Below are 459,134 nucleotides of genomic sequence, written 5' to 3' on the forward strand. Positions count from 1 at the left end.
AGGGCGTGCGGGGGCACCTGGTCGAGCACGGTGGGCGCATAGAAGAGCGAGCCGATGTCGGAGCGATGGACCCCGCCCGCGAGGATGCGTGCGCCCCGAGCGATCGCGTCGTCGACGTGCGTCTGGACGCGGGCGAGCTGCGCAGGCGTCGTCAGGCACCCGACGTCCGCGGAGAAGTCCATGGCCCCGGACAGCCGCAGCGACCTGACGCGCTCGAGGAACGCGTCGAGAAACGCGTCAGCGACCGCCTCGTGCAGGACGAGGCGCTCCACGGACATGCAGAGCTGGCCGGTGTTGCCGAAGCATGCGCGCACCGCGCCTGCCGCCGCGACCGGGACGTCAGCGTCCTCGGCCACGTACAGGGGGTTCTTGCCACCCAGCTCGAGCGTCGCTCCGACAAGGCGTTCGCCGGCACGTGCCGCGATGCGCCGTCCCACAGCGGTCGACCCGGTGAACGCCACATGGTCGACCTCGTCGACGAGCGCCGCACCGATCTCACCGCCACCGACGACCACCTGGAGCACGTCGTCGGGCAACCCTGCCTCAGAGAGCGCCGCAGCGGCCCAGAGCGCCGTGAGCGAAGTCTGCGGATCCGGCTTCAGCACTACGGCGTTGCCGGCCACGAGCGCTGGCAGGACGTCCGCCATGGCAAGCGTCAGAGGATAGTTCCACGGCGCGATGACACCCACGACACCCACAGGCCTGCGATGGACCACGGCCTGGGTGAGCAGCGGAAGCATCCCGCGCACACCGTGCGCCCGGAGGTACGCGGGTGCCCGGACACCGTAGTGCCGGGTCACCTGGGCGATGTCCGCGATCTCCTCGAACGCGTTGGCACGTGTCTTGCCCGACTCGAGCTGGATGAGATCGAGCACCGCGGACTGCCGGTCCAGGACGATGTCGTGGAAGCGCAGAAGGACCGCCGCACGCTCGCGCACGGGGCGTGCCGCCCACCGCGTCTGAGCATCACGAGCACGGTCGACCGCGCGGGCGACGTCGAGCACAGAGGAGAGCGGGAGGTCGGCGAGCGGCGCCCCGGTGAACGGCGCGAGGCTGCGGTGCGTGCCTGCGTCGTGCGAGGTCACGACGTGCGCAAGGAGCGGCGCGACGACCTCGGGTTCGAGGAGGAAGGTGGCCCGGGGGTCGTTCTCCGGGTCGATGAGGCCGTCGACGGCCGGGCCGTCGGATCCTGAGCTGCTCGACATACGGGCAGAGTACGCGCTGGCGACGACGCCCTGCACCCCGGGGACGCTCGCGACAGGTCGAACCTCGCTACGCCAGCCGGCGACCCAGGACGACGCACTCTGCGTCGCTGTACCCCAGCGCGGTGTAGAAGCCCTGGACCGCGGCGTTCGCCTCACGGACCATGAGCTGCGCCTTCTCCGCCCCCTGCGCCGCGAGCCAGGCCTCCGCCGCGACGACGAGCATCCGTCCCAGACCCGCGCCACGGGCGGGCTCGTCGACCGCGAGGTAGTAGAGCCAGCCGCGGTGGCCGTCAAAACCGGCCATCACGGAGCCGACCGGGGTCCGCAGCGCGTCGGTGTCCCCCCGTGCTCCCGGGCGCACGACGAGGATCGTCGCGGTGGGGGTGGACCGAGCGTTGTGGATGTCCTGGTACGGGTCGTTCCACGGTCGGACGAGACCGCTCGAGCGCCACAGGGAGACGACGGTCTCGACGTCGCAGTCGCTGATCTCGTCGACCTCGAAGCCGCCACGCGGCTCCGACGTCATCGAGGCTGGTAGGGCGAGACGACGACCTCGACGCGCTGGAACTCCTTGAGGTCGGAGTAGCCGGTCGTCGCCATGGCACGCTTGAGCGCTCCGACGAGGTTGAGCGTCCCGTCCGCCTGGCGTCCAGGGCCGAAGAGGATCTCCTGGAGGCTTCCGGCGGTGCCGACGTGGACCCGCTCGCCACGCGGGAGCTCGCGGTGGTGGGCCTCAGACCCCCAGTGCCACCCGTTGCCCGGAGCCTCCTGCGCGCGAGCGAGAGCGGCGCCGACCATCACGGCGTCTGCGCCGCAGGCGACCGCCTTGACCAGGTCTCCAGCTCGGCCCACCCCGCCGTCCGCGATGACGTGGACGTAGCGTCCGCCCGACTCGTCGAGGTAGTCGCGACGAGCCGCTGCGACGTCGGCGACAGCGGTCGCCATGGGCGCGTGGATGCCCAGCGAGATCCGCGTCGTGTGAGCGGCGCCTCCGCCGAACCCGACGAGCACCCCGGCCGCGCCCGTGCGCATGAGGTGGAGCGACGCGGTGTAGGTGGAGGCACCGCCGACCACCACCGGGACGTCGAGCTCGTAGATGAACCGCTTGAGGTTGAGGGGTTCTGCGTTGGCGGACACGTGCTCGGCCGAGACCGTGGTGCCGCGGATGAAGAACAGGTCGACACCGGCGTCGATGACGGTCTGCGAGAACTCCTGGGTCCGCTGAGGAGACAGCGCACCAGCGACCGTGACGCCTGCGTCGCGGATCTCCTTGAGCCTCTGCGTGATGAGCTCGGGCTGGATGGGAGCCGAGTAGATCTCCTGCATCCGCCGTGTCGCGACCTCAGGAGAGAGGTGGGCGATCTCGGCGAGCAGGCTCGTCGGGTCGTCGTAGCGAGTCCACAGACCTTCGAGGTCGAGCACGCCGAGCCCGCCGTGCTGGCCGAGAGCCACCGCGGTCGCGGGGCTCATGACCGAGTCCATGGGGGCCGCGACGATCGGGAGGTCGAAGTGGTACGCGTCGATCTGCCAGTCGACGGAGACGTCCTCCGGGTCGCGGGTTCGCCGCGAAGGCACCACCGCGATGTCGTCGAAGGAATAGGCACGCCGTCCGCGCTTGCCCCGGCCGATCTCGATCTCGTTGCTCACTGGTCCAGGTTACCGTCCCTGCACGCTGCCCGTTCCACGGTGCCGGGACGAGCACCGCCGCAGACGCTCGTGCGCCGAGTGTCGGTGGTCGCTGCGATGCTCGTACCGTGGCCGCCCGACGGCCGCGGCAGACAGCACAGACACAGGTCAGGAGCGCACGCGATGACATGGACCACAGGTCCCCTGCTCGGATTCGACACGGAGACGACAGGTGTCGACGTGACCCAGGACCGCATCGTCTCTGCGGCGCTGGTGCGCCGAGAGGCTGGCACGACGGTGGCGCGCACCTGGCTGATCGACCCGGGCGTGCCGATCCCCGACGAGGCCGCCGCGATCCACGGCATCACCACCGAGCACGCCCGCGCGTCCGGCGAGCAGCCTGCACAGGCGCTCGAAGCCATCGCTGCCGAGCTTGCGCTCGCGCTCCTGGACGGTGTCCCGGTCGTCGCCTTCAACGCGACGTTCGACCTGTGCATCCTCGATGCTGAGCTCGCACGCCACGGACTGCCGCTGCTCGCCGACCGCATCGGCCGCGAGGTCGCCCCGGTGATCGACCCGTTGGTCCTCGACCGCGCTGTCGACCGCTATCGCCGCGGGAAGCGCAAGCTCGTCGACCTCTGTGGTGTGTACGCGGTCGCCGACTCGGGCAACCTCCACACGGCCGACGTCGACGTCGTCGCGACGCTCGACGTCCTCGCCGCCATGACGCTGCGGCACCCCGAGCTCGCCGAGCTCGACCTCCTGGCCCTGCACGCCTACCAGGCCGCTGCGCACCGCACGTGGGCCGAGAACTTCAACGCGTGGCGGGAGAAGCAGGGGATGACCGGGCCGGGTGCGGGCCTGAGCTGGCTCAGCGGTCACCAGCAGACTGCTCGGGAGGCACCCACGCAGCCAGCTCGCGTCGACTGACGAACTCTCGTCGACGGCCCGTGACCGGGTCGTCGAACGCGAGCGACCGTGCCAAGAGCTGTACCGGCGCCGCGTAGTCGTCGGGGGCGACGTCGTAGAAGCTCGGGTAGAAGTTGTCGTTGAGGATCGGGCTGCCGATCGAGGCCATGTGCAACCTCAGCTGGTGGATCTTTCCCGTGCGCGGGTACAGCCGAAAGCGTCGGAGGACCCCCTGCACGGGATCGGTGCACTGGTCGAGCATCTCGATCCGCGTCTCGGTGTTCGGCTCCCCCGAGACGATCTCGGCCTGCAGCACGCCTCGCTCCTTGACGACCCGGTTGCGCACCACGTGCGGGAGACCGACGTCAGGCTGCCCCGCAGAGACGGCCTCGTAGGTCTTGACGACGCGTCGTCGCGCGAAGAGCTCCTGGTACCGGCCGCGGACCTCCCGGCGCTTCGTGAGCACGAGAACCCCCGCGGTCACCCGATCCAGCCGGTGCGCCGGACTGATCTCAGACAGTCCGGTCGCCCGGCGGAGCCGCACGACGACGGACTCGACCACATAGGCGCCTCGCGGCATGGTGGCGAGGAAGTGCGGCTTGTCGACGACGAGGAGGTCGTCGTCTTCGTGGAGCACGTCGATCTCGAACGGGACGCGGCTCTCGACCGGCGGGTCCCTGTACAGGCTGACCGCGCCTCCGGGGACGAACGGTGTGGTCTCGTCGACGGGCTGCCCCCGGTCGTCGACGACCTCGCGTCCTGCGACCTTCTCCCGGAGCCGGGACTCGTCCGCCGGGAACCGCGCGACGAGATAGTCCAGCACCGTGAGCCACACCGTGTGCTCGTCCGTGCCCGGCACGTGGCCAGGCCCGGAGGTCACGCCACGCTGCGGCAGCTGCAGGCGCACCGGGTTGAGCCCGTCGCGCACGGGCAGTGGCGGAGTCCGCACCCGGTGCCCCCTCGCAGTCTCTCCTGCGTGCTCAGCGACCGGTGTAGTTCGGAGCCTCGACGGTCATCTGGATGTCGTGCGGGTGCGACTCTTTGAGCCCGGCCGGCGTGATGCGGACGAACTTCCCGCGCTCCTGCAGCTGCGGGATCGTGTGCGCACCGACGTAGAACATCGACTGGTGCAGCCCACCGATGAGCTGGTGCGCGACGGCACCGAGCGGACCGCGGTACGGAACCTGTCCCTCGATGCCCTCAGGCACGATCTTGTCGTCGCTCGACACGTCCGCCTGGAAGTACCGGTCCTTGGAGTAGGACGCCTTCTTGCCGCGCGACGCCATGGCTCCGATCGATCCCATGCCGCGATAGAGCTTGAACTGCTTGCCGTTGACGAAGACGAGGTCGCCGGGGCTCTCGTCGCACCCTGCGAGGAGGGAGCCGAGCATGACGGTGTCCGCGCCGGCGACGAGCGCCTTGGCGATGTCGCCGGAGTACTGCAGCCCGCCGTCGCCGATGACCGGGACCCCCGCCGGCTTGCAGGCCAGCGACGCCTCGTAGATGGCGGTGACCTGCGGGACGCCGACACCGGCGACCACCCGCGTGGTGCAGATCGATCCGGGCCCGACCCCGACCTTCACGGCGTCCGCGCCTGCATCGACGAGAGCCTGCGCACCGGCGCGGGTCGCGATGTTGCCGCCGATGATCTGGACCCCGTTGAAGAACGGGTCGGCTTTGAGCGTGCGGATCATGTCGAGCATGAGCCTCGCGTGACCGTTGGCGGTGTCGGCCACGAGAACATCGACGCCGACCTCAGCCAGAGCGCGCGCACGCTCGAGCGCATCGCCGAAGAAGCCGATGGCTGCACCGACGATGAGACGGCCCTCGCCGTCCTTCGTGGCGTCGGGGTACTGCTCGGACTTGACGAAGTCCTTGACGGTGATGAGCCCGCACAGGCGTCCAGCGTCGTCGACCAGGGGAAGCTTCTCGATCTTGTTCTTGCCGAGGAGCGCGGCGGCGTCCTCACGGGAGATGCCGACCGGCCCGGTGACGAGGGGCATCGGCGTCATCTCGTCGCGCACCCGTCGCACCGCGAAGGCCGAGGGCGGCACGAACCGGAGGTCGCGGTTGGTGATGATGCCGAGGAGGATGCCCTGCTCGTCGACGACGGGCAGACCAGAGACGCGGTACTGGCCGCAGAGCGCATCGAGCTCGGCGAGCGTCGCGTCCGGCCCGACGGTCACGGGGTCGGTGATCATGCCCGACTCGGAGCGCTTGACGAGGTCCACCTGCTGGGCCTGCGCCTCGATGGAGAGGTTGCGGTGGAGGATCCCGATGCCACCGTGGCGGGCCATGGCGATCGCCATGCGCGCTTCGGTCACCGTGTCCATCGCGGCCGAGAGGAGCGGCACAGCGACGCTGATCTCACGGGTGAGACGAGCTGTCGTGTCGACCTCGCTCGGGATGACGTCCGTCTCGTTGGGCAAGAGCAAGACATCGTCGTAGGTGAGGCCGGTAAATCCGAAGGGGTCGTGGGACTGCGTGCTGCTCGACTCTCTCATGTGGGGAGTCTACGCATCGCGCTGACCGCTCGTCGGGCAGCGGCTGAGCTACCTCGAGATCGCGAGGACCTCGTGCAAGAGGCCGTGGAAGCTCCGCACCCGGCTGACGTTCGCTGCGAGCGGCAGGTCTGCCGCGGCATCGTCGCTGCTGAGTCCGACAAAGATCGGGAGGTCGGGCTGTGCGTCGTGCAGCGCGTGGACGATGCCGAGCTCGGGGCGTGTGAGCGACGTCACGAGGACGGTGGCGACCGGGCGGACCATGGTCACCAGCTCCATCGCTCGGTGCGCGTTCGACGGACCGGTGACGACACGCGCAGTGACCCCTTGCGCGACGAGCGCCGCGCCGAGCGCGTGCATCGCGAGCGGCTGCGGGTCGTCCACCGCCGAGAACAGCAGGACGATCTTGCGCATCCGGCTGGGGTGCGAGGCGCTCCCGCCGGACTCGACGTCGGCGCGTGCCTCGCGTTCCCGGATGAAGTCACCGAGGACCGTGAGCGTGGCGCTGGCGAGAAGGACCTCGGGAGCCTCGCCAGGCTTGGCGAGGACGGTGCGTGCCGAGAGCCTGCGCACGGTCGGCTCGACGAGCGTGGTCCACCACTCGGCGGGGTCTTGGTCTGCCTCGAGCGTCAAGAGCCGGACGCACGTGGAGAGGTTTCCTCGCAGCACGGCGTCCACGATGTCCGAGGACGTGATCTCCGGTGTCGCGACGGGGGCGGCGAGGCGGAGCGCAGGACGCTCCGGGGTGTCTGTGCGCACCGGGCGCAGCGGCGCGACCCCGGCGATCCCTGGCACAGCCCCTCTGGGGTCAGGCTTCTGCGGCTCGACTTCGATCCCGGCCGGGGTGTCGTGACCCGGTTGCGCCTCGGAGTCGGCGAGGGCGAGCGACTCGCGCAGCTCGGCCTCGACACGCTCTCTGGTGGTCGAGCTGAGGTCGAGAGCGAGAGCGGAGCGGGCGGCGTCCACGGGAGCGACTCCGTCGAGGGCGAGGCGCCGCATGACCATGAGACGCGCTACGTCGTCGTCGGAATACCTGCGGTGAGCGCCGGCAGAGTGCTCGGACGGGCCGAGCCCGTAGCGCCGGTCCCAGGTTCGCAGGGTGGCAGGAGCGACTCCGAGCCGGCGCGCCACGACGGCGACCGCGAGCCCCGGAGAGGTCGCCCCTGACTCCGCGCCGGTGTGCGGGTCATCGAGCGGTCGCACATTCGTCATGGGTTGATTGTGCCGAGACTGAGAGGCGAGTGCCACCTGAGTCCAGGACTTCGACCACTGCCCGGTTGTTCGAAGGTTGTTCACATACGGCCGGAATGTCAATTGCTGAACAACCCGACACTTTAGGACATAGCGTGCGGATCGGCCTGAACGTTGACGCTTTGACGACCGAGAGTCGGTGAAGCGCTTTGAAACTGTATCGATCCACCGGGTTGAACAACCCTTGAAACGGTTGTAGGTTGGGCGCAGCACAGAACGCGTCACAGTGAATCAGCACCCGGTGAAGCACCCGATCGATCGAAGGATGGAACGATGACTGAACTCTCGAGGCTCCCCGGACCCGTCATGGACCTCTGGGAATGGCAGTACCAGGGCGCATGCCGCGAGGTCGACGACACGCTCTTCTTCCACCCCGAGGGCGAGCGCGGAGCGGCGCGTCGCCGCCGCGCCGAGGCCGCGAAGGCCATCTGCAACGGGTGCCCCGTGATGATGGAGTGCCGCGAGCAGTCGCTGGCAGTCCGCGAGCCCTACGGCGTATGGGGCGGGTTGAGCGAGGACGAGCGGTCCGCCGCTCTCGCAGGCACCGCACGAACAGCACTTCGGAAGGTCGGCTGAACCTCCCCTCACTGGGAAGCGCGCCCACCGGGTCGCAGCTGCACGACGAGAGAGGCCCCGCAACCACATGGTTGCGGGGCCTCTCTCGTCGTGCAGCTGATCGAGACGATCAGGCGATGACCGCGAGCACGTCGCGAGCCGAGAGGATGAGGAACTCCTCACCGTCGTACTTCACCTCGGTGCCGCCGTACTTGCTGTAGATGACCTTGTCGCCGACAGAGACGTCGAGCGGGACGCGGTTGCCGTTGTCGTCGATGCGACCGGGGCCGACAGCCAGGACCTCGCCCTCCTGGGGCTTCTCCTTGGCGGTGTCAGGGATAACAAGACCGGAGGGCGTCGTGAGCTCGACTTCGAGAGCCTTGACGACGATCCGATCCTCGAGCGGCTTGATGGAGACCGACACGCGGACCTCCCCTTTCGCAGAGTGATCAGGACAGTTCGGGTGGGGCCGCGCCTCGCTCGATCGCCGTCGCGGGGGTCGATCAGGTGTGGTGCGGAACCACTGCCAAATCTATGCCGCCATTAGCACTCGGTCAAGGCGAGTGCTAGACCTCGACCCAGGAACCTCCCGCGAGCGTCGCCTCCTCTGCATCAGTCAGCGATCATGTTGCTGCGCTGCGACAGGTCGAACCCGGTCAGAGCCACTCGGGAGAAGGCGTCGAGGGACGCTGTCCTGGCCTCGAGGTCCGACCCCTCGGGGACGGTCCCGTCGGTGGCATAGGCGTCGTACACGTCGGGGTCCATGAGCTGGCTGGTCCGGTCTGCGGACCAGTTGTCGATCTTCCACCCGTCCTCCTGGACGACCGTGTACGACTGGTCACCCCAGACCACCCGAAGGATCTCCTCCCCCTCCGAGATCAACGACTGCACGATCTCGTACCGGTACTCGACGACCACGTCACCGTCGCTGCCGCCGTCCATGACGGTCTCGAGGTCGAGCTGACGCACCGAGAGACGAACACCGTCGTACGGAGCGGGAGCGAAGCCTGGCTCCTCGTCCATCCATCCGTCCGAGCTCGTGTTCGCACTCGAGTCAGTGCCTGATCGCGTCTCGTCGGTGATGGGAGCGCGGGCGTTCTCGGTGTAGCTCGGAAGGACGGTCTCCGTCCAGGCCTCCCGTGCGGTGTCGCTGGAGTCGTAGAGCATCGGGCCGTCGAAACCATTCTCGATGATGAAGGTCGTCGTGAAGTCGACTGCTCCGCGAAGGTCCTCTGCCGTGAGCGAGCTCCCGCTCGCCTTGGTGAGGTCGACGGCGAGAAGCGGGCTGTCCGGCGAGAGGACGGCACCGCTGTAGGTGCCGTGCTCGTCCGTCTCGTCCGGGCCGGCGATGATCCCGAGCTCCGCGTTCAGGCTGCCCGTCAGGCTGTCCGCACGAGCGGCCGCGGGCGTCGCATCCTGCGTGGGCGCAGCGGCCGGAGCGTCGGTCTCGGGCGACGCGCAGGACGCGAGAACGACGGTCAGGGCGAGTGCGGACGTCAGGGCGATGCGCTTCATGGGGCTCCAAGCAGTCTCGAACCGTAAGGCCAGGCTTGGGCACCTGGATCATCACGGGAGGATGAACGGTTGAGATGTCCATCTTAGTAAGAATGCCCGTGTGAATAACGGAGGCACGAGGGTGAAGGACGAGAGCCAGACAGGCGCACACGCCCTCCACACCGCCAGCCGTCCCGGTCAGGTGGTCGCGACGAGCGACGCGCCCGGGACGCGCTCCCCGACCGGGAGCACCTCGGCGAGCGTGTTGTCCGGCGGCGCGAGCGGGCAGGCCCATGCCGGGTCGTAGGCGCACGACGGGTTGTACGCGAAGTTGAGGTCGATGACCAGCCTGCCGTCCGCGGACGGTCCAAGGTCGGCGCCCTTGATCGTGTCGAGGAGATACCGCCCTCCCCCGTACGTCCCGCCGGCCCGTCCCGCGCTCGCGTCCTTGACGGGGACGAACAGGCCGCCACCGTACGAGCGCAGCGCCCAGAGCCCGAGCGAGCCCAGGCCCTCGAGCTCCACCCTCCCGATCCGCTCGAACGGCACCACGCCGTCGGTGCCGGTCGGGACGTCGAGGCGCCCTGCCGGCGCTGGGAGGACCTCGACCTCGAAGCGGTACGCCGGGTCGTAGGCCGCGACCTCGAGCCCGGTGAAGGACGTCTGAGCGTCCGGCCCCAGCGGAGATGCCGGGTGGGTCGCGAAGAGGTCGTCGCGGTCCCGCACCCAGGCCGCGCGGGCGGCGACCGGGTCGTCGAGCGCGATCGACCGGACCCGCGCATACGAGGCGGCCGTCCGTCGACGCCAGTCCATGACGTCGAGCACCGTGCGTGCTGCGTGCCCCGTCTGCGTTGCTTCTGCTCCCGTGTCCACAGGGTCGTCCTCCGTCGTCTGGGCCGACTGGTCGACCACCGGCGCCGGTCCGGCCTCTCCCGACGTGGTGTGATGTGACATGAAGCGGGGCAGCCAGCCGCAGCGTCCGCCGTCGCGCGCCGCCCCGCCACATCATTTCTCACCGCACGCATCCCCGCCGATCGGCGGGCCGACGAACGAGACGAGTCAGGATCCCGATGAGTGAGCCGTCCGACGCACGCGTAGCCGTCTACATCGACTTCGACAACATCATCATCTCCCGCTACGACCAGATCCACGGTCGCGGTTCCTTCCACAAGCACAAGGCGAAGAACCTCGTCGTGCAGCCTCCGGACACGGCTGCCGACGTGCGGCACCGCCTCCTCGAGGCGACGGTCGACATCGATGCTGTCCTCGACTTCGCCTCGTCGCTCGGCACCGTCGCGATCAGCCGCGCCTATGCCGACTGGTCGGTCCCCGTCAACGCGAGCTACCGCTCTCAGCTCGTCGACCGCGCCGTCGACCTCACCCAGCTGTTCCCGACCGTCGCGTCGATGAAGAACGGCGCGGACATCCGGCTCGCGATCGACGTGATCGAAGACCTCTTCCGGGTCCCGGACCTCACGCACGTCGTCATCGTGGCAGGCGACTCCGACTACATCGCGCTCGCGCAGCGCAGCAAGCGGCTCGGACGCTACGTCGTCGGCATCGGCGTCGCGGGTGCGACGAGCGCATCCCTCGCCGCTGCCTGCGACGAGTTCATGGACTACGACGCGCTGCCGGGGACAGCCGAGGACTCGCTCGTCGAGGAGCCGCCGGCACCGGTCGTGGAGCGTGCCCCCAAGACCCGCACCCGAGCGGCTCGGACCACCGAGGACAAGGCCGCGTCGAACGATGCTCCTGAGCCCGCAGCCCCGTCGCGCGCACCGGAGCAGACCGGCACGACCGAGGCACCGGCCGCGTCCCAGGGCGAGACGACGGACTCCGGCGTCCCGATCCCGAAGCGTGGACCGAGCGGGCTGCTCGTCCGCGCGCTGCGCCTCGGGCACGCCAAGGACGACGCGGAGTGGCTGGGCACGGGCGCGGTGAAGAACCACATGCTCCGGATGGACCCCACCTTCAACGAGAAGGCGCTCGGCTACCGGACCTTCACCGAGTTCCTGCGGTCCAGAGGCTCGTTCGTCGAGGTCGACGAGACGGGGACAGCCCGCAAGGTCAAGCTGCGCGCGGCCTTCCACCCCTAGCCCGACGCACCGTCGGCAGGCCCCGGGGGTCGCGGGTCGCGGTCGAGGCAACCGTGAAAGGATCACGGCATGGATTCCTCCGCGCTCGCGAAGCTGCTCGACCCGGACGGTTGGGCGCTGCTCAACGCGATGCCGCCGTATGACGAGAAGCTGGCGATGGTGCTCTCCGAGCGGCTGCGCGCGAAGGGCCTCGACCCTGAGCTGGTGGCGCTCGTCCTCACGCAGTCTCGGTTGCGCGGCAAGGCGCACAGCAAGTTCGGCGAGTTCGCGGACGGGATGCTCTTCACGCCGGCGGGGCTCGAGCAGGCGACCCGGCTCGTCGTGGCTGCGCGGCACGCTCAACGGTACGTCGCTGCGGGGATCGAGCAGGTCGTCGACCTCACGAGCGGCGTCGGTGCAGACGCCATGGCTTTTGCCGGCATGGGCCTCAAGGTCCTCGCGACCGAGATCGACGAGGTCACCGCGGCGATCGCGACGGTGAACCTGCGTGCGTTCCCCGAGGCTGTCGTCCGGTACGGCGACGGCCTCGGGCTCGACCTCGTCGCCGAGGGGCTCGCTGGCCCGACAACCGGGATCTACGCAGACCCCGCACGCCGGACCCGGTCGGGCAAGCGGATCTTCGACCCCAAGGCGTACGCGCCCGCGCTCGACGACGTGTGGGCGCTGCGCGCCGTGGTCCCCGCGGTCGGCATCAAGGTGGGCCCGGGGATCCCCCACGAGGGCCTCCCCGAGGACTGCGAGGCGCAGTGGGTCTCCGTCGACGGCGACGTCGTCGAGGCCGGGCTGTGGTTCGGCCCGTTGGCCCCGGACGGCCACGGGCGCACCGCGCTCCTCCTGCGCACCACCGGTGGGCGCTCCGACGCGCGGACCTTCCGCAGCGACCGCGCGCCCGGCGCCACGGAGGGCCTGCCTCCGGAGTGTGTCGACGGTGTCGCGGGGGTCGGTGGGTATCTCTACGAACCGGACGGCGCGGTCATCCGGGCAGGCCTCGTCGCCGACGCCTCACGCGTCCTCGGCGGGCGGCTCCTCGACCGCACGATCGCCTACGTGACGACCGACACGCCACACGCCGAGACGCACGACGTGCCGCTGGCCACCGGGTACCGCATCCTGGACGTCATGCCCTTCAGTCTCAAGCGCCTGCGCACCTACCTCCGCGAGCGGGACATCGGCCGGCTGACCATCAAGAAGCGTGGCACCGCCGTCACACCCGAGCACCTGCGAGGCCAGCTCGGCCTCAAAGGCACGCAAGAGGCGACGATCGTGCTGACGCGGGTCGCCGGCTCCCAGCAGATCCTCGTGGTCGAGCCCCTCGACCGTCCCGGGAGAGAGTGACGATGCACCTGCCCTTCGCGCACTCCGAACGATCGTCCGTCGGCATCGAGTGGGAGCTCGCGCTGGTCGACAAGGACTCGGGCGACCTGCGCCAGGTCGCGCAGACGATCCTCGACGCCGTCGCGCCCGCCGACGGGTCCCAGCACCCGCACATCCGTCAGGAGCTCCTCCTCAACACCGTCGAGGTCGTCTCGGGCGTGTGCCGCACGGTCCGCGAGGCGGGAGACGACCTCGAGCGCAGCATCGAGGAGATCCGCACGCTCACCGACCCGCTGCGGGTCGAGCTCATGTCCTCGGGCACGCACCCGTTCGCCCGGTGGACGCAGCAGAAGGTCACCGACAAGCAGCGCTATGCCACCCTCATCGACCGGACGCAGTGGTGGGGCCGGCAGATGCTCATCTACGGCGTCCACGTCCACGTCGGCATCGAGGATCGCGCCAAGGTCCTGCCGATCTCTCGCGCGATGCTCACGTACTTCGGTCAGCTGCAGTCCTTGTCCGCGTCAAGCCCGTTCTGGGGCGGCAAAGACACGGGGTACGCGTCCAACCGGGCGCTCATGTTCCAGCAGCTGCCGACCGCAGGCCTCGGGTTCCAGTTCGAGGAGTGGGACCAGCTCGAGGCGTACGTCGCTGACATGCTCCACACCGGTGTGATCGACCAGTTCGACGAGGTGCGGTGGGACCTGCGGCCGTCGCCGCGGTTCGGCACGCTGGAGACCAGGATCTGCGACGGCGCATCGAATATCACCGAGGTTCTCGCCCTGGCTGCGCTCAACCACTGCCTCGTGGAGCACCTGTCCACGATGCTCGACGAGGGCAAGGAGCTCCCGTCGATCCCTCCGTGGTTCGCCCAGGAGAACAAGTGGCGCTCCGCGCGGTACGGGATGGATGCCATCCTCATCCTCGACCGAGCAGGGAACGAGGAGCTCGTCACCGACTCCATCACGCAGTTGCTGACGGAGCTGGAGCCGGTCGCCGCTCGCCTCGGGTGCCTCGAGGAGCTCGACAGCGTGCGCACGATCATGCGGCGCGGCGCGGGCTACCAGCGTCAGCGCGCCGTCGCCCGACGCAACGGCGGCGAGCTCGGTGCGGTCGTCGCCTCGTTGGTCGCGGAGATGCGGGCGGGCAAGCCGCTCTAGGCTGCGCGGGCTCGGGGCGCGCCTGCATGCGTCGCCGCTCTCTACGCACTACTACTTGGCTATACCTACTACCAGGTATAGCCTGTGTCCTGTGAACGAGATCGCACGTGACCCCCAGCTGCTCAAGGGCATCCTTCCGACCCTGGTCCTCGCTGCGCTCACCCGCCACGAGTCGTACGGGTACGAGCTCGTCACGCGGCTGCAGGACGCGGGGCTCACCGAGATCGCACCAGGAACCGTCTACCCGGTGCTCGCCCGGCTCGAACGGGACGGCGACCTCGAGGCACGCCTCGTCGCCTCGCCGTCCGGTCCGGCACGCAAGTACTACAGCCCCACGCCCGCAGGCCGCACACGTCTCGCCGAGGGCACCCTCGCCTGGGATGCGCTCGCCCGCGTCGTGCAGACGATGACATCAGCCACCGACCCGACCACCGACGGAGACGACAGATGACCACCTCCCCCGACCGCACGCGTGCATCGGACGTCCTGCGCCGGGAGGCGTGTCTGGCGCACCTCTCGCTCTTTATGGACGACCTGCCACGCGCCCGACGCCGGTCGATCTACCGGGACCTGCGGGCAGAGCTCACCGCCGCCGCGCGCGAGGACGGCATGACCCGAGCAGTCCGGGACCTGGGCCCGGTCGCCGTCCTCGCCCACGGGTTCCGCGAGGCCGAGGGACGGCCCTTGCCGCACTGGATGCACGGCGCGATCGCGGCGAGCGTCCTGGCGGTCACCTGGGTCCTCACCACGCTGACCTACATGCTCGGCATCCTCGACGCGTCGTGGTCCGCAGCGGCAGACCCCGCGACGCCCGTGACGACCGGCTCGTACCTGTGGAACGACTTCACGGTCCGCACGTCCGGCGACGCTCTCTCCGTCGAGAGCAACGGCCTCGGCTTCCTCGTGATGCTCGTGGCCTGCTGGGTCGTCGCGTTCGTCGTCGCGCGCGGGTGGCGCGCCTGGACCCGCTAGCAGCCCGTACCGACCGGGTACGCACCGACTGCGACGGGCAGGTGGCCGAGTGCAGGTTGATGCCCTCGCAGCACGGCGACGAGGGTGTCCAGCGTCCCTGCGTCCCTGCCGTAGGCCGCGATCTTCACCGGTGCGTTCGAGGTCTCAAGGACGTATGGCACGTCAAGGGCGACAGCCACGTCGCCCCCGAGCGCCGTGGTCGTACCGGTGACGAGCCGTACCTCCGAGTCTGCCGCCGCTCCAGGGGCCGCGACGACGAGCCCGCCGCGCTCCGCTGCCGCCGCAAAGGCCTCCTGAACGGCAGACCCGCCCCCGACGAGCCGGATCCGGTCACCCACGAGCGAACCGGTGCACTGTCCGGTGAGGACCGTCACGGCAGCGTCGCTCAGGGCACGTGCGGCAGAGCCCGCAGACCCGATCGTCCCCGGCCCGACAGGTGTGGTGTCCTGTGCCCGCGAAGCCAACGTCTCCTGCCAGCGCATCATCGTGATGACCCGCCCGGCCGCCTCGTCCAGCCGTGCCCGGGAGAGTGTGCCTGAACCCACCGCGTCGATGATCGCCTGCCGTGCGGCGACCGAGTCCACCGGGGTGAGCAGCAGGTCAGCCCCCGCTGCCAACGCCTCGACCGAGGCCTGGCCCGGCGCACGGCCAGCAGTGACCCCGCCCATGTCGAGGCCGTCGGTCACAGCGACACCGGTAAAGCCGAGACTCTCACGCAGATAGGCGTAAGCCGGAGCCGACAACGAGGCCGGCACCCCCGGCTGCCACGCCGTCACAGCGATGTGACCCATCATGATCATCGGCGCTCCCGTGTCGACCGCGTCGGCGAACGGGACCAGATCACGTGCCTCGAGCTCCGCCGTCGACGCCCCTTGGACAGGCAGCTCCGCGTGAGAGTCGACCGTCACGCTGCCGTGCCCAGGAAAGTGCTTGACCGCTGGCAGGATGCCCGCGTCGAGCGAGCCGGCGCTCTCCGCACCAGCGATGCGCGCGACCGCGTCGGGCGCCGAACCTGCCGATCGGGAACCGATCGTCGGGTCCGCCGGGCCGATCGTCACGTCGGCGACCGGCGCGAAGTTCATCGTGAACCCGGCCGCACGGAGCTCCGACGCCCGAGCCTCCGCGGCCTCGCGGACCACCGTCTCGTCGCCCGCAGCACCCGCCGCGGAGAACGACGGAAACTGGGTGAAGGGCAGGCCCAGCCGTTGGACGAGGCCGCCTTCCTGGTCGACCGCGACGACGACCGGCCAGGTGCGACCGTCCGCCGCGCCCGCGTCGGCGAGCTGGGCAGTCGTCGTCCGGACCTGGTCGACCCCTGTCACGTTGTCGCCGAAGAGGATCGCACCAGCGAGCCCGAGATCGGTGATCTGCGACGCGATCGCCGTCGCGTCAGGCCCCGCATAGCGCGCGACGATGACCGATCCGGCAACCCGTTCGAGCGGCAGCGCCGCGGCGTCCGCGACGCCCTGCGCCAGGTCCGCTTCGGTAGGTCCCCAGGCCAACCGGGGAGAGGATGCCGAGCCCGGCTCCTCCCCGGACGGTGTGCCCAGCCCTTCGGGAACGTCACCGTAGGGCACTGGTCGAGAACCGGGCGCAGGCGCCGCACCGACGTCGCCCTGCTCACCCCGTCCCACCACGACGAAGGCGGCGAGCCCGGCGAGAGCCGCCAGCGCGAGCGCGAGGAACCACGTACGTCGAGTCATCGTTCTGCCGAGAGCCGTCGTCATCACTCGGACGGGCTCAGATGCAGACGGTCGTCAGCGGCATGGACGAGTCCACGGGGATGTCCAGCTGTGACGGCTCGACGCCGGCCCGCACGACGGCGGAGCCGAGCGCCGCGATCATCGCCCCGTTGTCCGTACAGAACCGGATCGGTGGGATCCGCAGGGAGATCCCGGCCTCCGCACACCGAGCAGCCGCCATCTCCCGCAGCTGCGAGTTCGCGGAGAAGCCCCCACCGATGACGAGGGTGTCGATGTCGTGACGCTGGCAGGCGGCGATCGTCTTCGCCGTGAGCACGTCAGCGACCGCAGCAGCGAACGACGCCGAGACGTCGGCTACCGGGATGTCCTCGCCGTTGTCGGTCCGCGCCTCGACCCACCGGGCGACAGCCGTCTTGAGACCGGAGAACGAGAAGTCGTACATGTGCGCCGCCTGGTCCTTGGCCGCCGTGAGCCCGCGCGGGAAACGGATCGCGGTCGGGTCACCTTCGCGGGCCAGCCGGTCGATGTGCGGACCACCCGGGTACGGGAGGCCGAGGAGACGACCCACCTTGTCGAACGCTTCGCCCGCCGCGTCGTCGAGCGTCGAGCCCAGCTCGTCGACAGCGGTCGCGATGTCGTCGACCAGCAGGAGGGACGAGTGCCCTCCCGAGACCACGAGAGCCATGAAACGCTCGGGGAACTCGCCGTGCACCAGCTGGTCCACCGCAGCGTGCCCGACGACGTGGTTGACCCCGTAGAGCGGGCGACCGAGCGCGAGCGCGAGCGCCTTCGCAGCAGCAGCGCCGACGGTCAACGGACCGACCAGCCCCGGGCCCGCCGTGACGGCCACCGCATCGATGTCACCGAGCGACGCCCCTGCGCTCGCGAGCGCTCGTTCGATCGTCGGGACCATCGCCTCGAGGTGTGCTCGCGACGCGATCTCAGGGATGATCCCGCCGAAGCGGGCGTGCTCGTCGACGGAGCTCGCGACCTCGTCGGCGAGCAGCTCGTTGCCACGCACGAGGGCGACCCCCGTCTCGTCGCAGGAGCTCTCGATGCCAAGGACGAGTGGGGCAGACATGGCTCTAGGTTAGGCCACCCGGCTCGCTGCCGGATGCCGCCGGGCGACCGGGATCATTCGCCCACTGCGACCAGGAGCCTGGGTAGAGGGAAGCGTCGATACCGAGGCTGGCCAGCACCGCGACCTCGTGCGACGCCGTCACACCAGACCCGCAGTACGTGCCGATCCGCGGTGCCGCTCCTGGCTGCGCGGGTGCGGCGTCCGCATCGGTGATCCCGTGACCGGCGAACGCCTCGAGGAGCTCAGCAGCATCGACGAGCCGCCCGTCCGGACCGAGGCTCGCGACCGTCGGTGCGCTGAGCGCACCCGGGATGTGGCCTGCGCGAGGGTCGATCGGTTCGACGTCTCCTCGGTAGCGTTCTGCGGCCCGCGCATCGAGCAGGACCCCGGTGCGTGCGAGGTCGGCGGCAGCGTCCGCGTCGAGCACCGGCAGCTGACCTGCGCGCACCGTGATGTCCCCCTCGGCGACGACGACGTCACGCGACTCCGTCGTCCCACCACCGGCTACCCATGCGGCCAGGCCGCCGTCGAGGATGCGCACGTCGTCGTGACCGCCCCACCGGAGCAACCACCAGGCGCGCGCCGCAGACAGCCCGCCGATCGCGTCGTACACGACGACCGGTACCCGCGAGCGCACGCCCCAGCTGCGGGCCGAGTCCTGCAACGACTCGACAGACGGGAGCGGATGGCGTCCCGTCGCAGCGGTCGCCGGGCCGGAGAGCTCCGTCTCGAGGTCGACGTAGACGGCTCCGGGAACGTGTGCACCGAGGTACTGCTCGCGTCCGTCGTCCCTGCCGAGCGCCCAGCGCACGTCGAGGATCGTCACGGGCCGTCCGGAGTCGAGGATCCCGCGCAGCCCCGCGGGGCCGACGAAGACGCGGCTGCGCCGCTCGGACAGGTCGGCGAGCCGGTCGTTCATGCGTTCTCAGGCTCTCTGTCGGGGGTGGTGACGTCAGCAGTGGTGGTGGGGGCGCTCTCGTGCCCAGGGTCGGGAGCTCCTCCCCCGTGCGGAAGGTCGAGGCGCATCGTGTAGGCGTCCACGTCCTCAGGCTGGTAGTAGCGCTTGCGCACGCCCAGCCGCTCGAAGCCGAACTTCTCGTACATCGCGATCGCCGGGCCGTTGGTCACGGCGACCTCGAGGAGGACACCCTGAGCACCGAGCTCGCGCGAGCGGACTACGAGTGCCTCCAGGAGCCGGGAGCCGACGCCAGAGCCCTGGGACGCTGTTGAGACGCCGATCGTCATGATCTGGCTCAGCTCTCCGTCGAACCAGAGCCCGGCGTAGCCGACGACGTCCCCGGCGCCGACGCGGTCCTCAGGTACCGCCTCGGCGGTGATGTACCAGCGTCCGAGCGCACCGAGCTCCTCGGCGAGCATCCCGTACGACCAGGCGCTGCGACCGAACAGCTCGACCTCGAGCACGGCGACTCGGTCGAGGTCGGCTGCGCGCAGCGGTCGCACGAGGACGGTCATGTTGCGCGCTTCGACGCGGTCGGCACCTGTGCGTCGGGTCTGCGCAGGTAGAGCGGCTCCGTCGGGAGGGTCTCCCCTGCCGCGACCCTGGCGAGCGCGAGGCGGGCGAGCCATGCGGGGTCGGGCAGGCCCGGGCTCCCGTCCGGTGTGCGGGCACCGGCGAACGCCTCCGGGTACAGCTCGGTCCCCTGGCCGACGACGAGGGCGTCGCGTGCGTGGCCGTCGGCGACGACGTCGGTCGCTGCGGCGACACCGGGGCCGTCGGTCACGGTCACGGCGACCGCGCCGAGGACTCCGACCTCACCGACGGTGTAGCGGGCGTAGTAGACCTCGCGGCGACGGGCGTCCTCGACGACGAGGACGCTCGCGCCCTGGGAGAGCTCGAGCGCGTCTGCAGCCTCTGAGGCGACCGCGTCGAGGCTGGAGATGCCGTAGACCGGGATGCTCAGCGAGAACGCGAGGGTCTGGGCGGTGACGAGCCCGACGCGCAGACCGGTGAACGGAGCCGGCCCGGTCCCTACGACGATCGCCCGCAGGTCTGCTGGTTGCAGCCCCGCCTCGTCGAGGACCTCGACGATCATCGGGGCGAGGAGCTCGGCGTGCCGACGTTGCTCGACCACCCGGCGGCTCGCGAGCCGCGTGCCGAGGTTGTCGAGCAAGGCCACGGAGACCGCAGCGGACGTGTCGATCGCAAGTACTGCCACTCCCCCAGCCTACTGACTCAGAGGCGTGGATGGTGAGCCTGTGGGCAGGTGGGCTCCAGCCCACCTCGCTCCGACCCCTCGGAGGGTCACGCGGCGCGTGCCGACCTCGGCGTCCTCGACCGCCGATCCGTCTGTCGTCGCGTCGATCCCGCCGCGCGGACGCTCGATCGTGATGTCGAGGCGTTCTCCCGCGAGCGACTCGACGAGCCCCTGCCCCCACTCCACGACGGTGACAGACCGGTGGAGGTCCGCATCCAGGTCGAGCGCGTCCACCTCGTCGAGCGACCCGAGCCGGTAGGCGTCGACGTGGACGAGGGCGGGGCCCGTGGTGAGCGAGGGGTGCACCCGTGCGATGACGAACGTGGGCGACGCGACCTGTCCGCGGACCCCGAGCCCCGTGCCGATCCCCTGCGTCAGGGTCGTCTTGCCTGCCCCGAGGTCTCCGGTGAGCATGACGAGGTCGCCGGAGCGCAGCTCACGGGCGAGCTCACGACCGAACGCACGCGTGGCGTCCGCATCGGGGAGCTCGACAGCGACGACCTGCTCCGGGAGCGCGGTAGGTGCCTCGTCGCTCATCGGGCAGTCTCGGTGTCGACGTGGTGCCGGGGCACGCGTGCCCCGAGGCGGGTGGTGATCTCGTAGCTGATGGTGCCCGCGGCCTGTGCCCAGTCCTCAGCGGTAGGACCGCCGTCGGCTCCCGTCCCGAAGAGGACGACCGGGTCTCCGGCCTGTTCTGCAGCGCCCGGACCGAGGTCGACGACGACCTGGTCCATGCAGACCCGCCCCGCGACGGCGAGCGTCCGCGCAGCAGCGCCGGCGCCGACCCGGACCGGGCCGCCCGGGTGCTCGGGAAGGTGGCCGGACGCATGGCGGGGGAGCCCGTCCGCATATCCGATCGGCACGACCCCGAGGACGGTGTCCGAGGGGGTCGTGTAGGCGTGAGCATAGGAGACGCCCCGACCGCCCGGGACCCTCTTCACCGTGGCGAGCGACGCCTCGAGCGTCATCGCCGGGACGAGGCCGAACTCCTCGGGCCCTCCGATCTGCGGGACGGGCGAGAGCCCGTAGACGGCGAGGCCCGGGCGTACGAGGTCGTAGTGGGCACGCGGGCTCGTCAGCGTCGCGGCCGAGTTCGCGAGGTGCCGCACCTCGAGGTGAGCACCGGCGTCTTCGGCGAGCCGGACAGCGCGGTCGAAGACGTCGACCTGGGCGAGCACGGTCGGGTGCGCGGGCTCGTCGGCGAACGCGAAGTGCGACCAGATCCCGACGACCTCGAGAAGACCGTCGGTCTGGGCGGCCACGGCGTCTCGCAAGAAGGCCGGCAGATCGTCGATCTCGAGGCCGTTGCGCCCCAGCCCGGTGTCCACCTTGACGTGGATCCGCGCCGTACGGCCGGTGCTGCGCGCAGCCGCGACGACCTCCGCAAGCGCCCACGGTGCCGCGACCGACACGTCGATGTCAGCGAGGAGGAGCGCATCGATCGGCGCACCGGGAGCATAGAGCCAGGTGAGCAGCCGTACCGAGACTCCCGCGGCACGGAGCTCGAGCGCCTCGCTCACCTGCGCGGTACCGAGCCAGGTGGCGCCGCCCTCGACCGCGGCGCGTGCCGACGGCAGGAGACCGTGACCGTAGGCGTCCGCCTTGACCACCGCCATGACCTGCGTCGTGCGGTCTGCGTTCGGTCGGGCGCAGCCGACGAGCGCTCGGACGTTCGACCGGATCGCGGCGAGGTCGACGACCGCGCGTGCCGGGTAGTAGGTGCTCACAACCACCGATTCTCTCACTGCCGGCCGAGCGTGTCAGGTCCCCTCGATCACGAGGTCGGCCACGGCCCGCGTCGAGGCTGTCATCGACCGCGGACCCTCGCGCTGGGCGTCGTCACCTCGTGCGTCTGTCCGATGCGTGGTCCCGCAAGATCTGCGCGATCGTGCCCGGGAGCGCGTCGGCGACGTCGAGCGCCGAGATCGGCCCGCCCGGGTTCGCGCGGTGTGCGGCGAGCCCATGGATCAGGGAGGCCGCCGCAGCGAGCCGAGCGGGCAGCGCAGGCTCCTTCACGGCGGCCGAAGAGTGCGCGGCGAGGAGCGAGGCGAGGACGCCGGTGAGCACGTCTCCCGCACCGGCGGTCGCCAACCAGGCAGGCCCGTCCGCCTGGGAGTAGACGCACCCAGGACCCACGACGAGGGTCACCTCGCCCTTGAGGAGAACCGTCGCGCCCGTGAGCTCGCGAGCACGCTGCGCCCAGCGCAACGGCTCGGCTTCGACGTCTGGGCGCTCGACGTCCTCGCCGCGCGCGCGCAAGAGCTGGGCGAGCTCGCCCGCATGAGGCGTGATGACGACCCACGGCGGGCACGCTCGTGGCAGGAGCGCCAGCGCCCCCGCGTCGACGACGGCCGGCACCTTGTCACCGACGACGTCAGAGGACAGCTCGCCGGTCGCGTGCGCGAGCGTGTGCCGGATCCGTCCCTGCTGGGCACGGGTGGCGTCGTCGGTCGCCGGCGGGGCCGTGGAGATCCCTGGGCCCAAGGCCCAGGCCTGCACGCGGCCACCGGCAGGAACAGCCTCGGGGCGCGCCGCCAGCACCGCCGCCGTCACGTCGCGGGCACCGAGGTAGCGGACCATCCCTGTCCCGGTACGGATCGCCCCGGAGACCGTGAGCACAGCCGCCCCAGGGAACTGCTCGGTCCCGGCGACAACACCGACGACACCGCGGGTGTACTTGTGCGCGTCTGCTCCGGGCGGCGCGAGCAGCCGCTGGTGGACGAGATCCTGCGCAGTCAGCCGCCGCACCGCGGGACGGTCCTGGCCGTCCACGTCGGCGGTGTGCAGCGAGAGACCGATGTCGATGCTCTCGACGCGTCCGGCGAGCCGCGCCGCCGGCGGCAGCAGCAGCCCCGCCTTCACGGCCCCGAACGTCACGGTCACGTCAGCGGGAAGGACCGCGCCGGGAACGCTCCCGTCGTCCACGCCGATGCCGCTGGGCACGTCGACCGCCACGACGAGCGGGCTCCGGTGCTCGGAGCGTGCTCGTGCGCGGACGAGAGCACCGACGAGGTCGCGCGTCACGCCCCGGAGCGCACCGCTGCTGCCGAGGCCGAGAAGACCGTCGAGCACCACGTCCGCCTCCATGACGGTGCCGACGGCCGTCGCGACGCTCACCCCGTGCTCCCGTGCCGGTTCGTCGGGCGCGGAGAGGCTGGCGACGAGACTCATCCATCGACCTCCTGCCGCACGGAACGCCGCGAAGCCCTCCTCGTGGGTTCGCTCGCTCGTGAGCACCGCCGTGACCTGGACGCCCGCGCGAGCGAGCCGAGCTCCCGCGAACAGAGCGTCTCCGGCGTTGTTCCCAGGCCCCACCACGACCACCACCCTGCTCCCGGGCACACGCCCGACCTGCGAGCGGACCTCCCGCGCGACGATGCCGGCCAGAGCGAAGGCCGCACGCTCCATGAGTGGCGCGCCGGACGCGAGCAACGGTGCTTCAGCCGTGCGGACGGTCCTGCTGTCGTAGGCGACGATCATCTGCCCATCATGCCTCCAGGGTGCCCCGCGAGCGCGGCGGCCTCCCCCCGCACACAGCGGACGGCCGGACGTAGGGTTGAGGTCATGCGATTCGGACTCTTCATCCCCCAAGGCTGGCGTCAAGACCTCACCGGCATCGACGCCGCAGACCACTGGTCCACCATGAACGGCCTGGTGCAGCACGCTGACACCGGCGGCACGTTCGACTCCGTGTGGGTCTACGACCACTTCCACACCGTTCCCGAGCCCACGCACGAAGCCACCCACGAGGCCTGGTCCCTCATGGCGGCGTTCGCAGCGACGACGAGCCGGGTGAAGCTCGGCCAGATGTGCACGTGCATGTCTTACCGCAACCCCGCCTATCTCGCGAAGGTCGCCACCACCGTCGACATCATCAGCGCAGGACGCACCCAGATGGGCATCGGCGCAGGCTGGTACGAGCACGAGTGGCTCGCGTACGGCTACGGCTTCCCTCGCGCCGGCGAGCGTCTCGGCATGCTCGACGAAGGCGTGCAGATCATGCGCCAGATGTGGACCGAGGGCTCCGCGACCTTCTCCGGCAAGCACTACACCGTCGACGGTGCGCTGAACTATCCGCTGCCACTCCAGGACGGCGGCCCGCCGCTCTGGATCGCCGGCGGCGGGGAGAAGAAGACCTTGAAGATCGCCGCGAAGTACGCGCAGTACACGAACTTCGACGGCACGCCCGAGACCTTCGCGCAGAAGTCGACGATCCTCGCGGACCACTGCTCCGCCGTGGGCCGCGACTTCGCCGCCATCACCCGCTCCGCCAACTACAACGTCGTCATCGGCGAGACCGAGAAGGACGTCGCTGACCGGCTCGCATGGATCGGCGAGCACTACGCACGCACCGTGCCCTCCAAGGCTGCAGCCGCCCTGGAGCAGCTCCGGACGGGTCCGCTCGTCGGCACCCCGGAGCAGATCGTCGACCGGCTCCAGGAGCTCGAGGCGCTCGGCATGGACTACGCCATCACGTACTTCGCCGAGGCGGCCTACGACCGCAGCGGGATCGAGCTCTTCGAGCAGACCGTGGCCTCTGCCTTCGCCTGAGCGCTCGACGCACGCTCGACCCACCTGGCCGAGGGAGCGCACAGCGAGCATCGCGGCGGCTGAGACCGGCCCGGGGAGCGCTCAGCCCTCGGCGACGACCATGGCCGTCGCGATGCCGCCGTCGTGCGACAGAGACAGGTGGAAGCGGACCGCGCCGAGCTCGGCTGCCCTCGCTGCCACCGTCCCGGTCATCTCGATGACCGGCGGACGGCCGACGACCCGTGGGATCGTCACGTCGTGCCACAGCAGGTCCCCCGGCGCCCCGAGCGCTTTCGCGATCGCCTCCTTCGCGGCGAAACGCGCTGCGAGAGACGACGGCGCCAGGTCGCGCTCGACTGCGGTGAAGAGCTTCTCCCGCAGCCGGGGCGCGCGGCCGAGCGTCGCCATGAACCGCTCGATCTCGACGACGTCGACCCCGACCCCGACGATCACGAGGCGGTCACTCGACTGTGACGGACTTCGCGAGGTTGCGAGGCTGGTCGACGTCGAGACCACGCGCGGTGGACAGCTCGCACGCGAAGAGCTGCAGGGGCACCACCGTCAGCAGCGGCGCGAGCAGCGTCGGCGCCTGCGGGACCCAGAAGACCTCGTCGGCATACGGGACGACGGCCTCGTCGCCGTCCTCGGCGATGACGAGCGTCCGCGCGCCCCGCGCCCGGATCTCCTGGATGTTCGAGATGACCTTGGCGTGCAGCGAGTCGCGCCCGCGGGGTGAAGGAACGATGACGAAGACCGGCTGGCCAGGCTCGATGAGGGCGATCGGCCCGTGCTTGAGCTCGCCGGCAGCGAACCCTTCGGCGTGGATGTACGCGAGCTCCTTGAGCTTGAGCGCGCCCTCGAGCGCGACCGGGAACCCGACGTGGCGGCCGAGGAAGAGGACCGACGAGGTGTCAGCCATCCACCGGGCGATCTCCCGGACACGAGCACCGCGGTCCAAGACCTCCTGGATCTTGGCCGGCATGGCCCGCAGCTCGTCGAGGATCTCGTCGATCTCGTCAGGGAACTTGTTCCCTCGCAGCTGTGCGAGGTAGAGCCCCAGCAGGTATGCCGCCGTGATCTGGGCGAGGAACGCCTTCGTCGACGCGACCGCGATCTCCGGTCCTGCGTGCGTGTAGAGGACCGCGTCGGACTCGCGCGGGATCGTCGACCCGTGGGTGTTGACGATCGAGATGACCTTGGCGCCCTGCTCGCGGGCGTGCCGGACTGCCATGAGCGTGTCCATCGTCTCGCCGGACTGCGTCACAGCGACGACGAGGGTCTTCTCGTTGACGACCGGGTCGCGGTAGCGGAACTCGTGAGCGAGCTCGACCTCGACCGGGATGCGGCACCAGTGCTCGATGGCGTACTTGGCCACGTGGCCCGAGTATGCGGCGGTCCCGCAGGCGACGACGATGATCTTGTCGATCGAGCGCAGGACGGCCTCGTCGATGCGCAGGTCGTCGAGCGCGAGCCGGCCCTTGAGGTCGGTGCGTCCGAGGAGCGTGTCCGCGACGGCCTTGGGCTGGTCGTGGATCTCCTTGTCCATGAAGGACGCGAAGCCGCCCTTCTCGGCAGCCTCCGCGTCCCAGTCGACGGTGAAGCGCTTGGGCTCGACGACGTTGCCCGCGAAGTCGGTCACCGTGACGCTGGACGACGTGAGGGTGACGATCTCGTCTTGCCCGAGCTCTAGCGCCTCGCGAGTGTAGGCGATGAAGGCCGCGACGTCGGACCCGAGGAAGTTCTCCCCCTCACCGAGCCCGACGACGAGCGGAGAGTCGTGACGCGCGCCCACGACGAGGTCGGGCTGGTCCGCGTGGACGGCAAGGAGCGTGAACGCACCCTCGAGCCGGAGCACGACCTGGCGCATCGCCTCGGTGAGGTCGCCACAGGCGTCGTAGGCTCGCGCGACGAGGTGCGCAGCGACCTCGGTGTCGGTCTCGGAGAGGAACTCGACGCCCTCGGCGACGAGCTCCAGCTTGAGCAGGGCATAGTTTTCGACGATCCCGTTGTGGATGATCGCGAGCTTTCCACCGTCGGCGAGGTGAGGGTGCGCGTTGACGTCGGTCGGTGCGCCGTGGGTCGCCCACCGGGTGTGGCCGATCGCCGCTGTCGCGTCAGGAAGCGGCCTCGCCTCGAGCTCCTCGATGAGGTTGACGAGCTTGCCGGCCTTCTTGGCGGCGATGACATGGTCCGTCCCTGGTGCGACGAGCGCCACACCAGCCGAGTCGTACCCCCGATACTCCAACCGCCGCAGACCTGCGACGACGACCTCGAGCGGCCGGCTGGTGACTGACGACGACCCCACGTAACCCACGATTCCACACATGCTCCGGAGTCTAGTGGACAGGGGTGCCATGATCCATCAGGCAGAATCGTGTGGTGGTCTCCTCTCGCATCGTCCCCGCCACGCCGTATGTCGATCTCGATCGCGCGGCCTGGTACCGACTCTCGGAATCGACCCCGCTGCCCCTCACCGGTGACGACGTCGCACGGCTCCGTGGCCTCGGCGACCCCATCAACCTCAACGAGGTCGATGCCGTCTACCGGCCGCTGTCCCGCCTGCTCAACCTCTATGTCGCCGCGAACGAGGGCCTTCACCGCGCGACGTCGACCTTCTTGCGAGAGGACTCGGCACGTACCCCGTACGTCATCGGTGTCGCTGGCTCGGTCGCGGTCGGGAAGTCGACGACCTCGCGCATCCTGCGCGAGATGATGGCGCGCTGGCCGGACACACCGCGTGTCGAGCTCATCACGACCGACGGGTTCCTCTACCCCAACGCCGAGCTGCGCCGTCGCGGTCTCATGGACCGCAAGGGCTTCCCCGAGTCCTACGACCGACGCGCGCTCATCCGCTTCCTCACGAAGATCAAGGCCGGGCGCGCCGAGGTCAGCGCACCGGTGTACGACCACCTGACCTATGACATCGTCCCGGGACGCGAGGCTGTCGTCCGCCACCCGGACGTCCTCATCGTCGAGGGCCTCAACGTGCTGCAGCCTGCACGCAGCACCGAGGCTGCCTCGAGCCTCGCCGTGAGCGACTTCTTCGACTTCTCCATCTACGTCGATGCCCGCACCTCCGACGTGCGCCAGTGGTACGTCGACCGGTTCCTGTCGTTGCGCAAGACGGCGTTCGCCCGCCCGGAGTCCTACTTCAACCGCTACGCGACCTTGACGGACGACGACGCGGTCGACATCGCCGAGGGGATCTGGGACTCGATCAACGCCCCGAACCTCGTCGCGAACATCCAACCCACCCGCAGCCGAGCCACGCTCGTGCTCACCAAGGGCCGCGACCACTCTGTCGAGCGCGTGCGCCTGCGCAAGCTCTGAGGGGCACGCTCTGAGACGTCACGACCCGACGGTCGTCTTCTCCGACGCTCTCGATGCCTCGTGCGGGTCGGCGTGCTCGTGCGGGCCGCGCAGACGCAGCACCCGTCCGAGCACGTAGTCGACGAGGAATCCGATGGCGGTCCCTCCCGTGACGCCGACCACGACGGCGAGGAGCGGGTTCCCGTGGAGCCACGTGCCCGCCCCGATACCGATGAGTGTCGAGTAGGCAGACCAGGTGACAGCGGCGATCCCCGCGAGACCGACGAAGCTGCGACGACGGTAGCGCAGGGCACCCGCAGTCATGTTCACCGCGACCCTGCCGACGGGGATGTACCGCGCGGCGATGATGATGGGCGCAGGGCGCTGACGGAATGCCCTGTCGGCCCAGACGAAGGCGGACTGCACCCGCCGGCCCCGCAGGAGGGGCAGCCGGTGGACGTCGATCCGACGACCGATCGTGTAGGCGACGATGTCGCCCGTGAAAGCGGCCACCGCCGCGACCCCTGCCAGAGCCCACGGGTCGGGGCTCCCGGTCGAGAGCGACACCGCCGCCAGGGCGATCACGAGCGACTCGCTAGGAACAGGTGGGAAGAAGGCGTCGATCGCCACGAAGGCGAACAGGATGACGAAGACCCACGGTGACGCGGCCAGGCTCTCGGCCCACACTCCCAGTCCGTCCAGCACGCACCTACCGTCCTTCCGCCGCTGCCTCCGAGCGGGGACCTTCCCAGCGTATGGAGCAGGGCAGGCTCCGGCTACGAGGGGGTCCCCTGACTCCTCCCTGATATTCGACCACGACGGCGACGGGTCGGCATCAGGCCGGGAAGCTCAGGAGAGCGGGAAGCCCATCACCTGGGCCGCCATCGACGGGTCCGGTGTGTCCGACCAGTAGCGCGCGAGGTTCTCGTTCGTCGCGAGCGACCGGGTGTGGGCATGGTCGATGTACAGCTCGCCGCGCAGGTGGTCGGTCTCGTGCTGGACGATGCGGGCGGGCCATCCGGTGAGCACCTCGTCGACGGTCGCACCCGTATCGTCGGTGGCGGTCAGCCGGACGCTGCGGTGGCGTGGGACGACTGCCTGGTAACCAGGAACGCTGAGGCACCCTTCGTAGAAGGAGCGGCGGTCAGGACCGACAGGTGCGTAGTCGGGGTTGACGAGAACGCGGTAGTCCAGCGGCGTGCGCTCCCGTGGGTCCGCCTGCTCGGCGTCCCCGACACCCGGGTCCTGCATGACCGCGAGTGCGAGGCTGATGCCGATCTGCGGTGCGGCGAGACCGACTCCTGGAGCCTCGAGCATCGTCAGGCGCATGGACTCGAGAAGCACGGGCAAGAGGTCACCGAGCTGGCCGTCGTAGCGGGCCGCAGCCAGGCGCAGGACCGGGTGCCCCACGGCGACGATGGGGAGCACCCCCCTCGCGTGCTTGTCGAGGTGCTGCTCGATCGCGTCCCGCAGCGCCTGGTCCGTCGTCATACGAGGGAGAGCCGAGCCCGCACCACACCCGCGAGGGAGTGGGCGACGTCGTCCGCCTGCTGCTGGCTCGGCGCCTCGACCATGACTCGGACCAGAGCCTCCGTGCCCGAGGGGCGCAGCAGGACTCTCCCCGTCGAGCCGAGCAGCATCTCGGCCTCCTTCACCGCCGAGAAGATCACCTCGTCGGTCGATGCACGTGACTTGTCGACGTCCTTGACGTTGACGAGGCTCTGCGGGAGCCGCACGATGCCCGAGGCGAGCTCGGACATCGTCCCTCGACTCTCGGCGAGCCTGCTGAGCAGGTGCAGGGCGGTGAGGATCCCGTCGCCGGTGGTGGCGTAGTCGGTGAGGAGCACGTGACCTGACTGCTCGCCGCCGACCGAGTAGCCTCCGCGCCGCATCTCCTCGAGGACGTAGCGGTCGCCGACAGCGGTCTCGATGGTCCGGATTCCGTGTCGCTCCATGGCGAGCTTGAGACCGAGGTTCGACATGACGGTCGTGACGAGCGTCCGGTTCGCGAGGGTGCCGCGCTCGGCGTGCGCCTGCGCGAGGATCCCCATGATCTGGTCCCCGTCGACGATCTCGCCCTCTTCGTCGGCCGCGATGCAGCGGTCTGCGTCTCCGTCGAAGGAGACACCTGCGTGCGCCCAGTGACCGACGGTCGCCGCTGCCATGCGTCGTGGGCTCGTCGCCCCGTAGCCCTCGTTGATGTTCTCGCCGTCGGGGTAGGAACCGATGACGACCACCTCTGCGCCGGCGCGCCGCAACGCCTCCGGCCCGACCTCGCTGCCGGCACCGTTCGCCGAGTCGACGACGACCTTCAGGCCGTCGAGGGTGTACGGCACCGTCGAGACGATGTGGTCCACGTAGCGCCAGACAGCAGCGTAGTCCTGGGTCATCCGGCCGACGCCTGCACCGACCGGTCGTTCCCAGTCACCGCGCAGACGTGCCTCGATCTGGTCCTCGACGTCGTCGTCGAGCTTGGACCCGGTGCGGTCGAAGAACTTGATCCCGTTGTCTGCCATCGGGTTGTGCGAGGCGGAGATCATCACGCCGAGGTCGGTGTTCGTGTTGGCAGCGAGATAGGCGACCGCGGGGGTAGGCACCACCCCGATGTCGACCACGTCGACGCCCGCGCTCGCCAGGCCCGCGCAGACGGCCGCGGAGAGGAACTCCCCGGACGCTCGAGGGTCTCGACCGACGACTGCCGTGGGCCGGTGCCCTGAGAACTCACCACGCTGACCGAGGACGTGTGCTGCAGCGACCGCGAGGTCGAGTGCGAGCTCGGCGGTGACGTCGCGGTTGGCGACACCTCGTACGCCGTCAGTTCCGAAAAGCCGTCCCATGGTGTCTCCTCGTGTCCGCGCGAGCTCCGAACCCGCGCCCGCGCCCGCCCGACGTGCGTCGGCCCGGTGCCTGCGGTCAAAAGACCGACGGCCCCGATGGCGAACCATCGGGGCCGTCAGCGGTGAGCGCAGTGATCAGCGCTTCGAGTACTGAGGTGCCTTGCGGGCCTTCTTCAGACCGGCCTTCTTGCGCTCGACGACGCGTGCGTCGCGAGTGAGGAAGCCAGCCTTCTTGAGGGCTGCGCGGTTGTGCTCTTCGTCGATCTCGTTGAGTGCGCGCGAGATGCCGAGACGAAGGGCGCCGGCCTGGCCGGAGGTGCCGCCACCGTTGATGCGGGCGACGACGTCGAAACGACCTTCGACGTCGACGAGCTTCAGCGGGGAGTTCACCAGCTGCTGGTGGACCTTGTTCGGGAAGTAGCCCTCGAGCGTGCGCCCGTTGATCTTCCACTGTCCGGTGCCGGGGACGAGGCGCACGCGGGCGATCGCCTCTTTGCGGCGACCCAGTGCCTGGGCCGGCGCGGTGATGCTCTGGCCACGGCCCGTGGGGGCAACGGTCTCAGAGGTGTAGGTGCTGGGTGAATCTTCTTCCAGCGTGTCGATGTCGACGGTGGTCTCGGCCACTGGTGGTGTCCTCGCGTCCTTGATATGTCTGCTCAGCAGGCCGGGGCCTACTGGGCGACCTGGGTGATCTCGAAGGGCTTCGGCTGCTGCGCAGCGTGGGGGTGCTCAGAGCCTGCGTAGACCTTGAGCTTTCCCATCTGGTTGCGACCGAGCGTGGTCTTGGGGATCATGCCGCGAACGGCCTTCTCCACGGCGCGCTCCGGGCGCTTCTCCAGAAGTTCGGAGTAAGCGACGGCACGCAGTCCACCCGGGTAACCGGAGTGGGTGTATGCCAGCTTCTGCTCACGCTTGTTGCCGGTCAGGGCGACCTTGCCTGCGTTGATGACGATGACGAAGTCACCGCCGTCGACGTGCGGAGCGTAGGTGGCTTTGTGCTTGCCACGGAGCAGGGTCGCGACGTGGGTTGCGAGGCGACCCAGGACGACGTCGGTCGCGTCGATGACGTACCAGTCGTTCTGGATGTCGCCGGGCTTCGGGGTGTACGTACGCACTGTCGTAGCCTTCGTTTCGTTTCGTGTCTTCTCCGGCGCAGGATTCTGCGGCCGGCGAGGTCGGTGAGCGCTTCGTCTTAGACCTAGCGAGTGGGCGCACCGGTCACGTATGGAAGCACAACAACCAGCCACGATATCTGCTCAAGGGGCAGCCGGTCAAAACCGGATGCATCACAGTGGTACCTCAGGCGTCCGGGCGGTGCCGGGAGGGCCGTGAGTCTGCCGCTGAGAGAAGCACGAGAGCGGAGAGTGTGGCAAGTCGCGGTGTCAGTCTACCTGAGCGACGGGCGGGGACAGGTCACGCAGGGACGAGGTCGCACACGGGGCACAGACCTTCACCCGCACGGTGGGCACAGCCGGCGCAGAACAGCCGCAGCGTCACGCACGACGGCGAGGCGCAGTTCTCGTACTTCGCTGTCGAGGCACCGCACGCGGTGCACTCCCCCAACGGCTCGGTCTGTGCGTCGAACTCGATGTGCATCCGCTGGTCGAAGACGTAGAGGGACCCCTCCCACAGGCCTGTCGACCCGAACTCCTCGCCGTAGCGGACGATGCCGCCGTCGAGCTGGTAGACCTCGCCGAAACCGCGCGACGTCATGAGCGACGAGAGCACCTCGCAGCGGATCCCGCCCGTGCAGTAGGTGACGACCGGACGCCCCTTGAGATCGTCGTACCTGCCGGAGTCGAGCTCGGCGACAAAGCCGCGCGTCGTGGCGACGTCAGGGACCACAGCACCCCGGAACCGCCCGATGGCAGCCTCGAACGAGTTACGGCCGTCGAAGAACACCACCTCGTCCCCGCGACGTGCGACGAGGTCGTTCACCTCGCTCGGGCTGAGGTGCACCCCACCCCCGACGACCCCAGACCCGTCGACCTCGAGCTCGTCCGGGGCACCGAAGCTCACGAGCTCCGGGCGGACCTTGACGCTCAGACGAGGAAAGTCGTGGCCCGTCCCGTCAGACCACTTGACGTCCATCGCGGCGAATCCGGGGTACTGCCGGGTGGTCTTCACGTACTGCTTGAGATCCTCGACCGTCCCACCGAGCGTCGCGTTGATCCCGTGCTGCGAGACGATCACCCTGCCCGCCAGCCCCCAGCGCTCGGCGAGCGCCGACTGCCAGAGCTTCACCGCGACAGGATCGGCGACGGGGGTGAGCGCGTAGAAGAGGACGATCTTGTGCACAGCCATACGACCAGCGTAGGCCGCAGCCGCGACACAGCCGGTCTCTGGAGGCTCTGCGGCGGTGAGGACCACCTCGAGAGTTCACCTGTCCGCAACACCGTCGTCGCCCGGAAGAACGTCTCGCTGCCTAGCGTAGGGACCATGGAAACCACTCAGGTCGCACCGACGACGACCCTCACGCTGGTCCGCCACGGGCAGACCCACCTCAACGCGCTCCGTCTGCTGCAGGGCAGCTGCGACTCGCCGCTCACCCCTGCGGGCAGCGCCGGCATCCGGGTGACCGGCCAGCACCTGGCCACATCGACCTTCCACGCCGCCTACACCTCACCGCAAGGCCGCGCCGTCACGACCGCGGAGGAGCTCGTCAGTCACCACCCGGGACTCACCGCGCGCCGGGAGTCCGACCTGCGGGAGTTCACCTTCGGTAAGTACGAGCGCTGCCCCGAGCACGAGCTCGACGCCGTCCAGCCATGGTCCGAGCTCATCACGGAGGTGCTCCGCGGAACCCACCCTGGCTTGCCGGGAGGCGAGTCCGGAGCGGACTTCATGGGTCGGGTGAAGGCCGTCTTCGACCGGATCCTCCGAGACCACGAAGGACAGCAGGTCCTCGTGGTGGGGCACGGGCTCACGCTCGGGGCCTATCTCGCGCTCATCGATCCCGTCGGGCTCGTCGCTCTGCCGAACGCCTCGGTGTCCACCGTGGAGGTGCGCGACGGTTCCGCGACGATCGTGTCCGTGGGGGTCGACGTAGCCGGCCACGGGAACGTGGCGGCGCGGCCGGCCGCGGCGCCCGTCCCCGCCTGACCGACGCACCACGAGCCGACCTCCGCACCGCGAGCCGACCTCTCAGCGGGCGCGGTCCACGCGGGCCGAGTCCCACACCGGCTCGTCCGACTGCCGGACCGCACCGTCACCGCCGAACACGAGGAAGCGGTCGAAGCCGCGCGCGAACCAGCGGTCGTGCGTCACTGCGACGACCGTCCCCTCGAACTGCGCCAGGCCAGCCTCGAGCGCCTCAGCAGAATGCAGGTCGAGGTTGTCCGTCGGCTCGTCGAGCAGGAGGAGGGTCGCGCCGCCGAGCTCGAGGAGGAGGATCTGGAAGCGAGCCTGCTGGCCGCCGGACAAGGTCTCGAAACGCTGCTCGGCCTGCCCAGCGAGCTCGTAGCGGTCGAGGGCCTTGCTCGCCGGCTCGCGGCTCATCCCGTCGCGGCTGCCCTCTCCGCGGTGCAGGATGTCGAGCAGCGTCCGACCGTCGAACTCGGGATGGGCGTGGTTCTGCGCGAACCACCCCGGTCGGACGCGAGAACCGAGCGTGACCCGCCCGGTGTGGTCGACGTGCCCGACCACAGAGGCTTCCCCGTCCGAGACCGGGGCGTGGTCCGCAGGGTCAGGGTCTGAACCTCCTGCGGCGAGCAGACGCATGAAGTGGGACTTGCCCGAGCCGTTGGAGCCGAGGACGGCGACCCGGTCGCCGAACCAGATCTCCGTGTCGAAGGGTTTCATGAGCCCGGTGAGCTCGAGCTTCTCGGCCACCACCGCACGCTTTGCCGTCCGACCACCGGTCAGTCGCACCCGGACGTTCTGCTCCCGAGCCACGACCTCGGGCGGCCCCGCCTCCTCGAACTTGCGCAGACGTGTCTGTGCCGCCTGATACCTGCTCGCGAGACCGTCGTTGAACGCGGACTTGTTCTTGAGGTTGTTCACGAGGGCTCTGAGCTTGACGTGCTCCTCGTCCCAGCGGCGCCGCATCTCGTCGAGCCGGTTCATCCGGTCGTCGCGCGCCGCAGCGTAGGTCGCGAACCCGCCCCCGTGGACCCAGATCGACCCGCCGGACGCGCCGGGCTCGATGCTCGCGACCTGGGTCGCGGTCCGGGAGAGCAGCTCGCGGTCGTGCGAGATGAACAGCGCGGTCTTCGGCGACGCAGCCAGCTGCTGCTCCAGCCACCGTTTCGTCGGGACGTCGAGGTAGTTGTCCGGCTCGTCGAGCAGCAGGACCTCCTCGGTGCCCCGCAGCAGCGCGGTGAGGACGAGCCGCTTCTGCTCGCCACCGGACAAGGTCCGGACCTCGCGGTACTGGGCCTGGTCGAACGGGATCGACAGCACCTCGTCGGTCACGTGGTCCCAGTCGTTCTCGGCCTCGTACCCGCGTGCGTCCGCCCAGTCCGCGAGCGCCTGCGCGTAGCGCATCTGGGTCGGCTCGTCCTCGTCGGTCATCATGGCCGTCTCCGCGGCTGCCAGCTCCGTCCCGGCATCCCGGACCGCTGGCGGTGCCAGGTCGACGAGGACGTCGCGGATCGTCCGGTCGTCGTCGATGCGGCCGACGAACTGCCTCATGATCCCGAGGCCCCCGCTGCGCGTCACCCGGCCGTCGTGCGGGTCGAGATCGCCGGCGACGATACGCATGAGCGTCGTCTTGCCGACACCGTTGGGGCCGACGAGCGCGACCTTTGCGCCCTCGCCGACGCGAAGGTTCACGCCGGCAAGGAGGGGCCGTCCGTCGGGAAGGAAATAGCTGATGTCATTGATGTCGATGTGGCCCACGGCTCCAGTGTGCCGGGTGCGGACCTGCACGGTCGAACGGTTTCCCTGCGACGGCTCGGCATGCGGGCCGTCGTCGCCGGTGCGACTGTGTAGCCATGAGCGAAGACACACCAGCAACGTCCACTGACAACGCCCTCGGCACCGAGGGTGACTCCGACCAGCTTCCTGGCGAAGACACGCTCTTCGCGGACGGCACGGACGCCGATCGCCCCGACGAGGACTACGTGCCGCCGACGACTCCGCGGCCGAACCACTTCGGCGAGACAGCCTGGGAAGAAGAGCACGGCGAGTCCCTCGACCAGCGGCTCGCCCAAGAACAGCCAGAGCTGTGGGAGCACGCCGACCGAGGCCGACCGGCTCCTGACCGCGCTGGTCGGCTCGTCGCCGACCCCGAGGCGCTCGAGGCGCCGGCGAACGACACGTTCGCGGACGCCGTCCCGATGGATGTCAACGCCACGAGCGCCGAGGAGGCCGCAGTCCACCTCATCGACGAGACCTGACCGAGCGACGCTGTCGGCCGCAGCGACCTGCACGATCAGCCGTGCGGCTCCCAGACGTGCTCGTCCGTGCGCCTCGACCGAGCGCGCTCGGCGTGGTCTGCGAGGTCCTCGTCTGCCGGGTAGTGGACCTCCTCGAGAACGAGCCCATGGCCTGGAACCACGGCGGCGAGCGGGTCCCTCTGACCGAGCGCGAGCACCTCTGCGGGCCACGTCACCGGGCGTCGTCCCTGCCCGACGGTGAGGGACGCGCCGACGAGCGCACGAACCATGTTGTGGCAGAACGCGTCAGCCTGGACCCGAGCGACGACAAGACCCGTGTCGGGCCCCTCAGCCACCCGTGTCCAGCTGAGCTCCTGCAGGTGGCGGATGGTCGTGGCGCCCGGACGCGGGCGGCAGAACGCCGCAAAGTCCCGGATACCGAGGAGCGGTTGCATCGACGTGTGCATCGCCTCGACATCGAGCTCGCGCCGCAACCACAGGGTCCACTCACGGCGGAGCGGGTCGTGCAGCTCGAAGCTGTCGGCGACGCGATAGGAGTACCTGCGCAGCAGCGCACCGAACCGTGCGTGAAAGCCGGGCGGAGCCTCCTGGACACGATGGACCACGAGGTCGTCCGGGAGCACGCCGTTGAGACGGCTCGTCATCGCCTGGACCGACGTCCGTGCCGACTGCCCTGGGACGGACGCCCAGACGGCAGGGTCGAGGTCCACGTGGACGACCTGACCGCGAGAGTGCACGCCGGAGTCGGTCCTGCCTGCCACAGCGACGCGCGGCGCAGGGACTCTCAGGACGCGGCTCAGGCCCTCCTCGAGAACTCCTTGGACGGTCCGCAGCCCGGGCTGGACAGCCCACCCTGCGAAGTCGGTGCCGCGGTAGGCGATGTCGAGGCGGATCCGGATCACGAACCCATCATCTCGCACTAGTGTGCAAGGAATGGCGCAGCCTCCCTCCCCTGAGAACCTCACCCTGTCCGTCGACTGCGGCGGGGGTGGCATCAAGGCGGCCGTCCTCGACGACGCCGGCACGGCGCACGCACCCGCGGTGCGCGTCGCGACGCCGTACCCGCTCCCGCCCGACCGGCTCGTGGAGTGCATCGCGGAGCTCGCGCGCGGCCTCCCTGCTGCCGCGCGCGCGACGATCGGCATGCCCGGCATGATCCGCCACGGTGTCGTCATCCACACGCCCCACTACATCACCCGGTCGGGCCCCCGGTCTCGGGTGGACCCCGCCCTCGCTGAGCGGTGGACCGGTTTCGACATGCATGCCGCCGTGAGCGCACGCCTGGGCGTCCCGGCGCTCGTCCTCAACGACGCAGAGGTCCACGGTGCAGGGGTCGTCGCCGGGAAGGGGCTCGAGCTGGTCCTCACCCTGGGCACGGGACTCGGGTCGGCGCACTTCGACGGTGGTCGCATCGCCCCGCACCTGGAGCTCTCCCACGCGCCGGTGCGTCGAGGGACCACGTACGACGAGTACATCGGCGAGCACGAACGCCGCCGGCTCGGTGACGGGCTCTGGTCCCGCCGGATCGCACGCGTCGTGGACGGCCTCCGTCCCGTGTTCCTCTGGGACCGTCTCTACCTCGGTGGCGGCAACTCCCGCCGCATCACTGCGGTCGTCCTCGACCGCCTCGGCGACGACGTGGTGGTGGTGCCGAACTCGGCTGCGCTCGTCGGAGGCGCGCGAGCCTGGGGGCTGCCGGGTCCGCGAGAACGCGACTGAGCGAGACCGAGGACGCGTCTGGGCAGGACGTGCCCACCGTCCTCACGAGCACGCTGTCAGGAGCACGCATCGATCGTCAGCAGCGTCGCAGTCCCTGCCACCGCGACGACGGAGAAGCCGGTACTCGTGTCGACGTCGTGGAGCCCAGGAGACTCGGGGTCGACCTTCGCGCCGTCCAGCTCGCCTGCCTCGTCCTCGTAGAAGTGGGTCACTCCGAGCTCCTCGACGTAGCGGCAGACCTCAGGATCGCTCTCGATGTCGCGGAAGTGCTCGCGAAGGTACGTCTGCGCCTCGTCCATCGCGCTCGTCCCGAGCTGGGGAAGCACCGCGTGCGTGCCCCCCATCGAGAAGGCGAACGCCGTGCCGTTGTGCGGGTCCCCCAGGATGACGGATCCCGGTGGGACGATCTCGCGCAGCTCACGCATCAGCGCGATCTCCTCGACGCTGAGCATCGTTCCCCACCGGATCTGTGCCGGGTCGTAGGCCTCGGCAAAACGCCCTGATCGTCCTGGTGCCTGAAACCCGAGCGACGTCACGAGCGCGACGACCACGAGCACCGCTGCCCACGACGATGCTCCAGCGGTCTCCCAGCCCCTTGGTGCACGCCGGCGCGCGACGCGGGACGCAGCGCTTCCCAACGCCACGAAGCCCACTGCTGCGAGCACTGCAGCCACGATCGGGTAGAGCGCTTCGATCCGCGCCGCCTGCGTGTACCAGACGCCTGTGAGCGCCCGCAGCGGTGTCGACGGCCCTGCTGCCAGCGCCACGAGGACGACGACGGTCCCTGCGGAGACGAGCAACCATCGCTGGTCTCTGGACCGGACGAGCACGACGACCCCGACGAGAACGGCCACGCTCACGAGGATGTTGCCCGGCCACGCGCTCATCACCGTGTCGAGCAGCGTCCGCACGACGGACGGCGCGTAGCCGCGCTGCGGGAGACGCTCGAAGCTGAACAGGACGTGCATGACGGTCGACTGCATCACGAGAGAGGTGCCCGTCACCGCGAGCCCGAGCACCACGGCTCCGAGAAGCAGGACCGCGCGTCTGCGCCCTGACATCCAAGCGTGCCGTACGGCTCGCACAGCAACGAGGATCGCCAGGGGCCCGACAACGACCGCGAGGCCCACGACTCCGCTACCGTGGGCGCTCCCGACACCGACGAGCGCCACGAGCGCGGTACCGCAGAGCACGGCACGGCGGCTTCGCCCGACGTCCGGGGTGCTGCGCAAGAGCGTGACCCACAGGGCTGCCGCCCCAGGGACGAGCATGACCGAGAGCCCGTTCGGCCACTGGGCGAGCGTGCTGAAGATGACGGTCGGGAACATCGAGAACGCCCCACCGACGGCCACCGCGAGGACAGCGATCTCTGGGCGGCGGGGGAAGCACGCAGCACCGAACGCTCCCAGGCCGACGAGCCAGGCGACCGAGCCCATGACGAGGCTGGACGCGTTCGCTGCCGACGTGATGGCGTCAGCAGCCGTGGTGACGAGATCTCCGGGGACGAGCGCGACCATCGAGTGCCAGACGGTCGGGTAGTAGACCGAGTTCCCTGCTCCGTAGAGACCGTTGATGGTGCTCGCGACCCCGGTCTCCCGGATGAACGCGACGCCGTTCAGGTGAAAGACCGCATCCCACTGCTGCAGCGGCGCGGCAGGGTCCCCCATCCCGATCGCCATCGGCACGACGGCGACGACCGATCCCACCGCGACTGCCACGACGAACCAGCGACGATGCGCGACGAGGGCGTCGACCGCTCCCGCGCCGAGCCACGAGACAGGAGCTCTAGGAGCATCTGGTGCGGAACGCCCCGCTGGACGGACGAGCCGCCGACCCGCGACGAGGACGAGCACGACGAGAAGCAGGCTGATCCCGACGGACACCGCACCCCACGCGATCCCTGTGGCCGCGAGCACCGGGGCGGCCGCTGCGTAGAAGGCGCACGACAGCGCTGGGGCGGCGCCGAGGGCGAGCGTCCCCCGTGCTCCGAGAAGTCGGAGCACGACGGTCCCCGGCACGAACAGCACCAGAGCGAACGTTAGACAGAGCAGCGACTGACCCCACCACGCCACAGCGTGCTCCCCCGATCACCTCGATGATGGTCTGTCGACCACGGCCATGACGACGACCGGCCGGTCGACGAGACGACGCTAGCAGCCGCTCGACGCACGAGAGCCCGGTCTGAGAGGTCGTCTCAGAACCGGGCTCTCGGGAGAGGATCCTGGCGGTCGGCCAGGAGCCCTGCTCAGTCCTCCGTGGAGGACGTCTCTTCGGTCGAGCTCGCCGCGGCGTCATCGGCGGGGGCGACGGTGTCGGCCTTGGCCGCGGTGTCCTTCTCAGCCTTCGGCGCGCTCTTCTTCGCGGCCTTCTCAGCCTCGCGCACGACGGCCTGCTTCGGGCTCAAGGGCTCGAGCACGAGCTCGATGACAGCCATGGGGGCGTTGTCGCCCTTGCGGTTGCCGACCTTGGTGATGCGCGTGTAGCCACCCTGGCGGTCAGCGACGGCGGGAGCGATCTCCGTCACGAGACGGTGAAGGATGGTGTTCGCGTCACCGGGCTCGTCGGGGCGACGAGGCGTCTTGTTGTGCACGACCTTCGCGATCTGGCGGATCGAGTGCAGGTCGCCGCGCTTGGCCTTCGAGATGAGGCGCTCCGCGAGCGGCTGGAGGCGCTTGGCCTTCGTGGCCGTCGTCGTGATGCGCCCGTGCTCGAAGAGGCTCGTCACGAGGTTGCTGAGGATGAGGCGCTCGTGAGCCGGGCTACCGCCGAGCCGCGCACCCTTTGCTGGGGTAGGCATTGTTGTTGCTCCTTAGGAATTGGTCGAGCCGTCCGGTCGCCCGGCCAGCACAGAAGTCAGTTGTACTGCTCGTCTTCCGAGTCTTCGCCGTCGTAGTAGTCGGCGGTCGTCGGATCGAAGTCGAGCGGGGAGTCCTTGAGGGAGAGCCCGAGCTCAGCGAGCTTCTCCTTCACCTCGTTGATGGACTTCGCACCGAAGTTGCGGATGTCCAGGAGGTCCGCCTCGCTGCGGGCGACAAGCTCGCCGACGGCGTGGATTCCCTCGCGCTTGAGGCAGTTGTACGAGCGGATCGTCAGCTGCAGCTCTTCGATCGGGAGCGCGAGATCTGCCGCAAGAGCGGCATCCGTCGGCGACGGGCCGATCTCGATGCCCTCGGCCTCGACGTTGAGCTCGCGGGCGAGCCCGAAGAGCTCGACGAGAGTCTTACCAGCCGACGCGAGAGCGTCACGAGGGCTGATGGCCTGCTTCGTCTCGACGTCGACGATGAGCTTGTCGAAGTCGGTGCGCTGCTCGACTCGCGTCGCCTCGACCTTGTACGTGACCTTGAGCACCGGAGAGTAGATCGAGTCGACGGGGACCCGGCCGATCTCGGAGTCGAAGGACTTGTTCTGCTGAGCGGAGACGTAGCCGCGCCCGCGCTCGACCGTGAGCTCGATCTCCAGCTTGCCCTTGTCGTTGAGCGTCGCGATGTGGAGGCTGGGGTTGTGCACCTCGACACCTGCCGGCGGGACGATGTCCGCTGCCGTGACGACTCCGGACCCCTGCTTGCGCAGGTACATCACGACGGGCTCGTCGTTCTCCGAGGAGACGACGAGGTTCTTGATGTTGAGGATGATCTCGGTGACGTCTTCCTTCACGCCCGGGACGGTGGTGAACTCGTGGAGAACACCATCGATACGGATGGAGGTGACGGCTGCGCCGGGGATCGACGAGAGCAGCGTGCGACGCATCGAGTTTCCGAGCGTGTAGCCGAAGCCGGGCTCGAGAGGCTCGATAGAGAAGCGCGAGCGGCTCTCGGAGATGACCTCTTCGGTCAGGGTGGGGCGCTGTGCGATGAGCACTAGTAGCTTCCTTTCAGCGTGCGTCCGCTATATGACGCATCACGAGTCCGCCCGGACTCTGAGTTGCCCGGGCGGTCAGAACACACACGGTGCAGGTGTGCAGCAGAGCCGGGTCGTGCCCACGTCCCACCTGGGGACGCGGGCACAACCGAGCTCAATGACGTCGAGACGAGATCAGACGCGGCGACGCTTGGGAGGACGGCAGCCGTTGTGCGCCTGGGGCGTCACGTCCTGGATCGAACCGACCTCGAGGCCTGCGGCCTGGAGGGAGCGGATCGCGGTCTCGCGGCCAGAACCGGGGCCCTTGACGAAGACGTCGACCTTCTTCATGCCGTGCTCCTGCGCACGACGCGCGGCAGCCTCTGCAGCGAGCTGCGCGGCGAACGGGGTCGACTTGCGCGAGCCCTTGAAGCCCACCTGGCCGGAGGAGGCCCAGGAGATCACGGCGCCGGACGGATCCGTGATCGAGACGATGGTGTTGTTGAACGTGCTCTTGATGTGCGCCTGGCCGATTGCGACATTCTTCTTGTCTTTGCGGCGAGGCTTGCGGGCACCTTGTGCGCCGCGAGTCTTGGGAGGCATGTGCTTTTTCTCTCCTGGATTGAGGTCTTCGGATCGCAGGACCCTCGCCACGGTGCCTTCGAGGCACTGACAGCGGGTCCAGGCGAACTACTGCTGCTAGCGGGCCTTCTTCTTGCCGGCCACGGTGCGCTTCGGGCCCTTGCGGGTACGAGCGTTGGTCTTGGTGCGCTGTCCGCGCACGGGGAGCCCACGGCGGTGACGCAGACCTTCGTAGCAGCCGATCTCAACCTTGCGGCGAATGTCAGCAGCAACCTCACGGCGGAGGTCACCCTCGAGCTTGAAGCTTCCTTCGAGGTGATCGCGCAGTGCGACGAGCTCGGCGTCGCCGAGGTCCTTCACACGCACGTCCGGGCTGAGCCCGGTGGCGGCCAGCGTCTGCTGGGCGCGGGTACGGCCGACGCCGTAGATGTATGTGAGCGCAACCTCAAGCCGCTTGTCGCGGGGGAGGTCGACGCCGATAAGACGTGCCATGTGCCTTCCGGCTCCTGTAGTGCCATCGGAGGTCTACCGCCTCACCTCTCGCAAACTGCGAGCCCCGGCCTCCGACCGAGGGTTCACGAGCCGTCGCGGGTGACCTGAGTCTCCCGAACGGTCCGGTGGTGATGCGCTGGTCGTGCTCATCCGTTCTGTCAGCCCGACGGATGGGCACTGATCATGCTGTGGAACGCGTGGCGCTCTCGCGCAGGGCGTCTCAGCCCTGGCGCTGCTTGTGCCGCAGGTTCTCGCAGATGACCATGACGCGACCGTGCCGGCGGATCACCTTGCACTTGTCGCAGATCTTCTTGACGCTGGGCTTGACCTTCATCGTGGTTCCTCCGCCGCCGCATGACGACACTGGGCTCTGTGAGCCGGGTGGGGTAGGCAGCAGTTGATCGAGTGGTGGTTACTTGTAGCGGTAGACGATCCGGCCACGGGACAAGTCGTACGGGCTCAGCTCCACCACTACCCGGTCCTCAGGGAGGATTCGGATGTAGTGCTGCCGCATCTTGCCCGAGATGTGAGCGAGCACCTTGTGACCGTTGGCCAGCTCCACGCGAAACATCGCGTTCGGCAGTGCCTCGACCACGCTGCCCTCGATCTCGATGACACCGTCCTTCTTCGCCATATCCTCCGCTAACTCTCGTGACGAACTACAGCCCACGTCGTGCTCGAACGCCTTGAAGCATGCCAGTGCGATCGGCACTTCGTGGATTAGTGGTGCAAATGCGCAAGCACTACACACCCAACGAAGCATCCTACGGCATCGGACGGCGAATCGGAAAGCCGTGCCGGCGGCAGCTCAGGACCGCACGCCTCAGCGTGCCTGTGATCGAGGATCAGGACGGGCGTTCGATGAGCCCGAGCTCGAACGCGCGCTCGACCGTCTCGACGCTCGAGTGGGTCCCGAGCTTGCGATAGATGCTTCGCAGGTGCGTCTTGACCGTGTTCGAGGACAGGTAGAGCGATCGCGCCACCCCGGCGAGGGACGAGCTGCGGGACAGGCTCTCGAGCACCTGCCGCTCTCGGTCGCTCAGCTGCGCGCTGATCGTCGGAGCAGGGAAGAACTCGGCCATCTCGAGCAGACCCGGCTGCTCGAGGATGTCACGGATCTTCGGGACCTCGACCTCCAGGTCGAGGAGCGCGCGGCGCGGGACCTTGAGGAACGCGCGCGTGATGCCCGTCGCCACCGAGATCGCCACGGCCTCGTCGAGTGCGACCGCGGCCTCGTACCGCCGACCTCGTGCTTGTTCAGCCGCGGCGAGGATGACGAGGAAGTCCAGCCGGTGCCGTGGCGCGTAGATCCGGGTTCGGAGCCACTCGAGAGCGACCTCGCTCGCGCGGACGAACTCTCCGGAGAGATACTCGGTCCGTGCCCGCGCGAGCCCGGTGGTCTCGTATCTCTGGGTCACCGCGTTGATCGCGAGCCGCGCGCGCGAGATGTGCCCGAGCGCGAGGTGGAGGTCGACCGAGGCGGCGACGAGGAGGGCCTCTCCAAGGCCGGGGGCCCCTTCGCCGTCCGAGTGACCGCGCGCGGCCTCGATCTCCCCGAGGATCTGAAAGTGCGTTCCATCGACGAGCGCCACCTGTGCGCGGATCATCACAGCCAGCGCCCAGAGCTCGCCCACGTCCTGCGGGAGGTCGAACGACCGCGCGGCGTGGAAACCTGCGGGCTCGACCCGCTCGAGAGCGACGATCCCGCGGACCGCCTCCACGATCTGGTCCGACGGCGACGGGCGACCGGTCGGCAGACAGTCGCGCTCGGCGGCCGCGAGCCACTCCTCGGCGGGCTGGAGATAGCCGAGCATCGCGCACGCCAGGGCAGCCCCCACGGAGGCTTCTCGCACGATCTCCGGGTGACCGTGCGTCGTAGCGAGCTCGACAGCCTCTCTGAACGCGATGAGCGCACCCGGCAGGTCAGCTGCCAAGAGCCTGGTCATGGCCCACTCGTGGAGCACGGGGGCGAGTTCTTGACGGACCTCGTCGTGGAGCTCGTCTACCCGAACGAGGACCGCGTCGTGATCGCGGTCGGCGATCTCCTTGGCCGCGTAGAAGTTTCCAGTCATCCGCAGCAGCGCGATCTGCGCGAGGCTCTGCTCCATCGCGTCGACGATCCCCGGGAGCTCGAAGAGATCTCCGTCGTCCCGGGGAACCGGTGGTCCGACAGCAGCCGGGGCGAAGGTCGGGAGCGTACCGTCGCCTCCATCGACGGCAGCATCCTTTCGAACGACCGGGAGCAGGTGATCCCGGGCGATCACCAGCCGCGCATGGCACTCGAGGAACTCTGTGGGTATGCGCTCGACAGCCTCAGCGACGTCCTCGGGGAACTCAGCGACAAGCTCGACCCACCGGCTGTCGATGAGTTGTGCGACCTCGGTCCACGACTCTGACCGCACGAGGTGGCCGAGGGCGATGTTGGTCCGCCTGTGTGCGACGCAGACCTCGGCCGCGCGCCGAGACGCGACAGCGAGCTGGCGTGGGTCGAGAGACGTAAGGAGCGCGGCACAGGCTCGACGGACGGCGGGTACGTAGTGGTAGACGGCCTTCTCCCCCGTCCCTGCGACGATCACGACGCCAGCGGCGACCAGGTGGGCAAGATGCTCGCCGACGTCATGGATACCCGAGCACCACCGTGCGTCGTCCTCGCTGAACTCGTCGAGGATCGCAGTCCGCACGATGAACCTCTGGAGCTGCCAGTCGTCGAGCTCCTGCCAGACCGAGCGCAAGAACGGGTCACCAGCACGCAGGTCGAGCGTGCCTAGGGTCCCGCGTGCTGGAGCAGCGCCCCCGTTGGAGAGGATCGCACGCACCAGCGCTGGCCACCCACCCGACTCGACGTGCAGGGCTCGTACCTCGTCAGGTGCGAGCTCGTGGCCGAGGCGACGCGCGATCTCGCTCGTCTCGCCCTCGGTGAGAAGAAGGTCGGCAGGTCGGATCACGACGGAGTCGATGGTGGCGGCTCCGACAGTCTCGATGCTGACGACACGGGCAAGACACACGATGACGCTCAAGGACTCGAACTTGCGCACGAGGTCGACGAGCGCGGCCTCGACCCCAGCGTCTGCGACGTGGTGGAAGTCGTCGAGGACGAGGCAGAGGGGACGGTGCAGCTCACGGAGGACCGCCGCCAGCTGCGCACGCGCCTCGTTCTCGTCTGACGCCCGCTCGTCGGTCAGACCAGACCGAGCGAGCGCCTCGGCGATCGCGTCCCAGACGGTCGGGACGCTGCCCTCACCGAACAGTGCCATCCGACAGGAGACCCAGACCACGTCGGGTGTGCCGGAGAGAGACCTGGCCCAGTGGGCGACGAGGCTCGTCTTGCCGTACCCCCGCGGGCCACGGACGATGGTGAGAGGTTCCCGACGATCGAGAAAGCGGAGGAGCTCACTCTTCGCCACGAACACTGATGGTGAACGGGGAAGGAGGGCAGGAGTCACCACACCGTAGGAGACCGCCCCTGCAGCATGGTCGTGATCCGACTGAGAGTCTGCCATCGCCCCAACTCATCCGTGCTCGATCAATCCCGAAGTCACGTACCTGGGGTCGGGCCCCAAGGTGTGGAATATACGCTGGATTCGAAGTCCACAGTAGGGGCGAACGTGAGTAACCTCAAGAGAAATCGGTCAGACGGGGTGAACTTGGACACCCAGGCGGGCCAGTCTCTCTGCACCGCCATCTTCAGCCGTGAGGACGCTGATCCCCTCCTCGAGGATCGCGACCGTGTGCTCCCAGTGTGCTGCGCGGGCGCCATCCGTCGTGACGACGGTCCAGTCGTCTTCGCACACGTGCGTCGTGTTCTCACCGCGGACGATCATCGGCTCGATGGCCAAGCACATGCCCGGACGTAGCCGCGGGCCTCGTTCGCGCACCCCGTAGTTCAGGACGTCGGGCGGTTGGTGCATCGCTGAGCCGATCCCGTGACCGACATATTCCTCCACGATCCCGTAGGAGACACCGTCCGAGCGCTCGGCGTCCATCACGGAGGCTTCGACAGCGCGGCCTACGTCGCTCAGACGGCCTGACCGGGCAAGGGTCGCGATACCCGCCCACATCGCGTCTTCGGTCGCGACGGACAACGCGACATCGCGTTCGTCACCACCGTCGAGAACGATGGTGATCGCTGAGTCGGCATGCCATCCGTCGACGATCGCTCCGCAGTCCACCGACACGATGTCCCCGGCCTCGAGGCGCCGCTCCCCCGGTATGCCATGGATGATCTCGTCGTTCACCGAGACGCACACCGTCGCTGGAAACCCTTGGTACCCGAGGAACGACGGCAGCGCCCCGGCGTCAGCTATGACACGAGCAGCGACAGAGTCGAGCATCGCGGTCGTCATCCCCGGCGCGGCGACGTCGCGTACCGCTGACAACGCGGAAGCGACGACGATGCCGGCCTGGCGCATGTGCGCGACCTGCTCTGCAGTCTTGTACTCGATCCGCTCGCGACCGAACATCGGACGTCCGAGCCCTAGTAAAGGATCGTGGCCAGCGCGAGCGACAGTCGCTCGCTGACCTCGTCGACGTCACCGATGCCGTCGACCTGCACGAGTGCTCCGCGCTCGCCGTAGACCGCGGAGACCGGCGCGGTCTGCTCGGCGTAGACGTCCATCCGGCGCCTGATGACCGGCTCCGTGTCGTCCGCTCGGCCCTCGATCTCTGCACGCTTGAGCAGACGTCCGACGACGACGTCCACGTCTGCCACGATCTCGACCGCGCCGTCGAGCACCAGCCCGAGGTCGGCGAGGATCGCGTCGAGCTCAGCGACCTGAGCGACGTTCCTCGGGTAGCCGTCGAGGATGAACCCTGCGTCTGGCTCGTCAGCGACCTTCGTCGTGAGCGTGTCACGCACCATCGCGTTGGTGACCTCGTCAGGTACGAGCTCGCCTCGCGCGGTAATCGTCTGGACGAGCTTGCCCAGCTCCGTACCACCGGTGATGTTGGCGCGGAAGATGTCACCGGTCGAGATGGTCTGGACCCCCAGGCGCTCGGCCAGCCGCGCGGCCTGAGTGCCCTTGCCTGCTCCAGGAGGACCGAGGAAGACAAGCTTGGCGCTCATCGCAGGAACCCTTCGTAGTGCCGCTGCTGGAGCTGGGAGTCGATCTGCTTGACCGTCTCGAGCCCCACACCGACGATGATGAGGATCGACGTGCCACCGAACGGGATGTTCGTGCCGACGTCGAGAAGCAAGAACGTGATCGTGGGGATGAGCGCCACCATCGCGAGGTAGAGCGAACCAGCCGTCGTGATCCGGGTGATGACGTAGTCCAGATACTCCGCGGTGGGCCGGCCTGCTCGGATACCCGGGACGAATCCTCCGTACTTCTTCATGTTGTCTGCAACCTCGTCCGGATCAAAGGTGATCGCGGTGTAGAAGAAGCAGAAGAACACGATGAGGACCACGTAGAGGGTGATGTGCAGGGGCGCCGACGAGGAGACGACGTTGCGCTGCACCCACTGGACCCACTCCGACTCTGGACTGGCGAACTGCGCGATGAGGCCCGGTACAGAGAGGAGGGAGGAGGCGAAGATCACGGGGATGACGCCAGCCATGTTGATCTTGATCGGGATGTAGGTGCTGGATCCGCCGTACATCTTGCGGCCCACCATGCGCTTTGCGTACTGGACGGGGATCCGGCGCTGGGACTGCTCGACGAAGACGACCAGTGCGATGACCAGGAGGCTCACGAGAACGACGATCGTGAACTTCTGCGGGCCGCCGTTGCCTCCGGCGATACCCCAGAGCGCCGGGGGGAAGCTTGCGGAGATCGAGGTGAAGATGAGGAGCGACATCCCGTTGCCGATGCCCCGCTCGCTGATGAGCTCACCGAGCCACATGATGACACCCGAGCCTGCGGTCATCGTGATGACCACCAAGAGCGATGCCATGAGGCTGTCGTCAGGGATGACGACGCAGTTCGGGAGAAGCTGTCCGGTCCGCGCCATCGTCACGTAGGTCGTGGCCTGGAGGATCGCTAGCGCGATCGTCAGGTAGCGCGTGTACTGGGTGAGCTTTGCAGTACCGGACTGACCTTCCTTGTGCAGCGCCTCGAAACGAGGGATCACGACTCGCAAGAGCTGGACGATGATGCTCGCGGTGATGTAGGGCATGATCCCGAGAGCAAAGATCGACAGCTGGAGCAGAGCGCCACCGCTGAAGAGGTTGACGATTCCGAGGATGTCGCTGGCACCACCGCTGGCGACGCACGCCTGGACGTTCTGGTAGTCGACACCGGGCGACGGCACGAAGGAACCGACGCGAAAGAGCGCCATGATCGAGATCGTGAACAGCAGCTTGCGCCGCAGGTCAGGCGTACGAAACGCCCGAGCAAATGCGCTGAGCACCGATTCCTCCTGGTCCGCCGAGGCGGCGTTGTCATCACCGGCAAGCCGGCGCCTGGGAGGCACCGGTTAGCCGGCGCCCAAAGTACCTTATCCGCTCCAGCGCGATCTGCGGGAATCGGTCCGGGTACCACGTGCCACTTCAACTGTCCGAAGACAGCCGTAGGGCCGGTAGCGCTGCGCGCGACCGGCCCTACTCACTGCATCAGGCTTCGGAGACAGAACCGCCTGCTGCGAGGATCTTGTCCTTCGCAGACGTCGAGAGCGCGTCGACCGCGATCTCGAGCTTGACGGTGATCTCGCCGGTGCCGAGCACCTTGACGAGCTGTCCCTTGCGAACCGCACCCTTGGCGACGAGGTCGTCAACCGTGACCGACCCACCGTCGGGGTACAGAGCGGAGAGCTTGTCCAGGTTGACGACCTGGTACTCCGTCCGGAACGGGTTCGTGAATCCACGAAGCTTCGGCAGACGCATGTGGAGCGGCATCTGCCCACCTTCGAAACGCTCAGGAATCTGGTACCGGGCCTTCTGACCCTTGGTACCACGTCCTGCCGTCTTACCCTTCGAGGCCTCACCGCGACCGACACGAGTCTTCGCGGTCTTGGCGCCAGGGGCCGGACGGAGGTGGTGAACCTTGAGAGTGCCACCCGCACCGAGCGGAGCGACAGCCTTGACCTTGGGCGTTGAAGCCTTCGTCGTGGCGGCCGCCGCAGGTGCAGCCTTCTTCGCTGCGGCCTTCTTGGCGGGTGCCTTCTTGGCGGGGGCGTCAGCCGTCACTGCGGCTGACTCCTTCTTGTTGTCTGACTTCTCAGCCATGATTACTCGACCTCCTCGACGGCGACGAGGTGTGCCACCGTGACGACCATCCCGCGGATCTCAGGGCGGTCTTCCTTCACGGCGGTGTCGCCGATCCGCTTGAGGCCGAGAGTGCGCAGGGTGTCGCGCTGATTCTGCTTGCCGCCGATGGCGGACTTGAGCTGGGTCACCTTGAGGCGGGCCATCATGCACCTACCCCTGCTGCAGTGGCCCGACCAGCAGCCTGCGCACGAAGGAGCGCGGCCGGAGCCACGTGCTCGAGCGGGAGTCCACGACGTGCAGCGACCGCTTCCGGAAGCTCGAGGCCGCGGAGAGCCGCGACCGTCGCGTGGACGATGTTGATCGAGTTGGTCGACCCGAGCGACTTCGAGAGCACGTCGTGAATACCAGCGCACTCGAGAACTGCACGGACAGGGCCGCCGGCGATGACACCGGTACCCGGAGCTGCAGGGCGAAGGAACACGACCCCCGCAGCGGCCTCACCTGTGATGGGGTGAGGGATGGTGCCCTGGATGCGAGGAACCTTGAAGAAGTTCTTCTTGGCTTCCTCGACGCCCTTGGCGATGGCCGCGGGAACTTCCTTGGCCTTGCCGTAGCCGACGCCGACGGTGCCGTCGCCATCGCCCACCACGACGAGCGCGGTGAAGCTGAAGCGGCGGCCGCCCTTGACGACCTTGGCGACGCGGTTGATGGTGACGACGCGCTCGACGAACGCGTTCTTCTCCGGGGCGTCACGGCGACCGTCGCCGCGTCCGCCGCCGCTGCGACGGTCGTTACGACGGTCGCCCTGCTCAGTGGTGGCGCCGCCCGTGGGGGCGCCGGTGGTGCTGCGCTGCCCTGCAGCCATCAGAGAGTCCTTTGCTTCGGAACGGAAGTGGTTCGCGTCATCACAGGGACAGACCGCCTTCGCGGGCCCCGTCGGCGACTGCTGCCACTCGGCCGTGGTACTTGTTGCCGCCGCGGTCGAACACGACAGCATCGATTCCGGCGGCCTTCGCGCGCTCGGCGACGAGCTCGCCGACCTTGCGCGCCTTGGCGCTCTTGTCGCCCTCCGCGCTGCGGAAGTCTGCTTCGAGCGTCGAAGCCGACGCGACGGTCTTGCCGACCGTGTCGTCAACCACCTGGGCGGTGATGTGGCGAGCGGAACGGGTAACCACGAGGCGCGGTCGCAGGGGCGTCCCCGAGACCTTCTTGCGGAGGCGGAAGTGGCGGCGCTTACGAGCAACGGCTTTGCCCTTGCCCATGATCTTGAGAGCCATGGTTACTTACCAGCCTTTCCGGCCTTGCGGCGGACAACCTCGCCGGCGTACCGCACTCCCTTGCCCTTGTAAGGCTCCGGCTTGCGGATCTTTCGGATGTTCGCGGCGACCTCGCCCACCTGCTGCTTGCTGATGCCGCTGACCGAGAACTTGGTCGGGCCTTCGACAGCGAACGTGATGCCCTCAGGCGGTGCGATGACCACCGGGTGGCTGAAGCCGAGCGCGAACTCCAGGTCGGAGCCCTTCGCCGCGACGCGGTACCCAGTACCGACGATCTCGAGCTTCTTCTCGTAGCCCTCGGTCACACCAGTGATGATGTTCGCGAGGAGCGTGCGGGTGAGGCCGTGCAGGGAACGCGAGGCGCGCTCGTCGTTGGGGCGGGCGACAACGATCGCGCCGGCCTCGTTGACTGCAACCTCGATGGGGGCGGGGACGACGTGCTCCAGGGACCCCTTCGGGCCCTTGATCGTCACGAGCGCACCGCTGATGGTGACGTCCACTCCGGATGGAACCGGGACGGGGACTTTGCCGATACGGGACATGGCTCTCTCCTCTCCGTCTTCCGATTACCAGACGTAGGCGAGGACTTCCCCACCCACGCCCTTCTTTGCGGCCTGCTTGTCGGTCAGGAGGCCTGAAGACGTGGACAGGATCGCCACGCCGAGGCCGCCGAGAACCTTCGGCAGTTTGGTGGACTTTGCGTATACACGCAGTCCAGGCTTCGAGATACGGCGGATCCCGACGAGCGAACGCTCGCGCTCGGGTCCGAACTTCAGGTCGATGGTGAGGTACTTGCCTACAGGCGCGTCCTCGACCTTCCAACCTGCGATGTATCCCTCAGCCTGCAAGATCTCAGCAATGTGCGACTTCAGCTTCGAGAACGGCATGGTGACCGTGTCGTGGTAAGCCGAGTTCGCGTTTCGCAGACGAGTCAGCATGTCTGCGATCGGGTCGGTCATTGTCATTGGGCTTCTGCCCTTCCTCGCCGGGGTATCCAGTCGCATCGTCGAGCGATGCGGTCCGGACCTACGACGTAGTTGTTACCAGCTGCTCTTGGTGACGCCGGGAAGTTCGCCGCGGTGCGCCATCTCGCGCACGCAGATGCGGCAAAGTCCGAACTTGCGGTAGACAGAGTGCGGACGTCCGCACTTCTGGCACCGTGTGTAGGCGCGTACCGCGAACTTGGGCTTTGCGGCCGCCTTGTTGACCAGGGCCTTCTTCGCCATGTCAGTTCTCCTTGAAGGGGAAGCCGAGACGCTTCAGAAGTGAGCGGCCCTCAGCATCCGTGGTAGCGGTGGTCACGACGGTGATGTCCATACCACGAACCCGGTCGATCTTGTCGGGGTCGATCTCGTGGAACATCGCCTGCTCGGTCAGACCGAACGTGTAGTTCCCGTGACCATCGAACTGCTTCGGTGAGAGACCACGGAAGTCGCGGATACGCGGGAGCGCGATCGACAGGAGCCTGTCAGCGAACTCCCACATCCGATCGCCGCGCAGCGTCACGTGGGCGCCGATCGGCATCCCCTCGCGGAGCTTGAACTGGGCGATCGACTTGCGAGCCTTCGTGACCTGCGGCTTCTGGCCGGTGATCGCGGTGAGGTCGCGGATAGCGCCCTCGATCAGCTTCGAGTCCTTGGCAGCATCGCCGACACCCATGTTCACGACGATCTTCGTCAGACCAGCAACCTGGTTGACGTTCTCGTGCCCGAACTCCTCACGCAGGCCGGGGAGGATCTCCGCGGCGTAGCGGGCCTTGAGGCGAGGCTGTGCCTGTGCGTACGTCTCAGTGCTCATCAGATGTCCTTCTCGGTGTCGCCGTGACCTCGGGTCACGCGAACACGAACCGTGCGCATACGACCGTCACGCTCGACCTGCTCGCTCCGGACGCCGACGCGCTTGCCACGCTTGGCCTCCGCGTCGTAGTACTGGACGTTGCTGACGTGGATCGGGGCCTCAACGGTCTCGATGCCACCGGTTGTCGTCCCACGCTGGGTCTGGCCGACCTTCACGTGCTTCTTCACCCGCTGCACGCCCTCGACGATCACACGGTCAGAGTCCGTGAGAACCTCGAGCACTCGGCCTGTCTTGCCCTTGTCGCGACCGGCGATGACAACCACCGTGTCGCCCTTCTTGATCTTCGCCATGATTCAGAGCACCTCCATCGCCAGCGAGATGATCTTCATGAACTTCTTGTCGCGCAGCTCGCGGCCCACCGGGCCGAAGATGCGGGTTCCACGAGGTTCGCCGTCAGCCTTGAGGATCACGGCAGCGTTCTCGTCGAACTTGATGTAAGAGCCGTCTGGACGACGGCGCTCCTTGGTGGTCCGGACGATGACGGCCTTGACCACGTCGCCCTTCTTGACGTTGCCGCCGGGAATCGCATCCTTAACGGTTGCGACAATGACGTCGCCGATTCCGGCGTAGCGACGGCCCGACCCACCGAGAACGCGGATGCAAAGAATCTCTTTGGCACCCGTGTTGTCGGCGACCCGAAGTCGCGACTCCTGCTGGATCATGTAATGAACTCCTGTCGTCGAGCTGGTTCTCGCACGCGGCGAGCCTTGCCGAACGGATAACTGTCAAGCACTGCAGTAGATCAAGGCGCCGCTGGGGGCAAACCGTGACGAGCACGGCCCACCCTCAGCGGAACTTGCTACTTGGCCTTTTCGAGGATCTCCACCAGGCGCCACCGCTTGGTAGCGGACAGCGGGCGGGTCTCCATGATGAGGACGAGGTCGCCGATACCAGCAGAGTTCTGCTCGTCGTGCGCCTTGACCTTGCTGGTGCGCCGGATCACCTTACCGTAGAGCGGGTGCTTGACCCGGTCTTCGACCTCGATGACGACGGTCTTGTCCATCTTGTCGCTCACGACATAGCCGCGCCGCGTCTTGCGGTTCGGCCGCTTCGCGGCTTCCTGCTCTGAAGCAACAGCTCCAGCAACGTTTTCGCTCATGTCAGCCTCACTCACTCACGCTCGGTGCGGTACGGATGCCGAGCTCGCGCTCACGGAGGATCGTGTAGATCCGAGCGATGTCGCGGCGGACTGCCTTCAGCCGTCCGTGGCTCTCCAGCTGGCCGGTGGCCGACTGAAAACGGAGGTTGAAAAGCTCCTTCTTCGCCTTCTCGAGCTCGGCAACGAGCTTGTCGTTGTCGAACCCGTCCAGCTCACTTGGAGCCAGATCCTTCGTTCCGATAGACATCAGTTGCCACCACCCTCGCGTACCACGAACCGGCACTTCATCGGGAGCTTGTGGATCGCGCGGCGCATGGCCTCACGGGCCAGGTCCTCGGGAACACCGGCAAGCTCGAAGACGATGCGTCCGGGCTTGACGTTGGCGATCCACCACTCGGGGGAACCCTTACCGGATCCCATTCGGGTTTCCGCTGGCTTCTTGGTCAGCGGGCGGTCTGGATAGATGTTGATCCAGACCTTGCCGCCACGCTTGATGTGGCGGGTCATTGCGATACGAGCAGCCTCGATCTGGCGGTTCGTGACGTAAGCCGGCTCGAGAGCCTGGATTCCGTAGTCACCGAACGAGATCACGGTCCCACCCGTTGCGGCGCCGGAGCGCCCAGGGTGGTGCTGCTTGCGGTGCTTGAGCCTGCGCGGAATCAGCATCGCTCAGGCCTCCGTTCCGGTGACAGCGGCCGGTGCAGCATCCTGTCCAGCAGGCGCCTGCTCGGCCTTGGCGGGCGCCTCGGCTGCAGCTGCAGCCGGACGCTCTGGACGACGGGCTCCGGCACGAGCCGGACGGTCGGAGCGCGGACCGCCACGAGGCGCACGAGGCGCCTGCGTCGCCTGCTGCGCAGCGAACTCCTTCTCGGTCATGTCGCCCTTGTAGATCCAGACCTTCACGCCGATGCGGCCGAAGGTCGTGCGGGCCTCGAAGAAGCCGTAGTCGATGTTCGCGCGGAGCGTGTGCAGAGGCACACGGCCTTCGCGGTAGAACTCGCTTCGGCTCATCTCGGCGCCGCCGAGTCGACCGGAGCACTGGACACGGATGCCCTTGGCGCCGGCACGCTGAGCCGACTGCATGCCCTTGCGCATCGCACGACGGAAGGAGACACGGCTGGCAAGCTGCTCCGCGATCCCCTGGGCCACGAGCTGAGAGTCGATCTCAGCGTTCTTGACCTCGAGGATGTTGAGCTGAACCTGCTTGCCGGTGAGCTTCTCCAGCTCGCCGCGGATGCGGTCTGCTTCGGCGCCACGGCGACCGATCACGATGCCCGGGCGGGCGGTGTGGATGTCGACGCGGACGCGGTCACGGGTGCGCTCGATCTCAACCTTCGAGATTCCAGCGCGCTCCAGACCGGTGCTCATGAGCTTGCGGATCTGCACGTCTTCACGGACGTAGTCGCGGTAGCGCTGTCCGGGCTTGGTGCTGTCGGCGAACCAACGCGACCGGTGGTCGGTGGTAATTCCGAGACGGTACCCGTGTGGGTGAACCTTCTGTCCCACTATCGGGCCCTTCCCTTCGTGTCTTCGCGCGGAGTGACGACCACAGTGATGTGGCTGGTCCGCTTGAGGATCTGGCTGGCTCGCCCCTGCGCACGGGGACGGAACCTCTTGAGGGTTGGTCCCTCGTCGATGAACGCCTCAGAGATGAAGAGCTTCTGCTCATCAAATGCAACGCTCGCGCGGTCAGCCTTGACCCGTGCGTTCGCGATCGCGCTCTGCACGACCTTGAGGATCGGCTCACTCGCTGTTTGCGGTGCGAACTTCAGCACCGCGACAGCCTCAGTTGCCTGCTTGCCACGGATAAGATCCACGACGCGCCGGGCCTTCTGAGGCGTGACACGGACGAACCGTGCCTGCGCCTTGGCTTCCATTGCTGTCCTGCCTTCTTGTCTCGTCATGACCAAGAGGTCCTCTCGCGACTGACCCCGGGGGGTCAGCGGCGACGGCCCTTCTTGTCGTCCTTCACGTGGCCGCGGAACGTCCGGGTCGGCGAGAACTCGCCGAGCTTGTGACCAACCATCGACTCCGTGACGAACACCGGAGTGTGCTTGCGACCGTCGTGCACGGCAAAAGTGTGACCGAGGAAGTCGGGCGTGATGACCGACCGACGGGACCAGGTCTTGATTACGTTCTTGGTCCCCTTCTCGTTCTGGACGTCCACCTTCTTCTGGAGGTGTCCGTCGACGAAGGGGCCCTTCTTCAGGCTGCGTGGCATGTCAGGCTCCTATCAACGCTTCTTGTTCTTGCCGGAACGACGACGACGCACGATGAGCTTGTCACTCGCCTTGTTGGGACGGCGGGTGCGGCCCTCTGCCTGGCCCCACGGGCTGACAGGGTGACGTCCACCGGAGGTCTTGCCTTCTCCACCACCGTGAGGGTGGTCGATCGGGTTCATCGCGACACCACGGACTGTCGGGCGCTTGCCCTTCCAGCGCATGCGGCCGGCCTTGCCCCAGTTGATGTTCGACTGCTCGGCGTTGCCCACCTCGCCGACCGTTGCGCGGCAGCGCAGGTCGACGTTGCGGATCTCACCGGACGGCAGACGCAGCTGGGCGTAAGGCCCGTCCTTCGCGACGAGCTGCACGGAGGCACCAGCCGAACGTGCCATCTTCGCGCCGCCGCCGGGCTTGAGCTCGACTGCGTGGATGACGGTACCGGTCGGGATGTTGCGCAGAGGCAGGTTGTTGCCAGGCTTGATGTCAGCCCCGGCACCGTTCTCGATCAGGTCGCCCTGGCCGAGCTTGTTCGGCGCGATGATGTAGCGCTTCTCACCGTCTGCATAGTGCAGGAGTGCGATGCGGGCGGTCCGGTTGGGGTCGTACTCGATGTGAGCGACCTTGGCCGGTACGCCGTCCTTGTCGTGCCGACGGAAGTCGATGACGCGGTAGGCGCGCTTGTGCCCACCACCCTTGTGCCGGGTGGTGATACGACCGGAGCTGTTACGCCCACCGGTCTTGTGGAGCGGACGGATAAGCGACTTCTCCGGCTCCGAGCGCGTGATCTCGACGAAGTCGGCAACGCTGGAGCCGCGGCGTCCGGGCGTAGTCGGCTTGTACTTGCGGATTCCCATGGGGATCTGTCCTCAATCTGCTCTCGGCCGGCTCAGCCGACCGGTCCACCGAACATGTCAATCGATCCCTCGCGAAGAGAGACGATCGCACGCTTGGTGTCCTTACGCTTGCCAGTACCGAAACGGGTCCGCCGGGACTTGCCCTTGCGGTTGATCGTGTTGACGGAGCTGACCTTGACATCGAAGATCTTCTCGATGGCGATCTTGATCTCCGTCTTGTTCGACCGCGGGTCGACGAGGAAGGTGTACTTTCCCTCGTCGAGCAGGCCGTAGCTCTTCTCAGAGAGAACCGGTGCGATCACGATGTCGCGTGGGTCCTTCTGAACCGTCGTAGCGATGGGCGTGGTCACTTGGTGTCCTCCTTGTCGAGCTGTGCCGACTCGGACTCCGTCGCGACGGCCTTGACCGAAGCGCCCTTCGCGGGGCCAGCGAGGAACGCGGTGAGCGCTCCCTGCGTGAACACCACGTCGTCAGAGATGAGCACGTCGTAGGTGTTGAGCTGGTCAGCCACCAGAAGGTGAACCTGCTCAGCGTTCTGCAACGACTTCACGGTGAGCTCGTCGCCACGCTCGAGAACCACGAGAACGTTCTTGCGAGGCGAGAGGTGCGCGAGCGACGCGAGCGCCTGCTTGGTCGACGGCGAGCCGTCGATACCGAAGCCGGTCACGACATGGATGCGGCCGGCGCGTGCGCGGTCAGAGAGTGCCCCGCGCAGTGCTGCCTGCTTCATCTTCTTGGGTGTGCGCTGGCTGTAGTCACGCGGTGTCGGTCCGTGAACCACACCACCACCGGCGAACTGAGGTGCGCGGATCGAGCCCTGACGGGCGCGACCGGTGCCCTTCTGCTTGTACGGCTTGCGTCCACCACCGCGAACCTCGCCGCGGGTCTTGGTGCTGTGCGTGCCCTGACGGGCCGCAGCGAGCTGCGCGACAACAACCTGGTGGATGAGAGGAATATTCGCCTGGACGTCGAACACCTCGGCGGGAAGCTCGGCGGAGCCGGACTTCTTGCCCTTGGCGTCGATGACGTCGACGGTCAGCGTTTCAGACATGCTGTCACGCACCCTTCGCTGCACTACGCACGAGGACGACGCCACCCTTGGGGCCGGGAACCGCGCCCTTGACGAGCAGCAGACCCTTCTCCGCGTCGACCGCGTGAACGGTCAGATTTTGCGTGGTCTGACGGTCAACACCCATCCGACCAGCCATCCGCACACCCTTGAAGACGCGCGACGGGGTCGAAGCCCCACCGATCGATCCGGGCTTGCGGTGGTTGCGGTGCGCACCGTGGGACGCGCCAACGCCGTGGAAGCCGTGGCGCTTCATGACACCGGCGGTGCCCTTGCCCTTGGTCGTTCCGACGACGTCCACAACGCTTCCGGCCTCGAAGGCCTCCGCGGTGAGCTCCTGGCCGAGGTTGAACTCGCCAGCGTTGGACGTGCGGATTTCGGTCACGTGACGGCGCGGGGTGACCCCGGCCTTCGCGAAGTGACCCTTCAGCGGCTGCGTCACCTTGCGGGGATCGATCGTGCCGTAGGCGAGCTGGACGGCTGCGTAGCCGTCAACATCAGCCGTACGGACCTGCGTCACCACGTTGGTGCCGACCTGGACCACGGTCACGGGAACGAGGCGTCCTGCTTCGTCCCAGACCTGGGTCATCCCGAGCTTGGTTCCGAGTACGGCCGTCACGGGCCGTTCGTTCTGCTGGGTAGCCATGTGTATGTCCCTCCCAGTCTCAGAGCTTGATCTCGATGTTCACGTCGGCGGGCAGGTCGAGACGCATGAGCGAGTCGACCGCCTTCGGCGTGGGATCGATGATGTCGATGAGCCGCTTGTGCGTGCGCATTTCAAAGTGCTCGCGGCTGTCCTTGTACTTGTGAGGCGAACGGATAACGCAAAACACGTTCTTCTCCGTCGGCAACGGCACCGGGCCCACGACCGTCGCACCAGCGCGTGTCACCGTGTCGACGATCTTGCGCGCCGAGCTGTCGATGACCTCGTGGTCGTAGGACTTGAGCCGGATGCGGATCTTCTGTCCCGCCATGGCGTCGTCTGACTCTCTCTCTCGAACTGTCCGACCCCCGCGCTCGGGCGTGTCGCTCTCAGCGACACGCATTCACGCTGCACCACGTCGTGGTGCGAGATCGTTGGATATGTAGGCCACACCGCAGATCGCGGGCCTATCGAGCACCCTACGACGCAGAACTGACCCGCAACGTCTTCTCGCCTGTGTGGAACCTCAGTCCCGCGGCACCTCAATCTGTCCATCGCACAGAGAGTTCAACACGCGGAACGGCCCCTGGGGCCGGACGGTTCAACACACTGTTCGATATTTGAATGAGCGCACCCGCAACAGGCAACCTGAACAGTTTGCCAGACGATTGCCAGAAAAGCCAGCCGATCCGGCTCCACACTTCCAGAGCTCTGCCACGTGCGCGCTCGCACCTGCCTGCCCCCTGCAGATGCCCCCAGACGCACGAGGACCCGGCGGCCTGACGGCTACCGGGTCCTCGTGAGCGATGCTCAGCTAGTCAGACAAGATCACTTGATGATCTTGGTGACCTGGCCTGAACCGACCGTACGTCCACCCTCGCGGATGGCGAAGCCGAGGCCCTCTTCCATGGCGATCGGCTGGATGAGCTCGACCGTCATCTCCGTGTTGTCGCCGGGCATGACCATCTCGGTGCCCTCAGGCAGCGTGATGACGCCGGTGACGTCGGTGGTGCGGAAGTAGAACTGAGGACGGTAGTTCGAGTAGAACGGGTTGTGACGCCCGCCCTCGTCCTTGCCGAGGATGTAGACGCGAGCCTCGAAGTTCGTGTGCGGGGTGATGGACCCCGGCTTCACGACAACCTGGCCGCGCTCGACGTCCTCGCGCTTGATCCCACGGAGAAGAAGACCGGTGTTGTCGCCGGCCTGCGCCTCGTCCATGGACTTGTGGAAGGTCTCGATACCCGTGACCGTCGTCTTCTGCGCGTTGCGGATTCCGACGATCTCGACCTCGGAGTTGATCGCAAGACGTCCACGGTCGACCTTGCCGGTGACGACGGTTCCACGACCGGTGATCGTGAAGACGTCCTCGATCGGCATGAGGAACGGCTTGTCGAGGTCACGGACCGGGTCCGGCACGTGCTCGTCGACAGCCTCGAGGAGGTCCTCGACGGTCTTGGTCCACTCCGGGTCGCCCTCGAGCGCCTTGAGGCCCGAGACGCGGACGACGGGAGCGTTGTCGCCGTCGAAGCCCTGTGCGGAGAGAAGCTCGCGCACCTCCATCTCGACGAGCTCGAGGATCTCCTCGTCGTCCACCATGTCGGCCTTGTTCAGCGCGACGAGGAGGTAAGGAACACCCACCTGACGAGCGAGCAGGACGTGCTCGCGCGTCTGAGCCATCGGGCCGTCGGTAGCGGCGACCACGAGGATCGCGCCGTCCATCTGGGCAGCACCGGTGATCATGTTCTTGATGTAGTCAGCGTGCCCGGGAGCATCGACGTGGGCGTAGTGACGCTTCTCCGTCTGGTACTCGATGTGCGCGATGTTGATCGTGATACCGCGCTGCTTCTCTTCGGGTGCCTTGTCGATGTCGTCGAACTTGAACTCAGGGTTCAGGTCCGGGTACTTGTCGTGCAGCACCTTCGAGATAGCTGCCGTGAGCGTCGTCTTACCGTGGTCAACGTGACCGATGGTTCCGATGTTGACGTGCGGTTTGGTCCGCTCGAACTTGGCCTTCGCCACTGGGGTCCTCCTGGGACTTGGGTAGTTGTGCCGAACGATGCAGCGCGGCTCGGTGGCCGATCTGCGGGGCGTGCGGGTCGCTACAGGTTGATGGTGGTGATTCTACAGTTCGACCTGTGGGGACTCACTCGCCCCGGGTCTTCTTGATGATCTCTTCGGCAACGTTCCGAGGAACCTCGGAATAGCTGTCGAACTGCATCGAGTACACAGCACGACCTTGGGTCTTTGACCGTAGGTCGCCGATGTACCCGAACATCTCTGACAGGGGTACGTGGGCCTGGATGACCTTGACACCCGTCGCGTCTTCCATCGACTGGATCATGCCTCGACGCGAGTTGATGTCACCGATGACGTCACCCATGTATTCCTCAGGTGTCCGTACCTCTACCGCCATGACCGGCTCGAGCAGAACCGGGTCTGCCTTCCTGACGCCCTCTTTGAGGATCATCGAGCCGGCAATCTTGAACGCCATCTCCGAGGAGTCGACCTCGTGGAAGGCTCCGTCGAGCAGTGTGGCCTTGATACCGACGAGCGGGTACCCGGCGAGCACGCCGAGCTCCATCGCTGCCTGGATACCAGCGTCCACGCTCGGGATGTACTCGCGCGGGATCCGCCCGCCGCCGACCTTGTTCTCGAAGACGTACAGCTCGCCCTCGGCAGGATCCAGCGGAGCGAACGACATCTGCACCTTGGCGAACTGGCCGGATCCACCAGTCTGCTTCTTGTGCGTGTAGTCGATCTTGTCCACCGTACGACGGATCGTCTCGCGGTACGCGACCTGCGGCTTGCCGACGTTCGCCTCGACGTTGAACTCACGACGCATACGGTCGACGAGGATGTCGAGGTGAAGCTCGCCCATCCCGGCGATGACCGTCTGGCCGGTGTCGATGTTGAGCGAGACCTGGAACGTCGGGTCCTCGTCGGAGAGCTTCTGGATAGCGACGGAGAGCTTCTCCTGGTCGCCCTTCGTCTTCGGCTCGATGGCCACCGAGATGACCGGCTCCGGGAACGTCATCGACTCGAGGACGACGGGGTTCGCGATGTCGCAGAGCGTGTCACCGGTGGTGACGTCCTTGAGACCGATGAACGCGTAGATGTGACCGGCCGTCGCGTCGTCGACCGGGTTCTCCTTGTTGGAGTGCATCTGGAAGAGCTTTCCGATGCGCTCCTTCTTGTTCTTGGTCGAGTTGAGCACCTGGGCGCCCTGGCCGACGTGGCCGGAGTACACGCGCACGTAGGTGAGCTTCCCGAAGAACGGGTGCGTGGCGACCTTGAACGCGAGGGCCGCGAACGGCTCGCTCGAGTCAGGGTGGCGCTCGACGATCTTCTCTTCGTCGCGAAGGTCGTGCCCCTGCATGGCGGGCACGTCGAGCGGCGTCGGGAGGTAGTCGATGACTGCGTCGAGCATGGGCTGGACGCCCTTGTTCTTGAACGCAGACCCACAGAGGACCGGGTAGGCCTCAGAGCGGATCGTCAGCTGGCGGATACCGTCCTTGATCTCGGCGACCGTCAGCTCCTCTCCGTTGAGGTACTTCTCCATGAGCTCTTCCGAGGCGTCGGCGACAGCCTCGAGGAGCTCCGCGCGGTACTGCGCAGCCTTCTCGACGAGGTCGGCCGGGATCTCCTCGGTGGAGTACTCCTCGCCCAGCGCGGTCACGCCGTGCCAGACGAGAGCCTTCTGCTCGACGAGGTCGACGACTCCGATGAAGTCGCTCTCGGAGCCGATCGGCAGCTGGATGACGAGCGGCTTCGCCTTGAGCCGGTTGATGATCGTGTCGACTGTGAAGTAGAAGTCGGCGCCGAGCTTGTCCATCTTGTTGACGAAGCAGATGCGCGGGACCTCGTACTTGTCCGCCTGGCGCCAGACCGTCTCGGACTGGGGCTCGACGCCCTCCTTGCCGTCGAACACCGCGACGGCACCATCGAGCACGCGGAGCGAACGCTCCACCTCGACCGTGAAGTCGACGTGCCCGGGGGTGTCGATGATGTTGATCTGGTTGTTCTTCCAGTAGCAGGTCGTCGCGGCCGACGTGATCGTGATGCCGCGCTCCTGCTCCTGCTCCATCCAGTCCATCGTCGACGCGCCGTCGTGCGTCTCACCAATCTTGTAGTTGACCCCCGTGTAGAACAGGATCCGCTCGGTGGTGGTGGTCTTGCCAGCATCGATGTGAGCCATGATGCCGATGTTGCGGACCTTGCTCAGGTCGGTGAGCACGTCAAGTGCCACGGTGATCTACCTCTTACTGGTGTGGGATGGAGCTCAGACGTGAGACAGAGGACGCCTGTAGGGCGTCGAGGGATGAACGGGTGCCCCGGGACGTCCCGGGGCACCGCATCATCACCAGCGGTAGTGCGCGAAGGCCTTGTTGGACTCAGCCATCTTGTGCATGTCCTCGCGGCGCTTCACAGCGGCACCGAGGCCGTTGCTCGCGTCGAGGATCTCGTTCATGAGGCGCTCGGTCATGGTCTTCTCGCGACGTGCACGCGAGTAGTCCGTGAGCCAGCGCAGCGCGAGCGTGGTCGAGCGGACGGGGCGAACCTCGACCGGAACCTGGTAGGTCGCGCCACCGACACGGCGCGAGCGAACCTCGAGCGCGGGGCGGATGTTCTCGAGCGCGCGCTTGAGGACGACGACGGGGTCGCCGGCGGTCTTGTCGCGGACGCCTTCGAGGGCACCGTAGACGATCGCCTCAGCGGTCGACTTCTTGCCGTCCATGAGGACCTTGTTGATGAGCTGCGTGACGACCGGGGATCCGTAGACCGGGTCGATGATGAGGGGCCGCTTCGGGGCCGGGCCTTTGCGAGGCATCAGCTCTTCTCCTTCTTCGCGCCGTAGCGGCTGCGAGCCTGCTTGCGGTTCTTGACACCCTGGGTGTCGAGAGCGCCGCGGATGACCTTGTAACGCACACCGGGAAGGTCCTTCACACGACCGCCGCGCACGAGCACGATGGAGTGCTCCTGGAGGTTGTGTCCGACACCTGGGATGTACGCGGTGACCTCAACGCCACTGGAGAGCTTCACGCGAGCAACCTTGCGGAGCGCGGAGTTCGGCTTCTTCGGAGTGGTGGTGTAGACGCGGGTGCACACACCGCGCCGCTGAGGGGATCCTTTGAGGGCCGGCGTCTTGGACTTTCCGACCTTCGATGTCCGCCCCTTGCGGACGAGCTGCTGAATCGTGGGCACTGCGTCTCCGTGTCTACTCGAGCTCGCCGGGTGTTTCCCGGCGGTGGCTACTGCTGGCTATTGCTGGTCGTGTCCGAGCTGGGTGCACGAGGCACCGCAGCTTCGCTGCAATACGCCACGTACCACCGGCTCGATGGTCCAGCCCCGCGCGCAGTGCGCGCTGAGCCAGAAGTCCCCGCTGCCGAGCCGGACCCTCGTCGCATCGTTCGAAGCTCTCGCTCCAGATACGGCGTGACCATCTCCGTCCATCGAGCCAGGAGGACCTCTGAGGTCTCTCGGCGACCGACGAAATGTAGTCACAAGGGCCCGACAGCACGGGCACGGTTTCCAAGCCTACCTGCGATGTGCAGGGAGGTCAAAGTGATCTGAGTGCTGACAACAGTGCGGGGCGGCCCCCAGAGGGAACCGCCCCGCGCCGACTCCTACCGGATCAGCGGAAGTCGGGACCGAAGTCGATGTCCTCGAGCGGGATCGCCTCACCGGATCCCATTCCGAGAGCCGGGAAGTCGATCTCGTCGTAGCCGAAGCTCGGGTAGAGCTCGGCCTTCGCTTCTTCGGTGGGCTCGACCCGCACGTTGCCGTAGCGAGGCAGCCCTGTACCTGCAGGGATGAGCTTTCCGAGGATGACGTTCTCCTTGAGACCGAGGAGCGGGTCGCGGCGACCGCTCATCGCGGCCTCCGTGAGGACGCGCGTGGTCTCCTGGAAGGACGCCGCCGAGAGCCACGAGTCGGTCGCGAGCGACGCCTTCGTGATCCCCATGAGCTCGGGACGACCGGAGGCCGGCTGGCCACCTTCCGCCACCGCACGCCGGTTGGCGTCCTCGAAGCGACCGCGCTCGGCGAGCTCGCCCGGGAGCAGGATCGAGTCGCCGGAGTCGAGGACCGTCACACGACGCAGCATCTGCCGCACGATGACCTCGATGTGCTTGTCGTGGATGTCCACGCCCTGAGAGCGGTACACCTGCTGGACCTCGTCCACGAGGTGCTTCTGCGTGGCGCGCGGGCCGAGGATGCGCAAGACCTTCTTCGGGTCCACCGCACCCTGGACGAGCTGCGTACCGACGACGACCTCCTGGCCGTCCTCCACGAGGAGACGCGACCGCTTGGTGACCGCGTACGCGATCTCCTCGGAGCCGTCTTCCGGGGTGAGGACGATCCGGCGCGTGCGCTCGGAGTCGTCGATCGTGATGCGGCCCGTGTACTCCGCGATCGGCGCCTCGCCCTTGGGCGTACGCGCCTCGAAGAGCTCCGTGACACGCGGCAGTCCCTGTGTGATGTCGTCCGCAGACGCCACACCACCCGTGTGGAACGTACGCATCGTCAGCTGGGTACCCGGCTCACCGATCGACTGCGCCGCGATGATGCCGACGGCCTCACCGATGTCGACGAGCTTGCCCGTCGCGAGTGAGCGGCCGTAGCACTTGGCGCACGTACCCACCCGAGACTCGCAGGTGAGCACCGAGCGGACCTTGAGCGTCGAGACGCCCGCAGCCAGCAGGGCGTCGATGAGCACGTCTCCGACGTCCTCTCCAGCCTGTCCGATGACCTTGCCGCCAACCTCGACGGACGAGGCGAGCGTGCGGGAGTAGATGCTCTGCTCGACCTTGTCGTGACGGACGAGCTTGCCTCCACCGAGGTCCTCGCTCACCGGGAGGGTGAGACCACGCTCGGTCCCGCAGTCCTCCTCGCGGACGATGACATCCTGCGAGACGTCGACGAGACGACGCGTGAGGTATCCCGAGTCGGCGGTCCGCAGCGCGGTGTCGGCGAGGCCCTTACGGGCTCCGTGCGTCGCGATGAAGTATTCGAGGACAGAGAGTCCCTCGCGGTAGTTCGACTTGATCGGGCGAGGGATGATGTCACCCTTCGGGTTGGCCACGAGACCACGCATACCGGCGATCTGGCGAACCTGCATCCAGTTGCCTCGTGCACCCGAGCCGACCATCCGATAGACGGTGTTGCGCACAGGGAAGTTCTCCTGCATCGCCTTCGCGACCTTGTCGGTCGCCTGCGTCCAGATCTCGATGAGCTCCTGACGACGCTCGTCGTCCGTGATCAGACCCTTGTCGAACTGCTGCTGGACCTTGAGCGCACGAGCCTCGTGCGTCTCGAGGATCGCTGCCTTCGCGCTCGGCGTCGCCACGTCGGAGATCGAGATGGTGATGCCAGAACGGGTGGCCCAGCGGAAGCCTGCCGCCTTGAGCGCATCGAGCGACTCTGCGACCTCGACCTTGGGGTACGTCTCGGCAAGCTCGTTGACGATCTGCGACAGGCGCTTCTTGTCCACGACCGCGTTGACGTACGGGTAGTCGATCGGGAGCAGCTCGTTGAACAGCGCCCGGCCGAGGGTGGTCTTGAACAGCCGTGGCTGTCCCTCTGCCCAACCCTCAGGAGCCTCGGTGTCGACCGTCGGCGGGACGAGGTCCTCCATGCGGATGATGATCTCCGCGTTGAGGTCCAGGCTGCCACCATCGAACGCCATGATCGCCTCGGAGACCGAGCTGAACGCCCGGCCCTCTCCGAGAGGGGCTTCCTTCTCGCTCGTCAGGTGGTAGAGCCCGATGATCATGTCCTGGGAGGGCATGGTCACAGGACGTCCGTCAGACGGCTTGAGGATGTTGTTGCTCGAGAGCATGAGGATGCGGGCCTCGGCCTGCGCCTCTGCCGACAGCGGCAGGTGCACAGCCATCTGGTCACCGTCGAAGTCAGCGTTGAACGCTGCGCACACGAGCGGGTGCAGGTGGATGGCCTTGCCCTCGACGAGCATCGGCTCGAACGCCTGGATACCGAGACGGTGCAGGGTCGGAGCACGGTTGAGGAGGACCGGGTGCTCCGTGATGACCTCTTCGAGGACGTCCCAGACCGCCGACTTGGCGCGCTCGACCATCCGCTTGGCGCTCTTGATGTTCTGAGCGTGGTTGAGGTCGACGAGCCGCTTCATCACGAACGGCTTGAACAGCTCGAGCGCCATCTGCTTGGGCAGACCGCACTGGTGCAGCTTGAGCTGCGGGCCGACGACGATGACCGAACGGCCCGAGTAGTCGACGCGCTTTCCGAGAAGGTTCTGGCGGAAACGCCCCTGCTTGCCCTTGAGCATGTCGGAGATCGACTTCAGCGGACGGTTTCCCGGTCCGGTGACCGGACGCCCACGGCGGCCGTTGTCGAACAGGGAGTCAACAGCCTCCTGAAGCATCCGCTTCTCGTTGTTGACGATGATCTCCGGTGCTCCGAGGTCGAGAAGACGCTTGAGGCGGTTGTTCCGGTTGATCACACGGCGGTACAGGTCGTTAAGGTCAGACGTCGCGAAACGTCCACCGTCGAGCTGGACCATCGGACGCAGGTCCGGGGGGATGACAGGGACAGCGTCGAGAACCATGCCGGTCGGCGAGTTCGTCGTGGTGAGGAACGCGTTGACGACCTTGAGGCGCTTGAGGGCACGCGTCTTGCGCTGGCCCTTGCCGCTCCGGATGATCTCGCGCAGGGTCTCGGCCTCGGTAACGAGGTCGAAGTCCTGCAGACGCTTCTGGATCGCCGCCGCGCCCATGGAACCTTCGAAGTAGTTCCCGTAGCGGTCCTGCAGCGCACGGTAGAGCATCTCGTCGCCCTCGAGGTCAGCGACCTTGAGCGCCTTGAACCGGTCCCAGACCTGGTCGAGACGGTCGAGCTCAGCGTCAGACCGCTTGCGGATCTGCGCCATCTCGCGCTCGGCAGAGTCGCGGACCTTGCGGCGTGCGTCGGCGCGAGCGCCCTCTGCCTCGAGCGCAGCGAGATCGGCCTCGAGACGCTGAGCGCGCGTCTCGATGTCGTTGTCGCGACGGTCGGTGATCTCCTTCTTCTCCAGGTCGATCTCGTTCTGGAGGTTCGGGAGGTCTTCCTGCCGGCCGTCGATGTCGACAGACGTGATCATGTACGCCGCGAAGTAGATGACCTTCTCGAGGTCCTTCGGAGCGAGGTCGAGCAGGTACCCGAGGCGGGAGGGGACACCCTTGAAGAACCAGATGTGTGTGACGGGCGCGGCGAGCTCGATGTGGCCCATGCGCTCGCGGCGAACCTTCGAGCGCGTGACCTCGACGCCACAGCGCTCACAGATGATGCCCTTGAAGCGGACACGCTTGTACTTGCCGCAGTAGCACTCCCAGTCCCGGGTCGGGCCGAAGATCTTCTCGCAGAAGAGGCCGTCCTTCTCAGGCTTGAGCGTGCGGTAGTTGATGGTCTCAGGCTTCTTGACCTCGCCATGCGACCAGGTGCGGATGTCGTCTGCCGTGGCCAGTCCGATGCGCAGCTCGTCGAAGACATTGACGTCGAGCAAGGTGGTCCTACTTCCTTCGTCTGCCGGCCTCGTCGGGATTCTTCCCGGCCGGCGCGGTGGAGGTGCTACAGAGTTTCGGTTCGTGACGGGGGTGCAGGCTCGTGATGAGCGGCACCCCCGTCAGTCCCGAGATCAGATCTCGTCGATGCTGGATGCTGCGTTGGGGCGACGTGACAGGTCGATGCCGAGCTCCTCGGCGGCGCGGTACACGTCGTCGTCGGACTCACGCATCTCGATTGAGACGCCGTCGCTGGAGAGCACCTCGACGTTCAGGCACAGCGACTGCATCTCCTTGAGGAGAACCTTGAAGGACTCCGGGATACCCGAGTCGGGGATGTTCTCGCCCTTGACGATGGCCTCGTACACCTTGACGCGTCCGGGGACGTCGTCCGACTTGATCGTCAGGAGCTCCTGGAGCGTGTAGGCCGCTCCATACGCTTCGAGAGCCCACACCTCCATCTCTCCGAAACGCTGTCCACCGAACTGCGCCTTACCACCGAGCGGCTGCTGCGTGATCATCGAGTACGGGCCCGTGGAGCGGGCGTGGATCTTGTCGTCCACCAGGTGGTGGAGCTTCAAGATGTACATGTACCCGACCGAGACCGCCTCGGGGAACGGCTCACCGGAGCGACCGTCGAAGAGGCGTGCCTTGCCGTCGGGCTGGACCATGCGGTCGCCGTCGCGGTTCGGCAGCGTAGCCGTGAGGAGACCGCTCAACGCGTTCTCCTGCAGACCGTCGAACACAGGCGTCGCTACCGGGTTGCGGGGCGGGTTCTGTGCTGCGATGGCAGGGACGTCGTCCTTCCAGGACAGGTCACCTTCGGTCGCAAGCGTGATGTCCCAACCCTGAGCCGCGATCCATCCGAGGTGGACCTCGAGCACCTGGCCGACGTTCATACGTCCCGGCACACCCATGGGGTTGAGGATGATGTCGACGGGCGTGCCGTCCTCGAGGAACGGCATGTCCTCGATCGGGAGGATGGTCGAGATGACACCCTTGTTCCCGTGACGGCCGGCGAGCTTGTCGCCTGCGGTGATCTTGCGTCGCTGCGCGATGTACACGCGGACGAGCTCGTTCACGCCGGCGGGGAGCTCGTCGCCGTCTTCACGACGGAACTCCTTGACGCCGATGACCGTGCCGGACTCGCCGTGAGGGACCTTGAGCGAGGTGTCGCGCACCTCGCGGGCCTTCTCGCCGAAGATGGCACGGAGCAGGCGCTCCTCCGGGGTCAGCTCGGTCTCGCCCTTCGGCGTGACCTTTCCGACGAGCACGTCACCGGCGCCGACCTCGGCACCGATGCGGATGATGCCGCGCTCGTCGAGGTCCGCGAGGACGTCCTCGGAGACGTTCGGGATGTCCCGGGTGATCTCCTCTGGGCCGAGCTTCGTGTCACGGGCGTCGACCTCGTGCTCTTCGATGTGGATCGAGGAGAGGACGTCGTCCTGCACGAGGCGCTGCGACAGGATGATCGCGTCCTCGTAGTTGTGACCTTCCCAGGACATGAACGCCACGAGGAGGTTGCGCCCGAGAGCGAGCTCGCCGTCGTCCGTCGCGGGGCCGTCACCGAGGACGGAGCCGACCTCGACGCGAGCGCCCTCGTCGACCAGCACACGCTGGTTGTAGGACGTGCCCTGGTTGGAGCGACGGAACTTCGCGGCCCGGTAGCTCGTGGTCGTCGCGTCGTCGTTCGCCACGACGATGAGGTCTGCGGAGACCTCCGTGACGACACCCGCCTTCGTTGCGACAAGCACGTCACCAGCGTCGATCGCGGCGCGACGTTCCATCCCGGTCCCGACCAGCGGGGCCTCAGAACGGACGAGGGGCACGGCCTGGCGCTGCATGTTCGCACCCATGAGGGCGCGGTTGGCGTCGTCGTGCTCGAGGAACGGGATGAGGGCCGTAGCGACCGACACCATCTGGCGCGGTGAGACGTCCATGTAGTCGACCGCGGAGCCGAGGACGTCGTCCGTCTCGCCACCCTTGGTACGGACGAGCACACGCTCGGTGAGGAACGAGTTGTCCGCCTTGAGCTCGGTGTTCGCCTGGGCGATGACGAAGCGGTCCTCGTCGTCGGCCGTGAGATACACGACCTCGTCGCTGACCATGCCGTACTCGACCTTGCGGTACGGCGTCTCGATGAAGCCGAACGGGTTGATCCGTCCGAACGACGCGAGCGAGCCGATGAGCCCGATGTTCGGGCCCTCCGGGGTCTCGATGGGGCACATGCGGCCGTAGTGCGACGGGTGGACGTCACGGACCTCCATGCCGGCGCGGTCGCGGGACAGACCACCTGGGCCGAGCGCGGACAGGCGACGCTTGTGCGTCAGTCCGGCGAGTGGGTTGTTCTGGTCCATGAACTGCGAGAGCTGAGAGGTTCCGAAGAACTCCTTGATCGATGCCACGACCGGGCGGATGTTGATGAGCGTCTGCGGCGCGATGGCCTCGACGTCCTGGGTCGTCATCCTCTCGCGCACGACGCGCTCCATCCGTGACAGGCCGGTACGGACCTGGTTCTGGATGAGCTCACCGACGGCGCGGATGCGGCGGTTGCCGAAGTGGTCGATGTCGTCCGTCTCGACGCGGACGTCGACGGCTTCACCGTTCTTCTTTCCGGGGATCGTCGCTGCGTCGGCGTGAAGAGCGGCGAGGTACTTGATCGTCGCGACGATGTCCGTGACCGTGAGGACGGAGTCGGACAGGGGCGCGTCGATGCCAAGCTTCTTGTTCACCTTGTAGCGGCCGACCTTCGCGAGGTCGTAGCGCTTCGAGTTGAAGTAGAAGTTCTCCAGCAGAGAGCGTCCGGCCTCGACCGTGGGCGGCTCACCCGGACGGATCTTGCGGTAGAGGTCGACGAGCGCCTCTTCCTCGGTCGTGACGTGGTCCTTCTCGAGCGTGTCGAGGATGGACGGGAAGTCTGCGAACTCTTCGCGGATCTCCGACTCGGTCAGGCCGAGCGCCTTGAGCAGCACCGTGACGGACTGCTTGCGCTTGCGGTCGACGCGCACGCCGACGGCGTCACGCTTGTCGATCTCGAACTCGAGCCAGGCCCCGCGCGACGGGATGATCTTCGCGTTGAAGATGTCCTTGTCGCTCGTCTTGTCGGCCGTGCGGTCGAAGTAGACCCCCGGCGAACGGACGAGCTGCGAGACGACGACGCGCTCTGTGCCGTTGATGATGAAGGTGCCGCGCTCGGTCATGAGCGGGAAGTCGCCCATGAAGACCGTCTGGCTCTTGATCTCACCGGTGTTGTAGTTGAAGAACTCGGCCGTCACGAACAGCGGAGCTGCGAAGGTGAAGTCCTTCTCCTTGCACTCCTCCGCCGTGTGCTTCGGCGGCTCGAAGCGGTGGTTGGAGAACGACAGGGACATCGACGATCCGAAGTCCTCGATCGGTGAGATCTCCTCGAAGATCTCCTCGAGGCCTGACGTCGACGGGACGTCCTGTCGGCCGCTCTCGTTGGCGATGGCCACACGGGCACGCCACTTGTCGTTGCCGAGGAGCCAGTCGAAGCTCTCGGTCTGGAGACCCAGGAGGTCAGGCACCTCCAACGGTTCAAAAATCTTGGCGAAGGAGACGCGCCGAGAAGCGGTGCGGTTCGCAATTGCGTCGGCGGACGGAGCAGAAGGGGTGCGCGAGGCAGCCAAGAGGGGTCCTTCCCTGCGGATCGAGTGCACGCTGTTGCGCTTTGCGGCCTCCTCCGCCACCCTTGTGGTGTCAAGCACACCCTGATGTCCGGTCTGCACCGAAAATCATAGATATCTCGCCACCTCGCGCGACCGGATTCCAAGGCCCACGAGCCGACCGGAGTTCGCTCCGAGGGCTCGGGACGCCAGTCCCGGCGACACTACGAGTGGTTTTGCAGGCACACGCCAGCGCAAAGCGTTAGCATAGCCGACCGAGTCAAGAATGGGCAACTCGGCCGTTCGAGCATGAGCAGCGTGAGCCACGGACCACCGGACGCCGCGTCCAGAGGACTCGCCTCTTCTGCTGAAGAATCAGCGCAGACGATGAGGCCCGCACCCTGAACAGGGTGCGGGCCTCATTGCACTGTGATGGTCCGGAGCCGCACTCAGGCGGCGCGTGCGGACCGAGCCGTCAGGCTCAGATCACTTGAGGGTGACGGTCGCGCCGGCACCCTCGAGAGCGGCCTTGGCCTTCTCGGCAGCTTCCTTGGTAGCAGCCTCAAGAACAGCCTTGGGAGCGCTGTCGACGAGGTCCTTCGCCTCCTTCAGGCCGAGGCTCGTGAGGGCGCGCACCTCCTTGATGACCTGGATCTTCTTGTCGCCAGCGGCCTCGAGGATGACGTCGAACTCGTCCTTCTCCTCTTCGACCTCAGCGGCAGCGGCTGCCGGTCCGGCAACTGCGACGGCTGCGGGGGCTGCTGCGGTGACCTCGAAGGTCTCCTCGAACGCCTTCACGAACTCGGAGAGCTCGATGAGGGTCAGTTCCTTGAAAGCTGCAATGAGCTCTTCGGTGCTGAGCTTCGCCATGGTCGGCGTTCCTTCCTGGTTGTCCTGCGTGAAGCAGAGGGTTGTGTGTGTGCGTGACCTGCGTCTTCCCGGAGGAAGGCTCAGGCCGCGCTGTCCTGGCTCTCAGGCGAAGCCTGCTTCTCGCGCAGGGCGTCGATGGTGCGCACGGCCTGCGATGCGGGTGCCGTGAACAGGTACGCCGCCTGGTAGAGCGACGCCTTGAACGCGCCAGCCAGCTTGGCCAGCAGCACCTCGCGGGACTCGAGGTCCGCGAGCTTGATGATGTCTGCAGCAGTCAGCGGGCGTCCGTCGAGGACACCAGCCTTGATGACCAGCTGCGGGTTTGCCTTGGCGAAGTCACGCAGGCCCTTGGCAGCCTCGACCGGGTCTCCGGTGACGAAGGCGATTGCCGACGGTCCAGCAAGATCGGCGTCCAGTCCTTCGACACCGGCTTCCTTGGCCGCGATAGCGGTCAGCGTGTTCTTCACCACGGCGTACGTTGCGTTGCCGCTGAGCGACCGACGCAGCTGCTTGAGCTGCGCGACGGTGAGCCCGCGGTACTCGGTCAGCACGGCAGCGTTGGACTCGCGGAACATGTCCGTGAGCTCTGCTACTGCGGCTGCCTTGTCCGGCCTCGCCATGGCAATCCTTCCGATGGTGGTGCCGCTGGTCTCGCCGGGATCCCGGCTCCCGTACCGACAAACAAAAAGAGCCCCGCGCAGGCGCGGGGCTCACATGGCACGGTCGTCTCCGACCTGCTCTGCTTGCTCTCACCTGCGCTGGTCTCCGCTCCCTGGCGGAACTTCGATTGGACGGTCCGTCTCCGGGCACGACCAACGACCTGCGGTCTTGGGTACCCCAACATGCTACGGCACGAGAACCGCTCTACCAAACCGGGCACCACGCCTGGCCCAGGTCTTCACGTCAGGGTGGACGTGAAGCACACGAACGGGATCGGCTCGTCAGCATGAGCACCGACCACAGCCAACGCTCGCGCCGGGCTCGCCCCAGCACCGACGAGCGCGTGGAAGCGCGGCATGAGCGAACGCGCGAGCGCGTCCCCCACCGGCTCGACCGACGCGATGACGACCCCGACCCCCAAGCGCAAGAGCACGCTCGCAAAACCGAGAGTCTGCCCGCCCAGAGACGGGGTCGCCTGGCCCACGTCGCACGACGAGAGAACGACGAGAGAGGGCGCCAGCCGCAACCCGTCCAGCTCGTAGGCGAACAGCGGGCCGTCGGCCAGCCGCACCGACGAGAACAAGGGATTCTCCACGACATGGGTCCCGTGCGTGGCCAGATGCACGACATCGCTCTCGCGCAAGGCCGCGGCGACCGCTGCACAGGTCGCCGCGTCGCCCGAGAGCGCCTGCCCACCAGGCCACAGCGCGGCGACAGCCTCTGCCTCCGCCCGGCCCTGCGACAGACCAGGTCCCGCGATGGATGAGACCCGTCGCTCACCAAGACCAGCCGCCCCCGAGCCACGCGATCCCTCCGCCCGGCTCACGTGCGGCGACACCGACGTCACTGCACCACGACGCGACGGGAACGCCCCCCACGGGAGAGTGATCACCTGGCCAGGGCCCACCACGTGGACTTCTGCTCCCTGAGGAACGTCGGCGAGCATCCGCTCGTCGAACCACGCGGCCCCCACGTCGAACGAACGCCGTGCCGCATCGCGCAGCGCCAGCGGGACGAGCGGGTTGCTCAGCAGCCGAAGATCACCGTGGAGGCGCCGCGTCCGTTCCTCGAGGTCAGGGAGGTCGACGACGGACCGTAGACGCTCCCCTGCTGTGTCGACCGTCACGAGGAGAAGCACCCCGCGGTGCACGACGAACTCCAAGACCACCAGGTTCGGGCGTCGCTGGACCACCTGCCGGATCCCCTGCACGGACAACGGTCGAAGCGGCCGCCCACCAGCGCCCTCCTGCCACTCGTGCTGCCGGATCGCCTCTCGCAGACGCGTCGCCTGCGCCTGCAGCTCCACCGTCTCACCGACGGTCGCCGTCGACGAGAGCAGCCTCGACCGCTCCACGACCTGCCGCAGCTCGGACGTCAACCGGGCGGTGACCTCGTCGCGAGCCGGCCGTACCCGGGCGGGGCCACCGAACGTGGCGCGTCCACGCTCTACCGCATCGATCACACCATCGAGGTCTCCTGCATCGAGAGCGGCCTCGACATCCATCTCGACGAGACGGACCCCGTGCACCGCGCTAGCGGTCACCGCCTCGACAGAGCCCAGCTGCGCTCGGTGCGCCGCCAGCATGCGCTGGCCTGCGAGCACCCTGCCCCGGCCCGCTGCCCGGTCGCCCGACGCGAAAGCGATCCGCGCACGGACGATCGCTACCTGCAGCCCGCGGGCGAGCGGCCCGCGCACGGTGTCTGCCCGCAGGTCGACGACGAGGTCGACTGCCCGGTCGAGATCGCCGCACACGGCGTATGCCTCGGCCGCGACGAGCCGTGCACCGCTCGCGACGTCTGCACCTCCTGCGCCTCCGAGCGAACCGGCCAGGGCCGCTAGGTTCTCAGCACGCTTCGCCAGCACCACGAGCCGACCGGGGTCGCCTCGCTGACCCGCCGTCACCTCAGCCAAGAGCGCCCGGCAGACCTCGAGATCCGCGCGGCACCTCCACAGCGCGTTCTTCCGACGACCGAAGCGGCTGCGCGCCGAGCGGGCCCAGCGCAGCGCGTCGGCCGGCCTGTCGGCTAGCAGCGCACACCGGGCGCGTGCGAGCTCCACCTCAGCGAGGTCGTGCACCAGCCTGCGTTCCTCGAACAGTGCAGCGGCCCTCTCGAGATGAAGGTCGGCCTCGGTGAGGAGTCCTGCTTCGAGCAGCATCTGAGCACGGTCGAGGAGCCCCACCGGCTCGGTCTCGACCGCACCGTCAGCCGCCTCCAGGTGTGCGCGGGCAGCGGCCTCTGTCGTCGCCAGCGCGAGCGGCAGGTCCCCCGCCAGGAACTCGAGGTACCCGAGGTTGTGGCTCGCCTTGTAGACGAGCAGCCCGTCGCCGAGCACCCGTGCACGCGCAGCACACGACCGGAGGTCCTCGCGTGCCTGGTCGAGGTTGCCCTGGTCGAGGTTCAGCGAGCCACGATTGAGCAGCAGGATGCAGGCGTCCCGAGCTTCTGCGTGGTCGACGAGAGCGACCCCGTCGTCCAGGTGCGCGGTCGCCTCCTGCAACGCACCTGCACGCAGAGCGAGCAGGCCACGCTGGCCATGGATGGCAACGAGAACCTCGGGCGCCCGGGCTGCCCGCGCCGCATGCTCGGCCGCGCTCAGCAGCTCTGTCGTGGCGGAGCGGTCCCCGTCGAGCTCGTACCTGCTCAGCGCAGACGACAGCAGGAGGCGCGCACGCAGGTAGTGCGCCCTGCGTCCGGTGGCATCGTCAGAACCGTCGGCATCGTCCGGAGAAGAATCAAGCAGGTCGAGAGCCGACGACCAGACGTCGAGCGCCCGAGCCGGGAGGCCGCGCGCGCTCAGCGCCAGCCCTTCGTCCAGACCAGCGCCCACCGCAGCGAGCACGTCCGGGCGTCTCGAGCCGTCGGTTCGTCGAGCAGGCACGGGGCCTCCGTGGGCACGAGGGAAGAACTTCCCGAGTGTACCTACGGGCCGTGCGCCCGGACCAGGGCCCACCCGATGGTCGTGCCTGCTCAGATCGAGAGCCCGACGACCTCTGCGACAGCCTTCCGCCCACGGACCCGCAGGTCCTCCCGCAGCTCGCTGCACGAAGACGCCCCAGGCAGGAGGCCCCTCTCGAGCCCCTGCTCGAAGAGCGCGCCAGCGATCTCCCCCGCGACGAGAGGACTCGCGAACGACGTCCCGCTCCACACGATGAATCCTCCGCTGCAGCCGTCGGCGTTGATCGTCCGGCGTTCGGTCGGGTCCCACAGTCCTGGGACCGCCCGCGACGGCGTGAGTGCACCGCTAATCACGGTCGGGGCCGTGCTCACCATCGACGCACCGACACGGCACGTCGTCACCCACGGTCCGTCGTTGCTGAAGAGCGCAGTCGTCCCGTCAGGGTTGAGCGCACCGACCGCCACCATCGGAGCCAGGTCGTCTGACGTCTCGCTCGGGTCGACCAGAGCCACGGGGGACGCAAACCGGTCGACGAGCGGTGCGAAGGCCGCCGGAAAGCTGGGTTTCGTCACTCCGTCGTTCCCCGCGGACACGACGACCACCACGCCCCAGGACCGCAGCCGGCGCAGGGCACGAGCGAACGGTTCGTCGAACACCTCGTCTTCCGGGCGCTCGTGGTAGTAGCCGACCGACAGGTTGAGGACTGCGACCGGCGTGCACCCGTCCAGGCCCTCCAGGCCGAGGATGTGAAACGCCAGCAGCCGGCGCAAGGACAGCAGGAGGTCCGACTCTGCGACGACGCCGGTGCCCCCGTAGAGCCTGCACGACAAGAGACCTGCCTCGGGAGCGACCTGGCGGACGACCCCAGCGATGAACGTTCCGTGGCCCGCTACCGGGTCGAGCGGGCCGGTGAGCGGAGCGAGCGACATCCCTCCGATCTCCGAGTCCTCGACCGGGTGGGCAGGCGCACGAAACGGTCCGATCGGCTTGCCGAAGACCGTCGGGTCGCGGCGGACCACGTCCGGCCCGAGCCAGGGATGCTCTCCTGTCCCCGTGTCGAGCACAGCGACGACCGGGCGAGGCACTCCGCTCTCGGTGCAGGACATGACCTGTCCGTCCGGTTGGTCGCGGTGCGGAGCAGGCCCGACCCACGCGACCGGCTGCCGTCCTCCAGAACCTGGGCGGGAGTACTCCCACAGTCCGGACGCCGGGTGTCCCTGGGTGTAGGGGTGGCCCTGCGTGTACGGGTGACCTTGGGTGTACGGGTGCGACTGCGTGTACGGGTGGCCCTGCGTGTACGGATGCCCCTGCGTGAACGGGTGGGACTGGGTATACGGCACAGCACCGACCACGTGCTCCAGCCCGTAGACGGTCCCGGTCCCCCAGGTCGCCGGGTCGCGCGAGACAGCGCGACCCGCTGTCGTCTTCTGCACCTCTTCGTCGATCCGGACTGCTTGCAGGATGTCCCATGCCTCTGGCGGTGACTCGACCCGCCCGTCAGCAGGCACGAGGGTCACCCCGTACGCGAAGTCCTCGAGGATCTCGTCCTGGGCCTCACGTGAGAGACCCGACGACCGGAGCAACCGAGCTTCCTCGATGTCGCGCAGGTCGATCTCAATGTCGTAGCCTGCCTCTGCCGCCACCCGCGCGAGGACAGCCAGGGCAGGCTGCTCGTCGGCGGCCAGGCCTGCGACCGGCGCTGGCCCGGACACGAGGATCCGGTCCTGGACATACCACGTCGGCTGGAGCGCACGGTCCGTCCGCGTGCGGTACGCACCTGAGGGGTCGAGGAACCTCGTCCGCCACTCGAGCGGAGCGCCCGGCCCTCCCCTGTCCGCGTCGCCGTCCTTCTGCGGGTCCTGTCCGTTCGAGCTCGCACTCATGCGGTCCCCCTCGTCAGTCGTCGTGCATCATGAGCGCCACGGTCGCGCGGCTCTGCATCGGGCAGAGCCGCGGTGTCAGAGCTCGATCACCGGTGTGCTCAACGGGGCCCTGTCGCCGTCTCGGATGATGAGGCTGACCTGGCCGTGCGGTACCCGTGCGAAGACGAACCGGCCCTCGGCGTCCGTCACGGTCATGTCCTGGGCGCCCAGCCGATGGAGCTCGATCTCGCGCACCCCCGGCTCCGAGATCCATCCGTCCATGCGGATCGCACCGTCTGCTGGGCTGAGCGAGATCATCACGCTCAGATCGGCGGAGGTGAAGGTGATCGTCTGTGCCTCGACCGGTTCCTCGCTGCGCAGCGCGTGCTCGGGCACCCCGATCCGGCGGACCTCCATGGTCTCGGCATGAAGTCCTTCGAGCGTCATCACGAAGAGGACCCGATCCACGAGATCGTGTGGCACAGGGTCCACCTGGGCGACGCACGAGCTCAGCGCGGACAGGACACGCTCGTCGCCTGGATCGATGCACCCGCGAGGGTCGAAGCTGCGCCTGCCGACGTGGTCGTTCATGGGGTCCCCCAGACGTCGTCTCCCGCGAGCAGCGTCCGCAGCTTTGCCAGACACCGTCCTCGCGTGGCACCGATGCTCCCGACAGGCATGTCGAGCGCTTCAGAGATGTGCTTGTAGTCCGGACGGTCAGCGAGCGAGATGAGCTTGAGCAGCTCTTGGCACCGCTCGGGAAGGAGCGAGTACCGCTCCCAGAGAGTGCGGTCTCGTTCAGAGGTGAGCACCTGGACATCAGGCGCGGGCTCACGCTCGGCAACGTCCGGCGTCGCCCGGTCGAGATCGTCGACCAGCGCGCGACGCGCGGCCTCGGCTCGACGTTGACGCACCGACTCCCACGCGGCTCGTCGAGCCGCGACGAGGAGCCACTGGAGAACAGCATCGCTCTCGCGGATCGAGTCCATGTTGCGGACGAACGCGAGCCAGACGCCTTGGACGAGGTCCTCGGCCACCTCACGATCGACACCTTGAGACCGGATCGTGTGCCACAAGAGTGGAGTCGTCTCGCGGACGACCTCGCTCATGAGTGCAGGAAAGCCTGCTCGATAGGCGGTCAGAGCGCGCGACGCCCGCTCGGCCAGCCCTCCTCGGGCGAAGCCGGTCTCGGACGTCTCGTCAGCGATGATGCCCACCTGTCTGCACCCCCTCGGGCGCGGGTACGACCCACTGTGCGCCGATTCTAGAGCTGAGAGGTGCGATGCACCATAGGCATCCTCGATGCCGGAAGCTCCTCCGTCTCGTCATCGCGCACCTCGTCGCTGTCGTGTTCTGGAATCTCCGATACCACTCAAGAGGGACACGACGCGCCGGTGATACACCCGGTGACCATCTTCCGGGCACGCAGAAGGCCGGGCCCCTCCCAGGGACCCGGCCTTCAGTGCTGTGCGGTAGAGCTGGTCTCTCAGACCTCGTCTTCTCCGAGAAGCTTCGTCGTCTTCGACTGGTCCACGGGGATGCCCGGGCCCATCGTCGTGGCGAGCGTCGCCTTCGAGATGTAGCGGCCCTTGGAGGAGGACGGCTTCAGTCGGAGGATCTCCTCGATCGCGGCGGCGTAGTTCTCCACCAGCTGCTCCTCGGTGAAGGAGACCTTGCCGATGATGAAGTGGAGGTTCGAGTGCTTGTCCACGCGGAACTCGATCTTTCCGCCCTTGATCTCGGTGACAGCCTTCGCGACGTCCATCGTGACCGTGCCGGTCTTCGGGTTCGGCATGAGACCGCGGGGTCCGAGGACCTTTCCGAGGCGACCGACCTTGCCCATGAGGTCAGGCGTCGCGACGGCGGAGTCGAAGTCGGTGTACCCGGCTGCGACCTTCTCGATGAGCTCGTCGCCACCGACGATGTCAGCTCCGGCGGCCCGGGCCTGCTCTGCACGCTCGCCGGTTGCGAAGACGAGGACGCGAGCGGTCTTTCCGGTGCCGTGCGGCAGGTTGACGGTGCCGCGCACCATCTGGTCTGCCTTGCGGGGGTCGACACCGAGACGGAATGCGACCTCGACGGTCGCGTCCCACTTGGTGACTGAGGTCTCCTTCGCGAGGCGGACAGCCTCGAGAGGAGTGTAGAGGTTCTCGTGATCGATCTTGTCGTCCGCTGAGCGGTATGCCTTGCTGCGCGTTGCCATCTGCTGTGTTCTCCTTGGAGCAGTCGTGGTCGACGGGTCCGCGCGGACCCTGCCACTTTCCCCGAGGTCGAGCCTCGAGGATCAATAAGATGAGGCGGAGCTTCTCAGCCCTCGACCTTGATGCCCATGGAACGGGCGGTGCCTGCGATGATCTTCGACGCTGCGTCGATGTCGTTGGCGTTGAGGTCCTCAAGCTTGCTCTGTGCGATCTCGCGCACCTGAGCGCCCGAGAGGGTCGCAACCTTGACCGTGTGCGGCGTGGGCGAGCCCTTTGCCACACCAGCTGCGAGCTTGATGAGCTCTGCGGCCGGTGGTGTCTTCGTGATGAAGGTGAAGGTGCGGTCTTCATAGACCGTGATCTCCACCGGCACGACGTTTCCACGCTGCGACTCGGTCGCAGCGTTGTACGCCTTGCAGAACTCCATGATGTTGACGCCGTGCTGACCGAGCGCGGGGCCGATCGGGGGTGCCGGCGTGGCAGCGCCGGCCTTGATCTGGAGCTTGATCAGCCCAGATACCTTTTTCTTGGGAGGCATATCGGGTCCTTCGTGTTCTGACTCAGTAGTTGACGACGCCACATGACGCCGTCGTCTCGCTCAGGATCAGATCTTCGCAACCTGGCTGAACGACAGCTCGACCGGGGTCTCCCGGCCGAAGATGGACACCAGCACCTTGAGCTTCTGGCTCTCGGGGCTGATCTCGGAGATCGTGGCGGGCAGCGTGTCGAACGGCCCGTCCGTGACGGTGACCGACTCGCCGACCTGGAAGTCGACCTCGATCGCGGGACGACCGGTCGCACCCTTCGCGCCCGCTTCGACCTTCGGAGTGATCGAGGGCGACAGCATCCCGAAGACCTCAGTCTGCGTGAGCGGCACCGGCTGGTGGGTGTGACCGACGAAACCGGTCACTCCCGGCGTGTGGCGCACAGCGCCCCACGACTCGTCGGTGAGGTCCATGCGAACGAGGACGTAACCGGGGATCCGAACGCGGCGGACGATCTTCTTCTGCGCGTTCTTGATCTCGGTCACCTCTTCCATCGGAACCTCGATCTGGAAGATATAGTCCTCCATGTTGAGGCTCTGGATGCGGTTCTCGAGGTTGGCCTTCACGCGGTTCTCGTAGCCGGCGTACGAGTGGATGACGAACCAGTCGCCTGGCTTGGACTGCAGCTCGCGGCGGAACGCCTCGACCGGGTCCTCGTCCTCGTCCGGCTCGTCGTCGGTCTCCGGAGCCGCCTCGTCGGTCGGCTCAGCGACGACCACAGCATCGGCGGCGTCGACGGGAGCATCGACATCGCTGTCCACCGTGACGTCTTCGGGTGCAGCAACGTCCGCATCTGCACTCTCGGTGTCGGGCACGACGGCGTCGACGATCTCTTCCGTCGGCTCGATCGACTCCTGAGACACGGGTGAACCTGCTTTCTGATGACTACCTGAGACGAGCTCGGGCCGCTTCTGATGGACGTGCACCGGGCTGTGCTGCCTGGTAGCACCGTTCTGCTGTGCTGGACGATCGTCGCCCGTCGGGGAGTCCGGACTCCCGCAGGCGGACCGGCGCTAGCCGAACACCCAGGAGACGCCCTTGTTGATGAAGAAGTCCAGGATGAGAACAAAAGCCATGGCGACGAGGACGAACACGATGACGACCAACGTGTAGTTGAGGAACTCGGGCCGGGTCGGAGCGACGACCTTCTTGAGCTCGGCGACCACCTGGCGGACGAAGAGCGCGATCCGGGAGAAGAAGTTGGCCTTCTTCGCCGCAGGATGCTTGTCGCCCTTCTTCGCACCACTGACACCGAGGCCCTCGGCGCTGGCGGCACCAGATGCGGAATCGCTCACTGTTCGTCCCTACGTCGTGGCTCTCGTGATCGCTCGTCCTTGGCTGTTGCTCCACCTTCGGAGCTGTCCCGCCACCGACCTCTCGGTCGGGGCGACACCTAGCAGGGTAGACAGGGCTCGAACCTGCAACCTGCGGTTTTGGAGACCGCTGCGCTACCAATTGCGCCACTACCCTTCGCGACGAACGTCCGCACCGTGCCACTGACAGCTGCCCTCGCGGGCATACGACAGCATGGCGGACGTCAACCACCGAAGGGACACTCTACGCGACGGGAGTGCCACGGTCTAACTGGGCCGTCCGGCGCTTTCTCACCGACGCCCCCGCAGGCCATCCTTGGTCCATGACATCGGGACTCGCACGTACAGACGACCTCGCGGTCGCAGTCGCCGGGCTGCACAAGCGATACGGCACCCACGCTGCGGTGGACGGCCTGGACCTCGCGGTTGAGACTGGCGAGATCTTCGCCATCCTCGGCCCGAACGGTGCCGGCAAGACGACGACGGTCGAGATCCTCGAGGGCTTCCGCACAGCAGACAGCGGATCTGTGCGTGTGCTCGGGCACGACCCTGCCCAGGCCGGGCGGGCATGGCGCAGCAGGATCGGGGTCGTCATGCAGGACTCCACGGAGCAGAGCGAGCTGACCGTCTCCGAGCTCGTCCACCACTTCGCGACGTTCTACCCGCACCCGCGAGACGCTGACGAGGTGATCGACTCCGTCGGTCTCCGTGAGAAGGCAGGGAAGCGCGCGGGAACGCTGTCAGGTGGGCAGCGCCGTCGGCTCGATGTCGCGCTGGGCATCATCGGGCGCCCGGCGCTGCTGTTCCTCGACGAACCGACGACCGGTTTCGACCCGCACGCTCGACGCAGCTTCTGGGAGCTCGTCAAGGAGCTCCGCGACGACGGGACGTCGATCCTCCTCACGACCCACTACCTCGACGAGGCGGCCTACCTCGCGGACCGGGCCGCGGTCGTGAGCGCCGGACGCGTCGTCGCGCTCGGCGCACCCGACGAGCTCGGCGGCCCAGACGCTCGACGACCCGTCGTGCACTGGACACAGGACGGAGAGCCGCGGAGCGAACGTACGTCCGCCCCGACCGCCCTCGTCGCACGGCTCGCGCGCGAGGCAGCGGGCCCCGACGGTGAGGTGCCGAACCTCCGCGTGGTCCGCCCGAGCCTCGAGGACGTCTACCTCGGGCTCGTCGGACGCGAGGAGCACCCGACAGGCCCCGACGACCAGCCGCCCGTCGCCGAGCCCACCGCACGCCTGGAGACCACACGATGAGCACCACACCCCGGCTCCCCAGCGCGCTGCGGCTCGGAGCGGGCCGTGCCCGCATCGAGCTCACCACGTTCTTCCGCGAGCGCGACGCCGTGGTCTTCATCTTCGCGTACCCCGTGATCATGCTCGCGATCTTCGCTGCAGTCTTCGGCGCGGGCGGGCAGGACGGGGCAGGCGACGGTCCTGGCGGGATCTCGTTCGCCCAGTACTTCCTACCCGGGATGGTGGCCACCGGCATCATGCTCACGAGCTTCCAGTCGCTGGCGATCTCCATCGCCGTCCAGCGCGACGAGGGATCGCTCAAGCGCCTGCGCGCGACCCCGATGCCGGCGACGAGCTTCTTCCTCGGGAAGATCGGTCAGGTCCTCGTCGTCTCGGTCGTCCAGGTCGCGCTGCTCCTCGCGGTGGGTGCGCTGGTCTTCGACATCGACCTGCCGACGAGCGCGTCCGCCTGGACGACGTTCGCTTGGGTGTTCCTCCTCGGCACAGCGACGGGAACGATCTGCGGCGTCGCCTTCTCGGCGGTGCCTCGCTCCGGGAAGTCCGCGAGCGCGGTCGTCACCCCGGTCGTGCTCGTGCTGCAGTTCATCTCTGGTGTCTTCTTCGTGTTCGCCGACCTTCCCGGGTGGATGCAGCGGGTAGCCGAGGTGTTCCCGCTCAAATGGATGGCGCAGGGCATGCGCTCGGTGTTCCTCCCGGCCGAGGCGCAGGCGTGGGAGGAGTCTGGTTCGTGGCAGCACGGCGCCACGGCCGTGATCCTCGGAGCCTGGTTGGTCGTGGGGCTCGTCGTCGGTGTGCGGACCTTCCGCTGGCGCAGGCACGACGACGGGTGAGGTGCCGTCCGCCGTCGAGGCCGGTGGCCAGGTCGTGCGGTCTCTCTCAGACGGTCGGCACGGCCGCTGTGAGCGTCCGGGCGATGTTCACGGCCCACTCGGCGACCGCGTCCATGTCCCGCGCGTCTCCGTACGTGCCGCGTGCCGCCAGGATCGCGGCGCGCTCGGCCAGGCTGAGCTGGAGGACGTCGAGCTTTCCTGAGAAGTGCTGGTGCCCGCGCGGCTGGAGCCGCTCGAGGCGCGAGCTGCCGACAGGAGGAGCGCTGCCGCGGGTGCGCGGAGACTCCGAGAGCCCCGAGGAGAACAGCCAGACAGGCTTGCCCTGCACCTGCGGCCCGATGCGCTCGAGCAGGTCGCGGGCCTCCCCGATCCACTGCCCCATATAGATCGCGGACCCGACGACGACAGCGTCGTAGTGGCCCGCGTCCTCGACGTCGGCCGGCTCGATCTGGTCGCAGTCGAAACCTGCACGGTCGAGAGTCTTGGTGATCACCCCCGCGATCTCCTTCGTCGACCCGTGCTTCGAGGCGGCACTGACCAGAACTCGCATGTCGATCCCCTCGTCTGTCCAACAGGTCCACTTGACCCCTTCATCCTGTCTCGGATGCCTGTGCGGTTCGTGGGCCGGAGGTCCCGGATGCTGGCAGACTCTGCAGATGCGCGACGCGATGCTCCGTGACCTGCGAACTCTGCCCAAGGCGCACCTGCACCTGCACTTCACCGGATCGATGCGTCAGTCGACCCTCGAGGACCTCGCGCAGAACGCGGGCGTGCGGCTGCCCCCGGCGCTCCTCGACTCCGACCCGCTCCGCGTCCCCGCCGGCGCGCGAGGCTGGTTCCGGTTCCAGCGCCTCTACGACGCCGCCCGGGCGTGCGTCCGCTCCGAGGCAGACATGCGCCGCATCGTCTTCGAGGCTGCAGAAGACGACGCTGGCGAAGGCTCAGGTCGGCTGGAGATCCAGATCGACCCCACCTCGTACGCGCCGCTCGTCGGTGGGATCACCCCGGCGCTCGAGATCGTCCTCGACGCGGCCCGCCTCGCGACCGAGGCGTTCGGCACCGAGGTCGGGGTGATCGTCGCGTCGTCCCGGATGCGGCACCCGCTCGAGGCTCGCACCCTCGCGAGGCTCGCGGCTCAGCACGTTGGCGAGGGGCCGGGCACGGTCATCGGGTTCGGTCTGAGCAACGACGAGCGGCGAGGCGACACGAGCGCGTTCGCGGCGGCGTTCGCCATCGCGCGCAGAGCCGGGCTCGCGTCAGTACCGCACGGTGGCGAGCTGCTCGGACCGGCACACCTCGGCGAGGTCCTCGGGCACCTCGCTCCCGACCGTCTCGGTCACGGGGTCCGGGCCGTCGAGGACCCCGCGCTGCTCGAGCGGATCATGGCGGCAGGGGTCGCCCTCGAGGTCAATCCCGCGTCCAACGTGTCGCTCGGCGTCTACGCCCAGGACGCGCTCGTCCCGCTGCGCGCCCTCGTCGACGCCGGCGCCGTCGTCGCTCTCGGCGCCGACGACCCCCTGCTCTTCGGCTCGCGGCTCGTCGCACAGTACGAGACCGCTCGCACGGTGCACGGTTTCGACGACGCTGCGCTCGCGGACCTCGCGCGGTCGTCGATCCGCGCGAGCCGCGCATCGAGCACGACGAGAGCACGGTTGCTCACCGGGGTCGACGCCTGGTTGGCCGCACCGGCGCCTGGAGACGGCTCGGGCGACCACGGCGTCTAAGACGTCGAGGTCGGGACTAAGACGCAGGCCCTCGTCGAAGATGAGGCAAAGTCCCGATGCCCTGACCGTCCCTCCGGGACCACCATGGACGACAGCACCAGAACGGTGCAGCACTAGGTCTTCCGTGGAAACGAGCGCGTCATGCACCTGTCCGAGCACACCTCCCTCATGCTTGTCCACGAGCGGGAGTACGAGCTCGTCCGTACCGCCGAGCAGCACCGTGCGGCGCTGGCGAACCTTGCCGCCGCACCCCCTGCGCGGTCGTGGTCCGCAGCACGTGCCGGCCGCGCGACCCGCGTGCCAGCACGCCTGCTCCGAGTCCTGCACGGGTCCCGAGCTGCAACGATCCCCCGTGGCACCATGGTGGGGTGACCGCACCCACGACCAGCCCGAGGATCGTCGGCCGCGAGACAGACCTCGCAGTTCTGCGATCGCTCCTCGAAGAAGCGCTGCTCGGCTCGCCCCGAGCCGTCGTCGTGAGCGGCGAGGCCGGCATCGGCAAGACGCGGCTCATCCGCGAGCTCGCGCGCACCTCGAAGGTCCTCACGCTCACCGGCCAGTGCGTGGACCTCGGCCGGGTCGGCACCCCGTACGCGCCGCTCACGAGCATCGTGAGAAGCCTCGTCTCCGCCCTCGGTGCCGACGCGGTCCGCCGTGCCGCCGGCCCGGGCCGTGGAGCGCTCGGGATCCTCGTCCCAGAGATCGCCTCCGACGGCGAGGGCCCGTCACCGGACCTCAACCACGTCCACGAGGTGATCTCGACCCTCCTGGAGAACGTCGCCGCCCGGACCCCTCTTCTCGTCGTCGTCGAAGACCTGCAGTGGGCAGACGAGTCAACGCTCACCGTCCTGCGCTTTCTCCTGCGCGCGCTCTCGACCGGTCGCCTCATGGTGCTCCTGAGCTTCCGGAGCGACGACGTGCCCCGCGGGCACTCGTTGCGCGGGTTCCTCGCAGACCTCGAGCGCGAACGGCGGATCGTGCGCCACGAGGTCCGCAGGCTGACGCTCGACGAGGTGCGCCAGCAGGCCGCAGCGATCCTCCGGTCGACACCGACCAGCCGGGTGGTCGAGCAGGTCTACGAACGCAGCGACGGAGTCCCCTTCTTCGTCGAAGAGCTGCTCAGCCTCGAGACGACCCGCGAAGGGACCTACCTGCCGACGACGTTGCGCGAGCTCCTCCTCGCCCGGTACGAGCGGCTCAGCGAACCGACCCAGTCGTTCCTGCGTCTCATGGCCGCCGGCGGGGTCCGGGTCACCCACGACATCCTCGCGGTGGTGTTCAGCGGTGACCCAGGCGCACTGGACGACTGCGCCCGCGAAGCAGTCACCGCGAACGTGCTCGTGGTCGACGACCACTCCTATGCATTCCGCCACGCTCTCGTGGCCGAGGCCGTCAGCACCGACCTCCTCCCTGGCGAGCGCTCACGCTTCCACACCCGGTTCGCCGAAGCGCTCGAGACCGGACCCACGTCCGCAGACCACACGTCAGAGATCGCGTTCCACTGGTTGTCCGCGCACGACGTCCCGCGCGCGTTCCCCGCCACGCTCGTCGCGATGAACGCAGCCCGCGCGTCCTTCGCGTACGCCACCGCCGCCCGCATGGGCGAACGAGCGCTCGACCTGTGGGACCAGCTCCCCGACCCGGAGCAGGTCGCCGGGCTCGCCCGGCACGACCTCCTCGCCGCGACCGCCTCGGCGCTGAGCAGCGCCGGAGACGGCGAACGTTCCGTCTCGATGATCGACCTCGCGATCGCAGAGTGCCCCACAGACCCGCCCGCGCCGTACGCGGCCATGCTGCGAGACAAGGCGGGATACCTCGCCGACGTCGGCCGCCCTGGGTCGATCCCCCTGCTGGAAGAGGCTCTCGCGCTCCTCCCCGACGATCCCGGCCCGGGCGACGACGGGGTCCTCCGAGCGAAGACGCTCGCGTCGCTCGCTGCCCGCCTGATGATCGAAGGACAGCTCACCCGGGCCGTCGACATCGCCACCCACGCCCTGCACGCCTCCGAGCTCGTGGGCTCGACCCGGCACATGTCCATCGCGGTCAACCTCCGGGGCGTCTGCCGCATCACGTCCGGCGCGCTCCCCGAGGGCTTCGCCGACCTCGAACGTGCCCGGGTCCTCGCCGGCACCGATCCGAGCGCGCTGCTGCGCTACCGGGTCAACGCCTCTGACGTCGTCTACCTCACCGGTCAGCACGACGACGCCTTGCGGATCGCAACCGACGGGCTGGACCACGCCCGTGCGCTCGGGGTCGAGCGGACGTCCGGGGTGATCCTCACCTCGAACGCCGTCGACCCTCTCCTCGCGCTGGGGCAGTGGGACCGGGCCGAAGCCCTTGTCGACAAGGTGCTCGCCCTCGACGCGCCCCGCGCCTTCACCCTGTACCTGCGGCGGTCGAAGATCTGGCTCGCGCTGTGGCGGGGTGACGTCGGCGCGTCCTACGACATGTACCGCACCTTCCGCGGGGCGATGACAACAGTCTCCGAGGTCGAGATCCAGACCCGCCTCGGCGTGATGCAGGTCGCCGGCGAGATGTTTCTCGCTCGCGACGACCTCCCGTCTGCGTGGGCACACGTCAACGAGCCGGCCCTCGAGGACAGGTCCCCCACGCCCGGCTACGACCTGCCGCTCCTGGCGCTCGCCGCCCGGGTCGTCGCGCGCGTGCGAGCCAGCGGCACCGCAGATCCCGGCCGTCCAGCAACGCCCGGTGGCCCCGCAGGCGTGCCGTGGGCACCCAGCGACCTCGATGCGCACGAGGAGAGGTTGCGGCGACGCCTCGCCGAGATGGCGACCTGGCCCACGTACGCCATGTGGACGGCGCTGCTCGACGCCGAGCTCGGCGGACCGGGCGGGACCGGGAACGATCCCGACGCCTGGGACGAGGCCATCCGCAGGCTCGACGCGCCGGAGGGCCACGCACACCTCAGGGCGTACGCCCGGGTGCGCCTCGGTGAGGCGCACCTTGCGGCCGGTGCACCCCAGCGAGCGCTCGGAGCGCTGCGCTCGGCGGTGGAGCTCGCCACCCGCACCGGAGCGGGTCTCGTCACCGCCTGGGCCGTGCAGGTCGCCGGCGGTGCAGGCCTAGAGCTCGTCGAACGGAGCCCGACCTCCCGCGTCGCGACCCACGAGCTCGAGGTGCTCACCCCACGCGAACGACAGGTCCTCGGCCTCCTCGGGCAGGGGCTGAGCAACCGACAGATCGGCGAGCGTCTCTTCATCACCGCCAAGACGGCCTCGGTCCACGTCTCCGCGATCCTCCGCAAGCTCGGCGCGTCCTCACGCACCGAGGCCGCCTACCTGGCCCGCAGTCTTCCCGCCGGTCGGTCGGAGACCATGGATGCCTGACGAGGGCGCCCCGCCCACAGACTGGCCCCTGCGCGCACGGACCGCTGCATCGCTCGGCGCGCTGGACTCGCTCGTCGTCGCGTGTGCTGCGTGCCCACGCCTCGTCGCGTGGCGCGAAGAGGTCGGGGAGGTACGTCGGTCGTCGTACCGGGACGAGACCTACTGGGCCCGACCGGTCCCGAGCTTTGGCGACGAGCGGGCACGCATCCTCGTCGTCGGTCTCGCGCCCGCAGCGCACGGCGGCAACCGCACCGGCCGCATGTTCACCGGCGACCGCAGCGGCGACTTTCTCTTCGCTGCCATGCACCGCGCCGGCCTCGCCTCCCAGCCCACGTCGACCGACCGGTCAGACGGGCTCACGCTGCACGACGTCCGCGTCACCGCGCCCGTCCGCTGCGCACCACCCGACAACAGACCCACGCCTGACGAGCGGCGACGCTGCTCGCCCTTCCTCGAGCGCGAGCTCGAGCTCCTCGCCCCGACCGTGCGGGTCGCCGTCGTCCTCGGTGGGTTCGGGTGGCAGGCGCTCCTCGCCACGCTCGCAGACCAAGGATGGCTCGTCCCCCGTCCCCGGCCACGGTTCGCCCACGAGGCCGAGGTCCGGCTCGAGCACCCGTCCGGCCGTGTGCTCCATGTGCTCGGGTGCTTCCACGTGAGCCAGCAGAACACCTTCACCGGGCGACTCACGCCCCAGATGTTCGACGCCGTGCTCGAACGATCCATCGACCTCGCGACCGACCGCTAGACGCAGAGCGCTCGGCGCGCGGGGGTCTCGCCACGCGAGGGTCTCGTGCGACCGCAGCAGAACTCGCAGGAGATCCTGGGAACCACCTGGCACGGACGGACGTTGACACGGCAGGACGACCACCAGGCCGTTAGAACACCACACGATGGAGGCGCACGTGACCGAGGTATCCGGGGCAGTCTGGAGCTTGACGATCCTGGGGATCCTCGGCTTGCTGGCCTTCGACTTCTTCTTCCACGTCCGCAAGGCCCACACCCCCACCCTGCGCGAGGCCGCCGTCTGGTCGAGCATCTACGTCGGGCTGGCGATCGTGTTCGGCGTCGGTGTGTTCGCCTTCGGCGGCAGCACGATGGGCTCGGAGTACTTCGCCGGCTACATCACCGAGAAGGCGCTGTCGGTCGACAACCTCTTCGTCTTCCTCATCATCATGGCGAGCTTCAAGGTGCCCCGCGACGACCAGCAGAAGGTGCTGCTCTTCGGGATCGTCTTCGCGCTCATCGCCAGGACCGCGTTCATCTTCGCCGGCGCGGCCATCATCAACCGCTTCTCCGCCGTGTTCTACCTGTTCGGGATCATCCTGCTCGTCACCGCAGGCAACATGCTCAAGCCTGAGGGAGAAGACGAGCACTCCGCCGACAACTTCATCATCCGGCTCGCCAAGAAGGTCTTCCACACGTCCGACCACTACGACGGCGACAAGATGTTCACCGTCGTCAACGGCAAGCGTGCCCTCACGCCCATGCTGCTCGTCATGGTCGCGATCGGCGGCACCGACATCCTCTTCGCGCTCGACTCGATCCCCGCGATCTTCGGGCTCACGCAGAACGTCTACATCGTGTTCACCGCGACGGCCTTCTCGCTCATGGGCCTGCGCCAGCTCTTCTTCCTCATCGACGGGCTCCTCGACCGCCTCATCTACCTCTCGTACGGTCTCGCGACGATCCTCGCGTTCATCGGCGTCAAGCTCGTGCTGCACGCTCTCCACGAGAACAACCTCCCGTTCATCAACGGCGGAGAGCACGTGCCCGTCGTCGAGATCAGCACCGGCCTGTCCCTGAGCGTGATCCTCGGGGTGCTCGTCATCACGGTGATCTTCTCGCTCGTGAGCCCACGCGGAAAGGTCCAGACCGCGATCTCCGGCGCCCGCCACCACGCGACGAACTACGTCGACCTCGAGTACACCGCCGACTCCGCCGAGCGCGAGCGCGTCTACGCGAAGCTCCTCGAGGAGGAACGCCAGCTCACGCAGGCCGACCCGAAGTTCCGACAGATGATCGACGAGGAGCTCGACCTCGCACCCCTCATCGAGCGTGCACACCGCGAGCACGAGGCGTTCCTCGCACGATGACGACCGGCGGGGCGTCCACACGTCGTGGGCGCCCCGCCTGCTCAGGACCGGTCGGCTGACCTGGATGCGGCGGTGCCGCCGGGCAGCGGGAACACGCACGGTCCTCCGCCTGTTGCACGTCGCATGACCACCTCAGGAATCACCACGATCGGCCTCATCGGCGCAGGACACATCGGCTCACAGGTCGCGCGCGCAGCGATCGCTCACGGATACCGCGTGGTCGTGTCGAACTCGCGAGGCCCCGAGACGCTCACCGACCTCATCACCGAGCTCGGTGACGCAGCCCGGGCAGGCACCCCGCAGGAAGCTGCGACGGACGGCGACCTCGTCGTCGTGACCGTCCCGCTCCACGCCTACCAGCAGGTGCCCGTGGAGCCCCTCGTGGGCAAGACCGTCATCGACACCAACAACTACTACCCGCAGCGTGACGGGCAGATCAGCGCGATCGACAACGGCACCGCGACGTCAGCCAGCCTCCTGCAGGACCACCTGCCGGGCGCGCACGTCGTCAAGGCGTTCAACCACATCCCGTCGGCCGACATCATCGACCAGGCGCGCCCAGCCGGGGCGCCCGACCGACGCGCGCTCGTCATCGCCGGAGACACGTCCGGACCCAAGTCCACCGTGACGGCGCTCCTCGACGAGCTCGGGTTCGACGTCGTCGACGCAGGTGCCCTCTCAGAGAGCTGGCGCATCGAGCCCGGAACGCCCGGCTACGGTCCGCACCGGACGGTCGCGCAGATGATCGACGACCTCGCGGCCGCACGCAGGGCCTGACGCCCTCCGAGGCCCGCGAGGTCCTCTCGATCCTCAGGCGTCGAGAGCGAGCGCGAGGAGCGCGAGAGCGCCCTCGCGGGTCGTGGCCGCGCCGATGAACCCGGCCTTGTGGCAGAAGACCGAGTCCTCGACCCCCGTGACGGCAGCGAGCGCCTCGCCGTTGAGCCCGCGCCAGGCCTCGGGCAGCGCCTTGCGCGAACCGAACTGCGAGCTCTCGGGGCGGACCGTCTGGAGGGTCCAGCTGCCCGTCGCACCAGGAAAGACCGTGAAGAGCAACGACGACTGCTTCGTGGCGATCCCGCCGTGCGGGATGAACTTGTCGAGGACGACATAGCGCTTGTCCGGGCTCGCCTTGAACGCCTCGACAAACTCACGCTCCGCAGCGAGCGACGTCTCGTACTTCGCCTTGAGACGGAAGAGCACCCGCGTCGCCAGCTCGACAGCCACGAAGAACTGGACGTCGAACTCCTCGTCGTCGCCGAGCGGGTTGAACAGCCCGAGAAGCTCGGAGACGTCGAGCGGCGCGGCCTTGAAGTCGGTGAGCGTGTACAGGTCCTGACCGTTGTCCACCGCATCGATGCCGACGACGAGCCGCGAGTCGATCTTCTGCCAGACAGCCTCGTCTCCGCCGCAGAACTCCTTGCCGAAGTGCTGCCACAAGAGACCGAAAGCCGAGTACAGGACGCCGTTGGCACGAGCCCCTGAGCTCAGCTGGTGGTGATCGAACCGGAGCGTCGCGGGGTCATACACCGCGCCGACGTCGAGGACGAGGTCCGCAGAGGCCAGGACCTCTGGGTCTCGCGTGCGCACGACCTCCGCGTCGGGGTAGATCTGCTTGAGGAGGGCGACGCCGAAGACGTCGTCCGCATGGAACTTGCCGTTGTGGGTAGCGATGATCACCCCAGAACCATACGTGCCTGACGTCTCGCCCCAGAGGTTCCCGCCGCGGTCGCCCGCTCGATGGGGCACGATGTGGACGTGACAGGCGTCCTCATCGGTTTCACCATCATCGCGACGATCATCGTCGTCGGGTATGCCATCGGGCGCATCGACCTGCTCGGTCCGCACGCCCAGCCAGTCATCGCTCGTCTCGTCTTCTTCGTCCTGTCCCCGTGCCTGCTGTTCACGGTTCTCTCGGACGCCACCGTCGACCAGCTGTTCTCGCCGCTGCTCGTCGTCTCCCTGCTCGCTGCGCTCGCCTCGTTCGTCGTGTTCGGTGTCGTCTCCGTCGCCGTGTGGCGCCGTCCCCTGCCTGAGGCGATCATCGGATCGCTGGCTTCGGGGTATGTGAACGCCAACAACATCGGGCTCCCGGTCGCGGTGTATGTGCTCGGCGACCCGGCGTACGTGGCGCCCGTCCTCCTGCTCCAGCTGCTGCTCTTCGCGCCGCTCGCGCTCGCCGTGCTCGACGTGAAGACGGGAGGCCGAGCGTCGCTCGGCCAGGTGCTGTCGCAGCCGTTCCGGAACCCGATCATCATCGGGTCGGCTCTCGGGCTCGTTCTCACGCTGACGAACGTCGAGCTGCCGGACGCTGCGATGGAGCCCTTCCGGATCATCGGCGGTGCCGCCGTGCCGTTGATGCTCCTCAGCTACGGCATGTCGCTCAGCGGGCAGAAGATCTTGCAGCCGGGGTCAGGGCGGCGCGACGTGCTGCTGGCCTCCGGCCTCAAGCTGGCGGTCATGCCGGCGGTCGCTGCGCTCGTGGGGCATCTCGTGTTCAGCCTGGATCATCAGCAGCTCTTCGCTGTCGTGGCGCTCGCCGCGCTACCGTCCGCTCAGAACGTCTTCAACTATGCCCAGCGGTATGGGCGTGGCGTGATCCTCGCGCGCGACACCATCCTCATCACGACGGTCGGGTCGCTGCCGGTCCTCATGGTCGTGGCGGCTGTGCTGCACTGACCGGAGCCGCCGTGCGGTCGCTGTCAGGCGACCCATTCAGCCGACGATGTCCTCGACCAGGCGTGAGCGGAGCTCGGTGACTGTCAGCGGCGGTGCGGTGCTCGTGGTCGTCGCGGTCCCGTCGATCGCGGTATAGGTCGCGCCACCGTCGAGCGAGTACTCCCCCGACCACTGCGTCACCATCGAGACCGCGTACTCACCTGACGTCCCGTAGGTGTGCGAGACCGTGTAGTCCGGGTGCGGAGCTCCTGGGTCGGTCGTCTCTAACGGGCTCGACCCGTCGTCCCACTCCCACGAGAAGGCCACGGGCGTCGCTCGCACTCGGACCGCTTGCCCCAGCACCACCGTGTCGACAACCTGAGATGCGGCGTCCGTGTAGACGACGTTCACCATGTTCACCGGCAGCCACCCACCCGGCGGCCCCACCACGATCGCGGACGGCAGGAGCGCCAACGCCTGGAAGTCCGCGGCCGTGAACGTGAACGCCGACGGGTCGTTGCAATACATCAGGCTGTTGATCTCTGGAGCCGACCAGGTGCCGTCCGGCAGCAAGACCTGGACATCCGTCGCTGCGATCGTCGCATCCGTCGGAACCACACACTGGTCCGACGCTGCAACGACACCGCCCACGACGCAGCCCGCTGCGCCCAGGGCGCCGTTCGACTCGCAGAGGACCGACTCGGTGACTAGCACCGTCGGGGGGCCAGTCTTGATTGAGATCTCCGCACTCCGCTGACCGTTGGCGAGCACACCGAACTGAGCATCACCTGCAAATGCCTGGATCTTATGGGAACTAGAGGAAGAGTCATCTGCCGCTACAAGGCGCGCATCCACCGTCGACAGAAATGACAGCCCTAGTGGCTCTTGCACAAAGCCAAGGAGCGAGAGACCGGCAAGTGTCAGACCTACGAGGCGTCCTCCACCCATGACCAGGATCACTGCTCAGCTCCAATCACTACCGCACGAACCCGCCAGCTCCCGGATTCATCCATCTTGAGAAAAACAGACGTCGAAAGCTCGCTGTCGCCTGCAACCGATGTCAGCAGCGCACCGTCACTGTCGACGATCTCGTAAGACTCTTGATCGATTCGCCCGGTTACTTCGTATTCTTCGAGCGCGCCAGAGGGCGGTATTACCTTGTCGACGGACATCGCGACGCTTCCGCCAGATTGCACGTTCCCACTCGCGACGTGATCGTCGACCGCGTCCCGAACGCCATTGCAAAACTCGCTCTCCGGGTCGCACATCGCGTCCCACTCTGCGAGGTCGCCGGTCTGGAAGACGTAGCCGTACAGCGACAGGAAGTACTCAGCCGCCGCTCGGGCGCCGATCGCGTCGTTGGACGTCATGAGAGTCGGCTTCTCTGGTGGGAGGACCTCCGCGGGGGCGGTCGTCACGTCCGAGATCGGTTCCTCGGTCGCGGCCACGGACGTCGTCGGGGCGGGTGCGTTGTCGTCGGGCGTGCAACCAGCCAGTGCGACGTACGCGAGCACGCCTCCGACACAGGCGCTCCGAAGCGCACGAGGAAGAGTCATGCGCTGAACCATATTGGCTCGCCCGCCCGATTCCTACCCGATCACTCCTGCTGTGGACAGCCGCTCGGTGCTACGAGGCGACGGTCGTAGCGATCCACAAGCCGTCCCGTGCGCGGGTGGACCCGACGCTCAGCTCGCGTCGGGCACGTTCCGACGCCTCGCGGGTCGCCTCTGGGACCGCGCCGTCGAGCACGCTGGTCTCAGCCGGGAAACCCCACAGCAGGACCTGCTCGAACTCGAGCCCACGTGCGCTCCTCGTCGTTCCGACGGACACCGCGTCCACAGGCGCACCTGCCTCGTGCTCGATGTCTGCCAGGCGCCGGACGGGGAGCCCAGCAGCGACGAGCGCCGCCGCCGCAACGCGGGCACCACCTGCTGTCGGAGACAGCACCGCGACGTCACCGTAGTTCGTGCCGATCCCTGCGACCACACCGCGCACCCGGTCCACGACAGCCGTCATGACATCCGACGGCGCACCGTGCCACCGGACGACCTCGCCGCCCGAAGCGCCGGTCGTGGCGTCGTCGCGGCGGAAGCTCGTCTCGAGCGCGATGCTCCGGTTCGCGATGACGATCCCCGCTTCAGCGAGCGAGTACCCGCCCGGGTAGATCGACTGCTGTCCGTCGTCGAGAAGAAGCAACGAGCCCGGGCCGCCGCCCGCCACGGTGCGGAGCAGACGCGCCTGCGAGCACGAGAGGTCCTGCGCCTCGTCGACGATGAGCGAGGTCACCGTGCGCTCGCCCGGCACGGTCCCGAACGGCTGGTCGCGCAGCGCCTCCTCTGCACAGAGCACGAGGCCCGCCCAGTCGGTGACGCCAGCTGCCTCGAGCTCGTCCGCGTACGCACCGTGCAGGTCCCACACCGAGCGCCGCTGAGCGTCGGTGATCGGGTACGAGCGCCCCACCCGGTCGAGCGCCAGGTACGCCTCGAGGTCCGTCAGCCCGCGTCCGCGCACCACCGCGCCCACCTCCTCCTGCCAGTACGTCACGGGCAGGTTCGACGCCCCGAGAGCGTCCCGGCCCACCCTGTTCCACGCACGGTTGAAGGCCGTGATGGCCCGTGCTGCGTCGGCTCGCACCGACGACCCACGGGCTTCGAGAATCCGTGCGGCGACATCGTGGACAGTCATGAAGTCGACCCGGTCCGCCGCATCCGGAGCAAGCGCTGCGAACCTGCGCGCGAGTGCAGCCGGCAGCACCTCACCGAGCGACGTGACAAGGACGCGCTCCCTCGGGTCGAGGCGAGCGAGGTACGCAGCGCGGTGCAGACCGACCGTCGTCTTGCCGACCCCGGCCGGGCCATAGATCCGTGCCGGACCGTCGAAGGAACGCCGGACGAGCGCAGCGAGCGCCGGGTGCAGCTGGACCGTCCACTCGTCTACCGGGCTCGCGAGCATCGACTCGACGAGCGCGACGTCCAACGCCGGATCTGGCGCCGGACGGTCGGCGTCCGTACGTCCCACCTCGACGGCGACCTCGCCCCTGACGGAGAAGAGCTCCTCGCACCGACCGACCACCTGCTCGACGAGATCCGCAGGCCACCGCTGCCCGTGAGAGAGGATGACGCGCGCGACGGAGTCCGTGTCGACGATCCGAACGCTGTCGACGAGCTCGTCGAGCGGGGCACCAGCATCGAGGACCACGACAGGGTGCACCTCGTTGGGCGACAGCCCGATGAGGACGAGGTCCGCCTCGAGGGTCTGGCCCAGGTCCGCGAGGGCATAGATCTGCTCGGTGACGTCGACGCCGCCGCTCCAGAGCAGGCCGTCGTCGATGGTCGGCTCGTGGAGGTCACGACCGTCGACGAGGAAGAGGCCACCCGGCCCGATGACGAGGAGCTCGACCGGTGTGGCGCGTCGGCCCGGACGGCGCCGGCCCTCGAGGACGACGTAGCCGACCGTCGTCAGCCGACGGAGCTGCTCGAGATGCCGGCGCATCCCAGGCCCAGCCGTCGGCTCCTCTGCGGGAGCGTGTTCGGACGAGCGGTGCGTCGTGGTGCCCGCTGGCGTTCCTGCTGTCATCCGTTCCCCCAGGTTCTCTGCCGAGTCATCGACAGGAGTGCCGGGGTTCTTGAGGTCCGGTCGACTGCGGGGTCAGACCATGCCGGTGGTCAGGGCGTTGCCGTGCTGGCGACGCGTCCCAGCTCCTCGACGATCGCTGAGACGAAGGCGTCGACATCCTCGTCGGTGGTGTCGAACGAGCACATCCACCGGACCTCTCCGCGCGCCGCGTCCCAGTCGTAGAACGCGAACTGCTGCCGGAGCCGGTTCGCCGCGTCGACGGGGAGCGCCGCGAAGACGGCGTTGACGTGGGTGTCCTGGGTGAAGGACAGGCCCGGAGCATCGCCCGCGGCGACGAGCTCGTCGAGCCGGGTGCGCAGCCGGGTCGCCATGGCGTTCGCGTGGGTCGCTGAGCGGAGCCAGAGATCACCGTCGAGGAGCGCGACGAGCTGCGCCGACGCGAACCGCATCTTCGACGCGAGCTGCATCGTCATCTTGCGTACGTAGTCGACCCCCTCGACGGCTGCGGGGTCGAGGACGACGACGGCCTCGCCGTACATGAGCCCGTTCTTGGTCCCGCCGAACGACAGGACGTCGATGCCGACGTCGGTCGTCAGCGCGCGGAGCCCGACCCCGAGGCGTGCGGCCGCGTTCGCGATGCGGGCGCCGTCCATGTGGACGCGCATGTCGAGGGAGTGCGCGTGCTCGGTGAGAGCGAGGATCTCGTCCGGGGTGTAGACGGTGCCGAGCTCTGTCGACTGGGTGAGAGAGACGACGAGCGGCTGCGCCCGGTGCTGGTCGCCCCAGCCCCAGGCTTCTTGATCGATGCTCGCGGGGGTGAGCTTGCCGTCCGGGGCGTCGACGGTGAGCAGCTTGATGCCACCGACACGCTCTGGCGCTGCGTTCTCGTCGTTGTTGATGTGGGCGTGGCGGCTCGTGACGACGGCGCCCCACCGGGGCAGCATCGACATGAGCGCGACGACGTTCGCGCCGGTGCCGTTGAACACGGGGTAGACGGCGGCCTGGTCCCCGAAGTGTCCGCGCACCACCTCCTGGAGCTGTGCGGTCCACGGGTCGGCACCGTAGGCGCGAGCGTGCCCGACGTTCGCTCGGGTGAGCGCTTCGAGGATCTCCGGGTGGACGCCCGCGTAGTTGTCTGAGGCGAAGGTGTGGTTGTTCACGCGATCACCCTATTCCCGACCGGTGTCAGCCCCGTGCGCTTGAATGAGCGTCATGGCTTCTTACCTCGCTCTCATCACGGTCCGCGACGAGATGGACAACGACGAGATCGACGGCATGCGCGACGCGCTCGGCGCCGTGAACCCTCCTGAGCAGAGCGGAGCCGCCATGGTCTTCCTCGTGCCCGGTGAAGCGCCGGACGCTGAGGTGGCACTCTCAGCGGCGACGCAGCACGCTGGCGAGATCCTCGACGGGTACGACTACGAGGTTGAGGTCAGCGAGTCGGTCTGAGGCATCGACCTCCCGGAGCCGGACACGCAGGAAGGCCCGCCGCACCGTGAGGTGCGACGGGCCTTCGCGCGTCGGTCGAGCCGTGTGAGCAGCCCGGCCGGGTTGAGCGATCCTGCGTCAGCGGCGGTTCTTGCCGCGCATGCCGAGGTAGATCGAGATGAAGGCGATCGCCATGACGATCGAGATGACCCAGCGGATCCAGTCGATGCCTGCGGTGTCTTCCACGCCGAGCAGGCCGGCGAGGAACGACCCTGCGAGCGCGCCGAGCGCACCGAGGATGATCGTCCAGAGCACGCCGATGTTCTGGTCGCCCTTCATGAAGAGACGAGCGAGGGCGCCGATGATGGCGCCGAAGATGACGAGACCGATAAGTTCACCCATGAGGGCACCTCCTTGTTAAGCGTCGATGTGGTACGACGTGTCGAATGTCAACTCCCAGATCCTGACAGCCTCTACACCAGAGCGCATGTCGAGCGCTATGGCCTTCGTCACATTTGGTCAAGTTTGACAGGCAGTTCGGGATTCGAACCCTCGTGACAGACCGCATGCACAGCCAGTGTCAGGCTGACGAGGCCGTGGCGAGCTCGTCTGCCCATGCCTGTCGCCGATCGTCCGAGCAACGGCGGGCGATCACATCTGTCCGCTCGTCGATGACGATCCAGATGTGAGCGAAGCACGGCCCCACGACGGTGCCCGTCCTGGTTGTCGTACGGTCCTGGCTCGTGACGTGCACCCGCGTTCGGGAGCCCTCACGGGTGGCTTCCAGGACCCACCAGAGCGTGTGGTCAGGGCGGCTTGCAGCCGAGGTCATCGCAGCCCAGGCTTCGGCGTGCGCACGCCGTTCGGTCGCTCTCGCCCAGCGCACGTGCTCAGCAACCACGCTGTCGAGCGCCTGGGCGCGCGCGCGTCGCAAGACGACTCCCGAGATCATGAGGAGCGCAGGAACGAGAACCGCACTCGTGGCAAACACCCACGCGGTCCGCGCTTCAATCTCGACGGTGTCTCCGGCGCGGGCAGTCTGGACGTAGACCGCTGCCACTGCGGCTGACATGAAGAGCCCGAGGACCTGCCATCCGGCTGTGGACGAGCTAGGACCGCGGACGCGTGCGCGTCGTCGAGCCCCGATCCCGATGAGGAGGGGCGTCGCGGCGACGAGCACGAACGCAAGGTAGGACGGCGCGGGCTCCGACGCGGGTGGTCGGTCGACGACGAGGACGTAGGCAGCGACGACGTAGACGACGAGGAAGAACGCAGCGACCCAGCAGAGTCTCTCCGCCCGCCGGAGCGCTCGCGACCGGCGTGCCGGAAGCCTCGGCTCGTCGAGCACGACTCGCGGTGGGAGCGGGGAGACGGGCTGCGAAGCCTGCGGGGGAACGTCGCGTTCGCGTGGTGGTGTGCTGCGCGGCGGGGACTGCCGCTCAGGTTCTGGCGTCCTGGGAGCCCGAAACGACCGCTCGAGCTCGGCGTCGTAGACCGCGCGACGCCCGGCATCGATGAGGACCTCGTACGCGTCCGTCAGCAAGCGGAACTGAGTCGCAGATCCTCCATGGTCGGGGTGCGCATGTCTGGCGCGCTTGCGGTAGGCGCGCTTGATGTCCGCGGTCGATGCTGTAAGCGAGACGCCGACACGGTCGTAGTGGGTGGTGGTCATCTCTTTGCTCCTGCCAGCCGCGCAAGCCTGGTCCGGATGGACGGCTGCGGCGGGGCGGAGCCGGTGAGGACCTGTTCCGCGTACCGCTCCTCCCACCCCGGCGGTATCCATCGGCCGAGCTGTGGGTGCGACGGGTGCTCGTGCAGCGCCCATTGCACGAGGAGCAGCTCTGCCCAGTCCGACCGCAAGAGCCACGAGACAGTCCCGTCGATCCCTTGCCCTTGCAGGTGGACCGTCCGTGGGCCGACGAGCTCCATCGACGAGACAGGCTCCCATGGCCACGGAAAGAACCCGGTGCGGGACTGCATGTAGAAGCCGTGGGTAGACACGAAGAGAGATCCCGCGTCGTCCACGGCCCACCGTGCCGTCGCATCTGCCCGGGCTGCGGCGCGGCGGGAGCTGTTTCCTATCGCCTGAGCACCGGCGAACAGTGCCGTGGCCGCAAGGGCACCACGACCGGTCGCCAGGAACATGCCCGAGCTCTGCGAGTACGAGCCGTCACCGACGGGCCGGAACGAGCAGCGTTGGAAACCTCCGACGGCGAGCATCTTCTCGTCGCTGCCGAACGCGGTGCGAAAAGTGACCGGGCTGAGCGGACGCATGTCGAGAGTGCCGTTCAGCGATCGGTCGACGATGTCGCGCGTGTTCAAGATCGCGGCGTCGTGGTGCGACCAGACCTGCGACTGGACAGGCTTCTTCGACATACGCATTCCCCCTGGTAACGGGTCCGCCAAGCGTGGAACCGACAGCAAGGATAACGAGGGCTGCAGCGTGCGCGAGCCTTGTCCACAATCCCGAATCGAGACGTCAGGAGGACTCGGCTCCCATCACGATGTCTGCTCGTCGACCGCACGACCGTCGTACGGTCTCATCACCCACGCCCCCTAGGTGTTCTGTGTCATGACGTTGGTGACACCTGCTCGGAGGCGTGAGGCTGGGGGTTGGTTTCCGGTTGCAGTGTGGGGTCGATGGTAGTTGTAGTGGATGTTCCAGACGTCGAGTGCGGCGGCGCGTTGAGCTTCTGAGGTCCATTCGCGGGCGTAGAGAAGCTCTTCGGCCAGGGTCCGGTTGTAGCGCTCGACCTTGCCGTTGTGTTTGGGGGTGTGGGGCCGGATGCGCTGGTGCCTGGCCGCAGAAGCCAGGATCGAGCGCGTGAAGTCCTTCGCGCGGTAGTTCGACCCGTTGTCCGTCACGACCCGGGTGATCCGGTCGATGCCATGGGCGGCGAAGAAGATCCTCGCCCGGGCCCAGAACCCGATCGTCGTGGCGGCCTTCTCGTCGGGCAGGGCCTCGGTGTAGGCCAGGCGGGAGAACCCATCGACCGCCGAGTGCAGATAGACGTAGCCGGCGCGGGCGCCTTTCGTCTTGGCCCGGTCCACCGCCTTCGCGGCTTCGGATCCGCGCCCGTGGGCTCGCCAGCCGCCACCGTCGGGGATGCGCCCCACCTTCTTGACGTCTAGGTGGACCATGTGACCGGGATAGCGTGCCACGATCCGCCGGATCACGCGGTTGGAGGCGCCGGTGGGGTCGATGTCCCGGCGCCTGGAGATGCCCAACCGGCGCAACCAGCGGGCGACCGTCACCGGCGCGATCTGATGACCCTCACGGACCAGCTCGAGATGAATCTGTCGGGCCGTCCACTTGTGGGTGCGGCGCAGTTCCTCGATCCGTACGACCACCTCGGGCGGGGTCTGGGTCGGGGACGAGTGCGGGGCGCTGGACCGGTCGACCAGACCGACCTCCCCGACGGCTTCGTAGCGGCGCAACCACTTCGTCACCGTCTGGCGGGCGACGCCCGCCTCGGCCGCGACGTGAGCGATCGGACGGTACTCGCAGCGCTGCACCAGGCGCAGTCTTCCGGCAGGGGTCAACGGGGCATTAGCGTGGGTCATGAGGGGTAGGTCCTTCAAGCAGGCGGATGTAGGAGTACTTCCATCCTGCAAGACCGGGACCTACCCCTTCCTCACGCCCACCCCCCGGCGTGTCACCAACGTCATGACCCACAACACCTAGGCGTCGCCCACGTCCGGCCTGCGCTTCTGCGGGTACGGCGTGACTCCCTGCGCCAGCTGCTCGACGAAGGTCGTGATGCGGCGGGCCCGTGTCTCCGGTCGCCGGGCCTCGTGGATCCGGACGAGGATGGCGAACCTGTTGCTGGAGGTGAGTGCCGCGAACCACGCTTGCGCTGCTGGCGACACTGCCAGGGCCTCCGTCAGGTCTGCAGGCACCTCGATGGTCGCCGGACCTGCGTAGGCGCGGTCCCATCGCCCGTCGGCCTTGGCTGCCTCGATCTGCACCCGACCAGCGTCCGTCATGGTGCCGTCACGCTCGAGCCGCTCGACCCGCCCGACGTTGACCACCGACCATGCGCTGCGGCTCCGTCGTGGAGTCATCCGCTGGAACGACGAGTCGATCCCCCGCGAGCGGGCCTGACCGTCGATCCACCCGAAGCAGAGCGCCTCCTCGACAGCGTCCACATACGTCAGCGTCGTCACTGCACCGCCCTTCTTGTGCAGGACGAGCCACACGCCCGGAGCGGCCGAACCGTTCGCCTCGAGCCATGCCCGCCACGATGCACGGTCAGGGACCAAGAGCTCCGGCAGCTCGATCATGCGTCAGCCCACCCCGCCGCGCGGCTGTCTGCCTCCGACGACCACCACGGTCACCTCAGCGTCCTTGCAGAGCGTCCAGAGCCACGGCCATGGCGGCTGCGACGCGACCGTCGAGCCGGGCTCCAGGGACCGTAACCGTGTAGTGGTCGCGGAGGGAGAACTTGCGCTCGACAGACAGGACGGGAGCGCCTGCCGGGTCCTGGAAGTCGAAGTGGAACGTGAAGGGGAAGTTGATGAAGCGCCGGAAGACCGCGATGACGGCGCTGCGCTCCTGACCACGGGCTCCGACCCCTGCCGCCTCGAGGAACCACGTCGACCGCAGGAGAGAGGCCTTGAAGTCCTTCTTGAACAGTCCGATCGGCTGGCCTGCGGCGTCGAGGACGTCGTACGTCGCAGCGAGGTCGATCGCTTGGCGCGCCTTGAACGAGAACACCGGGACGGAACGCGAGTCGTCCGAGTAAAACGTCACCTGCTCCTTGAACGCGAGGCGCTTCTGCTGCGCGACGGCGAGCAGCGGACCGAGCTCGTCGTTAGGCCCCAGCGCGTGGATCGCATACCGGTTGACCATGAGCGTGATCTTCTGGCGGACAGCGAATCGTTCGATCTGAGCGAGGCTCACTGAAGTTCTCCAAGGTCGACGGTGTGCGCGGCGGTGCGCCGTCAAACTCTAGCGGGAGGGCGTCCTCGGCTGTCGACGTGGCCATGGTTCGAGCTCCGGCAGCGGCACCTCGGCGCCTGCCCGGCGTGCTGTCGGTGCGTGGACCGGCTCGCGGCCTGCCAACCACAGGAGCACGTCGCGCGGCGCTCCCACGAGCTCGATGTCTGCTGCGCTCTCGGGGAGCCGCTGCGAGAGGAAGTCCCACAGCCTCTCGCACGCCTCCGGGCTCCACGCTCCGGCCGTGATGCCGCACTCGAGGTCGATCGCGTGGAGAGCGACCTCGCGCCACCATGCGTCGAGGACCACGCTCAGCGTCCCCGACCGGAACGTGACCGGTGCGGCCCACCCCGCGCTGTCGTCCGGCCATGACGCGCTGAGGCGGACGAGCGCGGCCTCGAGGTGCGCAAGATGTTCCTCAGCGTCGCGGCCTGCAGCGGCCTCGATCGCCGCGTCACGCTCCTCCCGGCCACCGTCGTAGACCTCGCCGAGCTCACCGCGCGACGCCAGCTCGGCCTGTCGCGTGAACGCTGTCGCGAGGCTCGTCAGGTGCGCGAGGACGTGCCCGCGCGACCATCCCGGCAGCGTGGACGGCGCCCTGACGTCAGCGTCGTCGAACCGGGCGACCGCCTCGAGCAGCAGGTCTTCGAGCTCGCCGACGTCGGCGAGGATGACCGCCTCGGGAGGCTCGGCGTCAGCACGGGTCGGCGCAGGTGTCACGGCCACAAGGTCTCCTGGGTCCAGAGGTCGTCCTCGCGGGCATCGCGAGCACGGGCACTGCGGGTGTAGAGCAGACGGGTGTGCGCGCGGTCGTGCGACGCGCTCCAGAACTCGACCCGGTCCGCGACGAGCACGTAGACCGCCCACTCCGGGTCGACGAGGCCGGGATCCTCATCGATGCGCGCACGCGCCGTCGCGAGCGCACGTGCGTGGTCGACGGTGGAGGACAACGGCTCGCTCTGGTGCCCGACGAGCGTCGCGGCCCGGGCTGCAGGCCTGCGGGCGAGGAAGTCGAGCTCGACCTCGTCACGGCCGAGGATCTCCACGCGCCCGGTCACACGGACCTGCCGACCGACGACGGGCCAGAAGAACGTCAGCGCCGCCGAAGCGTTCTCGGCCAGCGCCCGCCCCTTCGGGCTGGTCGCGTGCGTGGCGAACCACCAGCCGGACGAGTCGACGTCCTTGAGTGCGATCGTCCGTGCGCTCACGTCCTGGGACGCGTCGCTCGTCGAGAGGACCGGGGCGTGCGGGGCCAGCTGCCCTGCCTGCACCGCAGCATCGAGCCAGGCGACGAAGAGCTCAACCGGGTCTGCGGGAGCACCGGTCACGTCGAACGCAGGCACATCCTCGGAGAAGACCGGCATGGCACGCAGGCGAGCGCGCAGCGGTGAGGCGTGCCGGGGCGAGGCGTGCGCCGTCACGAGGGGCTCGGGACGGTGGCGGCGGTGAGCACGACCATCATGGCGGCGTTCACTGCGTCGATCGCGCGCCGGACAGCCTGGTCTGCAACACCGCCGTCGCCGACGACCTTCGCTCGGCGACGCAGCTCCCTCGCGTTCACGCCGACGGCTCCGAGCACCGTCGGGACCCGATCGACAGCGTGCAGCATGCTGACGATCGCTGCCTCGTGCGTCGTTGCGCTCCGCCCGATCACCAGGACGTCATAGAGCGCCGTCCGCAGAGTCTTCTCCTCCGCCGAACCGGTCGACGGCCAGGATCGGATCCGGAAGATACGCAGGATCCGCTTCTCCTCGGACCGCAGCAGGCCCCGAGCGACGAGCCGTGCGAGCACTTCCTCCCGCAGACCTTTGTGCAGCTCCAGGAGCATGTTCTCGGGAGTCCGTGGCGTGACCGCCCCGATCCGGCGCAGCGCCTCGTCGAGCAGAGGCTCGCCTGTCGGACGGGGATCACGGACGACGAGCCGCCCCGCCTTCACCTGCTCCCCAGGGCCTGCGACCTCGACCTGGCCTGATGCCACGAGATCCAGCAAGACCGCCCCCGCGAGCGCGAGGTTGATCCTGCTCGGGTCGACGACCGCCCGCCCAGAGATCTCGTGGACGAGCAGGAGCGCGACCTCCTCGACAAGGATCATGGATCCACGTGAGGGCCCGGAGCGGGGCGGTGCGGTGAGGTTCATGCGTGCGTCGCCTCGACCGCTCGGGCGACGACGCCTTCGAGGTCCCGGCCCTCGGCGTACCAGGCTCGTTGGGCGTCGGCGCCGTTCCCCCGGGTCCAGACACGCTCGAGCATCTGGTGGACGAGGTCGAGGTCCCCGGAGTCCGCGAGCGCGGCCGAGACGTGGTCGACGAGCTCGGCGACGACGGTGCGCGCGGGCTGGGGGCGGAAGGTCGAGGGGCTGACGAGGTCTTCTCGGAGCCCGGAGCGTGCGGCCCGCCAGCTGGCTGCGCGGAGCTGTTCGACGCGGACCTGGGGTGTGGCGTCCCCGTCGGCGGCCTGTCGTGCGGCGGTCTCGACGAGGCCGCGGACGAGGGCGGCGAGGAGTGCGGCGTCGTCGGGCCGGAGGCAGACGTCGGCGACACGGACCTCGACGGTCGGGTAGCTCGCGGAGAGGCGGGCGTCGAAGTAGACCATCCCGGTGTCGAGGATCGCGCCGGTGTCGACGAGCCCTCGGACGGTGGAGTGGTAGGCGTCGGCGGACCCGAAGGCGGCGACGGGGCCTGCGGTCGGCCACCTGTTCCACACCTGGGAGCGGTAGCTGGCGTAGCCGCTGTCTTCGGCTTGCCAGTAGGGCGAGTTTCCGCTGAGGGCGAGGAGCGGGGAGAGCCAGGGGCCGATCCGGTCGAGGACGGCGACGCCTTCGGTGTCGTCCTCGACGCCGACGTGCACGTGGCACCCGCAGGTGAGCTGCTCACGGGCGGTGAGGCCGAACTGTCGGTTGATCTCGAGGTAGCGCGGCGCAGGGGTGGGTTCGGCGACGACGTGCAGGGGCGATGTGGCCAGGGCGACGACGCGTGCGTCGACCCGGTCTGCTGCCTGCTGGGCGCGGCGGCGCCCGTCGCGGATCTGGGTGGTGAGGTCGGTGAGGTCGGTGCACGGGTGTGTGCACGTCTCGATCTGCTGGAGGGTGAGCTCGGCTTCGAGGTCGCCTCCGGGGCCGTCGTCGTCTGCGGAGCCGTGGTCCGTCTCGTCGTGGGTACCGGCGGCGTCGAGCAGCGCTCGGGCGAGTGCCATCGGCTGCCCTCTGGGCCCGACGAGCAGGTACTCTTCCTCGACTCCTACGGTGCGCACGCGCTCAGTGTGCTGCCTGTGGTCTCGTCCCGCACGCTCAGGGGGCGTGTGCTGCTCGCTCGCGGGCGCCGAGCACCGACCGGTGGGTTGCCCGTCTGGCGTTCAGCCTGGCGTGTGGCCGAGCGTCTCGAGGACCCCTGGCCCGAACTTCTCGAGCTTGGCAGCGCCGACGCCGCCGACGGTCGAGAGGCTGTCGAGGGTGGTGGGTCGGAGGACGGCGATGTCGCGCAGGGTCGCGTCGTGAAAGACGACGTACGCGGGGACGCCTTGTTCCTTGGCTGTCGCGCCGCGCCAGGCGCGGAGCTTCTCGAAGGCTGATGCGGCGGTCTCGTCGAGGTCGGCTGCCGCTGCCCGGACCTTTCCGGTGCCAGATCCGCGTGCGTTCCGACTGCGGGGGGCTCTCGGTGCTTCGCGCCGGAGCAGCACTGGCCTGTTCCCGGACAAGACCTCCGCGCTCGCCTCGGTGAGCGCGAGGGTTCCGAAGCCGTCGCCGTCGACGCCGAGGAGCCCGCGGGCGAGGAGCTGGCGCACGACGGCCCGCCACTCACCGTCGGAGAGGTCGGCCCCGATGCCGAACGTGCTCAGGGACGTGTGACCGAGCTGGGTGACACGGGGCGTCTCCTTGCCGAGCAGGATGTCGACGAGGTGCCCTGCGCCGTATCGCTGGCCACGTTCGCGCTCGAGCCGGACGACCGTGGAGAGAAGCTTTTGTGCGGCGACCGTCCCGTCCCAGGTCTCGGGTGGCGCGAGGCAGGTGTCGCAGTTGCCACAGGGTGTGCTCGCTTGACCGAAGTAGGCGAGGAGCTGCACCCGGCGGCACTCGACCGTCTCGCAGAGGCTGAGCATCGCGTCGAGGTGTGCGGAGAGGGTGCGGCGGTGGGCGGCGTCGCCGTCGGAGGTGTCGATCATGCGCCGTTGCTGGACCACGTCCTGGAGCCCGTAGGCGAGCCATGCGGTGGCAGGGAGCCCGTCGCGCCCGGCGCGCCCGGTCTCCTGGTAGTAGCCCTCGACGGACTTGGGCAGGTCGAGGTGGACGACGAACCGGACGTCCGGCTTGTCGATGCCCATCCCGAAGGCGATGGTCGCGACCATGACGAGGCCGTCCTCGCGCAGGAACCGCGACTGGTTGGCGGCCCGGACGCGGGAGTCGAGGCCTGCGTGGTATGGCAGCGCGGGGATGCCCTGCGCCACGAGGTGCTCGGCGGTCTGCTCGACAGACTTGCGGGACAAGCAGTAGACGATGCCGGCGTCCCCGGGGTGCTCGGAGCGCAGGAGGTCGACGAGCTGCGTGCGGGGGCTGTTCTTCGCCGCGATCCGGTACCGGATGTTCGGGCGGTCGAAGCTCGCGACGAAGTGTCGGGCGTCGGTGAGCTGCAGGCGTCGGGCGATCTCGGTGTGCGTCGTCTCGGTCGCTGTCGCGGTGAGAGCGATGCGGGGGACGTCCGGCCACCGCTCGTGCAGGACGGACAGCTGGAGGTAGTCGGGCCGGAAGTCGTGCCCCCACTGGGAGACGCAGTGCGCCTCGTCGATAGCGAACAAGGCGACCGTGCCCCGGTCGAGGAGCGCGAGGGTCTCGGGGACGCGCAGGCGTTCGGGCGCGAGATAGAGCAGGTCGAGCGTGCCGGAGACGAACGCGTCCTCGACACGGCGGCGCTCCGTGTAGTCCTGGGTGGAGTTGAGGAAGCCCGCACGCACGCCGAGCGCGGACAGCGCGTCGACCTGGTCCTGCATGAGCGCGATGAGCGGCGAGACGACGACGCCCACGCCCTGACGCACCAGCGAGGGCACCTGATAGCAGAGCGACTTGCCGCCGCCGGTCGGCATGAGCACGAGGGCGTCCCCGCCGGCGACGACCGTCTCGATGATCTCGGCCTGGTCGCCGCGGAACGCGTCGTACCCGAAGACGGTGCGCAGCACGTCGAGCGCGCGCCCACCGGCGTCGACGGTCTCGGGGCGCGTCGGGGCGAGGACGGGTGTCTCGGGGAGCGAAGTCACCCGCCCACTGTAGGGGCCTCGGTGACACGCCTGGACGACCCGGACGCGGCACAGGCCCGCTCCCCTGATGGGGACGGGCCTGTGACCGGGCTGTCTGCGTCACATCGTGGGCATGAGCACCGAGTCGATGAGGTAGACGGTCGCGTTGGCGGTGACGACGCCACCACAGATGACCTTGGCGTCGTTGACCATGAGGTCGTCGCCGGACCCGGTGACGGTCACGGTGTCGCCCTCGACGGTGGTGAGCTCTCCGGCGACCTGGTCGGGCGTGAGCTGACCGGGGACCACGTGGTACGTGAGGATCGACGAGAGGGTGTCGGCGTCCGTCTTGAGGCCCTCGATGGTCGCTGCATCGATCTTCGCGAAGGCGTCGTCGACGGGGGCGAACACCGTGAACTCGTCGCCGTTGAGGGTGTCGACGAGGTCGACGTCGGGGTTGAGCCCACCGCTCACGGCTGCCGTGAGGGTGGTGAGGATCGGGTTGTTCGAGGCTGCGACGGCGACGGGGTCGGTCGACATGCCGGTGATCGAACCAGCACCGTCGGGCACGGCGGTGGCGTACGCGGCGCACTCCGGGCCGACGAGGTTGGCGGCCGGGTCCGCCATCATGGCGTCGTCGGTCGGTTCCGTCATCGGGTCCTCGGTCATGGCCGCGTCGTCCGACATGCTCTCGGCTGCCGGGGTCTCGGTCGCCGTGTCGCTGCTGCAGGCCGACAGCCCGAACAGGGCCAGCATGGCGGCGGACGTGACGACGTACGAGGCGCGGTTGCGAACGTTCATGGGACTCTCCTCTGCGTGGTGCCCCACGTCGTGCGGGGCGTCTCACACCGAGGTTCGGAGCCGCACGTCGAGCGGATGGGTCCGGACGGAAAAGAATTTTTCCCGACCTCCAGGAACTCGGTTCGTGGCCTGCGCTGTCAGCGGCTCCGGGCACTATGAGCCCATGACGACAGCCGAGCAGTGGGACGCCGAGGCCGCCAGCTTTGACGACCAACCTGATCATGGGCTGCGCGACGCGGCCGTCCGTACGGCATGGGCGGACCTCCTGCTGCCGCTCATGCCCCCGGCCCCGGCGCGCATCGCTGACATCGGGTGCGGGACCGGGACGTTGAGCCTGCTGCTCTCCGACGCCGGCCACCGGGTGTCCGGCCTCGACATCTCGCCGGCGATGGTGGCGCTGGCCACGACGAAGGTCGCCCGCGCCGGCTACGAGCCGGACGTCCGCGGCGGTGACGCCGCAGCGCCACCGTGGCACCCCGGGTCGTTCGACGTGGTCCTCACTCGCCATGTCCTCTGGGCGATGGACGACCCCGACGCAGCACTGGCGCGCTGGATCGAGCTGCTCGCGCCGCACGGCCGCCTGGTCCTCATTGAGGGACGCTGGTCGACGGGCGCAGGGTTGTCGGCGGCCCGTGTCTGCGGTCTCGTCCGCCGATACCGCGCCGAGGCAGACGTCACCGTCCTAGACGACGCGAGGTATTGGGGCGCCCCCGTCAGCGACGAGCGGTACGTCGTCGTCAGCCGCTCCTGACAAGACCGCCCGACCGTGCACCCATCCGTGGGTGCCCCGGTGACGAACCTGCAGCATGGAAACCCTCATTCTCATCGGGCTCATCGGTGGCCTCATCACCGGCATCTCACCGTGCATCCTCCCGATGCTTCCGGTGATCTTCTTCGCAGGCGGGGTCGAGGGCGCTCGTCCGCGCGGCGAGCCGCGCCCGGCCGACGACGCGTCAGCCGACTCTGCTGAGAGCACGGAGACCGTCCCTGCTCCCACGCCCCCGACCTCAGCGCTGTTCGCAGGCCTCCCCGCCGCAGTCCAGGTCGATGCCAAGGGCAAGGTCGCGGTCGACACCCGGCCGAAGCCTGCGAGCCGTCCGACCGCTCGCAGCACCGCTGGTGCGTCCCCCGCGCCGCGGCCCCCCTCCCGGTGGTCTCGCTCCTCGCGCCCGTACCTGGTCATCACCGGCCTCGTGGTGAGCTTCAGCTTCTTCACGCTGCTCGGGTCGCTCCTCCTTGGTGCGCTCGGACTCCCCCAGGACCTGCTGCGCTGGGTGGGCCTGGTGCTGCTGGCCATCATCGGTGTCGGCATGATCGTCCCTCGGCTCGAAGAGATCATCGAGAAGCCGTTCCAGCGGATCGCCGCGATCGGCGCACGTCGTGGCGCACGTAACAAGGACCGCGGCGCCTTCGTCCTCGGTCTGGGCCTCGGTGTCCTCTACGTCCCGTGCGCGGGCCCGGTGCTCGCCGCGATCACCGTCGCGGGTGCGACCGGGAACATCGGACCTGGGACGGTGGCGCTGACCGTCTCCTTCGCGATCGGCGCGGCCATCCCGCTCCTCGTCTTCGCTCTCGCCGGTCGCCGTGTCGCCGAGCGGGTCGGTGCGTTCCAGAAGCACACGCGGGGCATCCGGATCACCGGAGGCGTCGTCATGATCGTCCTGTCGGTCGCGCTGGCCTTCAACCTTCCTGCCTATCTCCAGCGTGCGCTCCCCGACTACACCGGAGCGCTCCAGGAGCAGGTCGACGCCTCTGACACCGTGCGCGAGGCTCTCGACCTCGGTGGCATCGTCACCGACGAGAACCGTGAGCTGTCCAACTGCTCCAACGGTGGCGACGAGCTCGAGAGCTGTGGCACCGCCCCGGCGCTGTCCGGTATCGACACCTGGCTCAACACGGACGGCGGCGAGCCGCTCGTCCTCGACCAGCTGAGCGACGACGGCAAGGTCGTGCTCATCGACTTCTGGACGTACTCCTGCATCAACTGCCAGCGAGCCATCCCCCACGTGAACGCCTGGTACGACACGTACAAGGACGTCGGCAACGGCTTCGAGGTCATCGGGGTGCACACCCCGGAGTTCGCGTTCGAGCGCGAGACCCGCAACGTCGTCGCCGGCGTCGCTGACCTGGGCGTGACCTACCCCGTCGCACAGGACAACAGCTATTCGACGTGGACGGCGTACCGCAACCGCTACTGGCCCGCCCAGTACCTCGTCGACGCCGACGGGACCGTCCGCCACATCCGCTTCGGCGAGGGCGGCTACGAGAACACCGAGAAGCTCGTCCGCGAGCTCCTCACCGCAGCGAACCCCGGTGTGCCCCTGCCCGAGCCGACGACCGTCATCGACTCGACCCCGCAGGCGGAGACGACCCCGGAGACGTACTTCTCGGTGAACAAGATCGTCAACTACTCCGGCTCGGCCAAGTACGCCGCGGGCGAGGGCGTCTTCACCGCGAACCCCGACCAGCCGGCGAGCACCTTCTCGCTGGACGGCACGTGGGAGATCGACTTCCAGGGCGCGACCGCCGTCTCGGACGATGCCCGCATCCAGCTCGCCTACAGCGGCACGGACGTCTTCGCCGTCCTGGGCGGAGAGGGCACGGTGACCGCGACGGTGCGCACGGCCGACGGGACCACGCAGGTCCGTGAGATCGACGTGACCGGAAACCCCACCCTCTACCCGGTCCTTGAGGGCGAGGAGGCCACGACAGGCATCATCGACCTCGAGCTCCCGCCGGGCGTCCAGGCGTTCACGTTCACGTTCGGGTGAGGTCTGCTCTGACGTAGCGCTCGGTAGACACGGTCCCCGGGCACCGTGAGAGGGGTGCGCTTGCACCCCTCTCACGGTTTCGACGTAGCCTGGTGACAGAAGTTCGTCGACTGAGGAGATCCATGCCCTGGACCGTCAACGCCGTCGTCGCGCTCGCGCCCGGCGAGCCCGTCTCGAACGTGCAGATCATCGTTCCCGACCCCGGCCCTGGCGAGGTCGTCGTGGACATTGCCGCGTGCGGTGTGTGCCACACCGATCTGCACTACCGCGAGGGCGCGGTCACCGACGACTTCCCGTTCCTCTTGGGGCACGAGGCGGCCGGGACGGTCGCAGCGATCGGTGCTGACGTGACGCACGTCGCCGTGGGCGACACCGTCGTCCTCAACTGGCGTGCCGTGTGCGGGCAGTGCCGGGCGTGCCGCCGCGGCAGCCCGCAGTACTGCTTCGCGACGCACAACGCCACGCAGCCGATGACGCTCACGGACGGCACACCGCTCACCGCGGCGCTCGGGATCGGCGCGTTCGCCGAGAAGACGATCGTCGCCGCGGGTCAGGCGACGAAGGTCGACCCGGGAGTCGACCCGGCGGTCGCCGGCCTCCTCGGTTGTGGTGTCATGGCCGGGATCGGCGCGGCCGTGAACACGGCGCCGGTGCGTCGCGGCGACACGGTCGCGGTCATCGGCTGCGGCGGCGTGGGGTGCGCGGCTGTCGCCGGCGCGGAGCTCGCCGGTGCCCGACGCGTCATCGCGATCGACCTCGACGACCGCAAGCTCGAATGGGCACGCGCCGTCGGTGCGACGCACACGATCAACTCGAGCGGTCTCGACCACGACGGTGTCGTCGCGGCGATCGCTGCGCTCACCGACGGGTTCGGTGCAGACGTCGTCATCGATGCTGTCGGGCGACCCGAGACGTGGAAGCAGGCCTTCTACGGCCGCGACCTCGCTGGCACGGTCGTCCTCGTGGGCGTCCCGACGCCGGAGATGACGCTCGACATCCCGCTCGCGGACGTGTTCGGTCGCGGCGGCGCGCTGAAGTCCTCCTGGTACGGCGACTGCCTGCCCGAGCGTGACTTCCCTGCACTCCTGGAGATGTACACCCAGGGCCGACTGCCTCTCGACGCCTTCGTGTCGGAGCGCATCGGACTTGCTGACGTCGAGTCGGCGTTCAGCACCATGCAATCCGGCAACGTCCTACGATCGGTGGTCGTCCTATGAGCACGCACGAGAACCACGAACCTGAACCGGCCGTCGTGCCGAGCGTCCGCGCAGAGCACCTGACGACCTCGGGGACGTTCTCGCTCGACGGCCACACGTTCGACGTCGAGAACAACGTGTGGCTGGTCGGTGACGACGAGGAGGTGCTCGTCGTCGACGCACCGCACGACGTGGACGCGATCGTCGAGGCGGTGGCTGGTCGGCGCGTCGTCGGCATCGTCGCGACGCACGCGCACGACGACCACGTCCGGTTCGCTCCGGAGCTCGCGGAGCGGCTCGACACGTCGATCTGGCTCCACCCCGCCGACCGCGAGCTGTGGGAGATGACCCACGGTAATGACGTCCCGACGAAGGACCTCGTCGACCGCCAGATCCTCACCGTCGCAGGCAGCGACCTGTACGTCCTGCACACCCCCGGCCACTCCCCCGGGTCGGTGAGCCTGTTCTCCCCCGACCTCGCGGCGGTGTTCAGCGGAGACACGCTCTTCGCCGGCGGGCCGGGTGCCACCGGGCGCAGCTTCAGCGACTTCCCGACGATCATCGTGTCCATCCGCACACGGCTCCTCACGCTCCCGGACGGGACGCGCGTCAACCCGGGCCACGGACCGTCGACGACCGTCGACGCCGAGGCTCCCCACCTGCAGGAGTGGATCGCGCGGGGTCACTGACCTCTTGCTCTGGTCTCAGGCGACGCCGAGGTAGGCGTCCTTGATCGCGGGGTCGGCGAGCAGCTCCTTGCCGGGCCCGCTGCGCACGACTGAGCCGGTCTCGAGCACGTAGGCGCGGTCGGAGCGCGACAGCGCCTGCTGAGCGTTCTGCTCGACGAGCAGCACGGTGGTGCCCTGCTTGTTGATCTCCGAGATGATCCGGAAGATCTGCTGGATGATCATCGGCGCGAGACCCATCGACGGCTCGTCGAGGAGGAGGAGCCGCGGGCGGGCCATGAGCGCACGTCCGATCGCGAGCATCTGCTGCTCGCCGCCGGACATGGTCCCGCCGACCTGCGTCCGACGCTCGGCGAGCCGTGGGAAGAACGTGAAGACGCGCTCGAGGGTCTCGTCGTGCTCGGCCTTCGTCTTGAAGGTCCGGGCGAAGCACCCCATCTCGAGGTTCTCCATGACCGTCATGCCGGCGAAGACCCCGCGTCCCTCGGGGGCCTGGATGATGCCCTCGTGGACCCTCAGGTGGGGCTTCATCTTCGTGACGTCCCGGCCGTCGAAGACGATCGAGCCGCCCGCGAGCGGGTGCACACCCGAGATGGCCCGCATGGTCGTCGTCTTGCCCGCCCCGTTGGCGCCGATGAGCGTGACGAGCTCGCCCTCGTCGACCGTCAGCGAGACGCTGTGGAGGGCTTCGATGCGCCCGTAGGCGACCGTCATGTCGGTGATCTCAAGCAATGGCATCGTCGGGAACCCCTAGGTAGGCGGCGATCACGGCCGGGTCGGTGGTGACCTGCTCGGGCGTGCCGTCGGCGATCACGCGACCGAACTCCAGGACGACGATCCTGTCGGTCACGCCACGCACGAGCCGCATGTCGTGCTCGATGAGCAGGACGGTGTAGCCGTCGTCGCGGATCTGGCGGATGAGGTCCATGAGGGACTCCTTCTCCGCCGGGTTGAAGCCGGCCGCGGGCTCGTCCAGGCACAAGAGCTTGGGCTCCGTCGCGAGGGCACGAGCGATCTCGAGCCGCCGCTGGTCACCGTACGAGAGGTTGCGTGCCTTGTCGGTGGCCCGCCCCCCGACGCCCACGAACTCGAGCAGCGCCATCGCGCGGTCCATGCCCTCGCGCTCTTCGTGGCGGTGGCGGCGGCTCCGGAAGAGTGCTCCCGGGACCGAGGTCCGGTGCCGTGCGTCCGTGCCGACGACGACGTTCTCGAGGGCCGTCATCTCGTTGAAGAGCCGGATGTTCTGGAACGTGCGGGCGATACCCATCTGGGTGATCTGGTGCCGCTTGCGCTTGCCCAGAGACGCTCCGTCGAAGAGCACCTCGCCGGAGGTCGGCCGGTACACGCCGGTGAGCGCGTTGAAGCACGTCGTCTTGCCGGCTCCGTTCGGACCGATGAGGCCGAGGATCTCGCCGCGTCGGATGTCGAACGTCACCGAGTCGAGCGCGGTCAGACCACCGAACTTCAAGGTGACGTCCTGCATCTGCAGCAGCGGCTCGCCGACCTGCGCGCGCACGTCCCGCTTCGCGGCGACCATCTGTGCGACGACCGTCGGGTCGGCCAGGCTCGGGTGGACGTCGGCGACGTCGACGGACACCGGCTCGTCGACCCCTCCGCCAGGCATCTCGGCTTCGCGCGGTTGCTTGTCGAAGCTCGTCTCGGTCGCCCGGAACGGCTCGCCGTGCTCAGCGCCGGCGCCGATCCCGCCCGGGTCGTGGCTGCTCATGCGGCGTCCTTCCGTACGGTGCGGCGTGCTGTGACGTAGAGCTCGCGCCCGTAGGTGAGGAGCTTTTGGCGCACGGGTATGAGTCCCTGCGGTCGGAAGACCATGAGGACGGTGAGCGCGAGGCCGAAGAACAGGTAGCGGAACTCCGCGATCTCCGTCCCGTTGATCGGGATGCCGAAGAGCTCGGTGCGCCCGAGGAAGAAGTTCGGCAGGTACACGATGAGGAAGGCTCCGAGGATGACGCCAAGCTTGTTCCCCTGCCCACCGAGGACGACGGCGCAGAGGAACAGCACGGAGTTGATGACGTTGAAGTTCGTCGGGTTCACGAACTGCACCTGGCCCGCGTAGAGGGCTCCGGACGCACCACCGATCGAGGCCCCGATGACGAACGCCCAGAGCTTGAAGCGGAAGGTGGGGACGCCCATGATCTCCGCAGCGTCCTCGTCCTCCCGGATCGCGACCCACGAGCGTCCGACCCGGGACCGCTCGAGGTTCCCTACGAAGACGAGGGTCCCGAGGATGAGGACGATGCTCAGCCAGTACCACCAGACCCCGGAGTTGAGCGTCCCCGAGGAGGCACCGGCGGAGAACACACCGTTCGTGTTGTCCTCGCTGATGCCGATGCGGGGGTACGCCACCTGAGACAGCCCACGACCGCCGCCCGTGACGTCGTCGAGGTTGTCGGCGAGGAGCCGGACGATCTCGCCGAAGCCAAGTGTGACGATGGCGAGGTAGTCACCGCGCAGACGCAGCGTCGGCGACCCGAGGAGGAGTCCGGAGAGCGCGGTGATCGCGACCGCGATCGGCAGGGCGGCGAGCCACGCCCAGTCGCGCGAGAGCCATCCGCCGTCCCCGGTCTGGTTCCACGGGCTCGACGGGCTCGTGAGGATGGCGACGGTGTAGGCACCCACGGCGTAGAAGCCGACGTACCCGAGGTCGAGGAGCCCCGCCTGGCCCACCACGACGTTGAGACCGATCGCGATGAGGGCGTACATGCCGAACTGGGCCATGACGGCACCGAAGTTGGTGCCGACCGTGGTGAGGACCGGGAGGTTGAGGACGGGCAGCAGCGCGATGAAGACGACCAGCGGGAAGCCCACGACCCACTGGGTCGGTCGTGGGAGGGCGTCCCACCAGAGCCGCATCGCGTCACCGAGGCCGCCGTGCGGCCGGTTCGCCACCGACGCCTTCGTGCTCACCGGGGCCGGCGACGGCGACGTCACAGGAGTCTCGCTCATGCTCGTGCCCTCCCCAGGGACTCGCCGAGGATCCCGGTGGGCCGGACCATGAGAACGAGGACGAGGAGCCCGAAGGCGACCACGTCGCGCCACTCGGTGCCGAAGAGCACCTGGCCGTAGTTCTCGATGATGCCGAGGAGCAGCCCGCCGAGCAGAGCTCCACGCAGGTTGCCGATCCCTCCGAGCACCGCGGCGCAGAACGCCTTGATGCCGAGGATGAAGCCTCCCGAGTAGATGATCCCGTTCGGGACGCGCAGCGTGTAGAGCAGCGCTGCAGCACCAGCGAGCAGCCCGCCGATGAGGAACGTCAGGACGATGATCCGCTCCCGCGAGACACCCATGAGGGTGGCGGTCACGGGGTCTTGGGCCACCGCGCGGATGCCGCGGCCGAACTTCGTCTTGTTGATGAACAGGTCGGTCGCGAGCGCCAGCACGAGTGCCGAGACGATGATGATGATCGACACGTTGGTGACGTTCGCGGTGAAGAGCGTGAACTGCGTCTCGGGGACCACGAGCCGGATGGGCTGCTGGGCGTTGACGCCCCCGAGGGTGTCGCCGGTGAGCCGAGGGAGCACGAAGTGCACGAACTCCTGGAGGACGAAGGACGCCCCGATGGCGGTGATGAGGAAGACGAGGGGCTGGGCGCCCCGCTTGCGGAGCGGGCGGTAGGCCACCCGCTCGAGGCCGACCGCGACACCACCAGAGATCGCCATGCCCCCGGCGAGCGCGAGGACGAGATAGACCACGGTCATCGCGATTCCGAGGTCGTAGGCGTTCCCGCTCGGGCCGAACCCGAGCATCATGAGCACGGCGTACTGCCCGATCATGCCGATCATGAAGACTTCGGAGTGTGCGAAGTTGATGAGCCGCAGGACTCCGTACACGAGGGTGTAGCCGACAGCGACCAGCGCGTACACGGAACCGTAGGTGAGCCCATCCACGGTCAAGGCCCAGAAGTTCTTGGCTAGCGCGGCGGTGTCGAACCCGATGAGGGGTTCGGCGACCACCATGGCGTGGATGAGCCCACCTGACATGTTGTTGTTCTCCTTCTCCGGCTGATGGACGTGTCGTACCGGAGCTGAGCTACTCGACCTTGTACATCCAGATGAGCGCGGACTCGAGCTCGCCGGTCGCGTCCCACTTGTAGCTGCGGGCGAGGCCCGTGCCGTCGTAGCTGCTGACGAAGTCGACGAGCCCGGCGCGGTCGGTGACCCCGGAGTCGATGCCCTTGAGCATGATCGTCATGAGGTCGTAGCCCTCGGTGGAGTACACGCCTGCCGCCTGGCCTGCGCTCTCCTCGTACTCGGCGGCGAACTCTTCAGGAGCCGGGCCGCACGGGCAGGAGAGGACTGCGCCCTCGGAGGAGGAACCTGCCTGGGAGACGAACTGCGGGTCGTTCACGCCGTCGGCGGAGACGAACGGGATCTCGACGCCACCGTCGCGCAGCTGCTGCACGAACGGGGCTGCCTCGGCGTAGTAGCCGGCGTAGAAGACGGCGTCCGCCTCGGCACCGTTGATGATCTGGACGGTGGCTGCGAAGTCCTTGTCACCGGTCTTGACGTCGGCGGCGCAGGAGGAGTCTGCTGCGTCTCCGAGGCCGGCGTTGATCTGCTCCGCGAGGCCGATGCCGTAGTCAGAGTTGTCGGCGACGACGCAGACCTTTTCGTAGCCGAGGGTGTCGACGAGGTACTTCGCGACCGCTGGGCCCTGGATCGCGTCGTTGGCGAGACCGCGGAAGAACGTGTCCCAGCCGTTGGTCGTGAGATCTGGGTTGGTGGCCGAGGCGGTGAGCGTGAGAAGGCCGGCCTGGTTGAAGATCGATCCGGTGGCATTCGTCTCGCCGGAGAACGCGGGGCCGAGAAGACCGAGGATGCTCGCGTCGCCGACGATCTGCGGTGCGACCTGGGTGGCCTTCTGCGGGTCACCTTCCGTGTCGAAAGGCTTCAGCTCGACCTGGCAGTCAGCATTTGCCTCGTTGTGCTTGTCGAGCGCGACCTGTGCGCCGTAAAGAATGTTCTGACCGAGCGCGGCGTTCGGTCCGGTGAGCGCACCGGCCATGGCGATCGACACCTCGCCACAGGCGGCGGACCCGTCGCCTGCGGGGTCGGCAGGATCCATCGCCTCGCCGGCCTCGACCTCAGCGCCGGTCGCGTCGATCTGCACCGCGGGGACGATGGTCAGGTCGCTCGCGTCGACGCTGCTCCCGGTGGAGTCGTCTCCTGTGTCGCCGGCCTCTTTCTGACTACAACCTGCGACGACGAGCGTCGTTGCGAGGGCGAGAGCAAGAGCGCTCGACCTACGACGTGTGAGAGAACGCATTCGGAACCTCCGGTGATAGGGGCCTGCCGCCCGCGGTGCCCAGAGCGTCGCAGCGGGTGGTTTCGCTGGTGTGCGGGTCGCGTTTCCCACAAGTTACAGCACCGAAGAGTGTTCTAGATCACATATCAAGGTCACAGAATAGGCGCGATGTCATGAGAGAAGCTCGCGGACGTCGTCAGCGGTCATTCCCCCGGAACCCGCGGCCCCTCCGTCGAGAACGCTCGCGAAGAGCTGCGCCTTCGTCGCTTTGAGCGCCATGACCTTTTCCTCGATCGTGTCTGTCGCGACGAGCCGATACACCATCACCTTGCGTTCTTGGCCGATACGGTGCGCTCGATCGACTGCCTGCGCCTCGGCTGCCGGGTTCCACCACGGATCGAGCAAGAAGCAGTAGTCGGCAGCCGTGAGGTTGAGCCCGAACCCCCCGGCCTTGAGACTGATGAGGAAAACCTTCGTCTCGCCAGACGTGAATCGCTCGATGGTCTCCGTGCGCTTGCGCGTGCGTCCGTCGAGATACGAGTGGTCGAGCCCGCGCGCGTCGAGCCGGTCACGGACGCTCTTGAGGAACTGCGTGAACTGGCTGAAGACGAGGACGGAGTGCCCCTCGGCCACGATGCCGTCGAGCATCTCGAAGAGCACGTCGAGCTTGGTCGCCGGGATGTGGGCGTGCTCGGCGTCGACGAGCGCTGGGTCGAGGCTCGCCTGGCGGAGGACTGCCAGCGAGCGGAACACCGCGAAGCGGTGCTCCTCGAGAGCCCCTACGAGGCCGAGCACGTTGGTGCGCTCGCGCTGGAGGTAGCGGTCGTAGACCTTGCGGTGACGCGGGTTGAGCACGACATCGACGACCTGCTCCTGCTTGGGTGGCAGGTCCTTGGCCACGTCCTCCTTCGCGCGACGGAGCATGAACGGGCGGATCCGGTCGCGGAGCTTGTCGAGCCGCTCGGCGTTGCCGTTCTTCTCGATCGGCCGTTGGTAGTACTCGGCAAAGCGCCGCGGGTGCGGGAACAGCCCCGGGCTGACGACCGAGACGATGGACCACAGCTCCATGAGGTTGTTCTCGAGGGGCGTCCCGGTGATCGCCAGCTTGAACGGTGCGGCGAGCCGGCGGGCGCACTGGTAGGCGATCGACTGGTGGTTCTTGACGAACTGCGCCTCGTCGAGGATCAGCCCCGCCCACGTCACGGCGTCGTACTCGTCAAAACCCAGGCGGAAGAGCGCGTACGACGTCACGACGATGTCTGCGCCGGCGACGAGCTCCGCGAGGTCAGCCGTCCGGCGCGAGCGTGTCTCGCTCACCACGACGACGGTGAGGCCCGGCGTGAAGCGCCGCGCCTCTGCCGCCCAGTTGCCGACGACGCTCGTGGGCGCCACCACGAGGAACGGCGCCGGCGCTGCAGGCGTGTCAGGGGCAGCCGGCGTGACAGCTGCGGCCGGTGCGACGGACTCGAGCTCTCTCACGTGCGCGACGAGCGCGAGCGTCTGCAGCGTCTTGCCCAGACCCATGTCGTCGGCGAGCACCCCGCCGAGTCCGTTGGCGTAGAGGAAGGCGAGCCACTCGAAGCCCTCGTGCTGGTAGGAGCGCAGCGTCGCGACCATCCCGGTCGGAGGGTCCAGCCGTTGCACGCCGTGGCCGTCCGCGAGCGCACCGAGCGCGGTTCGCCAGGCAGCGGCCTGTGCTCCGACGACTCCGAGGCGGTCGAGCTCGTCGAACAGGGCTGCCTGGAACCTGTTGATGCGCAGGGTGCCGCCCATCGTGTCCTGGAGGGCACGTGCTTCCTCGATGAGCTCTCGCAAGCGCCCGAAGCGGTCCTCGTCGAGCGTGAAGTAGGTGCCGCTCGCGAGGAGGAGGGTGGGCTCTCCCTGGGCGAGCGCGGTGAAGACCTGCGCGAAGGGCACGGTCTGCTCGCCGGCGCGGACGGTGACGCCGAGGTCGAACCAGTCGCGGGAGTCGGGTCGTGGGGTGGCGGAGACGGACACCTGCACGTCGTGCTCGTGGTGGTAGCTCACTGCGTGGTCGTCGGTGCTGGTGAGGATGTCGACGACCACGTCGGGGTCGTCGTCGGCCAGGAGGAGCAGCGCCGGCATCACGTCGGTGAAGAGCTGGGCCGTCTCCATCCCGCGGAGGGCCTGCGGTCCGGCGTCGAGCATGTGCTGGACGCCGGGTGCCACGGCGGCGACCCGCTCGAGGATCGCGTCCTCGGCAGCGGTGTCGCGAGGACCGTGCGCGAGCAGCGCTCTGGGTGTCGGCGCGGAGAGGTCGCCGTGCGCGACGGGGACGGTGAACGCCCACGGTCGGTCCGGGTCGCCGTCCGGGACCCGGTACCGCCACTCCCACGCGGTGCGGGCAGCGTGCTCGGGCTCGAGCGTGACCGTGAGGCACAGGCTCGGTCGTGGAGGTGCGGGCAGCTCGATGGTGGGGTCGACCATCGCGTCGTCGAAGCGGTCGCGCAGCGCTGGGTAGACGGTCGTGAGGAACCGCTCCTGGTCCTGTGCCGGGACGCGGATGCTGGCGCCGTGCCGGACGAGGTCGCGCTCGGCGGCGCCGAGCGGGGTGGCGAGCTGCGCGAGGAGGATCGGGCCAGCGGAGCCTTCCCACGTGTAGAGCCCCGCTGCGGGTTCGCCGACGAGCACGGTCCGGCGTGCGTCGAGGGTGGTGCTGGCGAGGGTGATCGAGGTGCGGACGACGATGTCGTCGCCGTCGCGGACAAGGTCGACGGCGCTGCGCGCGAGGGTGTCGCTCAGCTCGACGGCGCTCTGGAGGGTGTCGGACTGCACGAGCGGAAGTCCCGCTCGGCGGGCGTCGCGCAGCAGCGCCCAGAGGACAGAACCGGGGATCTCGGTGACGTACACCCATCCCGGCGGCTGGCTGTATCCGCCGACGAGCGCAGCGCTCGTCGCGCCGGCGGAGACGCCGTAGAGCGCCCGGAGCACGTCGACGTGCTCGCGACGGTACTCACCGTTGCGGTAGACGCCGACGAAGCGGAGGTCTGCCCAGGTGAGGCCCGACCGGATCCAGCGACCGCGGGCGCCCCGGACGACGGGCCGCATCCCGAGCCGGGGCGGAGCGTCGTCGTCGTCGTCGTCATCGGTGAGGGTGTCCGCCTCGCTGTGCCCGTAGTAGCTGCGGGCGGGCAGGGCCTCGGGAAGGAGCTCGAGCTGGAGCGCGATCTCGTGGACAGACCGCGACCGCTCGCGGAGATCGGTGCTGGTCGACGCGCGGTCTGGCTCGGGCGGGTGCACCACGTCGCCGAGGACAGGCGCGAGGGCTGCCTCCCACGCGGGGCGGGTGCTCTCGGTGGCGACGGGGGTGGGCTGCGAGGCGGGGCTGTGTCGTTCGAGGTACGCCAGGAGGAGCGCGGCGACGTGCTTGCAGTCGAGCCGTACCGGGCACGTGCACCGCCCGTACCGCGGCACGGCGTTCTCGCCGGAGCTGGACATCTCGACCGATGCGACGTACTGCTTCGTCGAAGACCCAGAGACCTGGGCGACGATCCGCGTGCCGTCGGCGTTGCGCGCCACGCTGAGGACGTTGCCCTGGCGCACGTACTGCTCGCCACGCTCCGCGGTCGTCCGCCCGACGAGGCGGGTGACGTCAGCGGGTGTGAACACGTCGTCCATTCAACACGACGGGCCGGGCCTACCCACGCCAGAACCGGTCGAGGAGGGCTGATGTCGCTGCAGGGTTCTCCTCGGCGGGGCAGTGCCCGGCGTCGGGGACGATCTCGTAGGGGGCGCCGAGCGTGATCGCCATCTCCCGCTGCCAGTCGATCGGCCAGGCGTCGTCGGTCTCGCCGTGGGCCACGAGCGCGCGGACGCCGGTCGCTCGCAGGTCCTCGGTACGGTCCGCCGGGTCCCAGAGGATCTCGATGATGCCTCGGAGGTTGTCCGCTGACGTCTGCTCTGCACGCCGTCGCAGGAACGCGTCCCGGTCGGTGAGGTCGGCGGGGGCGACGTCCACGAGCTCGGGGTGGTCTCGCTCCCAGATGCCGAGCGAGCCGAGGGCGTCCACCTCCTGGAGCCGTTCCTCCTTGCCGCTGCGCCACCCGCGAGGCCCCGAGCACAAGAGCGTCACATCGAGGAACGCCTCCGGGCTGGCGAGCACCGCGGCTCGCGCGACGAGCCCGCCGAAGCTGTGGCCGAGCAGGTGGACGGCCGCGCCGTCGCCGACGAGCGCGGCCACCTCGAGAAGGTCGCCGGTGAACGCGTCCAGCGTGTAGGCAGCGGCCCCGACGGGTGCGACCGAGTCGGCCTGGCCTCGTTGGCTGTACGTCCACGCGTCCCAGCCTGCCTCCGCGAGGAGCGGCAGCAGAGGCGCGAAGTCGTCTTTCGATCCGGTGAAGCCGGGAACGAGGAGCACTGTGCCGCGAGACGCACCTGCGGGTCGCGCCCGCAGAGCACTCAGCGCCCCCACCGTGGTCTCGACGACCGTGCTGGTCGGAGACTCCGCCCCTCGGGGCGCGTGCGACGGGCGCTGTGATGTCATCTTCGAACTCTACGGTGCATGCTTGTCCCTGTGCCCGACCTCCAGATCGCCATCGACGTCGACTCAGGCGTCCCGCCGTACGAGCAGGTCCGGGTCCAGATCATGGACCTGGTCTCCGCCGAGCAGCTCCGGGTCGGTGAACGCCTGCCTCCCATCCGTGTGCTCGCAGCGGACCTCGGGCTCGCGGCGGGCACCGTCGCGCACGCGTACCGAGACCTCGAGACCTCCGGCGTCGTCACGACCCGGCGGGGAGCCGGCACCGTGGTGTCGCACAGCGCCGTCGCGAACGACGTGCTCCTCCAGCAGGCAGCACGCGCGTTCGTCGACCAGGTGCGTGCGGCGGGGCTCCCGGAGCAGGTCGTGCTCGACGCCGTGCAGGCTGCCCTGCGCTCCGAGGACTGACACCAGCGCACGCTGCTGGACCGGAGGCGGCTCAGGCTGTGGCGGTTCAGGCTGTGGCGGCCGCGTCCAGGCGGGTGGCGACCCACTCGAAGACGGCAGCGAAGTACGCCGAGCGGGCTGGCTCGGGTGACAGCGCCAGGTCGTGGATCCCGTCCTCGATCTGCACGACGTCCACGTCAGGTCCGATCGCCGGGGCGCGCGCGACGATGTGCCGGACGTCGAGGACGACGTCCACGCGACTGAGGTCAGGGTTGTCCGCACGGTTGACCCCGCTCTGCGTCGAGCAGCACACGAGCACCGGGCAGCGGACGTCGAGCCCGGCTGCGAGCCGTGCCTGCCCCGCCCGGATCGCCCGCAACCATCCGGCGAGCACAGCCGTGCCGTCGTACGGCTTGTACCGCTCGTCGATCTCCCACTCTCCGCCCGACTCCGTGCGCAGGCTGCGGGAGTACTCGGACGGCCCGTGCTGCACGACGACGTACCGGGCACGTCGCCCGACGACGTCGAGCACCGCCGTCCCGATCACGCGGTCGAACCACGGCCGGTTGAGGTCGAGCCACGGGCTGTTGAGCACGAGGCCGTCGACCGTCTCGCGTCCGGTCTCGCTGTGTGCCCAGAGCGCCGCGAGCAGGCCGCCCGTCGAGTGTCCGTTGATGACGAGCCGTCCGTAGCCGAGCTCCTCGCGGACGACCCTGGTGGCGGCAGCGAGCTCCTCGCCGTACTCCCGGAGGTCGGTGCAGAAGTTCGGCGTCTGGTGCTCGAGGAGAGAACGGCCGTACCCGTGCAGGTCGATCGCGAAGAAGTCGATCCCGTGGTCCTCCCACTCGCGGGCGAGGTGCGTCTGGAAGAAGTAGTCGGCGAAGCCGTGGATGTAGAGCACTGCGGTCCGGCCCGCGCGCCCGGCCCGGAGCGAGGCGTCGTCCGTCACGGCTCCGGCGCGGGCCACGAGGGTCGCGACGACCTCGCCCTCGGCGTTCGGTCGCAGCGGGAGCGTCCTCGCGACCCAGTCATCACCGAGGTCGTCCGGCTCCCAGCGCGCGGGCGCGCCTGGTGCACCGGGCACACCGGGTGCACTCATCCGGCGGCCCGCTCCTTCGCACGGTGGAGGTCGTCCGTGCGCACCGGCACGAGGAGCGCGAGCCCTGCACCGAGCACGACGACGAGCCCGAGGATGCCCCAGTACTGGGCGCCGAAGACCATGATCGACAGGGCGAACGCGCTCGGTGCGAGGAAGCTTGCTGCCCGCCCGGTGGTCGCGTAGAGACCGAACATCTCGCCCTCCCGACCGACCGGCGCGAGCCGGGCGAGCAGTGCGCGGCTCGCAGACTGTGCTGGGCCGACGAAGACGCAGAGCATGAGGCCGAAGATCCAGAAGACGGTCGCCCCACCGTCGTGGAGCACGAGGAGGACGGTCCCCGCGACGATCATGCCGACGAGCGACGTGACGATGATGGGCTTGCCACCGATGCGGTCTTCGACATAGCCCGCGACGATCGTCGCGAGGCCTGCCACGATGTTGGCCCCGATCGCGAAGACGATGACACCGGATGCGCTGAAGCCGAAGGTCACCGACGCGATGATGCCGCCGAAGGTGAACACGCCGGCGAGACCGTCCCGGAACACCGCGCTGGCCAGGAGGAACCACACGGTGCGACGGTCCGCACGCCACAGCGCGGCGACGTCCCGGCCGAGGTTGCGGTACGCCTCGACCATGCTGATGCGGACCTTCGGGCCGCTGGCCGCGACCTCGGGGACCGCGCGCATCACGGGGATGGCGAAGACACCGAACCACACCGCGGAGACGAGCACAGCCACCCGGACGTCGAGGCCGTTGTCGCTGGTCACCCCGAACCAGCCGACGTCGGGGTTGATGAACCCGACGAAGAGGATGAGGAGCAGGACGATCCCGCCGAGGTACCCGGCGCCCCACCCGAGCCCGCTCACCTTGCCGAGCGTCGCGGGGGTGGAGACCTGCGAGATCATCGCGTTGTAGCTGACCGATGCGAGCTCGAAGAAGATGTTCCCGAGCGAGAGCAGAACGATCCCGAGGACGAGGTTCTGATCGAGCGCCTGCGGGTCCGGCGTGATGAAGAACATCGTGGCCGTGAGCAGGACGACGACCGCGGTGTTGAGGCCGAGCCACAACCGTCGCCGGCCGGTGTCGTCCGAGCGCGAGCCGAGGACCGGCGCGAGGACCGCGATGAGCAGCCCGGCAGCGGCGATCCCCCAGCCGAGCCAGGAGGAGTGGGACGCGAGGACCGCGTCGAGGGCAGCCTGGGCTGCCGAGCCGTCGCCACCGCGCTCAGCGGCGTCGACGACGTCTGGTGCGACGAAGGCGCTGCTCGTGAGCCAGCGCGTGAACACGAAGGTGGTGACGACAGCGTTGAAGGCTGCCGATCCCCAGTCCCACAGCGCCCAGGAGAGCACGGCACGGCGACCGTGCCGTGTGGAGCTTTCGGAGCGGGCCTCAGCCTCGACGTAGGTCACGGGACCAGTGTGGCTGGCGTCACGTGCTTTGTCTCCCCTCGTCCATGACGGGTTGTGCATCCGGCACCAGCCCCTCCTGGATGAGGATGCTCTCATGGACTTCTCATCGAATTCGCTGATACTTGGTGCATGAATCCCGGGTGGCGTGTGTTTGCGAGCGCTGCCGTAGCGATGGTCGTGTGGACTCTCGGCCTCGGCATCTGGGCTCTCGTCACCCGTGGCGGCCCCGCGATCGACCTCGGCCCGACGATCGCGGTCGAGTCGTCGACCCCCCGCGACGGAAAGTCCCCCGCGCCCCTCCCGGCGACCGCCACGCCTGATCCTACGGACGTGTCCGCGCTGCCGAGCGACTCGAGCAGCCCGGTCCCCGCAGAGGCGACCCCCCTCCCGACGACGTCTCAGGAGAGCGAGACCGCTCCCTCGGCGCCGACCACAGCCTCGACGGCTCCGTCTGCACCTGCCGACGAGTCAGAGCCCGTCGAGACGCCCGGTCCCGGCTCCGGCCTCCCTGCCCCGGAGACGAGCACGGCCGCCGCTCAAGAGACGCAGCCGTCGACCAAGGGCACCGCCTCCGACGAGCCGGACACCGACGGACGGAAGCGGGACCGCACCTCATCGGTCCGGGACGACGACTGTGACGACGACATGTCGCCGGACGACCGTCGATGAGAGCCACGACCGTCCGGTCCCGCGTGCTCGCCGCCATGCTCCTGCTCTGCGCGTTCGGGCTCCTCATCGCTGGCCTCACGGCCTATGGGCTCGAACGCAGCAAGGTCGACGCTCGGATCGACGACTCCCTCGTCCGTTCTGTGACGTCGTTGCGCGACCTCGCGAGCAGCGGGCTCGACCCGGAGACAGGTCAACCGTTCACCACGGCGAGCTCGCTCGTGTACACCGCCATCCAGCGCACCATCCCGTCCCCGAACGAAGGCATGATCGGCTACGCGCAGGGTCACGTGCGCTGGTACGCGCCCGAGGCCGTCGCCCTGCGGCTCGAGGAGGACGAGGCGTTCGTCGAGCACCTCAGCACGCTCCAGGCGTCAGGATCCGCGCTGCTCCAGGGCTTCACGTCCGAGACGACCGAGTACCGGTTCGCCGCGGTGCCCGTCACTGTCGGTCCGGACGAGACCGGGACCTTCGTCATCGCGTACGACAGGTCGGCAGAGCTCGCCGCGCTGAGCGGCACCTTCCGGACGTACGCGGTCGTCGCCGTGATCGCCCTCGTGCTCATCGGTCTCGTCGGCTGGCTGCTGGCCGGCCGCTTCCTCGCTCCGATCCGTCGGTTGCGCGACACGGCGCAGCAGATCTCCGAGTCGGACCTCTCGACCCGCATCCCGGTCCAGGGGAACGACGACCTCTCCGACCTCACCCGGACGTTCAACGACATGGTGGAACGGCTCGAACGTTCCTTCGTGTCACAGCGCCAGCTCCTCGACGACGTCGGCCACGAGCTCCGCACGCCGCTGACCATCATCGGCGGGCACCTCGAGGTGATGGACCGGCACGACCCGGTCGACGTCATCGCCACCCGAGAGATCGCCCTCGACGAGATCTCTCGGATGAGCAGGCTCGTGGACGACCTCATGACGCTCGCCACCGCCGACCGTCCCGACTTCGTCCGTCGCGACTACGTCGACCTGGGGCGTCTCACCGACGACGTCCTGGACAAGGCGCGAGCGCTCGCTCCCCGCAACTGGGTCGTCGACGCTCGCGCAGAGCTCCCGTTCCCGCTGGACTCGCAGCGCATCACCCAGGCGTGGCTCCAGCTCGCGTCGAACGCGGTCAAGTACTCGGCGGACGGCTCGACGATCGCGGTCGGTTCAGCCGTCGCCCTGGACGAGGCCCGGATCTGGGTGCGCGACGACGGCATCGGCATCGCCCCGCACGATCTCGGGAGGATCTTCGGGCGCTTCGTCCGAGCAGGGTCAGGGACCCCTGACCGTGGCGGGCGGGGCCTCGGCCTCGCGATCGTCGCCGCGATCGCCGCCGCGCACAACGGGAGCGCCGAGGTCGAGTCGACCGAGGGCGCAGGCTCCACGTTCACGGTCACCCTGCGCCGTCAGCCTCCGGACCTCGGGGCACGCCTGCCCCTCGAGCTCTCCCGCCCTGTGCACGACAACCATCTGGAGAGACACCTATGAGCAAGATCCTCATCGCCGAGGACGAGACCCGGATCGCCGCGTTCCTCAACAAGGGGTTGCGCGCGGCCGGGTACGTGCCGACGGTCGTCGGCTCGGGGCGGGAGGCCTACGACCAGGCGTCGAAGGGGCAGCACGACCTCCTCATCCTCGACCTCGGGCTGCCGGACCAGGACGGCTTCACCGTCCTGCGCCGACTGCGCGCGGCCAAGGCGACGGTGCCCGTCATCATCCTCACGGCACGCAACTCGGTCACGGACACGGTGGCCGGCCTCGAGGGCGGCGCCGACGACTACATGGCGAAGCCTTTCCGGTTCGAGGAGCTGCTCGCTCGGATCCGCCTGCGTCTGCGGTCGGACGCAGAGAACAGCTCGGAGAGCAACGAGCTCACCCACGGTGGGCTCAGCCTCGACCTGCGGACGCGGCGTGCACGCGTCTCGGGCACGCACGACGTAGAGCTGTCCGCCCGCGAGTTCGGCCTGGCCGAGGCCTTCTTGCGCAATGCTGAGCAGGTGCTCAGCCGGGAACAGCTGCTGTCCATGGTGTGGGGCTACGACTTCGATCCTGGGTCGAACGTCGTCGACGTGTACGTCCGCTACCTGCGGAACAAGCTCGGTGCGGACCGCTTCGTCACGGTGCGCGGGATGGGATACCGGCTGATCGCCGTGAGATAGCCCGGATCGGGGAGCGTGCCCGGAGGACGACCGGTGCGCCAGGCTCCGTCGACGGGCACGAACCCGAGAGATGGGTCCGGCCGCCGCCTCTAGGGGAAGACGACGACCGGACGCGTGCGAAGGCCGGGCAAGCGCCCGTCAGCAACGAGCCGACCTCCACCGTCACCACGAGCGGACGAGGAGCGGCGACTTCTCCCCCGCCGCCCCACGCCCACGCTCTTGGTCACGTTGCTCTCAGGGCCGCCACGCTCACGGCCCCTGCGGTCTGCGCATCGCTCGCGCAGCTTCCGCCTGAGCACAATCATGGGCGTTCCGCATGAGGAGCAGAGGAACCCCAGATGAGAAACCTCTTATTTTCCGACAGGTCGTCGGGTCCCAGCGTCAGAGCATGCCGCCGACGAGGACCGGCTCCGGAACGAGCTCGATGCCGAACGTGTGCACCACGCCGTCTCGGATCTCTCGGGCAAGACGCACGATGTCCATCGCCGTCGCGGAGCCCCGGTTCGTCAGCGCGAGCGTGTGACGTGTCGAGACGGTGGCCGGGCTCCCCGGGCCGTCGATGCCGTACCCCTTCGAGAATCCCGCCCGCTCGATGAGCCATGCCGCCGACGTCTTGACGAGAGACTCGTCGACTGCCCCGAGGCTCGGCCCGGTCGTGCTCTCCGGCAGCGCAGAGCGCACGGGATAGCGCGGGGCGCCGGCAGGCAGCTCACCGGCGAGCTCCGCGGGGATGACGGGGTTCGTGAAGAACGACCCGGCGCTCCACCGGTCGTGGTCGGGAGCCGCGGGGTCGTCGAGCAGCATCCCCTTGGCTCCGCGGAGCTCGAGGACCGCTTCACGCACGGCTGCCGACTCGACGCGCGCACCCACCTCGACACCCAGGCGTCGGGCGAGCTCCGGGTACCCGATCGGTGCGGAGAGCGTCCCGAGACGGAACTGAAAAGTGACCTCGAGGACCACGTAGCGCGGCGTCGGGTACCAGGGAGCACGCGGGTCCCGCGTCTCGCCCGGACCGACCTCGTGGACCTGCGTGGACTGCTTGAGCATGGAGGTGCGATACCCGAACCCGAGCTCGACGAGGGAGAGCGTCCGGGTCCTCGACTCACCGCGGTCCCAGACGCGCACGCTCGCGACGACGCCGGAGACCTCTTGGCCGTAGGCGCCGATGTTCTGGACAGGCGCAGCCCCGACCGTCCCAGGGATGCCGGAGAGCGCCTCGACGCCGACCCAGCCGTGGGCGATCGCAGCGACCACGACGTCGTCCATCGTGTGCCCGGCAGGAACCACGATGTTTGCGCCGCCGCACGCGTCAGCGCTGTCGAGGTGGATGCCCGTCCGTACGTCCCGGACGACCACTCCTCCGAAGCCTTCGTCCGCGACCAGCATGTTCGATCCGCTGCCCATCACGAGCAGCGGTCGGTCGGCGTCGTCCGCCGCACGGACGGCCTCGACGAGCTCGTCCTCGCTGGTCGCCTCGATGTATGTGTCGATCGACCCACCGACGCGCAGCGTCGTGAGGTCGGCGAAGGTCGGCTCTGTCAGGGCGCGCGTCTCGTCGGTCACGTCGCCCAGCCTAGTTCGCCGCGCGCGCCTCGCGCTCGGGACCTGTCGTGCGCTCGGGTGGTGGCGCCGCGACCTGCGCCACGAGGAGCCCCAGGACCACGGGGAGCGCGATCGCGAGGAGCGCATGACGGTATCCGATGTGCTGGGCGAGCTCGCCCAGCACAGGAGGACCAGCGAAGAACGCGGTGTACCCGATGGTCGCGACGACGCTCAGCCGCCCCGCTGCACGGACCGGGTCGTCGCTCGCCGCGCTCATCCCGACGGGGAACCCGAGCGCGGCGCCCATCCCCCAGAGCACCACCCCGACCAGCGCCAGAGGAAGCCAGGGCACGAGCCCGAACACGAGGATGCCGACGAAGGCAAGACCGGCAGAGAGCCGCAGGACCACGACCCGTCCGTGGGTGTCGAGCAGGGCCGTTCCGAGCAGACGCATCCCGGTCATCGCGGTGAGGAACACGAACAGCGCCATGGCACCGACCTCGTGGCTGACCTCGAATCCGTCGACAGCGGCGATCGAGAGCCAGTCGTTCGCTGCTCCCTCGGTGAGGGCAGCAGCGAGGACCACGAGCCCGAGGAGGAGCGTGCGGGGCTCGCGCCATGCGCCGAACGGGTTGTGCTTCGCCGGGGCGAGGCTCGCCCCGCCGGCGGTGCCGTCCACGGAGAGCGCCCCTCCCGCCGTTGCGCCCGTCGCGGCCTCGTCACGGTCGGGGAGGAGGAAGCGCACGGCGACGAGGACGAGCACGAGCGAGATGCCTGCGGCGCTCGCCATGTGCACGAGGAGCGAGAGGTCGACGCGCGAGGCGAGGGCGCCGACGGCCGCACCGGCCATCGTCCCGAAGGAGAAGCTCGCGTGGAACCGCGGCATGATCGATCTCCCGAGCCGTTGCTCGACCAGGGCCCCCTCGAGGTTCATCGCGGCGTCCCACACGCCCATACCGACCCCGGCGAGGAAGAGCCCGGCAGCCGCGGGTACCAGCGAGCCGTCGACCACTCCCCACGCAGCGAGCACGAAGCCCACGACGTTGACGACGGCGAAGGCAGCGATGGCCCGGCGGGCACCGACCCGCTCGACGATCCACCCGGCCAGCGGCAGAGAGATGATCGACCCGACCGCAGCGACGAGCACGAGCCGCCCCATCTGCGCGGGGTCGAACCCGAGGAGGTCACGGACGAGCGGGATCCGCGACGCCCAGCTGGCGAAGTTGAACCCGCTGAGGAAGAAGACGGCGTAGACCGCGTTCGCTGCGTGCCGCACGCTCCGCGCAGCGCGCACCTCGGCACTCATACGCAGGCTCGTTCCTTCTCGTGGGGGACGACGGTGGCGAGATCGATCACGGGCGCGGGCACGAGCACAGGTACTGGCACCGGCACTGGCGCGGGCGCGACGTCGGGCACAAGGGTCGGCTCGGGGCGGTCGAGAAGAACGCCGTCGGAGTCTGGCTCGTCCGCCGCGTCGGGGGCGTCGGGGGCGTCTGTGCGGACCGCCTCGGGCTCGGCGATCTTGGCGACGTGCTTGGAGAACACGAGACCGGCGATCATGGCCACGACGATGAAGGTCAGGGCGTGGCGCGCTCCGACGTTCTCTGCGGCGAGCCCGAGCAGCGGGGGTGCGGCGAGGGACGCCATCGACGCGAACGCCGACACGACGGAGACCCGTGCGGCGGCGCGGAGGGGATCGTCCGACGCTGCCGCGATGCCGAGCGGGACCGCGAGCGCCGCGCCCATGCCCCAGAGGACGACACCGGCACCGGCGAGCCAGAGCGTGGGCGCGAACCCGAAGAGCACGAGACCGACGATCGAGACGACTCCCGACGCGCGGAGCACCGCCACCCGGCCGTACCGGTCGATGAGCCTCGTGCCGAAGAGGCGGACCAGCGTCATCGCGGTCACGAAGATGCCGAAGACGAAGGCGCCGACGGCCTCGGTCTGGGCGAACCCGTCGACGACGGCGATGGGGAGCCAGTTGTTCGCGGACCCCTCGGAGAGCGCGGCGGACATGACGACGATCCCGATGAAGAGGGTTCGTGGTTCGCGCCAGGCGCCGAGGGCGGACCCGAGCCGGGAGCGGCGGGCTCCGAGCGCGGCGCGTGCGCCGGTGGTGCCGGGGGCCGGTTGGAGGATGCCGGCGCGGATCTCGGCCTTGCGGACGCGGACCGCCCGCGTCGTGGTGGCGCGGTCCCAGCGGACGTGGTCGGTGAGGTGGGTGTCGAGGACGACGCGGGGGATCGCCACGAGGCGCCACGCGGTCACGACGACGGCGGTCACGCTGAACTGCACGAGCAGGGGCACGTCGAGCCACGCGCAGGCCGCCCCGACGAGCGAGCCGAGGACGGCACCGATGGAGAAGGCTGCGTGGAACTGCGGGAGCACTGCGCGGCCCATGCGTCGTTCGACCGCTGCAGTCTCGACGTTCTGGGGGACGTTCGTCAGGGCGACCGCGGCGCCGTTGAGGAAGATGCCGACGGCCAGCACAGGGACGGACCCGATGGTGGGCCCGACTCCTTCGAGGAGGAAGGCGACGAAGATGCCGAAGGCTCCGACGGTGAGGATCGTCCGTCCACCGAAGCGCTGGACGAGGCTGCCGGCCATCGTCACGGCGATGAGGGAGCCGATGGCGCCGGCGAGGAGCACGATGCCGAGCTGGGAGGTGGTGAGGCCGAGCGCGTCGCGCACGGAGGGGAGCCGGGCGAGCCAGCTGGAGATGCTCATGCCGAGCACGAGGAAGAGTCCGAGGAGAGCTACCCGGGCGCGGTGCACCTGGGGGTCGGGGGCGAGCGAGGCCTTGATGGCAGTGTCCTATCGTGTTCGAATCGATTCGATGACAGACCTCCGCGATATCGAATCGTTTCGAGGGCTGACCTCAATTCTCAGGTACGCTGACGGCTTCCGTCAATCAGATATCGGATGAAGAGCGAGGAATACCCAGTGTCCACACACAAGCCGACCCTCGCGAGCGTCGCCGGGGCCGCAGGTGTGTCACTCTCCACGGCGTCCCTCGCCTTTTCCAGCTCGGGCCCCATCTCTGACAAGACCCGCTCGAAGGTCCTCGCCGCTGCCGAGGAGCTCGGCTACCGAGGGCCCAACCCGCTGGGCCGACAGCTTCGGTCAGGGCGCTCCGGCGTCGTCGGGGTCGTCATCGGCGACCGGCTCCGGCGCAGCTTTCGCGACCCCGTCTCCGTCCAGGTGCTCGACGGGCTCGCAAGCACGCTCGGCTCCCTGGGCCTGGGCGTGCTGCTCATCCCTGGCGGGCTCACCGACGACGGGCGCCGCGTCGTCGACCCGCTCGTCGAGACCGCCGGCATGGACGTCGCCATCCTCATCTGGGGAGTCCATCGCGACGACCCGACGCTCGACGCCCTCGTCCGTCGTGGGGTCCCCGTCGTCATCGGTGAGGGGCGCCCTGTCGACGGCGCGCCGCTCGTCGGCATCGACGACCGTGGGGGCACAGCAGCGCTCGCACGTCACCTCACCACCGTGGGGCACGAGCGCATCGCGGTGGTGAGCCTCCCGTTCGGTGCGACCCGGCGGTCTGGGGTCGTCACCGACCTGCGGCTCGAGGACATCGACTGGACCCCGACGCTGCACCGTTTCCAAGGTCTGCACGACGCTGGGGTCGCCCCCGTCCTGTGCTGGGAGGCCGAGGCGTCGCTCGTCGAGCACGGCAGGACGGCCGCTCTCGAGATCCTCTCCCCGGCCCGCTACCCCGACCCCGCCGAACGGCCCACCGCGATCGTCGCGCAGTCAGACCTGCTCGCAGCCGGAGTCATGCTCGGTGCGCGCGAGCTGGGTCTGCGCGTCCCCGAGGACGTGTCCGTCGCCGGGTTCGACGGCATCGATCTCCCCTGGCTCGGCTCCGACGTCCTCACCACGGTCAAGCAGCCTCTCGCGGAGAAGGGCGCCGCGCTCGGCCGCGCCGTCGCGAGCATCCTCGCGGGAGAAGAGGCAGGCACGACGATGCTCGACGTCGAGCTCGTCCTCGGGACGACGACCGGCCCACCCGCCTGACCTGAGGGTCAGAGCCCTCCGGGCTGGAACGGGTTGGCGTGCTGCTCGGCCATCGCGTACCAGCTCGTGGCACCGACGTGCTGCACCTGGAAGTACCCGAAGCCGAAGCCCGAGTCGAGAAGACTCGAGGCCGCGACGATCCCGCTGCGCTCTGGCAACGCCACCCCGCCCATGACCTGACCCGCGCCGAGCGCACCCTGCGCACGCTTGATCTCTCCCAGGAGCGCGCGCACCTCGACGCTCCCGCCGGGACGCGGTGTTCTCGCAGCCCAGGGGCGGTCCCCCGTCCCGCCACCCTCGTGGTCACGGTCCGCGAGGGCCGCCGCCAGCTGGGCCGTGCCTTCGAGCCAGACACCCTGCTGGTCGACGGGCAGCCCGTTGTAGCTCGCGAGAGACGTGAGGCTCTCAGAGCTGAACGTCACCCCGGACAGACGGAGGCCCGACGGCAGCTGTGAGTTCTCGACCGCTGCAGAGTCGGTGACCGCGAGCTCCTCGACCGCCCAGTCCAGAGCCTCCGCGTGGTCGGTCGACCGCAGAGCCAACCAGCTCCACGTCTGAGGGTCGAGCGGGATCGGCGACGGGTTCACGGCCGCGCCGTCGTTCGTCCCCGTGTAGAAGTACCCTTCGACGTCGTTCCACATCCCGAGGACGAACGCACGAGCGTGGCCCGCGGCGAGGTCCCACCGGTCGTCACGGGTCCAGCGACGCAGCAGCGTGAAGAGGCTCACGCAGTCGATATTGTGCTCGGTCGAGGCGTTGGGGAGCGAGACGTCTGCCCCGTCGACCCCCAGGGAGAAGCCGCCGAGCGGGCTCGTCGACCATGTGTTCGTCGTGATCCACTCACCGATCCGCACAGCAGCAGAGCGATAGCGGGAGTCGCGGGTCGTCTCGTACAGCTGCAAGAGCGCGATCCCGGACCAGGCCATGTCGCCCACCGCTGTCCCGAGGAACCCGAACTGGGAACCGACGTTCGCGGCGCCGTCGGGCAGGACGAAACCGTACGGCTGCGGCGTCCCGTCGTAGAACACGTAAGGGCCGACGTTGTACGCCTGCCGGAGACGGCCGTCCGAGTAGACCGGGTCGTGCTCGAGCGCATAGACGAGGCCGTCACCGAGCGCTCGGGCCGACGCGCGGTGCTCGCTCCCGCCCGCCAGGTAGGCGCAGATCGCGAGCGCGGTGTCGTAGACGAACGCAGTAGAGAAGAGGCCGAGCTCATCGGCATAGCTCTGAGCGAGCCGTGGACCGGTGTTGATCTCCGGGTAGGCGTCGGACGCGACGTCGAGGAAGGCATAGGCCCCGGGGAGCCCCGTGCCGAAGAGCGCGGTGTCGCTCGGAGGCGGCAGGTGTGCTGCGCTCGCTCCACCGGCTCCGATCCCCAGCGCGGCGAGACCGAGCGTCCCTGCACCGACGGAGAGGAAGGTCCTGCGGCTCAGTGTCGAGCGGTCCGGTGCGATCGGGACGTCGCTCTCGGTCGGCGGCACGACGGCGCGCCGCCAGTGCGTGTGCCCGGCAAGGTCGTCTGCGTCGCGTCCCATGGAGGTTCCCCTCGTGTCGCACTGTCCGGACGCCCGTGTCCGTTGCTGCTCAACGGTACGTCGTGTCCGGCGCTGGCGAAAGGGAAGGCGCGCCGGGAACGGTCGCACCAGTGTGGGGCGGAGGTCTCGACGACCGTCACGCGGTGAGGCTCAGAGCGCGACGCGCACCTGTGACTTGCCGAGGACCCGTGCGCCGTCGTGGGTGACCGTGAGGTCGATCCGGACGGTCTGGGTGTCGAGGTCGATCGATCCGACCGTCCCGACGACCTCGATCTGCGTCTCGCCGCGCGCCGGCACGGGGACGGGACGGGAGAAGCGGGTCTGGTAGTCGACGATCGCGCCAGGGTCTGCGGCCCACTCGGCGACGAGCGTGACCGCGGCTCCCATCGTGAACATGCCGTGCGCGATGACACCGGGGAGCCCGACGTCGCTGGCGACGCCGTCGTTCCAGTGGATGGGATTGAAGTCGCCGCTCGCTCCTGCGTATCGGACGAGACGCGCCCGGTCGACAGGGATGGTCCGCGTCCCGATGACGTCTCCGACCGCGAGCGAGGTCACGTCGGGCCGACCGACGGGGGCGCTCACAGCCGTTCTCCCCGCACGGCGAGGGTGGACACGACGGTCGAGACCAGCTCGAGCCCGGCAGCATCGTCGCTGCTCGTGGGGGCTGCGGTCTCGTCATCGTCTGGGACGCTGGCTCCGAGAGCATTGATGTCGCACCGCGTGGTGATCATCGAGAGGCCTGAGCGCTGGGTGATGGACACGACGGTGAGCACGGTCACCAGCTCGTCGCCCGCAGCGATCGGACGCAGGTGCGTGAACCGCTCGTCTGCGTGGACCACGCGGGAGAAGTCGATCCCGGCGCTCGGGTCCTCGATGTACTGGGCCTCGGCGCGTTGCGCGACGATCACCGCGAACGTCGCCGGGGCGATGACGTCCGGATAGCCCAAACCCCGCGCAGTGACCACATCGTGGTGCGCGGGGTGGGTTGAACCTGTTGCTGCGGCGAACTCGCGGATCTTCTCGCGCCCAACCGAGTACGGGGCGTTTGCCGGATACTCGCGCCCGACGAAGTCGAGGTTGACGGAGACGGAGGTCATCGCAGTACGTGCTCGACCGGGAAGGTCAGCGCGTCTCGCGGTGCGAGGTGTGCTTGCTGCAGCGCGGGCAGAACTTCGCGAGCTCGAGCCGGTCGGGGGTGTTCCGACGGTTCTTCTTCGTGATGTAGTTGCGCTCCTTGCAGTCAACGCATGCCATCGTGATCTTCGGGCGAACGTCTGAGCTCTTGCTAGCCACGGTCTTGCCACCTCTCGCGCCGCCGGGGGCGCAACGTGCTTCGTTGTCGCGCACCGCCGGCCGGCACGCGTTCTCTTCAGTACTGGTAGCGGGGGCGGGGCTCGAACCCGCGACCTCACGATTATGAGCCGTGCGCTCTGACCAACTGAGCTACCCCGCCGCATCGATGTCGAAACATCGGGCGCAGGAACAATATTCCCACGCCCGACAGCACGACACCAACAGAGCCCCCGATGGGAATCGGACCCATGACCTCAGTCTTACCAAGACTGCGCTCTACCACTGAGCTACGGGGGCAGCGCGGGAAACTTTACATGCGAAACGCCGTGAGAACGAAATCGGCTCACGGCCAGGGGCCGCACGCCGTCCGAACCGTGCGACGGAGATCACACCAGGACGTTCCTCGACTCCCGCGTCGAGGACACCTGTACTGCTCCAGCCCTTCCGGAACCGGGTGACACGTCAGAGGGCGCCATCCGCAGATGACGCCCTCTGACCGTCTGTGCACGTGTGGCAGGTGAGGGATTCGAACCCACGTAGCATTACACGGCTGATTTACAGTCAGCTCCCTTTGGCCGCTCGGGCAACCTGCCTCGCACTCTCCGTCGTCGAGGGACGCACGGCAAGCCGCGCTACCCACTCTGCAGGAGCGAACCGATACTACAAGAGCGGACGCGTGGTTGGAAATCGAGCGCTCGTGCCCGACCGGGCAGGCCCCTGGCTCGCCGTAGAGTGACGACGTGACACAGCCCGGTTCCACGCCCGCACCTCGCGCAGCGGCTCCTCTCTCGCACCGGGCAGGCCTGGTCGTCGGGATCGCGACCTACGGCATGTGGGGGACGCTGCCGCTCTACTTCCCCCTCCTGCAGCCGGCGAGCGCGCTCGAGATCATCGCGCACCGCATCGTGTGGAGCCTCGTCTTCTGCGCCCTCCTGCTCGGGCTGACCCGCCAGCTCGGTGCCTACACGCGGATCCTGCGGTCCCGGCGCCTCGTGGGCACCCTCACGGTGGCGGCCGTCCTCGTGGCCGTGAACTGGATCATCTACGTCTACGGCGTCACGACGGGCCACGTCGTCGACGCGGCGCTCGGCTACTTCATCAATCCGCTCGTCACGGTCCTGCTCGCCGTCGTCGTGCTCAAGGAACGCCTGCGACCAGCGCAGTGGGTGGCGCTGTCGTTCGGAGCCGTCGCGGTCGTCGTCATCACCGCCGGGCTCGGGAGGGTCCCGTGGATCTCGCTCGGGCTCGCTGCCTCGTTCGGCGTCTACGGCCTCATCAAGAACCGGGTCGGCCGAGACGTCGCGGCGCTCCCCGGGCTCGCGGTGGAGACCACCGTCCTCGCCCCGGTCGCGCTCGGCTACATCCTCTGGCTGACCGTCCAGGGCACGAGCACGTTCGGTACCGAGGGCACCGGCCATGCGCTGCTGCTCGCGTCCGCGGGGATCGTCACCGCGCTCCCCCTGCTCTCCTTCGGAGCGGCGGCCCGGGTGCTTCCGCTCCGTGTGATCGGGATGCTCCAGTACATCGCCCCCATCATGCAGTTCCTCATCGGTGTGCTCGTCTTCCACGAGGCGATGCCCACCGTGCGATGGATCGGCTTCTCCCTCGTCTGGCTCGCACTGGCGATCCTCACCGTCGATGCTCTGCGGGCCGTACGCGCGTCCAGGCTCGCCGGACGCGGCCGTGCCCCGGCGAGCCCCCGCGAGCCTCTCGACGAGGCCTCAGAGGGTGCCTGACCAGCAGACAGGCGGAGGGCAGCATCCGATACGGTGGTCTCAGCCGCAGCCCACTACGTTCTAGGAGCCCCACCATGGCCGACTCATCGATGGACATCGTCAGCAAGGTCGACCGCCAAGAGGTCGACAACGCCCTCAACCAGGCGGTCAAAGAGGTCGCTCAGCGCTACGACTTCAAGAACATCGGCGCGTCGATCGCGTGGAGCGGCGAGAAGATCGTCATGATCGCCAACTCCGACGAGCGCGTCCTCGCGATCCTCGACGTCTTCCAGACGAAGCTCATCAAGCGCGGTGTCTCCCTCAAGCACCTGGACACCGGCGACACCGAGCCCAAGCTCTCCGGCAAGGAGTACCGCCTCGAGGCGACCCTCAAGGAAGGGCTCGCGGGCGAGAACGCGAAGAAGGTCACGAAGATCATCCGCGAAGAAGGCCCCAAGGGCGTCAAGACCCAGATCACGGGCGACGAGGTCCGCGCGACGAGCAAGTCCCGCGACGACCTCCAGACGATCCAGGCGCTGCTCAAGGGCGCCGACCTCGACTTCGCGGTGCAGTTCACCAACTACCGCTGACGTGGGGACCCCCTCGCGACCGCGGGTCGTCGCGACCGACCTCGACGGCACGCTCCTGCGGTCCGACGGGACCCTCTCCCCGCGCACCCGTGCCGTCGTCTCCTGGCTGGAGGAGACCGGGACTCCCGTCCTGTTCGTCACAGCCCGTCCACCCCGCTGGCTCGACGAGCTCGCCGACGCGGTCGGTGGGCACGGCACCGCGATCTGCCTCAACGGCGCGTGCTTCTACGATGTGGCGGCCCGGCGCACCATCGACTTCACCGGGTTCGAGACGGATCTCCTCACGACGGTCGTCCACGAGCTGCGTGCCGCTGTCCCGGGCATCGCGTTCGGGCTCGAGCGCGCATCGGGCGACCTCGTGGACCCGCACTACGCGACCCCGGACTACGTCGTCGGTCCCGGGACTCCTCGCCGTGCGGTGCAGGACGCGCTCGACGAGCCGGTCGGGAAGCTCATCGCTCGCGCCGACGACCTGACGCACGACGCGTTCCTCGCCCTCGTCGAGTCCACCGTCGGCGACCGCGTGCACCTCGCCTACTCCGGCGCCCTGGGGCTCGCGGAGATGACACCCCTGGGCGTGACGAAGGCCGCTGCCCTTGCCCGCTGGTGCGCGAACCACGGTGTTGACGCGTCCCAGGTGTGGGCTTTCGGCGACATGCCCAACGACCTGCCGATGCTCCGATGGGCCGGCACGTCGTTCGCCGTCGCCAACGCGCACCCGGACGTTCTCGCCGAGGCCGGCTCGGTCACGGCGAGCAACGACGACGACGGCGTGGCCCGCGCGCTCGAGACCCTGCGGTAGAACGGCCACGCGGGCTCCACCCGGCGCACCGGACCCGGTCAGTACCGGGTGATGGGACCGTCCTGGATCCCGCGGCCCCCCTGGCTGCCAGCCATCCGCTCGAGGCGCTCGATGCGCGTGGCCATCGGCGGGTGCGTCGCGAACAGGCGCCTCACGCCGGCTGCACGGAAGGGGTTCGCGATCATGAGGTGCGAGACGTTGACGAGATCGCGGTTCGCCGGCAGCGGTTGCTTCTGCGTCCCCGACTCGAGCTTGCGCAGGGCCGACGCGAGGGCCGTCGGGTCACCGGTGAGCCGGGAGCCGTCCTCGTCGGCGTCGTACTCCCGCGTCCGCGAGATGGCGAGCTGGACGAGCATCGCTGCGACCGGGGCCAGGAAGACCATGAGCAGAGCCGCGAACGGGTTTCCCCCGCGGTCTCGGCCACCACCGAAGAAGAGCATGATCTGGGCGAGACCCGTGATGAGACCTGCGAAGGCGGCCGCGATCGAGGACGTGAGGATATCCCGGTTGTACACGTGCATGAGCTCGTGACCGAGCACGCCCCGGAGCTCACGCTCCGTGAGGATCCGCAGGATCCCCTCCGTGCAGCAGACGGCAGCATGGCGAGGGTTGCGGCCGGTCGCGAAAGCGTTCGGAGAGGCCGTCGGCGAGACGAAGAGACGAGGCATCGGCTGGCGCGCAGCGGTCGAGAGCTCGCGCACGATCCGGTACATCTGCGGCTGCTCGATCTCGCTCACCGGTCGCGCCTGCATCGCGCGGATCGCGATCTTGTCAGAGTTCCAGTACCCGTACGCGGTTCCCGCGAGACCGAGCCCGCAGAACAGGACGAGCGTCCCGGTGCTGCCCTGCCCGACGACCGCCCACAGCGCCAGCAAGAACGCCCACATGATCCCGAACAGCAGGGCCGTCTTGAGCCCGTTGAAGTGTCTGTGCCCCATCTGCGCGATCCTTCCTGCTCCCGTCGTACGCCTACCTGGTGCAACGCGCACGCCCTCGCGTCCGTTCCCGGCGAGGGAAACGATCACGAGGGCGGCGGGCGTCCGTCAGGCAGGCTTCGCGCGGACGACGAGGCGGGCTGCGATCGCTCAGGCAGGCGCGGAGGTCTCGCCGAACGCGATGGCGATCATGTCGTCGCGCGAGATGACCTTGACACGCTCGCGCCCCTGGGCCTCGCCGAGCGCGCGCTCGTGGGCGTCGAGCAGCTGCCACCCGTCCCACTCGATGAAGCGGACGCCCCGCTCGCGCAGGAAGTCCGTGATGGCGGCCGGGTCGGGCTGGGTCGCCGACGCGAAGTCGGAGCTCTCCTGAGCGTCGGCGACGAGGTTGCGGATCGTCTCCGACGCGTCTGACTTGGTGTGCCCGATGAGGCCGACCGGACCACGCTTGATCCAGCCGGTGCAGTAGACGCCGCTGACCTGCTGGCCGTCGATGTCCATGACGCGGCCCTCGACGTTCGGGATGACTCCCTTGCGGTCGTCGTACGGGATCTCGGGAAGCGCAGACCCGAAGTACCCGACAGCCCGGTAGACGGCCTGGACAGGCCAGTCCTGGAACTCCCCGGTGCCGCTGACCGTGCCGTCACCGTTGAACGCCGTGCGCTCGGTCCGCAGCCCGTCGACCTTGCCGTCACCGTCGGCGTCGACGATCTCGGCGGGTGCGTGGAGGAAGTGCAGGTGCAGCCGGCGTGACGCGGTGAACGTCGACGGGTCGTTGAGGGCCCAGTCGGTGAGCGTCTTGACGACCTGCTTGGTCTGGTTGGACGAGCCGATCGCCGCGAGGGACCCGTCGTCGAACTCGAAGTCCTCCGGGTACACGACCACGTCGACGTCGCGGACGTGGCCGAGCTCGCGGAGCTCGAGCGGTGAGAACTTCGCCTGGGCCGGTCCACGACGTGCGAAGACGTGCACGTCAGTGACCTGCGAGGCCTGGAGCCCCTCGAACACGTTCGAGGGAATCTCGGTGACGAGCAGGTCGTCAGCGTGCTTCGAGAGCATCCGTGCGACGTCGAGAGCGACGTTGCCTGCACCGATGACGGCGACGGACCGGGCATCGAGCGGCCATGACGTCGCCACGCTCGGGTGCCCGTCGTACCAAGAGACGAAGTCTGCTGCGCCATAGGAGCCGTCGAGCTCGACGCCCGGGATAGACAGGGCCGCGTCGGTGAAGGCGCCGGTCGAGAAGATGACGGCGTCGTAGAACTCCCGGAGCTCGTCCAGCTTGAGGTCGATGCCGTAGTCGACGTTCGCGAGCAGGCGGATGTCTCCGCGCTCGAGGACCTTGTGCAGGGCCATGATGATCTGCTTGATGCGGGGGTGGTCCGGGGCGACGCCGTAGCGCACGAGCCCGAACGGGGCAGGAAGACGCTCGATGAGGTCGATGGAGACGTCGAGATCCGTCTTGGAGAGGATGTCAGCGGCGTAGATGCCTGCCGGCCCTGCTCCGACGATGGCGATACGCAGTTGACGATCGGTGCTCACGGAAATTCGTGCCTTCCGGTTGGGATCCCGAGGATCTCTCGGTGGGGTGCTCTGAGTCTAAGTGGACGCGCACTGCTCACCAGATTCGCAAACATCTCGCCTGATGGATACGCCATCTTACATAATGGATGGGCCGTGCTCGTCAGTCCGTCGGGTCGAGAAGGACCAGACTGTCCTGGATGTCACGGATCTCGCCGAACGCGGGCTCGACCTGGACGCCCGCACACGTGCCCGTGATCTGCACCACATCGGAGACGGCGCCGCTCTGCAGCACAGCCATGCGCACCGCCTGGACGAGGGTCCCGCCCTTGCCGTCAGAGAAGTATCCCTCCACACGCAAGCCTGCACCCCCGAGGACCTCGGCGCCGTTCTCCCGGTGCGTCTCGGTGAACCGCGGCAGGTCCTTGAGCCGCGCGTTCACCTCCTTGCGCGCGTCTGCCAGCGTGTGGCCTGCGCCGAACCGCTGCACGGTGACGAGAACGTTCGGCCGGAACTGCCCTGCGGGCACCTCTCGTGCAGCCGCGAGCGGCAGCCCGACGCCCGCGAGCGCCACCCACCCCTGCGGGATCGCCATCGACAGCCGCGGGTACGCCGGGAACGCCTCGCTCGGGAACGTCAGTGTCTGCCCCGTCACGGCGCTCAGTCGTCAGACGTGACGTCGAGGAGCGGGAGATCGGCTGAGGTGACGAGCCGTGAGGTCACGGCGTACTCCACGAGCCGGGCCCGACGGTTCGTCGCCAGCTGCTTCGGTCCGCCGCGCAGTCCTTTGACCCCCAGGCGATCGAGCTTGTCGCACACGTTGTCGAGCTTGCGGTTGAACCTCGTCGTCGCCCAGCCGAGCCGCTTGGCGGCCTCCGCGGTCGACGGGATCTCGCTCAGACCAGCACCGTCGCGCTTGAGCATCGGCTCGCAGAGCGCGACGATCAGCTGCTTCTGGCTCGTCGTGAACGCGATGACCCCGATGGTCGTCTCGCCGATCTGAGGATCGTCCGTGAGGACCTCCTCGTACGGCGAGCCCTCGAGGTGCATGAGGATCTCGTACGTCGTCGGTCCGGCCGTGAAGACCACCGTCGTGGTCTTGAAGACGATGGGGAGACGGTTGCCCGGAGACAACCATGACTGGACACCGCCGCTCGCGTCGCACACCGTGGCCGAGATGAGCGAACCGACGTTCGCCAACCACCAGATGCCGTCCGTGTGGGTGATCCGCAGGAACCGCCGGTGCAGGTACGGGTTGTCGTCGACCGACAGGTCCGACTCACGACCCACCTCGAACGGTTCGTCGAGGGCTGGGCGAAACCACTCGCCGCAGTATTCGATCGCAAGTTCCGTCATCGCGCAGGTACTCCTTCGTGGGTGCGATCCTTCGCACGTGGACGCTTCAGCACTCTATCGAAGAACACTGTCATTCGAGGCACCGCACGGCCGGACTGGCCGAGAGCCGCCCGCTGCGGACGATCGAGACCTCGAGGCACGCAGCATCGACACCGAACGTGCTGACCGACACGCTGAGCGCCGACGTCGCCTTGAGCGGGCCGAGCGTCGATGGATCGGTGGCGCTGTCCGCTCCTCCGGCACCGAGCACCGGACGGTACGCGGAGAAGTCGCCGTCCTGCGGGTCGGGGTTCGACCAGGCGAACACGGCGACGCTCCCGTCCGTCGTGACCGAGAGGCCCGCCGGCGACGGCACCTCGTTCGACGGGACGCTCCCGCCGATGCTCTCGACCATGACGTACACCGCAGAACCGCCGCCGATGCCGACGAGCGCAGCGAGCACGACGACGAGGACGAGGGGCCGGCGGAGAAACGACACGAAGCCCGTCGGGCGCGGGTCGACAACGACGTACGGGACGCCGTCGACCGAACCGTAGCCCTGCGACGTCGAGTCGTGAGACGCCTGTGAGGCGCTCGGCGAGAGCGCGTCCGCTGGGTGTGCGTGCACCGGGGTCTCGCTGTGCACCACCCCGTACGCAGGGTGGAACCGGTCGGTAGCGAGGCGCACCCGTGTCCCGTCGTCGACCCCGTCCGGGTCCGACGCGTCCCGCAGCGCAGCCGGACGCGGGGACCCGACGGCCACCGGTGCCTCGAGGATGTCGATCGGCGACGTCGCGAACGAGAGCTCCGTCTGCACCTGCTGCAGGGCACGAGCGAGCTCGAGCACCGTCGGGTACCGCATCTCGGGCGCCTTCGCCATCGCCACGGCGAGCACGCGCTCGAGCGAGGCGGGCACGTCCCCCCGCCCGATCGGAGGCAACGGGTCGTGCGTGATCCGCTCGATGAGTGCTCGCTGAGAGTTCGCACCGCCCGGGACCTCGAACGGGGACCGCCCCGCCAAGAGGGTGTAGATCGTCGCTGCCAACGACCACACGTCACCGGTCACACCGCTGCGCGGGGTCGCCGTGAGGGTCTCAGGAGGGGACCACGGGACCGACATCCCGTCCGCGCCCGCCTCGCTCTGCTCGATCGTCGCCGAGATGCCGAAGTCCGTCAGCGCCGGGTGCCCGTAGTCCGTGACGAGGATGTTCGCCGGCTTGATGTCCCGATGGACGATGCCCGACCGGTGTGCGGTCTCCACCGCACCGGCGATCTGTGCACCGACCCGGAGGGTCTCGGCGATGCCGAGACGCTCGTGCTTGTAACGGGTCGAGAGGTTCGGTCGGGAGCAGAACTCCATGGCGAGGTACAGGCGACCGTCGTCCGTGACGTCGCTGTCGAAGATCGTGACGATCGACGGGTGGCTCGAGACCGCCGCCATGAGATCTGCCTCGGCAGCGAACGCCTCACGGGTGGTGCCGTCAGACCACTGGGGCAGCAGGACCTTGATCGCCACCTGCCTGCGCGGCCGGAGCTCCTGGTAGAGGAACACGTCAGCGAACCCACCGGAACCGATGACCCGCAGGAACTCGTAGCCCTGAATGTCGGGCGGCGACGACGGAGGCCGCCGGGAGCTCATGCGATGCCCTCGAACGTGAGCAGGACCCCGTCGCCGAGATCGACGACGTCTCCCTCCGCGACGAGCGTGGGCTCGTGCGGGTGCAGGCGTCGGGGCGCCTGGCCGGAGCGCACGAGGGTCGTGCCGTTCATGGTGTCGAGGTCGACGAGCAAGACGTGCCACCCCTCGAGGCGCACCTCGAGGTGCGAGCGCGAGATGTCCTGGCTCGGGCTGACCACCGTGACGAGCCGAGGCCCCGGCGACTGCCGCGACTGCGGCATCGGGAACCGTCCGACCACGACAGGCTGCACGAGGTCGACAACCTCCCCGTGAGAGAAGCGCACCCGACCGAGGGACGGACGCTCGACGAGCTGGGCGTTCGGGCTCAGCCCTCCCCCGCACTGAGAGCACGTCATCCGGACCGGCGGGTTGGCGTGGCCGAAGAAGCACGACCGCGCCAAGATCTCCGGCGCCCGCGGCGCAGGTCCTCGCGGCGCCGAGACAGGTGGCGCGGACAGGTCAGCGGGCTGCTGGGCTGGCGGGGCTGGCGGGGCTGGCGGGACGACGACACCGTACGTACCCCCCTCCCCTGCAGAGGGCGTCTCGCGGGAACCGTCGCCTGTGGCGGGCGGCGGAGGTGGCACGGGCGGCATCGGTGTCGGCACCGAGCGGGCACGCACAGGGACGGGAACCACCGGTCCAGCCGTCGAGAGGATCGTCGAGTCGTCGAGGTCGCGATCGTCGAGGTCGGCCTCAGAAGGTGCTTCGTCGACGGCGTCGATCGTCTCCGTGCCAGCACCGGTGCCGGTGCCGCTGCCGACCTGGTCGACGTCGACGGTGTCGGAGCCTGCGCGCTCCGGGCTGTCGAGGGAAGACTCGTCGTGTGCTGGACCGTCAGCAGTCTCCGCCGCGGCGGCGTCGCTGACGTCGCTGACGTCGCTGGCGTCGCTGGCGTCGCTGCTCTCGGCGCGCCAGTCCTCGGGAACGTCGGCGAGGGTCTGCCCGAACTCCGGAAGATTCGCCGAGGTCTGCTCGGGCTCGAGCCTCGAACCGGGCTCCTCCTCCGGCTCGACGCTCTGCTCGACACCCGGCTCGGCATTCGGCTCGACGGTGGCCTCCGCGACCGGGGCTTCTGCAACCAGGGCGTCTGCCGCCACGGCAGGTTCGACGTCACTCGATGCCTCAGCAGCGGTATCGCTGAGCGGAGCACCGGCGACGTCCCACCTGAGCGTCGAGACCGGGACGATACCACTGACGATCGTGAGCAGGCACTCCCCCGCGCCCGGGCCGCCAGGTCCGAGAGCGATCGTCTGCACGCCCGCGACCTGCTTCTCCACCCAGGTGGTGACGCTGCGCCCGACGACGTCCGTCTCGCCCTCGGACGCACGGACGTGCACCTCGAGCTCGCCGCGAGACGCGACGTGCGCGGCGGATGTCGAGTCACCGTCCAGAGGGTCCCCAGCAACGAGCACGACCACCGAGAACCCGGGCAACGCCCTCCAGGTCGGGTCGAGGACGCCCGTCACCGCGTCGAGGACGGCGGCCATCCCGTCGCCCGGCGAGAGTCGCTCGAGGACGTCCCACAGCCGGGCAAGGTCCGATGCCCCGACGGTCGGGTCCACGACCACCACGCGTCCAGGCTGCACGAGCGCGGACGCCGGGCCTGGTGCGTAGCGGATCGGCATGGTGTCCTCGTCTTCTCGTCGTCGCGCGCCATCGAAGGGCCGCAGGCTGGTGCACGGGCTCGCGTCGTCGCTCTGTCGGGTGCCACGGTTGCCGAGGACGTTAGCGCCTATGTCGAGAGAACGGAACTCTGCCGGCCGAAGGTGTGGACGCCGCCGGCGCCCTCCGTGCCGAGGTCTGCGCCGACGTCGACGACCACGACCGTGATGTTGTCGCGGCCGCCCGACAGCAGAGCACAGTTCACGAGCTGGTCTGCGGCGAGCTGAGGATGGGGCTGAGCCCGGAGCACGGCTGCGATCTCTCCCGCGCTGACGTCGTCGCTCAACCCGTCGGAGCAGATGAGGATGCGCTCCCCGGGAACCATCGGCATGTACCAGCAGTCGGGTTGCGGCTCCACGAGCCCACCGAGCGCTCGTGTGATGACGTGGCGACGCGCATACGTCCGGGCTTCTTGCGGGGTCACCTCACCCGCAGCGACAAGCTCTTGGACGAGAGAGTGGTCGACGGTCACCTGCTGGAGCTCTTCGTCCATGAACCGGTACGTCCGCGAGTCACCGACGTTCGTGACGAGCCATGTCGGCACACCCCCGTGGTCGACAGCGACGACCCCGGACAACGTCGTGCCTGCTCCCCGTCCCGGCTGGGTCGCGATACGCGAGATCGCCCCGTGCGCGTCGCTCACAGCCTCTCGCACGTCGTCGACGGTCGCGTTGTTCGACTCGCCGAGACCGCACAGGATGGCGACTGCGGTCGCGCTCGCCCGTGCACCGGCCTCGTGCCCGCCCATCCCGTCGGCGACGAAGTACACACCGCGCGCAGCATGGAACGAGTCTTCGTTCGCGGACCGCCGTCGACCAGCGTGTGTCGTCGCACCCCAGCGCAGGGTGCTGGTGGCGTATCGCATGCTCACCGTGCACCCCCTCGTTCGTTCGCCAGGAGCCGTCCTGGAACTGCCTGACGCTCTGTGTTTCCTGACCGTAAACCGCTTGACGCCGACGGGCGATGGGGACTACTCCCCTCGTTTCACCCTCACCTCGTGCGCGTCGCCGCGTCACGCCGTGCGGTCGACGAGCGCGTCCGCGAACGAGACGAGGGCCGCCCTGACCGGGCCGTCGGGCAACGGCTCCAACTCAGCGACCGCGGCTCGGGCCCACGCGATGGCCTGAGCCCGGGTCTCCTCGACGACAGCGTGGGTCCGCAGCGCACCGACAGCCCGCTCGAGATCCGCATCGGAGGCGAGGTCGCCGTCCAGCAGACCCAGGAGCTCGACGTCCTCACGCGAGGCTGCGACCCCGGCAGCGGCGATCCGGCTCCGGAGCAGGAGCACAGGCATGGTGGGGACACGTTCCCGCAGGTCAGTGCCGGGCGTCTTCCCCGTGAGCACACCGTCAGACGTGAGATCGATGACGTCGTCCGCCAGCTGGAACGCGACGCCGAGCTTCTCTCCGTAGCCCGCGACGGTCTCGACCACCTCGGGGCGGCAGCCGGCGAACTTCGCTCCGAAACGGGCAGACGTCGCCAGGAGCGACGCCGTCTTGTCCGACAGGACACGCAGATAGTGCTGCACCGGGTCCTCGCCGCGCGACGGCCCGACCGTCTCGTGGAGCTGGCCCAGGCAGAGTCGCTCGAAGGTCTCGGCCTGCAGCCGGACCGCTTCAGGGCCGAGACCGGCTACCGTCCGGGACGCACGCGCGAAGAGAAGATCACCCGTGAGGATGGCGACCGAGTTGCCCCAGACCTCGTGCGCGGCCGGAGCGCCGCGTCGCAGCGGCGCCGAGTCCATGACGTCGTCGTGGTACAGCGTCGCGAGGTGGGTGAGCTCGACGACGACGGCGGCGTCGATCACCTCAGGGCGTGACGCCTCGCCCAGCTCGGCCGTCAGCAGCACAAGCATGGGGCGCAAGCGTTTGCCCCCGGCATTGACGAGATGTCGTGAGGCAGTGTCAGCGAGGGTGTCGGCGTTGGTCACCGAGTCGCGCAGACGCTCCTCGACGAGGGCGAGGCGGCGCACGAGCGTCTCAGACAGCTCTCCGTCCACGTCTGGCATGCCGATCGAAGCGTTAGTCACAGGTAGAACCTATCCGGTGTCATCCGGTGCTCCGACCCAGACGCACGACGACTGACCGATCTGTCACGGATGTCCGCCGGCATCGGCGCGGATCTGGCGTTCGGCTCCAGCCGAACGCCAGACCTGTGCCGACCATCGTCAGCGGATGCCGGACACTCTGGCGATGACAGCCAGGACCGGAGACGGGAAGACCCCGAGGACGAGCACCGCGGCAGCCGTCACAGCGATGGTGAACGCAGTCATCCCTTCGGAACGGACGACAGTGACCGCCGGAGCACCCGTCGCGACGAGCACCGACGAACGCGCCGTGTGGGTGGCCCCCACCTCGTTCTCGCCCGCCTCGGTCTCAGCAGGCTCGACCGGAGCCATGCCCTCGGGCGACGTGAAGAACATGATGACGATGACCCGGATGTAGAAGAACACCGCGACCGCAGACGCGAGCACACCGACGACGGCGAGGACCGTCGAGTCTCCGAGGACCTGGTTGCCCTCGACCGCCGCAGCGAACGCACCGAACTTGGCGATGAACCCGCCCGTGAGCGGGATCCCGGCGAACGAGAGCAAGAACAGGGCGAACGAGCCCGCGAGCCACGGCCTGCGCCGTCCGAGACCGGCCCACTGCCCGAGGTGGGTAGCCTCGCCGAGGATCTCCCCTCCCGGACCGACCTCGCGCACGAGCGTGACGACGGCGAACGCACCCACGGTCGCGAGCCCATAGACCAGCAGGTAGAAGACGACAGCCTTGATGCCCTCGCCGTTGAACGCGAGGAGCGCGACGAGGACGAACCCTGCGTGGGCGATCGAGGAGTAGCCGAGCATCCGCTTCATGTCCGTCTGCGTCGCACCGACGATCGTTCCGACGACCATCGTCGCGATCGCCACGACCCACAGCGCGGCCTTCACCGAGTCGAGCATCTCGAGCGAGCCGACGAAGCCCCCCGCGTAGATGAACCGGAGGAGCGCGCCGAAGGCGGCGACCTTGGTGCACGCCGCCATGAATCCCGTGATGGGTGTGGGGGCACCTTGATAGACGTCCGGCGTCCACGCCTGGAACGGTACGGCGCCCACCTTGAACAGCAGCCCGGCGATGACGAAGAGCGTGCCGAGAAGCCACAAGAGCTCCCAGCCGTCCGGAGCGTCTCCCTGGGCGACGCTCGTGGACGCGGCTCCGATGCCTTGGAGGGTGACGGATCCGGAGTATCCGTACAGCAGCGCTGCCCCGAAGAGGAAGAGCGCAGACGAGAAGGCGCCGAGGACAAAGTACTTGAACGAAGCCTCCTGCGAGAGCAGGCGACGACGCCGGGCCATGCCCGAGAGCACGTAGAGCGGCAACGAGAGCACCTCGAGAGCGATGAACATCGTCACGAGGTCCCCGGCTGCGGGGAAGATGAGCATGCCCGCGACAGCGAACATGAGCAGCGGATAGGCCTCGGTCTGCTCGAGCCCCTTGCGGCGCGCGAGGTCCTCGTAGTCGGATCCTGGGATGGCGGCAGCGCTCGGAGCGAAGGGGCTCTGCATCGCTGCCGTGCGGTCCGAGACGACGAGGAGCGCGAGCAGCGCCAGGAGAGCGATCGTGCCCTGGAGGAGCATCGCTGTGCCGTCGAGCACGAGGGCGCCGCCGAGGACGGTCTTGCCCCCCGGCGCGTCCGTCCCGGTCCACGCGATCCCTTGCCAGACGATCACGCCGAGCGCCGCCGCGAGGGAGACGGTCGTGAGGACCACCTGCACCGTACGGCGCAACCGTGCAGGGACGAAGGACTCGACGAGCACCCCGAGCACCCCGGCGCTGACGACGATGATGAGCGGTGCGAGGGCGGCCCACTCGACCGCGGGCGCGACGAACACGCCCTCTGCTGCAGCGTGCACGATCACGAGTGGCTCCCCTCGGTGGGCTGGGCGGTGCTGTCGTCGACCACGGCTGCGTCGGGCGTGAGCCCGACCAGCTCCACGGTCACCGCAGCGGGCTCTCGGACGAGCTCGAGCGCCGCGCCGGGCACGAACCCGAGCACGAGCAGCCCGACGACGAGCGGTGCGGCGACCCACTTCTCGCGAGCCGACAGGTCGTGCGTCCCGGCGAGCTCGTCACGCACCGGCCCGGTGAAGATGCGCTGGTAGGTGAGCAGCACGTACAGGGCCGCGAGGATCACGCCGGTCGCGGCGACGATCGCTGCCGCAGGGCTGCGTCCGTACGTCCCGACGAGCACCATGATCTCCGAGACGAACGTCGAGAGCCCCGGCAGCGAGAGCGCGGAGAGCCCGGCGACGAGGAACGTCCCGGCGAGCACGGGCACCACCTTCTGCAGGCCGCCGAAGTCGGCGATCTGCCGCGAACGACCCGACGGGGACCGTGCGACGAGGAATCCCGCCACGAGGAAGAGCAGCCCGGTGGAGATGCCGTGGTTGACCATGTAGAAGGACGCCCCGGCGACGCTCAGCTGCTGGAACGCGAAGATGCCGAGGACGATGAACCCGAAGTGCGACACAGACGTGTAGGCGACGAGCCGCATGATGTCCTGCTGACCGAGGGCCAGGAGCGCGCCGTAGAGGATCGAGACGACCGCGAGAACGATGATCACGGGCGCCGCCCACCGGGACGCGTGCGGGAAGAGCGGGAGGCAGAGCGTGAGCATCCCGAAGGTCCCGACCTTGTCGAGGACGCCGACGAGGAGCACCGAGGTGCCCGCCGGGGCGTGCTCGGCCGCGTCAGGCAGCCAGGAGTGCACGGGGAAGAGCGGGGCCTTGATCGCGAACGCGAGGAAGAACCCGAGGAACAGCAGCCGCTCGGTCGTCGGGTCGAACGAGAGACCCGTGAGGTTCTCGGTGAGGAAGCCCTGCGGCCCACCAGGCCCCTGGACGTAGAGCGCGATGACGGCCACGAGCATGACGAGGCCACCAGCGAGCGAGAAGATGAGGAACTTGATCGCGGCGTACCGTCGCCGTGCCCCGTCTCCGAACCCACCGATCATGAAGTAGACCGGGATGAGCATGGCCTCGAACACCACGTAGAACAGGAACACGTCCCGCGCCGCGAAGATGAGGACCATGAACATCTCGAGCACGAGGACCAGCGCGAGGTAGTGGCGCAGCCGGACGAACCCAGGAGCGCGGTCCGGCTCGACGACCTCAGGCCGGTCGATCCCCTGCTCGCGCCACGCTGCACCGATGACGAGCGGGACGAGGACGACGCTCAGCGACACGAGGAGCAGCCCCACACCGTCGACGCCGAGCGCGTAGCTCACGCCGAGCTGGCGGATCCACTCGTGGGTCTCGGTGAGCTGGTACGTCCCGGACGCGGTGCGGTCGAACGCGGCGACGGTCACGACGAGCAGGACGACCTCGGCCAGAGAGAATCCCAGGGCGAGCGGTCGCGCCAGATGGACCGACCGCTTCGGTAGTGCCCACAGCACGAGCGCGCCGACGAGCGGCAACGCGACGAGCAGGGTGAGCCATGGCATGTTCGCATCGATGTTCATCTGCCCGCCCTCTCAGTTCCACACGCTCAGGACGACCACGACGAGCACGCCTAGGCCCGCGAGCATCATGGCGGCATAGGACCGCACATATCCGTTCTGCATCCGCTTCACACCGATCCCGACCAACCCGAGGAATCCTGCGAATCCCATGAAGCCACCGTCCACAACCTTCTTGTCTGCGTAGACGAGAGAACGGGTCAGGTACTGGCCCGGACGCTGGAGGAGGTTCTGGTTGACGACCTCCTGGTAGAGATCGACACGCGCAGCCCGCGTGAGCGCGGTACCGCGCGGCGGCACGACCGGGACCGCCGAGGCAGCGTACTGACGCCAGGCGAGGAACACGCCGGCGAGGACGAGCGCGAGCGTCGCCGCCATGATCACGGGGACGGGCAGCACAGGTTCGTGGTGCTCGACGTGACCGGTGACCGGTTCCAGCCACGTGGTGAAGGTGCTGCCGATCATGAGCACGCCTCCGAGGGCGGCTGAGCCGACCGCGAGGATGATCATGGGCCACGTCATGAGGGCAGGTGACTCGTGCGGGTGACGGTGCGGGGTCTCCGGCGTCATGGACCCGTCGGACAGCTCGGTCGCCCAGCGCTTGTCGCCGTGGAACGTCATGAAGAAGAGGCGCGACATGTAGAAGGCCGTAATCCCGGCGCCGACGAGGGCGACGAGACCGAAGACCCACGGCTGCCAGCCCTGCGCGCCGTCAGCAGCGAACGCGGACTCGATGATCTTGTCCTTGCTCCAGAAACCCGAGAACGGTGGGATCCCGAGGATCGCCAGCCATCCGACACCGAAGGTCAGCCACGTGACCTTCATGTACTTCGACAGGGCACCGAAGCGACGCATGTTCACGTCGTCGTCCATGCCGTGCATGACCGAGCCTGCTCCGAGGAACATGCCGGCCTTGAAGAAGCCGTGGGTGAGGAGGTGGAAGATCGCGAACGCATACCCGATCGGGCCGAGGCCCGCAGCGAGCATCATGTAGCCGATCTGGGACATGGTCGACGCGGCGAGAGCCTTCTTGATGTCGTCCTTGGCACAGCCGACGATCGCTCCGAAGAGGAGCGTCACCGCACCGACGATCGCGGTGACGAGCAGCGCGGTCGGCGCCTCGGTGAAGATCGGGCCCGAGCGCACCACCAGGTAGACACCGGCGGTGACCATGGTCGCAGCGTGGATGAGCGCCGAGACCGGCGTCGGGCCTGCCATCGCGTCGCCGAGCCACGACTGGAGGGGGAACTGGGCGCTCTTGCCGCACGCGGCGACGAGCAGCACGAGGGCGATCGCGGTGAGGACCGCGGTGTCGGTCGACGATGCTGCCCCGGCGAAGACGGTCGCGAAGTCGACGGCGCCGAACGTCGCGAACATGATCATGATCGCGACGATCATGCCCACGTCGGCGATGCGGTTGACGATGAACGCCTTCGTGGCGGCCGTCGCGTTGGCGGGCACGTGGTTCCAGAACCCGATGAGCAGGTACGACGCGAGGCCGACGCCTTCCCAGCCGACGAAGAGCAGCAGGTAGGAGTCCGCGAGGACGAGCGTGAGCATCGCGGCGACGAAGAGGTTGAGGTACGCGAAGAACCGTCGCCGGTCGGCGTCGTGCTCCATGTAGGCCACGGAGTAGACGTGGATGAGCGTGCCGACGAAGGTCACGAGCATGACGAACGTCAGGCTCAACGGGTCGACCCGGAGGCCTGCGTCGACGTTCAGCGTCCCGGCGTCGAGCCACGAGAAGAGGTGGACGTCGACGACGCGGTCGTGCGCGTCACGGCTGAGCAGGGCGAGGAGGACGAGGAGCCCGACGACGAAGCTCGACCCGGAGACCGCGACCCCCATCCAGTGGCCCCAGCCGTCGGCGCGGCGCCCGACGAGGAGCAGTACTGCAGCCCCGACGAGGGGGATGGCGATGAGCAGCCAGGCTGCATCGATCAGTGACGTGTCCAATCCGACCGCTCCCTTTCAGTTCTTCAGCAGGTTGACGTCGTCGACCGACGCGGACCTGCGGGTTCGGAAGATGGACACGATGATGGCGAGACCCACCACCACCTCGGCGGCGGCGACCACCATGACGAAGAAGGCCACGACCTGCCCGGTGAGGTCGCCGTGCATCCGCGCGAAGGTGACGAACATGAGGTTCGACGCGTTGAGCATGAGCTCGATCCCCATGAACACGATGATGGCGTTACGGCGCAGGAGCACCGTCGCGGCACCGATCGTGAAGAGGATGGCAGCGAGGACCAGATAGTTGCTGAGGTCCATGTCAGCGCTCCTCTTCGGTGGTGTCGACGGGGTCGTGCGGCGGTGGCCCGGCGAGCCGGCCCTGCGCTCCCGAGTCGTCGAGACCGAGGATCTCGGACTCGACCGGGGTGCCCCGCTCCTGACCACGGATGCGCAGGACGCGTGAGACGGACGACGCGATCGGGCGACCCTGGGGGTCGAGCGCAGGCACGTCCATCGCGTTGCGCTGGGCGTAGACACCGGGCGCGGGCAGCGGGACGAGCGACCCGCCACCGGCGACGCGCGCGTCGGCCATCTCCTTCTGCCCGACCCGGGGCACGAGACGCTGCTTGTGGGTGAGCGTCAGGGCAGCGAGGGCAGCGGTCACGAGGAGGATGCCGACGACCTCGAGCCCGAAGACGAAGTCGGTGAACAGGATGCGGGCGAGCCCGACCGGGTTCGTCACCTCGTTCGCCGCGGCGAGCCCGACGCCCTCGGGGAAGGAGACGCGCGTGATCACACCGACGAGGACGGCCCCGAGGCCGAGACCGAGGAGCCACCCGACGACGCGTTGTCCGCGGATCGTCTCCACGAGGGAGTCCGAGGCGTCGACGCCGACGAGCATGATGACGAAGAGGAAGAGCATCATCACGGCGCCGGTGTACACGACGATCTGGACGATCCCGAGGAACGGCGCCTCGAGCGCGACATAGAGGACCGCGAGGCTCACCATGACAAAGACGACGCACAGCGTCGCGTGGACGGCCTTGCGCGCGAAGATCAGCCCGAGCGCAGCGATGACCATGAGGGGTGCGATGCACCAGAAGAGAACTGCTTCGGCTGTGCTGACCATCAGCGCACCGCCTGGTCGGACGCGGCAGCCTGGGCGGCTGCGGTCGCGGACTCGATCGTCGGGTCGTCCGGCCGGTGCTCGGTGACCCACTCGACCTGCTCGGCGACCGGACCGGCGATCTCGCCGCGGTAGTAGTCGGTGTCCGTCGTGTCCGGGACCATGGGGTGCGGGGCTGCGAGCATGCCTTCGCGCATGGGCGCCAAGAGGTCGTCCTTCTCCCAGATGAGGCCCGCGCGGGTCGGTCCCGCGAGCTCGTACTCGTTCGTCATCGTCAGTGCCCGCGTGGGGCACGCCTCGATGCAGAGCCCGCAGAAGATGCACCGCAGGTAGTTGATCTGGTAGACGCTCCCGTAGCGCTCCCCCGGGGACCGGTGGGCGCCGTCGGGCAGCGCGGCGTTGTCCGCGCCCTCGACGTAGATCGCGTCTGCCGGGCACGCCCAGGCGCACAGCTCGCACCCGATGCACTTCTCGAGACCGTCTGCATAGCGGTTGAGCTGGTGCCGCCCGTGGTACCGAGGCTTGGTCGGGACCTTCTCGAACGGGTACTGCTCCGTGACGGTCGGCCGGAACATCGAGGAGAGCGTGACTCCGAACCCGGCGACGGGCGCAAAGATCCCGGCCAGCCCTGAGGGCTGCTCGATGAGTGGCTCATAGGGCTTCGGATCTTCACTCATCGTGGGCCTCCTTGCCGGTCGCTGGTGGGGTGTCGTCAGGCACAGGCCCGGTGGTTCCTGTCTCGGAGGTGGCGCCCGGTCCAGAGGACGTGCCTGCTCCGACGGCGGCTCGGGCCCGCCGCTCGGCTCGTGGAGACGGTGGAAGCTTCTGCCCGGGCATCGGCGGCACAGGGAAGCCGTGGGCAAACGCGTCGAAGGGAGCGTCCGCTTCCTGTTCGTCCTCGGTGGTCGCACGTTCGGGCACGAGCTGGATGATGATGAGCACCACCGCAGCCACGACGAAGATCCCGAGGCCGACGCTCTGCATGTTGAGGTCGTGGAAGTCGCGCAGCCCGCGGATGACCGAGACGCACACGATCCAGCCGAGCGCGAGAGGGATGAGGACCTTCCAGCCGAACTTCATGAACTGGTCGTAGCGCAGGCGCAGGACAGTCCCGCGGATCCACACGAAGAGGAACATGAAGCCCCAGACCTTCACGAGGAACCACAGGATGGGCCACCAGCCCTCGTTGAACATGCCGTCGTTCACCGCGGACAGCGGCCACGGCGCACGCCACCCACCCATGAACAGGGTGGTGGCGACCGCGGAGACGTTGATCATGTTGATGTACTCAGCGAGGAAGAACCAGGCGAACTTCATCGAGGAGTACTCGGTCATGTAGCCCCCGACGAGCTCACCCTCGGCCTCGGGGAGGTCGAACGGGAGACGGTTGGTCTCGCCCACCATCGAGATGACGTAGATGACGAACGCCGGCATGAGCGGGATGACGAGCCAGTAGTCCGTCTGGTACTCGACGATGTCGCCTGTGGACATGGAGCCCACCATGATGAACACGCTCACGAGCGACAGGCCCATCGCCAGCTCGTAGCTGATGACCTGGGCCGTCGAGCGGACCGAGCCGAGGAGCGGGTACGTCGAGCCCGACGCCCAGCCACCGAGGATGATCCCGTACACGCCGATCGACGCGCACGCGAGGATGTACAGCACCGCGACCGGGAAGTCGGTCAGCTGCGCCGGGGTCGAGATGTCGGTGAACGGGATGGTCACCTGCGGGCCGAGCGGGATCACGGCGAACGTGAGGAGCGAGGCGAAGACCGCGATCATCGGGGCAAGGATGTAGACGAACTTGTCCGCAGCCTTGACGGTGATGTCCTCCTTGAGGAGCAGCTTCATCGCATCGGCGAGGGACTGCAGGAGACCGAACGGTCCGTGGACGTTCGGTCCCGGCCGTACCTGCATCCGGGCGACGACCTTGCGCTCGAACCAGATGGCGATGAGCACGCTCGTCAGCAGGAAGACGAGGATGAGCACCGCCTTGACGACGTACGTCCAGATCGTGTCGTTCGAGAAGTCGACCATCAGGCGTCCTGCCCTTCGCGTCGTGCGTCCGCGTCCGTCGAGGGCGCGGTGCTCGAGAGCCGGACGAGCGCTCCCGGCCCGGCGCACAACGACTCGTGCACCGCAGAGCCTGGCGAGCGTGTCGGCAGCCAGACCACGTGATCGGGCATGTCGGTGAGCACGACAGGCAGGCTGATGCTGCCGTGCGCGGTCGACACGGTGAGCAGCTCCCCGTCGAGGAGTCCCTCAGGGCGGCCCGCCACCGTCACCGACGCAGCCGTCGTGGCCGAGACGCGCGCGACGGGGCGCTTGGCCGTCCCCGCGAGGAAGGCCTCGCCGTCCTGCAGACGACCAGAGTCGAGGAGCATGCGCCACGAGGCGAGGACCGCTTGACCCCGCTCGATCTGCGGAGGCTCGAGCGGTTCGACGTCCGGGACGGCGACCCGCGACCCGTCCCACGAGCCGAGCTGTTCGATCTCGGCCCGCACGGCGTCGAGCGTGGGGAGTCCCAGGTGGACGCCGAGCGTCTGGGCGATCGTGTCGAGCACCCGCGAGTCGGACATCGCGGTGGACTCGAGCGCCTGGCCGAAGGGCCGCACGCGACCCTCCCAGCTCCAGTACGCACCGGCCTTCTCCGAGGGAGGTGCGACCGGGAAGACCACGTCGGCGAGATCGGTCACGTCGCTGGTCCGCACCTCCAGCGAGACGACGAAGTCTGCGACCTCGAGCGCCGCACGGGCACGGACAGGGTCCGGGAGGTCAGCGAGCTCGAGCCCCCCGACGACCGCTCCGCGCAGGTCCCCGGACGCGAGCGCGTCGAGGATCCCTGCGGTGTCACGCCCAGGAGCCTGCGGAAGCGATCCGGATCCCCAGGCGGCAGCGATGTCGACACGTGCAGCCGCGTCGGCCACCGGACGCCCACCGGGCAGGACAGACGGCAGCGCCCCCATCTCGACCGCGCCACGCTCCCCCGCACGTCGAGGGACCCAGGCGAGCCGAGCACCGGTCCGGGCAGCGAGGCGCACCGCGGCGGAGAGCCCGCCCGGCACCCCGGCGAGGCGCTCGCCGACGAGCACGAGAGCCGTGCCAGCCTCCGCACCCTGGAGCGCGTCCCGCAGACCGTCGAGCTCACGCTCGGTACCGACCGCGTCGAGGACCTCCGCCTCCGTGCCAGGAGCCGCCCGCAGCAGCGTGCCGCCCTTCTCACCGATGCGCTGAAGACCGCGCGTCGCGAACGGCGCGACAGCAAAAGCACGCAGACCGTGCGCGAGCGCACCCTTGCGCAGGCGCAAGAAGACGACCCCTGCCTCCTCCTCGGGCTCCAGCCCGACGAGCAGGACGACCTGAGCGTTCTCAAGATCCGTGAAGGTCACACCGAGCCCTGACCCCGCGACCGAGGACGCGAGGAATGCCTCTTCCTCGGCCGAGTGGACGCGAGCACGGTAGTCGACGTCGTTGGTACCGAGCGCGACCCGCGCGAACTTCGAGTACGCGTAGGCGTCCTCGATCGTCAGCCGTCCACCCGGCAGCACCCCGACACCACCGGGGGTGCGCTGGTCAGGCTCGCACGCCGTGCGCAGCCCGGCAGCAGCAGCGTCGAACGCCTCCAGCCAGCTCGCGGGACGCAGCTCCCCGCGGAAGCCGTCGTCTCCACGCTCGCGGATCATCGGGGTGCGCAGACGATCGTTCGCCGTCTGCCACGTGAACGCGAAGCGGTCCTTGTCGGTGATCCACTCCTCGTTGACAGCCGGGTCGTCACCCGCGAGCCGACGCAGGACCGTCCCGCGACGGTGGTCGATGCGGATCGCCGAGCCCGAGGAGTCGTGCTCCGAGACCGCAGGCGTCGAGACGAGGTCGAACGGACGTGCACGGAAGCGGTAGGCCGCCCCGGTGAGCGCTCCCACAGGGCAGATCTGGATGGTGTTGCCCGAGAAGTACGACGCGAACGGCGCCCCCGACTCGTCCGGCTCCGCACCGCCGACCGGCATGTCGGCCGTGCCCGGTGCGCCCTCGGCAAAGCCGAGGACCTCCGGGTCGAACCGGCCGATCTGCTGCATCGCACCACGCTTCTGCAGGTCGATGAACGCGTCCCCGGCGATCTGCTTGGAGAACCGCGTGCAGCGCTGGCACAGGACACACCGCTCGCGGTCGAGGAGGATCTCCGTCGAGATCGAGATCGGCTTCGGGAACGTCCGCTTGGCCTCGATGAAGCGGCTCGTCGGCCGGCCGTTGCTCATCGCCTGGTTCTGCAACGGGCACTCACCGCCCTTGTCGCACACCGGGCAGTCGAGCGGGTGGTTGATGAGCAGCATCTCGATGATGCCGTGCTGCGCCTTGTCCGCGACCGGCGACGTGTGCTGGGTCTTGACGACCATCCCGGGCGTCGCCTCGAGGGTGCACGAGGCCTGGGGCTTGGGCATCGGGCGGACGTTGCCCTCCCGGTCGGGCGCAGCGACCTCGACGAGGCACTGACGGCACGCACCCGCAGGCTCGAGGAGCGGGTGGTCGCAGAAACGAGGGATCTGGATCCCCAGCTCCTCCGCCGCACGGATGACGAGCGTGCCCTTGGGCACCGCGGTCTCGACCCCGTCGATCGTGAAGGTGACCTCAGCCGGAGGGGCTGGTGGCGCAGCAGGAGCCGCGACGGGCGCCGGCGTTCCGGGCACGACGTTCTTCTTGTCGTCGGTGACAGTCATCAGTGGCCTCCCGCAGCGACGCCGGCGAGGACGCCGTCGCGCGCTCGCGGCGTGTAGTCGAACAGTGCGGACCGTTCCGGCGGGAAGAGCTCGCTCGCAGGGGTGTGCATACCGGCCTCGAACTCCTCACGGAAGTACTGGATCGCGGACGTGATGCACGACGTGGCACCGTCGCCGAGAGCGCAGAACGCCCGGCCGAGGATGTTGTCGCACGTGTCGAGCAGCGTGTCGATGTCGCTCTGGGTGCCCTGGCCTGCCTCGATGCGGCGCAGGACGAGCTTCATCCAGTACGTGCCCTCGCGGCAGGGGGTGCACTTGCCGCAGGACTCGTGGGCGTAGAACTCGGTCCACCGGGTCACTGCGCGCACCACGGACGTGGTCTCGTCGAAGATCTGCAGCGCACGCGTGCCGAGCATGGACCCGGCGGCCGCGACCGACTCGTAGTCGAGGGGTACGTCGAGGTGCTCCGCGGTGAAGATCGGTGTCGACGAGCCGCCTGGGGTCCAGAACTTCAGCTCGCGTCCCCCGCGTACTCCGCCCGCCATGTCGAGCAGCTCGCGGAGCGTGATCCCGAGCGGCGCCTCGTACTGCCCCGGGCGGGTGACGTGCCCGGAGAGAGAGAAGAGGCCGTGGCCCGCGGAGCGGGCGGTGCCCATCGAGGTGAACCAGGCGGCACCGCGCGCGACGATCTGCGGGACGGACGCGATCGACTCGACGTTGTTCACGACCGTGGGGCGCGCGTAGAGCCCCGCGACGGCAGGGAACGGCGGCTTGAGACGCGGCTGGCCCCGCAGCCCTTCGAGGGAGTCGAGCAGCGCCGTCTCTTCGCCGCAGATGTAGGCGCCAGCGCCGGCGTGGACCGTCACGTCGAGGTCGTACCCCGAGCCCTGGATGTTCTTGCCCAGGTATCCGGCCTCGTACGCCTCTTCGACTGCGCGCAGGACGCGCCGGTAGACGTGGAGCACCTCGCCGCGGATGTAGATGAACGCGTGGTTGCAGCCGATCGCGTAGGACGTGATGACGACGCCCTCGACGAGGAGCTGGGGGCTCGCGAGCATGAGCGGGATGTCCTTGCACGTGCCCGGCTCGGACTCGTCGGCGTTGACGACGAGGTAGCGCGGTCCGCCGTCGGGTGCGGGCAGGAATCCCCACTTCATCCCGGTGGGGAACCCTGCGCCGCCTCGTCCTCGCAGACCAGAGTCTTTGACCGTCTGCACGACGTCGGCCGGAGCCATCGCCAGTGCTGCTTTCAGACCCTCGTAGCCTCCGTTGTCGAGGTACGTGGCGAGCGTCCACGAGCTCTCAGCGTCCCAGAAGGAGCTGAGGACCGGTGCGAGATGAGTGCTCACTTGCCGCCCTCCGGCTTCGTGTCGGTGTCGGTGTCGCTATCCGCAGGAGGCGGTGTGGAGGACGTCGAGGTCTGCGTGTGCGACGACGTGTCGGCGGGACCTTGCGCGGTGCGCTCGGCGCTCGACTGCTCGCCTCCGGTCGCTGGTGCCGCTGCTGGCTCCGCAGGGGCGTCCTTGCTCGCAGGGGCCGGGTCGTCTGCCGGGGCGGGCGCCGTCTCAGGAGCTTCCCAGCCGTTCGTGCGCGCCAGCCGGGTGCCCTCGGTCGTGGGGGTCCCTGCTCCCGTACCCTCGTCGGCACGGCCGTCGCTGAAGCCCGCGAGGACGCGGGACATCGCCTTGAACGAGCACACCGACGACGCGCCACGGGTGGGGGCGACGTCCTTGCCGAGCCGGAGGTCGTCGACCACCTGCGCGGCGCTGGCGGGCGACTGGTTGTCGAAGAACTCCCAGTTGACCATCATCACCGGCGCGTAGTCGCACGCGGCGTTGCACTCGATGCGCTCGAGGGTGATCGCACCGTCCTCGGTCGTCTCGTCGTTGCCGATGCCCAGGTGCTCCGACAGCTCCTCGAAGAGCTCGTCGCCGCCCATGATGGCGCAGAGCGTGTTGGTGCAGACACCGACCGTGTACGTGCCGTTCGGACGACGCTTGTACTGCGTGTAGAACGTCGCGACGGCCGAGACCTCGGCCGCGGTGATGTCGAGCATCTCGGCGCAGAAGTGGATACCGTCGCGCGAGACGTAGCCGTCCTCGGCCTGGACGAGGTGCAGCATCGGCAAGAGCGCCGAGCGGGGGTCCGGGTACCGCGCCATGATCTGGGCGCAGTCGGCGGCGAGACGCGCGTGCGTCGCTGCGTCGTACCCGCCGCGCGTGCGCTGGACGCCGTCCCCGGCGCCACCGGTGTGGGTGTCGGTGGTCATCGGTCCACTCCTCCGAGAACAGGGTCGAGCGAGGCGACGGCGACGACCACGTCGGCGATCTGACCGCCCTCGCACATGATCGCCACAGCCTGCAGGTTGTTGAAGGACGGGTCACGGAAGTGCGCCCGGTAGGGGCGCGTCCCGCCGTCGGACACGAGGTGTGCACCGAGCTCGCCGCGCGGGTGCTCCACGGTCTGGAACACCTGGCCGGCCGGGACCCGGAAGCCCTCGGTGACCAGCTTGAAGTGGTGGATGAGCGCCTCCATCGAGGTGCCCATGATGTCCTTGATGTGGTCGGGCGAGTTGCCCATCCCGTCGGTCCCGATCGCGAGCTGTGCCGGCCAGGCGATCTTCTTGTCCGCGATCATGACCGGGTCGCCCGTGGTCTTCTCGAGGCGTTCGATGCACTGCTGGGCGATGCGCAACGACTGGTAGCACTCCTCGATACGCAGGACGACGCGTGCATAGCAGTCAGCGTCCGTCGACGTCGGGACGTCGAAGTCGTACGTCTCGTAGCCGCAGTACGGGCTCGCCTTGCGGACGTCGTACGGCAGACCCGCAGAGCGCAGGACCGGGCCGGTGATGCCGAGCGCCATGCACCCGGCGAGGTTGAGGTGCCCCGTCCCGACGAGCCGCGCCTTGAAGATGGGGTTGGCCAGCAGGAGGTCGGAGAGCTGCTTGATGTACTTGCGCACCTCGACCTCGACCCGCCGGAACTCTTCCGAGAGCCCCGAGGGGACGTCCTGGGCGACTCCGCCGGGGCGGACGAACGCGTGGTTCATCCGGAGGCCGGTGATCATCTCGAAGATCCGCAGGATCTCCTCGCGCGCCGTGAACGAGATGGTCATGACGGTCGTCGCGCCCATCTCGTTCCCGCCTGTGCCGAGGCAGACGAGGTGGCTCGCGATCCGGTTGAGCTCCATGAGCAGCACCCGGATGACCTGTGCGCGCTCAGGGACGTCGTCGGCGACGCCGAGGAGCCGCTCGACGCCGAGACAGAAGGCGGTCTCCTGGAAGAACGGCGCGAGGTAGTCCATGCGGGTGCAGAAGGTCACCCCCTGCGTCCACGTCCGGAACTCCATGTTCTTCTCGATGCCGGTGTGGAGGTAGCCCACGCCGCAGCGCGCCTCGGTGACGGTCTCGCCGTCGATCTCGAGCATGAGCCGGAGCACCCCGTGGGTCGACGGGTGCTGCGGTCCCATGTTGACGACGATGCGCTCCTCGCCGAGCTCGGCGGCCTCGGCCGCGATCTCGTCCCAGTCGCCGCCGGACGCCTCGAAGCTCCGGACGTCCTCGTCGTCGAGCGGCGCACGCGTGGCACGTGGCGCTCGTCCTGCAGTGGTCGACGCGCTCATGAGTAGGACCTCCTCTGGTCCGCCGGCGGGATGGTCGCACCCTTGTACTCCACGGGGATCCCGCCGAGCGGGTAGTCCTTGCGCTGCGGGTGGCCCGGCCAGTCGTCGGGCATCTCGATGCGTGCGAGGGCAGGGTGGCCGTCGAAGACGATGCCGAAGAAGTCCCACGTCTCGCGCTCGTGCCAGTCGTTCGTCGGGTACACGGTCGTCGTCGACGGCACGTGCGGGTCCACGTCAGGGACCGAGACCTCGAGGCGCAGGCTGTGGCTGTGCGTCACCGAGGTGAGGTGGTAGACGGCGTGCAGCTCGCGACCGGTCTCGTGCGGGTAGTGCACGCCCGACACCCCGAGGCTCATCTCGAACCGCAGGTCCTGGTCGTCGCGCAGCGCCTGGCAGACCGCGACGAGGTGCTCGCGCGCCACGAACAGCGTGAGCTCGGAATGCTTGCTCGTCTCGAACGGTGGGTCGACGAGGACCGACTCGATCGCCGCGTCGAACGGCACCCCGGCCTCGGCGAGGACCTCGGCGAGCACGTCGACGGCCTCGTCGTACCAGCCACCGTACGGGCGGGGGCTGGAGCGCTTCATGACGACCTGGCGGGTCAGCCCGCCGTAGCCCGACGTGTCGCCGGAGCCGTGCGCGCCGAACATCCCGGTCCGCACCTCGACGACCTCGAGGGGCGCGCCCGTCGTGAAGACGCTCGGTTCGCTCCCGGCGCCGGTCGTCGCGGTGCTCTCGGCGAGGACGTCGCCTCCGGGCTCGACCGCGCTGCCCTGCGGCGTCGTGCTGTCCTGGTTCTCTGTGCTCACCGCAGGAGGCCCTTCATCGCCGACGTGGGTGTGGCCTCGAGCGCAGCAGCCTCGACGGCGCGCGCCATCTCCCGGCGGTTGGCGCCGAGCGGCTCGTTCTGGATCTGCTTGTGCAGCTCGAGGATCGCGTTGATGAGCATCTCCGGCCGCGGGGGGCACCCGGGCAGGTAGATGTCGACAGGCACGATGTGGTCGACGCCCTGGACGATCGCATAGTTGTTGAACATGCCGCCGCTCGACGCGCACACGCCCATGGACAGGACCCACTTGGGCTCGGGCATCTGGTCGTAGACCTGACGGACGACCGGCGCCATCTTCTGGCTGACACGACCAGCGACGATCATGAGGTCGGCCTGGCGCGGCGAGGCGCGGAAGACCTCCATGCCGAACCGAGAGAGGTCGAAGCGGCTCGCGCCTGCTGCCATCATCTCGATCGCGCAGCACGCGAGCCCGAAGGTCACCGGCCACAGCGATCCCTTGCGGAAGTACCCGGCGAGGTCTTCGACCGTTGTCAGGAGGAATCCTGAAGGAGCCTCTTCGATCCCCATGGTGTCAGTACCTTTCGTCGCGCGGTTCGACCGGGCAGCTGCTGCCCGGCACGGTGCTGTGGGCCGGCGTCACTCCCACTCGAACCCGCCTCTGCGCCACTCGTAGACGAACGGGACGGTGATGAGCGCGAGGAAGGCGAGCATCGCGACGAGGCCGAAGGTGGCGAGCGTCGCGAAGTCCACCGCCCACGGGTAGAGGAAGACGACCTCGATGTCGAAGATGATGAACGTCATCGCGACGAGGTAGTACTTCACCGGGAAACGGCCTCCGCCGGGCGCGAGCGGTGTCGGTTCGATGCCGCACTCGTAGGCGTCGAGCTTGGCGCGGTTGTAGCGCTTGGGCCCGATGATCGCGCTCGCGCCGACACCGCCGAGGGCGAGCACCAGGGCGATGCCCATGAGGACCAGGAGCGGGACGTAGGGATTGGTCATGCTTTGGGCACCACCCTCGTGAGCCCCGCGATGACGCGGTCGACGACGTCGCCACCGTGGGGTTCGTAGCAGTCGGACAGGAGCTTGACGACGAGCTTCATGATGAGCGGCTGCGGGAGACCGTAGCGCGTGCAGATCCGCATGACCTGGGGGTGCTCGATGAGCTTCACGAAGTAGCGGCCGAGCGTGTAGTAGCCGCCGAGCTCACGAGACATGATCTCTGGGTAGGTGGCGAGCGCACGCTCGCGCGCAGCGTCGGTGGTCCGGGACCGCGCCTGGGCGATCGTGTCGGCGGCGACCCTGCCTGCCTGCATCGCGTAGGCGATTCCCTCACCGTTGAACGGGCTCACCATGCCGCCCGAGTCGCCGACGAGCATCATCCCTCGTGTGTACAGCGGCTTGCGGTTGAAAGCCATGGGGAGCGCTGCGCCGCGCACCGGGCCGATCTGGTTCTCGGGAGTGAAATCCCACTCCTCGGGAGTGTTCGCCATCCACTGCGCGAAGAGGCTCTTGTAGTCGATCTTCGTCGCGGCTGCGGTCGAGGACACCGATCCGAGACCGACGTTGACGGTGCCGTCGCCGAGCGCGAAGATCCAGCCGTAGCCCGGCAGGAGGTTCGACCTCCCTGGGACGCCGTCCCAGAGCTCGAGCTGGGACTCCATCCACGGGTCGTCGTGCCGAGGGCTGGTGAAGTAGGTGCGTACCGCGACACCCATCGGCCGCTTGAGCGACTTCTCGATGCCGAGCGCGATGGCCATGCGCGCCGAGACCCCGTCGGCGGCGATGACCACCGGGGCACGGTAGGTGGTCTCGTCGCCGGCGCGTCGTCCGGCCTCGTCGACGGGACGAGCCCTCACTCCGACCACGCGGCCGGTGCGCTCGTCGAGCAGCGGGCCCGTGACGTTGGTACGTTCCATGAGCTTGGCGCCGGTGCTGCGGGCGTGCTCGGCGAGCGTCTGGTCGAGGTTCATCCGTGAGCGCGCGAGACCGTACGAGGGGTAGGCCTTGAGCTCGGGCCAGGGGAACTCGAAGGAGCGTCCACCAGCGACCGCCCGAAGACCGATGTTGCGGATCCAGCCGTCTTCTTCGCGGATCGGGACGCCCATGCGGACCATCTCGCCGACAGCGCGCGGGGTGAGTCCGTCACCGCAGATCTTGTCCCGGGGGAACGAGGACTTCTCGAGGAGGAGGACGTCGAGCCCGGCGGCAGCACAGTAGTGGGCAGCGGTCGCCCCAGCGGGGCCCGCTCCCACGACGATGACATCAGCGTCATCGGTCCTGTTCAGTCTCATGTCTCCGCCTGTCCACGACCTGCCTGACGTTCTTGCACGATCCCGGTGTCGTGGCCGGTCCTCAGGCTCGGACGCGCGCCAAGATCGCCGCATTTGTGAAGCGCGTCACAAACACTATGGTCACTCTAGTCATGCTCGCCGGAACTGTCTGCTAAGGCTTCCCTTGGTTCAAAGACACGAATCAATAACGACGCACCGCAGATCCCGTGCGAGAGGAACCCGCCACACCCGGACTATCCTAAACGTTTAGGTCGTTTTGGTCCGGATTGATCCCGGTCTACGGTGGGCCTCGACGACACGGCGGTCGGACCCGACCTGCCTTCGATTCCGGGAAGCTTCCCAGAGTGGAGACAACGCATGATCAGCACCACCAGGCGCACAGCAGCGCTCTCAGCGATCGCGGTCGCGCTCACAGGCCTCGGCGCCGTCGCGACGTCGACGTCAGCCGCAGCAGCAACCGGTTGCGAGGTCGACTACTCCATCACCGGTCAGTGGAACGGGCAGTACCAGGGCAGCGTCACCGTGAAGAACCTCGGCGCCCCGGTCACCGACTGGACCGTCGGCTGGACCTTCGCTGACGGCCAGAAGGTCAACCAGCTCTGGAACGGCGTCTCGAGCCAGTCCGGAACAGCGGTCTCCGTCACGAACGCCCCGTACAACGGTTCGCTCGCCACCGGAGCGAGCACAGCGTTCGGCTTCATCGGAACCTGGAGCGGGACGAACTCCGAGCCCACGTCCTTCACCCTCAACGGGACGACCTGCACGGGCACGACCACCCCCGGGACAACCCCGACCACGGAGCCCACCGCGACGCCGACCCCGACGACGGAGCCCACCGCGACGCCGACCACGACCCCGACGACGGAGCCCACCGCGACGCCGACCACGACCCCGACCACGAGCGGACTCTTCGCCAACACCGACACCCAGGCGTACACGGCCTGGTCCGCTGCGAGCGGCGCCGACAAGGCGCTCCTCGCGAAGATCGCGCTCACGCCGCAGTCCATCTGGATCGGTGACTGGACGAGCGCTTCAGGCGCGAAGGACTCCGTCGCCACCTACACCGGCAACGCAGCAGCCGCCGGCAAGACCGGCACCCTGGTCATCTACGCCATCCCCGGCCGCGACTGCGGCAACTACTCCGGTGGCGGCGTCGCTACCAGCGAGTACGCGTCGTGGATCGACACCGTCGCCTCCGGCATCAAGGGCGAGCCCTTCATCGTCCTCGAGCCCGACGCGCTCGCGCAGCTCGGTGACTGCGAGGGTCAGGGCGACCGCGTGGGCTACCTCAAGTACGCCGCCCAGAAGCTCTCTGAAGCCGGTGGACGCGTCTACCTCGACGTCGGTCACTCCGGCTGGCTGACCGCGAGCACCGCAGCGGACCGTCTCAAGCAGATCGGCTTCGACTACGCCGAGGGCTTCGCGCTCAACACGTCGAACTACCAGACGACAGCCGACTCCCGCGCCTACGGTGAGTCGATCTCTGCCGCAGTCGGCGGAAAGCCGTTCGTCATCGACACGTCGCGCAACGGCAACGGGTCCAACGGCGAATGGTGCAACCCGCGCGGCCGCGCGCTCGGAGAGCAGCCGAGCCTCGTCTCCGACGGAACCCACCTCGCCGCGATGCTCTGGGTCAAGCTGCCCGGTGAGAGCGACGGATCCTGCAACGGCGGCCCGTCGGCCGGTGCATGGTGGCAGGAGATCGCCCTCGAGATGGCTGGCAACGCCAGCTGGTGACAGCACGGTAAGACACGCAGCACGGTAGAGAGCGGCGCCCCCGTCCACGGACGGGGGCGCCTCTCTGTTCATGGCCTGGCGTGCAGCGTTCATGGCCTGGCGTGCAGCACTGATCGGCCGAGGCCGTCTCCTGCTCTCAGACCGGTCGTGTCCCGCGGTGCAGCGCGACGATCCCACCGGTGAGGTTGCGGAACCCGACCTTCCCCCAGCCTGCCTGGAGGAGGAGCCGGCCCAGCTCCTGCTGGTCGGGCCACGCCCGGATGGACTCCGCCAGGTACTGGTACGAGCCGGCGTCCTTGGTCACGGCACCGGCCACCTTCGGCAGCGCGCGCATGAGGTACTCGGTGTAGACGGTCCGGAAGGGCGCCCACGTGGGCTGCGAGAACTCGCAGATGACGATGCGGCCACCCGGGCGGACCACCCGCAGCATCTCGCGCAGCGCGCCGACCGTGTCGACGACGTTGCGCAGCCCGAACGAGATGGTCACCGCGTCGAAGGATCCGTCGGCGAACGGCAGCCGGGTCGCGTCGCCTGCGGTGAAGGGCAGGTCCGGACGGCGTTCCTTGCCCACAGCGAGCATCCCGAACGAGAAGTCGCACGGCACGACGCGGGCACCCGCGTCGACGAACGGCTCGCTCGACGTCCCTGTGCCGGCCGCGAGGTCGAGGATGGTCTCGCCCTCCTGAGCACGCACGGCGCGCACCGTCGCCCGGCGCCAGTAGCGGTCCTGCCCCATCGAGATGAGATCGTTCGTGAGGTCGTAGTGGCGCGCGATGCCGTCGAACATCGACGCGACCTCAGTGGGCTTCTTCTCCAGGCTGGCACGTGACATGCGTCAATGTTCTCACTCCGCGGCGATGTCAACGCTGGCCCCGTCGTACGCTTGGAGGCGATGAGCTCCCAGCCGGATGCCGCGTTCCCGGGCGTCACACCACCACCCGCCTCGGCGACCCTCATGGTCCGCACCACCCGGATCGACGACCTGCCGCAGGACCCGGGGGCGCTCCTCCGGCTCCTGCCCGCCGAGGGCGCTCTCGCCTGGGTGCGCCGCGGCGACGGTCTCGCAGCCTGGGGCGAGGTGGCTCGGATCGAGACGTCCGGTGCCGCGCGCTTCGCTGACGCGGAGCGTGCCTGGGCCACGATGCGCTCCCGTGCGATCGTGCGCGACGAGATCGGGCTCCCCGGCACAGGCCCTGTCGCGTTCGGCTCCTTCGCGTTCGACGAGTCGTCGAGCGCCGGCGGGACGCTCGTCGTCCCGCGCGTCGTCGTCGGCCGGCGAGGACCGGTCGCGTGGATCACCACGCTCTCGACCGTCGACACCGTCCCGATGCTCGGCCCCGTCCCGACCCTCGACGCTCTGCGCGGCGACGACCCGGCCGTGACCTCTCCCGGCACGGTCACGTACTCCCCCGGCGCCGTCGAGGACGACGACTGGACGGCCGCCGTCGAGGAGGCCGTCGCCCGGATCCGCGCAGGCCGCCTGGACAAGGTCGTCATGGCTCGTGACGTCGTCGCCCGCACCGAGCACCCCATCGACGCGCGATGGCTGCTCACCCGCCTCGCCGACGAGTACGAGAGCTGCTGGACGTTCTGCGTCGACGGCATGGTGGGCGCCACGCCCGAGCTGCTCGTCCGGAGCGAGAAGGGCCTCGTGACCTCTCGCGTGCTGGCCGGCACCATCCGTCGGACGGGTGGAGAGGACGCAGACCTCGCCCGCGCGGCCGCGCTCGCGCACTCCTCCAAGGACCTCGAGGAGCACGAGTACGCGGTGACCTCGGTCGCCGAGGCGCTCCGGCCGTTCTGCCAGTCGCTCAACGTGCCCGAGACACCGTTCGTCCTCCACCTGCCGAACGTCCTGCACCTCGCCAGCGACGTCACCGGTGTGCTGTGCACAGCGACGGAGAGCGGTCACACGCCGTCGAGCCTCAGCCTCGCGGAGGCGCTCCACCCGACGGCCGCGGTGTGCGGAACCCCGACCGCCGCTGCGAACGACCTCATCCGCGAGATCGAGGGCCTGGACCGTGCCCGCTACGCAGGCCCGGTCGGTTGGCTCGGCGGAGACGGAGACGGCGAGTGGGGCATCGCCCTGCGCTCCGGGGCTCTCGACCCCGACGACCCGCACCGCATCCGGCTCTTCGCCGGCTGCGGGGTCGTCGCGGCCTCCGAGCCCGGAGCAGAGCTCGCCGAGACCGAGGCAAAGCTCGAACCGATGCGCCACGCGCTCGGCTGACACCGAGCGGCACCACAGCGGATACGACGACGGCCGACGCTCGAGGAGCGTCGGCCGTCGTCGTGCCTCACGAGGTCCCAGGGGGGGCGGAATCTCTGAGGAGCTGTGTCAGCGCTGGCCCGGGAAGAGCCCGCCGAAGTCAGGGATGTTGCTCGGGCTGTCGGGCTCGCCGCTGCCTGTTCCGGGGTCGGTGCCGGAGTCAGTACCTGGGTCGGTCGACTCCTCGGGCGCCGGCGTCGTGCTCGTCGCGTCCTCCGCCTTGGTCGCCAGCGTCACGGTCACGTCGAGCGCCTCGCCGTCACGGACGATGGTGAGCGTCACCTCGGTGTCGGCCGGCAGCGCGCGCACGAATCCGGTGAGGGACTCCGCGCCCGTGACCGGGGCGCCGTCGATCGCGACGATCACGTCGTCGACCTGCACGTTCGCCTCGGACGCCGGAGACGACTCCGAGACCTCCTTGACGACCGCTCCCTGGCGCGTCGTCCCGTCAGCGGTGCCCGTCCCGTCGGTCAGGCTCACACCGAGGAACGCGTGCTCTGCCACGCCGTCCTCGATGAGCTGCTCGCCGATGTGCTGGGCGAGGTTCGCAGGGATGGCGAAGCCCAGACCGATCGAGCCGCTCTGGCTCTCGCCCGAGGACAGCGTCGCGATCGACGAGGTGATGCCGATGACCTCGCCGCTCGCGTTGAAGAGCGGGCCGCCGCTGTTGCCGGGGTTGATCGCGGCGTCGATCTGCAGGGCGTTCGTCACGACGGAGGTACCGGTCCCCGAGGTCGTGGCGGTGCTCACCGGGCGGTCGATCGCCGAGACGATGCCCGTCGTCGCGGTGTTCGCCAGGCCGAGCGGGTTGCCCATAGCCATGACAGGCTCGCCGACGACGACGTCGTCGGAGTCGGCCAGCACGGCGGACTGCAGGTCGTCCGGCGGGTCGACGAGCTGGACGACAGCCAGGTCGGTCGCGGGGTCGAGGCCGGTGATCGTCGCCTCGTAGATCCGTCCGTCGCTCAGCGTGACCTGGACGGTGTCGTCGTTGGCGCCCTCGACGACGTGGTTGTTCGTGAGGATGTGACCGTCGCTGTCGATGACGACGCCGGACCCTTCCCCGGACCCTGACTCGGTGGTCACCTGGATAGACACGACAGCCGGAGAGACCGCCGACGAGACGGCCTGCCAGTCGGGGTTCGTCTCGGTCGAGGAGGCCACGGGGACGTTGACCGAAGAGTCGGACGCCTGGCCGAGCGTCCCGAACACCGTCGACCGGGAGGTCCCTGCGGTCGTGCTCTCGTCGCCCAGCTGCCCGGTGAGGGCCGCGGTTCCCAGGCTCGCTAGCACCGCAGCAGCGACAGCGGTGGCAGCGACGGGCAGGAAGAGACGACGACGGCGCACCTGCACCGTGCCGGTCGGCTGCGGCGGTCCGGCCTGCCAGTACGCGGCTGCACCGCCGGCAGCGGGGCCGCCCGGAGGAGGGCCGCCGGCGAAAGAACCCGCGACCGGGGCGGCGGGCTCTGCAGGTGCGGCGTACGCTGCCGGCCCGGCCGGTGCAGCTGGTGCGGCCGGTGCAGCTGGTGCGGCCTCGTGCCAGGCGCTCGGCGGCGACGGGACTGGTCCCGGGGCGTACGGGTTCGTGCTGGGGATGTGCTGGGTCTCGTTCTCGTTCGGTGTGGTCATCGGGGATCACCCTCCTTCGGCTGAGACCTACTCAACACCCGGCGGCTGGGACAGTCCTTGGGCTTTGCTGGGGATTTGCTGCGAGTTCTGGGACACCGGCGTGCTCAGAGCGCCTCGACGACTGCCGCCGCGAGGTCCTGAGCGCTGTGGTGACGGCTGGCCCTCTCGACCCGGACCTCGACGACGCTCACCCCGCGCGGCGGGTTCGCCAGCATGTTCTCCAGCTGCTCGGCGCTGCCGACGAGGTCGTGCTGCACCCCGTACCCGGCGCACAGCGAGCCCAGGTCGGCACCGTGCGGAGTGGCGAAGACCCGCTCGAAGAGGGCCTGGTCCTGGGTCCGGCCGTGCTCGAGGGTCGCGAAGATGGAGCCTCCGTCGTCGTTGACGACGACGATCTGCACGTCTGCCGTCGGCTCGGACGGCCCGACGAGCAGACCGCCCGCGTCGTGGAGGAACGTGAGGTCGCCGACGAGCGCGCGGACCGTCGGGCCGGATCCGGTGCGTTCCGCCGTGGCCCGCGGGTCCTGGAGACCCAGCGCGACGCCGAGGACGGTCGAGAGCGTGCCGTCGATCCCGGCGAGGCCGCGGTTCGCCACGACCACCGGCGGCTCGGCCCAGCGCGCGACGAGGTCGAGGTCGCGGACCGGGTTGCTCGATCCGATGACGAGCACGTCGTCGGGCTGAGACACCCGGGCGACCATGGCGGCCACCTGGAGCGCATCGAGCGGACGGACCGCACCGCCGACACCGTCAGCGCTGTCATCGCCGTCCGCGCCGCACGCGACGGACCGGTCGACCACCTCGGCGGCCATGGCCGACGCCGACTGCCACGTGCGCAACCACGCGTCCGGTCCGGACTGACCACCCGCGCCGCCGTCAGTCTGGCCGGCGACGAGCCACGCCGGCGGCACGTCGGCCAGGACGTGGGCTGCGCCGCGTGCTGCGTCGGGCCACTGGCCCGCGCCGGGCGCGACGACCACGACCCGCACGTCGGGCCGCGCGAGCAAGGACTGGACCGGCCGCGAGAGGGTGGGACGACCGAAGACCGCAACCTGCCGGACGGCACCAACGAGGGCTGGCGAGCCGAGCACGAGCCGGTGCGCAGCGACGAGGTTGGGACCGCCTGCAGAGCCGGACGAGGCCTCCGCGAGCAGAGGCCAGCCACGGGACTCGGCTACCGCCCGCGCAACGGCACCGGCGCTGTCCCCCGCGACGACGACGGTCGCGGTCACGTCCGCGACGCCGTCAGGGTCGAGGACCGTGCCGACGACCGTCGGAGCGACCGCGACGAGGCCGCCCGGCATCGGCTGCTCGCCCTGCGGTGCGGCCGGAGCAGAGAGCTCCGCGAGCTCGGCGCTGGTCGGGGCGAGCGGCTCCCGGTAGGCGAGGTTGAGATGAACAGGCCCTGGGACGCGGGTGCGCGCACCCGAGGCGGCAGCGACCGCGCGGCTCACGACCGCCCGCAGGTCCTGGAGCTCGCCAGGCCGCCCGGTCGGCGCAGGGACGTCGACGCCGAGGCGGACAGCACCGGCGAAGATCCCCACCTGGTCCGCGGTCTGGTTCGCCCCCGTGCCGCGCAGCTCGTGCGGGCGGTCGGCTGTGAGGACGAGCAGAGGGACCCCGGCGTGGTGCGCCTCGAGCACCGCGGGGTGGAGGTTGGCCACAGCCGTGCCGGACGTCGTGACGACGGCCACCGGCGGAGCGAGGCGCGACGGGTCCGCAGACCGCGCGACGCGTGCCTGCCCGGCCCGAGCCAGACCGAGGGCGAGGAAGCCCGCGTCGCGTTCGTCGATCCGCACGTGGAGGCGGATGCCACCGCTGGAGCCCGTGCCGTCACCGCTCGGCTCGCCCGGTGCAGGCGCCCAGGCCATCGCCGCGAACGCGTACGCGAGCGGTGCGCTGCGCGACCCGGGAGCGAGCACCACGTCGCGCACCCCCAGCAGGTCCAGGGCCTGGACGAGCGCGTGGGCCCCGGCGATCGACGGCGAGAACGTCATGAGGTGCGTCCCTCGCTCAGGGCACGGACCCGGTCCACCCGCTCGATCCACGCTCGCGCCCTGTCCGGCGCGAGCCGCCGGGCATCGGTGCGGTCGAGGCACGCCGCGTCGGGCGCAGGTCGCCGGACCGCCAGCATGCCGTCGACCGGGAGGAGCGGGTCAGGGACGACGTCGTGCACGAGGAGCTGGGCCGTCGCGAGGCCGCACGCGTACGGGAGCGCGGGGAGCGCGGCCGCGAGCGCGAGCCCGGCGGCGAGCCCGACGGAGGACTCGAGCGCCGACGAGACGACGACCGGCAGCCCGACCTCCTCGGCGAGACGCAGGCAGGCGCGGACGCCGCCGAGCGGCTGGACCTTGAGCACGACGATGTCGGCAGCAGCGGCCCGCACGACGGCGAAGGGATCTTCCGCCCGCCGGATGGACTCGTCTGCGGCGACGAGCACGTCGGTCCGTCGGCGTACCGCGGCGAGCCCGGCGACGTCGGGGCACGGCTGCTCGACGTACTCGAGGCCGCCGGCGGCGCGGTCGAGACGCGTCAGCCGTGCGACCGCCGTGTCGGCGTCCCAGGCGCCGTTCGCGTCGATGCGGACATGACCCGTGGGTCCGAGCGCGTCGCGCACCGCCTCGAGGCGGGCGATCTCGTCGCCGATGCTCTGGCCGCGTTCGCCGACCTTGACCTTGGCGGTGCGGCACCCTCCGGAGGCACGGACGATCGCGTGCGCCTGCTCTGGTCCTGTCGCTGGGACGGTGACGTTCACGGGCACGTGGGTGCGCAGGGGGTCGGGCCACCCTGTCTCGGCGGCCTCGACGGTGGCTGCCCACCAGGCGGCGGCCTCGGCGTCGTCGTACTCCCAGAACGGTGAGAACTCCGCCCACCCTGCAGGGCCGTCGACGAGCACGCCCTCACGGACGTCGAGGCCGCGGAAGCGGGTGGTCAGGGGTGTGGAGTAGACGTGCACGCCCCCAGGTTAGGCGCTGGTGCCCTCGGGCAGCAGCACGTGGAGCAGCACGGTGGCTGCGCGGCGCCGGATGTCGTGCCCCTCGCTGAGCGCGGAGACCGCAGCCCCGTCGACGAGCGCCACGACGAGCTCGGGAGAGAGCGTGAGACCGAGCGTGGCGAGCAGCTCCCCGACGGCGGTGTCGAGCCCGGCGCGCCCTGCTGCGTAGGCCGCTGCGAGCGCACGGCTCCGGCCTGCGGAGACGAGGTGCTCGTAGTGGCCACGGACGGCTGTCTCGTCTCCCTCGGGCAGGACCGCGTCGGCGAGGGTGCGCGCGTGCTCGTCGACCGTGCTGGGCCCGGCGACCGTGGCGGCGACGGACTGCGCGTGCAGGGCCCACTGCTGGGCCAGTCGTTCGCCGGCCGCGCCGACCAGGTCGTCCAGGGAGGCGAAGTAGTAGGTGGTCGCCGCGAGCGGGACCTCGGCGCGGGCGGCGATGCCACGGTGCGTCACGGCCGCTGGGCCGACCTCGAGCACGAGCGCGGCGGCGGCAGCGACGATCGCGTCTCGGCGCGCGACTCCTCTGGTCTGGCGGCGTGGTGGTGGGTGCACGCTGTCGACGCTAGCCGTGGGATGTGTACTGGGTGTTTCAGGAACGTTCGTGCCATCTCTGGCGTCGCCTACTGTGGAGCGGTGAGCGAGATCCCCACCTCAGTGTCCGAGACCTTCGATCCTCGACGATGGCGCACGGTCGCCGGCTTCGAGGAGCTGACCGACATCACGTACCACCGTGGGGTCGCCAGGCCCGACGACGAGTCGGCTGACGCGTCGGCTCCCGAGCGGGACCTCCCGGTCGTGCGCATCGCGTTCGACCGCCCGGAGGTGCGCAACGCCTTCCGCCCGCACACCGTGGACGAGCTGCACCGCGTCATGGACCACGCCCGGATGACGTCTGACGTGGCGGCGGTCATCCTCACCGGGAACGGTCCGAGCGCCAAGGACGGCGGCTGGGCGTTCTGCTCTGGCGGCGACCAGCGGATCCGTGGACGCGACGGGTATCGGTACACGACCGACGACGCGTCGGGCCGGGCTGCCGAGACTGCCGACCACATCGATCCGGCGCAGGCTGGGCGGCTGCACATCCTCGAGGTGCAGCGGCTCATGCGGACCATGCCGAAGGTCGTCATCGCTGTCGTGAACGGGTGGGCGGCCGGTGGCGGGCACTCCTTGCACGTCGTGGCGGACCTCTCCGTCGCGAGCCGTCAGCACGCACGGTTCAAGCAGACGGACGCCGACGTCGGCTCGTTCGACGCCGGGTACGGCTCGGCGCTCTTCGCACGCCAGGTGGGTCAGAAGCGCGCGCGCGAGGTCTTCTTCCTCGCGCGGGAGTACTCGGCCGAGGACGCGTACTCGTGGGGTGCGGTCAACGAGGTGGCTGACCACGCGGACCTCGAAGACCTGGCCCTCGAGTATGCGCGGACGATCGCGACGAAGTCCCCGCAGGCGATCCGGATGCTCAAGTTCGCGTTCAACCTCGCCGACGACGGCCTCGCCGGGCAGCAGGTCTTCGCCGGCGAGGCGACGCGTCTGGCGTACATGACGGACGAGGCGGTCGAGGGCAGGGACGCGTTCCTCGAGCGCCGGGCGCCCGACTGGTCCGCGTTCCCCTACTACTTCTGACGCCCGGCCCTGGGGCTCAGGTGCTCGAGAGCAGCCCGGCCATGAACTCGACGAGGTCGCGGCTGAGGTACGCAGCGCCGAGCCCGAGCCCGACGAGCCCGGCGAGGGACAGGAGCAGGGGGACGACCGACGCGGCACGGCTGGGCTTGCCGCCGCGGTCGCTCGGCCCTGCCGAGCGGCTCACGACGCGTCCTGACCGGACGACGCGCAGCCCAGAGGCGACGAGAGTGGCCCCGAACCGGGACCGGACGTTCGGGACTGGCAGACGGGCGTGCGGGTGAGAGAGAACGACCATGGTTCAACAGTGCCCTCTCGAGGGCGTTCTGCACGTCGGGCCCGAGGATGGGACCGAACCGTGACCTGGTCCGACGACAGGAGGAGACGCTGGTCCGCGCGTCCACCCACAGGAGGAGTCATCAGCTCGTCGAGAACGAGCCGGTCGTGTTGGGGACGAGCTCGACCCACGTCTGACCGGGCGCCAGGGTGACCGGGCTCCCGTCGGCCGCGGTGAGCACGAACGGGGACGAGGCGTCTGTCTTGCTCCACGTCGCTTCCACCGACCTTCCCCCTGATGCGACGAGAGCGGTGCCGCTCCCGATGACCTCGGACTCGGGGACCGGCGAGCCGGCAGGATCGACCGTCCCCGTGTCGTACATGGCTACGTTCATGACGACGACGTTCTTCGCGGAGAACCGTGCGCCGGTCGACGAGACCGCGGCCGTCCCTGCCTCGGCGCGCTGGAAGGTCCCCGACGCCGCGTCCCACGTCCACGACGGGTGGCTGTAGGCAGACATGGTGATGGAGATCGCGTTCGTCGGTGCGCCGGACGCTGCGGCGCTCGCCTGCGCCTCGTCCCGCGCGAACACGAACTCGGGCGCGGGCGCTGCGGAGTGCTCAGCGTCCGCTTGAGCCAGGAACGTCGAGGGAGTCCCGAAGACGTTGTGCGGGGCCACGCGGGACGACGTCCGGTAGAAGCCTGAGGCGCCCGCGTCGTGGCTCACGACCTGGAGGCCTACCTCGCTCACGGAGCTGACGAAGATCGGCTGCCCGCCGGAGAAGACCAGGAGCCCGCCCAGCGGCGCGATGATGTTCGAGTCCATCGGGCGGACGGACCGGATCGGTCCGACCTCCTCGGGGACCTGCGAGTGGTAGACCGCGATGTAGCGCGTGATGCCGCCCTCGACCATCTCCTCCCACACGACGTCGGCCTGCTCCAAGCCTGTCTGGGGTCGAGCGTCCTTCGAGTTCTCGATCTTCACGGCGACGGCCGGGCGGGTGGCGACGTCGGTCGCCTCGACGCCGGTAAGCGGCCACGTGAGCGGGAGGGCAGGCTCGGGCGGTGCGACCTTGTTCGCGGTCGCGGCCGGGGTCACCTCGATCGTCGGGGTGGGGACGGGCTGCTCTGGGTCGTCGGAGCACCCGGCGAGCACGAGCGCGGCTGCACACAGTCCGGCGGCCACGACGTTCCGTGCGGCACGCGGCGGACGAGCGCCTCGCTGCGCGCGGGAAGGGGTCGGCACGGGTGTCTCCTCAGATCGTCAGCGGCCCCGGGGTCGGTCACCGGGACGGGTTCGTGAAACCCACACTATGGGCGCGCCTAGTCTGAAACCGTGATTGCCACATCGGAGCGGCACAGCGCGCCGCGAGACCTCGATCTGTCCGCGCACGGCCGACGCACCCTGGACGAGCTCGTCTCCGGGGTCCACGACGTCCTCTCCGTGCCGTCCGGGACACCCGGACCGTGCGTCCTCGTCGCGACCTCAGGATCGACCGGTGAGCCCCGCCGGGTGCGCCTTCCTGGGCATGCGCTGCGTGCCTCCGGCGAGGCCACGGCAGCCCGGCTCGGCGGTCACGGGCAGTGGCTCCTCGCCCTGCCGACCGAGCATGTCGCGGGCCTCCAGGTGGTCGCCCGCTCGGTCCTCGCCGGCACGTCTGCGGTCATCCTCCCGCTCGCCGGAGGGTTCCGTTCCCGGGCGTTTTCCGCGGCGTCTCGCGGTTTGACGGGGCCGCGCCGCTACACGGCGCTGGTCCCGACCCAGCTCCACAGGGTCCTCGAGGACGCCGCGTCCGGTGACGACGCGGGCCTCGTCGCAGCCCGGACCTTCGACGCCGTCCTCGTCGGTGGTGCGGCCACCTCACCGGCCCTCCTGGACGCTGCCCGGACCGCCGGCATCAGGGTCGTCACGACCTACGGCATGAGCGAGACCGCGGGCGGGTGCGTCTACGACGGCACCCCGCTCGACGGGGTCGACGTCGAGGTCCGCGACGGCCGCATCGAGCTCTCCGGACCGGTCCTCGCCGACGGGTACGACGGCGACGACGAGGCGACGGATGCAGTATTTTTCACCCGGTCTGGTCGGCGGTGGTTCCGGACGAACGACGTCGGCGAGATGACGGTCACCCCCGACGGGAGCCCCTCCCTGCGTGTCCTCGGCCGGGCCGACGACACGCTCGTCTCCGGCGGGGTCAACGTCTCCCCCGCAGCGGTGGAGTCTCTCCTCGTGGGGTGGGGTCCGCTGCGGGACGTGTGCGTCGTCGGCGTTCCCGACGAGGTCTGGGGCACACGGGTCGTGGCCGTGGCCACCCTCGCCTCCGGTGCCGACCCGGTCGACGTCCTCCCGCAGGTGCGTGCCCGCGTCACCGATACGCTAGGGGCTCCCGCCGCGCCGCGAGAGATCGTCCTCGTCGGCGAGCTCCCGCTCCGGGGACCGGGAAAGGTCGACCGCAGGGCCACGACCGAGCTCGCGGCACGACACCTCGCCACCGAGCACTGACCGATGCACAGCACTGCTGCAGAACGCTAGAACGGAGCTTCATGGCCACGTCATCCGAGTGGTTCGCCGGCGCACGACCCCGGACCCTGCCCGCTGCGGCGACCCCGGTGCTCGTCGGCACCGGAGCCGCCGCCCAGATCGACGGCGTCGACCCCGTGCTCGCGGTCCTCGCCCTCGTCGTCGCCCTCGCCCTGCAGATCGGCGTCAACTATGCCAACGACTACTCCGACGGTGTCCGTGGCACGGACCTCGACCGGGTCGGGCCCCTCCGCCTGACCGCCTCGGGAACCGCCCCGGCGCGCTCGGTGAAGATCGCGGCCTTCGTCGCGTTCGGTGTCGGCTCGGTCGCGGGCATCGCGCTCGTGGCGCTCTGCGGCCACTGGTGGCTGCTTGCCGTGGGTGTGCTGTCGATCGCTGCCGGGTGGTACTACACCGGCGGCAAGCACCCGTACGGTTACCTCGGTCTCGGCGAGGTCGGCGTCTTCGTCTTCTTCGGTCTCGTAGCCGTCCTCGGGACGACGTACACGCAGACGGACCAGGTCACCGCCGCGTCGGTGCTCGGAGCCGTCTCGGTCGGCCTGCTCGCCTGCGCCATCCTCATGGCGAACAACATCCGTGACATCCCGACCGACGCCGTCGTCGGCAAGCGCACCCTCGCGGTCCGGCTGGGCGACCGCCGTGCCCGGCACACGTACGTCGCGATGATCTGGCTCCCGCTCCTGCTCGGAGCGTTGTCCGCGTTCGCGAACCCCTGGGCCGTCATCGTCCTCCTGCTCGTGCCGCCCGCGGCGCTCCTGAGCATCCCGGTGCTCGCCGGTGCTCGCGGAAAGCTGCTCGTCCCGGTCCTCGCCGCGACAGGGATGTACGAGCTCGGTTTCGGGGCGCTACTCGCGCTCGGGCTCGCCATCTGACGTCGTCGCGACAGGCTTCTGCGGGGTCGCGTGCGTGGGCTTCTCCAGGTCTGCGGGCAGAGGGGACGGACCGGCAGCGGCTCCGTCGATACGTGCGTCCTCGGCGGCGGCGTCGTCTTCGATGCCCCGGCTGAACCGTTCGCCGCCGGCGGCACGACGTGCGCGACGCTCCGCGATCTCGACGGCAGCAGACTCTCGCGGACCGCCGAGGAGGATGTAGGAGACCATGAGCGCCAGCAGCGCTGCGACCACCACCAGCTGGATCGACCGCATCCCCACCTGGTAGAGAACCACGGCGATCACGACGAGCAGCGCGAGTCGCAGGACGGAGTATCTCAGCAGGGCCACGCTCTCAGGGTAAACGCTTAGGGTGGGTAGATGTCCCGCGTCCTAGCAGTCCTCGCCGCCTTCGGCCTTCTCGTCTATGCCTTCTCCGACTTCGCCAGCAGCGATGCTGAGGACCGTGGTGACATCCCCCGCTGGCTGTGGCTCGTCATCATCGTGATCCTCCCCTACTTCGGTCCTCTCGCCTGGATCGCCTTCAGCCGGTCGCGCCGCGCTCAGGCGGCTCGCGAGCAGAGCGGCCAGGCCCGTGGGCGCGGCGCAGCCTCACAGCGGCGGACGCGACGGCGCGCGACCGGCCCCGTCGCCCCGGACGACGACCCGGACTTCTTGTGGCGGCTCGCCCAGGAGCAGCACCGTCAGGCACGAGACGAGCAGAGCAAGAACGCCACAGGAGCAAGCGGCACAGCAGGCGGCACGCAGTCAGCCGGACCGACCGGCGCAACCGGTGACGGTCTCGCGGACGGACCGACCGATGACCTCCACGACGACCTCCGCAAGGACGACACACGGGACGACGAGACACCCGCCTGACACGGAGGGCGCCCAGGTCACCCTGGGCGCCCTCGGCAGCAGATCGGTGGTCCGTCGGACGGTCGGGCTCAGACGGTCGGGCTCAGATGGTCGGGCGCTTGACGCCCGAGTACGAGTGGAGCCCGCTGAAGAGGATGTTCACCGCAGTGAAGTTGAAGATCACGCACCCGTACCCGACGAGCACGAAGTAGGCGGCGCGTCGTCCTGACCAGCCGCGCGTCGTCCGGGCGTGCAGGTAGGCCGCGTAGACGACCCACACGACGAAGCTCCAGACCTCCTTGGGGTCCCAGCCCCACGGACGGCCCCACGCGCCGTCAGCCCAGATCGCTCCGCCGATGATGGTGAACGTCCACAGGACGAACCCCACGGCGTTGATGCGGAAGCTCATCGCCTCGAGAGCGACCGGTGTCGGGATCGTGTCGAGGAAGCGCCAGTTCATGACCTTCCACGCAGCGACGTTACGGCCGCGCACGACAGTCCCCTGCCCGTGCAGGAGCGTCGAGCCGTTGTCCCGAGAGTCGCGCAACAGCTGGAGCGCGCTCATCGCGAACGCGACCGTGAACACCCCGGTCGCGGCGACGGCGACGCCGACGTGGATGACGAGCCAGTAGTCCTGGAGCGCGGGCTGGAGACCGTCTGCCTCGACGTGCAGCCCGTTGATCGCGATCATGAGGAACGTCACGACGATGAACGAGACGATGACACCGAGGAACCGGACGTCGCGCCACAGCTGCAGCACGAGGAAGAGCCCCGCGGCGACGAAGGTGCCGGTGAGCCAGAACTCGTACATGTTCGCCCACGGGACGTGCCCCGCGGCGAGGCCACGCAGCACCACGGCGACGAGGTGGATCGCGAACCCGGCCCACATGGTCGACATCGCGATCCCGAGCGCCTTGGACGACCGCGGTGCGTCGAGGACGGCGACCGAGCCCCCGGGCGACTCCGGTGAGCCGCCGGACTCCGCCGTCGATGCGCGTTCTTTGGCTTTGCGCTGCCCGACGGCGTCGGTGGCGTGCGCGAGGTCGGTCGCGAAAGCGACCATCGCGATCGTGTACGCGGTCGCGGCTCCCCAGACGAGGGTGTCGCTGATCTCACCGAGATTCATCGGTCGGCCTTTCAGGTTCCTGCTTCGACGGTCGAAGGTCTGACGGAGAAGTGTCGTGGGTGTCTGCGGCGCTGCGGCCCGGCAGGTGCGCGAGCAGCGCGTCGACCTCCCCCTGGAGGCCCAGGTCGTCCCCACGGGCGAGGCCTGCGACCTCGACCACTGTACGTCGCACCGGCGTCTCGCCGCCGGTCGGCCGCTCGGGGTCCGGGCCTGCACCGGCGGGCACGTCCTGGACCGAGGCGCGCACCCAGACGCGTCGACGCGGCGTGAAGAGCGACACGCTCACTCCGGCGAGCGCACCGAGCGCGAAGACGAGCGTCCAGACGAGGGACGGGTCGTGACGCAGGTCGAGAGCGACGAAGCGCGGCAGCTCGGCGAACTCGATCGTCCCTAGCCCGTCGGGGAGGTCGACGGTCTCGCCCTTGCCGACGACAAGGGTCACGGGGCTGCCGTCCTCGTCGACGGACTGCGTCATGCCGTCGGTCTCGAGCTGGTAGACGTTCTGCGGCACCCCGTCGTCGAGACCGAGGTCACCGTGGTAGACGCTGAGCACGAGAGCCGGGTTGATGGGGTCGGGGAAGATCGATCGTGCGCCCGCCTCGGTGATCTCAGCCGTCGGGAGGAAGAACCCGACGAGACCGATCTGGTCCCCGGTCGAGACGTCGGGGATCTTGATGACTCCCTGCGACGTGTAGACGTCGTCCTCGGGAAGGAACGGCACGGGGCCCGAGAACGCGATCTCGCCTGCGGCGTCCCGGACGACGACGTCTGGCGCGAAGCCGTTGCCCTGGAGGTAGATCTTGGCACCGGACTGGGTCAACGGGTGGTTGACCTTGATGGTCTCCGAGCGCGACGTCCCGTCGGTCTGGCGGACGGTGACGTTCGCCGTGAAGTCCTGGGCCTTGGCGTCGGTGATGCGGAAGACCGACTCGAAGGAGTCGAGCGTCATGGAGAAGGGCTCGAGCGAGTCCTCCTGGAAGAGCGCACCGCTGTCGAAGGTGTCGTAGTCGACGACGGCGTTCGCGAAGCCGCGTCCCTCGGTGACGATCGCCTGGCCGCGGTACTCGAGCAGCTGGCCGGCACCGAACGAGATGAGGAGCCCGAGCAACGAGATGTGGAAGACGAGGTTTCCGGTCTCGCGCAGGTAGCCGCGCTCGGCGCTCACGACGAGGGCCCCGCTGCTCTCGGTCGCTGCCACCACGCGGAACCTCGGCAACCAGCGCAGTCGTCCGCGCAGGTGCGCGGCGGCGGCTGCTGTCACCTGCTCGGGCGACACGTCGTCGGCGTCGGCCACGTAGCTCGCCGTGGCAGGGAAGCGTGCGAAGCGCCGTGGCGTGCGGGGCGGGGCGCTGCGCAAGGCGTGGAAGTGGGCTCGGACGCGCGGCAGGATGCACCCGACGAGCGAGACGAACAGGAGGATGTAGACGGCGGAGAACCAGACGGACGCGTAGACGTCGAAGAAGCCCAGACGGTCGAGCCACCCGCCCAGGGTCGGGTTGTCGAGGAGGTACTGGGCGACGTCGGCGGGGCTCTGCTTGCGCTGGGGAAAGATCGAGCCGGGGACCGCGGCGACCGCGAGGAGCATGAGGAGCATGAGCGCGACGCGCATCGAGGTGAGCTGTCGCCACGCGAAGCGCAGCAGCCCGCCGCGGCCGAGCTCTGGTAGCCGCGGCGCGGCGGCGGCGGCGTCCGGGTCCGCGGGTCGGGCTGTCCCCGCCGTCTCAGCAGTCTCAGCCGTCTCAGCCGGCTCAGCTGTCTCAGCCGCGCGGGAGCGGTCGTCGGAGAAGGAGTCGTCGATGCCCTCAGGGTGGTACCTGCGGTCGCGCTCCGAGGGTCCGGAAGGTGTGGTCACCTAGATCACCGTCTCTGTTCCGCCGATGAAGCCTTGCACGGCGCGGCTCCAGTCGCCCCAGAGGCCGGTGACGAGAGCGAGCCCGATCGCGATGAGGAGCGCACCGCCGACACGCATGATCACGAGCCGGTGCGTTCGCAGGAAGGCCAGGCCACGCTTGCTGCTCTGCAGACCGAGCGCGATGATGAGGAACGGCGCACCGAGCCCGATGCAGTAGACGACCGCGAGGATGCCACCCCGCGCAGCTGATCCTTCACCGAGGGCGAGCGCGTAGATCGCGACGAGGGTGGGGCCGAGGCACGGCGTCCAGCCGAGGCCGAACGCGAAGCCGAGGAGCGGCGCCCCCCAGAGCCCGGCGTCGGGGCTCGCGTGCAGACGTCTCTCGCGCTGGAGGAAGGGGACGGCTCCGAGGAACGCGAGGCCCATGAGGACAACGACGAGCCCGAGGACGCGGGAGATCTCGTCCTCCCAGCGTGTGAGGAAGGACCCGACCGTCCCGGTGAGGATGCCGATCGAGACGAACACGACGGCGAAGCCGAGGATGAAGAGCGAGACCCCGAGCAGGACCCTGCCACGACCGGGGACCGGTCCGCGGGCACCACGCGCCGCTCCCGGTCCGCCGACGCTGGAGGCTGCGAGCCCGCTGACGAAACCGAGGTAGCCGGGGACGAGCGGGAGCACGCAGGGCGACGCGAAGGACACGAACCCCGCGAGGAGCGCGACGGGGACGGCGAGCAGCATCGAGCCGGAGAACGCCGTGGAGGCGAAGGTGTCCCCGACTCCCGCGAGCACCGGTCCGGAACCGCTCACGACGACCGACGCGGCGAGTGAGGTCACCACGGCTCAGGTGCTCGGTTCGGCAAGGACGTCGTCGATGAGTCCGTCGAGGGTCGAGGCTTCGATCTGTCCCAGCACGCGTGCGGCCACGCGTCCTTGACGGTCGAGCACCACCGTCGTCGGGACGGCCTGGACCGGCACGACGTCCTGGAGGGCGGCGACCGCGGAGCCGTCCGTGTCAGCGATGGACGGCCACGTGACGCCGTGCTCGCGCTCGAACGCGAGGGCTGCGCCGCTGTCGTCCGTGCCGTTGATGCCGACCAGCCGCACCCCGTCGGAGGCGCGCTCGGTCGCGACCTCGAGCAGGGCAGGCACCTCGGCGCGGCACGGCGGGCACGCTGCGTACCAGGTGTTGAGGACGACGATCTCGTCGCCGTCGCCGATCGTGTCGACGGGGTCCCCGGAGAAGTCGGTGCCCGAGATCTCGACGGGGTCCGTCCGGTCCGCGACGGACCAGGTCTGCAGGCTCCCGTCGCCAGAGGCGTACCCCTGGCCGACGACGTCGCCGGTGTCGGTGTTGCCGGACTCGGCCGTGCACGACGAGACGAGGAGCGCTGTGGCAGCGGCCACGACGATCACCGCCGATCGGGACGGTGTGCGGTGGGCAGCCGTCGGACGGGCGCGACGACGGACGGCGAGAACTGCAGGGATCACTCCCCCACTATCGCTGATGGGACTGAGAGATCTCTGAGAGACGCGCCCGCCGTCGCCCCTGGTCTCGGAAAGAGCGGTCAGGCGCCGGAGACCTGGCTCGCTCCGGGCAGGAGGTCGGCGGCGGGCTCGGTGTAGTGCAGCCCGACGAGAGCGTCGCCGTCGAACCGGAAGGAGGTGACCGATGCGAGCGAGCACTGGCGGTTGCGCGGGTCGTGCCAGAGCCGCTTCCCCTCGAAGCCCCGACGTGCCATCCAGACCGGGAGCTGGTGGCTGACGAGCAGGGCCTCGTGCCCTTCTGCCTGCTCACGGGCCGTGTGGACGGCGGCGTGCATGCGTTCCACCTGCTCCTTGTACGGCTCCCCCCACGAGGGGCGGAAGGGGTTGATGAGGTAGGGCCAGTGTTCCGGGTGGCGCAGCGAGCCGTCCCCGACGCCGAAGCTCTTTCCCTCGAAGTGGTTACCCGCTTCGATGAGCCGCTCGTCGGTGCCGAGCTCGACGCCGAAGGCCGCTGCCGCCGGGGTGGCGGTCTCCTGGGCCCGTTGGAGCGGCGAGGCGGTGACGACGGTGATGTCGGCGCCCCCTGCCACGAGGTGTTCGGCGACGCGTCGCGCCATCTGGTGCCCGAGCTCGGAGAGGTGGTACCCGGGGATCCGTCCGTAGAGGATCTTGTCGGGGTTGAAGACCTCGCCGTGGCGCATGAGGTGAACTGTTGTGACGGACATGCTTCACAGTCTCCCAAAGATCGGTGCGGATGAGCGCATCGTCGCGCGTCGGGTCAGGTGCGGCAAGCGAGCGAGACCAGCTCCATCGCTTCTCCGAGGACGTCGAGCTGCGCAGGCGTGAGGACGTCGACGAGGTGTCGACGTACCGAGCTGACGTGCCTCGGTGCTGCGACCACGAGCGCGGCGGCCCCGGCGTCGGTGAGCGTGCAGTTCACGCCCCGGCCGTCGGCGACGCAGGACTCGCGGACGACGAGCCCTCGCTCTTCCATCCGACGGATGGTGTGGGTCACGCGGCTGCGCGAGTGAGCGAGGTTGTCGGCAAGCTGTGACATGCGCAGGGTCCGGTAGGGGCTCTCGGAGAGTCGTACGAGGACCTCGTACTCGTTGAGCGAGAGGTCTGCGTCGTTCTCCAGGTCCCTGTTGAGCGTCTCGCTGAGACGCGCTGTTCCTTCGAGGAACGCCCGCCAGCTCGCCTGCTGCTGGTCGGTGAGCCACAGGACCTCGGTGTCTTCCATCATCATGGCGCAGTTTCCCCCCTGCATCGGCCCCGCCCTCTACGGCGCCTGTGTATCCAGGACGATAGCGTGCCTCGGCCCAGAACCACGTGTCACGGGTGTCTCCGTCGACTTTTGTCCCTGCTTGACACCTCCGGCCTTGACATAGTCGAACGTTCAAGTAATGTAGTGGAAAGTTCAACCGGCGGGACTGGTCGACATCCGGCCCACGTTCGCCCACAGACCAAGGAGATCCTCATGACCGCTCTTCCCACCGGGCTCACCGCCGGCACCTACACCGCCGACCCCACGCACACCTCCGCGACGTTCACCGTCCGGCACGCAGGCATCTCGAAGGTCCGTGGCAGCCTCGCCGTCTCGACAGCGGTCCTCACCGTCGGCGCGGACATCGAGACCTCCTCGGTCACCGCCACGCTCGATGCCGCCTCGATCAGCACGGGCAACGACGACCGCGACAACCACCTCAAGAGCGCCGACTTCTGGGACGTCGAGAAGAACCCGGTCTGGACCTTCGTCTCCACCTCCGCCGCCGCGTCCGGCGACGACTTCGCCGTCACCGGTGACCTCACCATCAACGGCGTGACCCGCTCCGTCGTGCTCACGACCGAGTTCGTCGGCATCGCCACCGACCCGTACGGAAACCACCGCGCCGGCTTCGAGGCAAAGACCGAGATCTCCCGCAAGGACTTCGGCCTCACCTACAACGCCGCGCTCGAGGCCGGTGGCGTCCTCATCGGCGACACTGTGAAGATCGCGATCGACATCTCCGCCATCAAGGGCTGAGCCGCACCTCGCCCGCGCCTCGACCGCACAGCACGACACGTCTGGGCCCCGCCGTCATGACAGGGCCCAGACGCGTCTCAGCGCACCTGACTCACCGTTCCTGGCGCACCCGGGAGTGGAAGGCGAGGATCTGCAGCTCGCTCCCGACGTCCACCGACCGGAGCTCGACGCCCGGCGGGACCTGCAGCGCGCACGGCGCAAAGCTGAGGATCTCCCGCACGCCGGCCGCCACCACCGCGTCGCACACCTCTTGAGCGCGGTCGCCCGGCACCGCGATGACGACGATCGACACCCCACGGGCCTGGACGATGCCGTGCAGCCCTGCCACGTCCTCGACCACGAGGCCGGCCACCGTCTGACCGACGACAGCCGCCGACGCGTCGAGCAGCGCAGCAACCGTGAACCCTCGGGCGACCAGACCGGAATAGTTCGCGAGCGCGTGCCCGAGGTTGCCGACGCCGACGATCGCGACCCGCAGCTCCTGAGCGTCGCCGAGCGCCGCACCGACCTGGTCACGCAGCCGGACCACGTCGTACCCCACGCCGCGGGTACCGAGCGAGCCGAGGTAGCTGAGGTCTTTGCGGAGCTGCGCCGGTCTCACGCCTGCGAGGTCAGCGAGCTCTGTGGAAGACGTGCCCACGACGCCGCGCGCCGCGAGGTCCCCGAGCGCCCGCAGGTACGTGGGCAGCCGCTCGATGCTCGCGGACGGCATCTCGCGCGCCAGCTCCTCCGGTCGCTCCACGGTGCGCCTCCTGGCCTGCTGTCTCAGCGGGTGAGAAGCCGTCGGAGCCGGTTCTCGTCGATCCGCCAGAACCCCTGTTGTACACCGTCGACGGTCACCACGGGGACAGAATCGCTGTACGCCGCGCGCAGCGCGTCCGAGGTGTTCACGTCGACGGCGGTCCATGCGGTCCCCGTCTCGCTGCACACGCGCTCGACGAGCGCGCACGCGTCCTCGCACAGGTGACAGCCCGCACGCGTGTAGACGACGACGCGCGAGGTCACCTCGGCGGGGTCCGACGACTCTGTGCCCGACCGTTCATGTGCCGCTCTGTCACCGTTCACCAGAGCAACCCTAGAGGGCTGACTACAGTGGTGCGTGTGCGCACCGACGAGTCTGACCCGGAGACCGGAGAGACAGCGGCCGACGCCGCCTCACAACAGCTCGTGACCGAGACACGCACCGCACCCGGTGCGTCCCCCGCCGTCGACGGGTGCTCCCGCCGGATCGCGGCGTTCTTCGACGTCGACAACACGATCATCCGCGGTGCGTCCTCGTTCCATCTCGCCCGTGGCCTCTACGCGCGCGGGTTCTTCCGCAAGCGCGACCTCGTCAACTTCTTCTTCCAGCAGGCCCGCTACATGACGTTCGGGGAGAGCAAGCAGCAGATCAACGAGGTGCGCTCGCGCGCCCTGCTCCTCATGACCGGGCACTCGGTCGCGGAGGTCGTCGCGATCGGCGAGGAGGTGTATGACCAGGTCCTCGCGCTGCGGATCTTCCCCGGGACGCAAAAGCTCCTCGACGCGCACCTCGCGGCCGGCCACCAGGTGTGGCTCGTCACGGCGACCCCGGTGGAGATCGGCGACCTCATCGCCCGTCGTCTCGGAGCCGACGGTGCCCTCGGCACGATCGCCGAGCACGCGAACGGCTTCTACACGGGGCGGCTCGTCGGCGACATGATGCACGGCCAGGCGAAGGCCGACGCGGTCCTCGCCCTCGCCGAAGAGCACGACCTCGACCTCGCAGGGTCTTCTGCCTACGGCGACTCCATGAACGACGTGCCGCTGCTCTCGACCGTCGGCAACCCGTGCGCGATCAACCCTGACCCCCGGCTCCGCAAGCACTCGAAGACGGTCGGCTGGCCGGTGCGCGAGTTCCGCGGACGGCGCCGGACCGCCCAGCGAGGGCTCACGACGGCTAGCTGGGCGGGTCTCGCCTGGGCGGCCGGGCTCGTCGCTCGCTCTGCGACCAGGTCGGTGCGAGCACGCTTCCGGCCCTGACCTGCAGGTCGCAGCGCGCCGTCGCGGGGGTCGTCTCAGAGGACCGAGCGCCGGTGCGGGCGTCCTGTCCCGTCGACGCACCCGGAGAAGAACCCTGCCAGGACGCCGATGGCGACCACCATCGACAGCGTGTGGCCAGCGGCAGCGCCGACCGCTCTCACGCGACTCAGACGCGTCATATGACTTCCCTGCTCGTGTCGGTCCGACCGGACGTACACGTCCGAGTCTCGCACCGAGAGCCGCTCGCGCCGGGGGATGAAGGTCCCTGGCCCGACGGCGCCCGGGTCTCCGGTACCGGACGCAGGGACTGCGACTAGGGTCGACAAGATGAATCTCGGGACGGCACGCGACCGGTGGGCGCGCTGGCTCGCGTGGCGCGCCCAGGAGGCGAGCGGCTTCGACCGTGCCGAGGCTCTCGCGACGCGCCACCCTCTGACCGTCGGCAGCTACAACCTCACCCTCGCAGCCGTGCGCGGGTCGCGCCGGGTCGTCGACGTGCGTGTCACCGGGCTCGCCGCCGAGATGACGTACTACGCGATCATCTCCCTGCTGCCGCTCCTCACCGCCCTCGGCGCGATGCTCGGGTTCCTCGAGCGCATCCTCGGCGAGGAACAGGTGACCCGTCTCGAGCTCGCGCTGGTCGATGCGTTCGCCGGAGTCTTCGAGACCGAGGTCATCGAGGACGTCCTCGCGCCCCTCGTCGCGGGCGTCCTGCGCGAGGAACGCTCCGGGCTGGCGGCCGGGAGCCTCGCCGTCACCCTGTGGCTCGCCAGCCGCGTGTTCCGGGCCGCCATCCGGGCGCTCGACGACGCCTACCGGGTACCGGAACGACGCAGCCTTCCCGCGCAGTGGGCGCTCGGCCTCGGCCTCTCGCTCGGCGCGCTCGTCACCCTCACGCTCGTGCTCTCGACGGTCGTCATCGGGCCGCTCCTCGGCGGTGGCCGACAGATTGCCGAGCGGCTCGGCCAGGACCAGACGTTCGAGACGCTGTGGGTGCTCGTCCGGTGGCCTGCCGTCGGGCTCGTCGGCGTCGCGTTCCTCGTGGTGCTCTACCGGTACGGGCCCAACGTCGTCAACACGTGGCGGGACACGCTGCCGGGTGCGGTCCTGGGGATGCTCGCGCTCGTCGGCGTCGCGGTCGTGCTGCGCACCTACCTGAGCGTCGCGGGACCAGCCGCACCCGAGCTCGGTCGCCCGGGCGAGGCGGTCTCCGTCGCGGCTCAGACGCTCGGCGCGGCGCTCGCCGTGATCCTCTGGCTGTGGCTGAGCAGCATCGTCGTGCTCACCGGCGGTGTGGTCAACGCCGAGCTGCAGCGGATGCGCGCGGAGTCAGAGCCCGACGCGGGCGCAGACATCTGAGGGCCGCACCAGCCGATCCCGCAGCAGGCCTGACCCCGGACACGACTCGGGCCCGGTCGAAACCGGGCCCGGAGTGGTGCTGCCTACTTCTTGTTACGACGCTGGTGGCGCGTCTTGCGAAGCAGCTTGCGGTGCTTCTTCTTGGCCATACGCTTGCGGCGCTTCTTGATGACGGAGCCCATGGGTCCTCGCAATGTTGATCGGGGTCTGCTCGCGCAGCACGCCGCGCGACTGCTCAGATTCCTACGCAGGAGTGCCGTAGATCAAGGAGCTGTGCATGCGACGCCCACGCTCGGGAAAGTCCGAGACTCAGAGTACCTTCTCGGAGGGGGTCACCGCGACGCGGAAGTCAGGACGTCAGCCGGTCGCCCTCGATGTACGAGGACGCGAGGAACGCCTGGAGGGCCTCTTGCGGGACCCGGTAGGACTTGCCCACCTGGACAGCAGGCAGCTCGCCCGAGTGCACGAGGCGGTACACCGTCATCTTCGACACGCGCATGACCTCGGCGACCTCGGCCACCGTGAGGAACTGCAGGCGTGGCGCGTCCGGCGTCATGGGTGAATCCTTCTCCTGGTCACGGTGCAGACTGCCTCGAAGCAGCGCGCGTCTTGGCCCACACCTTATTCCCCCGTGGGGCTGGTGGGACACCCTGGGTCAGGTGAGAACGACGATCACCCGCGGCACGTCTCACCGCGCCGGGCGCCGCGCCCGCGTGCTCGGACCTCACACGTCCCGGGACACGTCGACCCCGAGCAGCGGGAAGGCGGCCTGACGCGTCGCCCGGACCGCACGGTCGACCTCCTGGTCCGGGTCGAACCCCGACGACCACGGTACGAACGCCACGGCTCCCTCGTCGTCAGACATGACCTCCGGCGGGCAGTGCTCGAGCATCTCTTCGACATAGGCCCGCCACGCAGCAGGCACGGGATCCATCGGTCCGACCGGCCTGTGCTCGGCGATCGCGAGGACGTGGCACCACACGATCGGCACGACGTCGAGGACCGCGTACCCGCCGCCCCCGAGCGCGACCCAGCGCCCGTCGGCCACCTCGTGAGCGAGGTCGTGGACCCACTCTGCGGCCTGCCGTTGTGCGTCCACCGCCACGTCGAGGTCGCTCAGCGTGTCCTTGCCGTGGGCGTCGCACCCGTGCTGAGAGACGATCACCTGCGGCTCGAACGCCCGGACAGCGTCGGGGACCACGGCGTCGACCGCACGGAGCCACTCCGCCGACCGCGTCTTCGCCGGGAGCGCGACGTTGACGGCCGACCCCTGCGCGTGCGGACCGCCCGTGTCGGTCGCGTGGCCGGTCCCCGGGAAGAGCGAGGCGCCGCTCTGGTGGACCGAGACCGTGAGCACCCGCGGGTCGTCCCAGAAGGCCGCCTCGACGCCGTCACCGTGGTGGGCGTCGACATCGACGTACGCGACCCGCTCGACGCCCGCGTCGAGGAGCGCCCGGATCGCGATCGCGATGTCGTTGTAGATGCAGAAGCCCGAGGCACCGCCGACCCGCGCGTGGTGCATGCCGCCGGCGAGATTCACAGCGTGGGTCGCCTCCCCGCGCCAGACCGCGAGCGCCGACTCGACCGTGCCGGAGACGATGCGTGCCGCGGACTCGTGGATGCCGGGAAAGATCGGGTTGTCGTCAGTGCCGAGCCCGCGGGCGGGGTCCTCGCGATCGTCGTCCGAGGCCGCGTGCACGGCCGCGACGTACTCCGGTTCGTGAACGGTCGAGAGCAGCTCGTCCGACGCGACGCTGCTTCCCACCACGGTCACGTCGTCGTGCGCCAAGAGTCCGAGGCCCTCTGCCAGGCGGACGGTCAGGTCCAGGCGCAGCGGTGCCATCGGGTGCCCGCGTCCGAAGTTGTGCTCGACGAGCTCCGGGCTCCAGCTGATGCGCACGCGGAAGGGCATGGTTCACGGTAGCCGGTCCTCTCGGCGTCGCACAGTGCCGCAGAGGGCTCAGCGCCGCCGAGACCTCAGCCTCGCGCTCGTCGCGCAGCGAGCGGGCGTGTTGAACTTTCGAGATCGTCCAGCCAAGGTGAGCAGCATGGGCCGACCGCACCTCCCCGGACTGATCCGTCGACGCTCGTCGCCTCGGGGGCCGAGCGGTCCTCCTGAGGCGGTGCCGCTCGTCACGACCCGGGGCGTAGGCGTCCACCTCGACGGTACGGACCTCCTCGCGCCCGTGACGCTCGGCGTCGAGGCCGGGCAGGCGCTGGCCGTGCGTGGTCCCAACGGATCTGGGAAGACGACCCTGCTGCGCACGGTCGCCGGGCTGACCGCCCCCACCGTGGGCACGGTGCTCGTCGGCGGGCTCCCTCCTGACGACCGGGACGTGCGGTTCCGGTCGCGTCTCGCGGCGCTCGTCGGACCACCTCCGCTCGCCGGCAACCTCACCCTGCTGGAGCACCTCGCCCTCGTCGGGGCCTCGTGGGGAGCGTCGGTGCCGTCGGCGACAGGGCGGGGACGGGACCTGCTGGCCGCCCTCGGCGCAGAGCGGCTCGCGGCACGGTTCCCGCACGAGCTGTCGTCCGGGCAGGGGCAGCTGTTCGCCCTCGCTCTCACGCTCGTGCGCCCGTTCGACGTCCTGCTGCTCGACGAGCCCGAGCAGCGCCTCGACCCTGACCGTCTCGAGGCCGTCGCCCGGCTCGTGCGGACGAGGGTCGACGCGGGCGCCGCGCTCCTCGTCGCGAGCCACAGCCCCGTGTTCGTCGACCTCGTCGCCGACACGACGATCGATCTTGGCGTGGCGGCCCAGCCGCGGTCTGGAGACGACGCCGGGCACGACTACGACCTCCTCCGTGGCTGAGAGCGCGCCGGCGCCGGTCGGCAGGGCAGGGCGCCTCACGGCGCGGCGTGGTGCTGCGGCGCGTCTCGCTGCGATCCGCGCGGTCTACCGGGGACGTGGAGACGCGCGCTCCACCGGGGACGTGGCGTACCTCGTCTACGCGGCGGCGCTCGTCCTCGCGATCGTGGGCGTGCCCCTCGTCCGTGGTCTGGTGATCGGGCTGTCCGGGCCCGGCGTGCTCACGCTCCTCACGGCGCCGTCGGCAGGCCAGGTCGCCGGGGTGGCAGCCGGCGGGCTGCTCACCGGCCTCGTCCTCCTCGGCCAGGTCCGCGGTCCCGCGCTCACCAGCGCGTTCCTCACCGTCGCCGTCGCCGGCAACGACCTGCCCCGCAGCAGGACGCTGCGAGCGCCGTTCGTCGTCGCGGCGGCTCTCCTCACGACGTCGTCGGTCGCTGTCGCGGCCATCCTCGCGCGGGTGCTCCACGACGCAGCCGGAGCGACCGCAGGCACCGCGGGGGCGATCGTCGTGGGCGCCGGCGCCTTCGGGCTCCTCGCGAGCGTCGTGTGGCTGCTCGGGCAGCGTCTCGGACCTGTGCCCGCAGCGCGGCTCGCCGGGGCTCTCGCCGCCGCGACCGGTCTGGGTGCGCTGTGGCCGGCACCGGGTCCTCTCGCCGGCGGACCGCTCGCTCCTCTGTCGATTCTCGTGGCGCTCTCGGTGCTCGTGGGACTCTCGGTGCTCGCCGCGCTCGCGATCCCACGCCTGCTCGACTCCCTAGACGGGACGGTGCTGCTGGCGCAGGCGCGCCGCTGGGAAGCCGCAGGAGTCTCGGCGTCCGCCGGAGATCTCGCCGGCGCGATGGGCCGGTTCCGGGTGCTCCCTCGCACCGGTCGCACCTGGTGGGCGGTGCACAGCGGGTCTCGAACGATCCGCTTCGTCCTGCGCGACCTCGTCGGAGCGCTCCGGACGCCCGGCCGAGCAGCCGGTGGCGCGCTCGGGCTCGTCGCCGCGGGGTCGCTGCTCGCAGCCGGAGCAGAGGGACAGCAGCCGCTCACCTGGGCTGCCACGGCCGCCGGCGGGGTCGTCGCCTACCTCGCGCTGGGCGTCTTCACGGACGGGTTCCGGCACGCAGCCGAGGCCGCGTCGGCGCCCGCGCTCTACGGGTACAGCACCAGCAGGCTCTTCACCCTCCACGCCGTGCTGCCGACGGCCTGTGCCCTCGCGCTCACCGGCATCGGCGCCGCAGCGACCACGGGCACCGACCTCACCGTGGGCGCGACCGTGGCTGCGCTCGCGGTCGTCCTCGTGCTCGTCCGGGTGCGCGACAGCGCCAAGGGTCCGCTCCCCGCTGCGCTGCTCACCCCGGCACCCACTCCCGCAGGAGACGTCGCCGGGGTGGCGGTCCTCCTGTGGCAGGCCGACGCCGTGGTCGTGTCGGCGCTCGTCGCTGTCGCCGCGAGCACCGCACCGACCATGAGCCAGAGGGCGCTCCTCGTCGCCTGCAGCGGCCTCGCGGTCGCCGTGGGTGCCCGAGGTCGGCTGCGTCGCGCCTAGGACGCGACCGCACGCCCCGTGCGTGGAGCGCTCGTGCTCTCACGGACCACGAGGCTCGCGGACGCCGACGACAACGACGGCGCCGATCCCGACGTGATGAGCTGCTCGAGCAGCCCGAAGGCACGCCTGCCGAGGTCGATAAAGTCCTGGGAGACGGTCGTCAGCGACGGGATGGTCACCGCAGCGAGAGGTTCGTCGTCGAAACCGATGACGCTCACGTCGCCCGGGACCGACCTGCCACCGTCGTAGAGCCCCCGGATGACACCGACAGCGACCTCGTCGTTGCCGCAGAGCACCGCCGTGACGTCGTCGCGTGCCGCCAGCGCGAGGCCGACCTCGCGCCCCGCCGCCGGCTCCCACGCCCCGGGGATGACCGGCGGGACCTCGATACCCGCCGCACGCAGCGCGTCCGCCCAGCCGAGCGTGCGCCCCATGCGCGGGATCGCCTGCGGGAGGGAGACGTGGTGGACGGTCTCGTGGCCGAGCCCGAGCAGATACTCCGTCGCGGCCTGTCCGGCCGCGCGGTCGTCGAGGTACGCCTGCGGCGAGGTCGCGCCGTCCGTCGGGAAAGCCGCCGCAGAGACCATCGGCACGGTGCTCGGGAAGGCCTTGCTCGCGTGGATGCCCGCCTCATCGAACTCGATGACGACGACTCCGGCCACAGGCTGGCTCAGCACGAGGTCGATCGTCGTCGCGACCTTCGCGTCGTCCACGCTGTCCTCCGGGACCTCGAGGACGGAGATGACCACGAGGTATCCAGCAGCCCGCGCAGCCTCCTCGATCCCCTGGATCGTCGTCGAGTAGCCGTACCGGGTCGTGTTCCCTGCGACGATCGCGATCATCGACTGCCGACCAGAGACGAGCGCACGGGCCGCCGCGTTGGGCCGGTACCCCAGCTCCCGGATCGCGGACATCACCCGCTCGCGCTTCTCGTCGCTGACCGGCGTCGATCCTGTGAGCACGCGGGAGACCGTCGGGACGGAGACACCAGCGACCCTGGCGACGTCAGCGATGACGGGTGCGCGGATCTGGGAAGAGATAGCCACACCATGAGACTAGTTGGTCCGTACCGACACGAAGCACCGGCTCCTGGCGGCGCTGTGGCCTGCCCGTCCGTGGCCCGCGCTCGCACGGTGCCGCGTTCTGGCTCCGAGACGTGGCAAAGTTCGGTGGTACGCAGTCGGCACCACGCGAGGGAGAAACGATGGCATCCGGGTTCTCGGGACGCCTGTGGGCAGGTCGCGAGCTCGTCGACCGCCTCGCTCGGCAGTCCCCCGCCCGCCTCGCCCTGAGCGTGTTCGCGGCCGTCATCGCGGTCTTCACAGGACTGCTCTCGACCCCGTTCGCCACCGCGTCCGACACACGTGCGCCCTTTGTCGACGCGCTCTTCACCGCGACGTCCGCCGTGTGCGTCACCGGTCTCGTCACCGTGCCGACCGGGACGTACTGGTCGGCGTTCGGGCACGTCGTGATCCTCGTGGGCATCAAGATCGGCGGGCTCGGCGTCATGACGCTCGCCTCCGTCCTCGGCATGGCCGTGTCCCGACGCATCGGCCTCACCCAGAAGCTGCTCACCGCGTCCGAGACGAAGACGACCCGCCTCGGCGAGGTCGGGTCGCTCGTCCGGGTCGTCATCATCACGTCGACCACGCTCGAGATCGCCATCGCCCTCCTGCTCATCCCGCGGTTCCTCGTGCTCGGAGAGACCTTCGGCAGGGCCACGTGGCACGGGATCTTCTACGCGGTCTCCGCATTCAACAACGCCGGGTTCATCCCGACCGCCGAAGGCCTGGCGCCCTACACGGGCGACTGGCTCCTGCTCATGCCGATCGTCGTCGGCGTGTTCATCGGGTCGCTCGGCTTCCCGGTCATCCTCAACGTCGCACGCCACCGACGCAGCGTGCGCCGATGGAGCCTGCACGCGAAGCTCACCATCGTCACGAGCGCCCTGCTCGTCGTGACCGGGTCGTTCCTCTTCCTCGTCTTCGAGTGGGCGAACGCCGGCACCCTCGGGCCCATGGGGTGGCAGGACAAGCTCCTGTCCGGACTGTTCATGGGGGTCATGCCGCGCTCCGGCGGGTTCTCGACCGTCGACGTCGGCGAGATGCGTGAAGCGAGCTGGCTCATCAACGACGCGCTCATGTTCGTCGGCGGCGGCAGCGCGTCCACCGCCGGCGGCATCAAGGTGACGACCCTCGCCGTGATGATGCTGGCGATCGTGGCCGAAGCCCGCGGCGACCAGGACGTCGAGGTGTTCGGCCGCCGTATCCCCCGCGAGACCCTGCGGCTCGCGGTGGCCGTCTCGTTCGTCGGCGCGACCGCGGTCCTGGTCTCCAGCCTGCTGCTCCTCGAGATCACCGGGTGGACGCTCGACGTGGTGCTCTTCGAGGTGATCTCGGCGTTCGCGACCGTAGGCTTGTCGACCGGGGTGACCGCGGACCTGCCCGAGGCCGGGAAGTACGTCCTCGTCGCCCTGATGTTCATCGGCCGCACCGGCACGATGACGCTAGCCGCAGCCCTCGCGCTGCGCGACCGCCGCCGGGTCATCCGGCTACCCGAGGAAAGGCCGATCATTGGCTGACAGGAGCTCTATGAACGCGCCGAACGCACGAGCATCAGAACGTTCGGAGAAGTCGAAGGACGCGGGCGTGCTCGTCATCGGCCTGGGCCGGTTCGGGTCGTCGTTGGCGATGACGCTCGACCGGCTCGGGCAGGACGTGCTCGCCATCGAGCGGTCCCCCGCCCTCGTCGCGCACTTCTCCGACCGGCTGCCGATCGTCGAGGCCGACGCCTCGAACCCCGAGGCCCTCGACCAGGTGGGCGCGAAGGACTTCTCCATCGCGGTCGTCGGTGTCGGCACCTCGTTGGAGGCGAGCGTCCTCATCACCGGAAACCTCGTCGACCTGGGCACCCCCCAGATCTGGGCGAAGGCCGTCTCGGCCGAGCACGGGCGCATCCTGCAGCGCATCGGCGCACACCACGTCGTCTTCCCGGAGTCCGACGCGGGCAACCGGGTCGCCCACCTCGTCTCCGGCAAGCTGCTCGACTACATCGAGATCGAAGACGGCTTCACCATCGTCAAGATGCGTCCCCCGAAGGAGACACAAGGTTTCACGATCGGGCAGTCGAAGGTGAGCGAGCGCTACGGCGTGACGATCATCGGTGTGAAGTCTCCCGGCCAGGAGTTCGTCTACGCCGGAAACGAGACCTGCATCTCGTCGAACGACCTCCTCGTCGTGTCAGGGCACTCGGACCTGCTGGAACGCTTCGCAGCGCGTCCCTGACGCAGCACGTTCCGGAGAAGCACGAGAGAAGCACCGGAGGCGACGGCGTGTGGTCAACCACACGACGTCGCCTCCGGTGCTTCTCAGCGGTGGTGCAGGGTCAGCGGGCCTGGGCCGACCGACGCTTGTTGTAGACGTCGAACGCGACGGCCAGGAGGAGCACGAGGCCCTTGACGACCTGCTGGATCGACTGGTCGATGCCGAGGAGCTGCATGCCGTTGCTCATGACCGCCATGATGAGTCCACCGACCATCGCTCCGACGACCGTGCCGACACCACCGGTGACGGCTGCTCCACCGATGAAGCAGGCGGCGATCGCATCGAGCTCGAACATGTTTCCGGCGGACGGCTGGGCGCCGTTGGACCGCGCGGAGTACACGACGCCGGCGACGCCGGAGAGCATGCCCATGTTGACGAAGATCCAGAAGTTGACCCACCTGACCTTCACGCCGGAGAGCTGCGCGGCGCTGAGGTTGCCACCGATCGCGTAGATGTGACGGCCGAAGACGGTCTGCTTCGTGATGAGCGCGTACGTCATGATGAGCACGCCGAGGATGATGAGGACGATCGGCAGACCACGGTTGTTGGCGAGCTGCCAGGCGAAGGCCATGACGACCGTCGCGATCGCAGCGAGCTTGACGACGAACAGCGGCATCGACTCCACGGCCTGCTGGTAGGCGATGCGAGCAAGACGACCACGGACCGCGCTGTACCCGTAGCCGACGACGCCGACCGCTGCGATGACGAGGGTGAACGTGTCATAGCCGGGACCGCCGAGGAGGCCGTTGATGAAGCCGCTCGCAGTCTTCTGGTACTCGGCGGGGAACGGCGAGAGCGAGATGTTGCCCAGCACCTGGAGCGTGAGCCCGCGGAACAGGAGCATGCCTGCCAGGGTGACGATGAATGCCGGGATCCCGACGAACGCGACCCAGAAGCCGTGCCACGCTCCGACGAGGAGCCCGACCCCGATGGCAGCGGCGACGCCGACGCCCCAGGGCATGCCCTTCTGGATGACGAGCACCGCGGAGACCGCACCGGTGAGCGCGACGACCGAGCCGACCGAGAGGTCGATGTGCCCCGCGATGATCACGAGCAGCATGCCGAGGGCGAGGATGAGGATGTACGAGTACTGCAGGACGATGTTGGTGAGGTTCCCCGGACTGAGGAGGACCCCGTCCGTCAGGACTGCGAACAGCGCGACGATGGCGACGAACGCGACGTAGATGCCGCTCTGCCGGAGGTTTCGGGTGACTAGGGCTCTGAGACCCGATGTTTCGGTCATCGCCGCTCTTCCTTTTCCTTGGTCATGAGTTCCATGAGGCTCTCTTGCGAGGCCTCCTCTGCATTGAGCACTCCGGTGATCCGACCTTCTGCGAGCGTATATATACGGTCGCAGATGCCGATCAGCTCCGGAAGCTCTGAGGAGATGACGACCACGGCCTTGCCCTGGTCGGCAAGCTTGTTGATGATCGTGTAGATCTCGTACTTGGCGCCGACGTCGATCCCACGGGTGGGTTCGTCCAGGATGAGCACGTCGGGGGACGTGAAGATCCACTTGCTCAGGACGACCTTCTGCTGGTTTCCACCGGAGAGCTTGCCCACGGACGCCATGACGGTCGGCGTCTTGATGTTCATGCTCGACCGGTAGCTCTCGGCGACCTTGAGCTCTTCGTTGTTGTTGACCCAGCCACGCGACGAGATCTTGTCGAGCCCGGCCGCAGTGATGTTCGTCCGGATGTCGTCGATGAGATTCAGGCCGAACTTCTTGCGGTCCTCCGTCGCGTACGCGATGCCCTGGTCGATGGCCTCGCTGACCGTGTGGGTACGGACCTCTTTGCCGTGCATGAAGACACGGCCCGAGATGTTGCTGCCGTACGTGCGCCCGAAGATGCTCATCGCCAGCTCGGTACGGCCTGCGCCCATGAGCCCGGCGATACCGATGATCTCTCCGGCACGGACGTTGAACGACGCGTTCTTCACGACGACGCGGTCGCGCTGCGTCGGGTGGTGGACTGTCCAGTCCTCGACCCGCATGACCTCGGCGCCGAGGGTCGGGACGTGCGCGGGGAAGCGGCTCTCGAGGTCGCGACCGACCATGCCCTTGATGATGCGTTCCTGCGTGATCTCTGCGACGTCGAGAGTCTCGATCGTGCGACCGTCACGAATGATCGTCGTGGAGTCGGCGATCGCCGTGATCTCGTTGAGCTTGTGCGAGATCATGATCGACGTGATGCCCTGGCCCTTGAGGGACCGGAGCAGCGCGAGGAGGTGGTCGGAGTCTGAGTCGTTGAGGGCTGCCGTCGGCTCGTCGAGGATGAGGAGCTTGACTCGCTTGGAGAGTGCTTTCGCGATCTCGACGAGCTGTTGCTTGCCCACGCCGAGCTGCCCGACCGGAGTGATGGGGTTCTCGTCGAGACCGACGCGCGCCAGGAGCTTTGTCGCCTCGAGGTTCGTGCGGTTCCAGTCGACCATGCCGCGGTGGGTCTGCTCGTTGCCGAGAAAGATGTTCTCCGCGATGGACAGGAACGGGATGAGTGCGAGCTCTTGATGGATGATGACGACGCCGCTGGCTTCGCTCTCGTTGATGGAGTGGAACTCCTCGAGCTTGCCGTCGAAGTGGATCTCTCCGGTGTAGGTCCCTGCGGGGTAGACCCCGGACAGGACCTTCATGAGAGTCGACTTCCCGGCGCCGTTCTCTCCGCAGATGGCGTGGATCTCTCCTCGCCGCACGCTGAGCGATACGTCTTCGAGCGCCTTGACTCCCGGGAAGGTCTTGGTGATGGAACGCATCTCCAAGATGTTGGGATTCATGCGACCTAACCCTTCTGGTCTGGTGCGATTGTGCGCGCGGTCGCCACGACGGGCGAGCGGTCGTCCGCCCGCCCGTCGTTGCGCTGCTGGTGCTGTGTGGTCGTGCGTGGTGCACGACCTGTGGTGTTCGAGAGGTGCGGTGCTAGATCAGGTCACTCAGCCTGACCGGCCTCGACCTCTGCCGCGGTGTAGTAGCCGGAGTCGATGAGGAGCGACTGGATGTCGCTCTTGTAGACGATGTCCGACTCGAGGAGGAACGCGGGGACGACCTTGACGCCGTTGTCGTACGACTTCGTGTCGTTCGCCACGGGCTCCTCACCGGAGAGGTACGCCTCTGCGGAGATGATGGCCTGCTCGGCGAGCTTGCGGGTGTCCTTGAAGATCGTCGAGTTCTGGACACCGTCGTTGATGAGCTTGACCGAGGCGATCTCGGCGTCCTGGCCGGTGATGATCGGCATGGGCTTCTCGGTCGTTCCGTAGCCGGCGTTCTGGAGAGCGGTGATGACTCCGCGAGAGGCACCGTCGAACGGGGACAGAACTCCCTGGACCAGGTCGCTGGCGTAGTTGGCCGTGAGGATGTCTTCCATGCGCTTCTGCGCGACCTCCTGCTGCCAGCGGAGCGTCGCTGCCTGCTCGATGGTCGTCTGGCCGGACCGCACGACGAGGGTGCCCTCGTCGATGTACGGCTGGAGGGTGTCGATCGCACCTGCCCAGAAGAAGTGCGCGTTGTTGTCGTCGAGTGAGCCTGCGAAGAGCTCGACGTTGAACGGGCCGGTCGCGTCGCCCTCGCCCTGGGGGGTCACGATGCCGAGGCCCGTGAGGAGCGCGGTGGCCTGCTGGACGCCGACCTGGTAGTTGTCGAACGTGACGTAGAAGTCGACGTTCGCGCTGCCGTTGATCAGGCGGTCGTACGCGATGACCGGGATGTTCTCAGCCTTGGCCGCGTCGAGCTGGCTGCTCAGTGCGGTGCCGTCGATCGAGGCGATGATGAGGAGGTCGACGCCCTGCGTGATCATCGAGTCGATCTGCTGCTGCTGCGTGGGGATGTCGTCGCCGGCGAACTGGATGTTGACGTCGTAGCCGGCGTCCTTGAGGCCGGACTCGACGGCGGCGCCGTCAGCGATCCAGCGCTCGGACGTCTGCGTCGGCATCGAGACGCCGACGGTGGCGTCCTCGGGTGCGACGCTGGCGTCGGCGCTGGTGTCACCGGCTCCGCCACCGGAGCATGCGGTCACGCCGAGCGCGAGGACGAATCCAGCTGCGAGAGCTGAAAATTTCTTGCTGATCATCTTCTCTTCTCCTCTTTGAGAGATACATGTCATGCCGTGAAAGCCACGTGGTGCTGGTCCGCACGGGGAACGGGGGGATCCGTGCGGGATCGAGCTGTCGTGAGACGACAGGTTCGACGTCGTGCAGACGATTCATTGTCGTGATGCGCCTGTGCTTCACGATGCCGACTCGCCCTGGGGACGCGTCCTACTCTGCTCACTCCGACCGCTTGAGTCAACTTCTTGAAGTCAACAACCGGTTGCGATCGGATAACGGCCTGAATGCTGGGATGAATCCCCCCGGAAGGAGGCCCTGGCCAGGCACGACGACAGGGCGGCGCGTCTCACGATCGCGCAAAAGTCCGATTTGGCCGAAATGAATCCTCTTGAGTTTTGATCGTGAAGGAAACGCCCGGTGCCGCAGCACCGGGCGCGATCACCTCAGAACCCTTGCGCCAGGCGGTAGTACGCCTGGTTCCAGCGCAGCTCCTGCGCAAAGCGTCGAGCCTCGGTCGACTCGTCGATGGTCACGAGCTCGGTGCGCGCCATGTCGGAGAAGTCCTGGAATGCCTCCAGGCCCACGGCCGTGCTCATCACGGTGTGGTGGGCCGCACCGGCGAGCAGCCACGCCTCGGCAGAGACAGCAAAGCTCGGCCGTGGCTTCCACACCGCACGCGCGACGGGAAGGTTGGGCAGCTCGTGCGCCGGCGCGACGACGTCGACGACGTTGACCGTGAGACGGAAGCGCTCCCGCATGTCCGACATCGCGACGACCACGGCCGGGCCTGCATCCGTGTCGAAGACGAGACGGACCGGGTCCTCCTTGCCGCCGATGCCGAGCGGGTGGATCTCGAGGCGCGGCCTCGAGGTCGTCAGCGTCGGGCAGACCTCGAGCATGTGCGCACCGAGGATCACCTCGTCGCCCGGCGTGAGGTCGTACGTGTAGTCCTCCATGAGCGAGGCGCCACCCGGCAGCCCGTGCCCCATCACCTTCGCGGCGCGCACGAGGAGCGCTGTCTTCCAGTCGCCCTCGGCGCCGAAGCCGTACCCCTCCGCCATGAGCCGCTGGACTGCGAGCCCGGGGAGCTGGCGCAGCGCGCCGAGATCCTCGAAGTTCGTCGTGAACGCACCGAAGTCACCCGCCTCGAGGAACGAGCGCAGGCCCGCCTCGAGGCGGGCCCCGTAACGCAGGGAGTCGTGACGGTCCCCGCCCGTGCGCAGCTCAGGAGCGACGTCGTACAGCTCCTCGTACTGCGCGACGAGGCCGTCGACGACCGATTCCTCCACCGCGTCCACCACAGCGACGAGGTCGTTGACGCCCCACGTGTTCACGGAGACGCCGAGGCTGATCTCGGCCTCGGTCTTGTCGCCCTCGGTGACGGCGACGTTGCGCATGTTGTCCCCGAAGCGGGCCAGCCGCAGGTTGCGGACGGCGTCCAGCCCGGCTGCAGCACGGGTCCACGTGGCGATCTTGTCGATGACGGCGGGGTTCGAGACGTGACCGACGACGGTCTTGCGCGGCACCCCCATGCGCGTCTGGATGTACCCGAACTCCCGGTCGCCGTGAGCAGCCTGGTTGAGGTTCATGAAGTCCATGTCGATGTCCGCCCAGGGCAGCTCGACGTTGGCCTGCGTGTGCAGGTGCAGAAGAGGTGTGTCGAGGGCGTCCAGCCCACGGATCCACATCTTCGCCGGGGAGAACGTGTGCATCCAGGCGATCAGACCGATGCACGCGGGGTCGGCGTTCGCGGCGAGGGCGAGCGCCTTGATCGCGTCCGAGTCTTTGAGGACCGGCTTCCACACGACAGCCACCGGGACGGCGTCGGCGCCGTCGATGGCTGCGGCGATCGTCTGGGACTGCTCGGCGACCTGGCGCAGGGTCTCCTCGCCGTAGAGGTTCTGAGACCCGGTGAGGAACCAGATCTCCTTGCCCTCGAGGGGGTTCTTCTTCATGGCTGGTCCCTTCACTGACCGTAGACGTTCTGGTACCGGGCATAGAGCGAGTCGATGTCGTCCTGCGAGAGGCGGGTGGGCTCGCCCAGCTGGCGCGAGACATGGACGGTCCGTGCGACCTCTTCGACCATGACCGCCGCCTTGACGGCCGACGTGGCGTCCGGGCCGATGGTGAAGGGGCCGTGGTTGCGCATGAGCACCGCGGGCGAGCGCGACGTCGCGAGGGCGTCCACGATGCCCTTGCCGATGGAGTCGTCGCCGATGAGCGCGAACGGGCCGACAGGGACGTCGCCGCCGAACTCGTCAGCCATCATCGTCAGCACGCACGGCACCGGCTCGGCCCGTGCCGCCCACGCGGTCGCGTACGTCGAGTGGGTGTGGACCACTCCCCCGACGCGGTCCATGTGGCGGTACACGTACGCGTGCGCGGCGGTGTCCGACGACGGCGAGCGGGTGCCGTCGACGAGGTTCCCGTCGAGGTCGCACACGACCATGGACTCAGGTGTGAGGTCGTCGTACGCCACCCCAGAGGGCTTGATGACGAAGAGGTCGGCTGACGTCAGACGTTGCGAGACGTTCCCTGCCGTCCAGACGACGAGCCCCCAGCGAGGCAGCTCTGCGTGCAGGCGGGAGACGAGCTCGCGGACGTGGGCGACCTCGGCACGGACCTCGACCGGGTACCCGTCGAGGCCGCTCGGCCGCCCGGTCCCCTGCCCGGCGCTCATGCGGAAGCCTCCGTCTCGGACGCGGTGCCCGCTGCGGAGGCCGTGGCCTCGCGGCGGATCGCCCTGAGCCGGTGCATGACGTCGTTCGCGCCGCGGCCGAAGTAGTCGTGGAGCGTCGTGTACTCGGCGAACAGCGCGTCGTAGCGCGCCGAGCTCTCCGGGACCGGCAGGTACGCGGACCGGGTGCGCTTGCCCATGACCGCGGCGGCCGTCCGGACGTCCGGGTAGGCACCGGCCGCGACCGCTGCGTGGATCGCGGAACCGAGGGCAGGGCCCTGGTCGCTCGCGATGGTCGACAGCGGCAGGCGGGTCACGTCCGCGTAGATCTGCATGAGGAGCCGGTTCTTCAGCAGGCCGCCGGCGACGACGAGCTCCGTGACCGGGACTCCCGAGTCTTGGAACGCCTCGACGACGGTGCGGGTGCCGAACGCGGTGGCCTCGAGAAGGGCCCGGTACGTGTCCTCGGGCTTCGTCGCGAGCGTCTGGCCGACGACGACCCCCGAGAGCTCGTGGTCGACGAGGACCGACCTGTTCCCAGAGTGCCAGTCGAGGGCGACGAGACCGTGCTCGCCGATCTGCTGCTGTGCGGCGAGCGCGGTGAGGTGCTCGTGGACGGACACGCCGGCGGCCGCGGCCGCGTCGACGTAGGCAGGCGGGACAGCGCTCGTGACGAACCAGCCGAAGATGTCGCCGACACCGGACTGGCCTGCCTCGTAGCCCCAGAGCCCCTCGACGATCCCGCCGTCGACGACCCCGCACATCCCCGGGACCTCGTGCAGCTCGTCGCCGTTCATGACGTGACAGGTCGAGGTGCCCATGATCGCGGTCATCTGCCCGGGCTCGACAGCGCCGGCCGCAGGAGCGGTCACGTGGGCGTCGACGTTGCCGACGGCGACGGCGATGCCCTCGGGCAGCCCCGTCCAGGCGGCGGCCTCGGCGGTGAGCCTGCCTGCGACGGCACCGAGGCGGCCGATCGTGTGCTCGACCTTGTCCGTCACGAAGCGTGCGAAGTCGGGGTTGAGCGCGGACAGGAACTCCTCGGACGGGTAGCGCCCGTCCTGGTAGATGCCTTTGTACCCCGCCGTGCACGCGTTGCGCACGTAGGTCCCGCAGAGCTGCCACACGATCCAGTCCGCGGCCTCGACCCAGTGGTCGATCGCGTCGTACACCTCACGGTCTTCTTCGAGGACCTGCAGGCCCTTCGCGAACTCCCACTCCGAGGAGACGAGGCCGCCGTACCGGGCGATCCACCCTTCGCCGCGGGCATGGGCGAGCGCGTTGATCCGGTCCGCCTGGCCTTGCGCCGCATGGTGCTTCCACAGCTTGGTGTAGGCGTGGGGACGGTCGCCGAAACCGTCGAGCTCGCAGAGCGGCGTGCCGTCGACGGTCGTCGGGACCATCGTGCACGCGGTGAAGTCTGTGCCGACGCCGATGATGTCGGCGAGGTCGATGCCGTGGTCCGCCTGCGCCCGGGCGATCGCGGCGGGCACCGCGACCTTGAGCACGTCGACGTAGTCCTGCGGGACCTGCAGCGCCCAGTCGGGCGGGAGCTGGACGGGTGCGGCCGACGCGGACGCGGGGCCGGCGGTGAGCGTGCGGTCCATGACCGCGTGCGAGTACTCATGGACACCCGTCCCGAGCTCGGCGCCGTCGTGGACGCGGACGATCACGGCACGACCGGACAGCGTCCCGTAGTCGACGCCGATGGTCAGGGCACGCTGCGGGTCGGTCATGCGGAGCCTCGTTGCTACAGGGTCCGCACGGAGGCGGACGGCGATGTGGTCGTACGTGGTGCGCTGGAGTGCCGCCAGGGCCGGGACCGGGGGTGCCTCGGCCCTGGCAACACTCGATGTTAACGTTAACAACTGTTGATCTGTCAAGGATGGATGTTCCGAGAGCCCCCATCAGCCCCGCGGCCGCGCCGTGCTGGACCGCAGCACCAGGTCAGGGGGCGAGGTCGAGTCGTCGGCCGGTCTGCCGTCGAGCGACGCCAGGAGCGTCGCGATGATCCGCGCGCCGAGGTACGCGAAGCCCTGGCGGACCGTCGTCAGCGGCGGGATGAAGTTCGACGCCCCCGGGACGTCGTCGAAGCCCACGACGCTCACGTCCCGCGGGACGACGAGGCCCGCCTCGTGAAAAGCCCTCAAGAGGCCGAGCGCCAGCTGGTCGTTCGCTGCGAAGACCGCGGTCGGCACACCGTCGCGAACGAGGTCCTGACCCACCACGTACCCGCGCTCGGCCGTCCAGTCCCCCTCGATCGGTTCACCGACGTGCAGCCCCAGCGCCGCAGACTCCGCGGCCCACCCGACCACCCGGGCACGAGCGTCGAGCCAGTCCGCCGGACCAGCGAGGTGCACCACCTCGCGATGACCGAGCCCCGCCAGGTGGCGGACCACGAGCCGTGCGCCGAGCTCTTGGTCCACCGAGACCGTCGTCACCGTCTCCGGAGGATCCGGGATCGCCGCCACCACGACGACCGGCAGCCCCTCCCCGAACGTCCGCACGGCCTCGACGACGTCGGCGTGCGGCGCGATGACCACCACGCCCTCCACCGCCTGGTCCATGAAGTGCTCGAGTACCTCGTGCATCGACTCGGCGTCCACGGACCGCAGCGTCGCGACCGACAAGAAGTAGCCGGCCTCCCGCGCAGCCTCCTCGATCCCCACGAGCGTGCGCGACGGACCGAAGAGATACGACCCGGTCGTCACCACCCCGAGCGTCCCGGACCTGCGCGTCACGAGCGCACGCGCCGCGCTGTTGCGCCGGTAGCCGAGCCGCGCGATCGCCTCGAGCACCCGGTCGCGTGTCTCCGGGCGCACGTTCGGGTGGTCGTTGAGGACCCGCGAGACCGTCTGGTGCGAGAGCCCGGCCGCACGGGCGACGTCGTTCATCCCCGGCGGCCGCGAGTCCCCAGCCATCAGAGGCTGAACGCCAGGTAGAAGTTCTCGATGTCGGACGTCGGACCGGTGGCCTGGAGGAGAACGGTGCCGTTCGTCCACACAGCCGTCGAGGTCTCCTCGTCCACGCTCATGATCGAGTACGTCCCGGCCGGTTCACCAGCCACCGTCACCTCGCCCGACGAGACGGGCTCGCTCCCAGCAGCGACCGTCGTCGCTGCCTGGGCAGCAGCCTCCTCCGCCGTGGGCCACTGACCGACGACGACCTCGTAGTCGACGTCCGAGCCGTCGAGGGGACCCGTGTACGTCGCTGCGACGGACTCGAGCGCCGCCGCGGCCGCGAACGCGTCCGACGGAGCGATCGCTGTCAGGACGAACTGGCGGACGGCGCCCGGCAACGACAAGAGCAGCGCGGACCCGTCCCCCCGGTCGACCGGCTCCGCCACCGGGGTCGGCTCAGGCAAGACGACCTCCACCGCGCTCGGCATCTCGGTCGGCTCCGAGGCGTCCTCTCCGGTGAGCCACACCACCAGACCGACGACGACGGCGAGCAGGAGGACGCCCCCGATCGCCCACGGGAGCCACGGCGGGCCAGGGAGCTTGCGGCGTGCGCTGGCGCCCGGGTCAGCGACAGTCCCCGGGTCAGGGACAGGCTCTGTGCGTGCTCGACCGCTGGCGTGCTGATCGCTCATGGTGCTCGTTTCCCCTTGTGAAGCGATGGTCGTCCGAACCAACCAGCCTACGGGCTGCACCGCTCACGAGGTCGGTGCCACGACGGAGCGAGCCCCTGGCGGTTCGAACCGCCCTGTGGACAAACGTCGCGGACGGAGGAGACTGGATATATCGCTACCGGGACGCGGCGCGGCCACCTGCCGAGCATCCTGGGCGGCCGGTGGCCTCTCGACAGGAGGCGTCATCATGACCACACCGCGCGGGATCGTCGTCGGCATCGACCGGTCCCCAGGCTCTGTCCACGCGCTCGACTGGGCGCTCGACGAAGCAGTCTCACGCGAGGTGCCGCTCACGGCGCTCCTCGTCTGGGACGCATCGTGGATGGACGCGCCCGAGGTCTCGCTGACCCAAGACACGACAGAGACCATCTACCAGCGGATCGGAGCGCGAGAGCTCGCCCGGGTGCAGACGATCGTCGACGACGCCCGTGAGCGCCTCGCGGCGCGCACACCATCCGCGAGAGACCACGAGATCGTCGCCGCGCAGGTCCAGGGCTCTCCGGTGACCTCGCTGCTCGAGCAGAGCGCGGACGCCGAGCTGCTCGTCGTCGGCCGGCGCGGTTTCGGGACGCTCGCGCACCTCGTCATGGGCTCGGTCTCCGCGAACGTCGTGCACCACGCGCACCGCCCCGTGACTGTCGTCCCCGAACCGCCGCGCCGCCCCGACGCGAGCGTCCCTGCGGGCCGGCACGCCGCACCCGCGACCGTCGTGGTCGGCGTCGACGGCTCCGACTCCTCGGTCCGTGCCCTGCGCTACGGTGCCGAGGTCGCTGCGCGGCTCGACCTCGACCTCGACGCCGTCAGCTGCTGGAACATGCCGACGCTCGCGCCCGCCGTCGGCGGGACAGCCTGGGTCCCGCCGTCCTCGGGCCTGGCGGCCGAGACCGAAGAGACCCTCGCACGCACCGTCGACCTCGCCGCGCTCTCCCTGCCCGCCGACCGTGTCCACCAGGTCGTCCTCGACGCCTCCCCCGCAAAAGGGCTCATCACGTACGCCCGGCTCGCCGAGCGCCTGGTCGTCGGCAGCCGCGGGCTGGGCGGCTTCGACCGCCTCGTGCTCGGCTCGACGAGCAGCCAGGTCCTGCGGCACACAGCAGGTCCGGTGACCGTCGTCCCTGAGTGAGCCGGCCCGGCGCGAGGCGTCCCACCGTCCTGCGCTGTCGGTGCCACCCGGTAGCGTGCCGCGCATGGCCTCCTCCACCTCGACCGCACGGTCGTCCACCACGACCGGTCGCACCGCACGACCCGGATACCGCTGCACCGAGTGCGGATGGACCACGGCCAAGTGGGCGGGTCGCTGCGGCGAGTGCCAGGAGTGGGGATCGGTCACCGAGGCGGCCGCCGCCACGTCCGGCCCGCGGACCGTCGCGTCCGCGCCCACGCGCAACGTCGCGAAGCCGATCGGCGAGATCGACGTCGACTCCGCCCACGCGACCCCCACCGGCATCTCCGAGTTCGACCGCGTCCTCGGCGGCGGGATCGTCCCCGGCGCCGTCGTGCTGCTCGCAGGCGAGCCCGGGGTAGGCAAGTCGACCCTGCTCCTCGACGTCGCGAGCACCTACGCGCGCGGGGGGCGCCGCGTCCTCTACATCACCGGCGAAGAGTCCGCAGGTCAGGTGCGCCTGCGCGCCGAACGCATCGACGCCCTCGCCCCAGGGCTCCTGCTCGCCGCCGAGACCGACCTCGGACAGGTGCTCGGCCAGGTCGAGGCCACGCAGCCCGACCTCCTCATCGTCGACTCGGTCCAGACCATCGCGTCCGCCCAGGTGGAAGGGTCGCCCGGAGGCGTGAGCCAGGTCCGCGAGGTGGCCTCCGCGCTCATCGCCGCCGCCAAGGGACGCAACATGCCCGTCGTCCTCGTCGGACACGTCACCAAGGACGGGTCCGTCGCGGGCCCGCGCACCCTCGAGCACCTCGTCGACGTCGTGTGCCAGTTCGAGGGCGACCGGCACTCACGCCTGCGCATGATCCGCGCCGTGAAGAACAGGTACGGCCCTACCGACGAGGTCGGCTGCTTCGAGCTGACCGAAGACGGCATCACCGGGCTCGCAGACCCGAGCGGGCTGTTCCTCAGCCACATCAACCTCGCCGTGCCCGGCACGTGCGTCACCGTCACCCTCGAAGGTCGGCGCCCGCTCGCCCTCGAGATCCAGGGCCTCGTCGTCGCCAGCCCGCTCGCCAACCCCCGACGCACCACGAGCGGCATCGACTCCAGCAGGCTCGCGATGATCCTCGCCGTCGTGCACCGTCACCTCGGCGCCCGGCTCTCCGACGCCGACGTGTACGTCTCGACCATCGGCGGCGCTCGCGTCACCGAGCCTGCCGCCGACCTCGCGATCGCGCTCGCCGTGCTCAGCGCCGTCGAGAACAAGTCGATGCCCGTCGGCACCATCGCGATCGGCGAGGTCGGGCTCGCCGGAGAGCTGCGTGCCGTGACCGGGATCTCTCGTCGGCTCAGTGAGGCGGCTCGCCTCGGCTTCACGCGCGCCGTGGTCCCCGCCGGCACCAGCGGTCCCGCCCCGGCCGGGATGACCCTCCTGCCTGCGGCGAACCTCGCGGAAGCAGTCCAGCGCACGCACCAGGTGTTCACTGGCACCGACGCCCGCGACGCGTAAGATTCGCTCGTGGCCAACTCCCCCGCGCACATCGACGAACTCCTCCGCGAGACCCTGGCCGCCGTGGCGCCAGGGACCGAGCTCCGTGACGGGCTCGAACGCATCCTTCGCGGCCGCACCGGCGCGCTCATCGTCCTCGGCTTCGACACGACCGTCGAGACCATCAGCTCCGGCGGGTTCGTGCTCGACGTCGAGTTCTCCGCCACCCGCCTGCGAGAGCTCGCGAAGATGGACGGCGCCGTCGTCCTCGACCGTGAGGCGGACCGCATCCTGCGCGCCGCCGTCCAACTCCTCCCAGACCCCCTCATCGAGACGACCGAGTCCGGGACGCGTCACCGCACCGCAGAACGCGTCGCCAAGCAGACCGGCTTCCCCGTGATCTCGGTCAGCCAGTCGATGCGGATCGTCGCGCTCTACGTCGGCGGATCGCGGTACGTGCTCGAAGACTCCGACACCGTGCTCTCCCGAGCCAACCAGGCGCTCGCGACCCTCGAGCGCTACAAGGCTCGCCTCGACGAGGTGAGCGGCACGCTGTCCGCCCTCGAGATCGAGGACCTCGTCACCGTCCGCGACGTCTGCGCTGTCGTCCAGCGCCTCGAGATGGTCGGACGCATCGCCGAAGAGATCGCCGGGTACGTCGTCGAGCTCGGCGCCGACGGTCGGCTCCTCGCCCTCCAGTTCGACGAGCTCATCGGTGGGCTCGGCGCCGACCGAGAGTTCGTCATCCGTGACTACGTCGAGGTCGCACGCAAAGACCGCTCCGTCACCGACGTGCTCGCGAGCCTCGGCGAGCTCGACTCCACCGAGCTCCTCGACCTCACGCTCATCGGCCGGGTCCTCGGGCTGCCGGGCGGCGGCGAGGCGCTCGACGCCGCCGTGGCCCCGCACGGCTACCGCCTCCTCGCGAAGGTGCCTCGCCTCCCTGACACGATCGTCGAACGGCTCGTCACCCACTTCGGTGGGCTGCAGAAGCTCCTCGCCGCGACCATCGAAGACCTCATGACCGTCGACGGCGTCGGCGAGCAGCGTGCGCGTTCCGTGCGCGAGGGCCTCTCCCGGCTCGCCGAGTCGAGCATCCTCGAGAGGTACGTCTAGCCTCGTCCCCCTCTCTAGCGGGCGTCCCTCGGACGAGCTCACGTGGGACGCTGCTCAACTGCCCGGCCTCCCAGGGGAGGAAGGTTCTGGACAGTCGATGAGCCAGGGGCCACGGTGAAGACGACGGATGAGGTAGTCGACCTCCACGGGGTCGAGATCCCGGTCGACGGCGGCATCGCGGCGACCTGCGCTCTCTAGGTGCTGTGGGGCACGACGTCGATGACACGTCGGGGAGATGTCGGTCCTGGACCCGAGGACGTTCCCGACGCCTTGGCCGAACCCGCCCGGCTCCATCCGTCGTGCACCGCACGCTCGGCGCCACCCCCTACCGACCCCTCGGATAGTGCTACTGTCTAGTCAATAGATAGCGGCACTATCCGAGGATGATCCCGTGCGCGAGACCCGCTCCCCACAGCCACCCAGAGGACTTGTCTTCGCGTGCGTCGCTGCGTCGCTGCCGATGTTCATGGCCGCCCTGGACAACCTCGTGATGACCTTTGCGCTGCCGGTCATCAAGGAAGACCTGGGCGCGAGCGTGGAGCAGCTGCAATGGTTCGTCAACGCGTACTCCATCGCGTTCGCGACCCTCATACTGCCGCTCGCCGCCCTTGGCGACCGGCTCGGCCGGCGCACGATCTTCTTCGCCGGCGTCGTGGTGTTCACCGCTGCGTCAGCCCTGGCCGCGACCGCGACCACAGCGGAGCTGCTCATCATCGCGCGAGCCGTCCAGGGGATCGGTGCCGCGGCGATCGTCCCGCTGTCGCTGACGATCGTCTCTGCTGCGGCGTCGGCTCGCGTGCGACCGATCGCCATCGGGGTCTGGGGCGGGGTGAATGGGCTCGGCATCGCCGTCGGGCCGATCATCGGTGGCGCCGTCGTCGAGGGTTTCGCATGGCCGGGCATCTTCTGGCTCAACGTTCCCATCGGCATCCTCACACTCGCGCTCATTCCGTTCGCGGTGCCTGCGTCATGGGGGCGGCGTCTTCCGTTCGACACCACAGGTTCACTCCTCGCGGTAGCGTTCGTCCTCCCGCTCATCTGGGCCATCGTCGAGGGTGAAGACCGGGGTTGGGCCAGTGGTCTCATCGTGGGCGCGCTGACATTGTCCGCGGTGGCGCTCACCGCGTTCCTCGTGCACGAGCGCCGGAGCGCTGCTGCGTTCCTACCGCTGAACTTCTTCCGCGAGCGGCCGTTCACGCTCGCGAACCTCGCTGGGCTGCTCTTCTCCGCTGGAGTCTTCGGCGCGATCTTCCTGCTCAGCCAGTACCTGCAGGTGGGTATGGGGTACGGCGCGCTCGAGGCCGGCCTCCGGGCCGCGCCCTGGACCTTCGCACCGATGATCGCTGCCCCCCTGAGCGGTTTCGTCGTGCGGCGGATCGGTACCGGCCCAGTGATCGTCACCGCGCTGGCTCTGCAGACGATCGCCATCGCGTGGATCGCGCTCGCGTCCAGCGCCACCACCGAGTACAGGGACGTCGTCGTCCCGATGCTCCTCGCCGGGATCGGGATGGGCCTGACGCTCGCTCCGCTCGCCAACGCTGTCCTCATCGGACGGACTGAAGAGGAGCACGGCATCGCCGCGAGCGTCAACAGCACTCTGCGACAGCTCGGCATCGCGATCGGCATCGCGCTCGTGACGGCTCTGTTCCTCCGGCACGGCGACTACCTGCCCGGTCAGCCGTTCATCGACGGGATGAAGCCGGCGCTCATCGCCTGCGTCGCCATCACAGGCTGCGCGACGATCGCCGCGCTGGGGTTGCTCCGGCTGCCCTCTACGCCCAGCACGGTCAGTCCGATACAACCACCGACCCCTGTCGTAACAACACCTTCGGAGGATTGAAACGATGCCTACGATCCCATGGCGAGGCGGCCCCGACGCCCGAACAGAGGGTGCTCAGATCACCGTTATGGCCTCGCGGTTCGAGCTTCAGAACGCACGGGCGGTCCCCTCGTTCTTCGTCGCCTCCATCACCGCATGGTGGCAGTCGCTCCACGCCGAGGGGTGCGTGGGGGTGTCCTTGCAGGCGCGCCCCCTGGCTCGCGAGTTCTGGACAGTGTCCGCCTGGACCTCCAAGGAGGCGCTGTACAGCTACGCCCGCACGGCACCGCACACTGGTTCAGCTCGACGTCAGACCGCTGGCATGAAGTCGAGCGCCTTCGTCTTCTGGGAGGTACGCGGGAGCGCCCTCCCGGTGAGCTGGACCGAGGCCAAGCGCAAGGTCCGCGAGCAGGTGGCGCGCCAGCGTGCAGCGTCCGACGAGCGGGGTGGCGGACCGGAGCGGACCACGTAGCACCAGTATCCCTGAGGCGCTCCCGGTGCCACCGACAGCCCCCGGTCGTCCGGCATCGGACGACCGGGGGCTGTCGCTAAGATGGTTGACCCGGCCTCTGCACCGCACCGGCACGAGCGCGGTCTCCTCGATGCGTCACGAAGGATGCTTGCAGCGAAGCATCGCCCGGGTAGCGAGCGACGTAGAACCGGAAGGAACTTTGATGCTCATCTCTGAGCTCAGTGCTGCGAGCGGCGTGAGCACCCACCTGATCAAATTTTATCTGCGCGAGGGCCTCCTCCGGCAGGGCCACCTGACGTCCCGGACACGGGCTGAGTACAGCGACGATCACCTCCGCGAGCTCGTTCTCATCCGCGCTCTGGTTGACCTGCGAGGGTTGCCGGTCCAGGCGGTGGGCGAGATCCTGGCTGCGCTCCGGCTGCCCGCGACGAACTTCCACTACCTCCTGGGCTACCTCGTCGGCTCGCTCGACGAGCCTGCACCGCCCGCAGAGCCGTCCGAACCAACGGGAGCAGACGACGAGGACTCCACCGCCGCCCGGCGAACGCTCGACGAGGCCGTCGCCGCGATGGGATGGCACGTCCACCCCGGCACGAAGGCCATGCGGTCTGCCGAGGCCAGCCTCGACGCCCTGCGCCGGTACGGAATCCCCCTCGACGTCACCGACCTGCTGCAGTACGCGCAAGCGGCCGACACGATCGCGCAGGCTGACTTCGCCCACCTCAGCACTCTCGCGTCCCGGCAGGAGATGTTTGAGCACGCCCTCATCCGGACGTTCCTGCTCGACACGACGGTGCTCGCCATGCGGCGTCTCGCACAGGAACACCTCAGCGGACAGCACTTCAGCGGCGAGGACACTGACCCAGCAGGCACTCCTCAGCCTTGACCCCTGCCGTGAAGGCGGACTCATACCAAAGGAGCAGAGCGCGGGGCAGCCGACCAGCTGTGGGTGAACGGCCTGGCCTACGTCTCGACGTGGACGGGCGCTGCCTACGCCGGCTTCATCAGCGAGGCCTGCGCCCGCACGATCGTGGGCTGTCGAGCCGTGCCGACGATGCGGACCGAGACCGTGGACGCCGATGGTCGGCTCACCTCGATTCACTCCGGGGAACAGCTGGCCGAGAGCGTGAACAGCTCCTGCAAGGCCGAGCTCATCCGTGGACCGACCCTCCAACAGCCCAGGAAGACGGCCGAGGAGGTCGAGCTCTCGACCGTCTGCTGGCACAACCACAGATGCCTGCACCGCTACCTCGACGATGTCCCTCCGGCGGGGTTCGGGCAGTCCTTCTCTGCTGACCAGACCGACCATCACCAGGTCGTTGAAATCTACTAACTCACCTCTTCATCAGGCTCAGGGCGATTTGCACCTCATTGCTGCTGCTCGTGGTACAGTTTGCGACTATATTCTCACCTTTCAGGAGTATCCATCCGTGAAGATATTCACGCTGCGCAACGCGCTTCGCCTGATCCTCCTGATGCTTTCGGTCTATGGATTCTGGGTCTTTCTCCAGCCCGTGATCATCTCCGGAATCATCAACATCGGAAACATCGTCGGCATGGGCTTCTCTGCCCTTCTGGCCGTCGTCGTCCTCTTCTCGTCGAGAGCCTCCCGCTTCCTGTCCGCCCGCATGAAGCAGCGCCGCGGAAAGATCACCATCGTCTCGGCTGCCGCTCTCCTCGGTTGTGGCGCCCTCTGGTGCGGCGTGCTCTCCGTGCTCATGGCGACCGCCATGATCACTCAGCCCGAGTCGCCCACCACCGTGATCGTCCTCGGCTGCCGCGTGAACGGCGACACGCCGAGTGCGTCTCTCCTCCGTCGAGTCGATACTGCCGCGGACTATCTCCTGGCGAATCCTTCTGTGCAGGTGATCGTCTCCGGCGGCCAGGGCGCCCACGAATGGATCAGCGAAGCGGAAGCGATGAAGCGCGTCCTGGTGCAGAGAGGCGTCTCTGAGGACCGCATCCTGATGGAGGATCGTTCGACCTCCACGCTCGAGAACCTCACGTTCTCCCAAGAGATGCTTGCTGAAAACGGTTTGAGCACATCGGTCGTCGTCGTCAGCGAGGGCTACCACATGTACCGGGCGCTGTCCTTCGCCGAGCGCATCGGACTTGACGCCGAGGGGCTTGCCGCGCCGACCGTCCCATGGATTCTTCCGACGTCGTGGGTCCGCGAATGGTTCGGCATCACGCTCGACACCATTCGGAGATAAGCGAGGTCCTTGACGGGATTCTCTGCGCACAGGAACTTCACCGGGATCTTCGGCTTCGTCATGTGGTTGCTGCGGGAGGAGTGTGGGCATGCCTATTGCCACGCCTGGAGCAGGTCATCGGCGGTCAACACCTGCGCCAGCCGGCCGTCGGCCACGACGCCCGCGGGGCACACCGCCACCAGTAGCGCGCTCGACCCGAGGGCGCGGATCGTCGTGGCATCCGTGGCATCCGTGGCACCCTTGGTGAGGTCGACCGTCGTAACCTTGCTGTCAGGGCGCCACCTGATCGTCCCAACGAACGCGTGCTGGTCGGCGGGAGTCGAGTCCCGCAGAGTGGTGCAGTACGGTGGCTTGCCACGTCGTAGACGTGGGTGCGGTCGCCGCGATTCTCCTTCGAGAAGCTCTCTTCTTCTCACTCAAAGGCACGTCTCACGATGACCGCACCACATCTTGTCGACCCTGCTGACCTGCTTGGCGACGTCCTGGCCAAGGCGTCCGCTGATCTGATGTGTCACGCCGGCGCACTGCTCGGCGGCGTCGGCCTTGAGCTGCTCGACCTGCCCGGTCAGCCGCGCGACCTCCTCGGTGAGCAGGTGGGAAGCGTGAGCCGCGTCATCGGCCTGGCTCGCTAGTCCGTCGGCCTCTGCCCAAGCCTCCTTGACCGACGCGCGCGGCCGCGTGCGAACCCTGGCCGCCGACCGGGCGCTGTGGCACCTGATGCGCGCCGTGGCCTCGCGCGATGACGGGCTCCAGGATGTCGTCGTGGAGAGTCGGCACGTGGCGGACGAGAACTTGGCGCTGCTGCCGGGTGCTCTGCATTTGGCGCGTGAGCTCGACGACGACCGCGAGGCCACGGGCGGGGAGGCGATCAGCACCCGCCTCGTCGGTGAGATCGCGGCCGACGGTAGCGGCTGGTCTCGTGCTCGACGCGTGGGACCAGGCCGATGGGGCTTGCCCCCTCCACGCACGCGTCACCAACGTCATGACACACAACCGCTAGCCTCGGGCTTTCATGGCGGGGTGGGTCTCAGTAGGTGTCATGACGCAAGAAAGTGCTCCTGACCTGGAAGAATACGGTTTGTTGAGGACCGATTCTGACTAGTTCGAGGAGCACCTTCAAGGTGAAGACTACCGTCGCGTATCCCCGTCTGAACATCGTCACGTCGGCGACGTCCGCGGTTGGTCAGGCTGGTGGGGTGCTGTTGACCGAGACGGTCCGGGCGACGGGTCTGGATCGGGCGTTGTCGACGGGCTTGGCGCGGTGGCGTAAGCCGACGGCGTTCCACGACCCGGGCAAGGTGATCGTGGACCTGGCGGTCGCCCTGGCGTTGGGTGGGGACGCGTTGGCGGACGTCGCGGTGCTGCGCGCCGAGCCCGGTGTCTATGGCGCGGTCGCCTCGGATCCGACGGTTTCGCGCACGATCGCGGCGTTGGCCGCTGATGCCCCGGCAGCGTTGGCGGCGATCAACACCGCCCGAGCTGCGGCCCGTTCGGCGGCCTGGCGCCTGGCTGGTGAGCGCGCCCCCGACGCGGGCGCCAGCGCGGTGGACCCTCTGGTCATCGACCTCGACGCGACGCTGGTCACGGCGCATTCGGAGAAGGAGAACGCGGCGCCGACGTTCAAGCGCGGGTTCGGGTTCCATCCCCTGTGCGCGTTCGTCGACCACGGCGGCGCCGGGACCGGGGAACCGCTGGCGATCATGCTGCGGCCGGGCAATGCCGGGTCGAACACCGCCGCCGATCACATCGCGGTTCTCCGAGATGCTCTGGCTCAGCTCCCTGGTCATGGCGGGCGGACGCGGGGCAGTAAGAAGATCCTGGTCCGCACCGACGGCGCAGGCGGAACCAAAACCCTCATCGAATGGCTCACGACCCACCGCCTGGGCTACTCGGTCGGGTTCACGCTGCCTGGCAACACCCCCGACCTGCTGGCCCGCATCCCCGAGACCGTCTGGGCCCCGGCCCTGGACGCTCACGACGAGGTCCGTGACGGCGCCTGGATCGCTGAGCTCACCGACCTGATGGACCTGACCGCCTGGCCGGCAGGCATGCGCGTCATCGTTCGCAAGGAACGACCCCACCCCGGGGCCCAGCTGCGCTTCGAGGACGTTGACGGGATGCGCATCACCGCGTTCGTGACGAACACGCCCGCCGGTCAGCTCGCTGACCTCGAGCTGCGCCACCGCCGCCGCGCCAGATGTGAAGACCGCATCCGCATCGCCAAGGACACCGGTCTGCGCAACCTCCCCCTCAAGGCCTTCGCCCAGAATCAGATCTGGTGCGCGATCGTCGCCCTCGCCAATGACCTCCTGGCCTGGATGGGCATGCTCGCCCTCACCGACCACCAGGCCCGCCGCTGGGAACCCAAACGCCTGCGCCTACGCCTGTTCACCATCCCCGCCGTCATCGCCCGCACCGGCCGGCGCACCTGGCTCCGCCTCTCCAACCGAGCGCCCTGGGCAGCGCTGGCCGCTCAAGCAGTCCAAGCCCTGCGAGCCCGACCCGCACCCGGCTGAGCGCCAGCACACCCTTGACTCAACGACCCCCGCGCGACCACCCGGACCTGGAACCGGCGCCCAACCCGACGACACGGGACCATCTGTCATACCCACAAGGCAGAATCACACCCGAGCAGGCGCCCTGACGCCCAAACGACCCACCTCATGAGCCCGATGAAAGATCGAGGCTAGCCTCGGGCTTTCATGGCGGGGTGGGTCTCAGTAGGTGTCATGACGCAAGAAAGTGCTCCTGACCTGGAAGAATACGGTTTGTTGAGGACCGATTCTGACTAGTTCGAGGAGCACCTTCAAGGTGAAGACTACCGTCGCGTATCCCCGTCTGAACATCGTCACGTCGGCGACGTCCGCGGTTGGTCAGGCTGGTGGGGTGCTGTTGACCGAGACGGTCCGGGCGACGGGTCTGGATCGGGCGTTGTCGACGGGCTTGGCGCGGTGGCGTAAGCCGACGGCGTTCCACGACCCGGGCAAGGTGATCGTGGACCTGGCGGTCGCCCTGGCGTTGGGTGGGGACGCGTTGGCGGACGTCGCGGTGCTGCGCGCCGAGCCCGGTGTCTATGGCGCGGTCGCCTCGGATCCGACGGTTTCGCGCACGATCGCGGCGTTGGCCGCTGATGCCCCGGCAGCGTTGGCGGCGATCAACACCGCCCGAGCTGCGGCCCGTTCGGCGGCCTGGCGCCTGGCTGGTGAGCGCGCCCCCGACGCGGGCGCCAGCGCGGTGGACCCTCTGGTCATCGACCTCGACGCGACGCTGGTCACGGCGCATTCGGAGAAGGAGAACGCGGCGCCGACGTTCAAGCGCGGGTTCGGGTTCCATCCCCTGTGCGCGTTCGTCGACCACGGCGGCGCCGGGACCGGGGAACCGCTGGCGATCATGCTGCGGCCGGGCAATGCCGGGTCGAACACCGCCGCCGATCACATCGCGGTTCTCCGAGATGCTCTGGCTCAGCTCCCTGGTCATGGCGGGCGGACGCGGGGCAGTAAGAAGATCCTGGTCCGCACCGACGGCGCAGGCGGAACCAAAACCCTCATCGAATGGCTCACGACCCACCGCCTGGGCTACTCGGTCGGGTTCACGCTGCCTGGCAACACCCCCGACCTGCTGGCCCGCATCCCCGAGACCGTCTGGGCCCCGGCCCTGGACGCTCACGACGAGGTCCGTGACGGCGCCTGGATCGCTGAGCTCACCGACCTGATGGACCTGACCGCCTGGCCGGCAGGCATGCGCGTCATCGTTCGCAAGGAACGACCCCACCCCGGGGCCCAGCTGCGCTTCGAGGACGTTGACGGGATGCGCATCACCGCGTTCGTGACGAACACGCCCGCCGGTCAGCTCGCTGACCTCGAGCTGCGCCACCGCCGCCGCGCCAGATGTGAAGACCGCATCCGCATCGCCAAGGACACCGGTCTGCGCAACCTCCCCCTCAAGGCCTTCGCCCAGAATCAGATCTGGTGCGCGATCGTCGCCCTCGCCAATGACCTCCTGGCCTGGATGGGCATGCTCGCCCTCACCGACCACCAGGCCCGCCGCTGGGAACCCAAACGCCTGCGCCTACGCCTGTTCACCATCCCCGCCGTCATCGCCCGCACCGGCCGGCGCACCTGGCTCCGCCTCTCCAACCGAGCGCCCTGGGCAGCGCTGGCCGCTCAAGCAGTCCAAGCCCTGCGAGCCCGACCCGCACCCGGCTGAGCGCCAGCACACCCTTGACTCAACGACCCCCGCGCGACCACCCGGACCTGGAACCGGCGCCCAACCCGACGACACGGGACCATCTGTCATACCCACAAGGCAGAATCACACCCGAGTAGGCGCCCTGACGCCCAAACGACCCACCTCATGAGCCCGATGAAAGATCGAGGCTAGCGCCAGCCAGTACGTCGACCTGGGCCGCCAGGCGTCCAACGCATTCACCTACGATCTCGTTGTCGCGTCGCACACCACGGGAAACACCACGCACCAGACCGGCAACAAGCACTGGGACGAAGGCTACAAGAACAACTCCGGGGCCACCGCCTACACTGGCTCGTACGTGCAAGACCCGGTCAAAGTTACGGCCGGCATCGTCATCAAGTCTGCGGGGGTACATTGCGCTTTCTGATCCACAACAGCAGACTTCCAGCGTCATGCCAGAACTCTCCATGGGGAGCCCTGGCAGTCGTTGCAGTGTGCGTGGCCACAGCAACATTCCTCGTCGGCTGTTCAGGAGACGCACCACCAGAGACCGTAAAATACGAGGATCCAGGGTGGATGGCGGAACAGGCCCAGCTGCAGGATGAGTATCGCGCCAACATGCAGTCATGTGTAGAAGCTGCAGGGTGGTCCGTGACGATCACACACGAAGGAGGTGTCGTTGAGCCGTTCAACGGTCAGACGGAGATGGATCGATACGCAATTGACCGAGACGCTTGTCGAGAGTCTTTGGGTCTCCATACCGACGGGGCTGCGCTAACAGCCGACCAGTACGAACTCATTTATGGTCGTCAGGTCCAGACTCGTGAGTGCTTGGTTGCACAGGGCTACACTATGGCGACCCCTCCCTCGAAGGAGGCGTATGTCGAGGCAGCCCTAACAGGTGATTCCAATTCTACGGCAGCCTGGAGCCCTTATCTTGACTCTGCATTTGAGAAGCTAGCAGAGTCCGAGTACAATAGATTGCAGGAAGAATGCCCAGAACCCTGGTGGCCCTCAGCCCCGTCGTAGCCCATCGTCGGCCCTGGGGTTGTAAGGGATGAGGGCTGGGCGTCGCATAGGCTGGGTTGTGTGGGTAGTACTACTTGCCGTGAGCGTTGCCCTCGGCGTCGTCGCTGGGCGAACGGTTCTCGGTCCCGCGGCGGCGCCAGATGGGGTTGATGCGGCACGCGTTGAGACCTACACGGTGACCTCCGGGACACTCGGGCGCTCGGCGACCTACACGGCAATCGCGACGTGGGGAAAGCTCCCCTTTGGGACGACGGCTGCCAATGGCACATTGACAAGCTTCGAAATTGTGAGCGGCGAGACTGTCGACTCTGGGTCACAACTGTTCGCAGTGGATTTGCGCCCTGTCATCGCACTCTCGGGCGCTGTGCCCTCGTTCCGTGACCTGACGCTCGACTCCGAGGGCGCGGACGTTAGTCAGCTCCAGACCTTCCTTCGAGAGAGCGGCTACCTGCGCGTGAGCGCTGATGGGGAGTTCGGTTCGCTCACCGAGTCCGCCGTCAAGAAGTGGCAGAAGCATCTGGGTATCGAAGCCGACGGCATCGTGCGCGCAAGCGATGTGATCTTCGTTCCGAACCTGCCTGCCCGCGTCCTTCTCTCAGAGGAGGTCGTCGTCGGCACGCGCCTATCCCCCGGTGACGCTGTGGGGTGGGCCCTCGGCCCAGCACCGACGTTCGATATCCAGCTCGAAGCCGGTCAACGGGGGGCTGTACCAACGGCGGGAGGCAACGCAGAGGTGATCAGCGGTGCGACGCGGTGGAAGGCGGTTCTAGGTCAACCGTCCATTGACGCAGAGGGGCGCACCCTCATCTCCGTGACCGCCCCTGACGGTTCCCCGGTGTGCGGGGAGACGTGCGCCGATGTTGCAACCTCGGGGGAAGGCACCGTCTTCTCCGTTGAGGTGGTGACCTTGAGCGAAGCCACTGGCGCAATAGTTCCGGTGTCCGCGATCACGACCCAGCCCGACGGGTCCTCAGCGATCGCCCTCGAGGATGGCACCAGCACGCCGATCACCGTCATCACATCCGACGGAGGCCGTGCAGTGGTCGAAGGGATCGAGATCGGAGCGAACATCCGCCTCTTCGCACCATCGACCTCCACCAGCACCGATGAGTAGCTCAAGTCAGGGAGTGCTACAGGTTCGCGAGCTCGGTTTCGCCTATAGCTCCAGGGGCTCCACGGTACTTTCGGGCGTAAGTATCGACTTCGAGGCCGGCGCTATCACGGCGCTGACTGGACCGTCCGGTTGCGGGAAGTCCACGCTCCTCTACATCGCAGGGCTCATGCTCCGACCCACAGAGGGAGCGGTGCTGTTCCAAGGCACAGACGTGAGCGCCCTGCGCGATTCCGATCGATCACAGATCCGCAGGAACAACATGGGATTCGTCTTCCAAGACGCCCTGCTCGACCCCAGCAGAACTGTTCTGGACAACGTCCTCGAGCCCGCTGTCTTCGCAGGCGTACCGCGCCGCCACCTCTCGGGTCGAGCTCACGACCTTCTCGAGGCCTTCGGCGTCTCCCACCGCGCCTCTCACCGGCCGGGTCAAATCTCAGGAGGGCAAGCACAGCGAGTCGCACTGTGCCGTGCGCTCCTGCTGGAACCCACCGTCATTCTGGGAGATGAACCAACGGGCAACCTCGACGCCGATTCCACAGAAGTCGTCTGGGAGACACTCGATTCAGCAGCGAACCAAGGCGCCACGGTGATCATCGCCACGCACAACGCCCGACTGGCGACGAGAGCCCACGCCCACATCGCACTCTCATGACCCCATCAACGAAGCGGCCTGCGAGACCGTTGACCGTCGCCGCTCGTGAGGCTCTCGCTGCAGCCCGATTCCAACGGTCGACAACAGCAATGTCAGTCATCGTCAGCGCAATCGTGACACTCACCGTCATACTCACCACCGGCCAGTCCGCAGCATCCCGGCAAGCTGTCCTGAACACCATCGACACCCTCGGGACCACCCTCATCGTGGTGAGCGACAACTCCACCGAGGGCATTCTCGGCCCAGACTTCGTCGACTCAGCAGGGAACCTGTCTACCGTCGAATGGTCGTTCGGGCTCTCCGACGTGACCGACGCACACAACTCAGCTCTCGGCGCAGGCGCAACGCCAATTCCCGTTCGAAAGTACATCGGCACCCTCCCCGACGAGGTGACCCTCTCAGCAGGCAGGATGCCTATAGCGGCGGGTGAGATGTGGCTTGGAACCACAGCGTTCGAGAACGCACGGATGGAATCCCCGTCGGGAACGATACGTGCAGATGACACGAACTACGCCGTTGTCGGCTCGTTCGCGGCCCCTACCGCAATCAGCCAGTTCGACGAGCTCGGCCTGATCAAGACGTCCGACACAGAAAGAGCAGGCCTGGGCATCAGGTACGTATACGTCAGCGCGACGGAAGCAGCCTCAGTCGATGAGGTCATCAGCTCCCTAATTGCAATGGTTCCGACTCAAGACGTCGCTAGCATCTCGGTTGAAGCTGCCGCCGGCGCTATCGCCCTTAGAGAAGCTCTCGGCGCTCAACTCGACGCCGACGCTCGGTCCATGCTCGTCCTCGTACTCGTGGTCGGTTTCATCTTGACGATGGTCATCACTTATGTGAGTGTGTCCTCCCGACGGCGGGACATCGGCCGGCGCCGAGCGCTCGGCGCAACCAGATCCCAAACCGTGGCCCTCATCCTCTTGCAAGGGTTGGCGACCTCAACGATCGGGGCCCTTACCGGCACCGGCGTGGGGCTGCTCATAGTGCATGTACTGATCGGCGCAACCCCCGGAGCTCCCTTCACCGCAAGTGTCTGCCTGCTAGCGATTCTCGTCTCTGGAATCGGCTCGATACCACCTGCCGTCCTGGCAGCATTTACCGACCCAGTCCGCATCCTGCGTGTGCCTTAACATCTGGCTGCTTCACCACCTGCCGGACGTCCGTCGCGTAGAGCAGCGTCACCGCATCGCTCAGATGAGACTGTCTCGTACCGGGTTTAGTGGCTCATCGCAAACGAGGGTGTAGCAGGGTGGGCGCGTCGTTGCGGGATGAGGGTCGAGGTCTTCCGATGATGGAGGTTCCTACGCCGCCCACCTGAAAGACCTCGACGTGTCTGACGCTACCTTCACGCGCCCCGATCTGACCACATTCTGCCGTCTTGACGAGCTGGGCCTGGAGGCGATCGGGCAGCGCCTGGAGCCTGATCGGGCTGTCTTGGCGTGCCGGATCACCGAGCCGGACAACTGGTGCCGGCGGTGCGGGTGCGAGGGGATCTTTCGAGACAGTGTCACTCGTGAACTCGCGCACGAACCTCTGGGTTGGCGGCCGACCACGCTCGTGCTCACGGTGCGCCGCTACCAGTGCACGGGCTGCTCTCATGTGTGGCGCCAAGACACCAACGCCGCGGCCGAGCCGCGTTCGAAGATCTCCCGCCGCGGCCTGCGCTGGGCGCTGGAAGGCCTGGTCCTCCAGCACCTCACGGTGGCCCGGATCGCCGAAGGCCTCGCGGTCGCTTGGAACACCGCCAACGCGGCCGTCTTGGCAGAAGGTCGCCGTCGCTTGATCGCCGACCCCCGCCGTTTTGAGACGGTGACGACGATCGGGGTTGATGAGCACGTCTGGCGCCACACCCGCCACGGCGACAAATACGTGACCGTCATCATTGATCTCACCCCGATCCGGGGCGGGACCGGCCCCTCCCGGCTCCTGGACATGGTCGCCGGCCGCTCCAAGCAGGTCTTCAAGACCTGGCTCTCTGGCCGCCCCCAGGACTGGCGCGACGGGGTCGAAGTGGTCGCGATGGATGGGTTCACCGGCTTCAAGACCGCCGCCGCCGAAGAGCTCCCCCAGGCGGTCGCGGTGATGGATCCGTTCCACGTCGTCCGTCTCGCCGGGGACGCCTTGGACCGTTGCCGGCGCCGCGTTCAGCACGACCTGCACGGCCACCGCGGCCGCCGAGACGACCCGCTCTACCGCGCCCGCCGGACCTTGCACACCGGCGCCAGTCTCCTCACCCAGAAGCAGACTGCCCGGATCGCGGCACTGTTCGCCAGTGACGAGCATGTTCAGGTTGAGGCGACCTGGGGCATCTACCAGGCGATGGTCACCGCCTACCGCGAACCCGACCGCGCCAGAGGCAAAGCCCTGATGGAAACCCTGATCACCTCGGTCACCTCCGGCGTTCCGGCCGCCCTGACCGAGATCATCACCCTCGGTCGAACACTCAAGAAACGAGCCATCGACGTCCTGGCCTACTTCGACCGCCCCGGCACCAGCAACGGACCTACCGAAGCCATCAACGGCCGTCTCGAGCACCTGCGCGGCTCGGCCCTCGGCTTCCGGAACCTGACGAACTACATCGCCAGATCGCTGCTCGAAGCCGGCGGCTTCAGACCGCTCCTACACTCTGGATTGCGATGAGCCGGTTTAGTGGGGGCCCAAAACAGACGCTCCGACGGCAGCCGCCGCAGGGTTGTGACAGTAGCGCTGGTCTCGTGCTCGACGCGTGGGATCAGGCCGATGAGGCTTGCCCCCTCCACGTACGTGTCACCAACGTCATGACCCAGAACAGCTTGCCGGCCACCTCGCCGGACTCGTCGAGTGGCTCGAGATCACCAGCCCCCAAAGTGTGCGAGACCACCTCACGGCCATCGGCATCATGCTCACCGAGAGATACCCCTGATCGAGGCGACAGCAGCCCTCTGTTCGCGAGCGTCCGTACGAGCGCTCGAGGAGACGCAGCAGTCGGTTCCCCGCTCGGCAACCCACAGGTCCGAGCAACGGGAGAACGACGTGGTGCACGGCGACGCGTGGTCATCGGGATGGCCCCGCGCATGCTCGGTGACGATCGAGGTCATGACCGGGGGCGAAGCTGTTGCCGGTGTGGACCTCAGCACGTCAGGGTCCGTGCCCTGCCGTGAGCGCGCTGGACGGTCCAGCTTCCGTCGCCATCATCTGTCGTTAGAAACGGTTATGGGTTCATTCATTGCTACAGTCATGTCGTGACGACGGATGACCAGGCACGAACACCCACCGGCAGGCGGCGGGCAGCCGGTGCGCACCACGAACCACCGTTGAACCTGAGACGCCCAGGATGGCCGACATTCAGCAGCGAAGCTGTCCCCTGGGACCCCTCGACCGAGGCCTACGGCCCCCGAACCGGGCGAGCCCAGCACCGCGGCCCCTACGAAGCCGCGATCGCACCCACGATCGCCGACGCCCACGTCTACCTGTCGTCCGCGGCCTCCGCACTCGTCGCCGAGGCAACAGCGGAGATCGCCAGGTTCGACGGCGAGGCCCTCGGAGCCACGACCTCCTTCGCGGCGCTCCTCCTGCGTACCGAAGCATCTTCGTCATCCCAGATCGAAGACCTCACATCGTCCGCGAAGGCCATCGCCCTGGCAGAGCTCGGCCGCAACGGCCGAGCCAACGCCGACCAGATCGTCGCGAACGTCACCGCCATGACGAGCGCCCTGGCGCACGCCGAGCGTCTCGACCCCGACGCGATCCTCGCCATGCACCAGGCCCTCATGGCCCGCCACCTGCCGAAGGATGCCGGCCGGTGGCGTACCCAGCAGGTATGGATCGGCGGGAGCAGCAGGTCCCCGCACAACGCCGCGTACGTCGCGCCCACCCACCCACGAGTCCCCGCAGCGATCGACGACCTCGTCGCGTTCGCCGGCCGGGACGACATCGCCGTGCTCGCCCAGGCGGCGCTGACCCACGCCCAGTTCGAGTCCATTCACCCGTTCCCCGACGGGAATGGCAGAACCGGCCGCGCACTGCTGCATGCCCAGCTGCGCAACGGTGGTCTGACACGGACCTCCATCGTCCCGGTGTCGGCCGGCCTCCTCTCAGACACGGCCCGATACTTCGCCGCACTGACCATCTACCGTTCCGGGGACATCGAACCGATAGTCACCGAGGTCGCAGAGGCTGTGTTCCCGGCCCTCGCGAACTCTCGTCAGCTCATCGCCGACGTGACCAGTGCCCGAGCCTCCTGGGGCGAGCAGATCCACGCGCGACGTGGCGCTTCCGCCTGGGGCCTGGCCGACCTGCTCACCACCAGGCCCGTGGTCGACACGAAGCTCACCGCGGCCGAGCTGGGCATCTCGACGGTCAACGCCCAGCTCGCAATCGACAGGCTCGTCGACGACGGGGTGCTCGAACAGATCGGCCACGGGCAACGTGACCGTGTGTGGCAGGCAGGTGAGGTCCTCGACGCGATGGAAGGGTTCGCGACCCGGTCCCGCCAGCGCGTTCACTGACCGACGTCACACTGTCTCGTCCCGGGTGTGACGGAGGGCCTGTTCGACCCTCTCCGTGAACGCCCGTTCACGACACACCCGCGCTGCTCAAGGTCGAGGTCGGCGTGTTGTGCACCATGGATCGTGTTCGAGACCTATGGGCCGTCAGGGTCGTCCACGGACGATCGCCGCCGTGTCACCAACATCATGCCCCACACCACCTAGCCGAGCCTGAGCACGACCGTCGTCGACTCCAGTCCCGGCGCGCTCACCACGGCCTGATAGGTGCCGGCACCCGGCGCCGGGAGGTCTGCCGTGCACCCGGGAGCAGAGCGACCGGTCCCCCAGGTCACCGTCTCGACGTCCTGGTTCCCCGGTGCGAGCAAGAGCATCCGGGAGCCCGCCGTGTCACAGTCGGCGCTCGACCAGATCCGGTCGGACCCTGACGTGATGACGATCTCGCGCGTCGCGAGCCCCGCGTCGATCGTGCACGGGTTCTCGCCCGTGTGCGTGATGCTCACCTCGAACGACGCCGTCCCACCGAGCGCATAGCTCGTCGCGTCAGGTGTCAGGGTCAGCTGGACGTCAGCCGAGGTGCAGTCCACAGGGACGTAGGTTCCGGTCGCTTCCGGGGTCGGGTCCACCTCGACGGTGTCGTCCGACTCGACCATCCCGCCGACCCACCCGCCGAGCGCGCGGACACCCACGACGAGCGCGACGATCACACCCGCGAGCAGCACGAGCACGATCAACCAGCGCAGGAAGAGCGCACGACCGCTCGGCCTCGACGGCCGTGCTGGCCGTGCTGGCCGCGGAGCAGGCCGTCGGCCGCCTTGCTGTGCTGGCCGGCGTGGGCGTGGGCGTGGGCGACCGGTGCTCTCACGTTCCATGCCGCCCATCTTCGTCTACCAGACCGGGTCTGCACCCCGACGGCACGCCGGAGATCGTCGCCGTGGTGCGCGCCCGGACGCTCGCCGACTGGTGCGTGTCGAGGCGACAATGGTCCGGTGCCTCCAGCTCGCGCCCTCACCACACCGCCCGTGCCCCCAGCAGTCTCCGGCCGACCTGCTCCGGCTGCGACAGGGCCCGCATCGGCCTCGACGCTCCCACCAGTCACGATGCAGGAGGTCCTCGCCGACTGGTTCGCTCAGACGGCGCGAGACCTGCCGTGGCGTGCACCCGACCGGTCGCCGTGGGGCGTCCTCGTCAGCGAGGTGATGGCGCAGCAGACCCCCGTCGCCCGGGTCGCACCCCTGTGGACCGCGTGGATGGAGAGGTGGCCCACCCCGTCCGACGTTGCGTCCGCACCGACCGCCGACGTGCTGCGCGCGTGGGGAACGCTCGGCTACCCGCGTCGCGCCCTGCGGCTCCAGGAGTGCGCCCGGGCGATCATGGAGCGGCACGACGGCACGGTGCCCGAGGACGAGCCGTCGCTGCTCGCGCTCCCGGGGGTCGGGACGTACACGGCGGCCGCAGTCGTGGCGTTCGCCTTCGGTCGTCGGTCGGTGGTCGTCGACACCAACGTGCGCCGCGTGCTCGCGCGGACGCTCGGCGGCGACGCGCTGCCTGCGCCGTCGCTCACCTCGGCCGAGATGGCACGGGCCGCGTCGGTCGTCCCGTCCGACGACGCTGACGCGGCGACGTGGGCGGCGTCGTCCATGGAGCTCGGCGCCGTGGTGTGCACGGCGCGCGCGCCGCGGTGCGACGCGTGCCCCGTGAGCTGGGCTTGTGCGTGGCGCGCGGCGGGCTACCCGCCGGACGAGCACGGTGCGCGACGCAAGACGCAGGCCTGGGCAGGGACGGACCGGCAGGTCCGCGGCAAGGTCATGGCCGTCCTGCGGGAGGCGCACGGCCAGGTGGGCAGCGGGCAGGCGGGGAACGGGCAGGAGGCGCACGGCCGGGTGGCCCGCTCGCAGGTCGCTCTCGTGTGGCCCGACGCAGCACAGCTCGACCGCTGCGTCGCCGGGTTGATCGAGGACGGGCTCGTCGAGCAGACGGGTGACGAGCTCCACCTGCCAGGCTGACCAGCACGAGCCGCAAGGACGATGCGAACCCTCGGGTCAGTGCGGGTGCACAGGTCAGTACGGGTGCTACGGCTGCACAGAGCACACGTGGCAGCGGAGTCCTGCGCGATGGCAGAGTGGTCGTCGTGCCGACGACCGAGACGGATCTTCCTCCCGCACCGCAGAGCCCGTGGCGTCGCGCGATGCTTCACGTGCGCGGGCAGGCCTGCGGGCCGCCCCTCGAGCCGGGCCTCGACGTGACCGTGCACCTGCACCCGGACCGGGCTGCAGGCGAGGCGTTCCTCGTCCACGCCCTCGCACGCGACGGCGTCGGACGACCGCTGCTCGAGACGGGCACGGTCAGCGGCGATCCTGCCGTCCACGCAGGAGCTGACCGGTGGCAGTGGGAGCACGACGCGTTCGGGGGCGCGTACGACGACTCCCCCGGTGCGCAGCGACCGAAGTACGGCTCGCTCAACCATCGACGCCGGCCTGCGGGCGGGTCGGTCCGGTTCGGGTCGTCGCACCTGCGGCTCGCGCCCCATGTGCTGGCGCGGACCACCTTCTGCTCCTCGGGCGGCTCGACGGACCCGACGACCCTCGGCACCGTCGAGCACATGCTGCCCTCGGTCCTCGCGGACGCTGCCGACCTGGACGTGCTCGACGACTACGTCGAGGCGCACGTCCACGGAGCCCTGCGTCTCAACCGGGACATCGCTGCTCTCGTGCTCGACCCGAGCTTCCGCGGCACCGCGGTCGAGGACGCGGCGGGCTCGCTGCCCTTCCCGGTGGAGTGGCACCACGGGTTCGTCTTGTCGGTCGACGAGCTCGCGGAGCACGAGACCTACCGCGGAGCGGAGGTGGTCGCGCTGGGCCGGGCGGTCGCGCAGGGCGACGTGCTCGACGCCCGGATCATCGGCGACGCGGTGCGTGCCGACGGTCACGACCCGCTGATCCTCGAGAGGCTATGGCACTGCACGGCGAGGTTCGGTCGTCCTGCGTGACGGCCTGGCGCGTCAGAGGTCGAGCAGCATGCGTGTGTTGCCGAGGGTGTTGGGCTTGACGCGTGCGAGGTCGAGGAATTCTGCGATCCCGTCGTCGTGGGAGCGGAGGAGCTCGGCGTAGACGGTCGGGTCGACGGGGGTGCCCTCGATGACGCGGAAGCCGTGACGGTGGAAGAAGTCGACCTCGAACGTCAGGCAGAACACTCGTCGGAGACCGAGGTCGCGAGCTCGCTCGACGAGCCGGCTGACGATCTCGTGGCCGATGCCGGTCCCGAGGCGCCCGTCGTCGACGGCGAGCGTGCGGATCTCGGCGAGGTCCTCCCACATGATGTGCAGCGCCCCGCAGCCGACGAGGTCCGGGGCCTCCCGGCTCCCTGCGTCGGCGACGACGAACTCCTGCACGGTCTCGTAGTAGGCGACGGCCTCTTTGGCGATGAGGATGCGGCGTGCGGCATAGGGCTCGACGAGGCCACGGATGCTGCGGACGTCTCGGGGCAGTGCGGGGCGCAGCGTGTACGGGAGGACCGGTGCGGGAGTCACGCACTCAACCTAACGCAACATATGCACTCGGACGCATATTTTCTCACGGTGCGTGTCGGAGCCTCTACCCCAGCAGGCGCGTCGCCGTCTGCTCGTCGACGACGAGGTGCGTGACGGCTCCTGCCCGCAGCGCGGCCCGCAGCGGGACCACCTTGTTGTCGCCGGCGACGGCGCACACGCGCCGCGGGATCGCCCGCAGCTGCGCAGGGCTGGGGCCCGTGGCCCGCGCGTTGAGCGCGATGTCGCTGTAGGTGCCGTCCGCGCGCAGAAAGACGGTGCAGACGTCGCCGACAACGCCTTCGGCGTCGAGGGTCGCGACGTCCTGCGGCTCGAGGTAGCCGGCCGAGTACACGTGGCTGGGCAGACCGCCGGAGAGCGCACCGACGGAGAAGAGGGCGATGTCGGCTCGTCGTTGGACCTCGAGGACCCGTTGGACGGAGCGTTCACGCCACATCGCGTCCTTCGTCTCGGCGTAGTCGAAGAACGCGGGCACTGGGAAAAAGTGCATGTGGGCATCGAAAGCACGCCCGAACCCGGCGATGAGGTCGCTCGCATACTCGACCCCGCTCGTGCGCATGTTCGCTGCGCCGTTGAGCTGGACGACCGCGCTCCCCCGGGTCGGCTTGCGTGGCAGGTGCCGGGTGATCGCCCCGAGAGTCGTGCCCCACGCGAGGGCGAGGACCATCTCAGACTCGAACCACGTGCCGATGAGCCGGGCCGTGGTCAGCGCCACCTGGTCGAGGCGCTCGTCGTGCGACGCCGAGTCCGTGACGGGCACGACGTAGGCCTCGATCCCGTAGATCTCGCGGATCCGCTGGCCCAGCCCCGGCGCCCGGGAGTGGGTCGGGCGGAGGTTGATCTCGACGAGGCCCGTCTCGCGGGCCTCCTTGACGAGCCGGGAGACGGTGGAGCGCGACGTCCCGAGCTGCTTCGCGATGGTCTCCATCTTCATGTCCTGGAGGTAGTACATCGAGGCGGCCCGCAGGACGTCCTGTTCGCGCGTGTCCATCTGCTGCTCGTCTCGTCGGGGAGGCACCGTCCGCGGTCCTGGCGTCGCCGCAGGTCCGCACGCACCAGTGTGCACGTTTGTGCAGCCGGGTTGCGCGAACGTTCTGACAGTGTGACGTTTGATCCTGACACCACGCGAGTCGAAAGGTCCCCATGTCCAACTCCGGAACAACTTCCAGGCTCACTCCGCAGTCCCGAGCACAGTCGCTCGACGCCCTGCGTGCCAGTGCCGACGGCGAGCCGTTCGACGTCCTCGTCATCGGCGGCGGCGTCACCGGTGCAGGCATCGCGCTCGATTCCGTGACCCGAGGGCTGACGACCGCCATCGTCGAAGGACAGGACTGGGCCGCAGGCACCTCGAGCCGGTCGAGCAAGCTCGTCCACGGCGGGCTGCGCTACCTCCAGATGCTCGACTTCCACCTCGTCCACGAGGCCCTCACCGAACGCGACCTGCTCATCACCAAGCTCGCACCCCACCTCGTCAAGCCGGTGTCCTTCCTCTATCCGCTCGAGCACCGGATCTGGGAGCGCGGGTACGTCGGTGCCGGCGTCATGCTCTACGACACACTCGCCAGCCTCGCCCCCGGCAAGCGCGCGCTGCCGTTCCACAAGCACGTGACACGCAAGGGCATGAGCCGGCTGTTCCCCGACCTGCGGCACGACGCAGCCGTCGGCGCCGTCCGCTACTGGGACGCGTCCGTCGACGATGCCCGCCTCGTCTCCACCCTCGTGCGCACCGCAGCGTCCTACGGAGCGCACGCAGCAAGCCGCACCCAGGCCGTCGAGCTCACCAAGGACCCCAGCGGACGCGTCGACGGCGCCGTCCTCAAGGACCTCGAGACCGGCGAGGAGCTGCGGGTCAAGGCCCGCAACGTCATCAACGCCACCGGCGTCTGGACCGAGGAGACCGAAGCACTCGCAGGCGGCACAGGCGGGCTGCGCGTCCTCGCGTCCAAGGGCGTGCACATCGTCGTCCCCCGCGAGCGCATCCGCGGCACAGCCGGCCTGATCCTCCAGACCGAGAAGAGCGTCCTGTTCGTCATCCCGTGGTCCCGCTACTGGGTCATCGGCACGACGGACACCCCCTGGACCCAAGAGCTCCAGCACCCGGTCGCGACCGCAGCCGACATCGACTACGTGCTCGAGCACGCGAACGCGGTCCTCGCCGACCCGCTCACCCGTGACGACATCATCGGCACGTGGGCCGGTCTGCGGCCGCTCCTGCAGCCGGGGACCAAGGAAGGCACGTCGTCGGCCAAGGTCTCCCGCGAGCACACCGTCGCGTCCCCCACGCCCGGGCTCACCGTCATCGCCGGTGGGAAGCTCACGACGTACCGCGTCATGGCCGAGGACGCCGTCGACTTCGCGCTCGGCGAGGGCGCCAAGGCCCGCCCGTCGATCACGGCGAAGGTTCCTCTGCTCGGTGCGGTCGGTCTCGACGTGCAGCAGAACTGGGGCCGCCGGCACGCCGCGACGTACGGCTGGACCCCGGCGCTCGTCGACCACCTGCTGCACCGGTACGGCTCGCTGCTCTCCGACATCGTCGAGCTCTGCGAGACCGACCCGGGCATGGCGACGCCGCTCGAGCACGCGCCCGCTTACCTCCGTGCCGAGATCGCGTACGCGGTGAGCCACGAGGGAGTCCTTCACCTCGAAGACATCCTCCTGCACCGCACCCGGCTCAACTACGAGGTCGCGGACCGCGGGCTGGGAGCCCTCGAGGAGATCTCCCGCATCGCGGCAGACGGTCTCGGGTGGGACGAGCAGACCCGGCTCGCCGAGGTCGCCGCGTACACCGAGCGGGCACGAGCCGAGGAGCAGGCCGAGCTCGCTCCGGACGACGCGTCGGCGGAGCAGGCACGCCTGTCGGCCACCGACGTCGCACCGCTCACCGAGCTCTCCGGCCATGTCGACGGAGGCCTCAAGCCAGGCTCGCCGACCGGGTCCCGCGGCGCGGCAGGTCCCGCAGGGACCTGAGCACCACCACGAGTGTCCCGGGGACGAAGGCGTCCCCGGGCGGGAATGACAACGCAGTCCACCCCCCACCCCCACAGTAAGGACCACGATGGACGTCTCCATTGGCCAAGTCTTCATCTCAGAAGTCGTCGGCACCGCGATCCTCCTCCTCCTCGGCGTCGGCGTCGTCGCCAACGTCGTCCTCCCCAAGAACAAAGGCTTTGCGAGCGGATGGATCGTCATCTCGTTCGGCTGGGGCCTTGCGGTCTTCGCCGGTGTCTACGCCGCGTGGCGCTCGGGAGCGCACCTCAACCCGGCCGTGACCTTCGGCATCATCGCCAACGGTCAGGACGAGTTCGTCCCCGGGATCGCGGTCAACGCCGTCAACACCCTCGTCTACCTCGGCGGCGAGATGCTCGGAGCCTTCATCGGCGCCGTGCTGGCCTTCGCGGCCTACAAGAAGCACTTCGACGAGGAGGCTCCTGCCGCTGACAAGCTTGCGGTCTTCGCCACCGGACCAGCGATCCGCTCCATCGGCTGGAACTTCGTCACCGAGGTCATCGGTACGTTCGTCCTCGTCTTCGTCATCCTCCAGTTCGGCAACACCCCCACCGAGATCGGACCGCTCGCCGTCGCGCTCCTCGTGGTCGCGATCGGCCTGAGCCTCGGCGGACCCACGGGGTACGCGATCAACCCAGCACGTGACCTCGGCCCCCGCATCGCCCACGCCCTCCTGCCCATCAAGGGCAAGGGAAGCAGCGACTGGTCCTACTCTTGGGTCCCCGTCGTCGCCCCCATCGTCGGTGGTGTCCTCGCCGGGCTCACCGCGACCGCTCTCGCCTGACCCCCTGCTCCACCTCACGCCCCATCCCCTGCTCTAGAACACAACGACGTGAAGGATACGACCCTCCATGACTGCTAACTACGTCCTCGCCATCGACCAGGGAACCACGAGCTCCCGCGCGATCGTCTTCACCCACGAAGGCACCATCCACTCTGTCGGCCAGCTCGAGCACGACCAGATCTTCCCCCGCGCCGGCTGGGTGGAGCACAACCCCGACCAGATCTGGAGCAACGTCCGCGAGGCTGTCGGGCTCGCGCTGACCCGCGGGAACCTCTCGCACCAGGACATCGCCGCCGTCGGTATCACCAACCAGCGCGAGACCGCGGTCGTGTGGGACAAGAACACCGGCAAGCCGGTCTACAACGCCATCGTGTGGCAGGACACCCGGACCCAGAAGATCGTCGACGAGCTCGGTGGTTCCGAGGGCGCCGAGAAGTACAAGGCACGCGTCGGGCTGCCGCTCGCCACGTACTTCTCCGGGCCGAAGGTCAAGTGGATCCTCGACAACGTCGACGGGGCCCGCGCCGCAGCCGAGCGCGGCGACCTCATGTTCGGCAACACCGACACGTGGGTGCTGTGGAACATGACCGGCGGTCCGGACGGCGGCGTCCACGTCACGGACGTCACCAACGCGTCGCGCACCATGCTCATGAACATCGACACCCTCACGTGGAACGAAGACATCGCGGCGGACATGACCATCCCGCTGTCCATGCTCCCCGAGATCCGTTCCTCGTCCGAGGTGTACGGCACGGGCCGAGACCGCGGCATGCTCCCAGGCGTCCCGATCGCGGGCATCCTCGGCGACCAGCAGGCCGCGACCTTCGGTCAGGCGTGCTTCGAGGTCGGTACCGCCAAGAACACGTACGGAACCGGCAACTTCATGCTCCTCAACACGGGCACGGAGCCGATCGCGTCGAAGAACGGGCTGCTCACGACCGTCTGCTACAAGATCGGTGACGCACCCCAGGTCTACGCTCTCGAAGGATCGATCGCCGTCACGGGATCGCTCATCCAGTGGCTCCGCGACAACCTCGGCATGTTCGAGGACGCCCCGGACGTCGAGTACTACGCGAGCAAGGTCGACGACAACGGCGGCGCGTACTTCGTGCCTGCGTTCTCCGGCCTGTTCGCGCCGTACTGGCGACCGGACGCCCGCGGTGCGCTCGTCGGGCTCACGCGCTACGTCAACAAGAACCACATCGCGCGTGCCGCCCTCGAGGCGACAGCGTTCCAGACGCGCGAGGTGCTCGACGCGATGAACGCCGACTCCGGCGTCGACCTCACCGAGCTCAAGGTCGACGGCGGCATGGTCGCCAACGAGCTGCTCATGCAGTTCCAGGCCGACCAGCTCGGGGTGCCCGTCATCCGCCCGCAGGTCGCGGAGACCACCGCGCTCGGCGCAGCGTACGCAGCCGGCATCGCCGTGGGCTTCTGGAACGGCGAGGAGGACGTCCGGAACAACTGGGCCGAGGGCAAGCGCTGGACGCCGAACGTCGACAGCGACGAGCGCGACCGCCAGTACCGCCTGTGGAAGAAGGCCGTGACGAAGACGCTCGACTGGGTCGACGAGGACGTCGTCTGAGGACACAGCACCACCTGGTAGCCAGCACGAGCTAGCACGCGGCACGACGAGGGCCCCTGCAGACCAACAGGTCTGCAGGGGCCCGCTGCTGTCGGCACGCACCCGGGCCGACGCTCGTCCAGGCACTGGGAGGATGGAGGCATGAGTAACGCTTCCTCCACCGTGTCCTCGACCGTGAGCTACACCGTCCCTGGGATGCACGTGACCGACCGTCAGGTGATCGTTCCCCTCGACTGGTCCAGCAGCACGGACAGCCGCACCCTCACGGTGTTCGTCCGCGAGCTCGTCGCCCCCGCCCGGCGGCACGAGGACCTGCCGCTGCTCGTCTTCCTCCAGGGTGGCCCCGGTGGCAAGGGGCCGCGGCCGACAGGGCCGGACGGCTGGGTCGGCCAGATGCTCGAGACCCACCGCGTGGTGCTGCTCGACCAGCGCGGGACCGGCCGGTCGTCTGCCGTCCGCGGCGCGCACATGGCTGCGCTCGGCTCAGCCGTCGAGCAGGCGGACTTCCTCGCGTGCTTCCGCGCAGACTCGATCGTCGCCGACGCGGAGCACGTGCGCACCACTGTCTACGGCGGGCGACGCTGGGAGTCCCTCGGTCAGTCCTACGGCGGGTTCATCACGCTCACCTACCTGTCCCAGGCGCCGCAGGGCCTCGCCGCCTGCTACGTCACGGGCGGGCTGGCGAGCATCTGGCCGGACGCGCACGAGCTGTACCGGCGCACGTACCCGCGCACGGCCGCGAAGAATGCCCGCTTCCGCGAGCGGTTCCCGCTCGATGCAGAGCGGCTCGCGGCCGTCGCCGACCGGATCTCGGTGGGCGACGTGCGACTCCCGGACGGCGACCTGCTCACCGTCCGCCGACTCCAGACGGTCGGCGCCGACTTCGGCATGAAGAACGGCTTCGAACGCGTCCACTGGATGCTCGACGAGGCGTTCGACCCCGGCTCGGAGGACCTGTCCGACACCTTCCTCGCGCACGTCGCCGCGGAGACGTCGTATCTGGCGAAGCCGCTGTACGCCGTCCTCCAGGAGTCGATCTACGCCTCCGGGAAGGCGACGACAGGCTGGGCCGCAGAGGCCGTGCGTGCCGAGCACCCGGAATTCGACCCCGCGGCCCGCCCGCTGCTGTTCACGGGCGAGATGATGTACCCGTGGATGTTCGAGGAGATCTCCGCGCTGCGGCCGTTCCGCGCGGCAACGGACGAGCTCCACCGCCGAGACAGCTGGAGCGACCTCTACGACCTCGACGTGCTCGCAGCGAACGAGGTACCTGTGGCAGCCGCCGTCTATCACGACGACATGTTCGTCCCGGCAGACCTCTCCCTCGAGACGGCTGCCCACGTGGGCAGCACGTACGCCTGGGTGACGAACGAGCACGAGCACGACGGGCTGCGCGTCGGTGGTGCGCTGCGCCACCTCACCGACCACGTCCGGTCGATGGGCGGGCCGCTGCGCGACGCATGACGGCGCACCGGGAACCGGTGCGCCGTCATGCGTCGCGTCAGATGGTGCGTCGTGTGCTGCGGTAGTCAGCAGCGCTGGGCCGAGGTCAGCTCGAGGCGGGCTCGGTCTCTGCTGCGGTCTCGGCCGTGGCGACCGGAAGGTGCGCCGAGCGCTCGAGCGACGACCCTTCGATGTCGACGTTCGGCATGATCGTGTCGAGCCACCGCGGCAGCCACCACGCGCTCTTGCCGAGCAGCGCCATGGCCGCCGGGATCATGGTCATCCGGACGATGAGCGCGTCGAAGGCGATCCCGACGCCCATCGCGAAGGCGATGGGGCCGATGGTCGTGTTCCCGGAGAACACGAAGCTCGCGAAGACCGCGATCATGATGAGCGCAGCGGCGAGCACGACGCGGGCGCCGTGCGCGTAGCCGGACCGGACCGCGGTGAGCGCGTCGGCCCCGTGGACGTGGTCCTCGCGCATGCGCGAGACGAGGAACACCTGGTAGTCCATGGCGAGGCCGAAGAGGACACCGACGAGCAGCACCGGCATGAAGCTCAGGAGCGGAGCGGGCGTCGCGACGAAGAAGACGTCAGCGAGCCAGCCCCACTGGTACACGGCGGTCGTCGCACCGAACGCTGCCGCGACGGTGAGCAGGAAGCCGAGGACTGCGGTCACCGGGACAAGGATCGAGCGGAACGCGACGAGCAGCAGGACGATCGCGAGGCCGACGACGATCGCGAGGAAGAGCGGGAGCGCGTCCCCGAGCTTCTCGGTGACGTCGATGTTCGCGGCGGCAGCGCCCGTGACCCAGATGTCGGTCCCGGTGGCCTCCTCGAGGTCGGACCGCAGCGCCCGGATGTCGTGGACGACGTCCGCGGTCTCCTCGGCATTGGGCCCGGTGGCGGGGATGACGACGATGAGCGCCGTGTTCGCGTCCTCCATGCCGTTGGGCGTGGGCGGTGCGACGTAGGCGACGTTCTCGACGCCGCCGACGGCCTGTGCGACCTGGGCGGCGCTGTCGAGGAGGGCCCCCGGGGTGGCGGCCGCGTCGACGAGCACCACGAGGGGGCCGTTGATGCCGGCGCCGAAGCCCTCAGCGAGCATGTCGTACGCCTGGCGCGAGCTCGAGTCGGCGGGCTCCTGACCTGCGTCGGGCAGCCCGAGGCGCATCGAGAGCGCCGGGACGGCGATGATCCCGAGCACCACGGTGGCGCCGATGAGCGTCAGGACGGGCCGGGTGGTGACGAACGTTCCCCAGTGGTTCTCGGCACGCTGCGAGCGCTCGGCCCGCAGCGCGGCGCGGCCGCGCGGGACGAGCCGGGTGCCGGCGAAGCCCATGAGCGCGGGCAGGAGGGTGACGGCGATGAGGACGGCGACCGCGACGGTGGCTGCGGCGGCGAACCCCATGACGGCGAGGAAGGGCACCCCGGTGACGAAGAGCGCGGAGAGCGCGATGACGACGGTGAGGCCGGCGAAGACGATGGCGCTGCCTGCTGTCCCGACGGCGCGGCCTGCGGACTCTGCGGGGTCGACCCCTTCGGCGAGCTGCTGGCGGTGGCGCGAGAGGAGGAAGAGCGCGTAGTCGATGCCGACGGCGAGGCCGAGCATGAGCGCGAGGGTGAGTGTCGCGGAGGAGATCTCGACGACGGCAGAGAGGCTGAGGACGCCGCCGACGCCGGTCGCGACGCCGAGGAGGGCTGTGAGGATGGGCATGCCGGCGGCAAGGAGCGACCCGAACGTCACGAAGAGGACGACGAGCGCGACGAGGACGCCGATGGCCTCTGTGCCGGAGAGGAGGTGGAGCGGGTCGGTGTAGGGGCCTCCGGTGAGCGCGACGGTGTGGCCGGACTCGACGAGCGTGGCTTCGACGTCCTCGATCGCGTCGAGGGTCGCCTGCGGGACGTCGTCGGTCGGGACGGTGAAGGTCACGTCGACGTAGAGGGTCGAGCCGTCGGGTGAGACGGTCTGGGTCTCGGCGGGGTTGGACACCATGTCGACGTCGGTCTCGGCTGCGAGCGCGGCGATCGGGGTCACGGTCGTCTGGAACGTGGCGGGGTCGAGGAAGCTCTCGCCGTCTGGTGCCTGGACGACGACCCTGGTGCTGGCTGGGCCCTCGGTGCTGGCTTCGGCTCCTGAGCCGGTTCCTGCTCCGACGCCGGTGGCGGCGTCGCCGAAGCGGCTCTCGAGGAGCTCTTGCGCCGTGGCGGACTCGGTGCCGGGGATGCTGAGCGCTTCGGTCATCTTCAGTCCGGAGGCGACGGCTGCGCCGCCGATCGCGGCGATGGCCACGACCCAGACGATGAGGACGGTCCAGCGACGCGTGAACGAGAAGCGTCCTACGCGGTAGAGGAACGAGGCCATGGGGGTCCTTCGGGTCAGCCGGGGTCGCCGGTGGACGGAGTCGGCGGCGGGTGCCGCGCGTGCCGCGCCTCGTTGCACGCACGGTGCCAGGATAGGCAACGCGCGTCGCCTACGCAACACGTGTTGGGAAAGTCTCGCTGGATGGTCGCTTCGCTGCCACAATGGAGCGATGGACCTGCGGACCGACCCCCCACCAGCAGCTCAGCCGGAAGCGCGCACAGACCCGCGCATCGCGCGGACCCGTCGCCTCCTCCATGATGCGCTCCTGTCGCTCGCGCGCGAGCGGGACCTCGACACGATCGCGGTCGCCGACATCGCGGACCGGGCCACCATCAACCGGAGCACCTTCTACCAGCACTACCCGGACAAGGAGACCCTCCTCGCCGACGCGCTCGACGAGCAGGCCCGCCTCGCCGGCGCTGACCTCTCGGCGCTCCTGCCCCTCGACGAGTCGGACCAGCCGCCCGCGCTCCTCGTCCGCTACCTGGAGCACCTCGACGAGAACGCCGCCCTGTACCGGCGGGCGCTCGGCGAGACCGGTTCTCCTCTGACGACAGCCCGGCTCCGCCGGCGGATGACGACGATCGTGACGACCGGGCTCGAGGGCCACGGATTCTCTCCCGGGGAGGAGGACCTCCCGGTGGCCATCGCGGCGGCGTCCATCACCGGCTCGCTCATCGGGGTCCTCACGGCCTGGCTCGAGATGACTCCTCGCCCGTCGACCGAGCGCGCCGCGTCGTGGGTGTGGCAGATGCTCGTCCCTGCGCGTCAGCACGACCCGTTCTCCGCCGAGCGCACCGGAACCGCCCGGTGCGGGTCTCCGTGCGGGACCTGACCACCCCGGCAGCTCGCGACCGCGCATCCCGCTACCGAGGGGCGTGCTTCTCCAGGAAGCTGTAGACCTCGGTGTCGTCGACCCCGGGGAAGGATCCTGCGGGGAGGGCCGAGAGCACGTGCTGGTGCATGTGCGCGCTCGGCCAGGACTTCTTCCCCCACCGCTGGACGAGATCGGGTGCGGCTCTGCGGCAGCACGCTTCGCCGGGGCACGTGGACGACTGTCGCAAGGTGGTCTCCCGTCCACGGAACCACTTGACGGCCGCGAAGGGCACCCCGACGGTGATCGAGAACTCTCCGCCCGCGGTGCTGCCCGTCTGCGTCGAGCACCAGTAGGTGCCGGTCGGGTTGTCCGTGTACTGGTAGAACTCCGTCGCACGGTCGCGCCGCGCGAACGCGCTGCGCGCAGCCCACTTGCGACACACTGGCTGCCCTTCGATCGCTCCCGTGACGTCGGCTGGGAGCCGGAGGCCGTCGTTCTCGTAGCCGCGATACAGGGCGCCGTCGTCCCCGACGCGCAAGAAGTGCACCTGGATGCCGAGGTGCTCCGTCGCCAGGTTGGTGAACCGTTGCGCCGCCGACTCGTGGGTGACGCCGAACGCGTCACGGAAGTCCTCGACGGCGAGGTCTTTCTCCTGCTTGCGGGCCTGGAGCCAGCTCACGGCTGCCGAGCGCGGGATGAGGCACGCGGCCGCGAAGTAGTTGATCTCGAGGCGCTGACGGAGGAAGTCCGCGTACGAGCGTGGGCGCTCGTGCTCGAGAACCCGGTGGGCGATCGCCTGGAGGGCGAGCGACCGCAGCCCGTGGCCGCCAGGGATCGAGGCCGGCGGGAGGTAGATGCGACCGTTCGCGAGGTCGGTGACCGTCCGGGTCGAGTGCGGCAGGTCGTCCACGTGCAGGAGCGTGAAGCCGAGCTGCTCCGCCATCCGTGCGACCGTGCGGTGCGTGAGCGCCCCGACCGTGTAGCCCGCCGTGCGGGCGAGCTCTTCTCCGATCTCCTCGATGTGCGGGAGGTAGTTGTTGCGCTGCTGCATCGCGAGGCGCAGCTCGGTGTTGGCACGCCGGGCCTCCTCGGGAGTCGCGATCGCCTCGGACGCCCGCCGCGCGAGCTCGCGGTGCAGGCCCACGAGATTCTCCAAGACGGGCACGGGGAGCTTCTGGCTCGGGCGGACGTACGGCAGCGCGAGGCTCGAGTAGAGCGTCCCGCGCTGAGCGTGCTCGAGCTCGATCTCGAGCGCGGCCCGGCGAGAGGGCGGGCTCTCGCTGAGGAGGTCCGCGAGCGTCACGCCGAGCGCGCCGGCGATCGTCGTGAGCAAGGAGATGCGTGGTTCTCGCTTGCCGTTCTCGACGAGCGAGAGCTGGCTCGGCGCAGCCCCTGTCGCCTCGGAGAGCGCGTCCAGCGTCAGGCCGCGCTCCGTCCGGTAGTGGCGGATCCGTCGCCCGAGGGTGAGGAGGTCGGTCGCCGGCGACGAACCGGACGGCTCTGCAGGAGGCTCCAACGGCGTCATGGTTTGACGGTACGGGAATTCCCTCGAATCTTCACGCATCACGAGCATTGAAGGTGAACCTCAGGGGAGGCAGGCTGAAAACCACGCCGCACTTGCCCCGAGAGCGGTCCACGACACCTCGACCACGGAGGCCCCGACGATGAGCATCCTTGCGGACCCGACGTCCACCCGCCCGACCACCCCCGCCTCCGACGCCGCCCTCGCCGTGCGCTCCTGGGTCACGTCGATCGCCGACCTCACGCAGCCCGACGCAGTCGTGTGGTGCGACGGCTCCGCCGAGGAGCGCGAACGGCTCACGGCGCTCATGGTCGAGTCCGGGTCGCTCATCGCCCTCGACCCCGAGCTGCGACCGAACAGCTACCTCGCCCGCTCGGACCCGAGCGACGTCGCACGCGTCGAGGCACGGACGTTCATCTGCTCCGAGCGCGAGATCGACGCCGGCCCGACGAACAACTGGCGCGAGCCCGCCGTCATGCGCGCCGAGCTGCGCGGCGTCTTCGACGGGTCCATGCGCGGGCGGACCATGTACGTGGTGCCGTTCTCGATGGGGCCTGTCGGCGGACCGATCTCCCAGGCCGGGATCCAGCTCACCGACTCCCCCTACGCCGTGGTGAGCATGAGCATCATGACGCGCACGGGGTCCGACGTGCTCGCGCTCATCGACGCCGGGGCGCCGTTCGTCCCTGCCGTCCACTCCGTCGGCGCTCCCCTGTCGACCGACGACGCCGGCGTGAAGACGCCCGACGTGCCGTGGCCCTGCAACGACCTCAAGTACATCGTCCAGCTCCCCGAGACCCGCGAGATCTGGTCGTACGGTTCCGGGTACGGCGGCAACGCCCTCCTGGGCAAGAAGTGCTACGCGCTGCGGATCGCGTCCGCCATGGCGCGCGACGAGGGCTGGCTCGCCGAGCACATGCTCATCATCCGCGCGACGTCCCCGCAGGGCCGCGCCTACCACCTGGCCGCCGCGTTCCCGTCGGCGTGCGGGAAGACGAACCTCGCGATGCTCCGCCCGACGATCCCCGGATGGACCGTCGAGACGATCGGCGACGACATCGCCTGGATGCGCCCCGGCCCCGACGGCCGCCTGCGGGCCATCAACCCCGAGGCCGGCTTCTTCGGCGTCGCGCCCGGCACCGGGCACCGCACGAACCCGACCGCGATCGCGACGATCGCCCGGGACACGATCTTCACCAACGTGGCCCTCACCGACGACGGCGACGTGTGGTGGGAGGGCCTCACCGACGAGGTCCCCGAGCACCTCACGGACTGGCGCGGACAGGACTGGACCCCCGCGAGCGGGACACCGGCCGCGCACCCGAACTCGCGCTTCACCGTCGCTGCCGACCAGTGCCCCACCATCGCCGACTCCTGGGACGACCCGGCCGGCGTCCCCATCGACGCGATCGTCTTCGGCGGCCGCCGCGCCACGAACGTGCCGCTCGTCGCGCAGGCCTACAGCTGGGAGCACGGTGTCTTCATGGGCGCGACGATCTCCTCGGAGCAGACCGCCGCAGCCGAGGGGACCGTCGGCGAGCTGCGCCGCGACCCCTTCGCGATGCTCCCGTTCTGCGGGTACAACATGGCCGACCACTGGAGCCACTGGCTCGACGTCGGCGCCGGCCTCACGCCCGAGAACCGCCCCGAGATCTTCCAGGTCAACTGGTTCCGCAAGGGCGAGGACGGCTCCTACCTGTGGCCAGGCTTCGGCGAGAACTCCCGCGTCGTCGAGTGGATCGTGCGCCGCGCCGGCGGCGAGAAGGTCGGCGCCGTGCCCAGCCCCGTCGGGCTCGTCCCCGCGCCCGGCGCCCTCGACCTCGACGGGCTCGACCTGCCCGACGACACCGTGACCGCGCTCTTCGACGTCGACCCCGGCTCCTGGCTCACCGAGGCCGACCTCACCGAGGCGTTCTTCGAGCGGTTCGGCGACCGCACACCGGCAGCGCTCACAGATCAGCTCGACGACCTGCGGGCACGGCTGCAGGTATGGCTCCACCCGGTGCAGCGAGCGGCCCGCGCATAGCCTGGTGCCCTGCCCCCGCAGAGCCTGCGGGGACCGATGACAACGACGTCAGAGGAGCAGCATGACCATCTACGCAGCGCCAGGAACACCCGACTCCCTGGTCACCTTCCGGTCCCGGTACGAGCACTGGATCGGCGGCGGGTGGGTCGCCCCCGTCACAGGCCAGTACTTCGACGACATCTCCCCCGTGAACGGCAGACCCTTCGCCGAGGTGGGCCGCGGGACAGCCGAAGACATCGAGGCCGCGCTCGACGCAGCACACCGAGCAGCACCCGCCTGGGGAAAGACCACCAGCACCGAGCGCGCGGCCGTGCTCAACGCGGTCGCCGACGTCATCACCGCGAACCTCGAGATGCTCGCCGTCGCAGAGACGTGGGACAACGGCAAGCCGATCCGCGAGACCCTCGGCGCAGACCTGCCGCTCGCCGCCGACCACTTCCGCTACTTCGCGTCGCTCATCCGCTCCCAAGAGGGCGAGTTCACCGAGGTCGACGGCGACACCATCGCCTACCACTACGCCGAGCCGCTCGGCGTCGTCGGGCAGATCATCCCGTGGAACTTTCCCATCCTCATGGCGACGTGGAAGCTCGCTCCCGCGCTCGCGGGCGGCAACGCCGTCGTCCTCAAGCCTGCCGAGCAGACCCCCGTGTCGATCCTCGTGCTCATGGAGCTGCTCGCCGACGTGCTGCCGCCCGGGGTGGTCAACGTCGTCAACGGGTTCGGTCTCGAGGCGGGCAAGCCGCTCGCGTCGAGCCCACGCATCCGCAAGATCGCCTTCACCGGAGAGACGACGACCGGCCGGCTCATCCTGCAGTACGCGAGCGCGAACATCATCCCGGCCACCGTAGAGCTCGGCGGCAAGAGCCCCAACCTCTTCTTCGAGGACGTCGCAGACAGGCACGACGACTACTACGACAAGGCTCAGGAGGGCTTCGTCCTGTTCGCGTTCAACCAGGGCGAGGTGTGCACGTGCCCGAGCCGGTCGCTCGTCCAGGCGTCGATCTACGACTCGTTCATCGGTGACGCGATCGAGCGCACGCGCACGGCGATCCAGGGCAACCCGCTCGACACCGAGACCCAGGTGGGCGCGCAGGCGTCCAACGACCAGCTCGAGAAGATCCTCAGCTACATCGACATCGGCAGGCAGGAAGGCGCGGCCCTGCTGCTCGGCGGCGAGCGGGTGGACCTCGGCGGCGACCTCACCGGTGGCTACTACGTGGCGCCGACGATCTTCGAGGGCAAGAACTCGATGCGCGTGTTCCAGGAGGAGATCTTCGGTCCAGTCGTCGCGGTGACGAGCTTCACCGACTACGACGACGCCATCGCGTTGGCGAACGACACGCTCTACGGCCTCGGCGCCGGCGTGTGGTCGCGCAACGGGAACCTCGCCTACCGGGCAGGGCGGGACATCAAGGCCGGGCGCGTCTGGGTGAACAACTACCACGCGTACCCGGCCGGGGCCGCGTTCGGTGGGTACAAGAGCTCAGGCATCGGGCGGGAGAACAGCAAGGCTGCCCTCGCTCACTACCAGCAGACGAAGAACCTCCTCGTCTCCTACTCGGAGAAGCCCGCGGGCTTCTTCTAGGCCGACGAGCAGATCGACGGGAGGACGGCCATGATCGAGGCCGAGGTGGTCATCGACGGCGAGACCACGTCACGCGTCGCGCTGACGCAGACGGCAGTCGACCTGGTGCGCATGCTGTGGGGCAAGCACGGCCCGCTCATGTTCCACCAGTCGGGCGGGTGCTGCGACGGCAGCTCCCCCATGTGCTACCCGGCCGGAGACCTCATCACGTCGGACGCTGACGTGCTCCTGGGCCGGTTCGACGTGGCACCCGACGGCGAACCGGCCCAGCCTGTCGACTTCTGGATGTCACGCGAGCAGTTCGCGCACTGGCGGCACACGCACCTCACGGTCGACGTGGTGCCCGGGCGTGGGTCCGGGTTCTCTGTCGAGGCGCCTGAAGGGGTGCGCTTCCTCGTCCGGTCACGGCTCGTCGACCAGGACGGCTGAGGGCCCGCGTCTCGTCTGGCTGAACGTCCCTCGCGAGCGCCGCAGATAAAATTTCACATACCGGGGTTCATCAAACGCTCAACAGAAGGCCGTCGGCGCCGATGGGACACCAGACCGACAGACCTAGATCTCTTTACGGAGCCGTTCATGACCCCCCCGACCCGCCGCGCACTCCTCTCGATCCAGGACCTGAGCGTCCGGGTCAAGATCCTGGGAGCCGTCACCGCAGCGACCGCCGTCGCGATCAGCGTCGGCACCATGGGTCTGGCAGCCCTCTCGGAGTCCGCTGCGACGTCCGAGCACATCTACGAGGAGAACGTCCTCGGCGTCGCCTATGCCGACGAGATGGACCTGGCGATCTACGACATGCGGATCTCCTCGCGGGACGCCGCCCTCGCCGTCGACGACGACTCGGCACGCGAGAAGCTGACGGAGCTCGACGCTGCGAAGGTGGCCTTCGACGAGGCCGAGGCGAGATACGTCTCCACCGCGCTCGACGCCGCTCGGACACAGACGCTCGCCGAGCTCGACGCGACGATCGACGAGTACATGGCCGTCCAGACCGACGTCCTGGGCCCGCTCGCCCTGACGAACGACGCAGCCGCCTGGACCGACGCCAACGAGGACCAGGCCCGCCCCCTCACCACGATCATGGACGAGAAGATCACCACCCTCGTCGAGACGGAAGAGAACCTCGCGCACGAGAGCGCGATCGCCTCGGCCGACAAGTACACGGCCCAGCGGACCACCTCGATCGTGATCCTCGTCCTCGGCTCGCTGGTCGCACTCACCCTGGGATGGTTCGTCGCCCGAGGGATCGCGCGCAGCGCGGCCACCGTGCAGCGCGTCGCGGAACACATGGCCGAGGGCGACCTCACGCACACCACAGGCATGACGTCGCAGGACGAGCTCGGCCGCATGGGTGCGGCGCTCGACCGCGCATCGGTCCAGCTGCGTGAGGTCATGGGCTCGGTCGTGCAGTCGTCCGACGCCGTCGCCGCCGCCTCGGAAGAGCTGTCCGCGACGTCCCACCAGATCGCCGCCGGCGCCGAGGAGACCGCGGCCCAGGCCGGCGTCGTCTCCGCTGCTGCGTCGCAGGTCTCCGGGAACGTCCAGACGGTCGCCGCAGGCGCCGAGGAGATGGGCGCCTCCATCCGCGAGATCTCCCACTCGGCGAACGAGGCCGCGCGCGTCGCCTCGGAGGCCGTCTCAGCCGCAGAGTCCGCGACCACCTCGGTCGCCCAGCTCGGCACCTCGAGCCAGGAGATCGGCGAGGTCGTCCGTGTGATCACCACCATCGCCGAGCAGACGAACCTGCTGGCCCTCAACGCCACGATCGAGGCCGCCCGCGCCGGGGAGTCCGGCAAGGGCTTCGCGGTCGTCGCGTCCGAGGTCAAGGAGCTCGCCCAGGAGACGGCCCGCGCGACAGAGAACATCGCTCGCCTCGTCGAGACGATCCAGAGCGACACGTCCGACGCCGTCGGCACCATCGCACGCATCTCTGCCGTCATCACGTCGATCAACGACTACCAGCTGACCATCGCGTCCGCCGTCGAGGAGCAGACGGCCACGACCAACGAGATGAGCCGCAACGTGGCCGAGGCCTCGACCGGGGTCGGCGAGATCGCCGCGAACATCACGAGCGTGTCCGAGGCCGCCGACTCCACGACCCAGGCGCTCACGCAGACCTCCGCCGCCGTCGGCGAGCTCTCGCTCATGGCTTCGGACCTGCGCACGTCCGTCTCGACCTTCACGTACTGAGGCACAGGGACACGACGGCATCAGGCCGCCCGCCGCTCGTCTGAGCCGTGGGCGCCGGGTGCCGTCTTCCTGTTCCCGGTGGAGCCTGGCGGGGACACAGGAACGACGACACGAAGTTTCAGAGTATTGTGAAATGTGTGAAGCCTTCAACACGCAGTACCGTCCGAGCGAGCGTTCCTCCCCCGTCGACGACCGACGACGCCCCGGCGTCCGCCACCGAGCTCGCCGACTTCGTCGAACAGCTCGGCATCGGGCTCGAAAGCTCCGGGCTCCCCCGGGCAGCCGGGCGGATGCTCGCGTGGCTCATGGTCTGCGACCCGCCCGAGCAGACCGCCGACGACCTCGCGACCGCGCTGGTTGCGAGCCGCGGCGGGGTGAGCACCACCGTCCGGCTGCTCGTGCAGATGCAGCTCGTCGAACGCGTCGGCCGGGCCGGAGAACGCCGCTCCTACTATCGCGTGGTGCCCCACGTGTGGGACCAGGCGATGACGGCGCAGTCCGCACCGATCACCCTGATGCGCCAGGTCGCGGACCGCGGCCTGGCGATCCTCGCCGACGCTGGTCCGGGCAGGCGCGAGCGGCTGGCCGAGATGCGCGACTACCTGACGTTCATGGAACGGGAGATGCCTGCACTCCAGCGCCGCTACCACGCCGAGAAGGGCACGAACCGATGAACCAGGCCGACGCGATCCGCACGAGCGGACTGACCAAGACGTTCGGCGACCTGGCAGCCGTCAACGGCCTCGACCTGGAGGTCCGCGTCGGAGAGATCTTTGGGTTCCTCGGCCCCAACGGAGCAGGCAAGTCGACGACCATCCGGATGCTCTTGGACCAGATCCGGGCCACGTCGGGGACCGCGCAGGTCCTCGGCCTCGACATCCGGGACGGCTCGTTGGAGATCCGACGCCGGATCGGTTACCTCCCCGGCGACCTCGCGCTCTACCCCAAGCTCACCGGCCGGCAGACGCTCACGTACTTCGCCCGGCTGCGCGGCGGGGTCAGCCCGGCCTACGTCGACGAGCTCGCCGAACGCCTCGGCGCCGACCTCACGCGCAAGGTCGGCGAGTACTCGACCGGGAACCGGCAGAAGATCGGCCTCATCCAGGCCTTCATGCACAAGCCCGAGCTCTTGGTCCTCGACGAGCCGAACGCCGGCCTCGACCCGCTCGTGCAGCAGACCTTCCACGAGATGCTCCGTGAGGTCCGCGACGACGGCCGCACCGTGTTCCTGTCCTCCCACACCCTGTCGGAGGTCGAGCGGGTCGCCGACCGGGTCGGCATCATCCGCCACGGGCGGCTCGTCGTCGTCGAACGCGTCGACGAGCTCAAGCGCACGGCGGTCCGACGGCTGGACTTCGAGTTCGCCGCCCCCGTGCCAACCGACCTGTTCGCCCAGGTGGAGCAGGTCCACGACGCAGACATCGACGGCGTCCACGCCCGCGTCTCGTACGACGGCTCGGTCAACCCGGTGCTCCAGGCCGCGATGACCCACGAGGTGGTCAACCTCAGCTCCAGGGACGCCGACCTCGAGGAGATCTTTCTCACCTACTACCGCGACACCACGACCCCCGAGGTCGCCGCCAGCACAGGAGCCGACCATGTTCGGTGAGCTGCTCGTCAACGAGGTCCACCGCCGGAAGGTCGGCGCCGGCACCCTCGCCCTCGTCCTGGCCGCGTTCGGGGCGCTCGCCCTGGCGATCGCCGACTCGATCGGTGGCCTCATGCAGCAGATCACCGACGGGTTCCCCGACGCCCTGACGACGTTCATCGGCGCTGATGCCCCCGGTGGGTACGTCGTCGGCGAGATGTTCAGCCTCATCTTTCCCGTCGCGGTCGTCGTGTTCGCCGTGCTGGTGGGCGCCGGCTCGCTCGCCGGCGAAGAACGAGACGGCACCATGGCGATCGTGTCCGCGCAGCCGGTCACCCGCACCCAGGTGCTGTGGGCGAAGGCCACCGGGGTGGTCCTCTCGCTCGTCCTCGTCGTCGGTCTCAACTGGGTCGTCATGGCGGCGTTCGTCACCGCAGACGCCACAGAGCTGACCCTGGCCGGGCTGACCGGGGGCACGCTGCATCTGCTCTTCCTCGGGCTGACCATGGCGTCCCTCGCCTTCGCGGTCGCCGCCGCGACCGGCCGCCCGGGGTTGGCCGGGGCCGTCGCCGGCGGCATCGCCGTGGTGGCATACCTCATGGCGACGATGCTTCCCGTCGCCGGCTTGGAGAGCTGGGCACGGCTGAGTCCCTGGTACTACTACCTCGGACGTTCCGACCCGCTCACCCACGGCGCCGACCTCGCCGACCTCGGTCTGCTCGCCGCCATCACGACCGTCTGCACGACCGTCGCGGTGCTGACGTTCCGCACCCGCGACCTGAAGGGCTGAGAGATGACGACCACCGCAGCACCGTCGACCCACGCGCCGGTCCCCGTGCCTCCCCCGCCGAGAGCCGCTGTCTGGCGAGCCGTGTACCTGCGCGCTCTCGCCGACAAGACCACGATCGTCGGGGTCCTGGCCGTCTACGCGTTCGCCGTCGCGATCGGCGTCGGCGCCCTGTGGCCCCCGATGAAAGACACCTTCGTGTCGATCGCCGACGACTTCCCGGCAGCGTTCGACGCCCTCCTCGGCGGGCTGTCGCTGGCCACGCCCGTCGGGTGGATGAACGCCGAGCTGGCGTCCATCATGGGGCCCGGCTTCCTCATCGCCACAGCCATGATCTCTGCCGCCTCGGCCACCGCCGGGGAGGAGCAGGCCCGCACCCTGGGCCTCGTGCTCTCCACCGGTGTTCCCCGCACGACGTTCCTCGCCGCCAAGACGACCGCCATGGTCACCCACGTCCTCGTCGTGGGCGCAGCGACCGTCGCCGGCATGCTCGTGGCCAACCCGGTCGGCAACCTCGGCATCCCGACGTCCGCCGTCGTGGCCGCCGCTGCGCAGATGGTCCTCATCGCCCTCGTCTACGGCGCGCTCACCCTCCTGGTCGGTGCGATCACCGCCGACAAGCGGATGTCGCTCGCCATCCCGGGACTGATCTTCGCCGTGTCCTTCATGGCTGCGACCTTCCTCGGCCTGGCGGACTCCCTCGTGTGGCTCTCCAAGCTCAACCTCTGGTACCCCTACCTCGCCAACACGGCGCTCGCCGACGGCTTCCACCTCGGCTTCGCCCTGCTCATGGCGGCCCTCGCGGTCGGTCTCGGAGCGCTCGCCTTCGTGGCCTTCGCCCGGCGCACGGACCTGCGCGGCTGAGCGCGCACCAGCACACTAGGACCGTGCATGTCGTCGTGGTGCCCGCAGGAGAAGCATCGCTGACCCTCCACGACATCGACGTGGCGCCTCTCGGAGACACGGGCGTCGACGCCGGGGCTGTGCAGGTGCGCACCAGCGCGGTGGTGCCCGCCGCCGATCTCGCAGCGCTCGTCCACGAGCGCGAGTCGGCAGCGGAGCCGCCTCGCTGGGTGTGGTCTGACACCGCGGCGCTCTATCCTCCGCTCCTCGCGGAGGGCGTGAGCGTCGCGCGCTGCTGGGACCTGCGGCTGTGCCACACGATCCTGCGCACCAGTGCGCTGACTGCGGACAGCACGCTGGCGACGGCGCCGCCGAGCGGCTGGGACGAGGCCCGGGTCGCGTCGCCGGTCCAGGACGGGTTGTTCGACCTCGCCCCGAGCGTGCCGCTCGATCCGGTGGCTGAGATGCGTCGTCAGCGTGAGGCGCTCGCGGGCGCGACGGCGCTGGACGGCTCGTCGGCGTCTGCGCGGCTCGGGCTGCTCCTCGCGGCGGAGTCTGCGGGTGCGCTCGTGGCGGCCGAGATGACGTTCGCGGGTGTCCCGTGGGATGCCGCGGAGCACGACAGGATCCTGGCCGACGCGCTCGGGCCTCGTCCGTCTGCGGGGTTCCGTCCGTCCCTGCTGGAGGCCAAGCTGGCCGAGGTGCGGGAGGCTCTCGGCGTCGACGACCTCAATCCTGACTCGCCTGCCGAGCTGCTGCGCCAGCTGCGCTCGGCCGGGCTCGCCGTGGCCTCGACCCGGTCGTGGGAGCTGCGCGGGGTCGAGCACCCGGCGATCAAGCCGCTGCTGGAGTACAAGAAGCTCTCGCGCCTGCTCACGGCGAACGGGTGGCACTGGCTCGACACGTGGGTGGCCGACGGGCGGTTCCGGCCTGTGTACGTGCCGGGCGGGGTGGTCACGGGGCGGTGGGCCTCCGACGGGGGCGGTGCGCTCCAGCTTCCGCACCAGGTCCGCGGCGCGGTGCGCGCCGACCCGGGGTGGACGCTCGTCGTCGCGGACGCCGCGCAGCTCGAGCCCCGCATCCTCGCGGCGATGTCCGGCGACGAGGCGATGGCCCGCGCAGGCCAGGCCGCGGACATGTACGAGGGGATGGTCGCGACCGGTGCCGTCGAGACGCGTCAGCAGGCCAAGTACGGGATGCTCGGGGCGATGTACGGCGGCACGCAGGGCGAGTCGGGCCGGATGCTGCCGCGCATCACGAAGGCGTACCCGCAGGCGCTCGCGCTCGTCGAGCATGCCGCGCGCGCCGGGGAGCGCGGCCAGGTGGTCTCGACATGGCTCGGGCGTAGCTCGCCGCTGCCCGGCGGGGCGTGGCGTGCCGCTCAGGAAGCGGCAGCAGACCAGGAAGCGACCGCGGCGGACCAGGACCGTGCGCGCGGCCTCGCTCGCGGCTGGGGCCGCTTCACGCGCAACTTCGTCGTCCAGGGCACCGCGGCCGAGTGGGCGCTGTGCTGGATGGCGCTGCTGCGGCTGCGCCTGCGCGCGCTCGACGGCCCCGCAGTGCCGGGCGCGGCACCGCGCCCGGCAGGCGGCCCGCACCTCGCCTTCTTCTTGCACGACGAGGTCATGGTCCACAGCCCGGCGGGTCAGGCGGACGAGGTCGCACGCATCGTCGAGGAGACCGCCGCCGAGGCCGGGCGGCTGCTCTTCACGGACGCACGCGTGGAGTTCCGGGTCACCGTGGCGACCGTCAGGTCCTACGCCGACGCGAAGGGCGTCGCGACCGACCTGCCGCTGCCGGCGCTGGAGAACGACCTCGAGGGCGACGCCGAGGTGTAGACCGCGGGCGCCTGTCCGTCGACCGACCTCAGGTCGGTGATCTCGGTCACCACTCACCTCGGCCCGCTCTCTGCGGTGGGGCCGCTGCCGGATGTGATCTTCGCCGCTCGCCGCGCCCCGTCGCCCTGGCGTTCTCTGCGTGTTCACCATGGCTGCTGTGCATCTGCACCACGATCGCGTGCTCGCCGGTTTCAGCGACGTCTCCGCACGTCGGGGCATCGCCTGGGGGCTCCCGACCGTCCGGCGTCACGGCTGCGCGCCGGCATCGTCGTACCTCGCCCCGCGGTCGCCGCGACGACGTCCGAGCCGCGCACGGTCGGTGCGCCGGGTACGGTGACCTTGCGGGCGGCGATGCCCCGACGGTGAGGCGACGGGCCTCTCCCAGGCTCTGTCCAGGCACTGTGGCGGACGAGATGGCAGAATTGCCAACGCTCCGCGGTGCTCACGACGGCAAACGGATTGGGAAGTGCCTGTGAACGGCAATGCAACATCAGTGCATCGGAACGTGGCGCTGCTGTCGCTCGCGACGACGTTGGCCGACCGTGTGACGACGTCAGCCGAGATCGACGAGCGGCTGCGCCCGGTCCTCAAGCGGCTGCGGCTCCCCCGCGGTCTCCTCCAGCGTGTCGCAGGCGTCTACGAGCGACGCAACTGGGCCGACGGGCAGACCTTCGACGGTGCAGCGGTCCAGGCCGGTGAGAAAGCGCTCGCAGAGGCAGGCATCGAGCCCAGCCAGATCGGCCTCATCATCAACACGTCCGTGACGCGCAAGCACCTCGAGCCGTCCGTCGCCGTGCGCATCCACCACCAGCTCAGGCTGCCGTCCTCCGCGGTGAACTTCGACATCGCGAACGCGTGCCTCGGGTTCGTCAACGGCATGTCGCTCGCCGCCCAGCTCATCGACGCCGGCCAGATCCAGTACGCGATGGTCATCAACGGCGAAGACGCCGACGAGATCCAGGACAACACGATCCAGCGCCTCGGCCGCGAAGGCATCAGCCGCACCGACTTCATGAGCGAGTTCGCGAGCCTGACCCTCGGGTCCGGCGCTGCGGCTGCCGTGCTCGGCCCGGCCGACATGCACCCGGGAGGCCACCGCATCCTCGGCGGCGTCACCCGTGCTGCCACGCAGTTCAACGACCTGTGCGTCGGGAGCGTCGAAGGGATGTTCACCGACGCGAAAGCGCTGCTCAAGGGCGGCATGGAGCTCGTCGTCGCCGCATGGAAGGAAGCCAAGAAGGACTGGAACTGGTCCTCCATGGACCGCTACATCCTTCACCAGGTCTCGGACGTCCACACGAACGCGATCGTCAAGGCTGCCGGCCTCGACCGCTCACGGGTGCCCGTGACGTACGCGAAGTACGGGAACGTCGGCCCCGCGTCGATCCCCATCACGCTCTCCGAGCAGTCCTCGACCCTCAACCCCGGCGACCGGGTCCTGCTCATGGGCGTGGGCTCTGGCCTCAACACGGCCATGATGGAGATCGCCTGGTGATGCGGCGCCTCCCCGAGGCGGCAGCCACCACGGCGCCGGCCTCCCTGCCTCCGCGCGCCCACGACGGGACGCCGCTCGACGGCATGGACCCCGCGTTCTCCCGCCTCGTCACCGCACCGGAGTCGGGCAGCGACGACACCTCCCGCACCTGGCACGTCCTCGACAACGGTGCGCGCCTCGCCGAGCTCGGGGTGACGCCTGTCGGCACCATCCTCTGCGTCCACGGCAACCCCACGTGGTCCTACGTGTGGCGCAGGCTCGTCTCCGCCGCGACGGGCGCCGCCGCCGACGGCGCCGCGCGCGCCTGGCGAGTCGTGGCCGTCGACCAGCTCGAGATGGGCTTCTCCGAGCGCACCGGCGTCCAGCGCCCGCTCGCACGCCGCGTCGCGGACCTCGGTGACCTCACGGACGCCCTCGGGCTCGACGGCCCGGTCGTCACCCTCGGCCACGACTGGGGCGGCGTGGTCTCGCTCGGCTGGGCCGTCGACCACCCCGAGGTCCTCGCTGGGACCATGCTCCTCAACACCGCGATCCACCAGCCAGAGGCGTACCCGATCCCCGCGCCGCTGCGGCTCGCCCTCGCCGGCCCCGTGCTCAGCGCCGGGACGGTCACCACCCCGGCATTCCTCGAGACGACGCTCGCGCTCGCCCACCCACCGCTGTCCGCCGCCGTCAAGGCCGGCTACCGCGCGCCGTACCGCGGGGCCGAACGACGCGGGGGCATCGGTGGCTTCGTCGCCGACATCCCCGTCGACGCCTCGCACGAGAGCCGCCCCGAGCTCGACCGGATCGCCGAGAGCCTGCGCGCCCTGACCGTCCCGGCCCTCATGCTCTGGGGACCGCGCGACCCGATCTTCTCCGACCGCTACCTCGACGACCTCGTCGCCCGCCTCCCGCACGCGGACGTCCATCGCTTCGAAGGCGCCGGGCACCTCGTCGCCGAGGACGTCGACTACGCGTCGGCAGTGCTCACGTGGCTCGACGACCAAGACGCCGCGACCCCTGCCGCACCTCCCGTCCTGGACGTCGCCCAGGCGCGGCCCATGTGGCACCAGCTCGACGCGCTGCGCACCAGCTCCGAGACAGCGCTCGTCGAGATGGCCCCACCGTCCGGGCCCGCGCCACGCGTGGTGTCCTGGCGCCTCCTGGCCCGCCGGATCGACGAGATCGCCGCAGGGCTCTCGCGCACCGGCGTCAGTCACGGCGACCGGGTCTCGCTCCTCGTCCCCCCGGGCGCCGACCTCACCGCGGTCCTCTACGCGTGCTTGCGGATCGGGGCCGTCGTCGTCGTCGCGGACGCTGGTCTCGGGCTGCGCGGCATGACGCGCGCGGTGCGCGGCGCACAGGCGCAGCACGTCATCGGTGCGCTGCCCGGTCTCGCCGCCGCGCGCGCGCTCGGCTGGCCCGGGCAGAAGATCTCCACGACCGTCCTCCCTCGCGCGACCGCTCGAGCCCTCGGGGTCACCTCGTCGCTCGCCGACATCGTCGACCTCGGGACGCACGTCCTCGCCACCGAGACCCACGGAGGCGCGACAGCGCTGCCGACAGCGCCCGTCGCGTCCGACCCCGCCGCCATCCTCTTCACCTCCGGGTCGACCGGACCGGCCAAGGGTGTCGTCTACACGCACGCACAGCTCTGCGCGGTCCGAGACACGCTCGCCGCGCACTACGGCATCCGTGTCGGCACAGGGCTCGTGGCAGGCTTCGCGCCCTTCGCGCTCCTGGGACCCGCCCTCGGGACGCGCTCGGTCACCCCGGACATGGACGTCACCTCCCCGAAGACGCTCACCGCGCCGGCCGTCGCCGCGGCCGCAGCCGCCGTCGACGCGACCGTCCTCTTCCTCTCTCCCGCCGCGATCGCGAACGTCGTCACGACGGCCGACGACCTCTCCAAAGACGACTACACCGCACTCGCGGGCGTGCGGACGTTCTTGTCCGCCGGGGCCCCCGTGCCAGAGCCGCTCCTCGCCGCCGTGGGGCGCCTCATGCCCGATGCCACCCCGCACACGCCCTACGGGATGACCGAGGGCCTGCTCATGACGGACACCACGCTCGACGGCATCCGTGCAGCGGCCCTCGCGACCGACGGTGCGCTCGGAGCCGCCGGCGTCTGCGTGGGCCAGCCCGTCGACGGCGTCCAGGTCCGCATCTCCGCGCTCGACGAGACCGGCCAGGCCACGGGAACGCTCACCGAAGAGTCCGGGGTGACCGGCGAGATCGTCGTGTCTGCGCCGCACGTCAAGGACCGCTACGACCGGCTGTGGCTCACGGAACGGGCGAGCCGGCTCGTCGTCGCAGCGCCGGGCGCTGCTCGCACCGAGACAGGGTGGCACCGCACCGGCGACGTGGGCCACATCGACGCCGACGGACGCGTGTGGGTCGAGGGCCGCGTCGCGCACGTCGTCGTGACCGCCGACGGCGTCGTGACACCGGTCGGCGTCGAGCAGCAGGTCGAGGGCATCACGGCCGTCGGGCGTGCCGCGCTCGTGGGCATCGGCCCGCGCGGGACGCAGCAGCTCGTCGTGATCGTCGAGAACCCCTCTGCTCCTCGCCGTGCAGCGCTGGCCGACCCCGAGCTGGCTGCGGCGGTGCGCGCGGCCGTCGGCAGCGACGTGCGCCAGGGTCGACGCATCGCGGCCGTGCTCGTCGTGGCACAGCTGCCGACCGACGTGCGGCACAACTCGAAGATCGACCGTGCACGGCTCGCCCACTGGGCCGAGGGCGTGCTGTCCGGCGGACGGATGACGGCCCCGTGAAGGTGCTCGTCACGGGAGCGAGCGGGCTCCTCGGCGGTGCCGTCGCAGCAGGCCTGCGCGACGCCGGTCACGAGGTCAGGACGTTCCAGCGCCGCCCTTCCGGGGTACCTGGGGTCGAGGACGTCCTCGGCTCCGTGACGGTTCCGGACGACGTACAGCGCGCGGTCGCCGGGGTCGACGCCGCGGTGCACCTCGCCGCGAAGGTGTCGTTCGCCGGTGATCCTGCCGACTTCGAGCGGGTCAACGTCGAGGGCACCCGCACGCTCCTGGACGCGCTGCGCACCGCCCACGTCGAGCGGCTGGTCTTCGTGTCGTCCCCGTCTGTCGCGCACGCAGGCTCGTCCATCGTCGGGGACGACGCGACAGCTGCCGACCCTGAGCACGCGCGAGGGGACTACGCCCGCACCAAGGCGAAGGCCGAGCTGCTCGCCCTCGCGGCAGACTCCGCCGACCTCCGGGTGGTGGCCGTGCGCCCGCACATCGTGTGGGGGCCGGGCGACACCCAGCTCGTCGAGCGCGTCGTCGAGCGGGCACGCGCCGGACGGCTGCCCCTGCTCGACCACGGTGCTGCACTCATCGACACGACCTACATCGACAACGCCGCGTCGGCGATCGTCGCCGCGCTGCACCGGGTCGATGCTGTGCACGGCAACGCCTACGTCGTGACGAACGGCGAGCCACGGCCGGTCGCCGAGCTGCTCGCAGGGATCTGCGCGGCAGCCGGCGTGCGTGCTCCGGCATGGCGCGTGCCCGCTGGTCTCGCGCGCGCGGCGGGTTCGGCGATCGAGGCCGTGTGGCGCGTCCGCCCGGGCGAAGACGAGCCGCCGATGACCCGCTTCCTCGCGGAACAGCTCTCCACCGCCCACTGGTTCGACCAGCGCCGCACCCGCACCGCCCTGGAGTGGGAGCCGCAGGTCAGCGTAGACGAGGGCCTCCGCCGCCTGGCGCACCACTACCGCCGCTGAGGCCAGCTAGCGGAGCACGCCCGCTGCTGAGGCCAGCCAACGGACCACGGCTGCCGCTGAGGTCGGTGGTTTCAGTCGATGTCGGCATCTCAGTCTGCCGAACTCGACTCCGGGTGCCGAACTCGGCGGGGGCACGGAGACTGGGGACGTGAATCCTCTGAACCTTGTCCGGTCTCGGCTCAGCGACGGGCTGTTTCAGATGGTCGCCGGAGACGACGGCCCCGCCGCACGCGAACGTATCCACACGACGCCCGGGGAGCGGTGGTTTCCCGCCGGGAGCCCGATCCATCGCGTGCACGGCGACGCGTCGATGTACGTCGGCGGCATCCGGGCGCTGCTCCTGCAGTCGCTCCACCCGCTCGCGATGGCGGGCGTCGACGACTTCTCCGACTTCCGTACCGACGTGTGGGGCCGCCTCGCCCGCACGAGCACCTTCCTCGCTGACACGACCTTCGGGACCGCCGAGCACGCCGAGCGCGCGGTCCGGATCGTGCGCGCCGTGCACAAGCGCATCGTCGGGACGGCACCCGACGGTCGCCCCTACGCGGCCAGCGACCCTCACCTGCTCACCTGGGTGCACGTCGCCGAGGTCGACAGCTTCCTCACCGCACACCAGGCGTTCGGCGCGCACCCGCTGACCGTGGCCGAGTGCGACACGTACGTCGAGCAGGCGTCGCTCGTCGCGACGAAGCTCGGGGCGAGCGACGTCCCGACGTCTCGCGCCGCTCTCGCTGCGTGCCTCGAGGCGTTCCGCCCCGAGCTCGAGTCGACTCCCGCAGCGCTCGACGTGGGGAAGTTCCTCCTGCGCGACGCGCCCCTGCCATGGGTGGCCAAGCCGCCCTACGCGATCCTGTGCCGCGGGGCCGTCTCGACGCTGCCCCGCTGGGCGCGCGAGCCGCTCGACCTCTCCGACTCGCCGTGCCTGGACCGGACCGTCGGGCGGGCAGCAGGACAGGTGAGCACCCGCGCGCTGCGCTGGCTCAACAACGCTCAGCCCGTCCCGGCGGAGGCGACGCACCTGTAACGACGAACCGGTGCCGTCAGGCGTGCTCGACCATCCCGCGGACGAAGACCGCCTGGCCGACGTGCTCGAGGTCGTCGGCGAGGATGCTCAGCACACGGACGCCGACCGTCACGGGCGGGTCGTAGGACTCGTCGATCACGCGGACGAGGTCCGCCTCGGTCATCCCCGCGAGGATCTCCCGGGTGCGCTCGACGGTCGCCTCGTGATACCCGACGAGCTGTTCGGAGGTGACTCCGCGGACCGCCGCGACCTGCTCCTGCGTGTGACCGTATCCCGTCTCCGTCGGGTCGAGGTCGAGGCCGAACCGGTCGGCCCAGCCTGAAGCGGTCCACACCTCTGGGGTGCCCGCGAGCGCCGCCATCTGGGCGTCCTGGACGCGCGACGTGTGCCACAAGAGCCACGCCACGGAGTTGGCGTCCTCGGCGGGCCGCACGTCGAGCTGGTCGGTCGTGAGCGAGTCAGCGACCTCCCGGACTCCTTCGCGGACACGGTCGAAGCCGTCGGACAAGATATCGAGAGCGGTCACAGGTGTCCTCCGAGACGATCCGTCGTCGAGCACGCCAGGTGAGACCGTGCTCGACGCTCAGACTGTCACGAGCGCTCGTGAACGCAACTCCACCGCGGGCGCCGGGCAGCTGGTCACGCGCTGAGGAGCATCTCGTCGTCTCCGGGGACGGTGTTCCTCGGCATCGAGTGTCCGGGCACGGACGGCCCACCTGTGCGGGGGCTGATCTCCCGGAGCGGCACTGCGACAGGGTCGAGGCCGAACTCGCACCGGACGGTCGACTCGCTGCGGCCCTTGGCCACGGCGAGGGCCGCGACGAGCACGGCGATGATCTCGTCCGCGGTCCTGTCAGGTGTGGTGGTCATCTAAGTGCTCCGTCCTTGTGATGCAGGACTGATCGGCGCGACATCGGCGTTCGTGAGGAATCTGACGGACTGTCAGACGGCGCCGGAGAACGTCGGACTCAGCACGCCTGCGGGCCTCCGGGGGTGCGCCCGCTGGCCCGACGCTCCGACCAGCGCGGATGCCCTCTGGAGTGTCAGAGGCACGATGCTAGGTTGTCGCCGTGTCCACACCTTGGAGCCCTGAACAAGTGCTCGCGGCTGCGCCCGACGCCGCGTCCGTCGCCGCCGGGCGCAAGCTGTCGGGCCCCGCGTCCTGGACCGAGACCGGGGCGAGCGCGAGCCCGCACGCGCTCTGGGGACTGTGTGCGGGGTCCGGAAAGAAGCCGTACCAGACGGTGATCGACCTCGCGGTCCTCGCGTTCAAGTGCTCGTGCCCGAGCAGGAAGTTCCCGTGCAAGCACTCGCTCGGGCTCCTCCTCCTGTGGTCGAGCGGAAACGTGCCGGACCAGGACGCACCGAGCGCCTTCGCGGCGGAGTGGCTCGAAGCACGCGAGAAGCGGGCCGCCCGCCCCGCCGCAGCAGCGGGGGCTGCGCCCGCGGACCCCGCGGCCGCGGCCCGGCGCACCGCGCGGCGGGGGGAGCAGGTCTCTGGCGGCGTCGCGGACCTCGACCTGTGGCTGCGTGACCAGGCCCGGACCGGGATCGCCGGCGCGGACCATGCCGGGTACGCCCTCACCGAGCCTGTCGCAGCGCGGCTCGTCGACGCTCAGGCGCCAGGCCTGGCCGGAGCCGTCCGGCAGCTGTCCAGCGTCGCCGCGTCCGGGGACGGCTGGCCCGGACGGCTGCTAGAAGACCTCGCGCTGCTCCGGCTCCTCGTCGTGGCCCACCAGCGGCTCGACTCGCTGCCCGCAGACCTCGCAGCCACGGTCCGCACCCGGATCGGCTACCCCGTCCGTACGGAGGATGTCCTCGCCGGTACACCGGTGCGCGACCGGTGGGACGTCCTCGCGCTGCACGACTCGACCGAGGACCGGCTCACGGTGCGGCGCGTCCACCTCCGGGGCACCGCGAGCGGACGCAGCGTGCTCGTCCTCTCGTTCGGCGCACGGCAGCAGCCGCTCGACGCGTCGCTCGTGCCGGGGACCACCCTCGACGCCGACGTCCACCTCTACCCCGGCTCGGCAGCGGTGCGGGGCATCGTCGGGACGCGGTACGCCGAGCCGGACATGCTCGGTGACGCTGCGGGCGAGAGCATCGCCGACGCGGTGGCCCGGTGGGCCGGCGCCGTCGCTGCCGACCCGTGGACCACGGAGATCCCCGTGGTGCTCGACGCCGTGACCGTCCTTCCGTCGGGCGGCGGGGGCACCACCGGCTGGCGGGTCGTCGACCCGTCAGGGACGACGTTGCCCGTGCACGCGAGCAGCAGCCTCTGGGTCCTGCTCGCTGTCGCGGGCGGTCACCCGGTGACCGTGGTCGGCGATCTCGAGCACCACACGCTGCACGCACGGTCGGTGCGTACCGTCGACGGGCTGGTGACACTGTGACTGTCGATCTGGACGACACCCTGGACCCGTGGGACGGCCTGGTCACGGCTGCCCTGCTCGGGGCGGCCCGACGCCCGGTGGACCCGTCCGCCCTTCCCGGGATCGTGGGCGCCGCCGGCGCACGTCTCCCCGAGACCGACCCTGCCGCCCGGCTGCTGGACGCCGCGGCGCTCATGACCGCGGCGCGCCGGGCAGCGCTCACCCCCAGCAGGCTCCCCGCGCCCACCACGGAGGACACGACCGGAGCCGACGACGCGACCGACGTGCGTCGCCGTCGCCCGGCGTCGATCTCGCCCGACGACGTGGCACCGCCGGTCTCCCGAGCGGCCGCACGACGCCTCGACGACCTCCTCTCCGGCTCCCGACGTGACGCCGACGCCCTGCTCGTGCACTGGCTGCGCACCGCAGCCCAGCGCGGTCTGCGCGCACCCGCCGACCGGCTCCCGGCCCTGCTGGACTGGGCTGCGCGGACCACGACCCCCGCCGACCTGCTCCCCGTCCTCGGGGAACGTGGCCGCTGGCTCGCCACGCACCAGAAGCGCTGGCGGCGCACGCTCACCGTCGACGACGGCCCCGGCACAGACAGCACGGACAGCACCGACGCCACCGACGGCGCCGACCTCTCCACCGACGCGCCCGTCCAGGCGCCGTCCGACCAGACCTGGACGCACGGCACGCCCCACGAGCGCCAGGTGTGGTTCCGTGCGCTGCGCCGCGCCGCCCCGGAGAGCGCGCGCACGGCGCTGCTCGCTCTCGACTGGAACCGCCAGGACGGCGAGACCCGGCTCGCGCTCGTCGTAGCCCTCTCGCAGGGGCTCTGCCTCGCGGACGAGGAGGTCCTCGACCGGGCGCTCGCCGACCGGCGCAAGGACGTGCGCGCGGCAGCAGCTCGTCTGCTCGTCCAGATCCCTGACGGCCGGTTCCAGACGCAGGCCGCCGCCCGCGCTCTGGCGTGCATCCGGGTGGAGCACCCGCCGCGGCCGAGCCTCGTGGCGCGGCGTCCTGCTCCGCGCATCGTCGTGACGCTCCCTGACGCGGACGACCCCACGCCGTGGCCCGCCGGGATGCTCGAGACGCCGCGCGGCACGGGCGCACGCGCCTGGTTGCTCAGGCACCTCGTCGAGGCGGCACCGGTGCGGCTCTGGTCGCAGCACACCGGCCTGACCCCAGACGCGCTCGTGGCGCTCCCCGTGGCCGACGACCTGTCCGAGGAAGTGCACCTGGGGTGGGCTCAGGCTGCCGTCCGGGACGGCGACCAGACCTGGGCGCGAGCGCTCGCACCGACGACCTTCGGCAGCCTCTACATCGATCTGCTGCGCCTGCTCCCGCTCGAGGAACGCGTAGCCCACGTCGTCGCGACGCTCGTCGCAGACACCGTCGACGGACCGAGCGGCCGGCCCGCGAAGGCTGGTTCCGACGAGCCGACCACCGGCCGTCGGCTCATCGACGCCAGCTCGGCGCTGGCGTCCGTCGCCGGACCGTGGCCTGCAGAGATGACCGCCGCCGTCGTGCGGTGGCTCGCGACGAGCCCCGCCCACGGCTGGGACCACGGGGCCATCACGCGCCAGGCAGCGAGAGACCTGCCCGACGACGCTGCGACCGAGGCACGCGTCCGCGCCGCCGCCGCGGACGTCCCCCCTGACAACCCCCGGCACCAGACGATCCTGTCTCTCGCCGACACCCTCCTGTACCGCCGCCAGATGATCGAGGAGCTCCAGTGACCATCACCCCCGCCGTGCCTCTGCTGCGCCCGCACGCCGAGCAGGCGTTCGCCGACGAGCTCGGTGCGCTCGCCGCGCTCGACGACCGTCCGCGCCCGCCCGCCTGGTCTATGTCTCCGTGGGCGGTCGTGACCTACCTGCTCGGTGGGGTCCTGCCCGACGGGACCGTCATCACCCCCAAGTACGTCGGTCCGCGCCGGCTCATGGAGGTGGCCGTCGCCACGCTCGCGACCGACCGCGCCCTGCTGCTCCTCGGGGTCCCCGGCACCGCGAAGACCTGGGTGAGCGAGCACCTCGCCGCTGCCGTCTGCGGGGAGTCCACGCTCCTCGTCCAAGGGACGTCCGGCACCGCGGAAGAAGCGATCCGGTACGGGTGGAACTACGCGCGCCTGCTGGCGGAGGGCCCGACACCCGAGGCGCTCGTGCCCTCGCCCGTGCTCACGGCGATGCGGGACGCGAAGATCGCCCGCGTCGAAGAGCTCACGCGCATCCCGTCCGACGTCCAGGACGCGCTCATCACGATCCTGTCCGAGAAGTCCCTCCCGGTCCCTGAGCTCGGCACCGAGGTCCAGGCCGCAAAGGGCTTCAACGTCATCGCGACCGCCAACGACCGCGACCGCGGCGTCAACGAGCTCTCCTCGGCGCTGCGGCGACGGTTCAACACCGTGGTCCTCCCGCTGCCCGCGAGCGAGCAGGAAGAGGTCGACATCGTCACCCGGCGCGTCGAGCAGCTGGGCAGCGCGCTCGAGCTTCCCGAGGTCCCCGCCGCAGCCGAAGAGATCCGTCGGGTCGTGACCGTGTTCCGCGAGCTGCGCTCCGGTCGCACCCTCGACGGGCGCACGAGCCTCAAGACCCCCTCCGGGACGCTCTCGACCGCAGAGGCGATCTCCGTGGTGACCAACGGGCTCGCCCTCGCCGCGCACTTCGGCGACGGCGTGCTGCGGTCCGGCGACATCGCCGCCGGGATCATCGGTTCTGTCATCAAGGACCCCGTCGCGGACAAGGCCATCTGGTTCGAGTACCTCGAAGCCGTGGTCCGAGAGCGCGACGGCTGGAACGACTTCTACGGGGCGTGCCGAGAGATCAGCGGATGACCGAGGTGCTCGCCGCGCCCGGGACCGACGCGGGCGCCGTCCCACCGCCCGGCGCCGACGAGACAGGCGCGCCGCAGGTCGAGGTCATGGGTGTGCGCCACCACGGACCAGGATCGGCCCGCGCGGTCGTCGCCGCGCTGGACCGGCTCCGCCCGGACGTGATCCTCGTCGAAGGTCCGGCAGACGCGGACCCGCTCGCGGCCCTCGGCGACCACCCGGGCCTGGTGCCTCCCGTCGCGCTGCTCGCCTACGAGACCGGGTCCCCGTCCGTCGCGGCGTTCTGGCCCTTCGCGGTCTTCTCCCCCGAGTGGCAGGCTCTCGTCTGGGCCGCGGCGCACGACGTCCCGGTGCGGTTCTGCGACCTGCCGACCTCCGCGGTCCTCGGCGGACCGGGCCCGGACACTGCGGAGGCCGAGACCCCCCTCGGCGACGAGACGTCCCAGGAGCCCGCGCCGTCGGAGATCCCCGCGCCCTCCGAGGTGCCCTCTGCGCCCGAGGGCGCCGACCTCTCCGAGACCTCAGCCGCCGGCGTGCGTCGCGACCCGATCGCCGCTCTCGCCGCAGCAGCGGGCTACACCGACCCAGAGCGCTGGTGGGACGACGTCGTGGAAGCACGGCGTGACGCCCCGACACCCTTTCCCGTCCTCACCGAGGCGATGGCCGAGCTCCGGGCCGCTGCGGCGCCGCTCCCCGACGACGAGCAGCAGCGCGAGGACCGTCGTGAAGCCTTCATGCGTCAGACGCTGCGGGCCACGCTCAAGGGCGGCGCGCGACGCGTCGCGGTCGTGTGCGGCGCGTGGCACGCACCGGCGCTGGACGGCAAGCTCCCACCAGCGGCCACCGACGTCCGGACGCTGCGCGGGCTCCCCCGCCGCGCCACCTCCGTGACCTGGGTCCCGTGGACCTCCTCCCGGCTCGCCCGCGCCTCCGGCTACGGCGCAGGCATCACCTCGCCGGGCTGGTACCACCACCTGTTCGTCAGCGACGACGACGTCGTCGCGCGATGGCTCGTCAAGGTCGCACGCGTCCTGCGCGAGCAGGACCTCCCCGTCTCCTCCGCGCACGTCATCGAAGCAGTCCGCCTCGCGGACGCGCTGGCGTCCATGCGCGGGCGGCCCGTCGCCGGGCTCGAGGAGGTGACCGAGGCGACGCGAGCGGTGCTGTGCGACGGCGACGACACGCTCCTGGGGCTCGTCACCGGCCGGCTCGTGGTCGGCGAGATCCTGGGAGAGGTACCAGACAGCGTCCCGACCGTGCCTCTCGCCGCCGACCTGCGCACCGTCTCGCGCCGGCTGCGACTGCCGCAAGAAGCCCTCGAACGCACCGTCGAGCTCGACCTCCGCAAGCCCAACGACCTCGCCCGGTCACGTCTCCTGCACCGCCTGACGCTCCTCGGCGTCGGATGGGGGACCCCGGCAGCCTCGCGGACCCGCAGCACCGGTACGTTCCGCGAGACCTGGTCGGTCCAGTGGCGTCCCGAGCTCTCGGTCTCGCTCGTCGAAGCGTCGCTGTGGGGCACGACGATCCTCGCCGCAGCCACCGCACGCGCGGTCGACACCGCCGTGCACGGGACACTGCCGCAGATCACCGCGCTCGTGGAGCAGTGCCTGCTCGCCGACCTCCCCGACGCGCTCGCCCCGCTGCTCGACCAGCTCGACGTGCGGGCCGCCCACGACGAGGACATCCTGCACCTCGCCGGTGCGCTGCCCCCGCTGGTGCGAGCCGAGCGGTACACCGACGTCCGCGGCACAGACACCGCCGGGCTGGCCCGGGTCGCTGACGCGCTCCTCGTCCGTCTGTGCGCCATGCTGCCGGCAGCCGTGACCAACCTCGACGACGACGCCGCCCGCGACCTGCGCACCGCGCTCGACGCCGTCCACGAGGCTGTCGTCCTGCGCGACGTCGACGGTGCCGGGCGGGCCCTGTGGTTGCGCAGCCTGCTCGTCGTCGCCGACCGCTCAGAAGGCCCGCACCCGGTCTCCGGCGTGCTGGGCGGGCGAGCCACCCGCCTGCTCCGCGACGTCGGACACCTCACCCCTGCCGAGTCCGCGGTCCGGCTCGGGCGGTCGCTGTCCGTCGGCACCCCGGCGCCGACCAAGGCCGCCTGGATCGAAGGGTTCTTCGACGGTGGCGGGCTGCTCCTCGTCAACGACCCCGAGCTCCTCGGTCTGCTCGACGCCTGGATCACCGACCTGACCGAGGACGCGTTCGTCGATGTCCTGCCCCTGCTCCGACGCACGTTCGGGACCTTCGCCGCACCGGAACGACGCGCCGTCGGCGACGCAGCCCGTCGACGCACAGGCTCCACGCCCGCCGTCCCGACGACGTTCCGTGCCCTCGACCTCGACGAGGCGCAGGTCGGCCCGGCGATCGCGACGGTCGCCCTCATCCTGGGAGCACCATGACCATGCACACACAGCCCCTCGACGAGGCCGGACGCCGACGCCGGTGGCGCCTGCTCCTCGGCCAGGCAGGCGACCCCGGCTCCACGCTGACCGGTGCCGACGCCGCCATGGACGGCGCGCTCGCGGCGCTCTACGACGACGACTCCGCAGGGAGCGGCCGTAGTGCAGGCCGCGGCGGGCAGCGGTCGGCCGGGCTCGGCGGGTCTGCGCCTCGGGTGGCCCGCTGGCTGGGCGACATCCGGACATACTTTCCCAGCACCGTGGTCCAGGTCATGCAGCGCGACGCGGTCGATCGGCTCAACCTCACGCATCTGCTGCTCGAGCCCGAGCTGCTCGGTGCCGTCGAGCCCGACGTCCACCTCGTCGGGACGCTGCTCTCCCTCAACGGAGTCATGCCCGAGACCACCCGGGCCACCGCGCGCCAGGTGGTCGCGACCGTGGTGCGCCAGGTCGAGGAACGTATCGCTGCCGTCACCCGCTCCGCAGTGACCGGCGCGCTCAACAGGTCGGCACGGACCCACCGTCCTCGAGCGTCCGACATCGACTGGGGTGCCACCATCCTGGCCAACCTCAAGCACTACCTGCCCGAGTACCGCACGGTCGTCCCCGAGCGGCTCGTCGGCTACTCCCGTGGGCAGAACGTCGTCGCACGTGACGTGGTCCTCGCGATCGACCAGTCCGGCTCGATGGCGGAGTCCGTCGTGTACGCGTCGGTCTTCGGGTCGGTGCTCGCCTCGATGCGGTCGCTGCGGACCTCCGTCGTGGTGTTCGACACCGCCGTCGTCGACCTCACCGACCAGCTGGCCGATCCCGTCGACGTGCTCTTCGGCACACAGCTCGGCGGAGGCACCGACATCAACCGGGCGATCGCCTACAGCCAGGGCCTCATCACCCGACCGGCGGACTCCCTCTTCGTCCTCATCAGCGACCTCTACGAGGGCGGCGTGCGCGACGAGATGCTCCGTCGCGTGAGCGCCATGACCGCCGCCGGGGTCCAGGTCGTGGTGCTGCTCGCGCTGTCCGACAGCGGCGCGCCCTCCTACGACCGGGAGAACGCCGCAGCCCTCGCGGCGCTCGGCATCCCCGCGTTCGCCTGCACACCGGACGCGTTCCCCGAGCTGCTCGCCGTCGCGCTCGCCAAGGGCGACGTCGGCGCGTGGGCGCAGTCGGCGACCGGCGCACAGACGGGCTGAGCCAGGCTGGGACGGGCTGAGACGGGCTGAGACGACGACCGGACGTGACCCAGGCAGTCGGGTCACGTCCGGTCGTCGTCTCCGGCCGACGGTCGGCTCAGGCCGGTGGTCGCCGGCCGGCCGGGTCGATCAGCGGAGGCTGATCAGCCGAGGTCGATCAGCTGAACCAGGTACCGCCGTTGACGTCCATGAGCGTGCCCGTCTGGAACGAGGCCTGCTCGGAGACGAGGAAGAGCGTCGCCGCGGCGACGTCGCTCGGGCGGCCGGCGCGGCCGACCGGGGTCCCGGCGACGGCGGCCTTCTGGCCGGCCTCCGGGGTGAAGGTCGCGTGGAACGGGGTGTCGCCGATGAATCCGGGCGCGATCGCGTTGACCGTGATGCCCCGACCACCGAGCTCCTTGGCGAGACCGCGGGTGAAGCCCTCGATCGCGGACTTCGACGCCGCGTACGCGACCGCTCCGGCGCCGCCACCGTTCTGACCGGCCTGCGAGCCGATCGTGACGATCCGGCCGCCGTCGGGCATGTCGCGCAGGGCTGCCCGCGTGACGTAGAACGCCGAGGAGAGGTTCACGTCCATGACCGCGTGCCAGTGCTCGTCGGTCATCTCGACGAGCGGGACGCGTGCCACGAGGCCACCGGCGTTGTTCACGACGATGTCGATGCCGCCGCCGAGCACCTCGACGGCCTGGGCCACGACGCTGTCGACGGATGCGCTGTCGGTCGCGTCGAGCGCGAACGCCGCGCTGCGACGTCCGAGGCTGGTGATCTCTTCCGCGACGTCGGAGCCGTCGTGGCTGCGGTACGTGATGACGACGTCTGCGCCGGCGCGGGCGAGCTGCAGCGCGATCTCCTTGCCGATCCCGGTGCCTCCCCCGGTGACGAGGGCGCGGTGGCCTGTGAGGTCGATCGTCAGGTCTGTCATAGATTGTCTCCTGGTACGAGGTGTAACGTTAAACTGCTTCCCCTTGATCTTACTGACAATCGCGCGGAAAACACGTCAGCGGGCCATCCAGCCGCCGTCGACCGCGAGGATCTGGCCGTGCACGTAGGCCGAGGCCGGTGCGGCGAGGAAGACCACGACGTTCCCGATGTCCTCTGGCGTGCCCCAGCGCCCGGCCGGGATCCGCACCGACAGCTGCTCGAGGCGCGCGGGGTCCGCGAGGAGCGCCTCGTTCATGTCGGTCGCCATGTACCCCGGTGCGACGGCGTTGACGTTGACGCCCTTGCCGGACCACTCGTTGCACAGCGCCTTCGTCAGCTGGGCGACGGCGCCCTTGCTCGCGGCGTAGGCAGGGACGGTGAGGCCGCCCTGGAAGCTGAGCAGGGACGCGAGGTTGATGATCTTGCCGTCGCCCCGCTCGATCATGGGCCGACCGAAGAGCTGGCAGAGCTGGAAGACCGAGCGCAGGTTGACGGCGATGACGTCGTCCCACACGTCGAGCGGGAAGTCGACGGCGGGGTGGCGCGCCTGCGTCCCAGCGTTGTTCACGAGGATGTCTACCTGGTGCTCGGCGAGCACCGACTGCGCGACGGCCTCGATCCGCGCCGGGTCAGAGAGGTCGAGCGCAGCGAAGTGCACCTGACGTCCCAGCCCCTCGGCGTAGGCCGAGAGCTCGGCGGGGATGCCGCTGCGACCGAGGACGACGACGTCGGCCCCCGCATCGAGGAGAGCGGTGGTGATGCCGTGGCCGAGACCGCGACCACCGCCGGTCACGACAGCCGTGCGTCCTGCGAGGTCGAATGCGGTGCTCATGCGTCTGCCTGTCCGTCGAGAGGGGTGAGCAGGACCTTGAGGCAGTCCTGTCCGGTGGTCGCTGCCTCGAACGCCGCGACGGCGCCCGTGATCGTGAAGGCCTTGGTGGGGAAGCGCTCGAGGCCGAGGGCCCCGGAGGCGATGAGCTCGATGGCCCGCGTGACGTCCTGCGTCGTGTAGACGCGTACGCCCACCATCGACTGCTCCTTGAAGCAGACGGCCTGGAGGTCGACCGGGGTCGGCTGCTTGTAGACGCCGACGATGACGATCCGGCCGAGGACGCGCGTGGCGGCGGTGAGCTCGCTGGCGACGGACGGGTGGGCTGCCGAGTCGAAGGTCGTGTCCGCACCTTCCCCACCGGTGAGGTCGGCGAGCACCGACGTCATGGTCGAGCCGTCGGGGACGACCGTGAAGCCGAGCCCCTCGGCCACCGAACGGCGCCACGGGCTCGGCTCGGTGATGACGACGGTCCCGGCGCCCTCGTGCCGTGCGACGAGCGCGACGAGGACCCCGATCGGCCCAGCCCCGAAGACGGCGACGGTGTCTCCGGGCTGCATGCCAGACCGCGCGACCGCGTGCACCGCGACCGCGAGCGGCTCCGCTAGCGCTGCCGTGCGGGCGTCGACGCCTGCGGGCACGGCGTGGAGGACCTCGGGCGGCAGCGCGACGAAGGGCGCCATCCCACCGGGGGCGTCGATGCCGTAGAGACCGAGGCGGCTGCACACGTGGGCGTTGCCATGGGTGCAGGAGAGGCACGTGCCACAGGAGATGAGGGGTTCGACGACGACGAGTGTCCCGACGTCGAGGCCGGTGGCGCCGGGGGTCTCGATCCAGCCGGACATCTCGTGCCCGGGGACGAGGCCGTGCGCGGCACGCGGGTGCTTGCCGTGGTAGATCGAGAGGTCGGTGCCGCAGATCCCGTTGTAGGCGATCTTGACGAGCGCCCATCCTTCGGGGACCTCCGGGCGAGGGACCTCCTCGATCGAGAGGGTGTCGGTGCCGGTCCAGACTGCTGCGGTCATCGTGGTCATCTCATGCTCCTGTGCTGGTCGGGACGGTGCTGCTGGTCGAGACGGTGCTGCTCGTCGGTGCCGCTGCGCATGCGCTGTTGCGCCCGTGCGCGCCGAGCACCTCGGGGTTGAGGATGTTGCGCGGGGCTCGTCCGGCGGCGACCTCGACGACGTTCTCGATGGTGCGGCGCTTGAGCTCGGTGTAGGACTCTTCGGAGTACCAGGCGAGGTGGGGTGTGAGGACCACGTTGTCGAAGTCGAGGAGGGGGTGGCCGGTGGGGACGGGCTCGGTCTCGTGGACGTCGATGCCTGCTCCGGCGATCGTCCCGGCGCGCAGCGCGTCGACGAGCGCGTCGGTGTCGATGACGCCTCCGCGGCTCGTGTTGACGATGATCGCGTCCGGACGCATCGAGGTGAGCTCGGCGGCGCCGATCATGCCGCGGGTCTCGTCGGTGAGCGGCGTGTGCATCGAGACGACCTGCGAGCGTTCGAGGAGCTCGGCGAGGCTGACGGACCGGACGCCGTGGAAGGTCTCGGCGCCGGGTTCGGCACGGACGTCGTACCCGATGACCTCGTAGCCGAGGCCTGCGGCCTTGCGGGCCGTCGCGGAGCCGATGAGGCCGACGCCGATGACGCCGAAGACGCGGCTGCCGGTCTGGTAGAGGGGGCGTACGACGGCGAGGTCGAAGCTCCCTGCACGTACGCCGCGGTCGAGCCGGGGGATGCCTCGGGCGACGGCGAGCGTGAGGCCGATCGCGTGGTCCGAGACCGTCTCGGTGCCGTAGTCGGGCACGTTGCACACGGCGATCCCGCGGGCGGTCGCGGCGGGGATGTCGACGGAGTCGACGCCGACGCCGTAGCGGCCGACGACCTTGAGGTCGGGGAGCCCGTCCATGACCTCGGCGGTGATGGCGGCGTACTGGACGAGGATGCCGTCGGCGCCCGCGCAGTTGGTGATGAGCTCGGTGCTGTCACGGGACTGGGTGACGACGAGCTCGGCGCCCGCGGCCTGGGCGACCGCGTGCTCGCTGTCGAACGAGTCGTGGTCGCACTCGGTGATGGTGATGCGCATGGGGGGTCCTTCCGGTGGGGAGACGACGTGGGGTGCGGGGGCGAGCGGGGTGCGCGTCAGCGCGCGAGCCACCCGCCGTCGACGGGAAGGACGGCGCCGTTGACGTAGTCGGCGGCGCGCGAGGACAAGAAGAGGACCGCTCCGGCGATGTCGGAGGCCTGGGCCCAGCGTCCGGCGGGGATGCGCGCGAGGATCGAGGCGTTGCGCTCTGCGTCGTCGCGGATGGCTTCGGTGTTCGCGGTCGCGACGTATCCGGGGGCGACGGCGTTGACGTTGATGCCTGCGCTGGCCCACTCGTTCGCGAGCGCTCGGGTGAGGCCCGCGATCGCGGACTTCGAGGCTGTGTACCCCGGCACGTTGATGCCGCCCTGGAAGCTGAGCATGGACGCGGTGTTGACGATCTTCCCGTGGCCTCGCTCGATCATGGCGCGGCCGATCTCGCGGGACAGGACCCATGCGGCGCGCAGGTTCACGTCCATGACGTGGTCGAAGTCGTCGTCGGAGTGCTGGGCTGCGGGTGTGCGGCGGATGGTTCCGCCGTTGTTCACGAGGATGTCGACCGGCCGTGCGGCGAGGTCCGCGGCCAGCGCGGCGACGGCGGCGCGGTCGGAGAAGTCCGCCTGGAGGGCGGTGAATCTCCGGCCGGCCGACTCGACCGCGGTCCGGACGTCGCTCTCGCCCTGTGGCATGGAGTAGCTCACGCCGACGATGTCAGCTCCTGCACCGGCGAGCGTGCCGGCGATCGCGAGGCCGATGCCCTGGTTGGCGCCCGTCACGACGGCGAGCTGCCCGTCCAGGGCGAAGAGGCCTTCTGTGAAGGCTGCTGGGCTGGTGACGTTCGTGGACATGGTGCGGTGCTCTTTCCTGTGTGCGCCCGGCGGTGCGCCGGGCGTCAGTTCGGGTTGTACCCCAGTGCTTCGGAGATGGCGTCTGCGGTCGCGATCGCGTCTGCGGACATCGCCTCGACCTGTGCGTCGGAGTGCTCGAGGGTGATGGTGGAGATGGACACGCCGTACCGGACGCTCCCGGTGTGGTCGCGGACCGGGGCGGCGACGCACACGACGCCGGGGACGTTCTCCTCGCGGTCGCGGGAGTACCCGGTGCGGCGGACGTCGGCGATCTCCGTGCGGAGCTGGTCGATCGTCGTGAGCGTGTGCTCGGTGCGGCGTGGCATCCCTGCTCGGGCGACGAACCGCTCGAGCTCGTCGTCCGTGTACGACGCGAGGATCGCTTTGCCGATCCCCGAGGAGTGCATGGGGATCGAGTGACCGACACGAGAGGGCATCTGATAGGACTTGTCCGAGTCGGTCCGCACGAGGTAGAGGATCTCGTCACCGTTCGCGACCCCGACGTGGACGGTGCAGTGCACCTTCTCGACGAGGGCGTCGACGAACGGCTGGGCGATGAAGCGGATGTCGACCCGTTCCAGCGCCCGGCCTGCGAGGGACAGGATCTTGGGGCCGGGGAGGTACCCGCCGTCTTCGTCCATCGCGATGAACCGCCGGTCGAGAAGGGTGGCGAGGATGCGGTGCGTGGTGGCCTTGGCCAGCCCTGTCGCCTCGACGATGTCGGTGAAGCGCGAGTGCGTGAACGCCGCCTCGAGGACGAGGAGGGTCTTGGCGCTCGCCCCTGCTGCGACGTGCGCTGGTGCGAGCATCGAGCCGGGGTCGCCGCTCGTGGCAGCCGTGCTGGTCGTACCCGTCGTCGCGCTGCCGCTGGTCCGCGTGGTCATCGTCGTGTTCCGTTCCGCGCAGACCGTCGGTGGTCAGCGCATGTCAGCGATGGCGAAGCCATCCATGTCGTCGAAAGACTGATTCTCCCCGGCCATCGCCCACACGAACGAGTAGCTGGCGGATCCGACGCCGGAGTGCACGGACCAGCTCGGCGAGATGACGGCTTCACGGTTCCCGACGACGAGGTGACGCGTCTCGGTCGGTTCACCCATGATGTGGATGATCCTGGCGTCCGTCGAGAGGCCGAAGTAGAGGTAGGCCTCGGTCCGGCGGTCGTGGGTGTGCGCCGGCAGGGTGTTCCACATGCTCCCGGGGTGGAGGGTGGTGACCCCCATGACGACCTGGCAGCTCTGGACGCCGTTCTCGTGGATGTACTGGTTGAGCGTGCGCCGGTTGGACGTCAGCGCGTCGCCCAGCTCGCGGACGGTCCCGTGGCCGGCCTCGACGAGGGTGGTCGGGTAGGCGGTGTGAGCGGGGGCCGAGACGAGGTAGTAGGCCGCGGGTCCGTGCTCGCCGCCGGCGTCGCTCGAGGCGAGCACGACGTCGCGGGCTCCGCGCCCCACGTACAGGCACGACCCCGGCGTGAGCGTGTGCTCGGTGCCGTCGACGGTGATCGTGCCGGGTCCACCGACGTTGACGATGCCTGCTTCACGGTGCTCGAAGAAGACGTCGCTGCGGATCTCCGGGAAGGTCGGCAGGGTCAGCGGCGCGGTGACCGGGCTGACGCCGACGAGCACGACGCGGTCGTGGTGGGTGTAGACCGCGTTGACCTCGTCGTCGACGAAGAGCCCTTGGGCGAGGTAGCGCCTGCGCAGCTCTGTCGTGTCCATGCCGGGGACGTGCTCCGGGCTCGTTGCGTACCGCTGTTCCATGGTGGTCCTTTTCTGTGGTGGAGATGGCTGGATGACGGGTGGTGCTCGGGTGCCTGCCGGGCGTCGGTCGGACGCCCGGCAGGCGTGAGCTCGTGGGCTAGTTCAGCCCGAGGATGCCCGGGAGCCACAGCGAGAGCTGCGGGACGAACATGACGAGAAGGAGGATCCCGACGAGCGCGACGAAGAACGGCACGAGGTGCCGCACGACGTCTTCGATGCGCAGGTCGGCGACCTTCGCCCCGACGAACAGGACGGGGCCGACAGGTGGTGTGATCGTGCCGATGCAGAGGTTGAACACCATGACGATCCCGAAGTGCACGGGATCCACCCCGAAGCTCATGACGATCGGCAGGAAGATCGGGGCGAAGATCAGCACGGCCGGCGTCGGGTCCATGAAGCACCCGACGACGAGCAGGAGGACCGCGATGAGCAGGAGGATGAGCGTCGGGTTGTCGGTGAGCGAGAACATCGCGTCGGCGACCATGCCGGGGATCTTCGCGAACGACATGACCCAGGACATGATCGACGAGACCCCGATGAGGAACATGACGATGGCCGTGGTCCGCGCCGAGTCGAGGAGGATCACCTTGAGGTCGCGGACCTTCACGCTGCGGTAGATGAAGGACAGCGCGAGGGAGTACACGACCGCGATGCACGACGCCTCGGTCGGGGTGAAGAACCCGGCGAGGATGCCGCCGATCACCACGACGATGAGCGCGAGCGACGGCACCGCGTCGAGCAGGGTCTTGGCGCGCACGCCCCACGAGGGCATGTCGGTGATCTTCAGCTCGGGACGCTTGCGGGCGTAGAGGTAGACGATCACCATGCAGGCGCCGGCCCACAGGAGGCCGGGGACGTATCCGGCGACGAACAGCGCAGCGATCGACGTGCTGGAGACCAGCGAGTACACGATCATGAGGTTGCTCGGCGGGATGAGCATCCCTGAGGGTGCGGACGCGATGTTCGTGGCGGCCGCGAAGTTGCGGTCGTACCCTTCCTTCGCCTGCAGCGGTGCCATGGTCGATCCGACCGCTGCGACCGCCGCGACCGCGGAGCCGCTGACGGCGCCGAACAGCGCGTTGGCCGCGACGTTCGTCTGGGCGAGCGACCCGGGCATGCCACCGACGAGCACCTTGGCGGCGTTGATGAGACGCAGGGCTATGCCTCCGTTGTTCATGATCACGCCGGCAAGCACGAAGAAGGGTATGGCGAGGAGCGAGAACGAGTTGATGCCTCGGAACATCTGCTGGGCCGAGGTAAGCATGCCGTTCTCGAACCCGAGAGCGGACACCATGGCGAGGCCGGAGGACAGACCGACCGCCACGCTGATGGGTGCCCCGAGGATCAGGAGCCCGAAGATCCCGACGACGAGGATGAGTGCTGCGAGAGTTGCGACGTCCATGAGTGCGAGTCCTCCTTAAAGGACGTCCGGCTCGGTGTCCTCGACGGCGCTCTCGGCGCCGACAAGGATCGCAACCAGGTGGTAGACGGTGTAGAAGCAGATGAGCACGCCGGAGATCGGCAGTGCGAGATAGAGCGGACCGACGCGCACGGGCAGGCCTGCGAGGCTCTGCTCCCAGGCGAGCTGAGAGACGCTCCACCCGCCGTACACGAGCACGAGCGCGGCGAAGGCGAAGATCATGAGCTGCATGAGGATCGCGACGACCCACCGGACGCGCGGCGGGAGCTTGTCGACGGCGAAGTCGACGAGGATGTGCCCGCGCTCACCGAAGACCAGGGCTGATCCGAAGAGGCCCAACCAGATGAAGACATACTTGGCGAGCTCTTCTGACCATCCGCTGGGGCTGTCGAGCACCTGCCGGGCGAAGACCTGCCAGGCGACGTCGACGACGAGCACCGCGAAGAGCGTGACGCAGAACCATGCGAGTGCGCTGTCGAGCGCAGTCTTGACTGTTTTCATGAGAGTGGACCTCTTCGGTAGCGGGCGGTCACTCGGCCGCGGCGCGGACCTTGTCATAGAGGGTGCGTGCGACGTCGCTCGTCACCTTCTGCTCGATGAGGGGCTCGAGGGCTTCACGGAACGCGTCTGCGTCGACCTCGTTGAAGATGGCTCCGGCTTCCTCGGCTGCTGCCTTGCTCTTGACGACCTCGTCGACCCAGAGCTCGGCCTCTTCGTCGAGCGCGGCAGCGATCTCTTCGGTGAAGACGGCCCGGTCTTCTTCGGAGAGGGCGTCCATGGTGGCGGGGTTGACGATGAGGTAGTCGGGGAACATGAGGTGGCGCGTGTAGGAGTAGTACTTGGCGATCTCGGCGTGCTTGAGGTTCGCGTAGATGGACTCGTTGTTCTCGGCGCCGGTGAGGACGCCGGACTGGATGGCGGTGTAGACCTCGCCCTGGCCCATCGGGGTGCCCGAGCCGCCCATGAGCTTCATCATCTCGATGTTGGTGTCGGACTCGATGACGCGGATCTTCATCCCGGCGAGGTCGTCGGGCGTGTTGATCGGCTTCTCGGAGTTGTAGACGCTGCGCACGCCGCCGTGGAAGCCCGCGAGGACGGAGATGTTCTGGTCTTCGATGGACGCGAAGAGGTCTCCGGTGATCTCCGGGTCGTTGACCGTCGCGCGCTGGTGCTCTTGGCTGTCGAACGTGTACGGGAGGTTGAAGACGACGAAGTCGGGGTTGAAGTTCTCGAGGAGCGAGCCTGCGACCATGGAGAACTCGATCGAGCCGGCCTGGACGAGCTCGATGGTGTCTTTCTGCCCGCCGAGGGTCTCGTTGGGGAAGACCTCGAGGTCGTAGCGACCGTCGGTGCGTTCCTTGATCCGGTCGCCCAGGTGGTCGAGGGCGACGTACTGGGGGTGGGTGTCGGTCTGGTTGAACGCGATCTTGAAGGTCGTGGTCCCGCCGTCGCCGTCGCCCCCGTCAGAGCTGCAGGCTGCGAGAGACAGCGCCATCGCGGAGACGCATCCGACCGAGAGAATCGAAACGGCCTTGTTTCGCTTCATGTGGAGCTCCTTCTTTCGGCTCACCCGGGTGAGCAGAGTCGTAGTCTTCGTTGAGCCGACTCGTGGTCCACCAGACCTGGTAGTCCGGTGGCACCGGCGTCCTCGCCGGCCTGACAAAAATGGAACTGTGTTCCATTGGGTGGAACTGAGTTAACGTTATCTCACGCGCCAGGTCAACCCCTGGCACGAGAGGCACACCGATCGACGCTGATCCGTGACGTGCGGACAGCGGGTACAGCCCGACTTCCGGAGGAACCATGACGATGCCGTCACCGACCGTCACACCGCGCACCACCCTGGGCGCCTACGCTCTCGGGCCGTCGCCCGACCTCGACGACGGCCGCGCCGACGCCGCGTTCTACGACGGTCTCGCCGAGCTGACCACCACTGACGGGCACGGCATCGACGCTCTCGAGCTCCCGCTCGACCCCGAGGGCTCACCCCGGCTGGAGCTCGGGTGGCTCACCCGGCACCTGCACCCGTCGTGGGACCTCATGGTCACGGCCGTCCCCCGCACCATGAAGCGCCTGAGCACCCAGCCCGCCTACGGGCTCGCGTCCGCCGACGAGGACGCACGCCGGGCCGCTGTCGCTGACATCGCTGTCGTCCGGGACCTCGCACGAGCCCTCGCGGACGCCTCTGGCCGTGTGCGCGTCACCGCGATCGAGCTCCAGTCCGCCCCCGGGAGCACGCTCGGCTCACGCGACGCGCTCGCACGCTCGATCGACGAGATCCTCGCCTGGGACGTCCCCGGGGCGGAGCTCGTCATCGAGCACTGCGACGCCCCGGTCGACGGCCAGCAGCCGGTCAAGGGCTTCCTCACCCTCGCCGACGAGCTCGCGGTGATCCGCGACCTCCCCGACACCGTGGGGATCGGGATCAACTGGGGCAGGTCCGCGATCGAGGGCCGCTCCGCAGCCACCCCGATCGAGCACACGGCCGCCGCCGTCGCCGCAGGGCGTCTGCGCTCGCTGATCTTCTCGGGCGCGTCCGACGTCACCACCCCGTGGGGACGCCCGTGGAGCGACGCCCACATCCCCGCCTACGTCCCCGGCACCGTCCTCGACATGGCGACCGGCTCGCTCCTCACCGCCGACGCGACGACAGCCACCCTGGCCGCCGCTGCAGGCCAGGCGCGCTACGTGGGAGCGAAGGTCACCGTTCGCCCGACCGACACCGACGTCCCCACCCGGCTCGCCGTCGCACGAGCCAGCCTCGACCTCGTCGCGTCCTCCGCCGCGGTGCTCCGATGACCGCCGCGAGCGCCTCCCCCGAGACAGGGACGCCTCCCGTCCAGACAGGGTTCGTCGGACTCGGCGTCATGGGCGCCCCGATGGCGGGGCACATCCTCGGTGCGCTCCCGGACGGGGCGCAGCTGCACGTGACCGCACGGCGCGCGGCATCGGCAGCCGACCTCGTCGCCCGTGGCGCGGTCTGGCACGAGGACGCACGCTCCGTCGCTGCAGCCAGCGACGTCGTCGTCCTCATGGTTCCCGACCTCCCGGACGTGCGCACGCTCCTGGACGGCCCGGACGGGCTGCTCGCCGGGGTCTCGACCCCCACGCTCGTGGTCGTCTGCTCGACCGTCTCGCCCGGCGGCGTGCGCGCCCTCGACGTCGAGGTCCGCGAGCGCACGGGCGGTCTCGCTCGGCTCGTCGACGCGCCGGTGAGCGGTGGCGAGGAGGGCGCCCGCGAGGGCCGGCTCTCCATCATGGTCGGAGGCGACGAGGAGGACGCGCGCGTGGTCCGCGACGTCCTCGCGCCCACGGGGACGGCGGTCCACCTGGGCCCGCTGGGTGCCGGGCAGATCGCCAAGGCGTGCAACCAGATGATCGTCGCTGCCACGGTCGTGGCACTCGGCGAGGCGAGCGTCCTCGCGGAGCGTGCGGGCCTCGACGTCGCGGCGCTGCTCGACCTTCTCGGTGGAGGGTTCGCGGGCAGCCGCATCCTCGAGGTGAAGAAGAAGCGCTTCGTCGAGCACGACCACAGCCCGTCGGGTGCCGCGCGGTTCATGGTCAAGGACCTCACCTTCGCGACGGACGAAGCGGTCCGCACCGGAACCGTGACCCCGCAGCTCGACACGTTGCGCACGGTCTTCACCGAGCTCACCGACGCTGGTCTCGGCGACCAGGACACGGCCGTCGTCCAGGCGTTCATCGAGGCAGGCACCCGGAGGCCCGAGAACTGATGATGAGCACCCCGTCGATCAAGCGCGTCCTCGGCCCGCTCACTCCCGGAGGCCTCCGGAACTTCACGGACAACCTCCGGGCCGAGAACACGGGCGCGATCTTGCTGCTCGTGGGCACGATCGTGGCCCTCGTCTGGGCGAACTCGCCGTTCAGCGAGTCTTACCGCGAGCTGAGCGCGCTGACCTTCGGGCCGTCGGCGCTCCACCTCGACCTCTCGGTCGCGCAGTGGGCGACGGACGGGCTGCTCGCGATCTTCTTCTTCGTCGTCGGGCTCGAGCTCAAGCGCGAGATGGTCGACGGCGAGCTGCGCCGCCCGGCGACCGCGATCGTGCCGATCCTCGCTGCTGTCGGCGGCATGGTGGTCCCCGCGCTCGTCTACACGGTCATCAACGCCGTCAGCTCCCTAGGAGAGCCGCACGGGTGGGCGGTGCCGGTCGCGACGGACATCGCGTTCGCGGTCGCGGTCCTCACGGTCTTCGGCAAGGGGCTCCCGACAGCGCTGCGGGCGTTCTTGCTCACCCTTGCGGTCGTCGACGACCTCCTGGGGATCGTCGTCATCGCGATCTTCTACACGGCCGGAACGAGCCTGGTGTGGCTGGGGGCGGCGCTCGCCACGATCGTCGTGTTCGGTCTGGTCGCGCGGCGCCACGGCGGCGGCTCGCCGTGGTTGCTCGTCCCGCTCGCGGTCCTCACGTGGGGTCTCATGCACGCGTCGGGCATCCACGCGACGATCGCCGGCGTGCTCCTCGGGTTCTCGGTCCCGGCGCTCGCGCGCCCGGGTGAGCGGCAGAGCATCGCCGAGCGCTACGAGCACGTCTGGCGCCCGGTGTCGGCCGGCTTCGCCGTCCCGGTGTTCGCGCTCTTCGCGGCCGGGGTCGTCATGAGCCCGTCCGCTCTCGCCGACGCCGCGAGCAACCCGGCCGCACAGGGCGTGTTCTTCGGCCTGGTCCTCGGCAAGCCGGCGGGCATCCTCCTGGCGACGTGGCTCCTCGTGTCCTTCACGAAGGCGTCGCTCGACGACTCCTTGCGCTGGTTCGACATGGCTGCCGTCGCGTGCGTGGGTGGCGTGGGCTTCACGGTCTCGCTCCTCATCGGCGAGCTGTCCTTCGAGGCCGGGACCGTGAACGGCGAGGCCGTCAAGGCCGCTGTGCTCGTGGGTTCGGTCACCGCCGCAGCCGTGGGTGCGACGCTCTTGGCGTGGCGGAGCAGGACCCACCGGGCCGAGCAGGAGGACGCTGCAGCCTGACGGCGGGGGACAATGCACCGGTGACTGATGCACCGACCTCGCCCCCTGCTCTCGACGGCGCCGTGCCGCCGGCCGCCGCCCTGCCGATCATCGCGTTCTACGAGCCCCGGATCCCCCAGAACACCGGGAACGCGATCCGGCTCGCGGCGGTCACCGGCGCACCGCTGCACCTCGTGGAGCCTCTGGGCTTCGACCTCTCGGAGCCCAAGCTCCGCCGTGCCGGGCTCGACTATCACGACCTGGCCCATGTGGTCGTGCACCCGAACCTCGAGGACCTGCTCGCGAGCCGGCCGACGGCACGCGTCTTCGCCTTCACGACGAAGGCCACGACCCGCTACTCCGACATCGCCTACGAGCCGACGGACATCCTGCTCTTCGGCCCCGAACCGACCGGCCTCGACGACGCCGTCCTCCACCACGCGCGGATCACGGACGAGGTGAAGATCCCCATGCTGCCGAGCCGGCGCTCGCTCAACCTCACGTCGAGTGCGTCGATCGTCGTGTACGAGGCCTGGCGACAGGCTGGTTTTACCGGCGGTATGTGAATAAACCCGCTCGCAGCGGGTGAAAACAGACAGACATACCATAAGATACTGCAACCAAACGCTCATGAACCGGTTCTGCTCGCCGAAGAAGACTGATGTCATAGGCCACCAGGCCCGTCAGAGCGCGAGGAGCACCGTCATGCGCATCGTCATCTCCCCCGGAGCGTTTAACCGCACGTCGCGCTCGCTGTGCGCAGCCGACTCCCTCGCCCGAGACTGGGCCTCCGTGCAGCCGCTCGACGAGCCCCCCGTCGCACCGACGTTCACCAGCAGCATCCTCGACGTCGTCGCACGCACCGTTCCCGGCGCCACCTTCCACGACGTCCCCGGCGTCAGCGGGCCCGACGGTCGCCCCGTCACCGGCCGGTGGCTCGCCCTCCCCGACGGGTCGGCCGTGGTCGACCTCGCCCAGGTCGTCGGCCTCTCGCTCATGCTCGAGCCCGACGCGCTCGGCGCGTCGACCCGCGGCCTCGGCCAGGTCATCGCCTCTGCCCTCGACGCCGGAGCAACCTCCCTGACGATCGCGCTCAGCGGCTCGGCCTCGACCGACGGCGGCGCAGGAGCGCTCTCGGCCCTCGGGCTCCGCCTGCTCGACGAGACCGGCGAGCCGCTCGTCGACGGCGGCGGCGCCCTGGCCCGCCTCGTGTTCGCCGACATGACCGACCTGCGCCCCGCACCCCTCGGCGGAGTCACCCTGCTCCTCGACGTCGACAACCCCCTCCTCGGCCTGCACGGCGCGGCGAACGCCCTGAGCCCGCGCACGGGAGCGTCCCCCGCGGACGCTGCACGCCTCGAGTACGGTCTCTCTCGGTTCGCCGGCGTCCTCGGCGGGACACCCGACGCACCGGGCGCCGGAGCCGGCGGCGGAGCCGCCTACGGCTTTATGGTCGCGTGGCAGGCTCGCACCTTCCCTGGGCCGGCGTACGTCGCCCGGCTCGTCGACCCCACCAGCGCACACCACCGGCCAGGACGCCGGACGAGCGTCGCGGGCGCCCTCGTCGCCGCCTGACCCAGGTGCTGCGCCCGGCCCGCCGGGGTCCGCCCTAGGATGGGCCTCATGGCCGTCACCCTCAGCGATGTCGCACGGGAAGCAGGTGTGTCGCTCGCGACCGCGTCGCGAGCGATCAACGGCAGCGCCGACCGGACGGTGCGCACCGACCTGCGCGAGCGGGTCCTCGCCGCCGCCGAGCGCCTGCGGTACTCCCCCGACGCGAACGCCCAGGCCATGGCGCGCGGTCGCACGATCGCCATCGGTCTCATCGTCCACGAGATCGCCGACGCCTACTTCTCGACCATCGCGTCCGGCGTGACGAGCGCCGCCGAGCGTGCCGGTCTCGTCGTGACGCTCGCGAGCACAGACCGCGACACGGCCCGCGAGCTCACGTTCGTCGACCTCATGCAGCGCCAGCGCGCCCGCGCCATCATCCTCGTCGGCGGCCGGTTCGACGACGACACGTCGAACGACAGGCTCGCAGCAGCGCTCGCGGAGTACCGCTCCCGCGGCGGCGGCGTGGCGGTCATCGGCCAGCCGCTGCTCGGTGTCGACACCGTCACCATCCAGAACCGCGCGAGCACGCGCGACCTGGCCCACCAGCTGCACGGCCTCGGCTACCGGCGCTTCGCCGTTCTCGCCGGACCAGAGAACCACCTCACCGCACGAGAACGCGTCGAGGGTTTCCGGGACGCGCTGGCCGAGCTCGGCGCCCCGGTCCCCCGCGACCTCGTGATCCACGGCCCGTTCACCCGCGACGGCGGGTACGACGGGACAGCCGAGCTGGCCAGCCGCGGTGCGCTCGAGGACGTCGAGCTCGTCTTCGCCGTCAACGACGTCATGGCCGTCGGAGCGATGGCCGCCGCGCGCGCTGCAGGGCTGAGCATCCCCGGCGACGTCGCCTTCGCGGGCTTCGACGACATCCTCACGCTACGAGACATCACCCCGTCGTTGACGACCATCCGGCTCCCGCTGACGGACATGGGCGCGATGGTCACCGAGATGGCGCTCTCACCGGCGAAAGACGAGCCGCGCATCGTGCCCGTCGACGGCGAGGTCATCCTCCGCGACTCGACGCCGCGGCTCCGCTGACGCACGGACGCGACCCAGTGCCCGGCGCACGGTCCGCCGAACTCTGCCATGGTGGAGCGATGGAAAAGTTCTCGCTCACCGCGATCGGTCGAAACGCTCTCGAGGCAGCCCGCGCCTCGTCCAACGGCCGTAGCGCGCAGACGGTCTACGGCGGGCACGAGCACGTGCTGCGCCAGACGCTCATCGCGATGACCCAGGGGACGCGTCTCGACGAGCACGAGAGCCCGGGCGAGGCGACGGTCCAGGTGCTGCAGGGACGCATCGTCCTCACCGCCGGCGACGACGCGTGGGAAGGGTCCGCGGGCGCGATGCTCGTCGTGCCGCGGGTCCGCCATGCCCTCGCCGCCCAGCAGGACTCGATCATCCTGCTCACGGTCGCGAAGGTCTCCTAGGCGCTGCTCGGAGTCCGGACAGAGGCCTGTACCGGACGCAGGCATCACGCTAGGGTGGTCCAGACCAGCCGTCGTCGATCCCTGGAGGTCGCTGTGCTCGAGCGTCACGTCACCGTCGGGATGCCGGAAGGGCTGCACGCGCGCCCTGCCGCCCTCTTCGTCCAGCTCGCAGGCGCCCAGCCCGCAGACGTCATGATCCGCACCCCCGGCGCAGGCCCCGTCCCGACCACCAGCATCCTGTCGGTCATGACCCTGGGCGCCGCCCAGGGCGACGTGGTCGTCCTCACGACGGAGACCGACGACGCCGACGCCGTGACATCCCTCGACGCGCTCGCGGAGTACCTCGCCTCCGACGGCTGAACCCGCCGCTGGAGCCCGTCGGGGACCGGGTGAAAAGCACAGGCACCGCGCAGGTGTGCCACCCGTCGGCCGATTCTGCACACGTGCCCATCGCGACCACTGCCCCAGCGCCCGCGACCCCCGGAGGCTCTGACCTCTCGCTCGCGGCGGTCATCACCGAGGGATGGCTGCACTGCGTCTACCAGACGTTCGTCGACCTCGACTCCGGGCACGTCGTCGCGCACGAGGCCCTGCTGCGCGGACCTGCCCGGACACGCTGGGCCTCACCGCTCTTCCTGCTCGACGCCGCCCGCGCAGACGGCCTCCTCGTCGACCTCGAGCAAGCCTCCCTGCGGGCATCGGTCGCCGACGCCAGCCGGCTCTCCGACGGCCGCCCCATCACCCTGTTCGTCAACGTGGAACCCACGACCCTCACGGAACGCCCCGAGGTGGTGCTCGAGGCCATCGCCAACCGCGCACCCCACGTCCAGGTCGTCGTCGAGATCACCGAGCGAGCCCTCGCGACCGACATCGCCGGGGTCCTCGCCGGCGCCGAACGCCTCCGCGAGGCCGGCTGCGCGATCGCCCTCGACGACGTCGGTGTCGAGCCCGAGTCCCTGGCGTTCATCCCGCTCCTGCGCCCTGAGGTCGTCAAGCTCGACCTCCGGCTCCTGCGCTCCGTCAACGACGTCGCCACCCAGACCGTCGCCAGCGCCGTGCGCGCCTACGCCGAGCAGTCCGGAGCCGAGGTCGTCGCCGAAGGGATCGAGACGTCTGACGACCTCACGCGAGCGCTCGTCCTCGGCGCGACGCTCGGGCAAGGCTGGTTCTGGGGGCGCGGCGAACGCCACTTCCAGACCACCGTCCCCCAGCCGGAGCGCTTCCGCGCCACCCCGAACGGCGCGATCCTGCGCGCCACGCCCTACGAGCTCCTCGGCCGCGCACGACGGGTGCGCCGTGCCCCGAAGCACCTGCTGCTCGCCCAGTCCCACGCTCTCGAGCTCATGGCGATGCAGTCGCAGGTGCCCCCGCTCCTGCTCGCCACGTTCGAGCACGCCCGGTTCTTCACCGCGGCGACCGTCGCACGCTACGTCACGATGGGCCGCCACCTGCCGTTCGTCGGGGTCTTCGGCATCGACATGCCCCGCACGCCGGCGCCCGGTGTCCGCGGCAGCGCGCTCGACCCGCAGGACCCGCTGGCTGCCGAGTGGACCGTCGTCGTGCTCGGAGCGCACGAGGCGGCAGCGCTCATGGCGCGCGACCTCGGGGACACCGGCCCGGACCGTGAGCGCGAGTTCGAGTTCGTCGTGACCCACGACCGCGGGCTCGTGACGGCCGCGGCACAGTCGCTCGTCGGGCGCCTCGCCCGCTGCTGACCCGGCGCACCGGGGCGAGCCCCTGCTCGCGGACGGCTGCGCGTGTCAGGAGGGCAGCGCCGGCCGCTCGGTCGGCGCGTCGGCAGGCTGGTCGGCAGGCTGGTCGGCAGGCTGGTCGACGAGGACGTTGTTCTGGTCGGTGAGGGTGGAGTCGTCCTCCCGGCCGGGCGTCCGCAGGTTCCAACGCGTGATGACCCACCGGAAGAGGACGTAGTAGATCGCGGCGTACGCGAGGCCGATCGGGAGGATGAGCAGCGGCCGCTGCGCGATGCGGAAGTTCAGCAGGTAGTCGATCACTCCCGCCGAGAAGCCGAAGCCCTGGTGGACGTCCAGCCAGTTGACGAGGGCGAGAGACGTCCCGGTGAGCAGCGCGTGGATGACATAGAGCGGGTAGGCGACGAAGAGGAACGAGAACTCGAGCGGCTCGCTCACCCCGGTGACAAAGCTGACGAGCGCTGCAGAGCCCATGATCCCCGCGATGACCTTGCGCTGCTCGGGGCGGGCCGTGTGGACGATCGCGAGAGCCGCTGCGGGCAGGGCGAACATGAGGATGGGGAAGAACCCGGTCATGAAGGTGCCTGCGGTGGGGTCGCCGTGGAGGAAACGAGCGATGTCCCCCTGCCAGATGTCGCCGTCGGCGTCGGTGTAGGTGCCGAACTGGAACCACGGGAGCGAGTTGAGCAGGTGGTGGAGCCCGAGCGGGACGAGGAGCCTGTTGGCCACCCCGTAGACGAACGCACCGAGGACGGTCGATCCGGTCACCCAGCTGCCGACCGAGGTGAGGCCCGCGTCGAACCACTGATAGACGAACGCACCGACGATCGCGACGACGATCGCCATGCCGGCCGTGACGATGGGCACGAACCTCCGGCCGCCGAAGAACGCCAGATACGCAGGCAGCCTGATCCGTGAGTACCTCTGGAAGAGGAGCGCCGCGATGAGCCCCATGACGATGCCACCGAGGACGCCGTAGCTGATGAGCTCCTGGTCTCCCCCGGCAGCGGGCGGGTCGAGCACGTACGGCGAGAGCGCGTCGGAGACGCCCTTGAACACGAGGTACCCGATGAGCGCAGCCAGCCCGGTGGAGCCGTCGGACTTGCGGGCGTAGCCGATAGCGACGCCGAGCGCAAAGATCAGCGGGAGGTTCGCGAAGAGGGCGTTCCCTGCCGCGCCGAGGACGTCAGCGACCGGCAGGAGCCAGTCTCCCCACGACCGCGCGAGGCCGTCCTTGCCGAGCATGTCGGCCTGCCCGAGGCGGAGCAGGAGCGCGGCGGCGGGCAGGGAGGCGATCGGCAGCATGAGGGACCGGCCGATCCGCTGCAGCTGAGCGAGGCCAGGGATCGAGCGCTTCTCCTTGACCACGGGGCCTGTGGTGGATGTCATCGCGGGGTCCTCCTGACGTGGTGGCGACAGGAGCGTGGGCGCCACCTGCCGGGGAGCTGCGCGGAGATCAGCACACCGAGCACCGCTGCTAGATGTCTGGACCAGTTGCAGCCAACCATGATCTAATGACGCAGCGGTGTCAAGAGCCCGCTGCTGTCCCATCTGGAGGGTTTGCACCGGTGCACCTACCAGCACTGAAATACATGCGCGTGCGCGACTACCTGCGTTCTCTCGTCACGCACGAGCTCGAGGTCGGCGACGTCATCCCGTCCGAACGGCTCCTCTGCGAGCGCTTCGGCGTCTCCCGCATGACGGTCCGCCAGGCCGTCGATGCCCTCGTCGTCGAAGGTCTGCTCGAGCGCGAGCAGGGCCGTGGCACCTTCGTCGCGCCGAGCAAGGTCGACCTCGAGGTCCGCCTCGTCTCCTACGGCGAGGAGATGCGTCGCCGGGGCATGGAACCGTCGTCCCTCATCCTTGCTGCCGAAGAGGTCGCCGCGGCGCCCGACGTCGCCGACGCCCTCGACCTCGCTCCCGGGGAGCAGGTCTTCTACCTCCACCGGGTCCGGCTCGCCGACGGTGAGCCGATGGCCATCGAGCAGTCCTGGGTCCCGCTGCACCTCGTCCCGGGGCTCTTCGACGGCGACGTCCCCGACAGCATCTACGGCGAGCTGCGCAGCCGTGGCCTCGCCCCCGAGTGGGGCGAAGACACGGTGGCGGCCAGCGAGGTCGACGCCCGCGACGCCGCACTGCTCGGCATCCGCGTGGGGCGAGCGGTCCTGCGCACGACGCGCCGGACGTTCTCGGGTCAGACCGCGTGCGTCTACTCGAGGTCCTCCTACCGGGCCGACCGCTACGTGCTGTGGGTGCCGGTCCGTGCACCACGGCCGGCGCTCACACCGCGCACCCGGGCGGGGTCGCCGACCGCGACCGCCGACGGCACTGAGGTCGCTCGGGGCACAGAGGGTGCTGAGGTCGCTCGGGGCGCTGGGAGCGCTGGGAGCGCACAGCCTGCGGACGTGCGCTCAGCCGACCAGCGAGACACGATGATCGAGGAGCCCACATGACCAAGGAGCTGAGCACACCGTGACGGATCAGGCTGCACGCGTCCTCGCCGCACTCGGCGGCGTCGCGAACATCATCGACATCGAGCCGTGCACCACACGGCTGCGCTCCGAGGTGCGGGACCCCGCGCTCGTCGACGTCGCCGCGCTGCGTGGCGTCGGGGCTCATGGCGTGATGGTCTCCGGACGCGTCGTCCAGGTCGTCATCGGACCCAGCGTCGACACTCTCGCGACGGACCTCGAAGACCTCATGTGACACCTCTCCCGATGGCGGATCTCACGGAGCAGGACAGACTGACGAGCACAGCAGCCCGATGACAAGGAGCACCCGATGAACAAGGCAGAGCAGATCCTCGCGGCTCTCGGCGGAGACGAGAACATCATCGACCTCGAGCCGTGCATCACGCGGCTGCGGGTCGAGGTCAAGGACGGTTCCCTCGTCGACGAGGCAGCCCTCAGGGCCACGGGTGCCTTCGGGGTCCTGCGCTCCGGCACCGTCGTGCAGGTGATCGTCGGTCCCGAGGCTGACACCCTGGCGTCCGACATCGACGACCTCCGCTGATGCGCACGCCGCTGACGTTCCTCGCGCCCGTCCACGGGACGGTCCGTCTGATCGCGGACGTTCCTGACCCGGTCTTCGCTGAAGAGATCGTCGGTCCGGGCGTCGCGATCGACCCGGACACGTCGGGCCCCAGCGAGGCCGTCGCACCGATCGCCGGGGTCGTCGCCAAGCTCCATCCGCACGCGTTCGTCGTCCAGGGCGCCGACGGGCGGGCGGCACTCGTCCACCTCGGTCTGGACACAGTCCAGCTCGCCGGCGAGGGCTTCACCCTCCTCGCCGCCGAGGGCGACGAGGTCGCGGCAGGCGACCCGATCGTCTCGTGGGTCCCCGCCGACGTGGTCGCGGGCGGCCGGTCACCGGTCTGCCCGGTCGTCGCCCTCCAGGGCGAGCCCGGCTCGGTGACCCCCCTCGCGGCCCCCGGCACGACCGTCCACCCAGGCACCCCGCTCCTCACCTGGACCTGACGGCCCCCCTCCCCGCGCCACCCGGCCCAGCCGCCCGCCCGCCAGGCCCAGCCGCCCGCCCGCCCGCCCGGCCGGCCAGCCGCCCAGCGCCCAGCCGCCAGGCAGGCACGTCGAACTCGGGCGTCTGTTTCGAGATCGTGCCTAGGATTGCCCTAGTTCGAGACAGATGCACGAGCTCGCGGGACGCGCGGGTCCCGCGGGACCCGCGGACGCGCAGACGCGCAACCGCGCAACCGCGCAACCGCGCAACCGCAACGACCAGCGACATCGGAGATCTCATGCGCAACCTTCCAGACAGCGTGCGCCTCACGACCGGGCAGGGCGGGCTGCCCGTCGTGCAGGTAGACGGCGCCACGGCCGCGGCCGAGGTCTACCTGCACGGCGCGACCGTGACCCGGTGGGCTCCGACCGGCGCGGACGACGCGCTCTGGGTGAGCGGGTCGAGCCACTTCACCGCGGGCAAGCCGATCCGTGGAGGTGTCCCGATCTGCTTCCCGTGGTTCGGCGCGCTCGACGACCACCCGGACGCTCCCGCGCACGGCTTCGCACGGCTCACGTCCTGGCAGCTCGCCGGGGCGCAGGACGACGGCGAGCACGTCACGCTCACCCTGAGTCTCACGGACGCCGACGTCGCCGCGTCTCCCGGCGCTGCCGACTGGCCGCACCGCTTCGAGGCGGTGTACACGGTCGTCGTCGGTGCGCGTCTCTCGCTCAGCCTCACGGTGACGAACCACGACGACGCACCGTTCACGTTCGAAGAGGCCCTCCACACGTACTTCGCCGTGCAGGACGTGCGCACCACCGAGGTCGCAGGCCTCGAGGGGCACGCCTTCCTCGACCGTCTCGCCGGCCCGGGGCCTGTTCCGGGCGAGGACGCCCCTGTCCGTTTCGATGGAGAGACGGACCGTATCTACCTCGGCGTCGGGTCTGGTGCGGCCGTGCACGACCTCGCAGCCGGGCGGTCCGTCGTCATCGCCAAACGAGGGTCCGACGCGACGGTCGTGTGGAACCCGTGGATCGACAAGGCTGCAGCGATGGCGGACTTCGGCGACGACGAGTGGACCGGGATGGTCTGTGTCGAGGTGTGCAACGTGCGGGACACCGCCGTGAGCCTCGCCCCCGGAGCGAGCCACACGATGACGGCGATGTACCAGCTCTCACCGACCGGCTGAGGGCTCCTTCGCAGCGGGCGGGCCGACGGGATCTCTGCGCAGCACCAGTGCGCTGAGGAGCACGAGCCCCAGGGCAGCACCGCAGACCACCACGACCGCGAACGGGATGCCCGCGTGCTGGATCGCGATCCCGGCGACCGCGCTGACCAGCGTCGAGCCGAGGTTGTGGCTCGTGTTCACCCAGGTTGTCGCTGCGTTCTGCTGGTGCTCTCCTGCTGCGGCGGGAGCCGCGAGGTACGCGACGATCATCACCGGCGAGAAGAACAGGCCCGCAGAGCCGAGGAGAGCGACGAGCGCCGTCGTGCCAGGTGAGAGGGCGAGGCCCGAGGCCCCGACCACGAGCAGGACGCTCAACGCGGTGAGCTGCTGCACCGGGGAGCCGGGGACGCGCACTGCCCCGTAGAGAAGGCCACCGACAGCGCTGCCGCCCGCGAAGACACCGAGCGCGATCCCGACCGTCGCGGTGCTGCCCAGGTTCGCACCTGCAGCGGGCACCGCGACGCTGACGAGGCCCGAGATCCCTCCCGCGACGAGCGCCGGCAGGAGGAGCGCCACGAAGCGTGGGTCGAGGACGAGGGCGCGACCCGCGCCCTGCGCACCTGGTCGCACCAGGCCACCTCGCATCTGCGCCACGGAGCTCGTCCTGACGAAGAGCAGACCGCCAATCGCTACGAGCACAGCCGGCACGAGCATCACGTACCCCGGAGCCAGCCCGGCGAGCAAGAGCCCAGCGACCGCGGGCCCCGCCAGGTACAACAGCTCCTCGACCACCGAGTCGAGGCTCAGCCCGACCGTGCGATCGTCCCTGCCGGGCAAAAGCTCGCGCCATGCGACGCGCATGGTCGGCCCGAGCGGCGGAGCGACGCTCCCAGCAAGACCAGCGAGCGCCAGCACCACCCAGGCGGGGCTCGCCACGAGGCTCGCCACCGCGAGCGCGGTGAGCGACGCGCTGAAGCTCAGGACGAGGATGCTGAGCATCGTCTGCGCGCCGGCGCGATCGATGAGCCACGCACGGAGCGGGGCGAGGAACGTCGCCCCGGCGCCGTAGGCGGCCACCGCGATCCCGGCGAACGCGATGGACGACGCAGCGTCCTGGGCAGCGTAGAAGAGCGGCAGGAAGACCAGCGCGTACGCGGACCGGCCGATCATCGAGAGGGCAAAAGTCGTCAGGACGCGAGGACGGGACAGGACCGCCCGGTAGGCACGTCGTCGTTCAGCAGGCATCGCACAGCTCCATGCAGTCGCGACAGCCCCTGAGGGGCCGTCGATGAGAATCGGACCTCGTGCGCACGAGTGCGCAGCCCGGCTCCTAGTGCGACTGACAGAACATGCGACGAACGCTACCGCGCCCTGTGGAGGGTCCGCTACCTGGCCCCAGGGTCCTGCCCACGCTCACTTTCAGGGCACACACCTTGCCTGCGCGGTGTCGTGCCGGACGACACGCCGGTCAGAAGGCGTAGGCACCTAGTCGGCCCCACGCGACGAACGCCGCCAAGAGCGCGAGGACGATCGACGGGGCGGCTGCGGAGAGTCCCTCACCGCTGCGGAGGTGAACGACGACTGCGCCGATCATGAGGGCGACAAGCGCGATCGCAGCGACGGGGACAAGAATGGGAAGAACACCGACGAGAGCGGGAAGGACTAGGCCGAGCGCGCCCAGTATCTCTGCGACACCGAGGAGCTTGACGGCGCCCTGCGGGGTGCTCGCGACGAAGGACATCTTCTCCATCAGCTGCTCGCGACTACCGGCGACCTTCGCCGTCCCTGCTGCGAGGAACACGAGGGTGAGCAGACCGGCAACGATCCAGAGGGCGATATTCATGACACTCCTGACTTGAAAATTCAACTGACGAGACGAAGATATCTCTCTTCAGTTGAAATTTCAAGGGAATGCGTATGATGGACCCATGACCGACGATTCCGACGTGCCCTGGCTCTCCCCGTCCGAGGTACGTTCCTGGGTCGCGCTCGCTGCACTCATGGAGGTGCTGCCGCCCGCCGTGAGCACTCAGCTCAAGCGAGACAGCAAGCTCAACAGCTTCGACTACATGGTCATGGCCGGGCTCTCCGAATCGCCAGGCAGTGCTGCACTCATGAGCGACCTCGCGGCCTTCGCAGCCGGCTCGGTCTCCAGGCTCTCTCATGCACTCACACGCATGGAAGGACAAAGCTGGGTCCTGCGTCGCCCCTTCGCCGAAGACGGCCGCCACACAGAGGTCCTCCTCACCGCGGCCGGCAGAGCGGTCGTAGAGGCCGCCGCCCCAGGTCATGTCCGGACGGTCCGTCGGCTCGTCGTCGACCCGCTGGGTCCAGACAAGATGAAACAGCTGGGCGACCTCGCCGCAGAGCTGCTCGCGGTCGTAGACCCCGCCGCATTCCACATCTTCGACCAGCACCCTGACGTCACATCCCCCTCGCCAGGACCTGCGCCTCGCCGATGAGCCTCCCCCTCTGTCGCACCGCGCCGCCATGGTCGCGGACGAGGCTCCCGTCGCATGGTTGACGACTCTGCGCACTGACGGATCTCCACACGTCTCACCCATCTAGTTCGTCCTCGACGGCTCCCGGCTCTGGCTCGTAAGCGCCACGACGAACGTCAAGATCCGTCCCCTCCATGAACATCGCTGTCGACGGCCCGTCGGACCACCCGCGCGACCCCGGGCCGGACGGCGAACGGGTCGCTGTCGAGATCACGGCGTCGCGGTGGCTTCTCGGCTATTGACCTGGAGGTACGGCCGCAGCACCCCGTGGCCCGACAGCGGACGGGAAGACCTGTCGACGGGCAAGCAGCCCCCACGACGAGGCGCGTACCGGAGAATGGCATCCGTGACCATCGCTGCAGACGCCAGAGCCCGGCTCTACCGGCGCACCCTGACCACAGTCGTCGTCTCCCAGGTGTTCGGCGGTGCCGGCCTCGCAGCCGGGATCACCGTCGGCGCGCTGCTCGCCGAGGAGATGCTCGGGACGAACACCGTCGCAGGCCTGCCGTCAGCGCTCTTCACCCTCGGATCAGCGGCGACCGCATTCATGGTCGGACGCGTCTCCCAACGGTCCGGCCGGAGAGCAGGGCTCAGCGCCGGGTTCGCCGCCGGCGGTCTCGGCGCAGCGGGCGTCGTCGTCGCGGCTGCGACCGGGAACGTCGTGCTGCTCTTCGCGTCGCTCTTCGTCTACGGTGCCGGTACTGCCTCCAACCTCCAGGCGCGGTACGCCGGGACGGACCTCGCGCAACCGTGGCAGCGCGGGACGGCGGTGAGCATCGCGATGGTCTCGACGACCGTGGGCGCCGTCGCCGGCCCCAACCTCGTCGGAGTCATGGGCGGCGTCGCGACCGCCTGGGGGCTGCCGGCGCTCGCTGGGCCGTTCCTCCTCTCGGCCGTCGCCTTTCTCGTCGCCGGGGCAGTCGTCTTCGTCTTCCTGCGACCAGACCCGTTGCTCGTGGCACGGGCGGGCGCAGAGGCTCCCCTCGACCTCGAGGATCCGCTGGCTGCTCCGGGCACGCCCAGCGCGCCCCTTCCCGGGACCACCAGCGCCCCAGCCCGGTCCACGCCTCGCACGATCAACCACGGCCTCGCCGCCGGGGCCACCGTCATGGTGCTGACCCAGGTAGCGATGGCGGCGATCATGACGATGACCCCGAGCCACATGCGCGACCACGGCCACAGCCTGAGCGCCGTCGGCCTCGTCATCAGCATCCACGTCGGAGCGATGTTCCTCCCGTCGGTCGTCACCGGAGTCCTCGTCGACCGTCTGGGACGCATCCCCATGGCGATCGCCGCCGGCGTGACGCTGCTGGTGTCCGGCGTGCTGGCCGCGGTCGCCCCTGCAGACTCGATGGGGCTCCTCCTGATCGCGCTCGCGCTGCTGGGTCTCGGCTGGAACTTCGGTCTCATCAGCGGAACGGCTCTCGTCATCGACTCGACCGAGCCCGAGACCCGGGCATCGACGCAAGGAAGCCTCGACGTTCTCATCGCCCTCGCAGGTGCAGGCAGCGGAGCTCTCTCCGGCTTCGTCATGTCCGGGTCGAGCTACGCAGTCCTCTCCCTGGCTGGTGGCTCGATGGCGATCGTGCTCGTTCCCGTCGTCCTGTGGACCCACCGCCGCACCCTCCGCGAGGCGGCTTCTGCGAAGGCTGCCTCCGTCGAGAACGCGACCTCGCTCGCGAACGCAGCCTCCGTCGAGAACACAGACTCCCTCAAGAACACAGACGCCCTCGCAAGCACGAACGGCCCCGGCTAGCCGCCCGGTCACGGCCTCTCTCCCCCTCCTCCGCTCTCCCCCTCTGCTCTCCCCCTCCTCCCGGGTTCCCTGCGCCCAAGAACCAACCAGATCCCACGCGCGATGGCGCCGAGCTCGGGCGGTTGTCTCGAGCTCGGGCGTTTGTGCGCCCGAGCTCGAGACAACCGCCCGAGCTCGCTGCGAGCCACGCGGGAGCCACGCGGGAACCAGGCACCAGCCAGGCGCCAGCCGGGCGCCAGCCGGGCGCCAGCCGGGCACCAGCCGGGCGCCAGCCGGGCGCCAGCCGGGCGCCAGCCGGGCGCCAGCGAGGCAGCAGCCAGGCACCAGCCGACGGACTGCCGAGCGACAACCAAGGGTATATATTGACCATCGATAACATCGATCATCGATAAGGGAGGGCACCACCGTGGTCAAGCCCGTCGCACGCACCGCACCTCGGAGAGCCTCCGCGGTGCGAGAACGGATCGCCGCCGGGGCCGTCGTCGGCGTCGCAGCGCTCGCGGTCCTCGCGGACCTCCTCCAGGCGATCACCTTCGCCACCCCCTGGACCGTGCCGATCGCCGCCACAGCGAATCCTCGGCTGGCTCTCGCCCCCTTGCCCCAGCTCTTCGCCTCCGACGTCCACGCAGGGATCCTCGAGGCCGGCGACGCCGGGTGGTCCACCCGGCTCCTCTACGTGGGACCGTCGCTGCTCCACGCCGCCGTGGTCGTCGTCGCGACGATCCTCCTGCTCCGGATCATGCACGCGATCGCCGCACGCGAACCGTTCTCAGCACGCACCGTCCGGGCCTGGCCGCAGCTTGCCGCGGCCCTCCTCTGCGGCGGCGTCGCCCAGCTGATCGTCGACACGGTCGCGAACGACCGCCTCACAGCGTGGGCCACGCTCACCTACGGCGCCGATCGCTCCGCCCCCGGAGCTCCAGGCACAACGCTCAGCGAGGGGATGGCCGCGGTCGGAGCAAACGTCCCGACCGTCGTCGTCGGCCTGCTCGCACTCGCCCTCACGGCCGCCTTCCACGCCGGCGCGAAACTCGCGGAGGACGCCGATGGCCTCGTCTGAGACCCCGTCCGACCCGGTGGAGGACGGAGCGCCACCACCCGCGCACCGGATCGTCTGCCATCTCGACGCGGCCCTGACCAGCCGCGGCATGACGCTCACCGAGCTCTCCGAGCGCACCGGGATCACGATGGCGAACCTCTCGATCCTCAAGAACAACAGGGCCAAGGCGATCCGGTTCTCGACGCTCACCCTCGTCTGCGACGCTCTCGACGCGACTCCGGCCGAGCTCTTCTCCGTCCGGCCCTAGCCCACGCCGATCTGCAGAGGCGCCCGCGCGCCCGCACCGAGGGGATCGACGAACGCGACCACGGCACCCGCCCGTTCCAGGCACGCACGCGTGGTGTCGTCTGCGCCGACGCACAGCAGGCAGCCGTCACGCTCGTCGAGCAGAGCTGCCGCCCGTCCGACGACCCGCGCCACCCGAGCACTCTCGATGCGCGCGGCCTGCAGATCGAGGACCACGACCGACGACGCGCCGGCGAGCGCGTCGAGCATGATCGCCAGACGGTCGGCGTCGCAGCGGCAGATCTGGCCGACCGGGCGGATGCTCGCCGTGAGCCACGCGCCTCCGGACTCGACACCGGCAGGCGGGCACCCGGCGGCGGATCCTGGCGGGACCGCCTTCTCGACGTTGGTCCGACGGTCTGCGACGACTGCGCTCATGATCGTTCCTCCTCCGTGCCCTCGTCCCGGATGGGGCGATGACCTCAGAGAACGCCCCTCACCTGTGACCCGGCTGGGGAAAGCGACCGAGCTTCCTGTACCTCGACGACGACCTGCGCCGACCACGGGCCTGGACCTCAGCGGGGCGGTGCGTGGATGCCTGCGTCGATGTGGAAGATCTCACCGGTCACGCAGGACGTCTGGCCGGAGACGAGGGCCGACACCGCCGTGGCGATGTCAGGGGACATCCCCTCGTCCGAGACGGGCGCGCCACCGTCGACGGAGGGCTCCCCCGCGTCGTGCGCGGCGCTCGCGCTCGCCTCTGCGGCGGTGGCGCTGGGGCGCACCTCGTAGACGGCGATGCCGGCAGGCGCGAGCCTCGCAGCGAAGAGCTGCGTCGCCATCGATGCTCCGGGTCGCGCGCCACGGCTGGTCGCGACGGACCTGGCTGCCAGGGGAGAGACGTTGACGATCGTGCCGATCGGCGAGTCGGTGGCCGCACCATCGTCTCGGCGCTGCTCGATCATGGCGTTCGCGACGCGCTGCGTCAGGAAATAGGGGCCGCGCAGGTTGATCCCCTTGACGCGGTCGACGCTGTCTTTGCTGACCTGCAGGCGGTCCGCTCGAGGCGAGGGCGCGACGCCGGCGTTGTTCACGAGGACGTCGATTCGCCCCCACGCGTCGAGCACCGTGTCGACGTAGGAGGCATGGTCGCTCGGCTCGGAGACCGAGCCCTGGACGTAGAGGACCTGGCCGGTCTGGCGCAGGTCGTCGATGAGCTCTGTCGGCTCGGGGCGTGTCGCGAGGATCGCGACCGAGTAGCCGTCGGCCAACAGCCTGCGGGTGATCCCGAGGCCGATTCCCCTGTTGCCACCGGTCACCAGCGCAACCTTGGACATCGTTTCCATCCTTTGTTCCTGCGTGCCGGGGCACACGTCGGCGTTCGCGGCCTGGCGGGTCTCATGAGTCCTCGGCCGTCGTCGTAGGGTACAGCACGCCGGGTAAGCGCTTACCGGATGGCGCGACGCCTCCCCAGATGTGCGACAGCACCGCCCACGGTTCGCGTTGACGACCCACGAGAGCCGCCATATGCTGCGGAAAGCGCCTACCGTGGCGCAGGTCGTGCTACCACACCGGCCGGCACGACGACGGACGGAGCACCACCATGACGACCGACGACCAGAGCGCCACAGACCGCGCGGCCACCATGACGCGACAGAACACCGGCCCGCTCGGACGACTGTCGCTCAACACGGCGACGACCAAGGCCCTCACGCTCACGGAGGCCGTCGACGGCGCAGCACGTGCGGGCTGCAGCGCGGTCGGGCTCTGGCGGGACCGTGTCCACGAGGTCGGCGCAGAGGCCGCCGGGAAGATCGTCCGCGACGCCGGGCTGCGCGTCTCGTCGCTGTGCCGCGCCGGCCTCTTCACCGCGAGCGACGAGGCCGGGATCGCGAGCGCTCTCGCAGACAACAGGTCTGCCGTCGTCGAGGCCGCGACGGTCGGGTCGAGCGAGCTCGTCTTCGTCGTGGGCGGGCTCCCCGCCTCGACGGGCCCCGGCCCGGCCCGCACGCCGGCGAGCGACGCCGAGCGACACAGCGACCGCGACCTCGTGAGCACGCGTCAGCGCGTGGCCGACCGCATCGCCGACCTCGCGCCCTTCGCAGCCGAGCACGGCGTCCGGATCGTCCTCGAGCCGCTGCACCCGATCTTCGTCGCCGACCGCGCCGTCCTCTCGACGCTCGGCCAGGCGCTCGACCTCGCTGCGCCCTATCCGTCCGACGTCGTCGGCGTCGCCATCGACACGTACCACGTGTGGTGGGACCCGGACCTGCAGGCCCAGATCGCGCGCGCCGGCGCCGAGGGCCGCATCGCGTCCTACCAGGTGTGCGACTGGGTCCTCCCCCTCGCAGCCGACCCCCTGCTCTCCAGGGGATACATGGGCGACGGCTACATCGACTTCCGCTCCATCACGCAGTGGATCACCGCCGCCGGCTACACGGGCGACGTCGAGGTCGAGATCTTCAACCAAGCGATCTGGGACGCCGACACCGACACCGTGGTCCGGACCGTCGCCGAACGGTACACAGACCTCGTCCTGCCATATCTGTAGCCAGCACGGCGCCGAAGGCCGCGATGGAGAGGTTGTCCACACCTTCCGGTACGGTTCGGGCACTATGCCCCGACCTAGGAGGATTTAATGGATGGCCCACGGCTTCTCCGTGCACTGCCCCTTGCGCTCGTCGCGCTGCTGGCGCTCAGCCTCGCGAAGATCGGGTTCGACGGATGGTCGTGGCTGCCGGCCCTGGGGCTCGTGCTGGTCGGGCTCGCTGCAGCGTTCCTCCCCGCGCTGCCAGAGCGAAAGCCTCGCACCCGCACTCGTACCCGCACCCGTCGCCGCCGGACCAAGCCGCGGGCCCGCACCCGCCGCCGGTCACGCTCCTCGTAGGAACGCGCGCCTCGTAGCTGAGGGGCGTCGCGCGGCGTCGTCTCACGCGTGGTGCGCGGCCCGGGCCGCGAGCAGGTCCTGGACGAGGTCGCGCAGCTCGCTGGTCGAGACAGTGACGTCGGCGACGACCGTCTCCGGCGTGAGCACGTCGACGAGCCGGTCGGTGATGACCGCGTGCTCGGCGTCCGCCGTAAAGCTCATCCGGTCCCCGCCCCCGGTCGCTGTCGGCGACTGCCCGGCGAGCACGGAGTCGAGGAGCGCCAGCGTCCGCCCGTGAGGGCTCTCGTTGAGGAACACCTCGAGGCCTGCGTCCGCCGGATCAGGGAGCCGCACCCGCACGACGGTGCGCCAGGGCTGCTCGACGAGCTCAAAACGGTGCTCGCGCACTAGTACTCCATCACAGGGTAGGCAGTGACGACGAGGCCGAAGTCGTCGAGGTACATGTGGACGCTGATCCCGCCAGACGTCACACCGTCGTAGCCCCCGTCGCCCGAGGACACCCGGGAGGCGTAGGCCTCGTTGATGGCGTCGACGACCTGCTGGGCCGTCCACGCATCGGGGAAGAACGTCGAGTAGCCGTCGTTGCTGGTCTTGCCCGTGCCGTCGACCACGACCTGGGCCTTGTAGAGGCCGTGGCCGTCCTGGGCGCTCTGCGTCCCAGGAACGACCTCGCCCGACGCCAGGTCGCCGAGCGCGGTCGAGTGGTAGCCGACGGCCTGGCCCCTGCTGTTGATCTCTCCCGACAGGATGTGCTCCGTGCCGTCGTCGGCAAAGCTCTCCGTCGACACGAGGTCGTCCAGGGCTGCCTCCAGAGTTCCGGCAGCAGGCTCGCTCGACAGGTCGTCGAACGATGTGAGGAACGAGCACGAGGACAGTCCCAGAGCGAGGACCAGCGCGGCGGCTGCCGCAGCCAGCCGCCGGACGATGCTGCTGCTGCCGGCCGTCCCGCCGGACACGAGGGTCAGAGTCACGGATGCACCTAGAACCGGGTGATCCCGTACACCTGGCGGTCTTGCGCGAACAGGGCGCGCAGGCGCAGCAGGGCGCGGTCGGTCCGCTCGTGGACGAGGCCTGCGGCGCCGAGCGTCACCGGGTCGGTGCCGCCGAGGTAGAGAGAGCCGAGCACGGCGACGTCCATCTCCAGGTCTGCTGGCGTGCCCTCGGGCTGCCGGGTGACCGTCGCGGACCCTGCCCGGGTCTCGACGCGCAGGACCCCGTCAGCCAGGTGGAGGCTGTCGGTGACCTCGAGGGTGAGCGTGTCCTCGACGCTGTACGGCCGTGCCTCGAGCGCGACGACTGGGTCGAGGATCCTCAACCACACGAGATCGTTCTCCTCGGTGACCCTGCGCCGCCGGCTGTCCGCGAGCGCGTGGTGCAACGGGTCGTCGAGCGGCGCCGTCCGCCAGACGACCTCGGTGACGAGGTCGATCGAGAGGAGCAGCTCCCACAGGCCGAGGTAGGCATCGGGCGTGACGGCGACGAGGTCGACGACCGTGAGCGACGACACGTCTCCCCGTTCCTCGACGACGTAGGTGACGTATCCGTCGACCTCGCCGCCCGGCGACGTGTGGATCGCGGCACGCAGGCCGGGGTCCGGTTCGGCCTCGGACCGTGCGTCGGGCTGAGGTTCAGTCTCGTCGGACTTCCCGGTGAGGAGCCGACCCCACTCTCGCGCGTGGCGGTCGATCGAGCCGGGCGTCGAGGCGTGGAACGTCTCGAACACGCGTCGGGCGCTCTCGCCGAGCCGTGACGGGTCGGCGAGCTCGACGTTCCCGGCCGGGACGCTGAGGAGGTGAGCGGGGTGGTCGGACTGCACCCGCACGCTGCGGACGTGGGTGGCGGCGCCGAAGCCGAAGCGCCGGTAGATGGTCGCTTCGGACGCGGTGAGCGCGGCGATGGCGAGTCCGGCCTCGGCGGCACGACCGAGGTTGTCGACCATCATCGCTCGCAAGATTCCCCGACGGCGGTGGCTCGGGCGGACCGTCACGTCGGAGATGAGGTGCGCGTCGAGCAGGACGCCGCCACCGACGTCGAGCGTCTTGGTGAAGGACGTGAAGGTACCGACCGGGTGGTCTGCGCCGAGAGCAACGTCCTGCACGGGACGGTCTGCTGCCGCTCGCTCGTAGACGCCGGTGAGCTCGCGACGGTCGTCGATGATGCGTCGTGTCGCGGCGGACTCGCGCGCGGGGGTCGCGAACCGCTTCTCGTGGAAGGCGAGCTGGACCGAGGCGAGCCAGCCTGCTGTCGCGGCATCAGCCCCGTCTCCGTCGAGCGCTGGTGCGAAGTGCCGGATCTCGTAACGTTCGTCGAGGTGGTTCATCCGACCACCCTAGAAGCAGGTGCCCGTCCTGCGCCTCCTCGCCCCGCCGACCGACTGTCCCGAACCAGGTCCAGGTACTGAGCACTGCCCTGGAATCCTGCTTCCGGTCCCGGAGCCGACCCCGGAGCCCGGCTGCCGTCTCTGGCTCCCGAGCCCCGCTCCCAAGCCCCGCTCCCAAGCCCCGCGAGTTCGGCACTTTTCGTCGAGTTCGGCAGCACGGAGTGCCGAACTCGACGAAAAGTGCCGAAATCAGCGCGGCGGTGGGGTGGGCAGGCCAGCCAGCCCGCCCAGCCAGCCCAGCCCGCCCAGCCCGCCCAGCCAGCCCAGCCGGGCCGGGCCGGGCCGGGCCGGGCCGGGCCGGGCCGGGCCGGGCCGGGCCGAGCCGGGCCGGGCCGAGCCGAGCCAGGCCAGGCCGAGCCGAGCCGAGCCGAGCCAGGCCAGGCCGAGCCGAGCCGAGCCAGGCCAGGCCGAGCCGAGCCGAGCCGAGCCAGGCCAGGCCGAGCCGAGCCGAGCCAGGCCAGGCCAGGCCCGGCGCCCTAGAGGAGGTCGCGGACCGCCGCGTACTGTTCCCTGATGACCGGCTCGACCGGTGCCTCGAACACCTTGGTGCCTGCGGGCGGGCCCCAGTCTGGGGCGTCGGCCTCGCCGGAGAGGGCCCAGGCTGCTTGGCGTGCGGCGCCATCGGCGACGTACTCCCCCGGCTGCGGCACCTCGATGGGGAGCCCGAAGACCTGCGGGGCGATGTGCCGCACCGCGTCGGACCGTGCTCCACCGCCGACGAGCAGCAGCCTGGTGACCTCGACGCCCTGGGCGCGCAGCGCGTCGAGCCCGTCGGCCAGGCCGCAGAGCATGCCCTCGACCGCGGCGCGCGCGAGGTGCGCCGGGGTGGTCGTGGCGAGGCGGAGACCGTGGAGGGTCCCGGTCGCGTCGGGCCGGTTGGGTGTGCGTTCGCCCTCGAGGTACGGGACGAGGACGAGCCCGTCCGCGCCTGCTGGTGCGCTGAGCGCGAGCGCGGAGAGCCCGGCGTGGTCGACGCCGAGCATCCGGGCTGCGCCGTCGAGCACGCGGCTGGCGTTGAGGGTGCACGCGAGCGGGAGGTACGCCCCGGTCGCGTCGGAGAACCCGGCTGCCATGCCGGTCCCGTCCGCTGCAGGCACCGCCGAGACGGCGGAGACGACACCGGAGGTCCCGAGGGAGATCGTCACGTCACCGGGCACCATGCCGAGGCCCAGTGCGGCCGCGGCGTTGTCTCCGGCACCGGCACCGAGCACGAGGCCGTCGTCCAGACGGATGCTCTCGCCCGGCTCGAGGACCCGCGGGAGGACGATCCGTGAGGACGCGCCCTCGCCGAGGGCGAGGTCGAGCAGGTCGAGACGGTACTTGCCGGTGGTTCCCGAGAAGTAGCCGGTCCCTGAGGCGTCGGATCTGTCGGTGACGAGCGCGGAGAGGTCTCTGGCCGCGCCGGGCGTGCCGCCCGCACCGGAGATCTGCCAGGTCAGCCAGTCGTGCGGCAGGCACACGGCAGCGATCCGGGCGGCGTTCTCCGGCTCGTTCTGAGCCAGCCAGCGCAGCTTTGTCACGGTGAACGACGCGACGGGGACGGACCCGGTCGCGTCGGCCCACGCCTGCGGTCCGCCGAGCTCGGCCGTGAGGTCGATCGCGGCCTGGGCCGAGCGGGTGTCGTTCCACAGGAGCGCTGGACGGATGACGTCGCCGTGCGCGTCGAGCACGACCATGCCGTGCTGCTGCCCGCCGACGGACAGCGCGGAGACGTCGTCGAGCCCGCCGGCGACGGCGACGGCGGCGCCGAAGGCCTCCCACCACGCGGCGGGGTCGACCTCGGTGCCGTCGGGGTGCGGCGCAGAGCCGAAGCGCACGAGCGCTCCGGTCTGCGCATCACGGACGACGACCTTGCACGACTGCGTCGAGGAGTCGACGCCCGCCACCAGGGTCCGGGGGGACCCGGTGGTGGGCGACGTGGTGGGAGCCGTCATCAGCCGATGAGGTGGCGCAGGGCCAGCTGGTTGAGGCTCACGAAGCCGAAGTCGCGCTGAGCGGCGGCCTCGGGGTCGAAGTCTTCGAACGCCGAGCGGTCGGCGAGAAGCTCGGTGACCGTCTCGCCGGCACCCAGCGTCGGGGTCGCGAGCTCGAAGATGCCGGCCTGCTCGAAGGCTGCCTGCACCTCGGGGTCGGCGCGGTACTCGCTCGACTTCCTGGCGAGCATCTCGTACATCTCCATGTTCGCGGACGCGGAGTCCCAGACGCCGCTCTCGACCTCGGTGCGCGAGGGCTTGTAGTCGAAGTGGCGTGGGCCGGTGTACCGGGGGCCGTCGGGCGTGCCCGGGAAGCCGTTCTCGACGAGGTCGACCGTGAAGAAGGCCGAGAGGAGGTCGCCGTGACCGAACACGAGGTCCTGGTCGAACTTGATGGAGCGCTGACCGTTGAGGTCGATGTGGAAGAGCTTGTCCGACCACAGCGCCTGGGCGAGTCCGTGCGTGTAGTTGAGGCCTGCCATCTGCTCGTGGCCGGTCTCGGGGTTGAGCCCGACGATGTCGCCGTGCTCGAGCTCGGCGATGAAGCCGAGGGCGTGGCCGATGGTCGGGAGGAAGATGTCGCCGCGAGGCTCGTTCGGCTTGGGCTCGAGGGCGATCTTGATGTCGTAGCCCTTCTCCTTGATGTAGCCGGCGACGAGGTCGACTCCTTCGCGGTAGCGCTCGAAGGCGGCGTGCAGGTCCTTGGCGCCGTCGTACTCGGAGCCTTCGCGGCCGCCCCACATGACGAAGGTCTTGGCACCGAGCTCGGCGGTGAGGTCGACGTTGCGCAGGACCTTGCGCAGCGCGAAGCGGCGCACGGAGCGGTCGTTGGAGGTGAAGCCGCCGTCCTTGAACACGGGGTGGCTGAAGAGGTTGGTGGTGACCATCTCGATGGTCATGCCGCTCTCGTCGGCGGCGGTCTTCAGCTCGCCGAGGATGCGGTCGCGCGTGGCGTCGTCGGAGCCGAAGGGAACCACGTCGTCGTCGTGGAAGGTGAAGCCCCACGCGCCGAGCTCGGCGAGCTTGCGCACGGAGGCGGCGGGGTCGCGGTGGGGGCGGGTCGCGGAACCGAACTGGTCCTGCGCGTTCCAGCCCACGGTCCAGAGGCCGAAGGAGTAGTTGATTCCGGAGGGTGCAGACACGGGGTTCTCCTCGTTGAGACTGTCGTCGTCGCGACCTGGCGTCGCGATTAGTTGTATGGATGAACTTAACCCCATGAGCGGCTAAGGTCAACACCATGGACACCAGCCCTGCAGTCGGGCAGCACTCGCTGCGCGAACAGAACCTCGCCGTCGTCGCACGCGAGATCTTCGCCGCGCACACCCCACCCTCGCGCGCCGAGGTCGCCACCGCGACCGGTCTCACGCGGGCCACCGTCTCCGCCCTCGTCGACCGCCTCATCGAGTCGCACATCGTCGCCGAGCTCGCCCCCACCCACTCGCGCCGCGCCGGCCGCCCGGCCGTCCCGCTCGTCCCCGCCAGCGCCACGCTCGTCGGGATCGGCCTCGAGATCAACGTCGACTACCTCAGCGGCACCGTCCTCGACCTCACCGGCGCCACGCTCGCATCGATCACCGCACCAGGGGACTTCCACGCGAGCGACCCCGCCCGCACCCTGCGCCTCCTCGGCGACCTCACCGCAGACCTCCTCGCCCACGTGCGCCGCGCCGGCGCCGCACCGCGCATCGCCGGCGTCCGCCTCGCCCTCCCCGGGCTCGTCGAGAGCCAGACCTCGACGCTGCGCACCGCGCCCAACCTCGGGTGGGCCGATCTCTCCCCCCTGGACACGAGTGCGATCGCCGCGCACGTCGACGGCGCACCGATCACCCTCGCCAACGAAGCCAACCTCGCAGCGCTCGCCCAGCTCTCCCGCCTACGCACCGACGACAGCACGCCCGACTCGTTCCTCTACGTGTCCGCAGACGTCGGGATCGGCGCTGCGATCGTCCTCGACCGGGGGCTCTTCCTCGGCGGCCGCGGATGGAGCGGCGAGCTCGGGCACGTCGTCGTCGACCCTGCCGGGCCCGCCTGCTCGTGCGGCGCGACCGGGTGCCTCGAGCAGTACGCCGGCACCGACGCCCTCCTGCGCGCCGCGCGCCTGCCCCGAGGCTCGACGATCGCCGACCTCGTCGACGCCGTGAGCGACTGCGACGCCGCCGCCGTCGCAGCCCTCGACCGCGCAGGCCACGCCCTCGGCGCGGCGCTCGCCGACTTCGTCAACCTCATCGACGTCCCGACGATCCTCCTCGGCGGCGCGTACTCCGAGCTCGCCGACCTCCTCGAGCAGGTCGTCCTCACCGAGCTGACCACGCGGGTGCTCGCTGCCCGGTGGTCGACCTTCGCGGTGCACCGCGCACCGGTCGGCACCGGTGCGGCCACCATCGGCGGAGCGCGCCAGGCTCTCGCCGACGTCGTGAGCGACCCGACCCCCTGGCTTGCAGCCCCGCGGCCACCCGGCTAGGTATCGTTCTCGCATGCTCACGACGCCCACCTCGACCGGACCCGATGCCTGACCCCGACGAGCCGCTGCTCGCGCCCGACGAGGTCGTCGACCTCGACAACTGCGCGCGCGAGCCCATCCACATCCCCGGACGCGTCCAGCCACGCGGGTGCCTGATCGCCCTGCGCGCCGTGAACCTCGTCGTCCTGCAGTGCTCGACGAACGTCGCCGACCAGCTCGGACGCTCCGCGCAGGAGATCCTGGGCCAGCCCCTCGACGTGGCCATCGGCGCGTCCGGGGCGAACCTTGTGGCACGACACCTCATGACCTCACCACGCCTGCAGGGACGCAACCCCCTCCTCGTCGAGGTCGACGTCGACGGCCAGACTCTCGAGATGGACGCGATCCTGCACCGTCCACCGACCGCCGACGGCCGCCCGGACGACGCGCTCGTCGTCATCGAGCTGGAACGACCCCAGGGCCCACGTCCGCTCACCTTCGGAAACACGTACGAGGCCGTCCGCGACGCCGTCGTCGACCTCAACAGCGCCGGCTCCCTCGACCAGATCTTCGAGCTCGCCGCACGCCACGTCCGCACCCTCACGCGCTTCGACCGCGTGATGATCTACCAGTTCGACGCGGACCACAACGGCATGGTCGTCGCCGAGGCCAAGCGTGCGGACCTCGTCCCGTTCCTCGGGCTGCGCTACCCCGCCTCGGACATCCCTGCCCAGGCCCGCGCGCTGTACGAGAAGAGCTGGATCCGCCTCATCTCGGACGTCGCGTACACACCGTCGGAGATCGTCCCGACGGTCAACCCCGTGCGGAGCGCCCCGCTCGACCTCACCCACGCGACCCTGCGCAGCGTCTCCCCCCTCCACCTCGAGTACCTCGCCAACATGGGCGTCCGGGCATCGATGTCGATCTCCCTCATGCGCGACGACCGGCTCTGGGGGCTCATCGCCTGCCATCACTACGCCGGCCCGCACGAGCCCTCCTACGGGGTGCGAGCGGCCGCGGAGTTCCTCGGCTCGACCCTGTCCCTGCGGCTCGTCGCCCAGGTGGAGGAGGACCGTCTCACCGAGTCCCGCCGTGCAGCCGCGATCCTCGCGCGACTCGTGGCACGAAGCCGCGACGAGGTGCGCCGTCTCGGGGAGGCACTCACCGACGACGACGGCCTCCTCACGCTCACGCACGCCGACGGCGTGGTCCTCTTCACGGAGGGTGACCTCACGACGACGGGCGACGTCCCCGACGAGCCGACCTGCCGCGCCCTGGTCGACTGGGTGTGCGCGCAGGAGGAAGAGATCGTCGTCACCGACTCGATGACCCTGTCAGCCCCGTCCCTGCCGTCGGCCCCAGAAGCGACGGGGATGCTCGCTGCACGGCTGCCCGACGGGCAGGCGGTGCTCTGGCTCCGGCACGAGACGAGCCGCGACGTCGACTGGGGCGGCGACCCGCACGACAAGGTCCGCTCGACGACGCTCGACGGAGACGTCCGGCTGAGCCCGCGCAAGTCCTTCGACCTCTGGCGAGAGGTCGTCCGAGGGCACAGCGAGGCGTGGAACTCCGACGTGGTCGACGCCGCCTCCTCGATCCGCAGCCACCTCGTCGAGGCTCTCTACCTGCGTGCACGACGCGACGACCGTGCGGCGGAGGCGATGCAGCGCTCGATGCTGCCGTCGTCGTTGCCCGCCCCGCGTGGCTGGACCCTCGAGGCCCGCTACGAGACCGCGGACGGCGGACGCATCGGAGGCGACTGGTACGACGCCCTCATGCTGCCGAGCGGGACCCTCGCCGCGGTCGTCGGAGACGTGGCGGGGCACGGCCCCCGGGCCGCGGCAGTCATGGGGCAGGTGCGCAACGCCTTGCGTGCGGTGCTCGTCCGCGACGAGGACCCAGCCCGTGCCGTCGCCGAGCTCGATCGCGTCGTGCGGTGGATCCTTCCCGACCAGTTCGCAACCGTGCTGGTGGCTCTCGTCGACCTCGACGACGGCACTGTCCGGTACGCCTCGGCCGGCCATCCTGCGCCGCTCCTGCTCGCCGCCGACAACTCCTCGGTGTGGCCGCGGCCGCTCGGCTCCGCTCCGTTGGGGGTCCTCTCGGGCGAGGTGCGGTCTGGTCGACTCGAGATCCCGGCCGGTGGCGGCATCGCCTTCTTCACCGACGGTCTTGTCGAGCGTCGCACCGAGTCCCTGCACGACGGCGTGGAGCGTCTCCAGCAGGCGCTGACCTCAGGGCGTGGGATCGACGACGCGATGGCTCTGTCCCATGCGTCCGGCGCCTACGACGACGCGACCCTCTTGATCCTCTGCCGAGACCGGTGAGGTGCGGAGCGCCTGGGGCGGGCCGGCTGCTCGGCGGCTCAGGACTCCGGAGCCGCCGGGACGAGCCGGAACATCTCGGTGAGCCCTGTGACGTCGATGATCCACCGGACACGCTCGGGAACGTTGGTCAGGGTCGGCACCTCGTCTTCAGGGGTCGCACGCCGTGCGTCGTAGAGGATCCGCAGGCCGCTCGAGTCGATGAAGGTCACGTCGCTCATGTCGACGTCGACGGGGGTCGCCGAGCGGCGGTCGACAGACCACACCTCACGGAACTTCTCGTGCACGGAGATGTCGATCTCTCCCGTGAGGATCCAGCGGCTCTCGTTCTTGTCGTCGAGCGCGAACGCTCCGACCTCGGCGTTGCCCATGGTCTCCTTCAGTCGCTCTGGCGTCATCAACAGCACACTATTGCAGAACGGTGCGGACCGTTCCACACGAGCGCCACCTATCCTGTGAGCCTCTGCTGCGGACGAACGCAGGCCGTCGCGTCACGCAGCGAGCCTCGCGACGCGATGGCATAGTTCGACTTCTGTTTCACACCCCCACAAGCCGACCCCGAGGAGAGGTTCATCGAGTGAGCGAGATCAAAGCAGGGCGACCACCGGAGAACTTCGAGGTCTGTCGTACGTGGTTGCTCGACTCGATCGAAGGTCTCGGCCAGCTCAGAGGATCGCTCTTCAAGGAGCTCACGGGTGACGAGTTCCGCTCAGGCTCGGCGCTCGACGACGTCCCCGAGAAGATGGTGCTCGTCGTGAGCGAGCTCGCGACGAACGCCCTTCGCCACGGAAAGCCGCCGACGATCGTCACTCTCATGGCGAACACCGACGAGCACCTCCTGGACGTCGCCGACCACGACGTGTCCAGCGAGCCGGTCATCGCCCAGGCGCGAGAGATGGGCGCCGGCGGTTTCGGCCTCGTCCTCGCCCAGCGGCTCGCCTTCGACGTCGGCTGGTACGTGACCGACCGCACCAAGCACATCTGGGCACGTTTCCCGTTCCACCACGAGCCGCAGGCCTGACCGACCCAGACCTGCAGCACCGGGCCTGTCGCCGACGCGGCCCTGGCTCGTCAGACCTGCTGCCTCGGGGAGGCATCATTTTCGGGAGCGAACGGACGGATCACCCAGGGCTCTTGTCCTCGAGGATTCAAGTACCCGCGGTAGGTGTCGATACGTCAGGCATGGTCAACCGCCAACCGCTGGAGCTCGCTGACGTCGACCGCGTGGTCGCGCGTCTCCTCCGGACTCACCCTGGAGCGACCGTCGCCGGTCTTCGTGCCGACGGCTCGCTCGTCGCTGCTCCCCCGGCCCTCCGCCTCGGCCGCCAGCGCCAGCGCCAGGCCGACCGGCTGATCCACACCCACCGTTCGTTGCACGCGCCGAGCGCGCTCGACCTCGTCGCACCCGCTCACCGTGAGCGCGTCGCCCACGCATGGGACGCGGTCCTGCGCGCACGGGTCGCCGACACCACGGTCGACCTCGTCGACGGTGGCGCCGTGGCACTCCACCTCGTGGACGCCCGCCCGCGCCACGGAGTCCTGCTCGCCGTCATCACCACGGAGGACGGCCGCAGCGAGATCGACCGGATCCGCGCGGACCACGAGCAGCTGCGTGCCCGCGAGCAGCTCCTCCACCGGCTGACCGAGACGCTTCCGTCCGGAGTCGTCCAGATCGACGAGGCCGGGCGGATCGTCCACAAGAACGACCGCACGGCGCTTCTCGTGGGCAACCCTGCCGCGACCACGCTCGTGGACCAGCTCGGCTGGTGCGCGCCGGAAGACTCCGCGCTCGTCAGGGACACCATCGAGGCGGTGCTCACCCGCGCCCAGGACGGCGACATCGAGGTGAAGGTGGACGCCCCGGGTCTCGCACGACGCGTCTTCCACGTCGCGCTGCGTGCGCTCACCACCGACACGGGCCAGGTCTCCGGCGCGATCTGCTCGCTCACAGACGTGACGCAGGCCAGCGTCCTGCGCCACGAGCTCGCGGTGCGCGCCACTGTCGACTCGCTCACCGGGTGCCACAACCGGGCGTCGATCATGGCGACCCTGCACGGCGCCATGGCTGGCGAGAAGACGGTCACGCAGCGGGGGATCGCTGTGATCTTCGTCGACCTCGACCGCTTCAAGTCCGTCAACGACCGCTTCGGTCACGCGATGGGCGACGCCGTCCTTGCCGCGGCAGCCGACCGGATGCGGACCGGGAGCCGGTCCCGCGACGTCGTCGGCCGGGTCGGTGGCGACGAGTTCGTCGTCGTGTGCCCCGACGTGGGCGGCCCTGCCGACGCTCTGCACACTGCGCAACGCATCGCTGACCTCCTCCGCGAGCCGGTCGAGCACCAGGGCATGACGATCGCGACGAGCGCCAGCGTCGGGGTGGCGTGGACCGACAGCTTCGAGGAGTCTCCCGACGCGCTCGTCGCCGAGGCAGACGCCGCGATGTACCGCTCGAAGCGCGCAGGGACGGGCCAGGCTGTCGGTCAGTGACCGCCCGGGCTCAGCGTGGGAGCGGGGCCTCCCCGAGGAGCCATGCCACCTCGCTGCGCAGCAGCGTCCGACGGGTGGCCGAGTCGTACGAGCGGACGTCGTGCCCGAGGCTGTCGTAGACGACGCGGACACCGCCGGCCTCGTGCACCCACACGACCGGGTGCACCACCCCGTCGTGCCGCTGGGTGAGCAAGACCTGTACCTCCGGGGAGACCCGCAGGTAGCTGTACCGCTCGTCGAACGCGGTCACCGCACCCGACACCCGTGAGACGAGCGGCGAGACCACCGGATGGTCAGGATCCGAGACCGTGAACGTCGCCGGGCCGATCGGCGGGTGCATCGACATCCCCTCGACCCACCGGCCGCCGAGGATGCGCTCCCAGTGCTCGCTGTCGGCGAAGGAGCTCGCCGACTGGTGGAGCCCGAGCACCGGCCGCCCTGCGTCGGCCCACGCGCGGACCGACTCGTGGAACGGGGCCCATGAGGCGTCGTCGCCGTCGTGCTCGGCGTCGGTCCGGCCCGGGGAGGTGTTCACGACGAGCAGGTCGAAGCCTGCGGTCTGCAGGTCGTCGAGGGCGTCACGAAACGACCCACGGACGACGACCTCGTGGCCCGCCTCGCTGAGCACCGTCGCGACCCGGTGCGAGGTCGCGGCCATGTCGTGCCACACGTCCTCGTACCGGCCGCGACCGGACACCAGGAGAATCTTCTTCACGTCTGAGGAGGTCATGGCGTCAGCGGTTCGTTCCGTCGATCGCGAAGGCCTCGATCGCCGCGATCTCGTCCGACGTCAGGGGTGCTGCGTGCGCGGCCTGGACGTTGTTCTCGAGCTGGGCGACGCTGCTTGCACCGATGAGTGCAGACGTGACGCGGTCGTCGCGCAGCAACCAGGTGAGCGCCAGCTGCGCGAGGCTCTGGCCGCGGCCCTGCGCGATCGCGTCGAGGCCGCGCGCCCGCTCGAGGTACGTCGCGCTCAGCGTCGTCTCGGGCTTGAGGAAGTGCCCGACAGCAGCCCGCGAGCCCGCCGGGACCTCGCCGGACAGGTAGCGGTCGGTGAGCATGCCCTGAGCGAGCGGGGAGAAGACGATCATCCCGATGCCGAGATCGCCCACGGTGTCGAGCAACGACAGGCCGGTCGCGTCGGCGTCGTCAGGGTTTCCCGCGTCAGGGAGCTCGACGTGACGGTTGAACATCGAGTAGCTCGGCTGGTGGATGACGAGCGGGGTACCGAGATCGGCGAGCACCTGCTGCGCGGCGCGCGTCTGGGCAGGCGTGTAGTTCGAGATGCCTACGTAGAGCGCCCGGCCGCTCGTGACGGCGGTGTGCAGCGCCCCCATCGTCTCCTCGATCGGGACCGACGGGTCGGGGCGGTGGGAGTAGAAGATGTCGACGTAGTCGAGGCCCATCCGGCTCAGCGACTGGTCGAGCGACGCCAGGAGGTACTTGCGGCTGCCGCCGTTGCCGTACGGGCCGGGCCACATGTCGTAGCCGGCCTTGCTCGAGATGATGAGCTCGTCTCGGTACGGACGGAGGTCGGCGGCCATGTGACGGCCGAAGTTCTCCTCGGCGGACCCGGCGAGCGGGCCGTAGTTGTTCGCGAGGTCGAAGTGGGTGATGCCGAGGTCGAACGCACGGCGGAGCACGTCGCGCTGGGTGTCGAGCGGCGTGGTGTCGCCGAAGTTGTGCCAGAGACCCAGCGACAGCGCTGGCAGGTCGAGCCCGCTGCGTCCGCTGCGGCGGTACGGCATCGTCGAATAACGGTCGTCTGCTGCGAGGAAATGGTTCACGTCTCGATCATTCCACGGCACGCCCACCGGGCGGGAGGGCACCCACCGACCCGTGTCCAGTAACCTCGTGGCATGGATGCGCTGACGAAGCACGACGTCCGCGTCGTCGGGAACCCCGACGGCCCCCCGATCGTCTTTTCCCACGGGTTCGGGTGCGACCAAGGGATGTGGCGCTTCGTCGCCCCGGAGCTCGAGGCCACCCACCGCGTCGTGCTCTTCGACCACGTCGGGGCAGGCGGGTCAGACGACTCCGCGTTCGACCCTGTGCGCCACGGCCGGCTGGAGGGCTACGCCGCCGACGTCGTCGCGATCCTCGACGCGCTCGACCTCGGCCCGGTGACGTTCGTCGGCCACTCGGTGAGCGCGATGATCGGCGTCCTCGTCGCACGAGAGCGCCCCGACCTCGTCGCCTCTCTCGTCCTCGTGAGCCCGAGCCCCCGATACATCGACGACGACGGCTACCCCGGCGCCTTCTCGCAGGAGGAGATCGACGAGCTCCTCGAGACGATGGACGACAACTACCTCGGCTGGTCTGCGCACATCGCTCCGATCATCATCGGCAACCCGGACCGGCCCGAGCTCGGCGACGAGCTCACGGCGAGCTTCTGCCGCATGGACCCGGCGATCGCCCGGCACTTCGCCCGCACCACCTTCCTCTCCGACAACCGTGCGGACCTCGACGGGCTGAGCGTCCCGACGCTCGTCGTCCAGTGCCAGCACGACGTCATCGCCCCGATCGAGGTCGGCACGTACGTCCACGAGCACCTCGAGAACAGCCGTCTCGTCGTGCTCGACACCGTCGGCCACTGCCCCAACCTCAGCGCCCCCGACCAGCTCGTCGCCGCGATCACCACCTATCTCGCCGCGTGACGGACTCCGTTCCCGTCCCACCACCGCACGAGAGGTGGGAGCACAGCCCGAGCGGACTCGTGACCCTGCGCCTCGACGGCACGGTGCTCGAGGCCAACGCCACGGTGCTGCGCTGGCTCGGACGCGAGCGGTCCGACGTCGTCGACCGGGTCCGGCTGCCGTCGCTCTTCACGGTCGGCGGGCGGATCTACTGGGAGACGCACCTGTCGCCCCTCCTGCACGCCGACGGGCGCTTCGACGAGGTGGCGCTCGAGCTCAAGGGCGCGCACGGACGCCTGCCCGTGCTCCTCAGCGCCGTCGTCGTGGGGTCCGACGCGACCACGAGCGTCGTCCAGGTCGCGCTCTCCAGCGCACGCGAGCGCTCCCGGTACGAGCGTGAGCTGCTCGCGGCGCGGGCGGCGGCGGAGACGTCGGAGGCACGCGCCCGGCTGCTCTTGCGTGCAGCCTCGGCCCTCTCCAGCGCAGCCGACGTCATGAGCGTCGCCGACGCGCTCCTCGGCGCGGCGACCGAGTCGCTCGGTGCACGCTCGGCGACGCTCTGGGTCCCGGACCCCGCGCACGGGCTCCGGGCGATCGCGTCCGTCGCCGAAGACCCAGAGACCTCACCTCGACCTGATGCCGACCCCACCGGCCGCGTCGCCCAGGTGCGTCACGGGCGCGTCGTCGTCCAGCTGCACGGGATATCTGCCCTCCAGGGAGTGCTCTCGGTCGCGCCCAGCACGGACGCTGCCGCAGACCTGGTCGACCTCGACGCCCTCTCGGGCATCGCACAGCAAGGCGGCCTGGCGCTCGACCGGGCGACGCTCTACGAGCAGAACGCGAACGTCGCGCACCAGCTCCAGCGCTCGCTCCTGTCCTCCGAGGTGCCGTGCAGCGAGCAGTTCGTCGTCACGACGGCCTACCGTCCGGGCGTCGTCGGGCTCACGGTCGGCGGAGACTGGTACGACTCGTTCCTGCCCCAGGACGGCGTGCTGTCCGTCGTGGTCGGTGACGTGGTCGGCAAGGGCCTCACCGCGGCGAGCCGGATGGGCCAGCTGCGCAGCGCGGTGCGCGCGGTGGCAGGCCCCGGCGTCGGACCAGCAGCCCTGCTCACCCGGCTCGACGCCTTCGCCGGGCAGCTCGACGGAGCGACGTCCACGACGCTCGCCTACGGCGAGATCGACCTCCAGACCGGCAGCCTGCGGTACGCGTGCGCCGGGCACCTGCCACCGGTGCTCATCTCTGCCGACAGGCCGCCACGCCTCCTGTGGGACGGCCGGTCGGTCCCGCTCGGGGTGGAGGCCCGCGCGCGCACCGACGCCGAGGTGCACCTGCGACCGGGAGACCAGCTGCTCCTCTACACGGACGGCCTCGTGGAACGCCGGGACCGGTCCTTGCCCGACCGGCTGCAGGACCTCCTCGCCGCAGCGAGCGACCTGCCCGGCCGCCTCCCCGACGACGCAACCGCAGCGCTCATGGAACGGCTCGTCCGCCCGGGCGAAGGACACGACGACGTGTGCGTGCTCCTGCTGACCTGGCGGGGCCCGAGCCAGGCAGGACGCGAGCCGACCGGGTGATAATGGCCCCGGTGTCCGGAGCACTCCGGATCCACGAGACAATGGGGAGCGGGCCCGACCACCTCCGCGCGCCCACCCCCAGACCATCGACGAGTGCAGGATGTGCAGTGCCCCAGGCAACCCCAGACAGCGAGACCGTCCCCGAGACCGGGCCGGGCTCCGGCGCGGACCCGACCGTCGTCCTCGCCGAGGCCTCGCGGCGCCGCTCCTTCGCGGTCATCAGCCACCCTGACGCCGGGAAGTCGACGCTCACGGAAGCGCTCGCGCTGCACGCCCACGCGATCCGCGAAGCAGGCCGCGCCGACGGCAAGGCCGGCAAGCGCACTGTGTCCGACTGGATGGACATGGAGCAGGCCCGAGGCATCTCCATCACCTCTGCGTCCCTGCAGTTCACGTACCGTGACGCGGTCATCAACCTCGTCGACACCCCGGGTCACGCCGACTTCTCCGAAGACACGTACCGCGTCCTGTCCGCCGTCGACGCAGCAGTCATGCTCGTCGACGCAGCCAAGGGCCTCGAGGTCCAGACGATGAAGCTCTTCGCGGTCTGCAAGCACCGCGGCATCCCGCTCATCACCGTCATCAACAAGTGGGACCGCCCGGGCAAGGACGCCCTCGAGCTCATGGACGAGATCCAGGACCGCACCGGCCTCGTCCCCACGCCGCTCACCTGGCCCGTCGGCATCGGCGGCGACTTCCGCGGGGTCATCGACCGACGCACCGGCGACTACACCCGCTTCACCCGCACGGTCGGAGGCACGACGATCGCCCCCGAGGAGCACATGGCCCCCGAGGCAGCGCTCGCCCGCGAAGGCACCGCATGGACGACCGCGGTGGAAGAGTCGGAGCTCCTCGAAGCATCGGGCGCCGACCACGACCACGAGACGTTCCTCGCCGGCGAGACCACTCCCGTCCTCTTCGGTTCAGCCGTGCAGAACTTCGGCGTCCACGCCCTGCTCGACGTCCTCGTCGACGTCGCCCCCTCCCCGTCACCGCGTCCGACCGTCAGCGGCGAGCCTCGGGCGGTCGAGGCGCCGTTCTCCGCCTTCGTGTTCAAGATGCAGGCCGGGATGGACACCGCGCACCGCGACCGCCTCGCGTTCGCCCGCATCTGCTCCGGCGTCTTCGAGCGAGGGATGGTCGTGACCTCCACCCGGACCGGGCGACCGTTCGCCACCAAGTACGCTCAGCAGGTCTTCGGGCGCGAGCGCCACATCGTCGACACCGCGTACCCCGGTGACGTCATCGGCCTCGTCAATGCCGCAAACCTCCGAGTGGGAGATACGCTGTACCTGGACAAGCCGGTCGAGTACCCACCACTGCCGACGTTTGCACCTGAGCACTTCGCAGTCATGCGAGCCAAGGACGTGTCCAGGTACAAGCAGTTCCAGCGAGGCGTCATGCAGCTCGGCGCCGAAGGCGTCGTGCAGGTGCTGCGCTCAGACCTGCGCGGCGACCAGGCCCCGGTGCTCGCCGCCGTCGGCCCCATGCAGTTCGAGGTCGCACAGCACCGCATGGGCACAGAGTTCAACTCACCGGTCACCCTCGACCGGCTGCAGTACGAGATCGCCCTGCGCACCACGGCGGACTGGATCGAGGCGCTCAACGCGCAGCTCGGTGTCGAGGTCCTCCAGCGCGAGGACGGCGAGTACCTGGCACTCTTCCCGGACCGGTGGCGCGTCACCTCGGTCCGCAACCGCCTCCCCGAAGCGGTGCTCGACCCGCTCGTCGCCACGTGACGAGCCCACATCTTTGAAGAACGAAGAAACAGCACGAACCGGTTGCACTCCCGGACCGGTCAGCCCGGCCTCACCAGGCCCCTCACGACTGAAGGTAACGCTTTGCTCAGCTCCGTCAAGATGAACCTCTCCGCACCCCCGCCCCTCCCCCGTGGCGGGCTGCGCATCACCCCCCTCGGCGGTCTCGGCGAGATCGGCCGCAACATGACCGTGTACGAGTTCGAGGGCAAGCTCCTCGTCGTCGACTGCGGCGTGCTCTTCCCCGAGGAGCACCAGCCCGGCGTCGACGTGATCCTCGCCGACTTCACGTCCATCCGCGACCGTCTCAAGGACATCGTCGCGATCGTCCTCACCCACGGCCACGAGGACCACATCGGCGGTGTCCCGTACCTGCTCAAGGAACGCAGCGACATCCCCATCATCGGTTCCAAGCTCACGCTCGCGTTCATCACCGCGAAGCTCAAGGAGCACCGCATCCGCCCTCGCACCATCGAGGTCGAGGCCGGCGACACCTCCAAGCAGAACCCGTTCGACCTCGAGTTCGTCGCGGTCAACCACTCGATCCCCGACGCGCTGGCCGTCGCCATCCGCACCCGTGCCGGGATCGTGCTCAACACGGGCGACTTCAAGATGGACCAGTTCCCGCTCGACAAGCGGATCACCGACCTCAACCACTTCGCCCGCCTGGGCCAAGAGGGCGTCGACGTCTTCATGACCGACTCGACCAACGCCGAGGTCCCCGGCTTCACGATGTCGGAGCAGGAGCTCGTCCCCGCGATCGAGACGGTGTTCCGCAACGCACCGAAGCGCGTCATCGTGTCGAGCTTCGCCAGCCACGTGCACCGCATCCAGCAGGTGCTCGACTCGGCGCACGAGTCCGGCCGCAAGGTCGCGTTCGTCGGCCGGTCCATGGTCCGCAACATGGGGATCGCCGAGGAGCTCGGCTATCTCAAGATCCCCCGCGGCCTCGTCGTCGACCTCAAGAAGCTCGAGTCGATGCCTGCCGACAAGATCTGCCTCGTGTGCACCGGGTCGCAGGGCGAGCCCATGGCCGCGCTCTCCCGCATGTCCAACGGCGAGCACGTCATCAAGGTCGAAGAGGGCGACACCGTCCTGCTCGCGAGCTCGCTCATCCCGGGCAACGAGAACGCCATCTACCGCGTCATCAACTCGCTCACCGACCTCGGCGCGACGATCGTCCACAAGGGCAACGCCAAGGTGCACGTCTCCGGCCACGCCAGCGCGGGCGAGCTCGTGTACTGCTACAACATCGTCAAGCCGAAGAACGTCATCCCGATCCACGGCGAAGCCCGTCACATGCGCGCGAACGCGGCGCTCGCCGTCAAGACGGGCGTGCCCGCCAACAACGTCATCATCGCGCAGGACGGGACCGTCATGGACCTCGTCCGCGGCAAGCTGTCGGTCGTCGGCAAGGTGCCTGCCGGATACGTGTACGTCGACGGTCAGACAGTCGGCGCAGCGACCGAGGACACGCTCGCCGAGCGCCGCGCGCTCGGCTCGAAGGGCATCGTCACGGTCCTCGCGCTCGTCGACCTCGACCTCGGTGTCATGGCCGAGAAGCCCGAGTTCATCACCCGCGGGTTCGTCCACGACGGGCACACGTTCGACGCGGCCGTCGTCGAGATCGAGAAGGCGCTCGCCCAGCTGCCGAAGCGCGACGCCGGCGACATCGACAAGATCGAAGGCGTCATCGCCAAGTCCGTCGCCCGCTGGCTCCAGCGCACCTACCGCCGCGAGCCCCTCGTCAACGCGATCGTCGTCGACGCCTGAGACCGACCACGAAGCACCCGCACCAGCTCAGAGCCCGCACGCACCCGCGTGCGGGCTCTCGTGCATCAGGTGCACACTGTGAACGCGAGCACGTCCTCCATCCAGGTCCTCATGGACGACCCGAGGCGGTCGATTGGATGTCCATCTTCACTCCACGAGAACACTCACGTGCCGCACTCACGGCACACGTGGGCTTCGGGCTGACGCTCCTCGTCTTCGGGACGACCCGCGCCCTGACGGACGGTCTCCCGAGCGGGGTCGCGTTCCTCCTCGCGACGCTCGTCCCGATCGTCGTCATCGTCGTGATGCTCGCACGCTCGCGGCCTCCGTCCGTCACGCCGTGGGTCATCGCCCTCGTATCGCTCCTGTTCTCCACGGTCCGCGACGTCGCATGGTTCACCGACCTGCCCTTCGAGCGCGACGAACAGGTGGCCGGACTCGTGCTGGGCATCTCCCTCGCGGTCGCGTACACCGGGATGCTCGCCGCCGCGGTCGTCATCGTCATCCCGATCGCCCGCGGCGACGGTGGCGCGATCATCGACGCCGCGATCCTCTCGGTGAGCGCTGCGGGACTTCTCTGGATGCTGGTGCTGGCCCCGGCGCTCGACGCGCAGGACGCCGGGGGCGCCCTACGGTCGCTCACCCTTCTCGCAGCGATGCTCGTGTGCGGCACGACCGGGGCCGTCGCCCGTGCCACCTTCACTGCGCGCTCAGCGCGTCCCACTCTCGCGTACCTCCTCGTCTCAGCGTTGGCTGCGCTCGTCGCCACCATGCTCTCCGCGACGACGCTGCTGGCGGAGACGACCACCGGGGGCACGGTCACGGACATCATCTGGATCACCTCGTTCCTCGCGCTCGCCGCCGCTGCCGCGCACCCTTCGCGCTCGGAGCTGCGCACCCCAGGACGTGTCCGCGCTCAGGCGCTCACCGTCCCGCACCTCGTCGTCCTCGGCCTCGCCGTCTGCTCGAACCTCCTCTTCGCCGGCGTCCTCGAGATCCAGGGCACCGGGGCGGATCCCTCGCTCCTCATCATCGGGTCGCTCGTGGTCGTCCCGCTGTTCCTCGTGCGGGTCTGGCAGCTCGCGGGCCTCTTCGAGACCGCCCGGGCAGACCTCGAGCGCCAGGCCCACCACGACGACCTCACCGGGCTGCCGAACCGGCGGGCCGCGACAGCCCACCTCACTGAGACCGTGCAGCACGTCGAAGACGGCACCCTGGCTGCAGCACGGGTGTGCTTCCTCGACCTCGACGACTTCAAGGCGATCAACGACGACCACGGCCACGGAGCCGGTGATGCGGTGCTGGCCGAGCTCGGGGCACGCCTGCGCGCGTGCGCACAGGACGACGACTTCGTCGCACGTCTCGGTGGGGACGAGTTCGTCGTGGTGCACCCGTGCGAGGACGACGAGCTCGAGGCGCTCACCATCGACCGGGTGCGTGATGTCTTCGCCGAACCGATCGCCGTCCAGGACACCGTGGTTCGGCTGGGCGTGAGCATCGGGTCCGTCACCGTGACGGACCGCGAGCACCTCACGGTCGAACGGGTCCTGTCGCTCGCCGACTCGCGCATGTACGCCGACAAGCGGCGCGATCGCTCAGCCGGCTGACGGTCGAGGACGCCCGAGCACACCGCCCGGACCCTCTTCTTCATATCCGGCAGCAGGTGCCGATGAGAGAAGCACTATGACCGCATCGAGGCCGAGAGGTTCCGGTCACCGCACCACAGTGGCGGCGTCCGTCGTCACGCTCGTGCTGTGCTGCGCCTATGCCCTGAGCGACGGTGTCGTGCGTGGCAGCGTGTCCCTCGCCTCGACCGTCCTTCCGGCCGTCGCCGTCGTCGTCGCTCTCCGGGTCCGCAGACTGACCGCCCCTCTTCCGTGGGTCGTCGAGCTCGGGGGCCTCCTCTGTCTCGTGGTCGTCAGCGTCACGTGGCTCGTCCAGGTGAACATCCAAGGCGCGCCTCGGTCGACCGGCATCGTTCCTCTGCTGTTCTTGCCGCTGGGATATCTCGGCTTCCTCATCGCCAGCGTGCTCGTCATCCTGCCGATCGCGCGGAGAGACGGCGGAAAGATCGTCGACGCAGGGATCGGAGCACTCGCTGGGGCCGGGCTGCTGTGGACGTTCGTCGTCCTCCCGGTCCTCGACGAGCGCGACGCTACGCTGCAGGAACGGACGTTCACGCTCCTCTCGCTGCTCCTCCTCTGCGGCGTGACCGGGGCCCTGGCTCGAGCGATCGCGTCCGCCGAGCGAGCACGCCCGACCCTTGCGTTCCTGCTCGTCGCGGCGCTCATGTCCGTGGTCGGGCACGTCTCCAAGGTCCTCACAGCCGACCCGGCAACAGGCACGGCGGCCTCCTGGGTCGGCGTGCTGTGGATCACCAGCTATGTTGCGATGGGTGCCGCGCTCCTCCATCCGACGAGCGAGCACCTGTCCGATCCGGGCCGGGTGCAGAGCGCTCGTCTCTCGGTCGCGCACCTGCTGTTCCTCTGGGCGGCCCTGTCGATCAACCCGGCGGTCGCGATCATCGGCAAGCTCGTCGGCCGCACCCCGGACATCGTGCTGCAGAGCACCGTCGCGCTGCTCATCGCCCCGTTGATCATCGCCCGGGTCTGGCGGATCGCCCAGCTGTACGAGAGCGCCAGAGTGGATCTCGTCCGCCAGGCCACGCACGACGCGCTCACCGGTCTGCCCAACCGACGGGCTGTCGCGACGCACCTCGAGACGATCGTGCGCTCGGTCGACTCCGGCACCCTGTCGGCGGCCCGCCTGTTCTTCCTCGACCTCGACGGCTTCAAGTCGATCAACGACGTGCACGGCCACACGGCAGGAGACCACGTGCTCGTCGAGGTCGCCCGACGTCTGCGCGGAGCAGTGCGCCGCGACGACTTCGTCGCGCGGATGGGTGGCGACGAGTTCCTCATCCTCATCCCCGAAGACTGCCCCGAGCTCGCGGCGCACACCGTCACCCGGATCCGGGACGCCCTCGCAGACCCCGTCGCCGTCGCCGGCACGACGGTCATCGTCGAGGTGAGCGTCGGGTCTGTCCCCGTCACGCGCGCAGACGGCGAGAGCGTCGAGCGGCTCTTGTCGCTCGCCGACGCCCAGATGTACATCGACAAGCGCAGCGGGCACCCGGCGAGCTGACGCGACGTTCCCGGAGGCCACGAGGCGCCTCGGGATACGCCCGCTCCCCCCCCTACCCCTACCCCTACCCCTACCCCAGCGAGGCGAGCAGCTCGGCGCGCGCACGACGTCGGACCGCCTGCTCGCGCGGGTCCGGCACGGGGACGGCCGCGAGCAGCGCCCGCGTGTACTCCTGCTGCGGGTCGCGCAGCACGTCCGCCGTCGTACCGACCTCGACGAGCTTGCCGTTGCTCATCACCGCGACGTCGTGCGCGACGATGTCGACGACCGCGAGGTCGTGGCTGATGAACAGGCAGGCGAAGCCCATCTCGGCCTGGAGCGTCCGGAAGAGCGCGAGGACCGTCGCCTGGACGGACACGTCGAGCGCGCTCGTCGGCTCGTCGGCGACGAGCAGGTCGGGGCTCAGGACGAGCGCACGCGCGAGGCTCACGCGCTGACGCTGCCCCCCTGAGAGCTCGTGCGGGTAGCGGGCGGCGAACGCGGCCGGCAGCTCGACTGCGTCGAGCAGCTCGAGCACGCGGGCACGGCGCGACGCGTGGTCGCCCTCGTCGTGGACGACGAGGGGCTCCGAGATGCACGCACCGACGCTCGCCCGCGGGTTGAGCGACGCCGCCGGGTCCTGGAAGACGAAGCCGAAGCGACGACGCAACGCTCGCAACGACTGTGCCGACGCGTGTGCGAGGTCGTCGCCGAACACCTTGACGCTCCCCCTGGACGCGGGCACGAGCCCGACGGCACACCGTCCGGCGGTCGTCTTGCCCGAGCCAGACTCGCCGACGAGGCCGAGGACAGCACCGGGCGCGATGGCGAAGGAGACGTCGTCGATCGCCCGCACGCTCGGGCTGCCGAGCCGCCCGGCGAAGTCGACGACGAGGTTCTCGACCGCGAGGGCCGGGACCTCCCGGGTGCTCTTGCCGGGTTCGACCGTGCTCCCGGGGTCCGCTGCCGTCGAGGTTCGTGCCTGGTCCGGCTCGACGACGGTCGCGTGCGGTGCGGCGCCGGGAAGCTCGGTGCGGGTGGCCCGGCCGAGGTACGGCACCGCGGCGAGCAGCCGCTGGGTGTACGGGTGCTGGGGCGATTCGAAGAGGTCTTGGACGCTCGCCTGCTCGACGACCTCGCCGCGGTACATGACGACGACGCGGTCTGCGAGATCCGCCACGACACCCATGTTGTGCGTGATGAGGACGATCGCGGTGCCGAGCCGGTCCCGGAGGTCACGCAGCAGGTCGAGGATCTGGGCCTGGACGGTGACGTCGAGCGCGGTCGTCGGCTCGTCGGCGACGATCACCTCGGGGTCGCACGCGATGGCGATCGCGATCATCACGCGCTGCTTCTGCCCACCGGACATCTGGTGGGGGTAGGACCTCACGCGTCGCGCAGGGTCGGGGATCCCGACGAGCTCGAACAGCTCGACGGCGCGGGCCATCGCTGCGCGCCGGCTCATGCGCTTGTGGGCGCGCAGGGCCTCGCAGACCTGCCAGCCGACCGTGCGCACAGGGTCGAGCGACGTCGACGGCTCCTGGAAGATCATCGCGATGCGCCTGCCGCGCACCTTGCGCATCGCGTCCCCGCGCAGCGTCGTGAGCTCGACGCCGTCGAGCGTGGCCGAGCCCGTCACGGTCGCGTAGCCGGGGAGCAGGCCGAGGAGCGCGCGCGAGCTGACAGACTTGCCCGAGCCGGACTCCCCCACGACGGCGACGATCTCGCCGGGCCCGACGTCGAAGCTCGCGTTCCGGACGGCCTGGACAGCACCTGCGTCCGCGGCGAACGCGACGCTGAGCCGGTCGAGGCGGAGGATGGGCTCAGCAGTCATGAGTTGTCCTTGTCTGAGGTGTCCTCGGCCGGGAGGTCGGCGCCGGCGATCTCGGCCTCGTCGGCTGTCGTCGCGCCGCTGCCGCGGGTGCGCAGCAGGGGGTTGAGGACGTCGTTGAGGCTCTCGCCGACGAGCGTGACGCCGGTGACGACGAGGACGATCGCGAGGCCCGGGAACGTCCCTGTCCACCAGATGTCGTTCGTCGCGTCAGAGAGAGCCTTGTTGAGGTCGTAGCCCCACTCGGCCGCACTGGAGGGCTCGATGCCGAACCCGAGAAAGCCGAGCCCTGCGAGGGTGAGGATCGCTTCGGAGGCGTTGAGCGTCGCGAGGACGGGGATCGTCTGCGAGACGTTGGGGAGCACGTGCTTGAACATGATGCGCCGCGGCTTGGCACCCGTGATCCGGGCGGCGTCGACGAACGGCTCGTGCTTGACGGAGACGGTCGCGTTGCGGACCACCCGGAAGTACTGCGGCACGAACACGACCGTGATGGAGATGGCTGCCGCGAAGATGCCGCTGGCGGGCGTGGACCGCCCGCCCGTGATCATGATCGCGACGATGATCGCGAGGAGCAGCGACGGGAACGCGTAGAGCGCGTCGGTGACGAGGACGAGCCCGCGGTCGAGCTTGCCGCCGACGTAGCCGGAGACGAGCCCGAGCGGGACGCCGACCACGAGGGAGATCGCGACGGCGAGCACGATGACCTCGAGCGCGGTGCGCGCACCGAAGAGGACGCGAGACAGGACGTCCTGGCCTCCGACCGTCGTGCCGAACCAGTGCGCCGCGGACGGTGCCTGCTGGGTGCCGAACGGGATCCCGTCGATGCGGTCGTCGTTGAACCCGTAGGGAGCGAGGAGCGGCGCGAAGATCGCGACGAGCACGAAGACCGCGATGATGACGAGGCCCGTGACGAGCATGCCTCGCTGGAGACCGTGCGTAGAGCGCAGGAGCGCGACGCCGGGGATGCTCCGGCGGGACTTCTCTGGCGGGACGAGACCGTCGGTCTCGGCGGTGACGATGGCAGACATCAGTACCTCACCCTCGGGTCGACGAGCGCGTTGATCAGGTCGATGAGGAAGCTTGTGATGGCGACGACCACCGCGATGGCGGTGACGATCCCCTGGACGGCGACGAAGTCACGAGCGAGCAGGTACCGGGACAGGATGTACCCGAGGCCCTGCCACTCGAAGGTCGTCTCGGTGAGGATGGCCCCACCGAGGAGCAGCGCGATCTGCATCCCCATGACGGTGACGACCGGGACGAGCGCGTTGCGGAAGGCGTGCTTGCGCACGACGACAGACTCCGAGACGCCGCGGGCGCGGGCGGCCGTGACGTAGTCGGTGCGCATCGTCTCGAGAAGGTTGATGCGGATGAGGCGGATGAACACCCCGGCGGTGAGGAGCCCGAGCGCGAGCGCAGGGAGCACGGCGTGCTGGAGGACGTCGACGATGTAGCTGGTCTCGCCGTAGAGGATCGCGTCGACGAGCATGATGTTCGTCTTCGGATGGACGTTGTTCAGTGCGATCGACACCGACGGTGAGGCGCGTCCAGACGACGGCAGCCAGCCGAGCGTCGAGGAGAACAGCAGCTTCAGCAGGAGGCCGATGAAGAAGACCGGGGCCGCGTAGACGAGGATCGCGAAGAGGCGGATCGCCACGTCGGGGAGGCGGTCGCGGTGACGTGCGGCCAGGCGTCCGAGCGGCACACCGACGACGAACGCCACGAGCAGCGCCCAGAACGACAGCTCGAGCGTCGCGGCGCCGTTGGTGATGAGCACCTCGCTGATCTCGCGGCGGTCCGTCAGCGCGGTCCCGAAGTCACCGTGGAGGAGCCCGCCGAGGTACTCGAGGTACTGCGTGAGGATCGGCCGGTCGAAACCGGAGGCGGCACGCCGGATGTCGAGCTGCTCGGGCGACAGACGACCGCCCTGCGCCGCGGTGATCGGGTCCCCGATCACCCTCATGAAGAAGAACACGACCGTCACGAGGATGAGGACGGTGGGGATGACGAGGAGCAGCCGCACGAGGAGGTATCTCACGAGCGGGCTGCGTGGGAGGACGCTGCGTGGAAGGACGCTGACAGCCATGATGTCCGTTCTTCAGGGGGCCGGGGACGTCGTTCGGGGGACCGGCCGCCGCCCGAGGGCTGGCGACCGGTCCCCCGTCGACGAGATCAGCCCTTGCTCAGGACCGAGTAGCGGAACTGGAACGACGCGTTGAGCGTGTCCTCGACACCCGAGACGCCGTCGCGGGCGACAGCGACCTGCGAGCCCTGGAGGAGCGGCACGGTCGACAGGTGGCTCTCGGCAAGAATCTGCTGGATGTCCTCGATCGTCTCGAGGCGGGAGTCCACGTCACCGTCGGTCCGCTCGGAGTCGAGCATCTCGCTGATCTCCTCGTCCTCGAAGTGGTTGCCGAGGAAGTTGTCCTTGTCGAAGAACGGCGTGAGGTAGTTGTCCGCGTCGGAGAAGTCCGGGAACCAGCCGAGCTGGTACGCGGGGTAGGCGTCCGCTGTGCGCTCTTCGGCGTACGTGACCCACTCGGTCGACTGGAGGTTGACCGTGAAGAGCCCGGTCTCCTCGAGCTGACGCTTGATGGCGTTGTACTCCTGGTCGGAGGACGGGCCGTAGTGGTCCGGGTTGTACTGGAGGTTCAGCTCGACAGGCGTGGCGACGCCGGCCTCGGCGAGGACGGCCGTGGCCGCGTCGGCGTCGGGCGCCGTGCCGTAGAGCTCTTCGAACGGGGTCGCTGCGCCGGGCAGGCCCTCGGGGACGTACGAGTACAGGGGCGTGTAGGTGCCCTTGTAGACCTGCTCCGAGAGGTCCTCGCGGTCGATGGAGAACGCGAACGCCTTGCGGACGGCAAGCTTCTGCTCGGGGGTCTCACCCGGCATGGTGTCAAAGTTGAACACCACGTAGCGGATCTCTCCACCGGGGCCGGAGACGACGTTGACGCCGTCCGTGGACTCGAGGCTCTCGATGTCCGTGGCCGTGAGGCTGCGGGTCGCGATGTCGATCGCGCCGCTCTCGATGTCGAGCTTGAGGTTGTTCGAGTCCGTGTAGTACTTCAGCGTGACGCCGTCGTTCATCACGTCGCCCTGCACGCCGGTGTAGTCGGCGTTCGGCGTGAACTCGACGAGCGAGTTCTTCGCGAAGCTCTTGATGAGGTACGGCCCGGAGGTGGCCTCGGCCTCGACGATCGCGTCGTCGTCGAGCAGCGCGTCAGCGGGGAAGGTGGCCTCGTCGACGATGGGACCGACCGGAGACGCGAGCACCTGCGCGAAGGTCTGGTCGTTCGGGGAGGTGAGCGTGAACTCGACCGTCTTCTCGTCGGGTGCGGCCACCGAGTCGAGGTTCGCGAGGAGGGACGACGGCCCGTTCGGGTCGGCGATCGCGAGCTGGCGGTCGAAGCTGAACTTCACGCTCTCGGCGGTCAGCGCGTTGCCGTTGGCGAACGTCAGCCCGTCCTTGAGCGTGCAGGTGTACACCGTGTCCGAGGTGAAGTCGCAGCTCTCGGCAGCGTCCGGGGCCAGCGTGGCGCCGCCCGGCTCGAAGCTCATGAGGAAGGAGAACACCTGCGTCTGGACGTGGAACGAGCCGTTGTCGTAGGACCCGGCAGGGTCGAGCGTCGTGAGGCTGTCCGTCGTGCCGACGATGATGCTCTCGCCTGCGGACTCCCCGTCCGCTGTCGAGTCGGAGTCCGTACGCCCGGAACCGCAGGCGGAGAGGGTCAGGGCCGTCACGGCGAGGGCCGCCGTCGACAGCGCGAGCCGGCTGCTTCGAATCTTCACTGGTGATCCTCCTGGATGGGGGAGACACACCACCCGAGGTGGCGGTCGTCGTTGACCGGAACAATCGCACAAGCGTATTACCGGCTGGTAACACGAGGTATGTCAGGACGGTAACGATAACGCCGGACGTCCGGTGCCCCGCCCACCGTCTCAGGCCGGGCGCCCGTCCAGGCGGGACCTCGTGGGGTCCGGGAGAGTCGCGGTGAGACCGGACAGCAGCGCCCGCAGCGCCGGGATCCCGGCCGCGTCCGCGTGGTGGACGAGGAAGAGACGTCGGGTCCCTGCGTCGGTGGACTCGACGACCGCGACACCCGGGTTGCGGACGCTCAGCAGCGCGAGCTCCGGCAGGAGCGCCACCGCGAGCCCCTGCGCGACGAGCGACTGGACGATGACGTAGTCGTCCGTGCTGTGCCGGACGTCAGGGACGAACCCGGCGCGCGCGCACGCCCGCAGCAGGTGCTCGGAGCACTGGACGCAGCCACCGACCCACCTCTCGTGGGCGACCTCCGCCAGCCGGACGCGTGCCCGACCGGCGAGCGGGTGCGCCGCAGGCAGGACGAGGCGCACGACGTCGTCGCCCAACGGGTGGTGCACGAGGGAGCGGCTGCCAGTGACCGGCTCGTCGTCGTACCGGAAGACGAGCGCCGCGTCGACGTCACCGCGCGCGAGGAGCTCGAGCGCCTGGGGTGGCTCGGCATCGACGAGACGCACCTCGAGGCCCGGAGTCAGCGCGTCCATCGCCTGCAACGCTGCCGGGACGAGCGTCGCGCCCGCCGTCGGGAAGGTCGCCAGGCGCACGCTCCCGGCGGTGCTGTCCGCGAGGGCTGCCATCTCCGCGTCGGCGGCGCGCAGCCGCGCAGCGAGCGCGTCGGCGTGACCGAGGAGGACCGCACCTGCCTCCGTAACCGTGATCCCGTGGGCGCTGCGCACGACGAGCGGGACGCGCAGCTCGCGCTCGAGCGCGCGGACGTGCTGGCTGACGGCGGGCTGCGTCCACCCGAGCTCACGGGCCGCGGCCCCGAGCGACCCTGTCCGTGCCACGGTCCCAAAGACGAGCACCCTCTTCGCATCCATGACCCAAGCATGCCTTGGGTCATGACCTACGAGGTCGCTCTTCCGCACAGGCGCGTCCCCGACCACGATGAGACGCATGAAGACGATCGGGCTGCTGGGCGGAATGAGCTGGGACTCCTCCGCGACCTACTACAGGATCATCAACGAGGAGGTGAGATCACGCCTCGGTGGCCACAGCTGCGCTCAGGTGGTCCTCGTCTCGCTCGACTTCGCCGCCGTGCGCGAGCTCCAGGTCCGTGAGGCCTGGGACGAGGCCGGTGCCATGCTCGCCGACGGAGCGCGCAGGCTCGAGGCCGCCGGAGCGGACACGATCGTCCTGTGCACGAACTTCATGCACAAGGTCGCCCCCGCGATCGAGGCCGCCACAGAGCTGCCGCTGCTGCACATCGCCGACGCTGTCGGCGCACGGGCCCGCGCGCTCGGCGCCGACCGGGTCGGCCTCCTCGGCGCGCGCCAGGTCATGGAGGAGAGCTTCTACCGTGATCGCCTGCGCGAGCGGTGGGGCATCGAGGTCCTCGTCCCCGAGCCTGCAGACCGTGAGCTCGTCGACCGGGTCGTCTTCGACGAGCTCACCACGAGCATCCTCAACCCCGAGTCGCGCGACGCCTACGTCGCCATCATCGACGGGCTCGCTGCACGCGGGGCACAGGCCGTCGTGCTCGGGTGCACCGAGATCGGGCTGCTCGTGCGCCCTACGGACACGGACCTGCCGCTCATCGACTCGGCCCACGTGCACGCGCTCGCCGCGGTGGAAGCAGCGCTCACCCCGCCGGTGCCGAGCCTCTGACCTGACGACCACCTCCACCGATACGATCGAGGTGCACCGAGGCTCAACGGCGCGCCTCGGTGCACCTCGTCACCTCGGTCTGCGCAGGGTACGACGACGACGCGGAGCACGGTCTCGTCGCCGGTGCGCAGTGAGGGACGCACGTGACACCCGACCGCGCGCACGCCCCCACGCTGTGCCGCCCGAACGGATCTCGGTCACCGAGCGCTCCACGACCTCCCAGTACCGCTCGACCTGGACGTCCGTCGGCTGCCCTCCGGCGAAGACCGCGGCATCGGCCTCTTCTGCGAGCGTCGCAGCACGCACTCCTGGGTAGGCAGCGAGCAGGGTATGGGCCGTCTCGCGCCGGGTCCCGTCCGCCGGGGCCGGCGTCCCGTGGTCGAGAGCGGTGTCGAGAACCTCTTGCCACCCGCCGCTGATCCGTTCGACGGGGTCGGCTGCCTGCTGGCGGCGTCGCCGGCGTCGCTCCTTCGCCGCAATGACGAGGAGCGGCGGAAGGAGGATCAGGAGCAGCGGGACCGCGATCGCGACGGTGATCGCGACGACGCGCAGCACATCGATCCCCTGGTCGTCCTTCTCGAGGTTGGAGTCGACGTTCGGTTCTTCGTCGTCCTCGGTCGGCGGGACGACAGGGTCGGCAGGCGGCGGAGGTGGCTGGACCACCTGCGGCTGCGGCTCCTTCTCGATGGGGTCGTCGTTCTCCTGCGGAGTCTGCGACGTCGGCGGCGTGGGGTAGTACGGGACCCAGCCGAAGCCGTCGTAGGCGACCTCGACCCAGGCCTGCACGTTGTCGCCGGTGAAGGTGATCTCCGGGTCGCCGTCCTGGTCCTCGGTCGGGACGAAGCCCATGACGACCCGGGCCGGCAGGCCCTGCTGGCTCACCATGAGCGCCATCGCCGAGGCGTACTGCTCCGCGTCGCCGACCATGACCGGGTCGCCGAGCAGCTGGGCGATGCGAGCTGCACCGTGCCCGGAGTAGGAGGGGTAGTCCCCCGCCGCCTCGAGCCCGTGGCTGAAGAACCCCGTGTCATGGAGGTAGGCCTCGATCGCTCGGGAGACGAGGGCGGCCGTCGTGGCGTTCTGGCCGACCTCGGTGGAACGGTTGGCCACGATGTCAGGTACTCCGACCGGGTCGGGGACCACGACGTCGGCCGGCGGTGCGGTGCCGAGCTCCTCGTCGGTCGGGACCTCAGGGATCACGGCGTCGAGCGTGTACCGCTGGCCCGTCGCGATGCCTTGCACGAGCACACCAGTCCCGGTGGCGTCGTTGAAACGGAAGCCACGGACAGAGTCCTGTGCGGAGCTGCCGAGGAACTGGACGCCCGTCGTCTGACCGACCGTCGGCATCCACACCCCGGAGAGCGCGAGGTTGTCGACCTCGACCTCGACGCGCTCGCCGGCGAGCGTCGTGGGGATGTCGTCGCCGACCTTGCGGAACGAGCCGGAGCCGTCCGGCTCGCCGTCACCGAGAACGTTCCACACCACGCCGTCGAAGCTGTCCATGGTCGCGAGGCGGACCACGCCGCCCTCCGGCAGACCGCTCACCGTGAGCAGGTCGGTCTCTTTGAGGTCCTTGAAGTAGGTGCGGTACGCGGAGAGCGGGCTGGTGTGGTCACGCGGGTCGAACGGCGGCACGATCACGGAGCGCAGCACGAACCGTGGCGTGTCCCCGGCGACGACCGGGGCGAGGACGACACCACCGGCGATCGCGACGACAGCCATGAACGCGAGGGACGCGTGACGGCGCGGCCGCCACTGCCCCACCCGCCACGCTGCCCACACGAGGAGCACCGCGGCGATCGATGCACCGATGACGGTCGCGAGCATCCGCTCGACGGTGCCGAGAAGGATCGACAGGACGAGGACGACCACCGGCACGGCCGCCACCGCGGCGATCCGCGCACCGTGTCGACGACCGGCGGCAAGGACCCCGCCGACGACGGTCCCGGCGAGACCGAGGACGAAGGGCGCGACGAGCGCGTTGCCTGCCGTCCCCAGCGGAGGCTCGAGCGTGATGACCTGCTTCCAGGCGCTCACGGCTCCCTCGCCGAGAGCGACGAGCGTCGTGAGGGTCGGCACGACGCCCGCGACGGTCGTCGACGGCGCGGCGAGCGCTCCGCCGAGCCCGACGTAGGCGATGAACACCGTCGCGATCGTGTTCATGACGGGCCACGAGCGCACGACGGCCGCGATCGCGATGACGAGGCCGATCGTCACGCCACCGACGACGGCCGGCAGCGCAGCGGCCACCCCGAAGACGGGGAGCAGCGGGACGAGCGCGAGCAGCACCGTCACCGCGACGACGACCGCATCGACGATCTTGTGGGACGTCGGACGCGCCGGCACGCGCAGCCGTGCCGGCGGGCGACGGGCGCCCGACACCGCCGGGCGCGTCACGGTAGACCCCGAGGTCGTGGTCATGAGACCACCAGCCGACGCAGGAGGCGGGGCAGGTCGGTGATGTCGCCGAGCGACGCGACCGAGAGCGACCCCTGGCTGCGCATGCTGATCTCGGCGCCAGGCTCGCACGCGACGACGATGGTGCGCACGCCCGTCGGGATGTGGGCGGCGCTCGCCCGCAGCGCCGCGTGGCTCGGGACGGACCCGGTGATCATGACGACCATCGACGCGGTCGGCACCGTGCGGGCGACGGTCCGGGCAAGGTCCCACGCGTCGTCGGCACGGGGCGAGCGCTCGATGCCCGAGCAGTCGTCGAGGAGCCTGCGGGGCGACTGGGCCCGCAGCGTCTCCTCGCCGGCGAGGGCGGTGAGCTGGAGGTCGTCGCGGATCACCTGGATCCCGATGGACGCGAAGACGCTCACCGCGAGCTCGAGCTCGGCGTCGCTCGCGTAGTCAGGCTGGTCGGTGGAGATCGCCAGAGCCGTGTGGGTCCGGCGCGTATCCTCGAACTGGCGGACCATGAGCGTGCCGGTGCGGGCGCTCGTACGCCAGTGGATGTTGCGCCGGTCGTCGCCAGGGATGTACTCGCGCAGGGCGTGGAAGGACATGTCGTTGTCCGAGATGACACGCGTCGCCTGCCCCTCGAGGTCGCGCAGGAGGCCTGCGCGGGTCCCGGCGAGCGACACGGTGAGCGGGTGCACGTAGAGCTCGACCGGTTCGGTCCAGGCCATCTCGCGGCGCGCGAGGCCGAGCGGGTCGGCGCGCACCGAGCGCACAGGACCGACGACGACGACAGCACGCTGCGCTGTCGGGATCGCGAAGAGCTCGTCGTGCACGGCGCCCGCAGCCATGCCCGGGAGGGCGAAGCCCGCAGCGCCCGTCCCGACGGGGAGCTCGATGTGCGCAGGCAGCAGACGGCGGCGGCCCGCGTTGCGCACCTCGATGCGGCCCATGGCCCGCTCCCCCACGGTGACAGCGCGGTCAGCGAGATCGAGGTCGACGGAGTAGTGCGAGCGCCCGATGGTCAGCAGCAGCGCGACGGCGACGGTGATCCCGAGGACGCACCCGGCGACGACGAGCTCCGCCCACCCGTACCTGCGCCCGACGACCAGCGCGACGACCGTGCACGCGAGCACCACCCACCCGAGCCCGGCCAGCACGCGCAAGGGAGCCCGCACCCGCCGGACCGTGGCCAGCACAGCATCGAGCACCTGGTCCGTCCGTCCGTGCGGGGCTTCGTCTTGAGGCGAGGTCATCTCAGCCGACACGCTCCGACGGCGGGGTGATCGTCGAGAGGATCCGCTCGACGACCTCTTCCGAGGTGACGCCGGAGAACTCCGCCTCCACGTCGAGCATGAGTCGGTGCGCGAGGACGGACACCGCGAGGTCCTTGATGTCGTCCGGGATGACGTACGGGCGCCCCTGAGCAGCCGCCCACACCTTCGCGCAGCGCACGAGTGCGAGGCACCCGCGCACGCTCACGCCGAGGCGCGTCTCGGCGTCGTTGCGGGTGGCCTCGGCCAGACGCGAGACGTAGTCGTTGATCGACGTGTCGACGTAGACGGTCGACGCGAGCACCGCCATCTGGACGATCGCCGCAGACGAGACGAGATGCTTGAGGCCCGTCGTGCGGTCGCGCTCGGCTGCGCCCGCGAGGATCTGCAGCGTCGACGCGTGGTCGGGGTAGCCGAGGGACGTCTTGATGAGGAAACGGTCGAGCTGGGCTTCGGGCAGACGGTACGTGCCTGCCTGTTCGATGGGGTTCTGCGTCGCGATGACCATGAACGGGCGCCCGGCCGAGTGGGTCACGCCGTCGACGGTCACCCGGGACTCCTCCATGACCTCGAGGAGCGCCGACTGCGTCTTCGGCGAGGCGCGGTTGATCTCGTCCGCGAGCACCACCGAGGAGAAGATCGGCCCCTTGTGGAACTCGAAGACGCCGCTCTTCTGGTCGTAGATCGTCACCCCGGTGACGTCGGACGGCAGGAGGTCGGGTGTGAACTGGATGCGGTTGTGCGTCCCGTCGATGGTCGCCGCGAGCGCGCGAGCGAGCATCGTCTTGCCCGTCCCGGGAGCGTCCTCGAGGAGGATGTGGCCCTCGGCGAGCATCGCGGTGAAGGCCAGGCGCACCACGTGCGTCTTGCCGAGGACCGCCTGGCCCACATTGTCGACGAGCGCCGAGAACGTCTGCGCGAACCACGCCGACTGCTCCCCGGTCATCGGTTGCCGGGTCGTGGTGGGAGTCGTCATGCGTGGGGCTGCTTTCTGTGATCGTCGGACGTGAGATATGGCGCGGTGGTGGTTGTTCTGCTCGGTGGGCTCGTCATGGGTCAGCCGACGACGATCTGGGCGCTCGTCCCCGTGGCGCCCTCGCCCCGGGTGCTCTCGGTCCAGACCTCGACCCGATATGTCCCGGGCTGAACCGAGTAGTCGGTGACGGAGAGCACGGTGGAGTCGACGTTGCCCTGACCGCCGGAGGTGACGAAGGCCCCGTTCTCAAGGGCCGTGACCCGATAGCGGTAGCGCTGGATCTCGCTGCCGTTGAGCACCGGCACGGTCCATCCGAAGCTCAGCCGGCCCGCGCCGCTCGTGGAGACCGTCACCGACGGTGCGCCCGGCGGGCCGAGCACGAGCGCGGTGGCGCTCTGCTGTCCCGAGGTGCTCCATCCCACGCCGTTCTGCGCCTGGACCCGGACCGCGACCGCGCCGCCCCCGGGCTTCGACACGGTGAACGATCCTCCGGAGAACGCGTTCCACGTGACTCCTGCGTCGCTGCTCCACTGGTACCCGGTGATCGGGGACCCGCCGGCGCCGCCCGCAGCGACAGTGAAGGTCACTTCCTCGGTGGTGCTCGCCGGCGTGGTGTTGGTGACTGTCGGCGCCGCCGGGACCGTGGTCGGGACGGACGTCGTGGAGATCGTCGTCCACTCGCCGCACGCGCCTCGGTCGTTGCAGGCGCGGACCTTCCGCGGAGCGATAGCGGTACCTCCGGGCAGGCCGGTGAGCGCATAGCTCGTGACGTTCCCGACGCTCCCGACGCCCTCGATCTCGTAGGAGGAGATGAGCACGCCGCTACCACCGGTCTTGACCGGCGCCGCCCAGGACAGGGTCGCTCGGGCGCTGCCGAAAGCAGTGGCTGCCCCGTCGATGGAGACGCTCGGCGACGTCGGCGCACCCGGTGGCGAGAAGGTCGACGCAGAGGCCGTTCCGGCAGGGCCGGTCCCGGCCTTGTTCCGTGCCCGCACGCTGAAGGTGTACGTCTCGCCGTCGACCGCCGAGTCGAAGGAATAGCTCGTCGTCGCGCCGTCGGGCTGGAGCACGACAGGAGAGCTGTTGTTGCTCGTGATGGTGAGCGTGTACCCCGCGACAGGGTCCCCGTTGGAAGCAGGGGCGGTCCACGTGACAGCGATCTTCTTGCTGTCGACGCGGCTCGCCATCACGGACGGCGCGCCAGGGGCGCCCGCCGGACGGATCGAGTCGGACCACGGACCCCACGAGCCGCCCTCGAGCGGTGTCGCCTTGTTGTGCGCGCGCACGCGCACCTGGTAGTCCGTCCCGTTCGTCAGCCCCGTGAACGTCACGGACGTGCCCGCAGTCGTCTGGGTCGAGCGGCCCGACGCCGGCAGCGGCGAGATCTCGACCGTGTACTGCGTGATGGGCGTACCGACGTTGGCGGGGGCCGCCCAGCTCGCGTTGACCAGCCCGTCACCGAACTCGAGGACGGGTGCTCCCGGGATCCCGGGGACCGCGTCGGGAACCGCCTTCACGCTCGCTGCGGACTCCTTAGACCAGCCCACAGCGTTCTGGGCAGCCACCGTGAACGTGTACTCCGTGCCGTTCGTCAACCCGGTGAGGGTGCACGTGGTCGTCGCGCACAGCGTCGTCTGGCCCCCGCCGGACCGGGTGAGCCGGTACCCGGTGATCGGTGCGCCGCGCGAGTCGGGCGCGTCCCACGAGAGGACGAGAGTCTGGTTCGAGATCTCCCCGACCCGGGGTGCGACCGGTGCGACCGGGACGTCACGGACGTTGACCGTCACCCGCCCCTCGACCACCCGCAGCGGGTCGCCCGTCACGTCACGCACGCGATAGCGGACGACCATCCGGCCGACGAAGCCCTCAGCAGGCTTGACGAGGACGGCCGCACCAGACACCGACGCGGTGCCGGCGCCCACCGTCTCGACCGTGGCCGACACGACCGTGAGAGCCTCGCCCGGGAACGGGTTGAGCACACCTGTGGCGAGGACGTCGACGCGGCTCTCCTTGCCGGCAGCGCCGTCGAGGACGAAGTCGGAGACGCTCGCGAGGACGCGCTGGCTCGCCACGACCTTGAAGTTGATCGTCACGTCGAGGGTGCCCGCACGCCCGTACCCGAGAGTCAGCTGTGCCGAGCCCGTCGTCCCGCGCGCCACGTCAGCAGACGCGCTGACGCTCAGCTCGGTGCCCGCGAGGTTGACGGCGAAACCCGGAGGCGGCGTGCTCGCCAGGCGGAACGTGTACGGCTGCGCCTCGTCGGCGCCCTCGGGGCCGGTCGTGAACGCCAAGAGGTCCACGGCGCTCGCGGCGTCTCCCTGCGGGATCTCGAGAGTGCTCGGGACGAACGTCGGCGGGTAGTCGTCCTCCGTGAACACGGTGATGGACAGGGTGAGCGTGGCGCGCCGGCCCGTCGTGTCGGTCCCAGAGATCCCGTCGGTCACCTCGAAGGTGATCGACGCGGGCCCCACGTAGTCGGGAGCCGACCGGAAGCGCAGCGTCGTGTCGTCCACGACGAGCGAGGTGCCGTCGGAGCGTGTCGCGCTCACCTTGTCCGGGCTGAAGATGAGCGCCGTCTTCGCGGTGCCCACCTGGACGAACTCCGCGATCGGGATGATGAGCTCCCCGCCCGACGCCACGCGCAGGGCACGCGCCTTCGGTCGCAGCACCGGCGGGAAGTCTCCGAGCGCCGGGACCGTGATGAACGCGTACGCGTGGACCCCGCCCGCGTCAGAGCTCGTGTTCGTCAGGAGGTACGGCACCGTCTGCGCCTCGTCCGAGAGGGTCACCAGCACCTTCCCGGACGGCAGCACGCTCGCGACCGACGAGTGGCTCCTCGGGATGGACACCGTGAGGTCGCTCAACGGTCCTGAGGGGTTCTCCGCAACCTCGAAGACGTCGACCTCGATGCTCGTCTTGTCGACGACCTCGATCGGGGCCACGCGGACGTCGCTCGCGACCGGAGGCAGGATCACGGCGTCGGCGACGACGCGCACCGTGAGCACGGCTGTCGCCTGCCCGCCGCGGTCGTTCGTCACGGTGTACGCGATCGTGATGGGGTCCGTCGGATCAGGCGGCGCCTCCACGACGATGCGTCGCCCCTCGGCGCGTGCGACCGCACCCTCCGGGACGATGAGGTCGGGCGACAGGTAGAGCTCACCACCCGACGGGTCGACGTCGTTGCGCAGCACCAGCACCTCGACGAGCTGCCCGGGCTGCAGGGTCACCTCGTCGTCGCGCGCGACGATCGGCAGCGGCTCGCTCGGCCGCGGGGCGATCCCCACACGGATCGTCGCGACAGCCCGCTGACCCACCCAGTCCTCGACCGCGTACGTGAACGTGTCCGTCCCGGTCTCTCCCGGGAACGCCTCGTACTCGATCCAGCTCGCGCCGACCGAGACGATGCGCCCCTTCGTCGGAGGGGTGTCCCCCTGCCCGAGGAGGATGACGCCGTCACCGTCGCTGTCGATCCCGACGAGCGGGACGTTGATGCGGACCGTCTCCCCCGCGAACGTCCGCGAGGTGATGTCTTTGGGGAGCGGGGGCGACTTCGTGGCTGCTGAGGATGCGTGGACGCTGACGGTGAGCCGCGCCGAACCCACGTTGAGCGCGGTATCCCGGACGCTGAAGGTCGCGCTCGCCGTGAGGGGGGTCGACGGCGCTTGGTAGCGGAGCTGGTCACCGGAGACGAAGAGGAGCCCCTGGCCGTCGCCGAGCGGCTCGGCAAGCTCTGGGACGAGCTCCATCGTGTCGCCGTCGGCGTCGTAGGCGTACTCGAGCGCGGGGATCGTCACGACCCCGCCGGTGCGGACGGACACCTCGATGTCCTGGACGACCGGGGCGTGCTGCTCGGCCGACGGCAGGACGGGCTGGACGAGGATCTCGCCCCGGGTCTCGGCGACCCCGTTCGACACGACGTAGCTGATCGTCTCGGGCGCCTCGAGCGCACGCAACGACGTGACGCGGATGAGCCGGTGCTCGAGGATCGCGATCTGCATCGCGGAGTCAGGAGACGACGACGCCGACGTCAGGACGAGCACACCGCCGTTCGGGTCGGTGTCGTTGGCCAGCGGGTCGACCGTCACCTCGCCGCCGACGGGCAGGAGCGCGACGTCACGGACGGCGATCGGCGGCAGCGGGGTGCCTGGCCACTCCAGGACGTCGATACGGGCGAGACCGATGGACTGCTGGGGCGGCGCCGTGACCGTGAAGCTCACGTAGTAGGTGCCCGTGTTGGCTGCCGAGAACGTGAAGGCACCGTCGTCGAGCTTCGGGACGATCGTCGTGCCGGCGACCTCGTCGACCGCAGCGAGCCGGGCGGGCTCGCGCGACGCGCTGCGGACAGAGGAGAGCACGTCGACCTCGACCGGCGCGTCGACGTACGTCACCGCATGGACAGGGTCGATGGTCGGCGGCAGGGAGCCTGCGGCGCGCACGTCGACGAACATCTCGCCGACGACGCTGCTCGTCCCGTCCGTCACGGTGAGCTGGACCGTCTGGCGGCCGAGCTGGTCGTCGGCGGCGACGAAGGTGACCATGCCGTCCTGCCGGGTCCGCACCGAGCCTGACCCGTCTGTGCTCGCGCCCGAGAGGACGAGGTCGTCGCCGTCAGGGTCGGTGAAGTTCGCGAGCGCGTCGTACTCGATGAGAGCGCCCTGCTCGACCTCGACGGCACCGGTGCGCACCTGGACGGGGTCTTCGTTGGACGAGGCGTCGTGCACCGTGAGCTCGACCGTCGCGGTCGAGGGCGGGTTCTGGCCGCGCCCGTCGGTGATCGTGTAGGTGAACGTGACGCTGCCGGTGGCCTCCGGCTGCACGAAGAGCTGGAGGTCGCGCCCGCCGTAGATCGACTCCAGGGAGCCGAACGTCTCCGGGATCTGGTCGAACGTGCTGACGGCGATGATGCCGCACTCACCGGCGGTGTCGTTGCCGAGGATCTGGAGGACCGACGTCCGTCCGGCGCGCACACCGATCACGTCGTCTGCTGCTCCGGGCACCGCGGACTGCTCTGTGCACTGGGTGAGGAGCTGCTGGGCCGTCTGGACGTCGTCGGACGTGTCCTGCTGGTCCTCCGGCTCTTCTTCCTGCTCGATGTCCTGCCAGTTGGGCTCTTGGACCTTGGGCAGGTCGGTCGGCAGCCAGAGGCGACCGTCGACGGTGTCGTTGAGCACGACGACCGAGCGGTTGACGCGGAAGACGAGGTTGCTCGTCGTCGTCATGGCTTCGAGGTCGACGACCGTCGGGTCGTTCGTGCCGCACGTCTCCACATAGTTGCTCGCCGTCGAGGCCCAGGCTGCGTAGTCGCAGCCGGCGACGCGGACCGGGCGCGCCGGGGCGCCGGCGCCGCCGGTCTCCCGCACGTCGACGTCTCCGCTGTCGAGGTCGATCTCGAGCAAGGAGGTCGTCGTCGCAACGAGGACGGAACCCGCTGCGGCGGACGTCTGCTGGAGCACCGGTCGTGCTCCGTGGTCGCTCACGTCCACGGACCAGGACTCGGAGTACACGGTCGTCCCCGAGATCATCACGAGCTCGTCGCCGACCGCGGCGACCTCGTCGGGACGGACCCCGGCCGCGTCGGCGAGCGTGCCGACCTCACTCGGCTCGTCACCGTCGGAGAGGTCGACCCGGTGCACCGAGCCGTCGGTGGGGTCGACCGCGAGGACGGCGCCGTCGCGCGTGACGGTCGCCATCGCGCCCTCGCCCAGCTCGAGCTCGCCGTCGACCGCGGGGTCGATCGTCGCGAGGGAGTCCGTGGTCCGGACCCACACGGAACCGTCCACGGCGACGACCGACACGACGCCGCCGGCCATGTCGACACGAGAGCCGAGGGGGACGTCCGCCTGCGTCGAGAGCGTCACCGACGCCGGGTCGACGACGGAGACCTTGCTCGGCTCGACGAGGAGGACGTCCTGGGCGTCCTGGAGGACGTCGAACATCGGGTCCGTGGCGATGAGCCCGCCGTTGAGCTCCTGGACGGTCCCGTTGTAGCGGCCGAGCTTGAGCCCTTGCGAGTTCGTGACCCAGACGGCTCCGTCGTTGAGCTCGATCTCGGCGATCTTCACGCCAGGGTTGATGATCGCGAGCACGGCGAGGACGGCCGGGACCGTGACGCCTGCGACGACGGTGGGGCTCGGACCGCGCCCGCTCCCTGCCCGCGAGGCGCGTGCCGTGCGCTGGAAGAGCTTCATTCGGTGCATCCTTCGACCGGTGTCGTGGTCGCGCGGCCGTCCGAACGGACGATCGAGACCTCGATACAGACGCTGTCTTGTCCTTGCGGGACGTCGACCGTGACGAGGGGGCTGTCGATGCGCTCGACCGGTGACGTGCTGCCCGGGGCATCGATCCGCCAGAGGTACGCGTCGCCGTCCTGCGCGTCAGGGTTGGTCCACTCGAAGACGGCCGTGCCGTCCCCCTGGACGACCCCGACGAGGTTCGTGGGACCGGGCACGACCGAGCCGCCGACGAGCGTCGGTGCCTGGGTGGCGCCCTGGGTCTCCTGCGGGTTCGCGAGGGCGTCTCGTCCGACGGTCTCGTAGGCGACGAGCAGGAGCGCGACCACCACGACGACGACGCTGCCTGCTGCGACGATGCGGCGCCCGATCGAGACCGGTGCGGGGCTGTCGTCGAGAGAAGGGTCGGTGGAGCGTGCGTAGTGCCGGGTGCGCTGCGCGCCGGGCTCGTGCGAGAACTGCGCCGCACCGGGCGCCGGCGGGAACCCGGCCACGGAGGGGAGCCGTCCGTGGGCGGAGCCGGGCACCTGCGTGGAAGTCTCACCGGACGGTGCGCTCACGGTGCCGACGGAGACGCCGCCGGCAGGCGCGGGCCCGGCAGGCCCGTCCACCTGCTGTCCACCGGTCTGGGCTGCAGGCGCACCGGAGGTCCCCGGAGAGATGGTCGTGATCGGGCGCAGCCTCGTCGACTCGTCGTCGAGCGCGGCGGCGCGCGCTGCGTCGTCCGAGGAGGTGCCCCCGCCCGCGTACGGGGCGATGCTCGTGATGGGCCGCATCCGGGTGGCCTGGTCCGCTCCGGGAAGGCTCGAGTCGTCGACGCCACCGTCGAAGTCCGGGTCGGAGAAGGTCCCCGAGGAGCCGCTCGTGCCGTGGACGTCGGGCTGCCCGCCCGCGGGGGTCACCTCGGCGAGATCGATGCTCGTCACAGGCAGCTGCATGGACCGCTCGACCTGCTGGAGGGCGTGCGCGAGGGCGAGCGCGCTGCTGAACCGGCGCTCTGCGTCCTTCGCCATCGAGCGCGCGAGCACGGCCGCCAGCCCAGCGGGCACGTCCTGGCGCTGGATCGGTGGCAACGGGCTGCGCTCGATGCGTGAGAGCAGCTCGGCCGGGGTGTTGCTCCGACCGATGAGCTCGAAGGGCGAGCGGCCGGCCACGAGCGTGTAGAGCGTCGCCCCCAAGGAGTAGACGTCGCCGCGGGCGTCACCCACCGGGTGCTCAGCGAGCAGCTCGGGTGCTGACCACGGGATGGACATGCCGGTCGCAGCGGCCGACGAGCCGAGGGTGGACGCGATACCGAAGTCGGTGAGGGCCGGCCACCCGAAGTCGGTCGCCAGGATGTTCGCGGGCTTGATGTCTCGGTGGAGGATCCCGAGCCGGTGCGCCGCCTCCACGGCGGACGCGACCCGGATGCCCGTGCGGAGCACCTCGGCGACCGTGAAGCGCTCGGTCCGGTAGCGGGCGCCGAGGCTCGGGCGGGAGCAGTACTCCATGACGAGGAACGGTCGACCGTCCGCCGCGATGTCCGCCTGGTAGATCGTGACGATCGACGGGTGGTGAGAGAGCTGCGCCATGACGTTCGCCTCGCCGAAGAACGCCTCCCGCGCGTCCTGGTCGAGAGACCCGCCGAGCAGCACCTTGACCGCGACAGAACGCCGCGGGAGCTCCTGGCGATACTCGAACACGTCGGCGAAGCCACCCATGCCGAGGAGGCGGACGTACTCGTAGCCCGGGATCTTCGGGGGGATCGACGGTTGGCGGCGCGAGCTCATCCGTCACTCTCCAGCACGAAGGTCACGCCGTCACCGAGGTCGACGAGCGCGCCCGGGAGGAGGGGTGTCGGTTCTCCGGACCGCAGCCGCCGCGCAGGCTGCCCCGGGTCCGTCATGAGCATGCCGTTGGTCGAGTTGAGGTCGGTGACGAGCACGTCGTCCCCGTCTGCGCGGACCTGCGCGTGGGTGCGCGAGATGTCCTGGTTCGGGCTCGCGACCGTCACGAGGCGCGGGAGGTCGCGGGCAGCGACGCGTGAGACGACCGGCGCGCGCCCGATGAGCACGGCCCGGTCCAGCGGGACGACGAGGCCTGACGCCATGCGGATCTTGTGCACCTTCGGGACGGGAGGCACCGAGAACGGGCCGGGGACGAAGTCCTGCTGCCAGCCGGGCATCTGCTTGCGGATCTCGACGAGGCTCGAGCTGAGGACCGTGCTGGCTTCCGAGTCGTCGTCCTCCTCGTCGGGCTGTCGCGGGACGACCGGTACGGCGGCGGTCGGTGTCGAGATCGTCGTCGTGGGCGCGGAGATCGCCGGGGCAGGTGCCGTCTCTGGCGCGGGCGTCCTGGTCCGCGGGGCGACGGTCGTCTCTGCCGGCGCCGGCGCCGGGTACGGCTCGAGAGCCCTGCGCGGTACAGGACCGTTGCTCGGGATCGCGACGCCGGACGACCACTCGTCGGAGGACCCGGCACGGTGCGAGGGCCGAGGCGCCGGTCCGCGGTCGATGCCGTCGCGCGCTGTCGTCGTGGCGTTCCCGGTCGCGCCGGGCTCCGGCGGGGCCGCGAGCAGGGACGGTGCGGCTGCGGCCGAGCGCAGCGTGACCTCGACGCTCGACGCGCGGACGACCGCAGCCAGAGCAGGCATGCGGACCTGGCGACCGCGCGGCGCGAGGTCCGCCGGGACGGCGACCGTCAGGGCACCCGCGTCGGGGACGTTGATCTCGGCCCAGGTCGCCACGTGGGTCGCGGTGTACCCCGTGGTTCCTGACGCGTCGGCGACGAGCAGCCGGACGTTGCCGCGCAAGAACCCGCGTACGTGTCCCTCGACGACGGAGACGAGCGCGAACGGCGGCAGCCCGACGAGCCCGCCTCGAGCGAGGACGGTGAGGCCGTGCGTGAGGTCGGGGCTCTCCCGGAGCGCTTCCCAGACCTCGGCGACCTTCTCGTCCAGGACGGTTCCGGGCAGCAGCGCGACCGCACCGTCCGTGATGACGGCGAACCAGTCGCCCGCGACATAGGTGGGGACGATCATGCAGGCACCGTCCGAGGTCTCGGACGCGTGGCTCCGTGCGTCTGCTCGTCCCACTCGGCGAGCGGGTCCGTCGACGGCAGCTCGTCGTCGTCATAGCTGTGCGTGCGCTCGTCCGAGCTCAGGCCGTGCCAGATCGTCGCGACGTCGACGACGACAGCGGTCACGTTGTCGCGCCCGCCTGCCGCCACCGCGGCGTGCACGAGCGACTCGGCGGCCTCTTGCGGATCGCCGATCAAGGTGAGCCCGACATGGATCTTCTCATCGTCCAACTCATCGGTCAGTCCGTCAGAACATATGAGCAGTCTGTCGTGGGCACCTGCCGGGATCATCCAGTAGTCCGGCTCCGGCGTGGAGTCCGTCTCGAGCGCCCGCGTGACCACGTGACGGTCGACGTGGACCGACGCGTGCTCCTGGTCGATCTCGCCTGCGTCCATGAGCTCTTGCACGACAGAGTGGTCGACGCTCACCTGCTCGAGCTCGCCTCCGGAGACGCGGTAGACGCGGGAGTCCCCGATGTTGAACACGAGCCAGTACGCCGCGTCGTCGTACATCGCGATCGCGGCACCGGCGACGGTGGCGCCGCCGCTGCGCGTGCCGAGGGTCTCCCGCAGGCGCGCTGCGGCGCGAGAGAAGCACTCGTGGACGTCCTCGATCCCGACGAACGGCCGTCCCACGAGGAGGGAGAACTCGTCCACGACGATCCGGCTCGCGACGTCTCCGGCCTCGTGGCCTCCCATCCCGTCTGCGACGAGGAAGATCGGTGGGTAGGCCAGGAGCGCGTCCTCGTTGAGCGTGCGGACACGGCCGGTGTCGGTGGATGAGCCCCACATGGTGTGCATCTCTGGTGGCAGTCCCCTCAGCCGTGCTCATGAAAGTCGGGAACGAGGCTGAAGTCGCCGAACGTGACGACCGAGCCAGGTGCGACGCGGATGGACTGGCCTGCGGCGCAGAGGATCTGCTGGCCGTCCGGAAGAGTGACGAGCGTGCCGTTCGTCGAGTCGCGGTCCGTGACGAACAGCCCCGTGGCGTCCATGCCGACGAGCAGGTGCGTCTTCGAGACCGAGCGTGCCGGGTCGGCCAGCGCCACGAGGTCGGTCACGACCTCGCCGGGGTCGGGCTGCGGGTTGCGCCCGACGAGCGTCATGCCGCGCAGGAGCACGCTGTGCCCGTCGGAGAACCGCAGCACGACAGGAGATGTGCTCGACGGGTTCACGGTGCACCTCTTCCTGGTCACGGCATGCTGCTCGGCAGTGCTCGGCGATGCTCGGCAGCGTGCGGTGGTGTGCGGTGGTGGGGTGTGGCTGGTGGTCTGGGGCGGGGCCGTCGTCCGCGTGCAGCCTTCGACGAGGGCTCACGAGCGCGTGGCGGTGCGCGCGACGATCACGCGAAGGATACCCCGTCTGCGGGTGGTCCTGGCGCTCTCTGACGACTTCGTGCTGAGTCTGTGATGCAGCGGCGCCGACGAGCCTACGCGGGGATCCGGACGACGAACGTGCACCCGGGAGCATGGTTCGCGACGACGACCGTGCCGCGGTGCGCCTCGACCAGTCCCTTGACGATCGCGAGCCCCAGCCCCGCACCGGTGTCGGCGCCAGGAGTCCGTGCGTGGCTGCCGCGCCACGCGACGTCGAAGACCCGGTTGAGGTCCGCGGCCGGGATCCCTCCGCACGCGTCGCTGACGCTCAGCTCGACCATGTCGTGGTCGGCGCGCGCGTCGATCTGGACCGACCCGTCGGAGGGCGTGTGCCGGATGGCGTTCATCACGAGGTTGGCCACGACCCGCGCCAGCGCGTTGGGGTCGGCCCGCACGAGGACGCCCGGGTCGACGGCTCCCCCGACGTGCACCCGTCGTGCCCGGGCGACCGGGTCGGCTCCCGCGAGGGTCTCGCTCACGAGGTCGCCCAACGAGAACGTCTCGACCGACAGCTGGAGCGCACCGGCATGGATGCGCGAGAGCTCGAAGAGGTCGTCGACCATCCGGACCATCCTGTCGACCTCGGTGCGCATCTGGGACCAGTACCGCATCGGTTCTTCGGCCATGCCGTCCTCGAGGGCCTCCGACATGGCCCGGATCCCGGCGAGCGGGGTGCGCAGGTCGTGGGAGACCCACGCGACCAGCTCGCGGCGCGACTCCTCGAGCCGGCGCTCACGGTCGGCGGCCTCCCGCAGCCGGTCGCTGCTGCGCGTCAGCTCGCGCGAGATCTCGTCGAACTCGTGGGGACCGATCTCGGCACCGACGAAGGGACCGCCCTCACCGAACTTCGTCGCGGAGTCGCGCAACGACCGTGCAGAGTGCACCACGCGGTCCCCGACCCACAGGGCGAAGCTCACCGACACGAGCCCGGACACGATGCACACGACGATGACGACGCTCATGTCGTGACCCGACAAGAACATCGCCTGCGCGGTCCCGACCACCCCCGCGACGATCCCACCGACCGCGACGAGAGCCGACAACGAGGCGGTCCAGCGGACGGAGCGGCGACGCAGCAGCCAGGCCAGCGAGACTCCGCCGAGCCCCACCGCGAAGGACCAGCCAGCAGCGATGGCGATGACGATGAGCGTGTCGCGGTTCATGCGGTCTCCCACCGGTAGCCGACGCCCCAGACGGTGACGAGGCGTTCCGGGTGGGTCGGGTCGGTCTCGACCTTCTCCCGCAGACGGCGCACGTGCACCGTCACGGTCGACTGGTCGCCGAACGACCATCCCCACACGTCCCGCAAGAGCTGGTCGCGCGACCACACGACGCCGGGGTTGGCGACGAAGAACCGCAAGAGGTCGAACTCTCGCGCCGTGAGGGCCACCCGCTCGCCCGCCCGGGTGGCGATGCGCTTCGCCGCGTCGATGACGAGGTCGCCGTGGCTGATCACCGCAGGGCCAGGAGCCTCGGCCCGCTGGCCTGCACGGCGCAGGACGGAGTCGACCCGCAGCACCAGCTCGCGAGGGCTGAACGGCTTGGTGAGGTAGTCGTCCGCTCCGAGCTGCAGGCCGACGACCCGGTCGGTCTCGGACCCGAGCGCCGTGAGCATGACGATCGGGACCTCGCCCGTCTCGCGCAGGCGGCGGCAGACCTCGAGGCCGTCGATGCCCGGCAGCATGAGGTCGAGGACCACGAGGTCCGCAGGCCTGCGGCGCATCGCTGCGAGCGCGCTCTCGCCGTCGCCCACGTCGACCACCTGGTGGCCTCCCGAGCGGAGGTAGGACACGACGACCTCCCGCACGGTACGGTCGTCGTCGACCACGAGCACGTCTGCCATCGTCAGTCCTTCTCTCTGTGCCGGCGGACGGCCGCGCCGACGGCGGCGACCGCCAGGACGAGCCCTGCGAACACCAGCCAACCGGTCCCGTAGGGGCGGTCGAGGAGGGTGGGGTTGTCTGATCGTGCACCGAACCGTCCGAGCACGGGCACGGCGACGAGCGTCATCGTCCCCAGCACGACAGCCGCGGACGCTGCGGGGGCTCGTGCCCATCGTGGCAGGAGGGTGGCGACGAGGGCGCCGAGCGCGATGACGAGCGGCGCGATGATCGCGTCGTGCACGACGACGCCGCCGAGGAGCCACGTGGAGGCGGCGACGAGGTTCGTCAGCCCGCCCTCGACGAGGTGCACGGCTCCGACCGCTCCGATCACGAGCCCGGCGGCGAGGATGAGCACGCGGAGGAGCCTCATACCTCGACCTCGAGCCGGGAGACCCATTTGGTCTGGAGCACCCCAGGACGGTTCGGCGCGATGATCCGGCACGGGTAGCCGTGGTCGAGGCTGAGCGGTTCTCCGCCGAGCTGCAGCGCGAGGAGGGTGTCGTCGGCGGCGACGAAGTTGGCGGGCAGCCGGGTCTCGCGGAAGGCGCCGCGCTCTTGGAGCGAGGAGACGATCACGGCGGCTCCGTCGGGGGCGTCGACCCGGGCGACGATGTCTCTGACCCGGACTCCGGTCCACTCGCCGGTCGCGCTCCATCCTTCGACGCAGGCGATCGGGAGCACCGCGCTGTGCTGCACCATGCCTGCCAGATCCTCGCGCGTGAGCTGCACCTCGCGATCGCCGTGGACGACCGTGAGCCGGTAGTCGTCGGCGACCGCTGTCTCGGTGACCTGTGCGGCGGCTGCGGTCCGGTTGATGGGGATCCCGCCGGGGCCGTCGCCGGAGCGGACGCCGAAGACGGAGACCTGGCGGAGGAACGGCACGGTGGATCCGGCCGTGCCGAGCACGACGAGCGCGGCGGCAACCCAGGTGGTGCGCAGGAGCCCGCGTCGGCTGAGGCCGCCGGTGGTCTCGTCGACCTCCTCTGGAGCGGCTGCCCGACCGGCCGTGGCCTCAGCCAACGTGTCGTCCGCGGCCTCGACCGGGGTGTCGTGCGGGCTCTCGGCCGGTGCGTCGTCCGGGCCGTCGTCCGAGTCGTCGTCGACGTCGCTGCCGAGCGCGCGCCTGATGACCGGCAGCTTCACGGCGACGTGCACGAGGATGGCTCCGATGGCGATCCACCCGACGGCGTAGTGGGTGGACCGGAAACCGAAGGACCACGGGTACCACTGGGCCGAGTTCGCCAGGCCGGTGACGAGCTGGAAGATCGCGGCGGCGACGAGCACGCCGATGGACGCCCGCTCGAGCGCGTTGAGCACGAGCTCTGTGCGTGGCTTCGTCCACGGTGGCGGGGCGAAGAGCTTCGGGAAGACGGACCACAGCTTGACCAGCAGGAGAGGGACCGCTGCCGTGCCGCTGATGACGTGCAGGCCTTGCGACACCTGGTAGGCCCAGGAGGGCCGCGTCGGCAGCGTGAACCACGGCACGGCCTCCTGGGAGACGTGGCTGTAGAGCCCGGTGACAAAGGCGACCACGAAGCAGATGCCGAGCCACAACCCCACCCGCGAGGCGACAGCAGGGCCTCGGAGCCGGGACGAGAAGTCCTCCTCCTTCGGCAGTCTCAGGCGAGGCATGCCGGTTCCTCAGGTCCGCGGCTCAGGAGGGCGACCCAGCGGCCGTCGTGGTCGTGGACCGCGTCGACCTCGAGCCCCGCGGACGCCGCGACGGACGCGAGCGCATCGACGCCGAGCACGGCCCACGGGAACGGTCGGGACTGCCTGTCACCGGTGCGCAGCCGGACCGTGTGGACCTGCAGCCCGGTCCCGGGCGGGGCGAGGTCGACGACGATGCGGCCGCCGACGGCGATGAGGCCGCGCACGCGTCGGAGGAGCCGCAGCGGGTCGCCGCCGACCCCGACGTTGCCGTCGGCGAGCAGAGCGGTCGACCACCGGCCTTCTCCTGGCAGCGGGCCGAACATGTCGGCCTGCAGCGCCCGGACACCGCGCGCGCGGGTCTGTTCCACGGCCTCGGGGACGAGGTCGACCCCGAGCACGACGACCCCGCGCCCGACGAGGTGCTCGGCCATCCGGCCGGGACCGCAACCGAGGTCGATCGTCGCGCCGGTGCAGTGGGCCAGGACCGCACGGTCGCTCGCGTCGGCCGTGCTCACCCAGCGGTGGACCGGCATGATCTGCGGCTCGGGGGCCATCCCGACGATGGTGCACGCCTCGCCTCTCAGCGCGTCGGTGAACACGCTCGCGAAGCCGACTCCGACGCTCATGTCGCACTCCCTGCGCGCACGTCGTGGCCCGCGAGCCAGCTCCGTGCGAACCTCGTCGCGGGGGCCAGCGCTGCGACGTGCACGGCGTCGGCGACGACGTCGACGTCGCGCATGGTCGGAGCCTCGACGACGCCGGCGTCCTGAGAGTGCAGGAGGTCCCAGGTCGCTCGCCCGGTGCCGGGCGTGGACATCGGGACCTGCTCGAGCCCGTCGACCAGCCCGGGCGCGGCCGTCGCGAGGACCCACCAGCCACCGTCCTCGGCGAGACCGAGGACGGGGACGCCTCCACCGACGACGTCGGAGACGTGGCTGAGCACGTCCGGGCTGACGTGGGGCGTGTCCATGCCGACCTGGACGACAGGTGCTCCGGCGACGGCGTGGACGTCGCGGTGCGCGTTGGCGATCCGCTCGGCGAGGCCGTCGCCGCGCTGGTGGTGCACGGTCCAGCGGTCCAGCCGTGCCAGGAGCTCGTCGTCCTGGACCGCCTGCAGGTCACCTGCGAGAGCGAGGTGGCAGCGACCGATCCCGAACGCCTGCTCGCACGCGTCGAGCGTGTCGAGCAGCGCGGCGGCGGCCAGCCGCGCAGCGAAGTCCGGCCCGACGGTCGACGCGAGCCGCGTCTTGACCTGTCCTGGGACGGGTGCCTTCGCCATGATCATGACGACCGGGGCGCTCATCGGAGCACGCGCGCAAAGTCACGTGCGGTCCGCACCGAGCCGACGAGCGACCCCGACACCTTCGACCGTGTTCCTGTCGCCCGAGGGTGATAGCTGATGTCTGTCTCGGCGAGCACCCAGCCTGCCCGGTGCGCCGCGACGAGCAGCTCGACGGGGTAGCCGAACCGTCGGTCCTGCACGCCGAGGGCGAGCAGGTCCTCTCGTCGGCACACCCGGACCGGCGCGATGTCGCGCACCGGGAGCGCGGTCCGCCGGCGCAGCCACCACACGACGGCCGCGTTACCGGCCCGCGCGTGCCACGGCCACACCCCGGCCCGGACGGGACGACGACGACCGAGCGCCATCGTCGCCTCACCGGCGACGACGCTCGCCAGCATGGGCTCGAGCTCACGGGGATCCATCGACCCGTCGCCGTCGAGCACCGCGACGTACTCGGCGGTCGAGGCCAGCACCCCGGCATGGACGGCAGCCCCGTACCCAGGGACGGACTCGGAGACGACCCGGGCCCCGCAGCGCACAGCGACCTCCGCGGTCCCGTCGACAGAACCGTTGTCCACGACGATGACGCCGAAGCCTGCGGGCACGAGAGCGAGGAGCGCGGGGAGCGCGGCCGCCTCGTCCTTGCACGGGAGGATGAGATCACATTGCACTGGCATGCTGACCACGCTAGGCGACGCGGTCTGCCTGCGCTGGTCAGAACGCATTACGGAAGTCTGACGAGTACGGCGATCCTCCGATCAGCGCAGGATCGGATCCGTAACCTCGACCCATGACATCTCCGCGTGCCACCCGTCCCCACGTCACGGCACCCTGGTGGGGCCTGGGAGCCGCGGTGGTGCTCATGGTCTGCGCGATGGCCATACCGGCCGCGTTCGGCTGGCAGGTCCGTGCAGACTCCTTCCCTCCCCTGCACGCCAAGTGGTTGCCGCGGGTCGGCCCCGGCACGCTCCCGGCGCTGGCCCTCGCGGTCGTCGGCGGGACGTGGGCGCTCAGCGCGGCCCAGAACCTGCCGTGGCGCAGGCTCCTCGCCCTCACGTGGGTGTTCGGCGCAGCCTGGATGTTCTCGCTCGCGCTCGTCGACGGGGTCTCCGGGATCGACGGCATCCTCGGGTCGCCTTACGAGTACCTCAGGACCGCACGCGCCACGACCGACATCAGCGCGACGCTGCACGAGTACATCAGCCGGATCCCCTCCGACTCGTCGGCCCCCTGGCCGGTGCACGTCGCGGGGCATCCTCCGGGCGCGCTCATGTTCTTCGTCCTGCTCGTGCGGCTCGGGCTGGGCTCAGACCTCGTGGCCGGGATCGTCGTCGTGCTCCTGGCTGCGACGACCCCGGTCGCCGTCCTCGTGGCCGCGCGCGCCCTCGGGGTCGAGCTGCAGGGCCGACGCGCGCTGCCGTTCGTCGTGCTGGCTCCGGCCGCCATCTGGCAGGCGGTGTCCGCTGACGCGATGTTCGCCGCCGTGGCGGCCTGGGGTCTCGCGACGCTCGCGCTCGGCGCCGCCCGGCGCAGCGTCGGCTGGTCGCTGCTCGCGGGCGTGATCCTCGGCTACACCGTCACGCTCTCCTACGGGCTCCCGCTGCTGGCGTTCCTCGCGGTCGCCGTCCTGCTCGCTGCACGGGCATGGTTCCCGCTCGGGTTCGCGGTCGTCGGCGCGCTGGCCGTGGTGCTCACCTTCGCGGCGCTCGGGTTCCCCTGGTGGGAGGCGCTGCCGGTGCTGCACGAGCGGTACTGGGACGGTCTGGCCAGCCTGCGGCCGGCCAGCTACTGGCTGTGGGGAAACCTCGCTGCCCTGGCGTTCTGCGCCGGACCGCTCCTCGGCGCCGCGCTCGCGTCGGCCGGGCCGCACCTCGTGGCCGCGGTGCGTCGGCCGAGCCAGCACGTGGTCGGCGTGCTCGTCGTGGCAGCGGTGCTCACGGTCGTGGCCGCCGACGTCTCCCTCATGAGCAAGGCCGAGGTGGAGCGGATCTGGCTCCCGTTCGTCCCGTGGCTGCTGCTCTCCACCGTCTTCCTGCCCGAGCGCTGGCGGCGGCCCGGGCTGGTGCTGCAGATCGGGATGACGCTCGCTCTGCAGCACCTGCTCTGGACCGACTGGTGAGCCCTACGGCCGCAACGGCTCGGTGGCGAAGCGGACCAGGCCCTCGGTGGGGCCTACCTGCGCGGTGAACCCCAGCTCCGTGCGGGCCCGCTCGGGGGACGCCACGACGTGCCGGACGTCGCCCGGGCGATAGCGCCCGGAGACGATCGGCTCGAGGTCTGAGCCCGCGCCCCGGGCGACCGCCCGGGCCACGTCGAGGATCGAGACAGGCTGACCCGAGCAGACGTTGTACACGGCCCGGTGGTCGACCGGAGCGACGGCGACCGCCTCGACCGCGAGCGCGTTGGCGCGGGCGATGTCGTCGACGTGCACGAAGTCGCGCATCTGGGCGCCGTCCTCGAACACCTCTGGCGCCCGTCCGTCCTCGACCGCGGAGCGGAACAGCGCGGCCACGCCGGAGTACGGGGTGTTCGGGGGCATGCCCGGCCCGTACACGTTGTGGTAGCGCAGGGCGACCGCGCTGCCGGGAGCCTGCCGGGCCCACGCGGACGTGTAGTGCTCCTGGGCGAGCTTGCTCGCTGCGTAGCTGCTGCGGGGGTCGAGCCGTGCGTCCTCGTCGACGGTCTCCCAGCCCAGGGTCAGGTCGCACCGCGGGCAGCGGTTGTCGAACTCGCGGCGGTCGAGCGCCTCGATGGATCGTGGGGCGGGCTCCACCTGTCCGTGCTCCGGGCAGGAGTAGCGCCCTTCGCCGTAGACCACCATGGAGGACGCGAACACGATCCGGTGCGCTCCGACCTCGTGCATCGCGGCGAGCAGCGCTGCCGTGCCCAGGTCGTTGTGCCCGGCGTAGAGGGGCATGTCGGCGACCGCGACGCCGGACCCGACCATCGCTGCCTGGTGGCAGACGACGTCGATGCCTCGGAGCATCGAGGACCACTCGTCGGCCCGGCGCACGTCGAGCTGGGCGATCCCGTCCGGTGGTGTGCCGCCGGCGGGGTGCGCCTGCGGGATGTACGCGTCGACGCCGACGACCTCGTGCCCTCGTGCTGCGAGCTCGCGTCCGACCGCGGTGCCGATGAAGCCGGCCGCGCCGGTGAGCAGGACCTTCACGGCAGCGTGAACGGCAGGGTCACGGCGTCGAGCCATGACGCGCACGCGCAGTCGGTGGGTTCGTCGGTCCGTTCGTCGAGCGCGCCGATCGCGCGCCGCAGGACGTCGCGCACGCGGTCGGTGTTGCGGGCGAACTCGGCGAAGACGGTGGCCTGGTCGACGGAGTCGTGGTTGTCGACGCCCGCGTCCATGTCTGTCACCAGGGCGAGCGCCGCGTAGCAGACGCCCAGCTCGCGGGCCAGGACGGCCTCGGGGTGCCCGGTCATGTTCACGAGCGACCAGCCGGCGGCGGCGTAGCTTCGGGACTCGGCCCGGGTGGAGAAGCGGGGTCCTTCGATGACGACCATCGTCCCGCCGTCCGTGGCGCTGGGCTCGACGGTGAGCAGCGCGCGCCGCAGGGTCGGGCAGTACGGGTCGGCGAACGGCGCGTGGACGGCGCCGGAGTCCATGAAGGTCTGCGTCCGGGACGTGGTGCGGTCGACCAGCTGGTCGGGGACGACCATGTCACCCGGGGCGACGTCGGCGGTGAGCCCGCCGACCGCGCACGGTGCCAGGATCTGGCGGACGCCCAAGGACCGCAGCGCCCAGATGTTCGCCCGGTAGCCGATCTTGTGCGGAGGCAGCTCGTGGTGGGGGCCGTGGCGGGGGAGGAACGCGACCGGGCGGCCGTCGACCTGACCGACCGTGATCGGGCCGGACGGTGGGCCGTAGGGCGTGGCGACGTCGATCTGGTCGGCGTCGTCGATGAACGAGTACAGACCGGAGCCACCGATCACGGCGAGCCGAGGGACCTGGGTGTGTGTCATGCCAGAAGTCTCTCAGCGCGTCGGCGGTGCGGGCACGTCGTCGAGTCCCTGCGTCGGAGCCGAAAGACTCCCGTAAGGACCCGTGATCGGTGCCCGGGCACGCCTCACGGACCCTGTGGTGACAGGCGTCACTGTCTCTGGCCGCTCCCAGAGGCCTCTGCTAGGTCTGAGGTCCTGCCGATGTCGTCCGACGAATTACTACCGTGAGATTCCAGGACAACCGGAGGATCTCGTGGAGACACAGACCACACAGCGCCAGACCGCGGACCTTCCGTCGGGACGCGCTCGCGCACTCAGAGAGATCGTCGTCGTCGGCGCAGGGATGGTGGCTCACCGGTTCGTCGAGGCACTGTGCGAGCGGGACCCCGAAGGCGACTGGCACGTCACGGTCCTCGGCGACGAAGGCCGGCTCCCCTACGACCGCGTCGCGCTGACGAGCTTCTTCAGCGGGGTCTCCCCCACCGACCTCACGCTCGGCGGCGCCGACGGCGGTCCGACGCTCGCGTCGGACCCGCGCGTCACCGTCCTGCCGGACGCCCGCGCGACGGCCGTCCACCGCGGCTCGCGCACCGTCACGAGCGCGCACGGCGTCCACCCGTACGACAGCCTCGTCCTCGCGACCGGCTCGACGGCTGCCGTCCCGCCGTTCGAGGGCACCGACCTCCCGGGTGTGTTCGTGTACCGCACGCTCGACGACGTCGCGGCGCTGCAGGCCTGGGTGAGCGCCCGGACCGAGCACCTCGCCCGGACCGGCGACGACCGCCCCCTGCGCGGCGCCGTCGTCGGCGGCGGTCTCCTCGGGCTCGAGGCCGCTGGCGCCCTCCGCGCGCTCGGCGCGCAGAGCACTGTCGTGGAGTTCGCCGACCGGCTCATGGCCCTCCAGGTCGACGCGGGCGGCGGCGAGTCCCTCCGGCGCCTCATCACCGGGCTCGGCATCGACGTCCGCACGAGCACCGCCACGAGCGCGCTGCTCACGGACGAGCCGGTCTTCGCAGACCCGACGCTCACGCGCGGCGCGCCGGTCTCTCGGATGCGGTTCGCCTCGGGCGACGAGATCGACGTCGACGTCGTGGTCCTCGCGACCGGCATCCGCCCGCGCGACGAGCTCGCGTGGGCTGCCGGCCTCGAACGCGGCCCGCGCGGCGGCGTGGTCGTCGACAGCACGTGCCGTACAGCCGACCCGGACGTCTGGGCGATCGGCGAGGTCGCCTGCATCGAGGGCGGCTGCGTCGGCCTCGTCGCCCCCGGCAACACGATGGCGGAGATCGTGGCCGACCAGCTCCTCGGCGGCGACTCGCAGTACGCGGGCACGGACCTCTCGACGAAGCTCAAGCTCCTCGGGGTGGACGTCGCGAGCTTCGGCGACGCGTTCGCGACGACGCCCGGCGCCCTCGAGGTCGTCTACGCCGACCCGATCGGCGGCACGTACAAGAAGCTCGTCATGTCCGACGACGCGAAGGTCCTCCTCGGTGGCGTCCTCGTCGGCGACGCGTCGGCGTACGCGTCGCTGCGCCCCATGGTGGGTCGCGAGCTCGGCGCGGACCCGGCCGCCTACCTCGTCCCGGAGGGCGCAGGTGGCGGTGTCCCGAGCACCGACCTCCCCGACGACGTCGTCGTCTGCTCGTGCAACAACGTCACGGCCGGGACCGTGCGCCAGTCCGTCAAGGACGGTGCGGCGAGCATGGGCGAGGTGAAGGCGTGCACCAAGGCCGGTGCGACGTGCGGCTCGTGCATCCCGCTCGTGTCGAAGATCGTCGACGTCGAGCTGCGCCGCTCGGGAGTCGTCGTGTCGAAGGCCCTGTGCGAGCACTTCGGGATGAGCCGCTCGCAGCTCTTCGACGCCGTGCGCGTCACGGGGCTGCGAACTTTCTCCGAGATCATCGCCCGCCACGGCTCGACCGTCCCGCTCTCGGCGGACGACACGTCGCGCGGCTGCATCATCTGCAAGCCGGTCGTCGCGTCGATCCTCTCCTCGCTCGACCTCGGGCACGTCCTCGACGAGGACCAGGGGCACCTGCAGGACACGAACGACCACCTCATGGCGAACATGCAGAAAGACGGCTCGTACTCGGTCATCCCGCGCGTGCCCGGCGGCGAGATCACGCCGGAGAAGCTCCTGACGATCGCCGAGGTCGCCCGCGACTACGGCCTCTACACGCGCATCACGGGCGGCCAGCGGATCGCGATGTTCGGAGCGCGCATCGAACAGCTCCCGGACATCTGGCGGCGGCTCGTCGACGCAGGTTTCGAGTCGGGGCAGGCGTACGGGAAGTCGCTGCGCACCGTGAAGTCGTGCGTCGGGTCGACGTGGTGCCGGTTCGGGGTCCAGGACTCGGCCGCCCTCGCCATCAAGCTCGAGATGCGCTACCGCGGCGTGCGCTCGCCCCACAAGTTCAAGGTCGGCGTCTCGGGCTGCGCCCGCGAGTGCGCCGAGGCTCGCGGCAAGGACATCGGCGTCATCGCGACGCTCAAGGGCTGGAACCTCTATGTCGGGGGCAACGGTGGCTTCACGCCCCGCCACGCGGACCTCCTGGCCGAGGACCTCAGCGAGGCCGAGCTGTACCAGGCGATCGACCGCTTCCTCATGTACTACATCCGGACCGCGGAGCGCCTCCAGCGCACGGCCGCCTGGGTACAAGAGGTCGACGGCGGCCTCGACGGCGTCAAGCAGGTCATCTTCGAGGACTCGCTCGGCATCTGCTCCGACCTCGATGCGGCCATGTCCACGCACGTCGAGCGGTACGAGGACGAGTGGGCGTCGACGCTGGAGGACCCCGAGAAGCTCTCCCGGTTCGCGTCGTTCGTCAACGCGCCCAAGGAAGCCGACCCCGACCTGGCCTACATCCCTGTCCGTGGGCAGGTCCGCCCAGCGGCCGCCGACGAGCGCACGTCCGAGACCATCGCACGCACACCGCTAGGAGCACGGCCATGACCGCTGTCTGCACGCTCGCCGACCTGCCGCTCGAGCGCGGGGTCCCCGCCCTCGTCGACGGCATCCAGGTCGCTCTCTTCCGCCTGTCGCCGACAGAGGTCGTGGCTGTCCAGCACCGCGACCCCTACACCGGGTCGAACGTGCTCGCTCGCGGGCTCATCGGTTCCCGCGCAGCCGGAGGCACCGGACCGCAGGTGACGCTCTCGTCGCCTCTCCACAAGCAGGTGTGGGACGTGCGCACGGGCGAGTGCCTCGACGCCGGGGGCAAAGACCTGCTCGACCTGGCGACCTGGCCGGTCGAGGTCCGTGACGACGGGGTGCACGTCATGCCTCGGACGGCGACGGCATCCCTCACGGCATAGCGGTCGGCCGCACGGCCTCGACCTGCGCCCGGCGCGCAGAGCGCACGAGCGCGCACGTGACGACGAGCGGCCACAGCGCCTGGGCGCCTGCCACGAGCCGCTCGGTGAGCCCTGTCGCACGGCCGTCGGACGTGACCTGCCACAGCTCGAGCAGGAACGCCGCCAGCAGGGCGAGCAGCACGACGCTCGCCCCGGTGGCGACCGCGGGGCGCAGCACCCCTGTCGTCCCGCGGCGGCGCGACCATGCCGGCCAGAGCGCCAGCGCCCCGAAGCCGAGGGTGGCTGCTGCAGCGTGCGCGCCGGGGGCCACGTCGGACGGGAAGGCCGCGACGGCCAGCGTCGCCGCACCTCCGAGCGCGTGCACGATGCGCGCCGGCCGGGGGACGGGCCGCAGGCCGGCGGCCGTCACGAGGTGCGCGACCCCGGTGAGCGCGAGCCCGGCACCCATGATCCACGGCGCCGTCGACGCCTGGGTGGCGAGGTCGCTGATCGTCGAGCGCACCGGGTCGAACGACGCCTGCTGCGACTGCGCGAGAGTCCACCCGCCGATCATCGCGACAGGGGCGACGACGGCAGAGACCACCGCCCACCACGGGACGTCGCCGGGCGGCTGCTCGACGACGTCCGGACGGGGCCGGGGCATGCCGGGGGCAGGACTGCGCTGGGCGGGACTGCTGTGGGCGGGATCGCTAGACTGCGGCACGCCGTGATCGTGGCACGCCTGGCGCACCGCGGCGAGCGGACTGCACGCATACGCCCCGGGCACGACCCGACTTAGGCTAGTTTGCTAACATACTGACGGTCACCGGGCCGACGGCGTACCGGGACGAGAGGGGCACCTGTGACGATCTCTCAGCCCCACGGCTCCGGAGTGGGGCGACCTGTCCCGCTCGCCTCTTTGACCTCCGAGGTCGAGCACGCGCTCGCTGCTGTCGGCCGCGGCCGCGGCGGATACATCTGGACAGCACCTCCCGGAGCAGGCAAGAGCACGCTCCTCGACCTCGTCCGCGAGAGCGCCGCAGCACGCGGCCCGTCGCACGCCCTCGTCCACCTCCAGCCCAGCACCGACGGGGCAGGCGCCGTCACCGAGCACCTCGTCGCCCAGCTCGTCCGGACCTGCGCCGTGCCCGTTCCCACCCATCTCGCCGCCGCACTCTCCCGACCGTCCACCGGCGAGCGCCCGGACGCCGCGTGCTCCGCCCTCGTCGAGTACGCCCACGCAGCGCTCCCCGACACGACGGTCGTGCTCCTCGTCGACGACCTCGACCTCCTCGACCCGGCGAGCCGGAGCCTGCTGCTCTACCTCGTCACCCACCACCAGATGTCCGTCGTCCTCCTGGCCACCGCCACCCACGCCCGGTGGGCCGTCCACCTGCCCTACCCGCTGAGCCTGCGCAAGATCCCGCCCCTGACCCCGGACGAGGTGCTGCACCTCCTCGGCGCACAGGAGCACCTCACCACCGCGCCACGCGTCGCCGCCACCCTCGCGCGGACGCTCTCGGGCAACACGGCGTGCATCCTCCAGACGGCGCTCGAGCTGTCGCCGGCCCAGCTCGCCGGCACGTCCCTCCTGCCCAACCCGCTCCCCCCGGTCCCCGCCCTGGAGTCCGTGCACGGCCCCACCCTCGACCTCCTCGACGCCGATGCCCGACGCACCCTGCTCGTCGCGACGGTCTCGGTCGTCGACCGGACCGATCTGCTCCTCGCCGCGTCCGGCTGCTCTCTCGACACCGTCCTCGACGGACCGGTCGCCGAGCTGCTCCACCTCGCAGGGGGGCGCTTCACGGTGGCCGACCCTGCGGTCCGCGCGGCCGTCCACGGTCGCGCGAGCGTCGCCGAGCGGACGTCCGCGCACCTCGCTCTCGCCGCAGCCCACCAGGAGGCCGGGCTCGACGACACCGCGACGTGGCACACCGCGCTCGGCTCCCTCGCCGGCGACCCGGACCTGGCCCCGGCGCTCGTCGACATCGCTGAACGGCTGCTCGCGTCCGGTGACGTGGTGCACGCCCACGAGGTCGCCCGCGAGGCGGCGAGCCAGTCCACCGGGGCGTCCGCGACGCGGGCCCACCTCGTCGCTGGCATCGCGGCGCTCCGCTCAGGCCACGTGGTCGACGCGGACGGATGGCTCCAGCAGGTCGTGCGTTCCACCGACCCCGAGCTGACGAGCCAGGCACTCGCCCCGTACGTCACAGCTGTCACCCTCCACACGGGCCGGGTCCCGGACGACGACGTCGTGCAGCACGTCGGCTCGCCGCTGTGGAGCGGCACCGTCGCGCACCGGTGTGCACTCATCGAGGCGCTCAGCACGACGGCGCGGCTCCACGCCGAGCGCGGACACCTCGACACCGCCGCCGAGTACCTCCACGCGACCCACGAGGCGCTCGCCGCGCTCGAGCAGGACGAGCCGAGCCCGCCGGTCACGTGCTCGACCCCGGTGGACGCGGGTGCCGCGGGTGCCGCCGACGAGCCCGCTCGCCGTGCAGCGGCCGCGCACCTCACGGAGCTCGTCCGGCTCGACACCGGCTGGTGCACGCTCTTCGGGGTCGGCCCCGTGGTGGCGTTCACGGACCATGGCACCGGAGCAGAGCAGCCGACCACGCTGCCCGCCGACCCCCTGCTCCTCGGGCACCACACCTCCGCGCCGCTCTCCCCCGAGACGCACCCCGACCAGCAGACCTCAGCCCGCGCGCTCCGGGCGTTCCAGCACGTGCTCGCCGGCGACCTCGAGACGGCCCAGAGCTCGCTCGCGAGCGCAGCCGTCACCCACGCCCCGGTGCACGACGACGGGACCTGGCGATCAGCGCCCGGCACCGCCGTCTCACCGCTCGCCGAAGCCCTCCTGCGAGCAGCGCGGGTGCTCGTGAGCCTGGCGTGCGCCGACCTGGACGTCGCGGCGGACGAGCTCGCGCGCGCAGCCTTCCACGTGCCCGTGGACCTCCCCGTCGCCGGCATCGCCGTCGCTGCTGCCCGGCGCCTCGACGTCTTCCGCCTCGACGACGCGAGCGAGATCGCGCTCGCGCTCGCCGCCGCGACGCCCGCGCCCCCGAGTGCCTCCGTGCGGCGCGAGAGCCTCGTCGACACCCTGCTGCTGGCGGAGCGGACCGGTACCTGGTGCGAGGCGTCTGCCACGCTCGAGATGCTCGCCGGGACAGGGCTCGCGCCCTGGGGCGCGCTGCTCCCCGGCCTGCACGACGAGGCAGGGTCCGGACGACCACAGCACCCCCTCACCGCCGCGTCCTTCCAGCACGCCCGTGACCAGCTCGCCGCCGCCCGGACCGCGGTCCACGCCCGCGCCCGCGCGGGTACCGGCCCCAGCGTGCACGAGCTGCTCCTCTCCGCAGCAGACCTCTTCGAGACGTGCGGCGCACATGCATGGCGCACAGCAGCGCTCGCCGAGAGCGAGGCCGCAGCCCGGCCGGCCCCCTTCCCCGTCCCTGTGCGCGCTGCACCTGAGCAGCAGGTCGCGCCAGGGTCGGTGCCGTGGGGCGCTGCGCTCACCCGTCGCGAGCTCGACGTCGCGCTGCTCGTGGTCCAGGGCGCGTCCAACCGTGACGTGGCGCGTGCGCTCACCGTGTCGGTGCGGACCGTCGAGGTCCATCTCGGGCGGGTCTTCCGCAAGCTCGGTGCTCGCTCCCGTGTCGAGCTGACCGTCCTCGCGCACCGCGACCATCGACGCACGACGGCGCGCTCCTCCTGAGTACGGGTTTCCTCGTAGGTCGAAGTCCCCGAGCGGACGAAACTGTGGAAACACCTCATACCGCCGGCCCGCCCTCCTCCGTACGGTGAAGGACGTCCCCCGACCCGATGAGAGAGCGAGTGCACCGATGAGAAGCATCCGAGCCGCGGCCTTGACTGCCGCGCTCGCACTCCTGGCTGCGATCCCCGCAGCCGGGATGACGAGCGCCCAGGCCAGCACCATCCCGACGGCGTTGCCCCGTGCCGAAGCCACCTGCTCGTCCCCCGACTGGTCAGCGACGACCGTCTACACGAACGGTGACGTCCTCTCCTACTCCGGCCACACGTGGAAGGCCAAGTGGTGGACGCTCGGCGAGACGCCCGGAACCACCGGCGAGTGGGGTGTGTGGGTCGACCTCGGCACGTGCACCGACACCGAGGTCCCGACCCCCACCGACCCGCCGACGACCGAACCGACCACGCCGCCCACCACCACGCCGACCGCCCCGGGAACAGACCCGGGAACCGATCCAGGGACCGGCTCGGGCTCGGGCACCGACCGGGTGGTCGGCTACTTCACCAACTGGGGCGTCTACGGGCGCGACTACCAGGTGAAGAACATCGAGACCTCGGGATCGGCTGACGAGCTGACCCACGTCCTCTACGCGTTCGGCAACGTCCAGAACGGCGAGTGCACCATCGGCGACTCGTACGCCGACTACGACAAGGCGTTCACCGCGGAGCAGAGCGTCGACGGCGTCGCCGACACGTGGGACCAGCCGCTGCGCGGCAACTTCAACCAGCTCCTCAAGCTCAAGGAGCTCCACCCCGACCTCAAGGTCATCTGGTCGTTCGGCGGCTGGACCTGGTCGAGCGGGTTCACCCAGGCAGCAGCCGACCCGGCAGGCTTCGCGTCGTCGTGCCACGACCTCGTCGAGGACCCTCGCTGGGCTGACGTGTTCGACGGCATCGACATCGACTGGGAGTACCCCAACGCGTGCGGTGCCAGCTGTGACACGAGCGGGCACAGCGCCTTCTCGACCCTCATGGGCGCGCTGCGCACCGAGTTCGGGGACGACGCCCTGGTGACCGCAGCGATCACCGCCGACGGGACGAGCGGCGGAAAGATCGAGGCCGCCGACTACGGCGACGCCGCCCAGTACGTCGACTGGTACATGCCGATGACGTACGACTTCTTCGGTGCGTTCACCCCGACAGGCCCGACAGCACCGCACTCGGCTCTGACGTCCTACGACGGCATCCCCCAGGAGGGCTTCGACGCGACGACGACGATCGCCAAGCTCACGTCCCTCGGCATCCCGTCAGACAAGCTGCTCCTCGGGCTCGGCTTCTACGGCCGCGGATGGACCGGCGTCAGCCAGTCCGAGCCCGGCGGCACCGCTACCGGCGCCGCACCCGGGACGTACGAGGCAGGCATCGAGGACTACAAGGTCCTCAAGACGAAGTGCCCGGCCACCGGCACCGTCGGAGGAACGGCCTACGCCTCCTGCGACGGCCAGTGGTGGAGCTACGACACCCCCGAGACCATCGCCGGAAAGATGGCGTACGCCAACCAGCAGGACCTCGGCGGCGCGTTCTTCTGGGAGCTCTCGGGCGACACGACGGACGGCGAGCTCATCAAGGCGATCGGCGACGGCCTCAGCTGACCGGACGGCTGCGCCCTCGCGTCACGGACGCGAGGGCGCAGCCGCGAGCGCTACAGCGTGATGTTCGGGACGGTGGTCCGCGGGAACGGCGCCATCGGGTCGATGAGCCAGTCGCGGCGCAGGTCCTCCCACAGCTCGACCGGGACGGGCGTGCGTCCCCGGGCGAGCGCAGACGTCACCTGCTCGGGGCTGCGCGCGCCGACGACCGTCGACACGACGGCCGGGTGCGCCCGGACGAGCGCGAGCGCGACGGCCGGCAGGTCGACCCCGTAGAGCTCACAGATGTCGGCGATCCGTGCCGCCTTCTCGAGGACCTCGGGCGGGACGGGCGCGTAGTCGTAGTGCGCGTCGGTGCCGGGCCGCGGGCTTGCCAGCACGCCGGAGTTGAAGACTCCCGCCGCGACGACGCCGACGCCCTTCTCGAGCGCTGCGGGCATGAGCTCGGCGAGCGCTCCCTGCTCGAGGAGGGTGTAGCGGCCGGCGCACATGACGAGGTCGATGTCGGTCTCTCGCACGAAGCGGGCGAGCATCTCTGCCTGGTTCATACCGACCCCGACCGCCTGCACGACCCCTTGGTCGCGCAGCTCGACGAGCGCCGGGACCGCCTCGCTCGACGCTTGGTCCCAGTGGTCGTCAGGGTCGTGGACGTAGACGACGTCGAGGCGGTCGAGGCCGAGGCGCTCGAGGCTCTCCTCGACCGAGCGCAGCACGCCGTCGCGGGAGAAGTCCCACTCCCTGCGCACGTCGGCGGGGACGGCGAAGGCCTCGTCCTGCTGCCCGGCGAGCTCGGGCGCCGGCACGAGGAGGCGGCCGACCTTCGTCGAGAGGACGTACTCGTCGCGCGGTCGTGCCGAGAGCGCTGCGCCGAGCCGGCGCTCCGAGAGGCCGAGACCGTAGTGCGGGGCGGTGTCGAAGTAGCGGATCCCGCCGTCCCACGCTGCGTCGACCGTCGCTCGGGCTGCCTCGTCCGTCGTCTCGCGGTAAAGGTTTCCCAGCTGTGCTGTCCCTAGTCCTACGGGGCTCATGTTGACGCTCATCAGCCGATAATTGCAGGCCGGGCGTACGGCCGCACGTCAGAGCGCCCGGACGGGGCGCTCGTCACAGGGATCGTCGGGCCAGCGAGACAGTGTCGGTAGCGTGTGGTGTGCTCGATCGTATGGACAGTCTCGCGCCTCCGCCAGCGTTCGACCCGCTCTTCCTCGGTGTCCTCGCTCCGCTCCCTGGTCCGCGCGCCGGGCAACGGGTGCGCCTGCTCGACTACACCCATTTTGCGGTCGTTCTCGACCTCGACCGTCGGCTCGCGGCATTGACAGGGGTGACGATCCTCGGCTCAGCGCTCCGCGACGTCCCGCGGGGCGACGGGTGGCACCTCGACGAGCGTGTCTCCCCCGACGAGCAGTGCGGACCGGAGCTCTACGCCCGCAACGACCTCGACCGCGGTCACCTCGTCCGGCGTCGTGACCCTGTCTGGGGCGACGAAGCGACGGCGCGGCGCGCGAACGCCGACACGTTCGCCTACCCGAACGCGGCGCCGCAGGCGGCGGCGTTCAACCAGTCCGCCGAGCTGTGGTTGGGCCTCGAGGACCACGTGCTCGAGCACGCCCGCACCTACGACCAGCGGCTGGTCGTCTTCACCGGGCCCGTCTTCGCACCTGACGACCCGGTCTACCGCGGCGTGCAGATCCCGCAGATGTTCTGGAAGATCGCTGCCTGGAGCACCGAGAGCCCCGACGAGCCAGGGCGCCTCGAGACCACGGCGTACGTCCTCGACCAGCGTCCACAGCTCGACGGAATCGACCTGCGCACCGCGACCGAGCAGGCGCTCGCCGCCGAGCAGCCGCCACCGCTCGGGCCGTTCCGCACCTTCCAGGTCCCGGTAGGTGACGTCGCGGCCCTCACCGGCCTCGACCTCGGTCCCCTCGTCGGCGCCGACGTGGGGGCGGTTCCTGCTGTGGCCGGGAACGCACCGTCGACGGTCCCGGAGCCGAGCGACGTGCCCGGGACCGTGCACCTGCCCCCGGCCGGATGGGTCCGCCTGCGCACGGCCGCCGACATCCGGCTCGCCCCGCCACGCTGACGGGGCGGCTCGCCCTGCAGGACTACATCGACTCGTCTCTCAGCTGGGTGAGCCGGGACTCCTCGAGGTCGAGCATGTACTGCGCGCGCTCGAGGATCCGGGAGCTGTACTCGCCGCTCGCTCGCGCATCGAGCAGCGCCGCCCGTTCTGCCTGGAGGACGAGGAGCCGCAGGGCACGGTGCTGGGCGTGGGGTCGCGTGCCCTCAGCCTCCGACCGTTCCGCGAAGGCCTCGCTGAGCATGAGGCTCTCCTCGCGCACCCGCTCGACGACGTCCGGGGAGAACGGCGCACCGTCGGTCTGCTCGAGGGACGGGTTGTCGAGCGTCGCGAGCCCCGTGGAGGCGATGGTGTCGTAGAGCCCGGCGAGCTCGGCCCGGTCGGCGGCCGCGTCGCTCCCCGTGATCTTCAGCCCGCGGATGAGGAGCGGCAGCGTGCCGCCCTGCACCAGCAGGGTGACGATCGCGACCGTGAACGCGATGAGGATGAGCTGCGCACGGTACGGGATGTCGCTCGGGAGCGACTGGGCGGCCGCGAGGGTCACGACCCCGCGCATGCCCGACCATGCGAGGACCGCTCCACCCCGCCAGCCGAGGCCTTCCGAGGTGAGGAACTCGGCGTCGGCGCGTCGACGCGTGAGGAAGCGTCGGGCCTGGCGGCGCCGCGCCGCCTGGTCTTCGTCGAGGCCCGCAGCGGAGGCGTCGGCCGCGCCGTCGAGCCGGTCCAAGCGTTCGAGCGCACCGTCCAGCCGCTCCCCGCGGAGCACGGCACGGCGCTGGTCACGCCGCAGCACGGCGATGAGCGGGACGACGAACACGACCCGGAGGAGCACCAGGACCCCGGTGATGATCAGCCCGAGGACCACGGCCCGCCCGACGCCGAGGTCGTCGTCCTGCACCTGGTCGACGAGCGCCTTGAGCTCGATGCCCATGAGGAGGAAGACGCCGTTCTCGAGGATGAACTGGACGGTGCGCCAGTTGATCCGCTCGGTCAGCCGGTCTTGCGCGCTGAAGTGGCTCGCGCTGCGATGGCCTGTGACGAGCCCGGCAACGACGACCGCGAGCACGCCGGAGGCCTCGATCTCCTCGGCGGGGAAGTACGCGATGAACGGGACCGCGAAGGAGATCGCGGTGTTGAGCACCGGGTCGTCGAGCCGGGACCGCACCCGGACGGTCACGTGACCGACGACGAACCCGACGACGATCGCTGCCACGACCGCGTAGACGAAGTCGCCCGCGATCTCGCCGAACGTCACCGCACCGGCTGTCGCCGCGACGGCCGAGCGCAGGAGCACGAGCGCTGACGCGTCGTTGACGAGGCCTTCGCCCTCGAGCACCGTGACGAGGCGCGGCGGGAGCCCGAGCCGCTTGCCGATCGCCGTCGCGGCGACAGCGTCTGGCGGGCTGATGACCGCACCGAGCGCGATGGCTGCCGCGATGCTGAGGTCGGGCAAGAGCAGGTAGAGGACGCCACCGCTGACGAGCGCGGAGACGATGACGAGAAGCACGGACAGACCCGTGATGGCCTTGAGGTTGCGCCGGAAGTCGACGAGCGGCACGTTGACGGCCGCCGAGTAGAGGATCGGCGGGAGCACGACAGCGAGGATGAGCTCTGGTGGGAAGTCAAAGTCTGGCACCCCAGGGACAAAGCTCGTGACGATCCCGACGACCACGAGCACCAGCGGTGCGGCGACGCCGAGACGCGTCGCGAAGGACGCCACCGCCACGACCATGACGATCCCGACGACACCCAGCAACGCATATTCCATGGCGCCACCCTAGGTGGGGGTGCACGGATCGGCCTGTGGACTCTCCGTGAGGTTCCTGTCAGTCGAGGGAGAGCGCCGTGAGGATCCGGCTCACGCTCGACGTCAGTCCCCACCGCGTCGAGAGGCCCGCGAGCTCGTCCGGGTCCGCGGGTGTGCGCGGCAGCGTGTCCTGGACGTCGCCGACGGGTGCGTCCGGGGCGACACGGACGACTCTCGGCGCGACGGCGAGGTAGTCCGTGGCGTCGGCGAGCCGCGTGCGCTGCCCCGGCGTCATCCCGGGGTCGGCGGCGTCGCGCGCGGCAAGGATCCCGGCGAGGTCGCCGTACCGGGCAAGGAGCGCGACCGCGGTCTTCTCGCCGATCCCGGCGACGCCGGGGAGCCCGTCGCTCGCGTCACCGCGCAGCACCGCCATGTCGGCGTACGCCTGGCCCGACGAGACGGCGTACCGCTCGGCGAGTCGCGCCTGGTCGACGACCTCGAGGTTCTTGATGCCCCGCTGCGTGTAGAGCACCCGCACGTGGGCGTCGTCGTCGACGAGCTGGAACATGTCCCGGTCTCCGGTGATGATGTCGATCGGCGTGCGGTCGGCGGCCGGGCGCTCACGCTCGCGGGCGACGAGCGTGCCGATGACGTCGTCGGCCTCGTAGCCGGGCGCTCCGACGCGGGCGATGCCGAGGGCGGCGAGCACGTCGACGATGACCGGGACCTGGGGCGCGAGGAGGTCGGGGACGTCTTCGACGTCGTCGGCGCCGGGGAGCGCCTGGGCGACCCGGTGCGCCTTGTACGTCGGGATGGCGTCGACGCGAAAGGCTGGCCGCCAGTCGTCGTCCCAGCACGCGACGAGGCGCGACGGCCGGTGCTCGGTGACGAGGCGGGCGATCATGTCGAGGAGCCCGCGGACAGCGTTGACCGGGGTGCCGTCGGGCGCAGTGATGGAGTCGGGGATGCCGTAGAAGGCGCGGTAGTAGAGCGAGGCGGTGTCGAGGAGCAGGAGCTTCTCGGGCCGTACGGTCGTCATGGTGGAAGTCTAGATGTCCAGTGTCATGACGGTGGTGGCACGGAGGGCCACGGGGGCACGACATGTGACATGACATGCTGCTCGGCCGGCTGTCGGCCAGCCGAGCGGCATGTTCGTCAGGTCGCGCTAGGTCGGGCTGATCGTTCAGTTGCCGGCTTCGCGGTACTGCGCCAGGACCGACTGGGAGATGCGACCGCGTCCAGAGACCTCGATGCCCCGTGATGCCGCCCATGCGCGCACGGCGCTGGCGTCATAGTCGCTGGTCGTCGCGTGTCGTCGCGTGCTGCGGGCAGTCGGGGCGTTACGTCCGACCTTTCGTCCGCCGCTGACGTACGTGGCCAACGACTCCCGAAGGTCGCTGGCCTCGCCACCTGTGAGCTCAATCTCATAAGCGACCCCGTCGAGGGAGAACGAGACCGTCTCCTGAGCAATATCACCGGAAAGGTCAGAGGTCAGTTCAACAACCACACGCTGTGCCATAGAAATCCTTCATGTCGATACCCTGCGCTTACTGACCCAGGGTATGTCAAGAACGGGCTGCTCTCGCTCAGGTCCGTTCTTGTCTCCGAACTCATCCTGAGACGAGCCAACGGCGATACATGCCGTGTGAAGAGCGCAAAGAATGCTGTGTGACCATCGGTCGCGGAACTCGCTCCAGATAGAACCGGCGTCGCGCCGGTGGTGGACGATGGTCGCTCACCGACAACGGTCGTGATGTCGCCAAGGTCATGACACAGAACAGCGAGATCCATCTCGACAGCTTGAGGAGAAACAGGTTCGGCGGGCTGTGTCTGTGAGTTTAGGTCAGTGGTGTGACGGTGGTGGCGGTGTTGATGACGGCGGGGTCGTGGCTGGCGACGAGGACGGCTGCGCCGCTGGTGGCTGCTTTGTGGAGTGCGTCGATGACGGTGGCTGCGGCGGTGCGGTCGAGGCTGGCGGTGGGTTCGTCGAGGGCGATGGCGGTGGGTTGGAGGAGGAGGGCTCGGGCGATCGCGAGGCGTTGGCGTTCGCCTCCGGACAGGGTGCGGGCGCGTTGGCGGGTGCGTGTTCCTAGGCCGAGGGTGGTGAGCAGGGTGGTGGCGCGTTCTTCGAGGTCGGGTGTCAGGCCGGTGGGGATGGCGGGTAGGAGGGCGTTGTCTAGGACGGTGAGCTCGTCGATGACGGTTGCGCCTTGGTCGACGTAGGCCATGTGCTTGCGGCGGGCGGCGGCGAGCTGGTCGGGGTCGAGGGTCTCCAGGCGGGTGCCGGCCCAGGTGACGGTTCCGGTGGTGGGGGTCAGGGTGGCTACGGCGACGCGCAGGAGGGTGGTCTTGCCTGAGCCGGAGCGTCCGGCCAGGCAGTGGATCGTTCCGGCGGGGATCGTGAGGTTGAAGTCTTCGACGATGGTCAGGGGGTCGCCGTCGCCTCGGGTGTAGGTGACGGTGATCGCTTCCAGGGTGATCGCTGGTGCGGTGGTGGTGGGGGTTGTTGGGGTGGTCGTGGTGGCGGTCATCGGTGGGCTCCGGTGGTGGAGAGGGTGTGGGCGTAGCGGTGTGCCCACACTGCGGCGGCGAGGGCGGCTGCGGTCGGGACGCTCAGGGTCAGTGTCAGCAGGGGTGCCCACAGGTCGGAGGAAAGTCTGGTTGTCAGGAGGACGCCGATGGTGACGGCGAGGACGATCCCGGGCAGCAGGGAGGCGATGACCTGGGCGCGCACGCTGGCGCTCAGGGCGGTCTTGGTCCATCCGGTGGTCACGAGCATGGCGTGGTGGGCGCCTGCGCCGAGGAGTCCGGCGCGGATGCCCGCGACGAACATGGCGGCCCCGGCGAGGAGCGTGCCGACGGCCAGGATCGTCTGGGGCAGCAGGACGCTGGCGCTGACGAGGGTGGCGATGCGGGTGGTGCCGGCGGCGACGTGGGCTGTGGCGATGACGCTCGCGAACGCGATGGCGCCGCAGGTCAGGACGATGACGGCGGTGGCGCTGAGAGCACCGGAGGCCGGGTGCGCGCGGGCGACCCGTCGCCCGACCTGGCGTGCGGTGCGTGCGGCCCGTGCCGGTCCGGTGGCGGCGCGCGGGCTGCGGGTGCTGGTGCGGGCTGCGGCGTAGGTGCCGGCCACTGCCACGGCGGCGTAGACCAGGGCCGCTGCGCCGCTGGTTCCGCGGGCCACGGCTGTGGTGGACATCGCTGCAGCGACGAGACCGGCCAGGACCACCAGCGCGAGGGAGGGGACGTCCTCGGTGAGGAACCATCTGCGGATGCGTCCGCGTGACCAGCCCAGCGAGCTCAGCAGCACCGCTTCTCGGCGTCGTCGGCCTGTGCCGGCGATCTGGACGACCGAGGCCAGGACGCTGACTCCGGTGAGGGCCACGACCAGCAAGGTGATGGTCGCGCCGATCTGCGCGCGCTCCACGCGCACGGCGGCCCCCAGGCTGGTCCACTCCTGGGTCGTCCATCCCAGGTCACCGTCTGCGAAGTACTCAGGCAGGTACACCCCGACCTCATCGAGGGAGGAACCTGCCACGACCCGCACGTCCAGCCCCAGGTCGCTGATCTGGGCGGCGACCACACCGATAGCGTCCAAGGCCTGCGGGGAGTAGCCCTGGACGTCTGCGACCCGCACCCGCACGACATCAGCGTCACCGGAACCGCGCATCGCAGCGTAGGCACCCAGGGTAGTGATCGCCCCAGGAGCAGGCAGCACCGCACCGCGACCGCTGAACGAGGGCGCCAAGACAGCCCCGTCGTGCTCACCGGGCTCAACGACGCGGACATCAGCGGCGCTGTAGGTGCCCAACGGGACATAGGAGGCAGAATCGGCGGTCCCGGTGATGTCACCAGGGGTGTACGTACCCACGGGAACGTAGAGCGGGACACCCTCAGGGTCCGCCGCAGACTCCGCTTCCTGGCGGTAGGCCTGCTCCTCGACCTTGAGCCCCGGGTTGGAGGTTTGCGTCAGGACGCCCAGGTTCAGGTCGGTGAAGCCTTGCGGGGTTGCTGTCAGCAGCGTCGTGGTCTCCTCCGGGGCCGTTGAGGCCTGCTGCGCGCTCGGGGCGGTTCTCACAGCAGCCCCGGGCAGGGCCGGCGTCAGGTTCGGGACGCTCTCCGTCGCCGCGCCGCCCGGAGCGCCCGTGGCCCCGGGCAGCGCCAGCGCCAGTGCCGGAAGGCCGAACGGCGTCAGGCCCGCGGTCAGATCAACCGTTGACGTCGTGGGTGCACCACGTTCCGCCTGATCGACCAAGGCAGCGCCATCCGCAGTGATCCGACCATCGTCGGGGTTCACCAGGTCTGTGATGGACGTCCCCGACATGTCGAGCGGCGTGAACGTCACCTCACCCTGCAGCGATGGATAGGCCGCATTAGAGACCACGACAGGAACGACCGGACCCTCCTGGTACCCGTTGGCAAGATTCACGTGCTCGTAGTCATGCGCGACGGGGTCGACGAGGCCCGCCAGAGTCGTCTGCTCGGCGCCGAGGGACTGCTGCTCGTCGAACTCCACGAGAGTGTCCAGGAACTGCCCCGAATCCCCGAGCAAGGCCCGCTCAGCGACCGGATCGATGGCGATGAGCCCCGAGGTCAACGCCGGAGCCCCAGGGAGGGTCATGTCCACGTTCCAGCTATCGCGGCTCGCCGCAAGATCCATTCTTACTGCGTTGCTATTGGTCCCGATCACCGGGTACTCGTCGGCCTGCCCGGTGACGAGGACCGTCGTGCTGTCCGAGAGCGTGTGCGTCTGGACACCATCAGGGGCCGTGACCTTCACTCGCGCCTCGATGGCCCGGGTGTCGGAGAAGAAGTCCGACGCCGCACCGTCTGCCTCTGACGCGCCGACCAGCAGACCGTAGGACGGCGTCTCGAGCTGACCGACGAACGCCAACGGTGCAGCGATCTCCACACCCGCAAGATCCCCGATCGCCGCGAGCTGATCAGCGCTGATGCCCCCGCTGCCCCCGAGCGAGGCGAAGTTCTCCTCCACCAGCCCGCCCGTCTCCAGGGCCGCGCTCGACAAGACACCCTCACCGCCGACCAGCAGGTCATAAGCACCCCGCCAGTTCGCACCCACCGTGGACTCCACCACAGCGACCGAACGCGCCGTCGTCTGGGACGCCGCCACCATGCTCACCGCCAAGAGAGCGGCCGTCGCGACGACCGCCCCCCTGCGGGCACCGCGATACCAGAAGCGCCCGCGGCGCGGGACAGTCAGCACGAACTGTCAGACGTCGCACTGCACCCGTTGAACGCCCGGTGAGCGCTCCCTGATCTGGTGGCCTTCGATCTCGGCAAGGTCCCGGCCGCAGACGCCGTCGTGACCGTAGTCAGAACTGGGATCGACGCCACCATACAAACAGGGAAGAACCCTTTCATCGAAGCCCCCAAGGTTTCGCGCGCGTCGCAGTGCGATGCGATTCGACATGCACACATATTAGGATGAAATGACCATTAGCCGCAAGGCTCGCGAGCCGCAGTCTGCGGATCAATGTCGCCCACAGCGTTTCGTACCGGAATTGATGGAGGCTCTCATCCGCCCATCGGATAAAAGCCTCCATGAAGCCCGATACGAGGCAGAGCTCGAGCCCGACTGCCTCGAGTGCTTCTGTCGGCGCGATGCGCCGCGAGGCCGTCTCGGTGCATCACAGGTCTGTGGCGCGACGCTCGCACACGATCGCGCCGACGGGTCGGTGATCGCGACCTGTCCTCCGGTGGGTCTCGACCAGGTCCAGTCCTGCAGCATCGAGCAGGCGGTGCAGGTCTCCGGCCGGCCAGCGGTAGGCCCGCAGGACGGCGTGGTCGAACGGTTCGCACACGGCACCCTCGAAGTAGCCCAGCACGAGCATGCCGCCAGGACAGAGAGTGCGGGCGAACTCACTGATCGGCGTGCTGATGGCCGACGGCTCATGGTGGATGGTCGAGAACCAGGAGAGGACGCCTCCAAGAGAGCCGTCTGGTTCATCGATGCGGTCGATGCTCTGAAGGTCGAACTGGATGCCGGGGTAGGCCGACCGGGCCTGCTCGACGAACGCCGGTGCGACGTCGATCCCGAAGACGTCGATCCCGAGGTCCTTCAGGTACTTCGTCCAGTGCCCCGGACCGCACCCGGCATCGAGGACGCGGCCGCGAACCTGTTCGGACCACGAGTCGACGATCTGCCGATCGGAGGGGTGCACCGTGGACATGGAGCCCAGGAGTGCCGTGTACTCGGCGGCTCGTGCGGAGTATGCGGCGGCCGTCTCTGTCACGTCTCGAGAGTACCGAGGACCACGAGACCAGCGGATGCCTAGAGACGGTCGACGCCCGTCGTTCTCGTCACCACGGGAGCAGCCACGGCTACGCTTCGACCGTGCCGTCCACGCCAGACATCTCGCCTCCCGACACTCCTGACGTCCGCCTCGTCCAGCTGCCGGTCGACGCGATCCATGCCCTCGCTGCGGGCGACCTCGCTACCGCGAACCGCACCTCCCCCGTGGTGCTGACGCCGTACTTCGCCGGACCCGACTGGGGGAGCGTGTGGTCGATGCGCAGCGCGCAGGTGCGCACCGACCCAGCCTCGGCGGGGTGGATCACGCGGGTGATCCTCGACGTGGAGTCCGGCACCGCCGTCGGCCGGGCGGGCTTCCACGGACCACCCGACGACCTCGGCATGCTCGAGGTGGGCTACGCCGTCGACCCGGCCTGGCGTCGCCGCGGGTACGCGCGCGCCGCGCTCGAGGCACTGCTCGACCGGGCCGCCCGGGAGCCCTCCGTGAGCATCGTGCGCGCGACGATCACGCCCGACAACCTGGCGTCCCGAGCGCTCGTCGCCCGGTACGGTTTCGTCGAGGTCGGCGAGCAGTGGGACGACGAGGACGGCCTCGAGACGATCTTCGAGGTCCCGGCGGCACGGAGCGCCCTGACTCGCTGAGTCGGCTACAGCTCGTGGAACCGCGGCACGGCCTGCTTCGTCAGCTGGGCCGTCCACCAGGCCGGGTCCTCGCTCGGCGGGGCGACCCACACCTGCTCGATCCCGAGCTCGGCGTACGCAGCCATCGTCGTGAGGAAGCCGTCGACGTCCGCGAGAGGGTCCCCGCCGACCATGATCGTCTTCTCGATCGTCGCAGGGTCACGCCCGACCGCGGCGCAGTGCTCGGCGAGCACGTCGACCTTGTGCCGGACGCCGTCGACACCGATGTCGGAGAGGTTGCACGCGTCCGCGTACTGCGCGACGAGCCGGAGCGTCGTGCGCTCCCCTCCGCCGCCGACGAGGATGCGCGGTCCGGGGGCCTGGAAGGGGCGCGGCGAGCAGATCGTCTCCGCGAGCTGGTAGTGGACGCCGTCGAACGGGCCGTCGTCGTCGCTCCACATCTGACGGCAGACCTGCAGCGTCTCCTCGAGCCGCTCGAACCGCTCTGCGACCGGCGGGAACGGGACACCGAGCGCCAGGTGCTCACGCTCGTACCAGGCAGCGCCGATCCCGAGGAGCGCGCGACCTCCCGAGAGGACGTCGAGCGTCGTGACGATCTTCGCGAGCAGGCCAGGATGGCGGTAGGTGACGCCCGTGACCATGAGCCCGAGCGCGATGCGCTCCGTCTGCCCCGCGAGAAATCCGAGCGAGGTGTACCCCTCGAGCATCGGGTCGGTCGCGCTGGCCGTCGCGCTCTCCATCTGGAACCAGTGGTCCATGAGCGTGAAGGTGTCAGCACCGCCGTTCTCCGCCGCGCGCGCCGTGGCAGCCAACGTCGGGGCGATCGCTTCGGGGCCGCCGGCCAGGGAGAAGTTCCAGAAGTGCACTCCGAGCTTCATGCAACCAGCCTACGGTCCGGGGCGTTGCTCAGCCATGGTGCACACGTCGATGTCACCCGGCACTGCCCCCAGCACTGAACATCGTGACGACCCGACGACTTGTACAGGCATGACGACCTCCCCCGCCCCTCCCCCTCCGCTCGTGTTCGCCGAGTGGTACGAGGCTGAGTTCCCTCGCGTCAGCCGAGCCCTCATGCTCGCCGCCGGTGACCCGCTGCTCGGCGAGGAAGCTGCCTCTGAGGCTTTTGCCCGTGCCCTCGCATCGTGGCGAACAGTCAGCCGGATGACCTCCCCCGGTGGCTGGGTGTACTCCGTGGCGCTCAACGAGCTCCGCCGGACATGGCGGCGTGCACGCCTCGAGCGGCGGTACGTCGCCCGGCTCCGCCTGACCGACGTCCCTGAACCTGCAGTCCCCGACGACGCCTTGTGGCGTGCGGTCGCAGCGCTCGCGCCCCGTGCGCGGACCGCGGTCGCGCTTCGGTACGTCGCCGACCTGCCCGAGGCGGAGGTCGCCGCAGCCATGAACATCGCTCGGGGCACTGTCGCCTCGACGCTCTCGACCGCTCGCAAACAGCTTGCCGTGGCCCTCGGGCCCGTCCTGAACGGAGATTCGCGATGAACGACAACATCCTCGACAGCCTCGCTCACGTCGAGGTCGGCACACGTACCCCAGACCTGGCGACCATCGAACGACGCTCCCGCGCCATCGTCCGCGGCCGCCGCTCGGCACGCTTCGGAGCGATCGGCCTCGCGGTCGCTGCGACGGTCACCCTCGGATCGGTGCTCCCGCACTCGTCCGGGAACGACGAACCGCTCGCTGCGCTCCGCTCCCCGCTGGCCTTCGGCGCTCTGCCCGCGTCCGCCGACGCGGACCCAGCAGCATGCGCCATCAGCTTCTCGAGCGTCGTGGCCCCCGAGGACTGGGCGACAGCGCCTGGCATGATCGAGTCCGCCTCGCTCCTCACCGATCCGCCGTTCGAGCTCACGACGGTCCGCGTCATGCAGTCCGACACGAACTGCCCGGCAGCCGTGCCCGCAGCAGTGCTCTACGACCCCGATCCCGTGCGAGGGATCTCCGTGTGGCCCGATGTCCAAGACCCGTTCGTCGGTCTCGACAACGGACTGGAGGAAGAACCTCTCGGTCACGTGACCGTCCGCGGCCAGGCTGCGCTCCTGCGTGAGCACCTCAGCAGCCTCCAGATCACCTGGCTCGCGGAGGACGGCACCCGGTGGATGGCCATGAGCAGCGGCTTTGCTCTCGACGAGACCGTCGACGTGCTCGACGACCTTGCGTTCGACGGGTCTACCCTCAACCCTGCCTCGGTACCCGACGACCTCTCCGTTGCGCCGGTGTCGACCGTTCCTGCAACCACGACCTCGACGACGTGGGAGGCCTGGTACAACGAAAAGGAGGATCAGCCCGCCAGCGACCCGCCGCTCACCTACCTGTCAGCGACGACCGCGTTCAAGCCCCCGATCGAGGTGAGCGCGTCGATGTCCGCACCTGCCACTCTGCTGACAGACGTTCAAGGACACCCTGCGGCCTTCTCCTCATTCGGAGCCGACGTGCTGACCGCGACGACCGGAATAGTCACGTGGAAACGCGACGGGGTGAGCTACTACCTCCATGGCCAGGGGACCATCGACGAGATCCTCGCGCTCGCCGAGACGCTCGAGCCTGTCGCTCTCGACGACCCTCGGGTGGCTGCCGTCACCGCTCCGTAGCAGGAGGCGTGCAGCTCGTCCGCCCCGGAGGCCACGCACGGAGCGTGCCAGGCGGCCAGAGCGGGTGAATTCTCCGCACTCACGCGACGCTCCGACGGACAACCCTCGCAGCACCAGCATCTGCAGCGGCACGTCGGGCACTATGAGATTCATGACCACGCAGGCACTCACCCGCGGAGAGAACACCTCCCTCGCCTCCACCGTCGATCGCGTCAGAGTGGTGGTCGGATGGTCGGACGACAGCGTCGACGTCGACGCCTCGGCCTTGCTGCTCTGCGGCGGCAAGGTCCGAGGCGACGACGACTTCGTCTTCTACAACCAGCCCGTCTCGACCGACGGCGCAGTCCAGCACCTCGGGCGGACAGCGAGCGAGAGCGGAGCCGAAGAGTGCCTGTCGCTCGATCTCGAGGACCTCGGCGAGGACGTCGAGGCGGTCGCGATCACCGCGAGCCTCTCTGAGGGGACCTTCGGCGACCTCGACGGCCTCCGGCTCGTGGTCCTCGACGAGACGGGCGCCCCGCTCCTCACCTACGACATCGGTGAAGCGACGACCGAGACCGCGTTCGTCTTCGGGGAGGTCTACCGTCGCGCCGGGACATGGAAGATCCGCGCCGTCGGGCAGGGGTGGGACAGCGGCCTGGCCGGGCTCGCCACCGACTTCGGAGTGAGCGTCCACGACGATCCCGAGACACCTCCGGTCGCTCCGTCCGCAGCGACGGCGTCGGACGATCTGGTCGAGGTCCTCGAGACGTCTGCCCCCGAGTCGCTCCAGCCCGCTCCGATCTCCCCTGCTCTCCCGCCCACCGAGACCGCACCAGATCCCGGAGGCACACCGGCCGTTCCCGACGCTCCGACGCCCAGCCGACGCAACGGTGTGCGCACCACGAAGCAGCGCGCCGTCGTCGCTGCGCCCGTCCCGAAGCTCGCCGGGGCCGAGACGTGGGTTCCCGCACGGCTCTTCTCGATCTACGGCGTCGGTGGAGCCGACGAGCAGGAGAAGCGCGCCACCTCAGCGCTCCTGTCGACGATGATGGGCGTGCGGCCCTTCGCACGTGCCGTCAACGCACACTTCGGAGCGCCCGCAGGCTCCGTCGAGACGTTTCTCGAGGTCCCCTTCACCCACGGCGAGCACCGGGTCATCCCCGACGGCGTGATCCGGATCGCCCGCGGGGCGAAGGTGTGGACAGCGCTGCTCGAGGTCAAGACAGGAACCGGCCAGCTGCACAAGGAGCAGGTCGAGCAGTATCTCGACGTCGCCCGCACCGAGGGATACGACGCAGTCATCACGCTGTCGAACGAGATCGCGCCCGGCACGGGCGAGCACCCGGTGACCGTCTCGTCGAACAAGCTGAAATCGGTGGCGCTCTTCCACCTCTCCTGGGCGGAGGTGCTGCACGAGGCCCGCATGGTCCTCACGCACCGCGGTGCCGGTGACGCGATGCAGGCGTGGGTCCTGCACGAGCTCATCCGCTACCTCGAGCACCCGCGATCAGGCGCGACAGGCTTCGACGACATGGGCTCCAGCTGGGTGGCCGTGCGCGAGTCCGTCGCTGCCGGGACGCTGCGCGCCGGTGACCGCAAGGTCCCGACCGTCGCCAACTCGTGGATCCGGCTCGTCCGCCAGCTGTGCCTGCGCCTCACGGCCGAGCTCGGCGTCCCGGTCACGCACGTCATGCCCCGCAAGCTTGCCGCCGACCCGGTCGAGCGCGCGCACGCGGCCGTCGAGCAGCTGGCGGCGCTCGGCACGATGTCTGCCACCCTCAAGGTGCCCGGGGCCGCCGGACCGATCACTGTCGTCGCCGACCTGCGCACGAGCAAGGTGCGCGTCAGCGCGAGCGTCCCCGCACCCCAAGAAGGGGGCGCGCAGCGACGCATCTCCTGGCTGCTCCGCCAGCTCAAGGACGCCCCCGACGAGACTCTCGTCGACGTCCACTACAGCGGGACGATCGAGGACACCTGCGAACGGCTCGCGGACGTGCGCGAGTCTCCCGCGCCGCTCGTCGCGGACCGTTCCGGCGACGTGACGAGCTTTGAGCTGACGATGGTCACTCCGCTCGGCACGAAGCGCTCAGGGCTCAAAGGTGCGTTCATCCCGTCGGTCATCGGCGCGACCGAAGCGTTCTACACGACGGTCCTCCAGCCGCTGCGCGGGTGGGTGCCACCGGCACCAAAGCTCTCAGAACCTGTTGCTGCCGCGCCTTCCGAGGACGAGGGGGACGAGTGATGGCCGGGGCCGTCCGTCCTCACGCCACGGTCTCGCGGACCTCTTTCCACAGCATGGGCGCCAACGTCTCCGCATAGGCCACGGTGAGGTGCTGGTCGTCGCGGTAGACGAGCACGCTCCCCACGACGGTCGGGCAGAACGTCGTCGTACAGAACCATGAGGTCGTGTCGACGAAGCGCACCGAAGGTGTCATCGCCGCCGCCTCGACCTGATGGTCCGTGGGCATCGCAGCGTCGAGGTCGCGACCGCACTGTTCTGGGTCGGCGCGGTGCTCGGAGACGCAGTCGAGCGTGCCATCGTCCGGCAGCATCAACGGGTTGTCCTTGAGGACCACGACCGGCAGGCCTGAGTCCGCAAGGCTCGTCCAGAGCTCGGCGAAGCCCTCGGCCGGAGCAGGGCGTTCCGGCGAGACGACCCAGTCGACGGCCGTCCGGCTCGATGTCACGACGAGGTCGATGCTCGGATCGTCCTGCAGACGTTCGAGCGTCGCCTCGTTCGCCTGCAGGCACGCGCCTCCGCGTGCCTCGTCAGACGCGCGCTGAGCGGTGGAGAAGGGACAGCTGCTGTGGAGATACGTCACCACCCGCACCGGGTGCTGCTCGGCCAGCCGCTCGAAAGCGGGCAGGTACTGCTCCATGTGCGAGTCGCCGACAAGAGCGACCACGAGGTCAGCGTCCGGCGCCCCGAAGTCGCACCGTGGTGTGGTCGGGGCACCCATGTCTGACTTGCACCGGCCGTCCGCTCCGGTGGGCAGGTCGGTGCGCGCGTCCTCCGGCACCGGCGCGATGACGTTCCTCCCGTCGAGGAACGTCCGGAACGACGGCAGCGCGAGCGATCCAGCACCCAGGCCCGGCGGCTCCTCCTGGAGCAGGGTCGCGGCCGCGGCCTCTCGGTCAGTCGCTCTCGTCTCGCTGACCAGGCCAGGGACCTGAACGACAAGGACGCACACGAGGGTTGCCGTCACGGTGACCATGAGCACCTGCCGTGAGGTGGTTCCTCGGCGGACCGTCCTCTGGAACGGCTTCTCGACGAACCGTCGGGTCAGATCAGCCAGGACCAGAGACGCCACCAGCGCGACGAGGAGACGGGGAGCGCTCGCCCATCCCGGCAGGACGAAGGGCACGAGCACGAGCAACGGCCAGTGCCAGAGATAGAGCGAGTAGGAGATGTCCCCGACCCGTTGGACGAGCCGCTCGCGAACGATCCAGCGAAAAGACCAGGGACGAGTCTGCTCGGCGCCGAGGATCACGAGGGCTGTCGAGACGGTGGGCCACACCGCGACCGCTCCCGGAAAGTCCCAGCCGGGCCCGATGACGAGCATGCTCGTCACCAGCCCGACGAACCCGGCGTTCGACACCACCAGCGCGGTCGTCGAGGACCGACGCAGCGTCGGTGCGAACGCGAGCGCGGCTCCCAGCGCCAGCTCCCAGAACCGGGTCGTCGTCGTGAAGTATGCCGCTGGCGACCCTGCTCGGACCTCGTGCACGGAGACGACGAACGAGGCCGCACCGAGGACGAGGAGCACCGCGAGGACGACGCGCCTGGAGTCCAGCCGGAGTCGCGCGCCGAGCGCGATCACGACGACGCACAGGCCTGGCCAGACCAGGTAGAACTGTTCTTCCACCGACAGGGACCAGTAGTGCTGGAAGAGGCTCGGAGCCTGTCCCTCGGACAGGTAGTCCACCGATCCGGCCGCGAGCGCCCAGTTCTGGTAGTACAGCAGCGAGGCGGTGGCGTCGTGGGTCAGGCTGTGCCACCTCGACTCGGGGAGCACGAGCGCCCCCAGGACCACGGTCGCCAGGACGACGAGCGAGGCCGCGGGGATGATCCTCCGGGCGCGCCGCGCATAGAAGGCCGCGAGATCGATGCGTCCGCTCGCCGTGTGCTCGCGCAGCATGTGGGTGGTGATGAGATACCCGGAGATGACGAAGAAGACGTCGACACCGACGAATCCGCCACGGAGCAGGCCCGGCCACAGGTGGTAGACGACGACTCCCACGACGGCCAGCGCGCGGAGCGCCTGAATCTCCGGCGAGAAGGCCCGCGGTGCCGCGGGAGGCTGCGGAGCCGGGCGTCGTGGGATCGTGCGGGCCTCGATCGAGCGCACGCGAGCAGCCTTCCCCCTGTGCAGGCCCTGCGCACTGCTCGCACATCGTACGCAATCACCTCGACCCGTCGTGGCCCCGGTGCACACGTCACCGGAGCCACGACGGGTCGTGCAGGTGGATCAGCCGTGGATCACGGTCCCGCTCTTCCCCTCCATCGCGAGCGGGGCCTTGGCGAGCGAGCAGATCACTGCCCGCCGGCCGAGGCCGCTCCCGGCGAAGCCCATCGCTGCCTGGACCTTGGGGAGCATCGAACCGACACCGAACTGGCCCGAGTCGACGTACCGCTGAGCGGTCGCCAGGTCGAGGTCGTCCAGGTCGCGCTGCTCCGGGGTGCCGAAGCCGATCGCGACCCGGTCGACCGCTGTGAGGATGAACAGGAGGTCCGCCCCGACCGCCTCGGCGAGCTTCGCCGAGGCGAAGTCTTTGTCGATCACCGCAGGCACCCCGTGCAGGTCGCCTGCCGCGTCCCGGACTACAGGGATCCCGCCACCGCCGCACGCGACCACGATGAACTCGTGGTCGAGCAGGTTGAGGATCGAGTCCCGCTCGACGATGTCGACCGGGCGGGGGGATGCGACGACCCGTCGCCAGCCCCGCCCGGAGTCCTCGACCATGACGAGGCCTGGTTGGTGAGCCATGAGGTCGCGCGCGGTGGCCTCGTCGTAGAAGCTGCCGATCGGCTTGGTCGGGTGAGCGAACGCGGGATCGTCGGTCGCGACCTCGACCTGGGTCACGACGGATGCGACGTGCCACGGCATACCGACACGGCGCAGCTCCTTCACGATGCCCTGCTGCAGGTGATAGCCGATGTAGCCCTGGCTCATCGCGGTGCACTCGGGCAGGTCGAGCGGTGCCACCGTGTCGGTGTGCTGCGACGCGATCTCGAAGGCGAGGCTGATCGCCCCGACCTGTGGTCCGTTGCCGTGGGACACGATGATCTCGTGCCCTTGGGCGATCAGCCCGACGAGGGAGGGCGCAGCCGCCTCGATGGCTGCGTGCTGCTCCTCGGCTGTGCTGCCCAGGGCGTTGCCGCCGAGCGCGATGACGATGCGTGACATCTGTCGCCTCTACAGGATTCCGGCGAGGAAGGTGGTGAGCTCCGCCGTGAGCGCGTCGACCTTGAGCGGGTCGGGAGTCTCGGGACGCAGGAAGTAGGCGAGGAGCGCGCGCTGCGCCGTGAGGCGGTTGCCTGCCTCGTCAAAAGCGATCGAGGCGTCCGAGTCGAGGACCTCGCTCGTCACTTCCTCGCCGCGGGACGCCGGGAGGCAGTGCATGAACTTCGCACCGGGCGCGGCCATCGCCATGAGGTCTGCGTTGACCTGGTACTTCGGCATGAACGCCGCGAGACGCTCGGCCTCGCCCAGCTCGGCTTCGTAGTCGCCGTACCAGACGTCGGTGTAGACGAAGTCGGCACCCTCGAGGGCTGCCTGGGCATCGGTGGTGACGACCATGCTCCCGCCGGACACCGTGCAGTTCGCCCGGCCGATGTCCTGCATCTGCTCGCGGAGCTGGAAGCCCTCCGGGCCGAGCTGGACGAACTGCATGCCCATCTTGGTCGTGATCATCATGAGCGACGCACACACCTGGGTGGCGTCCCCGACGAAGACGACCTTGCAGTCCTCGAGCCGCTTCCCGGTCGGGAGGTTCTCGACCATCGTGATGAGGTCACCGATCTCCTGCGTGGGGTGGTTGTAGTCGGACATGCCGTTGAGCACCGGGACCGTGGCGAACGTGGAGAGGTCGACGATCGTGTCGTGGCGGGCGACCCGTGCCATGAGGACGTCGACGAGGCGCGAGAGCACGCGAGCGGTGTCCTCGACCGACTCGTGCCCGCCGAGCTGGATCTGGCCCGGGGCGAGGTACTGCGCGTGCCCGCCGAGCTGCGACATCGCGGTCTCGAACGAGACCCGGGTGCGGGTGGAGGACTGTTCGAAGATCATTCCGAGAGTCCGTCCAGCGAGGAGCGGGGGAAAGTATCCGGCGTCCACGCACCGCTTGAGGACGAGGCCGAGGTTGACGATGTCAAGGAGCTCGTCCTTGGTGAAGTCCTGGGTGTCGATGAAGTCACGAGTGGTCATGATCGTCTCCTTGGGGATCGACGACTCGAGTGCTCGAGCGTCTGGGGGCATGGCTAGGGGCATGGCGGGGCACGGTCGGGGCACCTGGAACCGTGGTGACCCGACCGGTGGGATTCCGTACGGGGTGGTGGCGCTCGTCTGCTGACCAGCGTCGAGAGAGCAGCGTGCGCTAGCGGCCGGAAGGCACCTGCTGGGTGATGCAGTGGACGTTTCCGCCGCCGAGCAGGATCTCCCGTCCGGGGACGGTGAGGATCCGGCGTGGAGCGAAGAGCTCGGTATACGCCGCGACCGCCGCGTCGTCGTGCGCGTCGCCGAAGACGGGAAGCACGACGACGTCGTTGCCGATGTAGGAGTTCACGTACGACCCGGCCAGCCGGTCGCCTGTCGCTCGCGGCAAGGTGCCGTCGATCGAGTCGACCCCGCCAGACTCCTCGGCGGTGATGAAGATCGGCCCGGGCTGGGCGAGCTTGACGATCTCCAGGGTGCGTCCCCGGGCGTCCACGGTGCTCTCGAGGACTTTCAGTGCCGCGGCCGAGCGCTCGTGCTGCGGGTCGGTCTCGTCGTCGGTCCAGGTCAGCATGACCTTTCCGGGTTCGACGAACCGGCAGAAGTTGTCGACGTGCCCGTTCGTCTCGTCCAGGTAGACGCCGAAGGGGAGCCAGACGATCACCTCTACACCGAGGTAGCTGCACAGCAGCTCTTCGATCGCCTCACGGGTCAGGTCGGGGTTGCGTCCGGCGGAGAGCAGGCACTCCTCTGTCACGAGGAGCGTGCCTTCGCCGTCGACGTCGATCGATCCGCCCTCGAGCACGAACGACGCCTTGTAGCGGTCTGCGCCCTCGATCTCGAGGACCTTGCGAGCCACCGCGTCGTCGGCGGCCCACGGGAAGTACAGGCCGTCGACGAGGCCGCCCCAGGCGTTGAAGTCCCAGTCGACACCGCGCACGTCACCGGCATCGTTCACGACGAACGTCGGGCCGCAGTCGCGGACCCACGCGTCGTCGGTGGACGTCTCCACGACCCGGATGTGCTCTGGGAGCTCGTTCCGGGCGTTGTCGTACTGCCGGGCGGACACCGCGACGGTGACTTGCTCGGTCGTCGCGATCGCTGTCGCGACCGCTGTGAACGCCGCCTGCGCGGGCTTGCCGCCCTGCCGCCAGTTGTCCGGGCGCTCGGGCCAGATCAGCCAGCAGCCGCTGTGGTGCGCCCACTCCGCCGGCATCCGGTAGCCGTCGGCCGCGGGGGTGGAATCGAGAGTGTGAGACATGAGGTGCAACCTTTCGAGTCAGAGGTGGGCGTCAGCGAACTGGCTGGCGCTGTCGGGGTCGTCGCCACGTTCCAGGGCCCGCTGACGGGTCCACTCGGGCGACTTGGCACAGAAGTACTCCTGGACACCGACCGTGACGGCGAGGCCGACGAGGATCGACCCGGTCACCGCGAAGGAGTAGTCGTACGGGTTCCAGACGAAGAACACCACGGCTGCCGAGAGCAGGGCCACCGGGATCCAGGTGATCAGCCATGTCACGACGGTGCCGCCCGGGACGCGGTAGGGGCGCGGCCTGGCTGCGTCGATGCGGCGCAGCTTGGCGAACGCCAGCATCATGACGATGTACGGCAGCAGGAAGATGACCGAGGAGAACGCGAACAGGTTCCAGAACAGGTCGTCGATCGCGCCGTCGGTCAGCGCGAACAGGCCTGCGTAGCCGACCGTGAAGACCGTACCGACGATGGAGCAGAGCATGGCTGCCCCGACGGGGGTGCCGCGCGTGGGGTGGGTGCGGGCGAAGACCTTGGGCAGATCGCCCTGCTGAGCTGCTTCTGCTGCAGCGATGTTCGCTCCGATGGTCCATGGCACGAGGCTCGCGAAGAAGCAGAACAGTGCGCCGATCCCGAGGATCGTCACGATCGCGTTGGCGATGGTGGAGTCACCGAAGCCGTGGCGCAGCGCGTCGACCAGACCCGTGGTCTGGGAGATCTCGCCAGCGGGGAGGATGACCTGCATGCCGATCGTGGCGACGAGGTAGAAGCCACCGATGAGGAGCCCGGCGATACCGATGGTCTTGGGCACGTCGCGCTGTGGGTTCGCCATCTGGGTCGAGGCGGACGACATCAGCTCGAAGCCGAGGAAGTTGTAGATGATGATCGGCAGCGCTGCGATGAATGCAGGCAGCGCGTTTGTCGGGATGACCGTCTCCATCGTCCAGGAGGTCGCCGAGCCGTGCGCCGATGCGAAGATCCCGCCGGCGATCGCGAGCGCGATGATGACGACGATCGTGATGCCTGCGCCGAGGTTGGAGACCCATGTGCCGGTCTTCAGGCTGCGGACGTTGACCCAGAAGTTGATCCAGATGAGAGCGACGGTGATCGCGACCTGGACCCAGAAGTTCAGGTCTCCGCCGAAGAACATCGAGGAGATCGCTCCGGAGAACATCAGGTACACGCTCGGCACCCACAGGCCGACGTTCACCCAGTACCACCAGGACACGCGGCTGCCCCACCTGTTGCCGAACGCGCGGACGACCCACGCGTAGATGCCACCTGCGTCGGGGTAGGCGGAGCCGAGCTCGCTCGTGACCAGACCGTAGGGGACGAAGAACACGACGATGATCACGACGGTCCAGAAGATGGCTGTCGGTCCTACGGATGCCGTCACGGTGAGCTGCGAGAGCAGCAGCATCGCGGCTACGGAGAACAAGACCATGTCGAACATCCGGAAGGTCGGACGCCCCGTCGATCGGTCACCCGTCGGGGGCCTGTCTGTCTGTACGGTCATCGCTGCTGCTCCTTTGCTTAGCGTGGATCTGGGGGCGCATCGGATGTCGTGCGCGTACGGAGAGCAGAGCCCCTATGCCGTGTACAAACGTACAACCTTCGATTTTGTACAAACGTACATCTGGGGAAGTGGGCGTGCAGGGACCAACGTCCTACTGGGGAGGGTGCACTCTTCGCCGCCCGGAGGCAGGGCTAGAGCTGCTGCGGGCAGACTCTCTCGACGACGACCCGGAGCCGGTCCGTGAGGTCAGCGATAGACAGCTCGCCGTTGGACACCGCCTCGAGCATGAGGCCGTCGACGAGGCAGGCGACGATCTGCACGACAGTCGCCCGGGGCAGAGCAGGATCGCTCGGAGGAAGCACCCTCTCGACGAGCCTGCCGATCATCGTCGACCACGCGCGCGCCTCGTCGCGAACGGTGACGTTGCGGGTCGCCTCCATGAACATCTCGAACAGGGCGAGATCGTAGAGCGGGTCTGCGACCGTCTTGTCGAAGAACATCTCGGTCAGCACCTCGACCGAACGATCCAGGCTCAGCGTCCCGTCCAGGGCATCCACGATCGCATGCAGGCGGATGGCCTCAGCCCGGCGGGCATGCGCCATGGTCTGCAGCAGGAGGTCGTTGCGGTCGGTGAAGTAGTACGTCGTCGAGCCGAGCGGTACCTTCGCGACCTTCGCGACGGCACGGTGAGTCACGGCGACGGCACCCCCGGTGCCGAAGACCTTCACGGACGCGTCGAGGATCTGCTCACGTTTGCGTTCACCCGTGGCGGTCCGGGCCTGACGGCTCGCGGTGCGCATCGTAGCCGTGTGCGCATCGCGCATCTCTGGTTCACTCCCGCTCTCTGGACGACGACCGAGGTGCCGTCGGCGGGCAGAGCACTGCGCCTGTCGACGACCGAGCCGTCCGTTCTGTCAGAGTACCGCCGCACCGGCTACGTGTCGAAGCGCCCGAGCAGCTCTGTGACGTGCAGCTCGACAGTGGCCCGGAACCCCGCGTGCTCGGCGAGCGTCGCAGGAAACACCTGGCGGAGCGCGAGCATCCGGGCGACGAGCCCGGCGTCGGGCCCGGTGTCAGGCCCGGCGTCAGGCCCGGTCGCTGCGGCCCGGAGCACGGGAGCGAGCGGGTCGTCGAGGACGAGCGGGGCACCGGCGAACGTCGTGCCGCGGGCGACGAACACGATCCACGCGGCCACCGCGCGAGCCGCGCCGTTCGGGACGGATCCCGCAGCCAGACGGTCGGCGACCGTGCCGAGGAGGCGGATCGGCAGCTTCGTCGAGCCGTCTATCGCGACCTGGACGGTCGTGTGGCCGGTCGAGGGGTCGGCGAAGCGTCGGAGGATCGACTCGGCGTACTCGGCGAGGTCGACGCCGGGCGGTGCGACGAGCGTCGGGACGACGTCGTCGAGCAGGAGCTCACGCGCTGCGGCCGCCAGGTCCGGATCGGCCACCGCGTCCGCGACGAACCGGTGGCCCGCGAGCGCCCCGAGGTACGCGAGCAGGCAGTGCGTCCCGTTGAGCATCCGCAGCTTGGCCTGCTCGAACGGCGTGACGTCGTCCGTGAACGTGGCGCCTGCGCGTTCCCACGCGGGGCGCGGGCCGGCGAAGCGGTCTTCGACGACCCACTGGAGGAACGGTTCGCCCACCACGAGGGCCTCGTCGCGCACCCCGGTGAGCGCCTGTGCCGCGGCGCGGTGGGCGTCGGTCGTCGCAGGCACGATGCGGTCGACGACGGTGCACGGGAAGGTCACGCAGGAGGCGAGCCAGGTCCGCAGACCGGTGCTGTCGTCGTCGGTGACGACCGCCTCGATGAACTGCGTGACGAGCCGCTGGACGACGTGGCCGTTGCGGACGATGTTGTCGCAGGACAGGACGGTGACGGGCGCCCCGCTCTCGGCGTACCGCAGCGCAAGACCTCGCACGAGGAGCCCGATCGGGGAGCGTGCGGGCACCACCTCGGCCGGGTGGCCGTGCTCGTCGTGCACGGTGGCGCCCGAGGTTCCGTCGATCTCGGCACGGAACGCCGCCTGGTCGACGACGACGTCTGGGTCGGTGACGTCGAGGGCCCCGTCCGGGCGCGTCCGGTAGCCCTTCTCGGTGACCGTCAGAGAGACGACGTGCGTGGTCGGCGCCGCGATCGCTGCGAGGATCCTGGCCGTGTCTGTCCCGGGGAACGCGACGTCGCGCACCGACCCGACGATCCGGAGCGAGGGAGCGTCGGGGCCTGGGGTGAGGACCCCGTAGAGGCCGTCCTGCGGTGCGAGCTGGTCGAGGACCGTCGTCGAGCGCTGGGTCACGCCGAGGATGCCCCAGGTCGTCTCCCCCGTCGCTGCGGCGGCGTCCTCGGTGACGACCGCCTGGTGGGCGCGGTGGAACGCGCCCACGCCGAGGTGGACGATGCCGATCGTCACGGCGTGCGGGTCCACAGCAGGGCCCGCAACGGTGCCGCTGGGCGCGCCGAGGTCGAGGGCGCCGTGGTCGGGGCCGCTGTGGTCGAGGGCGCTGGCGAGCGTCGCGAACGACAACCGTCCGTTCGACAGCGCCTCGTCGTCCTGACGGTCAGCGCGCTCCGGGTACCCCTGGTGCTCGACCATGCTCGTTCGGTCCTCTCGAGAGTCGTTGCCGCGATCGACGACCCGCATCGGGCCGCGCACCTCACCGGTCAACGACCAGTGTGGGGCGCGCTAGCCCATCGGGCGTCGTGAACCAGCCGTCTGGTCCGCGCCCGGCACGGAGGTCGAGCTCCTGACGACGAGCTCGACGGGGAGCGGGGGGCGCACGGTCTGGTCAGGCCGGTCCCCGTGCGGGGACGGGCCGAGAAGGCCGAGGAGAAGGTCGACGGCCGCACGCCCGAGACCGGCGCGCGGGATCCGCACCGTCGTGAGGGCGGGCGAGACGAGCGTCGCGACCGCCACGTCGTCGAACCCGACGACCGACATCTCGTCGGGGACCGTGATGCCGCGGTGCCGCAGCCGGTCGACGATGCCGAGCGCCATGAGGTCGTTGTAGGCGATGACGGCGCTCGCGCCGCTGGCGACCGCGAGGTCGGCTGCCGGGTAGCCGCCGGAGAAGTACGGCTGGAAGTTGCCGAGGTCGACCATCTGGACGTCGTCGATCCGGGCCGCCGCGGCGACCATGCCCACCCGGCGCTGCTCGCCCGACCACGAGTGCGCGGGGCCTGACGCGTACGCGATGCGCTGGTGCCCGAGTGCCCGGAGATGGTTGACGGCCTGGAACGCCCCGTCGGCGTTGTCGATCGTGATCGTGGGCAGGTCGCCCACCTGACGGTTGAGCAGGACGACGGTCTTGCCCTCGACCGCGGCGAGGATGTCGGGGTCGCTCGCGCGCGGCGACGCGAGGACGAGTCCGTCGACCCGCGCGGACAGGCTGCGGACGAGGTCGAGCTCTTGGGCCGGGTCCTCGTCGGAGTCGGCGGTGAAGACGGAGATCCCGCTGGCGCGCGCCCGTCCGTGCACCGCTTTGGCCACGCTGGCGAAGAACGGGTTCTCGAGGTCGGGGAGGAGGAGGCCGATGGCGTCGGTCCGGCCGACCCGGAGCTCGCGGGCTGCCGCGTTCGGCTGGTAGTCGAGGGCCTTCGCGGCTTCGAGGACCTTGAGCCGGGTGGCGTCGGACACCAGTCCCGGCGCAGAGAGCGCGCGCGAGACGGTGGAGATGGACACGCCGGCCCGAAGCGCGACGTCACGGACGTTGGCCACGATTCCATGCCTCCTCGCGCCTCGGGCCCACACATGTGCCCGCGCTGCACCGCGCGGGCAGGTTCAGTGTGCAAACGTTTGCGGCCGTGAGTCAAATCCTCGGCAACACACCGGAAAGGTCTTGCCACCTGGGGTTGTGCTCTGCGGACACGAGGCGCAGGATGGACTGCAAACGATCGCAGTCTGTTTCAACGAGGAGGCGGACTTGACTGCACAGCACGCTCAGACCGGCACCATCCCTACCAGCAGCACACTCCAGAGCACGGAGCCCTGGACGCTCCATGAGGACCGCGCGCTCCCGGCGGAACCCACCACGAGGCGCCTGGCACGCGAGATCTACACGGAGACGAAGCGCCTGCCCATCCTCTCCATGCACGGTCACGTCGACGCCCGGATCCTCGACGAGGACACGCCCTTCGGCGACCCCGCCGAGCTCTTCGTCATCCCTGACCACTACCTCGTGCGGATGATCGTGTCCCAAGGAGGCAGCGTCGACCAGATGGGTGCTGCGCCGGTCGACTCCGCCCGCCCCGCTGCCCCGAGCCCGGACCACCGTGAGATCTGGCGTCGCTTCTGCGCGAGCTGGAAGCTCTTCCGCGGAACGCCGTCCCGGTACTGGATGGAGCACGAGCTCGTCGAGGTCTTCGGCATCACGCAACGCCCGTCCGCCGAGACCGCGGACGCGATCTACGACCAGCTCGACGCAGCCCTCGCATCCCCCGAGTTCCGTCCGCGCGCGCTCTTCGAACGCTTCGACATCGAGACCCTCGCGACGACCGACCCCGCCTGGAGCGGGCTCGAGCACCACGCGTCGCTCGCCGCACAGGGCTGGGGCGAACGGGTGGTGCCGACGTTCCGGCCCGACCCGCTGCTCGAGCTCGACGGCACGTCGTGGCCCGCCGACATCGCGAGGCTCGCGCAGTCGTCCGGGATCGACGTGACGGGGTACGCCTCCTATCTCGACGCGCTGCGCCAGCGCCGCCAGGCGTTCCTCGCTGCGGGCGCACGCGCGACAGACCACGGCCCGTTCCTCGCAGACACCACGCCGCTCTCGGACGCGGAAGCGAACCGGATCTTCGACCTCGCTCTCAGCGGCGCACAGGTCAACCCTGCGGAGGCGCAGGCGTTCAGCGGGCACATGCTCTTCCAGATGGCCGCGATGTCCGTCGAGGACGGCCTCGTGATGCAGCTGCACCCAGGCGTCGTGCGCAACCACGACAAGGCCGTGCTCGACAGGTTCGGCCCCAACAAGGGCTACGACATCCCCGTCCAGGTCGAGTACACCCGCGCGCTGCGCCCGCTCCTCGAGGCGTTCGGGCACCACCCGGGCTTCCGGCTCATCGTCTTCACGATCGACGAGACGGTCTACTCCCGGGAGCTCGCACCGCTCGCTGGCGTCTACCCCGCAATGAAGCTCGGTGCCCCGTGGTGGTTCCTCGACACCCCCGAGGGCATGCGCCGCTTCCGGGAGACAGCCACGGAGACGGCCGGCTTCTACAACACGACAGGCTTCGTCGACGACACGCGTGCCTTCGCGTCCATCCCGGCACGCCACGACCTCTCGCGGCGGATCGACGCAGGCTACCTGGCCCGCCTCGTCGCGGAGCACCGGCTCGACCTCGACGAGGCCGTCGAGACGGCGATCGACCTCGCCTACACCCTTCCCCGTGCGGCGTACGCCCGACGCTGACGCGTCGCCTCCGTCCCGCCGTCGTCACCGTCTCGTCCTGGAGGACCTGTGCAGATCACCGAAGCCGTCGTCATCATCACGAGCCCTGGTCGCAACTTCGTCACGCTGAAGATCACGACGTCGGACGGGGTGGTCGGCCTCGGCGACGCGACCGTCAACGGTCGTGAGCTCGCGGTGGCGAGCTATCTGACCGACCACGTCGTCCCCATGCTCATCGGCCGGGAGGCCGACAACATCGAGGACACGTGGCAGCTGCTCTACCGCGGCGCCTACTGGCGGCGCGGACCTATCACCATGGCGGCGATCGCCGCGGTGGACATGGCTCTGTGGGACATCAAGGCCAAGGTGGCCCGGATGCCCTTGTTCCAGCTGCTCGGCGGCGCGTCGCGGACCGGTGCGCTCGCGTACGGGCATGCGTCGGGCGCCGACCTTCCTGCGCTGTTCGACTCGATCCGCACGCACCTCGACCTCGGGTTCAGGGCGATCCGTATCCAGACGGGCGTCCCGGGCCTCGGCCAGATCTACGGCATCGGCTCGGACACGGCTGCCGGTGAGCGCTACGACTACGAGCCCGCCCGGCGGAACCTTCTCGACGGCCGTCCCATGCCTGTCGAGGAGGTCTGGGACACCCGCGCGTACCTGCGTCACGTGCCGACGGTCTTCGAGGCTGTGCGCAACGAGTTCGGCCCCGAGCTCCCGCTCTTGCACGACGGCCACCACCGGATGACCCCGATCCAGGCGGCCAGGCTCGGGAAGTCCCTCGAGCCGTACGACCTCTTCTGGCTCGAGGACTGCACCCCGGGCGAGGACCAGACCGCGCTGCGCACGGTCCGTGAGCACACGACCACGCCGCTCGCGATCGGCGAGGTGTTCAACTCCGTCTACGACTACCAGACGCTCTTCACCGAGCGCCTCGTCGACTACGTCCGCTCGGCCGTGACCCACACGGGCGGTGTGACCGCGATGAAGAAGCTCCTCGACTTCGCGGCGGTCTACGGAGTGAAGTCCGGCATGCACGGGCCGACGGACGTCTCGCCCGTCGGCATGGCTGCCGCGCTGCACCTCGACATCGCCATCCACAACTTCGGCATCCAGGAGTTCATGCAGCACAGCGCCGCGACGCTCGAGGTGTTCCGGACGAGCTACACGTTCGAGGGCGGGCTGCTCCACCCGGGCACCGCCCCGGGCCTGGGTGTCGACCTCGACGAGACGGCCGCCGCTGCGTTCGAGTACACCCCCGCGTACCTCCCGGTGAACCGCCTGCGCGACGGAACCGTCCACGACTGGTAGCCCCCAAACCAACCAGTCTCGTCAACCCCTAGCTCCTCCAGCTCCCCGCGCCCACTCCCTGCGCCAGGTCCTGTCTCCTCCTCTGCCTCCCGCTCGATCTCCTCTCTGTCTCCCCTGGCCCTCCTGTATCTCCCCGTGCCCCCTCCCCCCCACCCCGATGTCTCCGTCGAGCTCGGGCATCTGTCTCGAGCTCGGGCACGTGATGGCCCGAGCTCGAGACAGATGCCCGAGCTCGACGGCCGCTCACTGCGAGAGCGGGGCGGGGGCGGGGGCGGGGGCGGGGGCGGGACGGGACAGGACAGGGCGGGACGGGACGGGGGTGGCGGCGAGACGGGGGGCGCCCTCCGGCAGAGCGGGGCCGCTCGTCGCCGACCTGTGCCGGTATCAGGGAACTCTCAGGCACCGCCCCAGGTGTTCGCCGTACAGTAGGACCGTGTTCCACCGCGATATCCGACAGGCCAGCCCGCTCTGCCCCGCCAACCGACTGTGCAAGATCGGCCGCGAGCACCGCGACCACCGACGCCGCTGTGCCACGGCGCAGCGCAGCGCGACGAGCCCCCGATTGGTCCCTGTCCGCCACGCCACGGCCTTCCGACGCACGTCGGCCTGCCTCACCGTCTTCGCCCTGGGCGCGCTCAGCGCGTGCGCCGCGAGCCCTGAGGCTGCGTCGGGGACGAGCGTCGCCGCCGACGGCACGCTCACCGTGACGATCGACATGAAGGACATGAGGTTCCACCCTGCGGTGGTCGACGTCGAGCCCGGCACCCGCGTCGTCGTCACGGTGCGCAACAGCGACGGCATGCCGCACGACCTCTTCTTCGACGACGCTCAGAGCACCGACCTTCTCAGCCGTGACGAGTCCGCCACGATCGACCTCGGCGTCCTCGACGAGACGCTCGAGGGCTGGTGCACCGTCTCAGGCCACCGCGCCGCGGGGATGACGCTCACGCTCAAGGTCGCCTGACCCACGACGCCCCGGCACTCGCACGGCGAACGATGTGCAAGGCTCGTTCGTTGAGAGCACGACCGCTGTGCCCGCCCCACCCGAGATCCGGAGAACGATGAGCGCCACCACGAACGTCCTGTCCGCCACCGGCCTCGTCGCGGGCCACGCGAGCACCCCGTCGGTTCGCGGGATCGATCTCACCATCACTCCGGGCGAGGGCTCCGTCGGCGTCATCGGGGGATCGGGCGTCGGGAAGTCGACGTTGCTCCAGGCGATCACCGGCGACCTCAAGCTCCGCGGCGGGCGCGTGACCTTCGACGGGCGCACGGTGGGACGCATGGGCCCCCGTGACAAGAAGCGCTTCGGCGTCGCGGTGCGCGCAGTCCGCCAGAACGGGTTCGGCGGTCTCGACCCACGACAGACTGTCGAGCGCGCGGTCGAGGGCGAGCTGTCGAGAGCACGCAAGGCAGGGCGCGCCACCGGCGGGACCGCCACAGACGTTCTCGCGCTGATGTTCCTCGAGCCGCGTTTCCTCGGCCGAGGCATCCGCTCGTTGTCGGGCGGCGAGCGGCAGCGTCTCGCCCTCGCGGCGGCGCTCTCGACCCGCCCAGACATCCTCGTGCTCGACGAGCCGGCGACGGCCCTCGACCAGTCCCTCAAGGACGCTGTGGTCCGACGCCTCGTGGAGCTCACCACCGAACGCGGCACGGGTCTGCTCGTCGCGTCCCACGACCTCGAGCTCGTGAGCCGCGTCTGCCAGACGGTCCACGTGCTCGCGGACGGCGTCTTCGTGGAGTCCGGCACACCGCACGAGCTGCTGACCAACCCCGTGCACCCGGTGACGCGCGAGATCGCCGAGGCGCTCCCGGCTGCTGTGGGCGCGTTCCGCTAGACACCTCCGTCGACCGGGCCGGAGCTCGTCCCGGGCCCTCGCACGCTCGACGCGAAGCCGTCTGGCGCGGCCGTACCACCGGACGTTCTTCTCCCTGGTCACGTCGATGGACCGGGTGAAATCGTCTCCCTGGCCCGATGCGTCGCGCCCGCTGCGGCGGTTCGCGACGCCAGAACAGGCGAAAAAACTCAAAATGGACCCCAGAACGTGCTGCAGAACTCCTCATGGTCCCCCGCGTCGATCCGATGTGGGAGCCGACGGGGGGTCCAGCCCGTTGCTCGGGGGGGCAATTCTTACTCGCGAGCCCATTCCACAGAGAGGCTCGTCGTGCGCCCTGTCTACCGCGCTCATCCAGCTCGAACAGCATCGATCCTGACGCTCTCCCTCCTCGCGTTCACCGTCTCTCCTGTCGCGCTGGCCGCGACAGCCACCGAGACCACGAGCCCGACGACCACGGCCGACCCCACGCCCGCGTCCGAGTCCGCACCGAGTGCCGACCCGACGATCGAGCCCACAGCAGAGCCCACCGACGCTGCACCCGCTGAGCCGTCCGCGACACCTGACACGTCGCCCCTGCCGAGCCCGTCAGCGGTACCCGACGAGTCATTGCTCCCGGCCGCGCCGGCACCGACCGAGGCACCGACCCCCGAGCCTGCCGCGCCGACCGAGACACCTGCACCTGTGCCCGACCCTGCCCTCGCCGAGCCCGAGGCGCAGTACGTGGTCCTCTACTCCGACGGGACCGACGTCAGCGCCGAGGCCGCGACCTTGCGGGCCGACGGCACCGACGTCGAGCAGGAGTTCACGGAGACTCCCGCCGCCGTCGTCACGCTCACAGCGACCGAGGCTGACGCCCTCGAGAGCACCGACGGTGTCGAGGCTGTCGAGCTCGACACCCAGATCGACGCGCTCGAGACGCAGCCCAACCCCACCTGGGGCTTAGACAGGATCGACCAGCGATCGCTGCCGCTGTCCAAGACCTACACCCCGCCGGGCACAGCGTCCGGCGTCACCGTGTACGTCGTCGACACCGGAGTGTCGTCGTCGAACGTGGACTTCGGCGGGCGGGTCGGCGGAGGCTGGTCCGCTATCTCTGACAACAACGGCACCGAGGACTGCAACGGTCACGGCACGCACATCGCCGGCACGATCGCCGGCAGCACCTACGGCCTGGCGAAGAGCGCGAGCATCGTGCCCGTCCGCGTCCTGGGCTGCAGCGGTTCTGGCATGCTCTCGGACCTCATCGCCGGCCTCGACTGGATCACGGCCAAGCACAGCGCCGGGGCGCCTGCCGTCGCCAACCTCAGCCTCGGTGGAGTGACGAGCACGACGCTCGACGTCGCTCTCAACAAGATGATCGCCGACGGCGTCACCGCCGTCGTCGCCGCAGGAAACAACTCGGTCGATGCGTGCACCGTGTCCCCGGCACGGGTGGCGAAGGCGATCACGGTCGCGGCCTCGGACTCCTCCGACCGTCAGGCGACCTTCACGAACGTGGGCAAGTGCGTCGATCTCTTCGCACCAGGCGTCTCGATCGTCTCGGCCGGCCACGCGTCGTCGACCGCGACGGCGACCAAGTCCGGCACCTCGACCGCAGCACCTCACGTGTCCGGAGCCGCCGCGCTGCTCCTCGCGGAGAACCGGTCGCTGACACCGGCGCAGGTCTCCGCCGGGCTCGTCGCCCAGGCGACGTCCGGCAAGATCGCCTCGATCAGCCCCAACACGGCGAACAAGCTCCTCTACGTCTCTCCTGTCGCGGGTCAGTCGGTCGTGTCGAACTCCGTCCCGATCGGCGTCATCGACGCCGTGACGACCACCACCCAGGGCCTCACGGTCCGTGGCTGGGCACTGGACCCTGACACCACCTCACCCATCACGGTCCACGTCTACATCGACGGAAAGGCCGTCAAGGCAGTCTCCGCGGACGGCAACCGACCCGACGTCGACGCCGCCTACAAGCGCGGAGCAGCGCACGGCTACAGCGTGACCCTGCCCACCACTGCAGGCACCCACAAGGTCTGCGTCTACGCGATCAACGCCACACCCGGCAGCAACCCGCTCCTCGCATGCCGCACCGTCACGGTCAAGAACGCCACACCCATCGGCGTCATCGACGCCGCCACGGCCACAACCACGACCGTCGACGTCCGGACGGCCAGCCCGGCTCCGGAGGAGGCTGTCGATGCCATCGCCGTCCGCGGCTGGGCACTCGACAACGACACCACCGCACCGCTCTCCGTGCACGTGTACCTCGACGGCAAGTTCGTCACCGCCACCACCGCGGACGGCAACCGACCCGACGTCGACGCCGCCTACAAGCGCGGAGCAGCGCACGGCTACAGCGTGACCCTGCCCACCACAGCAGGCACCCACAAGGTCTGCGTCTACGCCATCAATGCCACACCCGGGACCAACCCCCTCCTGGCATGCCGCACCGTCACGGTCAAGAACGCCACACCCATCGGCGTCATCGACTCTGTCACGAGCACGCCAGCCGACATCTATCCCCTCGACCTCGGGTGGGATCCGATCGGGACGATCGCCGTACGTGGCTGGGCGCTCGACCGCGACACCACCGCACCCATCGGTGTGCACGTCTACCTCGACGGAGTCCACACGCGCACTCTCTTCGCCGACGGCAACCGACCTGACGTCGGGGCCGCCTATGGCAAGGGCTCGGCCCACGGCTTCAACGTGAGCATGGAGGCGGGGGCGGGGACGCACGAGGTCTGCGTCTATGCCATCAACGCCACCCTCGGGACCAACCCGCTCCTCGGGTGCCGCACAGTCACCGTCGACGAGGCTCCCGCGCCCGGCTAGAGCAGCAGCTCGTGACCTGACGTCTTCGCACCAGCGACGGCCCCGACCTGAGACAGGTCGGGGCCGTCGCTGTCCGGGATGCTGTCACCCGCGCCTCGTGGGACGCTCGGTCGATGAAGAAGACATCTGACATCGTCCGGCAGGCCGGGGTCCTCGTCCTCGCGCTCCTCGCGATCGCCGCTGCAGCCGTCGGCTCGGGAGCGTTCGGGGGAACGCCTACCTCCGAGGCCGCCGACGGCGCGCTGTCAGCGACGGCAACGCCCTTAGCACCGGCAGCGGCCGCCTTCTCGATCTGGTCGGTCATCTACCTGGGCCTCATCGCCTACGCCGTATGGCAGCTCCTGCCTGCGCAGCGCACCAACGAGCGTCAACGGCAGATGGGATGGCTCGCCGCCGCCTCGATGGTGCTCAACGCAGCGTGGCTCCTCGTGGTCCAGGTAGGGATCCTCTGGCTCAGTGTCGTGGTCATCGTCGTCCTGCTCGGCGTGCTCGTCCAGATTCTCCTCGTGCTCCTGCGGACGTCCTCCGGCTCGCTCGTGGAACGGGTCGTCGTCGACGGGACCTTCGGTCTCTACCTCGGTTGGGTGACGATCGCCACCATCGCCAACATCGTGGCAGCGCTCACGGCCACTGACGTCGGAGACCTCGTTCTTGGTGCCACCGGCTGGTCTGTCGTCCTGCTCGTGGCAGCGGCAGCGATCGGGGTCGCGTTCGCGGTGAGCACCGGCGGGCGGATCACTCCCTCGCTCGCTCTCGCGTGGGGTCTCGCCTGGGTCGCTGTCGGTCGGTGGTCGGGCGAGCCCGAGAACGCCACCGTCGCGGTCGCAGCCGCCATCGCCGCTGTCCTCACGCTGGGCGCTGGCGTGGTCATGGCACTGCGGACCCGCGCGGGCACACCCTCGCGCGCATAGTCGGGCCACCCGATGCGGGAGAATCGTCGGGTGACTTCCTCGGACGCTCTCTTCGACCTCCCTCCCGGATCGCGTGTCCCCACGACGCGCGTCGTTCTCCTCACGGGTCCCTCGGGCTCCGGGAAGTCGAGCCTCGTGCGGCGCCTCGGCCTCCCGTCGGTCGCGCTCGACGACTTCTACCGCGACCACGACCACCCGCACATGCCGCAGCGTTTTGGCATCGCTGACTGGGACTCGCCGCAGAGCTGGGACGCGGACGACGCCGTGCGGGCTCTCGTCGAGCTGTGCTCGACAGGCCACAGCGACGTGCCGGTCTACGACATCCCGACGTCGCGACGGACGGGAACCACTCATGTGGACGTGTCGGGAGCGACCGTCATCGTGGCGGAGGGTGTCTTTGCCGCCGAGCTCGTGGAGCGTTGCCGAGCCGAGGGGATCCTCGCGGACGCGCTGTGCATCACGCGTCCACGCGCCCTCACGTTCTGGTTCCGGCTCCTGCGCGATCTCGGCGAGTCGCGCAAGCCGCCGCACACGCTCGTGCGCCGCGGGTGGGGACTCATGCGCGACGAGCCCGCGGCGGTGCGCGGCTGGGCAGCGCAAGGGTGCCGCACCGTAGGCGTGGCACAGGCGGAGCGCGAGATCACCGCCCTGAGCAGCCGCACAGCAGACGCATCCGATGGCACAACGCGCCGCTGACGCCTAGCGGCTGACGCAGACGCTGGCACCAGCACCACCACAGGCGAGGCCCCGACCGGTGAACGGTCGGGGCCTCGCCTGTGGTGGTGCTGGTGCCCGTCGGTCAGTCGACCGTCGCTCCGGCGGACGCCCCGCCGGTGGGCGGCAGGTCCGTGATGTCCACCGGTCCGCCGGACTCGAGCGCGGAGATCGCGGCGACGCTCATCGGTCCACGGTCGTGGTCTGCCTTGTCGACCCCACGGAACGTGAACTCTCCGAGGATGCCTTCTCCCTCGGCGTCGACGAGGACGACCTGGCCGGACTTGATCTCACCGAAGAGGATCTTCTCGGAGAGGACGTCCTCGATCTCGCGCTGGATGGCACGGCGCAGCGGCCGAGCACCGAGGACCGGGTCGTATCCCTTCTCGGAGAGAAGGATCTTCGCGGCGGGCGTGAGGTCGATCGCCATGCCCTTGTCCTGCAGGCGAGCGTCGAGCTTGGCGACCATGAGGTCGACGATCTGGACGATCTCGGGCTGCGAGAGCTGCGGGAACACGACGACGTCGTCGACGCGGTTGAGGAACTCCGGGCGGAAGTGCTGCTTGAGCTCTTCGTTGACGCGTGACTTCATGCGCTCGTAGCTCGTCACGAGGTCGCCACCAGCGTTGAAGCCGGTCTGCATCCCCTTGGCGATGTCACGGGTACCGAGGTTCGTGGTCATGATGATGACGGTGTTCTTGAAGTCGACGACCCGACCCTGAGAGTCCGTGAGACGTCCGTCCTCGAGGATCTGCAGGAGCGAGTTGAAGATGTCGGCGTGCGCCTTCTCCACCTCGTCGAACAGGACCACGGAGAACGGCTTGCGGCGGACCTTCTCGGTGAGCTGACCACCCTCGTCGTACCCGACGTATCCGGGAGGCGAACCGAAGAGACGCGACACGGTGTGCTTCTCCGAGAACTCGGACATGTCGAGCTGGATGAGCGCGTCCTCGTCACCGAAGAGGAACTCAGCGAGCGCCTTGGCGAGCTCGGTCTTTCCAACACCGGTGGGGCCGGCGAAGATGAACGAGCCTCCGGGACGCTTCGGGTCCTTGAGGCCGGCGCGCGTGCGGCGGATGGCCTGGGAGAGCGCCTTGATGGCGACGTTCTGCCCGACGACACGCTTGTGCAGCTCTTCCTCCATCTTGAGCAGACGCGAGGACTCGGCCTCGGTCAGCTTGAAGACGGGGATGCCGGTCGACATGGCCAGCACCTCGGCGATGAGCTCTTCGTCGACCTCGGCGACCGTGTCGAGGTCCCCGGACTTCCAGGCCTTCTCGCGCTCGGAACGCTTCTGGGTGAGCTGCTTCTCGGTGTCGCGCAGGCGCGCGGCCTTCTCGAAGTCCTGCTCGTCGATCGCCGACTCCTTGTCACGACGTGCCGAGGCGATCTCGTCGTCGAGCTCACGGAGCTCCGGCGGTGCGGTCATGCGTCGGATGCGCAGGCGGGCACCTGCCTCGTCGACGAGGTCGATGGCCTTGTCGGGGAGGAAGCGGTCGTTGACGTAGCGGTCGGCGAGCGTCGCAGCAGCGACGAGCGCACCGTCGGTGATGGAGACGCGGTGGTGCGCCTCGTAGCGGTCGCGCAGGCCCTTGAGGATCTCGATCGCGTGGGCCAGGGACGGCTCGGCGACCTGGATCGGCTGGAAGCGTCGCTCGAGAGCGGCGTCCTTCTCGACGTGCTTGCGGTACTCCTCGAGGGTGGTCGCTCCGATGGTCTGGAGCTCACCACGAGCGAGCATCGGCTTGAGGATGGAGGCTGCGTCGATGGCACCCTCGGCTGCGCCTGCACCGACGAGCGTGTGGATCTCGTCGATGAACAGGATGATGTCTCCGCGTGTGCGGATCTCCTTGAGGACCTTCTTCAGGCGCTCTTCGAAGTCACCGCGGTAGCGGCTGCCGGCCACGAGCGCACCGAGGTCGAGCGTGTAGAGCTGCTTGTCCTTGAGCGTCTCGGGGACGTCGCCGGAGACGATGTCCTGGGCGAGGCCCTCGACGACGGCCGTCTTGCCGACGCCGGGCTCACCGATGAGCACCGGGTTGTTCTTGGTGCGTCGGCTGAGCACCTGCATGACGCGCTCGATCTCTTTGGCGCGCCCGATGACGGGGTCGAGCTTGCCCTCGCGGGCTGCCTGGGTGAGGTTGCGGCCGAACTGGTCGAGCACCGCGGAACCGGCAGGGGTCCCCTCGGCGGGCCCGCCTGCGGCGACGGGCTCCTTGCCCTGGTACCCCGAGAGCAGCTGGATGACCTGCTGGCGCACGCGGTTGAGGTCGGCTCCGAGCTTCGTGAGGACCTGGGCGGCGACGCCCTCGCCCTCGCGGATGAGGCCGAGCAGGATGTGCTCGGTGCCGATGTAGTTGTGGCCGAGCTGCAGCGCCTCGCGCAGCGAGAGCTCGAGGACCTTCTTGGCGCGCGGCGTGAACGGGATGTGTCCCGACGGCGCCTGCTGGCCTTCGCCGATGATCTCGGTGACCTGTGAGCGCACAGCATCCAGGGAGATGCCCAGCGACTCGAGCGCCTTGGCAGCTACTCCTTCGCCCTCGTGGATGAGACCGAGCAGGATGTGTTCGGTTCCGATGTAGTTGTGGTTGAGCATCCGTGCCTCTTCTTGGGCAAGGACGACCACCCGACGGGCTCGGTCGGTAAATCTCTCGAACATGTGCGCTCCTCACAGGTGCGGGCCGGAACTGGAAGGGGTCCCAGGCCTGACCGCACCGACTCTAGTAGGGCAGAACGGCTGAGTCCCGCTCGATATGCCTTTGTTCGCCAGGGGCGTGACGAGTTCGTCTTGCTCGGGTGCAGGACGGCGCGGTCGCTCGTGGGCTCTGCCGGCTCCCTCTGCAGCCGCTGACCAGCACGGCGTGCCCGTGCGGCCTCTCACCCCAGGACGCCGACGACGCCGAGCGCGAGGATCCCGACGACGACGGAGGCTGCAAGCTCGCCGAGGCCGAACTGCAGCGGCTTCGCGGCGGTCCGCGGTACCCACCAGGAGCGTGCGGTGAGCAGGACGAAGACTGCGGCGACAGGCCACCACGGGCGGCCTGCCGCCCACGCGGCCCAGGCGACGACGACCGTGACGACGGCGTGATAGTCCACCGAGACCGCCCGGAACCAGAGGTCGCCCCGCCGCCGGACGAGGGTCTTGACATAGAGCGCAGTACCGAAGAAGTAGGCGAGGACCATCCCGGTCGCTGCCCCGACCTGGGACCACCCGGGCGCGGTGGCCGCGCCGAGCCAGCCACCGACGTCGTGCAGGCTCGCGTGGGGCAGCCCTGCGGAGAAGGCGACCGGGAGCATGAGGCACGCGGCCAGGATGGTCACGCCGTCGTTGAGCAGAGAGCGGTCCCGTCGCGCGTGGGAGCACCACAGGCTGGTCACGACGAGCGGCAGGAAGACCGGCGCCCAGAGCACGAGCGCTGGGCACAGCACGAGCACGGCGGCAGCAGGGACGACGAGCGCGATCGACCAGGCCCGCACAGGAGGGAGGTACCGCGCCTTGCGTCGTGACCTCAGCCAGAGACCGACCGCGTAGAAGTCGAGGTAGCCCACCACCCACAGCACGGCGAGCAGCACGTGCACCGGCGCAGGACCACCGGCGAGGGTCCCGACGACGAACGGCACAGCGAGCATCGCCCAGGCACCGTGCTGGTCCGGGACCCAGCCGGGCGACCGACGCCGCCGTCGCCGCCGGGACCGCGGCGGGCGCGGCGGGTGTGCAGGCACGGTCCCGGGAGTCATGGCGTCATGGTCGCAGGACCGGTGCGGACAGTCCTGGGACCTCCGGCCCTGGGCGCACAGCAGGGTGGCGACCTGGTCGGTCACCACCCTGCTGCGACAGGTCGAGAACGGCTCGGTCAGCGCCCGCGCAGCTCCCGGTAGCGAGCGACGAGAGCGTTGGTCGACGCGTCGGAGTCGTCGGCCGGCTTCTCGGTCGAGGAGAGCTTGGGGGCGAGCTGGTTGGCCATGACCTTGCCGAGCTCGACTCCCCACTGGTCGAACGCGTTGATGCCCCAGACGACGGACTGCGTGAACGTGATGTGCTCGTAGAGCGCGACGAGCTGACCGAGGACGGACGGCGTGAGCTTCTCGGCGAGGATCGTGTTCGTGGGGCGGTTGCCGGGCATGACCCGGTGCGGCACGACCGCGGCCGGCGTGCCGTCTGCCGCGACCTCGTCAGCGGTCTTGCCGAACGCGAGGGCGGCGGTCTGGGCGAAGAAGTTCGACATGAGGAGGTCGTGCATCTCGCCGAGGTCGTGGTTGGGGACGGCGAAACCGATGAAGTCGGCCGGCGTCATCTTCGTGCCCTGGTGGAGCAGCTGGTAGAAGGCGTGCTGGCCGTTGGTGCCGGGCTCGCCCCAGAAGATCTCCCCGGTCTGCCCGGCGAAGCCACCGGCTGCACGCTCGGACACCGGGGTGCCGTCGATGCGGACCGACTTGCCGTTCGACTCCATCGTCAGCTGCTGGAGATAGGCGGCGAAACGGTGCAGGTACTGGCTGTACGGCAGGACGGCGTGGCTGCCTGTGCCGAAGAAGTTGTTGTACCAGACGTTGAGCAGCGCCATGAGGACGGGCACGTTCTTCTCGAACGGCGTGGTGCGGAAGTGCTCGTCCATGGCGTGGAAGCCGTCGAGCATCTGGCGGAACCCGTCGGGACCGACCGACAGCATGATCGACAGGCCCACGGCGGAGTCGAACGAGTACCGGCCGCCGACCCAGTCCCAGAACCCGAACATGTTGGCGGTGTCGATACCGAAGTCGGCGACGCGCTCGGCGTTGGTCGACACGGCGACGAAGTGCTTCACCACCGCGGTCTCGTCCCCGTCGTACGCCTCGACGAGCCAGTCGCGCGCGGTGCGCGCGTTCGTCAGCGTCTCCTGGGTCCCGAAGGTCTTCGAGGCGACGATGAACAGGGTGCTCTCGTAGTCGAGCCCGCGGCACGTCTCGTAGACGTCGGTCGGGTCGATGTTCGAGACGAAGCGGCACTCGATGCCACGGTCTGCGTAGTCGCGCAGGGCCTCGTACGCCATGACGGGGCCGAGGTCGGAGCCGCCGATGCCGATGTTGACGACTGTCGTGATGCGCTTGCCGCTGTGACCGGTCCACTCGCCCGACCGGACCTTCTCGGCGAAGGCGGACATGGAGTCGAGCACCGCGTGGACGTCGGCGACGACGTCCTGGCCGTCGACGACGAGCGTCGCGTCGCGCGGGAGGCGCAGAGCCGTGTGCAGGACGGCCCGGTCCTCGGTGATGTTGATGTGCTCGCCCGCGAACATCGCGGCGATCTTCGACTCGAGGCCGGCGGCGACGGCAAGGTCGACGAGCTTGGTGATCGTCGCGTCGGTGACGAGGTTCTTCGAGTAGTCCAGGTGCAGCTCGACGCCGTCCGCGGTGAGCCGCTCGCCGCGCCCGGGGTCGGCGGAGAACAGGTCACGGAGCGTCGTGGCTGCGAGCTCTGCGTGCTCGGCCTCCAGCGCGCGCCAGGCGGCTGTTGCGGTCAGGTCGGGTGAGGTCACGGGGGTTCCCCTTCAGAGGTGTGCGGTCACGTCAGGTGTCGCGGTTCGGGTGGTCGCTGCCCTCGCGCACCCACTGTGGACCTTACCGAGTTCGGCAGGCTCCGTGCAGGGCCGTTCGGCCTGCACGCGCGGCGCTCCTTGCCTGCGCCTGCACGACGACGGAGAATCAACCCGTGACCTCGTCCGCGGTGCCCGTCGCGATGATCGCCCGTACGGCCGACGTCGACGTGGTGGCGCCGCTGAGCGGGCTCGAGGCTGTTCGGCGGCTCTCGCTGCGCCGCGCAGCCGACCGAGACGACTACACGGCCGCCCACGCCCTCGTGCGTGCGTGCGCCGCACGGCTCGTCACGGCGGCCACCGGCGCACCGCCGGACGCGTCACGGCTGGTGCTCACGCACCGGTGCCCCGGGTGCGGCAGCGAGGAGCACGGGGTGCCGCGGATCGACGGGATCTCGGGGCTGCACGTGAGCCTGTCCCGCTCGGACGGCGTCGTCGCCGCGGTCGCGGGGTGGGAGCCGGTCGGTATCGACGTCCAGGCGGTGCAGGCTCTCGGCGCGGTCGGTGCAGACGCCGCCACCGCTCCCACCGCCGCGCGGCTCGTCGCGATGGCTCTCTCCCCCGCCGAGCAGGCGCTGGTGGCGGCGCACGAGGCGCCCGAGGTCGCGTTCGCCCGTCTCTGGGTCCGCAAGGAGGCGCTGCTCAAGGTCGGTGTCGGCACCCTGGACGCGCTCGCTGGTCTCGAGGTGTCTCACGGCCCGGCGCCGGGTCGTCACGGAGCGTGGACCTTCACCGGGTGGGAGGACGGTACGCACGTCGCGGCCGTCGCCGCGCACGGTGAGGTGCGGCTCACCGTGCACGACGACACGCCCGCAGCACGAGACACCCCTGATGCACAGGCTCCACGAGAGGTGTATCACTGAGAGACGTCGAGTCGCCGGGCCGTCGCGCCCGGAGAGGGGCAGCACATGGAGAGCTTCGAGACAGACGCACCTGAGACAGGCTCCGCGGTCGGGCGGTTCCTCGCGCGCCGCTGGGTCCCGATCCTCGTCGTCGTGCTGGTCGGGGTGTTCGTCGCGCAGAACCGCAGCGACGTCTCGGTCCACATCTTCTGGGCGACCGTCACCTCGCCCCTGTGGTTGGTCCTCTCGCTGGTCTTCCTGCTCGGGGTCCTCGCCGGGGCGTACCGCAGCAGGCGCCGCTAGCCCCTAGGTGCCGCAGGCGTCTCCGACGTCCCGGCGGCCCCTGCGGCCCGGTAGACGTCGAGGATCTGCGTGCCGATGACGTCGACGTCGAAGCGCGCTGCCGCAGCGACCTGTCGTTCGCTGGCCGCCGCTCGCGCGTCGGCATCGTCGACGAACCGGGCGAGGAGCGCGGCGAAGGCACCGGTGTCGGTCGCATCGACGAGCTGGTCCTCGAGACCGTCCATGACGGTCCGGTAGCCCGGGTTGTCTCCGGCGAGGACCACACCGCGCGACGCCGCGAGCGCTTCAACGACGCTGATGCCGAAGCTCTCGCCGCCGGTGGAGGGCAGCGCCACGATGTCGGCGCCCGCGAGGAGCGCTGCTTTGTCGTCTTCGGTGACGTACCCGACGAGCTCGACCGATCCGCCGAGGTCGTTGTCGCGCACGAGCGCCTGGAGAGCGTCCTTGAGCGGTCCTGTCCCGCCGAGGACGACGTGGACGGGCCGGGTGGTCAGCGCCCGCATCCGGACGACGGCCCGGAGGAGCTCGATCGCCCCCTTGCGCTCGACGAGCCGGCCGAGGAAGACGATCCGCACCGGGGCGTCGGGCATCAGGGCGTCGGACGCCGGGGCGCTGCTCGTCCTGGCGTGCTCGGCGTCGCGTGCGCGGCTGAAGCGGGAGACCTCGACGGGGTTGCCGATGACCACGGGCTCGACACGGAGCGCCTCGGCGGCGAAGTCGGCAGCGGGACGAGAGACGGCGACGACGCGCGCGAAGCGTCGCAGCTGGCGGCGTTGCACGAGCCCGAGGAGGCGTGTGCCCCACTGCGTGAGGAACGTCCAGGGAAGGATGTGGAACGTCCCGACGACCACGGTCCTGGCCTGTGCACGGGCCACGACCCGGCCGGCGAGCAGCGGGCTGTAGGGCATGTTCACGTGCAGGACGTCGAACGGCGTCGCACGCAGGAGGTCGTCGATGCCGCGGGCCGGCGCGGGCAGCGGGATGCCGAGCCGGTTGCCGTTGAAGCGCAGGCGCAGGTTCCGGGCGAGGGAGTGCACGTTGACGAGGTCGGAGCGTCGCGTCGTGCTCGTGAGGTAGTGCACTTCGTGGCCCTGCGCGGTGAGCCAGGCGCCGAGGGTGAGGACGTGCTGCTGGACGCCGTCGGGCCGGTCGAGCGAGTCGTCGATGACGAGGCCGATCCGCAGTGTCTCGCTCACGCGTCGAGGATGATCGTCACGGGGCCGTCGTTGACGAGCTCGACGGCCATGTTCGCCCCGAAGCGGCCGGTCCCGACGCGGAGCCCGCGTCCGCGCAGCGCCTCGACGACGGCGTCGACGAGCGGTTCTGCGACGTCCCCCTTCGCGGCAGCGTTCCACGAGGGACGACGGCCCTTCTTCGTGTCGGCGTAGAGCGTGAACTGGCTCACGACGAGGACGGGGGCACTGATGTCTGCTGCGCCGAGCTCACCGTCGAATATGCGCAGCTCCGCGATCTTGCGGGCGATCGTCTCCACCTCGGTGGGTCCGTCGCCGTGGGTCACGCCGACGAGCGCGACGAGGCACGGCTCGTCGAACGCCGCGAGCACCTCGGTGTCGACCGTGACGGACGCGCGCGACGCGCGCTGCAGCACCGCGCGCACGTCACCACCCGCCGCGGGAGCCGGGTCCCCGGGGTCCGGAGCCTCCGCGGGGGCCGCGCATGCTGCCGAGCGCGGGGCGCACGTCCGTGAGGTAGATGATCGCCGGGATGACGACGAAGAGCGCCATGAGCCCGAGGTACCCGCCTCCGAGCGGCGGGTAGAGGCCGATGAACCCGAGCGCGACGGCAGCTGCTAGCACGAGGGACCAGAACGTCTTGGTCTTCTTGCCCGCGCTGACGAAGGCAGCGCCCGGTCGGCGCAGGGCGTCGACGAGGGCGAAGACCTCGGAGGCGAAGAGGACCACGGTGATGAGGCCCAGGAGGTAGAACTGGAGGTCGGCGAACATGCTGACAGCCTATGCGGTCCGGCCTGCCGGGCGTGGTCTCGTCCCACGGGGTCCCTACATCGGGGCGAGGGCGTCGCGAGCCTCGTCTGGCTCGACGCCGGCTGCCTCGGCGAGGTCCACGATCGCGGAGCGCAGGATGAGGATGAGCGACTGCACCTGCCAGTTGCCGCTGCCGAGGAGCCCGGGGTCCGCCTGGCCTGCGACCTCGAGGATGAGCTCCCGGGCCCGTCTGGGCTCCCGTCCCGCTGCGACGTCCTCGGCCAGCTCGCGGGTCGCTGCACCGAGGTGGTCGAGGACGTCGGCGAGGTGCTCGATCTCTTGGCCGGCGGGCACGGAGAGGGCGCGACGGGCGATGACCCGCACGGTCCGCATCGTCCGGTCGACGAGCACGGCTGTCCGGAGCAGCTCGGTGAGCTCCTTGCGGTACCTGCGGCCGTTCGCTGTGACCCGGGCGGTGGAGAGCGCGGAGCGTGCCGCGGCCTGCCACTCGTCGAGCGCGGGCTCGGACGCCCGTCCGCGGATCAGGGCACGCTCCTGGTCGTCGCGATCGCCGGAGCGCACCCCGGTGGCGATCGACTCGAAGGTGCTCGCGAGCTCGACGAGGCCCTCCCCGCCGATCCGCCGCGGGACGTGCCGAGGATCGCCCGGAGTGAGGGCTGTGGCGACGGCGGCGACGGCAGCACCGACGAGCGCGTCGGTCCAGCGGCCCAGCCCGCCCCCTGTGGACGCGAGCGGCAGACCGATGATGACGATCGCCTGGACCCCCGCCTGGGTGGTCATGAGCGCGCCGCGGTCGATGAACCGGGCGATGAGCGCCGAGAGCCCGAGGACGAGGCCGATCTGCCACGCGCCGGTGCCGATCCGGCCGACGAGCACCTCGCCGAGGCCGACCCCGAGGGTGACACCGATCCCGAGCTCGATGACGCGGCGGACGTCACGGTCGGCGGTGAACCCGAGGCAGATCCACGCGCACACAGGAGCGAAGAAGGGGTACTGGTGACCGAACATCCAGTAGGCGAGCGCATACGAGACGGTGACCGCGATCGACGCGCCGACGACGGGCAGCGCTGCTGAACGAACACGGGAGCGCCCCTGCCGCGCTCGGCTGCGGACGAGGAACGAGGCCCGGGCCCGCCGGGACACGACGCGGACCTCGTCGTCGTCCGGCGTCCCCATCAGGTCACCGCCTCGCCTGCGCAGCACGCAGGCGGGACGTCCCGAACGGTGCAGCACCGCGAGCGGTCAACGGGGAGAGAGCCCACGTGCCACCGGTCCGCGCGGGGCGGGGCGGTCGGTGGACACGCCTTCTCCCGGCACGACGACCTCCTGGCCTGCTGCGACGGCACCACCGTCGCACGCGACCGAGAGGTCCACGTCGACCGGCGCGCTGCGCTTGATGACCGCGAGCGCGATCGGACCGTCTTCGTGGTGGCGGGCGACCGAGGTGACGGTTCCGACGACCCGGTCTCCTGCCTCGACCTCGGCGCCGCGCTCGGGCAGCAGGTGGCCGGACCCGTCGAGGTGCGCCATGACGAGGCGTCGTGGTGGTCGGCCGAGGTTGTGCACGCGCGCCACCGTCTCTTGCCCGCGGTAGCAGCCCTTGTGCAGGTGGACGGCGGTGCGCAGCCAGTCGAGCTCGTGCGGGATCGTCTTGTGGTCGACCTCGGTCGCGAGCCGTGGACGCCATGCGGCGACGCGCAGCGCCTCGCTCGCCCAGGTGCCTGCGAGCCGCCATCCGGCGGCCTCGCGTGCGGCGACCGCGTCGAGCAGGTCGGCGCGGGGCACGAGGACCTGGCGCCAGGGGCGGTCGGAGCCCGGGTGCTCGTCGTCGGCGGGTCCGTAGCGGGTCCCGCCCGGTCCGGTCGTGGGCCAGGGGTCACGCCACGTCACGGGCTCCCCCTCGGCGGCCTCGGCGTCGACGGGCTCGCCGAGCACGGCCCACTGCTCGGTGACGTCGGCGATCTCGACGCGCAGGGCGAACTTCATCCGCTGGAGCCACGCCGTGAGCGTCGGTGCGTTCGCCGCCTCGGTGACGAGCCAGGTGGTCTCTCCGTCGTCGACCACTCCTGCTGCGTGCTCGATGTGGCCTTTCGGGGACAGCACGAGCGTCTCGGTGGACACGCGCGGTGCGAGGCCGGTGAGCTCTTGGGTGGAGATGGAGTGCAGCCACGTCAGCCGGTCGGGGCCGGTCACGGTGACGACGCCGAGGTGCGAGAGGTCGACGACCGCGCCGCCCTGGACGAGGGCGCGTTGCTCGGCGGTGGGGTCCCCGTAGTGCCAGGCGACCCCCTCGTCCGGACCGGCCGCAGCGACCGCTCCGTGGCGGGTGAGCAGGGGGCTGCGGTACGTCATGTCAGGTGTCCAGTCGAGTGAGGTTCGCTGAGGCGTAGGACTGCAGGGGCTGTCCGAAGGCGGCGAGCTCCCACACCCACATGAGCTGTCCTTCGACGAGGCCGTAGAGGCGGTTCGAGGCTGTGACCTCGACCGACGTGGCCGTGCGGGCGACGAGGTCGCTCACGAGGTCGACGCGCCCGTTGCCCACTGCGCCGAGGTAGAGGGTCAGCCGGCCAGCAGGATCGACGAGCATGACCTCGAGCGGCGTCCGCCCCTCGGGAAGGTCGTCTGGCGTCTCGGGCGGCACCCGCCAGTAGCCGGTCTCGGTGGACCAGATCTCCAGCTCGTCGATCTGGGCCGCGGCGACGCCGGTCCAGTCGTCGGGCACCGTCTCGGGCACCTGGGGCGCCACGAGCCGGATCGTCGACGTGTAGCGCAGGTAGGGCCCGCCGTCGTGGTCGAAGGTGACGTCTTGGACGAAGGCTGCCTCGTCGATGCCGGGATAGGCGATGACGCCTTCGCCGCGCCACGAGCCGACGAGCCACGCGAGCGGGTAGACCTCCGGCGCAAGACCGTCGGGGAGAGCGAACGCCACGGTCAGCGCTGGCCCTTGAAGAGCTTGTAGACCACATAGCCGGAGAACCACGTGATGGTCAGCGTCGCTGCGATCAGCAGTCCGAGGAAGATCGACTCGATGATGTGCACGTCCATGCCGTCATCCTACGTCGGGATAGCCTGACCGCATGAGCGAGCCAGATTCGACTGCGTCACAGCGCCTCGTCATCAAGTCCACAGGTGGGACGACGACGCCCGAGACCACCAACCAGGCGTTCACCGTCGCCGCCGCCGCCCTCGCCGCGGGCGTCGAGGTGAGCGTGTGGCTCACCGGGGAGTCTTCCTGGTTCGCCGTCCCGGGGCGGGCCGACGAGCTCGTCGTCGAGCACGCGGTGGCGATACGAGACCTGCTCTCGGTGGTCCTCGAGGCCGGGACCCTGACCGTCTGTACCCAGTGCGCCGTCCGGCGCGGCATCGACGCGACCGACCTCCTCCCGGGCGTCCGCATCGCGGGCGCGTCGACCTTCGTCGAAGAGATCATGGTCCCGGGGACCCAGGCGCTCGTCTACTGACTGCCGCACGCCCGCACGCCCAAGAATGCGCTGGTGCGCCAGCGCGCTACGACACGAGGATGCGGCCGACCACGTAGACGAGGATCCCGCCGACGGCGACGGGGAGCACGATCGCCGCGAGCGCCGCACGCGGGCGCCCCAGCTCGGGCAGCCGGTGGAAGAGCGCCTGCAGGGACACGACGAGCACGCCCGTGACGATCCCTGTCCACACCCCGCTGATCGAGGCCATGTCGGGGATCACCTTCGCGACACCCACACCGGTCGCGACCGCCGCGACGACCGTGGCGACGACGTTGGGCAGCCCGCGCAGGCGAGAGGCCGAGACCGCGGACGCTGCAGCGATAGACACGGCGCAGCTGAGCACGAGGGACGTCCCGCCGTCGGTCTTGTACGCCGAGATCCATCCGGCCGCGGAGACAGCGACGACGAGGCCGCTCACCCCGCCGACGAGGGACTCGACGAGGCGTTCCCGACCGTCCCCGCGCAGGAGCTCGTTGATGAACGCGAGGAGCACCCCCATGGCCAGGACGAGCGGGAGGTTGCGCAGCCACGGCTCGCTGTAGGTTGCCTGCGCAGAGCCGAGAGCGCCGAGGCCGGCGAGCACGACGACGAAGAACGTACCGCCCGGGGTCGGGAGCCCGAGGAGCGGCGACCAGCCGACCGCGAAGAGGACCACGAGGACGGCGACGACCGCGAGCAGGGGCACGGAACCGAGGTAGGCGCCACCAGCGATCGCGGCCGCAGCACACGCCGTGGCGACAGCACGCGTCGAGAGATTCACAGTGCGAGTGTCCCAGATACTGCGCGTGCACCCGAACTGTGCGCGCGCACGTGGGAGAATCCAGTCGTGAGCGGACCCACCCCCCTACCATCTGGCAGGCCGGACGGCCGCCACAGTACTGAGACTGCCGTCTGAGAAGGAGGTGACCCCATGGCCGAGCTGCTGCTCCTGACGCCCTCCGCGGGCGGTTCAGCACAGGTGCTCCCCGCGCTGGGACTGCTCACCCACCGTATCCGGGTCCTGCCCATGGAACCGTCCGCGCTCGTCGACGCACCCGATGCGGACGTCGTCCTGCTGGACGCCCGCCGCGACCTCGTCGGCGCTCGCACGACGTGCCGCCTCCTGCGCGCCACGGGCCTGACCGTCCCGCTCGTCCTCATCCTCACCGAGGGCGGCCTCATGGTCATCACCGCAGAGTGGGGTGCCGACGACCTGCTCCTCGACAGCGCGACCCCTGCGGAGGTCGATGCCCGCCTGCGCCTCGCCCGGGAGCGCAGCACGCACCGCAGCGCGAACGACCAGCCGGACGAGATCTCGTCCGGCGAGCTGAACATCGACGCAGGCGGGTACACGGCCAGGCTGCGCGGCGTGCCGCTCGACCTCACGTACAAGGAGTTCGAGCTGCTCAAGTACCTGGTGCAGCACCCAGGGCGGGTCTTCACCCGTGCGCAGCTCCTCCAGGAGGTGTGGGGCTACGACTACTACGGGGGCACCCGCACGGTCGACGTCCACGTGCGTCGTCTGCGGGCCAAGCTCGGGCCGGAGTACGACCAGCTCATCGGTACGGTCCGCAACGTCGGGTACCGCTTCGACGCACCGAAGGACCGCCGCGCGGCACAGGCTGCGGACGCGATCGCCCACGGGGTCGCGGACGCGGCGCTCGCCGCGCTGCCGGACGACGACTCTCCCGAGCCTCTCGGGCTCGCACAGTGAGACCTGCTCCCCGATGACCGCGGACTATACGGACGTCCTGATCCCGGGCCCGTGGCGGCACGAGTTCGTCCCCGCGAACGGGGCCCGCTTCCATGTCGCGCTCGCGGGCCCGGACGACCGCCAGGCCCCGCTCGTCATGCTCTTGCACTCGTTCCCCCAGTTCTGGTGGGCGTGGCGGCACCAGATCGCGGCGCTGGGCGACGCCGGCTATCGCGTGGCGGCGATGGACCTGCGCGGCACCGGTGCGTCGGACAAGCCGCCGCTCGGCTACGACGTCCCCTCGCGGACCCGTGACGTGGCCGGAGTCGTCCGTTCTCTCGGTGCCGAGCGCGCCGTCGTGGTCGGCCACGGTCTGGGCGGGTCGGTGGCGTGGTCCATGGCTACGCTCCAACCGGTGGTGACGTCGGCCGTCGCGGCGCTCGCGGCTCCGCACCCTGCACGGTTGCACGTCTCCTTGCGCTCGCTCCTCACGCGGCGCGGCGTCGCCCGCCTCGCCCAGCTCCAGGTGCCGTTCCTCCCGGAGCGCTCCCTCACGCAGACCGACCTGCTCGGCCAGCTCCTGCGGGAGTGGGGGGCGACCGCGTGGTCGGACGGGGTCGTCGACACCTACCGCACGGCGCTCCAGGTCCCGTTCGCGGTGCACAACTCGCTCGAGGCCCTGCGGTGGTACGCCAGCGCCATGCCTTCAGGCTCCGGCCGTCGGTACCTCTCCGCCGTGCGTGCTCCGATCTCGGTGCCGGCGCTGCAGATCCACGGTGAGCGCGACGGGCTCTTCCGTGCCGACCTCGCCGACGTGGACAGCACCGCGCTGTGCAAGGACCTGCGGTTCGAGCTCGTCGCCGGTGCCGGGCACTTTCTCCCGGAGGAGGCCCCGGACCTCGTCACCGAGATCCTTCTCGAGTGGCTCGAGACCGTCGCCGGCGGCGGCGTCAGCCGGTCTTGACCATCGCCTGAGCCGTCTGAGGGTCGGTCTCCCCGATCCCGTACGACGGGCACAGGGCGGCGAGCGGGCACGCACCGCACGCCGGTCGCCGGGCGAAGCACACGCGACGACCGTGGAAGATCACACGGTGGGAGAGCAGGGTCCACTCGTGTCGCTCGACGAGCTGCCCGATCTCCCGCTCGACGCGCACCGGGTCCTCGCTCGTGGTCCAGCCCCAGCGCCGCACGAGACGGCCCACATGCGTGTCGACCGTGATGCCGGGGACCCCGAACGCGTCCCCCAGCACGACGTTGGCCGTCTTGCGCCCCACCCCCGGCAGAGACACGAGGTCCTCGAGCCGCCCGGGCACCTGCCCGTCGAACCGCTCGAGGAGCGCCGCGCCGATCCCGACGAGCGCCCGGGACTTCGGCCGGAAGAACCCCGTCGACCGGACGAGGTCCTCGACCTCGGCGAGGCTCGCCCCGGCGTATGCCTGCGCGTCCGGGAACCGGGCGAAGAGCGCCGGCGTCACGAGGTTGACGCGCTTGTCCGTGCACTGGGCCGACAAGACCGTCGCGACGAGGAGCTCGAGCGGGGTGGTGAAGTCGAGCTCGCAGCGCGCGTCCGGATAGGTCGCCGCGAGAGTCCGGTTGATGCGACGCGCACGCCGCACGAGCCCCAGCGTCGGCGCAGACCCGCCCACCACGTCGTCGACCACCCCGTCGTCTCCTTCACCGATCGCCACAATCACCTGCACGCCCCCTCAAGGTCTGTCCGCGCGATGCCGAGAAACGAGTACACACGACAGGCGACTCACCGAGAGAAGGCTCATGGTGCCAGCGCACGACTTCCGGGACACGCGAGCCATGAACGTGGCGGAGCTCCGACTCAAGCGCAGGGTGCTGCGCCACGAAGCCACCCAGGTGGCCCACTGGCGACGGCTCGTGCGAGCGCGTCTCGATCTCACGGTCGCCAGGGCGGTTCTCCCTGAGCGCGTCGGCGGGGCCGCCACGCAGTATCTCGGGACCGACGCCCCCGGACCTGACATCGCACACTATCGCCTCGTGAGCATGGTGCACGGCACGGGCGACCAGATGCCGGTCGCCGACCTCCCGAGCCTTCGTGCAGCGGACGACGCGCTCGCCGCCTACGAGGTGCGCATCCGGTGCGAGCTCGCGGTCGCCACCGACCTCCTCGTCGAACGACTGAGCGCAGATCCGTCCATCGTCGCGATGAACCTGTCCAGCGTGGAGTCCTGAGGCCCGCCGCTCCCGCGGCAGGTCGCCCTGCCGCGTCGGCGCGTGGGCTGTACCGTGGGGCAGCGCGCATGGGGCAGACTGTGGAGCGCAAGGACTTTCAGCCACTCCCGTGAAGGAATTCGCCGTGGACAACGACGACGTAGTGCTCTCCGCTCCTCTTTTCGCGACGATGGAGGACGTCGACACGCGCTCTCTCTTGGCGTCGATGAAGAAGGTCGAGCTGAGTCGCGGTGACGTCCTCTTCGACGAGGGGCAGCCTGGCGACCGCCTCTACATCATCCGCGAAGGCAAGATCAAGCTCGGACGACGCTCCGGCGACGGCCGCGAGAACCTCCTCGCCGTCCTCGGCCCGGGAGAGATGTTCGGCGAGCTCTCGCTGTTCGACCCGGGGCCCCGCTCGCTCGGCGCCAGCGCGGTCTCGGACTCCGTCCTCTACGAGCTCGAGCACAGCGCGCTCATCACGGCGCTCGAAGAGAACCCCGGCGTGGCCAAGCACCTGCTCACCGCACTGGCACGGCGGCTGCGGCGCACGAACGAGGCGCTCGCCGACCTCGTCTTCTCCGACGTCCCAGGCCGTGTCGCGAAGGCGCTCCTCGATCTCTCCAAGCGTTTCGGCGAGCCGGTCGAGGAGGGCATCCGTGTCGCTCACGACCTCACGCAGGAGGAGCTCGCCCAGCTCGTCGGGGCCTCGCGCGAGACGGTCAACAAGGCGCTCGCCGACTTCGCCGGTCGCGGCTGGGTCCGCCGCGAGGGCCGCGCGGTCGTCCTGCTCGATGTCGACCGCCTGGAGCGCCGCGCACGCTGACCGCACTGACCGCACTGACGCTGTTCCCGTCCGCCGGCCTGCCGACGGACGGGATGCTGGTCAGTGCTCCGCGACCTCGACGACGAGCTCGACCTCGACCGGCGAGTCCAGCGGCAGCACCGCGACGCCGACCGCGCTGCGTGCGTGGATGCCACGCTCACCGAAGATCTCGCCGAGCAGCGTGCTCGCTCCGTTGATCACGCCCGGCTGACCGGTGAACCACGGGTCGCTCGCGACGAACCCGACGACCTTGACGATCCGCACGACCCGGTCGAGCGACCCGATCTGGCTCGCGACAGCGGCGAGCGCGTTGAGAGCCGCCGTCCGTGCGAGATCGGTCGCGACCGACGGCTCCACGAGCCCCTCGCCCTCGCCGACCTTGCCCGTGACAGGCAGCGCGCCCTCGACGAACGGCAGCTGCCCAGACGTCCAGACGAGGGTGCCGTTGCGGACCGCGGGCACGTAGGCCGCGACCGGGGCTGCCACGGCCGGGAGCTCGATGCCGAGCTCGGCCAGCCGAGCGTTGATCGTTCCCGGCTCTGAGCCGCGTGCGGTGGTCACTCGGTGGTCCCGGTCGGGCGCTTGAGATAGGCCACGACGCCCTTGCCGTCCGGGCCCGTGACGACCTGGACGAGCTCCCAGCCGTCGGAGCCCCACTGGTCCAAGATCTGCTTCGTCGCGTGGATGATGAGTGGAACGGTCGCGTACTCCCAGGTATGTGCCATGGTTCGAGACTAGTGCGTGCTCATCGAGCCTCCGCGAACTCTCACACAACGCGCACACCCGGTCCGCGGGCTCTCCGGAGCACACGCGAGCGCCTCACGTAGGCTGTCGTCATGGACAACTCTGCGCTCGGTGCGGGCCTCGCCGGAACTGACGGGTCCGAAGCCCCGCACTCCCGGCACTCGGTCAACATCTTCCAAGCCCTCGGGCTGCTGCTCATGTTCGCGCTGCTGGCCATGATCGGCGGGCTGCTCACCGCAGGTCTGATCATCCCGGTCGCGGCCGGTGCGAGCGCGGTGGCGAACGGCACGACGAAGGCGTTCGACGAGCTCCCGACCGAGCTCGAGCCCGGCACGCTCTCCGAGGCGTCGTACATCTACGCGAGCGACAACACGACGCTCCTCGCCCAGGTGTACGTCGAGAACCGCATCGTCGTGCCGCTCGAGAGCATCTCGATCAACATGCAGAACGCCGTCATCGCGACCGAGGACAAGCGCTTCTACTCCCACGGTGGCATCGACCCGCAGGGCATGATCCGCGCCGCAGTCACCAACCTCACCGGAGGTGCGCGGGAGGGTGGATCGACGCTCACCCAGCAGTACGTGAAGAACGTCCTCATCGAGGAGGCTGCGACCGCGGGCGACGACGCCGGCGTGATCGCCGCGAAGGAGCCGACGATCGAGCGCAAGCTCCGTGAGGCCAAGCTCGCCATCGCGCTCGAGAAGCGGTGGACCAAAGACGAGATCCTCACCAACTACCTCAACATCGCCCAGTTCGGTGCCACGGTGAACGGCGTCGAGACCGCCGCGAACCACTACTTCGGAGTGACTGCAGCCGACCTCACGGTCCTCCAGGCGGCCACGATCGCCGGGATCACCGCCGCACCGAACACGTTCGACCCCGTCGCCAACCCGGTGCAGTCGGAGGGCCGGCGCAACCTCGTGCTCCAGCGCATGTACGAGCAGGGGTACGTGTCCAAAGAGGAGTACACGACCGCGCGAGCGACCCCCCTCGTGGACACCCTCAACGTCCAGCCGCTCACCCAGGGGTGCACCGGCGCCGGCGGCGCCGCGTACTTCTGCGACTACGTGACGAAGATCCTCATCCAGGACCCCGTCTTCGGCGAGACCGAAGCCGAGCGCAAGGAGCTCCTGTACCGCGGCGGGCTGCGCGTCGTGACGACGATCGACATGAGCAAGCAGGCGATGGCCGACGCAGCGATCAGCGCCGCGGTCCCGGCGGACAACGAGTATGGCTTCGCTGCCGCGATGACCTCCGTCGAGCCCGGCACCGGCAAGATCATCTCGATGGCGCAGGACCGGGCGTACTCGACGTCACCGTCTCCCGCTGCCGGGTCGACGTCCGTGAACTACAACACCGACCAGCTGCACGGCGGATCGAGCGGGTTCCAGCCTGGCTCGAACTTCAAGGCGTTCGTCCTCGCGGAATGGCTCCAGGAGGGAAACACGCTCCTGGAGACGGTCAACGCCAACAAGCGCACGTGGACGGGCTACGACTTCACGAGCACCACGTGCACGAACTTCCGAGGGACCGAGTGGTCCCCCGGCAACGCCGACGGTCAGGGCACAGGTCAGCGCTCGGTCCTCGAGGCCACCGCGAAGTCGATCAACACGGCGTACGCCTCGATGTCCAGCCAGATCGACCTCTGCGGCGCAGCGAGCCTCGCGTCCCAGATCGGTTTCCGACCTGCCGTGACGGCACAGGACGAGAACAAGACGTATGTCGATGGCGTCGAGATCAACATGGGCATGACCCTCGGGACGCAGTCGACGTACCCGCTCGCCATGGCCAGCGCCTACGCGACCTTCGCGAGCGGCGGCGTCTACTGCGAGCCGATCGCGATCACGTCCGTGAGCCGTGACGGCGAAGAGCTGCCGATCCCCCAGGCCAACTGCCGACAGGTCCTCGAGACCGCTACAGCCAACGCCGTCAACTACGCCCTCGAGCAGGTGATCGGCCCGAACGGTGGCGCGAAGTACGCCTCCCTCGCGGGGCACACGGCCGCCGGCAAGACGGGGACCACGCAGAACAACAGCAACGTGTGGTTCACCGGCTACACACCGGCGCTCTCCACCTCGATGTGGATGGGCCACCCGGACAACCAGAACATCGTGCTGCGCAACGTCACCATCGCTGGTGTGCCGTACTCCATCGTCTGGGGCTCGACCATCGCCGCCCCGACCTGGAAGACGTACATGGACCAGGCGCTCGCCGGGACGCCCGACATCGGCTTCGGGGCAGTGTCCCAGGCCCAGATCGGCCGGGCCCCTGTGGTCGTCGTGCCGAAGACCGTCACCCCGACGGTTCCTGAGGAGTCCACCGAGCCTGCGGTCCCCAACGAGCAGTCGACAGACGGCGGCCAGAACGACGGACGGAACGACCGCTGAGCGCCGTGCGCGGTACCGCGACCGCACTCGGGCTGGCGACCGGGGCAGCGCTCGCCGGGCTGGCCTGGGCCACCCTCGAGACGAGGATGTTCACGCTCCGCGAGGTGACCGTCCCCGTGCTGCCTGCAGGCCAGCGCAACCTGCGCGTCCTGCACGTCTCCGACATCCACCTCGTCCCGTCGCAGGCGTCGAAGATCGCCTGGGTGCGTGACCTCGCTGCGCTGCGTCCCGACCTCGTGGTCGACACCGGTGACAACATGGCGCACCTGGACGCGCTCGCCCCGCTGCTGGGCGCGCTCGAACCGTTGCTGGCACTGCCTGGCGCCTTCGTCATGGGATCGAACGACTACTTCGCTCCGTCGTTCAAGAACCCTGTCCGCTACCTGCTGCCGGACTCCCGGGGCACCGGACGCGACGTCGTGCCGGTGCCGCTGCCCGCGGACGAGCTCGGGGCCACCATGCGGGCTGCCGGGTGGAAGGACCTGACGAACCGCCGCGACGTGGTCGTCGCTGACGGTCGCCGGATCTCCCTCGTGGGCGTCGACGACGCCCACCTGGACCGCGACGTCTTCCCCGACGTCGAAGCCAGCACCGGTGGCCCTGCCGTCGACCTGCGCCTCGGGGTCACCCACGCCCCGTACCGACGGGTGCTCGACCAGATGCACGCAGACGGTGCAGAGCTCACGATCGCCGGGCACACGCACGGAGGCCAGCTCTGCCTGCCGTTCTTCGGTGCCATCGTGACGAACTGCGACCTCGACCGGGGCCGGGTCAAGGGGCTGCACGGCTGGCCCGGGGCGCGCCCCGACGCTCCCGGAGGCCAGGACTCCAGCTGGATGCACGTCTCAGCGGGCCTCGGCGCGTCACCGTACGCGCCGGTCCGGTTCGCGTGCCGACCCGAGGCGACGCTGCTCACCCTCACCTCACGGTGACGCTCAGGCGCGTCACGGGGCTTCGCCGGGACCCAGTTTCGTCTGGAGGGCAGTTGTCGGCTAGTCTGAGCAGGCTTCCCCAGCGAACGATCATTCGTGATCTTCGTGCGGTGAGCAGCTCGGGGTGTGGCGCAGCTTGGTAGCGCGCGTCGTTCGGGACGACGAGGTCGCAGGTTCAAATCCTGTCACCCCGACCAGCAGTACAAGAGGCTCTGACCAGCACGAACGGTCGGGGCCTCTCGTGCATCCGGTCACGTCTACGCAGCCGGTCTGCGGCAGCATCGCGTCGATCGAGCACAGGAGCCCACTGCATGACCAGACCTGACGGCGAGGAACGCCCAGGGATCACTCGCCGCAGCGTCCTCATCGGCGGCGCGACGCTCGCAGTGCTCGGTGCCGCAGGCGCCGGGTGGGCGACCCGGCAAAGCATCGACTACGAGACGATCCGCCTCTACTCCGAGTCTGTCGTGTTCGACGGTCCTGGCTCCCGCACGCTCGTGCCCGCAGGCCGCGCCCGCCTCGTCGTCCCGGGGACACGTGTGCTCTCAGGCATCTTCGAGCAAGAACGCCTCGTCGACGAGGAGGCTGCATGGCTCGGGCGCAGCGCGTCATGGACCTTCTCCGACGAGGAGACCGGTTATCCCGCCGACCTCGCTCAGCAGGCCCTCCTGGACATCCGGTCGCTCCTCATGCCGAACGGGGCGAGCGTCGCCGCCTGGTCACCGAAGTGGAGGTACACCTGGCCCCGTGACGGTTCGCACGTCGCAGCCGCGCTGTCCGCGGCAGAGCACCACCTCGAGGCGCTCGCTGTCCTGATGTTCCTCCAAGACGTGCAGTCTCGGGACGGGTGGTTCGAGGCCCGCTACCTGCCCGACGGGCTCGGCATTCCAGACGACCGCGAACGCCAGCTCGACGGTGTCGGCTGGGTCCTGTGGGCGTGCGGCCGGCTCGTCGGACGACGCGACCCGATGCTCGTGCGGTCAGACCTCGAGACGATCAGCCCGATGATGAACCGCTCGCTCGCCCTCGTCCTGGCGAGCATCGACACCGCAGACCACCTCCCGCCAGCCTCTCCCGACTACTGGGAGGTCCGTGAGACCCGGCTGACGCTCGGCGTCGCTGCACCGCTGCTCGCAGGGCTGTACGGCGCCGTCGCCGCGTTCGGGGCCCTCGGCGACGTCCGCAGCCGCGACGAGGCGCTCCGAGGCGCAGACAGGCTCTCGACAGCGATCCACCGCGCCTTCGGTCCAGACGGCTACCCGCGCTACGTCGGTGGAGACGAACGCTGCACGTCTGTCGCGTTCCTCCTGCCGCCCTACGTCCCGGGCTCGCCGCCTGAGGTGTTCGAGGCGTTCGACCGCGCGCAGACCGAGCTTCTGCGCCCCGCCGGGGGACTGGCCCCCGGCGCGGGGTGGAAGCGCGACGGCATCAGCTGGACGCCCGAGACCGCGGTCTTCGCGATGGCCGCCGCCGACAGCGGCCGTGAGGAGTACGCGCGATCGACGCTCCGGTGGCTCGCCGAGCACCGCACGGCCGTGGGCTCGCTCCCGGAGAAGGTCCTGCACGACGGCAGCCCGGCCGCTGTCGCGCCGCTCGCGTGGACGGCAGCGAACGTCGTGCTCGCGGTCGACGCGCTGAACGGCTGACGCAGCCTAGGCGAGCGTGCGGCGCGCCCGCGTCGCTGCTGCCAGTCCCTGCAGGAGCTCGGTCGTCGTGTCCCAGTCGATGCAGGCGTCGGTGACGGACTGTCCGTACGTCAGGCCGCTCGGGGCCGGGTCCTGGCGGCCTGCGACGAGGAAGCTCTCCATCATGATCCCAGCCGTCCCGGCGTCGCCTGCAGCGACCGACGCGGCGATCTCCCGGACGACCTCCGCCTGACGGACGTGAGACTTCCCGGAGTTGCCGTGGCTCGCGTCGATGACGAGGCGAGGCTCGAGCGCTGCCGCACGCACGACGTCCAGCGCCGCAGCGAGCGAGGCCGCGTCGTAGTTGGGTCCGCTGCGGCCGCCGCGCAGGATGACGTGGCAGTCAGGGTTGCCCGCGGTCGCGACCGCCGCCGCCCGGCCTGCGGAGTCGATGCCGAAGAACGTGTGCTCGGCAGCAGCCGTGACGCACCCGTCCGTGGCGGCCTGGACGTCGCCGTCCGTCGCGTTCTTGAAGCCGATCGGCATCGAGAGGCCCGACGCGAGCTGGCGGTGGACCTGGCTCTCCGGGTTGCGGGCCCCGATCGCCCCCCACGAGACGGCATCGGCGATGTACTGCGGGCTCGTCGGCTCGAGGAACTCGCACGCCGCAGGGACTCCCTCGGAGAGGACACCGAGCAGGACCTCGCGCGCCAGGGTGAGCCCGTGGTGGACGTCGAAGGTGCCGTCGAGGTGAGGGTCGTTGATGAGGCCCTTCCATCCGATGGTCGTCCGCGGCTTCTCGAAGTAGACGCGCATGACGATGCACAGGTCGGCGGCCGTCTCGCGGGCCACGACGGCCAGCCGGCGCGCGTACTCGAGCGCAGCCTCCGGGTCGTGGATCGAGCACGGGCCGACGATGACGAGGAGGCGGTCGTCCTCCCCGCGCAAGATGTCGCGGACCTCGCTGCGGCTGCGGGCGACGAGATCGGCGCTCGCGCGCGTCAGCGGCAGATCGGCGAGCATCTGCGCAGGCGCCGGCAACGGATCGAGTGCGCGGATGCGCAGGTCGTTGGTGCTCGGTGCGTCGACGCTCTGGACGTCCGCACGGGGCGAGGTACCGGTGTGGGTGGGACGGTCAGCAGGCATGAGGTGGGGCTCCGAATCTGAGAAGGCATCAGACGGAGCCGCGCACGTCTGCCGGTGTCCGGAGCCGCCGTCTGAATGACGAAGGGCCACGACGCGAGTGCGTCTGGCCCTGTGCTGGCTCCGGGTGGAAGGTTGGTCAGGCTCGCGCCCGCTCGACTCCACCAGGAGCCAGCGTAAAGCGCTGATACCAACGATTTCCGGTCACGAGTGCGAGGTTAGCACGGCTGCCTCGAACGGTCCGCGCGACGCTACGCTCTGGACATGACTGTCCCGCCGTTCATCAGCGCCTTGCGCGCACACATCGGCACCGACATGCTCTGGCTCCCGGGGGTGAGCGGTGTCGTCCTCGACGAGGCTGGCCGCATCCTCCTCGCGCAGCGCGCTGACGACGCCCTGTGGACCGTCGTCAGCGGCGTCCTCGAGCCCGGCGAGGAGCCCGCTGTCGGCCTCGCCCGGGAGGTGCTCGAGGAAACTGGGGTGACCGTGCACGTCGAGGCGTTCTCGGCGCTGAGCGTCACCGGACCGGTCGTGTACCCCAACGGTGACCAGACGCAGTACGTCGACCTGTGCTTCGTCTGCCGACCGCTCGACGCCGCCGAAGCGTCCGCCGCCCACGTCGCGGACGACGAGTCTCTCGCCGTCGGGTGGTTCGGTCTGGACGACCTCCCCAAGGCGCTCTCCCCCACCTCGCGCGACAGGATCACCTGGACGCTCGCCTTCCTCAGCGACCCTGCAGCCGGACCGCGGTTCGCCCGTTGAAGCACTCCCGAGGGGACAGTGCGCGGCCCGGCTCCGGACGACGACGGACCGCCACCGAGGGTCCGGTGGCGGTCCATCGTCGGACGTCGTCGAGGCTCAGCCGCGAGCAGCGACCTTCGCCGCGACCAGCTCCGCGACCTGCACCGCGTTGAGCGCGGCACCCTTGCGGAGGTTGTCGTTGCTGATGAAGAGCACGAGGCCGCGCCCGCCGGGGACGGACTGGTCGACGCGGATCCGTCCGACGAGGCTGGGGTCCACGCCGGCAGCGTCGAGCGGGTTCGGCACGTCCGCGAGCTCGACGCCCGGCGCCGCGGCAAGCAGCTCACGCGCACGGTCCGGGGTGATCGGCCGGGCGAACTCGGCGTGCACGGCGAGGGAGTGCCCGGTAAAGACCGGAACCCGCACGCACGTGCCCGCGACAGCGAGGTCCGGGAGCCCGAGGATCTTGCGGGACTCGTTGCGCAGCTTCTGCTCCTCGTCCGTCTCCTCGGAGCCGTCGTCGACGATCGAGCCCGCCACCGGGACGACGTTGAATGCGATCGTCTTGACGTACTTCACGGGGTCGGGGAACGCGACGGAACGGCCGTCGTGGACGAGGCCGACGAGGTCCTGCTCGACGCCGGCGCGTGCCTGCGTCTCGAGCTCGCTCGCACCGGCGAGCCCCGAGCCGGAGACCGCCTGGTAGGTCGCGACGATCAGTCGCTCGAGCCCCGCCTCGTCCGTGAGCGGCTTGAGGACGGGCATCGCTGCCATCGTCGTGCAGTTCGGGTTGGCGATGATGCCCTTACGGGCCTCGTCGATCGCTTCCGGGTTGACCTCGGAGACGACCAGCGGGACGTCCGGGTCCATGCGCCAGGCCGACGAGTTGTCGACGACGACCGCGCCGGCAGCCGCGAAGCGCGGAGCCTGGAGCGTCGAGGTCGCTCCCCCGGCCGAGAAGAGCGCGATGTCGATGCCGGAGAGGTCGGCGGTCGCTGCGTCCTCGACCACCACGTCCTCGCCCTTCCAGGGCAGCGTGCTGCCCGCAGAGCGTGCGGAGGCGAAGAAGCGGATGCTCCGCACCGGGAAGTCGCGCTCGTCGAGGAGACGCCGGATGACCGCGCCGACCTGACCTGTCGCGCCGACGACCGCGACGCTCACGCCGCTCGTGCTCAGGGTCTCGCTCATCGTCCTGTCCCTCCGTACACGACGGCCTCGCCGTCACCGTCCAGCCCGAACGCCGAGTGGACCGCGCGCACCGCGTCGTCCAGGCTGTCCTCGCGCGTGACCACCGAGATCCGGATCTCCGAGGTGGTGATCATCTCGATGTTGATCCCGGCGTCGCGCAGCGCCCCGAAGAGCTTCGCGGAGACGCCCGGGTGCGACTTCATGCCCGCACCGATCAGCGAGACCTTGCCGATCTGGTCGTCGTACTGGAGCGAACCGAAGCCGATCTCGCCCTGCACCGCGTTGAGCGCGGTCATCGCGAGCTGGCCGTCGCCCTCGGGCAGCGTGAAGGAGATGTCGGTCAACCCCGTCGAGGCTGCCGAGACGTTCTGGACGATCATGTCGATGTTCGCGCCGGCGCCGGCGACGACCTCGAAGGTCCGCGCCGCCGTCCCCGGGACGTCCGGCACACCGACCACCGTGATCTTGGCCTCGCTGCGGTCGTGCGCGACACCGGAGATGATCGGGGCTTCCATCGCTACCTCTACCTCGCTCGGTCCGGCCTCGACGGCCAGAGGGATGTTCGTGACAAGCGTGCCGGACTTGCCGGAGAAGGACGACCGCACGTGGATCGGGACGTCGTAGCGGCGCGCGTACTCGACGCACCGCAGGACGAGGACCTTCGCGCCCGAGGCCGCCATCTCGAGCATCTCCTCATAGGTGATGCGGTCGATCTTCTTGGCGTTGGGCACGATGCGCGGGTCGGCGGTGAAGACGCCGTCCACGTCCGTGTAGATCTCGCAGACGTCGGCGCCGAGCCCCGCCGCGAGCGCGACCGCAGTCGTGTCCGAGCCGCCGCGGCCGAGCGTCGTGACGTCGTTCGTCGTGCGCGTGACGCCCTGGAATCCCGCGACGATCGCGACGGACCCCTTCTCGATCGTCTCCCGGATGCGGCTGGGAACGACGTCGACGATGCGAGCCTTGCCGTGGACGGCGTCCGTGATGACACCGGCCTGCTGGCCGGTGAAGGACTTTGCCGTGACACCGAGGCTGTTGATCGCCATCGCGAGGAGCGACATCGAGATCCGCTCGCCCGCGGTGAGGAGGATGTCCATCTCGCGCGAGGGGGGCAGCGGCGTGATCTGCCGGGCGAGGTCGATGAGCTCGTCGGTCGTGTCCCCCATGGCCGAGACCACGACGACGACGTCGTTGCCCGCTCGTCTGGACTCTGCGATCCGCTTCGCTACGCGTTTGATGCTCTCGGCGTCCGAGACTGACGAGCCGCCGTACTTCTGCACGATGAGTGCCATCGAGATGCTCCGTTACTGTGCTGGTCCCGTTGATCTAAACGTCCACCAGGTGCTGTCCGAAGCCACGATCGTACGCCGCGGCGCGTCGCGAGCGTCGCGGGTCCGCATCCCGGACCCGCTGGGTGGTCAGCGCACGACGAGCTGCCAGGCGAGCCGCAGGATGAGCGCCGACACGACGACGAGGAACACCACGCGCACGAAGCCGCTGCCCTTCGCCACCGCCATCCGCGCGCCGAGGTAGGCGCCGCAGAAGTTCGCGACGCCGATGCACAGGCCCAGCGCCCAGATCACCGACCCGTGCGGGACGAAGAAGATCAGGGCGCCCGCGTTCGTCGCCAGGTTCGTGATCTTGGCGAGGGCCGAGGCCTGCAGGAACGCGTAGCCGAGGATGCTCACGAGCGCGATGACGAGGAACGTCCCGGTGCCTGGCCCGAGGAGGCCGTCGTACACCCCGATGACGAGCCCGATCCCGGCTGCGGCCCAGCGGTGCCCGTTGCCCTCCCAGCGCAGCTCGCTGCTCTTCCCGACAGACGGCCGGAACCACGTGTACGCGGCGACGCCGACAAGCACCGTGAGGATGATCGGGGTGAACAGGTCGGCAGGTATCTGCGACGCGAGCGCGGCACCGCCGAAAGCCCCGGCACAGGCCACGAGCGCCATCGGTCCAGCAGTCCGCAGGTCAGGCCCGACGCGGCGGTAGTACGTCGCCGCGCTCACCGAGGTGCCCATGATGCTGGCGAGCTTGTTCGTCGCGAGCGCCTGGATCGGCGTGATACCCGGGACGAGCAGGAGCGCCGGGAGCTGGACGAGCCCACCGCCCCCGACCACCGCGTCGATCCAGCCCGCAGCGAAGCCCGCCACCACGAGCGCGACGAGCGTCGTCGCACCGAGATCAAGCCCTCCGACCGCTACACCTGTACCGTCCACCGGCAATTCGTATCACGGCGGACGGTACCGGAGAGCGCCCTCGCGGCGCGGGGCGCACGCACCGCAGGGACCTCTCGCTACTCTCGGTCCATGACGAGTGCAGAGCCGCCCTCCCCACCCGTGCTCGTTCCTGTGCCCACGGCGTCACCGGTCGCGACACCGACCGAGTACGGCGTGATCGCCCAGGGCGTGCGACGGACGTTCGGGAGCGTGCGCGCCGTCGAGGACGTCCACATGCTGGCCCGGCGCGGCTCCGTCACCGCGCTCATCGGCCCCAACGGGTCGGGCAAGACGACGCTCATGCTCATGCTCGCCGGGCTGCTCGTCCCCGACGCCGGCCACATCTTCATCGACGGCCTCGACCCCGTGACGCAGAACTACGCGGCGCGCTCGCGCGTGGGCTGGATGCCCGACGTCTTCGGGACGTGGGACTCTCTCACCGCGCGCGAGGTGCTCGAGACGTCCGGCGCCGCCTACCGGCTCCCGGCGGCCTACGCCAAGGAGCGGGCCAACGAGCTCCTGGCGACCGTGCACCTCAACGACCTCGCTGACCAGCCCGCGCACGTCCTGTCGCGCGGGCAGAAGCAGCGCCTCGGCCTCGCACGAGCGCTCGTCCACAACCCGTCCGTCCTCATCCTCGACGAGCCGGCCAACGGACTCGACCCGCGCTCGCGCATCGAGCTGCGCGCCCTCGTCCGCACCATCGCCGCAACAGGCACCACCGTCCTCGTCTCGAGCCACATCCTCGCGGAGCTCGACGAGATGGTCGACGACGCCGTCTTCGTCTCGAACGGGCGCACCGTCGCCAGCGAGTCCGTCGCCGAGGCCCGCACCGCCCATCGCACCTGGCGGATGAGAGCCATGACCCCCGAGCCTCTCCAGGCGTGGCTGCGGTCGGTCGCTGTCCCGTTCGTCGAGCAGCCCGACGGTTCGCTCGTCCTCCAGCTCGCCGGCGAGGAAGCCGCGTCCCGGATCTTGCGCGACAGCGTCACCGCAGGTGTGCCCGTCGTCTCCCTCGCGCCCTCGGGCGGCGCGCTCGAACAGACCTACCTCTCCCTCGACGAGGAGCGCCGGTGACCTACCCACCTGCCCCGACGCCCCTCTCCGGCTCCGGGCCCTACGGCCCGGGCTCGCCGCCGCCCGCACCGGCGCCCGGACAGTACGGTGCACCGCCCACCGGCCCAGCAGAGCGCGGCGACTGGTCGCTCTCGTGGCACGGCGTGCGCACCGTGGCACGCCTCGAGCTCACGCAACGCATCCGCTCGACCCGATGGAAGACCGCCCTCGTCGTCTGGTTCGTCGTCGTCGGCGGCATCTCGGTCCTCATCAGCACCGCCGCGTCCTTCGGGTCGACCTACGGCGACATCAAGACCGGCCCGCTGATCTTCGGTCTCAACGTCTTCTTCATCCTCTTCCTCGGGCTCCTCGTCACCCCGACGCTCAGCTCCAGCGCCATCAACGGCGACCGCAACGCAGGCACCCTCGCCATCCTCCAGGTCACGCTCCTCACACCCCTGGAGATCACGCTCGGCAAGCTTCTCGCCGGATGGTCCGCCGCGCTCGCCTTCCTCGCCGTGAGCATCCCCTTCATCGTGTGGGCGTTCTTCGCCGGCGGTGTCCCCGTCCTGGCGGTCGTGACGACGCTCGCGCTCCTCAGCCTCGTCCTCGCGGTCGTGTGCGCGTTCAGCCTCGCGCTGTCCTCTCTCGTCACCAAGACGAGCGGGTCGACGATGCTCTCCTACCTCACGGTCGCCGGGCTCGCGTTCTTCTCCTTCATCCTCTTTCTCCTCACCCTCATCCCCATGACGAGCGAGGACACGGTCCGGGTCCAGCAGGCCTCGGCCTTCGACTCCGAGACCGGACAGGTCACCGCCTGCGAGTGGCAGACCTACGAGACCAGCCAGGTGCACACCGAGCGCACCTGGTGGCTCCTCGCCGTCAACCCGTTCGTCATGATCGCCGACGCCTCGCCCGGTGGCGAGTCCTTCGGCGAGAACGGGGCCGACCCGCTCGCAGCGATCCGCGACAGCGTCCGGGAGATGCGCGCCGGCCAGGGAGCACCGAGCACCTCGTGCCCGGCCGAGATCTCCGGGATCGAGCAGACAGACCCGTCCACCGCCCCCGTGTGGCCGCTCGGGCTCGTGTTCTACGTCCTGCTCGGCGCCGGGTCCGTGTACCTCACCGTCCGTCGCATCCGGATCCCGCAGCGACGGCTCGCCCGCGGGACGCGCATCGCCTGAGCGGTCGCGCGTCAGGACTGGAGCGCGTCGTACTCCGCCTCGGCGGCGACATCGTCGGCGACGTCGAGGCGCAGGTGCCCGAGGATGAGCTGGAGGACGCGCAGCGCGCTCGCCGCCCGCTCGCCCCACGACGACAGGTACGAGAACTGCCACCACCACAGGGCCTCGATCGAGCTCCCGGCGTCGTAGTGCTGGAGCCCTTGGGTCAGGGCCGACGCGATGGTCGCGAGGTCGGCCGAGAGGCTCGCGCTCCCGAGGTCGGGGCCGAGCACCGGGTCGATGACCTCGACGTACTCGTCGAGACCCTCGAGCAGCTTCGCCAGGCCAACACGCAACGGGTCGAGGTCGATCTCCTCGCCCGCGTCCGGCTCGAACCGCTCGGAGGGGACCACGTCGATCATCGCGCCCAGGCGGGCACCAGCACCGAGGATGTCCGACGTCGCGAGGAGCAGCAGCGGGATCGCCGCGTCCGGGGCCCCGCCGGACGCGACCTCGGCGCACGTCTGGAGGAACCGTTTGGCCTGCGGGACCACGGCGGCAGCCACGGATCGCAGGTCGGCTGCGTCCTGCGCGGCCACCTGGCCCGCCGCACCGTTCTCCAGCGTGGTCTCGTCAGTCATGAACAGCTCTCCAAGCCTCCGGACGGCGCCAGGTCTGCCTCGCGTCGTCTCTCCAGTGTCCCCGTGGACGGGGTGCCGCGCGAACGTGCGCGTCCTGCTCTCTGACCGTGGAGGCTCAGCCGCCGACGACCCTGCGGCCTTCGAAGGCCCGCCCGAGCGTGACCTCGTCGGCGTACTCGAGGTCGCCACCGACAGGCAGGCCGGACGCGAGGCGCGTCACGCGCAACCCCATCGGGCCGAGCAGGCGGGCGAGGTAGGTGGCCGTGGCCTCCCCCTCGACGTTCGGGTCCATCGCGAGGATGACCTCTTGCACCACGCCGTCGGCGAGGCGCGTGAGGAGCTCCTTGATCCGCAGGTCGTCAGGTCCCACGTTGTCGATCGGGTTGATCGCTCCGCCGAGCACGTGGTACCGCCCGCGGAACTCTCGCGTGCGCTCGACAGCGACGACGTCCTTGGGCTCCTCGACCACGCAGATGACCGCGGTCGAGCGGCGAGGGTCGCGGCACACGCGGCACTCCTCAGACTCTGCGACGTTGCCGCAGATCTCGCAGAACCGGACCCGCGCCTTCACCTCGGTGAGCGCGTCCACGAGCCGCCGGACGTCGCCACCGTCTGCCGCGAGCAGGTGGAACGCGATGCGCTGCGCACTCTTGGGGCCGATCCCGGGCAGCAGCCCGAGCTCGTCGATCAGGTCCTGGACCACGCCTTCATACATGCCCCCAGCCTATGCGGCCACGGGGCACAGACCGTGCGACGGCGCGCGGCCCCGGGTCAGCTGCCGCTGTTGATGATGTCGTCGACGACCACTCCCCCGAGCATCTGCACGACGAGCGGCGCACCGACGAGGCCCGACGACGCGAGGTCTTCGTCGTCCGGCTGCGGGTCGTCGACCACCTGGGTGCGAGCCATCTCTTCACGCCGAGAGCGCGCGACGCGACGTTCCGCCGCCTGGCGCGGGCTCTCGCGCTCCGGCTCCGGCGGGGGCTCGTGCCCTGGGTCGAAGTCGTCTGGTGGTTCTTCACCGAACTCGCTCGGGCCGCCTGCGGACGGGCGTGCCCGTCCTGCGTGCGACGGCCCTGAGCCGACCTCGCCCGGGTGCGTAGCCCCTGGTCGCACAACGGCTCCGGGGCCCTGGGGCGCGGACGTCTGCGGCGGCTGTGCTGCGGACGACGGGCCTGCCACGGGCGCCGGTGCCGCACCGCTCGCCGGCCGCGCCGGTGCGTCCCACGACGCGGCAGCCGCTGCGGGGTCGACTCCCGCGATCCGGCCGACAGGGCTGCCAGACCCAGCCCCAGGAGCACTCTCCGGTCCTGCCCCGGGAGCCGCGGTCGCTCCGCCAGAGGAAGCCCCCCGACCGCTGGGCCCGCCCGCTCCGCGGACCTGCTCTTCTAGGCCGCCCTCGACACGGACGTCGAAACCGAGCGTCTCCCGGACAGCCCGCTGGACGAGCTCGGCGCCGGGGCTGCTGCGGAAGGCTGTCGCCAGACCGGCCGACGCGAAGGTCAGGTAGAGCGTGGTGTCCGTGAGGTCCGCTACCTGAGCGTTCTGGCTCACGAGCGCCCACGTCGCCTTCCGGAGCCTGCTCAACGTGTCCAGCACCTCTGGCCAGCGACGGCGCAGCATCTCCGTGCTCGCAGCGCTCCCCATACCGGCCGCAGCCGCCTGCGCCTGCGCCTGCGTCGGTGCCGGTGCCGGTGCCGCGCTGGGTGCTGGGACCGAGGGCGAGCTCTCGACACGTGCGTCTGCTGCTCGACCGGCAGCAGGCGCCACCGGCGCGTGCTCCGCGGGCTCGCGCATGGGGTGCGCCGCGGGCACCTCCTCGTCCTGGCGAGGCGCAGCAGGCGCGGCTGGCGCAGCTGCTGCGGCAGGCGCAGCCGGGACAGGCGCCCGTTCGACAGGACCTGCTGCGGGCGGTGCTGGTGCGGCCGGGACAGGCTCGGCCTGCGCCCGGACGGCGGGCGCGACGGCCTGCTGCACCGGCGCGTGGACGACACCACGCTCGAGCCGGTCGAGACGCGCTCCGACGCCCGACAGGGAGTCGTCGACGGCCGGGAGGAGCAGGCGAGCGCACAGGAGCTCGAGGTGCAGACGCGGCGAGGTTGCGCCGCTCATCTCGGACAGGGCGGCGTTGACCACGTCGGCCGACCGCGAGAGCTCGGTCGCACCGAGGTTCGTCGCCTGCGTCATCATCCGGGCCATCTGGTCCGCCGGGACGCTGCGGAGCACCGCCTGGGCCGCGTCGCCGGAGACAGACAGGACGATGAGGTCGCGCAGCCGCTCGAGGAGGTCCTCGACGAACCGTCGGGGCTCATGCCCGGTCGAGACGACGTGGTCGACCACGCGGAACATCACCGCGCCGTCGCGTGCGGCGAGCGCCTCGACGACGTCGTCGAGCAAGGTCACGTGCGTGTAGCCGAGGAGCGAGACGGCCCGCTCGTAGTCGAGGGTCGCGTCCTGGGCGCCGGCCATGAGCTGGTCGAGGACGGACAACGAGTCGCGGACGGAGCCGCCACCGGCACGCACGACGAGCGGCAGCACGCCGGACCCGACCGAGATCCCTTCGCTCGCGCAGAGATCGCCGAGGTACGCCTGGAGGGTCTCGGGTGCCACCAGCCGGAAGGGGTAGTGGTGGGTCCGCGACCGGATGGTGCCGATGACCTTGTCCGGCTCCGTCGTCGCGAAGATGAACTTGAGGTACTCCGGCGGCTCTTCGACGATCTTGAGCAGCGCGTTGAAGCCCTGCGCCGTGACCATGTGGGCCTCGTCGAGGATGAAGATCTTGAAGCGGTCGCGCGACGGGCTGAAGGTGGCGCGCTCGCGCAGCTCGCGGGCGTCGTCCACACCACCGTGGCTCGCGGCGTCGATCTCGACGACGTCGAGGCTCCCTGGCCCGCCGCGGGCCAGGTCGATGCACGACTCGCACTCGCCGCACGGGGTGTCGGTCGGCGACTGCGGTGTGTTGCGCGCGCAGTTGAGGATCCGGGCGAGGATGCGGGCCGACGTCGTCTTTCCGCAGCCCCGCGGACCGGAGAAGAGGTAGGCGTGGTTCACGCGGTCGGAACGCAGAGCCTGCATGAGCGGACCCGTCACGTGCTCCTGACCGATCACCTCGGCGAAGTTCTCAGGACGGTATCGGCGGTACAGGGCTGTGCTCACGTCGCCACCTTAGACGGTGGACCTGACAGCCCGCGGCGGAGCGCGCGGACCGGCTGCGAGCCCGCCGCACGATCCGCGACGTGCGTCCGACGGGCGCCGCGCACCGTCACCGGTGCAGAGCCTTGCGCGCCAGACGGTTCCCGAGGAGCTGGGCGAGCTGGACGATGACGATGATCACACCGAGCGAGACGAACGTGACCTCCCAGTTGAACTTCTGGTACCCGTACCGGATGGCGAAGTCACCCAGACCGCCACCGCCCACGAGGCCAGCCATCGCCGACATGTCGATGACACCGACGAAGAGGAACGTGTACCCGAGGACGAGCGGCGCGAGCGCCTCGGGGATGAGCACCGACCAGATGATCCGCAGCCGCGAGGCACCCATCGCCCGCGCTGCCTCGATGACGCCCGGGTCGAGGGCGACGAGGTTCTGCTCGACGATCCGCGAGAACGCGAAGGCCGCGACGATCGACATGGGGAAGATGACGGCGGTGGTCCCGAGCGTCGACCCCATGACCTCGCGCGTCACCGGCGCGATCGCGGCGAGGAAGATGATGAACGGGATGGGTCGGACGATGTTGACGAGCACGTTGAGCACAGCGAAGACGGGACCGTTCGAGAGCAGGTTCCCCGTCCGTGCGACGTAGAGCCCGAGCCCGAGGAGCAGCCCCACGACGCCGCCGACGAGCATGCTCACGGAGACCATGTAGAGCGTGTCGCCCAGTGCCTCGACGAGGATCGGGCTGAGGAAGGTCCAGTCGCGGTTCATCGGTTCCCCCTGCGGAACGGTGCGAACGGGTTGAGGTGACCGCCGAAGAACGAGAGCCCGCCCACCTGGGCTGCGTTCTCCGCGTCCGTGGTCAGCGCAGCGAGCTCCGCCGTGCCGCCGTCCTGGCCTCCGTCCTGCCCATCCGACGGGGTCGAGCCCGTCCCCGGGTCGAGGTCCGGGTCGACGAGCGGGTGCTCGGCCGTCCCGAGGTCGACGACCCGGGTGTACCCCTGCAGCCGGACCACGGCACGCTCGACGTCCGCGGCCGCACCCTCCAGCTCCCACGTGAGGGAACCGAAGGGGCGCTCGGTCACCTCGCTGATCCCCCCGAAGATGATGGTCCCCTGCACGCGGTGCTCGGCCAGCACGTCGGTGATCCGACCGCCGGACGTGCCGTCCTCGTGGACAGACACCGTGATGAGGCGCCCGGGGTGCCGGTGCCGCAGGCGTTCCAGCACGTCGGACGTCGGCCGGTCCTTGATGGACGACTCGACGAAGCGCCGGGTGGCGCGGTGCCGCGGGTTCGCGAACACGGAGTAGACGTCACCGAGCTCGACCACCGTGCCTCGCTCCATGACGGCGACGCGGTCGCAGATCGACTTCACGACGTCCATCTCGTGCGTGATGACGACGACGGTGATGCCGAGGTCGTGGTTGACCTTCTTGAGGAGCGCCAAGACGTCCTGGGTGGTGTCCGGGTCGAGGGCGCTCGTCGCTTCGTCGGCCAGGAGGATGCGCGGGTTCGTCGCGAGCGCGCGTGCGATGCCCACGCGTTGCTTCTGCCCGCCCGAGAGCTGGCCGGGGTACTGGCGTGCCTTCTCCGCGATCCCGACGAACTCGAGGAGCTCCGCGACGCGCGCCGTGCGCCGCGCCCTGGACCACCCGGCGACCTCGAGCGCGTAGGCCACGTTGCCGGCCACCGTCCGGGAGGTGAGGAGGTTGAACTGCTGGAAGATCATCCCGATGCCGGCCCGGACGCTGCGCAGGCTGCCCTCGGAGAGGCCCGTGATCGTGCGGCCGTCGACCTCGATGGTGCCGCTGCTCGCGATCTCGAGCGCGTTGATGAGCCGGACCAGGGTGGACTTGCCTGCTCCGGAGTAGCCGATCACCCCGAAGATCTCGCCCTGGTGGATGTCGAGGGTCACGCCGTCGACAGCGCGCACCTCGCCGGAGCGGGTCGCGAACGACTTGGTGACCCCGCTGAATCTCACGATCGCGGGCGTTCCGACGCTCATGCGCTCTCCTTGTGGGTGGTGCAGGCCCCGCTCGGGAGCGGAGCGTCGGGCGGTCTCTCATCCTGCCAGGGACGCCGGGCCTGCGCTCAGGAGCGCGGGCCCGGCGTCGAGGTGCGCAGGTCAGCCGTTGCGCAGGCTGTCTTCGATGCCCGCGAGGATGTCAGCGAGCTCTGCTTCGTCCTGGTTCGCGATGAACGCGCTGCCGCCCGCAGCCTCCTGGAGGGCTGCCTCGACCTCGGCGTCGTGCGAGATCTCGACGAGCTCGTGGAACGTCTCGTTGTCCTTGTCCTCGGCGCGCGAGACCCAGACGTTGATGTACGGGAGCGCCCCCTCGCTCTCGGCGTTGTCCGAGAAGAGGGCGTTCTCTGGGTCGAGGCTCGCGTCCTTGATGAAGTCGTTGTTCACCACGGCACCGTCGATGCTCTCGAGGTTCGTCGCCGTCTGGGTCGCGTCGACCGGGATGACAGAGACGCGCGAGCTGTCGAGGACGTCCGCCTCGGTGGACGAGGACGAGCCGCCGTCCGCGAGCTCGATGAGGCCGGCCTCCTGCAGCACGAGGAGCGCTCGTGCGAGGTTGGTGGGGTCGTTCGGGATCGCGATCTCGGCGCCCTCGGGGATGTCGTCCACGGAGTCGTGCTTCGTCGAGAAGAGGCTCAGGGGGTAGACCGCGGTCGCACCGATCGGGGTGAGGTCCTCGTCCGAGTTGACGTTGTACTCGGCGAGGAACTGCAGGTGCTGGAACTGGTTGAGGTCGAGCTCGCCCTGTGTGAGGGCAGGGTTCGGGAGCGTGTAGTCGCCGAGGTCGATGACGTCGACAGCGATGCCGGCGGCCTCGGCCTTCTCCTGGAAGATCGTCCACTGGTCGTCCGCGGAGTTCACGACGCCGATCTTGATCGGCGCGTCGGTGTCACCGGTGCCGGTCTCCTGCTCGTCGGCGCCGCAGGCGCTCAGGCCGAGCGCGAGGGCTCCGGCGACGGCGAGGGCGCTGAACGCCCGGGGGAAGCGGTTCGTGCGGGTCATGAGAGGTGGTCCTTCCGGGGCGGCACCTGTGCGGTGCCGGTGGGGGCTTCGAGTCGTGGTGGTGCGGAGAGGCGACGGTGGGGAGCTGCGACGACCTCAGGACGCGGCGTGCGGCCGCGATCATGACGCCCTCGCACGAGGGGATGGGGACCTGGAGGTCCGCACGACGATGCGGCGGAGGCCGGTCGGCTGGTGTGCGGTCCAGGGGCACCGTCGTCGGTGTCAGAGAGGTGCCGCGCTGGGCGGCGTGCATCGGGGAGTGCCCGATCCGGGTGGGTCGCTAGGTCAGCGACAGCACCCGCTGGGCATGACGCCCACGGTGCGGGCCGACGCGCAGCACGTCATCGAGCAGCGCGGTGCGCTGGCTCGGACGTGGCGGGAGGTGCTCGGCGTGACCATGGGAGCAATCATGCGGGGCGATACCGGTGCGCACCACCTGCGCTCCAGAAATCTCACGGTGTGAACATTTTTAGGACCGCATCGCGGACAGAATCGCCTCGTACCGGACATAGACGGCCATCAGCTCGGCGATCGCTCTCGGTCGAGCGCACGAGAACACGCACGAGGGCATGAAAGGACCCCCCGCACACCCATCAGAGCTCACCTGCCCTTGCTGCCTTCCGGCCCTGGGGGAGTTCAGCAAGATGACGCCGCACGGGGGGTCGAGATGCAGCCTAACGCAGACGGACCCTCCAGGAGAAAACCGCCGGGGCCTGAGCTGCCCAGCGCGCACCCACCGCCCCAGGAGAGGAGCGGCGACAGCGCGGATTCGGTCTGACGCCCCGCGTCCGCTATTCTCGTCAGGCTGGGTACGCCCGGTGCACCACGGAGGATTCGCCTAGTGGCCTATGGCGCCGTCTTGGAAAGGCGGTTGGGTTAACGCCCTCGGGGGTTCGAATCCCCCATCCTCCGCAGAAGAACAGCACGGCCTCAGCACGGGAGGCCTGCGATCACCGCACGGTGATCGCAGGCCTCCCGTGTCATTTCGCCCCCCTCATGCGCGTTCGACGGCTCATGTGGTCCCCGCAGGTGCCGATGGAAGGGCATGTCCACGAGCAGCACCGAGGGTGCCAGCGCCCGATCGGCGCGCCCCGCCGTCGGCGCCATCGTCGCTGTCGCGATCATCGCGCCCGGTGGGTTCCTCATGATGGACGGCGTCCTCGCGGCCGTCGTGTTCTTCCTCTCGGCGCTGCTCCCCTCGGTCGCGATCGCCATCACCATGATCGTCCCGTCGCGGCGCCCCGAGGTCACCCGGCCGTGGCGGTGGGCGCTCGGCGGCTCGCTCTGCCTCGCCCTCGACGCCGCGATCTGGCTCCTGCGCACGGCGGAACCGTCGCTGCCCGAGGGCCTCGCCGTCGTCGCCCAGATCGCCGTCCTGCTCGGCTACACCGGCCTGCTCGTCGCGACGGTCCTTCTCGTCCTCCCCGCCATGCGCGACGACGGCGGCAAGGCCATCGACTCTGCCATCTTCGCGACCGGGGCAGCCGTGCTGCTGTGGGCCGGCGTCGTGGACACCGCTCTCACCGATCGCGTCGTGTCGTCTGTCGACCGGTCCGTGGCGCTCGTCGGGCTGCTCCTCGTGAGCGGCATCGCCGGGGCGATGGGCCGTGCGATCGTCACCTCCCAGCGCGCCCGCTTCACCCTCGGCTGTCTCGCCCTCGCGGCGCTCGCTGCGATCGTCGCCAACATGGCGCTCCTGGTCAACGTCGACGAGACCACAGGCGTGGAAGCCCCCTGGGTGGGAGCGCTGTGGGTCCTGTCCAACGTGACCTTCGCCGCCGCGGCCCTCCGCCCGCAGGACCTCACGTTCACGGCGTCGCACCGACCACGAACCCAGCGGCTGAGCTACCCGCACCTCGGTTTCCTGGCCCTCGCGCTCTCTCTCAATCCTCTCCTCGCGGCCGCCCGAGAGTCTGTCGGGGAAGAAGCGGACCAGGCTCTGCTCACCACCGGGACTCTCGTGCTCGTCCCGCTCGTCCTCGCCCGGGTGGCCCAGCTCGCGCGCCTCCAGCACCGGACGGAGCAAGAGCTCGCCCACCAGGCGACGCACGACGCGCTCACAGGCCTGCCGAACCGGCGCGCCGCAGACCAGCACCTCGACCAGACGATCCGCCAGGTCCGCGAAGGGACCCTGCCCGGTGCGCTCCTGTGCTTCCTCGACCTCGACAACTTCAAGGACGTCAACGACGAGCACGGCCATCACGTCGGCGACCAGCTCCTCGTCGCAGTCGCCGGCCGGCTGCAGGCCGTCGTCCGGGAGCGCGACCTCGTGGCACGGTTCGGAGGTGACGAGTTCATCCTCATCATCATCGGCGCCCCTGACGTCCTGCGGACCGAGACTGTCGCACGGATCCACCAGGCGCTGTCAGCTCCCGTCGACCTCGGCTCGACCACGGCCTCGGCTGTAGCGAGCATCGGGACGGCAGCAGTCCGCCGAGGGAACGAGCTCTCGGGCGAACAGCTGACGTCGATCGCCGACGCACGCATGTACGCCGAGAAGCGCCGCGCGACGCACGGCATCCCGGTCACGCCCGCCTGAGAGCGCGGCGCGAGCGGAGTCAGCGTCCAGGCAGCTGCGGGAGATGCTCGTCGTCGAGCCACGCAAGGAGGATCGACGCCACGCGCACCGCCAGCTTCGTCCCCCCGGCCGTGACCGCGTGCTCGGCCGCGAGGGAGCGGAACGCCTCCGTCGTGACGACCCCGTGGCGGTTGCGGGCGACCCAGTCGCGGACGAGGTCGAAGAAGGCCGAGTCCCCCATCGCCGTGCGCAGCGTGTGCAGCGTCAGAGCCCCACGCTTGTAGATGCGGTCGTCGAAGAGGTCGTCCGGGCCTGGGTCGGCCAGGACGAGGTCCTGGTCGAGCTTGTGGAGACGGGTCCAGAACCGGCGCGCGAGGGCGTCGGCCGTCGGGCCGCCGGAGGCCTCGGACCAGAGCCACTCGGCGTAGCAGGCGAAGCCCTCGTTGAGCCAGATGTGCTGCCAGCTCGCGACAGAGAGGCTGTTGCCGAACCACTGGTGCGCAAGCTCGTGAGGGACCAGGCGCACGGCGTCTGCCTCGTCGAGGTGATTGCTCCCGAAGATCGAGACCCCCTGAGCCTCGAGAGGGATCTCGAGGTCGTCGTCGGTGACGACGAGCGTGTAGGCGTCGAACGGGTACGGGCCGAAGAGCTCGGTGAAGAGAGTCATCATCTCGGGCTGGCGCTCCAGCCACCGTGTCGCAGACGACGCGTGCTTCCCGCCGACGACGAGACGCTGCGGGACAGGCCCGCCCGCGAGGACGATCTCGGAGTAGTGCCCGATCTGCACCGTCGCGAGGTACGTGCAGGTCGGGTGCGTCTCCGCATAGACCCATGTGGTGGTGGCCGCACGCACGCGTCGATCGACGAGCGTCCCGTGAGCGAGGACGAAGTACGGGCTGTCGACCGTGAGGGACGTCCGGTAGGTGGCCTTGTCACCTGGGCGGTCGTTGCACGGGAACCACGACGGTGCACCGACGGGCTGGCTCGCGACGAGAGCGCCCTCGTCGAGCTCCTCCCACCCCACAGGCCCCCAGGCGCTGGCGACCGGCCCAGGGTTGCCGCTGTAGCGGACGGTCACCGTGCACTCCGCACCCGCGGCGAGCTTCTCGCTGAGCCGCACGACGAGACGACCGTCCCGGTGGCGATACTTCACGAGCCGGGCCCCCGCGACGGAGAGCTTGTCGACAGCGAGACCGACCAGGTCGAGCGTGATCTCCTTGGCGTCCTCGAGCATCGTGACCTGCAGCGTCGCGGTCCCGCTCAGGCGGTTCGCCGAGACCCGGTACGTGAGGTCGAGGTCATAGTGCTCGACGTGAAACCCACGGCTCCCGTGAGACGGCTCGTAACGATCGGCGTCGCTCATTCGTGGACCACGGTCATACCGTAACGTCCGGGACGTCACGCGTGTGCCACGGGGCGATCGGGTTGCCTGCCCAGCGCGACCCGGCGGGCACGGTCTCCCCGCGCAGCACGAGCGACGCAGGCCCGACGACGGAGCCGGGCGCGAGCACGGCCGCCGGCAGGATGACCCCGCGGGGACCGAGCGTGGCCCCCTCCTGGAGCGTGACGAGGTCGAGGCTCATGATGCGGTCGTGGAAGAGATGAGTCTGGACGACGCAGCCGGGGCCGACCGTCGCCCCGTCGTCGAGCCGGACGAGATCGGCCTCGGGGAGCCAGTACGTCTCGCACCAGACGCCCTTGCCGATCCGTGCACCCATGCCGCGCAGCCACCACACGAGCGCCGGGCTGCCGTTGACACCGTCGGCGAAGAACGGCGCTGCGACCATCTCGGTGAACGTGTCCGCGAGCTCGCCACGCCATACGAAGGCGCTCCACAGCGGGTGCTCACCAGCCGTGACCCGCCCGACGAGCAACCGCTTGACCGCGATCGTGACGCCGGCGGCCAGCGCGCCCACGGCGAGCAGCACGAGCCCGCCGAGGAGCAGGGCTGCACCCCATCCGAGGTGGACGACGACCGCCTCCAGCACGAGGAGCACCACGACGCCGAGAACTCCGACGAGGACCGCCGGCACCGCGCGGCACGCCTCGACGAGACCGCGGGCGCGCCGCAGCGCTCGAGGTGGCGAGTAGGTCAGTCCGCCGTCGTCGAGCGTCGCCGCGCGCGGGAGGAGGACAGGCGGGCTGCCGATGTAGCTCGAGCCGGACCGTGTCTTGTTCGGTGTGGCGGACAGGACCGCGACGAGGCCGTTCTTCGGGACGGTCCGCCCCGGCGCGGTCATCCCGGAGTTCCCGAGGAACGCACGGCGCCCGACCTTCGCGACCGCGACCCGGACCCACCCTCCTCCGAGCTCGTAGGGGGCGACCATCGTGTCGTCAGCGAGGAAGGCTCCGTCCTTGACCCGCATCATGCTCGGCAGGCCGATCACGGTGGACGCCTCGACGTCCGAGCCGATGCTCGCGCCGAGCAGCCGCAGCCACGTCGGGGTCACGAGGGAGGAGTACAGCGGGAAGAGCACGGTGCGCGCCGAGTCCATGAGGCGTTCGGTGCACCACGCCTGCCACCCGACCCGCGAGCGCACCGGGTGGTACCCCTCGACGAGGCCGCGGCCGAGGAGCCGGACGATGACGAGGATGAAGAGGGCGTAGACGAGGTAGGCGAGGGCGGTCCCGCCGACGGTCGCGAGCAGGAGGGGGCCGGCGGCCTCGCGGAGCGTCTGCGTCCCACGGACCACGGGTGCGACGGAGAGGAGGCCGAGGGTGGCGGCGAGCGGGGCGAGCGCAGCGAGGAGAGCCGCGGAGACGCCGTAGACGCCGAGCCACCGGCGTGGCCGGGAGGGCTGCTCGGCGGGCCACGGGTGCCGGGCCCCGTGGACCCGGCGTGCCGGGGAGCCTGCCCAGTAGTCGCCGTCGCTCGTGCGTCCGTGGACGGCGGAGCCCGCAGCGACGTCGGTTCCTGCCCCGACGTGAGCCCCGGGGTAGAGGATGCTGCGGGCGCCGACGGTGGCACCGGCGCCGATGGTCACGCGTCCGACGTGGAGGAGGTCGCCGTCGAGCCAGTGACCGGAGAGGTCGACCTCGGGCTCGACCGCGCACCCTTGCCCGAGCACGAGCATCCCGGTCACGGGCGGGACGGTGTGGAGGTCGACGTCTCTGCCGATCTGTGCGCCGAGGAGACGTGCGTAGACCCCGACCCACGGGGCGGTGCCGTCCGTCAGCGCGCCGAAGCCTTCGACGAGGCGCTCGGCGGACCACAGGCGCAGGTGGACGGACCCGCCGCGCGGGTAGGTGCCGGGGGCGACGCCGGTCAGGAGGAGCCTGGCGCCGAGTGCGCTCACGCCCATCCTGCCGAGCGGGCTGACGGTGAGGAGCCAGCCGGCGACCACCCACCACCAGGACACGGGGACGGTCCACGGGACCTGCCAGGCGAGGTCGAGGAGGTTGTTCATCGCGGCGAGCGCGGTCGCCCACCGGAGCGCGACGAGGGTGCGCAGCGGCACGAGGACGAGGAGCTGGGCGACCTGGCTGGCGACCGGGACGGGGCCGACGCGCCGGATCTTCGCGGTGCCCGCCGCGGTGGCGTCTTCTGCGGAGAGGGGCGGCCAGCGTCTGTCGAGATAGGCCGCCAGGGCGCCGACCTCCGGGTGGGCGTAGACCTGGGCGACCGTCACCTCCGGGTAGCGGCCGCGCAGCGCGGAGACGAGCTGGGCTGCGGTGAGCGAGCTGCCGCCGTGGGCGAAGAAGTCGTCGTCCTCGCCGAGCGGGCGGACGCCGATGACGGTCTCCCACTGGTCGCCGACCCAGGCGGCGGTCCCGACGAGGGTCTCCCCGACGCCGCCGGTGCTGGGCAGCGGCCACGGGAGGGCGTCGCGGTCGACCTTGCCCGACGTCCTCGTGGGGATGTCCTCGACCACGGCGAGGAGCGGGATGAGCGATGCGGGCAGCTCGTCGCGCAGCGCGGCGAGCAGCGTGCCGGTGTCGAGCGTCCGGGAACCGGCCGGGACGACGTATCCGACGAGCACGGCGGTGCCTGCTGGGGTGCGCTGGACGGCGGCTGCTGCGGCGCCGACGCCGTCGAGCCCGAGGAGCGCCGCGTCGATCTCGCCGAGCTCGACGCGTCGACCGTTGACCTTGACCTGGTCGTCAGCCCGTCCGACGAACAGGAGGCCTGCGTGGTCGAGCTGCACGAGGTCGCCGCTGCGGTAGGCGCGTTCCCAGCCGAGGCTGGGCATCGGGGCGAACTTCACGGCGTCGAGCTCCGGGTCGAGGTACCGCGCGAGGCCGACACCGCCGATGATGAGCTCCCCCGTCTCTCCTTCGGCGACCTCTGCCCCGTCGGGCCCGACGACGGCGAGGTCCCAGCCGTCGAGCGCGAGGCCGATCCGCACGGGTTCACCGGGCTCGAGGGTCGCGGCGCACGCGATGACCGTCGCCTCGGTCGGCCCGTAGGTGTTCCACAGCTCGCGGCCTTCGCGCCACAGGCGGGTCGCGAGCTCGGCAGGCACCGCCTCGCCGCCGAAGATGAGCAGGCGGACCGCGTCGAGCGTCTCGACGGGCCACAGCCCGGCGAGCGTCGGCACCGTGGAGACGACGTTGATCTCGCGCTCGACGAGCCAGGGACCGAGGTCCGTGCCCGAGCGGACGAGCGAGCGAGGAGCCGGGACGAGGGTCGCTCCGCTGCGCCAGGCGAGCCACATCTCCTCGCACGAGGCGTCGAAGGCGACCGACAGCCCCGCCAGGACCCGGTCGCCGGGGGCGAGCGGCCGCTCCTGGAGGAACAGGCGCGCCTCCGCGTCGACGAGCGCTCCGGCGCTGCGGTGCGTGACCGCGACGCCCTTGGGACGGCCGGTGGAGCCGGACGTGAAGATGATCCATGCGTCGTCGCCCAGGCCTGGGCTCACGAGGTCGGCGGGGCTCGCGCCCTCGACGTCGTGCACGACACCGGCCCGGGCGTGCTCGCCTGTGCGGGTGACGGCTCCGCGGGTGACGGCTCCGTCGTCACCGACGACAGCCACCACCTCGGCTTCCTCGAACACGAGCGAGGCGCGCTCGTCCGGGTCGTCGGCGTCGACCGGGACGTACGCCGCCCCGGCGTGGAGGATCGCCAGGATGGAGAGGTAGAGGTCGACGGTGCCGGACTCCGCCCGGATGCCGACGCGGTCCCCGACCCGCACACCGGCGGAGACGAGCCGCCTTGCACGCGCCTCGACCGCCAGCTGCAGCGCCGCGTAGGTGAACTCTTCGTCGCCGTCGTCGATCGCGATGGAACCGGGGAACCGTGCCGCAGTCGCGGCGAAGATCTCGACGAGAGTTCGCGGCTCGGGGGCACGCGCCCCGGCTCGCATGCGGTCGGTACCGGCATCAGACGTCTGGAAGGTCACAGCTGACAGGTCCCCTGGTTCTCGAGCACGGCTTCTGGCACCGTGTGGCGTTCCCGCCTCGCTCGGATGTTCTCATGTCCTGGTGAACGCCCGGGTGCGCACGTGGCCGGACGAGCACGAACAGGCGTGGTTCGTCTCAAATCGACCTCCACCTAGACTGTCTCCATGATCTTCAAGCGGGTCGGCGAAGGCCGACCGTACCCGGACCACGGGCTGGTGACGGCCAAGGACTGGTCGACAGTGGCCCCGCGGCAGGTGCGGCTCGACGAGCTGGTGACGACCAAGCGCACCCTCAACCTGGATACGCTCCTCGCGGACGACTCCACCTTCTACGGAGACCTCTTCGCGCACGTCGTGCAGTACGAGGGCGTGATGTTCCTCGAAGACGGGCTCCACAGGGCGCTGCGCGCCGCGCTCCAGCAACGTTCGCTGCTCCATGCGCGCGTCTTCGTCATCGACTGAGACCCAGAGGCGGTAAATTTCTCGGATGACCACGCCTGACGACGTCAGAGACGCGCGCACCCTGCGACGACGACACAAGCACGAACGACAAGCCGTGATCTTCGGGGTGCTCATCGCATCCCTGGCTGTCACGGGGCTCACCGCGGTCGCGGTCTACACCGACACCATCGACCTGCCGTTCGACCGAGGCTTCAGCGCCAAGGAAGTCAAGCAGGACGTCGTCCTCGCCCAGCCGTGCATCCCGGAGGGCACCCTCCCGGTGCCGTACGACACGATCCCCGTCAACGTGCTCAACGCGACGAGCCAGGGCGGCCTGGCCGCCAGCGCCTCGTCGTCGCTCGCGGACCGTGGGTTCACCGTCGCGTCGACGGGCAACACCGAGGTGGTCGTCGAAGGGATCCGGATCTCCTTCGGGCTCTCTGGTCTCGCGTCCGCCTATACCGTCGCCGCTCACTTCGAGGACGCTGACCTCTACTACGACGCCCGCGAGGACGCGAGCGTCGACGTCTTGCTCGGGTCCTCCTTCGAGACGGTCAAGGCTCCCGAGGCTGTCACGCTCGACCCGACCGTCCCGATGATCTCCCGGGAAGGGTGCGTCGCGATCAACGAGATCACCCCGCAGGCGCTCCCGCTCGTCGCGTCGACCGAGGAGCCTGCCGAAGACGCTCCGGCCGACGAGGCCCCTGCCGAAGAGGTCCCGGCAGGCTGAGCGGTCCCGGCAGGCTGAGCGCCCGGCCGGCTCCTACTGGACCGGTCCGGCGCTCTCGACCTCGCTGCCTCCTGGCGCCGACGCGGGCGACGCAGCCTCTTGGCTCGTCCCGCGCCACCGGGACAGGACGCGCATCGAGTGGTAGATCCCCAGTGCGGCTGCCGTGCCGATCGCGATCCCCTTGAACTCGAGGTCGCCCGGCGTCCAGGCGAAGTCAGCGATGCCGACGACCAGAGCGATGGCCGCCGTCGTGAGGTTGACCGGGTCGGAGAAGTCGACCTTGTTCTGCACCCAGATGCGCGCACCGAGCATGCCGATCATCCCGTAGAGGAGCGTCGCCGCACCTCCCAGCACACCGCCCGGGACCGAGGCGATGACCTCGCCGAACTTCGGCGAGAGGCTCAGCACCAGCGCACCGCACGCCGCGACCCAGTACGCCGCCGTCGAGTAGACGCGGGTCGCGGCCATGACACCGATGTTCTCCGCGTACGTCGTCGTCCCGGATCCTCCGCCGAGACCGGCGAACGTCGTGGCGAGCCCGTCCGCCAGGAGGGCGCGCCCGGCCAGGTCGTCGAGGTTCTGCCCGGTCATCGCTGCGACCGACTTCACGTGCCCGACGTTCTCGGCCACGAGGACGAGCACGACCGGCACGAACAGACCGAGCAAGGACACCTGGAAGGTCGGGGTGACGAACTCCGGGAGGCCGAACCACGCAGCCTGCTCGACACCCGCGAAGCTCACCTCCCCACGGACGACCGCGCAGCCGTACCCGACGAGGACGCCCACGAGGATCGCCAGCCGTCCGACGATCCCCTTGAACAGGACCGTGACGAGGACGATCGAGACCAGCGTCACCATCGCGGTGACCGGCGCCGTCTGGACGTTGCCCCACGCCGACGGCGCGAGGTTGAAGCCGATGAGCGCCACGATCGTGCCGGTGACGACCGGCGGCATGATCGCGTTGATCCACCGGGCCCCGGCGAGGTGGACGACCACGCCGACGACGGTGAGCGTCAGCCCCGTGATGAGGATGCCTCCCACGGCCGCCGACTGACCGCCGGACGCGGTCGCTGCACCGATGGGCGCGATGAACGCGAAGCTCGATCCGAGGTAGCTGGGGAGCCTGTTGCCGGTCACGAGGAGGAAGAGCACGGTCCCGACCGCGGAGAAGAACAGCGTCGTCGCGGGAGAGAAGCCCGTGAGAAGCGGGACGAGGAACGTCGCACCGAACATCGCGACGATGTGCTGCAGACCGATGCCGACGGTGAGCGGCCACGACAACCGCTCTCCCGGCCCGACGACGTCGGACGGTCCCATCGTCTTGCCGTCGCCATGGACGGTCCAGCCAAGCTTCACGGTGATCTCCCGAGACACGAGCATGCACGTGGTGGGCCGCTCCTGCGACCCACGGAGCAGGATACTGCGGGCTAGACGCAGCCTGACCCAGGGTGCGTACGATCGAGGCACAGACTGCCCACAGCGACAGAGGAGCAACCGTGTCCAGCCCCAACTTCAGCAAAGAGCCCGGCGACGGTGCTGCACCGTCGAACCCCTACAGCACCCCCGCAGCCGACGCCGGGACCCCCGGCCCGTCGTCCTACGAGAGCGCGCCGCCGCAGGGGGCCCCGTACCAGCAGCAGTACCCGTCGAACGGGCCTGGCGGCTACCCGTACGGTGCGCCCACCGCGACCAACCCCATGGCGCTCGGATCGCTCATCGCGTCGATCGCCGGGTGGACGGTCGTGCCGGTCGTCGGGTGGATCGTCGGCGTGATCCTCGGGCACATCGCCCGCCGACAGCTCCGAGAGAACACCGCGCAGGGTGCCGGGCTGGCGCTCGCCGGGCTCATCACCGGTTACGTCGGGCTGGCGCTGCTTGTGCTGGCCTTCGTCCTCCTCTTCGTCTTCGTCGCTGTCGTCGGGGTGAGCTACGAGAGCTGGGACGTCTAGAGCCGGGACGTGATCGACGCCAGCAGGTAGCTGCGCGTGCTGCCGTCGTCGATGCGCTCGTCGGGCAGGTCCCGCGACGCCTCGAGGGCGGCGGCCGCGTCGTCTGGGCCAGCGAGATAGCCGCTGACGGGGCTCATCGGCAGCACGAGGATGCCGAGCATCGCGGCCGGGCCGCGCGGCGTCGTCAGGAGGGTGTCGTCAGGAGGGTGTCGTCAGGAGCGCGACACGACCTCTCGCGCGACGAGGTCTAGGTGGTCCAGGTCGGAGAGGTCCATGACCTGCAGGTAGACGCGCTCGACGCCCTGCTCCGCGATCTTGCCGAGCGTGTCCACCGCCTCGTCGACCGTCCCGGCGATGCCGTGCTCGCGCAGCTCTGCCGGCTCGCGCCCGATCGCTCGCGCCCGCTCGACGAACTCTGCCTCGTTCGCACCGACGCACATGATGAGGGCTGTCGAGTAGGTGAGCTCGTCCGCGTCACGGCCGATCGCCTCGCACGCCTCCCGGACGCGTGCGAACGTCGGTGCGAGCGCGTCGAGCTCGGGGAAGGCCGCGTTGAACTCCGTCGCATGACGCGCCGCGAGAGCAGGGGTGCGCTTGGGCCCGTTGCCGCCGACGATCACCGGGACGCTCCCGACCGGCTTCGGGAGCGCCGGGGAGTCGGTGAGCGTGTAGTGCGTGCCGTCGAACGAGTACGTCTCGCCGACGGGGGTCCCCCACAGGCCGGTGATGATCTCGAGCTGCTCTTCGAGGAGACCGAAGCGCTTCGCAGGGAACGGGACGCCGTACGCCTCGTGCTCGCGCGCGAACCAGCCGGCTCCGAGCCCGAGCTCCGCGCGGCCGCCGCTCATCTGGCTGACCTGGGCCACCTGGATCGCGAGGAGTCCCGGGTGCCGGAACGTCGCCGAGGTGACGAGGGTCCCGAGCTTGATGCGGCTCGTCTCGCGGGCCAGTCCCGCGAGCGTCAGCCAGGCGTCCGTGGGGCCGGGCAGCCCGTCGCCGTCGCCCATCGCGAGGAAGTGGTCGGAGCGGAAGAAGGCGTCGAAGCCGAGGTCCTCGGTCGCCTTCGCGACCGCGAGAAGATCGTCGTACGTCGCGCCCTGCTGGGGTTCTGTGAAGATTCTGAAGTCCATGACCTCACCCTACGGTCGGCAGGCTATCGGGGTTCGAGCCCGCGCCAGCGGCGCGGCAACGCCATGTCTGCCACCGTGACGACCGCCGCCGCTGCGCAGGCCCACCCGAGAGCGGTCCGGGACGTGCTCCCCCGCTGGGCTCCGGGCCGCAGCAGGATGGCTGCCGCGCCGCCTGCGGCGACCGCCTCGGCGATCGAGAGCAGCCAGTACGCACGTGGACGGTAGATCCACAGGCGCTGCAGGTCGTTGATCCGGCCGGGCTCGGTGGGGACTGTCGTGAGCGAGGACCACATCGCCTGGACGAAGGGCTGCGACTCGACGCGTCGGACGTCCGGCAGCTCCGCAGGGTCCAACCAGCCTTCGGCCACCTCGGCGGCCTCGACCGGGAGCCCGAGGAGCCGCATGACGGCAGTGAAGGGGTCGTCGGCCTCGGTGTCGTCGAAGAGCGTCTGGAGGGCGCGCGTCTGCGAGTCGGTGAGGTCGAGCGTGCGGGCGAACTCGCCGACGTCCCCGACCGGGGTGTCGAAGTACTCGTGCACGAGGGTCATGACGCCGTCGGTGGGTGCGACGCCCTCGGACGGGTCGAGGTGCTTCCACCGAGGCCCCCACTCGTGCGCAGCGACGACGGCGCGGCCGCGCATGAGGCCGATCCGACGCCAGGGACCGTTGCGCTCGAGGCCGACGGTCGGGGTCGCTGACGCCGAGGTCGCAACCGGTTCGAGGTCCGCACCGGGGTCGACGGCCGCGACGATCGACGTGCCGTCGATCTGCGCGAACCAGAGGTCGGACTCCATGAGGTGCGCGAGCTGCGGTGCCTCCGTGGAGCGCAGGCGACCGACGACGGCACCGGAGCGCTGCTCGATGACGATGCCGAGACCGTGGTCCGCGCTCGCGTCGGACGGGATCTCGAGCTCCTCGCCGACCCGGCACGCGACGTCGATCGCCCGCGAGAGGTAGGTCGCGACGTCGTCGCACGAGAGCGTGGGGTAGGGGCCGTTCGCCGGGTTCTCGTCCGGCGCCCAGCGCACGATGCGCCCATCGCTCCAGCCGACCGTGCGAGCGATGACCCAGCCGGGCGCACCGATGTGCGTACCGTCGATCATCTCCGCCGGGATGCCGAGCTGGGTGAGGACACCCGCGACCTCCTCGACGGTCGCTGCGGGGACGTGCTCGATGGCGTCCTCCGTGCGGGCGCCCTCGCCACGCGGGTCCCGAGGCTCTACAGCGATGTAGAGCGGGACGAGGGCGAGAAGATCTGTGCCAGAAGTGACGTCCTGCATGACACGAGTCTCACACATCCTCGCGCGGGCGTCGTCGTGGTGGACGCACGAGACGGGCTGGACGGGCCATGAGGCGCGGGAGCCCTCGACCTCTCGCCCAAGAACACGACAGAACCCCCCGCTCAAAGCCCTTCAGGGCTCCCAACGGGGGGTTCTGGCACTGCATGACCCTGAACGACCAGGATCTGTGGCGGTAGCGGTGAGATTCGAACTCACGGTGGACTTTCACCCACACACGCTTTCGAGGCGTGCTCCTTAGGCCGCTCGGACACGCTACCTCGCCCAGAAGAGTACCTGCCGAGAGCCCGAAGCTCCCAATCGACGCCCCGGGCGCCTGCCGGTCAGCGGGATCTCACCGGGATCTCACCGGGACGTCAGCGTGAACTCCCGGACCCCGTCGGCCAGCTCGGACGCCACCTGGCCGAGGTCGCTCACCGCGCCGCGGACCTCGCCGACCTGCTGGCTCGTCGCCTCGGACGTCCGTGCGACGAGAGCGATGTTGTCGGCGATGTCGGTCGAGCTCGTCGCAGCGCTCACGAGGTTCCGCTCGATCTCCGTCGTCGTCATCGCCTGCTGCTCGACGACGGCCGCGACCGCCCCCTGCCGCTCGTTGACCTCCGCCATGGCTGCGGCGATCCGTGCGATGCCCGCCGTGACGTCCCCGGCGTCCGCTCGCACGGCGTCGAGGACCGGCTCGATCGCGTCGATCGCGGTCGCCGTCTGGCGTGCGAGCTCCTTGACCTCGCCGGCCACGACCGCGAAGCCGCTGCCGGCGTTCCCGGCGCGGGCCGCCTCGATGGTCGCGTTGAGCGCGAGCAGGTTCGTCTGCTCGGCGATCGCGGTGACCGTGCGCAGGACCGCGGCGATCTGCGAGGACGAGTCTCCGAGCCGCTCCGCGGACTCCGACGTCTCGGTGATAAGTCCCACGGCCCGCACGGCTTCCGTCGCAGCCGACCGGACGTCGTGCCCCACGGACTCGATCGACGTCCTCATCTCGGTCATCGCTGCGGTGACGGCCTGCACCTCGGACGAGACGACCGACGCGGAACCGGCGGCCTCGGCCGCCCGCTGCTGCGCGTCGCCCGCGATGCCCTCGAGAGCACGGCTGGAGTCCCCGAGCCCTCCGGCGGTCGCGTGGAGCGACCCGGCGCTCGTCTCCATCCGTTGCACGGCCGTCCGCATGCCGTCGACGGCCTCGCGCAGGGCCTCCCCCATGACACCGATCTCGTCTGTGCCTTCCGGGACGACGACGACCGAGAGGTCGCGGTCCGCGACGCGACGCAGGGCATCGGTCAGCCGGACCAGCCGTCGGGTGATCCGCCCGGAGGTCCACACCACGACCGCGGCGACGAGAGCGGCGACCGCGAGACCGATGAGCATGAGGTCGCGCGCGAGCGCGCTCGCGCCCTCCTCGAGGTTCGCGGGGACTGCCTCGAGGTCGGAGTCGAAGCCCCAGGCAGCGATGGTCCATCCCCATGCCGGGAACGATCCTGCCTCGACGGTCGCGGCCCCGCTGCCGGCCAAGGTCACGCGCGACCGGGCGTGCTCGCCCTGTCCGTCCGCGACCGCGTCGACGATCCCCTGGACGTACGCGGTGCCGTCAGCGTCGACGGCGTCGAGCGCGGAGTCCCCCTCGACGCTGCCGGGCGGCGGAACGACATAGTCGCCTGCAGCGCTGACGACCGTGACGTAGCCGGCGCTGCCGATCGCGATCTCGGAGAGGGCCGCGCGCAGGGGCGCGTCGACGTCCGTCTGCGGCAGCCCGACGAACACGGCCCCGATGACCTCGCCCGACGCGTCGAGCAACGGACCGTAGCCCGTCACGTACGTCTCGCCGACGACGGTTGCCGTGCCGAAGAAGCTCTCGCCTGCGAGGAGGGACGCGACGACCGCGTTGGGCGTGCCGTCGGCTCCCGTGGCTCCGATGTAGGTGCCGATGGCGCGCGCACCGTCGGCGGTCGGGACGGTCGTCCCGACACGGAGCATGTCGCCGTCGTCGTTCATGCGCTGGAAGACGGTGACGGCCTCGCCGAGGAGCGTGGCGATCTCGTCGACGACGGGCGTGGTCGTCGCGAGGTCGGTGTTCTGGCCGAGCCAGGTCTCGCCGACGGACAGCCGGGGAAGCGTGACGTCGGTGGCGTCGCCCGTGGTCTGGTTGGTCGCGCGCCACGCGACCGACGAGTCCAGCACGACGGGGCCGTGCCCGGCGAAGACCTGCTGGGCGACGCGGAGGTCGGACTCGAGCCGGGACGTGACGGTGGCGACCTGCGTCGCGACGAGCGACTCCGCCTGCATGACCGTGGTGTCGAGCGACGACTCGTTGAGCGCGCGCACGTCCGCGCTCGCGCCGTCGGCGAGCGACGCGCTCTCGACGGCACCGGCGACGGTGAGCAGCACAGCGGTGACGACCACCGAGCCCACCCCCGTGAGGAGGAGCTGTGCACGGAGCCCGAGGCTGCGTCCGGTTCGATGGTTCAGACGGCTGGCGATGTCCGTGGTCTGCACAGTGCCTCCTGGTTCGTTCGCGGGGGATCCGGCGACGATGACGGGGCGCCCCAGGACCGGGACGTCATTCACCTATCGGCGGTAGGTGAATGCTCATGACCGTTCGCCGCACATCGGTGCAGCCGTACCCTGGAACGGATGGACACGATCGAGACCCTCAGCACCGATCCCGTGCTCGCGCCCCTCGTCGAGATCTTCGCCGGGCACCGCGTCGCCGTGCTCACCGGGGCCGGGATGTCGACCGACTCGGGCATCCCCGACTACCGCGGGCCGGACTCGCCGCCGCGCACCCCCATGACGTACCAGCAGTTCGTCGGCGACGCCGCGTTCCGACGCCACTACTGGGCGCGCAACCACGTCGGCTGGCAGCACGTGCAGCGCACCTCCCCCAACGCCGGCCACCGTGCGCTGGTCGAGCTAGAGCGCGCCGGGGCGGTCACCGGCGTCGTCACGCAGAACGTCGACACCCTCCACCGGGTCGCCGGCAGCCGCACCCTCGTCGACCTCCACGGAAGCTTCGACCGCGTCGTCTGCCTCACGTGCGGGCACGTGGTCTCGCGCGAGTCGCTCGCCGTGCGGCTAGAGGCAGCGAACCCGGGCTTCGTCGAGAGCATCGGGAACGTCGCCGACATCGAGATCGCCCCCGACGCGGACGCCGTCATCGAGTCCACCGCCCACTTCCACCCCGTCGCCTGCGAGCGGTGCGGCGGGATGCTCAAGCCAGACATCGTCTACTTCGGCGAGAGCGTCCCCAAGGAACGGGTGGCGCGAGCGTTCGAGATCGTCGACGGCGCCGACGCCCTGCTCGTCGCCGGGTCGTCGCTCACGGTCCACTCGGGCCTCCGGTTCGTCAAGCACGCCGCGAAGGCGGGCAAACCGGTCGCGATCGTCAACCGCGGCACCACGCGCGGGGACGACCTCGCGACCGTCCGCCTCGACGCCGGGACCTCCGAGGTCCTCACCGCTCTTGTCGGTGCCCTGCGAAGAAGTCCCTGAGCAGGCCCGCGCACTCCTCCTCCTGCACGCCGCCGAGGACCTCGACGCGATGGTTCATCCGGCGGTCGCGCACGATGTCCCACACCGACCCGGTCGCCCCCGCCTTGTCGTCCCACGCCCCGAGGACGAGCCGCGGCACGCGCGCGAGCAGGACCGCGCCGGCGCACATCGCGCACGGCTCCAGCGTCACCACGAGCGTGCAGCCCTCGAGCCGCCACTCCCCGACCGCCGTGGCAGCCTCGCGCAGGGCGATCACCTCGGCATGAGCCGTCGGGTCGCCTGTCGCTTCTCGCGCGTTGTGACCGCGCCCGACGACCGTCCCGTCCGGACCGACGACCACGGCGCCGACCGGGACGTCGCCCGTGCGGAGCGCGAGCCGCGCCTCGTCGAGAGCAAGGTCCATGGCCCAGCCGTACCGTCCGTCGTGGTGCATGCGCGCCAGTATGGCAGCGGCACCGGCGTGGCAGCATGCCAGGGTGAGAGCGCGGTACCGTTCTCTCATGCGCCTGCACGTCGCCGACCACCCGCTGGTCGCACACAAGCTCACCGTCCTCCGCGACCAGGAGACGGCCTCGCCGACCTTCCGGCTCCTCGTCGACGAGCTCGTCACGCTCCTCGCGTACGAGGCCACGCGCGAGGTGCGCACGGAACCGCACACGATCACGACCCCGGTGACCGAGACGGTCGGGACACGCATCGCGGACCCGCGCCCGCTCGTCGTCCCGATCCTGCGCGCCGGGCTCGGCATGCTCGACGGCATGACCCGCCTCCTGCCCACCGCCGAGGTGGGGTTCCTCGGGATGCAGCGCAACGAAGAGACGCTCGAGGCGGTCACGTACGCCAACCGGCTGCCCGACGACCTCACGGGTCGCCAGTGCTTCCTCCTCGACCCGATGCTCGCGACCGGCGGCACGCTAGTCGCCGCGATCGACTTCCTCTTCGACCGTGGGGCCCGTGACGTCACGGCCGTCTGCCTGCTCGCCGCGCCCGAGGGCCTCGAGGTCCTCGAGAAGTCGATCGGCGACCGCGTCGACGTCAAGGTCGTCGTCGCCGCCGTGGACGAGCGCCTCAACGAGAAGGCGTACATCGTCCCGGGCCTCGGCGACGCAGGCGACCGCCTCTACGGCGTCATCGACTGACCTGACGGAGAAGCGCGGCCGGCACGGTCTCGCGGCCCGGTCGAGCATTGGAGCCACGACGGTCGGTCAACTGCCCGAGCGGGCGATCACACCGTCGGACGTGAAGGGCATCCCGGTCAGCGGGTCCGTACTGCTGACCATGTAGGTAAAGCTCCCAGAGTCGACGGCCCCCACGCTCGTGAGCACGTCGATCGGCAGACGCACCTGCTCCCCTGCGCCGAGCTCAGCCACCGTGCACGTGACCTCCTCGCCGGACGGCCTGCACCGCGGGCCGACGGACACCAGGACCAACTTCCTGTCCGGGATCGTCAGCTCGACGGTCATGTCTACGAGGTCGAGCGGGCTGCCGTTGTTCGCCGAGACGGTGAAGGCGATGATGGGCCCGTAGGCATACAGCTGCACCGGCTCGAGCACGACCGCCGGGACAGCAGGAGCGTCGTCCTGGTCGAGCGGCCCCGCTGCCGACGCATCCGCAGAGGAGTGCACGACGAGGGTGTCGAGCGCACCCTTCCCGCTGGCAGGGACCGTGAGGCTCAGCGCGAACGGACCGGTCGCGCCAGCGGCAGTCGGGAGGAGCCCGGCCGACCGGTAGGTCACCACGCTGGTCCCCCCGGTCGTCGGCAGGGCCGCGCCGTTCGCGAGCACCGTGGCAGGGACGCCGCTGCGTCCTGACGCGGTCGCCGCGACCTTGACTGCTCCGTCAGCCGGGAGCAGGTACGTCTTCTCGGCTGACGCAGCGCCGAACGGCGGCGGTCCCGACAGGAGCGCGACCGTCGATGCTGGCTGGTCAGGAACGTCGTACACGATCGTCAGCGACCACCGCAGGTCGACCGGCAGCACGGTCCCCGGCTCCGGCACCACGGTCCACCGGCCGCTCGCGGGGTGCGCCGAGACGAACGACGTGACGTCGCTCGCCGCCCAGTACCCCTGAGCACGTGCGCCCGGTGCGTCGAGCACGACCGGGGTCCCCACCAGCGGCTCCGTGGCGAGCCCGCCAGCGTCGGTGCGGAGCTCCACGTGGGAGAGTCCGTCGGCAGAGGTGCCCTGCGCGTCGGAACCGCTCCACACGACCTCCGCGTGGCGGACGATCGCGTCATCCGGGACGCGCACCATGATCGCCTCGCTCGCAGCACCAGAGATCTGAGCCGTCTGGAGCGAGCCTGCGAGGAGCGCGGTCGCGGACAGCCCTCGTGCGGCGACGGTCAGGTGACTCGCCGTGCCGGACGTGCTGGACGTGCCGGACGTGCCCGCCGCCGTCCCATGGCCGACGACCGGGACAAGCTCACCGTCGAAGGACGAGTCCGGGGCGACCTGCACCGGCAGGACGAGCGTCGTGGACGCGTCCCCGGCAAGGTCCGCCAAGCTGCTGCACGACGCGACAGCACGGTCAGAGGCGGAACGGACCGTGCACGACCAGTCCGCGCTAGACCCGGCTGCGAGCGACAGCGAACCGTCAGGGGCCCCCCACGTCACACCGCTGTCCACAGGCAGCGGGAGGTCGACGCTCACGTCTTCCGCCGTCTCCTGACCGAGGTTCGACACGTTCACCGCGAGGTGTCCTGGCCGTCCTGCGACGAGCTCCGCGACAGGGACGACTTCCGCGTCGAGGCGCGCAGGTGCCTGGGCGATCAGTGAGGACATCGTGATCGCGGCACCGTGGCGCACCCCGCCGACGTAGAGCTGACCGGTGATGGTCACGGACGTCGCCGTGCTCTCCGCGTAGAAGTCGAGCGTCAGGTCGGCCGACGCGCCGCTCGCGATCTCGGCGATCTCGCACCGGACGGTCGTCAGGCCAGACGTCTCCGGGGTCCCGGCGAGGCAGACCCAGCCCTCGCTCTCGAGCGCAGGCAGGCGTGGACCGAAGACACCAGAGGTCGCCGAGTCGTCGGCGACGAACGCGAGACCGGCCGGGACGGACAGCTCGAGAGCCACGTCGGTGACGACGTCCTGGCCCGAGTTGGTCAGCGCGAGCGTGAGCGTGTTGTTCTGGCGTGCAAAGAACGTGGTCCCGGACCCGAGCGTGAGCCCCATGTCGAACGACACCGGGGTGGGTGTCGGGTCAGGGTCGACCGGTGCCGGGGTGATCGGGTCGGGGTCAGCTGGGTCTGGGTCTACCGGGTCTGGGGCGACCGGGTCCGGATCGACCGGGTCCGGGGCGAGGGGCGAGGCGTCTTCCGGGGTGGTCCCGGTCGGCGTGCCTGACGGAGTCGTCGCGCGCGGGACTGTCGGGGTCCCGCTGTCCACGGCGTCGGAGCTGTCTGACGGGCTGGTGTCGTCTGCGGTGTCGTCGGGCGCGAGCGGGACGGCCGCGGGATCCGACGGGTCGTCCGGCGGCGAGAGCGCGTCTGCGTCGGCCGGGTCGTCGCTGCTGGCGTCGCCGTCCTGCGTCTCGGTGGTGGCGCCGCTCGCGACAGGGCCTGACGGCGGGGCGTCGTCCCCGCCGAACACCCCGAGGAGAGCCGCCGCCGCGAGGCCCGCGGCCACGACGACGACCGCTGCGATCCCGACCACGAGCGCGGGAACCGCTGCCGCCGCAGCGGCGAGCCCTCCCGCGGCAGCTCCGCCTGCGCTCCCGGCAGCGGCTCCGCCTGCACCGGCGGACGCACCGCCCGCGGACCCTCCGGACGCACCAGCAGCCGACCCACCAGGTGCCGCGGCACCTGAGGCAGCAGCACCCGAGGTCGCGGCGCCGGACAGTCCGGTGGCAGCGAGGCCGGTGGCGGTCGCGGTCCCTGCCACGGCACCCCACGTGGGCAGCGCGGTCCCGACGAGGCCTGCACCAGCGAGGCCGAGGACCAACGGAGCGATGACCGTACGCATCCCGTGCGAGACGTCGCCGAGCTCGAGGACGAGCGCGCGGCACTCGCCGCAGTCGTCGAGGTGACGCTCCACGACCGCTGTCTCGCGCTTGGCGAGCCCGCCCCGGACGTACGACCCGAGGAGGCCGTTGGCCTTCTGGCACTCGTCTGCGGGTGTGCTCGACAGGTGCTGCTGGAGGTATGCCTCGCGCAGCCCCTCACGCGCCCTGTACGCGAGAGCCGCTGCACCGTTGGCGGTCAGTCCGAGGATGGGCGCGATGGCTGCCGGGGCGAGCCCTTCGACCTCGGAGTACCAG

418 protein-coding genes, 7 tRNA genes, 1 other RNA gene and 1 pseudogene (2 of these 427 only partly in view) are annotated in these 459,134 nt (G+C 69.6%); 159 read left to right on the forward strand and 268 right to left on the reverse strand.

Annotation, left to right across the window (positions count from 1 at the left end; all coding sequences use genetic code 11):
* The 3 genes from ATL42_RS09135 to ATL42_RS09145 form a co-directional block, all read right to left on the reverse strand.
* Positions 1-1,205 carry the 5' portion of a succinic semialdehyde dehydrogenase gene (locus ATL42_RS09135; RefSeq protein ID WP_098456469.1) on the reverse strand. The gene continues 424 nt to the left of window position 1, outside the view, so the window shows 1,205 of its 1,629 coding nt (coding positions 1-1,205); its start codon is at positions 1,203-1,205; its stop codon lies off the left edge, out of view.
* Positions 1,206-1,272: 67 nt separating this feature from the next.
* Entirely contained in the window at positions 1,273-1,731 is a 459-nt protein-coding gene (locus ATL42_RS09140) for a GNAT family acetyltransferase (RefSeq protein ID WP_098455072.1), read from the reverse strand.
* Positions 1,728-2,852: a GuaB3 family IMP dehydrogenase-related protein gene (locus ATL42_RS09145; protein ID WP_098455073.1), complete on the reverse strand. Its 1,125-nt coding sequence runs from the start codon at positions 2,850-2,852 to the stop codon at positions 1,728-1,730. Before ATL42_RS09145 ends, ATL42_RS09140 begins: the two co-directional genes overlap by 4 nt.
* A gap of 162 nt (positions 2,853-3,014) precedes the next feature.
* Between ATL42_RS09145 and ATL42_RS09150 the strand changes: the two genes are divergently transcribed.
* Positions 3,015-3,761 carry an exonuclease domain-containing protein gene (locus ATL42_RS09150; protein WP_098455074.1) on the forward strand — a complete coding sequence of 249 codons (747 nt, stop codon included), beginning with the start codon at positions 3,015-3,017 and terminating at the stop codon, positions 3,759-3,761.
* Here the strand turns inward: ATL42_RS09150 and ATL42_RS09155 are convergent.
* Genes ATL42_RS09155 through ATL42_RS09165 form a run of 3 tightly spaced genes read right to left on the reverse strand, consistent with a single transcriptional unit; the run spans position 3,703 to position 7,453 of the window.
* A complete protein-coding gene (locus ATL42_RS09155) occupies positions 3,703-4,689 on the reverse strand; it encodes a pseudouridine synthase (protein WP_098455075.1) in 987 nt (328 codons plus the stop codon). The genes ATL42_RS09150 and ATL42_RS09155 overlap by 59 nt on opposite strands.
* A gap of 31 nt (positions 4,690-4,720) precedes the next feature.
* The gene (guaB, locus tag ATL42_RS09160; RefSeq protein WP_098455076.1) at positions 4,721-6,244 is read right to left on the reverse strand and encodes an IMP dehydrogenase; all 1,524 of its coding nucleotides are present in this window, start codon (positions 6,242-6,244) and stop codon (positions 4,721-4,723) included.
* A gap of 48 nt (positions 6,245-6,292) precedes the next feature.
* Positions 6,293-7,453, reverse strand: coding sequence for a MerR family transcriptional regulator (locus ATL42_RS09165; protein ID WP_098455077.1), 1,161 nt, complete (start codon positions 7,451-7,453; stop codon positions 6,293-6,295).
* A gap of 312 nt (positions 7,454-7,765) precedes the next feature.
* Between ATL42_RS09165 and ATL42_RS09170 the strand changes: the two genes are divergently transcribed.
* A complete protein-coding gene (locus ATL42_RS09170; protein ID WP_098455078.1) occupies positions 7,766-8,068 on the forward strand; it encodes a WhiB family transcriptional regulator in 303 nt (100 codons plus the stop codon).
* Positions 8,069-8,177: 109 nt separating this feature from the next.
* On the opposite strand, the gene groES is transcribed toward ATL42_RS09170, so the two are convergent.
* The 3 genes from groES to ATL42_RS09185 form a co-directional block, all read right to left on the reverse strand.
* The gene (gene groES / locus ATL42_RS09175) at positions 8,178-8,471 is read right to left on the reverse strand and encodes a co-chaperone GroES (protein WP_098455079.1); all 294 of its coding nucleotides are present in this window, start codon (positions 8,469-8,471) and stop codon (positions 8,178-8,180) included.
* Positions 8,472-8,659: 188 nt separating this feature from the next.
* Positions 8,660-9,562 carry a substrate-binding domain-containing protein gene (locus tag ATL42_RS09180; protein WP_098455080.1) on the reverse strand — a complete coding sequence of 301 codons (903 nt, stop codon included), beginning with the start codon at positions 9,560-9,562 and terminating at the stop codon, positions 8,660-8,662.
* Positions 9,563-9,739: 177 nt separating this feature from the next.
* Complete coding sequence (locus ATL42_RS09185; protein ID WP_098456470.1) at positions 9,740-10,354, reverse strand: DUF1684 domain-containing protein; 615 nt, start codon at positions 10,352-10,354, stop codon at positions 9,740-9,742.
* 257 nt (positions 10,355-10,611) lie between these two features.
* Between ATL42_RS09185 and ATL42_RS09190 the strand changes: the two genes are divergently transcribed.
* The 5 genes from ATL42_RS09190 (at position 10,612) to ATL42_RS09210 (ending at position 15,083) form a co-directional block, all read left to right on the forward strand.
* Entirely contained in the window at positions 10,612-11,637 is a 1,026-nt protein-coding gene (locus ATL42_RS09190; protein WP_098455081.1) for an NYN domain-containing protein, read from the forward strand.
* Positions 11,638-11,706: 69 nt separating this feature from the next.
* Positions 11,707-12,972: a THUMP-like domain-containing protein gene (locus tag ATL42_RS09195; protein WP_098455082.1), complete on the forward strand. Its 1,266-nt coding sequence runs from the start codon at positions 11,707-11,709 to the stop codon at positions 12,970-12,972.
* A gap of 2 nt (positions 12,973-12,974) precedes the next feature.
* Positions 12,975-14,111, forward strand: coding sequence for a glutamate--cysteine ligase (locus ATL42_RS09200; protein ID WP_098456471.1), 1,137 nt, complete (start codon positions 12,975-12,977; stop codon positions 14,109-14,111).
* A gap of 91 nt (positions 14,112-14,202) precedes the next feature.
* Complete coding sequence (locus ATL42_RS09205; RefSeq protein WP_098455083.1) at positions 14,203-14,562, forward strand: PadR family transcriptional regulator; 360 nt, start codon at positions 14,203-14,205, stop codon at positions 14,560-14,562.
* A complete protein-coding gene (locus ATL42_RS09210; RefSeq protein ID WP_098455084.1) occupies positions 14,559-15,083 on the forward strand; it encodes a hypothetical protein in 525 nt (174 codons plus the stop codon). Before ATL42_RS09205 ends, ATL42_RS09210 begins: the two co-directional genes overlap by 4 nt.
* Here ATL42_RS09210 and ATL42_RS09215 read toward each other — a convergent pair.
* The 8 genes from ATL42_RS09215 to ATL42_RS09250 all read right to left on the reverse strand — a co-directional run bounded on the left by ATL42_RS09215 (position 15,080) and on the right by ATL42_RS09250 (position 23,563).
* Complete coding sequence (locus ATL42_RS09215) at positions 15,080-16,786, reverse strand: glycoside hydrolase family 3 N-terminal domain-containing protein (RefSeq protein WP_098456472.1); 1,707 nt, start codon at positions 16,784-16,786, stop codon at positions 15,080-15,082. The genes ATL42_RS09210 and ATL42_RS09215 overlap by 4 nt on opposite strands.
* Before the next feature lie 37 nt (positions 16,787-16,823).
* Entirely contained in the window at positions 16,824-17,867 is a 1,044-nt protein-coding gene (gene tsaD / locus ATL42_RS09220; RefSeq protein ID WP_098455085.1) for a tRNA (adenosine(37)-N6)-threonylcarbamoyltransferase complex transferase subunit TsaD, read from the reverse strand.
* 4 nt (positions 17,868-17,871) lie between these two features.
* A complete protein-coding gene (locus tag ATL42_RS09225; RefSeq protein ID WP_098455086.1) occupies positions 17,872-18,786 on the reverse strand; it encodes a sulfurtransferase in 915 nt (304 codons plus the stop codon).
* Entirely contained in the window at positions 18,783-19,340 is a 558-nt protein-coding gene (gene rimI / locus ATL42_RS09230) for a ribosomal protein S18-alanine N-acetyltransferase (protein WP_098455087.1), read from the reverse strand. Before rimI ends, ATL42_RS09225 begins: the two co-directional genes overlap by 4 nt.
* On the reverse strand, positions 19,337-20,044 hold the full coding sequence (tsaB, locus tag ATL42_RS09235; RefSeq protein WP_098455088.1) for a tRNA (adenosine(37)-N6)-threonylcarbamoyltransferase complex dimerization subunit type 1 TsaB: 708 nt from the start codon (positions 20,042-20,044) through the stop codon (positions 19,337-19,339). The genes rimI and tsaB overlap by 4 nt, the downstream gene beginning before the upstream one ends.
* A 9-nt stretch (positions 20,045-20,053) precedes the next feature.
* Positions 20,054-20,620 (reverse strand): tRNA (adenosine(37)-N6)-threonylcarbamoyltransferase complex ATPase subunit type 1 TsaE, encoded by a 567-nt coding sequence (gene tsaE / locus ATL42_RS09240; RefSeq protein WP_098455089.1) that lies wholly within the window; start codon positions 20,618-20,620, stop codon positions 20,054-20,056.
* A complete protein-coding gene (gene alr / locus ATL42_RS09245; protein WP_425443198.1) occupies positions 20,617-21,816 on the reverse strand; it encodes an alanine racemase in 1,200 nt (399 codons plus the stop codon). Before alr ends, tsaE begins: the two co-directional genes overlap by 4 nt.
* A gap of 106 nt (positions 21,817-21,922) precedes the next feature.
* Entirely contained in the window at positions 21,923-23,563 is a 1,641-nt protein-coding gene (locus tag ATL42_RS09250; protein WP_098455091.1) for a bifunctional ADP-dependent NAD(P)H-hydrate dehydratase/NAD(P)H-hydrate epimerase, read from the reverse strand.
* An 84-nt stretch (positions 23,564-23,647) separates the two neighbouring features.
* On the opposite strand from ATL42_RS09250, the gene ATL42_RS09255 reads away from it, so the two are divergent.
* Positions 23,648-24,634: an LLM class F420-dependent oxidoreductase gene (locus tag ATL42_RS09255; protein ID WP_098455092.1), complete on the forward strand. Its 987-nt coding sequence runs from the start codon at positions 23,648-23,650 to the stop codon at positions 24,632-24,634.
* 81 nt (positions 24,635-24,715) lie between these two features.
* Here ATL42_RS09255 and ATL42_RS09260 read toward each other — a convergent pair whose 3' ends face one another.
* Positions 24,716-25,066, reverse strand: coding sequence for a holo-ACP synthase (locus ATL42_RS09260; RefSeq protein ID WP_098455093.1), 351 nt, complete (start codon positions 25,064-25,066; stop codon positions 24,716-24,718).
* Positions 25,067-25,073: 7 nt separating this feature from the next.
* Positions 25,074-26,939 (reverse strand): glutamine--fructose-6-phosphate transaminase (isomerizing), encoded by a 1,866-nt coding sequence (gene glmS, locus ATL42_RS09265; protein WP_098455094.1) that lies wholly within the window; start codon positions 26,937-26,939, stop codon positions 25,074-25,076.
* 53 nt (positions 26,940-26,992) lie between these two features.
* Between glmS and coaA the strand changes: the two genes are divergently transcribed.
* Positions 26,993-27,943 carry a type I pantothenate kinase gene (gene coaA / locus ATL42_RS09270; protein WP_098456473.1) on the forward strand — a complete coding sequence of 317 codons (951 nt, stop codon included), beginning with the start codon at positions 26,993-26,995 and terminating at the stop codon, positions 27,941-27,943.
* A gap of 18 nt (positions 27,944-27,961) precedes the next feature.
* On the opposite strand, the gene ATL42_RS09275 is transcribed toward coaA, so the two are convergent.
* From ATL42_RS09275 to trhO, 6 genes are all read right to left on the reverse strand, one after another.
* Positions 27,962-28,627 (reverse strand): DedA family protein, encoded by a 666-nt coding sequence (locus ATL42_RS09275; protein ID WP_245862376.1) that lies wholly within the window; start codon positions 28,625-28,627, stop codon positions 27,962-27,964.
* Between the two features lie 144 nt (positions 28,628-28,771).
* Positions 28,772-29,413 carry a peptide deformylase gene (locus ATL42_RS09280; protein WP_098455095.1) on the reverse strand — a complete coding sequence of 214 codons (642 nt, stop codon included), beginning with the start codon at positions 29,411-29,413 and terminating at the stop codon, positions 28,772-28,774.
* A complete protein-coding gene (gene glmM / locus ATL42_RS09285) occupies positions 29,410-30,759 on the reverse strand; it encodes a phosphoglucosamine mutase (RefSeq protein ID WP_098455096.1) in 1,350 nt (449 codons plus the stop codon). Before glmM ends, ATL42_RS09280 begins: the two co-directional genes overlap by 4 nt.
* Before the next feature lie 135 nt (positions 30,760-30,894).
* Positions 30,895-31,383 (reverse strand): 30S ribosomal protein S9, encoded by a 489-nt coding sequence (gene rpsI / locus ATL42_RS09290; RefSeq protein WP_098455097.1) that lies wholly within the window; start codon positions 31,381-31,383, stop codon positions 30,895-30,897.
* Between the two features lie 47 nt (positions 31,384-31,430).
* Positions 31,431-31,874, reverse strand: coding sequence for a 50S ribosomal protein L13 (rplM, locus tag ATL42_RS09295; protein ID WP_098455098.1), 444 nt, complete (start codon positions 31,872-31,874; stop codon positions 31,431-31,433).
* Positions 31,875-32,172: 298 nt separating this feature from the next.
* On the reverse strand, positions 32,173-33,063 hold the full coding sequence (gene trhO / locus ATL42_RS09300; protein WP_098456475.1) for an oxygen-dependent tRNA uridine(34) hydroxylase TrhO: 891 nt from the start codon (positions 33,061-33,063) through the stop codon (positions 32,173-32,175).
* Positions 33,064-33,198: 135 nt separating this feature from the next.
* Between trhO and ATL42_RS09305 the strand changes: the two genes are divergently transcribed.
* On the forward strand, positions 33,199-33,861 hold the full coding sequence (locus ATL42_RS09305; protein ID WP_098455099.1) for a histidine phosphatase family protein: 663 nt from the start codon (positions 33,199-33,201) through the stop codon (positions 33,859-33,861).
* 42 nt (positions 33,862-33,903) lie between these two features.
* Here ATL42_RS09305 and ATL42_RS09310 read toward each other — a convergent pair whose 3' ends face one another.
* Positions 33,904-35,598, reverse strand: a complete 1,695-nt coding sequence (locus tag ATL42_RS09310; protein WP_098455100.1) for an ABC-F family ATP-binding cassette domain-containing protein — start codon at positions 35,596-35,598, stop codon at positions 33,904-33,906.
* A gap of 95 nt (positions 35,599-35,693) precedes the next feature.
* Between ATL42_RS09310 and ATL42_RS09315 the strand changes: the two genes are divergently transcribed.
* On the forward strand, positions 35,694-36,098 hold the full coding sequence (locus tag ATL42_RS09315) for a DUF5709 domain-containing protein (RefSeq protein ID WP_098455101.1): 405 nt from the start codon (positions 35,694-35,696) through the stop codon (positions 36,096-36,098).
* A 35-nt stretch (positions 36,099-36,133) separates the two neighbouring features.
* Here ATL42_RS09315 and truA read toward each other — a convergent pair whose 3' ends face one another.
* Positions 36,134-37,000, reverse strand: a complete 867-nt coding sequence (gene truA, locus ATL42_RS09320; protein ID WP_245862378.1) for a tRNA pseudouridine(38-40) synthase TruA — start codon at positions 36,998-37,000, stop codon at positions 36,134-36,136.
* Positions 37,001-37,031: 31 nt separating this feature from the next.
* On the opposite strand from truA, the gene ATL42_RS09325 reads away from it, so the two are divergent.
* A complete protein-coding gene (locus ATL42_RS09325; protein WP_098455103.1) occupies positions 37,032-37,817 on the forward strand; it encodes an ROK family protein in 786 nt (261 codons plus the stop codon).
* A gap of 56 nt (positions 37,818-37,873) precedes the next feature.
* On the opposite strand, the gene ATL42_RS09330 is transcribed toward ATL42_RS09325, so the two are convergent.
* The 49 genes from ATL42_RS09330 to ATL42_RS09570 all read right to left on the reverse strand — a co-directional run bounded on the left by ATL42_RS09330 (position 37,874) and on the right by ATL42_RS09570 (position 82,532).
* Entirely contained in the window at positions 37,874-39,844 is a 1,971-nt protein-coding gene (locus ATL42_RS09330; RefSeq protein WP_098455104.1) for a DUF6541 family protein, read from the reverse strand.
* A 218-nt stretch (positions 39,845-40,062) separates the two neighbouring features.
* A complete protein-coding gene (gene rplQ / locus ATL42_RS09335; RefSeq protein ID WP_098455105.1) occupies positions 40,063-40,614 on the reverse strand; it encodes a 50S ribosomal protein L17 in 552 nt (183 codons plus the stop codon).
* Between the two features lie 56 nt (positions 40,615-40,670).
* Positions 40,671-41,675 (reverse strand): DNA-directed RNA polymerase subunit alpha, encoded by a 1,005-nt coding sequence (locus tag ATL42_RS09340; RefSeq protein ID WP_098455106.1) that lies wholly within the window; start codon positions 41,673-41,675, stop codon positions 40,671-40,673.
* A 174-nt stretch (positions 41,676-41,849) separates the two neighbouring features.
* Positions 41,850-42,257 (reverse strand): 30S ribosomal protein S11, encoded by a 408-nt coding sequence (rpsK, locus tag ATL42_RS09345; protein WP_098455107.1) that lies wholly within the window; start codon positions 42,255-42,257, stop codon positions 41,850-41,852.
* A gap of 96 nt (positions 42,258-42,353) precedes the next feature.
* A complete protein-coding gene (rpsM, locus tag ATL42_RS09350) occupies positions 42,354-42,728 on the reverse strand; it encodes a 30S ribosomal protein S13 (RefSeq protein ID WP_098455108.1) in 375 nt (124 codons plus the stop codon).
* 220 nt (positions 42,729-42,948) lie between these two features.
* Complete coding sequence (rpmJ, locus tag ATL42_RS09355) at positions 42,949-43,062, reverse strand: 50S ribosomal protein L36 (RefSeq protein WP_009740505.1); 114 nt, start codon at positions 43,060-43,062, stop codon at positions 42,949-42,951.
* Positions 43,063-43,140: 78 nt separating this feature from the next.
* Positions 43,141-43,362, reverse strand: coding sequence for a translation initiation factor IF-1 (gene infA / locus ATL42_RS09360; protein ID WP_012867920.1), 222 nt, complete (start codon positions 43,360-43,362; stop codon positions 43,141-43,143).
* A 211-nt stretch (positions 43,363-43,573) separates the two neighbouring features.
* Positions 43,574-46,132 (reverse strand): LuxR C-terminal-related transcriptional regulator, encoded by a 2,559-nt coding sequence (locus ATL42_RS09365; RefSeq protein ID WP_169925374.1) that lies wholly within the window; start codon positions 46,130-46,132, stop codon positions 43,574-43,576.
* A 225-nt stretch (positions 46,133-46,357) separates the two neighbouring features.
* The gene (map, locus tag ATL42_RS09370; RefSeq protein WP_098455110.1) at positions 46,358-47,188 is read right to left on the reverse strand and encodes a type I methionyl aminopeptidase; all 831 of its coding nucleotides are present in this window, start codon (positions 47,186-47,188) and stop codon (positions 46,358-46,360) included.
* 14 nt (positions 47,189-47,202) lie between these two features.
* Positions 47,203-47,790, reverse strand: a complete 588-nt coding sequence (locus ATL42_RS09375) for an adenylate kinase (protein ID WP_098455111.1) — start codon at positions 47,788-47,790, stop codon at positions 47,203-47,205.
* Entirely contained in the window at positions 47,787-49,076 is a 1,290-nt protein-coding gene (gene secY / locus ATL42_RS09380) for a preprotein translocase subunit SecY (protein ID WP_098455112.1), read from the reverse strand. The genes ATL42_RS09375 and secY overlap by 4 nt, the downstream gene beginning before the upstream one ends.
* Positions 49,077-49,278: 202 nt before the next feature.
* Positions 49,279-49,890 carry a 50S ribosomal protein L15 gene (rplO, locus tag ATL42_RS09385; protein WP_098455113.1) on the reverse strand — a complete coding sequence of 204 codons (612 nt, stop codon included), beginning with the start codon at positions 49,888-49,890 and terminating at the stop codon, positions 49,279-49,281.
* A 2-nt stretch (positions 49,891-49,892) separates the two neighbouring features.
* Positions 49,893-50,075: a 50S ribosomal protein L30 gene (gene rpmD / locus ATL42_RS09390; RefSeq protein WP_098455114.1), complete on the reverse strand. Its 183-nt coding sequence runs from the start codon at positions 50,073-50,075 to the stop codon at positions 49,893-49,895.
* The gene (rpsE, locus tag ATL42_RS09395; RefSeq protein WP_098455115.1) at positions 50,075-50,737 is read right to left on the reverse strand and encodes a 30S ribosomal protein S5; all 663 of its coding nucleotides are present in this window, start codon (positions 50,735-50,737) and stop codon (positions 50,075-50,077) included. Before rpsE ends, rpmD begins: the two co-directional genes overlap by 1 nt.
* A gap of 40 nt (positions 50,738-50,777) precedes the next feature.
* A complete protein-coding gene (gene rplR / locus ATL42_RS09400) occupies positions 50,778-51,149 on the reverse strand; it encodes a 50S ribosomal protein L18 (protein WP_098455116.1) in 372 nt (123 codons plus the stop codon).
* Between the two features lie 2 nt (positions 51,150-51,151).
* Entirely contained in the window at positions 51,152-51,691 is a 540-nt protein-coding gene (rplF, locus tag ATL42_RS09405) for a 50S ribosomal protein L6 (protein WP_098455117.1), read from the reverse strand.
* A 24-nt stretch (positions 51,692-51,715) separates the two neighbouring features.
* On the reverse strand, positions 51,716-52,114 hold the full coding sequence (rpsH, locus tag ATL42_RS09410; RefSeq protein ID WP_098455118.1) for a 30S ribosomal protein S8: 399 nt from the start codon (positions 52,112-52,114) through the stop codon (positions 51,716-51,718).
* 75 nt (positions 52,115-52,189) lie between these two features.
* Positions 52,190-52,375, reverse strand: a complete 186-nt coding sequence (locus tag ATL42_RS09415; protein ID WP_012867931.1) for a type Z 30S ribosomal protein S14 — start codon at positions 52,373-52,375, stop codon at positions 52,190-52,192.
* Position 52,376: 1 nt separating this feature from the next.
* The gene (gene rplE, locus ATL42_RS09420; RefSeq protein ID WP_098455119.1) at positions 52,377-52,946 is read right to left on the reverse strand and encodes a 50S ribosomal protein L5; all 570 of its coding nucleotides are present in this window, start codon (positions 52,944-52,946) and stop codon (positions 52,377-52,379) included.
* The gene (gene rplX, locus ATL42_RS09425) at positions 52,946-53,296 is read right to left on the reverse strand and encodes a 50S ribosomal protein L24 (protein WP_098455120.1); all 351 of its coding nucleotides are present in this window, start codon (positions 53,294-53,296) and stop codon (positions 52,946-52,948) included. The genes rplE and rplX overlap by 1 nt, the downstream gene beginning before the upstream one ends.
* Positions 53,297-53,299: 3 nt before the next feature.
* Positions 53,300-53,668, reverse strand: a complete 369-nt coding sequence (gene rplN, locus ATL42_RS09430) for a 50S ribosomal protein L14 (RefSeq protein ID WP_098455121.1) — start codon at positions 53,666-53,668, stop codon at positions 53,300-53,302.
* A gap of 137 nt (positions 53,669-53,805) precedes the next feature.
* Positions 53,806-54,105 (reverse strand): 30S ribosomal protein S17, encoded by a 300-nt coding sequence (rpsQ, locus tag ATL42_RS09435; protein WP_098455122.1) that lies wholly within the window; start codon positions 54,103-54,105, stop codon positions 53,806-53,808.
* Positions 54,106-54,112: 7 nt separating this feature from the next.
* Positions 54,113-54,352, reverse strand: coding sequence for a 50S ribosomal protein L29 (gene rpmC, locus ATL42_RS09440; RefSeq protein ID WP_098455123.1), 240 nt, complete (start codon positions 54,350-54,352; stop codon positions 54,113-54,115).
* Complete coding sequence (rplP, locus tag ATL42_RS09445; RefSeq protein ID WP_098455124.1) at positions 54,352-54,771, reverse strand: 50S ribosomal protein L16; 420 nt, start codon at positions 54,769-54,771, stop codon at positions 54,352-54,354. The genes rpmC and rplP overlap by 1 nt, the downstream gene beginning before the upstream one ends.
* Before the next feature lie 3 nt (positions 54,772-54,774).
* Positions 54,775-55,611, reverse strand: coding sequence for a 30S ribosomal protein S3 (gene rpsC / locus ATL42_RS09450; RefSeq protein ID WP_098455125.1), 837 nt, complete (start codon positions 55,609-55,611; stop codon positions 54,775-54,777).
* Complete coding sequence (gene rplV / locus ATL42_RS09455) at positions 55,611-55,982, reverse strand: 50S ribosomal protein L22 (protein ID WP_098455126.1); 372 nt, start codon at positions 55,980-55,982, stop codon at positions 55,611-55,613. The genes rpsC and rplV overlap by 1 nt, the downstream gene beginning before the upstream one ends.
* Before the next feature lie 62 nt (positions 55,983-56,044).
* The gene (rpsS, locus tag ATL42_RS09460) at positions 56,045-56,326 is read right to left on the reverse strand and encodes a 30S ribosomal protein S19 (RefSeq protein WP_066464673.1); all 282 of its coding nucleotides are present in this window, start codon (positions 56,324-56,326) and stop codon (positions 56,045-56,047) included.
* Between the two features lie 12 nt (positions 56,327-56,338).
* Positions 56,339-57,181 carry a 50S ribosomal protein L2 gene (gene rplB / locus ATL42_RS09465; protein WP_098455127.1) on the reverse strand — a complete coding sequence of 281 codons (843 nt, stop codon included), beginning with the start codon at positions 57,179-57,181 and terminating at the stop codon, positions 56,339-56,341.
* 32 nt (positions 57,182-57,213) lie between these two features.
* A complete protein-coding gene (gene rplW, locus ATL42_RS09470; RefSeq protein WP_425443199.1) occupies positions 57,214-57,531 on the reverse strand; it encodes a 50S ribosomal protein L23 in 318 nt (105 codons plus the stop codon).
* Positions 57,528-58,232 carry a 50S ribosomal protein L4 gene (gene rplD, locus ATL42_RS09475; RefSeq protein ID WP_098456477.1) on the reverse strand — a complete coding sequence of 235 codons (705 nt, stop codon included), beginning with the start codon at positions 58,230-58,232 and terminating at the stop codon, positions 57,528-57,530. The genes rplW and rplD overlap by 4 nt, the downstream gene beginning before the upstream one ends.
* A gap of 4 nt (positions 58,233-58,236) precedes the next feature.
* Positions 58,237-58,896 carry a 50S ribosomal protein L3 gene (gene rplC, locus ATL42_RS09480; protein ID WP_098455128.1) on the reverse strand — a complete coding sequence of 220 codons (660 nt, stop codon included), beginning with the start codon at positions 58,894-58,896 and terminating at the stop codon, positions 58,237-58,239.
* A 19-nt stretch (positions 58,897-58,915) separates the two neighbouring features.
* On the reverse strand, positions 58,916-59,224 hold the full coding sequence (gene rpsJ, locus ATL42_RS09485) for a 30S ribosomal protein S10 (protein WP_012867945.1): 309 nt from the start codon (positions 59,222-59,224) through the stop codon (positions 58,916-58,918).
* 497 nt (positions 59,225-59,721) lie between these two features.
* The gene (gene tuf, locus ATL42_RS09490) at positions 59,722-60,912 is read right to left on the reverse strand and encodes an elongation factor Tu (RefSeq protein ID WP_098455129.1); all 1,191 of its coding nucleotides are present in this window, start codon (positions 60,910-60,912) and stop codon (positions 59,722-59,724) included.
* Between the two features lie 124 nt (positions 60,913-61,036).
* On the reverse strand, positions 61,037-63,139 hold the full coding sequence (gene fusA / locus ATL42_RS09495) for an elongation factor G (protein WP_098455130.1): 2,103 nt from the start codon (positions 63,137-63,139) through the stop codon (positions 61,037-61,039).
* A gap of 111 nt (positions 63,140-63,250) precedes the next feature.
* Positions 63,251-63,721, reverse strand: coding sequence for a 30S ribosomal protein S7 (gene rpsG / locus ATL42_RS09500; protein ID WP_098455131.1), 471 nt, complete (start codon positions 63,719-63,721; stop codon positions 63,251-63,253).
* Positions 63,721-64,095: a 30S ribosomal protein S12 gene (gene rpsL / locus ATL42_RS09505; protein WP_066464686.1), complete on the reverse strand. Its 375-nt coding sequence runs from the start codon at positions 64,093-64,095 to the stop codon at positions 63,721-63,723. The genes rpsG and rpsL overlap by 1 nt, the downstream gene beginning before the upstream one ends.
* A gap of 430 nt (positions 64,096-64,525) precedes the next feature.
* A complete protein-coding gene (locus ATL42_RS09510; protein ID WP_098455132.1) occupies positions 64,526-68,404 on the reverse strand; it encodes a DNA-directed RNA polymerase subunit beta' in 3,879 nt (1,292 codons plus the stop codon).
* Between the two features lie 132 nt (positions 68,405-68,536).
* Positions 68,537-72,049, reverse strand: coding sequence for a DNA-directed RNA polymerase subunit beta (rpoB, locus tag ATL42_RS09515; protein WP_098456478.1), 3,513 nt, complete (start codon positions 72,047-72,049; stop codon positions 68,537-68,539).
* A gap of 462 nt (positions 72,050-72,511) precedes the next feature.
* Complete coding sequence (gene rplL, locus ATL42_RS09520) at positions 72,512-72,895, reverse strand: 50S ribosomal protein L7/L12 (protein WP_098455133.1); 384 nt, start codon at positions 72,893-72,895, stop codon at positions 72,512-72,514.
* 80 nt (positions 72,896-72,975) lie between these two features.
* Positions 72,976-73,515 (reverse strand): 50S ribosomal protein L10, encoded by a 540-nt coding sequence (gene rplJ, locus ATL42_RS09525; RefSeq protein ID WP_098455134.1) that lies wholly within the window; start codon positions 73,513-73,515, stop codon positions 72,976-72,978.
* 278 nt (positions 73,516-73,793) lie between these two features.
* Complete coding sequence (locus ATL42_RS09530; protein WP_143556730.1) at positions 73,794-76,436, reverse strand: CHAT domain-containing protein; 2,643 nt, start codon at positions 76,434-76,436, stop codon at positions 73,794-73,796.
* Between the two features lie 89 nt (positions 76,437-76,525).
* Positions 76,526-78,337, reverse strand: a complete 1,812-nt coding sequence (locus ATL42_RS09535) for a S8 family peptidase (protein ID WP_098455136.1) — start codon at positions 78,335-78,337, stop codon at positions 76,526-76,528.
* A 75-nt stretch (positions 78,338-78,412) separates the two neighbouring features.
* Complete coding sequence (locus tag ATL42_RS09540; RefSeq protein WP_098455137.1) at positions 78,413-78,907, reverse strand: hypothetical protein; 495 nt, start codon at positions 78,905-78,907, stop codon at positions 78,413-78,415.
* The gene (locus ATL42_RS09545; protein WP_245862381.1) at positions 78,904-79,533 is read right to left on the reverse strand and encodes an RNA polymerase sigma factor; all 630 of its coding nucleotides are present in this window, start codon (positions 79,531-79,533) and stop codon (positions 78,904-78,906) included. The genes ATL42_RS09540 and ATL42_RS09545 overlap by 4 nt, the downstream gene beginning before the upstream one ends.
* 269 nt (positions 79,534-79,802) lie before the next feature.
* Positions 79,803-80,519, reverse strand: a complete 717-nt coding sequence (gene rplA / locus ATL42_RS09550) for a 50S ribosomal protein L1 (protein WP_098455138.1) — start codon at positions 80,517-80,519, stop codon at positions 79,803-79,805.
* Positions 80,520-80,623: 104 nt separating this feature from the next.
* Entirely contained in the window at positions 80,624-81,055 is a 432-nt protein-coding gene (rplK, locus tag ATL42_RS09555) for a 50S ribosomal protein L11 (RefSeq protein WP_098455139.1), read from the reverse strand.
* A 66-nt stretch (positions 81,056-81,121) separates the two neighbouring features.
* A complete protein-coding gene (nusG, locus tag ATL42_RS09560) occupies positions 81,122-81,925 on the reverse strand; it encodes a transcription termination/antitermination protein NusG (protein ID WP_098455140.1) in 804 nt (267 codons plus the stop codon).
* 150 nt (positions 81,926-82,075) lie between these two features.
* Positions 82,076-82,357, reverse strand: a complete 282-nt coding sequence (gene secE / locus ATL42_RS09565) for a preprotein translocase subunit SecE (RefSeq protein ID WP_098455141.1) — start codon at positions 82,355-82,357, stop codon at positions 82,076-82,078.
* A 102-nt stretch (positions 82,358-82,459) separates the two neighbouring features.
* Positions 82,460-82,532, reverse strand: a tRNA-Trp gene (locus tag ATL42_RS09570).
* A gap of 166 nt (positions 82,533-82,698) precedes the next feature.
* Between ATL42_RS09570 and ATL42_RS09575 the strand changes: the two genes are divergently transcribed.
* Both ATL42_RS09575 and ATL42_RS09580 read left to right on the forward strand, forming a co-directional pair.
* Entirely contained in the window at positions 82,699-83,640 is a 942-nt protein-coding gene (locus ATL42_RS09575) for an ABC transporter ATP-binding protein (protein ID WP_098455142.1), read from the forward strand.
* On the forward strand, positions 83,637-84,470 hold the full coding sequence (locus tag ATL42_RS09580) for an ABC transporter permease (protein ID WP_098455143.1): 834 nt from the start codon (positions 83,637-83,639) through the stop codon (positions 84,468-84,470). The genes ATL42_RS09575 and ATL42_RS09580 overlap by 4 nt, the downstream gene beginning before the upstream one ends.
* A 46-nt stretch (positions 84,471-84,516) precedes the next feature.
* On the opposite strand, the gene ATL42_RS09585 is transcribed toward ATL42_RS09580, so the two are convergent.
* Positions 84,517-85,020, reverse strand: a complete 504-nt coding sequence (locus tag ATL42_RS09585; RefSeq protein ID WP_098455144.1) for a flavodoxin domain-containing protein — start codon at positions 85,018-85,020, stop codon at positions 84,517-84,519.
* Positions 85,021-85,126: 106 nt separating this feature from the next.
* Here ATL42_RS09585 and ATL42_RS09590 point away from each other — a divergent pair, with 106 nt between their 5' ends.
* The 6 genes from ATL42_RS09590 to ATL42_RS09610 all read left to right on the forward strand — a co-directional run bounded on the left by ATL42_RS09590 (position 85,127) and on the right by ATL42_RS09610 (position 92,411).
* A complete protein-coding gene (locus ATL42_RS09590; protein WP_169925376.1) occupies positions 85,127-86,194 on the forward strand; it encodes an adenosine deaminase in 1,068 nt (355 codons plus the stop codon).
* Between the two features lie 141 nt (positions 86,195-86,335).
* A complete protein-coding gene (locus tag ATL42_RS16415; RefSeq protein ID WP_169925377.1) occupies positions 86,336-86,566 on the forward strand; it encodes a hypothetical protein in 231 nt (76 codons plus the stop codon).
* Entirely contained in the window at positions 86,563-89,541 is a 2,979-nt protein-coding gene (locus ATL42_RS16855; protein WP_169925378.1) for a helix-turn-helix transcriptional regulator, read from the forward strand. The genes ATL42_RS16415 and ATL42_RS16855 overlap by 4 nt, the downstream gene beginning before the upstream one ends.
* A complete protein-coding gene (locus ATL42_RS09600) occupies positions 89,534-90,286 on the forward strand; it encodes a uracil-DNA glycosylase (RefSeq protein ID WP_098455146.1) in 753 nt (250 codons plus the stop codon). The genes ATL42_RS16855 and ATL42_RS09600 overlap by 8 nt, the downstream gene beginning before the upstream one ends.
* Before the next feature lie 157 nt (positions 90,287-90,443).
* Positions 90,444-91,634 (forward strand): TerC family protein, encoded by a 1,191-nt coding sequence (locus tag ATL42_RS09605; RefSeq protein ID WP_245862383.1) that lies wholly within the window; start codon positions 90,444-90,446, stop codon positions 91,632-91,634.
* Positions 91,635-91,757: 123 nt separating this feature from the next.
* Positions 91,758-92,411 (forward strand): NADPH-dependent F420 reductase, encoded by a 654-nt coding sequence (locus ATL42_RS09610; protein ID WP_245862386.1) that lies wholly within the window; start codon positions 91,758-91,760, stop codon positions 92,409-92,411.
* A gap of 33 nt (positions 92,412-92,444) precedes the next feature.
* On the opposite strand, the gene ATL42_RS09615 is transcribed toward ATL42_RS09610, so the two are convergent.
* A complete protein-coding gene (locus ATL42_RS09615; protein ID WP_098455148.1) occupies positions 92,445-93,311 on the reverse strand; it encodes an MYG1 family protein in 867 nt (288 codons plus the stop codon).
* A gap of 78 nt (positions 93,312-93,389) precedes the next feature.
* Here ATL42_RS09615 and ATL42_RS09620 point away from each other — a divergent pair, with 78 nt between their 5' ends.
* On the forward strand, positions 93,390-94,310 hold the full coding sequence (locus ATL42_RS09620; RefSeq protein ID WP_098456482.1) for an AEC family transporter: 921 nt from the start codon (positions 93,390-93,392) through the stop codon (positions 94,308-94,310).
* 36 nt (positions 94,311-94,346) lie between these two features.
* Here the strand turns inward: ATL42_RS09620 and ATL42_RS09625 are convergent, their stop codons facing one another.
* The 4 genes from ATL42_RS09625 to ATL42_RS09640 all read right to left on the reverse strand — a co-directional run bounded on the left by ATL42_RS09625 (position 94,347) and on the right by ATL42_RS09640 (position 99,025).
* Positions 94,347-94,907 carry a PKD domain-containing protein gene (locus tag ATL42_RS09625; protein ID WP_143556731.1) on the reverse strand — a complete coding sequence of 187 codons (561 nt, stop codon included), beginning with the start codon at positions 94,905-94,907 and terminating at the stop codon, positions 94,347-94,349.
* Positions 94,908-95,245: 338 nt separating this feature from the next.
* Positions 95,246-95,845, reverse strand: a complete 600-nt coding sequence (locus ATL42_RS09630; protein WP_143556732.1) for a DUF6318 family protein — start codon at positions 95,843-95,845, stop codon at positions 95,246-95,248.
* Positions 95,846-95,915: 70 nt separating this feature from the next.
* Positions 95,916-97,781 carry a UvrD-helicase domain-containing protein gene (locus ATL42_RS09635; protein ID WP_169925379.1) on the reverse strand — a complete coding sequence of 622 codons (1,866 nt, stop codon included), beginning with the start codon at positions 97,779-97,781 and terminating at the stop codon, positions 95,916-95,918.
* 173 nt (positions 97,782-97,954) lie between these two features.
* On the reverse strand, positions 97,955-99,025 hold the full coding sequence (locus ATL42_RS09640; RefSeq protein WP_098455152.1) for a threonine aldolase family protein: 1,071 nt from the start codon (positions 99,023-99,025) through the stop codon (positions 97,955-97,957).
* Between the two features lie 52 nt (positions 99,026-99,077).
* On the opposite strand from ATL42_RS09640, the gene ATL42_RS09645 reads away from it, so the two are divergent.
* A complete protein-coding gene (locus ATL42_RS09645) occupies positions 99,078-99,314 on the forward strand; it encodes a hypothetical protein (protein ID WP_098455153.1) in 237 nt (78 codons plus the stop codon).
* A gap of 117 nt (positions 99,315-99,431) precedes the next feature.
* On the opposite strand, the gene ATL42_RS09650 is transcribed toward ATL42_RS09645, so the two are convergent.
* The 12 genes from ATL42_RS09650 to ATL42_RS09705 all read right to left on the reverse strand — a co-directional run bounded on the left by ATL42_RS09650 (position 99,432) and on the right by ATL42_RS09705 (position 110,256).
* Positions 99,432-99,695: a GlsB/YeaQ/YmgE family stress response membrane protein gene (locus ATL42_RS09650; RefSeq protein WP_098455154.1), complete on the reverse strand. Its 264-nt coding sequence runs from the start codon at positions 99,693-99,695 to the stop codon at positions 99,432-99,434.
* A 178-nt stretch (positions 99,696-99,873) separates the two neighbouring features.
* On the reverse strand, positions 99,874-100,965 hold the full coding sequence (locus ATL42_RS09655) for a J domain-containing protein (protein ID WP_098455155.1): 1,092 nt from the start codon (positions 100,963-100,965) through the stop codon (positions 99,874-99,876).
* Positions 100,962-101,669, reverse strand: coding sequence for a hypothetical protein (locus tag ATL42_RS09660; protein WP_098455156.1), 708 nt, complete (start codon positions 101,667-101,669; stop codon positions 100,962-100,964). Before ATL42_RS09660 ends, ATL42_RS09655 begins: the two co-directional genes overlap by 4 nt.
* Positions 101,670-101,849: 180 nt before the next feature.
* Positions 101,850-102,857, reverse strand: coding sequence for an IS481 family transposase (locus ATL42_RS09665; RefSeq protein ID WP_098455157.1), 1,008 nt, complete (start codon positions 102,855-102,857; stop codon positions 101,850-101,852).
* Between the two features lie 117 nt (positions 102,858-102,974).
* The gene (locus tag ATL42_RS09670; RefSeq protein WP_098455158.1) at positions 102,975-103,577 is read right to left on the reverse strand and encodes a YdeI/OmpD-associated family protein; all 603 of its coding nucleotides are present in this window, start codon (positions 103,575-103,577) and stop codon (positions 102,975-102,977) included.
* Positions 103,578-103,632: 55 nt separating this feature from the next.
* The gene (locus ATL42_RS09675) at positions 103,633-104,196 is read right to left on the reverse strand and encodes an LURP-one-related family protein (RefSeq protein WP_211281795.1); all 564 of its coding nucleotides are present in this window, start codon (positions 104,194-104,196) and stop codon (positions 103,633-103,635) included.
* Positions 104,197-104,244: 48 nt separating this feature from the next.
* On the reverse strand, positions 104,245-104,952 hold the full coding sequence (locus ATL42_RS09680; protein WP_169925380.1) for a maleylpyruvate isomerase family mycothiol-dependent enzyme: 708 nt from the start codon (positions 104,950-104,952) through the stop codon (positions 104,245-104,247).
* A complete protein-coding gene (locus tag ATL42_RS09685) occupies positions 104,949-105,596 on the reverse strand; it encodes a pyridoxine/pyridoxamine 5'-phosphate oxidase (protein WP_098456484.1) in 648 nt (215 codons plus the stop codon). Before ATL42_RS09685 ends, ATL42_RS09680 begins: the two co-directional genes overlap by 4 nt.
* 53 nt (positions 105,597-105,649) lie before the next feature.
* Positions 105,650-106,369: a GOLPH3/VPS74 family protein gene (locus ATL42_RS09690; RefSeq protein ID WP_098455160.1), complete on the reverse strand. Its 720-nt coding sequence runs from the start codon at positions 106,367-106,369 to the stop codon at positions 105,650-105,652.
* Entirely contained in the window at positions 106,366-107,481 is a 1,116-nt protein-coding gene (locus ATL42_RS09695) for a carboxylate-amine ligase (RefSeq protein WP_098455161.1), read from the reverse strand. Before ATL42_RS09695 ends, ATL42_RS09690 begins: the two co-directional genes overlap by 4 nt.
* A gap of 102 nt (positions 107,482-107,583) precedes the next feature.
* A complete protein-coding gene (gene recQ / locus ATL42_RS09700; protein WP_245862747.1) occupies positions 107,584-109,398 on the reverse strand; it encodes a DNA helicase RecQ in 1,815 nt (604 codons plus the stop codon).
* 177 nt (positions 109,399-109,575) lie between these two features.
* The gene (locus tag ATL42_RS09705) at positions 109,576-110,256 is read right to left on the reverse strand and encodes a fasciclin domain-containing protein (protein WP_098455163.1); all 681 of its coding nucleotides are present in this window, start codon (positions 110,254-110,256) and stop codon (positions 109,576-109,578) included.
* A 163-nt stretch (positions 110,257-110,419) separates the two neighbouring features.
* Between ATL42_RS09705 and ATL42_RS09710 the strand changes: the two genes are divergently transcribed.
* The 4 genes from ATL42_RS09710 to ATL42_RS09725 all read left to right on the forward strand — a co-directional run bounded on the left by ATL42_RS09710 (position 110,420) and on the right by ATL42_RS09725 (position 114,912).
* Positions 110,420-111,007, forward strand: a complete 588-nt coding sequence (locus ATL42_RS09710) for a class I SAM-dependent methyltransferase (RefSeq protein ID WP_098455164.1) — start codon at positions 110,420-110,422, stop codon at positions 111,005-111,007.
* A gap of 55 nt (positions 111,008-111,062) precedes the next feature.
* The gene (locus ATL42_RS09715; protein ID WP_098455165.1) at positions 111,063-113,027 is read left to right on the forward strand and encodes a cytochrome c biogenesis protein DipZ; all 1,965 of its coding nucleotides are present in this window, start codon (positions 111,063-111,065) and stop codon (positions 113,025-113,027) included.
* Between the two features lie 122 nt (positions 113,028-113,149).
* A complete protein-coding gene (locus ATL42_RS09720) occupies positions 113,150-114,244 on the forward strand; it encodes an S-(hydroxymethyl)mycothiol dehydrogenase (RefSeq protein ID WP_098455166.1) in 1,095 nt (364 codons plus the stop codon).
* Positions 114,241-114,912 carry an MBL fold metallo-hydrolase gene (locus ATL42_RS09725; RefSeq protein WP_098455167.1) on the forward strand — a complete coding sequence of 224 codons (672 nt, stop codon included), beginning with the start codon at positions 114,241-114,243 and terminating at the stop codon, positions 114,910-114,912. Before ATL42_RS09720 ends, ATL42_RS09725 begins: the two co-directional genes overlap by 4 nt.
* Before the next feature lie 15 nt (positions 114,913-114,927).
* Here ATL42_RS09725 and ATL42_RS09730 read toward each other — a convergent pair whose 3' ends face one another.
* The 7 genes from ATL42_RS09730 to ATL42_RS09760 form a co-directional block, all read right to left on the reverse strand.
* Entirely contained in the window at positions 114,928-115,647 is a 720-nt protein-coding gene (locus ATL42_RS09730; protein WP_098455168.1) for an ABC transporter ATP-binding protein, read from the reverse strand.
* Positions 115,634-116,635 carry an ABC transporter ATP-binding protein gene (locus tag ATL42_RS09735; protein WP_098455169.1) on the reverse strand — a complete coding sequence of 334 codons (1,002 nt, stop codon included), beginning with the start codon at positions 116,633-116,635 and terminating at the stop codon, positions 115,634-115,636. The genes ATL42_RS09730 and ATL42_RS09735 overlap by 14 nt, the downstream gene beginning before the upstream one ends.
* The gene (locus tag ATL42_RS09740; RefSeq protein WP_098455170.1) at positions 116,632-117,873 is read right to left on the reverse strand and encodes a branched-chain amino acid ABC transporter permease; all 1,242 of its coding nucleotides are present in this window, start codon (positions 117,871-117,873) and stop codon (positions 116,632-116,634) included. Before ATL42_RS09740 ends, ATL42_RS09735 begins: the two co-directional genes overlap by 4 nt.
* Entirely contained in the window at positions 117,870-118,907 is a 1,038-nt protein-coding gene (locus ATL42_RS09745; protein WP_098455171.1) for a branched-chain amino acid ABC transporter permease, read from the reverse strand. Before ATL42_RS09745 ends, ATL42_RS09740 begins: the two co-directional genes overlap by 4 nt.
* 49 nt (positions 118,908-118,956) lie before the next feature.
* Complete coding sequence (locus ATL42_RS09750; protein WP_098455172.1) at positions 118,957-120,192, reverse strand: branched-chain amino acid ABC transporter substrate-binding protein; 1,236 nt, start codon at positions 120,190-120,192, stop codon at positions 118,957-118,959.
* A gap of 150 nt (positions 120,193-120,342) precedes the next feature.
* Positions 120,343-123,801, reverse strand: a complete 3,459-nt coding sequence (locus ATL42_RS09755) for a DEAD/DEAH box helicase (protein ID WP_143556733.1) — start codon at positions 123,799-123,801, stop codon at positions 120,343-120,345.
* A gap of 28 nt (positions 123,802-123,829) precedes the next feature.
* Positions 123,830-124,675 (reverse strand): alpha/beta fold hydrolase, encoded by an 846-nt coding sequence (locus tag ATL42_RS09760; RefSeq protein WP_098455174.1) that lies wholly within the window; start codon positions 124,673-124,675, stop codon positions 123,830-123,832.
* Positions 124,676-124,693: 18 nt separating this feature from the next.
* Between ATL42_RS09760 and ATL42_RS09765 the strand changes: the two genes are divergently transcribed.
* Positions 124,694-125,077 carry a GntR family transcriptional regulator gene (locus tag ATL42_RS09765; protein WP_098455175.1) on the forward strand — a complete coding sequence of 128 codons (384 nt, stop codon included), beginning with the start codon at positions 124,694-124,696 and terminating at the stop codon, positions 125,075-125,077.
* Positions 125,078-125,123: 46 nt separating this feature from the next.
* Here ATL42_RS09765 and ATL42_RS09770 read toward each other — a convergent pair whose 3' ends face one another.
* Complete coding sequence (locus tag ATL42_RS09770; RefSeq protein WP_098455176.1) at positions 125,124-126,155, reverse strand: alpha/beta hydrolase; 1,032 nt, start codon at positions 126,153-126,155, stop codon at positions 125,124-125,126.
* Entirely contained in the window at positions 126,152-127,564 is a 1,413-nt protein-coding gene (locus ATL42_RS09775) for an MFS transporter (protein WP_245862389.1), read from the reverse strand. Before ATL42_RS09775 ends, ATL42_RS09770 begins: the two co-directional genes overlap by 4 nt.
* A 129-nt stretch (positions 127,565-127,693) precedes the next feature.
* On the opposite strand from ATL42_RS09775, the gene ATL42_RS09780 reads away from it, so the two are divergent.
* Genes ATL42_RS09780 through ATL42_RS09790 form a run of 3 tightly spaced genes read left to right on the forward strand, consistent with a single transcriptional unit; the run spans position 127,694 to position 130,376 of the window.
* Positions 127,694-128,233: a hypothetical protein gene (locus tag ATL42_RS09780; RefSeq protein WP_143556734.1), complete on the forward strand. Its 540-nt coding sequence runs from the start codon at positions 127,694-127,696 to the stop codon at positions 128,231-128,233.
* The gene (locus ATL42_RS09785; RefSeq protein WP_098455179.1) at positions 128,230-129,705 is read left to right on the forward strand and encodes a sensor histidine kinase; all 1,476 of its coding nucleotides are present in this window, start codon (positions 128,230-128,232) and stop codon (positions 129,703-129,705) included. The genes ATL42_RS09780 and ATL42_RS09785 overlap by 4 nt, the downstream gene beginning before the upstream one ends.
* Complete coding sequence (locus tag ATL42_RS09790; protein WP_098455180.1) at positions 129,702-130,376, forward strand: response regulator transcription factor; 675 nt, start codon at positions 129,702-129,704, stop codon at positions 130,374-130,376. The genes ATL42_RS09785 and ATL42_RS09790 overlap by 4 nt, the downstream gene beginning before the upstream one ends.
* A 381-nt stretch (positions 130,377-130,757) precedes the next feature.
* Here ATL42_RS09790 and ATL42_RS09795 read toward each other — a convergent pair whose 3' ends face one another.
* From ATL42_RS09795 to ATL42_RS09805, 3 genes are read right to left on the reverse strand one after another with little or no spacing between them, the layout of a single operon-like run.
* Positions 130,758-131,939: a UDP-N-acetylmuramate dehydrogenase gene (locus ATL42_RS09795; RefSeq protein ID WP_245862390.1), complete on the reverse strand. Its 1,182-nt coding sequence runs from the start codon at positions 131,937-131,939 to the stop codon at positions 130,758-130,760.
* Positions 131,940-131,949: 10 nt separating this feature from the next.
* Entirely contained in the window at positions 131,950-133,224 is a 1,275-nt protein-coding gene (locus ATL42_RS09800) for an MFS transporter (protein ID WP_098455182.1), read from the reverse strand.
* Positions 133,221-134,696 (reverse strand): MFS transporter, encoded by a 1,476-nt coding sequence (locus tag ATL42_RS09805; protein ID WP_342748126.1) that lies wholly within the window; start codon positions 134,694-134,696, stop codon positions 133,221-133,223. The genes ATL42_RS09800 and ATL42_RS09805 overlap by 4 nt, the downstream gene beginning before the upstream one ends.
* A 168-nt stretch (positions 134,697-134,864) precedes the next feature.
* On the opposite strand from ATL42_RS09805, the gene ATL42_RS09810 reads away from it, so the two are divergent.
* Complete coding sequence (locus ATL42_RS09810; RefSeq protein ID WP_098455183.1) at positions 134,865-135,944, forward strand: LacI family DNA-binding transcriptional regulator; 1,080 nt, start codon at positions 134,865-134,867, stop codon at positions 135,942-135,944.
* Between the two features lie 8 nt (positions 135,945-135,952).
* Here the strand turns inward: ATL42_RS09810 and ATL42_RS09815 are convergent, their stop codons facing one another.
* The 7 genes from ATL42_RS09815 to ATL42_RS09845 all read right to left on the reverse strand — a co-directional run bounded on the left by ATL42_RS09815 (position 135,953) and on the right by ATL42_RS09845 (position 139,368).
* Positions 135,953-137,479, reverse strand: a complete 1,527-nt coding sequence (locus tag ATL42_RS09815) for a Tat pathway signal sequence domain protein (protein WP_245862393.1) — start codon at positions 137,477-137,479, stop codon at positions 135,953-135,955.
* Positions 137,480-137,629: 150 nt separating this feature from the next.
* The gene (locus ATL42_RS09820; RefSeq protein ID WP_098455184.1) at positions 137,630-138,064 is read right to left on the reverse strand and encodes a MaoC family dehydratase; all 435 of its coding nucleotides are present in this window, start codon (positions 138,062-138,064) and stop codon (positions 137,630-137,632) included.
* Positions 138,061-138,579 carry an FAS1-like dehydratase domain-containing protein gene (locus ATL42_RS09825; protein ID WP_098455185.1) on the reverse strand — a complete coding sequence of 173 codons (519 nt, stop codon included), beginning with the start codon at positions 138,577-138,579 and terminating at the stop codon, positions 138,061-138,063. The genes ATL42_RS09820 and ATL42_RS09825 overlap by 4 nt, the downstream gene beginning before the upstream one ends.
* Positions 138,580-138,604: 25 nt before the next feature.
* Positions 138,605-138,775 carry a 50S ribosomal protein L33 gene (gene rpmG, locus ATL42_RS09830; RefSeq protein ID WP_098455186.1) on the reverse strand — a complete coding sequence of 57 codons (171 nt, stop codon included), beginning with the start codon at positions 138,773-138,775 and terminating at the stop codon, positions 138,605-138,607.
* A gap of 83 nt (positions 138,776-138,858) precedes the next feature.
* Positions 138,859-138,935 (reverse strand) — tRNA-Met (locus ATL42_RS09835).
* A gap of 65 nt (positions 138,936-139,000) precedes the next feature.
* Positions 139,001-139,072, reverse strand: a tRNA-Thr gene (locus ATL42_RS09840).
* Between the two features lie 214 nt (positions 139,073-139,286).
* Positions 139,287-139,368: transfer RNA gene (locus ATL42_RS09845), tRNA-Tyr, on the reverse strand.
* 147 nt (positions 139,369-139,515) lie between these two features.
* Here ATL42_RS09845 and rarD point away from each other — a divergent pair.
* From rarD to ATL42_RS09860, 3 genes are all read left to right on the forward strand, one after another.
* Positions 139,516-140,511: an EamA family transporter RarD gene (gene rarD, locus ATL42_RS09850; protein WP_281254296.1), complete on the forward strand. Its 996-nt coding sequence runs from the start codon at positions 139,516-139,518 to the stop codon at positions 140,509-140,511.
* 74 nt (positions 140,512-140,585) lie between these two features.
* Positions 140,586-141,080, forward strand: coding sequence for a YajQ family cyclic di-GMP-binding protein (locus ATL42_RS09855; RefSeq protein WP_098455187.1), 495 nt, complete (start codon positions 140,586-140,588; stop codon positions 141,078-141,080).
* A gap of 1 nt (position 141,081) precedes the next feature.
* Positions 141,082-141,882 (forward strand): HAD family hydrolase, encoded by an 801-nt coding sequence (locus ATL42_RS09860; protein ID WP_098455188.1) that lies wholly within the window; start codon positions 141,082-141,084, stop codon positions 141,880-141,882.
* 38 nt (positions 141,883-141,920) lie between these two features.
* On the opposite strand, the gene htpX is transcribed toward ATL42_RS09860, so the two are convergent.
* The 23 genes from htpX to ATL42_RS09975 form a co-directional block, all read right to left on the reverse strand.
* Positions 141,921-142,820 carry a zinc metalloprotease HtpX gene (gene htpX / locus ATL42_RS09865; protein WP_098455189.1) on the reverse strand — a complete coding sequence of 300 codons (900 nt, stop codon included), beginning with the start codon at positions 142,818-142,820 and terminating at the stop codon, positions 141,921-141,923.
* 147 nt (positions 142,821-142,967) lie between these two features.
* Positions 142,968-144,359, reverse strand: coding sequence for an FAD-dependent oxidoreductase (locus tag ATL42_RS09870; RefSeq protein WP_098455190.1), 1,392 nt, complete (start codon positions 144,357-144,359; stop codon positions 142,968-142,970).
* A 142-nt stretch (positions 144,360-144,501) separates the two neighbouring features.
* Positions 144,502-144,993 (reverse strand): hypothetical protein, encoded by a 492-nt coding sequence (locus tag ATL42_RS09875; protein WP_098455191.1) that lies wholly within the window; start codon positions 144,991-144,993, stop codon positions 144,502-144,504.
* Positions 144,994-144,998: 5 nt separating this feature from the next.
* Positions 144,999-145,694: a hypothetical protein gene (locus tag ATL42_RS09880; RefSeq protein WP_098455192.1), complete on the reverse strand. Its 696-nt coding sequence runs from the start codon at positions 145,692-145,694 to the stop codon at positions 144,999-145,001.
* A gap of 70 nt (positions 145,695-145,764) precedes the next feature.
* Positions 145,765-147,312, reverse strand: coding sequence for a serine/threonine-protein kinase (locus ATL42_RS09885; RefSeq protein ID WP_098455193.1), 1,548 nt, complete (start codon positions 147,310-147,312; stop codon positions 145,765-145,767).
* The gene (locus tag ATL42_RS09890) at positions 147,309-148,976 is read right to left on the reverse strand and encodes an FHA domain-containing protein (RefSeq protein ID WP_098455194.1); all 1,668 of its coding nucleotides are present in this window, start codon (positions 148,974-148,976) and stop codon (positions 147,309-147,311) included. Before ATL42_RS09890 ends, ATL42_RS09885 begins: the two co-directional genes overlap by 4 nt.
* Positions 148,977-149,083: 107 nt before the next feature.
* Entirely contained in the window at positions 149,084-149,878 is a 795-nt protein-coding gene (locus ATL42_RS09895) for a PP2C family protein-serine/threonine phosphatase (protein WP_245862397.1), read from the reverse strand.
* A gap of 147 nt (positions 149,879-150,025) precedes the next feature.
* Positions 150,026-151,021 carry a polyprenyl synthetase family protein gene (locus ATL42_RS09900; protein WP_098455196.1) on the reverse strand — a complete coding sequence of 332 codons (996 nt, stop codon included), beginning with the start codon at positions 151,019-151,021 and terminating at the stop codon, positions 150,026-150,028.
* Positions 151,022-151,180: 159 nt separating this feature from the next.
* Positions 151,181-152,914 (reverse strand): NADH-quinone oxidoreductase subunit NuoN, encoded by a 1,734-nt coding sequence (nuoN, locus tag ATL42_RS09905; protein ID WP_245862400.1) that lies wholly within the window; start codon positions 152,912-152,914, stop codon positions 151,181-151,183.
* Entirely contained in the window at positions 152,911-154,515 is a 1,605-nt protein-coding gene (locus tag ATL42_RS09910; RefSeq protein ID WP_098455197.1) for an NADH-quinone oxidoreductase subunit M, read from the reverse strand. The genes nuoN and ATL42_RS09910 overlap by 4 nt, the downstream gene beginning before the upstream one ends.
* A 12-nt stretch (positions 154,516-154,527) precedes the next feature.
* Positions 154,528-156,468, reverse strand: a complete 1,941-nt coding sequence (gene nuoL, locus ATL42_RS09915) for an NADH-quinone oxidoreductase subunit L (RefSeq protein WP_098455198.1) — start codon at positions 156,466-156,468, stop codon at positions 154,528-154,530.
* 15 nt (positions 156,469-156,483) lie between these two features.
* Complete coding sequence (gene nuoK, locus ATL42_RS09920) at positions 156,484-156,783, reverse strand: NADH-quinone oxidoreductase subunit NuoK (RefSeq protein WP_098455199.1); 300 nt, start codon at positions 156,781-156,783, stop codon at positions 156,484-156,486.
* Position 156,784: 1 nt separating this feature from the next.
* Positions 156,785-157,594 carry an NADH-quinone oxidoreductase subunit J gene (locus ATL42_RS09925; protein WP_098455200.1) on the reverse strand — a complete coding sequence of 270 codons (810 nt, stop codon included), beginning with the start codon at positions 157,592-157,594 and terminating at the stop codon, positions 156,785-156,787.
* On the reverse strand, positions 157,594-158,268 hold the full coding sequence (gene nuoI / locus ATL42_RS09930; RefSeq protein ID WP_098455201.1) for an NADH-quinone oxidoreductase subunit NuoI: 675 nt from the start codon (positions 158,266-158,268) through the stop codon (positions 157,594-157,596). Before nuoI ends, ATL42_RS09925 begins: the two co-directional genes overlap by 1 nt.
* Positions 158,261-159,628: an NADH-quinone oxidoreductase subunit NuoH gene (gene nuoH, locus ATL42_RS09935; RefSeq protein ID WP_098456489.1), complete on the reverse strand. Its 1,368-nt coding sequence runs from the start codon at positions 159,626-159,628 to the stop codon at positions 158,261-158,263. Before nuoH ends, nuoI begins: the two co-directional genes overlap by 8 nt.
* Complete coding sequence (locus ATL42_RS09940) at positions 159,628-162,303, reverse strand: NADH-quinone oxidoreductase subunit G (RefSeq protein ID WP_098455202.1); 2,676 nt, start codon at positions 162,301-162,303, stop codon at positions 159,628-159,630. Before ATL42_RS09940 ends, nuoH begins: the two co-directional genes overlap by 1 nt.
* Positions 162,303-163,652 (reverse strand): NADH-quinone oxidoreductase subunit NuoF, encoded by a 1,350-nt coding sequence (nuoF, locus tag ATL42_RS09945; protein WP_098455203.1) that lies wholly within the window; start codon positions 163,650-163,652, stop codon positions 162,303-162,305. The genes ATL42_RS09940 and nuoF overlap by 1 nt, the downstream gene beginning before the upstream one ends.
* Entirely contained in the window at positions 163,649-164,572 is a 924-nt protein-coding gene (nuoE, locus tag ATL42_RS09950) for an NADH-quinone oxidoreductase subunit NuoE (RefSeq protein ID WP_098455204.1), read from the reverse strand. Before nuoE ends, nuoF begins: the two co-directional genes overlap by 4 nt.
* Positions 164,569-165,927, reverse strand: a complete 1,359-nt coding sequence (locus tag ATL42_RS09955) for an NADH-quinone oxidoreductase subunit D (protein ID WP_098455205.1) — start codon at positions 165,925-165,927, stop codon at positions 164,569-164,571. The genes nuoE and ATL42_RS09955 overlap by 4 nt, the downstream gene beginning before the upstream one ends.
* Positions 165,924-166,736: an NADH-quinone oxidoreductase subunit C gene (locus ATL42_RS09960; RefSeq protein WP_098455206.1), complete on the reverse strand. Its 813-nt coding sequence runs from the start codon at positions 166,734-166,736 to the stop codon at positions 165,924-165,926. Before ATL42_RS09960 ends, ATL42_RS09955 begins: the two co-directional genes overlap by 4 nt.
* Positions 166,733-167,284 (reverse strand): NuoB/complex I 20 kDa subunit family protein, encoded by a 552-nt coding sequence (locus ATL42_RS09965; protein ID WP_098455207.1) that lies wholly within the window; start codon positions 167,282-167,284, stop codon positions 166,733-166,735. The genes ATL42_RS09960 and ATL42_RS09965 overlap by 4 nt, the downstream gene beginning before the upstream one ends.
* Positions 167,285-167,353: 69 nt before the next feature.
* Positions 167,354-167,716, reverse strand: a complete 363-nt coding sequence (locus ATL42_RS09970) for an NADH-quinone oxidoreductase subunit A (protein ID WP_098455208.1) — start codon at positions 167,714-167,716, stop codon at positions 167,354-167,356.
* Positions 167,713-169,008, reverse strand: a complete 1,296-nt coding sequence (locus ATL42_RS09975) for a geranylgeranyl reductase family protein (protein ID WP_098455209.1) — start codon at positions 169,006-169,008, stop codon at positions 167,713-167,715. The genes ATL42_RS09970 and ATL42_RS09975 overlap by 4 nt, the downstream gene beginning before the upstream one ends.
* A gap of 357 nt (positions 169,009-169,365) precedes the next feature.
* Between ATL42_RS09975 and ATL42_RS09980 the strand changes: the two genes are divergently transcribed.
* Positions 169,366-170,745, forward strand: coding sequence for a glycoside hydrolase family 6 protein (locus ATL42_RS09980; RefSeq protein WP_098455210.1), 1,380 nt, complete (start codon positions 169,366-169,368; stop codon positions 170,743-170,745).
* Positions 170,746-170,881: 136 nt separating this feature from the next.
* Here the strand turns inward: ATL42_RS09980 and ATL42_RS09985 are convergent, their stop codons facing one another.
* The gene (locus ATL42_RS09985; protein WP_098455211.1) at positions 170,882-171,577 is read right to left on the reverse strand and encodes a demethylmenaquinone methyltransferase; all 696 of its coding nucleotides are present in this window, start codon (positions 171,575-171,577) and stop codon (positions 170,882-170,884) included.
* Positions 171,578-171,637: 60 nt separating this feature from the next.
* Between ATL42_RS09985 and ATL42_RS09990 the strand changes: the two genes are divergently transcribed.
* Positions 171,638-172,975 carry an isochorismate synthase gene (locus ATL42_RS09990; RefSeq protein ID WP_098456490.1) on the forward strand — a complete coding sequence of 446 codons (1,338 nt, stop codon included), beginning with the start codon at positions 171,638-171,640 and terminating at the stop codon, positions 172,973-172,975.
* A gap of 108 nt (positions 172,976-173,083) precedes the next feature.
* On the opposite strand, the gene ATL42_RS09995 is transcribed toward ATL42_RS09990, so the two are convergent.
* From ATL42_RS09995 to ATL42_RS10010, 4 genes are all read right to left on the reverse strand, one after another.
* Positions 173,084-174,643: a S1C family serine protease gene (locus ATL42_RS09995; protein WP_098455212.1), complete on the reverse strand. Its 1,560-nt coding sequence runs from the start codon at positions 174,641-174,643 to the stop codon at positions 173,084-173,086.
* Positions 174,644-174,747: 104 nt separating this feature from the next.
* Positions 174,748-176,640, reverse strand: a complete 1,893-nt coding sequence (menD, locus tag ATL42_RS10000) for a 2-succinyl-5-enolpyruvyl-6-hydroxy-3-cyclohexene-1-carboxylic-acid synthase (RefSeq protein WP_098455213.1) — start codon at positions 176,638-176,640, stop codon at positions 174,748-174,750.
* Positions 176,637-177,599 (reverse strand): o-succinylbenzoate synthase, encoded by a 963-nt coding sequence (locus ATL42_RS10005; protein ID WP_098455214.1) that lies wholly within the window; start codon positions 177,597-177,599, stop codon positions 176,637-176,639. The genes menD and ATL42_RS10005 overlap by 4 nt, the downstream gene beginning before the upstream one ends.
* Before the next feature lie 9 nt (positions 177,600-177,608).
* Complete coding sequence (locus tag ATL42_RS10010) at positions 177,609-178,190, reverse strand: TetR/AcrR family transcriptional regulator (protein WP_098455215.1); 582 nt, start codon at positions 178,188-178,190, stop codon at positions 177,609-177,611.
* A gap of 81 nt (positions 178,191-178,271) precedes the next feature.
* On the opposite strand from ATL42_RS10010, the gene ATL42_RS10015 reads away from it, so the two are divergent.
* Positions 178,272-179,258: a 1,4-dihydroxy-2-naphthoyl-CoA synthase gene (locus ATL42_RS10015; RefSeq protein WP_098455216.1), complete on the forward strand. Its 987-nt coding sequence runs from the start codon at positions 178,272-178,274 to the stop codon at positions 179,256-179,258.
* A gap of 16 nt (positions 179,259-179,274) precedes the next feature.
* Here ATL42_RS10015 and ATL42_RS10020 read toward each other — a convergent pair whose 3' ends face one another.
* On the reverse strand, positions 179,275-179,553 hold the full coding sequence (locus ATL42_RS10020; RefSeq protein WP_098455217.1) for a hypothetical protein: 279 nt from the start codon (positions 179,551-179,553) through the stop codon (positions 179,275-179,277).
* Positions 179,554-179,674: 121 nt separating this feature from the next.
* The gene (locus ATL42_RS10025) at positions 179,675-180,778 is read right to left on the reverse strand and encodes a DUF3048 domain-containing protein (protein WP_245862404.1); all 1,104 of its coding nucleotides are present in this window, start codon (positions 180,776-180,778) and stop codon (positions 179,675-179,677) included.
* A gap of 90 nt (positions 180,779-180,868) precedes the next feature.
* On the opposite strand from ATL42_RS10025, the gene menE reads away from it, so the two are divergent.
* The gene (gene menE, locus ATL42_RS10030) at positions 180,869-182,032 is read left to right on the forward strand and encodes an o-succinylbenzoate--CoA ligase (RefSeq protein ID WP_245862406.1); all 1,164 of its coding nucleotides are present in this window, start codon (positions 180,869-180,871) and stop codon (positions 182,030-182,032) included.
* 41 nt (positions 182,033-182,073) lie between these two features.
* Positions 182,074-182,943 carry a 1,4-dihydroxy-2-naphthoate polyprenyltransferase gene (locus tag ATL42_RS10035; protein WP_098455218.1) on the forward strand — a complete coding sequence of 290 codons (870 nt, stop codon included), beginning with the start codon at positions 182,074-182,076 and terminating at the stop codon, positions 182,941-182,943.
* On the opposite strand, the gene ATL42_RS10040 is transcribed toward ATL42_RS10035, so the two are convergent.
* Positions 182,917-183,291, reverse strand: a complete 375-nt coding sequence (locus tag ATL42_RS10040) for a DUF4229 domain-containing protein (RefSeq protein ID WP_098455219.1) — start codon at positions 183,289-183,291, stop codon at positions 182,917-182,919. The genes ATL42_RS10035 and ATL42_RS10040 overlap by 27 nt on opposite strands.
* A gap of 30 nt (positions 183,292-183,321) precedes the next feature.
* On the opposite strand from ATL42_RS10040, the gene ATL42_RS10045 reads away from it, so the two are divergent.
* A complete protein-coding gene (locus tag ATL42_RS10045) occupies positions 183,322-183,819 on the forward strand; it encodes a PLD nuclease N-terminal domain-containing protein (RefSeq protein WP_098455220.1) in 498 nt (165 codons plus the stop codon).
* Positions 183,820-183,901: 82 nt separating this feature from the next.
* On the opposite strand, the gene ccsB is transcribed toward ATL42_RS10045, so the two are convergent.
* The 6 genes from ccsB to ATL42_RS10075 form a co-directional block, all read right to left on the reverse strand.
* Entirely contained in the window at positions 183,902-184,924 is a 1,023-nt protein-coding gene (gene ccsB, locus ATL42_RS10050) for a c-type cytochrome biogenesis protein CcsB (protein WP_098455221.1), read from the reverse strand.
* The gene (gene resB / locus ATL42_RS10055) at positions 184,911-186,776 is read right to left on the reverse strand and encodes a cytochrome c biogenesis protein ResB (RefSeq protein WP_098455222.1); all 1,866 of its coding nucleotides are present in this window, start codon (positions 186,774-186,776) and stop codon (positions 184,911-184,913) included. The genes ccsB and resB overlap by 14 nt, the downstream gene beginning before the upstream one ends.
* Complete coding sequence (locus tag ATL42_RS10060; protein ID WP_098456494.1) at positions 186,777-187,517, reverse strand: cytochrome c biogenesis CcdA family protein; 741 nt, start codon at positions 187,515-187,517, stop codon at positions 186,777-186,779.
* 102 nt (positions 187,518-187,619) lie between these two features.
* Positions 187,620-188,267, reverse strand: coding sequence for a TlpA family protein disulfide reductase (locus ATL42_RS10065; RefSeq protein WP_245862410.1), 648 nt, complete (start codon positions 188,265-188,267; stop codon positions 187,620-187,622).
* 77 nt (positions 188,268-188,344) lie between these two features.
* On the reverse strand, positions 188,345-188,989 hold the full coding sequence (locus ATL42_RS10070; protein WP_098455223.1) for a histidine phosphatase family protein: 645 nt from the start codon (positions 188,987-188,989) through the stop codon (positions 188,345-188,347).
* Between the two features lie 53 nt (positions 188,990-189,042).
* Complete coding sequence (locus tag ATL42_RS10075; protein ID WP_098455224.1) at positions 189,043-189,510, reverse strand: MarR family winged helix-turn-helix transcriptional regulator; 468 nt, start codon at positions 189,508-189,510, stop codon at positions 189,043-189,045.
* A gap of 231 nt (positions 189,511-189,741) precedes the next feature.
* Here ATL42_RS10075 and ATL42_RS10080 point away from each other — a divergent pair, with 231 nt between their 5' ends.
* Positions 189,742-190,287, forward strand: coding sequence for a YceI family protein (locus tag ATL42_RS10080; RefSeq protein ID WP_098455225.1), 546 nt, complete (start codon positions 189,742-189,744; stop codon positions 190,285-190,287).
* A 91-nt stretch (positions 190,288-190,378) separates the two neighbouring features.
* On the opposite strand, the gene ATL42_RS10085 is transcribed toward ATL42_RS10080, so the two are convergent.
* Positions 190,379-191,098, reverse strand: coding sequence for a redox-sensing transcriptional repressor Rex (locus tag ATL42_RS10085; protein WP_425443213.1), 720 nt, complete (start codon positions 191,096-191,098; stop codon positions 190,379-190,381).
* Entirely contained in the window at positions 191,053-191,352 is a 300-nt protein-coding gene (locus ATL42_RS16725) for a glutaredoxin family protein (protein WP_342748129.1), read from the reverse strand. The genes ATL42_RS10085 and ATL42_RS16725 overlap by 46 nt, the downstream gene beginning before the upstream one ends.
* Positions 191,353-191,388: 36 nt before the next feature.
* Between ATL42_RS16725 and ATL42_RS10095 the strand changes: the two genes are divergently transcribed.
* Positions 191,389-192,288: an HAD family hydrolase gene (locus ATL42_RS10095; RefSeq protein ID WP_425443200.1), complete on the forward strand. Its 900-nt coding sequence runs from the start codon at positions 191,389-191,391 to the stop codon at positions 192,286-192,288.
* Between the two features lie 35 nt (positions 192,289-192,323).
* On the opposite strand, the gene ATL42_RS16420 is transcribed toward ATL42_RS10095, so the two are convergent.
* The gene (locus ATL42_RS16420) at positions 192,324-192,467 is read right to left on the reverse strand and encodes a hypothetical protein (protein WP_169925382.1); all 144 of its coding nucleotides are present in this window, start codon (positions 192,465-192,467) and stop codon (positions 192,324-192,326) included.
* A 148-nt stretch (positions 192,468-192,615) separates the two neighbouring features.
* Here ATL42_RS16420 and ATL42_RS10100 point away from each other — a divergent pair, with 148 nt between their 5' ends.
* Complete coding sequence (locus ATL42_RS10100) at positions 192,616-193,647, forward strand: YihY/virulence factor BrkB family protein (RefSeq protein ID WP_169925383.1); 1,032 nt, start codon at positions 192,616-192,618, stop codon at positions 193,645-193,647.
* Positions 193,648-193,730: 83 nt separating this feature from the next.
* Here ATL42_RS10100 and ATL42_RS10105 read toward each other — a convergent pair whose 3' ends face one another.
* From ATL42_RS10105 to ATL42_RS10115, 3 genes are all read right to left on the reverse strand, one after another.
* On the reverse strand, positions 193,731-193,829 hold the full coding sequence (locus tag ATL42_RS10105) for a 30S ribosomal protein bS22 (protein ID WP_003792170.1): 99 nt from the start codon (positions 193,827-193,829) through the stop codon (positions 193,731-193,733).
* A gap of 167 nt (positions 193,830-193,996) precedes the next feature.
* A complete protein-coding gene (locus ATL42_RS10110) occupies positions 193,997-194,203 on the reverse strand; it encodes a helix-turn-helix domain-containing protein (protein WP_098455228.1) in 207 nt (68 codons plus the stop codon).
* Positions 194,204-194,371: 168 nt separating this feature from the next.
* Positions 194,372-195,559: an acetoin utilization protein AcuC gene (locus ATL42_RS10115; protein WP_098455229.1), complete on the reverse strand. Its 1,188-nt coding sequence runs from the start codon at positions 195,557-195,559 to the stop codon at positions 194,372-194,374.
* A 136-nt stretch (positions 195,560-195,695) separates the two neighbouring features.
* Between ATL42_RS10115 and ATL42_RS10120 the strand changes: the two genes are divergently transcribed.
* Both ATL42_RS10120 and ATL42_RS10125 read left to right on the forward strand, forming a co-directional pair.
* A complete protein-coding gene (locus ATL42_RS10120; protein WP_098455230.1) occupies positions 195,696-196,457 on the forward strand; it encodes an ABC transporter ATP-binding protein in 762 nt (253 codons plus the stop codon).
* On the forward strand, positions 196,450-197,988 hold the full coding sequence (locus tag ATL42_RS10125; RefSeq protein ID WP_098455231.1) for a hypothetical protein: 1,539 nt from the start codon (positions 196,450-196,452) through the stop codon (positions 197,986-197,988). The genes ATL42_RS10120 and ATL42_RS10125 overlap by 8 nt, the downstream gene beginning before the upstream one ends.
* Here ATL42_RS10125 and ATL42_RS10130 read toward each other — a convergent pair.
* Entirely contained in the window at positions 197,985-199,034 is a 1,050-nt protein-coding gene (locus ATL42_RS10130; protein ID WP_211281796.1) for a LacI family DNA-binding transcriptional regulator, read from the reverse strand. The genes ATL42_RS10125 and ATL42_RS10130 overlap by 4 nt on opposite strands.
* Before the next feature lie 158 nt (positions 199,035-199,192).
* Between ATL42_RS10130 and ATL42_RS10135 the strand changes: the two genes are divergently transcribed.
* Together ATL42_RS10135 and ATL42_RS10140 are read left to right on the forward strand one after the other, a co-directional pair.
* Entirely contained in the window at positions 199,193-200,569 is a 1,377-nt protein-coding gene (locus tag ATL42_RS10135) for a TrkH family potassium uptake protein (RefSeq protein WP_098455232.1), read from the forward strand.
* Positions 200,570-200,579: 10 nt separating this feature from the next.
* Positions 200,580-201,272, forward strand: coding sequence for a potassium channel family protein (locus tag ATL42_RS10140; RefSeq protein ID WP_098455233.1), 693 nt, complete (start codon positions 200,580-200,582; stop codon positions 201,270-201,272).
* Positions 201,273-201,372: 100 nt separating this feature from the next.
* Here the strand turns inward: ATL42_RS10140 and mmsB are convergent, their stop codons facing one another.
* From mmsB to ATL42_RS10180, 8 genes are all read right to left on the reverse strand, one after another.
* The gene (gene mmsB / locus ATL42_RS10145) at positions 201,373-202,554 is read right to left on the reverse strand and encodes a multiple monosaccharide ABC transporter permease (RefSeq protein ID WP_098455234.1); all 1,182 of its coding nucleotides are present in this window, start codon (positions 202,552-202,554) and stop codon (positions 201,373-201,375) included.
* Positions 202,551-204,083, reverse strand: coding sequence for a multiple monosaccharide ABC transporter ATP-binding protein (mmsA, locus tag ATL42_RS10150; RefSeq protein ID WP_098455235.1), 1,533 nt, complete (start codon positions 204,081-204,083; stop codon positions 202,551-202,553). The genes mmsB and mmsA overlap by 4 nt, the downstream gene beginning before the upstream one ends.
* Positions 204,084-204,235: 152 nt before the next feature.
* Positions 204,236-205,372, reverse strand: a complete 1,137-nt coding sequence (chvE, locus tag ATL42_RS10155) for a multiple monosaccharide ABC transporter substrate-binding protein (RefSeq protein ID WP_098455236.1) — start codon at positions 205,370-205,372, stop codon at positions 204,236-204,238.
* 420 nt (positions 205,373-205,792) lie between these two features.
* Complete coding sequence (gene araA, locus ATL42_RS10160) at positions 205,793-207,304, reverse strand: L-arabinose isomerase (RefSeq protein WP_098455237.1); 1,512 nt, start codon at positions 207,302-207,304, stop codon at positions 205,793-205,795.
* Between the two features lie 11 nt (positions 207,305-207,315).
* Entirely contained in the window at positions 207,316-208,029 is a 714-nt protein-coding gene (locus ATL42_RS10165) for an L-ribulose-5-phosphate 4-epimerase (RefSeq protein ID WP_098455238.1), read from the reverse strand.
* Positions 208,026-209,762, reverse strand: a complete 1,737-nt coding sequence (gene araB, locus ATL42_RS10170) for a ribulokinase (protein ID WP_098455239.1) — start codon at positions 209,760-209,762, stop codon at positions 208,026-208,028. Before araB ends, ATL42_RS10165 begins: the two co-directional genes overlap by 4 nt.
* 171 nt (positions 209,763-209,933) lie before the next feature.
* Positions 209,934-210,920, reverse strand: a complete 987-nt coding sequence (locus ATL42_RS10175; RefSeq protein ID WP_098456497.1) for a LacI family DNA-binding transcriptional regulator — start codon at positions 210,918-210,920, stop codon at positions 209,934-209,936.
* 26 nt (positions 210,921-210,946) lie between these two features.
* Complete coding sequence (locus ATL42_RS10180) at positions 210,947-211,618, reverse strand: hypothetical protein (RefSeq protein WP_098455240.1); 672 nt, start codon at positions 211,616-211,618, stop codon at positions 210,947-210,949.
* A 226-nt stretch (positions 211,619-211,844) separates the two neighbouring features.
* On the opposite strand from ATL42_RS10180, the gene ATL42_RS10185 reads away from it, so the two are divergent.
* From ATL42_RS10185 to ATL42_RS10260, 16 genes are all read left to right on the forward strand, one after another.
* Positions 211,845-212,780: a universal stress protein gene (locus ATL42_RS10185; RefSeq protein ID WP_098455241.1), complete on the forward strand. Its 936-nt coding sequence runs from the start codon at positions 211,845-211,847 to the stop codon at positions 212,778-212,780.
* Between the two features lie 64 nt (positions 212,781-212,844).
* A complete protein-coding gene (gene radA / locus ATL42_RS10190) occupies positions 212,845-214,272 on the forward strand; it encodes a DNA repair protein RadA (RefSeq protein ID WP_098455242.1) in 1,428 nt (475 codons plus the stop codon).
* Positions 214,273-214,281: 9 nt separating this feature from the next.
* Positions 214,282-215,367: a DNA integrity scanning diadenylate cyclase DisA gene (gene disA, locus ATL42_RS10195; RefSeq protein ID WP_098455243.1), complete on the forward strand. Its 1,086-nt coding sequence runs from the start codon at positions 214,282-214,284 to the stop codon at positions 215,365-215,367.
* Between the two features lie 391 nt (positions 215,368-215,758).
* Entirely contained in the window at positions 215,759-217,207 is a 1,449-nt protein-coding gene (locus tag ATL42_RS10200; protein WP_245862416.1) for a DHA2 family efflux MFS transporter permease subunit, read from the forward strand.
* 4 nt (positions 217,208-217,211) lie between these two features.
* The gene (locus tag ATL42_RS10205; RefSeq protein ID WP_098455245.1) at positions 217,212-217,658 is read left to right on the forward strand and encodes a DUF3291 domain-containing protein; all 447 of its coding nucleotides are present in this window, start codon (positions 217,212-217,214) and stop codon (positions 217,656-217,658) included.
* A 202-nt stretch (positions 217,659-217,860) separates the two neighbouring features.
* Positions 217,861-218,544, forward strand: a complete 684-nt coding sequence (locus ATL42_RS10210) for a MerR family transcriptional regulator (RefSeq protein ID WP_169925384.1) — start codon at positions 217,861-217,863, stop codon at positions 218,542-218,544.
* Positions 218,545-218,607: 63 nt separating this feature from the next.
* Positions 218,608-218,991 carry a hypothetical protein gene (locus tag ATL42_RS16200; protein ID WP_143556736.1) on the forward strand — a complete coding sequence of 128 codons (384 nt, stop codon included), beginning with the start codon at positions 218,608-218,610 and terminating at the stop codon, positions 218,989-218,991.
* Positions 218,978-219,871 carry a YdcF family protein gene (locus ATL42_RS10215; protein WP_169925385.1) on the forward strand — a complete coding sequence of 298 codons (894 nt, stop codon included), beginning with the start codon at positions 218,978-218,980 and terminating at the stop codon, positions 219,869-219,871. Before ATL42_RS16200 ends, ATL42_RS10215 begins: the two co-directional genes overlap by 14 nt.
* Positions 219,872-220,305: 434 nt before the next feature.
* Positions 220,306-220,503, forward strand: a complete 198-nt coding sequence (locus ATL42_RS16205; RefSeq protein ID WP_143556737.1) for a hypothetical protein — start codon at positions 220,306-220,308, stop codon at positions 220,501-220,503.
* Between the two features lie 489 nt (positions 220,504-220,992).
* A complete protein-coding gene (locus ATL42_RS10225) occupies positions 220,993-222,387 on the forward strand; it encodes an IS1380 family transposase (protein ID WP_098453764.1) in 1,395 nt (464 codons plus the stop codon).
* Positions 222,388-222,682: 295 nt separating this feature from the next.
* Positions 222,683-224,077, forward strand: a complete 1,395-nt coding sequence (locus tag ATL42_RS10230) for an IS1380 family transposase (RefSeq protein WP_098453764.1) — start codon at positions 222,683-222,685, stop codon at positions 224,075-224,077.
* Between the two features lie 1,090 nt (positions 224,078-225,167).
* Positions 225,168-226,202 carry a peptidoglycan-binding protein gene (locus ATL42_RS10235; protein WP_169925386.1) on the forward strand — a complete coding sequence of 345 codons (1,035 nt, stop codon included), beginning with the start codon at positions 225,168-225,170 and terminating at the stop codon, positions 226,200-226,202.
* Positions 226,203-226,215: 13 nt separating this feature from the next.
* Positions 226,216-226,854, forward strand: a complete 639-nt coding sequence (locus tag ATL42_RS10240; RefSeq protein WP_245862420.1) for an ABC transporter ATP-binding protein — start codon at positions 226,216-226,218, stop codon at positions 226,852-226,854.
* 89 nt (positions 226,855-226,943) lie between these two features.
* Entirely contained in the window at positions 226,944-227,984 is a 1,041-nt protein-coding gene (locus tag ATL42_RS10245) for an FtsX-like permease family protein (RefSeq protein ID WP_169925387.1), read from the forward strand.
* A 199-nt stretch (positions 227,985-228,183) separates the two neighbouring features.
* On the forward strand, positions 228,184-229,494 hold the full coding sequence (locus tag ATL42_RS10250) for an ISL3 family transposase (protein WP_098453752.1): 1,311 nt from the start codon (positions 228,184-228,186) through the stop codon (positions 229,492-229,494).
* 581 nt (positions 229,495-230,075) lie between these two features.
* Positions 230,076-231,341, forward strand: coding sequence for a Fic family protein (locus tag ATL42_RS10260; protein ID WP_245862423.1), 1,266 nt, complete (start codon positions 230,076-230,078; stop codon positions 231,339-231,341).
* A 200-nt stretch (positions 231,342-231,541) separates the two neighbouring features.
* Here ATL42_RS10260 and ATL42_RS10265 read toward each other — a convergent pair whose 3' ends face one another.
* Positions 231,542-232,210, reverse strand: a complete 669-nt coding sequence (locus ATL42_RS10265; RefSeq protein ID WP_143556738.1) for a hypothetical protein — start codon at positions 232,208-232,210, stop codon at positions 231,542-231,544.
* Positions 232,211-232,438: 228 nt separating this feature from the next.
* Between ATL42_RS10265 and ATL42_RS10270 the strand changes: the two genes are divergently transcribed.
* Complete coding sequence (locus ATL42_RS10270; protein WP_098455254.1) at positions 232,439-233,344, forward strand: HhH-GPD family protein; 906 nt, start codon at positions 232,439-232,441, stop codon at positions 233,342-233,344.
* Between the two features lie 125 nt (positions 233,345-233,469).
* Positions 233,470-234,327 (forward strand): DUF3626 domain-containing protein, encoded by an 858-nt coding sequence (locus ATL42_RS10275; protein ID WP_245862425.1) that lies wholly within the window; start codon positions 233,470-233,472, stop codon positions 234,325-234,327.
* 12 nt (positions 234,328-234,339) lie between these two features.
* Here the strand turns inward: ATL42_RS10275 and ATL42_RS10280 are convergent, their stop codons facing one another.
* Both ATL42_RS10280 and ATL42_RS10285 read right to left on the reverse strand, forming a co-directional pair.
* Positions 234,340-234,867, reverse strand: a complete 528-nt coding sequence (locus tag ATL42_RS10280) for an amino-acid N-acetyltransferase (RefSeq protein WP_098455255.1) — start codon at positions 234,865-234,867, stop codon at positions 234,340-234,342.
* Between the two features lie 64 nt (positions 234,868-234,931).
* Entirely contained in the window at positions 234,932-235,876 is a 945-nt protein-coding gene (locus ATL42_RS10285) for a sugar-binding transcriptional regulator (protein WP_098455256.1), read from the reverse strand.
* Between the two features lie 152 nt (positions 235,877-236,028).
* On the opposite strand from ATL42_RS10285, the gene ATL42_RS10290 reads away from it, so the two are divergent.
* From ATL42_RS10290 to ATL42_RS10305, 4 genes are all read left to right on the forward strand, one after another.
* Positions 236,029-237,852: a glycerol-3-phosphate dehydrogenase/oxidase gene (locus ATL42_RS10290; protein WP_098455257.1), complete on the forward strand. Its 1,824-nt coding sequence runs from the start codon at positions 236,029-236,031 to the stop codon at positions 237,850-237,852.
* 88 nt (positions 237,853-237,940) lie between these two features.
* A complete protein-coding gene (locus ATL42_RS10295) occupies positions 237,941-238,675 on the forward strand; it encodes an MIP/aquaporin family protein (RefSeq protein ID WP_098455258.1) in 735 nt (244 codons plus the stop codon).
* 67 nt (positions 238,676-238,742) lie between these two features.
* A complete protein-coding gene (glpK, locus tag ATL42_RS10300; RefSeq protein WP_098455259.1) occupies positions 238,743-240,260 on the forward strand; it encodes a glycerol kinase GlpK in 1,518 nt (505 codons plus the stop codon).
* Positions 240,261-240,401: 141 nt separating this feature from the next.
* A complete protein-coding gene (locus tag ATL42_RS10305) occupies positions 240,402-241,724 on the forward strand; it encodes an alpha/beta fold hydrolase (protein ID WP_098455260.1) in 1,323 nt (440 codons plus the stop codon).
* Positions 241,725-241,809: 85 nt separating this feature from the next.
* On the opposite strand, the gene ATL42_RS10310 is transcribed toward ATL42_RS10305, so the two are convergent.
* On the reverse strand, positions 241,810-244,068 hold the full coding sequence (locus ATL42_RS10310; RefSeq protein WP_098455261.1) for an MMPL family transporter: 2,259 nt from the start codon (positions 244,066-244,068) through the stop codon (positions 241,810-241,812).
* Between the two features lie 169 nt (positions 244,069-244,237).
* Between ATL42_RS10310 and ATL42_RS10315 the strand changes: the two genes are divergently transcribed.
* Entirely contained in the window at positions 244,238-244,903 is a 666-nt protein-coding gene (locus ATL42_RS10315) for a TetR/AcrR family transcriptional regulator (RefSeq protein WP_098455262.1), read from the forward strand.
* 31 nt (positions 244,904-244,934) lie between these two features.
* Here the strand turns inward: ATL42_RS10315 and ATL42_RS10320 are convergent, their stop codons facing one another.
* On the reverse strand, positions 244,935-246,410 hold the full coding sequence (locus ATL42_RS10320; RefSeq protein WP_098455263.1) for a helix-turn-helix transcriptional regulator: 1,476 nt from the start codon (positions 246,408-246,410) through the stop codon (positions 244,935-244,937).
* 139 nt (positions 246,411-246,549) lie between these two features.
* Between ATL42_RS10320 and ATL42_RS10325 the strand changes: the two genes are divergently transcribed.
* From ATL42_RS10325 to ATL42_RS10385, 13 genes are all read left to right on the forward strand, one after another.
* The gene (locus ATL42_RS10325; RefSeq protein WP_098455264.1) at positions 246,550-248,433 is read left to right on the forward strand and encodes a phosphoenolpyruvate carboxykinase (GTP); all 1,884 of its coding nucleotides are present in this window, start codon (positions 246,550-246,552) and stop codon (positions 248,431-248,433) included.
* Between the two features lie 61 nt (positions 248,434-248,494).
* Positions 248,495-250,018, forward strand: a complete 1,524-nt coding sequence (gene exaC, locus ATL42_RS10330) for an acetaldehyde dehydrogenase ExaC (protein WP_098455265.1) — start codon at positions 248,495-248,497, stop codon at positions 250,016-250,018.
* A gap of 30 nt (positions 250,019-250,048) precedes the next feature.
* Entirely contained in the window at positions 250,049-250,447 is a 399-nt protein-coding gene (locus ATL42_RS10335; protein WP_098455266.1) for a DUF779 domain-containing protein, read from the forward strand.
* A gap of 147 nt (positions 250,448-250,594) precedes the next feature.
* Positions 250,595-252,208, forward strand: a complete 1,614-nt coding sequence (locus ATL42_RS10340; protein ID WP_098455267.1) for a methyl-accepting chemotaxis protein — start codon at positions 250,595-250,597, stop codon at positions 252,206-252,208.
* Between the two features lie 137 nt (positions 252,209-252,345).
* Complete coding sequence (locus tag ATL42_RS10345; protein WP_098455268.1) at positions 252,346-252,882, forward strand: GbsR/MarR family transcriptional regulator; 537 nt, start codon at positions 252,346-252,348, stop codon at positions 252,880-252,882.
* On the forward strand, positions 252,879-253,817 hold the full coding sequence (locus ATL42_RS10350) for an ABC transporter ATP-binding protein (RefSeq protein WP_098455269.1): 939 nt from the start codon (positions 252,879-252,881) through the stop codon (positions 253,815-253,817). Before ATL42_RS10345 ends, ATL42_RS10350 begins: the two co-directional genes overlap by 4 nt.
* The gene (locus tag ATL42_RS10355; RefSeq protein ID WP_098455270.1) at positions 253,807-254,586 is read left to right on the forward strand and encodes an ABC transporter permease subunit; all 780 of its coding nucleotides are present in this window, start codon (positions 253,807-253,809) and stop codon (positions 254,584-254,586) included. The genes ATL42_RS10350 and ATL42_RS10355 overlap by 11 nt, the downstream gene beginning before the upstream one ends.
* A gap of 3 nt (positions 254,587-254,589) precedes the next feature.
* A complete protein-coding gene (locus ATL42_RS10360; protein ID WP_098455271.1) occupies positions 254,590-255,447 on the forward strand; it encodes an ABC transporter permease family protein in 858 nt (285 codons plus the stop codon).
* A gap of 23 nt (positions 255,448-255,470) precedes the next feature.
* Positions 255,471-257,264, forward strand: coding sequence for a bifunctional 3'-5' exonuclease/DNA polymerase (locus tag ATL42_RS10365; protein ID WP_098455272.1), 1,794 nt, complete (start codon positions 255,471-255,473; stop codon positions 257,262-257,264).
* A 466-nt stretch (positions 257,265-257,730) separates the two neighbouring features.
* Entirely contained in the window at positions 257,731-258,759 is a 1,029-nt protein-coding gene (locus ATL42_RS10370) for a 3-oxoacyl-ACP synthase III (protein WP_098455273.1), read from the forward strand.
* Positions 258,759-261,515 carry an alpha/beta fold hydrolase gene (locus ATL42_RS10375; protein ID WP_098455274.1) on the forward strand — a complete coding sequence of 919 codons (2,757 nt, stop codon included), beginning with the start codon at positions 258,759-258,761 and terminating at the stop codon, positions 261,513-261,515. Before ATL42_RS10370 ends, ATL42_RS10375 begins: the two co-directional genes overlap by 1 nt.
* The gene (locus tag ATL42_RS10380) at positions 261,512-262,480 is read left to right on the forward strand and encodes an NAD-dependent epimerase/dehydratase family protein (RefSeq protein WP_098455275.1); all 969 of its coding nucleotides are present in this window, start codon (positions 261,512-261,514) and stop codon (positions 262,478-262,480) included. The genes ATL42_RS10375 and ATL42_RS10380 overlap by 4 nt, the downstream gene beginning before the upstream one ends.
* A 148-nt stretch (positions 262,481-262,628) precedes the next feature.
* A complete protein-coding gene (locus ATL42_RS10385) occupies positions 262,629-263,504 on the forward strand; it encodes an oxygenase MpaB family protein (RefSeq protein WP_245862428.1) in 876 nt (291 codons plus the stop codon).
* 16 nt (positions 263,505-263,520) lie between these two features.
* Here the strand turns inward: ATL42_RS10385 and ATL42_RS10390 are convergent, their stop codons facing one another.
* Both ATL42_RS10390 and ATL42_RS10395 read right to left on the reverse strand, forming a co-directional pair.
* On the reverse strand, positions 263,521-264,030 hold the full coding sequence (locus ATL42_RS10390) for a mycothiol transferase (RefSeq protein WP_098456499.1): 510 nt from the start codon (positions 264,028-264,030) through the stop codon (positions 263,521-263,523).
* Between the two features lie 113 nt (positions 264,031-264,143).
* Positions 264,144-264,374 (reverse strand): hypothetical protein, encoded by a 231-nt coding sequence (locus ATL42_RS10395; RefSeq protein WP_098455277.1) that lies wholly within the window; start codon positions 264,372-264,374, stop codon positions 264,144-264,146.
* Positions 264,375-264,574: 200 nt separating this feature from the next.
* On the opposite strand from ATL42_RS10395, the gene ATL42_RS10400 reads away from it, so the two are divergent.
* From ATL42_RS10400 to ATL42_RS10420, 5 genes are read left to right on the forward strand one after another with little or no spacing between them, the layout of a single operon-like run.
* Positions 264,575-265,897, forward strand: coding sequence for an SWIM zinc finger family protein (locus tag ATL42_RS10400; protein ID WP_143556739.1), 1,323 nt, complete (start codon positions 264,575-264,577; stop codon positions 265,895-265,897).
* Positions 265,894-267,618, forward strand: coding sequence for a DUF5691 domain-containing protein (locus ATL42_RS10405; protein WP_098455278.1), 1,725 nt, complete (start codon positions 265,894-265,896; stop codon positions 267,616-267,618). The genes ATL42_RS10400 and ATL42_RS10405 overlap by 4 nt, the downstream gene beginning before the upstream one ends.
* Complete coding sequence (locus ATL42_RS10410; protein ID WP_098455279.1) at positions 267,615-268,712, forward strand: ATP-binding protein; 1,098 nt, start codon at positions 267,615-267,617, stop codon at positions 268,710-268,712. Before ATL42_RS10405 ends, ATL42_RS10410 begins: the two co-directional genes overlap by 4 nt.
* A complete protein-coding gene (locus tag ATL42_RS10415; RefSeq protein WP_211281797.1) occupies positions 268,709-271,117 on the forward strand; it encodes a DUF5682 family protein in 2,409 nt (802 codons plus the stop codon). Before ATL42_RS10410 ends, ATL42_RS10415 begins: the two co-directional genes overlap by 4 nt.
* Before the next feature lie 2 nt (positions 271,118-271,119).
* Positions 271,120-272,310, forward strand: coding sequence for a VWA domain-containing protein (locus ATL42_RS10420; protein ID WP_098455280.1), 1,191 nt, complete (start codon positions 271,120-271,122; stop codon positions 272,308-272,310).
* Positions 272,311-272,467: 157 nt separating this feature from the next.
* Here the strand turns inward: ATL42_RS10420 and ATL42_RS10425 are convergent, their stop codons facing one another.
* The 10 genes from ATL42_RS10425 to ATL42_RS10470 all read right to left on the reverse strand — a co-directional run bounded on the left by ATL42_RS10425 (position 272,468) and on the right by ATL42_RS10470 (position 281,716).
* Positions 272,468-273,232 (reverse strand): SDR family NAD(P)-dependent oxidoreductase, encoded by a 765-nt coding sequence (locus tag ATL42_RS10425; RefSeq protein ID WP_169925388.1) that lies wholly within the window; start codon positions 273,230-273,232, stop codon positions 272,468-272,470.
* A 75-nt stretch (positions 273,233-273,307) separates the two neighbouring features.
* Positions 273,308-274,063 (reverse strand): SDR family oxidoreductase, encoded by a 756-nt coding sequence (locus ATL42_RS10430; protein WP_098455281.1) that lies wholly within the window; start codon positions 274,061-274,063, stop codon positions 273,308-273,310.
* On the reverse strand, positions 274,060-275,094 hold the full coding sequence (locus tag ATL42_RS10435; RefSeq protein WP_098455282.1) for a zinc-dependent alcohol dehydrogenase: 1,035 nt from the start codon (positions 275,092-275,094) through the stop codon (positions 274,060-274,062). Before ATL42_RS10435 ends, ATL42_RS10430 begins: the two co-directional genes overlap by 4 nt.
* Position 275,095: 1 nt before the next feature.
* Complete coding sequence (locus ATL42_RS10440) at positions 275,096-276,145, reverse strand: C-terminal binding protein (protein WP_098456502.1); 1,050 nt, start codon at positions 276,143-276,145, stop codon at positions 275,096-275,098.
* 56 nt (positions 276,146-276,201) lie between these two features.
* On the reverse strand, positions 276,202-276,993 hold the full coding sequence (locus tag ATL42_RS10445; protein WP_098455283.1) for an SDR family oxidoreductase: 792 nt from the start codon (positions 276,991-276,993) through the stop codon (positions 276,202-276,204).
* Between the two features lie 44 nt (positions 276,994-277,037).
* On the reverse strand, positions 277,038-277,877 hold the full coding sequence (locus tag ATL42_RS10450) for an IclR family transcriptional regulator (protein ID WP_211281799.1): 840 nt from the start codon (positions 277,875-277,877) through the stop codon (positions 277,038-277,040).
* Between the two features lie 33 nt (positions 277,878-277,910).
* Complete coding sequence (gene kduI, locus ATL42_RS10455; RefSeq protein ID WP_098455284.1) at positions 277,911-278,750, reverse strand: 5-dehydro-4-deoxy-D-glucuronate isomerase; 840 nt, start codon at positions 278,748-278,750, stop codon at positions 277,911-277,913.
* Between the two features lie 97 nt (positions 278,751-278,847).
* Positions 278,848-280,152 (reverse strand): TRAP transporter large permease, encoded by a 1,305-nt coding sequence (locus ATL42_RS10460; protein WP_098455285.1) that lies wholly within the window; start codon positions 280,150-280,152, stop codon positions 278,848-278,850.
* Positions 280,153-280,167: 15 nt separating this feature from the next.
* Entirely contained in the window at positions 280,168-280,671 is a 504-nt protein-coding gene (locus ATL42_RS10465) for a TRAP transporter small permease (protein ID WP_098455286.1), read from the reverse strand.
* A 28-nt stretch (positions 280,672-280,699) separates the two neighbouring features.
* Entirely contained in the window at positions 280,700-281,716 is a 1,017-nt protein-coding gene (locus tag ATL42_RS10470; RefSeq protein WP_098455287.1) for a TRAP transporter substrate-binding protein, read from the reverse strand.
* A 263-nt stretch (positions 281,717-281,979) separates the two neighbouring features.
* Between ATL42_RS10470 and ATL42_RS10475 the strand changes: the two genes are divergently transcribed.
* The 9 genes from ATL42_RS10475 to ATL42_RS10515 all read left to right on the forward strand — a co-directional run bounded on the left by ATL42_RS10475 (position 281,980) and on the right by ATL42_RS10515 (position 289,886).
* The gene (locus ATL42_RS10475; protein WP_169925389.1) at positions 281,980-282,969 is read left to right on the forward strand and encodes a DUF4862 family protein; all 990 of its coding nucleotides are present in this window, start codon (positions 281,980-281,982) and stop codon (positions 282,967-282,969) included.
* A complete protein-coding gene (locus ATL42_RS10480; RefSeq protein WP_098455289.1) occupies positions 282,966-283,904 on the forward strand; it encodes an NAD(P)-dependent oxidoreductase in 939 nt (312 codons plus the stop codon). Before ATL42_RS10475 ends, ATL42_RS10480 begins: the two co-directional genes overlap by 4 nt.
* A 2-nt stretch (positions 283,905-283,906) precedes the next feature.
* Positions 283,907-285,151, forward strand: coding sequence for a Na+/H+ antiporter NhaA (gene nhaA, locus ATL42_RS10485; protein WP_098456504.1), 1,245 nt, complete (start codon positions 283,907-283,909; stop codon positions 285,149-285,151).
* Between the two features lie 62 nt (positions 285,152-285,213).
* On the forward strand, positions 285,214-285,696 hold the full coding sequence (locus ATL42_RS10490) for a tRNA (cytidine(34)-2'-O)-methyltransferase (protein ID WP_425443214.1): 483 nt from the start codon (positions 285,214-285,216) through the stop codon (positions 285,694-285,696).
* Positions 285,697-285,835: 139 nt separating this feature from the next.
* A complete protein-coding gene (locus tag ATL42_RS10495; RefSeq protein WP_169925390.1) occupies positions 285,836-286,705 on the forward strand; it encodes a glycerate kinase in 870 nt (289 codons plus the stop codon).
* Positions 286,706-286,753: 48 nt separating this feature from the next.
* On the forward strand, positions 286,754-287,779 hold the full coding sequence (locus ATL42_RS10500) for a LacI family DNA-binding transcriptional regulator (RefSeq protein ID WP_245862431.1): 1,026 nt from the start codon (positions 286,754-286,756) through the stop codon (positions 287,777-287,779).
* Positions 287,780-287,838: 59 nt separating this feature from the next.
* Positions 287,839-288,171 carry a cupin domain-containing protein gene (locus ATL42_RS10505; protein ID WP_098455292.1) on the forward strand — a complete coding sequence of 111 codons (333 nt, stop codon included), beginning with the start codon at positions 287,839-287,841 and terminating at the stop codon, positions 288,169-288,171.
* A 93-nt stretch (positions 288,172-288,264) separates the two neighbouring features.
* Entirely contained in the window at positions 288,265-288,531 is a 267-nt protein-coding gene (locus ATL42_RS10510; protein WP_098456506.1) for an HPr family phosphocarrier protein, read from the forward strand.
* Between the two features lie 83 nt (positions 288,532-288,614).
* The gene (locus ATL42_RS10515; protein WP_143556740.1) at positions 288,615-289,886 is read left to right on the forward strand and encodes a sensor domain-containing phosphodiesterase; all 1,272 of its coding nucleotides are present in this window, start codon (positions 288,615-288,617) and stop codon (positions 289,884-289,886) included.
* Between the two features lie 45 nt (positions 289,887-289,931).
* Here the strand turns inward: ATL42_RS10515 and ATL42_RS10520 are convergent, their stop codons facing one another.
* A complete protein-coding gene (locus ATL42_RS10520; RefSeq protein WP_098455294.1) occupies positions 289,932-291,269 on the reverse strand; it encodes a PTS transporter subunit EIIC in 1,338 nt (445 codons plus the stop codon).
* A 179-nt stretch (positions 291,270-291,448) separates the two neighbouring features.
* Here ATL42_RS10520 and ATL42_RS10525 point away from each other — a divergent pair, with 179 nt between their 5' ends.
* The 5 genes from ATL42_RS10525 to ATL42_RS10545 all read left to right on the forward strand — a co-directional run bounded on the left by ATL42_RS10525 (position 291,449) and on the right by ATL42_RS10545 (position 294,528).
* Complete coding sequence (locus ATL42_RS10525; protein WP_245862435.1) at positions 291,449-292,333, forward strand: GntR family transcriptional regulator; 885 nt, start codon at positions 291,449-291,451, stop codon at positions 292,331-292,333.
* 19 nt (positions 292,334-292,352) lie between these two features.
* Positions 292,353-292,586, forward strand: coding sequence for a PTS sugar transporter subunit IIB (locus ATL42_RS10530; RefSeq protein WP_098455295.1), 234 nt, complete (start codon positions 292,353-292,355; stop codon positions 292,584-292,586).
* Between the two features lie 75 nt (positions 292,587-292,661).
* Entirely contained in the window at positions 292,662-292,892 is a 231-nt protein-coding gene (locus tag ATL42_RS10535; RefSeq protein WP_098455296.1) for a PTS sugar transporter subunit IIB, read from the forward strand.
* The gene (locus ATL42_RS10540) at positions 292,892-293,356 is read left to right on the forward strand and encodes a PTS sugar transporter subunit IIA (protein WP_098455297.1); all 465 of its coding nucleotides are present in this window, start codon (positions 292,892-292,894) and stop codon (positions 293,354-293,356) included. The genes ATL42_RS10535 and ATL42_RS10540 overlap by 1 nt, the downstream gene beginning before the upstream one ends.
* Before the next feature lie 278 nt (positions 293,357-293,634).
* The gene (locus tag ATL42_RS10545; protein WP_098455298.1) at positions 293,635-294,528 is read left to right on the forward strand and encodes a D-hexose-6-phosphate mutarotase; all 894 of its coding nucleotides are present in this window, start codon (positions 293,635-293,637) and stop codon (positions 294,526-294,528) included.
* On the opposite strand, the gene ATL42_RS10550 is transcribed toward ATL42_RS10545, so the two are convergent.
* Together ATL42_RS10550 and ATL42_RS10555 are read right to left on the reverse strand one after the other, a co-directional pair.
* Complete coding sequence (locus tag ATL42_RS10550; RefSeq protein WP_098455299.1) at positions 294,514-295,752, reverse strand: MFS transporter; 1,239 nt, start codon at positions 295,750-295,752, stop codon at positions 294,514-294,516. The two genes, ATL42_RS10545 and ATL42_RS10550, sit on opposite strands and share 15 nt — an antisense overlap.
* 223 nt (positions 295,753-295,975) lie before the next feature.
* Entirely contained in the window at positions 295,976-296,350 is a 375-nt protein-coding gene (locus tag ATL42_RS10555; RefSeq protein ID WP_098455300.1) for a DoxX family protein, read from the reverse strand.
* Positions 296,351-296,435: 85 nt separating this feature from the next.
* On the opposite strand from ATL42_RS10555, the gene ATL42_RS10560 reads away from it, so the two are divergent.
* The 4 genes from ATL42_RS10560 to ATL42_RS10575 all read left to right on the forward strand — a co-directional run bounded on the left by ATL42_RS10560 (position 296,436) and on the right by ATL42_RS10575 (position 300,071).
* Positions 296,436-296,969, forward strand: a complete 534-nt coding sequence (locus tag ATL42_RS10560; RefSeq protein WP_098455301.1) for a MarR family winged helix-turn-helix transcriptional regulator — start codon at positions 296,436-296,438, stop codon at positions 296,967-296,969.
* Positions 296,970-297,354: 385 nt separating this feature from the next.
* Positions 297,355-298,764: an MFS transporter gene (locus ATL42_RS10565; protein ID WP_245862437.1), complete on the forward strand. Its 1,410-nt coding sequence runs from the start codon at positions 297,355-297,357 to the stop codon at positions 298,762-298,764.
* A 406-nt stretch (positions 298,765-299,170) separates the two neighbouring features.
* Positions 299,171-299,824: a DUF2975 domain-containing protein gene (locus ATL42_RS10570; RefSeq protein WP_098455303.1), complete on the forward strand. Its 654-nt coding sequence runs from the start codon at positions 299,171-299,173 to the stop codon at positions 299,822-299,824.
* Positions 299,811-300,071, forward strand: a complete 261-nt coding sequence (locus tag ATL42_RS10575; RefSeq protein WP_098455304.1) for a helix-turn-helix domain-containing protein — start codon at positions 299,811-299,813, stop codon at positions 300,069-300,071. Before ATL42_RS10570 ends, ATL42_RS10575 begins: the two co-directional genes overlap by 14 nt.
* On the opposite strand, the gene ATL42_RS10580 is transcribed toward ATL42_RS10575, so the two are convergent.
* Positions 300,068-300,487: a hypothetical protein gene (locus tag ATL42_RS10580; protein WP_098455305.1), complete on the reverse strand. Its 420-nt coding sequence runs from the start codon at positions 300,485-300,487 to the stop codon at positions 300,068-300,070. The genes ATL42_RS10575 and ATL42_RS10580 overlap by 4 nt on opposite strands.
* Before the next feature lie 137 nt (positions 300,488-300,624).
* Positions 300,625-301,386, reverse strand: a complete 762-nt coding sequence (locus tag ATL42_RS10585; RefSeq protein ID WP_098455306.1) for an SDR family oxidoreductase — start codon at positions 301,384-301,386, stop codon at positions 300,625-300,627.
* 308 nt (positions 301,387-301,694) lie between these two features.
* Between ATL42_RS10585 and ATL42_RS10590 the strand changes: the two genes are divergently transcribed.
* Both ATL42_RS10590 and ATL42_RS10595 read left to right on the forward strand, forming a co-directional pair.
* Complete coding sequence (locus ATL42_RS10590; protein WP_098456508.1) at positions 301,695-302,600, forward strand: sugar phosphate isomerase/epimerase family protein; 906 nt, start codon at positions 301,695-301,697, stop codon at positions 302,598-302,600.
* Between the two features lie 87 nt (positions 302,601-302,687).
* The gene (locus tag ATL42_RS10595; RefSeq protein WP_098455307.1) at positions 302,688-302,936 is read left to right on the forward strand and encodes a hypothetical protein; all 249 of its coding nucleotides are present in this window, start codon (positions 302,688-302,690) and stop codon (positions 302,934-302,936) included.
* A gap of 42 nt (positions 302,937-302,978) precedes the next feature.
* Here the strand turns inward: ATL42_RS10595 and ATL42_RS10600 are convergent, their stop codons facing one another.
* From ATL42_RS10600 to xylA, 5 genes are all read right to left on the reverse strand, one after another.
* Complete coding sequence (locus ATL42_RS10600; RefSeq protein WP_098455308.1) at positions 302,979-303,323, reverse strand: hypothetical protein; 345 nt, start codon at positions 303,321-303,323, stop codon at positions 302,979-302,981.
* Positions 303,323-303,907, reverse strand: a complete 585-nt coding sequence (locus tag ATL42_RS10605; protein WP_098455309.1) for an EndoU domain-containing protein — start codon at positions 303,905-303,907, stop codon at positions 303,323-303,325. Before ATL42_RS10605 ends, ATL42_RS10600 begins: the two co-directional genes overlap by 1 nt.
* A gap of 8 nt (positions 303,908-303,915) precedes the next feature.
* Positions 303,916-305,256: a GNAT family N-acetyltransferase gene (locus ATL42_RS10610; protein WP_098455310.1), complete on the reverse strand. Its 1,341-nt coding sequence runs from the start codon at positions 305,254-305,256 to the stop codon at positions 303,916-303,918.
* 536 nt (positions 305,257-305,792) lie between these two features.
* On the reverse strand, positions 305,793-307,250 hold the full coding sequence (xylB, locus tag ATL42_RS10620; RefSeq protein WP_098455311.1) for a xylulokinase: 1,458 nt from the start codon (positions 307,248-307,250) through the stop codon (positions 305,793-305,795).
* Positions 307,250-308,431 carry a xylose isomerase gene (gene xylA / locus ATL42_RS10625; protein WP_098455312.1) on the reverse strand — a complete coding sequence of 394 codons (1,182 nt, stop codon included), beginning with the start codon at positions 308,429-308,431 and terminating at the stop codon, positions 307,250-307,252. The genes xylB and xylA overlap by 1 nt, the downstream gene beginning before the upstream one ends.
* 95 nt (positions 308,432-308,526) lie before the next feature.
* Between xylA and ATL42_RS10630 the strand changes: the two genes are divergently transcribed.
* Complete coding sequence (locus tag ATL42_RS10630) at positions 308,527-309,750, forward strand: ROK family protein (RefSeq protein WP_098455313.1); 1,224 nt, start codon at positions 308,527-308,529, stop codon at positions 309,748-309,750.
* Positions 309,751-309,794: 44 nt separating this feature from the next.
* A complete protein-coding gene (locus tag ATL42_RS10635; RefSeq protein WP_098455314.1) occupies positions 309,795-312,056 on the forward strand; it encodes a SpoIIE family protein phosphatase in 2,262 nt (753 codons plus the stop codon).
* A gap of 38 nt (positions 312,057-312,094) precedes the next feature.
* On the opposite strand, the gene ATL42_RS10640 is transcribed toward ATL42_RS10635, so the two are convergent.
* A complete protein-coding gene (locus tag ATL42_RS10640) occupies positions 312,095-312,451 on the reverse strand; it encodes an STAS domain-containing protein (RefSeq protein WP_098455315.1) in 357 nt (118 codons plus the stop codon).
* 179 nt (positions 312,452-312,630) lie between these two features.
* Between ATL42_RS10640 and ATL42_RS10645 the strand changes: the two genes are divergently transcribed.
* Positions 312,631-313,074, forward strand: coding sequence for an ATP-binding protein (locus tag ATL42_RS10645; RefSeq protein WP_098455316.1), 444 nt, complete (start codon positions 312,631-312,633; stop codon positions 313,072-313,074).
* Between the two features lie 161 nt (positions 313,075-313,235).
* Positions 313,236-314,540 carry a diguanylate cyclase gene (locus ATL42_RS10650; protein WP_098455317.1) on the forward strand — a complete coding sequence of 435 codons (1,305 nt, stop codon included), beginning with the start codon at positions 313,236-313,238 and terminating at the stop codon, positions 314,538-314,540.
* 10 nt (positions 314,541-314,550) lie between these two features.
* Here the strand turns inward: ATL42_RS10650 and ATL42_RS10655 are convergent, their stop codons facing one another.
* On the reverse strand, positions 314,551-315,270 hold the full coding sequence (locus ATL42_RS10655) for a ThuA domain-containing protein (protein WP_098455318.1): 720 nt from the start codon (positions 315,268-315,270) through the stop codon (positions 314,551-314,553).
* A 4-nt stretch (positions 315,271-315,274) separates the two neighbouring features.
* Positions 315,275-316,288, reverse strand: a complete 1,014-nt coding sequence (locus tag ATL42_RS10660; protein ID WP_098456509.1) for an aldo/keto reductase — start codon at positions 316,286-316,288, stop codon at positions 315,275-315,277.
* Between the two features lie 111 nt (positions 316,289-316,399).
* Between ATL42_RS10660 and ATL42_RS10665 the strand changes: the two genes are divergently transcribed.
* The 6 genes and pseudogenes from ATL42_RS10665 to ATL42_RS16970 all read left to right on the forward strand — a co-directional run.
* Positions 316,400-317,197, forward strand: a complete 798-nt coding sequence (locus tag ATL42_RS10665; protein ID WP_098455319.1) for an alpha/beta fold hydrolase — start codon at positions 316,400-316,402, stop codon at positions 317,195-317,197.
* Complete coding sequence (locus tag ATL42_RS10670; RefSeq protein WP_143556742.1) at positions 317,194-318,753, forward strand: SpoIIE family protein phosphatase; 1,560 nt, start codon at positions 317,194-317,196, stop codon at positions 318,751-318,753. The genes ATL42_RS10665 and ATL42_RS10670 overlap by 4 nt, the downstream gene beginning before the upstream one ends.
* A 107-nt stretch (positions 318,754-318,860) precedes the next feature.
* Complete coding sequence (locus ATL42_RS10675; RefSeq protein ID WP_098455321.1) at positions 318,861-320,492, forward strand: peptide chain release factor 3; 1,632 nt, start codon at positions 318,861-318,863, stop codon at positions 320,490-320,492.
* Between the two features lie 120 nt (positions 320,493-320,612).
* A complete protein-coding gene (locus tag ATL42_RS10680; protein WP_098456510.1) occupies positions 320,613-322,283 on the forward strand; it encodes a ribonuclease J in 1,671 nt (556 codons plus the stop codon).
* Positions 322,284-322,420: 137 nt separating this feature from the next.
* The gene (locus tag ATL42_RS10685; RefSeq protein ID WP_098455322.1) at positions 322,421-323,890 is read left to right on the forward strand and encodes a GGDEF domain-containing protein; all 1,470 of its coding nucleotides are present in this window, start codon (positions 322,421-322,423) and stop codon (positions 323,888-323,890) included.
* 1,108 nt (positions 323,891-324,998) lie between these two features.
* Positions 324,999-325,427 (forward strand): annotated as a pseudogene (locus ATL42_RS16970) (GGDEF domain-containing protein); the annotation flags it as partial.
* 70 nt (positions 325,428-325,497) lie between these two features.
* On the opposite strand, the gene ATL42_RS10695 reads toward ATL42_RS16970, so the two are convergent.
* The 5 genes from ATL42_RS10695 to ATL42_RS10715 all read right to left on the reverse strand — a co-directional run bounded on the left by ATL42_RS10695 (position 325,498) and on the right by ATL42_RS10715 (position 332,103).
* Positions 325,498-327,240 carry an ABC transporter ATP-binding protein gene (locus ATL42_RS10695; RefSeq protein WP_098455324.1) on the reverse strand — a complete coding sequence of 581 codons (1,743 nt, stop codon included), beginning with the start codon at positions 327,238-327,240 and terminating at the stop codon, positions 325,498-325,500.
* Positions 327,237-328,268, reverse strand: a complete 1,032-nt coding sequence (locus ATL42_RS10700) for an ABC transporter permease (RefSeq protein WP_098455325.1) — start codon at positions 328,266-328,268, stop codon at positions 327,237-327,239. Before ATL42_RS10700 ends, ATL42_RS10695 begins: the two co-directional genes overlap by 4 nt.
* Entirely contained in the window at positions 328,268-329,326 is a 1,059-nt protein-coding gene (locus ATL42_RS10705; protein ID WP_098455326.1) for an ABC transporter permease, read from the reverse strand. Before ATL42_RS10705 ends, ATL42_RS10700 begins: the two co-directional genes overlap by 1 nt.
* Positions 329,327-329,412: 86 nt before the next feature.
* A complete protein-coding gene (locus ATL42_RS10710; protein ID WP_098455327.1) occupies positions 329,413-331,029 on the reverse strand; it encodes an ABC transporter substrate-binding protein in 1,617 nt (538 codons plus the stop codon).
* A 150-nt stretch (positions 331,030-331,179) separates the two neighbouring features.
* The gene (locus ATL42_RS10715) at positions 331,180-332,103 is read right to left on the reverse strand and encodes a LysR family transcriptional regulator (RefSeq protein WP_211281801.1); all 924 of its coding nucleotides are present in this window, start codon (positions 332,101-332,103) and stop codon (positions 331,180-331,182) included.
* A 76-nt stretch (positions 332,104-332,179) separates the two neighbouring features.
* Between ATL42_RS10715 and ATL42_RS10720 the strand changes: the two genes are divergently transcribed.
* Complete coding sequence (locus ATL42_RS10720) at positions 332,180-332,890, forward strand: aspartate/glutamate racemase family protein (RefSeq protein ID WP_098455328.1); 711 nt, start codon at positions 332,180-332,182, stop codon at positions 332,888-332,890.
* Between the two features lie 69 nt (positions 332,891-332,959).
* On the opposite strand, the gene ATL42_RS10725 is transcribed toward ATL42_RS10720, so the two are convergent.
* The 8 genes from ATL42_RS10725 to ATL42_RS10760 all read right to left on the reverse strand — a co-directional run bounded on the left by ATL42_RS10725 (position 332,960) and on the right by ATL42_RS10760 (position 348,002).
* A complete protein-coding gene (locus ATL42_RS10725; protein WP_098455329.1) occupies positions 332,960-335,311 on the reverse strand; it encodes a transglutaminase TgpA family protein in 2,352 nt (783 codons plus the stop codon).
* Positions 335,308-336,546 carry a DUF58 domain-containing protein gene (locus ATL42_RS10730; RefSeq protein ID WP_098455330.1) on the reverse strand — a complete coding sequence of 413 codons (1,239 nt, stop codon included), beginning with the start codon at positions 336,544-336,546 and terminating at the stop codon, positions 335,308-335,310. Before ATL42_RS10730 ends, ATL42_RS10725 begins: the two co-directional genes overlap by 4 nt.
* Position 336,547: 1 nt before the next feature.
* Positions 336,548-337,540 (reverse strand): AAA family ATPase, encoded by a 993-nt coding sequence (locus ATL42_RS10735; protein WP_211281802.1) that lies wholly within the window; start codon positions 337,538-337,540, stop codon positions 336,548-336,550.
* An 80-nt stretch (positions 337,541-337,620) separates the two neighbouring features.
* Positions 337,621-343,728: an Ig-like domain-containing protein gene (locus ATL42_RS10740; protein ID WP_098455332.1), complete on the reverse strand. Its 6,108-nt coding sequence runs from the start codon at positions 343,726-343,728 to the stop codon at positions 337,621-337,623.
* Positions 343,725-345,539 (reverse strand): serine/threonine-protein kinase, encoded by a 1,815-nt coding sequence (locus tag ATL42_RS10745; RefSeq protein WP_098455333.1) that lies wholly within the window; start codon positions 345,537-345,539, stop codon positions 343,725-343,727. The genes ATL42_RS10740 and ATL42_RS10745 overlap by 4 nt, the downstream gene beginning before the upstream one ends.
* A complete protein-coding gene (locus ATL42_RS10750; RefSeq protein ID WP_143556743.1) occupies positions 345,536-346,789 on the reverse strand; it encodes an FHA domain-containing protein in 1,254 nt (417 codons plus the stop codon). The genes ATL42_RS10745 and ATL42_RS10750 overlap by 4 nt, the downstream gene beginning before the upstream one ends.
* Positions 346,786-347,619, reverse strand: coding sequence for a PP2C family protein-serine/threonine phosphatase (locus tag ATL42_RS10755; RefSeq protein WP_245862441.1), 834 nt, complete (start codon positions 347,617-347,619; stop codon positions 346,786-346,788). The genes ATL42_RS10750 and ATL42_RS10755 overlap by 4 nt, the downstream gene beginning before the upstream one ends.
* A gap of 26 nt (positions 347,620-347,645) precedes the next feature.
* Positions 347,646-348,002 carry an FHA domain-containing protein gene (locus ATL42_RS10760; protein WP_245862445.1) on the reverse strand — a complete coding sequence of 119 codons (357 nt, stop codon included), beginning with the start codon at positions 348,000-348,002 and terminating at the stop codon, positions 347,646-347,648.
* On the opposite strand from ATL42_RS10760, the gene ATL42_RS10765 reads away from it, so the two are divergent.
* A complete protein-coding gene (locus tag ATL42_RS10765) occupies positions 347,986-348,237 on the forward strand; it encodes a hypothetical protein (protein WP_098455336.1) in 252 nt (83 codons plus the stop codon). The genes ATL42_RS10760 and ATL42_RS10765 overlap by 17 nt on opposite strands.
* A 19-nt stretch (positions 348,238-348,256) precedes the next feature.
* On the opposite strand, the gene ATL42_RS10770 is transcribed toward ATL42_RS10765, so the two are convergent.
* The 7 genes from ATL42_RS10770 to ATL42_RS10800 are packed head-to-tail and all read right to left on the reverse strand — an operon-like array spanning position 348,257 to position 353,698.
* Positions 348,257-349,366 carry a sensor histidine kinase gene (locus tag ATL42_RS10770; RefSeq protein WP_098456513.1) on the reverse strand — a complete coding sequence of 370 codons (1,110 nt, stop codon included), beginning with the start codon at positions 349,364-349,366 and terminating at the stop codon, positions 348,257-348,259.
* Positions 349,363-350,046: a response regulator transcription factor gene (locus tag ATL42_RS10775; protein ID WP_098455337.1), complete on the reverse strand. Its 684-nt coding sequence runs from the start codon at positions 350,044-350,046 to the stop codon at positions 349,363-349,365. The genes ATL42_RS10770 and ATL42_RS10775 overlap by 4 nt, the downstream gene beginning before the upstream one ends.
* Positions 350,047-350,048: 2 nt before the next feature.
* Positions 350,049-350,456, reverse strand: a complete 408-nt coding sequence (locus tag ATL42_RS10780; RefSeq protein ID WP_098455338.1) for a hypothetical protein — start codon at positions 350,454-350,456, stop codon at positions 350,049-350,051.
* Entirely contained in the window at positions 350,453-351,718 is a 1,266-nt protein-coding gene (locus tag ATL42_RS10785) for a molybdopterin-dependent oxidoreductase (protein WP_098455339.1), read from the reverse strand. Before ATL42_RS10785 ends, ATL42_RS10780 begins: the two co-directional genes overlap by 4 nt.
* Positions 351,706-352,365, reverse strand: a complete 660-nt coding sequence (locus ATL42_RS10790; RefSeq protein WP_098455340.1) for a methyltransferase domain-containing protein — start codon at positions 352,363-352,365, stop codon at positions 351,706-351,708. Before ATL42_RS10790 ends, ATL42_RS10785 begins: the two co-directional genes overlap by 13 nt.
* The gene (locus tag ATL42_RS10795) at positions 352,362-353,042 is read right to left on the reverse strand and encodes a TIGR04282 family arsenosugar biosynthesis glycosyltransferase (RefSeq protein ID WP_098455341.1); all 681 of its coding nucleotides are present in this window, start codon (positions 353,040-353,042) and stop codon (positions 352,362-352,364) included. The genes ATL42_RS10790 and ATL42_RS10795 overlap by 4 nt, the downstream gene beginning before the upstream one ends.
* Complete coding sequence (locus ATL42_RS10800; RefSeq protein WP_098455342.1) at positions 353,039-353,698, reverse strand: glycosyltransferase family 2 protein; 660 nt, start codon at positions 353,696-353,698, stop codon at positions 353,039-353,041. The genes ATL42_RS10795 and ATL42_RS10800 overlap by 4 nt, the downstream gene beginning before the upstream one ends.
* A 113-nt stretch (positions 353,699-353,811) precedes the next feature.
* Here ATL42_RS10800 and ATL42_RS10805 point away from each other — a divergent pair, with 113 nt between their 5' ends.
* The gene (locus tag ATL42_RS10805) at positions 353,812-355,140 is read left to right on the forward strand and encodes a hypothetical protein (protein WP_098455343.1); all 1,329 of its coding nucleotides are present in this window, start codon (positions 353,812-353,814) and stop codon (positions 355,138-355,140) included.
* A gap of 3 nt (positions 355,141-355,143) precedes the next feature.
* Here ATL42_RS10805 and ATL42_RS10810 read toward each other — a convergent pair whose 3' ends face one another.
* Complete coding sequence (locus tag ATL42_RS10810) at positions 355,144-356,226, reverse strand: NAD-dependent epimerase/dehydratase family protein (protein ID WP_245862447.1); 1,083 nt, start codon at positions 356,224-356,226, stop codon at positions 355,144-355,146.
* Positions 356,187-356,996, reverse strand: coding sequence for an S-methyl-5'-thioadenosine phosphorylase (locus ATL42_RS10815; RefSeq protein WP_098455345.1), 810 nt, complete (start codon positions 356,994-356,996; stop codon positions 356,187-356,189). The genes ATL42_RS10810 and ATL42_RS10815 overlap by 40 nt, the downstream gene beginning before the upstream one ends.
* A 322-nt stretch (positions 356,997-357,318) precedes the next feature.
* Between ATL42_RS10815 and nirB the strand changes: the two genes are divergently transcribed.
* Positions 357,319-359,928 (forward strand): nitrite reductase large subunit NirB, encoded by a 2,610-nt coding sequence (nirB, locus tag ATL42_RS10820; protein WP_211281882.1) that lies wholly within the window; start codon positions 357,319-357,321, stop codon positions 359,926-359,928.
* Entirely contained in the window at positions 359,925-360,290 is a 366-nt protein-coding gene (locus ATL42_RS10825) for a nitrite reductase (NAD(P)H) small subunit (RefSeq protein ID WP_098455347.1), read from the forward strand. The genes nirB and ATL42_RS10825 overlap by 4 nt, the downstream gene beginning before the upstream one ends.
* Here the strand turns inward: ATL42_RS10825 and ATL42_RS10830 are convergent.
* Positions 360,280-360,993 carry a DUF998 domain-containing protein gene (locus ATL42_RS10830; RefSeq protein ID WP_143556744.1) on the reverse strand — a complete coding sequence of 238 codons (714 nt, stop codon included), beginning with the start codon at positions 360,991-360,993 and terminating at the stop codon, positions 360,280-360,282. The genes ATL42_RS10825 and ATL42_RS10830 overlap by 11 nt on opposite strands.
* A gap of 138 nt (positions 360,994-361,131) precedes the next feature.
* Here ATL42_RS10830 and ATL42_RS10835 point away from each other — a divergent pair, with 138 nt between their 5' ends.
* Together ATL42_RS10835 and ATL42_RS10840 are read left to right on the forward strand one after the other, a co-directional pair.
* The gene (locus ATL42_RS10835) at positions 361,132-363,987 is read left to right on the forward strand and encodes a helix-turn-helix transcriptional regulator (RefSeq protein WP_098455349.1); all 2,856 of its coding nucleotides are present in this window, start codon (positions 361,132-361,134) and stop codon (positions 363,985-363,987) included.
* Positions 363,988-364,114: 127 nt separating this feature from the next.
* Complete coding sequence (locus ATL42_RS10840; RefSeq protein WP_098455350.1) at positions 364,115-365,632, forward strand: glycosyl hydrolase family 18 protein; 1,518 nt, start codon at positions 364,115-364,117, stop codon at positions 365,630-365,632.
* Positions 365,633-365,682: 50 nt separating this feature from the next.
* Here the strand turns inward: ATL42_RS10840 and ATL42_RS10845 are convergent, their stop codons facing one another.
* A complete protein-coding gene (locus tag ATL42_RS10845) occupies positions 365,683-366,669 on the reverse strand; it encodes an aldo/keto reductase (protein WP_098455351.1) in 987 nt (328 codons plus the stop codon).
* A 119-nt stretch (positions 366,670-366,788) separates the two neighbouring features.
* Between ATL42_RS10845 and ATL42_RS10850 the strand changes: the two genes are divergently transcribed.
* Positions 366,789-367,709, forward strand: a complete 921-nt coding sequence (locus tag ATL42_RS10850) for a DNA/RNA non-specific endonuclease (protein WP_098455352.1) — start codon at positions 366,789-366,791, stop codon at positions 367,707-367,709.
* Positions 367,710-367,731: 22 nt separating this feature from the next.
* On the opposite strand, the gene ATL42_RS10855 is transcribed toward ATL42_RS10850, so the two are convergent.
* From ATL42_RS10855 to ATL42_RS10875, 6 genes are all read right to left on the reverse strand, one after another.
* The gene (locus ATL42_RS10855) at positions 367,732-369,474 is read right to left on the reverse strand and encodes a cation:proton antiporter (RefSeq protein WP_098455353.1); all 1,743 of its coding nucleotides are present in this window, start codon (positions 369,472-369,474) and stop codon (positions 367,732-367,734) included.
* Between the two features lie 58 nt (positions 369,475-369,532).
* Positions 369,533-370,492, reverse strand: coding sequence for a 5'-3' exonuclease (locus ATL42_RS10860; RefSeq protein ID WP_098455354.1), 960 nt, complete (start codon positions 370,490-370,492; stop codon positions 369,533-369,535).
* Between the two features lie 144 nt (positions 370,493-370,636).
* Complete coding sequence (locus ATL42_RS10865; protein WP_098455355.1) at positions 370,637-370,972, reverse strand: histone-like nucleoid-structuring protein Lsr2; 336 nt, start codon at positions 370,970-370,972, stop codon at positions 370,637-370,639.
* 319 nt (positions 370,973-371,291) lie between these two features.
* Complete coding sequence (locus tag ATL42_RS16220) at positions 371,292-371,984, reverse strand: ATP-binding cassette domain-containing protein (protein WP_169925306.1); 693 nt, start codon at positions 371,982-371,984, stop codon at positions 371,292-371,294.
* Positions 371,981-374,680, reverse strand: coding sequence for a hypothetical protein (locus ATL42_RS16425; RefSeq protein ID WP_169925392.1), 2,700 nt, complete (start codon positions 374,678-374,680; stop codon positions 371,981-371,983). The genes ATL42_RS16220 and ATL42_RS16425 overlap by 4 nt, the downstream gene beginning before the upstream one ends.
* 424 nt (positions 374,681-375,104) lie before the next feature.
* Positions 375,105-375,710: a class I SAM-dependent methyltransferase gene (locus ATL42_RS10875; RefSeq protein WP_211281803.1), complete on the reverse strand. Its 606-nt coding sequence runs from the start codon at positions 375,708-375,710 to the stop codon at positions 375,105-375,107.
* 101 nt (positions 375,711-375,811) lie between these two features.
* Between ATL42_RS10875 and ATL42_RS10880 the strand changes: the two genes are divergently transcribed.
* Positions 375,812-376,372, forward strand: a complete 561-nt coding sequence (locus tag ATL42_RS10880; RefSeq protein WP_245862451.1) for a GNAT family N-acetyltransferase — start codon at positions 375,812-375,814, stop codon at positions 376,370-376,372.
* A 5-nt stretch (positions 376,373-376,377) separates the two neighbouring features.
* On the opposite strand, the gene ATL42_RS10885 is transcribed toward ATL42_RS10880, so the two are convergent.
* Complete coding sequence (locus ATL42_RS10885) at positions 376,378-377,250, reverse strand: LLM class F420-dependent oxidoreductase (RefSeq protein WP_098455358.1); 873 nt, start codon at positions 377,248-377,250, stop codon at positions 376,378-376,380.
* A 109-nt stretch (positions 377,251-377,359) separates the two neighbouring features.
* Between ATL42_RS10885 and ATL42_RS10890 the strand changes: the two genes are divergently transcribed.
* From ATL42_RS10890 to ATL42_RS10900, 3 genes are all read left to right on the forward strand, one after another.
* The gene (locus ATL42_RS10890; RefSeq protein WP_169925393.1) at positions 377,360-377,869 is read left to right on the forward strand and encodes an RNA polymerase sigma factor; all 510 of its coding nucleotides are present in this window, start codon (positions 377,360-377,362) and stop codon (positions 377,867-377,869) included.
* Positions 377,866-378,975 carry a hypothetical protein gene (locus tag ATL42_RS10895; RefSeq protein ID WP_098455360.1) on the forward strand — a complete coding sequence of 370 codons (1,110 nt, stop codon included), beginning with the start codon at positions 377,866-377,868 and terminating at the stop codon, positions 378,973-378,975. Before ATL42_RS10890 ends, ATL42_RS10895 begins: the two co-directional genes overlap by 4 nt.
* 151 nt (positions 378,976-379,126) lie before the next feature.
* Entirely contained in the window at positions 379,127-381,199 is a 2,073-nt protein-coding gene (locus ATL42_RS10900; RefSeq protein ID WP_098455361.1) for a TerD family protein, read from the forward strand.
* A 19-nt stretch (positions 381,200-381,218) separates the two neighbouring features.
* Here the strand turns inward: ATL42_RS10900 and ATL42_RS10905 are convergent, their stop codons facing one another.
* The 8 genes from ATL42_RS10905 to ATL42_RS10940 form a co-directional block, all read right to left on the reverse strand.
* The gene (locus ATL42_RS10905) at positions 381,219-383,306 is read right to left on the reverse strand and encodes an acyltransferase family protein (RefSeq protein WP_169925394.1); all 2,088 of its coding nucleotides are present in this window, start codon (positions 383,304-383,306) and stop codon (positions 381,219-381,221) included.
* 120 nt (positions 383,307-383,426) lie between these two features.
* On the reverse strand, positions 383,427-384,365 hold the full coding sequence (arcC, locus tag ATL42_RS10910) for a carbamate kinase (RefSeq protein ID WP_098455363.1): 939 nt from the start codon (positions 384,363-384,365) through the stop codon (positions 383,427-383,429).
* Positions 384,366-384,374: 9 nt separating this feature from the next.
* The gene (gene ptcA / locus ATL42_RS10915; RefSeq protein ID WP_098456515.1) at positions 384,375-385,385 is read right to left on the reverse strand and encodes a putrescine carbamoyltransferase; all 1,011 of its coding nucleotides are present in this window, start codon (positions 385,383-385,385) and stop codon (positions 384,375-384,377) included.
* A 169-nt stretch (positions 385,386-385,554) separates the two neighbouring features.
* Positions 385,555-386,652, reverse strand: a complete 1,098-nt coding sequence (gene aguA / locus ATL42_RS10920; RefSeq protein ID WP_098455364.1) for an agmatine deiminase — start codon at positions 386,650-386,652, stop codon at positions 385,555-385,557.
* Positions 386,653-386,670: 18 nt separating this feature from the next.
* A complete protein-coding gene (locus tag ATL42_RS10925; RefSeq protein ID WP_098455365.1) occupies positions 386,671-388,158 on the reverse strand; it encodes an APC family permease in 1,488 nt (495 codons plus the stop codon).
* Positions 388,159-388,349: 191 nt separating this feature from the next.
* On the reverse strand, positions 388,350-388,958 hold the full coding sequence (locus ATL42_RS10930; protein ID WP_169925395.1) for a TetR/AcrR family transcriptional regulator: 609 nt from the start codon (positions 388,956-388,958) through the stop codon (positions 388,350-388,352).
* Positions 388,959-389,092: 134 nt separating this feature from the next.
* Positions 389,093-390,751: a mannitol dehydrogenase family protein gene (locus ATL42_RS10935; protein ID WP_098456516.1), complete on the reverse strand. Its 1,659-nt coding sequence runs from the start codon at positions 390,749-390,751 to the stop codon at positions 389,093-389,095.
* Between the two features lie 90 nt (positions 390,752-390,841).
* Positions 390,842-391,873, reverse strand: a complete 1,032-nt coding sequence (locus ATL42_RS10940; protein ID WP_098456517.1) for a LacI family DNA-binding transcriptional regulator — start codon at positions 391,871-391,873, stop codon at positions 390,842-390,844.
* Between the two features lie 205 nt (positions 391,874-392,078).
* Here ATL42_RS10940 and uxaC point away from each other — a divergent pair, with 205 nt between their 5' ends.
* The 7 genes from uxaC to ATL42_RS10975 all read left to right on the forward strand — a co-directional run bounded on the left by uxaC (position 392,079) and on the right by ATL42_RS10975 (position 401,118).
* Entirely contained in the window at positions 392,079-393,563 is a 1,485-nt protein-coding gene (uxaC, locus tag ATL42_RS10945) for a glucuronate isomerase (RefSeq protein WP_245862454.1), read from the forward strand.
* Positions 393,564-393,611: 48 nt separating this feature from the next.
* The gene (gene manD, locus ATL42_RS10950; protein WP_098455367.1) at positions 393,612-394,853 is read left to right on the forward strand and encodes a D-mannonate dehydratase ManD; all 1,242 of its coding nucleotides are present in this window, start codon (positions 393,612-393,614) and stop codon (positions 394,851-394,853) included.
* Positions 394,854-395,286: 433 nt separating this feature from the next.
* The gene (locus tag ATL42_RS16230) at positions 395,287-395,817 is read left to right on the forward strand and encodes a cupredoxin domain-containing protein (protein ID WP_169925396.1); all 531 of its coding nucleotides are present in this window, start codon (positions 395,287-395,289) and stop codon (positions 395,815-395,817) included.
* 97 nt (positions 395,818-395,914) lie between these two features.
* Positions 395,915-396,691 (forward strand): ATP-binding cassette domain-containing protein, encoded by a 777-nt coding sequence (locus ATL42_RS10960; RefSeq protein WP_098456519.1) that lies wholly within the window; start codon positions 395,915-395,917, stop codon positions 396,689-396,691.
* Between the two features lie 327 nt (positions 396,692-397,018).
* Positions 397,019-399,511: a S8 family peptidase gene (locus tag ATL42_RS10965; RefSeq protein WP_143556747.1), complete on the forward strand. Its 2,493-nt coding sequence runs from the start codon at positions 397,019-397,021 to the stop codon at positions 399,509-399,511.
* A 113-nt stretch (positions 399,512-399,624) separates the two neighbouring features.
* A complete protein-coding gene (locus ATL42_RS10970; protein WP_098455370.1) occupies positions 399,625-400,422 on the forward strand; it encodes a tryptophan-rich sensory protein in 798 nt (265 codons plus the stop codon).
* Between the two features lie 30 nt (positions 400,423-400,452).
* Positions 400,453-401,118, forward strand: coding sequence for a uridine kinase family protein (locus ATL42_RS10975; RefSeq protein WP_098455371.1), 666 nt, complete (start codon positions 400,453-400,455; stop codon positions 401,116-401,118).
* Positions 401,119-401,221: 103 nt separating this feature from the next.
* Here the strand turns inward: ATL42_RS10975 and ATL42_RS10980 are convergent, their stop codons facing one another.
* From ATL42_RS10980 to pgi, 3 genes are all read right to left on the reverse strand, one after another.
* Positions 401,222-403,795 (reverse strand): ATP-dependent Clp protease ATP-binding subunit, encoded by a 2,574-nt coding sequence (locus ATL42_RS10980; protein WP_098455372.1) that lies wholly within the window; start codon positions 403,793-403,795, stop codon positions 401,222-401,224.
* A 218-nt stretch (positions 403,796-404,013) separates the two neighbouring features.
* A complete protein-coding gene (locus ATL42_RS10985; RefSeq protein ID WP_098455373.1) occupies positions 404,014-404,874 on the reverse strand; it encodes a YwiC-like family protein in 861 nt (286 codons plus the stop codon).
* Positions 404,875-404,990: 116 nt separating this feature from the next.
* Positions 404,991-406,649: a glucose-6-phosphate isomerase gene (gene pgi, locus ATL42_RS10990; RefSeq protein ID WP_098455374.1), complete on the reverse strand. Its 1,659-nt coding sequence runs from the start codon at positions 406,647-406,649 to the stop codon at positions 404,991-404,993.
* 173 nt (positions 406,650-406,822) lie between these two features.
* Between pgi and ATL42_RS10995 the strand changes: the two genes are divergently transcribed.
* Together ATL42_RS10995 and ATL42_RS11000 are read left to right on the forward strand one after the other, a co-directional pair.
* The gene (locus ATL42_RS10995; protein ID WP_098455375.1) at positions 406,823-407,569 is read left to right on the forward strand and encodes a 4'-phosphopantetheinyl transferase family protein; all 747 of its coding nucleotides are present in this window, start codon (positions 406,823-406,825) and stop codon (positions 407,567-407,569) included.
* 45 nt (positions 407,570-407,614) lie between these two features.
* The gene (locus ATL42_RS11000; protein ID WP_098455376.1) at positions 407,615-407,851 is read left to right on the forward strand and encodes a LapA family protein; all 237 of its coding nucleotides are present in this window, start codon (positions 407,615-407,617) and stop codon (positions 407,849-407,851) included.
* Here ATL42_RS11000 and ATL42_RS11005 read toward each other — a convergent pair.
* The 6 genes from ATL42_RS11005 to ATL42_RS11030 all read right to left on the reverse strand — a co-directional run bounded on the left by ATL42_RS11005 (position 407,848) and on the right by ATL42_RS11030 (position 412,744).
* Positions 407,848-409,047, reverse strand: coding sequence for a glycosyltransferase family 4 protein (locus tag ATL42_RS11005; protein WP_098455377.1), 1,200 nt, complete (start codon positions 409,045-409,047; stop codon positions 407,848-407,850). The two genes, ATL42_RS11000 and ATL42_RS11005, sit on opposite strands and share 4 nt — an antisense overlap.
* Positions 409,044-409,469: a D-aminoacyl-tRNA deacylase gene (gene dtd, locus ATL42_RS11010; RefSeq protein ID WP_098455378.1), complete on the reverse strand. Its 426-nt coding sequence runs from the start codon at positions 409,467-409,469 to the stop codon at positions 409,044-409,046. Before dtd ends, ATL42_RS11005 begins: the two co-directional genes overlap by 4 nt.
* Position 409,470: 1 nt before the next feature.
* Positions 409,471-409,815 carry a DUF2516 family protein gene (locus ATL42_RS11015; RefSeq protein ID WP_098455379.1) on the reverse strand — a complete coding sequence of 115 codons (345 nt, stop codon included), beginning with the start codon at positions 409,813-409,815 and terminating at the stop codon, positions 409,471-409,473.
* Between the two features lie 54 nt (positions 409,816-409,869).
* Positions 409,870-410,991 carry an FUSC family protein gene (locus tag ATL42_RS11020; protein ID WP_098455380.1) on the reverse strand — a complete coding sequence of 374 codons (1,122 nt, stop codon included), beginning with the start codon at positions 410,989-410,991 and terminating at the stop codon, positions 409,870-409,872.
* 66 nt (positions 410,992-411,057) lie between these two features.
* Positions 411,058-412,167 (reverse strand): CAF17-like 4Fe-4S cluster assembly/insertion protein YgfZ, encoded by a 1,110-nt coding sequence (ygfZ, locus tag ATL42_RS11025; protein WP_098455381.1) that lies wholly within the window; start codon positions 412,165-412,167, stop codon positions 411,058-411,060.
* 1 nt (position 412,168) lies between these two features.
* Positions 412,169-412,744, reverse strand: a complete 576-nt coding sequence (locus ATL42_RS11030) for a heme-binding beta-barrel domain-containing protein (RefSeq protein ID WP_098455382.1) — start codon at positions 412,742-412,744, stop codon at positions 412,169-412,171.
* Between the two features lie 148 nt (positions 412,745-412,892).
* Here ATL42_RS11030 and ATL42_RS11035 point away from each other — a divergent pair, with 148 nt between their 5' ends.
* Complete coding sequence (locus ATL42_RS11035; RefSeq protein WP_098455383.1) at positions 412,893-413,276, forward strand: DsrE family protein; 384 nt, start codon at positions 412,893-412,895, stop codon at positions 413,274-413,276.
* Positions 413,277-413,322: 46 nt separating this feature from the next.
* Here the strand turns inward: ATL42_RS11035 and ATL42_RS11040 are convergent, their stop codons facing one another.
* Entirely contained in the window at positions 413,323-414,057 is a 735-nt protein-coding gene (locus tag ATL42_RS11040; RefSeq protein ID WP_098455384.1) for a hypothetical protein, read from the reverse strand.
* A gap of 150 nt (positions 414,058-414,207) precedes the next feature.
* Here ATL42_RS11040 and ATL42_RS11045 point away from each other — a divergent pair, with 150 nt between their 5' ends.
* Together ATL42_RS11045 and ATL42_RS11050 are read left to right on the forward strand one after the other, a co-directional pair.
* The gene (locus ATL42_RS11045; protein ID WP_098455385.1) at positions 414,208-414,990 is read left to right on the forward strand and encodes a response regulator transcription factor; all 783 of its coding nucleotides are present in this window, start codon (positions 414,208-414,210) and stop codon (positions 414,988-414,990) included.
* A 13-nt stretch (positions 414,991-415,003) separates the two neighbouring features.
* The gene (locus ATL42_RS11050) at positions 415,004-415,933 is read left to right on the forward strand and encodes an alpha/beta fold hydrolase (RefSeq protein WP_098455386.1); all 930 of its coding nucleotides are present in this window, start codon (positions 415,004-415,006) and stop codon (positions 415,931-415,933) included.
* Here the strand turns inward: ATL42_RS11050 and nth are convergent.
* Positions 415,920-416,630: an endonuclease III gene (gene nth, locus ATL42_RS11055; protein ID WP_098456520.1), complete on the reverse strand. Its 711-nt coding sequence runs from the start codon at positions 416,628-416,630 to the stop codon at positions 415,920-415,922. The two genes, ATL42_RS11050 and nth, sit on opposite strands and share 14 nt — an antisense overlap.
* Before the next feature lie 112 nt (positions 416,631-416,742).
* Between nth and ATL42_RS11060 the strand changes: the two genes are divergently transcribed.
* Both ATL42_RS11060 and ATL42_RS11065 read left to right on the forward strand, forming a co-directional pair.
* Complete coding sequence (locus tag ATL42_RS11060) at positions 416,743-417,171, forward strand: hypothetical protein (protein ID WP_098455387.1); 429 nt, start codon at positions 416,743-416,745, stop codon at positions 417,169-417,171.
* A gap of 169 nt (positions 417,172-417,340) precedes the next feature.
* Entirely contained in the window at positions 417,341-417,976 is a 636-nt protein-coding gene (locus tag ATL42_RS11065) for a Crp/Fnr family transcriptional regulator (RefSeq protein ID WP_098456521.1), read from the forward strand.
* A 60-nt stretch (positions 417,977-418,036) separates the two neighbouring features.
* On the opposite strand, the gene ATL42_RS11070 is transcribed toward ATL42_RS11065, so the two are convergent.
* On the reverse strand, positions 418,037-418,537 hold the full coding sequence (locus ATL42_RS11070) for a RidA family protein (RefSeq protein ID WP_245862458.1): 501 nt from the start codon (positions 418,535-418,537) through the stop codon (positions 418,037-418,039).
* The gene (gene sp36, locus ATL42_RS11075; protein ID WP_098455388.1) at positions 418,534-418,701 is read right to left on the reverse strand and encodes a Sp36 family protein; all 168 of its coding nucleotides are present in this window, start codon (positions 418,699-418,701) and stop codon (positions 418,534-418,536) included. Before sp36 ends, ATL42_RS11070 begins: the two co-directional genes overlap by 4 nt.
* Before the next feature lie 111 nt (positions 418,702-418,812).
* Here sp36 and ATL42_RS11080 point away from each other — a divergent pair, with 111 nt between their 5' ends.
* From ATL42_RS11080 to ATL42_RS11095, 4 genes are all read left to right on the forward strand, one after another.
* Positions 418,813-421,107, forward strand: a complete 2,295-nt coding sequence (locus tag ATL42_RS11080) for a transglycosylase domain-containing protein (protein ID WP_098455389.1) — start codon at positions 418,813-418,815, stop codon at positions 421,105-421,107.
* Positions 421,108-421,112: 5 nt separating this feature from the next.
* On the forward strand, positions 421,113-422,039 hold the full coding sequence (locus tag ATL42_RS11085) for a metallophosphoesterase (protein ID WP_098455390.1): 927 nt from the start codon (positions 421,113-421,115) through the stop codon (positions 422,037-422,039).
* A gap of 120 nt (positions 422,040-422,159) precedes the next feature.
* Positions 422,160-422,236, forward strand: a tRNA-Pro gene (locus ATL42_RS11090).
* 114 nt (positions 422,237-422,350) lie between these two features.
* The gene (locus tag ATL42_RS11095; RefSeq protein ID WP_098455391.1) at positions 422,351-423,685 is read left to right on the forward strand and encodes a glycoside hydrolase family 15 protein; all 1,335 of its coding nucleotides are present in this window, start codon (positions 422,351-422,353) and stop codon (positions 423,683-423,685) included.
* A gap of 6 nt (positions 423,686-423,691) precedes the next feature.
* On the opposite strand, the gene ATL42_RS11100 is transcribed toward ATL42_RS11095, so the two are convergent.
* Positions 423,692-424,810 (reverse strand): 3-deoxy-7-phosphoheptulonate synthase, encoded by a 1,119-nt coding sequence (locus ATL42_RS11100; RefSeq protein ID WP_098455392.1) that lies wholly within the window; start codon positions 424,808-424,810, stop codon positions 423,692-423,694.
* A 261-nt stretch (positions 424,811-425,071) separates the two neighbouring features.
* Here ATL42_RS11100 and ATL42_RS11105 point away from each other — a divergent pair, with 261 nt between their 5' ends.
* Positions 425,072-425,569 carry an NUDIX hydrolase gene (locus tag ATL42_RS11105; RefSeq protein ID WP_098455393.1) on the forward strand — a complete coding sequence of 166 codons (498 nt, stop codon included), beginning with the start codon at positions 425,072-425,074 and terminating at the stop codon, positions 425,567-425,569.
* Between the two features lie 96 nt (positions 425,570-425,665).
* Here ATL42_RS11105 and ATL42_RS11110 read toward each other — a convergent pair whose 3' ends face one another.
* The 3 genes from ATL42_RS11110 to ATL42_RS11120 form a co-directional block, all read right to left on the reverse strand.
* Positions 425,666-426,736 carry an aspartate-semialdehyde dehydrogenase gene (locus ATL42_RS11110; RefSeq protein ID WP_098455394.1) on the reverse strand — a complete coding sequence of 357 codons (1,071 nt, stop codon included), beginning with the start codon at positions 426,734-426,736 and terminating at the stop codon, positions 425,666-425,668.
* Entirely contained in the window at positions 426,733-428,025 is a 1,293-nt protein-coding gene (locus ATL42_RS11115; RefSeq protein WP_098455395.1) for an aspartate kinase, read from the reverse strand. Before ATL42_RS11115 ends, ATL42_RS11110 begins: the two co-directional genes overlap by 4 nt.
* Positions 428,026-428,151: 126 nt before the next feature.
* Positions 428,152-428,952, reverse strand: coding sequence for a sulfite exporter TauE/SafE family protein (locus tag ATL42_RS11120; RefSeq protein WP_098455396.1), 801 nt, complete (start codon positions 428,950-428,952; stop codon positions 428,152-428,154).
* A 90-nt stretch (positions 428,953-429,042) separates the two neighbouring features.
* On the opposite strand from ATL42_RS11120, the gene ATL42_RS11125 reads away from it, so the two are divergent.
* Both ATL42_RS11125 and ATL42_RS11130 read left to right on the forward strand, forming a co-directional pair.
* The gene (locus tag ATL42_RS11125) at positions 429,043-430,029 is read left to right on the forward strand and encodes an ABC transporter ATP-binding protein (protein ID WP_098455397.1); all 987 of its coding nucleotides are present in this window, start codon (positions 429,043-429,045) and stop codon (positions 430,027-430,029) included.
* Positions 430,026-431,192: an ABC transporter permease gene (locus ATL42_RS11130; RefSeq protein ID WP_098455398.1), complete on the forward strand. Its 1,167-nt coding sequence runs from the start codon at positions 430,026-430,028 to the stop codon at positions 431,190-431,192. Before ATL42_RS11125 ends, ATL42_RS11130 begins: the two co-directional genes overlap by 4 nt.
* Positions 431,193-431,203: 11 nt before the next feature.
* Here the strand turns inward: ATL42_RS11130 and ATL42_RS11135 are convergent, their stop codons facing one another.
* The 6 genes from ATL42_RS11135 to ATL42_RS11160 form a co-directional block, all read right to left on the reverse strand.
* On the reverse strand, positions 431,204-431,812 hold the full coding sequence (locus tag ATL42_RS11135) for a DUF5063 domain-containing protein (RefSeq protein WP_098455399.1): 609 nt from the start codon (positions 431,810-431,812) through the stop codon (positions 431,204-431,206).
* 115 nt (positions 431,813-431,927) lie between these two features.
* The gene (gene recR / locus ATL42_RS11140; RefSeq protein WP_098455400.1) at positions 431,928-432,527 is read right to left on the reverse strand and encodes a recombination mediator RecR; all 600 of its coding nucleotides are present in this window, start codon (positions 432,525-432,527) and stop codon (positions 431,928-431,930) included.
* A gap of 56 nt (positions 432,528-432,583) precedes the next feature.
* On the reverse strand, positions 432,584-434,968 hold the full coding sequence (locus tag ATL42_RS11145) for a DNA polymerase III subunit gamma and tau (protein WP_098455401.1): 2,385 nt from the start codon (positions 434,966-434,968) through the stop codon (positions 432,584-432,586).
* Positions 434,969-435,074: 106 nt separating this feature from the next.
* Positions 435,075-435,737, reverse strand: coding sequence for a methionine ABC transporter permease (locus tag ATL42_RS11150; RefSeq protein WP_098455402.1), 663 nt, complete (start codon positions 435,735-435,737; stop codon positions 435,075-435,077).
* The gene (locus tag ATL42_RS11155; protein WP_098455403.1) at positions 435,734-436,972 is read right to left on the reverse strand and encodes a methionine ABC transporter ATP-binding protein; all 1,239 of its coding nucleotides are present in this window, start codon (positions 436,970-436,972) and stop codon (positions 435,734-435,736) included. The genes ATL42_RS11150 and ATL42_RS11155 overlap by 4 nt, the downstream gene beginning before the upstream one ends.
* Positions 436,973-437,092: 120 nt before the next feature.
* Positions 437,093-437,992, reverse strand: coding sequence for a MetQ/NlpA family ABC transporter substrate-binding protein (locus tag ATL42_RS11160; protein WP_098455404.1), 900 nt, complete (start codon positions 437,990-437,992; stop codon positions 437,093-437,095).
* A 307-nt stretch (positions 437,993-438,299) separates the two neighbouring features.
* Between ATL42_RS11160 and ATL42_RS16430 the strand changes: the two genes are divergently transcribed.
* On the forward strand, positions 438,300-438,455 hold the full coding sequence (locus ATL42_RS16430) for a hypothetical protein (protein WP_169925398.1): 156 nt from the start codon (positions 438,300-438,302) through the stop codon (positions 438,453-438,455).
* Positions 438,456-438,562: 107 nt separating this feature from the next.
* On the opposite strand, the gene ffs is transcribed toward ATL42_RS16430, so the two are convergent.
* Positions 438,563-438,659: signal recognition particle sRNA small type (gene ffs / locus ATL42_RS11165), an RNA gene on the reverse strand.
* A 160-nt stretch (positions 438,660-438,819) separates the two neighbouring features.
* Between ffs and ATL42_RS11170 the strand changes: the two genes are divergently transcribed.
* Positions 438,820-438,904: transfer RNA gene (locus ATL42_RS11170), tRNA-Ser, on the forward strand.
* 133 nt (positions 438,905-439,037) lie between these two features.
* Positions 439,038-440,531 (forward strand): GGDEF domain-containing protein, encoded by a 1,494-nt coding sequence (locus tag ATL42_RS11175; RefSeq protein WP_098455405.1) that lies wholly within the window; start codon positions 439,038-439,040, stop codon positions 440,529-440,531.
* Between the two features lie 19 nt (positions 440,532-440,550).
* On the opposite strand, the gene ATL42_RS11180 is transcribed toward ATL42_RS11175, so the two are convergent.
* Both ATL42_RS11180 and ATL42_RS11185 read right to left on the reverse strand, forming a co-directional pair.
* Positions 440,551-441,873, reverse strand: coding sequence for a M1 family metallopeptidase (locus ATL42_RS11180; RefSeq protein WP_098455406.1), 1,323 nt, complete (start codon positions 441,871-441,873; stop codon positions 440,551-440,553).
* 13 nt (positions 441,874-441,886) lie between these two features.
* Positions 441,887-445,813: a Pls/PosA family non-ribosomal peptide synthetase gene (locus ATL42_RS11185; protein WP_098456523.1), complete on the reverse strand. Its 3,927-nt coding sequence runs from the start codon at positions 445,811-445,813 to the stop codon at positions 441,887-441,889.
* A 201-nt stretch (positions 445,814-446,014) separates the two neighbouring features.
* Here ATL42_RS11185 and ATL42_RS11190 point away from each other — a divergent pair, with 201 nt between their 5' ends.
* Positions 446,015-446,311 carry a type II toxin-antitoxin system VapB family antitoxin gene (locus ATL42_RS11190; protein ID WP_098455407.1) on the forward strand — a complete coding sequence of 99 codons (297 nt, stop codon included), beginning with the start codon at positions 446,015-446,017 and terminating at the stop codon, positions 446,309-446,311.
* Positions 446,312-446,336: 25 nt separating this feature from the next.
* Complete coding sequence (locus tag ATL42_RS11195; RefSeq protein WP_098455408.1) at positions 446,337-447,020, forward strand: LytR C-terminal domain-containing protein; 684 nt, start codon at positions 446,337-446,339, stop codon at positions 447,018-447,020.
* 33 nt (positions 447,021-447,053) lie between these two features.
* Here the strand turns inward: ATL42_RS11195 and ATL42_RS11200 are convergent, their stop codons facing one another.
* Complete coding sequence (locus tag ATL42_RS11200; RefSeq protein ID WP_245862461.1) at positions 447,054-448,376, reverse strand: uracil-xanthine permease family protein; 1,323 nt, start codon at positions 448,374-448,376, stop codon at positions 447,054-447,056.
* A 140-nt stretch (positions 448,377-448,516) separates the two neighbouring features.
* On the opposite strand from ATL42_RS11200, the gene ATL42_RS11205 reads away from it, so the two are divergent.
* A complete protein-coding gene (locus ATL42_RS11205) occupies positions 448,517-448,969 on the forward strand; it encodes a DUF4190 domain-containing protein (RefSeq protein WP_098455410.1) in 453 nt (150 codons plus the stop codon).
* On the opposite strand, the gene ATL42_RS16435 is transcribed toward ATL42_RS11205, so the two are convergent.
* The 5 genes from ATL42_RS16435 to ATL42_RS11225 form a co-directional block, all read right to left on the reverse strand.
* A complete protein-coding gene (locus ATL42_RS16435) occupies positions 448,966-449,130 on the reverse strand; it encodes a hypothetical protein (protein ID WP_169925399.1) in 165 nt (54 codons plus the stop codon). The two genes, ATL42_RS11205 and ATL42_RS16435, sit on opposite strands and share 4 nt — an antisense overlap.
* A 51-nt stretch (positions 449,131-449,181) precedes the next feature.
* Positions 449,182-450,099 (reverse strand): LLM class F420-dependent oxidoreductase, encoded by a 918-nt coding sequence (locus ATL42_RS11210; RefSeq protein ID WP_098455411.1) that lies wholly within the window; start codon positions 450,097-450,099, stop codon positions 449,182-449,184.
* Between the two features lie 23 nt (positions 450,100-450,122).
* A complete protein-coding gene (locus ATL42_RS11215) occupies positions 450,123-451,379 on the reverse strand; it encodes a hypothetical protein (RefSeq protein ID WP_098455412.1) in 1,257 nt (418 codons plus the stop codon).
* Between the two features lie 188 nt (positions 451,380-451,567).
* Positions 451,568-451,657 (reverse strand) — tRNA-Ser (locus ATL42_RS11220).
* An 85-nt stretch (positions 451,658-451,742) separates the two neighbouring features.
* On the reverse strand, positions 451,743-453,956 hold the full coding sequence (locus ATL42_RS11225; RefSeq protein WP_098455413.1) for a methyl-accepting chemotaxis protein: 2,214 nt from the start codon (positions 453,954-453,956) through the stop codon (positions 451,743-451,745).
* 66 nt (positions 453,957-454,022) lie between these two features.
* On the opposite strand from ATL42_RS11225, the gene ATL42_RS11230 reads away from it, so the two are divergent.
* Positions 454,023-454,880 (forward strand): NAD-dependent protein deacetylase, encoded by an 858-nt coding sequence (locus tag ATL42_RS11230; protein WP_098455414.1) that lies wholly within the window; start codon positions 454,023-454,025, stop codon positions 454,878-454,880.
* Here the strand turns inward: ATL42_RS11230 and tadA are convergent.
* Positions 454,843-455,313 (reverse strand): tRNA adenosine(34) deaminase TadA, encoded by a 471-nt coding sequence (gene tadA, locus ATL42_RS11235; RefSeq protein WP_169925400.1) that lies wholly within the window; start codon positions 455,311-455,313, stop codon positions 454,843-454,845. The two genes, ATL42_RS11230 and tadA, sit on opposite strands and share 38 nt — an antisense overlap.
* 67 nt (positions 455,314-455,380) lie before the next feature.
* Between tadA and upp the strand changes: the two genes are divergently transcribed.
* Complete coding sequence (upp, locus tag ATL42_RS11240) at positions 455,381-456,019, forward strand: uracil phosphoribosyltransferase (protein WP_098455416.1); 639 nt, start codon at positions 455,381-455,383, stop codon at positions 456,017-456,019.
* A gap of 66 nt (positions 456,020-456,085) precedes the next feature.
* Here upp and ATL42_RS11245 read toward each other — a convergent pair whose 3' ends face one another.
* Positions 456,086-459,134, reverse strand: partial view of a sigma-70 family RNA polymerase sigma factor gene (locus ATL42_RS11245; protein ID WP_169925401.1) — the 3' portion only. It continues 473 nt past the right edge of the window; 3,049 of the gene's 3,522 nt are visible here — the last part of the coding sequence; its start codon lies beyond the right edge, outside the window — the gene reads right to left on this strand; it ends in the stop codon at positions 456,086-456,088.

The sequence above is a fragment of the Sanguibacter antarcticus genome (assembly GCF_002564005.1).
Taxonomy (GTDB): Bacteria; Actinomycetota; Actinomycetes; order Actinomycetales; family Cellulomonadaceae; genus Sanguibacter; species Sanguibacter antarcticus.

What these genes read in the sequence shown, in the direction of transcription:
- ATL42_RS09140 (WP_098455072.1), bottom strand. Translation starts at nt 1,731, where the DNA reads ATGACGTCGGAGCCGCGTGGCGGCTTCGAGGTCGACGAGATCAGCGAC.
- ATL42_RS09150 (WP_098455074.1), top strand. Translation starts at nt 3,015, where the DNA reads ATGACATGGACCACAGGTCCCCTGCTCGGATTCGACACGGAGACGACA.
- guaB (WP_098455076.1), bottom strand. Translation starts at nt 6,244, where the DNA reads ATGAGAGAGTCGAGCAGCACGCAGTCCCACGACCCCTTCGGATTTACC.
- ATL42_RS09165 (WP_098455077.1), bottom strand. Translation starts at nt 7,453, where the DNA reads ATGACGAATGTGCGACCGCTCGATGACCCGCACACCGGCGCGGAGTCA.
- ATL42_RS09170 (WP_098455078.1), top strand. Translation starts at nt 7,766, where the DNA reads ATGACTGAACTCTCGAGGCTCCCCGGACCCGTCATGGACCTCTGGGAA.
- ATL42_RS09180 (WP_098455080.1), bottom strand. Translation starts at nt 9,562, where the DNA reads ATGAAGCGCATCGCCCTGACGTCCGCACTCGCCCTGACCGTCGTTCTC.
- ATL42_RS09185 (WP_098456470.1), bottom strand. Translation starts at nt 10,354, where the DNA reads ATGGACTGGCGTCGACGGACGGCCGCCTCGTATGCGCGGGTCCGGTCG.
- ATL42_RS09190 (WP_098455081.1), top strand. Translation starts at nt 10,612, where the DNA reads ATGAGTGAGCCGTCCGACGCACGCGTAGCCGTCTACATCGACTTCGAC.
- ATL42_RS09195 (WP_098455082.1), top strand. Translation starts at nt 11,707, where the DNA reads ATGGATTCCTCCGCGCTCGCGAAGCTGCTCGACCCGGACGGTTGGGCG.
- ATL42_RS09200 (WP_098456471.1), top strand. Translation starts at nt 12,975, where the DNA reads ATGCACCTGCCCTTCGCGCACTCCGAACGATCGTCCGTCGGCATCGAG.
- ATL42_RS09210 (WP_098455084.1), top strand. Translation starts at nt 14,559, where the DNA reads ATGACCACCTCCCCCGACCGCACGCGTGCATCGGACGTCCTGCGCCGG.
- ATL42_RS09215 (WP_098456472.1), bottom strand. Translation starts at nt 16,786, where the DNA reads ATGACTCGACGTACGTGGTTCCTCGCGCTCGCGCTGGCGGCTCTCGCC.
- tsaD (WP_098455085.1), bottom strand. Translation starts at nt 17,867, where the DNA reads ATGTCTGCCCCACTCGTCCTTGGCATCGAGAGCTCCTGCGACGAGACG.
- ATL42_RS09225 (WP_098455086.1), bottom strand. Translation starts at nt 18,786, where the DNA reads ATGAACGACCGGCTCGCCGACCTGTCCGAGCGGCGCAGCCGCGTCTTC.
- rimI (WP_098455087.1), bottom strand. Translation starts at nt 19,340, where the DNA reads ATGACCGTCCTCGTGCGACCGCTGCGCGCAGCCGACCTCGACCGAGTC.
- tsaE (WP_098455089.1), bottom strand. Translation starts at nt 20,620, where the DNA reads ATGAGCGACGAGGCACCTACCGCGCTCCCGGAGCAGGTCGTCGCTGTC.
- ATL42_RS09250 (WP_098455091.1), bottom strand. Translation starts at nt 23,563, where the DNA reads ATGATCGTCGCCTACGACAGCAGGACCGTCCGCACGGCTGAAGCACCG.
- ATL42_RS09255 (WP_098455092.1), top strand. Translation starts at nt 23,648, where the DNA reads ATGCGATTCGGACTCTTCATCCCCCAAGGCTGGCGTCAAGACCTCACC.
- glmS (WP_098455094.1), bottom strand. Translation starts at nt 26,939, where the DNA reads ATGTGTGGAATCGTGGGTTACGTGGGGTCGTCGTCAGTCACCAGCCGG.
- ATL42_RS09280 (WP_098455095.1), bottom strand. Translation starts at nt 29,413, where the DNA reads ATGACGACGGACCAGGCGCTGCGGGACGCGATCGAGCAGCACCTCGAC.
- glmM (WP_098455096.1), bottom strand. Translation starts at nt 30,759, where the DNA reads ATGGGACGGCTTTTCGGAACTGACGGCGTACGAGGTGTCGCCAACCGC.
- trhO (WP_098456475.1), bottom strand. Translation starts at nt 33,063, where the DNA reads ATGGCTGTGCACAAGATCGTCCTCTTCTACGCGCTCACCCCCGTCGCC.
- ATL42_RS09305 (WP_098455099.1), top strand. Translation starts at nt 33,199, where the DNA reads ATGGAAACCACTCAGGTCGCACCGACGACGACCCTCACGCTGGTCCGC.
- ATL42_RS09315 (WP_098455101.1), top strand. Translation starts at nt 35,694, where the DNA reads ATGAGCGAAGACACACCAGCAACGTCCACTGACAACGCCCTCGGCACC.
- ATL42_RS09325 (WP_098455103.1), top strand. Translation starts at nt 37,032, where the DNA reads ATGGCGCAGCCTCCCTCCCCTGAGAACCTCACCCTGTCCGTCGACTGC.
- rplQ (WP_098455105.1), bottom strand. Translation starts at nt 40,614, where the DNA reads ATGCCTACCCCAGCAAAGGGTGCGCGGCTCGGCGGTAGCCCGGCTCAC.
- rpsK (WP_098455107.1), bottom strand. Translation starts at nt 42,257, where the DNA reads ATGCCTCCCAAGACTCGCGGCGCACAAGGTGCCCGCAAGCCTCGCCGC.
- rpsM (WP_098455108.1), bottom strand. Translation starts at nt 42,728, where the DNA reads ATGGCACGTCTTATCGGCGTCGACCTCCCCCGCGACAAGCGGCTTGAG.
- rpmJ (WP_009740505.1), bottom strand. Translation starts at nt 43,062, where the DNA reads ATGAAGGTCAAGCCCAGCGTCAAGAAGATCTGCGACAAGTGCAAGGTG.
- infA (WP_012867920.1), bottom strand. Translation starts at nt 43,362, where the DNA reads ATGGCGAAGAAGGACGGTGTCATCGAGATCGAGGGCAGCGTGGTCGAG.
- map (WP_098455110.1), bottom strand. Translation starts at nt 47,188, where the DNA reads ATGTTCGGTCGCGAGCGGATCGAGTACAAGACTGCAGAGCAGGTCGCG.
- ATL42_RS09375 (WP_098455111.1), bottom strand. Translation starts at nt 47,790, where the DNA reads ATGAGCGCCAAGCTTGTCTTCCTCGGTCCTCCTGGAGCAGGCAAGGGC.
- rplO (WP_098455113.1), bottom strand. Translation starts at nt 49,890, where the DNA reads ATGGCTGAGAAGTCAGACAACAAGAAGGAGTCAGCCGCAGTGACGGCT.
- rpmD (WP_098455114.1), bottom strand. Translation starts at nt 50,075, where the DNA reads ATGGCCCGCCTCAAGGTGACCCAGCTCAAGTCCGCCATCGGCGGCAAG.
- rpsE (WP_098455115.1), bottom strand. Translation starts at nt 50,737, where the DNA reads ATGGCTGCAGGGCAGCGCAGCACCACCGGCGCCCCCACGGGCGGCGCC.
- rplR (WP_098455116.1), bottom strand. Translation starts at nt 51,149, where the DNA reads ATGGCTCTCAAGATCATGGGCAAGGGCAAAGCCGTTGCTCGTAAGCGC.
- rplF (WP_098455117.1), bottom strand. Translation starts at nt 51,691, where the DNA reads ATGTCCCGTATCGGCAAAGTCCCCGTCCCGGTTCCATCCGGAGTGGAC.
- rpsH (WP_098455118.1), bottom strand. Translation starts at nt 52,114, where the DNA reads ATGACAATGACCGACCCGATCGCAGACATGCTGACTCGTCTGCGAAAC.
- ATL42_RS09415 (WP_012867931.1), bottom strand. Translation starts at nt 52,375, where the DNA reads ATGGCGAAGAAGGCCCTGGTCAACAAGGCGGCCGCAAAGCCCAAGTTC.
- rplE (WP_098455119.1), bottom strand. Translation starts at nt 52,946, where the DNA reads ATGAGCACTGAGACGTACGCACAGGCACAGCCTCGCCTCAAGGCCCGC.
- rplX (WP_098455120.1), bottom strand. Translation starts at nt 53,296, where the DNA reads ATGGCGAAGATCAAGAAGGGCGACACGGTGGTTGTCATCGCCGGTCGC.
- rplN (WP_098455121.1), bottom strand. Translation starts at nt 53,668, where the DNA reads ATGATCCAGCAGGAGTCGCGACTTCGGGTCGCCGACAACACGGGTGCC.
- rpsQ (WP_098455122.1), bottom strand. Translation starts at nt 54,105, where the DNA reads ATGAGCGAAAACGTTGCTGGAGCTGTTGCTTCAGAGCAGGAAGCCGCG.
- rpmC (WP_098455123.1), bottom strand. Translation starts at nt 54,352, where the DNA reads ATGTCTATCGGAACGAAGGATCTGGCTCCAAGTGAGCTGGACGGGTTC.
- rplP (WP_098455124.1), bottom strand. Translation starts at nt 54,771, where the DNA reads ATGCTGATTCCGCGCAGGCTCAAGCACCGCAAGCAGCACCACCCTGGG.
- rplV (WP_098455126.1), bottom strand. Translation starts at nt 55,982, where the DNA reads ATGGAAGCCAAGGCGCAGGCACGGTTCGTCCGTGTCACGCCTCAGAAG.
- rpsS (WP_066464673.1), bottom strand. Translation starts at nt 56,326, where the DNA reads ATGCCACGCAGCCTGAAGAAGGGCCCCTTCGTCGACGGACACCTCCAG.
- rplB (WP_098455127.1), bottom strand. Translation starts at nt 57,181, where the DNA reads ATGGGAATCCGCAAGTACAAGCCGACTACGCCCGGACGCCGCGGCTCC.
- rplD (WP_098456477.1), bottom strand. Translation starts at nt 58,232, where the DNA reads ATGTCTGAAACGCTGACCGTCGACGTCATCGACGCCAAGGGCAAGAAG.
- rplC (WP_098455128.1), bottom strand. Translation starts at nt 58,896, where the DNA reads ATGGCTACCCAGCAGAACGAACGGCCCGTGACGGCCGTACTCGGAACC.
- rpsJ (WP_012867945.1), bottom strand. Translation starts at nt 59,224, where the DNA reads ATGGCGGGACAGAAGATCCGCATCCGGCTCAAGTCCTACGACCACGAG.
- rpsG (WP_098455131.1), bottom strand. Translation starts at nt 63,721, where the DNA reads ATGCCTCGCAAAGGCCCGGCCCCGAAGCGGCCCCTCATCATCGACCCG.
- rplL (WP_098455133.1), bottom strand. Translation starts at nt 72,895, where the DNA reads ATGGCGAAGCTCAGCACCGAAGAGCTCATTGCAGCTTTCAAGGAACTG.
- rplJ (WP_098455134.1), bottom strand. Translation starts at nt 73,515, where the DNA reads ATGGCGAGGCCGGACAAGGCAGCCGCAGTAGCAGAGCTCACGGACATG.
- ATL42_RS09535 (WP_098455136.1), bottom strand. Translation starts at nt 78,337, where the DNA reads ATGAGTGCGAGCTCGAACGGACAGGACCCGCAGAAGGACGGCGACGCG.
- ATL42_RS09540 (WP_098455137.1), bottom strand. Translation starts at nt 78,907, where the DNA reads ATGAACGACCACGTCGGCAGGCGCAGCTTCGACCCTCGCGGGTGCATC.
- rplA (WP_098455138.1), bottom strand. Translation starts at nt 80,519, where the DNA reads ATGGCAACGCGCAGCAAGGCATACCGCTCAGCGGACGACAAGATCGAT.
- rplK (WP_098455139.1), bottom strand. Translation starts at nt 81,055, where the DNA reads ATGCCTCCCAAGAAAAAGGTATCTGGGCTGATCAAGCTCCAGATCAAG.
- ATL42_RS09575 (WP_098455142.1), top strand. Translation starts at nt 82,699, where the DNA reads ATGACATCGGGACTCGCACGTACAGACGACCTCGCGGTCGCAGTCGCC.
- ATL42_RS09580 (WP_098455143.1), top strand. Translation starts at nt 83,637, where the DNA reads ATGAGCACCACACCCCGGCTCCCCAGCGCGCTGCGGCTCGGAGCGGGC.
- ATL42_RS09585 (WP_098455144.1), bottom strand. Translation starts at nt 85,020, where the DNA reads ATGCGAGTTCTGGTCAGTGCCGCCTCGAAGCACGGGTCGACGAAGGAG.
- ATL42_RS09590 (WP_169925376.1), top strand. Translation starts at nt 85,127, where the DNA reads ATGCGCGACGCGATGCTCCGTGACCTGCGAACTCTGCCCAAGGCGCAC.
- ATL42_RS16415 (WP_169925377.1), top strand. Translation starts at nt 86,336, where the DNA reads ATGCACCTGTCCGAGCACACCTCCCTCATGCTTGTCCACGAGCGGGAG.
- ATL42_RS09600 (WP_098455146.1), top strand. Translation starts at nt 89,534, where the DNA reads ATGCCTGACGAGGGCGCCCCGCCCACAGACTGGCCCCTGCGCGCACGG.
- ATL42_RS09610 (WP_245862386.1), top strand. Translation starts at nt 91,758, where the DNA reads ATGACCACCTCAGGAATCACCACGATCGGCCTCATCGGCGCAGGACAC.
- ATL42_RS09630 (WP_143556732.1), bottom strand. Translation starts at nt 95,845, where the DNA reads ATGACTCTTCCTCGTGCGCTTCGGAGCGCCTGTGTCGGAGGCGTGCTC.
- ATL42_RS09635 (WP_169925379.1), bottom strand. Translation starts at nt 97,781, where the DNA reads ATGCGCCGGCATCTCGAGCAGCTCCGTCGGCTGACGACGGTCGGCTAC.
- ATL42_RS09645 (WP_098455153.1), top strand. Translation starts at nt 99,078, where the DNA reads ATGGCTTCTTACCTCGCTCTCATCACGGTCCGCGACGAGATGGACAAC.
- ATL42_RS09650 (WP_098455154.1), bottom strand. Translation starts at nt 99,695, where the DNA reads ATGGGTGAACTTATCGGTCTCGTCATCTTCGGCGCCATCATCGGCGCC.
- ATL42_RS09655 (WP_098455155.1), bottom strand. Translation starts at nt 100,965, where the DNA reads ATGACCACCACCCACTACGACCGTGTCGGCGTCTCGCTTACAGCATCG.
- ATL42_RS09660 (WP_098455156.1), bottom strand. Translation starts at nt 101,669, where the DNA reads ATGTCGAAGAAGCCTGTCCAGTCGCAGGTCTGGTCGCACCACGACGCC.
- ATL42_RS09665 (WP_098455157.1), bottom strand. Translation starts at nt 102,857, where the DNA reads ATGACCCACGCTAATGCCCCGTTGACCCCTGCCGGAAGACTGCGCCTG.
- ATL42_RS09670 (WP_098455158.1), bottom strand. Translation starts at nt 103,577, where the DNA reads ATGATCGAGCTGCCGGAGCTCTTGGTCCCTGACCGTGCATCGTGGCGG.
- ATL42_RS09685 (WP_098456484.1), bottom strand. Translation starts at nt 105,596, where the DNA reads ATGCCGGTCTTCTCCGAGGATGTGCCTGCGTTCGACGTGACCGGTGCT.
- ATL42_RS09690 (WP_098455160.1), bottom strand. Translation starts at nt 106,369, where the DNA reads ATGAACCTCACCGCACCGCCCCGCTCCGGGCCCTCACGTGGATCCATG.
- ATL42_RS09705 (WP_098455163.1), bottom strand. Translation starts at nt 110,256, where the DNA reads ATGAACGTTCGCAACCGCGCCTCGTACGTCGTCACGTCCGCCGCCATG.
- ATL42_RS09710 (WP_098455164.1), top strand. Translation starts at nt 110,420, where the DNA reads ATGACGACAGCCGAGCAGTGGGACGCCGAGGCCGCCAGCTTTGACGAC.
- ATL42_RS09715 (WP_098455165.1), top strand. Translation starts at nt 111,063, where the DNA reads ATGGAAACCCTCATTCTCATCGGGCTCATCGGTGGCCTCATCACCGGC.
- ATL42_RS09720 (WP_098455166.1), top strand. Translation starts at nt 113,150, where the DNA reads ATGCCCTGGACCGTCAACGCCGTCGTCGCGCTCGCGCCCGGCGAGCCC.
- ATL42_RS09725 (WP_098455167.1), top strand. Translation starts at nt 114,241, where the DNA reads ATGAGCACGCACGAGAACCACGAACCTGAACCGGCCGTCGTGCCGAGC.
- ATL42_RS09730 (WP_098455168.1), bottom strand. Translation starts at nt 115,647, where the DNA reads ATGCCATTGCTTGAGATCACCGACATGACGGTCGCCTACGGGCGCATC.
- ATL42_RS09735 (WP_098455169.1), bottom strand. Translation starts at nt 116,635, where the DNA reads ATGAGCAGCCACGACCCGGGCGGGATCGGCGCCGGCGCTGAGCACGGC.
- ATL42_RS09740 (WP_098455170.1), bottom strand. Translation starts at nt 117,873, where the DNA reads ATGAGCGAGACTCCTGTGACGTCGCCGTCGCCGGCCCCGGTGAGCACG.
- ATL42_RS09745 (WP_098455171.1), bottom strand. Translation starts at nt 118,907, where the DNA reads ATGTCAGGTGGGCTCATCCACGCCATGGTGGTCGCCGAACCCCTCATC.
- ATL42_RS09750 (WP_098455172.1), bottom strand. Translation starts at nt 120,192, where the DNA reads ATGCGTTCTCTCACACGTCGTAGGTCGAGCGCTCTTGCTCTCGCCCTC.
- ATL42_RS09760 (WP_098455174.1), bottom strand. Translation starts at nt 124,675, where the DNA reads ATGACATCACAGCGCCCGTCGCACGCGCCCCGAGGGGCGGAGTCTCCG.
- ATL42_RS09765 (WP_098455175.1), top strand. Translation starts at nt 124,694, where the DNA reads ATGCTTGTCCCTGTGCCCGACCTCCAGATCGCCATCGACGTCGACTCA.
- ATL42_RS09770 (WP_098455176.1), bottom strand. Translation starts at nt 126,155, where the DNA reads ATGAGTGCACCCGGTGTGCCCGGTGCACCAGGCGCGCCCGCGCGCTGG.
- ATL42_RS09780 (WP_143556734.1), top strand. Translation starts at nt 127,694, where the DNA reads ATGAATCCCGGGTGGCGTGTGTTTGCGAGCGCTGCCGTAGCGATGGTC.
- ATL42_RS09785 (WP_098455179.1), top strand. Translation starts at nt 128,230, where the DNA reads ATGAGAGCCACGACCGTCCGGTCCCGCGTGCTCGCCGCCATGCTCCTG.
- ATL42_RS09790 (WP_098455180.1), top strand. Translation starts at nt 129,702, where the DNA reads ATGAGCAAGATCCTCATCGCCGAGGACGAGACCCGGATCGCCGCGTTC.
- ATL42_RS09800 (WP_098455182.1), bottom strand. Translation starts at nt 133,224, where the DNA reads ATGAGTGCCGAGGTGCGCGCTGCGCGGAGCGTGCGGCACGCAGCGAAC.
- ATL42_RS09815 (WP_245862393.1), bottom strand. Translation starts at nt 137,479, where the DNA reads ATGGGACGCGACGCAGACGACCTTGCCGGGCACACGCACTGGCGGCGC.
- ATL42_RS09825 (WP_098455185.1), bottom strand. Translation starts at nt 138,579, where the DNA reads ATGACCTCCGTCTCCGTCAACCTCGACTTCGTCGGGCGCGAGTATCCG.
- ATL42_RS09855 (WP_098455187.1), top strand. Translation starts at nt 140,586, where the DNA reads ATGGCCGACTCATCGATGGACATCGTCAGCAAGGTCGACCGCCAAGAG.
- htpX (WP_098455189.1), bottom strand. Translation starts at nt 142,820, where the DNA reads ATGGGGCACAGACACTTCAACGGGCTCAAGACGGCCCTGCTGTTCGGG.
- ATL42_RS09880 (WP_098455192.1), bottom strand. Translation starts at nt 145,694, where the DNA reads ATGACGGAACTTGCGATCGAATACTGCGGCGAGTGGTTTCGCCCAGCC.
- ATL42_RS09885 (WP_098455193.1), bottom strand. Translation starts at nt 147,312, where the DNA reads ATGAGCTCCCGGCGGCCTCCGTCGTCGCCGCCCGACATTCAGGGCTAC.
- ATL42_RS09890 (WP_098455194.1), bottom strand. Translation starts at nt 148,976, where the DNA reads ATGCCGATCCGCTACGCACCAGGCCCGGCGTCCGCGCTCGTGCAGCCT.
- ATL42_RS09895 (WP_245862397.1), bottom strand. Translation starts at nt 149,878, where the DNA reads ATGCGATACGCCACCAGCACCCTGCGCTGGGGTGCGACGACACACGCT.
- ATL42_RS09900 (WP_098455196.1), bottom strand. Translation starts at nt 151,021, where the DNA reads ATGCCAGACGTGGACGGAGAGCTGTCTGAGACGCTCGTGCGCCGCCTC.
- ATL42_RS09910 (WP_098455197.1), bottom strand. Translation starts at nt 154,515, where the DNA reads ATGAACATCGATGCGAACATGCCATGGCTCACCCTGCTCGTCGCGTTG.
- nuoK (WP_098455199.1), bottom strand. Translation starts at nt 156,783, where the DNA reads ATGGACCTCAGCAACTATCTGGTCCTCGCTGCCATCCTCTTCACGATC.
- ATL42_RS09925 (WP_098455200.1), bottom strand. Translation starts at nt 157,594, where the DNA reads ATGGTCAGCACAGCCGAAGCAGTTCTCTTCTGGTGCATCGCACCCCTC.
- nuoI (WP_098455201.1), bottom strand. Translation starts at nt 158,268, where the DNA reads ATGAGTGAAGATCCGAAGCCCTATGAGCCACTCATCGAGCAGCCCTCA.
- nuoH (WP_098456489.1), bottom strand. Translation starts at nt 159,628, where the DNA reads ATGGTCGACTTCTCGAACGACACGATCTGGACGTACGTCGTCAAGGCG.
- ATL42_RS09940 (WP_098455202.1), bottom strand. Translation starts at nt 162,303, where the DNA reads ATGACTGTCACCGACGACAAGAAGAACGTCGTGCCCGGAACGCCGGCG.
- nuoE (WP_098455204.1), bottom strand. Translation starts at nt 164,572, where the DNA reads ATGACCACCGACACCCACACCGGTGGCGCCGGGGACGGCGTCCAGCGC.
- ATL42_RS09955 (WP_098455205.1), bottom strand. Translation starts at nt 165,927, where the DNA reads ATGAGCGCGTCGACCACTGCAGGACGAGCGCCACGTGCCACGCGTGCG.
- ATL42_RS09965 (WP_098455207.1), bottom strand. Translation starts at nt 167,284, where the DNA reads ATGGGGATCGAAGAGGCTCCTTCAGGATTCCTCCTGACAACGGTCGAA.
- ATL42_RS09970 (WP_098455208.1), bottom strand. Translation starts at nt 167,716, where the DNA reads ATGACCAATCCCTACGTCCCGCTCCTGGTCCTCATGGGCATCGCCCTG.
- ATL42_RS09975 (WP_098455209.1), bottom strand. Translation starts at nt 169,008, where the DNA reads ATGAGACTGAACAGGACCGATGACGCTGATGTCATCGTCGTGGGAGCG.
- ATL42_RS09980 (WP_098455210.1), top strand. Translation starts at nt 169,366, where the DNA reads ATGATCAGCACCACCAGGCGCACAGCAGCGCTCTCAGCGATCGCGGTC.
- ATL42_RS09985 (WP_098455211.1), bottom strand. Translation starts at nt 171,577, where the DNA reads ATGTCACGTGCCAGCCTGGAGAAGAAGCCCACTGAGGTCGCGTCGATG.
- ATL42_RS09990 (WP_098456490.1), top strand. Translation starts at nt 171,638, where the DNA reads ATGAGCTCCCAGCCGGATGCCGCGTTCCCGGGCGTCACACCACCACCC.
- ATL42_RS09995 (WP_098455212.1), bottom strand. Translation starts at nt 174,643, where the DNA reads ATGACCACACCGAACGAGAACGAGACCCAGCACATCCCCAGCACGAAC.
- menD (WP_098455213.1), bottom strand. Translation starts at nt 176,640, where the DNA reads ATGACGTTCTCGCCGTCGATCGCCGGGGCCCACGCGCTCGTCCAGGCC.
- ATL42_RS10020 (WP_098455217.1), bottom strand. Translation starts at nt 179,553, where the DNA reads ATGGTCGTTCTCTCTCACCCGCACGCCCGTCTGCCAGTCCCGAACGTC.
- ATL42_RS10035 (WP_098455218.1), top strand. Translation starts at nt 182,074, where the DNA reads ATGGCCACGTCATCCGAGTGGTTCGCCGGCGCACGACCCCGGACCCTG.
- ATL42_RS10045 (WP_098455220.1), top strand. Translation starts at nt 183,322, where the DNA reads ATGTCCCGCGTCCTAGCAGTCCTCGCCGCCTTCGGCCTTCTCGTCTAT.
- ccsB (WP_098455221.1), bottom strand. Translation starts at nt 184,924, where the DNA reads ATGAATCTCGGTGAGATCAGCGACACCCTCGTCTGGGGAGCCGCGACC.
- ATL42_RS10060 (WP_098456494.1), bottom strand. Translation starts at nt 187,517, where the DNA reads ATGCTGCTCGCCGTCCCCGTCGCGCTCCTCGCGGGGTTCGTGTCCTTC.
- ATL42_RS10070 (WP_098455223.1), bottom strand. Translation starts at nt 188,989, where the DNA reads ATGTCCGTCACAACAGTTCACCTCATGCGCCACGGCGAGGTCTTCAAC.
- ATL42_RS10075 (WP_098455224.1), bottom strand. Translation starts at nt 189,510, where the DNA reads ATGATGATGGAAGACACCGAGGTCCTGTGGCTCACCGACCAGCAGCAG.
- ATL42_RS10080 (WP_098455225.1), top strand. Translation starts at nt 189,742, where the DNA reads ATGACCGCTCTTCCCACCGGGCTCACCGCCGGCACCTACACCGCCGAC.
- ATL42_RS16420 (WP_169925382.1), bottom strand. Translation starts at nt 192,467, where the DNA reads ATGACGCGTCTGAGTCGCGTGAGAGCGGTCGGCGCTGCCGCTGGCCAC.
- ATL42_RS10100 (WP_169925383.1), top strand. Translation starts at nt 192,616, where the DNA reads ATGAATCTCGGGACGGCACGCGACCGGTGGGCGCGCTGGCTCGCGTGG.
- ATL42_RS10105 (WP_003792170.1), bottom strand. Translation starts at nt 193,829, where the DNA reads ATGGGCTCCGTCATCAAGAAGCGCCGCAAGCGTATGGCCAAGAAGAAG.
- ATL42_RS10110 (WP_098455228.1), bottom strand. Translation starts at nt 194,203, where the DNA reads ATGACGCCGGACGCGCCACGCCTGCAGTTCCTCACGGTGGCCGAGGTC.
- ATL42_RS10115 (WP_098455229.1), bottom strand. Translation starts at nt 195,559, where the DNA reads ATGCCCTTCCGCGTGCGCATCAGCTGGAGCCCGGAGCTCGTCGAGCAC.
- ATL42_RS10120 (WP_098455230.1), top strand. Translation starts at nt 195,696, where the DNA reads ATGGGCCGACCGCACCTCCCCGGACTGATCCGTCGACGCTCGTCGCCT.
- ATL42_RS10135 (WP_098455232.1), top strand. Translation starts at nt 199,193, where the DNA reads ATGGCATCCGGGTTCTCGGGACGCCTGTGGGCAGGTCGCGAGCTCGTC.
- ATL42_RS10140 (WP_098455233.1), top strand. Translation starts at nt 200,580, where the DNA reads ATGAACGCGCCGAACGCACGAGCATCAGAACGTTCGGAGAAGTCGAAG.
- mmsB (WP_098455234.1), bottom strand. Translation starts at nt 202,554, where the DNA reads ATGACCGAAACATCGGGTCTCAGAGCCCTAGTCACCCGAAACCTCCGG.
- mmsA (WP_098455235.1), bottom strand. Translation starts at nt 204,083, where the DNA reads ATGAATCCCAACATCTTGGAGATGCGTTCCATCACCAAGACCTTCCCG.
- chvE (WP_098455236.1), bottom strand. Translation starts at nt 205,372, where the DNA reads ATGATCAGCAAGAAATTTTCAGCTCTCGCAGCTGGATTCGTCCTCGCG.
- araA (WP_098455237.1), bottom strand. Translation starts at nt 207,304, where the DNA reads ATGAAGAAGAACCCCCTCGAGGGCAAGGAGATCTGGTTCCTCACCGGG.
- ATL42_RS10165 (WP_098455238.1), bottom strand. Translation starts at nt 208,029, where the DNA reads ATGAGCGCCGGGCAGGGGACCGGGCGGCCGAGCGGCCTCGACGGGTAC.
- araB (WP_098455239.1), bottom strand. Translation starts at nt 209,762, where the DNA reads ATGACCGACCCGCAGCGTGCCCTGACCATCGGCGTCGACTACGGGACG.
- ATL42_RS10175 (WP_098456497.1), bottom strand. Translation starts at nt 210,920, where the DNA reads ATGAACGACGTCGCCCGTGCGGCCGGGCTCTCGCACCAGACGGTCTCG.
- ATL42_RS10180 (WP_098455240.1), bottom strand. Translation starts at nt 211,618, where the DNA reads ATGAGCGATCAGCACGCCAGCGGTCGAGCACGCACAGAGCCTGTCCCT.
- ATL42_RS10185 (WP_098455241.1), top strand. Translation starts at nt 211,845, where the DNA reads ATGACCACACCGCGCGGGATCGTCGTCGGCATCGACCGGTCCCCAGGC.
- radA (WP_098455242.1), top strand. Translation starts at nt 212,845, where the DNA reads ATGGCCTCCTCCACCTCGACCGCACGGTCGTCCACCACGACCGGTCGC.
- ATL42_RS10205 (WP_098455245.1), top strand. Translation starts at nt 217,212, where the DNA reads ATGCCTACGATCCCATGGCGAGGCGGCCCCGACGCCCGAACAGAGGGT.
- ATL42_RS10210 (WP_169925384.1), top strand. Translation starts at nt 217,861, where the DNA reads ATGCTCATCTCTGAGCTCAGTGCTGCGAGCGGCGTGAGCACCCACCTG.
- ATL42_RS16205 (WP_143556737.1), top strand. Translation starts at nt 220,306, where the DNA reads ATGACCGCACCACATCTTGTCGACCCTGCTGACCTGCTTGGCGACGTC.
- ATL42_RS10245 (WP_169925387.1), top strand. Translation starts at nt 226,944, where the DNA reads ATGTCAGTCATCGTCAGCGCAATCGTGACACTCACCGTCATACTCACC.
- ATL42_RS10265 (WP_143556738.1), bottom strand. Translation starts at nt 232,210, where the DNA reads ATGGAACGTGAGAGCACCGGTCGCCCACGCCCACGCCCACGCCGGCCA.
- ATL42_RS10270 (WP_098455254.1), top strand. Translation starts at nt 232,439, where the DNA reads ATGCAGGAGGTCCTCGCCGACTGGTTCGCTCAGACGGCGCGAGACCTG.
- ATL42_RS10285 (WP_098455256.1), bottom strand. Translation starts at nt 235,876, where the DNA reads ATGGACACGCGCGAACAGGACGTCCTGCGGGCCGCCTCGATGTACTAC.
- ATL42_RS10290 (WP_098455257.1), top strand. Translation starts at nt 236,029, where the DNA reads ATGTCCAACTCCGGAACAACTTCCAGGCTCACTCCGCAGTCCCGAGCA.
- ATL42_RS10295 (WP_098455258.1), top strand. Translation starts at nt 237,941, where the DNA reads ATGGACGTCTCCATTGGCCAAGTCTTCATCTCAGAAGTCGTCGGCACC.
- glpK (WP_098455259.1), top strand. Translation starts at nt 238,743, where the DNA reads ATGACTGCTAACTACGTCCTCGCCATCGACCAGGGAACCACGAGCTCC.
- ATL42_RS10305 (WP_098455260.1), top strand. Translation starts at nt 240,402, where the DNA reads ATGAGTAACGCTTCCTCCACCGTGTCCTCGACCGTGAGCTACACCGTC.
- ATL42_RS10310 (WP_098455261.1), bottom strand. Translation starts at nt 244,068, where the DNA reads ATGGCCTCGTTCCTCTACCGCGTAGGACGCTTCTCGTTCACGCGTCGC.
- ATL42_RS10315 (WP_098455262.1), top strand. Translation starts at nt 244,238, where the DNA reads ATGGACCTGCGGACCGACCCCCCACCAGCAGCTCAGCCGGAAGCGCGC.
- ATL42_RS10320 (WP_098455263.1), bottom strand. Translation starts at nt 246,410, where the DNA reads ATGACGCCGTTGGAGCCTCCTGCAGAGCCGTCCGGTTCGTCGCCGGCG.
- ATL42_RS10325 (WP_098455264.1), top strand. Translation starts at nt 246,550, where the DNA reads ATGAGCATCCTTGCGGACCCGACGTCCACCCGCCCGACCACCCCCGCC.
- exaC (WP_098455265.1), top strand. Translation starts at nt 248,495, where the DNA reads ATGACCATCTACGCAGCGCCAGGAACACCCGACTCCCTGGTCACCTTC.
- ATL42_RS10335 (WP_098455266.1), top strand. Translation starts at nt 250,049, where the DNA reads ATGATCGAGGCCGAGGTGGTCATCGACGGCGAGACCACGTCACGCGTC.
- ATL42_RS10340 (WP_098455267.1), top strand. Translation starts at nt 250,595, where the DNA reads ATGACCCCCCCGACCCGCCGCGCACTCCTCTCGATCCAGGACCTGAGC.
- ATL42_RS10350 (WP_098455269.1), top strand. Translation starts at nt 252,879, where the DNA reads ATGAACCAGGCCGACGCGATCCGCACGAGCGGACTGACCAAGACGTTC.
- ATL42_RS10355 (WP_098455270.1), top strand. Translation starts at nt 253,807, where the DNA reads ATGTTCGGTGAGCTGCTCGTCAACGAGGTCCACCGCCGGAAGGTCGGC.
- ATL42_RS10360 (WP_098455271.1), top strand. Translation starts at nt 254,590, where the DNA reads ATGACGACCACCGCAGCACCGTCGACCCACGCGCCGGTCCCCGTGCCT.
- ATL42_RS10375 (WP_098455274.1), top strand. Translation starts at nt 258,759, where the DNA reads ATGCGGCGCCTCCCCGAGGCGGCAGCCACCACGGCGCCGGCCTCCCTG.
- ATL42_RS10395 (WP_098455277.1), bottom strand. Translation starts at nt 264,374, where the DNA reads ATGACCACCACACCTGACAGGACCGCGGACGAGATCATCGCCGTGCTC.
- ATL42_RS10415 (WP_211281797.1), top strand. Translation starts at nt 268,709, where the DNA reads ATGACCGAGGTGCTCGCCGCGCCCGGGACCGACGCGGGCGCCGTCCCA.
- ATL42_RS10420 (WP_098455280.1), top strand. Translation starts at nt 271,120, where the DNA reads ATGCACACACAGCCCCTCGACGAGGCCGGACGCCGACGCCGGTGGCGC.
- ATL42_RS10425 (WP_169925388.1), bottom strand. Translation starts at nt 273,232, where the DNA reads ATGACAGACCTGACGATCGACCTCACAGGCCACCGCGCCCTCGTCACC.
- ATL42_RS10430 (WP_098455281.1), bottom strand. Translation starts at nt 274,063, where the DNA reads ATGAGCACCGCATTCGACCTCGCAGGACGCACGGCTGTCGTGACCGGC.
- ATL42_RS10435 (WP_098455282.1), bottom strand. Translation starts at nt 275,094, where the DNA reads ATGACCACGATGACCGCAGCAGTCTGGACCGGCACCGACACCCTCTCG.
- ATL42_RS10440 (WP_098456502.1), bottom strand. Translation starts at nt 276,145, where the DNA reads ATGCGCATCACCATCACCGAGTGCGACCACGACTCGTTCGACAGCGAG.
- ATL42_RS10445 (WP_098455283.1), bottom strand. Translation starts at nt 276,993, where the DNA reads ATGTCCACGAACGTCACCAGCCCAGCAGCCTTCACAGAAGGCCTCTTC.
- ATL42_RS10450 (WP_211281799.1), bottom strand. Translation starts at nt 277,877, where the DNA reads ATGACCACGCGGACCAGCGGCAGCGCGACGACGGGTACGACCAGCACG.
- kduI (WP_098455284.1), bottom strand. Translation starts at nt 278,750, where the DNA reads ATGGAACAGCGGTACGCAACGAGCCCGGAGCACGTCCCCGGCATGGAC.
- ATL42_RS10460 (WP_098455285.1), bottom strand. Translation starts at nt 280,152, where the DNA reads ATGGACGTCGCAACTCTCGCAGCACTCATCCTCGTCGTCGGGATCTTC.
- ATL42_RS10465 (WP_098455286.1), bottom strand. Translation starts at nt 280,671, where the DNA reads ATGAAAACAGTCAAGACTGCGCTCGACAGCGCACTCGCATGGTTCTGC.
- ATL42_RS10470 (WP_098455287.1), bottom strand. Translation starts at nt 281,716, where the DNA reads ATGAAGCGAAACAAGGCCGTTTCGATTCTCTCGGTCGGATGCGTCTCC.
- ATL42_RS10475 (WP_169925389.1), top strand. Translation starts at nt 281,980, where the DNA reads ATGCCGTCACCGACCGTCACACCGCGCACCACCCTGGGCGCCTACGCT.
- ATL42_RS10480 (WP_098455289.1), top strand. Translation starts at nt 282,966, where the DNA reads ATGACCGCCGCGAGCGCCTCCCCCGAGACAGGGACGCCTCCCGTCCAG.
- nhaA (WP_098456504.1), top strand. Translation starts at nt 283,907, where the DNA reads ATGAGCACCCCGTCGATCAAGCGCGTCCTCGGCCCGCTCACTCCCGGA.
- ATL42_RS10495 (WP_169925390.1), top strand. Translation starts at nt 285,836, where the DNA reads ATGCGCATCGTCATCTCCCCCGGAGCGTTTAACCGCACGTCGCGCTCG.
- ATL42_RS10500 (WP_245862431.1), top strand. Translation starts at nt 286,754, where the DNA reads ATGGCCGTCACCCTCAGCGATGTCGCACGGGAAGCAGGTGTGTCGCTC.
- ATL42_RS10505 (WP_098455292.1), top strand. Translation starts at nt 287,839, where the DNA reads ATGGAAAAGTTCTCGCTCACCGCGATCGGTCGAAACGCTCTCGAGGCA.
- ATL42_RS10520 (WP_098455294.1), bottom strand. Translation starts at nt 291,269, where the DNA reads ATGACATCCACCACAGGCCCCGTGGTCAAGGAGAAGCGCTCGATCCCT.
- ATL42_RS10535 (WP_098455296.1), top strand. Translation starts at nt 292,662, where the DNA reads ATGAACAAGGCAGAGCAGATCCTCGCGGCTCTCGGCGGAGACGAGAAC.
- ATL42_RS10540 (WP_098455297.1), top strand. Translation starts at nt 292,892, where the DNA reads ATGCGCACGCCGCTGACGTTCCTCGCGCCCGTCCACGGGACGGTCCGT.
- ATL42_RS10545 (WP_098455298.1), top strand. Translation starts at nt 293,635, where the DNA reads ATGCGCAACCTTCCAGACAGCGTGCGCCTCACGACCGGGCAGGGCGGG.
- ATL42_RS10550 (WP_098455299.1), bottom strand. Translation starts at nt 295,752, where the DNA reads ATGCCTGCTGAACGACGACGTGCCTACCGGGCGGTCCTGTCCCGTCCT.
- ATL42_RS10555 (WP_098455300.1), bottom strand. Translation starts at nt 296,350, where the DNA reads ATGAATATCGCCCTCTGGATCGTTGCCGGTCTGCTCACCCTCGTGTTC.
- ATL42_RS10560 (WP_098455301.1), top strand. Translation starts at nt 296,436, where the DNA reads ATGACCGACGATTCCGACGTGCCCTGGCTCTCCCCGTCCGAGGTACGT.
- ATL42_RS10575 (WP_098455304.1), top strand. Translation starts at nt 299,811, where the DNA reads ATGGCCTCGTCTGAGACCCCGTCCGACCCGGTGGAGGACGGAGCGCCA.
- ATL42_RS10580 (WP_098455305.1), bottom strand. Translation starts at nt 300,487, where the DNA reads ATGAGCGCAGTCGTCGCAGACCGTCGGACCAACGTCGAGAAGGCGGTC.
- ATL42_RS10585 (WP_098455306.1), bottom strand. Translation starts at nt 301,386, where the DNA reads ATGTCCAAGGTTGCGCTGGTGACCGGTGGCAACAGGGGAATCGGCCTC.
- ATL42_RS10590 (WP_098456508.1), top strand. Translation starts at nt 301,695, where the DNA reads ATGACGCGACAGAACACCGGCCCGCTCGGACGACTGTCGCTCAACACG.
- ATL42_RS10595 (WP_098455307.1), top strand. Translation starts at nt 302,688, where the DNA reads ATGGATGGCCCACGGCTTCTCCGTGCACTGCCCCTTGCGCTCGTCGCG.
- ATL42_RS10610 (WP_098455310.1), bottom strand. Translation starts at nt 305,256, where the DNA reads ATGAACCACCTCGACGAACGTTACGAGATCCGGCACTTCGCACCAGCG.
- xylB (WP_098455311.1), bottom strand. Translation starts at nt 307,250, where the DNA reads ATGACGGCTCCCACCACGTCGCCCACCACCGGGTCCCCCCGGACCCTG.
- ATL42_RS10630 (WP_098455313.1), top strand. Translation starts at nt 308,527, where the DNA reads ATGGACACCAGCCCTGCAGTCGGGCAGCACTCGCTGCGCGAACAGAAC.
- ATL42_RS10635 (WP_098455314.1), top strand. Translation starts at nt 309,795, where the DNA reads ATGCCTGACCCCGACGAGCCGCTGCTCGCGCCCGACGAGGTCGTCGAC.
- ATL42_RS10640 (WP_098455315.1), bottom strand. Translation starts at nt 312,451, where the DNA reads ATGACGCCAGAGCGACTGAAGGAGACCATGGGCAACGCCGAGGTCGGA.
- ATL42_RS10650 (WP_098455317.1), top strand. Translation starts at nt 313,236, where the DNA reads ATGGTCAACCGCCAACCGCTGGAGCTCGCTGACGTCGACCGCGTGGTC.
- ATL42_RS10655 (WP_098455318.1), bottom strand. Translation starts at nt 315,270, where the DNA reads ATGACCTCCTCAGACGTGAAGAAGATTCTCCTGGTGTCCGGTCGCGGC.
- ATL42_RS10660 (WP_098456509.1), bottom strand. Translation starts at nt 316,288, where the DNA reads ATGCCGTACCGCCGCAGCGGACGCAGCGGGCTCGACCTGCCAGCGCTG.
- ATL42_RS10665 (WP_098455319.1), top strand. Translation starts at nt 316,400, where the DNA reads ATGGATGCGCTGACGAAGCACGACGTCCGCGTCGTCGGGAACCCCGAC.
- ATL42_RS10680 (WP_098456510.1), top strand. Translation starts at nt 320,613, where the DNA reads ATGAACCTCTCCGCACCCCCGCCCCTCCCCCGTGGCGGGCTGCGCATC.
- ATL42_RS10685 (WP_098455322.1), top strand. Translation starts at nt 322,421, where the DNA reads ATGTCCATCTTCACTCCACGAGAACACTCACGTGCCGCACTCACGGCA.
- ATL42_RS10695 (WP_098455324.1), bottom strand. Translation starts at nt 327,240, where the DNA reads ATGACTGCTGAGCCCATCCTCCGCCTCGACCGGCTCAGCGTCGCGTTC.
- ATL42_RS10700 (WP_098455325.1), bottom strand. Translation starts at nt 328,268, where the DNA reads ATGTCTGCCATCGTCACCGCCGAGACCGACGGTCTCGTCCCGCCAGAG.
- ATL42_RS10705 (WP_098455326.1), bottom strand. Translation starts at nt 329,326, where the DNA reads ATGGCTGTCAGCGTCCTTCCACGCAGCGTCCTCCCACGCAGCCCGCTC.
- ATL42_RS10715 (WP_211281801.1), bottom strand. Translation starts at nt 332,103, where the DNA reads ATGGATGCGAAGAGGGTGCTCGTCTTTGGGACCGTGGCACGGACAGGG.
- ATL42_RS10720 (WP_098455328.1), top strand. Translation starts at nt 332,180, where the DNA reads ATGAAGACGATCGGGCTGCTGGGCGGAATGAGCTGGGACTCCTCCGCG.
- ATL42_RS10725 (WP_098455329.1), bottom strand. Translation starts at nt 335,311, where the DNA reads ATGACCACGACCTCGGGGTCTACCGTGACGCGCCCGGCGGTGTCGGGC.
- ATL42_RS10730 (WP_098455330.1), bottom strand. Translation starts at nt 336,546, where the DNA reads ATGACCTCGCCTCAAGACGAAGCCCCGCACGGACGGACGGACCAGGTG.
- ATL42_RS10735 (WP_211281802.1), bottom strand. Translation starts at nt 337,540, where the DNA reads ATGACGACTCCCACCACGACCCGGCAACCGATGACCGGGGAGCAGTCG.
- ATL42_RS10740 (WP_098455332.1), bottom strand. Translation starts at nt 343,728, where the DNA reads ATGAAGCTCTTCCAGCGCACGGCACGCGCCTCGCGGGCAGGGAGCGGG.
- ATL42_RS10745 (WP_098455333.1), bottom strand. Translation starts at nt 345,539, where the DNA reads ATGAGCTCGCGCCGCCAACCGTCGATCCCCCCGAAGATCCCGGGCTAC.
- ATL42_RS10750 (WP_143556743.1), bottom strand. Translation starts at nt 346,789, where the DNA reads ATGATCGTCCCCACCTATGTCGCGGGCGACTGGTTCGCCGTCATCACG.
- ATL42_RS10755 (WP_245862441.1), bottom strand. Translation starts at nt 347,619, where the DNA reads ATGTGGGGCTCATCCACCGACACCGGCCGTGTCCGCACGCTCAACGAG.
- ATL42_RS10770 (WP_098456513.1), bottom strand. Translation starts at nt 349,366, where the DNA reads ATGAACCGCGACACGCTCATCGTCATCGCCATCGCTGCTGGCTGGTCC.
- ATL42_RS10775 (WP_098455337.1), bottom strand. Translation starts at nt 350,046, where the DNA reads ATGGCAGACGTGCTCGTGGTCGACGACGACCGTACCGTGCGGGAGGTC.
- ATL42_RS10780 (WP_098455338.1), bottom strand. Translation starts at nt 350,456, where the DNA reads ATGAGGCTCCTCCGCGTGCTCATCCTCGCCGCCGGGCTCGTGATCGGA.
- ATL42_RS10785 (WP_098455339.1), bottom strand. Translation starts at nt 351,718, where the DNA reads ATGCCTCGCCTGAGACTGCCGAAGGAGGAGGACTTCTCGTCCCGGCTC.
- ATL42_RS10790 (WP_098455340.1), bottom strand. Translation starts at nt 352,365, where the DNA reads ATGAGCGTCGGAGTCGGCTTCGCGAGCGTGTTCACCGACGCGCTGAGA.
- ATL42_RS10795 (WP_098455341.1), bottom strand. Translation starts at nt 353,042, where the DNA reads ATGAGCGCCCCGGTCGTCATGATCATGGCGAAGGCACCCGTCCCAGGA.
- ATL42_RS10800 (WP_098455342.1), bottom strand. Translation starts at nt 353,698, where the DNA reads ATGCCAGTGCAATGTGATCTCATCCTCCCGTGCAAGGACGAGGCGGCC.
- ATL42_RS10805 (WP_098455343.1), top strand. Translation starts at nt 353,812, where the DNA reads ATGACATCTCCGCGTGCCACCCGTCCCCACGTCACGGCACCCTGGTGG.
- ATL42_RS10810 (WP_245862447.1), bottom strand. Translation starts at nt 356,226, where the DNA reads ATGGCTCGACGCCGTGACCCTGCCGTTCACGCTGCCGTGAAGGTCCTG.
- ATL42_RS10815 (WP_098455345.1), bottom strand. Translation starts at nt 356,996, where the DNA reads ATGACACACACCCAGGTCCCTCGGCTCGCCGTGATCGGTGGCTCCGGT.
- nirB (WP_211281882.1), top strand. Translation starts at nt 357,319, where the DNA reads ATGGTGGCTCACCGGTTCGTCGAGGCACTGTGCGAGCGGGACCCCGAA.
- ATL42_RS10825 (WP_098455347.1), top strand. Translation starts at nt 359,925, where the DNA reads ATGACCGCTGTCTGCACGCTCGCCGACCTGCCGCTCGAGCGCGGGGTC.
- ATL42_RS10840 (WP_098455350.1), top strand. Translation starts at nt 364,115, where the DNA reads ATGAGAAGCATCCGAGCCGCGGCCTTGACTGCCGCGCTCGCACTCCTG.
- ATL42_RS10845 (WP_098455351.1), bottom strand. Translation starts at nt 366,669, where the DNA reads ATGAGCGTCAACATGAGCCCCGTAGGACTAGGGACAGCACAGCTGGGA.
- ATL42_RS10850 (WP_098455352.1), top strand. Translation starts at nt 366,789, where the DNA reads ATGGACAGTCTCGCGCCTCCGCCAGCGTTCGACCCGCTCTTCCTCGGT.
- ATL42_RS10855 (WP_098455353.1), bottom strand. Translation starts at nt 369,474, where the DNA reads ATGGAATATGCGTTGCTGGGTGTCGTCGGGATCGTCATGGTCGTGGCG.
- ATL42_RS10860 (WP_098455354.1), bottom strand. Translation starts at nt 370,492, where the DNA reads ATGACGACCGTACGGCCCGAGAAGCTCCTGCTCCTCGACACCGCCTCG.
- ATL42_RS10865 (WP_098455355.1), bottom strand. Translation starts at nt 370,972, where the DNA reads ATGGCACAGCGTGTGGTTGTTGAACTGACCTCTGACCTTTCCGGTGAT.
- ATL42_RS16220 (WP_169925306.1), bottom strand. Translation starts at nt 371,984, where the DNA reads ATGACCGCCACCACGACCACCCCAACAACCCCCACCACCACCGCACCA.
- ATL42_RS10885 (WP_098455358.1), bottom strand. Translation starts at nt 377,250, where the DNA reads ATGAAGCTCGGAGTGCACTTCTGGAACTTCTCCCTGGCCGGCGGCCCC.
- ATL42_RS10890 (WP_169925393.1), top strand. Translation starts at nt 377,360, where the DNA reads ATGACGACCTCCCCCGCCCCTCCCCCTCCGCTCGTGTTCGCCGAGTGG.
- ATL42_RS10895 (WP_098455360.1), top strand. Translation starts at nt 377,866, where the DNA reads ATGAACGACAACATCCTCGACAGCCTCGCTCACGTCGAGGTCGGCACA.
- ATL42_RS10900 (WP_098455361.1), top strand. Translation starts at nt 379,127, where the DNA reads ATGACCACGCAGGCACTCACCCGCGGAGAGAACACCTCCCTCGCCTCC.
- arcC (WP_098455363.1), bottom strand. Translation starts at nt 384,365, where the DNA reads ATGTCACGCATCGTCATCGCGCTCGGCGGCAACGCCCTGGGCAGCACA.
- ptcA (WP_098456515.1), bottom strand. Translation starts at nt 385,385, where the DNA reads ATGACCACTCGTGACTTCATCGACACCCAGGACTTCACCAAGGACGAG.
- aguA (WP_098455364.1), bottom strand. Translation starts at nt 386,652, where the DNA reads ATGTCTCACACTCTCGATTCCACCCCCGCGGCCGACGGCTACCGGATG.
- ATL42_RS10925 (WP_098455365.1), bottom strand. Translation starts at nt 388,158, where the DNA reads ATGACCGTACAGACAGACAGGCCCCCGACGGGTGACCGATCGACGGGG.
- ATL42_RS10930 (WP_169925395.1), bottom strand. Translation starts at nt 388,958, where the DNA reads ATGCGCACCGCGAGCCGTCAGGCCCGGACCGCCACGGGTGAACGCAAA.
- ATL42_RS10935 (WP_098456516.1), bottom strand. Translation starts at nt 390,751, where the DNA reads ATGGTCGAGCACCAGGGGTACCCGGAGCGCGCTGACCGTCAGGACGAC.
- ATL42_RS10960 (WP_098456519.1), top strand. Translation starts at nt 395,915, where the DNA reads ATGAGCGCCACCACGAACGTCCTGTCCGCCACCGGCCTCGTCGCGGGC.
- ATL42_RS10970 (WP_098455370.1), top strand. Translation starts at nt 399,625, where the DNA reads ATGAAGAAGACATCTGACATCGTCCGGCAGGCCGGGGTCCTCGTCCTC.
- ATL42_RS10980 (WP_098455372.1), bottom strand. Translation starts at nt 403,795, where the DNA reads ATGTTCGAGAGATTTACCGACCGAGCCCGTCGGGTGGTCGTCCTTGCC.
- ATL42_RS10985 (WP_098455373.1), bottom strand. Translation starts at nt 404,874, where the DNA reads ATGACTCCCGGGACCGTGCCTGCACACCCGCCGCGCCCGCCGCGGTCC.
- ATL42_RS11000 (WP_098455376.1), top strand. Translation starts at nt 407,615, where the DNA reads ATGGAGAGCTTCGAGACAGACGCACCTGAGACAGGCTCCGCGGTCGGG.
- ATL42_RS11015 (WP_098455379.1), bottom strand. Translation starts at nt 409,815, where the DNA reads ATGTTCGCCGACCTCCAGTTCTACCTCCTGGGCCTCATCACCGTGGTC.
- ATL42_RS11020 (WP_098455380.1), bottom strand. Translation starts at nt 410,991, where the DNA reads ATGGGGACGCCGGACGACGACGAGGTCCGCGTCGTGTCCCGGCGGGCC.
- ygfZ (WP_098455381.1), bottom strand. Translation starts at nt 412,167, where the DNA reads ATGACGTACCGCAGCCCCCTGCTCACCCGCCACGGAGCGGTCGCTGCG.
- ATL42_RS11035 (WP_098455383.1), top strand. Translation starts at nt 412,893, where the DNA reads ATGAGCGAGCCAGATTCGACTGCGTCACAGCGCCTCGTCATCAAGTCC.
- ATL42_RS11045 (WP_098455385.1), top strand. Translation starts at nt 414,208, where the DNA reads ATGGCCGAGCTGCTGCTCCTGACGCCCTCCGCGGGCGGTTCAGCACAG.
- ATL42_RS11050 (WP_098455386.1), top strand. Translation starts at nt 415,004, where the DNA reads ATGACCGCGGACTATACGGACGTCCTGATCCCGGGCCCGTGGCGGCAC.
- ATL42_RS11060 (WP_098455387.1), top strand. Translation starts at nt 416,743, where the DNA reads ATGGTGCCAGCGCACGACTTCCGGGACACGCGAGCCATGAACGTGGCG.
- ATL42_RS11065 (WP_098456521.1), top strand. Translation starts at nt 417,341, where the DNA reads ATGGAGGACGTCGACACGCGCTCTCTCTTGGCGTCGATGAAGAAGGTC.
- sp36 (WP_098455388.1), bottom strand. Translation starts at nt 418,701, where the DNA reads ATGGCACATACCTGGGAGTACGCGACCGTTCCACTCATCATCCACGCG.
- ATL42_RS11080 (WP_098455389.1), top strand. Translation starts at nt 418,813, where the DNA reads ATGGACAACTCTGCGCTCGGTGCGGGCCTCGCCGGAACTGACGGGTCC.
- ATL42_RS11095 (WP_098455391.1), top strand. Translation starts at nt 422,351, where the DNA reads ATGACCAGACCTGACGGCGAGGAACGCCCAGGGATCACTCGCCGCAGC.
- ATL42_RS11100 (WP_098455392.1), bottom strand. Translation starts at nt 424,810, where the DNA reads ATGCCTGCTGACCGTCCCACCCACACCGGTACCTCGCCCCGTGCGGAC.
- ATL42_RS11105 (WP_098455393.1), top strand. Translation starts at nt 425,072, where the DNA reads ATGACTGTCCCGCCGTTCATCAGCGCCTTGCGCGCACACATCGGCACC.
- ATL42_RS11110 (WP_098455394.1), bottom strand. Translation starts at nt 426,736, where the DNA reads ATGAGCGAGACCCTGAGCACGAGCGGCGTGAGCGTCGCGGTCGTCGGC.
- ATL42_RS11115 (WP_098455395.1), bottom strand. Translation starts at nt 428,025, where the DNA reads ATGGCACTCATCGTGCAGAAGTACGGCGGCTCGTCAGTCTCGGACGCC.
- ATL42_RS11125 (WP_098455397.1), top strand. Translation starts at nt 429,043, where the DNA reads ATGACGAGTGCAGAGCCGCCCTCCCCACCCGTGCTCGTTCCTGTGCCC.
- ATL42_RS11135 (WP_098455399.1), bottom strand. Translation starts at nt 431,812, where the DNA reads ATGACTGACGAGACCACGCTGGAGAACGGTGCGGCGGGCCAGGTGGCC.
- recR (WP_098455400.1), bottom strand. Translation starts at nt 432,527, where the DNA reads ATGTATGAAGGCGTGGTCCAGGACCTGATCGACGAGCTCGGGCTGCTG.
- ATL42_RS11150 (WP_098455402.1), bottom strand. Translation starts at nt 435,737, where the DNA reads ATGAACCGCGACTGGACCTTCCTCAGCCCGATCCTCGTCGAGGCACTG.
- ATL42_RS11155 (WP_098455403.1), bottom strand. Translation starts at nt 436,972, where the DNA reads ATGAGCGTCGGAACGCCCGCGATCGTGAGATTCAGCGGGGTCACCAAG.
- ATL42_RS11160 (WP_098455404.1), bottom strand. Translation starts at nt 437,992, where the DNA reads ATGACCCGCACGAACCGCTTCCCCCGGGCGTTCAGCGCCCTCGCCGTC.
- ATL42_RS16430 (WP_169925398.1), top strand. Translation starts at nt 438,300, where the DNA reads ATGACGCCCACGGTGCGGGCCGACGCGCAGCACGTCATCGAGCAGCGC.
- ATL42_RS11175 (WP_098455405.1), top strand. Translation starts at nt 439,038, where the DNA reads ATGTCCACGAGCAGCACCGAGGGTGCCAGCGCCCGATCGGCGCGCCCC.
- ATL42_RS11180 (WP_098455406.1), bottom strand. Translation starts at nt 441,873, where the DNA reads ATGAGCGACGCCGATCGTTACGAGCCGTCTCACGGGAGCCGTGGGTTT.
- ATL42_RS11185 (WP_098456523.1), bottom strand. Translation starts at nt 445,813, where the DNA reads ATGCGAGCCGGGGCGCGTGCCCCCGAGCCGCGAACTCTCGTCGAGATC.
- ATL42_RS11190 (WP_098455407.1), top strand. Translation starts at nt 446,015, where the DNA reads ATGATCTTCAAGCGGGTCGGCGAAGGCCGACCGTACCCGGACCACGGG.
- ATL42_RS11195 (WP_098455408.1), top strand. Translation starts at nt 446,337, where the DNA reads ATGACCACGCCTGACGACGTCAGAGACGCGCGCACCCTGCGACGACGA.
- ATL42_RS16435 (WP_169925399.1), bottom strand. Translation starts at nt 449,130, where the DNA reads ATGCTCGGCATCCTCGTGCTGCCGATGAGCCCCGTCAGCGGCTATCTC.
- ATL42_RS11210 (WP_098455411.1), bottom strand. Translation starts at nt 450,099, where the DNA reads ATGGACTTCAGAATCTTCACAGAACCCCAGCAGGGCGCGACGTACGAC.
- ATL42_RS11215 (WP_098455412.1), bottom strand. Translation starts at nt 451,379, where the DNA reads ATGCAGGACGTCACTTCTGGCACAGATCTTCTCGCCCTCGTCCCGCTC.
- ATL42_RS11230 (WP_098455414.1), top strand. Translation starts at nt 454,023, where the DNA reads ATGGACACGATCGAGACCCTCAGCACCGATCCCGTGCTCGCGCCCCTC.
- tadA (WP_169925400.1), bottom strand. Translation starts at nt 455,313, where the DNA reads ATGCACCACGACGGACGGTACGGCTGGGCCATGGACCTTGCTCTCGAC.
- upp (WP_098455416.1), top strand. Translation starts at nt 455,381, where the DNA reads ATGCGCCTGCACGTCGCCGACCACCCGCTGGTCGCACACAAGCTCACC.